This window comes from Nonomuraea sp. SYSU D8015, from assembly GCF_008065375.1.
Taxonomy (GTDB): domain Bacteria; phylum Actinomycetota; class Actinomycetes; order Streptosporangiales; family Streptosporangiaceae; genus Nonomuraea.
Map to the genome: position 1 here is coordinate 112,070 of NZ_VJYI01000002.1, position 454,586 is coordinate 566,655.

Consider the following 454,586-nt stretch of genomic DNA (forward strand, 5'->3'; position numbering starts at 1 on the left):
CTGGTGATGATCGGCGTGCGCGCCGACGGCCGCAAGGAACTCGTCGCGCTGACCGATGGCTACCGCGAGTCCACCGAGTCGTGGGCCGATGCGCGACCCTCCCTGCCAAAATAGACAGAGGTAGCAAACAGGCATGAAACTCTGTGCTGAGGGTGGGGAAGGAGACATCCCTTCGTGGGAGCAAGCAAGCCGGATCCGGAGGCCCCTGACCCTCAGGTGCGCGAACGCGGGCGTCCGCGTTCCTACTCCGCCGCCTACAAGGCCCGGATCCTGGAGGAGTACGACCGCCTCGACAAAGCGGGTAAGGGCGCGTTGCTGCGCCGGGAGGGCCTGTACTCGTCACTGATCTCCAGCTGGCGCACCGCGCGGGATCACGGCGCGGAGCAGGCGCTGGCCCGCCCGGCCGGACGGCCGAAGGCCGACCCGCGCGACAAGCAGATCGAGAAGCTGCAGGCAGAGGTCGAACGGCTGCGCGCCGAACTCGGCCAGACCCACCAGGTCATCGAGGTGCAGGGAAAGCTCTTCGCGCTGCTGGATCAGCTCGCCACCAGCAGCGAGACGCCACCGGGCCGGGGCGAGCAGTGACTGAGACCTTCCAGGCCGCCCAGGCCGATGCGATCGAGGAACTGGTCCCGCTCCTGGGGCGGCGCAACGCATGCACGGCGGCCGGAGTGTCGCAAGCGACCTGGTATCGCCACCACCGCCAGAGCCCGGCGTCGCTCCGGCCCGCCCGGCCGCGCAAGCCGCACCCCGCCGCGTTGTCGCAGGCCGAGCGTGACCAGGTCCGCGCGGTGCTGAACGAGCGCTTCGCCGACGCCTCCCCGGCCACGGCCTACTACAGCCTCCTCGACGAAGGCGTGTACCTGGCGTCGGAGTCGACCATGTATCGCATCCTGCGTGAACATGGCGAGGTGGGCCAGGACCGGCGCCGGCAGGCCACCCATCCACCCCGGGTCGTGCCCGAGCTGGTCGCCGACGCCCCCAACCGGGTCTGGGCCTGGGACATCACCAAACTCCGCGGCCCGGACAAGGGCGTCTGGTACTGCCTCTACACGATCATCGACCTGTTCAGCCGCTACGTCGTCGGCTGGATGGTCGCCTCCCGCGAGTCGGCTGACCTGGCCAGACGTCTCATCAGCCAGACCGCGCGCAAGCACGGCATCGACGAAGGCACCCTCACCCTGCACGCCGATCGCGGCAGCTCGATGACCTCCAAGACCCTCGCCGAACTCCTCATCGACCTGGGCGTGGCCAAGTCCCACTCCCGGCCCCGGACCTCCAACGACAACCCCCACGTCGAAGCGAGCTTCAAGACGCTGAAGTACTGTCCCGCCTTTCCAGGCCGGTTCGGGTCGATCGAGCACGCCCGCGTCTTCTGCCAGGAGTTCTACACCTGGTACAACCGGGATCACTTCCATTCCGGGATCGGCTACCACCATCCCATCGACGTGCACTACGGCCGCGCCGCCGCCATCCGCGACCGGCGCGCCGCCGTCCTAGCCGCCGCCCACGCCACGCACCCCGAACGGTTCGCCAGCGGCGGCCTGCCCACCCCGCCGGACCTGCCCGGCCCCGCCTGGATCAACAAGCCCAAGACCAACGAACCGAAGGACGCCACAGAGAAGACGATACAGAATTAGCACAGCTCAACTGCCTTGATCAAATTGACAGGTTCCGCGATGCCAAGCGGCGCGGGATGCGGGCTCCGGTGCTGGCCATCGGGGACGGCGCGCTCGGCTTCTGGGCCGCGTTGGGTGAGGTGTTCCCGCTGACCAGAGCCCAGAGATGCTGGTTTCACAAGATTGCTAATGTGCTCGGGGCGCTTCCGAAGTCGGCCCACCCTGGCGCGAAGAAGGCGCTGGCGGAGATCTGGAACGCCGAGGACAAAGAACACGCCCTGACCGCGGTCAAGGACTTCCAGGCTGCCTACGGCGCCAAGTATCCCAAGGCTGTCGCCAAGGTGGTCGATGACCTCGACGAACTGCTCGCCCTACTACGACTATCCCGCGGAGCATTGGGTGCATCTGCGCACGACCAACCCGATCGAGAGCACCTTCGCCACCGTCCGGCACCGCACCAAGGTCACCAAGGGGCCGGGCTCCCGCGCGGCCGGGCTGGCGATGGCCTTCAAGCTGATCGAGTCGGCGCAGAAGCGCTGGCGTGCGGTCAACGCGCCCCATCTCGTCGCCCTGGTCCGCGCTGGGGCCACCTTCGTCAAGGGCAAGCTCGTCGAGCGGCCCGAGGGATCATCGGCTGTCGAGGGCCAGTCGATAGCCGCCTAAAAGATCTTGATCCACAGGTCTTGACGATAGCTCATTCCTCCGCCTGTGGGTCCCTATAATCCGGACGATCCGTTCTGGCAAAGAGTCTGGTCGGTGCTGGAACGGGCGCGGATTGCCTCTGGTGCGGGGTCAGTTCACTCGAGAGGAGTACGAGCGGGCCTGTGCTGAGCTGGAGTTGATCCCGTTGAATGACGAGGAGTGCTTCAGCCGGGAGATCAAGGATCGCCGTGCCGGCCCGCCTGATCACACCTTCATGGAGACAGTCTCCCTGCGGCTTGCCCATGATCGGGGGTGGGGGATCATGGCTCAACTTCGGCAGGAACGCAAGGACCTGCGCTGGGAGTTCGAGCGGCGGTTCCCGCGTGGGATGTCGCGGCAGGACTATGAGGAGGTGTGCGCGAATCTCGGGCTACAGCCTGCGCCGGATGAATCCATTCGGGCCATGGCCGCCAACTACCTCGTGCGGGAGGAGATCGAGGACCTGCCCGACATCAATCTGTTCGTGGCGAACTTCCGGGACATGGGGATGTTCAGCGAGAGACGGCGCGGAACTGCTGGAGCGTAATCCCGATTGGAATTGACATCCCGCTTGCAAACGGTCTGACCTTCAGGCGCAATAGCCTCGACCTGCACAGAGGACGGTCCGCGAGTGACCGTGATTGACCGCTGCTGACCGCTTGTCCCGGGTAGAGATACGGCGATGTTCGTCCTTCACAGTCCGGTCTCGTGGTGGACGTGTCTCTTGTCCTGCGGCTCTGCTCTTCATCCGGCGAGCGGAAGGAGAGGTCCGGCAACCTCAATTGCCACCGGGACGTTACCCGGCAAGCGCTCGACCCGAGGATGGCCGATTCGACTCTCGGCCGGACGAGATTCCCGATGTCGACGACCCGGACATGCCCGTCAAGGTCAACGCGAGTTGGTTCCGGATGGCGTCGGAGTTCGGCCTCTTCAACGAAGATCGCGAATTTCTGCTGCTAGTCAACTACGCAGACGAAGAGGACGAGTGGGAGGACCACTACGAATGGGTCCAGGTGCGTCTTCTTGACGAATGGGACCTTGCTGCAAGCGGGGTGGAGCAACTGCGCAGCTGGATCGCCGGGACGTTCACGCCGCGTTTCGTTCCGGAGTTCCGCATGGTGTCCCTTGACGGCCAGACGGTCATCGAAACCACTGTGTGGGGACGTGGCACCGTCAGCACCATCGCCATCCGGCCCTCTGCTACCGCTCCTGCCCGCGGTACTGAGGAGACTGCCCGACGTTAGCAAGATCTTGGTAGCTGCTCGGTTCGCCACCATCCGATCCGCCTACGGCTTTACAGGGTGTTTCGGTTTATGGCTCCCGCGCGTCCGTGACCTGCGACATTGGGCCCTCCGCATCAGACATTCGAGGCAGCCATCCCGCGCATGCCCCGGATCTTGTTAATCATGCTCCAGCCCAGGAAGCCGTCGCCCAACCGTCGATCCCGACGACCTGCGTCGGGCAGACCCACGCTTTGTGTAGCGTTCCAGCATGAATACAGCCATCACGGTTGCAATCATCGCCGCCCTGGGCGCCTTCGTCACAGCGTGTGTCCAGTATGTAAGCAAAGTTCGAGAGGAGAAGCGCTTGGCTCAGCTCGCGCAGGTTGAGATGGACACTCGCATTGCAGCTTCGTTCGCGGCTTTGATGTCACGGGCTCACGGTCGAGGGGAGACCGTACTTAGCGAGTCCACAGCCCAAGGAATTTTGCAGGACGGCGGAGCCTTCGCACAGCAGGTTCAAGAGACATTAGCCAAGGTGGCTCGTGGAGAAGAAGGACCCGAAGCGGTTAGACGCGTAGATCTGGCTTTAGACGCGACTCTGCGCACGTATGGGGTTGGCACGGCAGATATGGACGCGGCAATTCAGGTCATCGCGGCCTTGGGGCTGCGACACCCGATCCTGACACGAGCTGCAGTGGTCGGGGTGAGGGGGCGCAACGAGTTTCGACCCGTCGATGGCGCTGCGGAGATCATCGATGCACTACAACAACGTGAGGCATACGACGCGCGCCTTCTTCGCTGGGCAAAGAGAACGCGTCCGGCGTACTGGCTCAAGCGCTCCGCCCAGAGGGTCTCCCCTTCGCTTGACTCGACGACACCACATAAGTGAATCGCCCCATGAACCAGCGCTTCGTTTGTCGCCGAGAGACTACACATTCGCGGCTGTGGATTGGTGGGATCCTCATAGATGCGGTGAGCCGGGCTGAGGTGCGTAGCCCTGGCTCGGCGATCGCCTCGGGTACGTATGGCGGTCAACCGCAGGAGGTTGATCGTCGTGGTGCGTTTGTACGCAACTACACGCCTGTTTGATGCCGACAGTTTTACAGCGCGTGACCGTTCCTGTCCGTGCAATGCCCCTGACCTGCGGTGCTATGTTGTTCGGACGCCACAGCCAGCAAGATCATTGCACGCATATTGCACGAGCCCTCGGCCCCTCCGCGTTATCTGCGTGCAGCTTTCGCCGAGCTTTCATCCACAATGGACCAGTGCGAGGACCGTGGGTGCATGCTGGCCGACTCTGGACGAACGGCGATCCGTTCCTCGCTGTCGACGCTTCACTGCGCGGCGCGTGGCGTGGGTTCAGCGACAGCCAATACGACGACATTGTGGATCTTGGCCCGGAGGACACCAGCATCCCGGTCGGAGCCGGCTGGGCAGCCCTCGTCGGCGCGGACGGAGTCGTCCGCGATGACAGCTGGATGGAGGTCTTTCAAGGAGAAGACGGCGGCATCGCCGTCGTGCAGGCATCCGGTCCCGACTACCCACGTGTGCTGACCGAGGCCCTCCGCTACCCGGACACCGATGATGAAGACGGTGCCCCGTTCATCGTGCACAGTGGCGAGATCGCCTTGTTCAGCGCCGCGTGCGACGGCACCGGACCACACTCGCAACCCTTGGTGCCTGCCCGACCAGGACCGGTGCCGTCGGTGCACGGACGACCATCGCACGACAGCGATCCAGGCCTTTTGATAACGACGATGTACACATCGTTGGCGTTCAAGGTGCGCTGGTACACCCAGCTAGACGAAGAGAGCTGTTTCGCCCGGTGGCTGCTGACCCCTGCATGAACCTTGTGATCAGCACGTGCCCAAGTGGCCACCATCGTCGCCGAGGCAGCCGTCGGCTACAGAAGGGACAACAGATGATCACTTTCGACGGGACCTTCTATCGCATCACGGATCCGGAGTTCGAGATGACGATCCCGGCATGGGAGGGATACGAGCCGGACACCGCCGATGAGGCGGACGCGACGATCACTTTCCGCGACGGCTCACGCCGATATGCGACCTTCATGACCCTGGATGTCGTCCAGCGCAACATGGACAAGAATGCGCGCACCGGTGAGTGTCTCGGTGGCAGGTACTTCTGGTGCTCGGACTTGATCATCGTTCAAGAAGCGGGGTTCGAGGGTATGGCGGCCGCGATTCGCGATCTGATCTCGTCTGGGGACATCGAGGGAGCATGCGGCCTGCTCGGCCCTCGCACCGATGGCGAGAAGAATTGAACGCCCCGGCCCCGAGGGGAGCGGCCCGGGTGAGGGAATCGAACCCCGCCGTCAACTTGGGAACTGCATCGATCGCGATCCCTGTAGCAGGGGATTGCTGGTCGCAGGGGGAGTCGGTGAGGTCGTGAGTGACCGTGGTTGACCGCTCGTCACCTTGGTTAATGGCCCGCCAATGGCCCGACGACCAACTTTCGACCTGGCATGACCTGAGCACAGAGTCCTAGCCTGTGCGCCGTGAGAGTCGAACACAGCGCAACATTGCGGATCATGAGCGATGTGCACAGTCCCATCGAGATCTCTGAGGCATTAGGGGTGCGGCCTTCAGCAGTCACCCATACTGGCGATTGGGAACTCGAAGCATCTGCTCACGGCAACGAGGCCTCACTCGAGGAACTCATCAGGGCAGTAACTGATCCTCTTCTTGGGCTTGCGGACAAGCTCGGCTCACTGGCCAGTCAGGGGGCAACGATCGAACTGCACCTTACGCGTGACCTGCTCGGGCCGGTGGCGTCTTCGGAGCGGTGTAAATAGCTCGACGAGGTAGGTGCCGTGAGTGGATCTTAGGCGGCCTCGGTAGCGAGTTCCAAGGCCGGGTCGTCGGTCGGGCGGAGCTGAGTCGGCGGGTGGAGCAGCGCCCGGCGGAGGTCGTGCAGGATGCGCAGGCCCTTGCTGGTCAGGGTGAAGCCGCGCCAGCCGCGGGCGGCGCGATCCAGCACCGCCCAGACCAGCGACACGCAGGAGGTTTCGCCGGGGAAGCGGCCGATGACCTTGACGCGGCGGCGGGTCTCGCCGAAGGTGCGCTCGATGAAGTTGGAATGCCGGATGCGCTTGTGGTGCTCGAGCGGGAAGCGCAGGTAGGTGGTCAGGCTTTGGCGGTCGGTGAGCAGGCACTTGACCGCCGCCGGGTAGCGGCCTGACCAGGTATCGGCGAAGGCGTCGATGCGCCACTGGACGAGGTCAACCAACCCCTGGCCGACCGTGATGTCATCGCCCAGCTCGCTGAGGTCGAAGATCTGCCAGTAGGCGGCCTTCACCTCGGCCTGGTCGCCGGCGCTGACCTTCGCGAGCACGTTTCTGGCGCGGTGAACGAGACACCTCTGGCGCAGTGAGGTGGGGAAGACCTGCTCGGCGGCGCTGATCAGGCCGGGCGCGCCGTCGGAGATGATGAGCAGCGGCGGGCGCAGACCGCGGGCGACGAGGTCGGACAGGAAGTCGTGCCAGGCGTCGGTGGACTCGGCCGCGGCGGCGGCCAGGCCGACGAAGACGGGCTTGCCGGCGGTGGTGATGCCCCAGACGGCCAGGATCGGCTCGGCCCGGCTGCCATCGTGCATCTTGAAGTGCGAGGCGTCCAGGAACAGGTAGTCCAGCTCGACGTGCGTCAGGTCGCGGCGGCACCAGGCGTCGTACTCGGCCACGATGGCCTGGCAGATGGTCGAGACCGTGGACTTGCTCAGGGCGGCCTCGGGGCCGAGCGCGTCGGCCAGTGCGCCCTCGACGTCACGGACGGACAGGCCACGCACGAACGAGGCGATCACGAGCGTTTCCAGGGCGTGGGTGCGGGTGACCCCGGTGCCGAACAGGCGGGAGGCGAACTTCTCGGTGGTGCCGCGCAGCTTGGGCCGGGCGATGGTGATCGGGCCGCTGGTGGTCTTGACGGTGGTCGGGCAGTGGCCGTTGCGGTAGCCCGGCCGCACCGGGGCCTCCTCGTCGCCGCCGGTTGCGGTGACGGTTGCGGTGACGGTGGCAGTGCGCTGGTAGCGGGCCCGGCCGAGGAACGCGTCCACCTCGGCTTCAACGGCGGTCTGGATGATCAGACGGGCACCGAGCCGGGCGACGTCCTCGATGACCTCGACCAGGTCACGGCCGTCGGCGAACAGGGCGTCGATCTCGGCACGGATGGCCTGGGTAGGCGATACTCGACGGGTCACGAGCGTGGGGCCTTTCTTCGTGCAGAACTTGGCGGTTCAACACGGAACCTACGCTCGTGATCTATTTACACCGCATCTCGGACGCGACCGCTCGGGCCAGGAGTTGGTGCTCTGTGCTTCATGTTGGACGCCCCCGTGATCAAACTCCTGGGGGAGGTCGGCGCCGAAGTGTGGATCGACGAATACGACGAGGTCGAGTGGGAGCACAACGCGCATACGCCGTCCGCCTGATCATCCCGTCTGCTGTCGACCCGCCCGAAGGGGAAGCGGGCCAGGGCCACGGGGTCAAGGTGGAGCGCCCCGCTGGACGAACGACCTTGACCCCGTGGCCCTGGTCTGCTCGGCTTGTCCCGGGTCGATGGTGGACGGGATGATCAGGCTTCCACCTCAGCCACTTACGAGCCCGGCGTAACGTGTGGCGATCATCCCGGAGCTGGAGCGCCCCCGCCGGAGACGCCCGTGTTGTGTCTGCGGATCTCTGTCGCTAGTCCTCTGACATCCACGGGCTGGGTTGTGTCCACGTGGTAGGTGTGGTTGAGATTGAGCGGCTCGGCTTCGAGCATCCGCTGTTCCCAGTGCTGATCGCTGACGAGGATCCCCTGATGGATCGGGTGTCTGCTTGCTTCGCGTTCTTCGTAGCGCCGACGTGCGATGGCAAGGGGGACTGTGCACCTTACTTCGTGTGCTGCCTGTACTCCTGCACGGTGGAGTCCGCCTACCACCACTGGTCGCAGGCTGGCCGGCCAGAAGCTCTCCAGTACCGCGCCCTGACGGCTGTCGGCAAGTAGGGCCCAGAGGGTCTCACCTGCGGCGGAGCCGAGTTGCTGGCTCCACTGGCGGCCGGTGAGTCCTACGGGTGGAGTCACGCCGATCTGGTCTGCCAGCGTTTCCTTGATGCGGTCCTTGCTGAACAGGGGGAGACCAAGTTCGTGGGCGAGTGGCTTGGCCAGGGTGGTTTTGCCTGCTCCGGGCAGGCCGTTCACGAGGACCACGAGCATTGGCTGATATTAGATCATGGCGTGCTGCTTGCGCGGCCCGAGCACGGGCGCGCGCGAGAACGGCCCCCAGGCCGCACGCGCAGCGTGCGGCCGAGCGCAGGGCCGCGCGGCGGCGCGGAGCGCCGCCCTTGATACCTAACAGAGCTATTCGGCAGTGCGCTAGCTATGTCTCGTTGCCCAAGGAAATCTCTTCGAAGAACGCGATAAGGAGAGAATCACTTCTCAGACATCATCCTCCTACACAAGGGCGATTCAATAAGATCGACGAACTTAGAATGACCATCTATGGATGGCTCCCAGACGATCTCGCCATCGATTAAACGGATGACAATCGATCCAGCACAGCACGAACCGCTCGGCTTCCCCTTAGCCGGACGATTGAGTAGATGGCCGGGGATCAGTCGCTCCTCCAGTGCATGACACGCCTTACTGAGCTGGGTACACACCAACTGGACTTCAACACCAGACGATGCAATTCCAGCGACAATATCGACCCTAGGGTTCCGAAAGACGTTACGTCCATGGCTAAATATCACTAGCCGAGGCCTAACAGCCATACAGAGTCTACGCGCAAATTCCGCTTCATCAGATGCGCCCGATCTCCCACCATGATGCGGAAACACCAAAACGGGCGCAGAGATATCTCGGCCACTATCAAGTATAGCCGTTAGTCCTTTGTCATCGAGATCTCCAGGCAACAATACAGCACGCTCACCATCGAGACTTACTCGCAGAACAGCCGACATACCATTTGACGAGATAGAGCCTTGAGGCCTTTTTGCATTAGATTGCCCACTAATAGCGTAGGCAATACCAGGGTGCACGATCTCCACGCCTACGCGACCCGCCGATAAGGAAGGGTTAGCACCAACATTGAGGTTGGTAAAGACGCCCAGCCGACCCTCGGAGTGGTAATCCTGTGCAGCATACATCAGGTCGAGGAAGAGCTCGCTAATCTTCGTTGGATCTGGATTGACCCATAGATTTCCAACGCGGATGTCGGGGTGCGCCAAGAGCGCTGCTGCACCACGGATATGGTCAGCGTCCGCATGAGACAGGACGAGATTTCCTATATCCGTACATTGCATCTGTTGAAGGTCCGCTAAGGCCGTCAACTCCTGAGCAACGTCGACTATCATGTGCGCCTGCCCATCGTAAACGATAGAGCAGTTGCCATGCCCTACATCCAAGATTGCTATCTCGAGAGGGGGCATCGGTACACTCATCGGAATCTCAATTCGATTTTCACTATCAGTCACTTGGTTCGACAGCTTCAAGCCACTTCATCACGGGAGGCACCGCAAGCGCAAAGTCCGTGAAATACAAATCCTCATGACTTTTGGCATAGATATTGACATTGGCCATGAAGCGCTTGCCTACAAGATCTTGCAGGGGTAGATCCACGCAGTCAGTGATTAGGTTGGCAGCCAACTCAACTGTTTCAACTGGCCTCCAAGCCGCAATAACTACTTCAGCAATCGCCTCGACACCCACTTTTCGAAGGCCGCACACCCTTACCACGGTACGATAAGGAACCCTATCTGAGGCCGGGCCTTCTATTTGCTCTTTCTGAGCGGCAACTAGCGCCTCGGACAATTCGTCCGGTTCAAAACGTTTGCTGAGCAGCCGCGGAATCTGTGCACGATAGCGACGTATCGACGAAGATTCGTCCAAATCTATATAACTTGAGATCAGGACAGCTGGAATCCGACGAGCGTTTGACTTCGCAACAACCTGGGCACCGTCGAAAGGAACTCTTACGATACGCGAGAGTCTGTGGTCACATACAAGCCCTTTTGCTTCTGCGGCCACTATGTCCAGCAGTGCATCTACACTGGGCTGAATTGGAGAAATAATAACCGGCTCAAAATCACAGTCGAAAACTATTTCAGAAGTGCGCTCCGCATCGTCCAAAGAGTCGTCAACTATGGCTACCTTGTCACCTGGTCGAAGTGGTGCTTCGAGCGTCGCTGTCATGGCTCCTCCCCATTCGATCAGCCTTTGATCTCTAGGACTGGCTGAGTGAGCGCACTCGTGGAATCGTCAGATGAAACTCTGCCCCTCCCAGCTCACCGGTCGCTACTGCGACAACTTTTCCTCGCAAGTCAGCGACTACATCGCGAACGATTGTTAGCCCTAGCCCCGTACCACCCTCTCTGGTACTAAATCCTGGCAGCCAGACCTCCTCTGTTGTTAGCCCACGTATACCAGTCCCGTTATCAATGAAGGAAAGATGAACAGTCTCCGGGCTGAGATCACACCTGATGATGAGAACTTTCGCCAAATCATCCATTGGACTGGCCGGTCCTCCTGGCTGCGCAAGAGGAGGAGATGCGGTCGTTGTGAATTCAGCCACTGCGTTAGCCAAGATGTTCGCCACAACTGCTTCCACTGACGCAACGGTAGCATTTATCTTTGCTGCGTCGGTTGGCATTTCGAGTCGTACTTCGACCTGCGCATCATCCAAATACGGCTTGAACGTCTGTAGAAGCTCGCTGATCACTGGCTGAATCTCCACAACGCCAGGTCGACGTTTGCGATTCTTCAATAGCTTAAGTGGAAGTTCAGCGAAGGTCCTAAGTGAGCCAACGGCCTTTTCGATCAGGGAAACAGGCTTGCCAAGGATCCTCTCATAATCATCAGCAAGAGTATGCTGGCCTCGTCGTTTGATAGTCTTAATCATCTGCTCGATTGAGTCGACGGGGCGGAGAGTTTCGTGTGCGAACACCGCAGTAGTCGTTCCTACTGTTGCGAGGGTCCTATAAAGAGCTAGGTCGTTCTCTATCACTGCAATGCGCTCTTGGAACGCCTCACGCTCCTGTTGTACCGCCTTGCGGACGATTTGCCGTGTTTCTCTGGGCGCACTTTGGAGGGCGCGGTCAACTGCGTCTTGCGCCTCTTTAATTTTGGTCTTTACGGTCTTCTTCTTGGCTGCGTTGTCCCTATCGCGCCATTGAATTCGTGTAGTAGCCGCCCACTCTAGAACTGCTCGAATGAACTCACGAAGCTCACGAAACGATAGATTCTCTACATAGCCACTTCGATCGGTTTTGGGGACTAGGCGGTTCTCTCCATCTCCGAGGATTACTCTTCCGACAGAGGTGTTTGTTGCAGGCCGTAGTTCTGGATTTGATGTCCGGAGTGCGTTCATAGCGACCCAGTCATTTCCTGGATCTCCGTAGGGATGAACACGAAGTCCTCTATGATAGAGGTGGAGTCCTCCGAATTGTTTGAGCCAGTTACTCACAGTCTTCTGCAGGCCCGGGATTCGATGCCCATCTGGACCATAAGAGACTGTGTTCAAATTGAACATCCACAGTTCGAGTTGAGCAGCGGGTGGTGACATAAACTGTGGTGTAGCCCCCGCCCTATAGTCAGGGCTATGGCGTATCACCTTGTCTGTTTCTGCCTCCGCCAGCACCTTGCCGTGGCGGTCTACGAGTGACGCCACTATAGCGCCATCCACGTTGAGGCGGGCCCTGAGAACGAAGTCGCAGATCTCAAAGAACCCGTGGCCTACAAGTTTTTCCATCGCAGAGAATTCAGGCGATCTAAGTTCGGCCTTGAATCCCGTATTTGAATTTGGGAATGGGCCTGTTAGCATCACCAGCGAGCGTGCGAGTCTCTCTACGTCGTTGTTTGTGAATTCTGTAGCTACGTTAGAAATCTCAATTGTGGTCCCCGGCGGCTCTGTCGTCCCCGCTCTGATAATGGTCAGATCTATGTCCTCGACCGCTACGGCCGACTCGAACAGATCCCAGTTGATGACCAGTTGGTACTCTACGCCAGGTTCAGAACGTGGCCGAGTTCGTAGTTCGACCTGCCGGCCCAACCGTAGTGCAGCTAGTCGCCCTAGGCCCTTTTCGCCGACTTTTCGCCGCCCCCCTGGGGTGTACTCGCTATCCACCTTGCCTGAGCGTCCTAGCAGGAGGAACCCATCATGTATCTCGCGTGGCGTCATTCCGTCGCCAACGTCGCTTACTTTAATCGTTCCACCCGGAGTCTCAACGTTTATCAGCTCAATGACACACTTCGTTGCATCAGCATCATATGAGTTGCGTACGAGCTCGATGATGCCAAGGTCTGGATGCGGCACGAGTTCCTCGCCCAGACGTCGTAGAATCTCCGGCGCGAAACGCATTCTCGCCAGGCTAGATTTCTCAGGCATGATATTCCACTTCGATCTGGCGTTCCCTAAGGTTCACGGCATATCTTCTAGTCGATTCATAGGGACGTAGATGCTCGGATCATCGCATAGAGCGAGCGGCAGGTCTAGTAGCGCTGTCTTGGTTAGGTGACGAGTGCGGATACGTTCATCAAGCCAGGAGGTTACATCGGACGCCTCAAGCAGGCGCTTGAGGCGCGCGCACGAGAGCTGCCTAAGATCCTTCGGCTTGACGATGACGAGATGATTCTCTACAGCCACTTCACCCAGCGATGCATCGATGATCGAAACTGACAGGCGCTTTCCCGGCGTACGGGTAGGTGCTGATGTGCGGCGGAGGACTAGAAAGGGAGCCTTGTGGAGTCTCCCATTGAAATGACGCTTCGGGGCCTCCGTCACCGTCGCGCCGACGGGCACGTCCTGGACAGTCAAATATGGGACTAGAGGACCTTCGACTGCATGCCTATGCGGCACAACGTCGCCGATAGAAATGTCGGCTACATCGCCTAGTCGACGACGCGTATCTGTCGACTGCTGTCTTTCGTACCAGGTATGCTTCTCGGCGTGACGTGTGATGTGGTTAGTCTTCCTCTGAAAATGTGCTATGAAGACGTCAACGTCCGTCCATGGGTCAAAGAGTCCGACTGGCTCTAGTCTTATTATCTTCGCTACCTGTTCCACCTCCGCCCTCCAGCGCGCATAGCGGCTCCCCGACCGTAGAACATCAGGGAGAACAGTGGCTATTCGTGTGCCCGAATCAGATCTCCGGAGAACCTCAAGCGTGAATGGAGCTGCCTGTGACGCTAGCCCTTCGCCCCAGCTCTGCGGCTCAGGCAAAGACACGCGCGCAAAGGGTGGATTCAAAAGTATCAAGCGTATGCCCGAATAGTTTGCATTTTTTTCTAGCCCGTCTCCTTGGCGGATATTTTTTAGCTCCGGAATATTTTGCATGCTATCGATTCCCGCTCTGGCTTTGAGTGCCAGCTTAAGTCGATTGCGGGCAACCTCGGCTAGAATGCCGATCTTATCTATACCGAACACACTTCTATCGACATAATCAATAATTTGGCTGCTGGTCCACGTTTTTGGCAGAAGGGAGATCGCGCCGATCAGTAGGTCTCCTGCGCCGCATGCGGGGTCCATAACTGATATTCCGCGCTTAAGTAGAGCCGAATAGGGAGATAGAAGCTTAGTTCGAAGTTGAGTACCGGTGAAGAAAGTACTGTTCGCTCTCCGGGCTTGAACAGATACCCCCCGACGCAAACGCTGGTACGCCATGCCGTCCAGATGCGCCGCCACGGCTGTTGAGTCCAGACGCGTCTCGGTCTCTTGCAGGATCGTCAGCAACTCGTCGTTGTAGCTGCTGTAGGGTGCGAATGCATCGGTCGGTATCACAGAATGAAGATACAGGGAAGGGCTACTGTTTCGGGAGTGGCGTAGCGATTTACTGCGTCCGTGGATGGTTATGGTGACGAGTGCGGCCATACGCTCGGCCCTCCCGGGGCTCGGCCCCTAGCGAAGCGCCGCGCATGGTGTCCTCGGTGGCGGGGCTGACCGATGCGATGCTGACCTACCTGCATGTGTGTCGACGTAGGCGGCCTCATGAAGCTAGTCGAGCAGGTCTGGGCGACGATTCGCAAGAGCTCGCCGCGCAGTCAAGAACCGTTCGTGGAATTCCACGGCGAGCGCTTCTCGGCGGTAATGGTGCTGTAGTACGCGGTTGAGGTCGCCAGCGCGGTTGACCAGATCGGTGAGGGATCTACGTTCGATGTCGAAAGCAGCCATACCGTGGTCTACGGCTGCGTCGAGGTCGCCGCGCCGGGCGTGAACGATGCCGAGATCTATGTGTGCGTCGGCAACGCGCATGGGCGCGTTGGACGTACCGTCCGCGCGGGTGTGCATCTGGATGGTTTCGCGGGCGTGTTCTTCGGCGCGGTCGTCGTCGGCGAGCCAGGTGTAGCAGGTGGCGGCGTAGAACACCCACTTGGAGTGGTCAAACACAAAGTGGTGGTCTGGGTGTTCTGGGATTGGAAGGCTGCCGAGCACGTCGGCACCGCGGGTTAGAGCGCGGTCGGCCTCGCGGCGGTCGCCGATGCGGGCCAGGCCGCGCGCCTCTTGCAGGGTGAGTTGGACCATGGCGCTGCTAGTGCCGGCTACGGACTGGCCCATGCGGGCGGCCGTCACGACGTCCTCGTATCGGCCCTCGACGAGGGCGAACCAGGCTGACATCTCGTGCGCCCATCCCATTAGTTCCCCGTGCCCTACTTGGCGGCCCATTTCGAAGGCGGTCCGTCGGGCGGTCTCGGCCTCCTCCCTCTCCCCTAGGTCGTAGTGGACGCATCCCAACAGCGCGGTGAGCCAGCCAGTGATGACGAGCAGCTCGCGGTGCTGGTCGAGGGTGAGGCGCCCGGCGAGTAGGTGGTTGATCTGGGCGAGACGTTTTTGTGTGCGGTCGCGCAGTGTGCCAGCGGGGACCACTGGATAGGCGCGGCACAAGAGGTCGACGGCCTCGGCGAGTGCTTCCAGCGTTCCCGTTCCGACGTCGGACGCCTGGAGCTGCTGGGCGAGCTCCATCGTCCCATACAATTCAGCCTCGGCTTTCAGGGCATGCATCGGGATCACTTGCGCCTCGATAAGGCGACTGGCTGTCTGCCTGTTCGGTGAGAACCCCAGCGCTTCGGGTTCCATGCCGGTCAACTGCGTGAGTGCCAACCGGTACGGCGTGCGTGGCCAACGGACTTCGCCGGCCTCCCAGCGTCGGACCCGTTCCTCGTCACACGTGAGGCGTTCGGCGATGCCTACCGGTGTGGCGTTGATGCGGTCGGCCATGTCGGCGCGTGTGAGCCTGTTCTCGTTGCGCCAGGCACGAAGTCGCACGTTCGGGATGTAGTCGGGCATCTGCGGTTCTTCCTCCCGGCTGGGGGCTCGAAAGGGGAAACAAGGGGGCCGTTCAGGGGTCCTGCTCAGATGCGGTTGCCGGTGGACTTGTCATCAATCAACCACGGTACGTCACGCGGCCTCCCGCCACAGGGAACGCCGGATGAACGAGGAGATGGCGACGGTGATCCGGCCTGATGAGAAGTGCGATGGTGCGCCCTGCCCCGCATGCCGGGGACGCGGGATCAAGCTGCGTGACTCACGCCGTGCGCTCCTCATCGACGACAGCGACGGAGAGCCGTCCACAAGTGGGGAGCGGGAGTGTCTCGACTGCCTCGGAAGCGGCCGGGCCGAAGGGAGCGAAAGGTGAATTCGATCATGCTGGCGGCGATGGCCAGCTTCGCGCAGGACCAAGACGAGGGCAACATGCTCGTCCGACTGCGTGACCAGCTCACGAACCTCGGTGTCCACGCCGAACTGCGGGACAACAACAGCGCGCTCATGGTGCATCCCGCTAGGCCTGGCCTGCCGGTGTGGGTATTCGTCGGGTACGGCGGGGCCTACTACTCGTGGCAGAACGCCGAAAGGCGTCACCCGACGAACGATCCGGAGGGTGCGGCAAGCGTCCTGGCTGAGTACATCGCCAGGTGATGACGGGCACGGCGAGGTGGGTCGCTCCCGGTCGGAGGGGAACGGGCGCTCATCCCACCCGCCTCGTCGTGCCTCCTCTCTCGGCAGGCAGCTTCAGCGAAATCCCACGTCGCCATCCCCCGGGGCCGTGCGCTGGTCTACCTGCCGAGTTCGTTCGTATGGCCGTCGCTTCTTCAATCCGCGTGGACACACAGTGGCGATCCGGTTACGCTCAAACTTAGTAAAACAACTTGTCGGGTGCTGGACGGTCATGATGTCACTAGAGTCCGTGCCACCGAAGTATGCACAGCTTGTGCACACTCTTCAGCGGCGTATCGAGTCAGGGGACTACCCGCCGGGCGCCCTGCTGCCGAGCGAGAACCAGCTCATCCAAGAGTTTGGCGTCTCCCGTCCCACTGTTGTCGCCGCTCTGCGGGTGTTGCGTGAGCAGGGTTGGATCGAGTCTCAGCAAGGCAAGGGACGTTTCGTCCGTGGTCGGCCCGCGCTGGCATCGCGCGAAGGGAATCGACCTGGACAGGCTTATTTGACCAGGCCGGAGGCCGACTTCGCGGGTGAGGTCATCGAAGTGGGGGCGCGAGCCGTACCGAACCGAGTGGGCGCGCTGCTGGGCTTGGAGCCCAAAAGCCGGGCTTTCGTGCGTCGGCGCTTGATCGCGCGTGAGGGTGAGCCGACCGACCTGGTGTCGCTGTGGGTGCCGCTGGAGGTCTCCGAAGGGACCGATCTGACCAGTGGCGAGGCGCTGAAGCAAGGGTTGCGCGAGCATCTCCAGGCTCGCAAGGGCGTGCGTTTCGATCACATCCTGGAGCAGATCACCGCCCGCATGCCCACCTCCGACGAGGCAAAGCAACTGGCCATGCCCAAGAATGCTCCCCTCTTGGCCGTGTTCGGCGCGGTTCGCGAGGCGTCTGGGCGGCCGTTGGCCGTGGTGGAAGTTCTGCTTCCTGCGGATCGTCACGAGCTGGAAGACGCCTACCCGATCTCGTAGGGAACTACGACGATCTGATCATCATCTTCGTAGATCACCTTGCCAGGGTCGGCCACTTCGAGGCGCACGCACTCCACCCTATGAGCGGCGAGGATCGCCAGATAGCCCGGCACCCTCTCCATGAGATGACGAGCTGACGGCTTGAACCAAGCCGCGGCTCCAGGGTTGAGCTGCCGATCGTAGACCGTGGGGTCCACGTCTGCGGGATTGGTGAAGTTCGCTTCGTACCAGGCGTTGTTCTCGCGCCTGAACCGTTCCTCTTCCTCCGACAGTCGCCCTTGCATGGCCAGGCTGTTGACGAGGCCGAACACGCCAGGGTACGTCCCTCTTCCGTTTGGCGTGGGGCTCTGGAACCTCACGTACATCGGCACTCCTCTCACGATCATCTCGCTTGCCGCGTTCTACCAGCTTCCTTAGTTGGCGACCAACCTACTTAGGCACTTGACCTAGCAAGCTACGCAGAGTTACCGTCTAACTACTTGACAGGTCGAGTGCCTGACAGCCAAGAAGAGGAGGAGTTATGGCTCTGCAAGGCCCCATCCCCGTCACCTTCGCCATGGTCTTCCCGCACGGCTGCTACATCGTCGGCGAGGTCGAGCCCGTCAAGGACTTCGACGCCTCGTCCAACGGCCGGTTCGTGCAGTCCCGCGACAAGCAGACCGGAGAGCTGGTCTGGCAGGTCGCGGTCATGGACGGTGACCCGACCCTCAAGCCCGCGCAGAAGACGGTCGCTGTCAAGATCCTCGCGCCGGTACAGCCGGTGCCACCGTCGCCCATGCCGGGCCTGCCCTTCACCCCCGTCGAGTTCGACGGGATCTCCATCACCCCGTACGTCAACGGCAACGGCCGACTCGCGTACTCGATCAAGGTCCGCGAGATGCACGCTCCACGCCCGACCACCCAGACCGCCCCCACGAGCAAGGCCGGAAAGGACGCCGCCTGATGACCCGACGCCGTACCCCTCGCAACAGCGTGATCCGACTGACCACCGGACACGCCGCCCGCACCATGAACCACCCGTTCACCCGCCGCGAGCCCGTCCTGGCGCTCGACTTCGGCGCCACCTCCGTCCTGGTCACCACCAGCGGACCCGTGACGGAAAAGGACCTGGAGTTCGCGCGCCAGCTCGCCCGCGAGGCCCACCGCTTCGCCCGCTCCATGGAGCGCAGCTTCTACGGCCTGCCCGACGGTCACGGGATGGCGGCATGAGAGAGCACCGTCCCTACACCTACGTCACCTTGTCCATGCACCCCGAGTCCGCGCCGCACGTCGGGGTCTCCTTCCACACGTCGCGCCTCAGGGTTCGCGCCGGAATGCTGCTCAGCAATCCGCGACCGTACCTGGAGTTCGGCTCCCACGAGGCCGACGTGCACATCTCCACCACGGGAGCCGGGCCGGTCACCGACGCCGACCTGGCCACCGCCCGAGAGATCTTCAACGCCGCCGCTCGCTACCTGGCCGACTGCGAGTGCCTGCACGCAGAACAGTCGGCCAAGGACGCCAGCGACACGGCGGCCTGACACGAAGCGGGGCCGCTGGAAGCGGCAACTTCCGGCGGCCCCTCGGTTCTCCCCTGACTGCACATCACGAGAGGGTTCCAGCTTATGTTCAAGCGGCTGCCTGGCGATGAGGCGCGCAGCCTCGTCTCCACCACGCCCGACACGGCCGTCGTCTTCCGCCCGGCCGTGCTCAAGACTCCTGCCGTCGTCACTCTGCTCATCTACGGCTGGCGCTTCCTCGCCGGCCTCGTCCGTACGATCTGGCGGCATCCTGTCGCCGTCGCCGTACCGGCCGCCCTCGGCGTCAGCTGGGCTTGGTACGGCTGGCCCCTCGCGGCCTGCATCCTCGGCATCGTCGTCCTGGCCCTGGTCTCCTGGGCCTTCACTGATCGTGACTCCTTCGCCCGTCTCGTCGGCTGGCGGCTGCTGGCCTGGTGGCGGCTCGTGTTGGTCTACCGACGCCACTGGCAAGCCGTCATGGATGTCTCCGGCCTCGCCAAGCGTGTGCATGGGCACGACTACCTACCCGGCCTCGTTCGTGTCCAGTGCGACGGCTGGGCCGATCGCGTCACCGTCCGCATGCTCAAGGGTCAAGCGGTCAAGGATTGGGCCGACCGTATCGACAATCTCGCCCAGGGCTTCGGCGCTGCATCCTGTCGCCTCGCTCTTGTCAAGGGCGGTCGCCTGCTGCTGACCTTCCCGCGAAGCGACCCGCTCGCCGAGCCCATACCAGCACTTCCTATCCCAGAAGAGCCGACCGTGGGACCGGTCGAGATCGGTAAGCAGGAGGACGGGCAACCACTGCGGCTCAAGGTGCACGGCACGCACGTCCTGATCGCGGGTGCGACTGGGGCCGGGAAAGGCTCGTTCCTCTGGGACACGATCCGCGGCTTGCTCCCGGCCATGCGAGCGGGCCTCGTGGAGGTTTGGGCGCTCGATCCCAAGCTGATGGAGCTGTCCTTCGGACGGGAGCTGTTCCAAGGCCGGTACGCTGCCGACCCTGCCGACTGCGCCGATCTGCTTGATGAGGCCGTCAGCGTCATGCAGAAGCGTGCGGCGCGCTTCGCCGGTCTCCAGCGCTCGCATGTCCCGACGATCGAGGATCCGTTCGTCCTGGTGCTCGTCGACGAGGTCGCGTTCCTGACCGCCTACCAACCCGACAAGCAGCTCCGCCAGCGCATCTCCGCAGCGCTGGCCACGCTCGCCACGCAGGGCCGCTCAGTCGGTGTCGGCGTCATGGCGGCACTCCAGGACCCACGCAAAGAGGTCATGAACATCCGCAACCTGTTCCCCGACAAGATCGCGCTCAGGCTGGACGAGTCGGAGCAGGTGGACATGGTCCTCGGCGACGGTGCACGGGATCGAGGCGCCCTCGCCGATCACATCTCACCCGTCCCGGAGCAGGGCGCAGGCGTCGCCTACATGCGTCTGGAAAGCTCACCCGAGCCCATCCGCGTCCGGGCCGCTTACGTCTCCGATGCCGACATCCGCGCCATGGTCGCGCAGTTCGGGGAGGCCGCGTGACGACACTCGCCCACTTCCTCGACGGCCTTCGCTGCGCTACCTGCCACAACCTGAACGTTCTTTGGCTCGACCCGGTCCGCGCCCAGGTCGAGTGCTGCGAGTGCGGCCAAACCGCGCTCACCGTCACTGACACCGACGAAGGGAGGACCGCATGACCCATGCCCACGATCGCGCTCTCCCCCGGGCCATCCGCCAAGCCATGCCCATGGCCCGCGACGTACTGGAAGAGGTCGCCAAGCTCCACGGCGTCTGCATTCGGCCCGTCCCGCTCAAGCGGCTCGACACCCACACCGGCAAGTGGGAGATCATCGACGTACCGTGCGGGGCAACCCTCGACAGCAAGTGCCCGCCGTGCGCCAAGCGGAACAAGCAACTGCGCAAGGCCCAGTGCCGCGAGGGCTGGCACCTCGACGCCGAACCCGCCATCACACCCAACGAGGCCAACGAGGAACAGCGCTGGCTCGTCGAGTTCCGCGCCGACTACCAAGCCCAGCGCGACGCCGCTGAAAAGGCTGGCGACGACACAGCCGAGCTGGATGCGATCATCACCGGCCTGGATGAGGAGATCAACGCCGCAGGCATGCGCGGCAACGTTCTCGGTCGTAACACCGCCAAGCGCTCCCGCTCCACCAGGCGGCGGCAGGACGCGCCGGACCTGCCCAAGCGCAAGATGACCAACACCACCCTTGGACGCACCTTCCAAGGCGCAGAGGGCAAGATCTACCGGCCGTCCCTGTTCGTCACGCTCACCTTGCCCTCGTACGGCAAGGTTCGCGACGGCGTACCGGTCGATCCGGACAGCTACGACTACCGGCGCGCCGCTCGGGACGCGCTGCACTTCTCCAAGCTGGTTGATCGCTTCGTGCAGAACCTGCGCCGCGTCGCGGGCTATGACGTGCAGTACTTCGCGTCTGTGGAGCCTCAGAAGCGGCTCGCCCCGCACCTGCACATGGCCATCCGCGGCACTCTGCCCCGCGCCGAGATCAAGCAGATAGCCGCCGCTACCTATCACCAGGTCTGGTGGCCGCAGGCCGACGAAGTCGTCTTCGACGGCGATCACATGCCTGTCTGGCAGGACGGCACCGGCTACCTGGACCCGGCCACCGGCGAAGTCCTGCCCACCTGGGACCAAGCCCTCGACGCTCTCGACGAGGACGCCGAACCCCTCCACGTCATCCGCTTCGGCGACCAAGTCGATGTCCAAGGCGTGCTCGCCGGAACCCCGGACGCCGACCAGTGCATCCGCTACCTGTCCAAGTACCTCACCAAGTCCATCGGCGATGCCCTCAGCGGCGGCCAGGCCAAGCAAGAGCACGCCGCCCGCATGCTGGACGCTCTCCGCTACGAGCCATGCTCACCCACTTGCCCGAACTGGCTGCGCTACGGCGTCCAGCCCAAGGGCGCCAAACCCGGCATGGTCCCCGGCCGCTGCCGTGGCAAAGCCCACAAGCCCGACCACCTCGGCTACGCCGGACGCCGCATCCTCGTCTCTCGCAAGTGGAGCAACAAGACCCTCGCCGAGCACAAGCAGGACCGCCGTACCTGGGTCCTGGAAGCCCTCGGCCAGGCCGACGAGCCCACCGACCCACACCGCTACGTCTGGCGACCCGTACCGGCCGGAGACGCCAACGTGCCACCTCTCGCCGTCCGGCTCCTCCGCTCCGTCCACGAACGCCAACGCTGGCGAGCCCACCTCCGCGAACTGGAGGCCAGAGCAACCGGACAAGATCTTTCGGCAACCGAGGATATGGGGAGGGCCGCATGACGAAGCACGACGAGCTGCTGACCGTCCGCCAGGTCCTCGACGAACTCGGCGGCGTATCCCGTCGCACCTTCTACCGCTGGCGCGAGATCGGCAAGGCACCCGAGGGCATCCGCCTGCCCAACGGCGAACTGCGCATCTACCGCAGCGATCTCAACGCCTGGCTCGAATCCCTACGGAGCGCCGCATGACGACCTCATACGACGTGAAGTTCTTCGAGATCAGCCGCAACAAGTCCAGCAAGACGCCTTCGTACGTCGTTCGCTGGTCGGTCGCCCGCAAGCGCTCCTCCAAGACCTACCGAACCAAGGCCCTGGCCGAGAGCTTCCTGTCCGACCTACGGCAGGCGGCCAAGCGCGGTGAAGCGTTCGACATCGAGTCCGGGCTGCCCACGTCCATGATCAAGGCCAAGGACGCCCAGAGCGTTCTGGAGTTCGCCCAGGCGTTCATAGAGATGAAGTGGCCACACGCGGCGGCCAAGAGCCGAGACAGCATGTCCGACGCTCTCGCAACGGTCCTGCCCGCACTGACCAAGGACCGCGCAGGCCGCCCGGACGCTCGCGCCCTTCGCACGGTCCTTCGTAAGTGCCTCCTCCTGCCCGAGGACAAGCGACCGGACGTACCGCAACAGCACGCCGCTGCAGTGGCCTGGCTGAAAGCCGCCTCCCTGGACCTGGCGAGCCTGGAGGAGGCCAAGACGGTACGGCTCGCCCTCCACGCCCTGACGCTTTGCCTCGACGGCAAGGCGGCGGCCTCAACCACGATCGCCCGCAAACGTGCCGTCTTCCACGCCCTCCTGGAGTACGCGGTGGAGCTGGAGGAACTTTCGGCAAATCCGCTGCACAAGATCAAGTGGAAGCCGCCCAAGACCACCGAAACTGTAGACCCCCGAGTCGTGGTGAATCCTCGCCAGGCACAAGAACTGCTGACCGCAGTGACCTACGTAGGACGTCGAGGCCGTGGCCGGCGGCTGATGGCTCTCTTCGCCTGCATGTACTACGCCGCCCTGCGCCCGGCCGAAGCGGTCGGCCTTCGACTCCAGGACTGCCACCTACCTGTGTCGGGCTGGGGCCGGCTGACGATCGACGTATCCCGGCCAGAGGTCAACACCCAGTGGACGGACAGCGGCGACGCTCACGAAGAACGTGGCCTCAAGCACAGGGGCAGGCAAGACGTCCGTCCGGTGCCCATCCCGCCAGAGCTGGTCAAGATCCTCCGCGAGCACATCGCCGAGTACGGCACCGCCAAGGACGGACGTATCTTCCACAGCGAACGCGGCGGCGTCGTGGCCTCAACGGCCTACACCGAGGTCTGGCAGGATGCCCGGCTCCTGGCCTTCACGCCCGCCCAGGTTGCCTCTCCGCTCGCCAAGCGCCCATACGACCTCCGGCACGCGGCCGTCTCCCTGTGGCTGAACGCGGGCGTCTCAGCCCCAGACGTGGCCGAACGAGCCGGACACAGCGTCGATGTCCTGCTCCGCGTCTACGCCAAGTGCATCGACGGCCAGCAGGAGATCGCCAACAAGCGAATCGGCGACGCGCTCGCCGCATGACCACGTGCCCGACCGCACCCAGAGCCCCGGCCCACCACCGGGGCTATTCCTCTTGGCCGCGCATTGGCCGAATCCGGCGTCCGATCTGCGAAAACGTCGCCAAGATCATTGCACGTATATTGGTGGACCAGCGACAACAGCCCGCTCGCGGCGGCATCCGGCTGCACACCCCCGAAATGCAGAAGAGGCCCCGTAGGGCCTCTGAGCTGCGCTTACTGCTGGTGGCAGGTGCAAGGTTCGAACTTGCGTAGGCTGAGCCGACGGTTTTACAGACCGCTCCCTTTGGCCACTCGGGCAACCTGCCTTGTCTTCCGCTCTCGCGGCGACACACAGAAGAATAGCGGACTCTGGAGGTGCGCGTGACACCGGTTTGTCCCGTGCCGGATTCGGCGGCGGGCTTCGCGTAACCCGGTGGCGGCCCCTGGCGGGCGGCTGGTTCGTTGCTGCGCGCGGGGCGGGGCAAAGTGTGATCATCGGTGTACACGGGCGGTGTCCTGCGCGGTGCGCCGATGCTGGCTAGGCTCGTTCGCTGGGTCCGCGTGTTCGCTGGGTCCGCGTTCGCGTACGCCGGGAAACTGGGATCCGCGTAATGCTTCGCAGCTGAGAGGGTGGGTGTTTTGGCTGATTCGTCTTTTGACATCGTCAGCAAGATCGACCGTCAGGAGGTCGACAACGCGCTGAACCAGACGGTCAAGGAGATCGGGCACCGGTTCGACTTCAAGGGCACCGGGGCGAGCATCAGCTGGTCCGGGCAGAACAACATCGAGATCAAGGCGAACAGTGAGGAGCGGGCCACAGCCGCGCTCGACGTGTTCAAGGAGAAGGTCATCAAGCGAGGGCTCTCGCTGAAGATCCTCGATGCGGGCGAGCCCAAGTTGTCGGGCAAGGAATACCGCATGCTGGTCAGCCTCAAGGAGGGGATCGATCAGGAGCATGCCAAGAAGATCTCCAAGATGATCCGCGATGAAGGGCCCAAGGGGGTCAAGGCGCAGATCCAGGGTGAGGAGCTTCGGGTCAGTTCGAAGAAGAAGGATGACCTACAGGAGGTCATCTCGCTGCTCAAGGGCAAGGATCTGGATATCGCGCTGCAGTTCGTCAACTACCGTTGATTTGCGGTCTGCTGGCTGGCCTGTGGTGCGCTTCTCCCGAGCGGCACGCGGTCGTGGGGGTCGCGGGAGTCGTGAGAGTCGTGGGAGTCGCGGAGGGGCGGGCTGGCAACGGGCGGCAGTTCTGCGGTCCGGCAGTCGGCTGGGTGGCGGATGCCAGGCGGTGGGTGCCGACTGGTGGTGGGTGGCGGGTTCGGGTGCATGGCCGGGCGCGGGTTGGGGCGCGGGCGGCCGGCCATGTGCCTTCTTGTCATGTGCTGGCCGCAATCTCCTCGCGCTGTCACCGTAAGCTCGGTTGTTGTGACGATGATCCCCCTGCGCCGTTTTACGGCGCGTGCGCTCCCCATCGACAGCCAGGACCGGGTTCTCCTGCTGCGCGGCTTTGATCCTGAATCGCTCGAGCGGACGCCGTTCTGGTTCACCGTCGGCGGGGCCATGGAGGACGGCGAGACGCCGGCTGAGGCGGCGGCGCGGGAGTTGTATGAGGAGGCCGGGATTCGGGTGGGGGCCGAGGAGTTCAGCGAGCCGTACGCGACCGGCACCATCGAGTTCACGTGGGGCGGGTACGCCTTCACGCAGGACGAGGTCTTTCTCGCGGTGCGGGTGGGCGACGCGGTCGTGTCGTTCGAGCACATGGAGCAGATCGAGAAGGATACGACGACCGCCTACCGGTGGTGGAGCGTGGAGGAGCTGGAGGGTACTGAGGAGATCATCTATCCCCGGGATCTCGCGACCATTCTCCGGAAGGTCACTGAGGGCGGCGGAGGACTCGCGTAGCGCCGGCGATCAGGGCCGTCGCGAGGATCCAGCCTGAGACGATCAGCGCGTACGCCAGCCACTGCGTCCACCCGCCGGGGTCGAAGAGCTCTCGTTGGCCGAATGCGGGGATGGGGAGGAGCAGGTCAAAGGTGTAGCCGAAGGAGTTGAAGTCGGGGCTTTCGGTGGGTTTGAGGGCTCTGGGTGGGTTGACGGCGAAGACGACGGTTCCGATCGCCAGGAGCAGGGTGAACCACACGCCTGCCAGCCATGGGCGATAGCCGTAGCCAACCACGGCGTCGAGGAGCCGGCCCCACATCCGGCCGGCGAGGCCCTGGGTCCGGCGCCTGGCGCGGAGCTTGGCCAGTTGGGTGCGGCGGGCGAGCACGTCGTTGCCGTCACTGAGGTACCAGGCGGCCAACTGCTCGTACGGCTGCGGGCGGAAGCCCTCCGGGTCCCGGGTGACCCAGTCGATCCTTTGCGTGACGCCGCGACCGCGCAGGCGGTCGTAGGTCAGGCCGTTGAGGCGGAGCTTCTCGGGCCACGTGTCGGGGTCGTCCTGCAGCGTGCCGATCTTGGAGTGCGCGAGGGTGACGACGCCGTCGATCTGCTCGGCGGGTTTGAGGAGGAGCTCGCGGGCCTCCATGTGGGTCAGGTGGAGGGCGTAGCGGGTGTCGGGGCTGCGTACGGTGCCGCGTAACTCGAACGTCCCGTTGATCCGTGCGCCGCGGAGGCGTATGCAGCCGTCCGCGCGGAATCCGTCGCCGCAGCGCAAGATGTCCTCGACGACCACATTGTCGGCGGTGAGCGCCTCCTTGCCCGGATTGCGGAGGGTCGCGTCGTCCAGGAGGAGGCCACCGTTCAGCCGCGCGCCGACCAGGGCGACGCCGCCTGTGAGCTCGGCCATGTTCAGGTGCATGCCGGAGTCGACGACGACGGTGTTCGCGTACAGAGCCCATTCGCCGTCGTCGCCCACGATCTTGGTGCCGCTGAGCCACAGACCGCTCTCGAACTGGGCTCGGCCGACGCGTACGGTGCCGGTGATGTTGGAGCCGGACAGGCTGAGGTGGCCGGCCACCCGCATCCCGCCGCCGCTGAAGCCCGGAAAGGTGCAGTCGGTCAGGCGGATGGTGCGGGTGGTGGAACCGGTGAGGTGGATGGGTTCGTCCAGATGGCAGCCGGTCAACACAAGTTCGTGCTCGATGGCGCCGCCGAGGATCGCGAGCTGGCCGGTGATCCGGGCGCCGCGCACGCGGACCGCGGGGGCCGAGCCGGCGCCCGCGTCGCGCGCGCCGAGCAGCAGGGAGACGATCACCTTGGCCCGGATCGTACGCTCGGGGCCCCAGGTGTCGCCGTCCTTGGGGGCGTTCTCTCCAGCCGGGACGCCGATGACGCGCGTGAACGGGCCCAAATCGACGAAATCACCTGTGGGGAACGCGTTCCAGAGCTTGCGCTCGGCCTCCGTCAAGCGGGGGGATCGGCCCATGCGATCGCTCAACGCCGATAGCCGGCCATGCGCTCGAGGCGGGCGACGCGCTCGGACGTGGGCGGGTGGGTCGAGAACAGGCGACCGAAGCCGGAGCCGCTGAACGGGTTGGCGATCATCATGTGGGAGGCCGACGTGAGGCGGCTGTTCTCGGGCAGCGGGAGCTTGCGCGCACCCATCTCGATCTTGCGGAGGGCCGAGGCCAGCGCGAGCGGGTCGCCGGTGAGTCTGGCGCCGGCCTCGTCGGCCTGGAACTCTCGTGTACGGGAGATCGCCATCTGCACCATCCCGGCCGCCACCGGCCCGAGCAGCATCATGAGCAGCGCCCCCACGAAGCCCGGCCCCTCGTCGTCGTCCGACCCGCCAAAGAACACGGCCACATAGCTTAGCCAGGTGATCATCGTGGCCAGCGCGCCGGCCACGGACGAGATGAGGATGTCACGGTTGTACACGTGTGACAGCTCGTGCCCGATCACGCCGCGGAGCTCGGCCTCGTCGAGCAGCTGGGTCAGTCCGTACGTGACGCACACCGCCGCCTTGCGCGGGCTCCGGCCCGTCGCGAACGCGTTCGGCTGCACCGTCGGCGAGATGTACAGCCTCGGCATGGGCTGGCGGGCCTCGGTGGAGAGCTCTCGCACGATCCGGTAGAGCGTGGGGTGTTCGACCTCGCTGACGGGCCTCGCCCGCATGGCCGACAGCGCGATCCGATCGGAGAAGAAGTAGGCGGCGCCATTGCTCACCAAGGCCAGCACGAGTGCGATCTGCACACCGGTGCCGCCGCCCAACCACGCGCCCACCGCGACAATCAGCGCTGACAGGCCGCCGAGCAGGACGGCGGTGCGCAGACCGTTGTGGTGCAAGGTTCCCCCCTTCGTGGTCTGGGTTCACCACGTCCAACGATGACGACCCGGCTCTTCGTTCCCCGCCGTGCTCAGCTGAGGGCGGAGCGCGACCTCCGGCAGGATCAGGGGTTTCAGCCGAAGGCCGACAGCGCGGTCGCGTCGAGGACGAGTTGGGGCGCGATCGAGAACAGGATCGCCACCCCCACGGCCAGGCCCATGGCGGGCCAGATCGCCGGGGTGGGCCGGAGTGCCTTTTCCGTGGCCGGGGTGAACAGGCGTGCCGCCCAGACGGCGTAGTAGTAGAGGCCGATCACGGTGTTGACCGCCATGACCAGCGCCAGCCAGGCGGTGCCGCCCTCCACGATCTCGCGGAAGACGAAGACCTTCGCGAAGAGCCCGGCCAGGCCCGGTGGCAGACCGGCCAGGCAGACCAGGCAGAACGCGAGCGCGACGCCTGCCGCCGGGCTGCGGAAGACCAGGCCGCGGTAGTCGTCGAGCTCGTTGCGGGCGGCGGTCCTGGAGACGAGCAGGACGACCGCGAACGCGCCGAGGTTCATGGCCGCGTAGATGACGAGGTACGCGGTGGACGCGCCGACCGCGCCCGGGGTGCCGACCGCGAGCGGGGCCAGGATGTAGCCGGACTGCGCCACCGAGGACCAGGCCAGCAGGCGTACGGCGGAGCGCTGGCGCATGGCGAGCAGGTTGCCCGCGGTCATGGTCAGCGCGGAGACGATCGCGACGATCGGCGCCCAGGTGCCGGCCTGCCCGGACAACGCCACGACGAGCACCAGGATCAATCCGGCGAACCCGGTCGCCTTGGAGATGACCGAGAGGAGCGCCGCCACCGGCAGCGGGGCGCCCTGGTAAACGTCCGCTGCCCAGGCGTGGAACGGAACCGCGGCGATCTTGAAGGCGAAGCCGGCCACGACCAGGACGACGCCGACCGTGACGACCGCGGGCAGGCTCTGATCGGCCGTCGGCACGGCGCCCTCCACCACGCCCGGGGCCGGGATCCGACCGCTGAAGACGGCGGCCAGGCGGGACAGGAAGACCGTGCCGGCGACGCCGTACAGGAGGGAGACGCCGAACAACATGACCGCCGTGGACACCACCGACACGACGAACAACTTCACGGCCGCCTCCGACGAGCGGCCGTCGTAGCGCTTCAACGCGGTGAGGGCGAACACCGGGAGCGAGACCAGTTCGAGCGCCACCACGAGCATGATCAGGTCGCGGGAGGCGGGCAGGGTCACCGCACCCACGAGGGTGCAGAGCAGCAGGAAATACCACTCGCCCACGGGGATGCCGCCGCCGGCCAGCTCCGTCATCGACATCAGGACGACGACCACGGCGGCCACCAGCACCAGGCCGGCGAAGACGAGCGTGAACCCGTCCACGACGAAGGAGCAGAGCGCCGCCTGGGGCTGCAGGTTCGGAGGGACGCAGAACGTCCGCATCGGCGGGCCGCCGGTACTGGCCGACTGGGCGACGACGAAACCCAGGGCGGTCAGCACGCCCGCCAGCGTGATCAGCCCCAGCGCGGTCTTCCCGCGCGGGAGGTTGGGGAGGAACGCGTCGAGCAGGAGCACCAGGCCGGCCACGACGGCGAGCACCAGAGGAGGTGCGATGACGAAATAGTCGATCTGCTGGATCATGAGACGGCTCCCAGCAGGGCTTGCACAGCCGGTGTGGTGAGGGAGAGCAGGAGCCCCGGCCAGAGGCCGAAGAGCAGGATCAGGGCCACGAGGGGTGTCCATGCCAGCAGTTCGTGGCACTTGATGTCGTCTGTGTCCCGGGTGTCCCGGGTGTCCGGGGCGGCCGTCAGGGTCGCCGTCGCCGTGCCTTCCTGGGGCGAGTCGAGCGGTACGACCGGGCGTTCGTCCGGGGTCTCGTGGACGAGACGATCGTCGACGGCTTCGACCGGCGTGACGCGGAGAGGGCGTCCGTGGGTGACGCGAGAGAGCATGACCAGGAAGTACGCGGCCGTCAGGACCGCGCCCAGGCCGCCGATCACCATGTAGGTGAGGAAGAGGCCGCGGGGAAGGCCGTTCGCCGGCTGGAAGGCCCCGAGCAGCGCCAGCATCTCGCCCCAGAACCCGGCCAGGCCGGGCAGCCCTAGCGAGGCGATCGACGCGAACGTCAGCACCGAGCCCAGCCTCGGCAACGTGGCCAGCATGCCGCCGCCCAGCGACGGCATGTCGGCGGTGTGGTAGCGCTCCTTGACCGCTCCGGCCAGGAAGAACAGCAGGCCGGTGATCAGGCCGTGGGCGATGTTCGCGAAGAGCGCGCCATTGATGCCGGTGGGGGTCAGCGTGGCGAAGCCCAGCAGGACGAAGCCCATGTGGCCGACCGAGGAGTAGGCGATCATGCGTTTGAGGTCGCGTTGGGCGAGACACGCCAGCGCGCCGTACACGATGCCGACCACGGCGAACGCGCCCAGCCACGGCGCCACCGCGGCCGCTCCCTCGGGGAGGATGGGGATGGCGATCCTGGCGAAGCCGTACGTGCCCATCTTCAGCAGCACCCCGGCCAGCAGCACCGAACCGACGGTGGGGGCCTCGGTGTGGGCGTCGGGCAGCCAGGTGTGCAGCGGCCACATCGGGGTCTTGACCGCCAGACCGACCCCGATCGCCACGAACGCCAGGATCTGGATGGACCTCGCCATTCCGCTGCCGTGGGCCGCGCTCAAGGCCTCGACGTCGAGCGTGCCGGTCTGCGCCCAGACGAGGAGCAGGCCGAGCAGCATCACCACCGAGCCGAGCAGCGTGTAGAGGATGAACTTGATCGACGCCGCCCGCCGGCCCTCGCCGCCCCAGATGCCGATCAGGAAGTACATCGGGACGAGCACGATCTCGAAGAACACGAAGAAGAGCAGCAGGTCGAGGGCGAGGAACGTGCCGATCATGCCGACTTCGAGCACGAGCAGCGTGAAGACGAGCGCCCTCGGCCTGGCCGTCATGAGCTGCCCGGACGCGCGGCCGCCGGCCCAGGACAGATAGCCGAAGCACAGGAACGTCAGCAGGGCCGTCAGCGCGATCAGCGGCAGCGAGATGCCGTCGACGCCGAGGTGGAACCGGAGCCCGAGGCCGGGGATCCAGGGGAAGTCGACCTCGAACTGCATCTGCGCGGGCCGGGCGTAGTCGAACGTCGCCAGCAGGAGCGCGGCCAGGGCCAGGGTGATGCCCGACAGGATCAGGCCGTACGCGCGCAGGGCCGGGCGGAGGGCTTGCGGTGAGATGACGAGGGCCAGCGCGCCGAACAATGGCACGGCGAGCATCGCGACGGGAAGCCAGCCCATCATGCGGTCCTCACCGCCCCGGAGTTCACTGATGCTTGGTGGCGGCTGGGGGTGGGCCCGCTGATGCGGACGTCACCGCCCCCAGCGGCCGCCAGAGCTCGCCGCCCAGCCCTGTGCCCGCTCATGCGGACGTCACCACCTCCAGCGGCCGCCAGGGCCCGCCGCCCAGCCCGGAGCCCGCTCATGCGAACATCACCGCCCCCACCGCGATCAGGAGGACACCGGCCAGGAGGCCGCTCACGTAGAGCTGGACATTGCCGTTCTGGGCCAGGCGGAGGATTCCGGACAGTCCGCGGGCCGATCGGCCGGAGCCGCGTACCGCCCCGTCCACGACCACGTCGTCCGTCCTGACCACGAGCCCGGCCAAGGCCAGGATCGGGCGGACGAACAGCGCGGCGTACAGGGTGTCCACGTAGAATGCCCGCTCGCACGGCGCCCGCAGCGGACCCAGCAGGCGAGCAGGGTCGGCGATCGGGTCCATGCGCCAGAACGCGTACACCGCCCCCGCGCCGAGCAGTGCGAGCACGACGCTGATGGCCGCCACGCCCACGTCGAGGTGCGGCTCGGCGGCGAAGCCCAGCAGCAGGGCTGGGACGGCGAGGAGGATGAGGGGCACGAGCATGGTCCGCGGCGCCTCTCTGACGTCCACGACGTGGGCTGTGCCGGGCTCCGGCTCGGGAAGCGCCACCGCCCTCTGCTCGCCGAAGAACGTGCGGAGCCAGGCCCGGGTGGCGTACGCGCCCGTGACGGCCACTGTGGCGAGCGCGCAGCCGTACAGCAGGAGCGCCGCCGCGTCGGTCAGCCCGCCGGTCACCAGGGCGTCGTCCATGGTCGCCAGGATCGCGTCCTTGCTGAAGAACCCGCTGGCGGGAGGGATGCCCATCAGGGCGGCGAAGCCGATCGTCATCGTCACGAACGTGATCGGCAGCTCGCGGCGCAGGCCGCCCATCTGGGTCATCAGGTTGGACCCGACGTGGTGGATCACCGCCCCGGCGCACAGGAACAGCAGCGCCTTGAACGCGCCGTGCGTCATCAGGTGGAAGATGGCCGACGTGTCGGAACCCGCGGCCAGGCCGCCGGCCATGTAGGCGAGCTGGCTGACCGTCGAGTACGCGAGCACGCGCTTCAGGTCGTCCTGGGCCAGGGCGGCCAGGGCGGCGCCCAGCATGCCGAGCGCGGCCAGCACCGCCAGCACGTCCAGCGTGGGAGGGGCCTCCTGGAACACGCCGAACAGCCGGGCGACGATGAAGATGCCGGCGGCGACCATGGTGGCCGCGTGGATCAGCGCGCTGATCGGCGTCGGGCCCGCCATGGCGTCGGGCAGCCAGGTGTGCAGCGGGACCTGGGCGCTCTTGCCCGCCACGCCTGCCAGCAGCAGCATCGTGGCGGTCACCAGGGTGGCCTGGGACATCTCCGGCACCTTCGCCAGGACGTCGGCGATCCGGAAGCTGCCCGCAGCCAGGCCGAGCACGAAGATGCCGAAGAGGAACCCGACGTCGCCCAGCCGGGTCACGAGGAACGCCTTGACGGCGGCGCGCGAATTGCCCCGGTCTTCCCACCAATGGCCGATCAGTAGGTACGAGCAGAGACCCATGATCTCCCAGCCGACGTAGAGGACCAGGAGGTCGCCCGCGTACACCACGAGGAGCATGGCGCTCGTGAAGAGGCTGACGAAGGCGCTGTAGGAGGGGTAGCGCGGGTCGTCTCTGAGGTAGCCGACCGAGTAGAGCTGTACGGCCAGGGCTACGAGGGTCACCAGGACGCCGAGGATGGCCGACAGGGCGTCGGCCTGGAGGGTGAGCGAGATCGGGATGCCGCCGGTCGTCACCGTGCCGTAGGTCTGGCCTACGGGCTGCGGTGGTGTGGTGGCCTCGTAGAGGAAGGCGAAACCCGGACCCCAGGCCAGCCAGGTGGCCAGCACCGCTGAGACGGCGGTGGGGACGACTGCCGTCCAGGCCGCTCGGGTGTTCGCTCGCTCGCCGGCCTTCGCTTCGGCAGATCGCCGGTGTGGCCAGCGGGAGAGGAGGAGGCCCGCGAAGGCGGCGAGGAAGGGCAGGAGGACGGCCAGCAGCGGGAACGTCGTCATCGCCGGCCACCTCCACGATTGACGGGCTGCTCTCCGCTGCGGCCGCCGTCTGTTTTCGCCTGGGGCGTCTGAGTGTCTCGGTGCTGATCGGCGTCGGTTGCGTCTTGCTGGCCAGGGCCGGCTGCGTCGTGCTCGCGGCCCTGGCGGGAGTCGGCTGCGTCGTGCTCGCGGCCCTGGCGGGAGTCGGCTGGGTCGTGCTGGCGGTCCTCGCCGGGGGTGGGTGAATCGGGGGACGACTGGCCGGACCCGGATGTCGCCCCTGCCTGGCGACCTGCGCCTTTCTCGCGATCTGGGCTCGGCTCGTCCGGTGCGCCGGACTCGGGCACTGCGCTCGGCTCGTCCGGTGCGCCGGGCTGGGGCGCTGCGCTCGGCTCAAGCGCCGCGCTAGGTGCAGAGGCTGCACTGGGCTCGGGCGCTCTGCCAGGCGCGGGTGCGCGGACAGGCGCGGACGTTGGAGACGGTGCGGACGTTCGGGCGGGCTCCAGTGTGCTGGTTAGGGCAGTGTGGGTGGTGGCTGAGGTTTGTGGGGCTATGGAGGCCGTGACGGTGGACGGCGGCGGTTCGTCGGCCGGTTCGGCGAGGTCGCGGAGGTGGTCGATGTCGACCGTGCGGCGGTTGCGATAGAGGGCGAGGACGATCGCGAGGCCCAGGCCCACCTCTGCGGCCGCGATGACGATGACGAAGAGTGTGAGGACCTGACCGCTGTGCAGGCGGTCGGCGAGCCACACGTCGAACGCCACCAGGTTGAGGTTGACGGCGTTGAGCATCAGCTCCACCGACATCAGCACGAGGATCGTGTTGCGTCGGGCGAGCACGCCGTAGACGCCGATGGAGAAGAGGAGCGCGGAGACGACCGCCGGATAGACGATATGCACTAATGACCCCCGGTTTGATCGGGTGCCGAGGTACCGCCGGTCTGATGGGGTGCTGGTTTGTCCACGGTCTGCTCGGATGCCGGTGACTCCTGGGATTGCTCGGCTGGCAAGGAGTCGCGCGCCTGGTGGGATGCCAGAGAGTCACGCGCCTGCTCGGATGGCAGAGAGTCGCGTGTGTGATCCGGTGCCGAGGGGGCTCTCGTCTGATCAGGTGGCGGGGAGTCCGCCGGTTGATCGGCGGGTGAGCCGCCAGGGATGTCCGTACGGGACAGGACGATGGCACCGATCAGTGCGGCGAGCAGCAGCACGGACAGCGCCTCGAACGGCAGCACCCACGTCGCGAACACGCTCGCGCCCAGCTCTTTGGCGGCGCCGGGGCCGGGTTTGAGCGGTGTGTACGCCGCGCGGAACCCGTCGATCACCACCGTGACCAGGATGGCCGCCGTCGCCAGCGCCACCAGGGCCGAGACCAGGCGGTTGCCACTGTCGAGATCCGCGGAGCGGCCGATCGGGGCGCGTGTGAGCATGATGCCGAACAACAGCAGCACGACAACCGCGCCCACGTAGATCAGCACCTGGACCCACGCCACGAACTCGGCCGTGAGGACCAGGTAGCAGCCGGCCAGGGCGCCGAAGCAGACCACCAGCCAGAGGGCGGCGTGGACGAGTTGTTTGGTCGTGACGACAAGCAGCGCCGATCCAACCGCTACCGCGCCCAGCAGCAAGAAGACGATCTCTTGCCCGGTGGGTGACAGGTAGGAGGGCACCGCCTCGGTCACGAATCCTCCTCGGACTCCCTTGTCTCGTCAGGGCCGAGCCGCCCGGGCGGGCGGATGGACCGTGGATCGGCCATCCTGCGCCTGCGAGGGCTCGGAGCAGAAGTTTGCTCCTCCTGGTCGGGCCGCGGCTGCGGTTGGCCCGAGCCTGTGGACAACTCTTCTGAAGGTGGCTCGGCTGTGGATGAAGCCGGTCCGCTTGGCTGCTTCCCTGTGGAGGGGGCTTCCGTGCTCTCTCCCCGCTCCCCAGTGCCGGGTCTCTCCGCCGTCGACTCCGAGGGCTGGTCCGCCGGCGACTTGGCGGTCGACTCCGCCGTCGGCTGCGGGGTCGGCTCTACCGCCGCCTCGGATGTCGGCTCTGCCCCCCGCTCGCGAGGTACCGGAGGCCGTGGAGTCGGCCCTACCGGTGGCTCGGTGCTCGGCTTGCCGCCCTCAGGGCCGGCCGGGCTCGCGGGGCCGACCGGGCTCGCGGGGCCTTTCCGCCCCGGTGTGGTGGGACCGGCGCCCGGCCGTGCAGTGCCGGTCACGGATTCGGGGCCTGAAGGGCTGGCCGTGCGGGTGGCATTCGGCTGTTGGATCTGAGTCGTCGTCGGCTCCGCGCTCGTGTCCTCCGAGGCGGCTTCAGGGGTATCGCCGGTGGTCCCAGTAGCGGCGGATGTCGCTGGTCCAGGCTTGCCGGGTTCGGGCTTGCCGGGTTCGTATGCGGCGGTGTGCGTTGGGACCGCCGCTGAAGCCTGCGTGTCGGCCGTATCGGCGGATGCCGAGCCTTCCCGGTGAGATGTACCGTCGGCGACTCCGTCAGAGGGACGCTCAGTGGATCCGCGGGGCAGACGGTCAGCCGCTTCCCCGGCAGGACGGTTGGCGGTTCCGCCAACAGGACGATCGGCCACTTCGCGAGCAGGGCGATCAGGAGTTCCGCCGGCAGGATGGTCCGCCGCTTCCGGGGCAGGGCGATCGGCGGCTCCGCGAGGAGGGCGATCGGCAGTTCCGCGCGCAGGGCGGTCAACTGCTTCGCGATCAGGGCGATCGGCGGCTCCGCCACCAGGGCGGTCGGTCGCTTCCCGGGTAGGGCGTCCAGTTGCTTCGCGCGTGGGGCGATCGGGGGCTGCGCGGGCGGGGCGGTCGGGGGCGGGGCGGCGGGGGGCGGCGGTGAGTTCCTTTGGGGGCTCGGCGCCGGGGTCGTGGGCCGGGGGCGGCGGAACCGTTTGCGTCCAGGTGGCCAGCCTGTCCTTCTCGTGCAGGAGGTTGCGGATGTCGCCCTCGGCGTACTCGAACTCCGGGGACCAGAAGAGCGCGTCGAAGGGGCACACCTCGATGCAGATCCCGCAGTACATGCACAGCGCGAAGTCGATGGCGAAGCGGTCGAGCACGTTGCGCTGGCGAGGGCGGCCGCCCTCCGGGGCCGGGATCGTCTCCTTGTGGGAGTCGATGTAGATGCACCAGTCAGGGCACTCCCGGGCACAGAGCATGCAGGAGGTGCAGTTTTCCTCGACCAGGGCGATGACGCCGCGGCTGCGCGGCGGGAGGGCGGGCTTGACCTCGGGATATTGCTGCGTAACGGATTTACGCAGCATGTGGCGAAGGGTTATGGTCAACCCCTTTGCCAGGCCTACTCCCGGAATCCTCCCCATGGTCAACATCATTGCGCACTTGGCGGCTCACGTGAATGAGCCAGAGCATTGTCCCCAGGTTTTCCACAGCTATCCACAGGCTAGCAGGAGGTTATCCACAAGCTGAGCACATGCCCGGTATGAACCTCGGCGGGGCGATAGTCTCTCGGCCATGCAGCAGAGCCATCCAGTCCGTCCCAGTGGCGGGGCGTGGGCGGCCGCCGTCGTGTGGGCCTCCCTGCCTCTGTTCACGTGCGGAATGGCGACCCCGTTCACGATCGGGTTCGCGGCGTTCTGGCTGCGCAGCGCCTTCCAGGTCGTCGCCGCCTCGGTCTATCTCGTCTGCACGGGGTCCTTCCTCATCGGGGCGATCGCGTACGACGACATCGACCTGGCCCCGGCGCCGATGCAGGTGCTGGTGTACGGCGGGTTGATGGTCAGCTGGATGGGCGGCGTCATCCACTCGGGGATCCTGGTGCCGATCATGGTACGGGCGCGTCTCAGGCCTCTGCCCCACCGGCAGCATGTGACTCATCATCCTCAGCACCATCATCATCAGCAGCAGCACCCGCAACAGCCCCTGAATCTGCACCAGCGGACCACGGAGCCCAGCTACCAGCGGCGGCCCGGGGAGCCGGAGTGGATCGGGCACTATCGGGTGACCAAGTCGCTCGGGCGCGGCGGGCAGGGGGCCGTTTACCTGGCCACGGCGCCCAACGGGGTGCGGGTGGCCGTGAAGGTGCTGCACGATCTGGTCGACGACACGGCGCGGGCGAGGTTCGCGCGTGAGGTGGAAGCGGCGCGGCGGGTGGCGACGTTTTCCACAGCCCGGGTGCTCGACGTGAACATCACCGGGCAATACCCGTACATCGTCAGCGAGTACGTGGAGGGGCCCTCGCTGGAGCAGCTCGTCAGGCAGCACGGGCCGCGGGACGAGGACAGCCTGACGCGGCTGGCGTTATCCACAGCCGGGGCGCTGGCCGCCATCCACAAGGCGGGGATCGTTCATCGTGATTTCAAGCCGAGCAATGTGCTTATCGGACACGACGGGCCGCGGGTGATCGACTTCGGGATCGCGCGGGCGCTCGATCAGGTCACCATGACTGCCGGGAAGATGGTGGGGACGCCGCCATACATGTCGCCCGAGCAGTTGAGCGGGGAGGCTGTGGGGCCGGCTTCCGATGTGTTCAGCTGGGCTGTGACCATGGTGTTCGCGGCCACGGGACGGCCGGCGTTCGGAGAGGACTCCGTGCCTGCGGTTTTCAACCGGGTGCTGACCGTTCATCCGGACCTGTCGCCCTTGCCCCCCGCGTTACGCGGGGTTGTTGGCGCCTGTCTCAACAAGCGGCCCGAGGAACGGCCGTCGGCTTCTGACGTGATGCTGGCGATCATCAACTGATCCCATACGAGCCTTGGCTCGTCGTTGGCTCACAGGCCCCGCCCACGCGCCGCGCCCAAGGGGCGAGTGCCTGGTGGCGCGCATCGCCGTGGGCGCGCGCCGCGCAATGGGTGGTGACGCCATGTCATGGCAGCTATGGATGGTCGTTGCCGCGCGCCGCCTGCTCGATGCCGGCCAGCACTAGGCAACGCCATGTCACGGCTTGGGAGACATGCGTGGCTGGTCCCAGCGCGAGAAGCGGGTGCTGCTGAGGTTGTTGAACAGCGGACGGGGCTGAGGTGGTGCCGGGTGGCAGAGCCGACAGTCGCTGCACGACCAGGAACAGGTCGTGGCGTTTGGCGAAGCGGTCCATGTCGTTCGGAGGCCAGGGGCCGGGAAGGTGGTGGAGGGGGTGCTCCATCCTGTCGAGGATGAAGAGGCCGGTCAGGTTCTCGTGGCGGTAGAGGAGCAGGGTGAATACCTCGCCGATGTCCACGCCCAGGCGGAGGTCGGCGATGATTTCGTTGCGCTGGATCACCTGAAGCTTCTTGGAAGATTTACCGACGAGGTACGGGCCATCGGGCGGGCCCACGATGGATCCCTGGCTGACGCGCCAGCGGTGGATCCTCGAAGTCAACGGACGGACGACGAGCAACGCCGGGCTGAAGAGCAACGCCAGCCATTTCACGTCCACTAAGTCGAGAATGACCCGGCCGATCGAGGCGACGCCGCGCCACGCCGCCCACATCCCCATGGACGCCAAGTACGCCATCACCCCAATGCCGAGGACTCCGGCGCAAATGGCCGCCGGTTTACGCCATGTGGCAAGGGAGGGATGCGGCAGCCCGCGTACGCGTTGCCAGCCCGGGGCGCGGCCGGCGAGTACCGTCTGCACCTGCTGCGAACGCCTGGTGCGGGCGTCGACCAGCGGGATTCCGGCTCCCCGTGCGAAGTCCTTCAGGTGAGGCGGATGCCAGTCGCCGGGCAGGTCGAGCAGGACCAGGCCATCGGCGTCCAGCGCGGCAAGCCCCTGAACGGCAGGGGAACCCCGCTTCCGGCCGGAGGCTTGCGGATCATATCCGTAGTGGTAGAGGACGGCCGGTGTCACGCGTACTGAATGGCCGGAGACGGGGTCGGTGACCGCCAGAGTCCCTTTGTCACCGGTCAGAACGGTTTTCGGGCATCGGGCCCTCTTGGTCGCCCCCGCCACTGGAACAAGCTCGCGCACGCCTCTCCCCCCACTGGCCCCCCTGTTCCCGAACGACGGATAAGGCGAACGTAAAGTTTCCGGCCCTACGGCCCGACGGGTCAGATAAGGACCTTGACGACGCCGGTGAGGGCCAGTTGCACGAGGGCGAGAGGCACGAGGCCGGCCCAGGCGAGCTTCTGGAGCTGGTCTTCGCGCAGCCGAGGGTAGGACACCCGGAGCCAGATCACGACGAATGCCAGCACGAAGACCTTGATGAGGGTCCACAGCCAGCCGGGCAGGAACGGGCCGTGCCAGCCGCCCAGGAACAGCACGGTGGTCAGGAAGGACAGGACCACGATCCCGGCGTACTCGGAGAGCATGAACAGGGCGAAACGCATGCCGGTGTACTCGGTCATCGGGCCCATGATGATCTCGGACTCGGCGATCGGCATGTCGAACGGAGGCCGCCGCAGCTCAGCCAGCCCTGCCAGGAAGAACACCACGCCGCCGATGGCCTGCCACGGCAGCCACCACCACTGCCACGCCTCGACGATCCCCGGGAGCGACAGCGTCCCGGCGGCCATCGCCACCGAGGAGGCCGCCAGCACCAGCGGCAGCTCGTACGACATGAGCTGGGCGGCCGACCGCATGCCGCCGAGCACCGAGTACTTGTTGGCCGAGGCCCACCCGGCCATGATCGAGCCGAGCACGCCCACGCCCATGACGGCGAGCACGAAGAACAGGCCGAGGTCGAGGTCGACGGCCACGCGGCCGCGGTCGATGGGGATGGCGATGAGCACGACCAGGTACGGGACGAGCGCCACCCCGGGAGCGATCATGAAGATGCGGCGGTCGGCCGCGGCCGGGATGACGTCCTCCTTCTGGGCGAACTTCACCCCGTCGGCGATGAGTTGGGCCCAGCCGTGGAAGCCGCCCGCGTACATGGGGCCGAGCCGCGACTGCATGTGCGCCATGACCTTGTGCTCGGTCTGCCCGATGATCAGGGGCAGCGCCAGGAACACGATGAGGATGACGGCGAAGCTCAGCACCACGTCGAGCATCTGGCAGCTCCCAGTCGTCTCAGCGCCGCTTCACGACGCGGTCGGTCACCGCCGCTGCACGGTGCGGTCGGGCGGTAGTGGCGGCAGTGGTGGTGGAACTTCGGCTGACCGGCCCTCCATGGGTGACCGGCCCTCCACGGAGTGGGCCATCCTGCCGCTCCCGAGGTCAGCCATCGGGTGTCCCCCAGTCGGCGGGGACTCCGGGTGGAAGGGTCTTGCGGCGGCTCGGGGCGCCGTGGCCGGACTCGCCGGGCTCCTTGGCGCCGGGCCAGGGCTTGGCCACGCGGGCGGCCAGCACGAACTCCTTGCGCAGCGGGTGGCCTTCGAAGCCGTCGGGTAGCAGCAGGGGCACGAGGTGGGGATGGCCGTCGAAGATCACGCCGAACATCTCGTACGTCTCGCGCTCGTGCCAGTTGGCCCCCCGGTAGACGCCGACGGCGGTGGGCAGGTGCGGGTCGGCGCGTGGCACGCTGGTGCGCAGCAGCAGGCGCTCGCTTGCGACCGGGTTGTAGACGTGGGCCACGACCTGGAAGGCGTCGGGCGGCTCGTCGACGCCGGTCAGCCAGTCGAAGAACTCGTAGCCGAGGTCGTCGCGGACGAACGTCAGCAGCTCGATCCAGTCGGCGGGGGCGACGTCGATCGTGGTGTCGCCGTACGACTCGGAGACCGAGGCGCGGTCGCCGAAGCGCTCGACGAGCCGGGCCGGGTTCATGCTTCGTCCCTTGAGTGCGAGCGGGACCACACGTAGCGGTCGCTGAGCTTCTCCTGGGCGATCTTCTCCTGGAGCTTGGTGATGCCGTAGAGGAGGGCCTCGGGTCTGGGCGGGCAGCCGGGGACGTAGACGTCCACGGGGATGATCTGGTCGACGCCGTTGGTCACGCAGTAGGAGTCCCAGTAGGGGCCGCCGGTGTTGGAGCAGGCGCCGAAGGAGATCACGTATTTCGGGTCGGGCATCTGCTCGTACAGGCGCTTCACCGCCGGGGCCATCTTGTCGGTGACCGTGCCGGAGACGATCATGAGGTCGGCCTGGCGTGGGCCGTTCGCGAACGGGATCACCCCGAACCTGATGAAGTCGTGCCTGCTCATCGACGTCGCGATGAACTCGATCGCGCAGCAGGCCAGCCCGAAGTTGAACACCCACAGCGAATAGCGGCGGCCCCAGTTGAGCACGAAGCGCATCGGCTTCGGCGCCAACCGCGAGATCGGGCCGACCGTGGGCATCGGGAGATCCGTCGCTGCCATGCTTCCATTCTTGCGCGGATCGCAGGTGAGGCAAAGAATGCCGTGATTGGGCTTCTGTGAACGAGTGTGACAAAGGGGCGTTCAGCGGTATCGGGCACTCCCTTCCGCGTCCGTGCCGATCCCCGCGAGCGGGCCAGCGGAGGCCCCCGGGCAAGCGGGACAGCGGCGCGTGAGGGCCAGTGGGGCAAGCGGGCAAGCGGGCCTACGGGGCGGCGGGGCCAGCGGGGCTAGCGGGGCGGCGGGGCTAGCGGCGCGACACCGCGACGCGGTCGATTGCCGCGAGCGCGAGAAGCGGTCCGAGCGGAAGGATGCGGTCTGGTGAGGACAAGCCGCACGAGCGCGGAATGAGGCTTGAGAACGGGAACGGCCCGAGCACGAAAGACGCCCCGAGCGCGGGAGACGGTCCGGGCGCGGGAGACGGTCCGGGCGCGGGAGACGGTCCGGGCACGCCGAAGCGGCCCGCGTGGGGAAAGCGGCGCTGGTCCGGGTAAGGCAGTGCAGCCAGGCCAGCCCCAGTCGGTGTGGCTTGGACCAGGGGTGCGTCCGGCGAAGAAGGGCAGGGCGGGGATGAAGAAGGGCAGGGCGGGGATGCGGTCCGGTGGGACGTGGCAGGACGAATGATGCGGTCCGGTGGACGCTGTAGGACGAATACGGTCCAGTGGGACATGGCCGGTTGGCCGGTCGCGAGGCAGAGGGCCGTACGGAGGGCTAGGTCCAGGTGAGGACGCGCTTGCGCCAGGCGTACACGATGCCCAGGGCGATGAACCCCAAGAACACGAACATCTCCACCAGCGTGCTCATCCCATAGCCGGGAGCGTCGAAAACGGTGGCCCAGGGGAACAGGAAGACGGCGTCCACCGCGAACACGACATACAGGTACGTGAACACGTAGTACCGGACCTGCGACTGCGCCCACCCCTCGCCCACCGGGTCGACCCCGCACTCGTACGTCGTCAGCTTCTCCGGAGTGGGACGGCTGGGGCGGAGGAGGCGGTTGGCCATGAGGGCCCCGGCCACGATGGCGACGCCGATGGCGAGCAGTGCGGCGACCAGCACGTACGACCCGAAATAGCCGTCCATGACGCGATCGTAACCCAGCCGCCCCCGCGAACCCATGCCGTCGAGTCCCAAACCAGGGGTCGGTCAAAAGCTCACACACCATCCCCCCAAATCGGAGTAAACAGAAAGATCAACCACATAACCTGACAGACATGCCCAAACCGCGATTCTTTTCCGGAATCGCTCTGCTGGCCCTCTTGGCCGGAGGATGCGGCCTGGCCGGCGCCTCCCCTGAGCGGGACGTGGTGGTTCCGGCAGAGCCGACGTTGATCGACTTTGTCGACCCGGCGACCGTCACCGGCCTGTCCACCAGGACGCTCACCGAAGGGAATTCCTCCACTAGCGTCCGATACGCCTACATCAAGTACCCGGAGCTCGCCGACGCGCCCGCGCTCAACCGGGCGCTGGCCGAACAGGCGCGACGGCAGCTGCGGGACTTCCGCGAGCGCACCCGGAGGCGCGGCGTCCGCCCGCGTCCCGAGCTGAACGTGGACTGGCAGCTCGCCGCCGCCTCCTCCCAAGCGATCGCGGTACGGCTGCGCACCGGTGAGTTCCTCGGGGCGGGCTGGGGCAATTCCACACGGACGCTCTGGTTCGATCCGCGCGAGGGCAAGGCGGTCGGGTCCACGGAGTTGCTGAACGGGCCGGAGGCACTTCCACGGCTGGCGGCGCTGGTGAGGGAGCAGCTCGAGGGGCGCGGCGCGCAGGTCGAGCAGGACGTGGTGACGGGCGGCGGCGACGAGTTCGACTCGATGGCGTTCAACCACAGCGGAGACCTGGTGGTCGAGTTCGACGACTGCCAGATCGGGCCGTGCCCGCTGGGGCGGATCGCCGTGGCGGTGCCGGCGGGACAGGTGGCGCCGCTGCTGTCCGCATTCGGACGGCGCGCCCAGGAGGGCGTCCAGGGCGATGACGTGAGCGGCCCGTTCCCCCACGTGCCCGCGCACAGCCCCGCCGCGGCCAGCAACAAGGCGGGGACCGTGGACTGCGCCAAGGTCAAGTGCGTCGCGCTGACGTTCGAGGACGGGCCTGGGCCGCACACCGGCAGGCTGCTCGACGTCCTGCGGAAGGAGCGGGCGCGGGCGACGTTCTTCACGGTCGGCAGCAGCGCCGCTGCCCAGCCGGAGCTGCTGCGCAGAATGAGCTCGGAAGGTCATCTGGTCGGAAACCACAGCTGGGCGCACCGGGACCTGTCGAAGCAGCCGACCAGCAGAATCGCCGACGAGCTCGGGCGCACCGAGGCCGCGGTGGCGGCGGCGATTGGGCAGTCGCCGACGCTGGTGCGGCCGCCGTACGGGGCCGTGAGCCGGGATCTGTACGACGTCGCGCGCACGATGGGCTTCGCGTTGGTCACCTGGGACGTGGATTCCAGGGACTTAGAGGGTGGGAAAGGGGCGGACATCGCTGCCCGGACCGTGCGCGAGACGCATCCAGGTGCGATCATTCTGATGCACGACATTCATCGGGAAACCGTTGACGCTGTTCCGGACATCCTCAAAAGGTTGCGCGGGAAGGGATACAGCTTCGTCACCGTTCCAGAGTTGTACGGTCCTGCACACATGCAGGCCGGACACCTTTACAGGTCAGGAGCGAGCCGTCCCGTAAGCAGCCCCTGACGTAGCGCACGTGTTGGGGGGACGTATAGTTGGCGCTCGTGACCCGAACCGTCCTGTTCGCCCGCCTGCATGTAGACCTCTGCAGGCTCGCGTCCGGGCTGTGTCGTCGTTGTTCTCCGACCTCACCCTGAGAATTCCGACCGCGTATACCCGCTTACGGCGGGGTGCAAACGCGTGACCTTCCGAGGATCTAGCATGGATACAGAGAACGCGCCCAACGCAACCGCGCCTAGGCGCGTCGAGGAGGACTGAGCTGTGACGAAGCAGGTCCAGCAACTCGACCGCGTGATCATCAGGTTCGCTGGGGACTCCGGCGACGGCATGCAGCTCACCGGCGACCGTTTCACGGCGGGCACGGCGGAGTTCGGCAACGACCTTTCGACGTTGCCCAACTTCCCGGCTGAGATCCGCGCGCCCGCAGGCACCCTGCCCGGCGTCTCGAGCTTCCAGCTCCACTTCGCCGACCACGACATCCTCACGCCCGGCGACGCGCCGAACGTGCTCGTGGCGATGAACCCGGCGGCGCTCAAGGCCAACCTGGGCGACCTGCCGCGTGGCTCGGACATCATCGCCAACACCGATGAGTTCACCAAGCGCAACCTGCAGAAGGTCGGCTACGACGCCAACCCGCTGGAGGACGACTCGCTGCGCGAGTGGCGGGTCCACGCGGTGCCGCTGACCTCGCTCACCGTCAAGGCCCTCGAAGGCTTCGACCTGTCCAAGAAGGACGCCGAGCGGTCGAAGAACATGTTCGCCCTCGGCTTGCTCAGCTGGCTCTACCACCGGCCGACCGATCACACGATCAAGTTCCTCGAGCAGAAGTTCGCCAAGAAGCCCGAGATCGCCAAGGCGAACATCGCGGCCTTCCAGGCGGGGTGGAACTACGGCGAGACCACCGAGTCGTTCTCGGTGTCGTACGAGGTCAAGCCGGCGCGGCTGGCGCCCGGCGTCTATCGCAATATTTCCGGTAACCAGGCCCTCGCCTACGGCCTGATCGCCGCCGGCGTGCAGTCCAAGTTGCCGCTGTTCCTGGGGTCCTATCCGATCACCCCGGCCAGCGACATCCTGCACGAGCTCAGCAAGCACAAGCAGTTCGGCGTGCGCACCTTCCAGGCGGAGGACGAGATCGCGGGCGTCGGCGCGGCGCTCGGGGCCGCGTTCGGCGGCGCGCTCGGCGTCACCACCACCTCGGGTCCCGGCGTGGCGCTGAAGTCCGAGACGATCGGCCTGGCGGTCACCACCGAGCTGCCGCTGATCATCGTGGACGTGCAGCGGGCCGGGCCGAGCACCGGCATGCCGACCAAGACCGAGCAGACCGACCTGCTGATGGCGATGTACGGCCGCAACGGCGAGTCCCCTGTGCCGATCGTGGCGCCGATGTCGCCGAGCGACTGCTTCGACGCGGCCATCGAGGCGGCCAGGATCGCGGTGAAGTACCGCACTCCGGTCATGCTGCTCTCGGACGGCTACCTGGCCAACGGCTCGGAGCCGTGGCGCCTGCCCGAAATTTCCGACTTGCCGGACATTTCCCAAGAATTTACGACCGCCCCGAACGGCGAGGACGGCCAGTTCCTGCCCTTCAAGCGGGACACCGAGACCCTGGCCCGTCCGTGGGCCATCCCCGGCACGCCGGGCCTGGAGCACCGGATCGGCGGCATCGAGAAGGCCGACGGCACCGGCAACATCTCCTACGACCCGGACAACCACGACCTGATGGTCCGCACCCGGGCCGCCAAGATCGCCGGCATCGACGTGCCCGACCTCGAGGTCGACGACCCCGACGGCGACGCCAAGGTGCTCGTGATCGGCTGGGGCTCGACGTACGGGCCGATCGCCGCGGCCGTGCGGCGGATCAGGAGGGTCGGCGGCAAGGTCGCCCAGGCCCACTTCCGCCACCTCAACCCGCTGCCGGCCAACACCGGCGAGGTGCTCAAGCGCTACGACAAGGTGCTGCTGCCCGAGATCAACCTCGGCCAGCTCGCGCTGCTGCTGCGCGCCCGCTACCTCGTCGACGTGATCAGCTACAACCGTGTGCGCGGGCTCCCGTTCAAGGCCGAGGAGCTGGCCGGAGTCATCCAGGACGTGATCGACAGTGACTGAGCTCGTTAACGGGAAGGGCCTGTCGCTCGTTCCCAAGACCGACGTCAAGCAGACCCTGAAGGACTTCAAGTCCGACCAGGAGGTCCGCTGGTGCCCCGGCTGCGGTGACTACGCGATCCTGGCCGCGGTGCAGAGCTTCCTGCCCGAGCTGGGGCTCAAGCGCGAGAACATCGTGTTCGTGTCGGGCATCGGCTGCTCGTCGCGGTTCCCGTACTACCTCAACACGTACGGGTTCCATTCGATCCACGGCCGCGCGCCCGCCATCGCGACCGGGCTGGCGGCCTCCCGCCCCGACCTGAGCGTCTGGGTGATCACCGGTGACGGCGACGCGCTGTCGATCGGTGGCAACCACCTGATCCACGCCCTGCGCCGCAACGTCAACCTCAACATCCTGCTGTTCAACAACAGGATCTACGGTCTGACCAAGGGGCAATACTCGCCCACGTCGGAGGTCGGCAAGATCACCAAGTCGACGCCGATGGGGTCGCTGGACAAGCCGTTCAACCCGATCTCGCTGGCCATCGGCGCCGAGGCGTCGTTCGTGGCCCGCACCATCGACTCCGACCGCAAGCACCTGCAGTCGGTGCTGCGTGAGGCGACCGCGCACCGCGGCACGTCGCTGGTGGAGATCTACCAGAACTGCAACATCTTCAACGACAACGCCTTCGAGCCGCTCAAGGACCCGGGGGTGCGCGACGACATCACGTTGCGGCTGGAGCACGGCCAGCCCATCGTGAGCGCCTCCAAGGCCGTCGTACGGGCCGCCAACGGCGGCATCAAGGTGGTGGCCCGCGACAGCGTGAGCGAGGGCGAGATCCTCGTGCACGACGCGCACAGCCCCGACCCGTCGATCGCCTTCGCGCTGAGCAGGCTGGACGAGCCGGCGTTCGAGCACGTGCCGATCGGCGTCTTCCGCAGCGTGGACCGGCCGACGTACGACGGGCGCATGGCCGAGCAGCTGGAGGAGGCCGCGGCGCAGAAGGGCCCCGGCGACCTGAGCGAGCTGCTCATGGGCGGGGACACCTGGCGCATCAACTGACCGCCGATTCCAGCACGCCGAAGCACCGGACGCCGCCCCCTCGCGGGGCGGCGTCCGCCGTGTAACGGCCCCTAGTCATAGCGGGATACCCCAGTGACGGGGGACGGGGGTGCTGATGCGCACGCGAAGCTCGATCATCACCATGGACGTACCCGGCCTGCGTGCCGAGTTCTTCGTGCCGGCCGGGCGGTTCGGCGAGCGGGGCCGCCTCGACGAGGGCGACGTGCGCGAGCTGGCGAGAGCGGGCATGCGCGTGGGCTCCTACGACAGGCAGGAGGGCGTGACCTGCGCCTACACCACAGCCCCGCCCCGAGGCGAGGCGCATGGTGAGGGTGTCCCTCGTCAGCGCGCACGAACTCGACGCGGCGGAGCTCTCCGCCTGGCACACGTTCCAGGGGCAGGACCTGCTGCTGCGTAATCCGCGCCGCAGCGGGACCGTCCGCGGGGCGGCCGTGGTTCAGAACGTGGCGAACGGCGGCCGGGCCGTGCCGGCACCATCAGAAGAGGAGCACTCATGACGTGGAAGGGCAGGCGGGCCCTGGTGACGGGGGCCTCGGGCTTCATCGGCGGGCACCTCGCCGCACGCCTGGCCGCGCTGGAGGCCGACGTCCACGCGGTGAGCCGCAGGGCTCAGGCCGCCGGGGCCGTGAGCCGCAGGGCTCACGCCGCCGGCGGGGGTGACGGCGGCACGGTCCACTGGCATCAGGCCGACCTACGCGATCAGCAGGCCACGGCCGAGCTGCTCGCCGAGGTCTCCCCCGACGTCGTCTTCCACCTGGCCAGCGAGGTCAACGGTGCCAGGGACCCGGAGATGGTCCCGGTCACGCTCGCCGGCAACCTCCAGACCACGGTCAACCTGCTGACGGCCGCCGTGCGCCACGAATGCCGCATGGTGCTGGCCGGCTCGATCGAGGAGCCCCGGCCGGGCAACGGGCACGCCGCCGCGCCGTCGCCGTACGCGATGGCCAAGAGCGCCGCGTCGGGCTACGCCGATCTGTACCGCCAGCTGTGGGGGCTGCCGTGCACGATCCTGCGGCCTTCCATGGTGTACGGGCCCGCCCAGCCCGACACGACCAAGCTGGTGCCGTACGTGACGCTGGCGCTCCTGCGCGGCGAGGAGCCGCGCCTGACCAGCGGCGCCAAGGTGGCCGACTGGGTGTACGTCGACGACGTGGTGGCGGCCTTCGTCTCCGCCGCCGTCGACGACCGGGCCATCGGGCAGTCCTTCGACGTGGGCACCGGGGTCAAGACCTCGGTACGCGAGCTCGTCGAGCTGCTCTACGGCATCGCGGGCGCCGCCGCGCGGCCCTCCTTCGGCGCCGTGGCCGACCGGCCGCTGGACATTCCGCAGGTGGCCGACGTCGGCCCGGCTTTCGACCTGATCGGCTGGCGTCCCACCGTGGAGCTGACGGACGGCTTGCGGCGCACGGTCGCCTGGTACGCCAGGAAGGCGGCGTAACGTGCGCATCGCCGCGGTGATCGTCACCTACAACAGTGCCGAGGTGCTGAAAGACTGCCTCGACTCGCTTCCCGAGGCGGCCACAGGGGTGGAGCTCGTCGCGGTCGTGGTGGCGGACAACGCCTCGCACGACGCCGGCCCGGCCATCGCCAGGGAGGCCGCCAGGGCGGCCGACGGCCTGCCCCTGACCGTGGTCGACCTGGGAAGGAACGCCGGTTACGCCGCGGGCGTCAACGCCGGTCTCGACACGCTCGGCCTCGACACGCTCGACGCCGTCTACGTGCTCAACCCGGACTGCCGGCTGCGTCCGGGCTCGATCGCGCCGCTGGCCGAGGCGCTGCGCCCGGCCGGGCGCGGCATCGCGGTGCCCAAGATGGTCCACCCCGACGGCTCGCTCCAGCCGTCGCTGCGGCGGACGCCCACGCTGGGCAGGGCGGTCGCGGAGGCGCTGCTGGGCGGCACGGTGGCGGGGCGGCTGTGGCGGCTCGGGGAGACGGTCACCGACCCGCGTGCGTACGAACGCCCGGCCCCGTACGCCTGGGCCACGGGGGCGGCGATGCTGATCTCGGTGCCCGCGCTGCGCGCGGTCGGCCGGTGGGACGAGTCGTTCTTCCTCTACAGCGAGGAGACCGAGTATTGCCTGCGCGCCGCCGACCTGGGGTGGGCGACCTGGTACGAGCCCCGCTCGGTGATCGAGCACATCGGCGGCGCCGGCTACACGGACCCCGCCCTCGCCGCGCTGCTGGCCGTCAACAAGGTCAAGCTGTTCAGGCGGCGCAGGGGCAGGCTCGCCGGCGCCGCCTACCACGTGGTCCAGCTGCTCGGGCAGGCACTGCGCGCGTTGTCGGGACGCGCCATCGCCCGGTCCTGCTTCGCCGCGCTGCTGCGCCCCGGCCGGGTGAACGTGCCATGAGGCTCACAGGGGGATCTTGTAGATGTGGTAGGAGTATTCGGCCTCGAAGGAGTCGGTGAAACGTCCTGACCCGTCGATGGGGACCGTCCGCCCCTCGAAGAGCACCTCCGCCTTGTCGGCCTCGACCCCGGCGGGCAGGGTCAGCTGGTGGCTGCCCGGCTTGGCGTCGCGGTCGAGCATGGTGAAGACGTAGAGGGCGTCGTCGTGGACCTTCAGCATGGTGTCGAGCCCGTCGCCGAACCTGTGCGTGTAGGACTGGCTGTTGAGCACGGGGGCGAGCTGGGTGATCCGCTTGTTCAGCTCGACGACCATCGGCCTCGTCCTGTCGCCGCAGCGCTCTCTCAGCACGTGTTGCGACTGGCACGGGCCGCCGAAGTTGTGGTTGAAGTAGATGATCCCGCGGGCTTCGTGGATGAGTGAGCTCATCACGGCGCCGGCCAGCTCCTGTGGTTCGATCGCGCGCTTGTCGTCGACGCCGGGCCAGCCCACCTCCACGATCGCGTAGACCGGCTGCAGCCGTCCGTCGAGGGAGTCGAGCCTGCGCAGCTTCTCCACGACCATGCCGTAGTTGGCCGATCGCCGGCACTGCTCCAGGGGCACGTTGATGTAGTTCTTGGCGTCCTGGCAGATGCCCTCACTGGTGTACCAGTAGACGTCGGCCGAGATGATGTCGGTGTAGTCGTTGACGAACCTGCGTGCCTCCCGGTCGTTCTGCCAAATGATGACGCCTTTGCCGTAGTTGGCGTAGTGGGGGCGGCCGTCCTTGGGCAGCCGGCCCTTCTGCTCCTTCATCACGGTGTAGCCGCAACTCTGGCCCTCGGGGACGCAGAGAGGCCCCTCGCCGGGGTGGTTGCCCGTCCATTTCGCATCGCCGGGACCCGCCCACATGTCGGCCTCGTCGTCGATCACCCAGCCGACGGTCTCGTCGCCGTGGCCGTCCAGCGGCTTGTCGGTCAGCGCCCACATGCCGCTGTCCCGGACGCGCTCCGCCCTGCTGGTGCTGGTCAGGCCCAGGTAAGTGTTCAGGCCCAGTGCCTTGTCACCGGCGGCGTCGCCGGGCTCGACGACCGACTCCAGCCAGACGCCGATGGGGAAGAACGAGGGATCGGTCCAGCGCGCGGCCGTCGCGTCGAAGCGGCCGTAGTAGGCGGGGCCTCCCTCCCACGGCACCTTGGGCAGCGCCTCCAGCGACGTGCCCTGGGACGGCGTGGCGGGCTGTGCCGTCGTGCCGGCCTGCGGCGGCGTCTCGCCTGCAGAGGGATCCTGCCGCCCCGTCTCGCGGGGATAGAAGTAGATCAACGCCAGGACGAGAACGAGGATCACCACGCCGAACACGGATAAAGGGGGCAGCTTCCTCCCCATCGGCTCTCCTCAACCTCTGTCTGACGGCGCTTCGGCCATGGCCATGAGCTCGGCGGCGCGAGAGGACCACGACGCGCCGAGCACGGACTCGCGCAGCGCCTGAGGCTCCCGCGGCCCGCCGTCGTCCAACGTCGAGCGGATGGTCGCGATGAATGCGGCGGGATCGGTGGCGACCCTTACGCGATCAGTATAGTTCGCGAGCTCCGCGAAATCCGTGCTCACCACGGGGAGGCCGAGCGCCAGATATTCCTTGAGCTTGATCGGGTTCGCGTGCCGGATCCACGAGTTGTCCAGCCACGGCATGATCGCCACGTCGAATCCGGACCCGTACGCCGGTATGTCGTCGTAGGGGCGGAAGCCCAGCCAGTGGACGTTCGGATATTTGGTGAGCCGCTCCATCGGCACAGTGGCGTCCCCGATGAGCACGAGCGAGACGTCGGGCATGTCCCCGGCGATCCGCTCCAGCAGGTCGAAGTCCACCAGGTAGTCGTCGAGGGCGCCGAAGAAGCCCACGCGCGGCCCGGGAATGTCCGCCAGGTCGGCGGGCAGCCGGTCCCGCTTGGTGAAGTGCTCCAGGTCGACGCCGTGGTCGAGGAAATGCGCGCGGTCCCCGGTCCGGTCGCGCTCCTCGGCCATCAGGGCTCGGCTGACGTAGAGGACATGGTCGGCGCCGCGCAGCAGCGCGTCCTCCAGCTTCTCGATCGTCTCGGTGTCCGACTCGGGGAACGCCGAGTGCCTGTCCGACCGGTTGAACACCAGCGCCCGCCTGCGCATCGGCCGCACCACGTCCCAGGCCGTGGGGATCGTCGTGACGATCACGGGTGCGGTCAGCCCGAGCGCCCGGCACACGGCCCGTACCTGGGCGCGCACCAGCACGGCGTTGACCCGCCGTAACAGGGGCGAGCCGTAGAAGGGCAGCGGCAGCGGCGACATCACGTAGAAGCCGGGCGACGGCCTGCGGACGAACTTGGCCACGCTGCGCAGCTTGCGGGCGATGCGCCTGAGCACCTGCGTCGATTTGCCGGGCGTCGGCATGCGCATGCCGATGCTGTTGACCACCAGCACCTTTCTGTGCTCGGCCACCGAGCGCATGAGCTGGAAGTCGGAGTGCGCCCGGTTGTGGTACCACCAGTCCTGCGCGGAGAAGCAGACGTAGCCGGGCGGCTCCGGCCTGCGCGGCCACCGCGGCATGGTGAGCAGGGCGCGCAGCGCATGCCGGTGCCGGTGGCCGGAGGCGCGCCCTTTGGCCAGCGCGCGCAGACCTTCGTTGAGCATCACCGCCGCGCGCATGGCCAGGCCCCTGAGCCTTCCGTGACGCTCGCGGTGCAGCCGGACCCGGTTGGTCGCCGACAACGCCCACAACATGGCCGACGACGTCTGTTCACCGCCGAGGTGCACGGCCCGCGCCCGCGGCTGGTAGCGGACGGCGAAGCCGCGTTCCCCGGCCCGCAGCATGTACTCGGTCTCCTCCGAATACAGGAAGTACCGCTCCTCCAGCGGGCCCAGCGCCTCCAGGCAGGCGCGGGCGACCAGCCACGCGGCGCCCGTGGCCCAGTCGGCCGTCCCCTCGCGGGCGTAGGCGGACCGGTCCACCACCAGCTCTCCGAGAGGGGCGAACCGGCCGGCCCGCTCGCCGCCGAGCACGGCCTCCCCGATCGCCCTGAGCACGGTGGGGCGCCTGCGCAGGGACCAGGACAGGGCGCCGTCCTCGTCGGTCAGCTCCGGCACGGCGATCCCGGTCCCCGGCACGGCCAGCGTCTCCCGCAGCCGGGCCACGGCGTCGATGTCCAGCCGGATGTCCGGGTTGAGCACCAGTACGTCGCAGCCCGGCGCCGCGGCGATGCCCGCGTTCACCCCGGCCGCGAACCCGCTGTTACGTTCCAACCGGATGATCTCCGTGCCCGGGTCCACGCGCTCCACCATCTCGACCGTGTCGTCGGCCGAGGCGTTGTCGACCACGATGACCCGCGCGGGGCCCTGGTCCCGCAGGGCCAGGCGGACGGACTTCAGGCAGTCCGCGACCACCTCTCTGCTGTGGTACGTGACGATCACTACCGCAAGCATCGTTCACCTCTCCCGCAGGCGGATGCGCAGGCCCTGGGCGAGCAGGCGCAGAGCGAAGGGCGCGTCGTGGACCAGGTAGCGGCGGGCCAGGCGGCGCGGTTCGAGCGCGAGCCTGTGCAGCCACTCGCCGCCGCTGCGCTGCAGGAGCGCCGGGGCGCGGCTGAACTGCCCGGCGGCCATCGGGATGCCCGCTCCGCACCCCAGGTGCCAGGCGCCCGGCAGCTCCGCGCGCAGCAGTGCGATCATCCGTTCCTGCTTGGGGAAGCCGAGGCCCACGAGCACGAGGTCGGGCGCCGCGGCGCTCACGCGTTCGACGACCTTCCGCAGCCGCCCGGGATCGGCGTCGAATCCGTACGGAGGCGAGTACGCGCCCGCCACCCGCAACCCCGGGTACCGCTCCGCCAGCACGCGCCCCGCGGCCTCCGGCACGCCCTCGTCGCCGCCGACCAGGTACACCGAGCGGCCCTCCGCCGCGGCCCGCTCCGACAGCGTGAAGACGAGGGAGGCGCCGGTCACGCGCTCCTTGATGGCGGCGCCCGCCAGCCGGCCCGCCCACACCACGGGCATGCCGTCGGCCACCACCACCTCGGCCTGGGCGACCAGTGCGGCGAGCTGGGGGTCACGGGTGGCCGCGCGGACGATGTCGACGTTGGCTGTCACGATCCAACCGCCCCGCCGGGACCGCCATCCGGCCGCCACCGTGTCGGCCAGCCCCGCCTCCGTGATCACCATGACGTCGATCGCGCCGACCCGCACCCGGGCCGGCATGGCCGAGGGCACGAAATGACCTGCGGAAATACGATCGCCCCCCCGCGTCCGCTGCCGGCCTCGATGCCGCGGCACCATCCCATAATCGGGGGATATTGGCGGGTTGTTACGGCCGCCGAGGTTAACAGTGAAGGACACCGAGAAAACGCCGTTTTTGAGGGCTCGTCATGAAATATATGGGGGCATGAGAGTAGAGCCTGGCGCCCTCGACGGAGTGCTGCTGTTCATCCCGTCCCCTCACCGCGACGACCGCGGGCTGTTCACCCGGACCTTCGACGCCGACGTCGCCAGGCAGGCGGGCCTGACGCCCGAGGACTTCATCCAGGACAGCCAGTCCAGGTCACGCCGCGGCGTCATCCGCGGGCTGCACGGCCGCGCGGGACGGGGCGAGGCCAAGCTCGTCAGATGCGCCCGCGGCGCCCTGTACGACGTCCTCGTGGACGCCAGGCCGGACTCGCCCACGTTCGGCAAGACGATGGCGGTGACGCTGGACGACGAGAGCTTCGTCACGCTCTACGTCCCGCCGGGGCTGCTCCACGGCTTCCAGGCGCTCACCGACCCCGCCGACACCTGCTACCGCATCGATCGGGCGCACGATCCCGCCGAGGATCTGGCGGTCCGCTACGACGACCCCGATCTGGGAGTGGCGTGGCCGCTGCCCGCCGCCGGGATCAGCGAGCGCGACCTGGCGGCTGGCTCGTGGGCCGAGCTGCGCCGTCGGCTGGGCGCGGGGTGATCCGATCGGCCTGGGCGGCCCGCAACAGGGCGCCTGCCGCGCCGACCAGGACGAACGCCAGCCCGGTCGCGGTCGCGAACGAGATCAGGTCGAAGGTGAACGACCCGACGAGCGGCACGACCAGGCAGGCGGCGAGAGTGAGGCCGAGATCGCGGACGCCCGGGTCGGCGCTGAGGTATCTGGACTTGAGCGCCGAGTAGAAGGCCACCACGAACAGCGCGGCGAAGGTCACCACGCCGACCAGCCCGGTCTCCACCATGGACAGGATGTACTGGTTGTCGAAGATCTGATGCTTGGGCGCGTACCAGGTGCCGGGCCCGCGGCCGAGCCAGAAGTGCTGGGCGATCTCTCGGGTGGCGACCGCGTAGTCGTGCGTCCTGTACTGGATGCTGGGGTCGTGCCCCAGGTTGACGAACAGCCCGAAAATGGCGTTGATCAGGCCGGGCGCGACCACCCTGATGACCACCAGGAACACCGCGGCCACGATCAGCGCCTGCACGCGGCGCCGTCCCGGCCACCCCGCGAACAACACCAGGCCGACCATCGCCAGGCTCAGCATGGCCGAGCGCGAGACCGAGAACATCAGCCCGAGCCCCACCAGCAGCGTGCACACCCACCAGCGCAGCGCGGGCTCGCCCCGCATGCGGGCCTTCGTGGCCAGGTGCACGCCCAGCGGAAGGATCATGGCGCAGGTGACGCCGAACTCGATGGGGTGCCCTGTGGTGGCGGCCACCCTGCGCAACTCCCCGCGCTCCAGGACGAAGACGGCATCGTCGCTGGTGTAACGGAGGATCGGCAGCTCCAGGTACCGCGTCAGGTCGAGGGCGAACAGGAACTGGAACGCTCCGATCACCCCGATCACCGCTCCGCAGACCACGATCGTCTTGAGCAGGAAGTCCAGGCGGCGGAACCCGCGGACCCCGTCGCAGACCGTGAGCCCGATGCCGACCGAGGCGATCATCAGCACGAAGGCGTGGTCGGCCATGTCCAGCTCGTCGGCTTCGAGGTAACCGGCGGTGGCGAAGCCGTAGGTGGCCACCATGGCGGTGAAATAGGCGAACAACGCCGTGCGTACGGGCGTGCGTCCTTTGGCCGCCCCCAGCGTGAGGGTGAGCTGCGCCAGCAGCCAGAGCAACGCCGCGCCCAGGCTCACCACATTGGCCGGGGTGAGCGAGAGCGGCAGCAGCCTGAGCACCAGTTGCGCCGGAACGATCAGCAGCGCCACGGTGAAGACGGCCGCGATCGTCGCGCCGTCCACGCGACCCGGCAAGGGCGGAGCGCCGGGCAGGACGCCGGGCGAGATGCTCCGTGAGGCGCCGGACGCGACGCCGGGCGGGTTGGCGGCCACCGGTTACGACCCCTGCTCCACCGTGGCCAGCTCCTCGGGCATCGGCTCGGCGTCCCGCGGCCGCCCGCGCTCTGCCCTGCGCGCCCGGTAGGCCCGCAGCGGGCCCGCGAGGTTGTCGGCGACGAAGGCGGCGCACAGCGCGCCGATCGTCCCCAGGCCGAGCGCGGCCGCCGCCGCGCGCGACTTCCCGCCGCGCTGCGGCATCGGCTTGCTCGGCGGCACGGCCTCTCTGATCGTGATGTACGTCTCGGCAGGCGCCTGCACCTGACGCTGGCGCAGGTCCAGCTCCTGCTCGATCCGGTCGATGACCTTCAGCGCGATGGCGGTGGCCGCCTCGGGCCGCGTGCTCTCACCCTCGACGAACACCAGCGGGCCCGTGGCCAGGGACTCCAGGTTGTTGGTGCCGTTGGTGACCGCGTAGGCCGGGTCGCCGTCGACCTCGACGCCCATCTCGGCCACCATGTCGGGCGTGCTCATGGCGTTGATCAGCATCGAGGCCGCCACGCTCAGCCCGTGGTCGAAGTTCAGCAGCGGATTCACCCTGCTGATGGGCGCCTTCGGGTCGCCCGGCTTGACCCCGCCGCTGGTGGGTGTGGTCAGGACGAGCACCGCCGACGTGGTGTACGTGGTCGGGATCGTGGAGTAGGCGACGAACGCCCCGCCCACGGCCAGCAGGAAGGCCGGCACCACGACGTACCACCGCCGGATCAGGACGAGAACGGTCCCCCAGAAATCCACGCGCCCTCCACCTTTTGCCCACCTCATACATGTCGCGCGGACGGGGGTGGAGCGTTACACAAATGCCTGTAACACCACCCAGACCATGACGATAAGGAGGCAGAAGGCGCATCTCGCCGCGCGGGGGAACTGGAGATCATCTTCATGAGTTCTTTGGCCGTCGTCACGCCCACGTACGGACCCGACGCCGAACTCTTCGCCCACCTGCACCGCTCCGTGCTGGAGTTCACCTCCGACGACACCGTGCACCACGTGGTCGTGCCGCCGTCGGACCGCGCGTTGTTCGCCGGCTACGCGGGGCCGCGGTGCCGGCTCTGGACCTACCCGGAGATCCTGCCGCGGCGCGTCTTCCGGCTGCCGGGCGTGGCGATGTGGGTCAACGCGCTGCGCCCGTGGCCGCCGCTGCGTGGCTGGATCATGCAGCAGGCCGCGAAGATGGCCGTCACGGCGCGGCTGGACGCGAAGGTGGTCCTGGTGGCCGACTCCGACGTGGTCCTGGTCCGCCCGGTCTCCCCTGACCTGTTCGTCCGAGACGGCCGGGTGTGCCTGTACCGGCTCGACGACGGCGTGCACGAGGGCATGCCCGACCACGTCACCTGGCACACGGTCGCCCGCGAGCTGCTCGGCCTGCCCGCGTCGGCCACGCTGCCGCTGCCGGACTACGTCAGCTCGCTGGCGTGCTGGGATCCGGCCGTCGTCAGGGGCATGCGGCAGCGGATCGCCGAGGTCACCGGCCGTCCCTGGCTCGATGCCTTCACCTCTTACCTGCAGGTCTCGGAGTTCATCTGCTACGGCGTGTACGTGGACGAGCTGCTGGAGACCCCGGCCCCGATCAACAACACGCTCTGCCATTTCATGTGGGACACCACCCCGCTGGACCAGGCCGGCGCCCTCGCCTTCGCCGACCGTCTGCCGCCCGAGGCCGTGGGCATGATGATCTCCGCCAAGTCCCGCACCCCGATGGCGGCCAGGACGGCCGCCATCCGCCGCTGCGCTCAGGTGGTGGAGTCCGGCTGATCGTCCTCCGGTTTGATCGCCGGGAAGGTCTGGGTGTCCGCGTCCCCCAGCTCAGCCGTGTCGGGCGCGAACTCCGTGAGAGCGCCCACCTGCGGCTTTGAGCCGTTGCCCACGACCGCCTCGGCCGGCTCTTCGGCGGGCTTGCGCACCGGTCCGTGCCCGAACTTGACGAGACTTCCCTCCATGGGGTCCGCGAAGGCGTCGGGCGCGACCTCCATGACCAGCGCCGGCTCGGCCGCGCGTTCCGGTGTCGCCTCCGCCTCGGGCTCGGGCGCGTTCTCCGGCTCGGCGGAGCCACCGCGAGACTGCCGTAGCCGCTGGTAACCGTAGGCCAGCCCGAACCCGGCGACCAGTGCGGACAGCCCACCGCCCGCCGCGGCCATCAGCTTGCCCTGGATCTCGGGCTTGGGCACGGAGGCAGGCATCACGTCGAGGATGCCGATGTGCGTGCTGATGGGCGCTCCCAGAGCCGTCTGCCAGTTGGCCAGCTCCACCCGCACCCGGCGCTGCGCCTTGGCCATGACGTCCCGGACCACGTCGGCGGAGGTGCTCTCCACCTCCAGATAGATGAAGGGCCCGTTGGTGCTGATGCTCAGCAGGTCGGGATTGGTACGGCCGTCGTTGATCGTCAGCGTCGTGGGCCCGTCCTCGGTCACGCCGAGTTCGGCGGCCACGTCTTCGGTGTTCGTGGACAGGATGAGAATGCCCGCCGTGGTCCGCAGCGCGTCGCTGAACTGCAGCAGCGGGTTGGTGAGCCCGGGTTTGCGCTGCGGCTCGGTCTCCAGCGTTCCGCCGGTGGCCGGCACGGTGAGAACCATGGACGCCGTGGACACGTAGCTGCTCGGCATCAGGAAATATCCCGCCAGAGCGAGCCCGATCGTGGCCAATGCGATGGGCGGTCCGACGAGCTTTTTCCTGGCCAGACCGAAAATAGTCTTCCAGAAACGCACTATATTCCGCCCCCGTCAGCGTTGTACCGGTACAAACAGGAAATCGCGCTGATCATTGGACTTGTTACACCAGGCGGGCCATGGACAAAAGCTTGCGGCTCCGGTGCGCCACCGTACGACGCTGGCGACGCGCGTACATGCGCAGCACGGCGCTCCGCGCCCGGCGGCGCTGGGCCGGCGTCAGCTCCGCGTCCGCCACCCACCGCAGCAGCTCGCGCAGCTGCAGCGTGTTGGCCATGCGGGCCTGCCAGGACGGCACATCGAGCCTGCGGGCCACGCCGGCGATCCGCTCGATCCGCGTGTTGCGGTGCGCCAGCACCTCGGGCACGTGCGCCCATGGCCCGGCCAGCGCCAGCTTGGCCGCATAGATCTCGTCCTCGCGCAGCATGTTCCGTCGCGGGATCTCGGTCGCGGGGCCGCGCCGCAGCAGGCCGTAGAGCGGGTCCATCAGCAGCGGGCTCTCGTTGAGCAGCCGCAGCATCTCGCCGAAGCGCTCGACCGGATCGTCCGAGCCCAGACCCGTGCCCTCGTACGCGCTGGTCCTGGTCACCCCGTCCGGCCCGGTGTAGGCGACCTGGGTGGTGACCAGGATGATCCGTTCGTCGGCCGCGAAGGCCGCCATGGCCCGCGAGAGGCAGGCCGGGTCCAGACGGTCGTCATCGCCGATCCAGCGCACGAACGCGCCGCGGGAGATCCGCGCGGCGTGCATGAAGTTGTTGAGCAGGCCGACGTTGTGCGGGTGCCGGTGGTAGACGATCCTGCGGTCGCCGGCCGCCAGGTCTCTGCACAGCTCCTCGGTGCCGTCCGTGGAGGCGTTGTCCGAGATGATCAGTTCCAGGTGCCCGTAGTCCTGCGCGAGCACCGATCGGACCACGGGCTCCAGCCGGTCGGCGCCGTTGCGTACCGGCAGGGCGATCGACACCAGTTCAGACTCGGCCATGAGCCCTCCCACCCATCAGTCGTCTCAGTGCCACCGGCGGCGTGGCGAACAGCGCGAACACGAGCAGACCCGAACCGCCGACGGCGAGGAGCTCGAGCAGCGGATCGCCCTCGAACGCTCCGGTGAACAGCACCATGAACAGTCCGGCCGCCACCGTCGCCAGCGCGGGACGCACGAGTCCGGGGATCACCGGCTTGATCCGCACGCCCTGCCGGTGCAGCAGCAGGATGCTCAGGGGCAGCGCGACGAAGACGGCCACGGCCGCGTGGCCGATGGCCGCGCCCCGGATGCCGCCGAAGTGCGCCCCGGCCATGAGCGCGGGCAACAGCGTGACCGCCCAGCCGAGGTTGAGCCAGACCGTGCTCTTGGTCGCGCCGATGGAGATGAGAATGTCCGTGACCAGGAAGGACGTGACCATGCGCACGACCATGAGGACGGCCAGGAAGCGCAGCACTCCCGCCGCCGCGTCCCAGCGGGGCTCGTAGAGGAAGGCGACGAGCGGGTGCGCGAGCGTGGCCATGACCAGCGCCGCCGGCATCACGAAGGTCACGAGCAGCGGAACGGATCGCCGCACGCCTTCCGACAGCGAGTCGCCGTCCTCGGCCAGGCGCGAGAAGCTGGGCAGGGAGACGTAGCGCAGCGCCGTGCCGATCAGCCCGGGCACCCAGCTCGAGACGTTGAAAGCGAGCAGGTAGTAGCCGAGCTGCTCCTTGCCGAGTATCGCGCCCACGACGATGAAACTGGAGTTCATCAGCACGGCCTCCAGGCCGAAGCCGGCGGCGGACGGCAGGCCGAAGCGCAGCAGCCGCCCGGCGACGGCCCGGTCGTAGCCGAACTCGAAGGGCATCTTGGCCAGGGCGAGCACGATGGCGCCCGTGGCGACCGCCGCGGCCACCTGTCCCCACGCGAAGCTGTAGGCGCCCGCGCCGCCCGCGGCCAGCGAGATGGCCAGGGTGGCGTTGACGGCGAAGCCCGCGAGGTTGGCGATGGCCAGCTTGTCCTGCGCGAATTCGCGCATCAGCGCGGCGCTGCGTACCGCGGTCACGGCCTCGACGAGGATGACCGCCGTGAGCAGCCGCACCACCCCGGTCGCCTCCTCGCTGCCGGCCAGGGCGGAGAAATAGGGTGCTCCCACCCAGAACACCGCGTAGAGGCCGGTGGCGAAGCCGAACGCGAGCACCGTGGCGGTGGGCGAGATCTCCTCGAGCCTGCCTCGCCACTGGATGACGGCGGCCATGACGCCCGCGTCCTTGACGACCATGACGAACTGCGTCGCCGCCAGGGCGACCGCGTATATGCCGAAGTCCTCGGGCGCGAGGAGGCGCGCGAGGACCAGACTCATCACGAAGGAGGCCGCCTTGGTCACGGTGTTCCCGAGGAGGCTCCATCGCAGTCCACGGCCGGCCTTGCGGCCGATGGATTCGACGTTGTCGTTCATTCCCGCCTTTTCATACGACCCGTTCCAGCCAGATCTCCCGCCAGAACGGCACGAACTCGCGTGGGCAGTTGAGGCTGTGCACCCCCTCGCAGACGACCTCCTCAAGCACGATGCACGGGTTCTTCATGTGGAGCATCCGCCCGGTCTTCTCGTCGATGCACCTCTCGACCCTGGCCTGCACCCGCGCCGTCTTCCCGCAGTAGCGCGCCATCTCCTCCTCGAAGCCCATGCCGCGGTTGAGCAGGTCGGCGTTGAGCGTGCCGAGGATCTCCTCCTTGGGCCTGACCCTCACCAGCTCGCCCGGGCGCAGGTCGAGGTTCTGCGCGGGCGTCGTTCCCGCCACGCGGCCCTTGAGGAAGCCCCACGGCAGCCCGTCCTTGAGCCACAGCCACCGGGGCAGCACGCGCTTGGACAGGTGCTGCAGCCGGTTGAACAGCCCGATGGCGATGCCCTGCAGGGTCTTGAGCGGTCCCGCGTTGCCTGAGCGCACGTCCGTGACGTATTGCGTGACGTCCTTGAAGGGCAGGCAGGCCGGCGCCGCCCGCAGCAGCTCGGTGGCCTGGCAGGAGAAACGTTCCTCGCCGCCCTCCCCCGGTGGCTTGCGCGTGTTGGCCTCGAGGAGCGGCAGCAGCCGCTCGCCCTGGCGGGCCGGTGCGGGCGCCGCGTCCGGGCGCTTGATCCAGGCTTCCTTCCAGTACATGGAGCAGGCCGTCTGGCAGCCGCCGTGGGCGGACCCGTCACAGCGGGCGCCCGTCAGGTGGACGGCGCGCTCCATCTTGCGCAGCCCGGTGCGCGTCTGGGTGTCGCACAGTTTGTGCGCCACTTTGTGCACGGTGATCCGCCGGCCGCAGTAGGCCAGCATTTCGGGCATGAACGGGAGCCCGTCGAGCTCGCCCCGCTCGTCCAGCGTGGCGCGGATCTCGGCTTCCGTACGTACTTCCACCAGGTCTCCGACCCTGAAGTGCATCACGCCAGCTCCTTCACCAGTCCGGCATCCTGCAGTGCCCTGGCCGCCTCCTCCACGGCCGTGAACGGGAGTTCCGCGCGCTGGGCGATGTCGAGCAGGCTGTGCTCCCCGTCGGACAGGTTCAACACCCATAACATCGCCATCTGCGCCTGTTTCGTGTCGCTCCGCCCGCCGAGTGAGCCGTACAGGCCGCGCCGGCCGAGTTGCGGCTCCCCGTAGGGGCTGAGGTTGAGCAAGGTGCGATCGCCCTCCAGCACCCTGGTGGCCTGCCAGAGGGTCTCCAGCGTGTCGGCCAGGGCGGCAGAGGTGACGAAATCCGGGTTGTCCCCTGAGGTGTGATATTCCGGATATCCGGCGTACGGCGTCCTGGTCAGGCTGCCGACCGGCAGGTTGAAGCCTGGCGAGCAGAACTGCCGCTCGTCGTAGCCGTACGGAGAGAAGTCCACGATCGTGTGCGGCCGGTCGCGCAGCACGAGGGCCATCGCCCGGTCGATGGGGGTGTCGCCGCGCCTGCTGCGCTTGTACGTCAGCGCGCCCCGATCGCCCGCGCAGGCCAGCGTGAGTCCGTGCTTGATCCGGCCAGTGCGCTCCCGGTTGCGCGCCAGCCACGTGATGGCCCCGATCGTGCCCGGCGCGAACAGGAACCGGTAGGTGTGGCGCGGCCTGTCCAGCCGCCCGGCCAGCGCGGTCGCCACGGCGATCCCCGCCAGGTTGTCGTTGGCCAGCGACGGATGGCAGACGTGGCAGGAGATGAGCACCTCGTCGTCGGTGCGCCCCGGCACCACGTGCTCGGCGTAGGTCAGGTGCCCGTCGGCCAGCGTCGAGTCGATCACCACCTCGTACGGCCCCTCGACCATCCCGTCGAGCGTGTTCTGGCTCAGGCAGAACCCCCACGTCTCGGCGTAGTACGAGGTCCGGTACGGCACCAGGTCCGGCTGCTCGGGCAGCGTGTGCAGATGCGGCCGCAGCTCCTCCAGCGTCATGGTGGCCGACACCGGCACGCTGTAGCCCACGACGTGCAGGTTCGAGCGCCGGAAGTCCACCACCCGCTCCCCGGACGGGTCCTTGACGTAGGCGTCGCGGATGTTCCACTCCTTGGGCACCGTCCAGTCGAGCACCGGGGTCCCGGTCGGCACCTCGTGGACCTCCAGCTCCAGGTGGTCGCCGACGACGTCCAGCGTGGCGCGCACGCCGTCGCCCGTGATGGAGCGGCACAGCGGGTAGAGCCGCTCCACCAGGGCGTGCATCTCCTCGCCGGTCACGTCCGCAGGTCCTCGGCGACCGTGCCGGCCTCACGGCGGCCGGCCAGCCAGGCCAGCCTGGTGAACCGCTGCCGGAAGTCGTCCGCCGTCAGCCTGTGGCTCCGGTAGGCGTCGGCCAGCTCGACGACGCCCGCCTTGACCGTCCACCGGGCGTGGAAGCCGGGCAGCGCCTCGCGGATCCGCGTGAACGAGACCCGGTACGAGCGCGGGTCCGCGCCGGTCTCGCCGGTGATCACCAGCCGCGAGCCGGGCACCGCCTCCACGACGTGCTCGGCGATCTCGGCCACCGTCAGGTTGTTCTGCTCGCCGCCCACGTTGAACGCCTTGGCGTGCACGGCCTCGCGCGGCGCCGTGAGCGTGGCCAGGAAGGCGCCGGCGATGTCGGCCGCGTGCACAAGAGGCCGCCACGGGGTGCCGTCCGACAGCACGCGGACCTCCCCCGTCAGGTGGGCGTGCCCGACGAGGTTGTTGAGGACGATGTCGGCCCGCAGCCGCGGCGAGAAGCCGAACGCGGTCGCGTTGCGCAGGAACACCGGAGTGAAGTCGGCGTCGGCCAGCTCCAGCAGATCGTCCTCGACCCGGACCTTCGACTCGGCGTAGGGGGTCACGGGGCGCAGCGGGGCGTCCTCGTCGAGCAGGTCGTCGCCGCCGGCGGCGCCGTACACCGAGCACGTGGAGGCGTACAGGAAGCGGCGCACGCCCGCCTCGCGCGCCAGCCTGGCCAGCCGCACCGAGGCGTGGTGGTTGATGTCGTAGGTCAGCTCGGGCGCCAGCGCGCCCAGGGGGTCGTTGGAGAGCGCCGCCAGGTGGATCACCGCGTCGACGCCCTCCAGGTGCTCGGGCCCGACGTCACGCAGGTCGACGCGGTGGCCGGGCGGGTCGTCCGGCGCCGGGCCGAGCACGCAGGCGGCGAACAGCCCGGAGTCCAGGCCGACCACCTCGTGGCCCGCCTCGGCCAGCACGGGGGCCATGACGGTGCCGAGATAGCCCTGGTGCCCGGTGAGCAAGACGCGCATGTCGATCAGCCTCCAGCGAGGTCGAGGGAGAGTTTGTGCAGGTAGAAGGCCTCGGCGTAGCGCGCGTGACATTCGATGCCGCGGATCCTGGCCAGACCGAGGAACGCTTCTCTGTCGAACCAGGGCCGGTGCCGCTGCGACGGGTAGTGCTCCCAGAGCAGGGCGACCTTGCGCTCGGCGAGCGCGAGGTCGAGCGGCTGGTACGCGTTGGGCCGGCCGAGATCGCCGTCCCACTTGAGGATCTCGTAACCGAGCGTGAGGTGGTCGCGGAAGGCGGTGGGCACCAGCCGCGCCAGGCCTCTGTGGTCCTGGTGGGCGTCGCCGGCCTGGGGAGCGAGGATGAGGTCCGGCTCGGTCCGCAGGCGCAGCTCCTCCACCGCGGCCTTGGCCTCGTCCCAGTGGGCGGGCAGCCGCCCGTCGGGCACCTTGGCCACCGTGACCCGCAGGTCGGCGTCGGGACAGAACGCGGCCAGCGCCGCCCGCTCCTCGTCCTCGCGCTGGGTGCCGCCGCCCGACAGCACCAGGGCGTCCACCCGGATGCCGGGATGCGACGTGCAGATGGCCAGGAGGGTGCCGCCGGCCCCGATGGCGATGTCGTCGCAGTGAGCGGCCAGGGCGACCACTCTGCGCAGGCCGCCGGGCACGAGCCGGATCATGCCGTGCGCTCCCACAGGGCCCACGGCCGGTCGCCGCGCGAGTAGGCGCGGTCCAGCTCCAGGCGCTGGTTGACGGTGTCGGTCGGCCGCCAGTAGCCCCGGTACGGGTAGGCGAGCAGCCGCCCGCGCTTGGCCAGCTCCCGGCAGCCGTCCACCAGCAGGTCACCGTCTTTCGGGATGTGATCGAAGATTTCCTGGCGTAAGACGAAATATCCGCCGTTGACCCAGAGCGGCATCTCGGTGACCGCGGTGATCTGGTCGACCAGCCCGTCCTCGGTGATCTCGACGCAGTGGAAGGTGCCGGGCGGGGGCACGGCCATGAGGGCGCCGCCCGCGTCCGACGCGGCGAGCTTGTCGATGATCTCCGGCAGCGGCGCGTCCGTGAGCACGTCCGCGTAGTTGGCCAGGAACATCTCCTCGCCGTCGAGGTGGTCGCGGACCCGGCGCAGCCGCTCGCCGATCGACGACTCGACCCCGGTGTGGATGAACGAGATCGTCCAGTCGGAGATGTCGTTGCCCAGCAGCTCGACGTCGCCGCCGCGCAGGACGAAATCGTTGGAGGCGGTCTCCTCGTACTTCAGGAAGAAGCTCTTGATCTGCTCCGCGCCGTAGCCGAGGCAGAGCACGAAGTCCTTGTGGCCGAAGTGCGCGTAGTAGCGCATGACGTGCCAGAGCAGCGGCCGCGGCCCGACGAGCTGCATGGGCTTGGGCGCGTCGCCCGGCGCGCCGGTGCGCATGCGCGTGCCGTACCCGCCGCAGAAGAGGACGACCTTCACACGATCTCCAGGGAGGGGATGGGAAAGACCAGGCGGCCGCCCCACTGACGGACATACGACAGTTGTTCGACCAGCTCGTCACGCAGGTTCCAGGGCAGGACGAGCACATAGTCCGGCCGGTCGGCGGCGATCCGGTCGGGCGCGAAGATCGGGATGCGGGCGCCGGGGGTGAACTTGCCGTGTTTGTACGGATTGCGGTCCACCGTGTACGCGAGCAGGTCGGGCCGGATGCCACAGTGGTTGAGCAGCGTGTTGCCCTTGCCCGGGGCGCCGTACCCGACGACCGTCTTGCCGTCCTCGGCGGCGTCGATGAGGAAGCGCAGCAGGTCGCGCCGGACCTTGGCCACCCGGGCCGCGAAGCCGGCGTACCCCGACAGCTCGTGCAGCCCGGCCGCCTTCTCCAGCGCCAGCACGTCGGACACCTGCTGCGACGGCGCGCCCGCGGTCTCGGCCGGCTTGGCCCACACCCGGATCGAGCCGCCGTGCGTGGGCAGCAGCTCGACGTCCACCACGCTCAGCCCGCCGCTGGCCAGCGCCCGCTGCGCCGAGGCGAGCGTGTAGTACTGGAAGTGCTCGTGGTAGATCGTGTCGTACTGGTTGCCCTCGATCAGCGTGAGCAGGTGCTGCACCTCGATGGAGACCAGGCCGTCGTCGGCCACCAGCGTGCGCAGCCCCTCGGTGAAGCCCACGACGTCCGGGATGTGCGCGTAGACGTTGTTGGCCACGACGTAGTCGGCGGTCCCGTGCTCGCGCACGACGGCCCGCGCGCTCTCCGGGGTGAGGAACGCCGTCACCGTCGGCACCCCGTTCTCCCTGGCCACCGTCCCCACGTTCACCGACGGCTCGATGCCCAGGCAGCGCACGCCGCGCTCGACCACGTGCCGCAGCAGGTAGCCGTCGTTGCTGGCGACCTCGACGACGAACGAGTCGGGCCGGAGACCGAGCCCGGCCACGAAGGACCGGGCGTGCTCGACCCAGGAGGTCGAGTAGGAGGAGAAATAGGCGTAGTCGGTGAAGGTCTCCTCGGGGGAGATCAGCGGCGGGATCTGCGCCAGCCAGCACGAGGTGCACACGCGCAGGTGCAGCGGGTAGGCGGGCTCGGGCTCGTCGAGCTGCTCGGCCGTCAGGATCCGCTCACAGGGCGGCGTCGCCCCCAGGTCCACGACCCCGGTCAGGTCCGTGGACCCGCACAACCGGCAGACTGTCATTCGCACGCTCCAAAGATTGGTATTTCGCTGGGCCCGGTGATCTCGTTACTGTGCGGTTCATGAAGCCCCTCGGCATCGACGGCGCCTGGCGCCACACCCCGAACGTCCACACCGACTCCCGTGGCTCGTTCCTGGAGGCGTTCCGGGCGGCCGACCTGCCGCGGCGGTTCGACCTCGCCCAGGTCAACTGCTCCGTCTCCCGCGCCGGGGTGCTGCGGGGGATGCATTTCGCGGACGTCCCGCCAGGTCAGGCCAAATATCTGATGTGCGTGTCCGGCAGTGTCCTGGACGTCGTCGTGGACATCCGGGTGGGCTCGCCCACCTTCGGGCAATGGGAGTCGGTGGTCCTGGACGACGAGACGGGCAGCGCCGTCCTGATCGCCGAAGGGCTCGGGCACGGGTTCATGGCGCTGAGCGAGCAGGCCACGGTCGTGTATCTGTGCTCGGAGCCGTACAACCCGGGCCGGGAGCACGGGGTCAACCCGCTCGACCCGGCGCTCGGCATCGCGTGGCCGTCCGGCCTGGAGCCCGTGCTGTCCGACAAGGACGCCGAGGCGCCGTCCCTGGAGGAGGCCCGCGTCGCCGGCCTCCTGCCTGACTATCAGCGCTGCCTGGAGTTCTACGCCACATTGCATTGACGGCCTCCAGCCAGGACGGGCCAGGCCGCGTGCAGCGCGGTACGCCAGTGGCGGATCGGCTCCCATCGGGTGTGGGCCAGCACGCTGTTGGCCGGCCGCCGGGCCGGGCGGGGGAAGGCCGAGGTCGGCACCGGGCGCACCCGCTCGGGGTCCTCGCCGAGCAACGTGAAGATCTCCCTGGCGAACCCGCACCAGGTGGTCTCCCCCGAGCTGGTCCCGTGGTAGACGCCCGGCGGCAGGTCCGACTGCGCCAGCCGGACGAGGTAGTCGGCCAGGTCGGCGGCCCACGTCGGCTGCCCGCGCTGGTCGTCCACCACGTCCAGCACGGGCCGCTCCCGGGATAACCTGATCATGGTCCGCGCGAAGTTCGCGCCGTGCGCCCCATACAGCCAGGCGGTGCGCACCACGTAGTGCCCGTGCTCCAGCGCCGCCCGCTCGCCCGCGAGCTTGGTCCGGCCGTACGCGTTCACCGGCCCGGTCGGCGCGTCCTCCGGGTACGGCCCGTCGCCGGTGCCGTCGAAGACGTAGTCGGTGGACACGTGCACCAGCCGCGCGCCGACCAGGTCGCACGCCTCGGCCAGCCAGCTCACGGCGTGCCCGTTGACCGTCAGCGCCTCGGCCTCGTGCGTCTCGGCGTCGTCCACCGCGGTCCAGCCGGCGCAGTTGATCACGGCTCTGGGGCGGTAGGCGGACACGAAGTCGCGTACCGCTCGTTTGTCGCACAGGTCCAGCTCGGCCCGGCCGAGCGCGAGCACAGGCTCGCCGGTCAGGGCCGCGCGATCGAGGACGTCGGCTGCGAGCATGCCGCCGGCCCCCGTGATCAACCACCTCATCCCGCCTCCAGGCGTGGTCAGTCGCGTCTCATTGCCGAGCACCCCGCGGCGCGCAGGCTCACGCGCTCCACCAGTCCCGATGCTCGGCGTACCAGCGGACCGTGGCCTTGAGCCCCTGCTCGAACGGGATCTCCGGGCGGTAGCCGAGCGCCCGCAGCTTGGAGTCGTCCAGCGAGTACCTGCGGTCGTGGCCCTTGCGGTCCTGGACGTGCTCGACCAGGTCCCAGTCGCGTCCGCAGACCTCCAGCAGGCGCGCGGTGAGCTCCTTGTTGGTCAGCTCCGCCGTGCCCGCGATGTGGTAGACCTCCCCCGGCCGGCCCTTCTCCGCGACCAGCCGGATGCCCGCGCAGTGGTCCTCGACGTGGATCCAGTCCCGCACGTTGCCGCCGTCGCCGTACAGCGGCACCTTCTCGCCCCGCAGCAGGCGGGTGACGAACAGCGGGATGATCTTCTCGGGATACTGGCGCGGGCCGTAGTTGTTGCCGCACCGGGTGATGGAGACGTCCAGCCCGTACGTGGTCGCGTAGGCCTGGGCGATCAGGTCGCCGCCCGCCTTCGCCGCCGCGTACGGCGAACGCGGCCGCACCGGCGCGGACTCGTCCCACGAGCCGACGTCGATCGAGCCGTACACCTCGTCGGTGGACACCTGGACCACCTTCGGGACCCCCGCGTCCAGGCACGCCTGCAGCAGCGTCTGGGTGCCCAGCGTGTTCGTGCGCATGAACTCGGCGGCGCCCTCGATGGACCGGTCGACGTGGGACTCGGCGGCGAAGTTCACCACGAGGTCGTGCCCGGGGACGACCTCCCTGAGCAGGCCGGCGTCGCAGACGTCGCCGTGCACGAACTCGTGGCGCACCCCGTCGAGGTTGGCGCGGTTGCCGGCGTACGTGAGCTTGTCCAGGACGGTCACGTACACGTCGTGAAGGCTCCGGGCGAAGTGCGAGCCGATGAACCCCGCACCCCCCGTCACCAGGACTCTTGTCATGAAGAAATCTGTACCTTGCTGTGATCGCCCAGCACGAGACGGTGGGCTCTGGGCGTGTTGGGGGCCGGGGTGACCTCGACGTCGTGGCCGATCAGCGACGACTCGATGCGGCCGACCCCGGCGATGGAGGCCCTGGGCAGCACGATCGAGTACTCGATCTCGCTGTCGGTGACGGCGCAGCCGGCGCCGACGGAGGTGAAGGGGCCGACGTAGCTGTCGCTGATCCGCGCGCCGTCCCCGATGATCGCCGGACCGACGATGCGGGAGCGCTTGACCACCGCGCCCCGCTCGACCACGACCCGGCCCACCAGCTCGCTGTCCGCGTCCACGTGTCCCCTGACCTGCGGCTCCACCGACTCCAGGACGAGCCGGTTGACCTCCAGCATGTCGGTGACGTTGCCGGTGTCCTTCCAGTAGCCGGAGATCACCGAGGACTCGACCCGCAGGCCGGCCTCGATCAGCCACTGGATGGCGTCGGTGATCTCCAGCTCGCCCCGCCACGACGGCTTGAGCTCGGCCACGGCCGCGTGGATGGCCGGGCTGAACAGGTAGACCCCGACCAGCGCCAGGTCGCTCTTGGGCCGGGCCGGCTTCTCCTCCAGCCCGACCACCCGCCCGGCCGCGTCGAGCTCCGCCACCCCGAACTGGCGCGGGTCGCCGACCTTGGTGAGCATGATCTGGGCGGCGGGCCGCTCGCGGGCGAACCTGTCCACCAGGCCGTTGATGCCGCCCACGACGAAGTTGTCGCCCAGATACATGACGAAGTCGTCGTCCCCGAGGTAGTCGCGGGCGATCAGCACGCCGTGCGCCAGCCCGAGCGGCGCCTCCTGACGCAGGTACGTCACCTGCAGCCCGAACGCCGAGCCGTCCCCCACCGCCGCCTCGATCTCCGCGTACGTGTCCCCGACCACGAGGCCCAGCTCCGTGATCCCGGTCGCCGCGATCGCCTCCAGCCCGTAGAACAGCACCGGTTTGTTGGCCACGGGCACCAGCTGTTTCGCCGAGGTGTGGGTGATCGGCCGAAGCCGTGTGCCCGACCCCCCGGCGAGCACGAGTGCTTTCACCGCTAGTAAGCCCCTTCTCCACGGGTGACGACGGCCCAGGTCTTCCAGAGGATCTGCAGGTCCAGGATGAGCGACCAGTTCTCGACGTAACGCAGGTCGAGCCGTACGGACTCCTCCCACGTCAGGTCGGAACGGCCGCTGACCTGCCAGAGCCCGGTCATCCCCGGTTTGACGACGAGGCGGCGGCGGACGTCCGTGCCGTACTCGGCGACCTCTTCCGGCAGCGGCGGACGCGGGCCGACGAGCGACATCTCGCCGCGGAGGACGTTCAGCAGCTGGGGCAGCTCGTCGAGCGAATATTTACGGAGGAAAGCGCCTACCTTGGTGATCCTTGGATCGTTCCTAATCTTGAAGAGCACTCCGTCGAACTCGTTGGCTTCGAGAAGCGCGCCCTTGAGCTGTTCCGCATCGACCACCATCGTACGGAATTTCACGACACGGAACTCTTTGCCGCCCTTGCCGACTCTTGTCTGGAAAAAGAGCGCGGGGCCCTTGCTGGTCATGCGGATCACCAGCGCGATCGCCAGCAGCGGCAGGGCCAGGAGCAGCAGCGCGGTCGCCGCGACCACCCGGTCGAAGACGGTCTTCACGACCTGCTTGGTGCCGTCGAACTCGGGATGCTCCACATGAAGGAGCGGCATCCCGGCGACCGGCCTGATGCTGATGCGCGGCCCGGCCACGTCGAGGAGCGCCGGGGCCACGAAGAGATCCGTACGGGCCGTCTCCAGGCTCCAGGCCAGCCGGCGCAGCGCGGCGCCGTCCAGCTCCGGGCAGGCCAGCACGGCCACGGCGTCGGCCCGCTCCTTCTCGGCCACGTTCGCCACGTCGCCGAAGGAGCCGAGCACGGGGATGCCGTCCAGGTCCACGTCCATCGAGTGCTCGGGAAGGCAGGCTCCCACCACCTGCATTCCGTGATACGGCTGGCGCCTGAACTGCACCACGAGGTCGAGGATCGACTCCCGGTGCCCGACCGCGATCACCTGGCGCATGTAGTCCCCGGCCGCTCTCCTTCGGTGGAGACGTTTACGCATCCGGTAGCGGTAGTAGAGCGTGGCGAGCAAGGCCAGCGGCAGCATCGCCATCACGAAACTCCGCGCGATCGCCGTCTGCGTGGCATAGGCCATGATGGCGACCGCGGCCATCAGGCCGACGCCGCCGTTGAACACCGCCTTGAACTCATCGGTGCCCTCGCCGTTGGCGCGCTGGCGGTACGCGCCGCCCATCATGAGCGCGACGGGCCAGGCGACGACCAGGCCGAATCCCAGGAGGAACTCGACCCATGGGATGTACACGCCGGCCAGCAGCCGCACGCCCAGCACGCAGACACATGCGAGCAGCGCGCACATCGTGTCCCCGTACAAAAGGAGCCGTAAATACGCCCGCGTCCAAATGCTGGACGCACGGCGTGGCACGGCCTCGAGGAGCACGACAGCGGACTCCCCAGTCCCCACCCTCATAGCACCACCCTGTGACAACTCCGTGCACCGCGATAACTTGACGTTCCTTGAATCACATGGGTTGACAAGTCCCACGCACTTAAGGGCGGCGGCCCCCACTAAAGAGTAAAGATCGATTCCGGCGGGGGGAATAACGTCAAACGTCCACAATCGGACGCTTCATGGGCTGCCTCAGGGCTTGACGGAACGGTCCATCGGATGCTGCCGTCCCGTACCGGGAAATGCAGGGGTTACGGCGGCTTTTCTACACATTGCCGCAATATGAAGGATCTTAGTCGTACTCCAGATCCGGCAGCGCGGACGGCGGATCGGGGCTGCGCCAGACCACCACTACGCCGTCGTGCGCGGACTCGGCGGCCAGGGCCAGCCGGTCGAGGTCGAAGTCCGGCAGGTAGCGCAGGCGGGCCAGAAACGTGGCGTCGGTGGCGGAGCGGGGCACGACGCAACCCTCGCCGTCGCGGTCGAGCAGGATGAACAGGACGTCTTCCCCGGATTCGGTGACGACACGGACCTCCACCACGTCCTCCCACGCGAGGGCCTCGACGCTACCGTCCGCGTAGTGACGAGTGACGCCTTCTTCCGTGACATACACGTAGGAGTCCGGCATCGGATTGCCGTGCATGGGCGCGATTCTTGCGAGTTCCATGGCGGTCCCGCAAGGGTTCGCGCTCAGTCGGACTCGTCGACACCCCAGGAATGGCTGAGATGCGCCGCCACCGCCGCCCTCGCGGCGTCCGCGGGACCGTGCGCGATCTCGTCGAGCAGCTCGCGGTGCTCGCGCACCAGCACGTCCCGGTCCTTGTAGACCTCCTTCAGCCGGACCAGGCCGAGTCTGGTCTCCGCGGCGAGCACGCCGTAGAGGCGTTCGAGCCGCGGGCTGCCGACGGCCTCGATCAGCGCCTGGTGCAGCGCCATGTGCTCGGCCACGCTGTCGGCCCACGGCGCCGCGGCGGGCAGGGCGGCCATCCGGTGCAGCGCGGCCTCCGCCCTTGGCACCCGCTGCCCGGCCACCGCCTGCGCCATGAGGTCCTCGAGGGGCCGGCGGACGTACATGAGGTCGTTGAGGTCCGAGATCGTCACTTCCGGGACATAGGCGCTGCGATTGCGCTCGCGCCTGAGAAGCCCCTCGTGGACCAGGCTCGCCAGGGCCTCGCGGACGGTCGGCCTGGCGACCCCGTACGCCGCGGCGATCTCCTGCTCGGGCAGTGGGGTGCCCGGCGCGATCTCTCCGGAGAGCACCCTGCTGCGCAGGGCGTCGGCGAGCGCCCCGACGGTGGAGACGGGTCTGAGCGGCAACGTCACGCCTGCGACTCTAACGCCCTTTCCGTGGCCGTCTTTTCCGGCGCTGCGGCTTCTTCCCGCGCGGCTGCCCTTTCCGGCACGGCCACCGCCACCAGGCTGAGCGCGAGCAGCACGAGCCCGGCGATCGAGACCGGCGTCAGCCGCTCCCCGAGGACCACGAGGCCGAGCAGCGCGGCGACGGCCGGCTCGGTCAGCGCCAGGGTGGCGGCCGTGGCCACCGGGGTGGTCCGCAGGCCCCGGCCGTACAGGAAGTAGGACAGAGTCGTCGTGCCGAGCCCGAGGTAGAGCACGGCGATCAGTCCTCGCGGCTCCGCCAGCCAGCCGACGCCGTGGAGGAGAAGAACAGGCAGCATGATCACGGCTGCCCCGGCGAACATGACTCCCATGACGGCCTCGGAGCGCGCCCCTTCGCCGATCGCCCGGGCAGCCACGACCACGTAGAACGCGTACAGCAGCCCGCCGAGGAGCGCGAACAGGACCCCGGACACCACCTGACCGCCTGCCTGGGCCCCGCCGCCCACGATCAGCGCCGCGCACCCGCAGATGGCCGCCGTCGTGGCCACGGCCCACCGCCCGCTCGGCCGCCGCCCGTCCAGCAGCCAGGACAGCACTCCCGTGAAGACCGGCCCGCTGCCGATGGCCACCACGGTGCCGATGGCGACGCCGGTGCGCGCGACCGCGGCGAAGAAGCACAGCTGGTACGCGGCCACCGCCACGGCGCCCAGCAGCAGGCCCGGCCTGATCGCCCGCCTGAGTCCCGCCCCGGCGAACACCGCAAGGGCCGCGCCTCCGATGACGAGCCGGGCGGCGGCGAGGGCGACGGAGTCGGCGGAGACGAGCAGCCCCGCGGTGCCGGCCGTGCCCCAGAGCACGGATGCGGCGATGACGGCAAGAGGTCCGTTCTTCACACCGACCATTGTCTGACAACTAGACAACATGCGTCCAGTGTATTTGATGACACCGCGCACTTCGGCGAGGGTCTTCTGGAGAAAGGAGGGCCGTGCCGGCGGCTCCACACCGGCCGGCCTGCGACGGAGCGAGACGCGTCTAGACGATCTCTTCCAGCAACTGGTCGATCGTCCGCGCGGCGGGGGCGGCCACGTCGCCGGCGTAGTCGTCGAGCACGGCGAGCGCGTCGTGGATGTCCGGAAGGCTCTTGCGGGGCAGCGCGAGGATCGTCTCGTCCTCGACGGTGATCGATCCCTCCACCTGGAAGGCCGTGGAGCCGGCGGCGATGGAGACCTCGAAACGAACCTCGCGGCCGTCGGGCAGGGTGAAGGTGGCGCCGACGCGGGCTCCCGCGGGCGGGAGGAAATAGGAGAAACGCTCGCTTCGCACGAAGGGATGGCGTAAGTCAGCGAGAAGCTCCGACGACCGGTTCAAGGCCGCCAGCAGCCCGGCCGCGGCCAGACTCTCGCTGTCCACCCAAGAAAGGGTAGATCAGCGGGCCACCCCCTGGCCATGGATCGGCGTCAGTCAGTGGTCAGTCGGTGGCGAGCCGGGCGTGCCGCTCCACGTCGTAACGGACGCCGTCGTGGCGCAGCTTGCCCCGCTCGATGCCCTCCGGCCGGAACCCCGCCTTGGTGGCGACCCTGCACGAGGCCGGATTGTTCGTACGATGCCCCAGCTCGAGCCGGTAGAGCCCGCGCTCGTCGAACGCCCACCGGACCAGCTTCTCGGTGGCCGCCACCGCGATCCCGCGCCCCCTGGCCTCCGGCACGACCCAGTAGGACACCCAACCGGTGTCATGCGTGTCGATCTTCGTCACCGCCACGTTCCCGACCACCCGCTCGCCACCCGCACCGTCGATCACCACGGCGAAGGCGTGGCCGGCCCCCTCCCATGAGGCGATCCACCCGCGGGCGTCCTTCAGCGTGATGATCGGCCAGGCCGCCTGCCGCCGCAGATCGGGGGCTTGGAAGGCGTCGAGCACGGCCGGCGCGTCGCTGTCGCGCCACTCTCGCAGCCGGACGTTCACAGAGATCACATTGCCCGAGATTACCCTGGATGCACCTGCTGTCTGAGTTGCCCGATCTCGTGGGTGGCCTCGAAGTCGTCGACCAGTTGCTGGGGCGCGGTCAGGCACCACGCCTCGGCCACGAGCTCGAACAACTCGTCGGCCTCGATGCGGTCGAGATGCACCACCACCCACCCGAACCGCCCGGCGGTGAACTGCACCTCGAACACCTCGGGCCGCTCGGCGACCAGCGCGATCTGCTCCTCGATCGTGGCCTTGAGCCCGACGGTCTCGGTGGCCTCCCAGAGATAGCCGAACCCCTTGCCGCGCACCTTGAGGCCGATCCACTCGCCGCCGTGGCTCATCTTGACCTCGGGCAGCTCGTCCAGCATCGCCAGGAACTCATCGACGCTCACACCCATGCCGCCTGTGTACCAGACCCGGCCGACACTTCCCACTTCGCCCGTCGGCCCCCATGGCGTTCCGGCTAACGTGAGGCCCGGGCGAGAGAACGCCCGCTGCCGACTGTTGAGGAATCTGGTGGCCGACACACGTACCAAACTGCTCGACGCCGCGCTGGAAACGCTCAGGAAACACGGCATCGCGGGCGCCTCCGCCCGCACCATCGCCGCCGCGGCAGGCGTCAACCAGGCCCTCGTGTTCTACCACTTCGGCAGCGTCGACCAGCTCCTCGCCGCCGCCTGCGAGCATGGCTCGCAGCAGCGCATCGCCCTCTACCGTGACCGCTTCGCCGCCGTGACCTCGCTCCGCGAGCTTCTCGACCTGGGCCGCGCGCTGCACGCCGAGGAACGCGCCCACGGCAGCGTCGCGGCGCTCGCCCAGCTCCTCGCCGGCAGCCAGACCGACGCCAAACTGGCCCCCGCCACCGCCGCGGGCCTCCACCTGTGGATCGCGGAGGTGGAGCAGGCCCTCCGCCGGGTCCTGGCGAAGTCGCCCCTGGCCGAGTTCGTGGACGTGTCGGGCCTGGCCAAGGCGGTGGCGGCGGCGTTCGTCGGGCTGGAGCTGTACGAAGGCGTGGACGCCGAGGGCGCGGAGCACGCGCTCAAGGCGCTGGAGGAGCTGGCCGTGCTGGTGACGGCCCTGGACGACATGGGACCGTTGGTCCGGCGCGCGGCCCGTGCGAGGCTGCGCAGGACCGGTCACTCGTAATAGCGGACTTCCAGCACGTTGCCGTCGGGGTCGGGGAAATAAATCGTCTCCGGTGCGATGCCCCGGGCGCCGAACGAGTTGGTCCCCGAGCCGGTGATCTCCACACCGTGCTGTTTCAGCCGGACCTGGAGCGCGTCGAAATCCTCGCTGCTCACGGCCAGGCACAAATGGTTAACCGGATGCCCGGAGCTGCCCTTCACGCCCGTGCCCTCGTCCACGCCCCTGATGGCGTCATAGGCCATCAGGTCGATGATGGTCCCCTCGGAGATGCGGACGCTCGGAAAAGCCGCCTTCCCCTCGCGAAACTCCTCGGCCCGGACTCCCGGCAGGCCGATCACCTCCGTGTAGAAATGCAGGGATCTGAGCTGGTCGGCGACCCAGCAGACGAGATGGTCAAGGTGTGCCTTCATGGAAACCTCCACTCATCTCCAATATCTGTCCCACAAATCCCGCTGTCCACCTGTGTCATCAGCCGCCCACCAATAGCCGCCTGTCCGAAACAGCCGGTTAACGCGGAGTTCGCAGCGATGGAATCCGCCGCGAAGCGGCATTCCCCGGCACAATGATGGGGTGACGCAAACCACTGAGGCGGCCCGCATGCCGTCCACCGTGAGGGCGGTCAGATTCATCCTGACGCTCCAGGTCGCCTTCAGCCTGGTGGGGCTGGCCATCCTTACCGCGTCGCCTTCGCCACTTTCGAGGCCCCGACGTTCCTGCTCCTCGCCTACGGCACGGCGACGACAGGCCTGGCCGGCTGGCTGCTGTCCCGCTGGCCCGCCCGCAGAAGGCGGCTCCTCTGGGCGGTCGTCGCCTACGAGGCGTACTTGTTCGCCAGCCAGCTCGCCATGCTCACCATCGAGTCGGACCTGACCTGGCTCAGAATCCTCCACCCGAACGTGCTCTTCCCCGTGGCCATCGTCGTCCTGATGCTTCTGCCCGCGGCCCGGCGCTGGTTCGAGAACTGAGCAGAGCGGATAAATTGCGCAATTCCCCTCATGTTTGGATTTCGTACGGCATGATCGGAAGATGAACGCATCGCTGCGGGCCGCGCTCGTAGGGGCAGTGGTCGGGTTGACCCAGTTCATCATCGTCTGCTGGCGGGGAGACGACATCGGCGCCCTCGACGCGCTGGGGCTCATCAGCGTCCCCTACGCCTTGGGATTCTTCCTGGCCAGATGGGGCAGGTTGCCGCGCTGGTGGGGCGTGGCCACGGCGGGGCCGGCCATCACGGCGGCGTTCCTCATCGCCAACATCACTTTCCTGAAGCTGCCCACGAACCTGAGCCTGGACGACTGGCAGGCGGGCCTCGCCTTCATGGCCGTGGGCGCGACCAGCTACCTGGCCGCCGGCGGCCTCTTCATGCCGATGCACCTCGGACTTCGCGCCCTGACGGTGGGCGGCGTCGCCGTCGCGTACCTGGCCGTGGGATCGGCACACGACACGATCATGGAATCGGCGCGAGCCTACCGGCTGGCCCACGCCGAGACCCCGCTCATCGCACCCACGTTGCCGGATCACTCGCTCACGTACGTGGAGTATTCAGAACCCTGGCTGGAGCTCCACTATCAGCGGGACGGTCGCGGCTCCGTCTACATCGCCGTCGGGCCGGAGACCACGGCCACGCCCAAGACCGCCTGCAAGAAGTCCCTTCCCTGGCGGGACTTCGACACGGAGGCCACATGCCGGCAGGTCGCACCGGGCGTATGGCTCCACGACGGCCGGCTCGACAAGGCGGTCTATGGCATGAGCGGCAACGCCTTGGTGCGGGTCGAGGGCACCGCGGTGACCGTTGAGGACCTGGTCGGTGTGCTGCGGACGTTCCGGCCGGTCTCGGCGGAAGAGCTGGCCAAGGTCCCAGGGAACTGAATGTTGTTCTGTTACTCCTGAAACGGGCGGTTCTGAAACCGTTGTCTGTTCCTGGAGGGATCTGTGGTGCTACGGTGGCCTTCCCGTCGCGCTCCGTCGCGAAGCGACAGCGGACAGCCGCGTGTCGCCCCGGGAAGAGCACGTCAGAGGCGGCCGCCAGGCTTCGCCGCCACCGTCCCGAGGACCACCGATGTCAGCAGATGCACCGCAGCGCAGGCTCTCACCGAAGGAACTGACGGTCCTGGCCTTTCTCGGCACGACGATCGTCATGATCGGCGTGTGGCTGTGGGCGGTGTCGGTCTCGCCATCCGGGGCGAGGGTGCCGATGGCGCTGGCCGGTGGCGGCTCGGCCCTGCTGCTGTCCTGCGCCGTCGCCACGATCGTGCACCTCGTCGCCGCCGCTCGCGTGCTGCGTGAGAGGGCCGCGCAGTCCGACGCCCGGCTGGCCCGCCTGGAACGTGAGGTGCTGTGGACGGCCGAGAAGTCGGTCCCCGCGATGGCCCGCCGGCTCCGCTCCGGCGCGCCGGCGGCGAACGCGCAGAACCTACGGCCCGGCCCGCCCCAGACGGCCGTGAGCGCGCTGGCCGGCGTCCCGCAGCCCACGGACGGCGCTTTGCGGCACCTGCTCGCGGCGGCCGGGCAGGAGCTCGCCGCGCTCGAACGCGACCGCGCCGCCGCCCAGGCGGCCCACGCCGCGGCCGAGGCAGCTCATGCGGCGACCGTGGCCGAGATCTCCCGCGTGGCCACCGAGATCCTGCCCGAGCTGGTCAAACGCATCGAGACGGAGCGGGTGCCGGCCGAAACGGCGCTGGACGGGATCCGCCTTCCCGAGCTGGGCCGGCTCCACGACCTGCTGACCGACACGGCCCGCCACCTCGGCGACGGCGAACGCAAGGCCGCCGCGGTCATGGCCGCCTGCGCCGGAGCCGCCGCCCGCGTCCAGGCCCAGGCCACCAGCCTGCTCGCCCGCCTGCGCGAGCTGGAGGAGCAGTACGGCGACCACGAGGAGATCTTCGCCGACCTGCTGGACCTCGACCACCGCGTCTCCCAGATGAGCCGCCTGGCCGACAACATCGCCCTGCTGAGCGGCGGCCGTTCCGGACGGCGGTGGACCCGTCCGATCGTCATGGAGAGCATCCTGCGTGGCGCGATGGGCCGCATCAACGCCTTCCGCCGCATCCGTCCGCACTCCACCAGCACCTCCGCGGTCGTCGGCTACGCGGCCGAGGGCGTCATGCACGCGCTCGCCGAGCTGATGGACAACGCCACCACGTTCTCCGCGCACGGCACGGAGGTCCACGTGTACGTGGACGAGGAGGACGCCGGCATCGTGATCACCATCGAGGACAGCGGCCTCGGCATGCGCCCGCGCGAACGCCACCACGCCACCAGGCTCGTGACCGAGCCCCTCGACCTGCGTACCCTGTCCGGCACCCGGTTGGGTCTGGCGGTGGTGGGCCGCCTGGTCGACAAGTACGGCCTCACGGTCAGCTTCCGGCCGTCCGCCCGCGGCGGCACCGGCGTCGTGGTGCTGATCCCCCGCCAGCTGATCACCCAGCCGAGGCCCGCCGCCGATCTCCCTCCACCCGCCCTCCCTGCGGCGCCGGAGAACGAGACCGCGCCGGAAGAGAGCGGCGATCTGCTGCCCCGACGGCGGCGCGGACAGACCCTGGCGGAGGCTATGAAGACGCAGCAGCGTCCGCCGGCGGCCAGGCCCGCGCGGAGCGGCCAGGACGCGGCCGCCAGGCTCGCCGCGTTCCGCCAGGCCGGCGGCCGCGGGCGCACCTCCGCCCCCGCACCGGGCGACTCCTGATCACGTAGAGAGATTGGCGTTTCGATGAGCACCACCGATATCACGCAGACCCTTGACTGGCTGCTGGAGAACCTCAGGGAGAAGACCCCGGGAATCCGGCACGTGCTGGTGCTGACCAGGGATGGCTTGAAGATGTGCTTCACCGGCGGCCTGGAGCGCGACGCGGCCGACCAGCTCGCGGCGCTCGCCGCCGGGATCCAGAGCCTGTCGTTGAGCGCCTCCGCCGAGTTCGGCGACGGCGCGGGGGCCGGGCAGGCGATGGTGGAGTTCGCCGGTGGGATGCTGCTCATCGTGCCTGCCGGGGAGGGCGCCCACCTGGCCGTCGTCGCCGACGAGGACGGCGACGTGGGGCTGATCGCACACAACATGAACGAGCTGGTGGAGCAGATCGGGACGTACCTCACCGCGGCGCCGCGGCAGGCGGCGGGAATCGGCGACCGTCCATGAGCCGGCGATCCGTCGACCGAGAGGATCCCGACCGGCTCTACACGGTCACCGGCGGCCGCACGCGTGCCGATGAGACCGCCTTCGACTCGGTCTCCCTCATCGTCGGCGAATGCGAGCCCACCCCGGGCATGCAGTCCGAGCACGCCAAGATCCTCCAGCTGGCCCGGCGGCCGATGGCGGTGGTCGAGATCTCGGCGGAGCTGCGGTTGCCGGTCAGCGTGGTGAAGATCCTGCTACGCGACCTGCTGGACACCAACCGCATCACCGTACGCCACCCGTCGGCCATCACCCGCGCCGGCCGTCCCGACCCCGAAACTCTGAAGCAGGTGCTCCTTGCACTCCACGACCTCTGACCGGCTCTCGAGCCGGACTCCGCTACGCGAGACCGCCGTGGACGCACTGAAGATCGTGGTCGTCGGCGGCTTCGGCGTGGGCAAGACGACCCTGGTCGGCTCGGTGAGCGAGATCCGCCCGCTGAGCACCGAGGAGGTCATGACCCAGGCCAGTGTGGGCGTCGACGACGCCAGCCGGGTGCGCGGCAAGAGCACCACCACGGTGGCCTTCGACTTCGGCCGCATCACGCTGGACGCCAGCCGGGTGCTGTACCTGTTCGGGGCCCCGGGCCAGCAGCGGTTCTGGTTCGTGTGGGACCAGCTGTTCGCCGGCAGCCTCGGGGCCGTCGTGCTCGTGGACACCCGTCGCATGGAGGACTCCTGGTACTCCATCGACCGGCTGGAACATCACCGGATGCCCTTCGTCGTCGCGGTCAACCGCTTCACCGACGGACCCTCGCTGGAGGCCGTGCGGGAAGCGCTGGCGCTGGCGCCCGACGTCCCGCTGATCGACTGCGACGCGCGGAAGCGCAGCTCGGGCAAGCATGTGCTGATCACGCTCGTGGAGCACCTCACCCGTCTGCACGAGGGGAGCACGCAGTGACGCTGATGGAGGGTTACCCGCAGCACGCCGACGCCGTGCGCCTGCCCGAGGCCCCCATCCACGACGACCCGGCCGCGTTCCACAACGAGCTGCGCCGCACGTACGGGCCGGTCGTCCCGGTCCTGCTCGACGCCGACGTCCCCGCCTGGCTGGTGATCGGCTATCGCGAGCTCCACTACGTCACCAGCCAGCCTCAGCTGTTCGGCCGCGACCCCAGGCGCTGGAACATGCTCGACCGGCTCCCCGGCGACTGGCCGGCCAGGCTGTTCGTCACCTGGCAGCCGAACCTGATGTACTCGGAGGGCGAGGAACGCCAGCGCCGCGGCGGCGCCGTCAGCGACGCCCTCGACGCCATCGAGCGCACCGAGCTGACCCGGATCTGCGAGCTCGTCGCCGACCTCGTGACCGACCGGTTCTGCGGCGACGGCGAAGCCGACCTCGTGGCCCAGTACGCCCAGCGCATCCCGGCCGAGATCGTCACCCGCCTCTTCGGCCTGCCGGAGGTGGACCTGCCGGACCTCGTCCAGGACATCCACCACCTGCTGGACGGCGGCAAGGAGGCGGCCTCCGCCTACCCCCGGGTCCATGCCCGGATGGAACGCCTCGTGGCACTCAAGCGCGCCCGCCCCGGCCACGACGTCACCTCGCGCCTGCTCGCGCACGCCGCCCGGCTCACCGACGAGGAGACCGTCTACGACCTGATGGTGCTGGTGGGCGCCTCCCACGCCGGGAGCGCCAACTGGATCGGCAACACGCTGCGCCTGATGCTCGTGGACGACCACTTCTCGATGACCCTGCAGGGCGGCCGCAGCAGCGTGAGCGAGGCGCTCAACGAGGTGCTGTGGAAGGACACGCCGACCATGAACATGCCCTCGCGCTTCGCGGTACGCGACTGCGAGGTGGCCGGCCGCCGCATCCGCCGCGGCGACCTCGTCGTGCTCGGATTCGCCGCCGCCAACACCGACCCCCAGGTCCAGCCCGCCGCCCATCCTGCCGGGTCGGGCGCCAACCGCGCGCACATGTCCTTCAGCCACGGCGAGTACGGCTGCCCCTTCCCCGCCCCCGAGCTCGGGGAGATCATCGCCAAGACGGCCGTGGAAGTCCTCCTGGACCGGCTGCCGGACGTCCATCTGGCCGTGCCGCCCGAGTCGCTCCGCTGGCGCCCTTCCCTGTGGGCGCGCACCCTGGAGTCCCTCCCCGTCCTCTTCACCCCGACGGCCCCGGTGGGGAAGATCAGCTGGCACTGAGCCCCGACGCCGGACCCGGCTCAGCGCCCACCGGGCGGGCCAGAGCCCAGTCCGGCATCGCGGGCCCGGGCCACCGCCGCGGCGCGGTCATTGACGCCGAGCTTGCCGTACACGGCGCTGACGTAGTTGCGGACCGTCTTGTCGGAGACGTAGAGCCTGGAGGCGATGGCGGCGTTGGACAGCCCGCGCGCCATCAGGTCGAGGATCTCCACCTCGCGCTCAGTGAGCTCGGGCAACACCGGGTTGGCGACGGCTCGCCGGGGCTCGACCCCGACGAGCCCGGCGAGTGCCCGGGCGGCGTTCGGGCCGAAGTACGCGCCGCCGTCCCGGCAGATCTCCAGCGCCCGCAGGATCTCGGCCCGGCCCGCGCCCTTGAGGAGGTAGCCGCGGGCGCCCGCCCGTACGGCCGCGGCCAGCGAGTCGTCGGACTCCAGCATGGTCAGGACCACGATCGCGACCTCCGGCAGCTCCTCCAGCAAGCGTCTGGTCGCCTCGACGCCGTTCATGACCGGCATGTGCAGATCCATCAGGACGATGTCGGGAGCGAGCCGCACGGCCAGCTCGACGGCCTCGGCCCCGTCACCCGCCTCGCCCACGACCGTGACACCGGGCCGGCCGGAGAGCGCCGCGACCAGCCCTTCCCGATACATGGGATGGTCATCGACGATCAGCACACGCATGTCTCACACCTCGGCTCTCGGCAGGCGCACGCGGATCTCCGTGCCGCCGCCGGCTGCAGTAAGAATCTCGCATTTCCCGTCGAGCTGGGCAGCGGCCTCGGCCATGGACTCCAGGCCCACGCCCTGCCGCCACCACCCGGTGCCGGAGCCGGCCATGCCCACGCCGTCGTCCCGTACCGAGAAGTGCAGTGCGTCCGGCGCCAGGTCCAGTTCGATGTCGCAACCGCTGGCCCGCGCGTGCCGGGCGGCGTTGGCCAGCGCCTCGCCCACGATGCGCAGAACCGCCGCCTCGATGGCGGCGGGAAGCGGGGGCAGGCCGTGCTCGGGGAGGCGCAACCGGACCGTCAGCCCGGGCCGGTCGAACCCGGCAGCCTGTGCGCGCAGCGCCTCGGCCAATCCGAGATCGTCCAGGGCGGACGGGCCGAGGCCGTCCACGATGCGACGGACGTCGCCCACGGCGCCGGCCAGCCACGTGCCGCACCGCTCGGCGAGCGCACTCGCCGCGGCCGGATCGCTCGCCACCAGATCTCGAAGGGTCTCCAGTTGCAGGTGCACGGCCGACAGGCTCGGCCCGAGGTGATCGTGCAGATCCCGGCGCAGCCGGCGGCGCTCCTCGGCGCGCGCGGCGACCAGCGCCCGCCTCGACCGGTCCAGGTCCGCGGCGAGCCGGGCGGCGTGCGCGGCCGCACCCGCCTGCCCGGCCAGAACGTGCAAAAGCCGCGCCTCGGCGGGGCGGAACCCGCCGGCGCGCGGCCGGGTCAGCAGCAGTTCCCCGACCGCTTCCCCGGCATGCATCAAGGGCACCCGCACCGGGTCCGCGCCAAGCTCCTCTCCGTGGCGGGACTCCGGCCCGTCCAGCACCACCACCCACACGGCGGGGACTCGCAGGATCCTGGCCACCTCACCGGCCAGCCGTTCGAGGGCCTCGGCCGGGGCCGCCGCGGTCTCCAGGGTGGCGCCCAGCCGGCCCAGCGCGTCGTACGGGTCCGCGGCGTCGCCGTACAGCAACCGCTGTACCCCTCTCTGCAGGAACCTGTGCATGGGTGCCACGCCGATCGCCACCACCGCCGCGGCGACGAGAGGAGCCCCCACGCTGCGCCCGAGGAGATCTCCGAGCAGCGCGACGACCACCGCGTAACAGAGGGCGATCTCGGCTGACATGAGCGCCCAGACCAGCCCACGGCGCAGGACGGTCTCCATGTCCCACATCCGATATCGCTGGATCGCGAGCACCACGGAGATCGGCAATGGCAGGGCCGAGGCCGCCAGCAGCACCCCCGCACCACGCGCCTCGACCGCCTGGGCGACCACCAGCAGGAGCACGGTCCCTGCCATCCCGGCGGCCACCCAGGCCAGCTGACCACGCTCGTCGCCCACGGCACGGCGGAGGCGGACGCCCAGGGACGCGAGCCCGCCCAGGGACGCGATCGCGACCATGGCCAGGCAGACCGGGAGCACCGCCGCGGCGCCCGCCACGCCCACCGGATTGGCCAACCCGCTGCCGGCCAGCGCCTGATCGTCGCTGTCCTGCCACGGCAGCAGGGCCCACGCCGCCGATCCCACCACCACGGAGGCGCACCCGACGTACATCAACGGGCGGAACACCCCGGTCGGCCGCTCGCCCGAGGGCAGCCAGTAAGGGACGACGGCCGCCACGATCACGTACGCGGGCAGCCAGCTCCACACCGACAGCCAAAGCATGATCAGGTGGCCGGGCCAGCCCCGTCCGGCCGCGATGGCGGCGTACTCGCCGGTGAAGACACTGGTCGCGGCGCTCGCGCTCACCGCGACGAAGAGCCGGCCCAGCGTCGTCCGGTCGCGCCGGATGAGGAACGCGCCGGGCGGGCCGTACACCATGGCCGTGATCGAGATCCACAGCCAGTAGTCGTCGGCGAACCCCAGCGGCGACTGCAGCCGCAGGACGAACCCTGCCAGAGTCGCCACGGCGGCGGCTCCCGCCACCAAGTCCCCTATCATCACCTGACGCGAACGCATAGGGAGAATTGTCCGCTATGCGATGTCCCAACCACACGGGACATTTCGTCCCTATTCGGGGAGGAGGCAGCCGCCTCAAGCGGCCCGGGACAGGACTCCGCCAATGTTCTCGGCATGCGGCACATGGGCCGCGATCTACCGAGGAGTACCAACCATGAGCACGTCCCCCACCATCCGCAGGCCCTTCCTGCTCACCACGGCGATCGTCGCAGGCCCGCTCGCCGGAGCGCTCTACTTCGTGACCGATCAGGCCGGCCTCCCCAGGACAGAGGCGGCGGACTACCTCGCCCAGGTGGCCGCCGACCGGAGCGCCTATGCGATCAGCACCCTGCTCTACATGGTCTTCGTCGGCTGCTTCATCCCCACGGGGCTGGCCGTGATGCGGGTGCTACGCGACCGTGCGCCTCTGGCGGCGACGATCTCCGGCGTGCTGCTCGCGCTGGCCGGCGCGCTCGGCCTGATCGTGTCGGGCATGCGGCCGATCGTCCTGGCCTTGGCCCCCGAGGGCCCGGTCGTCGCCGAGGCCGCCGCGGCCTACCAGCGGTATCAGGCCTCCCCGTGGTTCGACTTCGTCATGCTGCCCATGCTGGCCTCGGTCCTGATCGGGCTGGTCGTGCTGGCCGCCACGATCCTGCGGACCGGCGCCCTCCCGCGGTGGACGGCCGCCCTCCTGGTGGGTGGATTCGTCCTGTCCAGCGGTGAGTTCCCTCCGGCCGTCACGATCCTGGGTGGAGTGATGCAGCTGGCCGGCTTCGTACCGCTGGCCGGCCGGCTCGTCACCGAGCGCCGGGCGGAGCCCGCTCTCACCTGATGTCCACGCGCGGCCGCACTTCCATGGAACGCAGAAACGACATTGTCCTGACCTGCGCCGACATACCGGAGCGCGCTCTGCACCCCTAGATATTGAAAGCGCGAAACACACTAATTCACACGCATTTTATGTGGCATTTCATTACGATGCCGCCATGAAATCATTACTCGCCGTTCTCACGATCGGCACGCTAAGTGTTTTACCCGCTACGGCCGCAGCCGCCGACGCCGAATCCACTAGGTCGCTGAACGTAGTGGCGATGGGCGACTCCTACGGGTCCGGCACCGGCGCCGGCGACTACGAGCCGGGCACCGAAGGCGGCTGCTTCCGCAGCGCCAACTCCTACTCCTCCGTCATCGTCAACGAACTCCGCCAGCGGGGCAAGCAGGTGAATTTCACGAACGTCACCTGCAGCGGCTCGGCGATCAGAACACTGCGGGAATCGTTCAAAGGCGAGCCCCCTCAGTTCGACGCGCTCAAGCACAACACCAACGTGGTCATGCTGAGCATCGGCACCGGCGATATCGATTTCGCCGGATTCGGCGGACTGTGCATCCAGGCGGACTGCTCCGGCGCGCCCGCCGCGGCGATCAGAGACCTGCTGCCGGGCATGGGCGAGAAGCTGAAGGCTCTCCTGATCGACATCAAGGCCCGCAGCCCGCGGGCCAAGATCGTGCTCACCGGGTACGGGCAGCAGGTCACACCAGGCGAGAACGCCCAGGGCGTCCCGCTGGACCCGATCTGCGACAGCCAGGTGTTCAGCGCACAGGAGCGACTGGAAGGCAACCAGGTCGCGAGAGAACTCGACGCGACGCTGAAGAATGCCACGTGGGCCGCCAAGACACAGGGGGTCAACGTCCGGTTCGTCAGCCCCTATGTGAATTCGGTCAATCTCCGGCCCGAGTTCGAGGGCCATTCGTTGTGCCAGGCCGAGCCGCCCTTCTACCGGGGATTCGACGCACTGGCTCCTGGCCAGGAGGGCATCGACGCGGTCCTGCACCTCAACCAGCAGGGACAGGCGGCCATGGCCGACCTGGTCCAACGTAAGATCCCCTTCTTGGCCGGCCCGGCGACGCTCTGAAAGCCGGTCGATCGAAAAATGTGTCTTGGCCCCGGAAATGCGGGAGCTCCGGGGCCTTCACATACGTGGGGTCGTCCTCTTCACGAGATCTCCGCCTGGCGCCTCTGAGACCTCCCCGGCTTCCGACAGGTGGGCGAGGACGGTCGCGGCGATCGTCCCCAGTGCCTGGATCTGCTCGGGGGAGAGCAGATCGATGAAATGGCGGCGGACGGACTCGACATGAGCCGGAGCGGCCTCCTGGATGGCGCGCAGGCCGCCTTCAGTCAGCACGATCATCGCCCCTCGGGCGTCGCCCTCGAACTCCTCCCGCCTGACCAGCCCTCGCTGCTCCATCCGGGAGATGTGCCGTGACAGGCGGCTCTTCGACCACAGCATGCGATCGGCCAGTTTGGTGAGCCGCCATCGATGGTCCTCGGTGGACGTCAGCGCCGAAAGAACGTCGTAGTCGGGGGCCGACAGCCCCGAGTCACGCATGAGATCCCGGCTGACCTGCGCATCCAGGAGCAGCCGCATCCTCCGGTAGCCGATCCAGGCCCTGAACTCGGCGTCGTCCAACCAGCGTGGCTCCATGTCCGCCGAGTTTAGTTGACGTGTAACCAACCTCAGTCTTAAGTTTACAGGTAAACCACAGACTTAGGGAGTGGTCGTGTTCGGATTGGGCATCTCGACCTCGGCGGCGCCTGGGGCCGACCCGGCAGGGGACGCGCGGGCGGCCGAGGAACTCGGGTTCGACTTCGTCTCGGCCTCGGACCATCCCTGCGGGAGCGCGCCATCGTACGAGGTGTGGACGATGCTGACCTGGGTCGCGGCCGCCACCTCGAGGATCAAGGTGGCCACGCGGGTGCTGGGAGTGCCGTACCGATCGCCCGCGATGGTGGCCAAAATGGCCGAGAGCCTGCACCGGCTCTCCGGCGGCCGGCTGATCCTGGGGCTCGGCGGCGGTTACTCGGATGAGGAGTTCCGGGCGTTCGGGCTCGGGGTGCCCACGGCGCGGGAGAAGGTCGACGGCATGGTGGAGGCGATCCACATCATCCGGGGCCTCTGGTCAGAACCTCGCTTCACGTTCGAGGGCACCCGCTACCACACCCACGATGCCGCCATGGAGCCGAAGCCGGCCGGCCCCATCCCGATCTGGCTCGGCACGTACGGCAAGCGGGCCCTGGAGGCGACCGGCCGGCTGGCCGACGGCTGGATCCCGTCCCTCGGCTTCGCCCCACCGGAGCAGGCGGCCGTCATGCGGGAGCGCGTCCTGTCCCACGGACGTGCCGTGGAGTGCGTCTACAACGTGTCCTTCCGCATCGGCGGCCGCGCGGGCGAGGAGGCGGTGGTGGCGGGCTCGGCGCAGGAGGTGACCGACCGGCTCGCCGGATTCATCGGCCTGGGGTTCACGTCGATGAACTTCACGCCCGTCGGCCCGAACCCCCGCGAGCAGGCCGAACGCCTGGCCACGGATGTCCTTCCGCTGCTACGCCTCGCCGGCCCCGGATCTTGAGAGAGTGGCGCGGGCCGTCAACCCCTCACCTGTACCAGCTGTCGCCGGACGAAGCCGCCCGGCGCTCCAGATAATCTTCCAGCGACCTGGCGACCCGCTTGCGTTCGCCGGTTTCGTGATCCCACACGTACACATCGTCCGACCGTTTGGCCGGGACCCGGACGCGGCTCGCCATCGGCGACCTCGCCGATCCCGACGCGCTCCAGCGGGCCTGCACAGGCGCCGACGCCGTTTTCGGCCTGTCGGTGCCGTTCGGCGAGGGCGGCAAGGATGAGGAGGTCGCGCAGGGACGACTGCTCGTCGACACCGCCGCCCGCCTCGACGTCCACCTGGTGTACTCCTCTGTGCGCGGCGGCGACCGGACGGTGGCCGCCGACATCGACCACGCCGACAGCAAGCAGCTCATCGAGGCGTATCTGCGCGAGCAGCCGGTGCGCGCGACGGTGCTCGGGCCGGTGTACTTCATGGAGAACGTGCTCAACCTCGGCTTCAGCCGGCTCGGCGACGGCATGCTCGCCAATCCGCTGACTCCCGGCAAGCCGCTCGACCAGGCGAGCGTGCTGGACATCGCCGGCATGGCCGTCCATGCCATCGAGAACCCCGACGAGCTCGTCGGCGAGCGGATCGACATCGCGTCCGATCGCGTCACCGGGCAGGAGGCGGCCCGGATTCTGAGCGAGGTGCTCGGCCGGGATATCCCCTACCAGCAGCTGCCGCTGGACATGGTGCGGCAGTGGGCCGGCGAGGAGGTGGCCACGATGTTCGAGAGTTTCGAGAACAACACCGATTTCCTCGACATCGAGACCCTGCACGCCACATACCCCGCCGTGCGCTGGCACAGCTACGCCGAGTGGGCCAAGACGGTGGACTGGGACAGAGTCCTCGCAGGCGATCTCAGGCAGTAGTTGGTTGCGCCTCCCGAGCCGCGACCGGAACTCAGCCCATAAGTCCGACCCCGACGATCACGAACTTGATGCGGTCTCCGATCGTCCAATCCCACATGATCATGCTCCTGGCGGTGTCCCTCGTCCTCACCCCCGTCCAAATCCCCAAGGATTTCCTGCTGAACGAGAAGGTCGCCCGTGCGCCCCTGTCGGAAATACAGAAAGACGAGGAGTCGTGGGAGATCAGCGACAAGCTGAACGAGCCCTTGGCGCTGAACCCGTGCGGGCGCAAGCGGGCCACGACGGCGGACCGGTCGGCCGCACGCACTATCGTCCACAACACAAGCGCGCCCTCCTACTACGGCGAGCAACTCGTGATCTACCGGAACGCCAAGGCGGCCAGAAGCGCCATGCGAAAGCTGCTCGCCGACGCCAAGCGGTGCGGGGCCCAACCGGACGGCAAGCCGTACAGCTGGGCCGACGACGGGAAGACCCGGTGGGTGGTGAATCGCACGCGGCTCGGGAACGAGGCTGCGCTGATGCGCCTCATGATGTACGACAAACTGAACAAGGAGTGGTCGCCCCAGTTGGCGGGCATCGTGACGCGCAAGGGTCGTGCGCTGATGATCTACTCCGGTGATTTGGAATCCCTCGGCCACCCGCAGAAGCGAGCCCTCAAGACCCTCCACCGCACCGCCGCCAAAATGGCGGCGAAGGTATGCGCGCTGCCCTCAGTCTGCTGATCGGCCTTCTCACGCTGCGACGACGGTTCCGGGCGCTGGTTTCTGACGACGCACGTACCGCCGGCCCAGCACGCCGTACCAGATCATGATCGGCAGTTGGAGGGCGTACCCGACCTGTTCCAGCGCAACTGTGGGGCCGTCGGCACCGGTCGCCCACGGAAGCGCGACCGCGGCCAGGCCGGAGAGCGCGGCGATCAGGCCGGTGACGCGGAGCCCGGCGGGCATCGGGATGCCGGCCGCTCCGGCGGCCGTGGCGGCGACCCACAGCAGCCCGGCAAGGTTGACCGCCCACTTGGCGGTGAGCATGACCGCCAAGGCCACCGTGTCGGCCGCCGAGGCGGTGGAGCGGGCGGCCAACTGGGTCAGTGCCAGGTTTCCCGCGTCATGCAGCAGACCCGCCAGCCCGGCGGCGGCCAGCAGGCCGCCGGCCAGCGTCACCATGTGAGGTCTGGGCGTCTCGGCCGGGCGGGCGGCCATCGTCAGCCCGGCAGCGGTCAGCGCCAGCCAGCCCAGCACGTCGAAGGCCAGCTCGGTCAGATGCAGGCCGGGCTTCGCGCCCACCGCGGCGAGCGTGGCGGCGGGATCGGACGGATTCAGGGTCAACCCTGATGGCACCGCGATGGCCGCACCGGCGATCATGGCTACCAGTGAGGTCAGCAGCAGCACGCCGGTGAGCCGGCTGTGTGGGTTCGGATCGGTCATGGCGGTGACGGTAGAACCCTGACACAAGGGCAAAGTCAACACGCCGGGGAAGGGGACGCCATGTGGCGGATCGGGCAACTGGCGCGCATGGTCGGCGTGTCCGAACGCACGCTGCGCCACTACGACAAGATCAAGCTGCTCGTCCCCGCCGCGGTCGACCCCGCCACCGGCTACCGCTGGTACGGCGTGGCCGAACTCTCCCGGCTCGAACGCATCCGCGGACTGCAGCGCCTCGGACTGCCGCTGCGTCAGATCGCCGATCTGCTGGACGCCCCCGAGACGCAGCTACGGCAGGCCCTGACCGAGGTCGTGACGGGCATCCGGCGCGACATCGCCACGCTGACCGCGACCGCCGCCCACGCTCAGGACCACCTCGTCACACCGATGTCGATCCTGCCCCAGCAGGCCACCGTGGGCCCGCGCCGGCTGCGCGTCCGCCGGCTGCGTGTGGACCATCCGTCCGAACTGGCCGCCATCTGCCCGGCGCCGCCGGCCACTCTGCTGACCTGGCTCCACGGGCCGCCGACGGGCCGGTTCGCCGCCGCGGTGACCACCGATCGCGCCGACGACCGGCTCACCGTGCGCAATCGCGCCGACGACCGGCTCACCCTGCCCACCCGCACCGTCGTACGGGCCGTCGTGACACCCGCGGCAGGTGTCGTCCGCGCCGGGCAGGACCTGTTCGCCTGGCTGCACCGCCACCACCTGGCCGTCATCGGTCCCACCATGGAAGAGCACCTCCTCGACGCCGAGGGCGCCCACGCCGTCGTCCTCGAGGTGCCGGTCCATCCACGACAGCACACCCCCGCCGCGTGACCGTCGATCGCCGTCGGCGCCGGGCTCCACTCAGGACGGGGTCCAGCGCATGGCGAGGAGCAGGGTGTCGTCGCTGTGCAGCACCTTGCGGTGCATCACGCGCACGATCGTGTCGGTCAGCTCCCGCACCGGCGACGCCCGATGCCGTCCCGTCAGCTCCGCCAGTTCCTCGAGCCCTGCGTTGAGGTCGCGCCGCGCCTCCACCAGGCCATCGGTGTAGAACAGCACCAGCGCGCCGGGCGGCAGCCGCCGCTCGGCGACCGCGTCGCTGCCCGGCTCCGGGTAGCCGAGGCCACGCCCCCACGCCTCCATGTAGGCGGGCGGCTCTCCGGGCGCGACGATCAGCGGCGGCGGATGTCCGCCCGTGGCCACCCGGAGCGTTCCCGTTCGCGGGTCGAAGCGGGCCACCAACAAGGTTCCGACCAGATCGGGATAGACAGGCTGCAAGATCGAGGCGGCTCGCCCGATCAGGCTCTCCAGCGGAGACCCGGCGAGGGACAACACCCGGACGGCGTGGATGATGTTGAGCGCGGCGCGGGTGCTGGCCACGCCGTGACCGGCGGCGTCCACCACCACGATGTGCAGGACACCGTCCGGCAGAACGATCACGTCGTAGAGGTCGCCGCCCGTGGGTGCGTCGTCCTCGGCCGAGGAGTAGTACATCGCGAGCTCTACCTGCTCCACATCCGGGATCGGCGGGCGCAGCGCGTCCTCCAGCTCCCGGAAGATCGCCCGGTGGGCTCGCCGAAGCCGCTCGTCCCGCTCCTCCAGCTCCACGACCAGGGCCAGCACACCCTGGTTGGTGTTGGCCAGCTCGTCCTTGAGCTTGGCGAGCTCGTCCTCCAGCCGCCGGATACGATCCCGCGCGGCGGCTTCGGTGAGTGGCTCCATCACTTCTCCCTGAACGCCACGACCGTGGCGTCGTCGCGGTAGCGCCGATGGTCGCGCGCGAGCAGCCCCACCAACAGCGGAGGCGCCTGGGTGAACAGCCGGTCGCCCGCCGCGCGCAGCCAGGTCGGCGCGATCCCGTCGCTGTGCACGACCACCGTCGCCCCTGGCCGCAGCGGAACGGTTTGGACCCGTAACGGGGGAATGCGTAGTCCGAGTGTCCCCGGTTGCGGGGCCAGGGGGACGGGCGGGCCGTCGCCCTCCAGCACCGCCGCGCTCACGTTGCCCACCCCGCAGAACTCGACCTCGGTGGCGGCGTGGGGCAGCCGGACCAGCGCCGCGGCGGCTCCTCTGGTGTGCCGGAGCACGTCGTGGATCGCCTCCATGGCCTGCGGCAGGGGACGCGCGGGATCGCGTAGGAAAGAGTCGGTGGCCGACCGGCTGGCGCGGGCCGCGTCCGGACCCCGGCCGAGGCCGTCGGCCACGAACGCCAAGGTGGCGTCGGAGGTCTCGGTCAGTACGTAAGCGTCGCCGCTGCTGTCCTGCCCGACAGCGGGGAGCCGGAGCGTGCCGACCCGAGCGGGGGAGGCGGCGGCGCAGAACCGGGCGAAGATCGCGGTGCCACGCCGCGGGTCGGAGAAGATCCCGGACGTGGTGGCCAGGCGCCGCACCGCGCCCAGCCCGCTCCCCATCGTGCCCGTGCTGCTGTAGCCGTCGGCCAGGCAGCGGCCGATGTCGTACATGCCCGGCCCGTGGTCGACCGCGAGCAACTCCAGGCCGCCCGAGGGCGCCGGCTGGACCAGCAGCGCCCCGCCGTGCGTGTGCTTGGCGATGTTGCTGGACAGCTCGGAGGCCACCACGGCCGCCCGTTCGGTCAGCAGCGGTCCCAGGCCCAGCGTACGGGCCGCCTGGCGGGTCACCGAGACGGCGTGGGGGACGGCGCTCTCGTGGTCGATGCGCACCTCTGTGGTGATCATCGTTCGCCGGCCCAGCGAGTGATCACCACCGTCGTTCCCTTGCCCGGCTCCGTCTCGAGGTGGAACTCGTGCACCAGTCGCTTCGCGCCGCCCAGCCCGTGACCCAGGCCGGGGCCCGTGGAGTATCCGTCGATCAGCGCCGCCGCGGGGTCCTCCATCCCAGGCCCCTCGTCGGAGATCGTGAGCCGGAGGCCGGCCCGCGGGGGCGGGACCAGGTGCTCGATCACCAGGCTGCCGCCACCGCCGTGGACGTAGCAATTGCGTACCAGCTCGCTCGCCGCCGTGATCAGCTTGGTCTGGGCGACGAGCCCGAACCCGGCCTCCAGAGCCGCCGCCCGCACCGCGTGCCGCGCGGCGAGCAGGTCGTCCTCGGCGCGAATGGGCACTGCGCACACATGCCCGGTCGTCACGAGTTCCCTATCCGACACGCGATCCTCCCGGCGGGGACAGCTTCTTCATGGCGTGCTCGACCGAGAGCGCGGTCTCCACGCCGGGGAGGGCCAGTCCGAGCTCGACCAGGGTGATGGCCACCGGGTAGCGCATCCCGGCCACGACCACGCGCGCCCCCAGCAGCCGCGCCATCGTGGCGATCTCCACCAGGATCCGCGCCGCGAAGGAGTCGATGACCTCCAGTTTCGTGATGTCGAGGATCACCGCCTCCGCCCCGACGGCGCTCACCTGATGGCTGAGCTCGTCGGCGAAGAGCACGGCGGTCTTGTCGTCCAGCTCTTTGAGCAGCCCCGCCAGCAGGACTTTGCCGAGCCGCAGGATCGGTATCTCTGATGAGCTCATGGAACGTTCAGCAGGGTGCTCTCGCCTCGGGTGTCCTCCCCCGGCGAGACGTCGTCGACCATGCGCATGGCCGCGGTCAGGGCGTCCGCCAGGGACGAGCGTGTGATGATCTCCGACAGGTCGATGCCCAGCCGCGCGATCATCTGGGCGATCTGCGGACGGATGCCGCTCAGGATGCAGTCGGCGCCCATGAGCCGCGTGGCCGCCACGGTCTGCATGAGGTGCTGGGCGACCGCGGTGTCCACAGTGGGGACGCCGGTGATGTCGATGATCGCGACGGCGGCCTCGTTCTCCTGAATGGCCTGCAGAAGACTCTCCATGACGATCTGCGCCCGCGCGCTGTCGAGCGTGCCGATCAGCGGCACGGCGAGCACCTTGCGCCAGAGCCGCACGACCGGGGTGGAGATTTCCAGCAGCTGCCGGTTCTGCCGCTGGATGATCTCTTCGCGGCTGTCGACGTACGTCTGGAAGGTCAGCAGCCCGGCTGCGTCCAGCAGCCGATGGATGAGTTGTGTGGCCTCCAGCCGCAGCTCGATGTCGGAGATCTCCTCGGCCAGCACCTCCAGGCAGGCGTCCTTGAGCGCGAAGATCGCACCCGCGATGGCGGTGGCCGAGACGCCGAGCCTGGCCCAGCGGTGCGAAAGGTCGGTGACCGCGTTCTTGATCGGCGGGAAGCCTGTGACCACGTGATCGAGCGGCACGGCGGCCGCCAACCCCTCGCGCAGACAGGCGATGAGGGTCTCCGCCTCCTCGCGCAACTCCTCCGCGTCGACCGCGCCCGGGGATGCTAGCCTGCTCTCCTGCGCCACGACCCATGCGGCCGCGATCCGGTCGCGATGCTCGCCTATGACCCGCGCGATCTCCCCTCTCGCGCGCTCCATGTCACCCAACATGGACCCTCTCCATACCGACGGTTAGTTGTCGTAGGACAAATATATAGGATCTTGACGCCTCTTGACGGCCTCGTTATTTGCTATTGTGCAAATTGTTTGCGTGCGCGTCCTGCGCTGGGAGAAGAGGTCATCCGTTGGGCAGCATCCCCGAAGGCTTCCACGCCGTGCAGCAGGCCATGCACGCGGCGCCGCCCTATGCCGTCGTCGAGGCGCTGCGCGACGCGGTGACCCTGCACTTCGCCGTCGAGCAGGTGGAGGTGCTGCTGGCGGACTACGCCGTGATCACCCTGCGTCCCGTTCTCGAGGAGCTCGTGCCGGGCGTGCCCGGCGTGGCCATCGACGGCACTCCCGCGGGCCGCGCCTTCGCCGCCCAGGAGACGCAGGCGGACGGCGACGTGCTGCACCTGCCGGTCAGCGCGTGTGGCGAGCGCGTCGGCGTGCTCAGCCTCCGTTTCGCCGAGCCGCCCGGCGCGGCGGCCGTGGAGGAGCTGCGGGAGATCGCCACCGCGCTGGGCCACGCGCTGCGTGGCGCCGACCGCATCACCGACCGCTATCAGCGCGTCCGCCGCATGGCCCGGCTCACACTCGCCGCCGAGATGCAGTGGGGGCTCCTGCCCGGCTGCGGCCATCAGGGCGACGGTTACCGGCTCGCCGGGCAGCTCGAGCCCGCCTACGCCGTCTACGGTGACAACTTCGACTGGACGTGCGGACCGCGCTGGCTCACGCTGTCCGTCACCGACGGCATGGGCGCGGGCATGGAGGCCGCGCTCCTCACCACGCTCGCCATCACCGCCCTGCGCAACGCCCGCCGCTCCGGCGCGGACCTGGAAGAGCAGGCAGGGCTGGCCGACGAGGCCATCTACGCCGAACACGGCGGCCGGTTGCACGTCTCGACGCTGCTCCTGAGGTTCGACGCCGCCACCGGCGAGGCGTCCCTGGTGGACGCCGGATCCCCCAGGGTGCTGCTCATGCGCCGCGGTCAGGTCCGCCGGATCGAGCTGGATCAGCAGCTTCCGCTCGGCATGTTCGGCAACACCTCCTACACCGAGCAGCGCGTCGCCCTGGAGCCGGGCGACCGCCTCATCATCGCCAGCGACGGCGTCTACTCCTCCCGGTCCCGAGGTGGAGCGGAGTTCGGTGGATCGCCGCTGGAGAGCCTGGTGAAGTCGACCCGCATGCAACCTGCCGACGAGGCGGTACGCACGATGATCCGCGGCCTGCTGGACTTCCGGCGCGGCATGGAAGTGCTGGATGATGCAGTGGTGGTATGTCTGGACTGGACCCCAGATCCGACCATCGGACCGCGGTCGTCCGGAGCCGACTCCAGGCGAGATCACTCATGACCGGCATCACCTTACTGAGTGGATAGCGTGTGAAAGACAAGCCTGTTCCACCCGTTGAAGAGCCCGAGTCCTTCGTCGGCCACCTGCCGGCGGCGGAGTGGGCCGTCATCGAAAGGGAAGCGGCGGCCCTGGTGGCCGTATGGGGGCGGTCACGGCAGGCGTTCGCGACGAAGGTCTCCTCCATTCAGCTCCAAGCCCTGCTCGCCATCGAACAACACGAGACGATCAACCTGGGCCGCCTGGCCGCGGCCCTCGGTGCGGTGCCCTCCTCCGCCAGCCGCCTCTGCGACCGCCTGGAGGCGGCGGGGCTGGTCCGGCGCTCGCACTGCGAAGAGGACAAGCGCGAACTGACGCTCTCTCTGACGCCGTCGGGCCGTTCCCTGGTCGAGGAGCTACAGCAGCGCCGCCGCGACGACCTGGTCCGCGTCCTGAGCGAGATGCCCCAGTCGGGACGCATCGCGCTGCTGCGCGGCCTGCAGGCCTTCGCCCGCGCGGCCGACAGCATCATGGAGCGCCAGGCACCGGAAGTCGACGACGACTGGATGAGAATCGCCTCTCGACTCCTCGCATGACCTCCTCAGGACATTTGACGTCCGTCAGGAGTGAGACTTCCGGTCAGAGTTTCCGTCTCCCTTCCCCACCGCCGACGGTGAACCGCCACTCCCCTTCGCTGGTCGCCGTGCCGCCGCTACCGCAGACGCTCGATGGTCCCCGGCGGCCTCAGACGGGGACCACCTTCACGGTCTTCCCACACAGCTTGCTCATGTCGTCCTCATCCGAGGTAAGAACGATGACGGGCCTCACCGAGTGCAGCGCAGTAGCCGCAACCACTGCGTCGATGGCGTACTTGTGACCATGCAGGCGAGCATCGCGAAGAAGCTCGATTGCCCTTGACGAGATCTCCTCGGACACAGGCTCGACCTTCAGCCGGGACAGGTACCACCGGAGGCGACCGTTCTTGAGCCGAACATCTTGCGCCTCAATGGGCGTCATCGCGCTGACCACAACCCGAAAGTCGTTGTCTTGCGCCTCCCGCACGAACGCGGTGACCCGCCGGTCGGCCTCGCACCACTTGACGAGTCCTTCACAGTCGAGAACCACGGTGCCCGCGCTCAGCCTGCTTCGTACGCGCGCCATCCATCCTCCTGGAGTTCCGGCGCGGACTTGACGTGGCGGAACAGCTCTGCCGCCTCATCACGCAAGGGCTGCGGAATCGGCCCTGAAGCGGCCTCATTCGCCTGAAGGGCCTCTTCCAGAAGATCCCGCTCGATCTGGCGCTCAACAGCGGCATCAACATAGGCCGAGAAGCCTCGAGCCCCGACTCGTTCTCGGACGGCTCGGATGTTGCCCGCCCTAAGAGACACGCTCACCTTCGCCGCAGGCCCGTGTCCGGGGGCGAACTCTCCTTCAGGCATACTCATGGGAAGAGTTTACTACCCGAAGTAGCAAAACGCCGTACCCATCCAATCTACATCTCGCCAGAGGCCAGGCCTTCCGGGCGGGCGACACTGGTCTGCTATTCGGTGTCCTTGGGGTGTCGAGGCAATGCATAGCTCACCCAGACAGTACGGGTGGCGTCGTCGATGACATAGCGCACACGCCCACCGCTGGTGACCTCGCATTCCCACTGCTCCAAGTCCTTGCCGTTGTGACGATGAGTCGCGAGGTCGCCGCGTAGGCGATGTTGCCGGTCGTGGCTGGAGCCCGAAGGGGATCAACCCGCAACGTCTCGAAGCATCGGCGTGTATTGGCCAGGGCATGGCGGCACAGCTCTTCCCACCCCGTGACCGCGTCGCTGGTACCGAACCGGACATCCCACTCGTCATCCGGCGGTGGAACCGTGACTCGATCCCCGCGCTTCGGGCTCATTGATCCTGGCAGTGGCCCGCCAGCCCGCGATGACCTCCTCTGTGGTGGAATCAACATCCAATTCGGCCGCATCCGAGAGCGCCTCAACCAGTTCCAGAGTGAAGGCACGCAGTTCGTCCGGAGACAGGTGGCGAACCCAAGGGAACACCTCCGGCATGGCTATGACCAGCGCATGCGCCGTAGGATCATGCTTGATCTAGGCAAGGAACAGTCGGGATGCGGTGGCCAGCGTTCGTTCGCGCTCCTCCTCACGGTCCGCCGCAGTCAAGTAAAAGTCTGGAGCATCCCGATGTGTGACACGCACGCGTCCCAGGCGTGCCGCACGCTCGGCGACCGCTCAAGGATTTCTCGACAAGTCGGAAAAGTCACGGCGTCGGCATGGCTGGCACTCATTCCATGAGTGAATGTCAGAACACATTCTGACGTGAGCGGCTCTATCCATAGCGGTCGAGCGCGACCCCTCCGTTCTGCTCAGCACCTTCCACCGAGCCACCATGACGGCAAACGGCGTTGATGGCGGCGAAGCGCAGGGCGTCATAGTCAGAGAATGTCGCACTCGACTGATTCCATCTCCTCGACAACGGACGTGCGTGTCCTGGGACGAAGACGAGAGGGAGTTGGTTGTGACGAAGCTGATCAAGCACTTGGTGGACGACATCAAGACCGATGCCGGGCGGTGCCTCGTCACAGACCTGGCTGCCCTCAACGGAGAGGACGAGGCTCCATGGGATGCCGACTGGTTGGCGACAGGAAACATCCCAGGGGTCGCCGTCGGCCGTAACGGCGCGGAACTGGAGACGGTGCGGGACAGCCCGGTGTACGTCCGATACGAATTATGGACCGGCGAGCCTCCTCTGCCGGAACCATCCTGGGACGACTCCTGGACCGGAGAGATCTACCTACGGTCCGGCCGAATCAAGTTACAGGACTACTACGAGGAAGGCTACGAACAGCAAGTTTTCGATCTAGGCCAAGAGGATTCCATGTGGACGACCCGAGTCCAGCACAAGAGATACAAGAACGACCAAGAGCCCGACTTCCCTCAGGACATATACCAGGTCGACCTCTACCGGCTCCAATTCTGGCCACCTGACAGCAGGAGCCGCTAAAGCAAGCAAGAGCCTCCAAGCAGGCACGGCGGACCGCTTGGAGGCTTGCCGATCATGCCTGACCCTCGGAAGAGATTGTCAGGCCTCACCGGAGGTCAGACCGACCGGGCAGGACACTCCGGTGCCACCGATGCCGCAGTATCCGTTGGGCACCTTGTACAAGTACTGCTGGTGGTAATCCTCGGCGAAGTAGAACGGCCCGGCCTCGGCGATCTCCGTGGTGATCTCGCCGTAGCCCGCCGCCTTCAGCACCTTCTGGTACGCCTCCCGCGACGCCTCAGCCGCCTTCTGCTGCTCCGACGAGTGGTAGTAGACCGCCGACCGATACTGCGTCCCCACGTCGTTCCCCTGGCGCATGCCCTGGGTGGGGTCGTGGGCCTCCCAGAAGACCTTCAGGAGCTCCTCGTACGAGACCTTCGCCGGGTCGAACACGACCCGCACGACCTCCGTGTGCCCCGTGAGGCCGGTGCAGACCTCCTCGTACGTCGGGTTCGGGGTGTAGCCGCCCTGGTATCCGACCGCGGTGGTCACCACCCCGGGGGTCTGCCAGAACTTGCGCTCGGCGCCCCAGAAGCAGCCCAGGCCGAAGTCGGCCACCTCCAGGCCCGGCGCGTACGGCGGGGCCAGGGGGGCGTCCAGGACCGCGTGGCGGTCCGGCACCGGCATGGTCTGCGTGCGGCCCAGGAGGGCGTCCTCCGGTCGGACCATCGATGTCTTGTTGCCGCCGAATAGCCAGCCCATCGCGCTACCTCCATCGGTCTCTCCCAGCCTACATAGGCCGCAACACTTAAGGAGATCTACATATTTCCATATAGTGGATGGAATTTGTGATTAAAGATGGTAATGGGCGAAGATAGCGTACATGCCTGACCTTCGGCGCGGTGTCTTGTACGGGATCGCCGCCTACACCATGTGGGGGCTCTTCCCCCTCTACTGGCCCCTGCTCAAGCCCTCCGGAGCCGTCGAGATCCTGGCGCACCGCATGGTGTGGTCGCTGGTCGCCGTGGCGGCCGTGCTCCTCGTACGCAGGCACTGGTCCTGGATCCGCGAGCTCGCCAGGCAGCCGGCCAAGCTGGGGTTGCTGACCGTGGCCGCCGTCGTCGTCACCCTCAACTGGGGGACCTACATCTACGCGGTCAACACCGGACATGTCGTGGAGAGCGCGCTCGGGTACTTCATCAACCCGCTCGTCAGCGTGCTGTTCGGCGTGGTGCTGCTGCGGGAGCGGCTGCGGCCGCTGCAGTGGACGGCCGTCGGGTTCGGGACGCTCGCGGTGCTCGTGCTGACGCTCGACTACGGGCGGCTGCCGTGGATCGCGCTCACGCTGGCGGTGAGCTTCGGGGTGTACGGGCTGGTCAAGAAGAAGGCCAACGTGGCGGCCACGGAGGGGCTGGCGGTCGAGACGCTGGTGCTGCTGCTCCCCGCGCTCGGGTATATCGGTTTCCTGCAGGCGAGCGGGGAGGCCACCTTCCCGCACCAAGGGGTCTGGCACGCGGTGCTGATCGTCGGCGCCGGGATCATCACGGCGGCGCCGCTGATCTGCTTCGGGGCGGCCGCCATCCGGGTGCCGCTCAGCACGATCGGGCTGCTGCAGTACATCGCGCCGATCCTGCAGTTCGCGTGCGGCGTGCTGATCGCCAAGGAGACCATGCCGTCCAGCCGGTGGATCGGGTTCTCGATCGTGTGGCTGGCCTTGGCGATCTTCACGTACGACAGCATCCGGACGGCGCGCCACGCCGCCCGGGCCAGGAAATCAGCCGGAACGCTGGACCACGTAGTCACATAGCGCCAAAAAGGCGGCGCGGGCCGGAATGTCAGGCAAGCCGGAAATGTCGGCACGGGCCCGGTCCGCCCACGCCTCCAGCTCCGCCCGCGCCCGGTCCATCGCCGGATGGGCGCGGAGCAGGGTCAGCGCCTCCTCGACGTCCTCCTCGGCCACCGGGCCCGACAGCAGCGACGTCAGCCGGGGCGAGTCGTCGGCCGCCAGCGCGTACAGGACGGGCAGGGTCTTGATGCCCTCACGCAGGTCGGTACCCGGCGTCTTGCCCGACTGGACGCCGGTGGAAGCCACGTCCAGCAGGTCGTCCCCCAGCTGGAAGGCCACGCCGATGGCCTCGCAGGCGCGGCTGAGCCGCTCCTCGACGTCCGCCGGAGCGCCGGACAGCAACGCGCCGAAGCGGCCGGAGGCGGCGATGAGCGACCCCGTCTTGTCGGCCAGCACATTGAGGTAGTGAGCGATCGGGTCCTCGCCGGCCCGCGGGCCGATCGTCTCGCGGATCTGGCCCTGGACGAGGCGGGAGAACGTCTGCGCCTGGATGCGGATCAGCTCAGGGCCGAGGTCGGCCAAGATGTCGGAGGCCTGGGCGAACAGGTAGTCGCCGGTGAGGATCGCCACGGTGTTGTCCCACCGGGCGTTCGCGGACGGGGAGCCCCGGCGCACCGGGGCCTCGTCCATGACGTCGTCGTGGTAGAGCGAGCCCAGGTGGGTCAGCTCGATGACCACCGCGCCGGGCACGACGCCCGGCGCCGACGGGTCGCCGAACTGGGCGGCCAGCAGCACCATCAGCGTGCGGAACCGCTTGCCGCCCGCCTCGATGAGGTGCTTGGACGCCTCCGTGACGAAGGCGTCCTCGCTCTCCACCGACGAGCGCAGGAGCTTCTCGACCGCGGCCAGTCCGTTGGCCACGTCCTGCGCCAACCGCTCGTCCTCAATAGGAAGGTCAACCACGGGAGGCGCAGACATAGAGATTCCCCTTATCTAATGAACAGGCTGCGAGCAGCGTCGTCGGCAACACCGAGCACGGACTCCGGGTAGAGCCCGACTCCTACGGTAACCAGGAGGGAAACGGCGATGACCGCCACGGTCCCCATACTGGGCACCGCGATCGCCGGGCCGTCGGCCGCAGGCTCGCTGAAGAACATCAGCACGATCACGCGGACGTAGAAGAACGCCGCGATCGCGGAGGCCACCACGCCCACGACGACCAGGCCGGTCATCCAGCCGCCCATCGAGTCGCCGACCTGGGTGCCGCTGTCGAGCGCCGCCGCGAACACCGCGTATTTCCCGAAGAAGCCGCTCGTGAGCGGGATGCCGGCGAAGGCCAGCAGGAAGAAGGCGAACACCCCGGCCAGCACCGGAGCGCGCTTGCCGAGCCCGGCCCAGCGCGACAGGTGCCCGGCCTCGCCGCCGGGGTCGCGCACCAGTGTGACCACCGCGAACGCGCCGACCGTCGTGATGCCGTAGACCGCCAGGTAGAACAGGATCGCCTTCAGCGAGCCGGCGTTCTGCTGGGCGGAGCCGAACGTGGCCATCACGCCGACGAGCAGGAAGCCCGCGTGCGCGATGGACGAGTAGGCGAGCATCCGCTTGATCTCGGTCTGCGTGATCGCCAGGATCGAGCCGACGATCATGGTGAGCGCCGCCACGACCCAGATGACCGGGCGCCAGTTCCAGTCGAGGTTGCCCAGACCCACCCAGAACACCCGCAGCACGGCGCCGACGGCCGCGACCAGCGTGCCCGAGGCCATCAGTGCGGTGATCGGGGTGGGGGCGCCCTGGTAGACGTCAGGCTTCCAGGCGTGGAACGGCGCCGCGCCGATCTTGAACAGCAGGCCCACGCCGAGCAGCGCGAACCCGATCATCAGCAGCGGGTCGAGCCCGGTGCCCGACGACAAGGCGCGGTTGATGCCGGGGAGCGTGACGGTGCCCGCGTACCCATAGACCATCGCGGTGCCGTACAGGAAGAACGCCGACGAGAACGCGCCGAGCAGGAAGTACTTCATCGACGCCTCCTGCGACAGCAGGCGGCGCCGGCGGGCCAGGCCGCACAGCAGGTAGAGCGGCAGCGACATGACCTCGAGGGCCACGAACATCATCAGCAGGTCGTGCGAGGCCGGGAACAGCAGCATGCCGCCGACCGCGAACAGCACCAGCGGGTAGACCTCGGTGTGGCCCACCCCGCCGCTCACGGACTCGGCCTCCTCCTCGTCGGCGCTGCCCGGCACGGCCGCGGCCGAGGCGACGAAGTGGCCCTCGTCGTTGATCAGCAGCACGCACACGAACGACAGGACGAGGATGACGCCCCAGATGAACAGCGACGGCCCGTCCACCGCGACCGCGCCCATGGCGGCGGGCGCGGTGGGCACCTGGCCGCGCAGCACCTGCAGGAGCACCAGCGCGAACGCGCCGGCCAGGCTCAGCAGGGTGAGCGGTACGTGGATCGCCTTACGCAGGTAGCGCGGCGCGAACGCCTCGACGAGCACGCCGATGACAGCGGCGCCGAACACCACCAGTAGCGGCGCCAGCGTGCCGTACTCGATCGTCGGCGCTGGAATGGCGGGGTTCACTGACCTGTCCCCTTCTCAGCGATGGTGGAGACCGGCACCTTCACGTTGGTCACCGTCTCTTTGACGGACGGGGTGATCACGTCGAGCAGCGGCTTGGGGAAGAAGCCGAACCCGATGATCAGGGCGACGAGCGGCGCCAGCACGAGGACCTCGCGGGCGTTCAGATCCTTGAACGCCTTGACCGGCTCGGCGGTCGGCCCGTTCATGGCCCGCTGCACCATCCACAGGATGTAGACGGCCGCGAGGATCACGGCCAGCGCGGAGATGACCGCGGCCACCGTCAGGGCGCCCGAGCCGTGCGCCGGGCTCTGGTACGTGCCGATCATCACCATGAACTCGCTGACGAACGACGACAGACCCGGCAGCGAGAGCCCCGCCAGACCGGCGACCAGGAAGAAGCCCGCCAGTACCGGCGCGACCTTCTGGACGCCTCCGTAGTCCCCGATGAACGGCGAGCCGCGCCTGGCGATGAGGAAGCCCGCGGCCAGGAACAGCGCGCCGGTCGCGAAGCCGTGGTTGACCATGTAGAGGGCCGCGCCGGACTGCGCGATCTCCGACATGGCGAACACGCCGAGCACGATGAAGCCGAAGTGCGAGATCGACGTGTACGCGATGAGCCGCTTCATGTCGGTCTGCCCGATGGCCACGATAGCGCCGTAGAGGATGCTGATGACCGCCAGCACGACGATCGGCATCGTGAACGCCTTCGCCGCGTCCGGGAACAGCTCCAGGCAGAAGCGCAGCATGCCGAAGGTGCCGACCTTGTCCAGCACGCCCACCAGCAGCACGGCGGCCCCGGCCGGAGCCTGCGCGGCCGCGTCGGGCAGCCAGGTGTGCACCGGCCACAGCGGCGCCTTGATCGCGAAGGCGATGAAGAACCCGGCGAACAGCCACTTCTGCGTCGTCGGGTCCTGGATGGCCCCGATCAGCTCGGGGAACATGAACGTGCGCGTGTCCACCTTGGCCACGAAGTACAGCCCGATGACCGCGACCAGCATGAGCAGGCCGCCGAACAGCGAGTACAGCAGGAACTTGACGGCCGCGTAGGACCGCTGGGCGCCGCCGTACGACCCGATCATGAAGTACATCGGGATCAGCATGGCTTCGAAGAACACGTAGAAGAGGAAGATGTCGGTCGCCGCGAAGACGCCGATCATCATCGCCTCTAGCACGAGCAGCAGCGAGAAGTAGGTCTTCACCGACCGCTTGGGCGTGATCAGCGTGCCGTCCGCGGTCTTGACGCCGTCGGCGTCGTGCCAGGAGGCCAGCACCACGATCGGCACCAGCACCACCGACAGGGCGATCAGCACGAGCGCCACGCCGTCGACGCCGACCGCGAACTTCACGCCGAAGCTGGGGATCCAGTCGTACTCGGCCCGGAACTGGAACCGGTCGCCGCCCGGCCTGAACCCGGCGGCCATGACGCCCGTGAGCACCAGCACCAGCAGCGAGACCAGCAGCGTGACCTGCTTGGCCAGCTTGTCACTCCCCTTGGGGAGCAGCGCCACCACGACGGCGCCTACCACGGGCACCGCCATGAGTATCGGAAGCCAGGGTGACATCAGATGGTCCCAACGAGGAGCAGGGCGCCGGTCAGCAGGGCGGCACCGATGAAGATGGACAGCGCGTACGTTCTGGCGAAGCCCGTCTGGAGCCGCCTGAGGCGCCCGGAGCTGCCGCCGATGCCCGCGGCCAGGCCGTTGACCAGCCCGTCGACGCCGCGGTTGTCGAAGAACACCGCGATGCGGGTCAGCCACTGGCCGGGGCGCATGAAGAGCGACTCGTTGAGCGCGTCACCGTACAGGTCGCGCCGGGCGAACGTGGTGAGGAACGACCCGCGCGGCTGCACGGCCGGCACCTCGGCCCGCCCGTACTTCATCCAGGCGTAGGCCGCGCCGATGGCGACGAGCGCCAGGGTGACGGCGCCCGGGACGCTGGCGAAGTGGAAGACCGGCGGAGTGGGATCGCCGCCCACCGCAGGACGCAGGAAGGTGTACAGCGTCCCGCCCATGACCAGGTAACCGCCCAGGAAGAGCGCGCCGACCGAGAGGATCATCAGCGGCAGGGTCATGACCAGCGGCGACTCGTGCGGGTGTGCGCCCTCGACCCAGCGCTTCTTGCCGAAGAAGGTCATGAAGACCATCCGCGACATGTAGAAGCCGGTGATGCCCGCGCCCAGCACGGCCAGCCAGCCGAGGACCTGGTTGTGCTCCATCGCGGCCTCGATGATGCCTTCCTTGGTGAAGTAGCCGGAAAGCAGCGGGAACCCGATGATCGCCAGGTAGCCGATGAAGAACGTGGCGAAGGTGACCTTCATGTACTTGGCCAGGCCGCCGTACTTCCGCATGTCGACTTCGTCGTTCATGCCGTGCATCACGGAGCCGGCGCCGAGGAACAGATCGGCCTTGAAGAAGCCGTGCGTGATCAGGTGACCGATCGCGAAGGCGTAGCCCGCCGGGCCGAGGCCCGCGCCGAGCATCATGTAGCCGATCTGCGACATCGTCGAACCGGCCAGGCCCTTCTTGATGTCGTCCTTCGCACAACCGATGATCGCACCGGCGAGCAGCGTGGCCGCCCCCACGATGGCCACGGCGAGCGCGGCCCCCGAGCCCTCGGGGAAGAAGTACGCCCCCGACCGGACCACCAGGTAGACGCCGGCGGTGACCATGGTCGCGGCGTGGATCAGGGCCGACACGGGCGTCGGGCCCTCCATGGCGTCGAGGAGCCAGGACTGCAGTGGCAGCTGCGCCGACTTACCGCAGGCGCCGAGGAGCAGCAGCAGGCCGATGGCCAGCGTGGTGCCGTTCTCCTCCACGATCGGCTTCAGCTCCGCGAAGGAGAGCGTGTTGTACGTCGTGAAGATGACGAACATGCCGACCAGCAGTCCGAAGTCGCCGACGCGGTTGACCACGAACGCCTTCTTGGCCGCGACCGCCGCCGACGGCTTGAACTGCCAGAACCCGATCAGCAGGTACGACGCCAGACCGACGCCCTCCCAGCCGATGAACAGGCCCACGTAGTTGTCGGCCAGCACCAGCAGGAGCATCGCGGCGACGAACAGGTTGAGGTAGGCGAAGAACCTGCGCCGGTGCTCGTCGTGCGACATGTAGCCGATCGAGTAGATGTGGATCAGCGACCCGACACCCGTGATCAGCAGGGCGAAGCTGATCGACAGCGGGTCGATCAGCAGCCCCATGTCGATGTTCATGTTCGGGATGAACGAGTAGAGCTCGACGGCCCGCCGGCGTTCGCCCTCCCCGAACCCTATGAGCTCGAAGAACGCCAGCACCGCCACGACGAACGAGGCGAGGGACATGGCCACGCCCAGCAGATGGCCCCAGCGGTTCGTGAACCGGTTGAACACCAGCAGGATGAACGCCCCCAGCAGCGGGAAGGCGATCATCAACCAGGCGCTGCCGATCACGCCGCCGGTGTGCTGGGTGATCTGAGCGATTTCAGATTCCACCAGTCACCTCTTAGTACTTCAGCAGGTTGGCGTCGTCGACCGACGCGGACCTGCGGGTTCGGAAGATCGTCACGATGATGGCCAGGCCCACCACGACCTCGGCCGCGGCCACCACCATCACGAAGAACGCGATGATCTGGCCCTCCAGGTTGCCGACCTGCCTGGAGAAGGTGACGAACGCGAGGTTGCAGGCGTTGAGCATGAGCTCGACGCACATGAACACCACGATCGCGTTGCGCCGGATCAGCACGCCGAGTGCGCCGATGGCGAACAGCAGGCCGGACAGGACGAGGTACTGCGTCGTCACTTGGTCACCTCATTGCTCTCGGCGCTCTTCTCGGCCTCGGTGGGCGCCTCGTCGTGCTCGACCGTGTGCTTGATCGCCTCGGCGAGCTTGGGGTCCTCCGGCAGGTGGCCGTGCTCGACGTCGTAACGCGCGATGTAGCGGTTGACCGAGGACTCCGCGGCCGTGCCGTCCGGCAGCAGGGCCGGCATGTCGATCGCGTTGTTCCTGGCGTACGTGCCGGGGCCCGGCAGCGGCGACGGGCGGTCGCCGAGGAACCTGGCGCGGGACAGGTCCTTCTGCGTGGGCTTGTCGGTGACCCGCTCGCGGTGCGCGAGCACCATGGCCCCCAGCGCCGCGGTGATCAGCAGCGCCGAGGTGATCTCGAACGCGAACACGTACTTGGTGAACAGCTGCAGCGCGATCGAGCGGATGTAACCGCCCTGCGCCGTGGCCTGCGTCAGCCCGACCTCGGGCGCGAAGACCGCGTTGCCCACGGCCAGGATGATCAGCGTGGCGAAGCCGACGCCGGCGAGCACGGCCCAGACGCGCTGCCCCCTGATCGTCTCGACGAAGGAGTCGGACGAGTCCACGCCCACGAGCATGAGCACGAACAGGAACAGCATCATGATGGCGCCGGTGTAGACGATGATCTGCACCGCGGCCAGGAAGGGCGCGTCCTGCACCGCGTACAGGACCGCGAGGCAGAGCATCACCGTGCCGAGCATCAGCGCGGAGTACACGGCCTTCCGGTTGAAGACCATGCCGAGCGCGGCGCCGACGGACACGACGGCGAGCACCCAGAACGTGATGGTCTCACCCATTGGTCCGCCCCAGCCGGTAGTAGTCCTCTTCGGTCTCACCGAGCCGCATGGGGTGCGGCGGCTGCTCCATGCCCTGGGTCAGCGGCGCGAGCAGCATCTCCTTGGTGTAGATGAGGCTCTCGCGGCTGGCGTCGGCGAGCTCGTACTCGTTGGTCATGGTGAGCGCGCGGGTCGGGCAGGCCTCGATGCACAGGCCGCAGAGGATGCACCGCAGATAGTTGATCTGGTAGGTGCGCCCGTAACGCTCGCCCGGCGAGTAGCGCTCCTCCTCGGTGTTGTCCGCGCCCTCCACGTAGATCGCGTCGGCGGGACACGCCCAGGCGCACAGCTCGCACCCCACGCACTTCTCGAGCCCGTCAGGCCAGCGGTTGAGCTGGTGACGCCCGTGGAAGCGAGGAGCCGTCGGCTTCTTCTCCTCCGGGTAGTTCGTCGTGACGGGCTTCTTGAACATCGTGTGGAAGGTGACCCCGAAGCCCTTGACGGGGTTCAGCCAATCAGTTAGTCCCACTGGGAATCTCCTTGTGCTGCACCCCGTGGTAGTGCGGCAGATCGAGCGGCGGCACCGGGAAGCCACCGGCCGTCGGCTCGTTGGACAGTTGCTCGAACTCGGCCTCGATCTCGGCCTTCTCGGCTTCCTTGCGCCGCTGGTTGACCGTGTCGAACCGCATCCAGATGGCCAGCGCGCCGACCGCGATGATCGCGAGCACGCCGACGCCGATCATCCTCTCGTTCTCGTTGAGCATCACGTTCCGCACACCGGCCACGAGCAGGATCCAGGCCAGGTTGACCGGGATCAGCACCTTCCAGCCCAGCGACATGAGCTGGTCGTAGCGCACCCGCGGCAGCGAGGCACGCACCCAGATGATGAAGCTGAAGGCCAGCACGAACTTGATGAAGAACCACAGCACCGGCACCCAGCCCGTGTGCGCCCACTCCCAGTCCATCGGCAGCGGCGCCCGCCACCCGCCGAGGAACAGCGTCACCGCGATGCCCGCGGCGGTGAACGTGTGCAGGTATTCGCCCATCATGATCAGGGCGAACTTCAGCGACGAGGAGTATTCGGTCTGGAAGCCGCCGACCAGCTCGCCCTCACCCTCGGGCAGGTCGAACGGGATGCGGGCGGCCTCGCCGAACATGCAGATCACGTAGATCAGGAACGACGGGGCCAGCAGCACCACGTACCAGAACTGCCCCTGCGCCGCGACGATCTCGGACGTGGACAACGTCCCGGCGAAGATGAACACCGCCACGAACGACAGGCCCATGGCGATCTCGTACGAGACCACCTGGGCCGCCGACCGCAGACCGCCCAGCAGCGCGTACGGCGAGCGCGACGACCACCCGGCCAGCACCACGCCGTAGACCGACACCGCGCCCATGGCGAGCATGAACAGCACCGCCACCGGCAGGTCGACCAGCTGCAACGGCGTCTGGTGACCGAACAGGTCGACCATCGGGCCGAAGGGCACGATCGAGAAGGCCAGGAACGCCGGGACCACCATGATGACCGGCGCCAGCAGGTAGAGCACCCTGTCGACGGTCCGCGGGAAGATGTCCTCCTTCAGACCCATCTTCAGGCCGTCGGCCACGGACTGCAGCAGACCGAACTTGCCCGCCCGGTTGGGGCCGTAGCGGTTCTGCATCCGCGAGATCAGCTTGCGCTCGTACCAGACGCCGAACAGGATGCCCAGCATCAGGAAGAGGAAGAGCATCACGGCCTTGATGATGGTGATCCACACCGGGTCCTGGCCGAAGTTCGCCAGGGTGGGGGGATCGGCCGCGAGAACGTGAGTCATGAGGCGCTCCCGATCGTGACGATGTCGCCGGCCACCGCGCGCAGGTCGCGGGTGACCGAGCAGCCGCCGGAGTTCGCCGGCACCCAGACCACCCGGTCCGGCAGGTCGGCGACGCGCACCGGCAGGGTGACGTTATCGCCCACGACGAGCTTGTCGCCGTCGGAGACCCCGAGCTCGGCGGCCGTGCTCTCGGAGATCAGTGCTTCGGCGGGGCGGGCGGTGCCGGCGAGGTACGGCTCGCCGTCCTGCAGCCGGCCGTCGTCGAGCAGCTGGTGCCAGGTCGCCAGCAGCGCCTGGCCCGCCTCCGGCACCTCCTGGGTGCGCGTGAGGGCGTTCGGCGCGCTGACCCGGCTGCCGCGCCAGGCGCCGAGCGTGGACAGCTCGCGCCGGACGGCCTTGGCGTCCGGCAGGCCCAGGTGCACGTCCATGCGGTCGGCCAGGTTGCCGATCACGGCCAGGTCGGACAGCAGGCCCGGCACCTTGAGCGGCGCCTCGAACGAGCGGCCGCGGCCCTCCCAGTTGACGAACGTGCCGGACTTCTCCTGGACCGCGGCCACGGGAAGGACCACGTCGGCGCGGTCGGTGACGGCGCTGGCGCGGATCTCCAGGCTGACGATGAACGGCGTGTTCTCGAGCGCGTCGAGCGCCGCCGCCGGGTCGGGCAGGTCGTAGGGGTCGACGCCGGCCACGACCAGCGCGTCGATGTCCCCGGAGCGGGCGGCGGCGAGGATGTCCGTGGTGTCGCGGCCCGGCGTGGCGGGCAGCGAGGTGACGTTCCACACCCGGGCGACCTCGGCCCTGGCGGTCTCGTCGTCCACCGGGCGGCCGATCGGCAGCAGGTTGGGCAGCGCGCCGGCCTCGATCGCGCCGCGCTCACCGGCCCTGCGCGGGATCCAGGCGAGCCTGGCGCCCTCGGTGGCGGCGGCGAGGCGCACCACGGCGGACAGGGCGCCCGGCACGGTGGCCAGCCGCTCGCCCGCGAGGATGATCGTGCCCTCGGGCAGCGTGCCGACCAGGTCGCCGATCGCGTCGGCCTCGGCGCCCGGCGCGGTGCGGATGAGCGTGCCGCCCATCTTCTCCAGGCCGAGGGTGGCGAACGGGGCGATCGAGGAGACCTTCAGGCCCTTCTTCATCCACGCCTTGCGCAGGCGCAGGAAGACGCTCGGCGACTCCTCCTCGGGCTCGAACCCGACGAGCAGCACGTGTGGTGCGCTCTCGAGGTCGGTGTAGCTGACGTCGATGCCCTTGCCGGCCACCGCGTGGGCCAGGAACTGCGCCTCCTCGGCGGAGTGCGGCCGGGCGCGCAAGTCGATGTCGTTGGTCGCGAGCGCGAGCCTGGCGAACTTGGCGTAGGCGTAGGCGTCCTCGACCGTGACCCGGCCACCGACCAGCACGCCCGCCTTGCCACGGGCCTTGGCCAGGCCCTCGGCGGCGACGGCGAGCGCCTCCGGCCACGAGGCGGGCACGAGCACGCCCTCCTCGTTGCGGACCAGCGGCGTCTTGAGCCGGTCGGGCTGCGTGGCGTAGGTGAACGCCCAGCGGCCCTTGTCGCAGTTCCACTCTTCGTTGACCTGCGGGTCGTTGCCCGCCAGGCGGCGGGTGACGCGGCCGCGCCGGTGGTCGGTGCGCAGGGCGCAGCCGCCGGCGCAGTGCTCGCAGGAGCTGGGCGTGGACACCAGGTCGAACGGGCGGGCGCGGAAGCGGTAGGCGGCGCCGGTGAGCGCGCCGACCGGGCAGATCTGCACCGTGTTGCCGGAGAAGTAGGAGTTGAACGGCTTGCCGTCGGCCGTGCGGACCTGCTCCTTGGCCCCGCGCTCGAAGAACTCGATGAGCGGGTCGCCGGCGATCTGGTCGGAGAAGCGGATGCAGCGGGCGCACTGCACGCAGCGCTCGCGGTCGAGCAGCACCTGCGTGGACAGCGGCAGCGGCTTGGGGAAGGTCCGCTTCTGCTCCTGGAACCTGGACTCGCCGCGGCCGTTGGACATGGCCTGGTTCTGCAGCGGGCACTCACCGCCCTTGTCGCAGACCGGGCAGTCCAGCGGGTGGTTCAGCAGCAGGAACTCCATGGCCGCCCGCTGCGCCTTCTCCGCCACCGGCGAGGTCAGCTGGGTCTGCACGACCATGCCCTCGGCGACCTCGATCGCGCACGACGGCTGCGGCTTGGGGAAGCCGCGGCCGTTGCCCGCGTCGGGGATGTCGACCAGGCACTGGCGGCAGTTGGCCGCCGGGTCCAGCAGCGGGTGGTCGCAGAACCTGGGGATCTGGATGCCCAGCAGCTCGGCGGCCCGGATGATCAGAGTGCCCTTGGGGACACTGACCTGGAACCCGTCGATGGTCAGGGTCACCAGGTTCGTTTGCGTTTCTACGACGGTCACTGCTCACCCCAGAGAGTGGACTTCTTCGGGTCGAACGGGCAGCCGCCGATCTCGAAGTGCTTGAGGTACTCCTCGCGGAAGTACTTCACCGAGGAGTGAATCGGGCTGGTCGCGCCGTCGCCGAGGGCGCAGAACGAGCGGCCGAGGATGTTGTCCGCGATGTCGGTGATCGTGGTCAGGTCGTCCTCGGTGCCCTGGCCCTTCTCCAGGCGCTTGAGCACCTGCTTGAGCCAGTACGTGCCCTCGCGGCACGGCGTGCACTTGCCGCACGACTCGTGCGCGTAGAACTCGGTCCAGCGCAGCACCGTGCGGACCACACAGGTGGTCTCGTCGAAGATCTGCAGCGCGCGGGTGCCGAGCATGGAGCCCTTGGCGCCGACGGCCTCGAAGTCGAGCGGCACGTCGAGGTGCTCGTCGGTGAAGATCGGCGTGGAGGAGCCGCCCGGGGTCCAGAACTTGATCTGGTGTCCCGCGCGGATGCCGCCGGCCATGTCGAGCAGCTCGCGCAGCGTGATGCCGAGCGGGGCCTCGTACTGGCCTGGGCGGGTCACGTGGCCGCTGAGCGAGAAGATGCCGAAGCCCTTGGACTTCTCGGTGCCCATGCCGGCGAACCAGTCGGCGCCGTTGGCGATGATCGAGGGAACACTGGCGATCGACTCGACGTTGTTCACGACAGTCGGCGAGGCGTAGAGGCCCGCCACGGCCGGGAACGGGGGCTTGAGCCGGGGTTGACCTCTGAAGCCTTCCAGCGAGTCGAGCAGCGCCGTCTCCTCGCCGCAGATGTACGCGCCCGCGCCGCTGTGCACGACGAGCTCCAGGTCGTAGCCCGACCCGAAGATGTCGCTGCCGAGGTAGCCCTTCTCGTACGCCTCCCGCACGGCCGCGTGCAGCCGCCGGATCACGTGCAGCACCTCACCGCGCACGTAGATGAAGGCGTGGTTGGCCCGGATCGCGTAGGACGTGATGATGACGCCCTCGACCAGCGCGTGCGGGTTGGCCATCATGAGCGGGATGTCCTTGCAGGTGCCCGGCTCCGACTCGTCGGCGTTGACGACGAGGTAGTGCGGCTTGCCGTCGCCCTGCGGGATGAAGCCCCACTTCATGCCGGTCGGGAAGCCGGCGCCGCCGCGGCCGCGCAGGCCGGAGTCCTTGACGGCCTGGATGACGGCGTCCGGCTCCATGCCCAGCGCCTTCTTCGCCGCTTCGTACTCGCCGTAGACGTCGAGGGTGAAGGAGTTGGGCTGGTCCCAGTTGGCGGTCAGGACCGGTGTCAACGTCGTGCTCATGCCTCGGGGGCCTTCCATCCGTTGGCCTTGGCGACCTTCAGGCCCTCGAGCGAGGGTCCGGCGGCCGACGGGCCGTCTCCCGCGAGGTCGTCGGGCAGGCCCGCGAGCACGCGAGAGGCCTCCTTGAAGGTGCACAGCTTCTTCGGGCCGCGCGTGGGCCGCACGTCCTTGCCGTCACGCAGGTCGTCGACGAGCTGCTTGGCGGACTCGGGCGTCTGGTTGTCGAAGAACTCCCAGTTGACCATCATCACGGGGGCGAAGTCGCAGGCCGCGTTGCACTCCAGGCGCTCCAGCGAGACCTTGCCGTCGGGGGTGGTCTCGTCGTGACCGACGCCGACGTGCTCCGACAGCTCCTCCCAGATCTGGTCGCCGCCCATGACCGCGCACAGCGCGTTGATGCACACGCCGACGTGATAGTCGCCGGCGGGCTTGCGCTTGTACATCGTGTAGAAGGTCGACACGCCGACGACCTCGGCCTTGCTGAGGCCGAGCATCTCCGCGCAGAACTCGTGCCCGTCGTCGGAGACGTAGCCGTCCTCGGACTGCACGAGGTGGAGCAGGGGCAGCAGGGCCGACCGCGTCTTCGGGTAGCGGCCGATGATCTCCTTGGCGTCCCGCTCCAGACGCTCACGGACTTCCGGTGAATACGTCACCGGTCCACACCTCCCATGACGGGGTCGATAGAAGCCACCGCGGCGATCACGTCGGCGACCTGGCCGCCCTCCGCCATCGCGGGGAAGCTCTGCAGGTTGCAGAAGGACGGCTCGCGGAAGTGCACGCGGTAGGGGCGGGTGCCGCCGTCGCTGACCACGTGCGCGCCGAGCTCGCCCCTGGGCGACTCGATGCTGGCGTACGCCTGCCCGGCCGGCACCCGGAAGCCCTCGGTCACCAGCTTGAAGTGGTGGATGAGGGCCTCCATCGAGGTGCCCATGATGTGGGCGATGTGGTCGGGCGAGTTGCCGAACCCGTCGGGGCCGAGCGCGAGCTGCGCGGGCCAGCCGATCTTCTTGTCCTCGATCATCACCGGGTCGCCCTTGAGCGGACCGGCGATGCGGTCCAGGGCCTGCTCGATGATCTTGAGGGACTCCTCCATCTCCCTCATGCGCACGAGGTAGCGCCCGTACACGTCGCAGGTGCGCTCGGTGGCGACGTCGAACTCGTACGTCTCGTAGCCGCAGTAGGGCTGCGACTTGCGCAGGTCCCACGGCAGGCCGGCGGCCCGCAGGATGGGGCCGGTGATGCCGAGCGCCATGCAGCCGGTCAGGTCGAGGTAGGCCACGTCCCTGGTGCGGCGCACGTAGACCGGGTTCTCGTCGAGGAGCTTGCGGATGTCCTTGATCCGCTTGGTCATCTCCTTCAGGAACTCGCCGACCTTGTCGACCGTGCCCGCGGGCAGGTCGACGCTGACACCGCCGGGACGGATGTAGGCGTGGTTCATGCGCAGGCCGGTGATGTACTCGAACAGGTCCATCACGAGCTCGCGGTCGCGGTAGCCGAAGAGGAACGGCGTGGTCGCGCCCAGCTCCATGCCGAACGTGCCCATGGCCACCAGGTGCGAGGCGATGCGGTTGAGCTCCATCATCATCACGCGGATGGCCTGCGCCCGCTCGGGGACGCGGTCGGTGATGCCGAGCAGCTTCTCCACGCCCAGGCAGTAAGCGGTCTCGTTGAAGATCGGCGAGAGGTAGTCCATGCGGGTCACGAACGTGGTCCCCTGGGTCCACGTCCGGTATTCCATGTTCTTCTCGATGCCGGTGTGCAGGTAGCCGATGACGCCGCGGGCCTCGGTCACCGTCTCGCCGTCGAGGGTCAGGACCAGCCGGAGCACGCCGTGGGTGGACGGGTGCTGCGGGCCCATGTTGACGACCAGGCGCTCCTCTTCGGTGTCGCGCGCGCCGGCGACGACCTGGTCCCAGTCGGCCCCGTTGACCGAGTAGACCTTGCCCTCGGTCGCCTCGTCGTACGACGTGCTCACGAGTAGTACCTCCTCTGGTCGGGAGCGGGGATGGTGGCGCCGCGGTATTCGACCGGGATGCCGCCCAGCGGGTAGTCCTTGCGCTGCGGGTGGCCGTCCCAGTCGTCCGGCATCATGATCCGGGTGAGCGCGGGGTGACCGTCGAAGACGATGCCGAAGAAGTCGTACGTCTCCCGCTCGTGCCAGTCGTGACCAGGGTAAACGCTGACGGTGGATGGGATGTGCGGGTCGGCGTCCGGCGCGCTCACCTCCAGGCGCACGCGCCTGTTGTGGGTGATCGAGCACAGGTGGTAGACGGCGTGCAGCTCCTCGCCCGCGAGGTGCGGGTAGTGGACGCCGGACACGCCGAGCGACAGCTCGAAGCGCAGGGCCGGGTCGTCGCGCAGCTTCTGGCAGACCTCGACGAGGCGCTCGCGCTTGACGTGCAGGGTCAGCTCGCCGCGGTCGACGACCACGCGCTCGATGGCGTCGTCGAGGCCGAGGCTGTCGACGATCTCGTCGAAATAGCTCCCGTACGGGCGCGGCGTCGACACCTGCGGCGCCCGGCGCACGACGAGGCCGCCGTAGCCGGAGGTGTCGCCGGTGTCCTGGGCGCCGAACATGCCGCGCCTGACGACGGGCGACTCGGGCACGGCCGGGACGGGGACCTCGGGGGTCTCCCCGCTGTCCGGGCTGCCGGGGAGGTTGTCGGGCGAGGTCACTTCACGGCCCCCTGGTCGATCAGCGGCAGCGTGCGCAGCGCCTGCTGCTCCAGCTCGTCGATCTGCTTGGCACGGTGCGCACCGAACTTCATGTTCTGGATCTTGTCGTGCAGCTTGACGATGGAGTCGATGAGCATCTCAGGCCGCGGCGGGCAGCCGGGCAGGTAGATGTCGACCGGCACGATGTGGTCGACGCCCTGGACGATGGCGTAGTTGTTGAACATGCCGCCGCTGGAGGCGCACACGCCCATGGAGATGACCCACTTGGGCTCGGCCATCTGGTCGTAGATCTGGCGCAGCACGGGGGCCATCTTCTGGGAGACGCGCCCGGCGACGATCATCAGGTCGGCCTGGCGGGGAGACGCCGAAGCGCGCTCCATGCCGAAGCGCGCCAGGTCGTAGTGGGGGCCGCCGGTGGCCATCAGCTCGATGGCGCAACAGGCGAGCCCGAACGTGGCCGGCCATACGGAGTTTTTACGCGCCCATCCGGCGGCCGCTTCGACCGTGCTGAGGATGAACCCGCTGGGGAGTTTTTCTTCAAGTCCCATTTTTCAGTCCCAGTCCAGACCCTTGCGGCGCCACACGTACGCGTAGGCGACGAGCACGGTGACGATGAACAGCAGCATCTCGACGAGCGCGAACAGCCCGAGGCCCGAAGAGAGCACGCGGCCGAGGTCGTCCGTCTGCGGAGCGAACGAGACCGCCCACGGATAGAGGAAGATGATCTCGATGTCGAAGACGATGAAGAGCATCGCCGTGACCATGTATTTGAGCGGGAACCGTCCACCACCGACGGGCTGGGGCGTCGGCTCGATGCCGCATTCGTAGGCGTCAAGCTTGGCGCGGTTCCAGCGCTTGGGGCCGGTGAAGGGAGCGATGGCGACCGAGAAGATCGCGAAGCCCCCCGCGAGAACGGCGAGCACCAGGATGGGCACGTACAGGTCCATCGCTACGCCTCCTCTGGAGTCGCCGCGCGCGCGGGCGCGCAGCCTGATCTGATATTTCTGGGGTTCATGCTGGTGGGGCGACCTTCGAGAGTGCGTTGATGATCATGTCTGACGCATCGCCTCGCCGGTCGGTGAGATTACCAAGGAGTTTGAGAGCGAAGCGCATCAGCCTCGGGTGAGGGAGCCCGTGCCTGGTGCCGAAGCTCATCACACCCGGCTTCCCAATTGCCTCGACGAACAACCTGCCGAGCGTGAAATATCCGCCGTAGGCGTCCTTCAGTGTCTTGGGGTAGGTCCGCAGGATCCGCTCGCGCTGCGCGGGCGTGGTGCCCTTGAGCGCCTTCGCGATGACCTCCGCGGCGATCTCGCCGGTCTCCATGGCGTACGCGATGCCCTCGCCGTTGAAAGGGTTGATCGCCCCGCCCGAGTCGCCGACGAGCACCAGGCCGCGTGTGTAGTGCGGCTGCCTGTTGAAGGCCATCGGGAGCGCGGCGCCGCGGATGGGCGCCGTCATGTTGTCCTCGGTGAACTCCCAGTCGGCCGGCATGGCCCTGCACCAGCGGCGCAGCAGGTCGCGGTAGTCGATGTTCTTGAACTGGTCGCTGGTGTTGAGCAGCCCGAGCCCCACGTTGGCGGTGCCGTCGCCGACGCCGAAGATCCAGCCGTAGCCGGGCAGCAGCGTGTCGCCGTCCCACAGCTCCAGCCAGATCTCCAGGTAGTCGTCGTCGTGGCGCGGGCTCTCGAAATAGGTGCGGACGGCCACGCCCATCGGCCGGTCCTCGCGCTTGTGCAGGCCCATGCCCACGGCCAGCCGGGTGCTGTTGCCGTCGGCGGCCACCACCAGGCGGCTGCGGAAGGTGCGACCGTCCTTGGTCGTCACGCCGACGATGTGACCGCTGCGGTCGTCGAGGACGGGACCGGTGACGGTGACGCCCTCCATCATCCGCACGCCGTTCTTGACCGCGTTGGCCGCGACGATCTCGTCGAAGTCCATGCGGGTGCGGACCAGCCCGTAGTCGGGGAAGCGCTCGAGCTGGGGCCAGTCGAGCTCGAATCGGTGGCCGCCGCCGACGACGCGCAGGCCTTTGTTCCTGATCCAGCCGGGGGCGTCGACGTCGACACCCATGTTGAGCAACTGCTTGACCGCACGCGGCGTCAGCCCGTCGCCGCAGACCTTCTCGCGGGGGAACCTGGTCTTCTCCAGGAGCAGCACGTCGAGACCGGCCTGAGCGAGGTAAAAGGCGGTTGCGGAACCGGCGGGACCGGCGCCGACGACGATGACGTCGGCGTCAACTGCGTTCATCGTCGCGCCCGCTTCGCCACTCGTTGGCTCCTGCGTCGCTCTCTCGCGGCGAGCTCCTGCGCTTGGGTGTGGCTGTTGGCACGGTCACTGGACTGTCCTGTCCTACACACGCGAAGGCCTCGGGGTGTGGCGCCTTCGTTCCTTTGTGAACCCCTTCACAAACTTGTCGGCCCGCAGTCTACTGCTTTTCCGTCACATAGTGGCAGTCGGGGGTGCGCTTTGGACACGACGAAGCCCTCCGTCGGAGGACGAAGGACTGTCACGCGCGCACCCGGCGCCGATCAGACGTCGAACTCGGAGTTGCGCACTCCGCCGATGAAGGCGCGCCATTCCGCCTTCGTGAAGGTGAGGACGGGTCCGGTGGGATTCTTGGAGTCGCGGACGAGCACCTCACCGCCGGCGCTCACGGCGAACTCCACACACTCGCCGGCTCCACCGCTGAGCGAGCTTTTGCGCCATTCGCCGGGCGCCACAGCGGGAGCGTTACTCATGGGAAGTCGATCCTCCTGAACCACCGGTGTCACATCAGTCCCATCATCAATGAGACCGGTCTCGCGCGCGCGCCGACACGCCACAATTGGATTACGATCTCCGATTCACAGAGCCGCGAGCGAGGCGATGAAGTCCCGCGAGCGCTCTTCGCTCATGGCCGCCTCCGCGAGCAGGCCGAACACCAGAGAATACTGATAGGCCGTCTCTTCGTCCTCCGACAGCGTGAAAGACGGATAGTTCTCGTAGTAGACGATCTCGTCGGAGACCCGCCCCAGCACGGGCATCGAGGGGAAGCTCAGGAGGATGAAGTTGGTGACGTCGGTCGGATGCGACTGCTCCAGCCGGAGCACCTGGATGGTGATGTTGGGCAGGTCGCTCAGCTTCACCAGGTGCTGCAGCTGATCGCGCATCATCTTGTCGTCGAGGTCGCCGAAGCGCCGGCGCAGCACGGCCTCGTCCAGCACCGCGGAGTAACGCAGCGGCGGCTCCTTCGTGAGCACCCTCTGACGCAGCATCCTGGCCCGAGTCCGGCGCTCGATCTTGCTGGGGGGCACCAGCTCGATCGTGCGCATGCCGATCTGCATCGCGTAATCGCGCGTCTGCAGGAGTCCGGGGAGGGAAAAGGTGTTCCAGACCCGGACGTCACTCGCGCCGTCCTCCAGGCCGAAGAGCTCCAGGACGGGTTCGGGCACCAGGTCGGCGTAGGCGTCCCACCAGCCCTTGGCGTTTCCGTTGGCGGCCAGCGCGAGCAGGAGCTCGCCCCGTTCGCCGTCCACTTCGTAGTGCGCCAGGAGCTTCGCCACGTCCTTGGGGGAAGGTGCGACCTGCCCCGTCTCCAGCCGTGACACCTTTGACGTCGACCAGCGTAACGACTGCGCGACCTGTACGCCGTTGAGCCCCGCATCCTCGCGTAGCCGCCGCAGCTCAGCAGCGAGCTTCCGGCGGCGGAGTGTCGGATTGATTTCTCCGATCACTCGAGCTCCCTCCGAGAATTCAGTAGATATGCCCACAAATGTGGCGAGGCAATCGTCACGAGGAAGACCGGCTTGTGTCCCGTAAAGAGTCCCTGCCGTCATCCCAGCGGGAATTGCACGGGGCCTCCCACAGGCACACCCTCAGAGTAGCCCGACAAATCGGCCACGGGCAGGAAGAGGGGAGATGAAACAAGGATTTTCCCGCGCGAGCGGGCGGATGGTCGTGACCCATCCGCCCGGGACCGCGCAAGATCCCGTTCCAGGGACGGCAACCGGAGCCGCGGACATGACCGACGCTACACCCGGAGGCGGACAGCGCAAGGGCGTATGGGCCCGCCTGACGACTGCCGCCGACCGGTGGATCTGGCAGCGGCCCAACCAGTTGGCGCGTGAGCAGGGCTGGGAGATCGACAGGTCGAGGTGGGGCGGGCGGACGTACCGCGACCCGCGCTTCGACCAGCGGAAGAAGGAGCTCCTCGAGAACGAGCCCGAGAGGGGCCCATCGCAGAAGGACGTGGCCGGCCAGACGCCGTCCACGTTGTCCGGCTCGGAAGCCTACTACCGGAGGTCGGCGAAGATCCCCCGGGCGCACGACCTCGTCGCCGTCGCCGGCCTGCTCTGGCGGTGGCGGGCGGAGCTCGCCCTGGCCGGCGCCACGCCGCTGGTCGTCGTTCCGCTCCTGCTGTGGACAGGGCCGTGGGCGCCGCTGCTGGCCGTGGCGGCCGCCGCGGTCTGCCTCGGCCTGCCGATCGTACGGCGGGCCGCGACGCGGCTGGTGGTCCGGCACCGCTTCCAGAGCCTGTGCCTGCGCACCTCGATGCGCACCCCTGAGGGACGCATGCCGCTCGTCGTCCACACCCAGTCCATCCCCGGTGGTGTGGCGATGCTCGTGTGGTGCAGGTCGGGCATGAGTCCCGAGCTGATCGAAGCCCACATTCCCGAGATCAAGGTCGCGTGCTTCGCCAAGGAGGTGACGATCTACCGGTCAGAGCGCTGGGCCCACCTGCTCACCGTTGAGCTCAAGCGGGCTTGAACCCCCTGTGCATGGCGACGATCCCCATCGTGAGATTGCGCCAGGCCACCCGTTCCCAGCCGGCGTCCTGGATGGTCCGGGCCAGCGTCGGCTGGTCGGGCCAGTCTCTGATCGACTCGGCCAGGTATTCGTAGGAGTCGTCGTTGGACCCGAAGACCCTGGCCACCTTGGGCAGCAGCCGCATCAGATATTCGCGGTAGACCAGGTCGAACCCGCCGAACGTCACGTGCGAGAACTCCAGGATCACCAGCCGCCCGCCAGGCCTGGTCACCCGCAGCATCTCCCGCAGCGCCCGCGCGGTGTCGTGGACGTTGCGCAGCGCCACCGAGATCGTCACCGCGTCGAAGGCGTCGTCGGCGAACGGCAGTCGCAGCGCGTCGCCCGCGATGAACGGCACCCCCTCCCCACTCAGCGCATTGCCGCCGTGGCGGCGCACGCCGGTGCGGAGCATGCCGAGCGAGAAGTCGCAGGCGATGGCGCGGGCGCCGAGCCTGGTGAAGGCGTCGGTGGACGTGCCCGTGCCGGCTCCCAGGTCGAGGACGACCTCTCCGGGCCCGGCGTCCACGGCGGCGGCCACCGCCTTGCGCCAGAGCCTGACCTGCCCAAGGGAGATCACGTCGTTGACCAGGTCGTAGCGCCGGGCGGTGCGATCGAACATCGCGGCGACCTCGTCCGGCTGCTTGTCCAACTGAGCGCGCGTCATGCCTGAAAGCTTATGGCCATCGGGGACATTTGACGGAAAGTAGCAACAGGACTACTGACCGTCTGCTACTTGTTGGTGAATGCTTGCCCGTGTCGCCCTTGCGGCGATCATCGCATCGGCCCTCGTCGCGGAGGGGCGCCCCGCCGCAGCGGCTCCCGTCGCGCACACCCGCGTGGTGTCGGCCGACCCGATCGACAGCACCCCCCACGTGCTCGACGGCATCGTCAACGCCATCGCCGTCGTCGGCCGCACCGTCGTGGTCGGCGGCGATTTCAGCGAGGTGTCCGACGCCGCGCGCACCACCGTCCTGCCGCGGGACAACCTGTTCGCCTTCGACCTGCCGACCGGCCGGATCCTGCCCGACTTCGCCCCCGTCGTGTCCGGCCCCGTCCACGCGCTGGCCTCCGGCGAGCGCGGCACCGTCTACGTCGGCGGCGACTTCCACGGCGTCAACGGCACGCGCTCCGCGGCGCTGGCCAGGCTCCGTCTCTCCGACGGCTCCGTGGTGCCCGGCTTCGCGCCGCGCGTCGTCGGCGGCTCGGTCAACGCGCTGGCCAGCCAGGGCGGAAAGCTCTATGTCGGCGGCGACTTCGTGGCCCCGCGCGAGGCGCTGGCCAGGCTCGACGCGACGACCGGCGCGGCCGATCCCGGCTTCGACATCACGCCGGGAGCCTCGCTGACCTCCGACGTCAAGGTCTATTCGCTGGCGGTCTCGGGCCGGCGGCTCGCCGTGGACGGCTCGTTCACCACGCTCGACGGCCACTCCAGGCCGCAGCTCGGGCTGATCGACATCGGCGGCCCCGTGGCCAGGGTCGCGCCGTGGCGGACCGCGGCGTACGCGCGCAAATGCGGCTCCGCGTTCCCGTCGTACGTGCGCGGCCTGGATTTCGCGCCCGACGGCAGCCATTTCGTCGTCGTCACCACGGGAGGCCCGTACCGCGGGATGTGCGACACGGCCGCCAGGTTCGAGACGTACGCCAAGGGCTCCGACATCCGGCCCACCTGGGTCAACGCGACCGGAGGCGACTCGCTCTACGCGGTGGCGGTGACGCGGGCGGCGGTGTACGTCGGCGGCCATCAGCGCTGGCTGGACAACCCGCGGGGCCGCGACTCGGCCGGCCCGGGAGCGGTGTCACGACCGGGCATCGGCGCCATTCATCCGCGTACCGGAAAGGCGCTCAGTTGGAATCCGACGCGGGAACGCGGCATCGGGGTCAAGGCGTTTTCAGCGCATGAGAGTGGACTACTTGTCGGTAGTGACACAACGAGACTCGGACGGGAGTACCATGCCCGGATTGGCATGTTCCCTCTGCCCTAGTCGTCTTGCGGCTTCGGCCGGTCGAGCTTGTCGCTGATGCGTGCGCTCACGGCGTCACGCTGCTTGGACAGCAGCACATAGCTGGCTATGCCGCTGACCAGGAAGGCTCCGCCGATCAGGATCAGCGGATGCGACAGGCCAACCACCGGAAGGACCAGCCACAACACACCGAAGGCCACGATAAACAGGCCGATCCGCGACGCGGTGTAAACGAGAACAGGATGCACGGGTTCGAGGTTACTCGGGCCCGGGCGGCGGTCGCTCTTCGCATCGGGCGCGAGCGCTGCTACTGTTCCCAGTTAGGGAGTTTCGTAAAGAAACACCCACGAGAGCCCCAAAGAGGCTCTATCATATAACAATCGGGCAGTCAGCTGATAACAACCCGTGATCTTTGCAGAAAACCACGGATAAATCAGGCTTCGCTCGACACACTGGTTACCTGTCCGCCCGCTGGCAGGAAGCGGGATGCGAGGGGGAGAGATTGGTGGAGAGTAGCAGCGAGCGTCTGCTGACCCCAGGAGAGGTTGCCGCCCTCTTCCGGGTAGACCCAAAGACGGTTACGCGCTGGGCTGCGGCAGGCCGCATCAGCAGTATCCGCACCCCCGGAGGGCACCGGCGGTTCCGCGAGTCGGAAGTGCACGCCCTTCTCCGAGGCGAGGACGTTCTAACGGCCGACAGGCCGGCAGGTGAGTCCCCGCGCGTCTGACGTTCCGCGCAGACGGTGATCCTGCGACCCGGCAGGGTCACCGCTGGCGGAACCCACTGTTCGCGTGCTTCCCGGCCACACTTCCGTAGGGCAAGCACGGGGCGGCGCCAACCGCCGACCGTGGCTGGCGCCTGTCCGATCGCCCGATCAGGGTCTTCCTCCTGCTCCACCCTGCTCGATCAGGCGTCTTCCTCCTGTTCCGCCTTGAATGCCAGGAACTCGCGTTCCAGGTCGTCGTTCTCCTCTTCCCAGCGCCGGCGACGCAGCCGCGCCTCCTCCTCCGTGAGCGACTCGTCCAGCCACTGCTCGTAGCCGGGGTCGCCGGGCTGCAGCTCCACGTACGCGTCGCCGAATAGGCGCCCGTCTTCGCTGGTCAGGCTCTGCGGTACGCGCAAGGTCCCGTCCGCGAGCCGGATGACGTACATGACCGAATCACCTAGATTCCGTAGCGCCGGTTGAAGAACAGCATGACGTTGAGCGCCATTCGTGTGTCACCCCCGAGCATGTCGACGAGGGCAGGTCGCTGGCGGGAGGCGATGGCGGCGAAGGCGTCGGCGAAGAACTCCTTCCTGCCGAGCCCGCCGCCCTGGCGGTGGAAGCCCGAGGCCAAGATGGGCCTGGCCTTCTCGTAGAGGTGAACGAACTCTGGCGAGTCGGACACCCATTCTCCGTACGCCGAGTCGATGTCGTCGATGGCGTGGCCGACCTCGTGCATCATCACGTCAGGGGTGGGTGAGGGCCGGTCGCCCACGACGATCTTGCGGTCGCCATACGCGCCGGCGCAGATGTCCCACGTGGCGCGCCCGGAGGGCAGGGGGGCGCCGCGCAAGTAGCCCATGTCGTCGAGGTCGGGGACGCCGCCGGGGCCGACGTAGATGCCCTCCAGGCCGTTCGCGAGCTTCTCCTTGAGCCGGTCGGGCAGCCTGGCGAGGCTCTCCACGGCGCGTACGACGTCGGCCGGCGGCGGGCCCTGCCGGGCGTCCCACTGGCGGTGCAGGATCGACTCCAGCTTGCCGCAGTGGCGCAGGCCGTCGCCGAGTGACGGCACGTCGGGGCGGTTCGGCTGGGCGCGGGGAGGCCGGTCGTCGAGCTCGAAGTCGTACCAGGTGTAGCGGGGGCGCTCCATCACGGCGGCAGGCAGCTGCTCGTGGCGTTCGCGGACCGCGAATCCGTCCCAGGTCTCCTTCGGACGGCCATCGTGGCGTTCGGGCCGCTCCTGCCGTTCAGCGCCCGGCCAGAGGCGTCGTTTGGCGCCGTTGAGCCCTTTGCCCTCGGCGCGAGCGCTCCGGGCCTCCTGGCGCCTCTCACGGGCGTTCGACCAGAACGACCGCTCCGCGCCCTGCGGCGCCTCCGCGCGGCGCGCGAAAAGGTACGACCCGCGCCGCCACCAGCGGCCGCGTCGATGCCTCCCCTTGTCGCTGGACCCCCTGGAGTTGGAAAAGGCCATCGCACCTCTCAAGGCCCCGTGGCGCCCCTTCGGCTCCGCCGCATCGGCTTCCACCGTACGACGCGGATCTTCCCCTAGTCACCCGAAATGGGGCAACCGGAAGCACGATCACGTCGCAGATGGCTTACAGTTCGGGCATGGCAGGTGTTCTGATCGGCCTGGCGCTGCTGGCCTTCTGGCTTTTTTCGATGTTCGACGTGATCACGACACCCGAAGACGAGGTTAGGAACGTACCAAAAGCTCTCTGGATCCTGGTCGTCGTGCTGATCCCGCTCGTCGGCGGCCTGATCTGGATGGTGCGCGGCCGTCCGCGGGCGCCGCGGCAGGCATGGCCGGTCCCCCCCGGCCCCGGTGTGCCGAAGGGTCCCGACGACGACCCCGAGTTCCTGCGCGACCTCGATCGCCGCATGCGGGGCGGTGACGACCTGGGCTAGTTGCCGACGTCGGCGTAACTGTGCAGCCCCGAGATGAAGATGTTGACGCCGATCAAGTTGAACAGCAGGCAGGCGAAGGCCACCAGCTGCACGATGGTGGCGGCCCTGCCCCGCCAGCCGGCCGTCACCCTGGCGTGGAGATAGGCGGCGTAGGCCACCCACGTGATGAACGACCAGACCTCCTTGGGGTCCCACCCCCAGTAACGGCCCCAGGCCCGGTCGGCCCACAGCGCACCCGCGATCACCGCGAACGTCCACAGCGGGAACGCGAACACGATCGCCCGGTGCGCCACCCGCTCGAGGTCCTCGCGGGTGGGCAACCGGGAGAGCCCGTCACCGCGGATGAGATAGAGGATCCCGGCGACGCCCGCCATCGTCAGCAGGCCGCTGGAGATGATCGCCGCGGTGACGTGGATGGCGATCCAGTACGAGTTCAGCGCGGGCACGACGGGGCCCGCGGCGGTGTAGAAGAACTTGACGGCGAGCCCGAGCCCGAGCGCGGCCGTGACCATGACGAACGCGCCGAGGAAGCGGACGTTGTGGCGGAGCTGGGTGCCGAGGAACGCGGAGACGGCGGCGAAGCAGATGGCCACCACGAACTCGTACATGTTGCCCCACGGCCACCGCTCCACGGCCAGGCCGCGGGTGACGATGGCGGCCAGGTTGGCGGCCCAGCCGAGCCAGGCGAGCGCGAGCGCCACCGTCCCGGCCCTGATCGCCCCACGCGGCTGCCCGGCCGCCTCAGAGGCCCCGGGCTGCTCCGCGCTGGAGGCGTCGGCGCCCTCGCCTCCCGATCCGGCCGCGCCCACCGCCACCGGCTGCTTGACGGCCTGCCGCTGGGCGTCGGCCCCCAGGGCCGCCGCCTTGCCGGGCCGGAAGCGCCCGAAAGCCAGCTCCATCGCGAAACCGACCATGGAGACGACGTAGAGCAGGACCGCTGCGACGACGAAAAGATCGCTCAGCCCGGCGAGTTGCTCAGCGGACATCCTTCTCTCCTGCCGATAGAACCTTGACGATGTCGGCGAACTCCTCGGCGAAGCCCGCCGCGGAGCCCTCGGTGCGGGTCAGGCCGCCCACCTCGACCGTGCCGCCCTCCTTGACCCGGACGAAGACCCTGCGGCGCCGGATCATGAGCGAGAGCGCGATGGCGACGACCGCGACGGCGGCGAAGACCAGGGCGGGCACACGCCCCGGGTCGTAGGCGATCTGGAGCGTCATCCACTCCTTGACCCCGACGAACTCCAGCTTGCCCGCCCCTTCCGGCAGGTCGATCGACTGCCCCGCCGCCAGCGGCTTGGGCACGTTGGAGCCCATGACGAGCGGCTTGAGCTTCTTCATGACCTCGGGCGGCGCGAGCTCGTAGACCGACTGCGGCCGGCCCGAGCGCAGGCCCAGATCGCCGGAGAAGGCCCCGACGAGCTGCACCTCGGGGTTGAGCTCGTCGGGGAAGGCCGAGGCGTACGTGCCGTCGGTGAGCGGCACGCTGGTGGGCAGGAACCGCAGCAGGAACCCCAGCTGCGACGGCTGCGCGTCCGGCGCCTTGACCACGCATCCCGAGGTCATCGTGGGCTTGTCCTCGATCAGGCAGGGCACCGCGCCCTCGAAGGCCACCTGCCCCTTGCCGTCGGTGACCTTGAAGACCGGGGCGTAGCCGTTGCCGATCAGGTAGACCTGCGTGCCGTTGACCTCGAGCGGCGTGTTGACCTTCAGCTCGAAGTCCCGCGTGGGCGCGCCGGGCGAGTCGTTGACCTTGAGGTGGGCCGAGTAGTCGAGCGCCTGCCCCCGCTTGTCGCCCTCGACCTGGTAGGAGACCTTGAAGTCGGTCAACTGGAGCGAGAACGGCTCCAGCGACTCCGCCGACACCTGACTGCCCGGGATGTAGCGGTCGTAGGCGGCCACCGTGTTGGCGAACCCGTCGCCCTCCACGACCAGGACGTTGCCGCGGTAGCCGTACAGCGAGCCGGCGCCGATCGCGAGCAGGATGCCGAGCAGCGCGATGTGGAAGAACAGGTTTCCGGTCTCGCGCAGGTAGCCCTTCTCGGCCGAGACCCAGCCGTCCCCGGTCACGACGCGGAAGCGCAGCTTGCGCAGCCGCCGCGCGGCTTCCTCGACGCCCAGGTCGCCCTCGAACGCGGCCGCGTGCGGCAGCCGCGACAGGTGCTTCGGCGCGGCGGGCGGCTTGCGGCGCAGCTCGCGCAGGTAGGTCGCGGTGCGCGGGACGATGCAGCCGATCAGCGAGGTGAACAGCAGCAGGTAGACGGCCGCGAACCAGGTCGAGGTGAACACCTCGAACAGCTGGAACCGGTCGTACCACTCGGCCAGCGTCGGGTTCTGCTCGTAGAGGCGGGCCACCTTGTCGGGCTCGACGCCGCGCTGCGGCACCAGCGAGCCCGGCACCGAGCCGAGCGCGAGCAGGAACAGCAGGATCAGCGCCGTCTTCATCGAGGTGAGCGTGCGCCACCCCCACCGCAGCCAGGCCGTCAGCCCGAACCCGGCCTGATTGGGCGACTGCTCCTTCTCCAGCTCCTGGACGCTCATCAGATCACCGGCTCGAACGCGCCGATCATGCCCTGCATGGCCGCGATCATCTGCCCCCACAGCCCGGTCACCAGCAGGACCCCGACGGCCACCATCATGCCGCCGCCGATCCTGGTGATCAGGCGCGAGTGCCTGCGGATGGCCCGGAACGTGCGCAGGGCCTTGGTGTACGCCAGCGCCGCGCCCACGAACGGCAGCCCGAGGCCCAGCGCGTACGCCAGGGCCAGGACGGCGCCACGGGCGGCGCTGCCCTCGTTGAGCCCGAGCGTCAGCACGACGGCCAGCGTGGGCCCGATGCACGGCGTCCACCCCAGCCCGAACACCACCCCGAGCAGCGGCGCCCCGGCGAGGCCCGCGGCCGGCAGCCGGTGGATGCGCACGTCGCGCATCAGCCCCGGCACGACACCCAGGAACGCCAGCCCGAGCAGGATGGTCAGCACCCCGAGGATCCGCGTGATGATCTCGGCGTTGCCCAGCATCACCGACCCGAGCCCGCCGAACAGCGCCCCGCTGAGCACGAACACCAGCCCGAACCCGGCCACGAACAGCGCCGTCCCGAGCACCAGCCGCCCCCGCTTGGGGTCGGAGCTCATGCCGGTCACGTACGACAGGTAGCCGGGCACCAGCGGCAGCACGCACGGCGAGAGGAACGACACGACCCCGGCCAGCACCGCGATCGGCACCGCCAGCAGCAACGACCCGGAGGCCACGACGTCACTCATCGCGCACCTTGGTCACCGCGTTCATCAGGTCGGTGTATTTGACCGCGCCGAGCGCCCTGGCGGCGATCCTGCCCTGCTTGTCGATGATCAGCGTGGACGGGATGGCCGCGGGCGGCACCGTGCCCTGGAAGGCCAGCGCCACCTTGCCCGGCTGGTCGAAGATGGACGGGTAGCCGGTCTTCTCGGTGCGCTCGAAGGCCAGCGCGTCGGCCTGTCGGTCCTTGAAGTCGACGCCGAGGAACTCCACGCCGCTGCCCTTGGTCTTGGCCGCGACCTCCTTGAGCACCGGCGCCTCCGCCCGGCACGGGCCGCACCACGACGCCCAGAAGTTGAGCACCACGACCTTGCCCTTGTGCGCGGCGAGCGAGGCGGTGCCGCCCTCGAGGGTCGGCCCCTCGATCGCCGGCGCGGGCTTGCGCTCGCCGGCCGCGAACACCTGCATCTTCCCGTCACCCGCGACGAACCGGGTGTCACCTGCCTGCGGCTGACCGGTCTGGTTGCCGGCGCAGCCCGCGACCAGGACGGTCAGGAGAACGAGGGAGATGGACTTGGCGCGCACGGAGGAAGATCTCCTTGTACTACAACCGGTAGAGCTTGCAACTCTACCGGTGACGCCGCGCGCCCCGGACATCGGGACCGGCATACCGCCGGAAAACGACCACCTCACGACCTGCCCTGGCACGCGCCGCCTGCCTCGTCCCCCGGCTCCCGACCACGCGGGTCCGCGGTCACCGTGCTGTCAGGCGCCGGGGATGGAGGGCCCGGCGTCCAGCGACCCGGCCGGCTCGCTGTAGCCGACGCTGACGAGCCGGTTGCCGTCGAACGTGAGCGTGGTGAGACTGGCCAGCGCGCACTGCCTGCGCCTGGGGTCGTGCCAGAGCCTGCGGCCCTCGGCGGCCGACCTGATCGCCCAGATCGGGAGCTGGTGGCTGACGAGCACCGCCTCGTGCCCGCGCGCCGCAGCCCTGGCGTCCTCGATCACCGACTTCATGCGCTGGAGGATGACCGGGTACGGCTCTCCCCAGGACGGGCGGAGCGGGTTCCAGAAATAGCGGTAGTTGCGCCAGTCGCGGAACACCCCCATCCCTTGCCCCACCCGGCGGCCCTCCAGGAGGTTTCCCGCCTCGATCAGGCGGACGTCCTGCTGGATCTCCAGGCCGAGCTTCTCGGCGAGCGGCGCCGCGGTCTCCAGCGCGCGCTCCAGCGGCGAGCTGTAGAGGGCGACGATGTCACGGCCGCCGACCGCCTTCGCGACCGTCTCGGCCATGAGCTGACCTGTCTCGGACAGGTGGTAGCCGGGCAGCCTGCCGTACAGGATGCCATCGGGGTTGTGCACCTCACCGTGGCGCAGCAGATGGACGACGGTGGTTTCAGCCATGGTGCGGACAGCCTATCCGCTCGGGCGCGCCGCGCGCCCAGGGGCCGTGTTCGCCTGGAGTTCATCGGGAGATAACGTCGCGGGGTGAGCCCCGTTGTGTCCATCGCCCTCAGCTGACCGCCGGCGCGCCCTCAGCGGCGGCTGTCGGTCAGGCGTCAATTGAGCGCCCAGGCGTTCTCTTGCTGCCTGCTCGCGTCCGCGAGGGCCTCGACCAGGGCCCTGATCGCGGGGCGGCGGGCCGCGTCCGAGCGCCACACCGCGTAGATCCGGCGCGACTGCCGCGGCCTGAGCGGCACGAGCCGGACGCCGCCGGGCACGCAGTCCCGCCCGAGCCGCGGCACGATCGCGCAGCCCAGGCCGGCGGCCACCAGCGCCAGTTGCGTCGGGTATTCGTCGGCCATGCAGGCGATCACCGGCTCCAGCGAGGCGTTGCGCAGCGTGAACACCAGCCAGTCGTGGCAGACGGTGCCGGGCGAGCCGCTGATCCACATCTCGCCGTGCAACTGGGCCAGCTCCAGCTCCCTGGCGTCGGCCAGCGGGTGGTCGGCCGGCAGCGCCACGTCGGCGACGTCGTCGAGCAGCGTGGACTTGGACAGCCCGTCGGGCATGGCCATGGGCCTGTTGAGCCAGTCCTGGATCACGCCCAGGTCCAGCTCGCCCCTGGCCACGTCGCGCACGACCCGCTCGGGCTCGCGCTCGATGAGCTGGATCCACAGGTCGGGATGGCGGCTGCGGAGCGAGCTCAGCGCCTTGGGCATGATCCCGCGGGCGGCGGTGGGAAAGGCGGCGATGTTGAGGCGGCCGACGACCTGGCCGCGCAGCGCCTCGAAGTCGGCCTCGGCGGTCTCGACCAGGGCGAGGATCCGCTCGGCGTGCTCGGCCAGCAGGCCGGCGGCGTCCGTCAGCCGCACGCCGCGGCCGTTGCGTTCCACGAGCCTGGCGCCGGTCTCGCGCTCCAGCTTGGCGATCTGCTGCGACACGGCCGACGGCGTGACCATGAGCGCGTCGGCCGCGGCTCCGACCGACCCGTAGACGTGGACGGCGTGAAGGGCCTTGAGCCGGTTCAAGTCCAACATGTAAGCCACTCTAAAGGGTTTAGCGTAGAAAGTCTCGCTTGTCGTTGAATGTGTAGCAGAGGAAAATAGATGCATGAGAATCCTCAAGACGAAGAAGCAGCAGCCGAGCTCCCCCTCGTACCTGAAGGCGCTGGCCGAGCAGGCTCGCGAGCAGCGCATCCGCTACCAGAAGCCCACCCGCTGAGTGCGCCCCCGCCACCTCGCCCTCGCCGTCGGCCTCGCGGCCGTCTGGGGCTTCAACTTCGTGGTCATGCAGGTAGGGCTGCGGCACTTCCCGCCGCTGCTCTACGCGGGGATCAGGTTCGCCATGGCCGCGTTCCCCGCCCTGCTGATCGTGGGGCGGCCAGGAGTCCCGTGGCGCTGGGTCGCCGGGGTGGCGGCCACCATCGGAGTGGGGCAGTTCGGCCTGCTGCTCGTGGGAATGCGGGCGGGCATGCCGGCCGGGCTCACCTCACTCGTCCTGCAGATGCAGGCGTTGTTCACCGTGCTGTTCGCGGTGACGCTGCTCCGGGAGCGGCTCACCGCACGCCGCGTCCTCGGGCTGACCGTCGCGTTCGGCGGGCTGGCCCTGGTCGCGTACGACTTCGGCGTGTCCGGCCCGATCGGCGCCTTCGCCCTCTGCGTCGCCGCGGCGGCCGCCTGGGGCCTCGGCAACGTGGTCCAGCGCCGCGCCGCCCCTCCGGACTCGCTCCGGTTCATGGTCTGGGTCAGCGCCCTGTCCGCGCCCCCGCTCCTGCTGCTGTCGCTGTGGCTGGAGGGGGTGCCCACGCTGAGCGCGCCTGCCGAGGGCTGGCTGTCGCTCGTGTACGTGGCGTTCGTGTCCACGCTCGGCGGATTCGGCGTCTGGGGGTGGCTGCTGCGCCGCTACGACGCCTCGGTCGTGGCGCCGTACACGCTGCTCGTGCCCGTCTTCGGCATGTCGTCGGCCGCCCTGGTCACGGGCGAGCCGCTCACCTGGCTCAAGCTGGTGGCGGCGGCCCTCATCGTGTGCGGCGTGTTGTACGCCGGCACGCGGCCCCGCGCTACAGAACGGCGGCGGCAGCCTTCGCCGCAGCCGGAAGCGCTTCGGCCACGCGGTTGATCGCCTCGTCGTCGTGCGCGGCCGACAGGAACCACGCCTCGTACGCCGACGGCGGCAGATAGACGCCCTGGTCCAGCATCGCGTGGAAGAACGCGGTGAAGGCGGCGGTGTTCTGTGTCTTGGCCTCGGCGAAATTCGTCACCTCGGCCTCGGTGAAGAAGATCGAGAACAGGCTCCCCGCACGCTGCAGCCGATGCGGCACCCCGGCCGCGGCCAGCGCCTCGGAGGCCGCATCCCCCACGGCGAGCGCCGCGGCGTCCACGCGCGCGTAGGCCGCGTCGTCGAGCGCCCGCAGCGTGGCCAGCCCGGCCGCGCACGCCAGCGGATTGCCCGACAGCGTGCCCGCCTGGTAGACAGGCCCCTCGGGGGCGAGATTGGCCATGACGTCGGCCCGCCCGCCGAACGCCGCCGCCGGCAGCCCGCCGCCCATGACCTTCCCGAACGTCATCAGGTCGGCCTCCACCGGGTCCAGGCCGTACCAACCGGCGGCCGAGACCCGGAACCCCGTCAGCACCTCGTCGACGATGAGCAACGCGCCGTTGGCCGTGCAGAGCTCGCGCAGGCGCGCGTTGAAGCCGTCGCGCGGCGGGACGACGCCCATGTTGGCCGGGCACGCCTCGGTGATCACGCACGCGACGTCCGCGGCGGCGAAGGCCTCCTCGACGGCCTCGATCGAGTTGTACGGCAACACGATCGTGTCCGCCGCCGACGCCCCGGTCACGCCCGGCGTGTCGGGCAGCCCGAACGTCGCCACCCCGGACCCCGCCGAGGCCAGCAACGCGTCGACGTGCCCGTGGTAGCAGCCGGCGAACTTGATCACCTTCGACCGCCCGGTGAAGCCCCGCGCCAGCCGCACCGCGCTCATGGTCGCCTCGGTGCCGGAGCTGACCAGCCGCACCTTCTCGACCGGCGCCACCCTGGCCACGATCTCCTCGGCCAGCTCGACCTCGCCCTGGGTGGCGGTGCCGTACGAGAAGCCGTCGGCCACCGCCCCGGAGACGGCCTCGACGACCGCGGGGTGCCGGTGCCCGAGGATCATCGGCCCCCAGGAGCAGACGAGGTCGACGTACCGGTTGCCGTCCACGTCGGTGATGTAGGGCCCCTGGCCTGAGGCCATGAAGCGCGGCGTGCCGCCGACCGCCCCGAACGCGCGCACCGGGGAGTTGACCCCTCCGGGCACGATCTGGCGGGCGCGGGCGAACAGGTCCTCGGAGTTCTGCGTACGGCTCACCCGCCCCACATTATCCCCGCCCCCACCCGCCCCCGGCGTGGGGACGTCCGGCGAAGACCGGACCCGCCCCGCGCCAGGACGCCGGCTCACCGACCGAGCGCCCACGATCCCCTCAAGCAGGGGGGCCGGTAAAGCACAGCCGGCAGCGTGCGGGCCGGGGCCGGACGGAGGCTGAGGCACCGTCGCAGGAAGCCCGGGCCGGGAGCGCCGAGGCAGTGGCAGCACGGTCGGCGCGCACTGGGGCGGCCGAACGCGGCACCACTGCGCCGTGTCGCGAAGCGCGGCACGGTCTCGAGCCCCTGAGCGCCGCGACGGCGGGACGTGGGACGGCGGAGACCGGCGCACATCGACGGCGGCCAACCAGGCTCCAAGCCGCCGGTACGCCCCAGGCCCGTCAGTCGGCGAGCCACTCCAGGATGCGCAGTGGGTCGGGAAGGGGACGCCCGTCCGGGAGCCGGAGCCAGGAGACGGGCTGGCCGCTGGGCAGCGTCGAGGGCGGCGCGAGGACGTAGCTGTCACGACAGTGCCAGCGCAACCCCGGCGTGTCCTCGATGGTCGCCGGATCACAGTCCAGGTGACACGACCACCACTCGTCCTCGTCCTCCGGGTTGCCCCGCGTGGCCACGTAAAACAAGACCCGGTCGCCTTTCGCGGCGACCGGGCCCGGGTGTGCTCCGGCGGCGTCGATCCGGGTGAGGGCCGACAGGCCGGTGGCGAGGGGTACGTCGAAGACGTCGAACACGCGTCCGGTGGGCAGAATCACACTGGCCTCGGGCTCGGCATGCCACCAGCGGGTGAGCTGAGCGGGATCCGTCGTGGCCTGCAGATGCCAGGCGGGGGACAGCGGATGGGCACCGGGGTCGGGACATCCGAGGCGGTCACAGGAGCACGCACGCGGACCGTTCCGCAGCGGATAGGCGCCGGGCACGACAGGCCATCCCATAGCGGCGTATTCGAGCACAGAGGCGATTCGCGTCGGCCGCGGCCGTTTTTTGGTACGCCGAGCCAGTGGTACCCCCACCATTGGTGTCTCCCGTCAAGTCCCTCGCACGCGCCTGAGGAGGTCCCGGCTCCGGGCGGGCGATCGCACACGCGGGACACACCAGCACTTGTTATCGCACTCTAACGCACACGTCCCACGAGTTGACGGAAAACCCCTTGGTTTGACCTCGATGGATCCGCAGCGACGCGCGGACATCCATCGAGGTACGCGAGCGGAAGCTCGCCGATCAGATGCGTCGCGCCACTTCCGTCGCCCAGTACGTCAAGATCAGGTCGGCCCCGGCCCGCTTGATCGCGACCAGCGATTCCATGATCGTCCGCTCGCGGTCCACCCAGCCGTTGGCCGCGGCGGCCTCGATCATCGCGTATTCGCCGCTTACCTGGTAGGCGGCCACCGGCACGTCCACCTCGGCCCGGAACTGGGCGATGATGTCGAGGTAGGCCAGCGCGGGCTTGACCATGACGGCGTCGGCGCCCTCGGCGAGGTCGAGCCGGAGCTCGCGCAGCGCCTCCTCCAGCGGCCCGGCCGGGTCCTGCTGGTGGGTGCTGCGGTCGCCGAACTGCGGCGCGCACTCGGCGGCGTCGCGGAACGGCCCGAAGAAGGCGGATGCGTACTTGGCGGTATAGGCAAGAATCGGGATATTTCCGTAACCGGCCCCGTCGAGCGCCGCCCGGATCGCCCCGACCTGGCCGTCCATCATCCCGCTCGGCGCCACCATCTGGGAGCCCGCGGCAGCCTGCGCCACCGCGATCGAGGCGTACCGCTCCAGCGTCGCGTCGTTGTCCACGTCACCGGACGGGGTGAGGATCCCGCAGTGCCCGTGGTCGGTGAACTCGTCGAGGCACGTGTCGGCCATCACCACGATGGAGTCGCCGACCTCGGCGTTCACATCCCGCAGCGCGATCTGCAGGACGCCGTCGGGGTCGTCGGCGGCCGAGCCGCGGGCGTCCTTCACGGCCGGGATGCCGAACAGGATCAGCCCGCCCACGCCCGCCTCGGCGGCCTCGTGCGCGGCCTTGCGCAGCGAGTCGCGGGTGTGCTGCACCACGCCCGGCATGGAGGCGACGGGCTGCGGCTCGGCGATGCCCTCCTTGACGAACAGGGGCAGGATCAGGTCGGCGGCGTGCAGCCGGGTGCCGGCCACCATGCGCCGCAGCGCGGGGGTGCGGCGCAGCCGCCGAGGCCTGGCCACGGGGAATCGCGCGCTCATCAAGGTCTCCTTCTCCTCGCGCCACGGCGGTTCTGTGAGGGCCGGCGCGGGGTGTCGCCCGCGGCCAGGGCCGCCTGGCGCTGCTTGGCACCGAACTCGGCCAGCGCGGCGGCCAAGGCGGATGCGGATGGTTTGTCAGCCATGACGTCGACCCGGAGCCCGAACTCCTCGGCGGTCTTGGCCGTCTGCGGCCCGATGACCGCGATCACGGTGACGTTGTGCGGCTTGCCCGCGATGCCCACCAGGTTGCGCACGGTGGACGAGGACGTGAAGAGCACGGCGTCGAAGCCGCCGCCCTTGATCGCCTCGCGGATGGGCGCGGGCGGCGGCGCGGCCCGCACGGTGCGGTACGCGGTGACGTCGTCGCACTCCCAGCCCAGCTCGGTGAGCCCGGCCACCAGCGTGTCGGTCGAGATGTCGGCCCGCGGCAGCAGCACCCGGTTGATCGGGTCGAGCATCGAGTCGTACGGCGGCCACTCGGCCACCAGCCCCTCGGACGACTGCTCGCCCGACGGCAGCAGGTCGGGCTTGACCCCGAACTCGACCAGGGCCCGCGCGGTCGCGTCGCCCACGGCCGCCACCTTGAGGCCGGCGAAGGCGCGGGCGTCGAGGCCGTATTCCTCGAACTTCTCGCGTACGGCCTTGACCGCGTTCGCGCTGGTGAAGGCCACCCACTCGTAGCGGCCCGTGACCAGGCCCTTGATCGCCCGGTCCATCTGCTGCGGCGTGCGGGGCGGCTCCACCGAGATCGTCGGCACCTCCTCCGGCACCGCGCCGTACGCGACGAGCTGCTCGGACAGGCTGCGCGACTGCTCCTTGGTGCGCGGCACCAGCACCCGCCACCCGAACAGCGGCTTGGTCTCGAACCACGACAGTTTGTCCCGCAGCCCCACGGCCTCGCCGACCACGATCAGCGCGGGCTCGGTGAAGCCGGCGTGCTTGAGGTCGGCCTGGAGCCGGCCGAGCGAGGACACGACGGTGTACTGCTCGGTGGTGGTGCCGCCGCTGCTGACCGCGACGGGAGTGGTGTCGGGCTTGCCGCCGGCGATGAGGGCCTTGCCGATGGCCACGGCGTCGCCGAGGCCGTTGTAGATCACCAGCGTGCCGCGGCAGGCGGCGTGGTGGTCCCAGTCCTGCTCATGAGCGGCGTCGACGATCCGGAACTCGGGCACGGCCGTCGCCGGCGGGATGCCCGCGTAGGTCAGCACGGCGGTCGCGGGCGGCACGCCGGGCACGATCTCGAAGTCCACCTCCGCCGCGGCGCAGGCCGCGACCTCCTCGGTGATCGAGGAGAAGAGCATGGGATCGCCCGCGCACAGGCGCACCACGACCTGCCCGCCTTTGGCGCGCTTGACGACCCCGGCCTTGACGTCGTCGCCCTCGACGACCTGGACGCCTTCGCGGCAGTGACGCAGCAGCGGGCGGTGCGCTTCCTCGCCGAGCACGACGGCGTCGGCCTTGCCGAGCAGCTCGGCGGCGCGGAGCGTCAGCAGGTTGGGGTCACCGGGACCCGCCCCCACGAACGCGACGAAACCGGAGGTTGGACTATCGGAGCTCAATGGGAATGCTCCCCCATCAATCTGTCGGCGCCTTCGGCGATCATCTCGGCCGCCAGGCGGCGGCCCAGGTTAACAGCCTCCGAAGGAGAGCCGGCGGTGGACTTGCGGACCGCCTCGCGGCCGTCGATGGCGACGACCACGGCGGTCAAGTTCAGAGTGTGCCCGTCATCGACCGCGAACGCACCCACTGGTGCCGAGCAGCCGGCCTCGAGGGCGTTGAGCACGGCGCGCTCCGCGGTCACCGCGGAGCGGGTGCACGGGTCGTCGAGCACGCTCAGGAACTCGATCAGATCGGGCCGGTCAGAGCGGCACTCGACGGCCAGCGCGCCCTGGCCGGGAGCGGGCAGCAACTCCTCGATCTCGAAGATCTGGGCGATGTCCGCGCTGCGGCCGATCCTGGTCAGGCCGGCCGAGGCCAGCACGACCGCGTCGAGCTCGCCTGATGTTACCTTGCCGATGCGGGTGTCGGCGTTGCCGCGGATCGGGACGTACTCCAGGTCGGGGCGCAGCGCGCTCAGCATGGCGATCCGGCGCGGGGAGCCGGTGCCGACCCGGGCGCCGGACGGGAGGTCGGCGAACTTGTGCGGGCTCACCAGCGCGTCCCGGTGGTCGTGGCGGGCCGGGATCGCGGCCAGCGTGAAGCGCGGGTCCTGCGTGGTCGGCAGGTCCTTCAGCGAGTGGACGGCGAAGTCGATCTCGTCCTCGAGCAGCTTGTCGCGCAGCGCGGTGACGAACACGCCCGTGCCGCCGAGCTGGGCGAGGTGGGCCTTGGTGACGTCGCCGAAGGTCGTGACGCCCACGAGCTCGATCGCACGCCCGGTGCGCTCGGTGTAGGCGTCGGCCACCATCTGCGACTGCGTGGTGGCCAGCAGGCTCCGGCGGGTCCCCAGCCTCACAGCTCCACCTCTCTCACGGCCTCGGGCACCTTCGGATCCAGGTTGAACAGCTCACGCAGCGCCTCCGCATAATGATCGCCTCCGGGGGAGGTGGCGAGCTGCTTGACACGCACGGTCGGCTCGTGGAGCAGCTTGTCGACGATCCGCTGAATGGTCATGGTGACCTCGTCCTTGGCCCGCTCGTCGAGGTCGGGCACCCGCATGAGGAGGCGGCCGAGCTCGGACTCGACCACGCTCGCGGCCTTGCTGCGCAGCGCGACCACGGTCGGCGTGACCTTGGCGGCCCGCTCGGCGTCGAGGTAGGCCCGCAGCTCCTCCACGACGAGGGCGCGTACGGACGGGACCGCGTCGCCCTCCCGCGAGCCGATGCCGGACTCCTGGATCGTCTCGAGGTCGACCAGCGTGACGCCGGGCACCTGGCGCACGGCCGGGTCGATGTCGTGCGGCAGCGCGAGGTCGAGCAGGAAGACCGGGCGGCTCAGCATGGCCGGCGTGATGACGTGGCGGCCCGCGCCCGTGCAGGTGATCACGATGTCGGCATCGGCCAGCTCGCGCTGCACGGCGGAGAACTCGACCGCCCGGCCGCCGACGTTCGCGGCCAGCCGGGCGCCGCGCTCGTACGTGCGGTTGGCCACGACGATGTCGGTGACGCCCGCGCGCGCCAGCGTGACGGCGGCCAGCGAGCTCATGGAGCCGGCGCCGACCACCAGGGCCCGCTTGCCTGCCAGCTCGCCCGCCAGCGCGAGGCCCGCCGTGACCAGCGAGGCGCCGGCCTGGTCGATGCCGGTGTCGGTGTGGGCCCGCTTGCCGACCCGCAGCGCCTGCTGGACCAGGTCGTTGAGGGTGGCTCCGACGGTGCCGTGGCGCTGCGCCAGTTTGAGCGCCCGGCGGACCTGCCCGAGGATCTGGCCCTCGCCGACGACCATGGAGTCGAGCCCGCACACCACGGAGAACAGGTGCTCGACCGCCTGCTCCTCGTAGTGCACGTAGAGGTGCGGCGTCAGCTCCTCGACCGGGACGCCGGAGTGCCGGCTCAGGAGGTGGCCGATCGCCGTGACGGCGGCGTGGAAACGGTCGACTGTGACGTAGACCTCGACCCGGTTGCAGGTCGAGACCACCATGGCCTCCGCGACGCAGGGGTCCTGCTGCACGTCGTGCAGGAGTTTGACGAGGGCGTCACCCGTCACGGAGACGCGCTCGAGCAGAGCCACCGGAGAGGTCCGGTGGCTGAGTCCGATAGCCAGAACACTCATTGACTGTCCACCGCCATGAGTGGCCCCCCAGCCTTGCGTTGCTCGTGGAACGCGAGAATCTGCAGTTCGATTGATAGGTCGACTTTACGGACATCGACGCCGTCCGGCACGGAAAGCACAACTGGGGCGAAGTTCAGGATGCTGGTGACGCCTACGGATATCACGCGTTCGCAGACCTCCTGCGCCGCCTCCGCCGGTGTCGCCAGCACCACGATGGAGACTCCACGCCGTTTGATGACGGCTTCCAGTTCATCGATGTGCTCAACATTCAACCCCGCGATGGTGTCACCCACGACTTCGGGGTCGGCGTCGACGAGCGCCGCCACCCGGAAGCCTCTGGAGACGAAACCGCCGTAGTTGGCCAGCGCGCGGCCGAGGTTGCCGACCCCGACGATAGCTACCGCCCAGTCCTGCGTCAGCCCGAGCTCGCGGGAGATCTGGTAGACGAGGTATTCCACGTCATAGCCTACGCCGCGCGTGCCGTACGAACCGAGATGTGACAAATCCTTGCGGAGTTTGGCGGAGTTGACGCCGGCGGCCACGGCCAGGTCCTCGGAGCTGACGGTGGCGATGCCCCGCTCGGCCATCCCGTGCAGCGCCCGGAGGTACAACGGCAGCCTGGCGACCGTCGCCTCGGGAATACCGCGGTCACGGGGCTGGGACGGGCTCTTCACGTGCCGGAGCTCCAGGGGACGGGCGGCTTGGGGACCGCGTGAACGGGAATCGAACCGTCTTTCAGGTTAATCCCTTTGTGAACCGGTGCACAAAGTCACCCGGGTAGCGTGGTGCCATGCATCGCATCACGCTGATCGGCAAGCCCGGCTGTCACTTGTGTGACGACGCGCGTGAGGTCGTCGCCAGGGTGGCCGACGAGCTCGGCGTGCCGTGGGAGGAGGTCAGCATCGAGAGCTCCGAGGAGCTCAGGGAGAAGTACTGGGAGATGATCCCGGTGACGTTGATCGACGGCGTGCAGCACGACTTCTGGCGGGTCGACGAGGGCCGCCTGCGGGAGGCGCTCAGAACATAGCGGACGGCAGCGGCACCACCTTCGCGGCGTTGACGTTGAGCTCGATGACGTTGGTGGCCAGCACCATGGACTGCCGCTCGTTGACGAACCTCTCGACGTGCGGCTGGCGCTGGTGGTCGCGGTAGGCCACCTCGTCGCGGTAGAGCTCGTAGACGATGCGCTGCAGAGGGGCCGACTTGACCGCGTGGCAGGCGTAGACCAGGGTGTCGGGCTCGCCGCGGCGCACGGCCTCGACCGTCGCCTCGGCCAGCCGGTCGAACGCCTCGCCCGCGCCGTCCATGATCGTGAAGACGGTGAGGAGGCCGTAGATGTTCGGCGAGGGCTTGCCGGAGCCGGACTGCGGCTGGGCTTGGGGCTGGGGCTGGCTGGGCGAGAACAGCTCAGCGCCGGAGAAGAGCATCCCCGTGGCCGGCCCGGACGGCGGCGGGCCGGGCGGCATCGCGTAGTCGGCGCGCTGGGAGGGCATCCCCTGCTGCCGCGGCGGCACGCCCTGCTGCTGGGGCGGGACGCCCTGCTGCTGGGGCATGCCCTGCTGGGGCGGGACGCCGTTCATGATGTAGCCGGTCGACGGGCCCGCGTCGGGGGCCGGCGGCGCCATGCGGGCGGCGTAGTCGACCTCCCTCTCCCCGGCCCGGTATTCGGCCACCAGGTCGCCCAGACCGGCCGGCCTGCGCGGCGGGGTGGGCGGCAGGTCCGCGGCGGGCGCGGGCTCGGGCATGGCCCTGCGCCCGCGTGGGGCACGCTCGTCGGGCGGCATCGGCCGCTCCTCCCTGTGCTGCGCGCGTTGGGGCACCTGCTCCTGGGGACCGGAGAGGTCTTCCTCGTCGTCCTCGTACGGCGCCAGCGGCCGCAGCACGGTGTACCAGATCGCCGCCCCCGCCACCGCCAGCAGCGCCGTGGTGAACAGCGGCGGCACCGCGAACCTCATCGCGCCCACCAGCGCGATCCCCGACGGGACGATGACCAGTGACGCGTGCAGGTTGTCGGTGTCGTATTCGTCGCCGCTGCGCCACTTGAGCCCCGCGACCACCAGCATGGCCAGCATGACCAGCACCGATACGGCGTGCACGCCGATCAGCAGGTAGGTGGGGAAGATGCCCCAGAACGTCGAGGCCGCGGGCAGCACCTTGCCCATGTCGCTCGACTTGAGCGGATCGAAGATCATGATCACGCCGGCGACGATCGTCAGCGCGATGCCCATGAGCCAGGCCAGGAACCGCGGCGGCACCCGCTCGGCCAGCAGTTGGATCATGCCGACGGCCAGCCAGAGCGGCGCCAGCATCGACCCCGTCACTTGGTAGAGCCGGAACGTGACCGATCCGAACCCCGTGAGGTAGCCGATGCCGATCACACCGAGTGACAGGCACAACGCCACGGCCGCGACGGTCCAGGCGATCAGCCAGCCCTCGGGCTCGTCGCGCAACCGGCGGATCAGGGCGCCGGCCGCGAAGGCGGCGAGGAGCGCACCGGCGAAACCAAAGACAGCAACGAGGATCTCCATGGTGACTCCAATGCTGCCGGACGATGCCTCCCAGCCGGTAGCCGAAGAGGGAACAGGTCGAACCTCACCGTATCCGCCGATTACGCCTAGTCATGCCAGCACGCTGTGGATTGTGGAATTTCCGGTTGATTTCTAGAGTGTTCGAGCACGCCGCACCCCTTACCCCTAGGGATACCGGATGCCTGACTCGTCGCCGTTCGCCGGGCTGCTTGCTCCAGCGGTCGCTGGACCTGCCCGGACGGGCGAGCTCGCCGTGCGCGAAGAAGTACGTGAGGAAGCACGCGAAGACGTGCTCGACGACGTACGCACGCTCGTGCTGCACGCCAAGAACGGAAGCACGGAGTCCTTTGGCACGCTCTACGACCGATATGTGGATCTGGTCTACCGCTACATCTACTTCAGGGTCGGCTCCCACCAGCTCGCCGAGGACCTGACCAGCGAGACTTTTCTTCGGGCGCTGCGCAGGATCGCCGACTTCACCTGGCAGGGCCGGGATTTCGGCGCTTGGCTCGTGACCATCGCCAGGAACCTGGTGACCGATCACTTCAAGTCGGGGCGGTACCGGCTGGAGATCCCCACGGGGGAGATCATCGACGTTCCGCTCGACGGCTCGCACATCCCCGAGAACGCCGTGGTCACGGCCATCATCAACGACCGGGTGCTGCGTGCCGTCCGAGATCTCAATCCTGAGCAGCAGGAGTGCGTGGTCCTGCGCTTCCTGCACGGCCTCTCGCTCGCGGAAACCGCGCTGATCATGGGGAAGAAGAGTGGAGCGATCAAAGCGCTGCAGTTCCGCGCCGTACGCGCGCTCGCCAGGGCGCTCAAGCAGGACCTGGCGTAACCTCTCCCATCCACTCCTCGTTAGGCAGGTGTCAAGGCCAGACGGGAGCTGTCATGGGTAGCGCGCGCAGGCGGCGGGAACGCGTGCTCGAGCACCTCACCGAGCTGCGACGCCTGCCCATCGGCGGCGCGCCGGAGCCGGCCTTCCGCGCCCGGCTGCGTGCCGAGCTGCTCTCGGGCGCCCTCGCCGAGGCCGCCGAGGAGCCCGCCTCCCCGGCCGCGCCCCGGCACGCCCGCCGCCGCCCGGCGCGGAGGCGGCCGCTGCTGTCCCATCTGGCCACGTTCGGGCTGGCGGGGGCCATGATGGTGGCGGCGTTCGCCACGTACCAGTCGGTGCCCGGAGACTCGCTCTACCCGCTCAAACGGGCCGCGGAGAGCACGCTCGTGCGCCTCAGCGCCGACGACGCCGCCCGCGGCGAGCGCGAGCTCAACTCCGCCAAGACGCGCGCCAAGGAGGTCGCCTCCCTGCTCGGCTCGTCCGACGACGGGCCGCTGGTCAGCAAGACGCTGACGGAGATGGAGGCGTCGACCCGGTCCGGCATCCGCAGGCTGGAACGGGCCGAGCCGCGCTCTCCTAAGATCAAGAAGTTCGCGCGGGACCAGAAGAAGGTCGTCCAGCCGATAGTCCCGCGGCTCGACCAGGAGCAGCAGGCCAAGGCGGAGAGCTATCTGAGCTACATCGCCGGTCTGGCCGCCCCTCAGTGACTCCCACCTTGACGTGAGGGCGGCACGACGCAGTGGATGATCGGTGAGAGCCGCGCGGGAGGGGCGAGCTTGCGGGATGCCGGCCTGGCAGGTAAGTAAGCTGAACCCCATGTGGCGGCTATTTCGACGACACGAGGTGGAGCCCGAGGCCGCCGGCGAGGCCGCGGCGGAGGCGGCGGTCACCGTTGCCCCGGTCGAGCCGGACCTTCAGGCGGCGGCCTTCTTCGACGTCGACAACACCATGATGCGCGGCGCCTCGATCTACCACTTCGCCCGAGGGCTGGCCACTCGCGGCATGTTCACCACGTCCGACCTGTTCAAGTTCGCCGTGGGGCAGGCGGTGTTCCGGCTGCGCGGCAACGAGAACCCCGAGCACATCGCGGTGGCCCGGGAGACCGCGCTGGCCTTCGTGGCCGGGGCCAAGGTCGACGACGTCGTACGCCTCGGCGAGGAGATCTACGACGAGGTCATGGCCGACCGCATCTGGGGCGGCACGCGTGCCCTCGCCCAGGCCCACCTGGACGCCGGCCAGCGGGTCTGGCTGGTCACCGCCACGCCGGTGGAGCTGGCCAGGGTCATCGCGCAGCGGCTCGGCCTCACGGGCGCGCTGGGGACGGTCGCGGAGACCAGCAACGGCGTCTACACGGGCCGCCTGGTCGGCGACCTGCTCCACGGCCCGGCCAAGGCCGAGGCGGTCCGCGCGCTGGCCCGCCGCGAGGGCCTCGACCTGACCCGCTGCACGGCCTACAGCGACTCGGCCAACGACCTGCCCATGCTGTCCCTGGTCGGACAGGCGGTCGCCATCAACCCGGACAGCGAGCTGCGCGAGCACGCCAAGAAGCACGACTGGCCCATCAAGGACTTCAGGACGGGCCGCAAGGCCACGCTGATGGCCCTGCCCATCGCCGCCGGCGCGGGCGCGGTGGCGGGCGGCGTGGCGGCGGGCATCGCGCTCCGCCGCCACTACCGGGGGCGCTAGCCCTTCAGCAAGTCGAACAGCCTGCTCGCCTCCGGCTGCTTCCACTGGAGGCGGTGCTGGTCCTCCACGTACGGCTCCGACGGCACCGTCACCAGGTTCACCTTGGTCTTCGACAGCTGGGTGGCCAGCTCGTACATCGGCTCCAGGCCCAGATCCGTCTTGACCGACTTGCGAACCTCACCCAGGAATGTCTTGAGCCGTCCCGGGTCGGAGAGCGACGTCCTGGCCTTCTTCAGCATGGCGAGAACGAGCTGCTGCTGGCGCTTGATCCGCCCGATGTCCGAGCCGTCGCCGTAGTAGCGCAGCCGGACCCAGCCCAGCGCCTCCTCCCCGTCCAGGGTGTTCTTGCCGGCCGGCAGCTTCAACTTCGCCTTCGGATCGTCCACCGCTTTCGGCACGGTGACCTCCACGCCCCCGAGGGCGTCCACCATGCCCTTGAATCCGGTGAAGTCCAGCTCGACCGTGTGGTGGAGGGTCAGCCCGGTCAGCTTCTCCAGGGTCTTCCGCAGACAGGACGCGCCACCGGAGTTGTACACCGAATTGATCATGTCCTTGCGCGCGGGCTGACCCGAACAGCTCGGGATCGTCACCATCGAGTCGCGCGGCACGTTGACGGCCGTGGCCTTGCCCCGGTCTGCCGGCACATGGACGATCATGATGGTGTCGGATCGCGAGCCGCCGCCACCGGGCATCTTGGCCGTCTGCGGGCCATACTCGGCGTTCTGCCCCTGGCGGCTGTCCGAGCCGATCACCAGCACGTTCCTGGTGCCGCTCACGTCCACGGTCTGCGGCCCGGCGGGGGGCGCGGCGGTCTGGCGGTCGGCGATCAGGACGGTGGGCACGGCGACCGCGGCGGCCGTGGCGACGGCCACGAGCCCGGCGGTCCACCAACCGGCCCATCGGTGTCGCGGGCGGGCCCGCAGCAGGCGATCGCGCTGGCGGACGAGCGTGGCGGGCGGCTCGTGCTCCAACTCCCGGCCGAGGTCGCGGAGCAGCCTCAGGTCGTCCATCGTCACTCCTCCTCCATGGGGTTGGTGTCGCCGAGCGCGGCCCGTACCTTCCGCCTGCCCCTGTTGAGGCGGGAGCGCACGGTTCCGACGGGGATGCCGAGCGCCTGTGCGACCTCCTCGTACGTGAGATCGCCCCAGGCGATCAGTAACAGCACGTCGCGGTCCTTGGCCGGCAGGGCGGCGAGGGCGCCGGCCAGCTCGCCGCGTACGGCCTGGGCCGTGACACCGGCGGCCACCCGGTCGTCGGGCGACTCGATGGCGGACTCGACAGGGGCCCGCAGGAGCGCCCGGTAGCGGGCGGCCTCCTTGCGGTGGTGCCGGGAGATGAGTTTGGTGAGGATGCCGAAGAGCCACGGCCTGGCGTCCGGGTACGCCAGGTCGTAGCTCTCCCTCCGGGAGAACGCGATCAGGAACGTCTCGCCGACGAGGTCCTCGGCGGGCTCGGGGCCGAGCCGTTTGGAGACGTACCGGTAGAGCATGGCGGAGTAGCGGTCGAAGAGCTCGGCGAACGCCTCAGGATCGGTCCACGAGGCGCTCACGAGCTCCGAGTCCGCTCCCCTGGTGGCGGGTTGCAGGATCATCTCCGCCCTTCTGTGGGGAATCGGTCACCGATGTCTTGCCACAACCCGCCCCATGGGTTCACGGCGAAACGGTGGTCACAGCTCCTTCAGGAAGCCCCCGTCGACGGCGAACTCGGCGCCGGTCGTGCTGCCCGAGCGCGGCGAGACGAGCAGCGCGACCACGTCGGCGATCTCCTGCGGCCGGACCAGCCGCCCGGTGGCGAGCTTCATCATGCCGGGTGCGACCTGCGCGATGACCTCCTCCTTGGAGGCCCCGGCCATGCCCGCGATGACGTCGGCGGCCCCGCCGTCCTTGGTCCACCAGTCGGTGAGCACCGGGCCGGGCGAGATCGTGTTGACCCGGATGCCCTGCGCCCCGAACTCCTCCGACACCGCCTTGCTCACGTGGTTGAGCGCCGCCTTGGCCGCGCCGTAGTCGACGTTCATGGCTCCCGGCTGCCGGGCCGAGCCCGAGGAGATGTTGACGATCGCGCCGCCGCCCCGCTCGGCCATGACCGGTACGGCGGCGCGGATCATGCGTACGGCCGAGAACAGGTTGAACTCGAACATCGCCTGCCAGTCCGCCTCCCCGGGCGTCATGAACCCGACCCGCGGCAGCGTCACCCCGGGCGGCGGCCCGCCGGCGTTGTTGACCAGGATGTCCACCCCGCCGAACTCCTCCACGGCGCGGGCGACGACCTGGGCGGGCGCCTGCGGGTCCATGAGGTCGACCGCGACGTGCGTCACCTTGGCGTCGACCGGGGTGCGCGAGGCGGCCACGACGTGCGCCCCCTCCTCGGCCAGGGTGCGGGCGACGGCCAGGCCGATGCCCTTGGACGCGCCGGTGACGACGGCGACGCGCCCGGAAAGCTGAAGATCCATGGGATATGTCCCTTCGGTGTCAACGATGAGTCGCTCGGAGAACACCGGGGACGCCCGGCCGGTTGCGCTACAGGAACGGCGGGAACGCGTGGCCCCTGCGCAGCCGCAGCTCGTGGAGCATCTGCTGGATCACCTCGCGCACGTGGTCGGTGATGTTGAACACCAGCATCGGATCGTCGGCCGCCGTCGGCTCGTATTCGTCGGTGCGGATCGGCTCACCGAACTGGATCATCCACTTGGACGGCAGCGGCACCAGCCCGAGCGGCCCGAGCAGCGGGAAGAACGGCGTGACCGGCAGATAGGGCAGCCCGAACATCCTGGCCAGGAACTTCAGATCGCCGATCTTCGGGTAGATCTCCTCGGCGCCCACGATCGCGGTGGGCAGGATCGGCACCCCGGCGCGGATGGCCGAGGCCACGAAGCCGCCGCGGCCGAACCGCTGCAGCTTGTAGCGCTCGGAGAACGGCTTGCCGACGCCCTTGAAGCCCTCGGGGAACACCCCGACCAGCTCGCCCTTGCGCAGCAGCCGGTCGGCGTCCTCCCGGCAGGCCAGCGTGTGGCCGGTCTTGCGGGACAGATGGCTGAGCAGCGGCAGCTGATAGACCAGGTCGGCGCCGAGCAGCCGCAGCGGCCGGTGCGCCTCGTCGTGTATGGCCACCTGCAGCATCAGCGCGTCGACCGGCAGCGTGCCGGAGTGGTTGGCGACGACCAGTGCGCCGCCCTCCTCGGGGACGTTCTTCAGCTCGACCGTCTCCACCCTGAACCAGCGGGTGTAGAGGGGCCTGACCAGCTCGAGGAACACCTTGTCGGTCAGCTCGGCGTCGTAGCCGAACTCGTCGACCTCGTAGTCGCCGGTGACGCGCCTGCGCAGGAAGGCCAGGAAACTGGCGAGGGAATCAGGCTCCGGCTCCGTGAACGACGGCGCGGCGCTGATCGGGATCACTCGCGCGTCGTCCTCTTCGCTGGGAACGCTCAACTGGGCACACCTCCGAACGGATGCAGGCCACGAGAGCGCAGGAAGTCGTCGAAGGCCGCCCCGGTCGTGAACTTGGGCTTCCAGCCGAGCTCGGCCTCCAGCCTGCCGGTGTCGACCGCGCGGCCGTGGCTCATCAGCCTGAGCTGCTCGGGCGAGTATTCGACCAGCCCGATCCTGCGCGCGGCGTTGCCGAGCATCTTGAACGCGGGCGAGAGCAGCGGCAGCGACGGCCGCCCCGCCCTCCTGGCGCACTGCGAGAGCAGCAGCACGCCTGCCCCGGCCACGTTGAACGTGCCGGGGTGGTCCTCGGTCGCCATCCGGCGCAGCACCTCGACCGCGTCGTCCTCGTGGACGAACTGCAGCCGCGGGTCGAAGCCGAGCACGGTCGGCAGCACCGGCTGGGTGAAGTAACGCGTCAGCGGCGAGTCGACGCCTGGACCCATGAAGTTGGCGAAGCGCAGCAGCGACACCGTCACGTCGGGACGGCGGCGCGCGAAGCCGCGCACGTAGCCCTCAATCTCGACGGCGTCCTTGGCATAGCCGTGGCTGGGGCCGTCGTGCGGCTCCAGGTCCTCGGTGAACACCGCCGGATCTCGCGGCGACGAGCCGTAGACGGCGGTGGTGGAGCGGACCACCACACGCCGGACGGTCGCCGACCGCTGGCAGGCGCCGAGCAGCTGCATGGTGCCGATCACGTTGTGCTCTTTCATGGCGGCCCTGCCACCGCTCCCCGAGGGAGCGCTGACGAGGCTCATGTGCACAACGGTGTCGATATCCGCGGCCGCGATCACCTGGGCGATGTCGGGGCTACGCAGATCGACCCGGACGAACTCGATCCGGCCGAGGGAGATGCCGCCGTCCCGCGTCAGCGAGAGGGGCGGCACGGTGTCGACTCCGATGACACGGCTGATGTCCGGGTCCGCAGCCAGAACGCTCGCCACCCGGGCGCCGATGTGGCGCGAGACCCCGGTGACGAGCACGGTGTGGGTCATCAGCGCCTCGCAGCTGCGTTGGTTACTTCTTGTTACGCCGCTGGATGCGCGTCTTCTTGAGCAGCTTGCGGTGCTTCTTCTTGGCCATCCGCTTGCGGCGCTTCTTGATAACAGAGCCCACGGGACCCCCTGGTGCTGGTAGCAAGTCTGATCGGAGTGCGAGCGCACACCGGCTCACAGACTACCGGCGATCCACGGTAGATCGCCCCTCAGGGGGGCGAGAGCCCGGTCGCGTCGCGGCGGCCGGGCCTCTCCCGCGACAGCATTCACGGCGTGACCATCACGTCGCTACGTCAACCTGCCTCGATGTAGGCCTCCCGTAGATAGTCGTGTACGGCCTGCTCGGGCACTCTGAACGACCGGCCTACCCTGATGGCCGGGAGCTCGCCGGAGTGTACGAGCCTGTACACCGTCATCTTGGACACCCTCATGACCGTCGCCACTTCTGCGACGGTCAGGAACTTCACCTCGCTGAGAGGTCTTTCGCCTGCACCCATCGGACGCCTCTTCCGCACGTGTTTCCGGGTTATCCCCACTGGTGCCATTGCTCACGCACGTGTACTGCCGTCAGCGTAAGTCGGGACTCCGAGTGCGCAAACCCCCTATTTTCTCTCTGGACGGAGCCACCTGTCAGCCGAACCAGCAAAGTCGCTGGCCAGCAGCCGGGCCGAGCACCTCACTCGGACGTTGGAACTGTCCAAGTTGCCACACATAAGAGTCGCCGGAGCCGCATCAAAAGTTGGCAAAGGGACGGCGAGCCCCTTGGAATGCAGGCGCGAAAAGACGGTATGGGGATGACCGAATCGGTCTCATAGGGCTCGTGAGACTTGAGTGACGAGCCGAGCCGTCAACGGAGCGTAATAACGTGGTAGCACATTGTCGTCGAGCGGGACGACAACGTCGATCTTGCCTTCCGCCTCGCCGACGAACAGCCCTGGGTCGTTGCTGTCGGCGAACGCCACCGTCGGCACGCCGGCCTCACCGGCCGCCCCCGCCCAACCGTGGTCGGCGATCACCAGGTCCGGCGGCTCCCCGCCGAGTTCCTCCAGCATGTGCCGCATCGGCGCCGCGTCGTGGGTGTGCACGAATCCGCCCTTGTCGTCGAGCATCGCGACGTCCTGGAGGTAGCGGATGCGGCGCGGGCGGCCGAACCCCGAGCCCGCGTACGTCCACCCCTCGGCCGGCGTCAGCAGCCGGGCGCCGCGCTCGGCGCACAGGGCGGCCAGCGGCAGGTGGATGGCGAGCAGCCCGGTGGGGTGTCCGGTGGCGAACAGGATCCGCGGTTCCGGCCGCGACAGCATCGCCGCGATGCGCTCGGCCATGGCGTCGACCGCGTCGATCGTCAGGTCGGGGTCGATGGTGTCCTGGCCCCAGCGGTGGCCGGGGTCGGCGACCACGCCCGCGGACTTCGCCATGAGCGCCAGGATGTCGCGGTAGGACCACGGCTGGTCGAACGTCAGGCCCAGCCGGTAGTACGGGTCGCCGTTGGCCAGAGAGCTGTAGTGGTCGAGGTTGTTCTCGCGGGAGGTCGCGACGTCGCCGGCAATGCGGCTGCGGACAAGGTGCTCGCGGAGTTGGTCGCGGCTCAGCACAGCATTCCTTCGCTAGGGCATCGGGTCGAGGCCGTGCAGGGGGAACACCGCGTGCCGGGTCGCCATGACCGCACGGTCAATGGGGTCCGCTGGGTCATAACCGCCAGACAGGTCCTGAAATTCCGGGTTACGGCCGTCTGTCATCGTGAGCGGCGGCGTCTCGCCCGTGCGCTCCCTGACGAACCCGCGCCACTCCTGAGGGGTCGGCGTCGTGGGATCGATGGGGTGACCGGCCAGTTCGGCGATGAGGTGCGTCCACACCCGCGGCACGACCTGGACCAGCTCGTACCCGCCGCCGCCGGTCGCGATCCACCGCCCGCCGGCCGCCTCATGGGCCAGGCGGTGCAGGGCGGCGTACGCGGCGCGCTGGCCGTCGACGCTGAGCATCAGGTTGGCGAGCGGATCGAGCGCGTGGCTGTCGCAGCCGTGCTGGGTCACCAGGAAGTCGGGCCGGAACTCGTGCAGCAGCGGCGGCACGACCGCGTGGAAGGCCCGCAGCCAGCCGGCGTCGCCGCAGCCCGCGGGCAGCGCCACGTTGACGGCCGTGCCGTCGGCGCCGGTCTCCTCGGGGAAGCCGGTGCCGGGGAACAGCGTGCGCGGGCTCTCGTGCAGGCTGATCGTCAGGACCCGCGGGTCGTCGTAGAACATGGCCTGCACGCCGTCGCCGTGGTGGACGTCGACGTCCACGTACGCGACCTTGCCGACGCCCTGGCCGAGCAGCCACGCGATGGCCAGCGCGGGGTCGTTGTAGACGCAGAAGCCGCTGGCCACGGCGGGCATCGCGTGGTGCAGCCCGCCGGCGATGTTGATCGCGTGCTCGGCCGTGCCCTCCCACACCGATCGGACGGCGGCCAGCGAGGCGCCCGCGATCAGCGCGGAGGCCTCGTGCACCCCCGCGAACGCCGGGTTGTCCGGCGTGCCGAGCCCGCAGCCGAGGTCGGGACGGCCGGAGGCGGACACGCGCTTGACGGCCTCGATGTAGTCGCGCTTGTGGACCATGGACAGCTCGTCGTCGGTCGCGGCCTCGCATCCGGCCAGCTCGACCTTGTCGAGGACGCCGAGCTCGCGGGCGAGCGCCATGGTCAGCTCGACCCGCACGGGAGCGAGTGGATGGCTTGGCCCGAAGTTGTAGGAGGTGAGAGCGTCGTCCCAGATCACCCGCGCCGACCGGCTCATCCCAAACCCTCCAGGTGCTCCCTCGCCTTGCGCCGACGTTACCGCAGCGCAGACACCTCGTTGTAGTCCGGGTGCATTTGGCGGAGCTCGCTCGGCGGTGCTGAGACGGATGTCCTCGCTGCGCCCCGGATCCATCTCAGCGCGGAAACCTGACTTAGGGTTTTAGCCGTGCGCATGGCACGAACCTTCATGAAGATCGTGCGTTTCTTCCGACGCCCCCGGGTCTTCGACACGGCGCTGGTGGTCGTGATCTGCCTCCCGGTCGTCCTCGGCATGATCTCCGTGATCCTCCAGGGCCACACGCGGACGGCGCTGGGCGCGGCGCACTACCTGGTGGGCGCCCTTTTCCTGCTCATGCGGCGCGGCCGGCCGATCCTGGTCGCCGGGCTGGTGGCCGGGCTGGACGTCGTGGGCATCGCCACGCAGATCGTGACGTCCACCAACGTGCCCTCGGCCATCGCGTTCTACAGCGTCGGCCGCTACACGGCCGGCCGGGCCACCAAGGTCACGTCGGCGGCGGGATTCGTCCTCTACGCGGCGGCGATGGAGGGGTTCTGGCGCCTCTATGCGGGTCCGCAGGGGGGCTGGGTGGCGGCCCTGTTCGCCGTCGCCGTGCCCGTGGGCGTCGGGCAGCTCGTGCGGCTCAGGACCGAGCTCAACGAGCGCAGCAGGCGCGAGGCCACCGAGGCGGCCGTGCGCGCCGAGCGGCGGCGCATCGCCAGGGAGCTGCACGACGTGGTCGCCCACCACATCACCGTGATCAACGCCCTGGTCGGCGGCGCGCGGGCCACGCTCCCTCCTGAGCAGGAGGTCACCAGGGGCGCGTTGGAGAGCGCCGAGCAGACCGCCCGTCAGGCGATGTCGGAGATGCGCCGCCTGCTCGACGTGCTCAGGGCCGAGGGCAACGAGGGCCCGGACGCCGCGACGGGCGTGGGCGCCGAGCGGCTGCCCACGTTGATCAAGGAGGCCAGGTCGGCGGGGCTGCCGGCCAGCCTGACCGTGACCGGCGAGCCCGTGGAGCTGCCGGCCGCCGTGGACCACGCCGTCTACCGCATCGTGCAGGAGGCGCTGACCAACACGCGCAAGCACGCGGTCAGCGCCAGGGCCAGCGTGCGGCTGGCGTACGAGCCGGCCGCGGTGGAGGTCGAGGTGATCGACGACGGCCTGGCCAAGGGGGCCGGTGCGCCGGGGTTCGGTCTCGGCGGCATGGCCGAGCGCGTGGCGTTATGCGGCGGCCAGCTGTCCACAGGCCCGCGCCCGGAGGGTGGTTTCCGCGTACACGCCCGCATCCCCCTGGAGAGAGCATGATCAGAGTGCTGTTGGTGGACGACCACGAGCTGGTGCGCAAGGGCTTCAAGCTGATGCTGGACGCCCAGCCCGACCTGAGCGTGGTCGGCGAGGCCGCCGAGGGCGCCGAGGCGGTCGAGCTGAGCAGGCGGCTCCGGCCCGACGTGGTACTCATGGACCTGCACATGCCCGGCCTGGACGGCGTGCGCGCGACCGAGCTGATCACGGCCGAGCTGCCGGAGGTGCGGGTGCTCGCGCTGAGCACGTTCGACCTGGACGAGAACGTCGTAGCGGCGCTCAGGGCGGGCGCCGACGGCTTCCTGCCCAAGGACGTCTCCCCCGAGGAGCTCATCGAGGGCGTACGCGTGGTGCACCGCGGCGAGTCCGCCGTCGCGCCGCGCCTGCTGACCAATTTGATCGGCACCTTCGTACGTGCCTCCCGCCCGAGGGCGGTGCCCGCGCAGCTCGCCGGGCTGACCGACAGGGAGCGGGAGATCCTCGTCCTGATCGCCCGCGGCCGGTCGAACCCTGAGATCGCCGCCGACCTGTCCGTCTCCCCCTCGACCGTCAAGAACCACGTGACGAGCCTGTTCGCCAAGATCGGCGTGAGGGACCGGGCGCAGGCCGTGATCGTCGCCTACGAGGCGGCGCTGATCCACCCTGGAGAGTAGGAGCAGAGTCCTAGACATCCTCGCCGAGAACGGTTCCGGGGCAGGAAGAAACCGCCCGCTCACGACGGCACGCTTGGATCATGACCGCGATCCGAGCAACGAACCTGAGCAAGCGCTACGGCGGCACCGTCGCGGTGGCGGACCTGTCGTTCGACGTCGAGCCCGGTCAGGTGACCGGCTTCCTGGGCCCCAACGGGGCCGGAAAGTCCACGACCATGCGCATGATCCTCGGGCTCGACCGGCCGTCCGGCGGCTCAGTGCTCGTGGACGGGCGGCCGTACCACGAGCTGCGGCATCCGCTGCGCAAGGTGGGCGCGCTGCTGGACGCCAAGGCCGTGCACGGCGGGCGCAGCGCGCGCAACCACCTGCTGGCCATCGCGCAGAGCAACGGCCTCCCGGCGAGCCGGGTCAACGAGGTGCTGGACGCGGTGGGCCTGCGGGAGGTGGCCAAGCGGCGGATCGGCGGGTTCTCGCTGGGCATGTCCCAGCGGCTGGGCATCGCCGCGGCGCTGCTCGGCGACCCCGAGATCCTGCTCTTCGACGAGCCCGTCAACGGGCTCGACCCCGACGGCATCCTGTGGATCCGCACGTTCATGCGCAAACTCGCCGCCGAGGGGCGGACGGTGTTCGTCTCCAGCCACCTGATGAGCGAGATGGCACAAACCGCCGACCACCTGATCGTCATCGGCAAGGGGAAGCTCATCGCCGACACGAGCGTGGAGGAGTTCATCGGACGCAGCTCGCAGGGGTACGTGCGGGTCCGCTCGCCCAGGCTGGCCGAGGTCGCCGAGCTGATCAAGGTGGGCGAGTTGCACCCCGACCACCTCCGGGTCACCGCGATGAGCACCCTCGAGATCGGCACCCTCACCGCGCGGGCCGGCATCCCGCTGGAGGAGCTGACGTTCGTGCAGCCCTCGCTCGAAGCGGCCTACATGGAGCTCACCAAGGACAGCCTGGAGTTCACGTCATGATCGACATTTTCAGGTCCGAATGGACCAAGATCCGCTCTGTCCGCTCGACGGTGTGGACGCTGGCCGTCACGGCCGTGCTGATGGTGGGCCTCGGCGCGCTCGTCAGCGCCGCCGCCAAGGGCTCCACCGATGAGGCGATACCCGCCGGCCAGGCGGCCGTGCTCAGCCTGTCCGGCGTCATGTTCGCGCAACTGGGCATGGCAACACTGGGCGTCCTGGTGATCTCCAGCGAATACCGCACGGGCGGCATCCGCACGTCGCTGATGGCCGTGCCCCAGCGCATGCGCTTGCTGACCGGCAAATTGGTGGTCTTCGTCGGGACGGCGCTGGTGGTCTCCGTGCTCGCGTCGGCGGCGGCGCTCGTCGTGGGCCTGGCGATCACGCGACCGGCGTCGATCGAGGTCGGCCAGGTCATGGAGCCGCTGGCGGGGGCCGGCCTCTATCTGACCGCCTGCGGGGTGTTCGGGCTGGGCCTCGGCACAATGATCCGGCACACGCCGGGCGCGCTCGTTTCGGCCATCGCGCTGATGCTGGTGCTCCCTCAGGTGATGAACCAGATACCGGGGAAATGGGCTCAGACCGCGGCCGAATACTTCACCACCAACGCGGGCATGCTGGTCGTGCTCCCGGGCCGCGACGGCTCGCTCGGCCCATGGAGCGGATTCGGCGTCTACCTGGCGTGGATCGCCGTCGCCGTGATCGCCGGCGCCGTGCTGATGCAGCGCCGCGACGCCTGACCCCCCGCCTACTCGGCGCGGAGGGCGATCACGGGGTCCAGCCTGCCTGCCCTCCGCGCCGGCGCCACGCCGAAGAACACCCCGACCGCCGCCGACACCCCGAAGGCCAGCGCGATCGACCACCACGTTATCGAGGCCGGCACCTCGGTGAAGGCGACGATGGCGAGCGAGCCGCCGACCCCGAGCACGATCCCGACGAGGCCGCCGATGGTGGTCAGCAGCACCGCCTCGATGAGGAACTGGGCCAGGATGTCGCGCTGCCTGGCCCCCAGCGCCTTGCGCAGCCCGATCTCGCGGGTGCGCTCGCGGACGCTGACCAACATGATGTTCGACACGCCCACACCGCCGACCAGCAGCGAGATGCCGGCGATGGCGGCCAGCACGCCGGTGAGCATGCCGAGCACGTCGCCGATGGTGCCGAGCAGCGCGGTCTGCGTGACCGCCGAGAACTGCTCGCCCGGATAGCGGTCCCGCAGCGCGGCCGTCACCTTGTCCGACAGCGGGTCGATCTCGTCGGGCCCGGACGCGCCGACCGCCATCCCGTTGATCCGCTCGATCCCGAGCAGCCGCTGCGCCGTCGTCACCGGGATGTGGACCTCCTGGTCTCGGGAGAGCCCGAACGTCTGCCCGACCTCGGCGTACACCCCCACCACCCGGAACCTGGCCCCCGAGACGGTCACCTGACGTCCGATCGGGTCGAGGTCGCCGAACATTCGGTCGGCCACCTCCGAGCCCAGCACCGCCACCCTGCGCCGGGTGTCCACGTCGGTCTCGCTCAGGGGCCGGCCCTTGTCGAGCGGCCGCTCGAAGATGTTGACGAGGTTCTGGTCGGTGCCGACCACCGTGACGAACGCCTCCGTCCGGCCCACGCGCACGGTCTCGCCCGACTGCAGCGAGACCGTCACCTTCGACGGGTCGCCCACCACGCGCCGCACGTACGCGACGTCGGAGAGACCGAGCTTGCTCTGCGTCGGGGCCGCGCCGAGGCTGATGCGGCCTGGCACGACCAGGATGATGTTGGTGCCGAGGCCGGAGATCTGCTTCTCGATCTCGTCCTTCGCGCCGGTGCCGATGGCCACCAGGATCACCACGGCCAGCACGCCGATGATGACGCCGAGCATGGTCAGCGCGCTGCGCAGCCGGTTGACCCGCAGCGCCTCCAGCGCCATCACGAACGCTTCCCCGCTTCTCACGCGGTGTCCTTCTCGATCAGCCCATCCCGTACGTGGATCTGGCGCCGGGCGTGGGCCGCGATCTCGGCCTCGTGCGTGACCAGCACCACGGCCACGCCGCTCTCGCTGTTGAGCCGGTCGAGTATGGCCATCACCTCGGCGCCGTTGGCGGTGTCGAGGTTGCCGGTCGGCTCGTCGGCCAGCAGCACCTTGGGCTCGCCCACCAGCGCCCTGGCGATGGCCACGCGCTGCTGCTCGCCGCCGGACATCTGCGACGGCCGGTGCCCCACCCTGTGCTGGAGGCCCACGGCCTCCAACGCCGCCCGGGCCCTGGCCCGCCGCTCGGCCCTGCCGACCCCCCGGTAGACCAGCGGCAGCGCCACGTTGTCCAGCGCGCTGGTGCGACCCAGCAGGTGGAAGGACTGGAAGACGAAGCCGATGGTCTTGTTCCGCAGCTCGGCCAGCTCGCCGTCGGACAGTCCGGCCATCTCCACCCCGTTGATCCGCAACACGCCGGACGTGGGCCGGTCGAGGCAGCCGAGCAGGTGCATGAGCGTGGACTTGCCGGAGCCGGAGGGGCCCACGATGGCGGCGAACTCACCCTGCTCGATCGTCAGCGACACGCCGCGCAGCGCCTCCACGACCACGCCGTCGAGCTGGTAGCGCCGGGTGAGGTCCACCGCCTCGATGGCCGGCGTCATGACAGGCGCTGCCCTTGGCGTACGGAGTCCGCGCCCTTCACCACGATCCGGTCGCCCACGGACAGCCCGCTCAGCACCTCGACCACCGCGTCGCCCTGCGCGCCCAGCTTGACCACGCGCCGCTCGGCGACGCCGTTCCTGACCACCCAGACCACGCTCTCCCGCCCGCTGGAGACGACGGCCGAGGCGGGCGCGGCGACGGCGGACGGCGACTCGCGCACGGTCAGCCGCGTGACGGCGCTCATGCCCGGCTTGGGCGTGGGCGCCTTGGAACCGTCGTCGAAGGTCCCCGCGCCGAGCGTGAGCCGCACGGGGTAGCTGACGCCGCCCGTGGTGCCCTCCTTGGGGGTGACGCCGATGCCGGTGACCGCGGCCGCGTACGTGGCGCCCGGCACGGCGTCCAGCTCGACGGCGGCCTTCACGCCCTTCTTGACCAGCAGCACGTCGGTCTCGTCCACGTCGGCGTCCAGAAGCAGCTGAGAGACGTCGGTGACGGTGACGACGGAGTCGCCCGCCGAGACCGGCACCCCCGTCGCCACCGGCGTGCCCGTCGCGGATCCGCCGGAGGGCACGGAGGGAAGCTGCTGCCCCCCGCCGGGGAGCTGGCTGAGCAGGCCCTCGACGCCGCCGCCGCCCCCGGCGCCCGAGACGCGGCCCAGCGTGACGACGCCGCCGAACGGCGCCTTGATCGTGAGCGACTTGACCGTGCTCTCGGCCGCCTTGACCGCGGCCTTGGCCTGGGACCTGGAGGCGGCCTGCAGCGAGGCCATGGAGCCGGCCAGGCCGGTGGTCACACCGGACAGGACGCCGTTGATCGAGCGGTTGAGCTGGGCGGTGATCGCGGCCAGAGCCTTGGTCTGCGCCTTGTGCTGGGCCTGGGCCAGGTCGATGGCGTTCAGCAACTGCCTGCGGGCGCGGGCGTCCTCGACCTTCTTCGCCTCCCTGCGGGCCCTGGCGAAGTGCGCGGCCACCTTCCGGTCGAACGCGCTGGTGTCGAACGACGGCAGGCTCACGTTCGGAGCGGCCGCACCGGCGGGCGCGGCCATCCTGGAGGCCTGGCGGGCCTGTTCGAGCTGGCTCTGGGCCTGGGGCGAGCGGATCTTGGCCAGGATGTCGCCCTTGCGCACGCGCTGGCCCTCGCGGACGTACAGCTTGGCGACCGTGCCCTGGGCGGGCGAGCGGAGCGTCGCCGAGGCACGCGCGCCCACCGTGGCGGGGGCCTCGACGACCTCGGTGACCGGGGCACGTCTGACGTCGCCGACCTGGACGGCGGGCGGCTCCTCGGAGGTGCAGCCGGTCAGCGTCAAGAGGACGAGCAGCGGCGCGACGCCGCGACGTAACGTCACCCGAGACATCGTAGGAGCCGGTAGCCTCGGGCCGCCGACCGGCTGTCAGCGAGCCCTCAGTGAATCGCTAACCCGAGGCGAGCTGGCGGCCGCGGTCGCGGGCGGCCTCGATGGCGGCCAGGAACGCCGCCCGCACCTTGTGGCGCTCCAGCTCGGCGATCGCGGCGATGGTGGTGCCGCCCGGCGAGGTGACGGCCTCGCGGAGGATCACCGGGTGCTCGCCCGAGTCGCGCAGCATGACGGCGGCGCCGACGATGGACTGGGTGACCATGTCGAGCGCGGCGGCCCTCGGCATGCCGAGCAGGATGCCCGCGTCGACCATGGCCTCGACCAGGTAGAAGAAGTAGGCGGGACCGCTGCCCGACAGGGCCGTGGCGGCGTCCTGCTGGGACTCGGGGATGCGCAGCACCTTGCCGACGGGCTTGAGCAGGTTTTCCGTGAGCTTGAGGTGCTCCTCGCCCGCGTGCGCGCCCGCCGAGATCACGCTCATCGCCTCGTCGAACCTGATCGGCGTGTTGGACATCACCCTGACCACGGGGACGTCCACCCCGAGCCGCTGCTCCACGAACGACGTCGTGATGCCGGCCGCCGCGCTGATCACCAGCCGGTCGGCCGGGACGTAGGAGGCGATCTCCGCCAGGAGCGTCGCCATGTCCTGCGGCTTGACGGCCAGAATGAGCGTGTCGGCCGCCTTGGCCGCCTCGGAGTTGGAGACGGTGCGCACGCCGTACGTCTCGCGCAGCGCCTGCGCCCGCTCGGGGCGGCGGGTGGTCGCCATGATGTCGTCCGGCTTGAAACCGGCGCGCAGCAGCCCGGACAGGAGGGCCTCGCCCATCTTGCCCGTGCCCAGAATCGCAATCACCCTGGCAGCCTACTAACTCCCCACCCCCTCATCGGGCCACCCCACCGGGGGTGCGGGGTGCCGTCCTTTCGGGGAGAGAGGACGAGACACCGCCGTGAGGCGACCAAGGGTGCGGTATGCCGCCCTTCGGGGAGAGGGGACGAGGGACCGCCGTCAGATGACCGGGATACGGAGTGCCGCCCTTCGGGGAGAGAAGGGCAGGGACCCGCCGTGGGAGGGCCGGGGGTGCGGGGTGCTGTCCTTCGGGTGGGGAGGTGGGCAAGGCCCTGGGCACCGGACCCACCGCACTGCCCTGGGGCGGCGTGGCGGGCGTCGCCCCGCCGTGCCGGCGGACCGCCGCCCTCCGGAGGAGGGGACGAGGGCCGTCGTCGGCTGGACGGTGACGCAGGGGGTGTCGGGGCTAGTGGCGGGAGAGGAGGGAGCGGAGGAAGAAGGTCAGGTTGCGGGGGCGCTCGGCGAGGCGGCGCATGAGGTAGGCATACCAGTCGTCCCCGTACGGGACGTACACGCGCATCTGGGCGCCCAGGCCGGCCAGGCGGGCCTGCTCGTCAGGGCGGACGCCGTACAGCATCTGGTATTCGAACCCGGTCGCGTCGCGCCCGCTGAGCACGGCGAGCGTGGAGGCGATCCGCACCAGCCTGGGGTCGTGCGTGGCGACCATGGGATAGGCGGTGCCGGCCATCAGGACCTTCAGGCAGCGGACGAAAGAGCGGTCGATGTCGCGCGGCCTGGTGTAGGCGCCGGGAGCCGTGTACGCCCCCTTGCACAGGCGCACCCGTGCGCCCGCGAGCTTCTCGCAGCGCTCCAGCGCGTCCGGCAGGTACGCCTGCACCACCACCCCCACATCGGGATGCTCCCTGCGCAACGCGGTGTGCACCGAGTGCAGCCCCCGGATCGTGTCGTGCTCCTCGGCGTCGAGCGTCACCGTGACGTTCCGGACCGCGGCGGCCCGGCAGATGGCGGCGGCGTGCTCGAGCGCGAGGTGCTCCGACAGCCGCAGCCCGAGCGCGGTCAGCTTGACCGACACGTCGGCGCCCGCGGGCAGCAGGTCGAGCAGCGACAGGTATTCCCTGACGGAGGCCTCCGCGTGCGCCGGATCCGCGACCTCCTCTCCCAGGTGGTCGACAGTGACGAGCAGACCTCTGCGGGTCAGCTCACCGATCACCGCGCCGATGTCGTCGGCGACGTAGCGCCGGACCACGTCCCTGGTCAACGGCGAGGTGGAGATGACACGCTCGGCGCGTTCGCTCTTGGAGACGGCAAGGAGGGCCTGACGGAGCACGTGAACCACACTAACTCCGGCATGACGCTGAACCAGGGACCTACCGGATCCGTCGTAGGAGTATGCGCACAATGACGACAGCGACTCTTCTGGCCGGATCCCTGGTGCTCGCGACGAGTTGTGCCACCGCGCAGCCCGCTGAGCAGGCCGCGTCCTCGACCCCCGACGCGCCGGTCGCCGTGAGCCCGGTCACCACCGCCCCCACGAAGGAGCCCCAGCCGGTCAAGCCGACGGGCAATGCCGTGGACGTCCGCAAGGTCGGCTGGACCAAGGCCAAGCCGATCGCCAAGGGCAAGAAGGTCCAGCTCACCTGGTGGTCCGGTGTCGCGCCGTGCACGGTGCTGCACAAGGTCAAGGTCAAGGAGACCGCGAAGAAGGTCACGATCACGCTGTACGAGGGCACGGCGCCCAAGGCCAGGAACGTGTCCTGCATCATGATCGCGGTCGAGAAGACCACCACGGTCAAGCTGAAGAAGGCGCTCGGCAAGCGCAAGATCGTGGACGGTTCCAAAGTGTGACATGTCCACTTACGGACAACCCCAGTGACAACTGATCGATTTGTTGCGATACATCGATCAGGACACGCAGGCGACGGGGCGCCGGCGATGATGTCACGCTCCAATGGGGGGATCCGTGAGACGGCTCTCGCACTGCCTGTTTTCGGCTGCCTTACTTCTGACGTCCTTGATCGCCCTGTCGCCCCAGGCGGCGGCCCTGCCTCAACGATTCCAGAAACAGACCGTCCTCAGCGGCCTGATAAGCCCCACCAACATCGAGTTCGCCTCTGACGGGCGCGTCTTCGTGGCCGAGAAGGGCGGCTACATCAAGGTCTTCGACTCGCTCGCGGACACCACCCCCACCGTGTACGCCGACCTGCGCACCAAGGTGCACGACTTCTGGGACCGCGGCCTGCTGGGCATGGCCCTGCACCCGGACTTCCCCGCCGACCCGCGCGTGTACGTGCTCTACTCGTACGACGCCGAGCCCGGCGGCGCCGCGCCCCGCTGGGGCCAGGCGAACGAGGACTACGACGAGTGCGCCTCCCCGCCGGGGCCGACCGCGGACGGCTGCCGCATCACCGGCCGCCTGTCCGTCATCTCGCCCACCGGCGCGGAGACCCCGCTGATCACCGACTGGTGCCAGCAGTACCCCAGCCACTCCATCGGCGACCTGGAGTTCGGCCGCGACGGGATGTTGTACGCCTCGGCCGGTGACGGCGCCAGCTTCGAGTTCCCCGACTACGGCCAGGACAACCTGACCAGTTCGGACGTCGTGCCCGACAACCCGTGCGGCGACCCGCCCAACGCGGTGGGCACCGCACTGTCGCCGCCCTCCGCCGAGGGCGGTGCGCTGCGCTCCCAGGACCTGCGGACGAACGGCGACCCGGCCGGGCTCGACGGCACCATCATCCGGATAAATCCGGACACAGGGGCCGCCGCCCCCGGCAACCCGAACGCGGCCAGCTCCGACCCCAACGTGGCCAGGGCCGTCGCGCTCGGCCTGCGCAACCCGTTCCGCATCACCAGCCGTCCCGGCACCGACGAGATCTGGTCGGGCGAGGTCGGATGGGGAGCGTACGAGGAGATCAACAGGATCGCCAACCCGACCGGCGGCGTGGCCAACTTCGGCTGGCCCTGCTACGAGGGCCCGTTCAGGGAGGACGGCTACGAGGCGCTCAACCTGACGATCTGCCAGAACCTCTACGGCGCCGGCGCGTCGGCGCACGCCCAGCCGTACTTCGCGTGGCACCACGGCCAGCGGCTCAACTCCGGCGACACCTGCACGCCCGGCGGCCAGTCGTCCTCCAGCGGCATCGCGTTCTATGACAGCGGGCCCTACCCCGACGCGTACGACGGCGCGCTGTTCTTCTCCGACTACAGCCGCAAGTGCGTCTGGGTGATGACCGAGGGCTCGAACGGCCTGCCCGACCCGGCCTCGGTCTCGACGTTCGACACCGGCATCGGCACGGTCGAGCTGGAGACCGGGCCGAACGGCGACCTGTTCGCGGTCGACTTCGACAACGGCAGGATCGTCCGCTACATCTACAACAACAACCCGCCCACGGCGGTGATCGACGCCACTCCGACCTCCGGCGCCGCCCCGCTGACGGTCAATTTCTCCGGCACCGGATCGAGCGACGCCGACGGCGACCCGATCACCTACCAGTGGGATCTCGACGGCGACGGCGAGCTCGACGACTCCACCGCCGCCACGCCGTCCCGCACGTATTCGGCGATCGGGTCCTACGTGGTCAGGCTCCGGGTCAAGGACGACAAGGGCGGCCAGGGCGACGCCACCGTCACGATCAACGTGGGCAACTCCGCCCCAACGGCCGCGATCAGCAGCCCGACGTCGGCCACCACCTGGGCGGTCGGGGAGACGATCGGCTTCTCGGGCACCGGCACGGACCCCGATGAGGGCTCGATCCCTGGATCCCGCATGTCGTGGAAGCTGATCATGCACCATTGCCCCGGGGCCTGCCATGAGCATGAGATCACCACGTACACCGGCGCGTCCGGGTCCTTCCAGGCGCCCGACCACGAATATCCGTCGCATCTGGAGCTGCGGCTGACCGTCACCGACCAGCACGGGCTGACGGACACCAAGAGCGTGCTGCTGCAGCCGAAGACCGTGAACCTCACCTTCACCACCAATCCGCCGGGCCTCCAGATCGGCTTCAACCAGGAGCAGACGGTCACCCCCTTCACGCGGACGGTGATCGTGGGCTCCGGCAACTCCATCACGGCACCGTCGCCGCAGGGCGACCAGGGGTTCGACGCCTGGTCGGACGGCGGCGCGGCCACGCACAACATCACCGCGCCGGCGACCGCGACCACGTACACGGCGACGTACAAGACCGTCCAGACGCCCGCCGGCCTGGTGGCGGCGTACGGCATGAACGAGGGCGCCGGGTCGGCGGTCGGAGACGCCTCCCCGGCCGGGAACGCCGGCACGACCACGACCACCACGTGGTCGGCGAGCGGCAAGTACGGCAAGGCCCTGTCCTTCAACGGGACCTCCAGCTGGGTGACCGTCAACGACTCGCCCAGCCTGCGCCTGACGACCGGGATGACCCTGGAAGCCTGGGTCAGACCCACAACCGTCAGCAGCTGGCGCACCGTCCTCATGAAGCAGCACAGCGGCGGCCTGGCCTACGCCCTGTCCGCCGGCAGCGACACCAACCGCCCCCACAGCGTCATCCACACCACCGGAGAAGTCGACATCGGCGGCACCGCCTCACTCCCCCTCAACACCTGGAGCCACCTGGCAACCACCTACGACGGCACCACACTGCGCCTCTACGTCAACGGCACCCAAGCCGGCCAACGCACCGCAGGCGGCCCCATCCGCACCGACAACGGCGTCCTGCGCATCGGCGGCAACAGCATCTGGGGCGAATACTTCAACGGCCTCATCGACGAAGTCCGCCTCTACAACCGCGCCCTCACCGCCGCCCAGATCCAGACGGACATGAACACCCCGATCGGCGAGGAGCCGCCGCCCGACACCCAGGCGCCGACCGCGCCCGGCTCGCCCGCGGCCGTGGGCGGCGCCGGCAGCGCGCAGCTCACCTGGACCGCCTCGACGGACAACGTGGGCGTGGAGGGCTACACCGTGCACCGGTCGACCACGCCGAACTTCACGCCCTCGGGCGCGAACCAGGTCGGCTCCTCGCAGACCACCGCGTTCACGGACGCGGGCCTCGCCGCGGGCACCTACTACTACCGGATCCGCGCGTTCGACGCCGCGAGCAACCAGAGCCCGTCCTCGGCCGAGGTGTCCGCCGCCGTCACCGCGCCGCCGGCCAACCCGGGCCTGGTGGCGGCGTACGGCATGAACGAGGGCACTGGATCGACCGTCGCGGACGCCTCCGCCACGGGCAACACGGGCACGCTGACGAACACGACCTGGTCGGCGTCCGGAAAGTTCGGCGGCGCGCTCGCCTTCAACGGCTCGTCGAGCTGGGTGACCGTCAACGACTCGCCCAGCCTGCGCCTGACGACCGGGATGACCCTGGAAGCCTGGGTCAGACCCACAACCGTCAGCAGCTGGCGCACCGTCCTCATGAAGCAGCACAGCGGCGGCCTGGCCTACGCCCTGTCCGCCGGCAGCGACACCAACCGCCCCCACAGCGTCATCCACACCACCGGAGAAGTCGACATCGGCGGCACCGCCTCACTCCCCCTCAACACCTGGAGCCACCTGGCAACCACCTACGACGGCACCACACTGCGCCTCTACGTCAACGGCACCCAAGCCGGCCAACGCACCGCAGGCGGCCCCATCCGCACCGACAACGGCGTCCTGCGCATCGGCGGCAACAGCATCTGGGGCGAATACTTCAACGGCCTCATCGACGAAGTCCGCCTCTACAACCGCGCCCTCACCGCCGCCGAGATCCAGACGGACATGAACGCGCCCGTCAGCTGAGCCATTCACCCACGCAGACCCCCGGTGCGCGCCCACCGCGCCGGGGGTCTGCCTTCGTCATGCAGAATCTGGAATACGGTGACGCTCACAAGGGTTGAGTCGAGTAGGCTCAAGTCGTTTGACAAAGACAGCAGGTATCCATAGCTTGAGTCTGACCGACTCAACTTTGACTACAAGGACGTACTCATGGCACGTGCGGTAGGTATCGACCTTGGGACGACCAACTCCGTCGTCTCGATCCTCGAGGGCGGTGAGCCCACCGTCATCGCCAACGCGCAGGGCTCGCGGACCACGCCGTCCGTGGTCGCCTTCGCGAAGAACGGCGAGGTCCTGGTCGGTGAGGTCGCCAAGCGGCAGGCCGTCACCAATGTCGACCGGACCATCCGCTCGGTCAAGCGGGAGATGGGCACCAACTGGTCCCAGGAGATCGACGGCAAGAAGTTCTCGCCGCAGCAGATCAGCGCCTTCGTGCTGCAGAAGCTGAAGCAGGACGCGGAGGCCTACCTCGGCGAGAAGATCACCGACGCGGTGATCACCGTCCCCGCCTACTTCAACGACGCCCAGCGTCAGGCCACCAAGGAGGCCGGCCAGATCGCGGGCCTCAACGTGCTCCGCATCATCAACGAGCCGACGGCGGCGGCCCTCGCCTACGGTCTCGACAAGGAGAAGGACCAGACCATCCTGGTCTTCGACCTCGGTGGCGGCACCTTCGACGTGTCACTGCTCGACGTCGGTCAGGAGGACGGCCACGGCTTCGTCGAGGTCAAGGCCACCTCGGGTGACAACCACCTGGGCGGCGACGACTGGGACCAGCGCGTCGTCGACGAGCTCGTCAAGCGTTTCCAGAACGCCCACGGCGTCGACCTGTCCAAGGACAAGATGGCGCTCCAGCGTCTTCGTGAGGCCGCGGAGAAGGCCAAGATCGAGCTGTCCAGCCAGTCCGAGACCAACATCAACCTGCCCTACATCACGGCCTCCTCCGAGGGCCCGCTGCACCTCGACGAGAAGCTCACGCGCTCGGAGTTCCAGCGACTGACGGCCGACCTGCTCGAGCGGACCAAGGGCCCGTTCCACCAGGTCATCAAGGACGCCGGCATCAAGGTCTCCGACATCGCCCACGTGGTGCTCGTCGGCGGCTCGACCCGCATGCCCGCCGTCACCGAGCTGGTCAAGGAGCTGACCGGCGGCAAGGAGCCCAACAAGGGCGTCAACCCGGACGAGGTCGTCGCCATCGGCGCCGCCCTGCAGGCCGGTGTGCTCAAGGGTGAGGTCAAGGACGTCCTGCTGCTCGACGTGACCCCGCTGTCGCTGGGCATCGAGACCAAGGGCGGCATCTTCACCAAGATCATCGAGCGCAACACGACGATCCCCACCAAGCGCTCCGAGGTCTTCACCACGGCCGAGGACAACCAGCCGTCGGTGCAGATCCAGGTCTTCCAGGGCGAGCGCGAGATCGCCTCGTACAACAAGAAGCTGGCGACCTTCGAGCTGACCGGCATCGCGCCGGCTCCGCGCGGCATCCCGCAGATCGAGGTCACCTTCGACATCGACGCCAACGGCATCGTCAACGTCTCCGCCAAGGACCTGGGCACGGGCAAGGAGCAGTCGATGACGATCACCGGCGGCTCGGCGCTGCCGAAGGACGACATCGAGCGCATGATGCGCGAGGCGGAGTCGTACGCCGAGGAGGACAAGAAGCGCCGCGAGGAGGCCGAGGTCCGCAACAACGCCGACGGGCTCGCCTACCAGACGGAGAAGTTCCTCCGCGAGAACGACGACAAGGTTCCCGCCGACATCAAGACCGAGGTCAACGACGCCCTGTCCGAGCTGAAGAAGGCTCTGGAGGGCACCGACACCGACGTCATCCGCACCTCGGCGGAGAAGCTCGCCACCGTCAGCCAGAAGATGGGCTCGGCCATCTACGCCGCGAGCCAGGGCCAGCAGGCCGGCGGCGAGGGCGCCCCGCAGGACGCCGGCGCCGGCGCCGGTGACGGCCAGAAGGCCGACGAGGACGTGGTCGAGGCCGAGATCGTCGACGACGAGCCGAAGAAGGACAAGTGATGCCGCCGCGTGAAAACGGGCACGAGGAGCCGGTGATCCGCGACAATCGCAAGATCGACCCGGAGACGGGGCAGGTCAGGGAGGCCACCGCGGCCGGGGAGGCGGCCGAGCAGCCGCCCGCCGGGGCGCAGGCGGGGCCCTCCGCCGACGGCGAGCTGGCCGCCCAGCTCGCCGAGCGGACCGCCGACCTGCAGCGCCTCCAGGCCGAATACGTGAACTACCGCAAGCGGGTCGAGCGCGACCGCGCTGTGGTCAGGGAGCAGGCGGTCGCGGGCGCGCTGATGGAGCTCCTGCCCGTGCTCGACGACATCGGCAGGGCCCGCGACCACGGCGAGCTCACCGGCGGATTCGCGAAGGTGGCCGAGTCGCTGGAGGCGGCCGTCACCAAGCTGGGCCTCAGCTCCTTCGGACAGAAGGGCGAGCCGTTCGACCCCACCGTCCACGAGGCGCTGATGCACAGCTACTCGGCCGACGTGACCGAGCCGACCGCGATCGAGGTGTTGCAGCCTGGATACCGCATGGGTGACAGGGTGCTCCGCCCGGCGCGGGTGGCCGTGGCAGAGCCCGCCGAACCGGAGGACGTCCCCGCGGCGTCCAATGGCGAAGCACAATCCGAAGAAGACAACTGACGAGGACGAAGGGCCGTAGATGAGCACCAAGGACTACCTGGAGAAGGACTACTACGCCGTCCTTGGTGTGCCCAAGACCGCCACCGCCGAAGAGATCAAAAAGGCCTACCGCAAGCTGGCCAGGCAATACCACCCCGACAGCAACCAGGGCGACCCGACCAAAGAGGCCAAGTTCAAGGAGGTCTCGGAGGCGTACGACGTCCTGTCCGACAGCAAGCGCCGCAAGGAGTACGACGAGGCGCGCACGCTGTTCGGCTCCGGGGTGGGCGCGGGCCAGCGGGCCGGCGGTGGCGGATTCCCGTTCGACTTCGGTGACCTGTTCGGCGGGACCGGCCAGCAGAGCGGCGGCGCGGGCGAGCGGCTCGGCGACCTGTTCGGCGGGCTGTTCAACCGCGGCGGCTCGACCCGCACCACCACGTCCAGGCCGCGTCGTGGCCAGGACATCGAGTCCGAGGTCACGCTGACGTTCACCGAAGCGGTCGAGGGCACCACGGTGTCGCTCAGGCTGACCAGCTCGGCCGCGTGCGCCGCGTGCACCGGCACCGGCGCCAGGGCGGGCACGACCCCCAGGGTCTGCCCCACCTGCGAAGGCACCGGCGCGGCCAGCCGCAACCTGGGCAGCTTCGCCTTCTCCGAGCCCTGCCGCGACTGCAAGGGCCGCGGGCTGATCGTGGACGACCCCTGCCCCGTGTGCGAGGGCAGCGGCCGGGCCAAGAGCACCCGCACCATCCAGGCCCGCATCCCCGCCGGCGTGGCCGACGGGCAGCGGGTCAAGCTCAAGGCGAAGGGCGCGCCGGGCGAGAACGGCGGCCCGGCCGGCGACCTCTACATCCAGACCCACGTCAAGCCGCATGCCGTGTTCGGCAGGTCGGGCGACAACCTGACCATCACCGTCCCGGTGACGTTCACGGAGGCCGCGTTGGGTGCCGAGATCAAGGTGCCGATCCTCAAGGGGATGCCCGTCACGCTGCGCATTCCCCCGGGCACTCCCAACGGGCGGACGTTCCGGGTGCGCGGCAGGGGCGTGGCCCGCAAGGACGGCACGAAGGGCGATCTGCTCGCCACCGTCGAGGTGGTCGTGCCGAAGACGCTCGACGACAAGTCGCGCGAGCTCCTGACCGAGTTCAACACCGCGACCGCGGGGGAGGACCCGCGCGCTGATCTCATTCAGCGAGCCAGAAGCGAGTAGCCGATGGACGCCAATTACTTCGATCTGTCAGACGACACACCCGTCTACGTGATCTCGGTGGCCGCGCAGCTGTCCGGGCTCCACCCGCAGACGCTGCGTCAGTACGACCGGCTGGGGCTGGTCAGTCCTGGGCGCACGGCGGGGCGCGGCCGCCTCTACTCCACAAGAGACATCATCCAGCTCCGCGAGGTGCAGCGGCTCTCCCAGGAGGAGGGCATCAACCTCGCGGGCATCAAGCGGATTCTCGAGCTCGAGAACGAAAATCTGCGGCTGCGTGAGGAGGTCCACCGCCTGCGCGCCGAGATGCGGATGGTGCGAGCGTTGATCCGCTACGAGCTGCCACCGGGGGCCTAGAAGCACATGGACTACAAGCTCACCCAGAAGAGCCAGGAAGCGCTCTCGGGTGCCATGCGGCGTGCCGCCGCGGAGGGCAACCCGGAGATCGCCCCGGCTCACCTCCTCACCACGCTGCTCTCGCAGACGGGCGGCACCGCCGTGCCCCTGCTCGAGGCCGTGGGCGCCGACTGGCGCACGCTGCGGGCGCGGGCCGAGGAGCTGCTCGCGGCGCTGCCGAAGGCGCAGGGCGCGACGGTGGGGGCGCCGTCGAGCTCGCGCCAGCTCCTCACGGTGATGAACACCGCCGCCCAGCACGCCAACCGCCTGGAAGACCTCTACGTCTCCACCGAGCACCTGCTGGTGGGCCTGGCCGCCGACGGCGGCCAGGCGGCCGAGCTGCTCAGGTCGCAGGGCGCGACGCCGCAGGCGCTGCTCGACGCGTTCGAGAAAGTACGCGGCCACGCCCGCGTCACCAGCGAGACCCCTGAAGACACCTACCAGGCGCTGGAGAAGTACGGCGTCGACCTCACCGAGCGCGCCCGGTCGGGCAAGCTCGACCCGGTGATCGGCCGCGACTCCGAGATCCGCCGCGTGGTCCAGGTGCTCAGCCGCCGCACCAAGAACAACCCGGTGCTGATCGGCGAGCCCGGCGTCGGCAAGACCGCCGTCGTCGAGGGCCTGGCGCAGCGCATCGTGGCCGGTGACGTGCCCGAGTCGCTGCGCAACAAGCGGCTGATCGCGCTCGACCTGGGCGCGATGGTGGCCGGTGCGAAATACCGCGGCGAGTTCGAGGAGCGGCTCAAGGCCGTGCTCTCCGAGATCAAGGAGAGCAACGGGCAGATCGTGACGTTCATCGACGAGCTGCACACCGTCGTCGGCGCGGGGGCCGCCGAGGGCGCCATGGACGCCGGCAACATGCTCAAGCCCATGCTGGCCCGCGGCGAGCTGCGCATGATCGGCGCGACCACGCTCGACGAATACCGCGAGCGGATCGAGAAGGACGCCGCGCTTGAGCGCCGCTTCCAGCAGGTCTACGTGGGCGAGCCCACGGTCGAGGACACCATCGCGATCCTGCGCGGGCTGAAGGGCCGCTACGAGGCGCACCACCAGGTGCAGATCGCCGACAGCGCGCTGGTGGCCGCCGCGGCGCTGTCCGATCGCTACATCACCAGCCGTTTCCTCCCCGACAAGGCCATCGACCTGGTCGACGAGGCCGCCTCGCGGCTGCGCATGGAGATCGACTCCCGTCCCGTGGAGATCGACCAGCTCCAGCGCAACGTCGACCGCATGAAGATGGAGGAGCTGGCCCTCTCCAAGGAGACCGACGAGGCCTCGGTGCAGCGCCTCGAGCGGCTGCGCCGCGAGCTGGCCGACCGCCAGGAGGAGCTCAACGCCCTCGTCGGGCGCTGGGAGCACGAGAAGGCGGGGCTCAACAAGGTCGGTGAGCTGAAGAAGCAGCTCGACGAGGCCCGCAGCGCCGCCGAGCGGGCGCAGCGCGACGGCGACTTCGAGACCGCGTCCAAGATGATGTACGCCGAGGTGCCGCGGCTGGAGCAGGCGCTGAAGGCCGCCTCCGAGGCCGCGCCGCCGGACAACGCCATGGTGAAGGAGGAGGTCGGCGCCGACGACATCGCCGAGGTGATCTCGTCGTGGACCGGCATACCCGCCGGGCGCCTGCTGGAGGCTGAGACGGCCAAACTGCTGCGGATGGAGGAGGAGCTGGGTAAGCGGCTCATCGGCCAGCAGCGGGCCGTACAGGCCGTCTCAGACGCCGTACGCCGGAGCCGGGCCGGCATCGCCGACCCCGACCGGCCGACGGGCTCGTTCATGTTCCTCGGCCCGACGGGCGTGGGCAAGACCGAGCTGGCCAAGGCGCTGGCGGAGTTCCTGTTCGACGACGAGCGGGCCATGACCCGCATCGACATGAGCGAATACTCCGAGAAGCACAGCGTGGCCAGGCTCGTCGGCGCGCCTCCGGGTTACATCGGCTACGAGGAGGGCGGCCAGCTCACCGAGGCCGTCAGGCGGCGCCCGTACACCGTCGTGCTGCTGGACGAGGTCGAGAAGGCCCACCCCGAGGTCTTCGACATCCTCCTCCAGGTGCTCGACGACGGGCGGCTGACCGACGGCCAGGGCCGCACGGTCGACTTCCGCAACACGATCCTGATCCTCACCTCCAACATCGGCTCGCAGTTCCTCGTCGACCCGAAGCTGGAGAACGGCGCCAAGCGCGAGGCCGTCATGGGCGCGGTGCGGAGCTCCTTCAAGCCGGAGTTCCTCAACCGCCTCGACGACGTGATCCTCTTCGACGCGCTCGGCTCGGAGGAGCTGTCGCAGATCGTCGACCTGCAGGTCGAGCGCCTGGCCCGCCGTCTGTCCGACCGCAGGCTGACGCTGGAGGTCACGCCGGCGGCGCGCGAGTGGCTGGCCCTGACCGGCTACGACCCGCTGTACGGCGCCCGCCCGCTGCGCCGCCTCGTCCAGTCGGCCATCGGCGACAAGCTCGCCAAGGCCGTGCTGTCGGGGGAAGTCGTGGACGGCGACAAGGTCACGGTGGAGCTGGGCGACGACGAGCTGCTCATCCAGCGCGCCGCCTGACCCGCTCCTGTACGCGAAGCCCGGAGATCCAGCGGCGATCTCCGGGCTTCGGCGTGTCATGACACGGTCATCCGGGCGTTCAATTGGTAAGGTTCGGCCCTCTCTTCGGACAAGCCCCATGTCGGCCGTCGCGCCCGCGACTACGTTCTGCGTTCGTCACATCACCGACATCAAGGGGGCGTGCGGTGTCATCCCACAAGATCCGGAGCATCATCGCGGCGGCCGCCCTGGCCGCGGGCATCTCCTGGCTCGCCGCGGCACCCACGGACGCCGGGACCTGCGGCAAGAAGAGGCACGCCTCGGCCGAATGCGGCGAGAGCGTCGAAATGCAGGTGGACGACACCCTCCCCGGCAGCGCGAAGCTCACGCCGGAAGCTGCCTCCCTCGCCCTGGCCGCCGGTCGGCTGGCCAGGGAGCTCGGCCTGGCCGGCCTGGCGAGCGCGCGGCCCTCGCCTGACCTGCTCGACCTCGGCGGCATCGTGGCGACCTGGGGCATGCCTTCGGTGAGCTCCGCCTCGCCGGAGCTGTTCCCCACGGCCCGCGGGCCGGTCGGGATGGAGGACCTGGCGACCGAGGCCCACGTCCCCGACCTGCCGTCGCTCCCCATCCCGGGGACGCCGCTGGAGGAGCGGATCCCGCGGGACATGACGCTCGGCCGCGGCCCGTTCCCCAACGGGGTCACGGCCGCCGACGACGACGAATACGGTCCGGACGACCGCAAGAGCCCGGCGGACGGTCTCGAGAAGCCGGTGCGGGAGGTCGGGTCGAAGGTCATCACCGAGCTCCTGCCGAAGGCGGTGGACGGCGTCGGCGGGGCTTCCGTACTGAGTGTGCCGGGCATGCCGGGTGTTCCGGGACAGGGTGCGGGGCTCGAGGGCCTCACGAGTCTGGTCAAGGGCTTCGGTCTGCGGTGAGCGCGCGGCGTTCCAGCCATCCCGTCCGGGCGCGATCCGTGCCTGCCGCGCCCGGCGTCCCCTAACCGAGGGGGTCGCGGCCGGCCGCGAGCCGCGACCCCCTCGCCCCAGCCCGAACCCCCGTTTCCGGCTCTCCATGAGGATGCGTGTGTCCGGCACCACGGGACCCTGAGCACCGCCAAGGGCCCACGTCGCCGCTGAAGCGCCACGGCGTGCCGCCCCGCGCGCGTCCGGACGCACAACGACATGGATGCGTGTGTCGACGGATGGGATGCACACGCATCAAATCTGGAACGTGCCCGTCAGTGGACGAGCGCGTCCAGTTCGTCCTCGGGGAGCCCGAGATCGACCCTGATGCGGTAGCGCGTCCGCAGCGCCGCCACATGCTCGGGATCGCTCTCGTCGGACCCCAGCGCCGCCTGGGTGGCCCAGTCGAGGCCGCCCTGCAGATCTCCGTACGCGACCAGCGTCTCGGCGATCGTGTGCGCGGTCGCCGTGGAGACCCCTCCCTCACGGCGTATCGTCTCGATGACCTCCCTTGCCTCATCGGGCCTGTCGAGCTCGAAGAGCGTGTCGGCGATGCCGGCACGCGGGTCGAAACCCGCCTCGCCACCGTCCTCGACCGCGCGCTGGAAACACTCCATCGCGCGCGCGGGCTGGCCTGCCGCTCGCCACTCCTCGGCGGCGAGGACCAGGATGGACGCCCTGGAGACGTCGCCGGACGTGTAGTCGAGGGCGACGTCGTACAGCCGACTGGCCAGGGAACTGTGGTCGTCGGCCAGCAGGGCCTGCTCAAGCAGACGATCAAGGTGCTCACGGGTCACATGCGCCACACCGCGAGACTACCGAGCCGACCGGCGCTTTGCCCGGTCAATGCGCATCGCCGGTCGACCCCATATTCGGTAACGTCTGGTCCAATCCTGATTACAGTACGCGTGTTTGTGCACGCCACAGGGCATATAGCAGTCGCTCTGCGTCCCGCGAGCGGAAGGGGCTGTGATGGGCATGTCCAAACAGACGACCTTCGCGCTGGCTTGTGCGGTCGTATTGTCCGCTCTCGTCCCGGGTGTGGCAGGCTACATGTCGGCCCGGTGGGAGGCCATCGAGGCGGCAGAACGCAATCTGCGGGCGCTGGAGGCGAGGCTGGATCTCCGCGAGGCGCGTGACGCGCGCCCGGTGTCGTTCCCGGCGCCATGCGTCCGCACGCCGCCCACGCCGCGGCTCCAGCAGCTGCCCACCACCGCGCTCGGCGACCGGCGGCACTGGCCCGGTGACGTGCCGGCCTGGACTCCCGGACCGCTGGACGAGGCGGGGAACGCCCCCGAGAGCGAGCAGTGAGGCGCCCTCGTCAACGAGCGCCCAGGCGGGCCTCGAGGCCGTCGAGCACGGTCTGGAGGCCGAACTCGAAGCGCTGGCCGGGCCCGTCGTCGCCGGGTGCGTCCATGCGGGCCCGCAGCCGCGGGAACCGTGACGCGATCTCGGCGATCTGCTCGATGGCCGCCCGTTCCCGTTCCTCCGGATCGCCGCCGGCGCGACGGAGCCGCCGCCTCCAGGCGGCGTCGGACGCCTCGCCGATGGCCTGACCGAGGGCGAAGACGAAGACCGCGTTCATCGCCCACTCCACCTGCCTGCCGGTGAAGCCCGCCGCCTCGTAGACCCCGATGAGGTGGTTGTCGTGGCGGGCCTTGCCTGGGCCGTAGATGAGGTGGGTGCTCATGGCCGTCACCAGCCACGGATGCCTGATGACCATCGCGTGGAGGTTGCGCGCCATGGCGGCGGCCGCCTCCCGCCAGCCCACCTGCTCGACGTCGGGCAGCTCGATCTCGCCCCACACCTCGTCGGCGGCAAGGACGACGAGGTCGTCCTTGTTCTTGACGTGCCAGTAGACCGCCGTGGCGGCGGAGCCCAGCCAGGCACCGAGGCGGCGCATGTTGAGCCCCTCGACCCCCTCGGCGTCCAGGACCTCGACGGCGGCACGGACGATCTGCTCCCTGGACAACGTCTCACGCGGCATGCGCCAAGCATAGACCGCACTTGCACTAAGTTCGAAAGCTACTTGCACTTAGTACAAGTCTCGGCGTACGGTCGCCTTGCACAAAGTTCAAGTCATTGCCCGGCAAAGGAGTGCGCCATGAAAACCGACGTCCACACCCGGCGCCCGCGCAGCGTCGTGCTCGCCGCGGTGCTGCAGTTACTGACCGCCGTCCCGTTCGTGCTCGGGACCTACGTCGTCCTCGCCCACGGCGCCCGGGCGCAGGCGGCCGCCGAGGCGGAGGTCGCCCGGCAGGGGCTCCCGCCCTCCCTCTTGGACCAGCACGGCGTCAGCTTCGGCAACAGCACGTCAGAGCTGCCCTTCGCCGTCGCGATCGTGCTGATCCTGGCCAGCCTCGCCCTGCTCAACCTGAACGGAAAGCGCCTCGGCCGCACCCTGTCCTGGATCTTCCAGCCGATCCTCTTCGTCGCCGGCGCCGTCATCGTCCCCGGCCAGGTGTTCGTCGCCCCTCTGCTCGAGTCCGCGTTCAAGAGCTCGGGAGACCCGGCACTCGCGCGCATCGACGTGGTGTCCCTGGTGGACTCGACCACCCAGGTCATGCCGGGCTGGCTGCACCACGCGGCCGTCGCCAAGCTCGCGCTGACGACGCTCGGCTCCGTGCTCGTCGTCGCGCTGCTCGCCCTGCCGTCGGCGCGGGCGCACTTCCGGGGCCGGTGAGCGCGCCCTACGCGGGCGGCGACCAGGACCTCAGCTGGCGGGACAGGAAACCGCGGATCAGCTGCTTGGCGGCGTCGACGATCTCGGGGTCACCGTCGGGGTCGCGGCGGAAGGCCAGCTTCAGCACGGCGTCGCCAGCCTCGACGGCCACCAGCACCGCCAGGTCGAGCGCCGGGCTGTCGGCCAGCCCGAACTCCTTCAGGAACAATCCCCGCAGCCGCCCCGCGATCACCGTGTTGTTGTCGGAGTCGGAGTCGAGCAGGTTGAGGTCGACGGCGTCGCCGAAGTGGAGGCTCTTGAAGCCGGCGACGGTGCGGTGCATGTCGACGTACTCGTCGATGATCGCGTCGACCGCCTCCCACCAGCCGCGGTAGTCCTCCTCGAGGAACCTGCGGTCCACCCTGCGGACGAACTCCTCGACGTTGCGCCGGGTGAGCTCCTGGGTGATGGCTCGCTTGTCGGGAAAGAACTGGTAGACCGACCCGATGGCCACGCCGGCCCGCTCGGCTATGCGGGTGGTGGACAGGGCCTCGTATCCGGCCTCGTCGAGCAGCTCGGCGCAGGCGTCGAGCATGCGCTCAACCCGCCGGGCGCTGCGGCGCTGTGCGGGCCGCCGCCTGAGAGCTTGGGGCTGGGCGCAATCGTCATCCATTTGCGGCGAAGACACGTATGCATCTTCTCCCGTTCGGGCGATCGTTACTTGCAAATTTATGGATTTCTCGTTGCCCGGCTCAGCCGCGCCAGCCCTCGCATCGCCCTGGGCGAAATCCTGGATAGTGCATAGCCTATTTTGCCTTCGAGGTTGACCGGTACCACCGCCTGATTCCGGTGCACGGCCCGCAGAATGTGGGCGGCCACCCGCTCGGGGGGATAACGGCGCAGGGCCAGCCCACGCACGGCCTCCTCCCGGAGGTCCCGTCCCACGTACGTGGCGTGGCCGGCCAGCGGAGTGGACACGAAGCCCGGACAGACGGCGCTGACGCCGATCCCGTGCCCGGCCAACTCCGCCCTCAGGCAGTCGCTGAGCATCTTCACGGCCGCCTTCGACACCGAGTACGCGGGCAGCACCCGGGACGGGGCGAACGCCGCCAGGGAGGCGACGTTGACGATGTGCCCGCCCTGGCCCCGCTCGACCATGGCGGCGCCGAAGAGCCGGCACCCGTGAATGACGCCCCAGAGATTGACGTCGAGCGTCCTGCGCCAGTCGTCCACCGTATGATCAAGAATGGGCCCGGCAACGACGATCCCGGCATTGTTGACCACAATGTCCGGCACCCCATATTCAGAGATGATTTTTCGCGAAAAATCCTCCATTTGATCGATATCGGCGACATCTACCTGCACGGCCCACGCCGTACCGCGAAGGTCCTTCGCAATGCCTTCCGCCGCCCGCGCCGCCGCGCTGTCGTCGATGTCCGCGCAGACCACCTCGGCCCCGTGGGCGGCGAAGGCCCGCGCCGTGGCCAGCCCGATCCCCGACCCCGCCCCGGTGACCACCGCCAGCCGGCCCCCGAACGCCCCGCGCCGCACCCCCGCCCTCCGCAGCTCCCTCGTGGGCGCCGCGCCGTCGACGTGCGCGGCGAACTCGGCGATCATCCCGGCCACGAGGTCGGGATGGCTGCGTTGCGCGTAGTGCCCGGCCGCGACCCTGCGATGCCAGAACCTCGGCACCCACTGCCCGATCGAGGCCAGCAGCGCACGCGTCACGAAAATGTCCCGGGTGAGCTCGACGAGCTGCACGGGCACGTCGACGACCCGCGGATCGAGGCCGTCCCCGCGCCCGGCGCCCATGTTGCGCCGATAGAGCCACAGCCCGTTGCGCGCGTCCTCCACCAGGGTCTCGGCCGGATGCCCGTCCCTCGGCCCGACGCCGTCGCCGTACCCGCCGGCGACGAGACGGGGCAGGAGCGATCCCCAGACCAGCTCCGGCACCACGGGAATGCGGAATCCGGCGATGTACCACGATCGGGTCAGTTGCGCGGCCACGTCGCGCCGCCTGCCGTGCCGCAAGAAGTGGGCCGCGTGCCGCAGCCCAGGACCGCCGACGCTGGTGTACGAGGCCACCCGTTCCGCGACCTCGGGCCGGCTCACCGCCTCCCATCCCTGCAGCGCCCCCCAGTCGTGCCCGACGAGGTGGACCTTCGGCTTGCCCACGGCGTCGATCACGGCACGCAGATCGTCCATCAGCCGGTCGAAGCCGTAGTCGCGCCCGTCCGAGGGCTCTGTTGACGCGCCGGCCCCGCGCACGTCGTACCGCACCACGTGGAAACGGTCGCGCAACCGCTCCACCACCTCGTCCCAGACGCGGTGGGTGTCCGGATAGCCGTGCAGCAGCAGGACCGTCGGAGCGGCCGGGTCGCCGTCCTCGAAGACCGCCAGCCGCACGTCACCGGACTCGACCCGCCGCATCGCGACCTCCTACGGGACGGTTGAGGGCCGGGCGGAGAGCCCGGTGCAGGAGCGCAGCGCCTTCCAGTCGGCCACGGCCTGGGTCTTGGCCGCCCCGGTCATCGGGACGGGGACGCCGCCCTGGATGGTGGCCGGGGTCCAGCGCTCCTTCAAGATCTTCCGTCCCTCGATGGTCAAGGTCAAGACGCCGGTCCTGCCGGTGGTCGCCGGGTTGGAGTTGTAGAAGACGAAGTTGCCCATCCCGTAGTTGACGTAGGCGTTCTTGAGATATCCGGATCCGAGCAGGATGTGCGCGTGCCCGCCGACGATCACGTCGGCGCCCGCCTTGACCAGCTTGGGGGCGAGCGAGAGCTGCGCCTCGTTGGGGCACTTCTGCATCTCGGTGCCCCAGTGCAGGTGAACGATCACGGTGTCGGAGTTCTTGCGCGCCTGCCGTACCGCTCTCAGCAGGCTCGCCTCCTCCTTGGCCGAGGCCAGCCCGCCCTTGTCGGCCGTGGCCGTCCACGACGCGATGAACTCGGCGTCCAACACCTGCGTGGCCCCGATGATCGCCACCCGGTTCCCGTTCACGGTCTTCCTGAACGGCTTGTACGCCTCCGCCGCGTTCTTCCCGATCCCCACCACGGGATACTTGCTGCGCTTGATCGCCGCCAGCGAGTCGGCCAGCCCGCTCTCCATGTAGTCCATGCCGTGGTTGTTGGCCATGGACACCACGTCCACCCCGGCGGCCTTCAACGCGGTGAACGCGGTGGCGGGCGCCCTGAACGTGAACTGCTTGCCCGGCGCCGGCGTCCCGCCGGTGGTGATGGCCGTCTCCAGGTTCACCATCGCCAGGTCGGACTTGCGCAGCACGCTCGCGATCGGCCCGAGCGCCGTGCGCGGATTCGACAGCCGGGGCCGCAGGATCCCCTCGAAGTGCACGTCACCACCGAACGAGATCGTGTACGGCCGCCGCTCCGGCGTGGGCTCCTCCGTCGGCACGACGGCCGCCTGCTGGTCGATCTGCTTGCGCTGCTGCTCCGTCTCGGGCGCCGAGGAGCACGCGGCAAGCGACGCGACGACCGCGAACAACGGGAGGGCACGGGGGAGTCTCATCTGCCGCCACTTCCGCTCGGATCCTGACTTTTAGGGATCGAGCATGCCATGTCGGACAGATCAGCGGGCAACCCCCATCAATTTGCTCATCGCAGTCCTGGTCTCGTCGTCCATCGGCGTGTAGACGATCACCCGGATCTCGGGCACGGTCGTGAGGCTGGTCGTGCTGAAGCGCAGCTCCCCCACCTCCACGTGCTCGAACACCTTCACCCTCGGCCCGGGGTCGGCCACGTCCTGCCTGGCCCACAGCCGGGCGAACTCGGCGCTCTCCGCGCTGAGCCGGCGGACGAAGTCCTGCCAGCAGGGATCGTCGGCGTGACGGCTGTAGGCACCCCTGAAGACGGCGACCGCCCGCGCCAGCTCCTGATCGCGATTGATCAACCGCGTCGTGGGGTCGGCAGTGAGGCAGGTCACCCAGAGCGAGTTGCGCTCCCCCTCGGGCGCGTTGACGAGCTCGGGGAACAGGGCGGCGTAGGCGGCATTCCAGGCCAGGGCGTCGCAGCGGCCGTTGGAGACGACGGCCGGCATGTCGCCGAGCCTGTCGAGTATGCCCTGGAGCTCGGGCGTCACCTGCCCGGAGTCCGCGGGGGCGGGCATCTCCACGTGCCCCGCCAGCCGGTAGAGGTGCTGCCGCTCGGCGCTGTCGAGCCGCAGCGTGCGCGCGATGGCGTCGAGCACCTGGGTGCTGGCGTTGATCGGCCGCCCCTGCTCCAGCCACGTGTACCAGGTCACGCCGACCCCGGCCAGCTGCGCGACCTCCTCGCGCCGCAACCCCGGAGTGCGCCTGCGCGGCCCGGGCGCCAGATCGACCATCTCGGGGGTGATCCGCTCGCGACGTGTACGCAGGAACGCCGACAAATCCGCACGTCTCGCCTCTGCCACCGTCATGTCCCCACTATGCGGGCATCAGGCAACTCTTATCCAGTTACCACCAGTACCAGTATAAAGGGGCTCTCGTTACTGGTACTGAACTGGCGGCAAACTGATCAGCATGACGCAAACTGCCGCTTTGACTCCTTCCGTGGACACAAAACCACAGAGAGGAACCCAAGCCAGCGGCCTGCTCCTTGCGATCATCCTCGTGGGGCAGTTCCTGGCCATCCTGAACGTCAACATCGTCAACGTGGCCACACCGACGATCGAGGCCGACCTGCACTCCTCAGGCGCCGGCCTGCAGATGATCGTCGCCGGATACACCATTGTCTACGCCGTGCTGTTGATCACTGGGGCCAGGGTCGGCGACCTGTTCGGCTACCGCAACGCGTTCCTGTGGGGGCTGGCGGCGTTCACCGCCACCACGCTCGCCGCGGGCCTGGCGCCCTCCACCGGCTGGCTGGTGGCTTTCCGCCTGCTCCAGGGCGCCGGCGCGGCGATGATGATGCCGCAGGTCCTGACGTTGATCCAGCGCAACTACCAGGGTGCGGCGAGGGGCCGGGCGATCGGGCTGTGGTCGCTGACGGTCAGCGGCGGCATCGTGGTCGGCCAGGCGCTCGGCGGCATCCTGCTGGGCTTCGGCGCGGGCTGGCGGATCGTGTTCCTGGTGCTGGTCCCCATCGGCGCGGTGCTGCTGGCGACCGGGTTCAAAGTGCTGCCGGCCGACGAGGGGGGCGGCCGGACGGGGCTCGACCCGTGGGGCCTGGTGACCCTGTCGGTGGCGGTGCTGCTGTTCGTGGTGCCGCTGGTGCTCGGCCGCGATCTCGGCTGGCCGCTGTGGGGCTGGATCTCGATGGGAATGAGCGTGGTGACGTTCGGGGGGTTCGTCCGCATCGAGCGGTGGGTGACCGCGCGTGGCGGCCGTCCCCTGGTGGACGCGCAGGTGCTGCGTGCGCCGGGCATGCGGCCGGGGCTGGCGATCCTGCTCTTCGGCCCGGCCACCTGGGGCGCGTACCTGTTCACCTCCGCCCTGCACCTGCAGAGCGAGCTGCACCTGTCGCCGCTGGCCTCCGGCATGATGCTGGTGCCGTGCGCGCTGGCCTTCGGCCTGGTCGGGCTCTTCTGGCCGCGACTGCCGGTCCAGTTGCAGCGTCCGCTGGTGCCGTTCGGCTACGTGGTGGCCGCGCCCGCGTACCTCGGTCTCGGGTTCTTCGCCGACGGCGGGGTGGCGTACGCGATCATGAGCATGCTCATCGGCGCCGGGCTCGGCGTGCAGGTCGCCGTGACCAACATGGCGACCGAGCAGGTGGACGGCGCGTACGCGGCGGACGCCAGCGGCGCGCTGCTCACCGTGATGCAGCTCGGCCAGGTGATCGGGGTCGCCACGGTGGGAACGTTGTTCATCACGCTCAGCCAGGGCCACTCCACGGTGTCCGCGCCCCTCGGCGCGGCGTTCGCCATGGCGGGCCTGGCCGTGCTCGCCGGCCTGAGCTCGATCTTCCTCGTCCGCCGGCGCGTGCCCTCATCCGCCTGAAACCCCACGGTCGGCACGAAAAAACGGCGCGTCCTGAAAAAGGACGCGCCGCGCGCGTGTTCCAGCGGAATTCTTCCGGAGCTCGCCGCTTTTCGCCGTCAGCCTTGAAACGGCTCCGGTAAGGCCTCTTATCACACCGGAAAATCGCGGCGGCGTGGGCAGCGGTCGACGCCGCGTGGCCGGTTGATCATCCGAGGGGATGCTGTGCCATGATAGGTGCGGTGTTCAAGCCGAGGCCCGTGCGGGCCTTGCGGGGAGCGGCCCTGCGATGTTGCCGTCATCAACGTCGCCGGGCCGTTTCTTTATCAGGCGCTCGTGGCCAGTGTCGCCAGGTCGAATTCACCCTCGCGTACGCCGGAGGTGAACGCGGCCCACTCCGCCGGAGTGAACACCAGAACGGGACCGTCCTGCTCCTTGCTGTCACGCAGCGCGACGTTTCCGTCGGAGAGGGGGGCGACCTCGACACAGGCATCTGCGCCATTGCAGAAGGTGCTCTTCCGCCAAGCCGCCTTCGAAGGGTGGTTGTGCATTTTCTCCCCAAATAGCTAAAGGGGCTCCGTTGCCCCTTGTTGAGGTGGTCGTCTCTAACGCCGCCAGAGCATGGCCTTGCGCTGAATGAGGACTCGGGACTCGTCCTCGTCCAATGCCTCCGCCTTGATGTGGTCGAAGGCGGTTTCGTATCCAGCCACTCGTGCGAGGTCTTCGACGAAGCTGGCAGTATACAGCTGCTCTAGGTACACAACATCGTCAAATGCCGCAAACTGCAGGTGAATAAAGGTACCGGTGTTCACCGGATGAAGGGAGTCCATGGTCAGGACGTGCACACCGACATGCGGCAGCATGGATATCTCCAGGAGATGCTCCATCTGTTCACGCATCACCGAAGGCTCGCCGAAGCGGCGCATCAGCGCCGACTCGTCGAGCACGACCGTGAGCCGGCAGGGATCCGGCCGGTGCAGAACACGCTGCTGCCGATCGAGGCGGGCCTCGACGCGGCTGCGGACACCGCTGTGCGTGATGCGCGCGATGCCCCGGGAGGCCAGGATGACCTCCCGCGCGTAGTCCTCGGTTTGCAGGAGGCCGGGCACGATCTGGGGTTCCCACGATCGCTGAGAGATCGCCTCCGCCTCCAGCCCCAGGAATCTTGTGTACTCCTCGGGCAGAGAGTCTTCGTAATCCTCCCACCACCCCCGCTGCTCCGCATCCCGCAACAGGCCGATGAGTTCGTCAAGTTTGTCTCCATCGACGCGATAGAGCTTCACCAGCGCCTTGATGTCGTCTGTGCTGGGCATGGTCCTGGCGGCCTCGATGCGGCTGACCTTGCTCGGGGACCAGCCGAGCTCTTTGGCCGCCCTCGCCCCGGTGAGCTTTCGCCGCTCGCGCAGCAAGCGCAGCTCCTGGCCGAGCCGGAGCCTGCGCACCGTGGGGCTGCCCTGCTGCGATGGCACCGTCCACTCTCCTTGTCGGGAAGGAAGGTGTAGCCGGAAGGAATGGTTTGGGGCCCGACTTTCGGGGCCGTTCGCCCAATCTTACACTGCAAGTTGCACGAGTCGTGCCGATTGGCCTTGCCAGAAGGCTTTCACGGGTAGAGCGTAGGAGCAAGACGAGTTCCGCGAAGCTCCCCCAGGTAGAGGAGCTCTTCCAGCTAGCTCCCCCATCTAGGCGGATCCGACACTTCTCGTGCAAGTTGCATGGCAAGTCCAGAGGCAAGATGCGAAGAAATTCAAATCTTCCTTGCTCAAGGTATTGCAGCAGGGCGCACCTGGGGGGACGATCGGGTAGACGGAGGTTTCTCGAGTGTGAGGAGGCCGGGCATGACGACATCGCCGCACGCACCGGGCTTCCCGCTCATGATCGCGTGCCCGCACGCGGGCCGTCACGCCGGCAACGTCGCCGTCCCGGAATCGAATCTCAACCCCAGGGAGGGCGCCTGCCGGAAGGATCGCGAAATCGCCTGACGAGTGCAGCGCTACGGAATCGAGCGCATGTGGGCTCAGCCGAGCACAAAAAGTGCCGGCCGACGCCGATGACCAGTTCCCCGCATATGGGCTGCCACCCAGCGACGGAACCGGTCATCAGCCGTCGGACCGGCAAAGAAGCCACCTCTAGAAATGCCGCGAAAGGGGTCTTCTATGTACTCACAAGGTACCAAGGGACTCAGCCGAATCAAGTCCCGGATCCGGGAACTCATCGCATGGGCCGATCGCGAAATCTGCATGGAGCCCGACGAATTCGCATACCGCATCGGGTGGACCGTGACCAAGACGGGATTCGGCGCCCGTCGCTACCGGGATCCACGCTTCGACCAGCTCCGCCTGCCCCGCCGGGTGCACGAGGAGGTGACGTGAGGTGCCGAGGAACCCGCGCAACCAGATCTACCCGGCCAACGAGGACCTGCCCGCCGCCCGGGGCGGCGGGCCGCTCGTCCGGCTCTGGCGCATCCGCACCGAGTTGCTGATGCTCGCCGCGCTTGCGCTGTTCACGCTGACCGTGCTGGGCGCGACGCGGGAGGGCCAGTGGGTGCCCTTCGTGCTGCTGACGAGCGCGATCTCGGTGCCGGCCGTCACCAGGACGGGGCGAAACTGGATCACCGCCCACTTCTGGTGCGTGGTGTCCAGGCACCGCCTGCAGCGGGTCTGCCTGGAGACGACGATGCACACCAGGGCAGGGCGGATCCCCCTGGTTCTGTGGATCACGCCGACGACGACCGGCGAGAAGGCGCTGATCCTGACGCGGGCCGGGATCTGCGCCGAGGAGTTCGAGGCGTACAGCGAGGAGATCGCGGCCGCCTGCTGGGCCAGGAGCGTGAACGTCTACCGGCACCGCACGCGGGCGCACCTGCTGATCGTGGAGATCGTCCGGCGTGACGAGGTCCCGGGCGCCGCCTCACCGGGGCTGGACCGGCTCTATGGCCGGCACGCCTGGGTCTCGCTCCGGCCCGACCTCGAGGAGCCGCCTGATCTGCGCACCCCGGTCATGGTGCCGCAGGTCGGCTAAGACCCTGGGAAGGGAATGGGGCCTGATCCCAGGGGCAAGCCCCGGAGACCGCGGGGGCTCCGGGGCTTCCGCATGCGCCGGGTACGGGCCAAGATGAGTTCAGCTGGCGAACTCAGGAGGCGTGATGACGTCGACCGTCCACCGGACTTGTCCGCTCTGCGAGGCCGTCTGCGGCCTGACGCTCACCCTCGACGAGGGCGGGCACGTGACCAGCGTCCGCGGCGACAAGGACGATCCGTTCAGCAAGGGGTTCATCTGCCCGAAGGGAGCCAGCCTCGGCCGGCTGGACGAGGACCCCGACCGGCTGCGCAAGCCGCTCGTCCGGGAGGGCGACCTGTGGCGCGAGGTCGGCTGGGACGAGGCGTTCGCCGCCGTGAAGGCGGGCCTCGACCGGGTGACCGACCGCCAGTCGATCGCCGTCTACCTCGGCAACCCCAACGCGCACAGCATGGCGGGGGCTCTCTACGGCGCCCCGCTCATCAAGGCCCTCGGCACCCGCAACGTGTTCTCCGCCAGCACCGCCGACCAGATGCCCAAACACGTGGCCAGCGGCCTGATGTTCGGGCACCCGCTGGCCATCCCGGTCCCCGATCTCGACCGCACCGACTACCTGCTCATGCTGGGCGCCAACCCGCTGGAGTCCAACGGCTCGCTGTGCACCGCGCCCGACTTCCCCGGCCGGCTGAAGGCCCTGCGCAGGCGCGGCGGGCGGCTCGTCGTGGTCGACCCGCGCCGCACGCGGACCGCCGCGCTGGCCGACGAGCACGTGTTCGTCCGCCCGGGGACCGACGCGTACCTGCTGTTCGGCATGGTCCACACGCTGTTCGCCGAGGATCTCATCACGCCTGCCCAGGAGGTCAACGGGCTGGCGGAGGTGCGGGAGGCGGCCAAGCACTTCCCGCCGGAGTCCGTCGCCCGCCGCACCGGGGTGCCCGCCGACGTGATCGTGCGGCTGGCGAGGGAGCTCGCGGCGGCGCGTACGGCCGCCGTGTACGCCAGGATCGGCACGTGCACGGCCGAGTTCGGCACGCTGGCCCAGTGGCTGGTGGACGTGCTCAACGTGCTCACCGGCAACCTCGACCGGCCGGGCGGCGCCATGTTCCCCAAGCCCGCGACGGAGTTCGGGGCGCGCCGCCGGCCCTACCAGGTGGGGCGGTGGAGGAGCCGGGTCCGGGGCCTGCCCGAGGCGAACGGCGAGCTGCCGGTGGCCACGCTCGCCGACGAGATCGAGACGCCGGGCGAGGGGCAGGTCACGTTCCTGATCACGATCGCGGGCAACCCCGTCCTGTCAGCGCCCCACGGGGACAGGCTCGATGCGGCCTTCCAGCGGCTCGACTTCATGGTGAGCGTGGACCCGTACCTGAACGAGACCACCAAGCACGCCAACGTGATCCTGCCACCGCCGCGGGTGCTGCAGTCGGGGCACTATGACTTCGCGCTGCTCGGATTCGCCGTACGCAACTACACGCGGTATTCACCGCCGCTGCTGCCGCTGGACGGGCAGCCGTCCGAGGCCCAGATCCTCGCCAGGCTGGCCATGATCGCCTCGGGGCTCGAAGGTGACCTGGACGCGTTCGTCATCGACGAGATGCTGCGCAAGGCCACGCAGACGCCGGGCTCCGGCGTCGAGGGCCGCGACGTCGCCGAGCTGCGCGACGCGCTGGAGGGCGAGACCGGCGGCGAGCGCAGGCTCGACCTCATGCTCCGGCTCGGCCCGTACGGCGAGTGGACCGGCAAGGGCGACCTGTCGCTGCGCAAGCTGCTCGACAACCCGCACGGCCTGGACCTCGGCCCGCTGGAGCCCCGCCTGGACGAGGTGCTCAAGACCGCCTCCGGGCTGATCGAGCTGGCGCCGCCGCAGCTCATCGAGGACGTGGAGCGGCTGCGGAGCAAGCTGGACGAGGAGCCGCCGGAGATCGTCCTGATCGGACGGCGCCACCTGCGCTCCAACAACAGCTGGCTGCACAACGTGGGCACGCTGGTCGGCGGCAGCAACACCTGCACGCTGCAGATCAACCCGGCAGACGTCGCCAGGCTGGGGCTGGACGGGGAGGCCGTGGTGCGCTCGGCGAAAGGCCAGGTCACGGTGCCGCTGGAGCCCACCGACACCATCATGCCCGGCGTGGTCAGCCTGCCGCACGGCTGGGGTCACGCGGGCAGCGCGCAGAGCGTGGCCGCCGAGCACGCCGGGGTCAGCGTGAACGCGCTCACCGACGAGTCAGCCATCGACGTTCCATCTGGTAACGCAGTGTTCAACGGAGTTCCGGTCAGTATTTCACCAACCGGGGTGATCAACGCACATTAGGGTGTCGCGCGTGACTATCGCGCCAGAAGAGGACCGCCTGACCGCCCAGATCTCCTTCGCCATCGAAATCGACAAGTTGAAGCGGATCATCCGCCGCAACCATCTCATCGACGGTTCGCGGCGGGAGAACTCCGCGGAGCACTCCTGGTACGTGGGCATGCTGGCGATGGTCCTCGGCGAGCATGCCCCGCCGGGGACCGACCTCCAACGGGTGGTGGCCATGTTGCTGGTGCACGATCTGGTGGAGATCGACGCCGGTGACGCGTTCGTCTACGACCCGGTGGAGGTGGCCGCGCAGCCCGAGGCCGAGCGGGCGGCCGCCGAGCGCATCTTCGGCCTGTTGCCGGAGGAGCAGGCTGCGTGGGTGCGGGAGCTCTGGGACGAGTTCGAGGCCCGGAGTACACCGGAGGCCAAGTTCGCCAAGGCGCTCGACCGCTTCGCCCCGATCCTGGCCAACCACCACACCGAAGGCGGCACGTGGCCGCTGTTCAAGGTCAAGGCCTCGCAGGTGAGGGAGAAGGTGCGGATGATCGAGGAGGGCTCCCCCTCGCTCGGCGCGTACGCCCTGGAACTGGTTGAACTCTCCGTGGCCAGAGGGCACCTGTCCGAGTGATCCCCTCGCGGCCGGGGTAGGGGACTGTCGTGAAAGAGTCAGTACGAGCGAGACGTCGGCAATTGCGGGGTTTCGCCGGGCCGGTTGCCCTAGCCGATCGGCTCGAGAAGTCGAAGGCCATGGACAAGCCCGTCAGAGTGCTGGCCAAAGCCGTACGCCGGCGCATTCCTCCCGGCCGACTACGCGACCTGCTGCACGGCGTGCCCCTGGGCGAGCCGCTGCACCCGCCGCTGGCCTCGGTCAGCCTGGGCTGCTGGATGTCGACGGCCGTGCTGGACCTGGCGGGCGCCGACGCGCGGGCCGCGCGGCTGCTGCTGGCCACGGGCGTCGCCAACGCGCTGCCCACCGTGGCCGCCGGGCTGACGGACTGGTCCTCTCTCCACCGCGAGCAGCAGCGGGTGGGTTTCGTCCACATGCTGTCGAACCTGACCGCGTTCAGCCTGTTCTCCGCGTCGCTGGCGGCCCGCCTGCGCGGCCAGGAGCGCACCGGGAAGATATTGTCCTTCACCGGGCTGGGCATCGGCATGCTCGGCGCCTATCTGGGCGGCCACATGGCGTACCGGCAGGCGGCGGGGGCCAACCACGCCCCGCAGGTCACCCACCTGGTGCCGCTGGGCTGGCACGACCTGTGCCCCATCAGGGATCTGCCGGACGGCCGGCCGGTGGCGCGGCGGCTCGGCTACATCCAGCTCTTCGTGCTGCGCCAGGGCGACGGCGTGACCGTGCTCGCCGACCACTGCCCGCACCTGGCCGGGCCGCTGCACCAGGGCCGGCTGGTCATGAGCGACGGCGAGGCGTGCGTGGTCTGCCCGTGGCACGGGAGCACGTTCCGGCTCGCGGACGGCTCCGTGCGGCACGGGCCCGCGACCGCTCCCGCGCCCACGTTCGAGACGCGGATCCGGCGGGACGGCACGATCCAGGTCCGGCCCGGCTTGACCTGAAGTTTGGTTGAGGTCCTACCGTCCTTTCCATGGGAAAGATTCTGGTGACCGGCGCGACCGGGAATGTGGGCAGGCATGTGGTTTCCCAGCTCGCGGACGCCGGACTGGCGGTACGTGCGCTCGTCAGGGACCCCGGGCGGGCGCGGCTGCCGGTGGAGATGGCGCAAGGCGACCTCACCGTGCCGGAGACGCTGCACCCGGCGCTGGAGGACGTCGAGAGCGTGTTCCTGCTCTGGCCGGGTTTCACGGCGGACGGCGCGGCCGAGGTCGTGGAGGCGATCGCCAAGCACGCGCGGCGCGTCGTGTACCTGTCGGCCAACGTCCCCGACGAGCCGGTGACGCACTACCACGAGATCGAGCGGCTGATCCGGCATTCGGGGACGGCCTGGACGTTCCTGCGGCCCGGCGGTTTCGCGGTCAACACCTTGGGGTGGGCCGGGCAGATCCGGCAGGGGGTCGTGCGCTGGCCGTACGGGCAGGCGTCCAGGTCGCTGATCCACGAGAAGGACATCGCGGCGGTGGCCGTGCACGTGCTGACCTCGGGCGGACACAGCGGGGCCACGTACGTCCTCACCGGCCCTGAGCAGCTGACCCAGGCCGAGCAGGTGCGCGTGATCGGCGAGGTGACGGGGCGCGAGGTGCGGTGGGAGGACCAGGCGCCGGACGAGGCCCGCGAGCAGCTCATGGCAGCCTGGGGCGACCCGGCGTTCGTGGAGGACGCGCTGCGGGCGTGGGAGGGGTTGGTGACCGTTCCCGAGCCCGTCACCGGCACCGTGGAGAGGCTGCTCGGCAGGCCCGCGCTGACGTTCCGCCAGTGGGCGGAGGACCACGTGTCGGACTTCAGGTGACCTCGTCGGCCGGGTGCTCGACAAGTGCCAGGATGCGGCTGGACATGAACCGGGCCGTGCGTACGGGGGTGCCGCTGCGGGTGACCTCGCTCACCTCGACGAGCCCCCGGCGCGTGGCCACCTCGACCCGCCGGCCGGCGCGGGTGGCCCTGATCTCATAAGTACGCGGGGTGCCGCCCGCGTCGATGACGATTTCCACCCGGTCACCCTTCATGTCCGGGTTATACCCATTACCGCTATCCGTACACCAGTACGATAATTGCGGTGACCCCCACGGCCACGATGATCCCCCGCAGCACGGAAGACGGGATCCGCCGCCCCAGCGTGGCGCCGAGGTAGCCGCCCGCCACCGCGCCCAGGGCCACCGCGAGCACGGCCTGCCAGTCCACGTCCGCGACGATCACGAACAGCACGGCCGCCACGGCGTTGACGACCAGCGCGAGGACGTTCTTCGCGGCGTTCACCCGCTGGAGGTGGTCGTCGAGGAAGCTGCCGAGCAGGCCGATCAGCAGCACGCCCTGGGCCGCGCCGAAGTAGCCGCCGTAGACGCCCGCGGCCAGCACGCCCAGCCACAGCGCCGCGCCCCCGTGCGGATGCGTGTGCTGGCGCCGCTCGGCCAGCCGGCGGTTGAGCGTCGGCTGCGCCAGGACCAGCACGCAGGCCAGGGCGATCAGTGCGACCACGACGTACTCGAAGACGTCGGGGTCCAGGAACAGCAGCAGGATCCCGCCGATCAACGCCCCGGCCGCCGAGGCCGCGCCCAGGCGCAGCAGGCGGGCACGCTGGCCCAGGAGTTCGGCGCGGTAGCCGTACGCACCGGTGAACGAGCCGGGGACGAGGCCGACGGTGTTGGAGACGTTCGCCGTGATGGGGTCGACGCCGACGGCCACCAGAGCCGGGAACGTGATCAGCGACCCGGACCCGACGACCGCGTTGATGGCGCCCGCCAGCACCCCGGCCGCGCACACCACGACCAGTTCCCACCCCGTCACGAACCCTCCCCGACTCAGGCATGGGCGCAGCCTGCGCCGGCCGCGCCGCGCGCGGCCCACCGTAGGCGCGTACCCGCTGCCTGCGGCGGCCCGCTGCACGCGGCCCACCGTAACGGGAGATCGTCAGCGGGTTGTCAGGGGGTGTCCGGACCCTTGGGGGGCGAGAAGAGGCCGCCCAGTCCCTCCAGGACCTTGCCCATCTCCGACGGCACGATCCAGATCTTGTTCGACTCCCCCCTCGCGATCTCCGGAAGGGTCTGCAGGTACTGGTACGCGAGCAACTGCTGGTCCGGCTTCCCCTCGTGGATGGCCTTGAACACCATCCCGATCGCGTCCGCCTGCCCCTTGGCCCGCATGGCCTGGGCCTCCGCCTCCGCCTGCGCCCGCAGCACGGCCGCCTCGGCCTCGCCGCGCGCCCGCAGCACCGACGCCTGCTTCTCGCCCTCCGCCGCCAGGATCGCCGCCTGCCGCTGCCCTTCGGCGGCCAGCACGGCAGCGCGCTTGTCGCGGTCGGCGCGCATCTGCTTCTCCATCGAGTCCTGGATGGAGGCGGGCGGGTCGATGGCCTTCAGCTCGACCCGGTTGACCCGGATGCCCCACTTGCCGGTCGCCTCGTCGAGCTCGCCGCGCAACGCGGTGTTGATCTCCTCGCGTGAGGTCAGCGTGCGCTCCAGGTCCATGCCGCCGACCACGTTGCGCAGGGTCGTGACCGTGAGCTGCTCGACGGCGACGAGGAAGTTGGCGATCTCGTACGTGGCCGCCTTCGGATTCGTGACCTGGAAGTAGATCACGGTGTCGATGGAGACCACCAGGTTGTCGGAGGTGATCACCGGCTGCGGCGGGAACGACACCACCTGCTCGCGCAGGTCGATCATGTCCTTGATGCGGTCGATGAAGGGCACCACCAGGTTCAGCCCCGGTGTCAGCGTCCGGTGGTAGCGCCCGAGCCGCTCCACGATGGCCGCCGTGGCCTGCGGGATGATGCGGATGGTACGGACCATCCCGAAGCCCACCGCCGCGACCACGACGAGGGCGACGATGAGCTGCTCGACGGACATGGCGACGCTCCGAAGTCGAAGGAACCGACTCCGTAGATCCTATTTCGTTTCGGCTTTGTGGGGCCTTTATGCGTATAAAACGTGATCAGTATGCGCGGGCGTACCAGCGGCCCTCCGCGCTGCGCTCCAGCGACAGCGGCACCCCGAACGTCTGGGACAGGTTGTCGGGCGTCATGACGTGCTCCAGCGGCCCCTGGGCCACCACGGAGCCGTGCCGCATCAGCAGCCCGTGCGTGAACCCGGCCGGCACCTCCTCCACGTGGTGCGTCACCAGCACCAGCGTCGGTGAGCGGTAGTCGCCGGCCAGCAGGGACAGACGGCGCACCAGGTCTTCGCGACCGCCGAGGTCGAGCCCGGCCGCGGGCTCGTCGAGCAGGAGCAGTTCGGGGTCGGGCATGAGGGCGCGGGCGATCTGCACCCGCTTGCGCTCGCCCTCGGACAGGGTGCCGAACCGCCGCCTGATCAGGTGGGCCGCCCCCATCATGTCGATCAGCTCGACGGCCCTGGTCACGTCGTTGGAGTCGTATTCCTCGGTCCAGCGGCCCATGATCCCGTAGGAGGCCGTCAGCACGAGGTCGATGACCTTCTCCTCGGGCGGGATGCGCTCGGCCAGCGCGGCGCTCGCCAGCCCGATGCGCGGCCGCAGATCGAAGACGTCCGCCTGGCCCAACCGCTCGCCGAGCACCTCGATCAGACCCTCACTCGGATAGAGCAACGTGGCCGCGACCTGCAGCAACGTGGTCTTGCCCGCACCGTTGGGACCGATGACGACCCACCGCTCGTCCTCGCTGACCGTCCAGTCGATGCCGCGCAGCAGGGCCGCTCCGTCGCGCCTGACGGCGACGTCCTGGAGCCGCAGCACCTGACCACCCATCCCCGAACCTCCTTTTGGAGTCACCCTCGGGACAAACCTATTGCAGGGCGAGCGCTTATCGTGGATCGGTGCGCCCTGAATCGCCTGTCTGTCCCGCCCTGGTCGCCTGGGGCAACGCGTGGCTCGCCGGCCATGTCGGCCTCGACGAGGCGGCTGACCACGTGGAAGTCGTCGGCGGGCCCGCCGTCGCAGGTGAGGTTCCGCTCCGTAAATACCTCGCAAACCTGCGTGTCGGCGGGCTGCGCGAACTGCGTCTCGCCCTGCCGGCGCCCGGCGACCCCCTCGGGCTGTCGGGCCCCGCGTCGTTCAACTCGGCCGCGATCGACGCCGGTCAGGCCGTGATCGCGGTGCTCGACGACGGCAACCTCGGGCTGGTGCCGGTGCCGGACCACCGCGGGTCGTCCTATGCCGGGGTACGCCTGGAGGTGCACGAGTCCGGGCCGGTACGCCACGACCTGCCGTCGCTCGCCGAGGCCGAACGAGACCTTTCCGACGCCATACGCTCGGCCACCGAGGCGTTGACCTCGGTCGAGGGCCCCGCACAGGACCGTCCCGAGCTGGGAGGCCGGGGCGGTGAGCTGGCGCCGGGCTATCCCCCGCGCGCGCACCGCGTCTCCACGCTGGCCACGCGGCTGGCCGCGGTGCTGCACCTGGCCGACGACCGGGGTCTCACGTCCGGGCAGATCGCCGCCCGCGGCGCCGCTCTGCGCGAGCTCGACCGCGCGGTGCGGCGCGCGCTCGTGGCCGCCCACCACGCGATCTTCGAGCCGCTCAGGAACCACTAGCCGCGTCCTCGGCCTTCCACATCCTGACCAGCTTGTCCTCGCCCGCCGAGACGACGGCGACGCGGTCGCCGACGGAGACGATGCCGACGGCGTACACGCCGCTCTTGTGTGCCTTCACCGGCTTGCCGAGCGCCTTGCGGGTGTCGGGATCCCACAGCCTGATCGTGCCGTCGGTGCTGCCGGACAGCAGTACCGTGCGATCACCCATGGTGCCGAAAGACAGCGCGTAGATGTTCTTCTTGTGGCCGGACATGGTGCCGAGGGTCTTGCCGTTCTTCGGATCCCAGATCCGGATTTTTCCGTCCTTGCCGCCCGAGGCCACGACCGTCTTCCCGCCGACCTTGCCGACCGTGACCGCGTACACGCCCTTCGAGTGGCCCTTGTACGCCTTCCCGTACGCCTTGCGCTTGGACATGTCCCACATGCGCAGGGACTCGTCCCCACTGGCCGAGATCGCGATCGCGCGGTCGCCGATGTGCGTGGCGCTGAGCCAGTTGACCGGCTTGCGGTGGGCCCTGATGCTCTTGCCCATGGCCTTGCGTTTGTCGAGGTCCCAGAAGCGCAGATAGCCGTCGGCGTCGCCGGTGACCGCCACCCACTTGCCCTTGACCTTGGTCACGGCGGCTGCGAAGACGGACTGGCCGTGCCAGCCGAGGATCTTGCCCTTGCGGGTCTTGAGGTTCCACAGGCGGACGCTGCCGTCGTAGCCACCGGAGACGGCCACGGGGGTCTTGCCCATCATCGCGCCGGCGACGGCGTACACCTCCTGGCTGTGGCCCTTCATGGTGGCCAGGGACTTGTGCTCGGCCAGGTCCCACAGGCGTACGCGGCCGTCCTGGCCGCCGGTGACCAGCCAGGTCGTCTCGTCGCCGACGGACACGGCGGAGAACGTCTGGACTCCCTTGGTGTGGCCCTTGAGTGACTTGCCGTCCTGCTTGCCCACCACCGGGACCGTCGTCTGCTGCTCGGTCTGGGCGGGGGCGGGCGTCGTGGTGACCACCGTGGGCGTGGGTGTGGACGTGATCGTCGGCGTGGGGGGCGGGGTGGGGGTGAACGACGTGGTCGCCTGGGTGAGGGTCTTCCCGCCCGGGTCCGAGGTGCTTCCGAACATCTTCGGGCTGAAGTACAGCACGCCGCCGGCCAGGACCAGCGCCACGGCGAGCGCGCCCGCCACCATGGCCGCCCGTCGCCGCCTGGCCTTGGCCGTGTCGGACCGCTCCCCGGCCTCGACGTTCTCGAAGAAGGCGTCGTTGTCGCCCCGGGGCGGCTCGCCCTTCTTCGACCGCCGGGGACCGTCCTGCCCTTGGCCCGGCGCGTGTGGATTCGGCGCCGCGTTCATGGGATAGGGCGGCCGGTATTGCCCGCCCGGCGGGGGTTGCGGCGGCACGAACGACCCGGCCGACCGACCAGAGGCCGGCTCCTGCTGCTGCGCCCCCGGCACCTGCTGCGCCGCCGGCGTGAACGGCGCCGCCGCCTGCGGGGACAACGGTGTGTACGGTGCTGGCGGCTGCTGCGACGACGCCCGGGGTCCGCCGGCCGGGTACCCGGCGTTGGCGGGAGGCGCCGGCGGGCCCGCATAGGCGTCACCCGACGGATTGGCCCAGCCGGACGCCGCATGTCCCGCCGGCGCAGGCCCTTCGGGGCTGACCCACCCGGCCCCGCCGACCGGCTGCTGCACCCCCGGAGGCGCCCACCCGACTCCCGACGCCACTCCGCCGCCCCCGGCAGCCTGCCCCCCGGAGCCGTGCGGCCCGACGCCATGCGGCCCCGACGCGTGCGGCCGGGACGCATGTGGCCCGGAATCGCGCGGGCCAGCGCCATACGGGCCAGCGGCGTGCTGTCCCGACACCTGCGGTCCGGACACCTGCGGCCCAGCGGCCTGGGGACCGGAGCCCTGCGGTCCGGCCGCATGCGCTCCAGTGCCCGACGATCTCTCGGCAGGCGAGCCCGAGGGCACGGCGGCCGCCGGTGACCCTCCGGGGCTGGCCCAGCCGGAGGCCGGAGGGCCGGAAGCGGCCGAAAGGCCGGGCGTGGGTGAGGGGGGTTGCTCGGCGGCCAGTTGGGAGCCGGTGGTGAGGGCGACCTCGTCGTCGAGCCGAGGCGCCGCCCCCTGGTTCTCCAGCAGCGCGAACAGCACGTCGGCCGCCGTGGGCCGCTCCTCGGCGCGCTTGTTCAGGCACGACTGCACGATCGGCCGCAGATCGTCGGGCAGCGCCGACAGGTCCGGCTCCTCGTTCATCACCCGGTAGATGACCGCCGGCAGGCTGTCCTGCCCGAACGCGGGCCGCCCGGTGGCGGCGAACACCATGGTCAGGGCCCAGCTGAACATGTCGCTGGCGGGCCCGACCCGTTCGGCGGAGATCTGCTCAGGCGACATGTACGCCGGCGTCCCCACCACCCCGCTGCTGATCGTCATCGCCGAGTCCAGCGCCCTGGCGATGCCGAAGTCGATCACCCGCGGCCCGTCGCTGCCGATCAGCACGTTGCTCGGTTTGAAGTCCCGATGCACGATGCCCGCCCGGTGGATGGCGGCCAGCGCGGTGACCGTGCCGACGGCCAGGCGGTAGAGCGCCCCGCCCGTACGCGGCCCCTCCCGCTGCACCACGACCTGGAGCGACACGCCGTCGACCAGCTCGCTGACGATGTAGGCCTGCTCGCCGTCCATGTTCGCGCCGAGCACCTGCGCGGTGCAGAACTGAGCGACCCGGCGCGCCGCCGCCACCTCGCGCATGAACCGCTCGCCGTCCAGGCCCGGTTTGTCGAGGCGGGTGTTCAGCAGCTTGATCGCCACGAGCCGCCCGTCGGGCGCCTCCCCCTTGAAGACGATCCCCTGCGCCCCTTTGCCCAGGCGGCCGAGCAACCGATAGTTGCCCAGCGACTGCGGATCACCCGGCTGTAAGGGGTGCGTTTCCGGCACCTGGTCCTCCCCCTTGTGCTAGACCCCCGATCACAAGCGTGATAGGCCAGCGCAAACCCCCGCAAGCCATCCCAGGTCACGAAAGATCATCACTCATTGCGAAAAAGTTGCCCTTCGCAATAATCGTGGAGATGATCGGGGATTTCCAGCACCGTAGGGGGAGCCGTACATGCGTAGAAGCTTCAGCGTGTTCTTAGCCGGCGGACTGGCCGTCGGCGCCCTGGCCGCGCCGGGCCAGGCCACCGCCGCCACAACCGCCACAACCGTGGCGCCCGCCGCCACCGCACGGCTGGCGCCGTACTCGAGTTTCGAGGTCTCAGTCAAGCACACCAAGCGCACCAAGCGCGGTGGCAAGATCACATACTACGTCAAGGCCAAGAACCTGGGCCCGCACTACGCCGACTACTACTGGATAGGCGGCGAGGTGCCGAAGGGCGTCGTGCCGACCCTGCGCTGGGGCGGCCCCAAGGGCACGAAGTGCACCTGGGAGGACCGCTGGTTCTGGTGCTGGAGCCCGCTGCGTCTGGAGAAGGGCGAGACCGACTGGCTCAACTTCCAGGTGACGCTGAAGAAGGGCACCACGGGCGCCGCCACGGCCCGCCTCGGCGTGATGTCCTTCGACGTCGACCAAGGCATGGAGAACTTGAGCGAGGAGGAGTTCGAGCGTCTCGGCGTCAAGGGCTACCACTGGCTCAAGAAGGTGAAGACGACGATCGTCTCCCCGCCGCGGCCGGGCCGGCCGACGCGTGGCTACACTCCGCCGCCCCCGGTCAAGGAGTTCAACCCGCCGTCCAGCCGCGTCGAGACGAACAAGAAGAAGGACACCTGACCATCAGCCCAGGCCGTGGCGCACCGCGTAGAGCGCGGCCTGGGTGCGGTCCTGTACGCCCAGCTTCATCAGCACGTTGGAGACGTGGGTCTTGACCGTCTTCTCGGCGACGGCCAGGCTCCTCGCGATCTCCCTGTTGGACCGGCCGGCCGCGATGAGCGCCAGGACCTCGCGCTCGCGGTCGGTCAGCGGGACCGGCGCCGGCACCTCGGCCTCGTCGGCGGCCCGGGACAGCATCGCCTCGGCCGCCTCGGGGGCGAGCAGCACCTGGCCGCCGTGCACCGCGCGTACCGCCTGGACGAGCGCATTCGGATCGACGTCCTTGTAGAGGAACCCGGCCGCGCCCGCGCGCATCGCCGGGCCGACGTCACCGCGGTCGCTCACCGACGTCAGCACCACCACTCTGGTCTTCGAGCCGGCCAGGCGCTCCAGCGCGCCGTGTCCGTCGAGCACCGGCATCTTCAGGTCGAGCAGCAGCACGTCGGGGCCCAGTTGCTCGACCAGCTCGACGGCCTGCGCCCCGTCGCCCGCCTCGCCGACGACCGTGATGTCATCCTGCAGGTCGAGGAATGTCCGCAGCCCCTGCCGCACCACCGGATGATCGTCGGCGATCAGCACCCGGATCACACGCCCACCTCCACGCGTACCGTCGTCCCCCGGCCGGGGGACGACTCGACGGTCATCACCCCGCCGACCGACTCGGCCCTGTCACGCATCGACACCAGCCCGAGCCCGCGCGACTCCGCCTGCTCGAAACCGCTGCCGTCGTCGCGCACGATCAACACCAGCTTGCCGTCCTCGTACGACAGGCGCACGAGGACGTGCGTGGCCCCGGAGTGCCTGAGCGCGTTGTGCAGCGCCTCCTGGGCCACCCGCAGCACCGCCACCTCGACCGCCGAGTCCAGCGGCGGCAGCTCGGCGCACTCGAACGCGACCACGGACGGGTGGAGCCGGTCGAGCAGGCGCACGTGCTTGCGCAGCGTCTCGGACAGCCCGTGCCGGTCGAGCTCGGCCGGGCGCAGCTCCACGATCACCGCGCGCAGCTCGGAGAGCGCCTCGCCGGCCAGGCGCTGGACGCGTTCGAGCTCCACGGCGGCCTTGTCGGGGGCCTGTTCCAGCATCGCCCCCGCGGCCTGGGCGCTGAGTCGCAGCGAGAACAGCTTCTGCGTGACGGCGTCGTGCAGCTCTCTGGCCACCCGGTTGCGCTCTTCCAGCATGGCCAGCTCGCGGCCGCGCTCGTAGAGCCTGGCGTTGGTCAGCGCGATCGCGGCGTGCGCGGCGAACAGCGTGAGGAGGTCCTGGTCTTCCTGGGTGAAGCCGCCGGGCGTGCGCTTGTTGGCCAGGAAGATGATGCCGAGCACCTCCTCGCCGTCGCGGATGGGGACGCCGAGGAAGTCTTTCATGACCGGGTGCGCCTTCGGCCAGTATTCGAACCTCGGGTCCTTGCGGATGTCGGGGAGCCTCGCGGGAGCCCCCTCGCGCAGCATCACGCCGAGCATGCCATGCTGTCTCGGCAGCGGCCCGATGGCGTCCCACTGCTTGTCGGTGATGCCCTCGGCGACGAACTCGGCGAACGAGCCGTCGTCGTCGGGCACGCCGAGCGCGGCGTAGCGGGCGTCGAGCAGGCGCTGCGCCGAGCGTACGATGACCTGCAGCACCTCCCGGACGGACAGGTGCCGGGTGACGGCGAGCACCGCTGAGCTCACCGCCTGCAAGATCTCGTCTCGGTCGGCCCTCACGGCATCCACCCTATGGTCCTAGGACGAAGTGCCCAGCCCGGACGGACCTTCAGCCCGATGTCCGCCGTTCGCCGCGTTCCTAGCGTCGAAGCCATGACGAACACCGCACTCATCACCGGCGCCTCCCGCGGACTCGGTCTCGCGCTGGCGCGGTCGCTGGCAGGTTCGGGCTGGAACCTCGTGCTCACCGCCCGCGGGGCGGACGACCTGAAGCGGGTCGCGGCCGAGCTGGGCGCCACCGCGATCCCGGGAGACGTGGCCGACCCAGCGCACGTCGAGCGTCTGGCCCGGGCGGTGCCTGAGCTGGACCTGCTGGTCAACAACGCGAGCGACCTGGGCGTGACGCCGTTGCCGCCGCTGGCGGGATACCCGCTGGAGGCGTTCAGGGCACTGCTGGAGACGAACGTGACCGCTCCCCTCGCCCTCATCCAGGCCACGCTGCCGGCCCTGCGTTCCGCGAACGGCGCGATCGTGAACGTGACCTCCGACGCCGCCGCCGGCGCGTACGAGGGCTGGGGCGGCTACGGCGCCAGCAAGGCCGCACTGGAGCAGTTGTCGAACGTGCTGGCCGCCGAGGAGCCCGGCGTACGGGTCTGGTGGGTCGATCCGGGCGAGATGAACACGCGCATGCTCGCCGACGCCGTGGGCGCCGAGGAGGCGGCGTCCGCCACCGACCCGGCGAAGGTGGCCGCGACGCTGCACGAGCTGATCGGCTCCCGCCCGGCCAGCGGAAAAGTGAGCCTGCAATGACCGTGGCACTCGACTTCGTCCTGCCGCCCGGCCTGTCGGCCCATGAGCCGCCCGAGGCCCGGGGGATGTCCAGGGACGCGGTACGGCTGATGGTCTCGCGCGGCGACTCGGCCCCCGAGCACCACCGGTTCCTGGACCTGCCGAAGCTGCTCGACCCGGGGGACCTCATCGTGGTCAACAACTCGGCGACGCTGCCCGCGGCGATCAGGCTGGACCGGCTGGCCGTGCACTTCTCCACCGCGAGGGAGGACGGCACGTGGCTGATCGAGCTGCGCCGGCGCACCGCGAAGGCGTCCGAACCGTACGGCGGGGGCGAGGCCGGCGAGTGGCTGCCGCTCCCCGGGGGGGCCACGCTGCGGCTGATCGAGCGGGAGACGCCGCGGCTGTGGCGGGCACAGCTGGATCGCGACGTGGAGCCCTACCTGCGCGCGTACGGGGTCCCGATCCGCTACTCGTACGTGGGGAAGGACTGGCCGATCGAGGCCTACCAGACCGTGTTCGCGACCGTACCGGGCAGCGCGGAGATGCCGAGCGCGGCGCGGCCGTTCACCGCGGACCTGGTGACGGCGCTCGTGGCGCGCGGCGTCGGGATCGCGCCGATCACCCTGCACACGGGGGTGGCCTCGCCGGAGAAGGACGAGCCGCCGTACGCGGAGCGGTACGAGGTGCCCGCCTTCACCGCGCGGCTGGTCAACCTGGCGCTCCGGAGCGGCAACCGGGTGGTGGCGGCGGGCACGACCGTCGTACGGGCCCTGGAGACGGCCGTCGGCGCGGACGGGCTGGTGGCCGGGGCGGCGGGCTGGACCCGGCACGTCGTCACACCCGAGAGCGGCGTGCGGGCCGTCACCGGGTTGATCACCGGTCTGCACGAGCCGCGCTCCAGCCACCTGCTGATGCTGACCGCGATCGCGGGCGAACCGGCGCTGGCGAAGGCGTACGAGGAGGCGCTACGGGAGGGATACTTGTGGCACGAGTTCGGCGACACACACCTGATTCTAAAGAAATAGTCTTTACATAGATTTTGCCACCGTGATAGGAACAGCCGACGTTTACGGGGGCTTGATCGAAACGCGTCCCCGTGCCCTTTTCTCACCGGAGACGTTGAATGCGCAACTCCCTTCCCAAGGTCGCCACGCTGGCAGCGCTGGCCGGCGCCCTGCTCATCCCGGCTGTTCCCGCTTCCGCCGCCGCTGCCCCGGTCGCCGCCAAGGCCGCGGCCGCGGATCCGTACTCGGCTTTCGACGTCAAGGTGAAGGCGTCCAAGACGGCCAAGGCCGGCGGAAAGATCAAATACACCATCGTCGCCACCAACAAGGGCCCGCACTACGCCGACGCGTGGTTCGTCGGCGGCGAGTTCCCCAAGGGCGTCGACATGAAGAGCATCAGGTACGACACCAACCACTCGAAGATGAGGTGTGAGCTCGTCTCGGCCCGCGCGTTCTGGTGCCCGCCGACCGAGGTCATCGAGGTGGGCGACTCGGTCACCCTCGCCTTCTATGCGAAACTGAAGAAGTCCGCCAAGGGCACGCAGAAGGCGACGATCGGCATCGTCTCCTACAACTTCGACCAGGGCATGGAGAACTTGAACAAGGAGGAGCTGGATCGCCTCGGCGTCCCCCGCTTCGGCTTCGAGAAGTCCGTCAAGACCAAGGTCGTTCGCTGAGCCCGTGCCCGGTCCGAATGCCGCACCTGCTGCGCGACCATCGGACCGGGCGCAGTACCGTGGCTGGATGTGGACCAGCGCACCCTCCTGATCACCCTCACCGGCCCTGACCGGCCCGGTGTCACGTCGCGTCTTTTCTCCGTCCTGTCCGGCTTCCCCGTGACGGTCTCGGACATCGAGCAGGTCGTCATCCGAGGCCGGCTCACGCTCGGCGTGCTCGTCGCGTACGCGGGCGGGCCGTCGACCGGCACCGGCACGACACTCGGAGCCATGTGGACCGCCGTCGAGCGGGTGGCGGAGGACCTCGGCATGGAGGTCGAGCTCTCCACCGGCTCCCAGGCCAAGGAGCAGCGCCGCCGCGGCCGTCTGTCGGTCAGCGTGCTCGGCGCCACGCTCCAGCCGGCCGCGATCGCCGGCATCGCCGGGCGCATCGCCGCCGCCGGCGCGAACATCGACCGCATCGAACGCCTCGCCCAGTGGCCGGTCACCTGCATCGAGATGTCGGTCTCCGGCGCCGACCCCGACGCGCTACGGGTCGAGCTGGCCGCCGAGGCCGCCGCCCAAGAGGTGGACGTGGCCGTTCAGCGCACCGGCCTGTCGCGGCGGGCCAAGCGGCTGATCGTCATGGACGTCGACTCCACCCTCATCCAGGGCGAGGTCATCGAGCTGCTGGCGGCCCACGCCGGGTGCCTGGACGAGGTCGCCCGGGTCACCGAGCACGCCATGCGCGGCGAGCTGGACTTCGCCGAGTCGCTGCGCAAGCGGGTGGCGCTGCTCGAAGGGCTGCCGGCCGAGGTGTTCGAGCACGTGCGCAAGGAGGTCGTGCTCACGCCGGGCGCCCGTACGCTGGTGCGCACGCTCAAGCGGCTCGACTACCGCTTCGCCATCGTCAGCGGCGGCTTCACCCAGATCACCGACGGCCTGGTCGAGGAGCTGGGCATCGACTACTCCGCCGCGAACGTCCTGGAGGTCGTCGACGGGCGGCTCACCGGCCGGGTCGTCGGCGAGATCGTCGACCGGCCGGGCAAGGCGAGGGCGCTGGAGCGCTTCGCGCGCGAGGCCGGCCTGCCGATCTCCCAAACCGTGGCCATCGGCGACGGGGCCAACGACCTCGACATGATCGCGGCCGCCGGGCTCGGCATCGCGTTCAACGCCAAGCCGGTCGTCCGGCAGGCCGCGGACACAGCCGTCAACACCCCGTACCTCGACTCCATCCTCTACCTGCTGGGGATCTCACGGGACGAGGTGGAGGCTGCCGACGCCGAGGACGGCGCGCTCGCGGCGCGCTGAGGCCCCGCCTAGCTCTCCTTCGGATCCCAGCGCGTGATCAGACGACACTCCCCCGGATACAGGTCCGCCCACGCCGACTCGACCTCGATCACCGCGAACGCCCCCGGCCGGAAGGCGTAGTCGCCTCCGGCCAGGCCCAGGGCCAGCTCGTGGACGCCCGGGTTGTGCCCGCACAGCACCACGGTGCCCAGCTCGGGATCAGACCGGCGGACGAGCTCCAGCAGCTCTTCCGGGTAGGCCTCGTAAATGTCGCGCTCGTAGCTGATTTCTGCCTCGGGGAAGGCGATCTCGGCGGTGCGCCTGGTCCTGACCGCCGGCGAGCAGAGCACCACGTCCGGCCGGAGGCCGGCCGCCCTGATCTCGTCACCCGCCCGCTTGGCGTCCTGCTCCCCGCGGTCCGTCAACGGCCGCTCCCGGTCGGCCAGGCCGGGGACCTGGGCGGCTTTCGCATGCCGCAACACGATCAATGTGCGCACCGGATCATCCTGTCCTCGAGGCCCAGGTGGCCAGTGCGACGAGCACGGCCAGGATGACGAGCATGGCCAGCAGAATGAGGCCCAGGGTCTTACCGCCGCTGGGCTGCTTGTCATCTTCCACGTGCCCAGTTTCCCATCGCGGGTTCCCGGTGCCACGCCCACCTACCGAACCGGCCTCCGGCGGCTGTTCGAATGCGGTGTGCGCCCGCCCCGGCACGGGCGCACACCCGCACTGCGCCCCCCGCCAAGCGAGCTCGGCCCGACCGAGCCCGCCAAGCGAGCTGCGTGCCGGCACCACATCGCCGCCAACGAGGAAACGCCCACAGTCCACTGCGCGGCGCTAAATGCACAAAAACGCCCGCTCCCACACACGGGAGCGGGCGTTTCGCTTTCTGAAGCGGGGTTACGACGCGACGGTCTCCTGCTCGCGATCGTTGTCGTTGTCGGCCGCCGGCTCGATGGCCACCGACCGCCGCTTGGACACGATGATCGCGCCGACCACCACGGCCACCGCCACCACCGTGACGACGATCCGCACCGCCGGGTTGCCCGCGTACAGGACCACCGCCGGAGCGACCAGCAGCGCCACCAGGTTCATCACCTTGATGAGCGGGTTGATCGCCGGCCCGGCCGTGTCCTTGAACGGGTCGCCGACCGTGTCGCCGATGACCGTCGCGGCGTGCGCCTCGGAGCCCTTGCCGCCATGGTGCCCGTCCTCGACCAGCTTCTTGGCGTTGTCCCATGCGCCACCGGAGTTCGCGAGGAACACGGCCATCAGCGTGCCGCAGGCGATCGCCCCCGCCAGGAACGCGCCCAGCGGCGCGTACCCGAGGGCGAAACCGACCGCGATAGGCGTCATGATCGCCAGCAGGCCGGGCGTGGCCAGCTCGCGGAGCGAGTCGCGGGTGCAGATGTCCACGACGCGGCCGTACTCCGGCTTCACCGTGCCGTCCATGATTCCCGGGTTCTTACGGAACTGGTCGCGTACCTCGAAGACGACCCGCATCGCCGCACGCCCGACCGCCGTGATCGCCAGGCCCGAGAACAGGAACACGACCGAGGCTCCGACGATCAGGCCGACCAGGACGTTCGGGTTGTCGATGCCGAGGCTGAAGTTCTGGAACTGGCCGAGCGCGCCCTTGATCGCCGCGTCCGCCTTGGCCAGCTCGCTCTCGACGGCGGTCCTGAAGGCGCCGAACAACGCGGTCGCCGCGAGCACGGCCGTGGCGATCGCGATGCCCTTGGTGATCGCCTTGGTGGTGTTGCCGACGGCGTCCAGGCTGGTGAGCACGCGGGCGCCGTCGCCCTCGACGTCGCCCGACATCTCGGCGATGCCCTGGGCGTTGTCGGAGACCGGGCCGAAGGTGTCCATGGACACGATGACGCCGACCGTGGTCAGCAGGCCGGTGCCGGCCAGGGCCACCGCGAACAGCGCGAGCGTCACGTTGCCGAAGCCGAGCAGGAACGCGCCGTAGACCGCGCCGCCGATGATCAGGGCCGAGTAGACGGCCGACTCCAGGCCGACGCTGATGCCGGCCAGGATGACGGTCGCGGGGCCGGTGCGCGAGCTCTCGCCGATCTCGCGTACGGGACGCCGGTTGGTCTCGGTGAAGTAGCCGGTCAGCAGCTGGATGGCGCTGGCCAGCACCAGGCCGATGAGGACCGCGCCGACGGCGATGATCCGCGGGTCGGCGTCGGACTGGACGGTGGCGTCGGTCAGGGCGGCGAAGCTGTCCGGCAGATACAGGACCGCGGCCACCGTCACCAGCACCGCAGAGATCGCGGCCGAGATGAAGAAGCTGCGGTTGATCGCGGCCATGCCGTTGCGGTCGTTGTCGCGCATCCGGGTGACGAAGATGCCGATGATCGCCGTGATCACACCGATCATCGGGACGATGAGGGGGAACACCAGCCCCTCTTCGCCGAAGGCCGCCCGGCCCAGGATGAGGCTGGCGACCAGCATGACCGCGTACGACTCGAACAGGTCGGCCGCCATGCCCGCGCAGTCGCCGACGTTGTCGCCGACGTTGTCCGCGATGGTGGCGGCGTTGCGCGGGTCGTCCTCGGGGATGCCCTGCTCGACCTTGCCGACCAGGTCGGCGCCGACGTCGGCGGCCTTGGTGAAGATGCCGCCGCCGACTCGCATGAACATCGCCAGCAGCGCGGCCCCGAACCCGAACCCTTCGAGCACGCCGGGCGCGTCGCCCTGGTAGATGAACACGACCACGGCCGCGCCGAGCAGGCCGAGGCCCACGGTGAACATGCCGGCCACGCCACCGGTACGGAACGCGATGCGCATGGCGCGCTTCTCGCCCTCGTCGTTGGCCGCGGCGGCGACGCGGACGTTCCCGCGCACGGCCAGCCACATGCCTATGAATCCGGTCAGCGCGGAGAACACCGCCCCGACCACGAAGAAGATCGAACGCCCGATGCGGACGTCCGTCTCCCCGGGTAGCAGGAGCAACAGGAAGGGAATAATGACGACGAAGATCGCCAACGTGCGGAACTGGCGCGCCAGATAGGCGGCGGCGCCTTCTTGTACGGCACGGGCGATATTTTGCATGCGCTCGGTGCCCTGGCCGGCGGCCAGCACTTCGCGTACGAGGCCGCCCGCGACGGCCAGCGCGATCAGTGCGACCGCGGCGACCACGATCACGATGGTGAGATTGTTTCCGCTCAGGACCAGATTGGACGCTGGCTCCGCTGCCAGCATGTGCCTGCTCATCGTTCTCCTCGGCAAGACCGGTCGTCCTGCCCGGGCGGTGCCTCCCGGCTACCTCGGCGGGTGTTGCGGCACCATCCGGGTTGTGGGTGCCGCTTCCGGTTGAATCCGCGTTCCGCCGGATCACCTTGGCCGGTGCCGGGAGTCTACGCAGGCAGGGAACGGATATGAAGGCTCCGAAGGTCACTAATTATGCGTGTGTCCAGTAAGTCCCTGACAGTGCCCCGATTTGGGTTCTGACAAGTGGAATTTCTCCTGGTTTACGGTCATGACAAGCCACCAATATGGTGGGACCGAAACGTGGGATTGGATCAAGGCCGAGGCTGTCGCCGCCCAGGCCTCGGCTGGGCCTCTTACGCCCCATCAGCCACTGCCGCACGACCCGTTCCGCATCAAGCCGGCACACTGTCCGGCGACGTCGACCCCACGCCGGCCTCCGCCTCCGTCTTCGGTGCCGACCGACAGCTCGTCCTCACCAGAGCTGTGGCGGGGTCACCGTCGCGCGGCCTATGTAATGACCGTCCCGCCGGCGGGCGTGTTCGTAGACGTCGCGTTCCTGCCCGTAGCCGCCTGCTGTTGCCGGTCGTGACGGGCGATGGCGCAAGCTTTGCTCTCCGACATCGGCGATGACAACCCATACTGACCGGCGGTGCCCGAAAGATCCGTTCTTGGCCTAGTAGCGGCCGAGGGTGCCGCGGCGTCGGGCGAGGTGTTCGAGCCGGTTGAACAGGAGCACCCCGGCGGCCGTGATGAGCAGCGGCTGGGCCAGCAGCCAGCCGAGACCCCAGCCGGTGGGGAGCGCGGTCAGGGAATGGCCACCGAGCAGGATGTCCCGCATCGCCTCGATGCCGGGCGCGATGGGTACGATCAGCCGGCTGAGGAAAGCGATCGGATCAGGCATGACGGCCAGGGGGACCAGGGTGCCGCCGGCGATGGCGTAGACGGCCACGGACAACTGGGTGATGATCTCGATGCGCTTGAACACCAGGGTCAGCCCGCACAGGATCAGGGCCAGTCCGCAGGTGCCCAGCACGATGGAGGCCAGCGGCACGATCACCTGAGCGTCGAAGGGCAGCCGCGCGCCCTGGACGGTGACGGCGGCGGCGCCGGTGACCAAGACGGCCAGCGCGGTGGGCAGGGCCGCGATCACGGCGGCGACCTGCCGGCCGAGGATGCTCGCGGCCGAGGGCAGCGGAGTCAGGTACGTCTGCTCCAGGACACCGGACTGGATGTCGCCCAGATAACTCCAGAACACCCGGTTGACCTGCTCATGGATGAAGGTCAGCGCCACCATGCCGAGCAGCACCGGCAGCAGCAGGTCCGCACGCAGCTGCCCACGTCCCATGAACAGCACGATGAGCAGGTAGAAGAGCGGAAACGTGATCATCTGGATGACGGTTTCGCGCCGGCCTGCGAGCAGATTGAGCAGTCCCTTGCGGACTTCTGCGGCGAAGCCGCGGGCGAAGGTCATGACGACTCCAGGGCTCGGCGGTGGTTGCGGACGAACAGAAGACCGGCCGCGGCGGTGAGCGCGAGGGTGTGGGCCAGCAGCCACGGCAGAGCGCCGTCGGTCCAGAGCCGGCTCAGAGTCCGGCCCTCGAACAGCGTCTGGGTGAGCGCCTCGATGCCCAGCGTGGTGGGCAGAACTCTGGCCGCCGCCGCCAGCCAGTCCGGATACAGGGCGAGCGGCAAGAAAGAGCCGTTGAGCAGCAGCACGAGCGAGGTGAAAAGCGACTGCAGGGCGCCGATCACCGGGGAGACCAGCGCGAGGGCGGCCAGCAGGAAGGTGAAGGCCAGCGCGTTGACCCATAGGAGCCCGGCGGGCAGGAGCGCCGCCCAGCGCCAGGGGATCGTGATCCCGGCCACCATCATCGGGACGAGAGCGGCGACCGCGGCCACGGCCAGTCCGAAGATCGAGGCGGTGAGCAGCCGGCCGAGCATCGGCAGCCACGGCGGCGCCGGTGTCATCTGGGCCTGGGTGAAGGTGCCGGCGCGTTTCTCCTCGATGAGGTCGGCCACCATCACCAGGCCGGCGTACTGCAGGAACCAGTAGCCGCCGATGGCGACCAGGGTGTGCGGCAGCAGGTCCTGGCGCAGTGCGCCCTGGCCCAGGACGAACTGCAGGCCGAGGTACATCATGGTGCTGATCAGCAGCGTGATCAGATGTCCGGCCGGGTGCGCGAGCTGGACGCGCAGCCCCTTGCCGATCTCCGCGCGCAGGACATTAAGCAGCATGGGACGGCTCGCTCACCAGGGCGAGGAACACGTCCTCCAGATCGGGCTGCACCTGGGTCAGGGACTCGATGACGGCCCCGTGGGCGCGCAGCCGCTCGACCACGTCGTACACCTCGCGGGGCTCGTTCACCCGCACGCCGATGGTGGTGACGCCCTCGCGGGTGACGGCGTCGAAGCCGGGTGGCGCGGCGCCCTCGAGGCGGATCTCGTACCGGTCGCGTTCGCGGAAGCGCGCCAGCAGCTCACGCGTGGGAAGGTCGGCCACCAGCCGTCCCTGGCGCATGACGGCCACCCGGTCGCACAATTCCTGAGCCACATCCAGCTGGTGGGTGGTGAGCAGGATGGTGGTGCCGAGCTCGCGAGCCTGCTCGGCGATCCAGTTCTTGACAATACGGGTCGCCTCGACGTCCAGGCCGAGCGTCGGCTCGTCGAGCAGCACGATCGGCGGGTCGGCGATGAGGGCGGCGGCGATCGCGACCTTCTGCTGCATGCCACGCGAGAAGCCGCCTACCTTGTCGTGGCGCCGCTCCCAGAGGCCCAGATCGGTCAGCAGGTCCTGGGCGCGCTCGGCCACCCGGGGCTTGCGCATGCCTTTGAGCCGGCCGAAGTACATCAGGTTCTGCCAGGCCGACAGGCTCCAGTAGACGTTGCGCGAGCCTTCCAGCACGGCGCCGAACTGCGCCATCGCGGCCGAACGCTGCCGGGCCACGTCGAAGCCGCCCAGCCGGACCTGTCCCGAGGTGGGGGTCAGCAGTCCGGCCAGCATCTTGATGGTGGTGGTCTTGCCTGCGCCGTTGGGGCCCAGGAAGGCGAAGACGGATCCGGCGGGGATACGCAGGGACACCTCGTCGACCGCCGGGGCGTGCGCCGCGCCGTACACCTTGGTCAACGCGTCGATCTCGATCATGTCATCTCCTCGATTCGGGAACCCCCGGCCCCGCGCTCGGGGCGGGACCGGGGTTCGGGGGCCATGTTCCGGGCCGTTCTTCCGGGGCCGGAGTCGCGAGCCGAAGTCGCGGTCGGGGCCGGGGCGGGTCCGGGGCCGGAGTCGCGAGCCAGAGTCGCGGTCGGGGCCGGGGGCGGGTTAGGGGGCGGGTCCGGGGGCCGAGGCAGGCGGTCAGAGCTCGTCCAGAACCTCGATGTCCTCAGCGGTGGCCTCGCGCGTCAGCGCGAAGGCCGCGGAGGCCTCGGCGTTGCCGGGTACGGCCTGGCGCGCCGTCTGCAGGCCGGCGGCCGAGTCCCAGCGCCATACGCCCACCCATGTGGTGTCGTCCACGCGGCCGAGCCGCGCCTCGATGAGTCCCGGGGCCGCGGCCCGGGTGGCCGCGACCAGCGCCGCGTGCCGGGCGCGCAGCTCGTCGGCGTCGGCGGGGTCGATCTGGAAACGGGTGACAGTGATGACCGACATGACTGGAGTCCTTCTCTAGAGTTGACTTCTAGCGACGTTTTCTAGAGATAGACTCTAGCCATGAGCGATGTCAAGCGGCCCAGCAAGCGGACCGACAAGGCGCGCCAGACGCGGCGGCGGATCCTGGAGGCGGCGCGCGAACTTTTCGTGCGCGACGGCTACGGCGCGACGAACCTGCAGGACGTCGCCGCCAAAGCCGAGGTCGCAGTGCAGACGATCTACTTCGTCTTCGGCAACAAGCGCGCCCTGCTGAAAGAACTCGTCGACGTGACGATCGCAGGCGACGACGAGCCGGTGGCCACGATGGACCGGCCGTGGTACCGCGACGCGCTGGCCGCTGGCACCGCCCAGGACATGCTGCGCGCCTACGTCGCGGGCTCGACCTCGGTCCTGGAGCGGGCCGCGCCGATCGGCAAGGTCTTGGAGGGGGCGGTCGCGAGCGACCCCGAGGTCGCCGCCTTGTGGCCGCAGGACGTCGATCCGCGGTACGCCGTACACGAAACGGCGGCCAAGGCGCTGGCCGGCAAGCCGGGCGCACGGGCGGGGACGTCCGTGGAGGAGGCCGCCGATCTGCTGTACGGGCTGCTCAGCCCGGAGTTGTACCTGGTGTTCGTCCGCCAACGGGGCTGGTCGCGCGAGCGCTGGGAGAACTGGGTCGGCGAGACCCTACGCGGTCAGCTCTGCCAGGCCTGACCGCACCAAACCTGCGCGGCCGGGCTGGCCTGCCGACCGGGCTGGCCTGCCGACCGGGCTGGCTCCGGCGGCGGTCTTGGCGGGGGCGGTGCATGCGGCACCGCAGCTCGTCCTGCTCGCCGACCGCCTCGCCGACCACGCCTCGCCCGCTACCGCGCCGAGGTCTTCGCCTGGCTCGTACGGCGTGCCCAGCGCGCAGGAGAAGCCACGCATCTCACGCCCGAAAGCATGACAAGGCATGTCATGGCATGGCCAGGGCGGCATGACCACGCGCCACTCGAGACCCGTGGTCATGCCGCCTCGAAAGGCAGGGTACGAAGCCCGCGGTCCACACCTCACTGAGGCAATGGTGCCCGTGCGCCGTAACGGCGGTCGGCCCCGTGCGGGTCAGAGGGCGTCTCCCTGGAGGCGCCCCGCCACGGTCGGCGGGTGGCGCCTCGTTGGCTTGCCGTACAAGAAGGGTCTTGAAAGATTCCGGGCGCCTGGAAGGCGCCCGCGAGTCAGACACGGGATGCCTACGACGTCGGCACTCCCTTGCCGGCGGGCCAGCTCATCCGGATGTCGGTCCCCTTGGGGGTGGGAAGGACCTCGACGTCGTCGGCCAGCCCCGAGATGACCGCGAGGCCGAAGTCCGTCATGAACGAGTCGGAGAGCATGCCGAGATCGAGAGGTTTTTCCTGCTGAATCTCTTCGCTCGGGGCATGGTCGCTGACCGTGACCTCGAAGCGCCCGGCGTCGTCACGCAGCTCGATGCGGATGGGCTCACCCGGGCAGTGGGCGCGGTGCGCCTCCACTGCCCGGGAACATGCCTCACCCACGGCGAGCCTGACCTCGTCCAGCAGGGACTCCTCCACGCCGGTGCGGCGAGCTATCGCCGTGGCCACCAGCCGCGCCGTCCGCACGTGTGCGGGGAGTGCGCTGAACGTCAGCTCGACGGTAGCCATGCTACTTGTCTTTGCCGTGAGCTTCCTTGGCCTCGTCGACCGAAGCGTAGATCCCGAAGACCTTGGTCAGGCCGGTGATCCGGAAGATCTTGAGAATGCGCTCCTGCGTGCAGACCAGCTCAAGGGAGCCGTCGTGCGCCCGAACCCGCTTGAGCCCCCCGACCAGGACCCCCAGGCCCGTGGAGTCGAGGAAGTCGACCTTCTCCATGTTGACGAGAAGGTGGAAGTTGCCCTTGTTCACCAGGTCGATGAGGAGCTCACGCAATCTCGGCGCAGTGTAGACATCGATCTCACCCTCGACCTCGACGATGGTGAGTCGGTCCTCGTTGTGGTGATCCAACTTCAGATCCACAGATCCTCCAGCGCCTCGCCTGCGAAAGTACTCTTGCCGGACTGGCAATCTGGAACGTGGCCCCAGACTGTCCGACCCTGCCGCGCGGCATTCAACCACGCGTCTGGCTTGTGTCTATACGAAATCACGATTCCCGACGACTTTGCCCATGGATGCAAGACTGGAAACAGTGACTTCCACGCCATCCTCCCCACAACAGGCAGGTCCACTCCTCCGCCACCTGCTTGGTATTCCCGCACGTCATGAGCGTGTCACCCATGTGGAGCATGTTCCAGCACGTCAGGCGGGTCAAGTCCGATGGCCCAAATGGGCCCCAGAAGTGCTTGTTACGCGCTTGGCGAACCGCGGGGTGACAGGACTCTGGCCTCACCAATACGAGGCCGCCGACCTGGCGTTTCGTGGCCGAAACGTGATCATCTCCACAGGCACGGCGTCCGGGAAGTCGCTGGCGTACCTCACACCCGCGGTCGCCTCGTGCCTCGACGGCGGCACGGTCCTGTACCTGACGCCGACCAAGGCCCTGGCCGCCGACCAGCTTCGCGGGCTACGGGAGCTGCGCATCACGCAGTTGCGCGCCGCCTGCTTCGACGGCGACACGCCGTTCGAGGAGCGCACCTGGGTTCGCCAGCACGCCAATTACGTGCTGACAAATCCTGACATGCTCCATAGGAGCATTTTGCCGAGACACTCCCAGTGGTCCTCGTTCTTCCGCCGCCTGCGCATGGTGGTCGTGGACGAGTGCCATGGCTACCGCGGCGTCTTCGGCTCCCACGTCGCCCAGATCCTGCGCCGGCTGCGCCGCGTCTGCGCCCGGTACGGCTCGTGCCCCACGTTCCTGCTCGCCTCGGCCACGGCGAGCGACCCGGGTGTGTTCGCCATGAGGCTGACGGGGCTTGAGATGGACGAGGTGACCGTGGACGCCTCTCCCAAGGGGTCGACCACCATCGCGCTCTGGGAGCCGCCCCTGACCGACCTACGGGGCGAGGGAGGGGCACCTGTGCGGCGCACGGCGACGGCCGAGGCGGCCGATCTGCTCGCGGACCTCGTCCTGGCGAACGTCCGCACGCTCGCCTTCGTCCGTTCCCGGCGAGGCGCGGAGACGGTCGCGCTGTCGGCTCGCGCCAAACTCGCCGACGTCGCCTTCTCAACCCCCTTCACCGGTACGCCACGCGCCCCCCAGAAGCCGAACGCCGAGCCCCCCACCATCCCGGCCACGACGCCCCTCGATCCTGCCTCGGCAGACGCCTCCGCCCCGCATGGCGGGCCGGGCACCGCGGCGGAGGGCGCCATGGGTCCACGACGGCATCTACGCACTCCCACCACCGCGGGCACCCCTACCGCCGAGCCTCTTGGGGAGCCGACGGCGACAACCCGGGCAGCGCACGGCGACGATGCGACGAGCCATCGCACCGCGGCAGCGCCGCCCACCGACACCACGGCGGGCCGCCCAGCAGGAGCGAGCACGACCTCCCCAGCCGGCCGCCCCACCCAAGCGGGGACAACCTCCCCAGCGGACCGCCCAACCCGAGGGGGCACCACCTCCACGGCGGACCGCCCAACCCAAGCAAGCACCACGTCCGCGGAGAGCGGCCCCACGCCTGGCAGTGCCGCGCCCACACCGGTAAGCCCGACCCTCAGCAGCGCTACGCCCACACTGGCAAGCCCGACCCTCAGCAGCGCCACGCCCACGGAGGGCATGCCGGCCACCGGGAAATCCGCCTCCACCGCAGAGGGCTCTGCCACCTGGCCGCTGCCCGAGCCCTCCAACCTCACTGACTTCACGGACCTGGCCGAACTCCCCAACAAGATCGCCGCGTACCGGGCCGGCTACCTCGCCGAAGATCGCCGCCTCCTGGAGAAGGCTCTCCGCGAAGGCGCCGTCATGGGCCTGGCCACCACGAACGCCCTCGAGCTCGGCGTCGACGTCTCCGGCCTGGATGCCGTGCTGATCGCGGGCTGGCCGGGCACCCGGGCCTCGCTGTGGCAGCAGGCAGGCCGCGCGGGCCGCGACGGCCAGGAGGCGCTCGCCGTACTGATCGCCAGAGACGACCCCCTGGACACCTACCTGGTCCACCACCCGCAGGCGCTGTTCGGCCAGCCCGTGGAGGCGATCGTCCTGGACCCCGACAACCCGTACGTCCTGGGCCCTCACCTCTGCGCCGCGGCCGCCGAGATCCCCCTGACCGAGGACGATCTGCCCATCTTCGGCACCACCACCGCAGACGTGCTGGACGCTCTGGTCGGTCAGGGTTTGCTGCGGAGGCGCGAGGCAGGGTGGTTCTGGACCAAGCGTGAGCGCGCCACCGACCTCGCCGACATCAGAGGTGGCGGCGGCGCCCCGATCCAGGTCGTGGAGTCGTCCACGGGCCGCCTGCTGGGCAGCGTGGACGAGCCGTCAGCCCACACCACCGTCCACACGGGCGCCGTCTACATCCACCAGGGCGAGACGTTCTTGGTGGAGCTCCTCGACCTGGAGGCCGGAGTTGCCCTGGTCTCCAGCGCCAACCCCGACTACTCGACGTTCGCCCGGGACATAACCGACATCTCCATCCTCTCCACCCAGCGCTCCCACCCGCTGGGCCCCGGCACGCTGCACTTCGGCGAGGTGGAGGTGACCAGGCAGGTGGTCTCGTACCTCAAGAGACGCCTCCAGTCAGGCGAGATGCTCGGGGACGAACCCCTCGACCTGCCACCCCGGACCCTCCGCACCCGCGCGGTCTGGTGGACGCTGCCCGCGTCAGCCGTGGCCCCTCTGGCGGAGGCGGGCATCGACCTCGGCGGAGCCGCTCATGCCGCCGAACACGCCTCGATCGGCCTGCTCCCCCTGTTCGCCACCTGCGATCGCTGGGACATCGGCGGCGTCTCCACCGAACTGCACGCCGACACCGGCCTGCTGACGGTGTTCGTGTACGACGGCCACGAGGGCGGCGCGGGTTTCGCCGAACGCGGCTACGCCCGCGCGACGGAATGGCTGACGGCCACACGCGAGGCCATCGCCTCCTGCGAATGCGAGCGCGGCTGCCCTTCGTGCATTCAATCCCCCAAATGCGGCAACGGCAACGACCCGTTGGACAAACGCGGCGCCATCCGCCTCCTCAACACGCTCTTGGCCGCCGAATGACCAATCCCGCACGCACACAGCCGAATACTCGTCGTCCGCCAGCATCCCACCGTTGATCAGGCGAAGCGCACGCTGTCATGAACCACCCATGACCCAATTCAGGCATATTTGCTGACAGAGTCAACAAACCCTGACATATTCAGCCCCGACACTTTTACTAACTATGCGTGCCTTTATTCCGACGAACTGCGTAGGCCCGCTTATCCTCATCGTCTCCGCGACCATCCGCGTCATCGTCATCCGCGGCCCAGAAATCGGCGGCTCCCGGCTGCGGCCGTTCCCAGAATCCACTGTCCTCCATGGACCTGGGCGACGGCGGTAAGTAGTCGTCCCAGCGATCCTCGATCCGTATGACGGCCCTGGGAACCAAGGTGGACGGCTCCGCCACATCCGTCACCGCGGAACTGGGCAGAGCAATCCGAACCGGCTCGTGACGAACCACATGCCCTTCCTTGACACTTCCCGCCTCCCCCGCCTCCCCGGCGGCGGCGCGCGCCTCGCCGCCGCCCAAGGGCAGCACGGGTCCAGGCAGGTCCTTGCGCGCGTGGTCGACCAGGACCGTCCGCGGAAGCCCCTGGACGCGCGAACCATCCGCAGGGGACGTCCCCTGTGCCCGCCCGCTGTCGGCGCCGATCGGCTCCTGAACGCCCGGCCGGCCGCCGGAGGATGCCCCGTGAACTCTCAGCCGGTCCCCGGAGGAGGCCCCGTAAGCTCCCGGCCGGTCACCGGAGGATGCCTTGTGAACTCCCGGCCGGTCGCCGGAGGATGCTGTGTGAACGCCCGAAGCGCCGACCGTGGGGGACTCCTGAGCGCCCACGCGGCCTGCCGAAGGCACCCCCCGGACTACCGGATCATCCGCCCGAGCCGCCACGCGCTGGACAACCGGATCGTCCGTCCGCCCCCGCTCCTGACTCTCCGCACCGTCGACCGAGGACAACCCTCGATTGCCCGGGTGCTCCGCCACAACCGATTCCTCACCGCCCCCTGAACGGTCGGGCGAGGGCCGCTCCCGACCTTCGCCTGACCAGTGGTCGCGCGAGGATCGCTCTTGACCACCACTCCGGCCGCCGGCTGAGGACATCGCATGATCAGCCGAACGATCGACCGAGGACGACTCCGCAACGCGAGACTGATCCGGAATGCGGGTCTTGGCCACGGCGAGGATCACAGCGGGCCTGCGCCGAGGTGGTGTGGCAGGGGGCAGGACACCGTCGTCGTCCCCTCGCGCCGCACCGGCCACCGGCACGGCCCCTTCCGGCCCTCCAGCCGCGAGAGGGACGGCAGCCACGGCCGCACCCGTGCCGGCAGGGGCTTGGGGATGCCTTCCTCCCTCGGTGGCGAGCGCCCTCCGGCGAGCCCAGGCACCGGCGTGAGCGCCTAGCAGCAGCAGGAGCAGACCGCCTGCGATGTAGAGGCCGTACTGCCCGATGTTCGCGATCGGCGACTCGTCCGACTGGGCCTTCACGCCGCCGGCCTGGACGGGCGTGGTATCTGCACCGTTCTTGGCGCCTTCCGGGGTGAGGCCGTCCGTCTCGCCGCGATCGTCCGCGGTGGGGATCGGAAGATTGCCGTCGGAGTCGGTATCGGGGATGGCGGGCAGTTTGGAGACCCCCGGCCTGCGTGTGGTCGGCTTGCTTGTGGGCTGGGTCTGCTTCTTGGCAGGCAGAGTGGGCAGCGGATCGACCCTCTTGCTTTCCTTCGGCGTCCCCCGCGTCTTGGGCGCTTCCTTCTTCGGCTGGGCAGTGGGAGGAGTGGGGACCGCGACATAGGCGGCGCCCGACTCGCCCGATCCGATCGACCCGCCGTCGCCGTCACCCCGGAACGCCTTGACCGTGAACCCCACCTTCTGCCCCGCCGCCTTGGGCGGCACGGTGAGCGTCGCCTTGCACGAAGAGGCGTCACATGCGCTGTCCACGGGCAACCGCCCGACGATGCCGGACTGAGTGTTGGACACCTCGTACGACTGCAGGTCGGGCTCGGCCCCCTTGCTCCAGGTCATGAGGACTTTGGTGGCGCCCTGGAGGCTCGCGTTCACGTTGCCCGGCGTTTCAGCGGGCCGCCGCAGCTTGAACGTGGTGCTCGCGTACCTGGTCCCGGTGATCTCGCCCTTGAGGGTCACGGTGAAGGTGCCATTGGGGGCGTTTCCGGCGTCGAACGTGCCGGAGATCGTCTGATTCGCTCCACCTTCGGCCACCTTTTGCATGGGCGTCGACGGCCCTTCGACGTACAGGCCCATGCGCAACTGCATCAGCCCCGTACGCGCGGAGACCGTTACGGACGGACTCGAGACGACCTGGCCGTCGGCGGGCGCGGTGATCTGTCCGGAGGAGTCGACCTGCGCCACAGCGGCCGCCGGGGCGGAGCCGCCGAGCACGATGGATCCCACCGCGACAATCCCCGCGGTCACCACTCTGCCAACTACCGTCACGACGCTTCCCTCCATCGAGAGCCTCGCGCCGCCCGGCCGCCCAGATGGGGGCGTCCCGAGCGACGACCGGAAGTGCAGTCCGCCCGGCGATACGGTCACCGACCGCCCCCGGACCAGCACCCTAGCGACTTTGTTCCGGCTCTCCCAGACTCCGTGTCACAGACGGCATGGACCGAGGGTAAGCGGAACGTTACGTGAGATATCCAACTCTTGGACACCATGTCCAAGAAGTCGTGACTCGATTGCGACCTGGCCTCAGAAGCCCCACGCGCTACACCACCCCACTCCACGGTCCTGACACCTCCATGGCGCACAGGGCAGCGTTTTAGTCATCTCCGTCCCAACGGATGCAGGGCCGTCATAAGCGTTGTCCCGCAAAGGAGAGGAGGCGACCAGTCGAGTCACGCCTACCTCACAACGTCCGTCGCGTCAGGCGAGCCCCAGGCCATCGGTCGGGTCAGGCCGACCCCGCGCCACCGGTCGGGCACGGCCAGCCCCGTGCGCCGGTCGTGTGAGGCCCATCCTGCGTCATCGGTCGCACGCCGTCGGTCGGGCCGTTGATCGACCTGTCATTCCCGGTGCTCGCCCCTCCGCCGCGTCAGGAGACCGTGTCAGGGAGAGCTCCTCCAAGGAGAGATGGCTAGGAATCCAGCTCCACGGGGGGCGCCTCTGCAGGGCCGGCTCGTGATCTGCCCATCACGGTTCGCGTGCCGACCACAGGCAGCGAAATCGGTAACGCCGTCCAGACGTCCGCCACGTCGTCGTTGATCTCGCATCGGGTCAGTCGGACGCCGTTCTGCGTGGCCAGTGCCGCGGCTCTGGCGCAGGCGCCCTCCGGGTCGAAGAGGGCCATCCTGGCGGCCGCCAAGGCGCTCAGGTCCGCGGCGGTGTTGACGCGATGGCGGGCCACGCGTGCAGCGCCCACCGTGGCGAAGGCCGTGGCGATGGCCATGAGCAGCCCCATGAGGGCGACGCCCCACAGCGTGGCAGAACCTCGTTCACGGGGGTTGATTGCTACCTCCCAGGGGGTTGATTGCTACCTCTCATTGGCTGGTGGCGTGGTGCTGGGCATGGATGCCTTGCTGAAGGTCGTTGGGAGCCATGGAGCCGATCGATGCGGCTGGGCCAAGGCTTAAAACAGGCAGCGCGGCGTCATTGGCTTGCTCTTCTGTGGTGACGCGGGCTGGGTGTCAGGGCTCCAGGGCATTGAAGGCTCCATGGCCTCCTAGGTCGTGGAGGTCGTCATGGTTCGGTATCGGCGATGGCTTCGGCAGAAACGCGAACCGCCGGTAGTGACGATCCCCATGCCGGGCGTACTTGCACTGTGATCTGCACTCTTGTCGTCTCTACGTCGCGGGTCACGTCTACTTGAGCGTCTGCGCGTGTGGCCGAGCGGGCGACGTGGCGAACTTGATCAATTGGCTCGCCCCTGGCGGCGGCCCGGGCTGCTGCGCGAGCCGCGTCCACGCACTCCAATTGGACGCCTACGGCCTCAATCGCCCATAGTGCGGCGGCCAGGACCACCATGAGCGCGGGCAGCATCGCGGCGGTCTCAGCTGTCACCGAACCCCGCGATGCCGACCGCTTGCCGTCCGTGGAGGTCCGCGCCCGGAGGCGGGTCATCCGCTGTTCGTGTTGAGGGCTCGGTCGATCAGAGATGTGAGCATTTCCTGAACCTCTGGGCTGCTGACCACTTTGAAGAGAAGCGCGGCGAACGCACAGGCTGCGATGGTTCCTACGGCGTACTCGGCTGTGGACATGCCTCGCTCCCGGTTGGCGGCTGCGTAGTGGAGCCACCTGTTGGACCGTCTCCGCGGGCTTCGCGATGTGGCTCGGTCGTGAAGAGCGGTCGTCGGTGTCTCGTTCGAGAGATTGTCGGTGTGGATGGCTGGTGCTGGGTGCTTGGACGCTGCGTCAACGTCCCTTGTGGGCTCATGTGCAGCGTTAGCGGCTTCAGTGGCGCTGTGCGTTGTGGGTTCACCCGAGGCGACGTCGATCGGGTTGTGAGCGCTGATGCGAGCTACGGCGCTGGATGAGGTGTGATGCGGGTTGCTGGGATTCACCTTGCGAGCTGTGCTGTCCGGCGTCATGGCGGTGATCGCTTCTGGAATGGCGTTGATGGTGTCTGGCGTGGTGATGGGGCCATGCATCGTGCCTCCAGGTGTCGGCGGAGCCGGGATCTCGTCCGGCGGGGCTCTTAGGTTCGCTCAGATCGACCGGGACTCGACGTGCCGAGCGGCGTTCTGTGGATGAAGACGCCGTGGTGCACAGCCTGTGGACAACGACGCCGCAGATGAGCGTGCTCGGCGTTGGCAGGCGGGTGGTCAGCGCTCGGTGTTCGATGCTCGGTGCGGCAGCGAAGGCCATGGCGACGACGAAGCCGGAGCCCTGGTGCGCAAGGCAATTACCGAACTCGTGGTGGGACGGAAACGGTTGTACGGGGCACGGCTTTGCGGAGGAGGGGGTGGGGGTGAGGAGCTAGAGAAGCTATGGGAGGACGATTGTGGAAGCGAGGCCGGCTATAACCGGGACGATGCCGAGCAGGACGAACGCCGGTAGGAAGCACAGGCCCAAGGGGGCCACTGCTTTCACGCCGACGCGCCTGGCCGAGGCGACGGTGGCGGCTCTGGAGGCCTCCCGGGCGTCGTCGGCCAGGCGGGTCAGGACGTCTGCTACGGGTGCGCCGCTCTGGGCTGCTCGGGTCATGGCTCGGGAGAGTTGGCCGAGGGCGGGGTCCTTGGCCAGGAGACCCCAAGTCGGCTCGGGGTCGGCGCCCAGGCGTAGTTGGGTGCTGACCCAGGCCAGCCGCTGGCCGAGTGGGCCGCCGATCGCGTTTGCGGCGATCTCGGTGGCGGCGCTTACCGGACGTCCGGCGAGGAGGCACGCGGTCATCAGGTCGGCGGCGAATGGGAGGTCCTTGGCGATTTGTTCGCGCTCGTGCTGGGTCTGCGTGGGCTCCTTTCTGTGGAGGTAGACGCCGGTGGCGGGGGCGATCAAGAGGCCGGCCAGGATTCCGACGATGCCGCCGATCAGCGCTGCGGTCGCCAGTCCTGCGCAAATGGAGGTGATGATCGCCTTGCGGGCGATCGGGCGTGCCTCCTCGCCGCTGGGAGATAGCCAGGTGGGCTGGAGCTGATCGACATCCGAGCCTGATGAGGATGCATTTCGGCGGTCGTGGAGGTTCTGGAAGGGCAACGGGGCTGGTGGAGGAGGATGAGGCCGGCTGCCGGGATCCTTGTGTGGAGGACGGAGCCGGGCCAGGCGTTCCTGCGGCGTCCTGGGTGAGAGCCACAGCCACGCCGCCATGCCAGCGCAAATGGCTGATACCAGTAGGAGCATTTTGAGTGATCCGATCGGGTCGGTGGGTCGGGTGGCGAGTGACTCCGTCTGGCGTGCGCTCGGATCCCACGGACGGCGCGAGGCTCGGTGCGCTGCACAGCGCGAGGCTCGATGCGCGGCCGCGCTGAGACTCAGGGCACGCGGCCGGGCTGAGACTCGGGGCACGTGGAGGCTCGGGGCACGTGGCGGCGTGGAGGCTCGGGGCAGTGAGCGGTGGCCTTGAGTTGCGTGGCCGGATGCCTTGGTAAGGAGCCTGGGCCAGAGTGAGGATCAGCTCTGGGCTTGGGTGGCCATTCTGTGGGTCCACCACAGGCCGCAGGCGTCGAGGGTTACCCCCGTGACCAGGCATGCGAGGCCCGGGACACTGCCGAACAGGAAACCCAGCGGGTGCATGTTCAGGGCTGCGGCCATCAGGAGGCCGAGGGCAGGGAGGACGGCGAGCATTCTGGCCGTGGTCCGTGGGCCTGCGAGCTGCGCTGCTACGTCCTGGCGGTGCGCCTGGGACGTGCGTAATGTGCTTCCCACGCGTTCGACGAGGGCTGCCAGGCCGGCGCCCACGGTGACGCTCACGTTCCAGCATGCCGCAAGGTGGCGTAGGCCTTCGCCTCCCTGGGGCGGGGCCGAGGCGGCAAGGGCGGCGGAGACGTCGCCGCCGTCCCTCGCCGCTGCCAGGACCGGACGCAGGGTCTCGGGCTCGGGGAAGTCCACTGCGGCTATGGCCCTGGACAGGGCCTCTCCTGGGGTGCGGCCTGCGGACAGCTCTGCCGACAGAGCCTGACAGAGCTCGATCGACGCCAGTCGCCAGGCTTCGGCCCGGCGGGCAGGAGATGGGCGGATAAGGAGCTTACGCAGGGAGCGCCATTGGGGCCTCTGATGGCTTGAGGTCAGTTTCGACAGGCGGGATGTGGCGGTGGTGGGACCTGTCCACAGCCATACGGCGCAGGCTGTGGACAGCGCGGCCGCCCAGGCGGCGATCATTGTCGAACGTGCCTCCAGTGTCGCCATTGCGGTCGTTGTCGTCGTGTCGGTGACTGGGAGAGTAGGGAATCGGCTTGAGGGGGGTTGCTGATCATTCGTCCCCCTTGTGGAGTTCAGTGGGTGCGGGTGTTCTGCTGTACGGCGTGGACGAAGGTGGCGTAGCCCGGACCGGATTGCGGGTTGCCCCTTGGGTCGAAGGTCAGCGCGGGGATCGATTCGACGAAACCCGTGGAGCTCATGGTCAGTAGGCAGATTTCGGCTATGCGTCTTCGGCCGTTCGGGCGGTCACGGGTCAGGTGGATGACGGCGTCCAAGGCCGCGGACAACTGGCTGTGCACGGCCTCTCTGCTGAGTCCGGCCGCGCACCCCAGAGCCTCCAGGCGGGGCGGAACATCGGCCGCGGTGTTCGCGTGTAGCGTGCCGCAGCCGCCCTCATGGCCGGTGTTGAGTGCGGCCAGCAGATCCACGACTTCGGCGCCGCGCACCTCTCCGACCACCAGGCGGTCCGGGCGCATGCGCAGTGCCTGGCGCACCAGGTCGCGCAGGCCCACGCCGCCCGCGCCCTCGAGGTTCGCCGGGCGCGTCTCCAGGCGTACGACGTGCGGGTGCAGCGGGCGGAGCTCGGCAGAGTCCTCAACCAGGAGGAGGCGTTCGCCTGGATCGGCCAGCGAGAGCAGGGCGGACAGGAGCGTGGTCTTGCCGGTGCCGGTGCCGCCGGTCACCAGGAAGGCCAGTCTCGCGGCGACCATGGCGGTCAGCAGCGGGACTGCGGACGGCGTGATCGTGCCTGCCGACACGAGATCGTCGAGTGTGAACGTGCGGCGCGGCGGCAGGCGCAGCGACACGCAGGTGCCACCGGGAGCGACGGGTGGGAGCACCGCGTGCAGGCGTACGCCCCCCGCGAGCCTGGCGTCCACATAGGGCGAGGCGTCGTCCAGACGCCGGCCCGCCGCGGCCGCCAGGCGCTGGGCCAGCCTGCGGACGGCCGCGTCGTCGGCGAAGGTCACCGACGTGCGGCGCAAGCCGCTGCCGTCGTCTATCCACACCTCGCGTGGGCCGTTGACCAGGACGTCCGTCACGTCGGGCCGGGCCAGGAGCGGCTCAAGCGGGCCGGCGCCTATCAGGTCGGCGCACAGGGCACGGGCGACGGCGAGGATCTCCGCGTCGCCGTACACGGCCTTCTCGGCTCTGAGGGCGACGGCGACCTGAGCGGCACTGGGCTCGGCGCCCGTGCGAGCGAGGCGCACGCGGACGGCCTCCACCAGCTCTGGGGACACGGTGGCCGCCGACTCCGCGGAAGAGGAAGAAGAGGCCAGAGGGTCGTCCATGGAAAGCGTAGGGGGCTTCGGGGAAGGGGTCGAAGGCTCCAGGCGACGCGACAAAGAGGTACTTGTCGGCTTCACGGTGGTTGCTCCTGCGTTCGGGTCATCTGCTGTGCGCGGCGGCAATCGGCACGCCCGCATTCGGGTGGGGTAGCAGGCGCGCGGGCATGGCGGGGCCCGTCATGCGGCTAGGACGTCTCGTAGGAGGGAGGCGCACAGGCCGCCGAGCACGGTGCGCGGGCCAAGCTTGGGGAGCTCGCCGCGGTTGAGAGTGGCGGTGAGTCTTGGCTGGTCAGGGAGGGTGCCGACGCAGGGTATGCCGAGCGCGGCGGCCGCCATGTCGTCGTCCACGACGCCTGGGCGGAGGATCGTGCGCAGGTCTGAGGTGTGTTTGCGGGCCTCCCCCACGACCTGGACCGTGGACAGGATTCCGCGTACGTCGGCCGCCGCGACCACCAGGGTGGCCTTCGCCCTCGTGAGGGCCTCGACGGCGGCCGGGTCGAGGTGGCGCGGGAGGTCCACGACCACCAGGTCGAAGCCCCGCTGAGCGGCTTCGAGGACCGATCGCATGGCCTGGGCGGGGATCGCCGCCACCTCGCCCCGGTGGAAGGACAGGACCGCCAGGTCGCCGAACGACGGCAACGCCGCCTGCAGGGCGCTGCAGCCGATCCGGCCCTCCCTCGCCACCAGGTCTCCCCAGCGGGCGCCCGGCGCCTCCTCGTGGCCCAGCAGCGCGTCGATGCCGCCGCCCAGCGGATCGGCGTCTACGAGCAGGGTGCGGAGGTGGCCGCTGCCGGAGGCGTGCAGGGCCAGGCAGGCCGACAGCACGCTCGCGCCTACCCCGCCGCAGCCGCCGATCACGCAGATGACCGCCCCCGAGCGGGGCTCCGGCTCCATGGCGTCCGCGAACCGCTCCACGAGGTGGCGTTCGTCGCCGGGGAGGCTCACGACGGACTGGGCGCCGACCGCCACGCATTTTCGCCAGGTGTCCGGGTCGTCCGGCTCTCTGGTGACGAGGAGCACCTGGTCTCGGGCGGGGGGTGAGGTCGCGGCCACGGCCTCCGCCTGGTCGGCGCCGACTGCTATGAGCGGGGCGAGGTTCCAGTAGGGGCGGGCGTGGGCGGGAACATGGGCCACGTCCAGTTGTGCGCCGGCTGCGGCGGCTATGCGGACCAGGTCGTCGAGCAGGGCGTGGTCCTCGGTGATGACCAGGGGACGGTGCATCTCGGCCTCCCGTTTCGGTGGGAGGTCCAGGGTGCTGTGGATCGCCGGTGCCGCGAGGGGGCGAACGGGGTTCTGGGGATAGGCGGTGTCGAAGGTGGCGGTGCCTGTGGACAGCGGCCGGCCCAGCCGCCGCGGGCAGTAGGCCCGGTAGCGGAGGCAGCAGTCAGTGCTACGAGGCCACAGGTGCGGGGACTACACGAAGGCGGCTCACAGAGCGCGGGCGACGAGGGCATGCGGAGGCACGGGAGCGCGGACCAACGGAGCGCTGGCAGCCCTGGAGAGCGCAGGCCGCAAGGCATGAGGCGCGGGGGCCGGGGCGCGGGGGGCGCTGGCGGGCGAAAAGGCGAGCGAGCCCAGGAGTGCGCGCCGAGGAGCGCGCAGGTGCAGGGGTCGCGCAGACGCAGGGGTGCGTGCCCAGCAGCGCGCAGCGCGCGGGGCGGCGCGGAGTCGCGGGAGCGTGAGGGCGGGGACGGTGCCGCAGCGCGCTCGGGCGTGAGGCCTCAGGAGCGCGGACCAAGGGAGCCGGGGGTGGGTGAGGCTGAAGGCACCGGGGTGTGGGTGGGAAAAGGGGCGACCCCCGCCGGGGGGGAGAGCGGGGGTCGCCTGATCGGTCCGGCTCCGGGGGGGTAGAGCCGGTCCCGTTTCAGAAGAAAGCTTTCATCACTTCACCTGAGCCTGGCAAGGGACTTGCAAACCTATCCTGCACAAGGCCCCTCCAGTTTCCGGCGATACCACCGTATGCTGCCCGATCGGATCGAGTTTCGTCGAGCAGCAATCTCGCATTTTCGCCAAGTTTTTTCGCCGACTGATAACGATCACATAAAGATGATCACAGAGAGTGATCGTCACGGCCGGGTAACGCCGATCGGCGCCCGCTACACCCCCTATGCCCCGATGATCGCGCCCATCCGCAAGTAAAGGTCTTGGCCCAAGGGGTTCCCATCAGGGCGGATCCGTCGTAGAAAGGTGTCACGGACCACTTGTCCGGGTGCATCAGCCGGGCACCCACGCGCGACCAGCCGCGGGAGGCGCGTCGTGACGGGCTTGACCCGCTCCGACGGATAGAGGTGCACGCTTGGTAACCCGGCGTGATGCGCCGGCAGACGGCGTCTCGTTCTGAGGCGCCGTCAGCTATGTCAGCCGCCCCGCCGCGCCGGTCGTCCGCGGCGGCAGCGCTTCGCTCAGCCCCTTTGCATGGCCTCGCAGATCGCGGTCGTCTCCCGCACGCCGAGGGTTACCGCGGAGGCACACTGTTGTACCCACTGCGCGACGCCCTCGGGCGTCCCGTTCAGGTACGCCCGCAGCCCCTCCCCGTACGGCAGCTCCAGATGCCCCACCTCGACGGCCACCAGCGACTTCGGGTCCAGCCCGTACTCGACCAGGGTCAGCCGCTCGGCCGAGCGCGCCACCACCCCGTCGGCCGTCCCGAACGGCCGCAGCACGGCCAGCTCCGCGTGCACCACGGCGGCGAGCACGATCGCGGGGGCCTTCGTCGGACGTTCGAGCAGGTCCATCAGGCCGTCCACACGGACGGCGGTCTCCTTGGCGTCCGGCGCGGGCCCCAGGCCGAGCGGGTCCGGGGCCTCGTCCTCGGTACGGGGGCGGCCCAGCGCGGGCTGGGGCGCGAGACCGGCAGCCGCGACCGTGTGCAGGCGGGCCAGCACCTGCCTCGGCGCCCGGCGCCAGGTGGCGCCCAGCCGGCCCATCTCCGCCGACGCGCGCAGCGCTCCCTGGACGAGCGGGTCATGGACCTCGTCCCGACGCAGGGCGTCCAGTGGCACGTCGACGCCCTCGACGGCAGCCGACGCGCGGGCGCCGCGCAGGGACGACTCCGTGGACACCGCGGGGCTGGCCCGGCGCAGCACGCGGTGGCGGTAGAGCCGGTCGACGGCCTGGCGGGCCTCCTCCACCGCGTCCGGCACACCGGGGAACCGCGCGATGACGGCCAATGGGTCACTCACGGACCCGACCTTACCCGCGAGTACGACCCGCTCCTTCAAACAGCCCCCAACGCCCGAACAAGCCCCCCGAACAAGCCCTTCCGCCAAACAGACGCCGCCATTGAAGAGATCCCGGCACCTCACTGCCTGTGAATGTCGGCCATCCGGACCACCGTCAAAGAGGCCGCGCCCGGGGGACCCATAATCCCGTTCCGACGCAGCCGCATATTTTCCCGATTTCAAGATGACAACATTTCAGCCGCATTTGTAATGCAGTCTGATAAGAGCTCCCCCATCTCCGCCCACACGGTACAGACCTGTCTAGACCTCTTGTGTGTAGTGGCCGTGAGCTGGTGAAGTGGGACACGACCTATCCAACCTGGCCATAGAAGGAGCACGAGGTGGCCCCGGAGACCCCTGGCACCGAACCCCAGGCGCTGTCCAACCTGCTGCAGGAGAACCGCCGGTTCGCACCTCCGGCTGACCTGGCGGCGGCCGCGAACGTGACCGCAGCCGCATATGACGAGGCCGCCGCAGACCGTCTCGCCTTCTGGGAACGCGCGGCCGAGCGGCTGACCTGGGCCAAACGGTGGGACAAGACCCTCGAATGGAACGCCCCCTTCGCCAAGTGGTTCATCGGCGGCGAGCTCAACGTCGCCTACAACTGCGTCGACCGCCACGTCGAGGAGGGCCGCGGCGACAAGGTCGCCTACTACTGGGAGGGTGAGCCGGACGGCGACACCCGGACCCTCACCTACAACGACCTGAAGACCGAGGTCAGCAAGGCCGCCAACGCCCTTCAGGAGCTGGGCGTCGGCAAGGGCGACCGCGTCGCCATCTACATGCCCATGATCCCCGAGCTGCCGATCGCGATGCTGGCCTGCGCCCGCATCGGCGCGATCCACTCGGTGGTGTTCGGCGGGTTCTCGGCGAGCGCGCTGAAGAGCCGCATCGACGACGCCGACGCCAAGTTGGTGATCACGGCTGACGGCGGCTACCGCAGGGGCAAGCCGAGCGCGCTCAAGCCGACCGTGGACGAGGCCGTCGCCGAGTGCCCGCAGGTGGAGCACGTCCTCGTCGTACGGCGTACCGGCCAGGACGTCCCCACGAACGGCAAGGACGTGTGGTGGCACGACCTGGTCGACCGCCAGAGCGACCAGCACACCGCCGAGCCCCACGACGCAGAGGATCCGCTGTACATCCTCTACACCAGCGGCACCACCGGTAAGCCCAAGGGCATCCTGCACACGACCGGCGGCTACCTCACCCAGACGGCCTGGACGCACCACGCGGTCTTCGACCTCAAGCCGGAGACCGACATCTACTGGTGCACGGCCGACATCGGCTGGGTGACCGGCCACTCCTACATCGTGTACGGCCCCCTCGCCAACGGCGCCACCAGCGTCATCTACGAGGGCACCCCGGACACCCCGCACCGCGGCCGGTTCTGGGAGATCGTGCAGAAGTACAAGATCACGATCCTCTACACCGCCCCAACGGCGATCCGGACGTTCATGAAGTGGGGCGACGACATCCCCGCCAAGCATGACATGTCCAGCCTGCGCATCCTGGGCTCCGTCGGCGAGCCGATCAACCCCGAGGCGTACGTCTGGTACCGCGAGCACATCGGCGGCAACCGCTGCCCGGTCGTCGACACCTGGTGGCAGACGGAGACCGGCGCCATCATGATCAGCCCGCTTCCCGGCGTGACCGCGGGCAAGCCCGGCGCCGCGATGCGCCCGCTCCCCGGCATCACCGCGGACGTCGTCGACGACCAGGGCAACAGCGTCCCCGACGGGGGCGGCGGGTTCCTCGTGGTCAAGGAGCCGTGGCCGTCGATGCTCCGCACGATCTGGGGCGACGACCAGCGCTACATCGACACGTACTGGAGCCGCTTCGAGGAAATGTACTTCCCCGGCGACGGCGCCAAGAAGGACGATGACGGCGACCTGTGGCTGCTCGGCCGCGTGGACGACGTCATGCTGGTCTCCGGCCACAACATCTCCACCACCGAGGTGGAGAGCGCGCTGGTCAGCCACCCGAAGGTGGCCGAGGCGGCCGTGGTGGGCGCGACCGACCCGGTGACCGGGCAGGCCATCGTGTCGTTCGTGATCCTGCGCGGCAGCGCCGAGGAGAGCGACGACATCGCCACCGACCTGCGCAACCACGTGGCCAAGACGCTCGGCCCGATCGCCAAGCCGCGGCAGATCCTGGTCGTGCCCGAGCTGCCCAAGACCCGCTCGGGCAAGATCATGCGTCGTCTGCTGCGTGACGTGGCCGAGAACCGCAGCATCGGCGACGTCACCACCCTGGCCGACAGCACGGTGATGAACCTGATCTCCGAGAAGCTCCCCTCGGCCAAGTCCGAGGACTGACACCACCCGATAACGGCGCATGTCCCGATAAGTCGGGGCATGCGCCTTCCCATTGGGCGCGACCTTCGCCGGGCCAGTTCCCGACGTGGCCGCGCCGAAGCCCCGGGGAGACAGGGGGCGGGGCGTCGATCGCGTTCCGGCAGGGGGCGCGGCCGGACGCACGAGGCCTGGGCGTTATCTTCTCCGATCGGGTAGATCTGGGAGTCTAAGGAGCTCCACTGCCGGGACATGGCGGCGATACGCAGCACGTTCGGCTACGCGGGCGTCGCAATGCGCAAGATGATGATTGACACGGCCACCGGGCCTCGATAGGAGACGTTCATGCCGCAGACTCCCGAGGAAGAATCCCTGGGCTCCCTCGTCGCCCAGGCGAGCGCCCATATCTCGTCCCTGGTCCGCTCGGAGATCGAGCTGGCCAAGGCCGAGTTCAGGTTCGACGCCAAGCGGGTCGGCACGGCAGGGGGGCTGTTCGCCGCGGCTGCGTTCATGGCGCATCTGTGCTTGATCCTCGCCTCCTTCACCATCGCGTACGTGCTGGCCCAGTGGCTGCCGAATTGGGCGGCGTTCCTCATCGTGACCATGTTCTATCTGGTGGTCGCGGCTCTGCTCGTGTTCATCGGGATCAGGCGGCTCAAGGGGCTGGCGGGGATGAAGCGCACCGCCAGGTCGATCAAGGGACTCAAGGAGATCGCCACCCCCGAGGAGCCGGCGCTCCCCGCGACACTCCCAGATCGCGAGCCGGTGACCCGCGATGGCAGCTGACGAGTCCGTCGTACAGATCCAGGGGCCCTGGACGCACCGCGCGGTGCACGCGGGCGGCACCCGCTTCCACGTCGTCGAGGCCGGCGAAGGGCCGCTGGTCCTGCTGTTGCACGGGTTCCCGCAGTTCTGGTGGACCTGGCGGCACCAGCTCGTCTCGCTGCCGAAGGCCGGATACCGGGCGGTCGCGGCCGATCTTCGCGGCTACGGCGGCAGCGACAAGCCGCCGCGCGGCTACGACCTGCCCACGCTGGCCGCCGACGCGGCCGGGCTGATCCGGGCGCTGGGCGAGACCGGGGCGATCGTGGTCGGGCACGACTGGGGAGGCCTGCTGGCCTGGACGATGGCCGTGCTCGACCCCAAATGTGTGCGGCGGCTGGTCGCCGTGTCCGCGCCCCATCCGCTGCGGATGCGCAACGCGCTGCTGACCGACCCGTTCGGCCAGCTCAAGGCCAGCGGCGGGGCACTGGGATACCAGGTGCCGCTGCTGCCCGAGTTCCGTCTCACTCGGCGTGACGCGGCGCTGGTGGGCCGGTTCCTCGAGGACTGGTCGCGACCGGGCTGGCCGGAGGCCGAGGACGCGCGGGTCTACCGGGAGGCGTTCACGATCCCGGCCGTGGCGCACTGCGCGCTGGAGTACCACCGCTGGTTCGGCCGCTCCCAGTTGCGACCCGACGGCCGCCGGTACGCCCGCGCCATGCGCACCGAGATCGAGGCCCCCACGCTGCAGCTGCACGGCGCCCTCGACCCGCGCGCCCTGCCGCGTACGGCGCAGGGCTCGAGCCGCTACGTGGCGGCCCCGTACCGGTGGCGGCTGCTCGAAGGAGCCGGCCACTTCCCCCACGAGGAGATTCCCGACGTGTTCGACACCGAGCTGCTCGGCTGGCTGGCAGACCCGGAGCCCGACCGATGAGAGACCGCGACCCCGAAGGCCGGCCGCGCCAGGCCAGGCCGCGCGACACGTTCGGCAGGCCGCTCCCCTACGGCTCGCCGGGCGTGCCCAGAGTGCCCGACGACTACGCGCCCACCACCGAGCAGGCCCTCGCCGACGGCCGCCGGTTCCTGAGCGAGGGGCTGCCGTTCAACGCGCACGAGGTGTTCGAGGGGCGCTGGAAATGCGCCCCCGAGGAGGAGCGCGACCTGTGGCAGGGCCTCGCGCAGATCTGTGTCGGGCTGACGCATCTGCAGCGCGGCAACGGGCGCGGCGCGGTGACGCTCTTCAGCCGGGGCGCGGCGAAGGCGCAGGCGTACGGCGGCGCGTACGACGCCGTCGGCAAGGCCGCCTCCGACCTGAGCCAGGACAGCGACCCGGAGCAGGCGATCGCCCTGATCCTGGACAAACTCCCCGAATAGGGCAGATAGGGGGCCGCTGTGGTCCGGTGACGTGCCCGATCAGCGCAGCGCCGGGCCAGTGACGTGCCCGATCAGTACAGCGCCGGTCGGATGACGTGCCGGTCAGCGCAGCGCGGCGAGTACGCGATCAGCGTGACGTCCAGCCGGAGGTGAGTCAGTCGCACTCCTGCGTGCTGGCCGGCACGGTGTCGTTGCGGCCGGCGGAGGCGTCGGGAGCGACCTCCTCGGCCGTCAGCACGTAGCCGGTCTCCTTCTCGTTGACCGCCGCCGCGAAGATCACGCCGTAGACCCGGCCGTCGACCGTGAGCAGCGGGCCGCCGGAGTTGCCGGGCAGGACCGTGCCGCGGATCGCGTACACCTGGCGGGTGACGGTGTTCTCCCGGTAGATGTCGGGGCCCTCGGCGTCGAGCCGGCCGCCGATCCTGGCCGGCTCGGCGGTGAACCCCTTGCCCTTGGGGAATCCTGCGATGATCGCGTTGTCGCCCCGGCCGCCCTCGCCGTCGAAGGCGAGCTGCGGCAGGCTGAGCCCGGGCACGTAGAGCACGGCGATGTCGCGGCGCGGGTTGTAGCGCACGACCGTGGCCGAGTGTCTGACGTTGTTGTGGTCGATGACCTGCAGGTCCCTGGTCACGCCCGCGACCACGTGCGCGTTGGTCATGATCCGGCCGGGGGCGTAGACGAATCCCGTGCCCTCGATGTGCTTGTTGCAGCTCTCGGCGTTGCCCTGCACCTTGACGATCGCCCGCCGGGCCCGGCCGAGCCGGTCGCCCTGCAGCACGCTCTGGTCCGGCGGCGGCACGTCGATGATCGTGCCCGCGCCGATGGCGTCGAAGACCGGCGGGAACTCCGAGCGGTCGATGAACTTCTTGAACGGCTGCTGCCAGTTGCGGGCGGCCTGCGGGATCGCCTCGTCGACCGTGGTGAGCAGCGCGGAGTTCTTCACCTGGTCGACGAGCGCGGTGAAGCTGGTGGAGATGATCAGCGACCCGATCAGCCAGGCGAAGATCAGCACGGACAGCGCGCTGGCGAACGTGCCGCCGACGGCGTCGGCCAGCTTGGCGGGCTCCCAGGTGACGTGGCTGCGTACGACGGCGCCTATGGTCGAGGAGGCGAACTGGCCGATGGTGGCCGACAGGAAGACGATCACGATGGCCAGCAGCGCCTGCGGCGTGTCGCCGTCCACGACGGCCTTGGCGATCGGTGGCGCGATGAAGATGCCGAGCACGGCGCCGCCGGCGAACCCCACCAGGCTCATCGCCCCGATGATGAAGCCCTGGCGGTAACCCGAGATGCCGAAGGCCACCATGAGGCCGATCAAGATGAGGTCAAGCAGATCACCGCGCACGCTTCAAAGGTAGCCAGCGATACGGTCAAGCGTGCACGTCTTCGGCCAGGACGGCGTCACCCTGCTTACTACCTTGGGCGGTATGCCGCCGGCCGAGGGAACAGTGCGCGATCTCATCGAGGCAGCCCTGCACGACAGCGACCCTGACGGCCCGCTGCGCTGGCACGTGATCTCCGTGCTGCGCCAGCGCGGCGACCTGGAGTCCTTCATCGAGGCCCGCCGGCTGTGCGCGGCGGACAGCGTGGCCGAGCGGTTGCTCGGGGTGGACATCATGGGGATGCTGCGGCCGTTCGTGGACCGTACGCTGCCGGTGTTGCGTTATCTGGCCGCCAGCGAGCACGACGCCATGGTGCTCTACTCGGTGCTGATCGCCTTCGGGCATCTGGGCGACCCGCGGTCGTTGCCGTCGGTGATCGAGCTGGCCGGGCACGACGACGCCAGAGTGCGGTACGGCGCCGCGTACGCGCTGCACCACGTGCTCGGCGACCCGCCGGACCCGGCGGGCCTGGACACGCTGCGCATGTTGGCCGGCGACAGCGACGCCGACGTGGCCGGCTGGGCCTCGCTGGGCGTGGCCTTGCGGTCAGCGCACTAGCTCGAGCGCTGCCGCGGTCAGCGCGCCAGCCTGAGCACCTCCGGAGGCAGCTCCTCCACGCGCGAGCGGTCCCACGGCAGCTCCAGGCCGGCCTCGCGCAGCACCGAGTCCAGCACCATCGCCGTGAAGCCCCACACCAGCATCCCCCGCACCCGGAACGCCGGTCCCGCGATGCCGCTGAGATGCCGCAGCATGGTCCGGTTGCCGGGATCGACCAGTTCGGCGATCGGCACCCGCTCCACCGAATCGACCTCGTCGGGCGAGGCCGCGTGCACCGCCGACGGCTCGCGCCACCAGGCGATCACCGGCGTGACGCGGTTGTCGCTGTAGGTGAGGTAGAGCTCCGGCATCGTGCAGAGCACGTGCACCCCGCGCGGGTCGAGCCCGGTCTCCTCCTCGGCCTCGCGCAGCGCCGCCGCCACCGGCCCGCCGTCCTCGGGGTCCACGCCGCCGCCCGGGAAGGCGGGCTGGCCCGCGTGCCTGCGGCCGCGCGTGCTGCGCTGGATCAGCAGCACGTCAGGGCCGTGCGGGCCCTCGCCGAACAGCATCAGCACCGCGGCGTGCCGGCCTTGTCCGGCGGGTGGTCGCAGGTATCGGGGGACGCTGGTCCGCTGCGCCTGCGCCGCCAGTGTGTCGAGCCAGTCGGGCACTTGGGTCACGCATCCTCCAACACGCCGGGGGTTCCGTCACTTCCCGGAGGTCGTCGCCCCCGCGTCTCACCGCACGCTCCCTGCACCGCCTCACTTCGGCTGAGCCCCTTGGGAGACGGGGCATGAGGTGGGGTCCGCTGGAGGCGCGGTCTGAGGGGGAGCTGAGCTCTGAGGGCTGGGTCCGGGGATTTGTGGGACGTGGCGCGACGTCCGGCAGACAGCGTTCAGGAGAACGGGCCGTTCCTGACGAGCTTCTGGGCCTCGGCGGACGAGGTCGGGCCGGTGCCGTACGAGGGGCAGAGCGCGGCCAGCGGGCAGACGCCGCAGGCCGGGCGCCGCGCGTGGCAGATGCGACGGCCGTGCCAGATCACCCGGTGCGAGAAGATCGTCCACTCCCGCCTGGGCAGCAGCGCGCCCACCACGTGCTCGATCTTGACCGGATCGGTCTCCTCGGTCCAGCCGAAGCGGCGCACCAGTCGCTGGAAGTGGGTGTCAACGGTCAAGCCGGGCACGCCGAACGCGTTGCCCAGCACCACGTTGGCGGTCTTGCGGCCCACGCCCGGCAGCTTGACGAGGTCGTTCAGCTTGCCCGGCACCTCGCCGCCGTGGCGCTCGCAGATGGCCTGGGCCATGCCGATGATGCTGTTGGTCTTCGCGCGGAAGAACCCCGTCGAACGGATGATCTCCTCCATCTCCGACCGGTCGGCGGCGGCGTAGTCCTCGACCGTCGGATATTTCGCGAAGAGGATGGGGGTCACCATGTTGACCCGCTTGTCCGTGCACTGCGCGGAGAGGATGGTCGCGACCAGCAGTTCGAGCGGGTTGGTGAAGTCGAGCTCGCAGTGGGCGTCCGGATAGGTCTCCGCGAGGATGCGGTTCATCTTGCGCGCCCGCCGCACCAGTGCCAGCTGGGTCTCCGGCTTGCGCCCCGCCGCGTTCGTCGCCATGCCGCAAGAGTAGAACGCCTTCCGCGTGCCCGATCCATGCCATCTCCAAAACCCGTTGAACCCGGGACGTCGCGGAGCGCGTACAACGGGCGACCACGGGAGGAAAACATGCGACTGTCACATGCGCGACGGGCGAGGGACGACCAGGCCAGGGGAGCGGCGCTCGCCGACTTCGTCCGGCGCAACGGCCCGCTGAGCGGCACGGCGCTGCACCGCCTGGCCTGGGCCTGCGCGGCGGCCATGGCCCGGCTGCACGCGCGCGGCACGGCGGGCCTGCGGCTCGGCCCGCAGACGGTGGCGCTCGGCACCCGGGGCCAGGTGCTCATCGGCTGGGAGGGCGCGGCGACGGTCCGGGACGACCGGGCGATGTCAGAGGACATGCGGGATTGGGCCGATCTGGTGGTGTTCGCGGCGACCGGGTCGCGGCGCGGCGATCCCGACGTGCTGCCGCCCGTGCTGCGCACCGCCGTCGAGCGGTGCCGCCACCCGGATCCGGAGGTCCGTCCCGCGGCCGCACACGTGCTGCGGGCCCTGCTCGGGCACTCCATGGCGACCGCCGTCGCCTCGGTCGACGACCTGCTGGCCTGCCACGAACGATGACGAGCCCACAAAGGAGGCCATAAAAGGGGGTAGGCCTGCCCAAACCACTCTGCCGTTCCCATAACCTGTGTGTGCCGCCTTGAGTGGGGTGAGTCACAATGGCAGCAGAGGAGGCAGAGTGAACACCGACGATGTGCTGGGCAAGGCCCCCCTGTTCGCCGCGCTGGACCGCGAGAGCGCAGCCGCGCTGCGTACGAGCATCACCGAGGTCCAGCTCTCCAAGGGGCAGACGCTCTTCCACGAGAACGAGACCGGCGACCGGCTCTATGTCGTGCTCGAAGGCAAGATCAAGCTCTCCCGCACCTCACCGGACGGCAGGGAAAACCTGCTGAGCGTGCTGGGGCCGAGTGAGATGTTCGGCGAGCTGTCGCTGTTCGACCCGCGGCCGCGTACGGCCACGGCCACGGCGCTGACCGAGGTGCGGCTGGCCGGGCTCGGACACGACGACCTGCGCCCCTGGCTGACCGGCCGTCCCGAGGTGGCTCTGCACCTGTTGCGCGCGCTCGCGCAGCGCTTGCGCCGCACCAACGACGTGCTGGCCGACCTGGTCTTCACCGACGTGCCCGGACGCGTGGCCAAGCAGCTGCTCGACCTCGCCGAGCGGTTCGGCACCAAGACCGACGACGGCGTGCGGGTGCACCACGACCTGACCCAGGAGGAGCTGGCCCAGCTCGTCGGCGCCTCCCGCGAGACGGTCAACAAGGCCCTGGCCGACTTCGCCGGGCGCGGCTGGCTGCGCATCGAGGCCAAGGCCGTGACCATCCTCGACATGGACCGGCTCTACAACCGCTCCAGGTAGTCCAGCTGGGCCCGTACGGATATCTCGGCGGCGGCCCAGAGGGATTTGTCCACGTCCGCGTACACGATGCGGACGATCTCGCGCGGCGTGCGCGCCCCCTGCGCCTGCGCCGCCCTGATCTGGTCGAGCCGCTCGCGCCGGTGCGCGATGTAGCCGTCGAGCGCCCCGATCGGGTCGGGCAGCACCGGGCCGTGCCCGGGCAGCAGCGCCCGCGCCTCCAGGCCCTCGGCGGCCGCCCTGAGCCGGTCGAGGCTGCGCAGGTAGTCGGCCAGGCCGCCGTCGCCGGCGATGATCGTGGTCCCCCTGCCGAGCACCGTGTCGCCGGTCAGCATGGCCCTGTCAGCGGGCAGCCAGAAGCACAGCGAGTCGAACGAGTGGCCCGGCGTGCCGTACACGTGGATCTCCAGGCCCGCCACGGTCACCACGTCGCCGTCGGCGAGGCCCTCGTCGCCGAGCCTGTGGCGCGGATCCAGGGCGCGCACGGGGGCGTTCACCATCCCGGCGAAGCTCTTCGCCCCGCCGCTGTGATCGAAGTGGCCGTGGGTCAGCAGGATCTGGGTGACACGGCGATCGGCGAGGTGGTCGCGCACGCGGCGCAGGTGGCGGTCGTCGTCCGGGCCGGGGTCGACGACGACCACCTCCTCCCCCGCGCCGATCACCCACGTGTTGGTGCCGTCGAGCGTCATGATCGAAGGGTTGGGCGCGAGCAGGTTCTCGGCGTGCTCGGTACGGGAGCCGTCGGGCGTGCCGATCGGGATGTGCAGGCCGCTCATCTCATCACCAGCCGCATCTCGCCCTCGATCTCCACGGCCCTCGGGACGATGGTCACGATTTCCCTGTGAGCCGCGAGGACGTCCGACACGCCGGCGTGCGCCGACAGCTCGGTCAGCGTGTGGTAGGTGGGCGGCATCAGGAAGATCTCCCCCTGGTGCGCCAGCTCGACGGCGTCGGCGGGCCGTTTCCACACGACCTGGTCCGCCTCCCCGCCGACGTCCCGCGTGCGCTGGCCCTCGGGGAGAACGGCCACGAAGAAGCGCGTGTCGAAGCGCCGCGGCTCGATCTCCGGCGTGATCCAGTGCGCCCAGGGCTTGAGGAGGTCGGAGCGGAGCACCAGGCCGCGCCGGGCGAGGAAGTCGGCGAAGGCGAGGCTCCGGTCGATCAGCGCCAGCCGGTCGGCCTCCCAGTCGTCCCCCGTCGTGTCCGCCACCACGGAGTGGGGCCCCGGGCCGGCCAGCAGCACGCCGGTCTCCTCGAACGTCTCGCGTACGGCCGCGCACACCAGGCCGCGCGCGAGCTCCTCGCTCGCGGCGAACGCCGCCCCCCACTCCGCGGGGGACGGCCCGGCCCAGGCCACGGCCTGGTCGGTGTCGCGGGCGTCCACCGACCCGCCGGGGAAGACGTACGCACCCGCCGCGAAGGCCATGGTGGACTTGCGCCGCAGCAGGTAGACCTCGGGGCCCTGAGCTCCGTCCCGCAGGATCACCACCGTGGCGGCGTCCCGCGGAGGCACCGGCTCGACCCGTCCGGCGAGAACCTCCCTGGCCCGCGCGGCGAGCTCGGCTGGAAGCGGAAATCCGGTCACATGACCTCCTCCTAGAAGTGACATATCACCGCTCAGGCGACTTCCGCGATCAGCTCCACCTCCACGGGCACGTCGAGCGGGAGCGAGGCCACGCCGACCGCGCTGCGCGCGTGCTTGCCCGCCTCGCCGAACACCTCGACGAGCAGCTCACTGGCGCCGTTGCCGACCTTCGGCTGGTCGCTGAAGGCCGGATCGCTGGCCACGAACACGACGACCTTGACGATCCGCACGACCCGCTCCAAGTCGCCGATCTCCGACTTGAGCGCGGCCAGGGCGTTGAGCGCGCAGATGCGGGCCAGCCTGGCGCCCTCCTCGGTGGTCACCTCGGCGCCCAGCTTGCCGGTGCCGGCCACCTGACCCTCGACGATGGGCACCTGGCCGGAGGTGTAGACGAGGTTGCCCGTGCGCACGGCCGGCACGTACGCCGCCACCGGCTTCGGCGCCTGGGGCAGCGTCAGGCCGAGCTCCGCCAGCCGCTGCTCCGCCGTCACTGCTTCTCCCGCTTGAAGTAGGCGACCAGCTGCTCGGGCGTGGCGCCCTGCACGATCTGGACCAGCTCCCAGCCGTCGGAGCCGAAGTTGTCAAGGATCATCTTGGTGTTGTGGATGAGCAAGGGGGCGGTGAGGTACTCCCATTTCTTCATGGGGGCAACATTAGTGTGAGCAATCTCAAAGGGTGGGCACCGGCTTGCGTCAAGTGACCGTTCGGTAGCCTCGAATCGTGGACTCTCCGGACACGGATTGGGACGGCGTGCGGCTCCACGTCGTCACCGGGAAGGGCGGCACAGGCAAGACGACCGTCGCCGCCGCCCTCGCGCTCGCCCTGGCCTCGGGCGGCCGCAAGGTGCTGCTCGTCGAGGTGGAGGGCAGGCAGGGCATCGCGCAGATCTTCGATCTGCCGCCACTGCCGTACGAGGAGCGCAGGATCGCCGTGGCGCCGTCTGGCGGGGACGTGTACGCGCTGGCGATCGACCCCGAAGAGGCCATGCTCGAGTACATGGAGATGTTCTACGGGATGCGCCGGGCGGGCCGCGCGCTGACCAAGATGGGCATCGTCGACTTCGCCACCACCGTGGCCCCTGGCTTCCGCGACGTGCTGGTCACCGGCAAGACCACCGAGGCGGTGCGCAGGCGGGGCAAGAACGGCCGCCGGGTCTACGACGCGGTCGTGCTCGACGCGCCGCCCACCGGCCGCATCACGCGCTTCCTCAACGTCACCCAAGAGGTCGCCGGGCTGGCCAAGATGGGACCGATCAAGAACCACTCGGAGCTGGTCAGCGGTGTCGTGAAATCTCCTGAGACGGCGGTGCACTTCGTGACGTTACTGGAGGAGATGCCGGTCCAGGAGACGCTCGACGGCATCGCCGAGTTGCGTTCCGCGGGGCTTCCTGCCGGCGGGATCTTCGTCAACATGGTGCGCGAATCCCAGCTGCCCCAGGTCGCTCTTGACACAGCTGTCAAGGGCCGGTTCGACGTCGGGGAGCTCGTGCTGGGGCTCAAGGCCGTCGGGCTCGCCGACGGCGCGGAGGCCACGGCGCTGGCCGAGGCGCTCGCCGAAGAGATCGCCGAGCACGCTCACCGCGCCGCGTTGGAGCGTGCCGAGCGCGAGTCGCTGGCCGAGGCCGGCCTGCCCAGCTACGAGCTGCCGCTGCTGGCCGACGGCGTGGACCTGGCCGGACTGTACGAGCTGGCAGAGAGCATCCGCACCCAGGGAGCAGCGTGAAGAAGCCCGCCAGGCTGGACGTCGACGCGATACTTGACGACCCGCACACCCGGATCATCGTCTGCTGCGGCGCGGGCGGCGTGGGCAAGACCACGACCGCCGCGGCGCTCGGGCTGCGCGCGGCCGAACGCGGCAGGTGCGCGGTCGTGCTGACCGTGGACCCCGCGCGGCGGCTGGCCCAGTCGATGGGGCTCAGCGAGCTCGACAACACTCCACGGCTGGTCCAATCGTCGGACAACGGCGGGCAGCTGTTCGCCATGATGCTCGACATGAAGCGCACGTTCGACGAGATCATCGAGGCGCACGCCGACCCCGAGCGGGCCCGGCAGATCCTGTCGAACCCCTTCTACCAGTCGCTGTCCTCCAGCTTCTCCGGCACGCAGGAGTACATGGCCATGGAGAAGCTGGGCCAGCTGCGCCGCTCGGACGAGTGGGACCTGATCGTCGTGGACACGCCGCCGTCACGATCGGCGCTCGACTTCCTCGACGCCCCCGAGCGGCTCGGGCGCTTCCTGGACGGCCGGTTCATCCGGCTGCTGACCGCCCCGGCCAAGGCCGGGGGGCGCAGCGCCTTCCGGCTGCTCAACGCCGGGTTCGGCTTGATGGCCGGGGCCATGACCAAGCTGCTCGGCGCGCAGGTGATCAAGGACCTGCAGACGTTCGTGTCCGCGCTCGACGCCGTGTTCGGCGGGTTCCGGCAGCGGGCCGAGATGACGTACCGGCTGCTGCAGGCCCCTGGCACGGCCTTCCTGGTGGTGGCCGCCCCCGAACGGGACGCGATGCGCGAGGCCTCCTACTTCGTCGAGCGGCTCGCTGAAGAGCGCATGCCGCTCGCCGGCCTGGTGGTCAATCGCGTGCACATGTCCCCTGCCGCCGCGCTCTCGGCGGCTCGCAGCGCCGCCGCGGCCGAGGACCTTGAGTCCAAGGGCGAACACGAGCTGACCGCCGCCGTGCTGCGGCTGCACGCCGGGCGGATGCAGCTCACCGCTCGCGAGAGTCGCGAGCGGGAACATTTCGTCTCGGCCCACCCCACGGTGCCCGTGGCGCAGGTCCGCGCCATGTCCGAGGACGTTCACGATCTGGCCGGCTTGCGGCAGATCGGGGAGCTGCTGGCGAGCTCATAGAGGTACGGCCGGCGGACGGCGCCGGCCGTACTCGGCTCGCCGGGCCTGGATCAGCCCGCGATCAGCTCATTCGTCCGCTCGTACTCTTCCTTCGCCGACTCGAGCAGTTCTCGCCACGAGTCCACGTCTGGCCGCCGTCGAAGCAGCGCGCGACGTTCCCGTTCGGTCATACCGCCCCACACCCCGAACTCGATGCGGTTGTCCAGCGCATCGGCGAGGCACTCGGTACGGACCGGGCAACCCCGGCAGATGAGCTTCGCCCTGTTCTGCGCGGCGCCCTGCACGAACAGGGCATCCGGATCCGCACCTTTACAGGCGGCACGGGAGGTCCAATCCGTGATCCACATTTTCGACCCCACTCCCCTTAGGTGGTCAGTCGTCATTTGGGGCCGACGGGCGCGGGCGCCGAGCCTCCGTATTCAGTTGCCGCAGAGGAGAACGTACGCAACTACCCGTTCGGGCCGACAGACCCCAGAGGACCAAATTCTCGCGGCGGTCTTGACCGGGAATGACTAGTCACCCCCACCAGTCAAGGCGAAATGGGGTCGGGCTACCGATTAGGTCAGTCTTTCGACGTACTCTTGGTAGCGTGCAAGCGCAGCGCAAAGATCGCTCCAACCCCATCCTGGCCCTCCTGCGTCTGATCATCGCAGGGACGGCCGCCGGGGTGCTGGCGGCTGCCGTGGCGCTGCCCGCGGTCGGGGGAGCGGGCATGGGCGCGAAGAGCGCGGTGGAAGCCCTCGATCTCAAGCCCGAAGAGCTCGACGAACCCCCTCTTCCCGAGCGCACGATCCTGCAGGACGCCAACGGCAAGGAGATCGGGCGCTTCTACTACGAGAACCGCCAGTCCGTCCGGCTCGACCAGGTCGCCCCGATCATGCGCACGGCACTGATCGCGATCGAGGACTTCCGTTTCTACCAGCACGGGCCGATCGATGTAGAGGGAACGACCAGAGCCCTCGTGAAAAACTTCACTACCGGCGGTGTGACGCAGGGCGGTTCGTCGATCACCCAGCAGTACGTCAAGCAGGTGCTCGTCAACAAGGCCCAGACGCCCGAGGAGCAGGCGGCGGCCATCGCCCCGACGGTCTCGCGCAAGCTGGCCGAGCTGCGCTACGCGATGGCGATCGAGCGCAAATACACCAAGGACCAGATTCTCGAGAAATATCTCAACATCGCCTACTTCGGTGCCGGCGCCCACGGCATCCAGGCCGCGGCCAAGCGCTTCTTCGACAAGCCCGCCTCCAAGCTCAACCTCGTCGAGGCCGCCACGCTCGCCGGCGCCGTGCAAAACCCCGCCAGGACCGACCCCAACGTCGGCCCCGAGTCCCGGGAACGGCTCCTGCAGCGGCGCAACATCGTGCTCGACCGGATGCTCGAGCTCAAGATGATCACGCCACAGGAGGCCGTGGAGGCGAAGGCGAAGAAGCTGGGCTACAAGGACATCGAGTTCCCTGGCGGCTGCGAGGCCAGCAGATATCCGTACTTCTGCCTCTACGTGCAGTACGAGATCCTCAGCAACGACGAGTTCGGCGCGAACCCGGACGAGCGCCGGAAGCTGCTCCAGCGCGGCGGCCTGACGATCAAGACCACGATCGACCCCAAGATGCAGGCGGCCGCCGAGAAGGCGATCAAGAAGTACGTCTCCACCAAGGACAAGCCCGTGGCCGCGCAGGCCATGGTCGTTCCCGGCACCGGCGAGATCAAGGCCATGGCGGCCTCGCGGAAGTTCGGCGGGAGCAAGAAGAAGAACGAGATGAGCTACAACATCGTGGCCGACGCGGCACACGGTGGCGGCACAGGCTTCCAGCAGGGCTCGACCGCGAAGGTCTACACGCTGGCCGCGGCGCTCGAGGACGGCATGAAGTACGGCGACGGCTTCCCGTCCCCCGCTGGCTACAAGGCCGACGGATACAGCGCGTTCAAGAACTGCAAGGGCCAGAACGTCGGCGACCCGTCACATACGGTGCGCAACTCCAGCGAGAGCAGCGCCGGCTTCAAGACCCTCGAGAGCGGCACCTGGGGCTCGGTGAACACGTTCTTCATCAAGCTGCAGGAGAAGGTCGGGCTCTGCGACGTGGTCAAGATGGCCAAGAAGCTCGGGGTCAAGCGGTCCGACGGGCAGAAGCTGTCGGAGGTGGAGACGTTCACGCTGGGGGTCAACGAGGTCGACCCGGTCACGATCGCCAGCTCGTACGCGGTGTTCGGGGCACGCGGCAAATACTGCAAGCCGCTGGCCATCACCGAGATCACGAACCGGGACGGCAAGGCGAAGCAGTACAAACCCAAGTGCTCGCAGGTCCTGGAGGAGGAGATCGCCGACGCGGTCAACGGCATCCTGTCCGGTGTGTTCACCAAGGGCACGATGACCGAGGTCGGCGGCATCGGGCGGGACGCGGCCGGCAAGACCGGGACCACCGACAACTACATGTCGGCCTGGTTCGCCGGCTACACGCCGAACCTGGCCTCGGCGGTCAGCCTGGGCGACCCGCGCGGCGCCTCCGGCCACAGGCTCACCAGCATCACGATCGGCGGGCGGTACTACTCGCAGGTGTTCGGCGCGTCCATCTCCGGGCGGATCTGGAAAGACTCCATGATCAGCGCCTTGAAGGGGATCGAGCCGGTCGAGTTCACGCCGGTTGATCGGTCGCGGTTCGGCGGGTGCACGGAGAACTGCGCGCCCAAGCCCAAGAAGAAGAAGGACGAGGACGGCCCCCGGGACCCGTTCGACATCTTCGACCCGCCCGGCAACGGCGACGGGCCACCGGACCGCGGGCCCGGGGACGGGCCGGGCGGCGGCGACGGACGGGGTAACGACTTCGGCGACGGACGCGCGGACGTCGGGCCCCTCTTCCCAGGCGGCTGAAGCCCCGCCTCCTCCGCCTCTTGAGCGGAGGAGGCGTCCCCCCCACGGTCTCGGGTGCCCGAGAGGGCAGCCTCAGGCCGCGTGCACCAGCCCAGGCCGCCTGCGCCATGGGGCCATGGGGCCCACTGGGGGTGGGCGCTGGGCACCGCCCCACAACCCATGTGCAGGTCCCGAGGAAACGTGCCGCAGAGGCCTCAGGGGCACGTGCGCCGCCTCTCGGAGAGAGACCTCCCACCCCGGCGAGACCACCTGCCACGTCGCCGGGGACGGCCTGCCATCTCGCAGCCGCACATGCGTCAGCGCGCGCCACGCTCATTTGGAGGAGGCGCACTCATGGGGACCGATCCGGTGCCCACGACCGTGAGGGCCGGTCTCATGCCCACGACCGTGGGGTCGGGTCCGTGCCCACGGCCGTGGGTCGGCTCCCGGCTGGAGTCTGGGGCGGCCATCAGCATGTGCCCCGGTCGGGCATCCCGGTCTGGCCGGCCGCCGCGGGCGCGGCGGACAGCGGCTGGGGCGCTAGAGCCCGAGGCCAGGAGCCAGAAGTAGGAGCCCGAGGCTAAGAGCCCGAGGCTCCGGCGGCGAGGCGGGCGCGTACCGTGGCGGCCACCCGACCCCCCTCGGCCCTCCCCGCGACCTTCGGGTTGACGACCTTCATGACCTGCCCCATGGCCTGCGGCCCGGACGCCCCGACCTCGGCGATGGCGGCGTCCACGAGCGCGACCAGCTCCTCGTCGGACAGCTGTGCCGGCAGATACTCCTCCAGCACCCGCTGCTCATCCAGCTCCGCCTGGGCCTGCTCGGCACGCCCGGCGTTGCTGAACGCCTCGGCCGCCTCCCGCCGCTTCTTGGCCTCCTTGGTCAAAACTTTGATGATCTCGTCGTCGGTCAGCTCCCTGGCCTCCTTGCCGGAGACCTCCTCGACGTTCACCGCGGCGAGTGCCATGCGAATCGTCCGGAGACGTACCTCGTCCCGGCTCTTCAGCGAGGCCGTCAGGTCGGCCTTCAGCTTGTCTTTCAATGCGCTCATGCGGTCCATCTTGCCGTCTGTGCGAACACCTCGCGCCGGATGTCGGGCATCATGAGTGGGTGAGGAAAGCCGTCGCAGTGCCCCTGTCCATGCTCGGTCTCGGCCTTGCCGGGCTGGGCTACGCCACCGTGGTGGAGCGCAACTGGTTCCGGCTGCGCCGCTTCGACGTACCCGTGCTGGAGCGCGGCCAGCGTCCGGTGCGCATCCTCCACCTGTCGGACCTGCACCTGACGCCGCGCCGCACGATGTTGATCAACTGGGTCCGCTCGCTGGGAGCGCTGAAGCCGGACCTGGTCGTCAACACCGGCGACTCGATCGCGCACCCGGAGGCCGTCCCCTCACTCCTGCACGCCCTGGAGCCCCTGCTGTCCCGCCCAGGCCTGTTCGTGTACGGCTCCAACGACCTGTACGCCCCGAAGCCGAAAAACCCGGCCCGCTACCTGTGGCGCACCTCGAAGAACGAGCGCCGCCAGCACGTCCCCTCGCTGCCGTGGGAGGAGCTGGGCGCGGGCATGGCCGCCGAGGGCTGGCTCGACATGAACAACACCACGGCCCGCATCAAGGTGGGCGACTTGGACGTGGCGGTGGCGGGCATTCACGACTCCCACATCTCCCGCGACCGCTACGACCTCGTGGCCGGCCCCGCCCCGTCGGACGCAGACCTCCGCCTGGGCGTCATGCACTCTCCTGAGCCCCGCAACATGAGCCTGTTCGCCGCCGACGGCTACCAGCTCCTGCTGGCCGGCCACACCCACGGCGGCCAGCTCTGCATCCCGTTCTACGGCGCCCTGGTGACGAACTGCGGCATCGACCGCGCCAGAGCGAAGGGCCTGAGCCGCCACGAAACCGCCTGGCTGCACGTCTCGGCCGGCCTCGGCACCTCCCCCTACGCCCCGGCCCGCTTCGCCTGCTTCCCCGAGGCCTCGCTCCTCACCCTGGTGCCCCGCCGCTAAAGGCGGTCACAAGCACCTTGGGAGTCCGCTAGACTTTTCCAAGCACGCGCAAGACGGCGTGCGCCGGGGTGTAGCGCAGCTTGGCAGCGCGCTTCGTTCGGGACGAAGAGGTCGTGGGTTCAAATCCCGCCACCCCGACAGAGTTAGACCAGGTAGAGGGCTTGATCCGCTGAGCGGGTCGGGCCCTTTTCCGTTTCTGGAAGTCGATATGACCAGGTTGTGATCCTGCCACGCCTCACCTGCCTTGAGCTTCTGTGCGGCCTGACGTACGTGATGCTGCCGGAGTGCCTGAGCGGCCAGCGTGGGCAGTTCCAGCGTGCGGCGTGATTTCCGGGTCTTGGTGTCACCTCCTACTCGGTCGGCGCACCACACGTAGATGGCGAACTTCTCGTGGTTGAGCCCCACCTTGGTCACGGGTTGCCACTCTTTCGGCTGCCGGATGTCGGGATGGCTCGGCGGAGAGGACCTCCGCCTGCTCGGCGGCCAAGCGGGTGCCAGTGCGAGCGGCTGTCCAGCCTCTTTCGTCGCCGTCGGGCAGGACACCGACGCCTCGGTCGTGCGAGCCACGACGACAGAGGGCCAGGAGGTCGCCTCGATCTCACCCTGCAGCACTGCGACGTCGACCGCAGGACTGGCCGGGGCCGAGAAGGCGCTCATCCCGTCACCGTCCCAGCGGCCGCGGTAGCGAAGAAGCGTGCGCGTGCACCCACCAGGCGAGCGGAAGTGCGATCAGCACCACCGCCTGGATCGCGAGCAACGCCGGAACGATGCCCCAACGGTCTGCCACCAGGCCGGCTCCCAGGGCGACGAGCGCGTAGAGCACGCTGCCGAGCAGCGACGCAAGCGAACCCATCGTCGCGCGTTCCCGGTCGGTGAACTCACGCTGCAGCAACGTCTGCTGGGCGATTGTCGACATGCCGTAGGCCGGTGACCCAAGCAGCACGGGCGAAAATACCGTCGGCTTGACCAGCGCCACGAAGTTCGCCACGTTGTCGAACAGCTCACAGAACAGCAGAGTGCGGGCCGCGCCCACCCGGCCGATCACCCAACCACTGACGCGGAAGCCGACGAAGGCCACGCCATGGCCGAAGGTGCGCCACAGGCCCAGCGCCCAGAGCGGCCACAGCCCTGCCACGAAAACAGGCGACAACTGGGCCGCGCTTTCGCTGCTGTAACGAAGCGCCGACACCAGAGTCATCCGGCGGAGCACCGGATTACGGCGGATGCCGCGCAGGGCCGATCCCAGATGCGCCAGCACGTTCGATTCCAGCGGGGCGTGCACCCGCGGTTCCCGGACCCGCAAGGCGATGAGCACGCACAGCACCTGCGGCACGATCGACAGCGCGACCACCACACGCAGCGACCACGCGCCGGCGACCACGCCACCTATGGCTGCCGCCAGTGCGAGCGCGATCTGGAACATCGAGTTCACCCGGCCCGAGTGCCGGGGGAACTCCTCCTCCCGGCCGGCTTCGAGCAACGTGTCGTAGAGCAGAGACTCGTTGTTGCCGCTCCACAGTGAGGTCGCCAATCCCTCCAGCACAACAGCTGCCAGGAGGAGGCCGTAACCCGAAGCGCCGGCGTACCCGAGATGGGCGGCCACCATGACGACGGCACCGGCGATCATCGTGCCGCGTCGGCCGAGGCGGTCGGAGAGCACCCCGGTAGGGACTTCGAACACTGCCGAAGACAGCATCTTCACCGCCAGGAGGCTGGCGGCAGCGGTGTACGAGCCGGTGACTTGCGCGAAGTAGATGACCATAATCGGCCCGTACATTCGGAAGTCGCCGAAGAAGTTGAACCAGCTCAGCAGGCGGACATTCCGGTTGACAGTCTGATCAGCGGAGTCCGGAGCAGGCGGAGCTGACCTCGACCGTTGAGATTTCCTGCCGAACGGGGCAGCGATCAGGCGTTCGACCAGGACACGTACACGGAGCAGCGAAGAATGACGAGCGGACACAGCAGAACTCCCGGAAAGGCGAACGGAGGCGCCAAACAGCGCCAAGGGCCGGTGACACGTGTCACCTCGCCCCGGCGACCGGGATGTGTGCTGACTTTGCTGCTACACGCGCGGCGTTACAAGCCTGCGACTGCGGTCACCAAGGGGCGAACGGAAGCTCCGGTCATCGTTGTAGACATCAGTGCTCCTCAATTCCCCAGGGGACGGGATTCCGCAACAGCTTCAACTGTAGCGACCGAAGGACCTACGTGGCCGCTGAATCACGGACACAACGGCGGGTAACCGCGCCTCATGGCGGCTCGAGCCAATCCAGGATGGGTGCGGAGAACGGGGGCGTCCTCGGGGAAACGCCCGTCGTTGTCGTCGGGAAGGTATTCGTTGATCATGAATTCCTCCCCCCTCGGGGGAGCCACGGGAGCCAATTTTGGGAGCCAGCGCCTTACGGCTCCCTCAGACTCCCCACACCCTCCCCGGAGGGGTTCTCTAAGGTGAGAGGCACCCCGATCGACTCAGATCGACATTCCCAGACTCCCCGGTGTTGTTCGGGGCGAAGAGGTCGTGGATTCAAATCCCGCCACCCCGTCGTGTGAGCACCTTTGATGTGCCTTGAGCTTCTGTGCGGCCTGACGTACGTGATGCTGCCGAAGCGCCTGAGCGGCCAGCGTAGGGAACTCCAACGTGTGGCGTGACTTGCGGGGTCTTGGTGTCACCTCCTACTCGGTCGGGGCGCCACACGTAGAGGGCGAACTTCTCGTGGTTGAGCCCGCCTTGGTCACGGGTTGTCACTCTTGGAGGATTGGCATCCAGGCAAGCAAATAATCCCAGCACAGCGCGCGAGGGCTTCTCGGTACGGATGCCCGTCATGAGGCTGATGACCACGTAGGCGCGGAGTTCGGACGACTCTGCGGCCGGGAGCACCGCCTCTGCCTGTTGCCGGGTCAATGCCTTGCTGGGCCGCCCCTCCGCGCCCTTGGGTGTGGTGACCAACTCGGCCACGTTCCTGACCACCATGTCCCGCACCTGAGCCTGCCGGATGGCACGCGTCAGGACGCTGTGAACGTCTGGCAATGTGCGGATGGCCAGTTCGCTTGCGAGCCGGTCAAGCCACTCATCCACGTGATCGGCGCGTAGCTGCTCACAGATCCGGGGCGGACCATGTCAACATCGGCCGTTGTTACGATCCTCCGCATGCGCAGCGCAGACGCCGCAGTCGACGGAGAGGACGTGCGTCGGGTCGTCGCTTTGGCTATCGACGCCCTGAGGCATGCAGATCCCCAGGCGTGGGAGGCCAAGGCGGGCACGCTCGAGTGGACGTGTTGGGAAACGCTCGAGCATTTGGCCGATGACCTGTTCACCTACGCCGCGAGATTCGGCCTCACGGAGCCGCCAATGTCCGCGGTGTCGCCGTTCCGGACGAGTAGCGACCGAAGCGGCGGACCGGCAAATGTCATCTTTGTTGACCGGGCCGCGGGCACAGAGGGCCTCATGATCGTCCTGGAGGCGTGTGGAGGCCTGCTCGCGTCCGTCCTCCGCACTGCTTCCTCGGCCACCGTTGCTTACCACGTCTTCGGGCGCTCGGATCCGGAGGGCTTTGCCGCGATGGCCGTTGTCGAGACCCTCGTACACACCCATGACATCGCTCAAGGGCTGAATCTGGAGTGGTCGCCGCCAAGGGAGGTGTGCGAACGGGTCGTGAAGAAGCTCTTTCCCCATGTCTCCATTGATGGTGATGCGTGGGAGGTGCTGCTGTGGGCGACTGGACGCACTGCTCTCCGCGATCGCCCACGACTCACCGAGTGGCGCTGGTACGGCACGCAGGGCGCGTGACCGCCTGCGGCACAACTCTGACCACTCGTGGCCGTCTAGCAGTGGTCGATGCGCTGCGAAAGGTCGTGAAGCACGGGAGACAAGAGCCTGGCGATCGAATCATCTGAAGCTGAACAGCTCGAAATGGATGGCCGAGGACGGCAAGCCGGCGGCTCGGAAGCCACGCTCGAATGACTCCAGCATGGGCAGTGGGCCGCACATGTAGACGTCGGTGAGGAAGCCTCGGCCGCAGGCCTCCAGGACCTGGGCTGTGGTCAGAGTGCCCGAGGTCGAGGATACGTTGAGGTGGACCCGCAACCCTGGATGAGTGTCGGCGTGGGCACGGATTTCCTCCCAGTACAGCACTTCATCAGCGTGCCTGACCGTGTAGAACAGGGTGATTTGCCGGTCGTTGCCGTCCGGCATGTCACGTAACCAGCTGAGGAACGGAGTGATGCCGATCCCGCCGGCGATCCAGAGTTGGCGCCTGCCGCCGGTGCGGTAGTCCAGCATGCCGTATCCGCCCTCCACCGTGGCCCGGCAGCCGGCTCGCAGGGTCGAGGACAGCCGAGAGGTGTAGTCGCCACTGGCTTTGATGGTCAGGCGTATGTCCTGCTCGGCAGGGGCGCTGGAGATCGTGAACGGATGTGGCTCCCGCAGGCCGTGCTGGTGGAAGGTCACGAACACGAACTGCCCTGAGACGAATCCCAGCCGCCGCTCCTTGCGTGGCCGCAGAGTGATCTCGACGGTGGCCGGCGTCAGCCGGCGCACCGTTCGGACCTCGTAGGCGAATCTGGGCCTGGTGAATCGGGCGAGCAGGGTCGTGTGGAGGAACGCGGCGATGCCCACCACGTACGCGCCGATCAGGATGGCGAACGGCACCGTCGCTGTGCGCGTCACCTGGTCGACCAGCAGCGTGTGGGCAAGGCTGATGGCGAAGAACACGCCGATGAGGCGGTGGGAGCGGCGCCAGATACCGTAGCTCAGAGGACCGATGGTGAGGATCGCCAACAGGGTGATCCCGGCATAGGCGATCAGGCCGGAGGGTGTTCCCCCGGGTGAGCCCAAGGTCCATGGGATCGTCACGACGTGGGCGGTGAGCAGGACGAACCCGGCTCGGCCCGTCCGCCGGTGCGCGGCGTACATTCGGTCCAGGCCGCCGAAGTACGGCTCCAGGAATCTGGCCCGGGTAGCCAAGACCAGCGCGGCCGCGAAGAGGATGACCGCCGTGGTCGCGAACAACTCTGCCATGACCTGCTGGAAGTGCCGTACCGTATCCGGCGGCCAAAGCGCCAGCGAACACGCGGCATTGACGATCGATACTCCGGCGATCACCCGTGGACCGATCATGTTCGGGAGCGCTTCCAGACCGGGGCCCAGCCCACGACCACCGCTCCCAGGCCGACCACGAGGTGCACGAGGGCGTCGTCGAACGCCAGCGCCTCCACCCCGTCCAGCCAGCCCGCCTCACCGGCGACGCCGACGGCCAGCCAGAACGCTCCCAGCCACCTGGTGGCCAGTCCGGCGTGGCGCCCGTGGCAGAACACCGCCGTCGCAAGCCACAGCGCTCCGGTGACCAGGTGCAGGATCCCGTGGACCGGCTCTGGTGTCTCCCACCCTGGCACGCCGGGGAGCACTATGAAGCGCAGCGCCCCGACGACCACGAACCCGGTCCCGACTACCAACGCCCATATGCGAGTCATGGGTGACAGGCTGGCGACTGACGTCTGTCATCCGCGTCCGCCCCGTGCGGCGTCCCGTGCCTACTGCGGGCGCGGTACGCCGGCGCTGATGCTGACCAGCCCGCTCTGGTACGCGAAGACCACCATCTGGGCTCGGTCACGCGCGGACAACTTCATCATGGACCTGTTGACGTGAGTCTTCACGGTCGCCGGCGACAGATGCAACTGCTCGGCGATGTCGGCGTTGGTCAGGCCCGAGGCGACCAAGGCCACGATCTCAAGCTCGCGCTCGGTCAAGGGTGACGGCCCGGCCGAAGGCCGGGCATGGCCGGGCTGCTGGAGGAAGTGGGCGATCAGCCGCTTGGTCGCCTGCGGTGAGAGCAGCGCCTCCCCGCGGGCGACCGTCCGGATGGCGTCGAGCAGCTCGTGCGGTTGCACTCCCTTGCCGATGAAGCCGCTGGCGCCGGCGCGCAACGCCTCGAACACGTACTCGTCGATCTCGAAGGTGGTCAGCACCAGCACGCGAACCCCGGTGAGCGTGGCGTCAGACGTGATCGTCCGTGTCGCGGCCAAGCCGTCCACCCCCGGCATGCGGATGTCCATCACCACCACGTCAGGGAGGTGCGCGCGGGCCAGCTCCACGGCCTGCGCGCCGTCGGCGGCTTCGCCGACCACTCCCAGGTCATCGGCGGAGTCGATCAGATACCGCGCGCCCTGCCGGATCAGTGGCTGGTCATCGGCCAGCACGACCCGCACTGTCATCCGGCTGCTCCGGTCCCTTCGGCGACCAACTCGGCGTCGGCGCGGATCGGCAGACTCCCTCGCAACACGAACTCGTCATGCCGGTCGGGTCCGGCCGTGAGCGAGCCTCCAAGAGCGTGGACACGCTCGGTCACACCTGTCAACCCGTGTCCGGACGATGGCTCTCGCGCCGCGGCGATGCGGTTGCGAACTTCGATGCCGAGGGTGCCGCCTTCCGTCCACACCCGCAGGCAGGCGTGGCCATCCCCATGTTTGTGTGCGTTCGTCAGCGCTTCGTGGATCACCCAGTAAGCCGACAGGTCCACGGTCGTGGGGAGGTCATGCGGCATGTCCGTGTGGTCCACCCGCAGCCCGACCGCCGCGAACCGATCAAGCATGCGTGGCAGGTCGGCGAGGCCCGCCACCGGCTCCACCGGCGGCGGCTCGCCGTCACGTAGCACGCTCAGCAACGTTCCCAGCTGGTCGAGTGCGGTACGGCTGGCGGCTTGCACGTGACCGATCGCCTTCGCGGCGGCTTCCGGCTCCCGGTGCAAGGAGTGTCCGGCCACGCCCGCCTGCATGCTGATCACGGCGATGTGATGAGCGACCAGATCGTGAACCTCCCGGGCGATGCGCAATCGCTCCTGTACGGCCCCGTGGCGGGCGCGGTCCTGCCATGCCGCCAGCAGCTGCCGTCGGCTCCGCGCCGCATCTCCAGCCGCCGCTCCCACCAGGACGGCAGCGATCAAGGGCACCGGTGTGTCCTGCCCCGTCCATGCCTCCGGCGCCACAATCATCGAGCCGCCCGCGATCGCTGCTGCCGCGCCGACCCCCGACACCAGAGCCACCAGCCGGCTGCTCGATCCTGCGGCCGCATACCCGGCCAGCGCCATTGCCGCACCGGCCGACTCCTTGAGATCAGCGGGCACGGCCACCACCACGACCGTCATCGGCAGTATGGCCGCGAGGGCGCGTCGCCACGAGCCCGTCAGGAACGCCCTGCCAGGTCGCGCATGTCGCCAGCGCAAGCCACCGGCGATCAGCAACGCTGCTCCGAGCAGCGCGTCGGCCGCGGACGTGTCGAGGTCGGCAGGCATGGCCATCAAGGCACCGACGGTCGCGACGGCCAGTGAGGCCCTGGGCCATACCGCCCGTGCGACTAGCGCAACAGCCGACAGGAGGACGGCGCCCAGAAGTGGCCACGTCACACGCCAGGCGTGTCCGGTGACCAGGCCTCCCGCCGCCATCGCACACAGCATCAGACCGAGCCAGACGTCGGTCACCCATTCCGGCCGCTCCACCGGGTCAGCCTATGCACCGCAGGTCCTGTACGCATCGTCCTGAGGTAGGGCATGACGTACCACGATCGCGGTACCAAGGCCTCGCGATCCTGGACGCACGTGCGCCCGGGTCCATGCCGTGCTGCTCGGAGGGCCCCGGGGGCTTCCCCTCGAAGCCGGTCCGGCAGTCGCCGAGACTCAGCGTCGCAGATAGGAGGGGCGGCGACCGGGGCCGTCGGCTGTTCCCGGCCTGCGGCGAAGCTGCCGACCACGCGGCGAACGCGGCAAAGTCCAAGGCCGGCGAGGCGGTCCATGACGTTGCTGTGCACGCTGGCCAACGCGTGCGGATGGGCCCCTCTTTGAGCCTGGCTCTCTGTACGCAACCGGGCGGCGACCGGCCGGCTACCTGTTGCGTGCTGCGGGACGCCTGGCCGCCACCGACCCGGTCTGGTCACCGAAGGTCACCTGGCCGCCGGGGACATCCTGCTCCCCATCGTCGGAACACCAGTGACGACGTGTGGATCAGGAGGCCCTTGCTCGGCTTCATGCTCGCCGCCGAGCTGTGGGACTACGGCGCACTCCACGGCATAGCCGCCCGCGTCGCCGCGGCCGCCGGCGCGGCTCCGCTGGTCTACCCGCGCATCCACCTGACCGCGCTGCGGGGCTGGCGAGAGGAGGCAGCGGAGCTGTTCGCCGGCGTGGGCCCGCACATGACGCTCAGCGTGCAGTGGGCGACCGCCGTGCTCAACAACACCTGGCCGACTGCTCGGCAGTGATGAAGGCCGCCGAACGCGGCGACCTCGAACTGGCCGGGCTGGCACTGCCCGACCTGATCGAAGCGGCAGTGCGGTGCGGGCGACCGGCGAGCACGCGCGCAGCCGGTCGGCGCAGACCCCCGACCCCCTGATCGTGCAGGAGGTGCACATCGCCCGGCTGGTCGCGGCGGGGGGCCACCTCCAAGGAGGCCACGGCCAATCTGTTCCTGTGCCCGCGAACCGTGGACGCGCACCTGCGCAACATCTTTCCGCAAGCTCGGGCTCGCCTCTCGCAGTCAGCTACGTGGCCGCTCGGAGATCCGTTTAGCCGCATGGTCGTGGTGAGTCGGGTAAGCAGTCTCGGGTGAGGGCTGTTCCTCGACCAGTGCCTCGCACCGAGGCAGTTGGCACACAGGTCGATGGATCACACCTTCTCGGCCACTACTCGCACGTGATCGACGGTGAGCAAGCGAATGTCGTCGACATCGGAAGTCAGGATCGTCACCCGACCCGGATGCTGGAGAGCGGTCGCACACAGTATGGCGTCGATGGCGTACTTGTGACCATGCAACCCCGCGCCCCGCAGCAAAGCCGCGGCGGACTGAGCGACAGCCTGGGTGACCGGCTCCACACGTAGGCGGGACAACGTCCACTTCAGCGCGACATCGTTGATCTTCGGGTGAATCACCTCGACCAGCACTGCAGCCGAGGTAGCGACCGGAAGATCCGCGTCACGAGCCGCAGCCAGCCACTCGTGCACCTCCCGATCCCGGTGCACCGCCTTCGCCAGGCCCTCACTGTCCAGGACCAGGACACCGCTCACGCGGCGGCCCCCGCCCCCGGCTCATCCCCGATTAGCCGGGCCCGCTTGGCCGCCACGGCCGCCGGGTCGGCAGGGCCATGAATCTCTTCGAAGTCGGCGATCAACTCGTCCAGATTGTCCCGCTCGATCTGACGCTGAGCCGCTCTCTCCAGGTATGCGGATATGCCCCGCTTGCCGACCCGCTCGCGGATCGCCTGAAGCGTGCCGGCGGTGAGGGTGACAGAGATCCCGCTGGCGGGGCCGTCGCCGGGAAGAAACTCAAGGTCGTCAGCCATGAGGCCATTATGGCATTGGAAATGCTATATGTGGAACGCGCCCGTCGGGCCAGCAATGCCCGTCGCGAAGGACCGAGGGCGACTTTCACATTCAGCAGTTGTCTGCGCTGTAGGCGGCCGCCTGGAAGCGGAAAAGCTGGGCGTACGGGCCGTTTCGGGCCATCAGTTCCTCGTGGGAGCCCTGCTCGGCGATGGTGCCGTCGGCCACGACGATGATGTGGTCGGCCATGCGCACGGTGGAGAAACGGTGGGAGACCAGGACGGTGATCCCTTCACCGGCGGTGCGGGTGGTCGTGGTGAAGCGTTCGTAGAGGTCGTGTTCGCTGGCCGGGTCCAAGGCGGCGGTGGGCTCGTCGAGGATCAGTACCTCCGGCTTCTCCCGCATGAGAGCGCGGGCCAGAGCCAGGCGCTGCCATTGCCCCTGGGACAGGTCGACGCCGTCGAAGAGGAATCCCAGTTGGGTGTCCACGCCGTTGGGCAGCCGCTCCACGAAATCGGCTCCCGCCGCGTGGATCGCCTCGTCGACCTGATCCATCCGGGGCAGGCTGCCGATGCCGACCGCATGCCGCACCGGAAGCTGGAACTTGACGAAGTCCTGGAACGCGGCGGTGGTGCGCTGCCGCCAGGCGGTCAGGTCCGTCGCGGCCAGGTTCTGGCCGTCCACCTTGATCGTGCCTGATGCCGGCTGGTACATGCCGGTGAGGAGCTTGACCAGTGTGGTCTTGCCCGCGCCGTTCACCCCGACCAGGGCGACGACGCTGCCCCGGCGCAGGTGGAAGCTGACGTCGCGGAGGACCGGGGCTTTCGAGCCGGGGTAGGCGAAGGTCACGCTCTCGAAGGTGATGCCGCCGCTTACGGGATGCTTGTCGCCGGTCGGGCCATGTGCGGCGGCGTACTCGTGGAGCCACGTGTAGTGCTCGGTGACCTGGCCGGTCTGGATGACCCGGCCGATCTGCTCGACCACCTCCTGGATCTGCCCGCGCAACCGCGCGCCCAGGACCAGAACCAGGACCGCGTCACCGAGGGTCGCCAAGCCGCGGGCGGCCAGATCCGCGGTGAGGGCCAGGACCAGGAGATAGCCGGCGCTGAAACAGATCCAGCCGAAGGCGTTCCAGCTGCTCGCCCGCACCCGCGCCCGGGAGATCAGCGTCGCGTACCGGTCCCAGGCCTTGGCGGCCTCCTCGTCGATGGCCGCGGACGCACCGCTGACGCGCAGTTCCTTCGCGGTGCCCGCGTCGGTGCACATCCGGTGCAGCATCTCCTCCAGGCGGCCGTGCCGGGCCGCCTCCTTCTCCGCGTCACGCAACCGGCGCAGCGTCCGGGAGTTGATCCACAGCGGCAGCAGAGCCAGCGGGGCCAGCAGGGCCAGCCGGGGATCGACCGCGACGAGCAGCCCGACCGACAGCGCGATGCTGATGACCCCGGCCGCGGTCGCCGACAGACCCAACGCCAGCTGAGCCAGGGTCCGGGAGCCGCGGCGAAGAAGGAAGATGCGGTCCAGATGTTCGGGATGTTCGAGGTGCGCGACGCCGGGCAGGCCCGCGACCAGACCGAGGATCTCGTCGTTGACCAGGATGTCGACCCGGAGGACCAGTTCGAGGATGAGGCTGTGCAGGACCGTCCGGCCCGCGGTGGAGGCGGTGTAGGCCACCGCGCCGAGAGCGCCCGCCGCCAGCAGACCGCCGACGGTGCCCAGGCCCGCCGCGTCGACCAGCCAGCGCTGACTCAGCGCGAGGAGGGCGACGGCCACCGATTGGAACGCCACGAGGACGGCGACCAGGAGGGTGATCCACGGGCTTGCCTGCCACGTGAGCCGGAGAGTGCGTCTGAGAACCTTCATCAGTTCTCCACGAATCGGGACGCCTGGAGCTCGAACATGCGTGCGTAGTGGCCATCAGCCGCCATCAAGGCATCGTGGTCGCCCTCTTCGAGTATCGAACCGCCTCGCATGACGACGATCCGGTCCGCCTGCCGCACCGTCGAGAGCCGGTGCGAAATCAGCACGATGGTGGCGCCCTCCACCCCGGAGACGACATCCCGGTTGAAGTCGGCCTCCGCGCGGACGTCCAGGTGCGCGGTGGGCTCGTCCAGGATGATCAGGTTGCGGCCGTGGCCCACGGCGAAGAAGATGCGGGCCAGAGCGAGGCGCTGCCACTGGCCGCCGGACAGGTCCACGCCGTCGTGCACCTCGCGGCTGACCACGGTGTCGACCCCGTGCGGCAGGCCGCCGGCGTTCCATCCGGCCCGTTGCAGGGCCTTTTCGATCCCCTCGCGGTCGTCGCGGTGTTCGGGGGCGCCCATGGCGACGTTGTCGGCCACGGTCAGTGGGTATCGGTTGAAGTCCTGGAACATCACGGCCATCCGGCTCGGGTCGGACATGACGCGGCCCTCGTCCGGCTCGTACAGGCCGGCCATCAGCTTGATCATCGTGGTCTTGCCCGCGCCGTTGTCGCCGACGATGGCCAGGACCTCACCGGGCTCGATCCGCAGATCCAAACCGTCAAGGATCTTGCCGGTGGTCGGGTAGGAGAAGGAGACGTTCTCGAGCCGGACTCCCGCACCGGGTTCCGGGGGTCTCGGTTGCGGGGGTGTGCGGGTGGCGAGGGAGTCCATCGCCCGTACGGCGCCGAGTCCGGTCTCGACCTCGTACTCCTCCATCCCGATCGCGGTGACGCCGAGCACGGCGAAGGAGGCCACCAGGCAGGTGACCAGGTCGCCCTGCGTCATGTGGCCCTGCTGGACGGCGAGGCCGAGAAGGAGGAAGGCGAGCAGGACCGCGCCGAACGACAGCACGAACGCCATCCGCTGATGGACGAGGATCTCACGGCGGGTCTGCCAGATCACCGACGCCAGGTGCCGGGCCTGAGCGGTACGCCGCCCCACCGCCCAGCCCGCGAGGCCGAAGACGCGGATCTCCTTGCCCGCCTCGCCGCCCGCGCTCACCTCCGACCAGTAGTCGGTCTGCCGCCAGGGTCGCGCCTGGATGTACACCACCTCATGGAGGCGGAGAAGCTGGCGCCGGACGATGGAGCGGACGGTCAGCGCCGCGGCGAGCAGGGCGACCGCGGTGACGGGCGAGTAGAGGGCCAGCACCCCGGCCGCGAGGACGGCCCCGGTCGTCCTGGACATGAGCACCACCTGGGCCACCGCGGCGGAACCGGCGGAGAGGTGCTGCCATCCGCCCAGGTTCGAGGCGCGGGACAGATCATCCGCGTAGGCGGGATCCTCCAGATGCGCGATCCCTTTGGGAGCCGCCGCCGTGGCGCGGAGCCGGCGGCGTATCTCACCGTCCACTCGCGTGGCGGCCACCTGTCGGAAAGCCTCCTTGGCCGCGACCGCGATCCCTTCCAGGATGAGGAGTCCGGCCAGTGCCCACAGGGCCGCACTCGCCTCGCCCGCGGCCATCTGCGTGATCAGTCGGCCGCTGACCACCGCGAGAAGCGTCGGCAGGGCGGCCAGGCACACGCTGATCACGCCGAGTATCGCGGCGTGCGAAGCCGGCAGTAGCCGGAGCAGCCGTAATCGGTCCTGTACGACCTGGACCAGCGTCCCCACATGAGCTCCTTCCGGGCACATGAACGGTAAGCGTTTTCCCGAGGACAGGCAAAGTCTTTTCGACGTGCGGGTGAGCAAGCGACCGTCGGCGGCGCAGCCGATGCCGGGCCACATGGAGGCACTGCGGGAAATCACACGGCCATGACGACCTGCCGGACGCGGGTCAACAAGCCCACTTGACGACGCTCTTGCGCTCGATGATGCATTGGGGGCCGTTGGCGATGTTCGAGCCCCCGTGGATGTTGTTGCTTTTCACGGAGCCGTTCACATTCGAGAAGTTGCCGCTGTTCACCTGGCGGCCCTTGCTCCGGTAATTACCGCTCTTCCATGAATTCCCGCTGTCTTTGGGTATCCCATGAGCAAAGGCGGGGACGCCGGGGAGCAGAGCAGGTTCGGCCGATGGCGTCGACATCGCGGAGGCCATCAGCACGACAACTGCGGCCTTGCGCATCGATGCCCTCACGTCGGGTCACCCAGCAGGGACTGTGAGCCGTTGGCGGTGTTGCCGCCGTCGCCGATGTTGTTGCTCCCGCTCGAGCCGTTGCCGTTCGAGAAGTTGCCGCTGTTCACGGGATTCCCCTCGCTCTGGTAGTTCCCGCTGTTGGTGGAGTTTCCGGAGTTCTCCGGGCCGTTGACGCAGTTCGTCGGGGAATTGGGCGCCGGTGAGTTGTAGCTGACCAGGCGATTGCCGCACACAACGCCGGGGAGTGCACTGATCACGCTGCCGAGGTCAGCACCTACCAACCTGGCGAGCAGGGATTCGGCTTGAGGCGGCGCGGCCGCCGACGCGGTGTTCGCAGTCAGCAGCGCGCTACATCCGACCACGACCATCGCGGCGATCCGCACGAATGTCCTCAACATATCCCCGCCATTCTCGCGAGCATGACTCACCGACGATAGCATTCAGTTACAGGTAATCACGGACTGTCATTGTGGTGCGCCGCCTTGGCCGGACCTGAGTGAATACCGAACCCACGCATTGCGGCGGGCTTGACAGGCGTGCCTATGATCCCCCATGCCTCCCCTCACGCTTCCCCGCCAGCATGCCCGCACGGCCCGTTTCAAGCTCGGCATCCCCAGAGACTTCACCATCTCTCCGGACGGCACTCGGGTGATCTACCTGCGGTCCTCGGCCGGGGACGACCCGGTGAATCGGCTGTGGACGCTGACGGTGGCCACCGGGGAGGAGCGTCTGCTGGTGGACCCCGGCACCCCGTCCGGTGCGGCATTGCCGGAGGCAGAGCGCGCACGCAGGGAGCGCACCCGCGAACGGGCGAGCGGCATCGTGGCCTACGCCACCGATGCCGCCGTCACCAAAGCCGTCTACGCGCTCGCCGGCGAGCTGCACACCGTCGACCTGCTGACCGGCGCGATCACCCCGCTCGGTGCGACCGGCTCCGACCCGCGTCTCGACCCGGCCGGGCAACACGTCGCCTACGTGTCCGAGGGCGCTCTGCACGTCGACGGCAGGCCACTGCTGACGCCCGACAACCCCGACGTGACCTGGGGACTGCCCGAGCATGTGGCGGCCGAGTCGATGGCCAGGCACAGGGGCTACTGGTGGGCGCCCGACGGCACGCGCCTGTTGGTGGCCCGCGTCGACAACGCCAGGGTGAGCAAGTGGCATCTGTCCGAGCCCGCCGACCCCGGCAGGCCGCCCAGAACCATGGCCTATCCGGCGGCCGGCACCGACAACGCCGACGTGACGCTCTGGCTGACCACGCTGACCGGGGAACGTACCGAAGTGGTGTGGGACAGGACGGCGTTCGAGTACGTCGCGGCGGTGTCGTGGACCGGACAGGGCCTGCTGGTGCTCGTGCAGAGCCGCGACCAGCGCACCACCCGAGTTCTGGAGGCCGACCCCGAGACGGGCGCCACCGCACTCCTGCGCGAGGACACCGACGACGCCTGGCTGGAGCTCGTGCCCGGCACGCCCGCCCGCACAGCCGGAGGGGAGCTGGTCTGGACGGCAGACCGCGACGACACCCGCCGCCTGATGGTGGGAGACGACCTGGTCACACCTCCGGGCCTGCAGGTGCTGCGGATCCTGGCGGTGGACGGCGACACCGTGCTCGCGGAGTGCTGCGACGAGCCGACCGAACGCCACCTGTACAGCTACTCCAGGTCCGAAGGGCTGGTCAGGGTCACCTCCGAGCCCGGAGTGCACACCGGGACGCGCGGCGGCGGCGTCACGCTGCTCGTCACCCGCACGTTGGAGGAGCACGGGGTGCGGGTCACGGTCACCGATGGACGGGTGACCACACGGATCGCCTCGAACGGCGCGATCCCGGTCCTGCGTCCGAAGGTGGAGCTGGTGTCACTGGGCAAGCGGGAGCTGCGCGGCGCGATCATGTTCCCGGCCGGCCACGTTCCGGGCTCGCGGCGGCTGCCGGTGCTGCTCGACCCCTATGCCGGACCGGCGGGCGCCCGGGTCCTGCGAGGGCTGGACGACTTCGCGGTCTCGCAGTGGTTCGCCGACCAGGGCTTCGCCGTGCTGGTCGTGGACGGGCGCGGCACGCCGGGCCGGGGACCGGCCTGGGAGCGGGCGATCCACCTCGACAAGCTGAGCGCGGCGCTGGAGGACCAGGCCGACGCCCTGCACGCGGCCGCCGAGCGCTTTCCAGACCTGGACCTCGGCCGGGTGGCGATCCGCGGCTGGTCGTACGGCGGTTATCTGGCGGCCGCGGCCGTGTTGCGCCGCCCCAACGTCTTCCACGTCGCCATCGCGGGCGCGCCGGTCACCGACGCCCGTCTGTACGACACCCACTGGCAGGAACGCTACCTGGGCCACCCCGACCAGCACCCCGAGGCCTATGACCGCAGCTCCCTCATCGCCGATGCCCCGAACCTGCGCCGCCCGCTCATGCTCGTGCACGGCCTGGCCGACGACAACGTCTTCGCCGCCCACACGCTGAGATTGTCCGCCGCGCTGCTGGCCGCAGGCCGCCCGCACACCGTCCTGCCGCTGTCCGGGGTCTCGCACATGGCCGCCCAAGAGGAGGTCGCCGAGAATCTGCTCCTGCTGGAGTCGGACTTCCTGCGCCGTAACCTTCCCCGGCACTGAGGCTGTTCGAACAGGGCGATGATGAGCGGCAAGGCCACGATCAGGTGACCCCTTGCCTCAGCGGGTCGGCGCGGACGCGCTGTCGGTGGGGTGTTCGACGACTGCCGTGGGTTCGCCGTTCGGCACGGAGTCGGTTCCGGCCGGTCGGTCGTAGATTCCGACAGCCCACCGGCCCGGCCGTTCACCGACCTCGGCCGACAGCCGTTCGAGCACTTCGGGGTCGAACAGCGCCCGGGACTGAGCCGCCTCGTCGCAGCCCCTCGACTTGATGGCCGACGGGCAACCGGTGACGGCTTTCGCCACCTTCTTGACCGGGGCGTCCGCCGGGAAGACCCAGACCTGCATCGACTGTGGGCGCTTCAGCCAGTCGGAGGGCGCCGAACGCTCGTCGTGGTGCCCACCCGCCGAATCCCCGCACCGTCCGACTCCACCACCCCGTTCGCCGCCCTTGAGCTTGCCTGCCGTGACCACCCATGCCCGGGGATCGTCGCAGACCACCTTGTACCCGGTGGAGAAGCTGGACGGTGAGAACGTCACCGTCCGGGCGACGCCCATCGTCTCGAACCGTTGGGAATGGATGAGGGGGAGGTCGAATTCCACGGCTCCCAACCTCACGTTGAACATGTCGGGGAGCTTGGGGCCGGGCTCGATCTGGGCCGAGTTCACGGGAGGCTGGGCGGCTGTCGCCACGTTCGCCCGGGGTGATCTGGGCAGCAGGCCGTTCACCAGTCCGACGGCGGTCACGGCCAGGACGACCGCCGTCCCGGCCGTCAGCGCCCGCCGCGTACGGCGTAGACGCCGGCCTCGCCTGACGATCGCGTCGAGACGAACGGACGGTTCGCCGCCGCCCTGTCGGTGGGCCTGATCGGTCAGGAGTCGTCGCAGGTCAGTCTCGGTATGCCTCATCGCTGGACTTCCTCCAGGCTCATCGTCCGAATGTCTGGATCAACCCGAAGACGGCTCAGGGCCCGGCTGAGCTGGGTCTTCACTGTTCCCAGCGAGCAACCGACGATGTCGGCGACCTGGGAGAGCGTTCGTTCCTCGAAGTAGTGCAGAACGATCACCGCACGCTGGCGTGGGGAAAGTGTGCCGATCGCATTCCACAGCGCGGCTTGATCGTCTATCTCCGAGGCCGCGTCGCGTGGATCGGGCGTCTCGGGGAGCGTCTCAGCGGGGACCTCCCCGCGCCAACGCCTGCGCCACCACGACGTGTGGGTGTTCACGATGATCCGATAGACGTATGGATCGGGGTTGCCCTCGATCCGCCGCCAGGCGAGCCAGGCCTTGGCCAGCGCGGTCTGCACCAAATCCTCGGCCGTGCCCCAGTCCCGGGCGAGGAGATACGCCATCCGGCACAGCCGTAGATGGCGGTGTGCCACGTACTCGGCGAACCCGTCGTCCATCCATCATCTCCGTCTCGTCGTCTCCGGTGATGACTACTGGTTGGGAGGCGCATTCGGATGACAGGTGTCCGGTACGAGATCGCCGATGGCCCGTGGCGGCCCTCGTGTCGTCCGCCGGCCCCTCGTGCGCGATACGTCCATGGGGGCACGGACAAACGAGGGTTCCATGGAGATTCGATCGCTGCAGTATGCCGTGACGCTGGCGGAGGAGCTTCACTTTGGGCGCGCGGCGCGGAGGCACCACATCGCCACGCCACCCTTCGGCCGGCACATCAGGCGTCTGGAACGGGAGCTGGGCAGCCCGCTGTTCAAGCGTACGAGCAGGCGGGTGACGCTGACGACGGAGGGGGAGCGCTTCGTCGGCCGGGCCAGGGCCATTCTCGCCGACATCGAGCAACTGGCCGCGAGCCTTCGCGCGGACGGCGGGGTGCCCTATGCCCATGAGCCGCACCGCCACTCCGGCCCGCCGCGGGCGTGCTCGTGTTGGGGAGGCCGGTAGCGTCCGGTGTCATTTCCAACCAATCGCACAGGTCGGGGGGGGCTGATCCCGAACCTCGGTAAAGTCGGATCATGCCTTCCGGTGACAGCCGAATGATCCCCCGGCTGGAGCAGCGTCTGCGAACGGCACGCGACCGGACGTCCGTCGGACGAACCGCGGAGTTGGCGCTGTTCCGGTCGGCCCTCGGCGGCGACCCCGGCGCCTTCGCCATGCTCTACCTGCATGGGGCGGGCGGCATCGGCAAGTCGGCGTTGCTGCGGCGCCTCGGGGACGAGGCCCGTGCCGCGGGTCGTGCCGTGGTGGAGATCGACGGACGGATGACGGGGCTCTCGCCGGACGTGTTCGAGGCGCAGGCCGCGGAGATGCGTGCTCCGACGCCGCCGCCGGGACGCTCGACGACGTGCTGGAGGTCGTCGAGGGCGCGGACGCCGGCGACGCGGGCATCGTGCTGGACACCTGGCATCTCGCCAAGCTCGGCATCACCCCGGCCGACCTGCGCCGCGTCCCGACGTCGAGGTCATCTCGGGCGACCTGCAGGCACTGCCCCTGCCGGAGATCTGCCGCCGGGCGTACACCGCCTCCGTGGCGCATCTCCGCAGCCGAGTGTAGCCCGACCCACGTCTGACAGTTTTCTGTGAATTGTCACCGTCATATGTATGGCTACCTCACCGGCATCACCATCAGCGTCTCCGACACCGACGGCGACCTGCGCTATGACACGAGCGTGTCCGCGTACTTCGATGGGCAACTGCGCACGGTCTTCGATTCGGCCAGCGCGCGCTGGACCGGCTCCATCCCGTAACGAGACGACGATCCCGCGATGACCATGGCCGTGAGGACGGACGCTTCACAGCCATGGCATCCAGAAAGCGGTCAGGCGCTGTGGGTGGGGCCCGTGAGCTCGGCGAGCGCGTCGTCGACGGACGGGAGCAGTTCGAGGGCGCCGTCCTCCTGGCCGATCAGCCCTCCGCCACCGGTCACGATCATGCGTCCGCCGGAGGCCTTGGCGTGCCGGTTGGCCGACCGCAGGATGTCGTGGCCGTGCGGGTCGGCCGCCACCAGCCCCTCGGTGTCCACGACGAGCAGCGGCGGCATCCTGGCCACGAGCATCTTGACCAGGTACTGCTGGAGAACCAGGCACGCGGCTCCCTCCAGCCGCCCCGTCAGGGACAGCAGAACCACGTGCCCATGCTGGTCGAGCCGGATGTCGAAGTCGGGGTCCGCCGTGTTGATGCCTGGTTCCGTGGGATTCATGACGACCGTCCATGGCGGGAAGGGAGACGTACACGCCATCCGCATGACCTCTCCGGGGCAGCACGTTCCGACGAATGCCGACCAGACTTCCCGGCTCACCTGCCTCGACGATAGCAGTCTCTTGCCCTATGCAACGACGGCGTCACCAGAAGAGGTCTCGCGGCGGGTGAGGAGGTGGACCTGCGGGAAACCTCGCTGAGGGTCCTCGCCGGGGGCGATCACCAGGCGGGCCACCTCGGTGAGCCCGGCCTTGAGCAGCAGCTCGGCCACGCCGTCCGGCGAATACCGGTAGGCCAGGGACACCTTGTGGTCGTACGCCTCCGACAGCGGGTCCGGTCCGTCGTACGCCTGGAAGGACAGGAGCAAGTGTCCGCCGGGCACGAGCACGCGGTGGAACTCGGCGAAGATCTCCGGTAGCCGCTCCGGCGGGGTGTGGATGATCGAGTAGCTGGACAGTACGCCGGCGAGCGAGGCGTCCCCCACCTCGAGGGCGTCCATCAGGCCCACCTCGAAGCGCATCCCGGGATGGGCCTCGCGGGCCAGCGCGATCATCTCCGGCGACAGGTCGACGCCGAAGGCGGTGACGCCGAGGGAGTGGAGATGCGCGGTGATGTGGCCGGGGCCGCATCCCACGTCGGCGACCAGACCGCCGTCCCCGGCCCGCACCAGCTCGGCGAAGACCGAGAGCATCGCGTGGTTGAGCGGGCTGGCGCAGAACCAATCGCCGACGAACTCGGCGTAATGGGAGGCGACGGAGTCGTAGGCGGCACGGGTCGCGGTGAGGAAGTCCGGCTCAGTCATGGAGGGCCATGCTAGGGCATCCGAGCTCTGGTCTTGATCGTCCAGTCTCGGCCGTCATCGTTGAAAGTTTCACCGGTGCGGCGTCCGTCGTCGCAGCTAGTCCGGTCGCCCTGGTGGCGGTGGTTGAGGTCCGGTCGTTCCGATGCCTACGGTGCTGACAACAGCACACGGCGATCCGGTCCCGGTCCAAGGAGTCCGTCATGCGCGCCCGTGTCATCCCGGCCCTGATCTTGGCTCTGCTCGCGCTGTTCGTCACCGCTCCCGAGGCACGCGCCCAGGTGACGGGCGGTTTCGACTTCTCCAGGGCGGAGGTGTCCGTCACGGGGCTGCAGGTCCCGTGGGGGTTGGCGTTCCTGCCGGACGGCAGCGCGCTGGTCTCGGAGCGGAACACGGGACGGATCCTCCAGGTCCGGCCCGGCCAGACGCCCACGCAGGTCGCCACCATCAGCGGGGTGAGCGCCTCGGGCGAGAGCGGACTGCTGGGCATCGCGGTGTCGCCCACGTACGCGCAGGACGGCTGGGTGTACGCCTACTTCACCAGCACCAGCGGTGACAACCGGCTGGTCAGGCTCCGGCTGAGCGCCCCGCAGACCCAGACGGTGATCTTCTCCGGCGTGCCGAGCGCCGCGATCCACGACGGCGGCCGCATCGCGTTCGGACCTGACGGCATGCTGTACGTGGCCACCGGCGACGCCAACAACACCGCCAACGCGCAAAACCTCAATAGCCTGGCCGGGAAGATCCTGCGCATGACGCCCACCGGCGGGGTGCCGTCGGACAACCCGTTCTCGGGCTCCCGCGTCTGGAGCTACGGCCACCGCAACGTGCAGGGCCTGGCCTGGGACGCGCAAGGCAGGATGTACGCCACCGAGTTCGGCCAGAACACCTGGGACGAGGTCAACCAGATCGTCGCGGGCGGCAACTACGGCTGGCCCACGTGCGAGGGCACCTGCGGCAACACCTCCTTCCGCAACCCGATCGTCACCTGGACGACCGCCCAGGCGTCGCCGAGCGGCCTGGCGTACGCCAACAACACGCTCTTCGCCGCGGCGCTCCGCGGTCAGCGGCTCTGGGCGGTGCCGCTGAACGCCAACGGGTCGGCGGGCACGCCGGTGGCCGAGCTCCAGTCCGCGTACGGGCGGCTGCGTGCGGTCGCGGTCGGGCCGGACGGCTGGCTCTGGGTGGCGACGAGCAACCGGGACGGCCGGGGCACGCCCGTGGCCCAGGACGACCGCATCATCCGCATCCCGCCGGCCGCGACCGGCGGCGACACCGCTGCGCCGACCGCCCCCACCAACCTGGCCGCCTCGGGCACGACCGCCACCGGCACCACGCTGTCGTGGACGGCCTCGACCGACAACGTCGGCGTGACGGGCTACGACGTCCTGCGCGCGCCGGGCGCGACCGGCGGCGCGTTCACGCAGGCCGGCTCCTCGGCGACCACCTCGTACACCGACACCGGACTGACCGCGAACACCACCTACCGCTACCAGGTACGCGCCCGCGACGCGGCCGGCAACCTCTCGCCGGTGTCCAACACGGTCACGGTCACCACCAGCTCGGGCGGCACCACCGGCGGCTGCACGGCGACGGCGACCACCCAGACGCAGTGGAGCACCGGCTACGTGATCCAGCCCGTCACCGTCACCAACAACGGCACTTCCCCGATCAACGGCTGGACGGTCACGTTCACGCTGCCCAGCGGCCATGCCGTCACCGGATCCTGGAACGCCGCGCTGACCGTCGCCGGCCAGACCGCCACGGCCAGGAACGCCGGCCACAACGGCACGCTCGCTCCCGGCCAGAGCACCACGTTCGGCTTCCAGGCCGGCCGCCCCAACGGCAACACCCAGCTGCCGTCCGGCTACCTGTGCACGAGCCCGTGAGCGCGTGCCGGTGGAGCGCCGGATCACTTCACCGGAGTCCGGTGCGCCGACGGTGACTGATGCCCGTCCGCGGCCGGTTCAGGTCTGGCCACCGGGCGCCGCCACAGCGGGATCGTGGCCACCACGACGAGCACCGTGCCCGCCGAGGTCAGCAGGCCGCCCTCGCCCAGCAGCCGCAGCCACACCATCGGGAACGGTCTCGACGGTGAACAGGGCGACCGCGACCGCGGCGGGGACGACGGGCTCGACCGCGCCGGGCACGAACACCATCAGCGGGTAGTGGAAGGCTCCCCAGGCCAACGTCCAGCGGCGAGCCGGGCGCGAACTCGGCCAGCCCCGTCAGCCAGGCCGTCCCATATCCCGTCCCCACGCAGAGCGCGGGAATGAGCCAGGCCAAGGCCTTGATCCGCAGAGGGGCCCGGCGGAAGCCCCAGTCGATGCGGCGCGTGGCGATCAGGGCGGCGAGCGCCGGAAGGAACGCCTGGCCGAAAAGGGCGATCTGGGCGAGGACAGGGGATTCGTCCGGATGGAGCGCGCCCGCCATGATCACATGAGGCGGAGGTCCCGGTCCCGCCGGGACCGGGACGCGATCCCAGAGCGATCGGGACCCGGCCCATTGGCGCGGCGGTCCTTCTACGTGCTCAACGTGGGCGCGGTTTCACGCCGCGCCGAAGATCGTCTTCTGGCGGCGGCGGTGCCCCCGGCTCAGCAGCGTGAGCAGGAGCGCGAGCGCCGGTCCCGCCAGCCGGCGCAGCCCGCTCATCTCGTCCGGGCGCGCGTACTGCCCGAGCAGCCGCTCCTCCTCCTCGATGTGCTCGTCCAGCAGGTCGGCGAGGGCGCCGAGGGCCACGGCCATGCGCTTGGCGGCCACGGGGACCTTGCCGAGCCGGGTCGCGTACCAGGTGATCTCCTCCAGCAGCGGGTCCAGCCGGGCGTGGTCGTCGGACAGGTCGCTCAGGTCCACCTCGGCGTCGGCCGAGCGGACGACGACCGGCCACAGCACGGTGCCCTCGGCCCGGTGGTGATGGTGGATGCCGTCGCAGAGCTTGGTGGCGAACGTGGCGATCGCCTCCAGCCGCGCCGCGTCCACGCGCTCCTCGCCGGCGGCGATCTCGTTCATCAACCTGGCCAGCCGCCGCGTGTCGCCGCGCATGGCGCGGTGGGTCATGCGGAATCCGAGCAGGTTGGGTGCCATCTGGTGCGCTCCTCTTTCTTCAGGGGACACCAGCGTCCTCTCCCGCCCTTTCACGCGGCTTGGCGCCGACTCGGTGTCGACCCACCGACGGACACAAGAGCTACTACTGAGCCAGCGCCTTCTGGTAGCAGCGGGTCAGGGGCGCGTCCACGTATTTGCCGTACGGTTCGGTGAGCGTGTACGCGCACCGCTCGTACAACGCGATGGCCTCGGGCTGCCGCACGCCGGTCGCCAGCCGCAACCGCCGGTAGCCCATCCCGCGGGCCAGCTCCTCCAGTGCCGACAGCAACGCCTTGGCGATCCCCCGGCCGCGGTGATCGGGCGTCACGTACATCCGCTTGAGCTCCCCGGTGACGGCGTCCACGGGCTGGACGGCGCCGCACCCGACGGCCCGGCCGTCCAGCGACGCCACCAGAAACCTGGCCCCGGCCCGCACCTGCGAGCGCCCTTCCGGCCCGTAGCGGGCCACCAGCTCGGCGAACGCCGCGTCCAGCAGCGCCGTCAGCTCCCCGTCGTCGGCGGTCCGCTCCTCGATCAACATGGCGACATAGTACGAATCGTCGTTTTCGACTCTTTCGGTGGCCGACACCTTCTGACCCGGGCCCCACGACCGCGTGCGCCGTCCGCCGGCACCGGCCCCGTTTCCGCCTGACCACCGCTTCCTCCCCGCCCACCGCACTTCGGCGGAGGCCCGTGAGGAGGAAGGGAAAAGGGAGGTGTGTCTTGTAGCGGTCGAGCCTACGACGAAGCGGGACGTGTGGGCGGGGATGTGCCGGCTGCCGCCGGGTGCGCTAAAGGCCGAGGGCCTGGGCCGGGTCGGCGATGATGCGCTGGATGATCAGTCCGGCCGCGCCCAGCACCGCCGCGTCCGCGCCGATCCCCGAGACCACGAGCGGGGGCGGCGCGCCGCGCATCTGCCCGAGCCGGCCCCCGAGCCCCTCCGTCACCGGCTTCCGGAGCCAGGGGAAGAGCGGCGCGAAGACCCCGCCGAGCACGATCCTGCCAGGGTCCAGCAGGTGGACCGCAGAGGTGAGCGCCACGCCGAGCGCGTGCCCGGCCCGCTCGCACGCCTCCAGGGCCCGCCGGTCGCCCGAACCCAGCGCGGCCACCAGCTCGGCCACCGAGTCCAGCGGGCCGAGCAGGGCGTCCTGGCCGGCGTACACCTCCAGGCAGCCCCGCCCGCCGCACCGGCAGGCGGGCCCGTCGGGCACGACGACCACGTGGCCGAGCTCGCCGGCCAGCCCGTACGTGCCCCGGAACACGGTCCCGTCGACGACGAGCCCGGCGCCGATGCCGATCTCCCCGGACACGTACAGGAAGTCCGTGTCCCGCGAGCCGAACCACAGCTCGCCCAGCGCCGCCAGGTTGGCCTCGTTGTCGATCGCGAACGGCAGGTCGATCAGATCCGCCACGCGCACGTCGCGCCAGCCGAGATGCGGCGCGTTGCGCAGCACCCCACCCTCCACGGTCCCCGGCACGGCGAGGGCGGCGCCGATGATCCGCAGCCCGGACTCCTCGGCCTCGGCCGTGGTCTCCTTCACCAGGTCGCGCAGGCGCTCCAGGATGTCGGCCGGGTTGGAGTTGCGGTTGTCGGCCGGCCGGGTGCGGCGCAGCCGTACGGTGCGGGCGAGGTCGACGACGCAGGCGGCCAGGTAGTCGATGTTGATCTCCAGCCCCAGCGTGGCCACCCGGTGGCCGCTCAGGCTCACCGCCACGCCGGGACGCCCCCGCTCGCCGCCCCGCACGGCGCCGCTCTCGGTCACCACCCCCGCCTCCAGCAGGTCCGCGACCAGGCTGGACACGGTGGTCTTGGTCAGCCCGGTCATCTCGGCGAGCGCGGCGCGGGTGTGAGGTCCTGTTCGGTGGATGGCATCGAGGACTACGGCCAGGTTACGGGCACGCATGGAATCATGCCGGACCCCTCTTGACGGCACCCTGCCCACCTCCTCAGGATTATGTACAGATTATGGACTAATCTCGAGGAGCGCTGGCAAATGACCGCATTCACCCCGACCCCAGACGACCGCTTCACCTTCGGCCTGTGGACCGTGGGATGGCAGGCCCGCGACCCGTTCGGCGACGCCTCCCGGCCGCCGCTCGACCCGGTCGAGACCGTCCACCGCCTGTCCGAGCTCGGCGCGCACGGCGTCACGTTCCACGACGACGACCTGCTCGCCGTCGAGCCCGACAGGGAGAAGGCCATCGCCGCGTTCAGGAAGGCCCTGGACGAGACCGGCATGAAGGTCCCGATGGCCACCACGAACCTGTTCACCCACCCGGTCTTCAAGGACGGCGCGTTCACCAGCAACGACCGCGACGTCCGCAGGTACGCCCTGCGCAAGGTCATGCGCAACCTCGACCTGGCCGCCTCGCTGGGCGCGAGGACGTACGTGTGCTGGGGCGGCCGCGAGGGCGCGGAGTCCGACGCCGCCAAGGACGTCAAGGCCGCGCTCGACCGCTACAAGGAGGGCCTGGACCTGCTCTGCCAGTACGTCCTCGACAAGGGCTACGACATCCGCTTCGCCATCGAGCCCAAGCCGAACGAGCCCCGCGGCGACATCCTCCTGCCCACGATCGGCCACGCGCTGGGCCTGATCAACGAGCTGGAGCACCCCGAGATGGTGGGACTCAACCCGGAGGTCGGCCACGAGCAGATGGCCGGGCTCAACTTCGTGCACGGCATCGCCCAGGCCCTCTGGCACGGCAAGCTCTTCCACATCGACCTCAACGGCCAGCACGGCCCGAAGTACGACCAGGACCTGATCTTCGGCCACGGCGACCTCAAGAGCGCCTTCTTCCTGGTCGACCTGCTGGAGCACCACGGCTACGACGGCCCGCGCCACTTCGACTACAAGCCGCTGCGCACCGAGGACCCGCAGGACGTGTGGGACTCGGCCGCCGCCAACATGCGCACCTACCTCATCCTCAAGGACAAGGCCGCGAAGTTCCGCCAGGACCCCGAGGTCCAGGAGGCCCTGCGCAACTCCCGCGTGGACGAGCTGGCCCGGCCCACCCTCGCCGAGGGCGAGACCTGGCAGGACCTCGCCAAGGACGACTTCGACGTCGAGGCGGCGGCCGCGCGCGGCTTCCACTTCACCCGGCTCAACCAGCTCGCGCTCGAGCACCTCATGGGGGTACGTGGATGAGCAAACCCATCAGCGTCCAGCTCTACACCGTCAGGGAGCCGCTGGCCGCCGACCGCGACGGCGTGCTGCGGCGCATCGCGGAGATCGGCTACCGGGCCGTGGAGCCCTACGATCCCACCGCAGACCCCAAGGGCTTCCGCCAGGTGATCGACGACCTGGGGCTGGGCGTGTCGGGCACGCACGCGTACGCGCTGCTCAGCCGGGAGCCCGCGGAGGTCTTCGACGCGATCGCCACGATCGGCGCCGACCTGGCGATCATCCCGGGTGGCATCGCGCACGAGGAGTTCACCACCCGCGACGGCCTCCAGCGCACCGCCGACCTGCTGAACGGACTGGCGGACAAGGCCGCCGGGCACGGCATGCGGATCGGCTACCACAACCACTGGTGGGAGATCGAGCCGCGGATCGAGGGCCGGCACGCCATCGAGGCGCTGGCCGACCTGCTCGCCCCCGAGGTGTTCCTGGAGATCGACACCTACTGGGCGGCGGTGGGCGGCGCCGACGTGCCCGCCCTGCTCGGCCGCCTCGCGGACCGTACGCTGGCGCTGCACGTCAAGGACGGCCCGGTGGTCAAGGGCGAGCCGCACACCGCGGTGGGCCAGGGCGTCATGCCCGTGCCCGGCATCCTGGCCGCCGCCCCGGACGCCTGGCGTGTCGTCGAGCTGGACGAGTGCGCGACCGACGTCTTCACCGCCCTCGCGGACAGCCACGCCTACCTCACCTCATTGGAGAGCTCTTGAGCAACGGCCCCGTCGGCGTCGCCCTGGTCGGCGCCGGGAACATCAGTGGCCAGTACCTCCGGACCCTCACCGCCTTCCCCGACGTCCGCGTGCTGGGCGTCGCGGACCTCGACACCGAGCGCGCCGCCGCCGTGGCGCGCGAACACGACGTGCCCGTCTCGGGCCCGCTCTCCGCAGTGCTCGGCCTCCCCGAGGTCGAGCTCGTCGTCAACCTCACCATCCCGTCCGCCCACGCGGCCGTCGCGCTGGAGTCGCTGCGCGCCGGCAAACACGTGTACGGCGAGAAGCCGCTCGCCATGGACGCCGACGAGGGCGCGAAGATCGTGGCCGAGGCCGCCAACCTCGGCCTGCGGGTCGGCGGCGCCCCCGACACGTTCCTCGGCGCCGGGCTCCAGTCGGCCGTGCACGCCCTGCGCTCGGGCCTGATCGGCGAGCCGGTCGCCGTCACGGCGGCCACGCAGAGCCTCGGCCCGGAGTCCTGGCATCCCAACCCCGAGTTCTTCTACCAGCCCGGCGGCGGTCCCCTCTTCGACCTCGGCCCCTACTACCTGACCGCCCTGGTGTCCCTCCTCGGCCCCGTCGCGCGGGTGGCGGCGAGCACCCGCAGGGGGCGCGAGCAGCGCGTCGTGGGCTCGGGACCCAAGGCCGGGAAGATCTTCCCGGTGGACGTGCCGACGCACGTCAACGCCCTGCTCGACTTCCCGGGCACGGCCACGGCGTCCGCCACGTTCAGCTTCGACTCGGCCGTCAACCGCAGGATGATCGAGATCATCGGCACCGAGGGCGCCCTGTCGCTCCCCGACCCCAACACCTTCGAGGGGCCGCTGCTGGCCCGCGGCCTGCACGACACGGACTGGCGGGAGCTGCCGCTGTCGGGCACGACGGCGGGGCGCGGCATCGGCGTCCTCGACATGGCCCGGTCGATCCGCGCGGGCACACCGCACCGGGCCTCGGGCGAGCTGGCCTACCACGTGCTCGAGCTCATGGTCGCCATCGCGGACTCGGGCGAGCACGCGGAGTTCCGCCCGATCGCCTCCACCGTGACCGCGCCGGAGCCGCTGCCGGCGGACTGGGACCCCTACGCCGCCACCCTGTCCTGATCGCCGCCGGGGGCTGCGGGCAGCGCCACCGCCGCCCCCGGGGCACAGCAGGCATGATTACGGACAGTTATGTCAGCCTTGCGCAATGACACTATCACGGGAGAGCTTCCCGCACGTCAACGAGGTGACGGGCCGGCCGAACCGTCCGAATGCGTTGGCTTGAGCCGACAGGAACCGCGACAATGGCCCGATGGCTGCACGTGGTGAGAACGATTGGGTGTCCAAGTTCGCGGACGAGGTGATCTCCGAGGCGGAAAGACGCGCGCCCGGCGAAACCATCGTGTGCGCCTCCGGCCTGAGCCCGTCCGGGCCGATCCACCTGGGCAACCTCCGTGAGGTCATGACCCCCCACCTGGTCGCCGACGAGATCCGGCGGCGCGGCGTCGCCTGCGTCCACCTGCTGTCCTGGGACGACTACGACCGTTTCCGCAGGGTTCCCGCGGGCGTCGACCCGTCGTGGGCCGAGCACATCGGCAAGCCGCTCACCTCGGTGCCCGCCCCTCCTGGCAGCACGCACGCCAACTGGGCCGAGCACTTCAAGGCCCCCATGATCGAGGCCATGGCCGAGCTGGGCGTGCGCTGCCGGACCATCAGCCAGACCGAGCAATACACCTCGGGCGCCTACCGCGAGCAGATCCTGCTGGCCGTACGCGAGCGGGCGCGGATCGACGCCGTGCTGTCGCGGCACCGGTCCAAGCAGGTCGAGGACTATTTCCCGTACAAGCCGTACTGCGACCTGTGCGGGCGCGACCTCACGACGGTCACGGCGTACGACGACGAGACCACCGAGCTGGCCTACACCTGCGAGTGCGGCTTCGGCGAGACCGTGCGCCTGGCCGAGCACGACCGCGGCAAGCTGGTGTGGAAGGTCGACTGGCCGATGCGCTGGGCGTACGAGGGTGTGATCTTCGAGCCGTCCGGCGTCGACCATCACTCGCCCGGCTCGGCGTGGACGGTCGGCGGCAGGATCGTGACCGAGGTGTTCGGCGGGCGGCAGCCGATCGGCCCGATGTACGCGTTCGTCGGCATCACCGGCATGGCCAAGATGAGCAGCTCCAAGGGCGACGTGCCCACCCCGGCCGACGCGCTGGAGATCATGGAGGCGCCGGTGCTGCGCTGGCTGTACGCCCGCCGCAGGCCCGCCCAGTCCTTCAAGATCGCCTTCGACCAGGAGATCCACCGCCTCTACGACGAGTGGGACGCCCTGGGCCGCAAGATCGAGGCGGGGCAGGCGCAACCCGCCGAGCTGGCCGCCCACGACCGCGCGGTCCGCACGGCCGAGGGCCCGCTGCCGGCCACCCCGCGTCCCGTCCCCTACCGGACGCTGGCCTCCATCGCCGACATCACGACCGGCCACGCCGAGCAGACCCTGCGCATCCTGCGCGACCTCGACGGCATCGGCGACCTCGACGAAGCCCGCCCCCGCCTGGACCGGGCACAGCGCTGGGTCGACACGCATCTGCCCGCCGACCAGCGCACGCGCGTGCGCGAGTCGCCCGACCAGGAGCTGCTCGACTCGCTCGGCCCGGGCGAGCGCGAAGCGCTGCGGATGCTGGCCGACGGCCTGGACGACGACTGGTCGCTCGACGGGCTGACCACGCTCGTGTACGGCGTGCCGAAGCGCCAGGCCGGGCTGACCCCCGAGGCCGAGCCCACTCCGGAGCTGAAGGCGGCCCAGCGGGCCTTCTTCGCCCTCCTCTACCGGCTCCTCGTCGGCCGCGACACGGGCCCGAGGCTGCCCACGCTCCTGCTGGCCGTGGGCGCCGACCGGGTGCGGAAGCTGATCGGCACGTGAAAGGCGCCGTCCTGATCACCGGCATCTCGGCCTCGGGCAAGTCCACGGTGGCCCAGGCGCTGGCCGAGCGGCTGCCCCGCGCCGCCCACGTACGCGGTGACGCGTTCCGCCGCATGGTGGTCTCCGGCCGCGCCGACATGGCGCCGGAGAAGGCCGAGGAGGCCGTACGCCAACTCCACCTGCGTTACCGGATCGCGGCCACCGCGGCGGACCTCTACGCCGACGCGGGCTTCACCGCGATCGTGCAGGACGTCGTGCTCGGTGCGGACCTGGAGCTCTTCACGACGTGGCTGCGCACCCGCCCGCTCCACGTGGTCGTGCTGGCCCCCGACGCGGCCACGGTGGAGCGCCGGGAGCGCGAACGCGCCAAGACGGGTTACGCGGACTGGACGGTCGCGCGGCTGGACGAGGTCCTGCGCCTTGAGACCCCGCGCATCGGCCTGTGGCTCGACACGTCCCGGCAGACCCCTGAGGAGACCGTGGACGAGGTCATCGCCAGGGCGGATGAGGCAAGAGTGACTTGACGTAGACCAATGCAAGGCAGTCTCAAGCGCGCTGCATGTGTGGAGGAGGACCTTGACTACATGAACAAGCAGCCATCCGCCGCCAGCGTCAGTGTCATCGTGCCCGCGATGAACGAGGCCGAGAACCTTCCCCATGTCTTCGCCACGCTGCCCGACTGGATCGACGAGGTGATCCTGGTCGACGGCAACTCGACCGACGACACCATCGCCGTCGCGCGGAGACTGCGCCCCGACCTCCGGGTCGTCGTGCAGACCAGGCGCGGCAAGGGCAACGCGCTCATCGAGGGCTTCCAGGCCGCCAGGGGCGACATCATCGTGATGATCGACGCCGACGGCTCCACCGACGGCCGCGAGATCCGGGCCTTCGTCGACACGCTGCTCGCCGGCGCCGACTTCGCCAAGGGCTCCAGGTACGCGCCCGGCGGCGGCTCCGACGACCTCAGCCCGTGGCGCTCGCTCGGCAACAAGGTCCTCACCGGGCTCACGAACCTGCTCTACGGCACCCGCTACACCGACCTCTGCTACGGCTACAACGCCTTCTGGGCGCGCCACCTGGAGGCCCTGGACCTCGATTGCGACGGTTTCGAGATCGAGACGCTGATGAACGTCCGCGCCGCCCAGGCCGGGCTCGTCATCAGCGAGGTCCCCAGCCACGAGCGCTCCCGCATCCACGGCACCAGCAACCTCAACGCCGTGCGCGACGGCTGGCGCGTGCTCAAGACGATCCTGCGCGAGCGTGCGCGCGGCACCGCCGTGACGACGCAGACCCAGGTGGCGCTCGCGAAATGAGGAATGACATCCTCTGACAATGCGCTACATAGTGATCGGAGCTGGGGCAGTTGGCGGAACCATCGGTGCCCGCCTGCACCAAGGCGGGCACGACGTCCTCCTCGTCGCGAGAGGTGCGCACTACGACGCGCTGAAGAGTGACGGCCTGCGCCTGATCACCCCCGAGACCACCGAAACCCTCGACATCCCCGCCGCCGACGGCCCCGTGCCCGCACGCGACGACGACGTGCTCATCCTGGCCACCAAGTCCCAGGACACGATCGCCGCGCTGGCCGGCTGGCCGGAGGACCTGCCCGTGGTGTGCGCCCAGAACGGCGTCGCCAACGAGCGCATGGTCCTGCGGCGGTTCTCGCGCGTCTACGGCGTGTGCGTGTGGCTGCCCGCCCAGCACCTGGAGCCCGGCGTGGTGGCCGCGCACGGGCATCCGTACTCGGGCATGCTGCAGGTCGGCCGCTACCCACAGGGTGTGGACGACCTCGCCGAGGAGATCGTCACCGACCTCGGCAAGCGCGGCCTCGTCGCCCGCGCGGTCCCCGACGTGATGCGCTGGAAGCACGGCAAGCTGATCGGCAACCTGGCCAACGCCGTGGAGGCCCTCGTGGGCCGTGCCGACGGCATGGCGACGGTCGTGGAGCGGGCCAGGGCCGAGGCCATGACCGTGCTCGACCGGGCCGGCATCGCCTACAACACCCCCGAGGAAGAGTTCCAGGTACGCGGCCACCAGGTGGACGTGCGTCCCGTCGAGGGCGTCTCCCGCGGCGGCGGCTCCTCGTGGCAGAGCCTGGCCAGGGCCAGCGGCTCCATCGAGGCCGACTACCTCAACGGCGAGATCGTCCTGCTCGGCCGCCTGCACGGCGTGCCCACCCCGGTCAACGAGGTGCTGCGGCGCGAGGCCAACAGGCACGCCCGCGAGCAGCTCCCGCCCGCCTCGATGCCGCTGGAGACCCTCGTGGCGCTCATCGACGAGCGTTGTGCGGCCGAATCCCGCTGACCTTCAGATCATCCTCATCGCGCATAGCCCAACGCTGTGTGGGCAGTTGAAGCGCCTCTGACGACAAGGGGTGAGTTGGATGATTCTCTTGGGTCTGCTTCTGGTCCTGCTCGCCGTCGGCGCCGTCGCCCTGGTCCTCACCGAGGAGACCAGCAGGTACATCCTGTTCGGATACACCTTCGAGCTCAACCACCTGGAGATGTTCCTCGCCGGGGCGGCCACCGCCGCCGTCCTGGTGCTGGGTCTCTGGCTGCTGAGCTCGGGCTCGCGTCGGACGGCCAGGCAGCGCCGCAGGCTGCGTAGTGCCAGGGCGGAGGCCTCCAGCCGGGTCGCCCAGCTGGAGGACGAGAAGCGCGATCTGGAACGGCGGCTGGAACGCGAGCACACCACGTCCGACCGGCTCGTGGCCCGCGGCCCCGACGGTTCGTGATCACACCGGCTGGCGCGAGGGCATGAGCTTGCCCTCGCGCCAGAGCGCGAACCCCGTGATCAGCGCCCCCAGCCCCTCCCAGAGCCCGACGCCGAAGAACTTCGCCGGCGCCGCCCCCGTCACCACCAGCGTGGTGAAGACCGCGAACGTGACCAGCCGGAACGGCACGGTCCAGCGGAAGAACGGCGTGTAGTCCGCCGACGCCGCGAACATGTAGTAGACGCCCATGTTCACCGCCGCCATGGACGAGGCGGCCATATAGACCAGCGTGTAATCTCCGGCGGGCCGCACCTCGAGCACCTCGAAACCGAGCATGGCCAGCAGCGTGCCGGGCGAGATCAGCCCGAGCAGGCCGAGTGCGAACGCGAGGAATCCGAAGACCGCGATGGTCCATCCGGAGAAAGAACGCGGAAGACGCACAGAAATCCTTCCAAAGGGGGGTGTAATCTGCGAGGCGATCTCATCATGCACCCGGAGGTCGCATGCCCCCCAAGCGTGGCCGTCCCATCGCCGTGAAACTCCTGATCCTGCTGCTCGTCCCGCTGGTGTCCCTTGTCGGGCTCTGGGCGTTCGCCGCGGGCCTGACCGGCGGCGACGGCATGCGCCTGCTCGCGATCAACGATTTGGCCTCGAATCTGGCCACTCCGTCGGAACGGGTCAACATCGAGTTGCAGCGGGAGCGGCTGACCTCGGTCGAGTTCCTGGCGAGCGGCCGGGGTGCTGACGTGCTCGCCAGGCATCGCGAGGAGACCGACCGGGCCGTGTCGACCTTCCGCACCCTCGTCAAGTCCGTACGCGACATGTCGCCCGAGATGACCGCGCAGCTCAATGCGCTCAACAGCAAGCTGGACCAGCTCGCGCAGGTCCGGCGCGACGTGGACGGCCGGGCCGTCGAGCCGCTCGACGTGATCGAGGTCTACAGCCAGATCGTGGACGCCTCCTTCCGCCTGTACGACGCGATGGTCCTGGTGCCGGACATGGCGCTCTACCAGCAGGCCAAGGCGGTGACGATGCTGGGCGAGGCCAAGGACGTGCTGTCCAGGGAGCGGGCGTTGATCGCCGTGGTGCTGGCCGCGGGCAGGGTGGAGCCCGAGGAGCGGGAGGCCTTCACGGGGATGGTCGCCACCAGGCGGCTGCTGTTCCGGCAGGCGCTCTCGCACCTGGACGGCGGGCTGCGCGGGCCGTACGAGAAGCTGTCCACCTCGCCCGTCTACAAGGAGTTCCTGGAGGTCGAGGACGCCATCAGGGGGGAGGCGGCCGCGAACGGCCTGCCCGCGACGGCGGCGACCTGGTCCATCGACGGCGAGAACCTGTGGCGGGCGGTCGAGCGCAACCAGGCCGCGGCCGTCACCGGCATCACGCAGCGGATCATCCCCACGGCCGTCGGCATGCTGATCAAGATCGGCGTGGCGGGCGGCGTGGGCCTCGTCGCGGTCATCGCCTCCATCCTGCTCTCGCTCCGCTTCCGCAAGCGCCTGGTGCGCGAGCTGGCCGGGCTCCGCGACGCCGCCACCGAGCTGGCCGAGGTGCGGCTGCCCGGGCTGGTCAGGCGGCTGCGCACGGACACGTCCGGGCCCACGCCGGCTGAGGTCGCGCCGCTCCAGGTCAGGACGCACAGCGCCGAGGTGGACGACATCGTCGAGGCGTTCAACCAGGTGCAGTCCACGGCCGTCGAGGCCGCCGTGGACCAGGCCAGGCTGCGGCACGGCGTCAGCCAGGTCTTCGTCAACCTCGCCCGGCGCAACCAGTCGCTGCTCCACCGGCAGCTGCTCCAGCTCGACAGCATGGAGCGGGCCGAAGAGCAGCCCGAGATGCTGGCCGACCTGTTCAAGCTCGACCACCTCACCACCCGCATGCGGCGGCACGCCGAGAGCCTGATCATCCTGTCCGACCACGCGCCGGGGCGCGGCTGGCGCAATCCGGTGCCGATACTCGACGTGCTGCGTGCCGCCGTGGCCGAGGTGGAGGAGTACGAGCGGGTGGAGGTGCTCCAGACGCCGCCGGTCGCGCTGCTGGGCTCGGCGGTCACGGACGTGGCCCACCTGATGGCCGAGCTGATCGAGAACGCCACCCTCTTCTCCCCGCCCGCGACCAGGGTGGACGTGCGGAGCACCACGACGCCGCACGGCCTGATGGTCGAGGTCGAGGACCGAGGGCTCGGGCTGCCGCGGGTCGAGCTGGACGAGCTCAACGACCGGCTGGCGACGACGCCGGAGTTCGACCTGGCGCAGAGCGACCGGCTCGGCCTGTTCGTGGTCGGCAGGCTGGCGGCCAGGCACGGTATCAAGGTCACCCTGACGCCCTCGCCGTACGGCGGCCTGACCGCGATGGTGGCCCTGCCGTCGTCGCTACTGACCGACCAGCCGGTCCTGGCCGGGCGCTAGATAGGTCGTCGCACCGGACTCCCGTGCGGCCACCGCGGCCAGCAGCCGCTGGTGGGCGTGGCTCGCCAGCAGCCGCCCGGCCTCCTCGACCGTGAAGAACCCGTAGTCGTCCAGCTCCTCGGCCTGCAGCGTGATCGACACGTCCGAGGCCACCTCGCCGCAGTCGAACATGAAGTTGACCAGCGGATACGGCAGGCCGGGCGCGTGGTCGACCCAGGCCACGGTCAGCAACCTGCCGACCTCCAGCTCCAGCCCGACCTCCTCGGTCACTTCCCTGGCGCACGCCTGGGCGGGATGCTCGCCGGCGTCGATGATGCCGCCGGGGAAGTTCCAGTGGTCGCGGTAGTTGGGGTCGACCAGCAGGACCCGTCCCTTCTCGTCAGTGATGTACGCCGCCGCACCTGCGATCACCCGGTTGACCGTGGCCCAGAAATCGTTCACACAGGCACTATGGCAGAACCCGGGAAAGCGCCCGGGCGCCTCGCCGCGTCACAGACGCAGGAAAGGCTCGCTGAAGTGGGCGGTGGCGAGAATCGCGTGCTCGGTCCTCAGCGTGCCGAGCACCTCGGCGCGGGTGCGCGCGGCCGCCTCCTGGTCGTCGTCGTAGAGGTAGCGCACGGCCGGGTCGTCCAGTTGGACGGGATGGAGCACGAGGTCACCGGTCATGGCCATGTCGCCCACGCGGACGATCTGGTGGCCCGGCGTGTGCCCGGCAGCGAGGTGCACGTGGATGCCGGGCGCGACCTCGGCCTGGCCCTCGACGACCTGCAGCTGCCCCTTGATCGGGGTGATGAGCCGGTGGAGCGACGGCCCCTGGGCTGCGTCCAGCTCGGCCTGCTGGAGCACGTAACGCGCGTTCTCGAAGGCGGGCCTGCCGTCGTCGGTCACCACACCGCTGGCGTGGTCGCTGTGCAGGTGGGTGAGGACGACGGTGTCGATCTCGGCGGGTGTGACGCCCGCCGCGCTCAGCTCGGCGGCCAGCGTGCCGGGAACCGGCGCCCAGCTGGACGCCGGGGAGTCGGCGCCGCCGATGCCGGTGTCGACCAGCGTGAGACGGCCCGCCGCGGAACGCAGCAGATAGCAGTGGAAATGCAGGACCCACGGCTCGTCCGGGAGCCCCGCGCCGGGGAACATCTCGGCGAGCGGGCGGCGGATCGACGCGCCCATCGGGCCCACGGCGTCGCAGAGCGGCGTCACCTCGACGCCGGACACGGTTATCGGTTGATGCGGCACGCGCCTCAGACTAGGCGGCGACGGGCGGGCGCGGAACGTACTCGTTCTCGAGGTCGGCGGCGTAGACGGCGCGGCAGCAGTTCGCGCACCGGTACATGATCGGGCCTTCGTCCAGCTCGTGGTGGCACCGCGGGCAGTTGGCGGTCTTCATGGTGCTCTCCCCCAAGGAAGTCTTCTCTGTTGGTCCTATGGAACCCTCACCGAGTTGCAGGGGTCCTGCATGTCACTTGATGACACGATGCCGCTGCCGCAGTGTGGGATCTGTGCCCTCTGATACACCGGCTGCGGTAATTTTCCTCGCAGCGCGGTGTCGAGAAGAACATTGTCACGCGCCGTGTCGCGGACTTGTGAGCGAAGACACGAGAACCGCCCGGGAATAGTCCTAGAGGGCTAGGCGTTTGATGGGTCGGAACGTGTGGTATGTTCCCACCAGCGTTGAGCTCCAGCTCCGCTGATCTTCATCTCAGCCTCGCCCCGCGTGTTCGAGGGGCCCGGCTTCCTTTCATCACTCGCCGGTCTTCGCCGTCCGGCGCATTCTCCCCCAAGGGGTTCACCATGTCTGTTCACACCATTCCTCAGCAGCGCGCGGACGTGCCCGTCCGGCAGGTGACCGGCCTCCTGGACATACGCGACAAGTCCGCGTTCATCCGGGCCGAGCACCTACCAGGGCCGGGCGACGTGCGCGTGCCTCCCGACAAGATCCAACAGTTCGACCTGCGGCCCGGCGACCACGTCGTCGCCACCTTCGCGGGCAACAAGCTCGCCGGCGTTCAGTCCGTCAACGGCTCCACGCACTGGCGTGACCGGCCCCGGTTCGCCGAGCTGACGCCCGTGCACCCGACCGAGCGGCTCGCCATCGAGACCGAGTCGCTCAGCACGCGCGTCGTCGACCTGTTCGCGCCCATCGGCAAGGGCCAGCGCGGCCTCATCGTCGCACCGCCCAAGGCCGGCAAGACCATGGTCCTGCAGGCGCTGGCCGCCGGGATCGCCCGCAACCACCCCGAGGTGCACCTCATGGTCGTGCTGGTGGGCGAGCGGCCCGAGGAGGTCACCGAGATGCGCGCCACCATCGACGGCGAGGTCTTCTCCTCCACCTTCGACCACCCCGACCGCGACCACGCCGCCGTCGCCGAGCTGGCCATCGAGCGGGCCAAGCGGCTCGTCGAGGCCGGGCGGGACGTGGTCGTGCTGCTGGACTCGCTGACGCGGCTGGGGCGGGCGTACAACAACCTGGCGCCCGGCGGCGACCGCGTGCTCACCGGCGGCATCGCCGTCAGCGCGCTCTACCCGCCCAAGCGCTTCTTCGGGTCCGCGCGCAACGTCGAGGGCGGTGGCTCCCTCACCATCCTCGCCACCGCGCTGGTGGACACCGGGTCGCGGATGGACAACAGCCTGTACGAGGAGTTCAAGGGCACGGGGAACATGGAGCTGCACCTCGTGCGCGAACTCGCCGAGCGGCGGCTGTTCCCCGCCGTGGACCTGGACACCTCGGGGACGCGGCGCGAGGAGATCCTGCTGCACGCGGAGGAGCAGCAGGTCATCTGGCGGCTGCGGCGGATGCTGACCGGGCTGGAGCGCCGGCAGGGCCTCGAGCTCCTCGTCGACAAACTCCGCTCCACCCCCTCCAACGCCGCCTTCCTCCTCGAGGCCAACGCCTGACCCCTTCCGCTCTCGTCGCGCCCGCTCTGAGCCCCCGCGCCTTCACCCCATCGCCCGCCCGCAGCATGGACCAGGCCACATCGCCCCACCGGTCCCGGCGCGCGCCATGCGCCTCGCGCCCCCGCCGCGTGGACCTCCGCGGGCCGGAGACGCCGTGTGCGGCCGCCATGGGCGCTCACCACCGCAGGCGCCGTGCCACAGCTGCGTCGCCGGACAGTGTCAGCCGTCACGCGGCACGTTGCCGGAACAGCGGGCATGCACGTGCCGGCGTCCGGACGGAGGAGACCAGAATGGGGCGCATGCTGGGTGACATCGTCGAATACCTCATATGTCCTGTCTGCCGCGCCGATCTGCGGCTGGGCGAAGGCGTGCTGCGGTGCGCCGGTGGGCACGCGTTCGATGTCGCCAGACAGGGGTACGTCAGCCTTCTCGTCGGATCGAGGCCGCCGGGGACGGCCGACAGCGCGGCAATGGTCGCCGCCAGGGCCGAGTTTCTCGACGCCGGCCACTACGCCCCGCTCGCCGACGCCGTGGCCGAGACCGTCCGAGAACACATCAGAGGCCAAAACGCTCCACTAGAACGTGAGTCTCCTACCGAAACGAATGACGGCGAGGAGTTGAGGGCGTACCGTGGGGCGGGAATGGAGGCCGGTTACGGCGTGGGACCAGCAGGCGGTCCTGTGTCTGACCGGAACGACGTCGAGGGTCGCCACGCGGTGGGCAGGACCGCGCCGGTGATCGTCGACGCAGGCGCGGGAACCGGGCATTATCTGGCGACCGTGCTCAATGCCGTGAGCGATGGCATCGGGATGGCGTTCGATGTGTCGAAGCACGCTGTACGCCGGGCGGCGCGGGTGCATCCGAGGGCGGGGGCATTCGTGGCCGACGTCTGGCGGCCGCTCCCCATCAGGGATGGGGTGGCCGACGTGGTGATCGACGTCTTCGCGCCCAGGAACGGGCCCGAGTTCAGGAGGATCCTGCGGCCGGGCGGCGCCGTGGTGGTCGTCACGCCTACGCGGACGCACCTCAGCCCGCTGGTCGAGGAGCTGGGGCTGCTCTCCGTCGACGAGGAGAAGGACCGCAGGGTCGCGCGGAGCATGGAGGGCTTCGCGGAGACCGGGCGGCGCTCGATCGAGTTCGACATGGAGCTGAGCCCCGGCGAGATCGCGCAGGTGGTCGGCATGGGCCCGAGCGCGTGGCACACCGACGCAGCCGATCTCGATGAGCGAATCGCACGATACGTCTCCCGAAATGTCGCCACAAAGCGGGCGGAAAGTAAGGAGAAAGTCGTGACGCACGCGGCCTTTCAACTGTCCGTCTTCGAGCGACCGCACGAGTCAAGACCTGTTCCTTGACGGACATGTGCGACTGGTGTTACTGATGGGGCATTTAGTCCGAAATTCCCCCACATTCCCGAAGCATTTCTCCCACACAGGCGCAATACTGGACGGCATCCCGAGCCCGGAGGCGCGGGACATCAATGGGAGGGGGCGCGCCGGATGAAGGCGGAGGAACGCTGGCAGGCCAGGTTCCGGGCCTCGCGCATGACGCTGCCCTCCTGGGCGCGTCAGGCTCCGAACCGCTCCATCTACCGCTCCAACGCCACCGGGAAGTGGGAGGTCTACGCCTGGGACCGCGTGACGGGCGCCACCCGGCAGGTCACCGACAGGCCCAAGGGCACCGCGTACGCCGCCGTCGACCCGACCGGGCAGTGGATCTACTGGTTCGCCGACACCGAGGGCGACGAGTTCGGCATGTGGTGGCGCCAGCCGTTCACCGGCGGCCCCGACGAGCCGGTCGCCCCCGGTTTGCCGCCGGGCCAGCCCGGCGGCATCGCGCTGTCCACGACGGGCCTCGCGGCCATCACTCTGGCCGGCGACGGCTTGTTCCGAACCCACCTGGTACGCGACGGCGAGCCGTACCGGCTGCTGTACGAGCACACCGAGGCCTCCTGGGTGGCCGACATGTCGCTCGACGGCTCACTCATCGCGATCAACCATGGCGAGTACGGCGACTTCCGCCACCCCGCGCTCCGCGTCGTCCGCCCCAACGGCGACACGCTGGGCGAGCTGTACGACGGCCCCGGCAAGGGCGTGATAGGGCTCAGGTTCGCCCCGGTCGTGGGCGACCGCCGCCTGCTCGCCCTGCACGAACGCCGCCAGCGCCACGAGCCCCTGGTCTGGGACCCGGTGACCGGCGAGCAGCGCGAGATCTGGCTGAAGGACTCCGGCGACCTGGACGCCGAGTGGTACGACGACGGCCGCGGCCTGCTCATCCTGCGCGACGACCGGGCCCGCAGCCACCTGCACCGCTACGACCTCGCCGGCGGCGGGCTGACCCTCATCGAGACGCCGCACGGCGTGATCGACGAGGCGGCTCCCCGGCCCGGCGGCCACGTCGAGTACTCCTGGTCCAGTGCCTCCCATCCGCCGGTCATCCGCTCCAGCGCCGGTCAGGTCGTGGTCCCCCCGGGCGGCCCGGCGGCCCCGCCGAGCGTGCCGGTCGAGGACCTCGACGTGGAGGGCGAGGGCGGCCGCATCCATGCGCTGATCTCCAAGCCGGAGACCGGCACCGCGCCCTTCCCCGCCGTCTTCCTGCTGCACGGCGGGCCGACGGCGCACGACCGGGACGCCTTCTCACCCGAGGTCGCGGCCTGGGTGGACGCGGGCTTCGCGGTGGTGCGGGTCAACTACCGCGGCTCGACCGGCTACGGCTCGGCCTGGCGCGACGCGCTGCACGGCGACGTGGGGCACATCGAGCTGGCCGACGTGGCCGCCGTACGCAACTGCGTGGTCGAGCGCGGCATCGCCGACCCGGACCGGCTGGTGCTGGCGGGCTCGGCGTGGGGCGGCTACCTCACGCTGCTCGGTCTCGGCACCCAGCCCGACCTGTGGGCGTGCGGCATCGCGGCGGTCCCGATCGCCTGCCACCAGACCTCGTACGAGGACGAGGCCGAGAGCCTGCGCGCCTACCACCGGGCGCTGTTCGGAGGCTCGCCCGACGAGCATCCCGAGCGGTACGCGGCAAGTTCGCCGATTACCTACGTCGACCAGGTGAAAAGCCCGCTGCTGATCCTCGCCGGTGAGAACGACACGCGGTGTCCGCTGCGGCAGATCGAGAAATACGTGGCCAAGCTGGCCGAGCACGGGCGCGAGCACGAGGTTTATACGTACGACGCCATTCGCGGGTCACTGGTGGTCTCTGAGCGGATCGCGCAGATCGCGCTGCAGCTTGAATTCGCCAGGAAACACGTGGCCACACATTGACCTCTGACATCCTGTAAAGAGTTGGCTGACCTGCGGTCTTGATTGACGGCGTCCTCCGCTGTCACCATCACGCGCACCGCCGTTCACTGGGAGGCGTCCATCGAGCACCACACCGTCCACGTGCCCGCGAACCGGAGCACAACGGAGCGCTCGCCATCCTGCTGGGCGCCGCCCGCCCCTCCGGGCAGCACCAAGCCCGGGTCAGCGGGCGCGGAGGACCACGATGGCGAGGTCGTCGGCGCTCGGCTCCGAGGCGAACTCGGCCGCGCCCCTGCGGATGCGTTCCGCCACCGCCCTGGCCGACAGGCCGGCGCACTCGGCCAGCAGCTTGGCCAGCCCGCCGTCGTCGTCGAGCAGGCGCCCGCCGGAGCGCCGCTCGGTCACCCCGTCGGTGACCGCCAGCAGCACGTCGCCGTGGTCCAGATGAAGGGTGTCGGCCTCGAACACGACCTCGTGGAAGACACCGAGCAGCGACTGCGGCGTGGTCACGGCCTCGACCGTGCCGTCCGGCTTGAGCCGCAGCGCCTCGGGATGCCCGGCCGACACCATGCGGATCTCCAGCCCGGTCTCCACGGGCGTGATGTCGCCGTGCAGCAGCGTGAGGAAGCGCGCGCGCTCCCCTTCCTCCAGGATCGCCTGGTTGAGCCGCCCGAGCACGGCCGCGACGCCGTACCCCTCCCTGGCCAGCAACCGCAGCGTGTGCCGGGCGAGGCCGGTCACGGCCGCGGCCTCCGGGCCGGTGCCGCAGACGTCGCCGATGGCGAACCGCCAGGAGTCGTCGCCCGCCTTGAACAGGTCGTAGAAGTCGCCGCCGACCTCGTTGACCTCGCCCGCGGGCTCGTAGATGACGCCGTAGTCGAGGCCGGGGACCTCCGGCTCGTTGGGCGGCAGCAGGCTGCGCTGCAGCGCCCGGTTGGCGGCGGCCTGCTGGGCGTAGAGCCTGGCGTTGTCCATGGCCAGCGCGGCGCGCCTGCCGATGTCCTCGGCGAACTGGATGACCTCGTCGGGGAAGCGGTCGGGCCGGCCCAGGCACATCATGCCGAGGCCGCGGCCGCGCGCCGTCAGCGGCACGGCGAGCACCTGCGAGTCGGCCAGGTGAATGGTGGAGGTGACCCTGGTGTCGGCGGCCGAGACGTCCATGTCCGCCAGCTGCTCGCGCAGCCCGTCGATCCTCGCCTCGTCGGCGTGCCACAGATAGACCAGCCGCAGCGGCCCCGCGGCGCCGTCGGAGGTGTAGACGGCGCACCAGCTCGCCAGTCTCGGCACCACGACCTGGGCGATGATCGCGGGCACCATGTCGGGGTCGAGAGTGCCCGCGAGCAGGTCGCTCGCGTCGGCAAGGAACCCCAGCCAATGCGGCCCGCGGGAGCTCTCCTCCAGCCATTCGGCTGCCACTCTCTCCACGGAGCCAGGTAGCGTGAGCCTAGCCCAGTGGACACGGGAATCGCCCGCAAAGGTGACTCCCCACTCTTCGACGTTCGCGGAAGGAGCTTTTGGATCACTCGGGGAGGCGCTTCGCTGCCGGAATTCGACCTGGACAGCGTCCCCAAAATGCTTCCAAATCACCTCAAATGGCTCGTCAGCGACTTGCTCGGCCAAGTCTCCCGCAACCTGCTCGGCGGTGTGGAGCACGCCACCGGTGGCCCACGCGGTCATCACTTCGCGCGTGAACCTCATCGCAGCCGTCACAGCGGTCTCGCCGGGCGCGAACGTCGCAGCAAGCAGCGCATGGGGAGAAGCAGTCATCCCAACGTGCCTACCACACTTCTCACTGACTTGGGGTAAATCCAAGGACAGGACTACGAGCTACTCATCGTGACAGACTTGAATCACTCGCCGAGGCCCGCAGCGAGTGAAGGAGGCCCCATGACCACGGCCAAGGCCGCGCCAAGCCCAGAGGAGAGGACGTACACCGAATCGGATCTCGTTCCCATCCTGGAGACCCTCTTCGCTTGGCGTGACGGCGACTTCCGGCGTCGGGTGCCTCATGCGCCCCCTGGCATCATGAGCGAGGTCCGGCTGCTGCTCAACGAGGTGGCCGACCGCCGCGAACATCTCGCCAACGAGCTCGTACGCGTCCGCAGGGAAGTGGTCAAGGAAGGCCGGTTCAGCGAGCGTCTGACACCGGGCCCGGGCGTCGGCGCCTGGGCGGAGAGCGTCGAGTCGGTCAACCAGCTGATCGACGCCCTGGTGAGCCCGGTGAGCGGCGCGGCCGACGTCATCGACGCGGTCGCCAAGGGCGACCTGTCGCGGCGCATCGACCTCGACCGGTCGGCCCGCGGCGAGGTGCGCCGCCTGGGCAAGGCCATCAACGGCATGGTCGACCAGCTCGCCCTGTTCAACTCCGAGGTGACCAGGGTGGCCCGCGAGGCCGGCACGGAGGGCCGCCTGGGCGGCAGCGCCAATCTGCGCGGCATGTCGGGGAGCTGGCGTGACCTGACCGAGGCCGTCAACACGATGTCCTCGCGCGTGGCCGCGCAGGTGCGCGACATCGCGGTGGTGACCACGGCGGTGGCCAAGGGCGACCTGAGCCGCAAGGTGACGGTCGACGCCGTGGGCGAGATGTTCGAGCTGAAGAACACCGTCAACACGATGGTCGACCAGCTGTCCGGCTTCGCCGAAGAGGTCACCCGAGTGGCCCGCGAGGTGGGCACCGAGGGTCAGCTCGGCGGCCAGGCGCAGGTCACCGGCGTGTCCGGGGTCTGGAAGGACCTGACGGACAACGTCAACTTCATGGCCAACAACCTCACCTCCCAGGTGCGCAGCATCGCGACCGTGGCGACGGCGGTGGCCCAGGGCAACCTGTCGAAGAAGATCACCGTTGACGCGCAGGGCGAGATCCTCCAGCTGAAGGACACCCTCAACACGATGGTGGACCAGCTGTCGTCCTTCGCCGACGAGGTCACCCGAGTCGCCCGCGAAGTGGGCACCGAGGGCAAGCTCGGCGGCCGCGCCGAGGTGAAGGGCGTGTCGGGCGTCTGGAAGGACCTCACCGACAACGTCAACTCGATGGCCAACAACCTGACCTACCAGGTGCGCAACATCGCCCAGGTGACCACGGCCGTGGCCAACGGCGACCTCACCCGCAAGATCGACGTGGACGCCCAGGGCGAGATCCTGGAGCTCAAGTCGACCATGAACACGATGGTCGAGCAGCTGTCGTCGTTCGCCTCCGAGGTGACCCGAGTCGCCCGCGAGGTGGGCACCGAGGGCCAGCTAGGCGGCCAGGCGCAGGTCCGCGGCGTGTCCGGGGTCTGGAAGGACCTGACGGACAACGTCAACTCGATGGCCAACAACCTGACCTCGCAGGTGCGCCAGATCGCGGCCGTGTCGTCCGCGGTGGCCCAGGGCAACCTGTCGAAGAAGATCACCGTCGATGCCCAGGGCGAGATGCTGCAGCTGAAGGACACCCTCAACACGATGGTGGACCAGCTGTCGTCCTTCGCCGACGAGGTCACCCGGGTCGCCCGCGAGGTGGGCACCGAGGGCAAACTGGGCGGCCAGGCCCGGGTGCAGGGCGTGTCGGGCGTCTGGAAGGACCTCACCGACAACGTCAACTCGATGGCCAACAACCTGACCTACCAGGTGCGTAACATCGCCGAGGTCACCACCGCGGTCGCCAACGGCGACCTCACCCGCAAGATCGACGTGGACGCCCAGGGCGAGATCCTCGCGCTCAAGACCACCATCAACCGGATGGTCGACCAGCTCTCGTCGTTCGCCGCCGAGGTCACCCGAGTCGCCCGCGAGGTGGGCTCGGAAGGCCAGCTGGGCGGCCAGGCGCGGGTCGAGGGCGTCGAGGGCACGTGGAAGCGCCTCACCGAGAGCGTCAACGAGCTGGCCGGCAACCTCACCACGCAGGTGCGCGCCATCGCGACCGTGACCAGCGCCGTGGCGCGCGGCGACCTGACCCGCTCGATCGCCGTCGAGGCGCAGGGCGAGCTGGCGGAGCTGAAGGACAACATCAACTCGATGGTGGCCAACCTCCGCGAGACCACCCAGGCCAACCAGGAGCAGGACTGGCTCAAGTCCAACCTGGCCCGCATCTCCCGGCTCATGCAGGGCCACCGCGACCTCTACGAGGTGGCCAAGCTCACGATGAGCGAGCTGACGCCGCTGGTGTCGGCGCGCTACGGCGCCTTCTACGGCATCGATCCCGAGGGCGACCACGAGCTGGTGCTGATCGGCGGCTACGGCGTGCGCCCCGACCGGGCGCCGCGGCAGCGGTTCGCGATCGGCGAGGGCATCGTCGGCCAGGCCGCGGCCGAGGGCCGGCCCATCGTGCTCGACGACGTGCCGCCGCAGTTCATCACCATCGACAGCGGGCTCAGCCAGTCCACGCCCGCGCAGATCGTGGTGCTGCCGATCCTGTTCGAGAACCGCGTGCTCGGCGCGCTCGAGCTGGCCTCGTTCACCCCGTTCGGCGAGGTGCACCTCGACTTCCTGCGGCAGCTCGTCGAGACCATCGGTGTCACGATGAACACGATCATCGCCAACTCCCGCACCGAAGACCTGCTGACCGAGTCGCAGCGGCTCACCCGCGAGCTGCAGGAGCGCTCGGACGAGCTGCAGCGCCAGCAGGAGGAGCTGCGCAGGTCCAATGCCGAGCTGGAGGACAAGGCGGCGCTGCTGGCCAAGCAGAACCGCGCGATCGAGATCCAGAACTTCCAGATCGAGCAGGCCCGCCGCACCCTGGAGGAGCGGGCCGAGCAGCTGGCCGTCTCCTCGCGGTACAAGTCCGAGTTCCTCGCCAACATGTCGCACGAGCTGCGCACGCCGCTCAACAGCCTGCTGGTGCTGGCCAAGCTGCTGACCGAGAACGCCGAGGGCAACCTGACCTCGCAGCAGGTCGAGTTCGCCCGGACGATCCACAGCGCGGGCTCGGCGCTGCTCCAGCTGATCAACGACATGCTCGACCTGTCGAAGGTCGAGGCGGGCCGGATGGACATCCACCCGATCCAGGTGTCGCTGCCGAAGATGATCGACCTGCTGGAGGCGGCGTTCGCGCCGCTCGCGCAGGACAAGGGCCTCGCCTTCAGCGCGGAGGTGGAGCCCGGCGTGCCGCAGGAGCTGCGCGCCGACGAGCAGCGCCTGCAGCAGGTGCTGCGCAACCTGCTCTCGAACGCGGTGAAGTTCACGCCGCGGGGCGAGGTGAAGCTGCGGGTCTCGATGGCGCCGCCCGGCGTCGATTTCGACGACGACACGCTGCACGACGCCCGCGATCTGCTGGCCTTCCAGGTGATCGACACCGGCATCGGCATCGCGCCCGACAAGCGGGACGTCATCTTCGAGGCGTTCCGGCAGGCCGACGGCACCACCAGCAGGAAATACGGCGGCACCGGCCTGGGCCTGGCGATCTGCCGGGACATCGCCAGGCTGCTCGGCGGCGAGATCCACGTGGACAGCGAGCTGGGCAAGGGCAGCACGTTCACGCTCTACCTGCCGGCCTCGTACACCGGGCCGCTGGCCGCCACCGACGGCGGCGTGGCGCGCCGGCAGCTGATGACCTCGCCGACCGACGAGCCCGCCACCACGGTGCCGGAGCCGCCGCTGCCGCTCGACCTGCCGATGCCCGAGCTGGTCGAGCCGCCGATCGAGACGCCCACCCAGTGGCAGGGCGACGACCCGCTCAACGGCACGAAGATCCTCATCGTGGACGACGACATCCGCAACGTGTTCGCGCTGACCAGCGTGCTGGAGCGGCACGGCTCCACCGTCGTCTACGCTGAGAACGGCAGGGAAGGGATCGAGCAGCTCGAGCGGAACGAGGACGTCGCTCTCGTACTGATGGACATCATGATGCCCGAGATGGACGGATGGGCCACGACCTCGGCCATTCGGCGCATGCCGCAGTTCGCCGACCTGCCGATCATCGCGCTGACCGCCAAGGTCATGCGAGGCGATCGCGAGAAGAGCATCGCCTCGGGCGCGTCCGACTACGTCCCCAAGCCGGTCGACGTGGACCGGCTGCTCGAACGCCTGCGGGGCTGGCTCAGCCGCGGCCGGGGGGCCACGACCGACTCATCAGCCGAAGGGGCGTGATCGATGCCGGATCGTGCGAAGATCCTGCTGGTCGATGACCGTGAGGAAAACCTCATCGCATTGGAGGCCATACTCAGCTCGCTCGACCTGGTGCCGGTCCGTGCCCGGTCGGGTGAGGAGGCGCTCAAGGCGCTGCTCAACACCGAGTTCGCGCTCATCCTGCTCGACGTGCGGATGCCGGGCATGGACGGGTTCGAGACGGCCGCGCACATCAAGCGGCGCGAGCGGACCAGGAACATCCCGATCATCTTCCTGACCGTGGTGGACAGCGCGCCGGACTACGCTTTCCGCGGGTACGCGGCCGGTGCGGTGGACTATCTGACGAAACCGTTCGATCCGTGGGTTCTGCGGGCGAAGGTGTCGGTGTTCACCGAGCTGTACAACATGAACAAGCGTCTGGCCGAGCAGGCGTCCATGCTGCGCGAGCGACTCAACGGCGAACTGCCGCCCGGGGCCGGTGATCAGGCTGCGGTGTTGCCGGAGCTGTCGCGGCGGTTGACGGCGGTGGAGGATGAGCTGGCCCGGATGCGTGAGCTGGTCCGCAAGTCCCAGGACCCGGCGCTGGCCGCCCCGCTGTCGGACCTCACGGACCGAGTGACCCACCTACGCGCCGGCTTCGACGCCCTGTCCTGACCTCCGCACCCTCCGACCCTGCCGCCTCGGGACGCCCGCCCTCCGGACGTCCCGAGGCGGACGCCTTTCCGGCTACCCGTCCGGTCTGGGGGCGTCCCGGCCTGGGGGCGTCCCGGCCTGGGGGCGTCCCGGCCTGGGGGCGTCCCGGCCTGGGGGCGTCCCGGCCTGGGAGCGCCCGGGTTCCGGCCGCCCAGCCCCCGGCCGTCGCCGCCCGTCCCATCCCACAGATGCCCGTATGCCCAGGCGCCGCCGAGTATGGGCCGATGCGGAAGAGGGCGGCCCACGGCGGCGACGCGGAAGCATCCGCGCGAGCCCAGCCCGCGCGGCCAGGGCAGCCGCGGACGCGCGGCGGTGGCCGCGCGGCCACGGGCAGCGGCGGACGCGTGGGTCAGGGCGGCGGCGGGCGTATGGCCCAGGCGCCGCCCCGGACACGGGTCAGACCAGCGAGCGGACCACCACGGTCTGGTCGCGGCCCGGGCCCACGCCGATGGCGGAGATCGGGGCGCCGCTCATCTCTTCCAGCGCCCGCACGTACGCCTGCGCGTTCGGCGGCAGGTCGTCGAAGGACTTGGCGCTGGTGATGTCCTCCTGCCAGCCGGGGAACTCCTCGTAGATCGGCGTGGCGTGGTGGAAGTCGGTCTGCGTCATCGGGATCTCGTCGTGCCGCACGCCGTCCACGTCGTACGCCACGCACACCGGGATCCGCTCCAGCCCGGACAGCACGTCCAGCTTGGTGAGGAAGTAGTCGGTGATGCCGTTGATCCGGGTCGCGTAGCGGGCGATGACCGCGTCGAACCAGCCGCAGCGGCGGTTGCGGCCGGTGGTGACGCCGTACTCGCCGCCGGTCTGACGCAGCCATTCGCCCATCTCGTCGGTCAGCTCCGTCGGGAAGGGACCGGAGCCGACGCGGGTGGTGTACGCCTTCAGGATGCCGATGATCTTCGTCAGCCGGTTCGGCGGGATGCCGGCCCCGGCGCAGGCGCCGCCCGACGTGGGCGACGAGGACGTGACGAACGGGTAGGTGCCGTGGTCGATGTCGAGCAGCGTCCCCTGCCCGCCCTCCAGCAGCACGAACTTGCCTTCGTCCAGCGCCTTGGACAGCACCAGCGAGGTGTCGGCGATGTGCGGCTTGAGCCGTTCGGCGTAGGCGAGGTATTCCTCGAGCACCGCCTCGGGCTCGATGCCGCGCCGGTTGTAGACCTTGGTCAGCACCTGGTTCTTCTCGGTCAGCGCGACCTCGATCTTCTTCGCCAGGATGCCGGGGTCGAGCAGGTCCTGCACGCGCACGCCCATGCGGGCGATCTTGTCGCCGTACGCGGGGCCGATGCCGCGCCCGGTGGTGCCGATCCTGGCCTTGCCGAGGTAGCGCTCGGTGACCTTGTCGAGCGCCTTGTGGTGGGGCATGATCAGGTGCGCGTTGGACGAGATGAGCAGCCGGTCGGCGGAGATGCCCCGCGCGGCCAGGCCGTCGATCTCGCCGAGCAGCACGCCCGGGTCGATCACCACGCCGTTGCCGATCACCGGTACGACGTCCGGCGAGAGAATTCCGGTCGGTAGCAGGTGGAGGGCGTACTTCTGGTCGCCGATGACGACCGTGTGCCCCGCGTTGTTGCCACCCTGATAGCGGACGACGTAGTCGACGTCGCCACCGAGCAGGTCGGTGGCCTTGCCCTTGCCCTCATCGCCCCACTGGGCACCAACGAGAACGGCAGCCGGCATGGTTTTGTCTCCCGAGCACAAATCGAAACCCCTGGCGCAAGCGCGACAGGGGCTCTTGCGTAGAGAGACTACCCGAACGTGCCCAAACACCCCAAGGGCTAACCCTTGGTGAGCGCGTCGTAACCAGATTCTGAACTGTCCTTGAGGAATTGCAGGCAGCGCTCGGCCTCGTCCTTCTCGCCGATCGCCTGCGCGGCGCGGGACAGCGCGTACAGGCAGCGCAGGAAGCCGCGGTTGGGCTCGTGCTCCCACGGGATGGGCCCGTGGCCCTTCCAGCCGCTGCGGCGGAGCTGGTCGAGCCCGCGGTGGTAGCCCGTGCGCGCGAACGCGTAGGAGGTGACGGCGTGCCCCTGGGCGAAGTACTCCTCCGCCAACGCGGCCCACGCCGCCGGATAGGCGGGGAAACGGGCGGCCACGTCAGAGGCCTTGGCGCCGGCTTCCAGCGCCTCCCTGGCCTCGGGCTGGTCCGGCAGATGAGTCGGGGGCGGCCCGGCGAGAAGGTTATCCATAGGACAAGTCATACCCGCCGGGCCACGTAAGTGGCTAGGAGATCTTCGTCCCAGCACTCTTGAGGTGCTCGCAGGCCTCGGCCACGCGGGCCGCCATCCCGGCCTCGGCGGCCTTGCCGTACGAGCGCGGGTCGTAGGTCTTCTTGCTGCCCACGTCGCCGTCGACCTTGAGCACGCCGTCGTAGTTCTTGAACATGTGGTCGGCGATCGGGCGGGTGAAGGCGTACTGCGTGTCGGTGTCGACGTTCATCTTGACGACGCCGTACGAGATCGCCTCGTGGATCTCCTCGAGCAGGGAGCCCGAGCCGCCGTGGAAGACCAGGTCGAACGGCTTGTCCTTGCCGTATTTGGCGCCGACCGCGTCCTGGATCTCCTTCAGCACGCTCGGCCGCAGCTTGACGTGCCCCGGCTTGTAGACGCCGTGGACGTTGCCGAACGTGGCGGCCAGCATGTAGCGGCCCTTGTCGCCGACGCCCACGGCCTCGGCGGTGGCCAGCGCGTCCTCGGCGGTCGTGTAGAGCTTCTCGTTGATCTCGCCGACGACGCCGTCCTCCTCGCCGCCGACGACCCCGATCTCCATCTCCATGATGATCCGGGCCCGCGCGCACTTCTCCAGGAGCTCCTTGGCGATCTCCAGGTTCTCCTCGAGCGGCACGGCCGAGCCGTCCCACATGTGCGACTGGAAGAGGGGGTCGAGCCCCTTGGAGACCCGCTCCAGCGAGATGTCGATCAGCGGCCGCATGAAGCCGTCGAGCTTGTCCTTCGGGCAGTGGTCGGTGTGCAGCGCGACCGTGACCGGGTATTTCTCGGCCACGATTCGCGCGTACTCCGCCAGCGCCGTCGCGCCCGTGACCATGTCCTTCACGGTCGCTCCGGACAGGAACTCGGCGCCACCGGTGGAGACCTGGACGATGCCGTCGCTCTCGGCCTCGGCGAAGCCGCGCAGGGCGGCGAGCAACGTCTGAGACGAGGTCACGTTGATCGCCGGATAGGCGAATCCACCGGCCTTGGCTCGGTCGAGCATCTCAGCGTAGACCTCTGGAGTCGCAATAGGCATGATTCATCTCCCTGAGAAGTTACGGCTTCGCGCCAGCGCCCCCAGTATTCCGGCTCACTACCCGCTGTGGTAGAGACCATGTGATGGATCCGCAGCGCGTGCCGTCGGACGCGGCCTGAAAGCACGCGTCCCGGATGGTCACGTCCGGGACCTCCCGTCCGGGTAGGCTCTCCGCGTGGACTGGCTTTTGAATCTCCTCGACCCGACGTGGTGGCTCACGATTCTTGGCGCTTTCGCCACGGTCGGCGTCCTGGCCATCATCTTCGCCGAAACGGGTCTGCTGCTCGGGTTCTTCCTGCCCGGTGACTCACTGCTGGTGGCCGCGGGGATTTTCAGCTCTGCGTCGGTGGCCGCGGGAATGGGCATCGAGCCGCTCTCCCTCCCCGTCCTGTTGATCGGCACCCCGCTGTGCGCGATCGCGGGCGCCCAGCTGGGTCATTTCCTCGGTGCGCGATTCGGCAGGAAACTCTTCGACAAACCGGATTCGCGGCTGTTCAAGAAGGAGCACGTGATCCGGGCGGAGGAGTTCTTCGAGAAGTTCGGCCCGGCGAAGGCGGTGATTCTGGCCAGGTTCGTGCCGATCGTCCGCACGTTCATGAATCCCGTCGCCGGCGTGCTGGAGATGTCGCCCAAGCGGTTCTTCCTGTGGAACGTCGTCGGCGGCGTCGTCTGGACCGAGGGCCTGATCCTGGTCGGCCACTTCCTCGGCGGGCAGGTCGATCCCAAGCAGATCGACAAGTACATCCTGCCGGGCGTCTTCCTCATCGTGCTGATCTCGCTGATCCCGATCTTCGTCGAGGCCGTCAAGCACCGCCGCGCGGCCAAGAGCCTGCCCGAGCCCAACGGCAAACATCACCGCGCGGCCGATCGCCACTGACGCGACTATCGGGAAGGGGAGCATGCCAAAAGGTACGCTGCCCACTGTGGGACGCCACAGGTCAGATCCGATGGGCCTCGCCCGCCTGGCGCTCGCCGTCCTGGCGGCAGGGGCCGTGGTGACACTCCTGGTCATCGGTGGTCGCGCGCTGATCGGCACGCTGAGCACACCCTCAGAGGCCGAACGCGAGCGCGAGCGCGCCTCCGCACTGGCCACCGCCGGCACCGCCGCGTCGGAGGACGCCGGCGCGCAGGTGCCTACCGTGCGCATCGAATGCCTGGCAGAGACCTGCCCCACCGTCACGGTGCGGGTGCCGGGCGGCGACGTGCTCCAGCACCGCGAGATGAGCAAGGGCGAGGAGGTCAACTACTTCGAGCCGGAGCTCGACGTGGTGCTCAGCGACGCGGGCACGGTCCGCGTCACCGAGAACGGCAAGCTCCGCGACCAGGGAGAGCAGGGCGCGAAGCAGTCGTTCACCGTGCGCGCGCCCGACTAGAGCCCCAGCTCCTCCGGGGTGAAGGCGGTGCGGTAGTCGAGCCCCTCGCCGACGACCCGCTCCTTCGCGCCCCGGTCGACGATCGTGGCCACGGCCACCACCTCGGCCCCTGCCTCCCGCAGCGCCTCCACGGCGGTCAGCACCGAGGAGCCGGTCGTGGAGGTGTCTTCCACGGCGAGCACCCGCCGCCCCTTCACCTCCGGCCCCTCGATCCTGCGCTGCAGGCCGTGCTGCTTCGTCGCCTTGCGCACCACGAAGGCGTCCAGCACGCGCCCGCGCGCGGCGGCCGCGTGCAGCATCGCGGCCGCTATGGGATCGGCCCCCAGCGTGAGCCCGCCCACCGCGTCGTAGTCGAGGTCGTCGGTCAGGTCGAGCATCACCTTGCCGACGAGGGGCGCGGCCACGCCGTCGAGCGTGATCCGCCGCAGGTCGAGATAGTAGTCCGCCTCCATGCCCGAGGAGAGCGTGACCTTGCCGTGGACGACGGCCTTCTTCTTGATCTCGGCCAGCAGGTTGTCGCGATCTGTCATGGATCCAAGCTTAGGGTCCTGATCAGGGCAAGGGCCTGCCCGTATGCCCTGGGCAGCGTCCGCACCCGTACCCGGGGGCGGCGGCCGTACAGGATCTCGGCGGTGCGCAGCCGCTCCACCTTGTCCGCCAGCAGGTCGTCCTCGCGCGTGACGGCCCCCACGCGCGTGGGGGCGAGCAGCGCGAGCGTCTCGTCCCCGGGGAAGGCCCGGCGCAGCGCCGTGGCGAGGTTGAGCGCCGCGGTCAGCCGCTCGGCCAGCTCTTCCGCCCTCCCGCACGGCTCCGCGACGACCAGGCACATGCCCGCGGACGAGCCCCGGTAGAGCTGCGCCAGCCGGGTACGCAGGTACGCCACCGTGGCCAGCCCCGTCAGGGGATCCTCACAAGCCGGCTCCATTCCCACCGACGCGAAGTCGGCCCAGCCCGCCGCGAAGGCGCGCAACGCGGCGAACGGCGGCTCCCCCCGCCAGGACACGGCGAAGAGCGCCGCCAAGTCGTCCAGGCCCTGGGCGATCTCCACTCCCGCGGCCGCCCGAGCCGCGCCCAGGGCCCGGCAGGCATGCGCGAGGTCGCCGCTTCCGCACACGGCCTCGATCGCGCTCTCCACCTCGGGCGTCCACCAGTCGCCGGCCCCCGGCCAGCCCTCCGCCATGCTCCTGCTGCGCCAGCGCGCCAGCACGTCGTCCTCCATGCCGGTAAAGACGGCGTCCCGGTTTAGTCATGACGGGGAATGCGGAATGATTGCGCGGGGCAACCCTTCGTAATCGTGAGGTCACTATGGGTGTCGAAACGCCGCAAAGCGACGCAGATCTCCTGCAAGCAGCCAGGGAGGGAAACGCCGCTGCCTACGGGCAGCTCTACGAGCGCCACGTCGCCGCGGCCCGCGCGCTGGCCCGGCAGCTCGTCCGCGGCACGGAGGTCGAGGACGTGGTCGCCGAGGCGTTCACGAAGATCCTCGACCTGGTGGGCAGGGGCGGTGGTCCCGAGTCCAGCTTCCGCACCTACCTCCTGACCGTGGTGCGACGCACGGTCTACGACCGCTCCAGGATCGAGGGCCGCCAGCTGACGACGGGCGAGATCGAGGACTACGACCCGGGGGTGCCGTTCGTCGACCCCGCGCTGGTCGGGCTGGAGAAGTCGCTGATCGCGCGGGCATACCTGTCGCTGCCCGAGCGGTGGCGGGCGGTGCTCTGGCACACCGAGGTCGAGCGTAGCAAGCCGGCCGAGGTGGCGCCCCTGCTGGGACTGTCGGCCAACGGCGTGGCGGCGCTGGCGTACCGGGCCAGGGAAGGGCTGCGGCAGGCATACCTGCAGATGCACCTGGGCGCCCAGCCGGAGCACGAGTGCCGTCCCGTGCTCCGCAAGATGGGCGCGTACGTCAGGGGCGGGCTGACCAGGCGCGACTCCAAGACGATCGACGAGCACGTGAGCGGCTGCGAGGAGTGCCACGGGATCCTGCTGGAGCTGACCGACGTCAATCGAGGGCTGCGAGTCATGGTCGGGCCGCTGATCGCCGGGCCGCTCTTCAGCGGCTACGCGGCCACGCTCGGCAAGCCGGCGGTCGTCGGGGGCGACGTGGTCCTGCGGGCCTTCGGGTGGCTCCTGCGGCCGCCCAAGCGCCGGCAGGCCGTGACGGCGGGCGGCCTGGCCGTGGCCGTCACCGCGGCCGCCGCGCTCATGCTGGTGCCGGAGGAGACCGCGGCCAGGCGGCCCCCGCCGATCGCCCAGCCGCCCGCGACCGTCCGGCCGGCGCAACCGAAGCCCAGGGAGGAGCCCGCGCGGGTGCCGCCGGTCAAGACCAGCAGCAAGCCGGGCGAAGCCCAGCCGGGCAAGGCCCGGCTGAGCGCCACGATCGCCCCCCTCGGCTCGCTCGTGCGCGCCCAGCCCGGCATCGTCGCCATCCGGTTGCGCAACTACGGCGAGGCGCGCAGCGAGGAGGTGGTCGCGTTCGTCGACCTGCCACGTGGCGTGACGATCATCCCGACGGCGCGGCGCCACCAGGCCGCCGCCCTCCTCGCCCCCGCGGGCACGGTGGACGGCTGGGTCTGCCGGCCGTCCGAGGGCGGCGCCCGTTGCGCCAGGGAGCCGCTCGAGGCCGGGCAGGGCACCGCGGTGTTCCTGCGGGTGCTGGTGGCCGCGGAGGCGCCGGAAGGCGCGGGGCCCGCCGTACGCGTCGTGTCCGGCTCGGTGCGGGTCAGCGCACGGGCCGAGGAGGGCGTACGCGCGACGGGCGCGCCGGCCCGCTTCGCCACCGACGGCAAGGTGACCGTCAGGGCCATCGGCAACTCGCTGCTGAGCTGCCCCGAGGAGCGGGCGGGCTGCACCCAGGCGCTGCGGAGGCAGGGCGACCAGCGCGACAACGACCTGTGGCCGATGACCGCACTCGACCGCGACGACGTGTCCGGCACCGCCGCCTCCAGCGCGGCCCACCTGTCGGTGCCCAAGGGGAGCCGGGTCGTGTGGGCCGGGCTCTATTGGTCGGCGAGCGGCGACCGGGCCGGGCCCATCAAGCTGCGGCCGCCGGGGCGGCCGGCGTACGTGCCGATCCGGCCGTCCCACGTGGCCGTCCGCGAGCTGCCCGCGGGGCCCGTCTACCAGGCCTTCGCCGACGTCAGCGCGCTGGTCGCCGGCGCGCGCAGGAACGGCATGTGGTGGGCGGCCGATGCGCCGCTGCGTGAGGGGGTGGCCCGGCACGCCGGATGGAGCCTGGTGCTGATCGTCACCGATCCCGCGGAGCCGTACAGCCAGGCCGTGGTGCTCGACGCCGCCACCGTGATCGGCGGTGCGTCCCGGCGGGTGCGCATCCCGATCGGCGGCCTGACCCCCGCTGCCGTGCCCGCCAGGGTCGAGCTGGTGACCTGGGAGGGGGACGCCGACCTCGCGGGCGACAAGGTCTCGCTCGGCTCGGGCGCGCTCACCCCCGCGGGCGGCGACCGCGATCGGGCGAACGTCTTCGACGGCTCCTCGGGCAGTGGGGCCGAGATGACGTTCGGCGCGGACGTCGACACGGTCGGCGCCGAGCTCGGAGTGGATCCCGGGCTGACGATCGCCACGGACAAGGACGTCGTCCTGTTCGGTGTGGCCGCGTTGAGCGTGCGTGCGCGATCGTGACCGTGAACGGGACAAACTGGTACGGTCTGCCTGAATGGCCTGGCGTCTCGGCGGGCGGCATTCCAATCGTCGGGATTAACCCTCGCACGATCACCTGCTTTCATTACCCTGAGAGAGGGCCGCCGAGTCCGGTCTCTGACGGTGCAGAGCCAGCAAGGTCGGACCACCATGAAAGGGGCGGTGTCAGTGGATCGCTGTGCGCTGTTCGTGGACGCTGGCTATCTGCTGGCTGACGGAGCGATGGCCGTGCACGGCACACGCCATCGCGAAGCGGTCGCCTGGGACTACCCCGGGCTGCTCCAGCTGATGACCAGCCTGTCGCGCGAGCGCACCGGCCTGCCGCTGCTGCGGTGCTACTGGTACGAGGCGACGGTCGAAGGCCGCCGCACGCCGGAGCACGACGCGCTGGCCGACATACCGGGTCTCAAGCTCAGGCTGTCCCGCATCCGGCCGGGTCGGCGCGAGGGCGTCGACGCCCAGGTCCACCGCGACCTGATGACACTGGCCCGCAACAACGCCATCTGCGACGCGGTGGTCGTGAGCGGGGACGAGGACCTGGCGCAGGTCGTGTGCGACGCGCAGGACCTCGGCATCCGAGTGAGCGTCATCCACATCGCCACCGACGGCGGCTGGGCCGTGTCGCGGTCGCTGCGGCAGGAATGCGACGATCTGGTCGAGCTGGGGGCGGTCCACCTGCGGCCGTACGTCTCGCTGGTGACCGGCGTGACCGAGTCGTCCAACGGGCACCACTCCCAGCCGCTCAGCAACGGGCACGCCGGGCACTCGCTGCCACCCTCGCAGCCGTCGTCCCTGCCCCCTTCGTCCCTGCCCTCGTCGCTGCCTCCCACCACGCAGTCCACCGGCAGCCACGCCGCCGGCTCGGTCTCCTCCTCACACTCGAACGGCCAGCCGTCGTCGAACGGGCCGGTGTCGTCGGGGCGCGGCCGTTCGTCGTCGTCCCAGCCTCCCGCGCTGCCCACGTACACGAGCTACCAGGCGGAGCAGCCGCCGCCCGCGGCCCCGGTGACCGGGCCCATCCAGGCCCAGCCCCAGGCGGAGCCCCAGCCCCAGGCGCGGCATCAGGCCCAGCCGCAGTCGCCGAGCACCGGGCAGTTCGCCTCGCCCTCCAGCGGCGGCACCTATCAGCCCGCGCAGCTCGGGCCGTACACCGGGCCGCAGCCCGCGCCCGTCACGCCGCCGCCCGCCGCCACCGCGGGGGCCACCACGCTGTCCGACGCCGTCAAGGCCGCCCACCGGGAAGGGCACGACTTCGGCGAGTCGGTCGCGAGGGACGCGCCGGCGCTGTGGCTGGAGGCGGTGCTGGCCCGCAAGCCGCGCATGCCGTCCGATCTGGAGGCCCGGCTGCTGCAGGGCTCGTCCCTACCGATCGACTTCCTGCTGCACGACGAGGTCCGCCACGCCTTGCGGCGCGGCTTCTGGGACGCACTCGAACGCGCCCGCCACTGACCCACCCGCCTCCTCCTCACACCCTTCACCCCCCACCCCGGCCCTCGGCCCGCTTTACAACTCGCGCATCCCGGCTCTCTTCCCGGCCTTCGCCCCGGCTGCTTCCGGCCCACCGCATCTCGGCCCGCTTCCCGGCCACACCCCTGCCACCGTTTCCGGCCAGCCACCATGCCCCTCATTCCGGCTCTGCGCCATCCGTAGCAGGCGAGGCGCTGCTGTCGCGACGGCAGCGGCGGGCAGGCATGCGAGAACAGCGACCACGGCACGGCGGCCTACCTGGGTGATGCCTCAGGGGGCCGGGGCTCTTAAGGTAAGGCCATGCCTCGTTTCCGCCAGATCCTGGACACCATGGCCCCCTACAAGCCGGGCAAGGCCGTCGCGGCCCCCGATGGGAGGTCGTACAAGCTCTCGTCCAACGAATCCCCGTACGACCCGCTGCCCTCGGTGGTGGAGGCGATCGCGGAGGGGGCTCGCCAGGTCAACCGCTATCCGGACCCCGGGTCGATCAAGCTGACCGAGGCGATCGCGGAGCGCTACGGCGTGCCGTTCGACCACGTCGCGCTCGGTCCCGGCTCGGTCACGGTGCAGCAGCAGCTACTGGAGGCGGTGGGCGATCCCGGGGCCGAGGTCATATACGCGTGGCGGTCGTTCGAGGCGTACCCGCTGCTCTCGGACCTCGCCGGGGTGACGTCCGTACGGGTGCCGCTGGCCGGCGAGGACCACGACCTGGACGCCATGGCCGAGGCGGTCACCGACCGGACCCGTCTCATCTTCGTGTGCAACCCGAACAACCCGACCAGCACCGCGATCCGGCGCCGCGAGCTGGAGGCGTTCCTCGACCGGGTGCCCGAGGACGTGCTGGTGGTGCTCGACGAGGCCTACCGCGAGTACGTGCGCGACGAGGACGTCCCCGACGGTCTCACGCTCTACCGCGACCGGCCCAACGTGTGCGTCGTGCGCACGTTCTCGAAGGCGTACGGGCTGGCCGGCCTGCGGGTCGGCTACATGATCGCGCACGAGCCCGTGGCCGCGGCCGTGCGCAAGACGATCGTCCCGTTCGCGATCAACCATCTCGCCCAGGTGGCCGCCCTCGCCTCGCTGAAGGCCGAGGACGAGCTGCTGGAGCGGGTCGAACGGGTGGTCAAGGAGCGCACCCGCGTCCGCGAGGCGCTGATCGCGCAGGGGTGGACGGTGCCGCACAGCGAGGCCAACTTCGTCTGGCTGCGGCTCGGCGAGCGCACGCTCGACTTCGCCGCCGCCTGCGCCGCGGAGGGAGTGGCCGTGCGGCCGTTCGCCGGGGAGGGCGCCCGCGTTTCCATCGGCGACCCGGAAGCGAACGACGCGTTCCTCGCCGCCGCCGACGCGTTCCCCCGCTAGACCTTGACCTCCTCGGGCGCGGGTGTCCTGGCCTTGGCGCGTCGCTCGGTGGACACCACCAGGGCGACGCCCACCAGGATCACCGCGCCGCCGATCAGGATCTGAGCCGTCACGTGCTCGTTCACCACGAGCATGCCGAGGATGACGGCCACGACCGGGTTGACGTACGCGTACGTGGAGACGAGCGAAATCGGGGCGTTGCCCAGCAGCCAGGTGTAGGCGGTGAAGCCCACCAGCGAGCCCACCAGGATCAGATAAACCAGCGCCACCCACGACCGGCCCGAGACCGCCGCGAGGTCGAGTCGCTCGCCGAGCGACAGCCCGGCCACGACCAGGCCGGCACCGCCGACCACCATCTCCACCGTGCTGGCCGCCCACACGTTGGCCGGCATCGGGATGCGCGCCGACAGGAACGAGCCGATCGACCACGACAGCGAGGCCAGCAGGATCACCACGATCCCGGTGGTGCTCGCCGCCTCCCCGCCGCCGTTGAGCGACAGCGCGGCGACCCCGCCGAACCCGACCAGCACCCCCGCCAGCGTCAGCAACGCGGGCCGGTCTCTGGCCACGATCCTGAACACCACGAGCCACAGCGGCACCGAGGCGACGAGCAGCGCGGCCAGGCCGGTGGAGATGTGCTGCTCGGCCACCGCGACCATGCCGTTCCCGCCGGTCAGCAGCAGTAATCCGACCAGCGCGGCGCCGCCGAACTGGCGCGGCGACATCCTGAACGCCGCCGTGCCCTTCTTGATCAGCAGGAAGCCGCCGAGCAGCAGCGCGGCCGTGACGAACCGCAGCGCGCCGCTGAGCATCGGGGGCATGGTCTCGATGGCGATCCTGATGCCGAGGTACGTCGAGCCCCACACCACGTAGACGATCGCCAACGCGCCCCAGACGAGAAGAGAAGCGCGGCTGTTGTCAGGGGTGTTTGCACTCATGGCTCATGACCCTACCGGGCGAGTGCGACAAAACGCCCGCGAGTATCGGACTTCGGACTGGCAACGGGAGAGCGAGGACCAGGGGCCCATCGGAGCCGCCGCACACCACCATATCCCGGCGCCCACCGATCGGCCGTCTACGCCCGCCTACAGCCCCGTACAGCACCCTTCCCGGCGGCCCGCGGCCCACAACAACATGGCCGATCAACCGAAACCGCCCGGGGCCAATACCAGGAACGCCCCAGCAACCACACGAGCGCCCGGAAACCATGTAAAGCTCTCCCGACTCGCCGCAGAGTCGGGGGTCAGAAAAGTTTGGTGCCCCCGTCCGAATCCTGTCGATCGGGGGCGTCCGAGAACATACCCGCATCTACGCGGGTCAACCAATAACTTCACAAGGGTCAATGCACAAGTTCGCAATCCTGACATCGCTTGTCAATGTGCAGGTCGTACGCACGTCATGGCCGACCACGTAACCGGCCCGGAGGGCGCCGTAACGGCGGCCCGCCGGTGAAGGGTCAGAGGCCGTCTCCCTGGAGGGCCCTCAACCGAAGTGCGGCGGGTGGCGTGCCGTCGGCACCGCCGTACAAGATCATGGTTTTGATGGGTTGACGGGCCCGCCGCCTACGGAGGGGAAGGGGACGGCGGACCCGCGTAATCAACGAGAACCCGCTACCTGGGGCCGAGTTTTTCCACGATGAGGCGGTACAGCTGCCGCGGACGACCAGGTTGCGGTGTGCGGTTGGGCGGAAGCGGCCACGCGAGTCCCTCGTCAACCAACGTGCGCAACAACCGCCGAGCCGTGCGGGGCGTCACCCCCAGCATCTTGCCCGCGCCCTCCGCGTCGACCACGGTGTCGCCGCCCTCGAGCTTGGCCGCCAGCCTGGCCAGCACCTCCACTCCCTTCGGCTTCAGTGCGGTCGAGCCCGCCGGCGGCATTCGCGGGGCCGGGATGAGCGCCCGCCCCTCGCGGTCCACCGCGAAGCCCTGTGCCTGCTTGCCGGCCTGGGTGCGGGCCAGCGCGGCCCGCGCGTGCGACTCCGCGTCGTGCGTCGTGCGCCCCATCCCCACGCCGACCTCGACCGCCAGCCCCAGCTCGTCCCTGATCCTGGCCGCGAACGGCAGCACCCTGAACCCGTCCGTCGCGGCCGCGATCGACCCTCTGGTCGCGGTGACCAGGTAGCTGTGGTCGTCGATCGGCCAGACGGTGGCGTTGATCCGGTTCGACTCCTGGACCAGCAACCGGTGCAGGGACAGCCGCAGCTCGTCGCGCCAGTAGCGGGGCGCGGCGCGGCGCACGGGCTCGCGCAGCGTCGGCACCTCCACCAGCACCACGGTCAGCTGCGACTCCTCCAGCCGGTGGTGCGCGCCGAGCAGCGCGGCCGTGTGCAGCGCCGTGCGCACCGCCGCGGAGGTCGGCCGGATCCTGATGACCGGCACGCCCGCCGCGTGGAGGCGCTCGGCCACCGCGGGCAGGCACGTCAGGGCTCCCGTGGTCGCGCCCTGCCGGGCCAGGCGTTCGTGGTAGGCCGCGATCGTGCCGGTGGCGCCCGGCTCGTCGCGGCTGTGCACGTCGGTGGCGGGGATGCCGAGGTCGGTGTACGCCTCCTCGACATCGGCCCTGCTGACCACGTCGATGCTGACCCTCTGGGGGTCCATGCGGGTGTCGAGCGCGGCCTTGGCCAACGCCGCCACCAGTGCTGCTCCGCCGAGTTGGACGTACGTCGCGGGCATCGTCAGCACGCCCGAACGCCTCGCCAGGTCATAAGGGACCGGGCTGGCGAACAGGCACGCGTCGACACCGGGACCGAGCCGCGTCACCTTGTCGGGAGCCTCCTGCTCGTCGCGGTAAGCGGCCGCGACCAGGCGACACGGCAGCGGTGCGGCGGCGTGACCCATCAGCATGACGCGCTCCACGAGATCGTGGGGCCCGACCACGCCGATGGTGAGGTCCGGTGTCATAGCGCCCGGGCGTGACACTCGGGGAGTTTCTTCGGCCCTCTCGACCAATGTTCGTCCCATCCTGCCATCCGTTGCAGTGCTCTCTTTTGGAACGATCGCTCGCGGGGGCCGAAATGTCACGCCCGACTTTTCCGGAAAGCTGTTCAGGTTGACCGCCCGACAAGATGTCTCAGCAGCTCAACGTGGTTTTTCTCGCGGTTTTTAGCTTTCGGAAATCTCTCGTGTAATGTCCGCGCCCAGAGCCCGCATTCGCGCCGCGAGATGTGCGTGACCGCGGTCGATGAGGTATCCCGAGTCGATCACGGTCTCACCCTCGGCGGCGAGCCCGGCGAGCACCAGCGCGATGCCCGAGCGGAGGTCGTGCGCCGTCACCTGGGTCCCGGTCAGCGGCGTGCGGCCGCGTACGATGGCCCGGCTGCCCGCAACCTCGACGTTCGCGCCCATCTTGTTGAGCTCTCCGGCCAGGGCGAACCTGCCGTCGAAGATGCGCTCGTGGATGTAGCTGGTGCCGTCGGCCAGCGCTGCGACCGTCATCATCGGCGACTGCAGGTCCGTGGCGAAGCCGGGATAGGTGTCGGTGATGATGTTGATCGGCCGCAGCGGCCCGCCGCAGCGCACGTGCAGCACCGCCCCCTGCCTGGCGAACTCGACCCCCATCTGTTCCAGCTTGTAGCGTACGACGCCGAGGTCGAGACCGGTGCCGACGAGGCTCAGCTCGCCGCCGGTGATCGCCGCCGCCATCGCGAACACGCCGGCGTCCAGCCGGTCGGGCATCACCGTGTGCTCGACGGCGTGCAGCTCATCCACGCCCTCCACGGTGATGAACCCGGTGCCGCCGCCGCTGATGCGCGCGCCCATTTTGGTGAGCATGTCGATGACGTCGAGCACCTCGGGCTCCAACGCGGCGTTCTCGATCACGGTGGTGCCCTTGGCCAGGGCCGCGGCCATGATGAGGTTTTCCGTGCCGGTGTGGGACGGGGTGTCGAGGTAGAGCGTCGCGCCGGTCAGCCCGGACGCCTTGACGTGGATGACGGTCTCGCCCTCGTCCACGACCGCGCCCAGCCTCTTGTAGCCGAGGTAGTGGAAGTCGAGGTTGCGGCTGCCGAGATTGCAGCCGCCGACCCCCTCCACGATCGCCTCGCCGAGCCGGTGCAGCAGCGCCGGGGTGAACAGCACCGAGCCGCGGAATCGCCTGGCGATCTCGGCGGGCAGGACCGGGCTGTCGACCTTGGAGGCGTCGATGACCAGCGTGCGCTCCGACTCGTGCAGCTCGACGTACGCCCCGACGGCCTCGGCCAGCTCGACGGCGCGGCGGACGTCCTCGATGATCGGCACGTTGCGCAGGACGGTGCGGCCCTTCGCGGCGAGCAGAGCCGCACCGATCATGGGGAGCACGGCGTTCTTCGCGCCCTGGATGAACGCGGTTCCACGCAGTGCGTTGCCACCGCGCACGCGGTAACGGACCATTCGTGCGGCTCCTTGAAATCAACGGTGAGGCTTGATCGGGCCAACAGTAGTCGCTAACACCACATGACCCAGCCGAATCATCCGCTAAAGGCAGACCCCGTGAGCCGCTCATACGCTTCTAGGTATCGCTGCCGGGTGCGCTCGATCACGTGGTCGGGCAGCGGAGGTGGGGGGTTTCCGGAGGCTTTGTCCCATCCCGATTCGGGCGACAGCAGCCAATCTCGTACAAATTGCTTGTCGAAAGAAGGCTGGGCCCGGCCCGGCTGCCACTGGTCGGCCGGCCAGAACCGCGACGAGTCCGGCGTGAGCACCTCGTCGCCCAGCGTCAGCACGCCGTCGGAGTCCCAGCCCAGCTCGATCTTGGTGTCGGCCAGGATGATGCCGCGCTCGCGGGCGATCTCCGCGCCGCGCGTGTAGACGGCCAGCGTGATCCGCCGCAGCTCCGCGGCGGTCTCCGCGCCGACCTCGGCCACGACCTGCTCGTACGAGATCGGCTCGTCGTGCTGCCCCACCGGCGCCTTCGTGGAAGGCGTGAAGATCGGCTCCGGCAGCCGGGACCCGTCCTCCAGGCCCTCCGGCAGGGGCACGCCGGAGACCGCGCCGCCGGCGCGGTATTCGTTCAGCCCGCCGCCCGCCAGGTAGCCCCGGGCCACGCACTCGACCGCCACCATCCGCAGCGGCCGGCACAGCACGCTGCGCGCGTCGTCGCCCGGCGCCACCACATGGTTGGGCACGATGTCCTTGAGCTGGTCGAACCACCACAGCGACAGCTGGGTGAGTATGGTCCCCTTGTCCGGGATGGGGGTCTCCAGCACGTAGTCGAAGGCCGAGATCCGATCGGAGGCGACCATCAGCAGCAGGCCGTCGTCGGTCTCGTAGAGATCGCGGACCTTGCCGGAGTGCACGTGCTTCATCGGGCGATGTCCGTCCTGTGGTGGGAGCCGCGCAGCTCGATCCGCCCGACCAGGTCGTAGGCGTTCCTGCGCGCGCTCTCTTGGTCGGGGCCGTGGCCCACGACGCTGAGCACCCGGCCGCCGTTGGAGACGATGTCGTCGCCGGCCCTCTTCGTGCCGGCGTGGATGACGTACGCGTGCTCGGTCTGCTGCAGCCCCTTGATCACGTCGCCCTTGGCCGGCGTGTCGGGGTAGTTTTCCGCCGCGATGACCACGGTCACCGCCGAGCCCGGCTTGAACACCGGGTCGAGCCCCAGCTCGCCGGTGGCGCAGGCCATCAGCAGCCCGCCCAGCGGCGTCTCCAGCCGGTCGAGGATCACCTGCGTCTCCGGGTCGCCGAAGCGCGCGTTGAACTCGACCACCTTCGGCCCCTTGGTGGTCAGGGCCAGCCCCACGTAGAGCACCCCCTGGTAGGGCAGCCCCCGCCGGGACAGCTCGGCGATCGTCGGGTGCACGACCTCCCGCATGACCTGGTCGGTGAGCCCCTCCGGCGCCCATGGGAGCGGCGTGTAGGCGCCCATGCCGCCCGTGTTGGGCCCCGCGTCGCCGTCGTAGGCCCGCTTGAAGTCCTGTGCGAGCTGCAGCGGCACGGCCGTGCTCCCGTCGCACAGCGCGAACAGCGACACCTCCGGGCCGTCGAGGTATTCCTCGATCACCACGCGCTCGCAGGCCCGCGCGTGGGCGAGCGCCTGCTCGCGGTCGTCGGTGACCACGACGCCCTTGCCCGCGGCCAGGCCGTCGTCCTTGACCACGTAAGGAGGGCCGAACTCGTCGAGCGCCGCTGCGGCCTCCGCCTCGTTGGCGCACACCCTGGCCCGCGCGGTCGGCACGTCGGCCGCCTTCATGATCTCCTTGGCGAATGCCTTGGAGCCCTCGATCATGGCGGCCTCGCTGGAGGGCCCGAAGCAGGCGATGCCCGCCTCGCGCACGGCGTCGGACACCCCCGCCACGAGCGGCGCCTCCGGCCCCACCACCACGAGATCGACCCGCAGCCGTGTGGCCAGCTCGGCCACCTGCCCGGGGTCGAGGGGGTCGACGGGATGGACGGTCGCGACCTCCTCGATGCCCGGGTTGCCCGGGGCACAATGGAGCTCGGCGACCTGGGGGTCGAGCTTGAGCGAACGGCACAGGGCGTGCTCACGCCCTCCGGAGCCAATGACTAGAACGCGCACACGGTCCATTGTCGCAGGCCCGTGACCAGGGGCAGGCTCCTGGTCTCCAGGACAGCAAATGCCGGAATAGGCGACAATCTTTGTCGAGTTCTACCTGAGCGGCCGGTCTCTGGGCAGGTATCGTCGGTTAGGTTCACCGTCCTGTGGTAGCTTGGGGCGGCTTTGCGGCGTCTCTTGTGATTGGAGGTGGTCCGGGATGAATCCTGGTGATCCCAGCAGTACGTGCCTCCGCACGTACACCCTGTGTACTCCCGACCACTCCAATCCGGCAGCCTGATCCTGCCTCCACGCATGTGTGTTGATTGAGGTGACCTTCTTTCTCGCGTGGAGCGTGCCAGGTCGGGCGGAAGGGGACTGCCATGCGCTCGTCCACGCTTTTCCGTCGCATCAACCGTCACCACGTGCAGCCGCGCGCAGCGCACCAGATCGTCAAGCCGGCGCGCGAGGTCTGCGTGCCACCCGTTGACTCCATCGTCGAATTCGGCGCCTACGTCCAGGGCAAGAAGGTCCCGGCCATGGGCATCGTCGAGGCGCTCGATCTCGTACGCACCCACAACGACACCCCCGACGGCGGCAAGGCGTTCGTCTGGGTGGGCCTGCACGAGCCCGAGGCCCCCGAGGTGGAGTGGCTCTCCGAGGTGTTCGGCCTGCACCCCCTGGCCGTCGAGGACGCCGTCAAGGCGCACCAGCGGCCCAAGGTCGAGCGGTACGGCGACTCGCTGTTCATGGTGCTCAAGACCGTCGCCTACCTCGACCACGACGAGCTGACCGACAACAGCGAGATCATCGCCACCGGCGAGATCATGGTGTTCCTCGGCGTCGACTTCGTGGTGACGGTGCGGCACGGCGAGCACTGTCCGCTCACCGCGGTACGCGAGCGCCTGGAGGACAAGCCCAAGCTGCTCAACCGGGGTCCCTCCGGCGTGCTGCACGCCATCGCCGACCACGTCGTCGACCAGTACCTCCAGGTCGCCGACCTCATGCAGCTGGAGCTGGAAGAGGTCGAGGCCACCGTGTTCGCCGACGTCAGCTCCCGCGACATCAACCGGATCTACCAGCTCAAGCGCGAGATGCTGGAGATGAAGCGGGCGGTGACCCCGCTGCAGGCGCCGCTGTCCGCGCTGCCCCAGCGCCGCGCCATCCCGTCGGAGATGCGTGAATACTTCCGCGACGTCGGCGACCACCTGTCCAGGGTGTGCGAGCAGGTGGAGTCGTCCAACGAGCTGTGCAGCTCGATCCTGCAGGCCGCCCTGGCCCGCTCGAACGCGCTCGCCAACGAGGACATGCGCAAGATCTCCTCGTGGGTCGCCATCCTGGCCGTGCCCACGATGATCGCCGGCATCTACGGCATGAACTTCGACTTCATGCCGGAGACCAAGCAGGTCTGGGGCTACCCCGCGGTGCTGGCCCTCATGGTCACGGTATGTGTGCTCCTGCACCGCGGCTTCCGCAGGAACGGCTGGCTCTAGGAGTCACGCCACGCTCACCGGCTTGAGCGGGCCGACCGGCTCGGGCAACTCCAGGCCCCGCTCCCGCCACAGCTGCCGCATGCGATCGGGGTAGTCGGTCACGACGCCGGACACCCCGAGGTCGAGCATCCTGGCCGCCAGCGCCGTCTCGTTGACCGTCCAGACCGCCACGTCGAGCCCCGCCGCGGCCGCCTGCGCCATCAGCGCCTCGTCCACCATGACGTGCTCGGGAGAGAGCGTGGTGGCGCCTGCCGCGCGGGCGGCGGCGGGGACGTCGTCGCCCAGGCCGCCCTCGTGCCAGTGGAGCGTGTCGAGCTCGATGAGCGCGAATCTGCGCGTGCCCGGTGCGATCGTGGCGGCGTGCCGGATGATCCGCCAGTCGAAGCTCAGGATCGCCACGTTGCCGAGGCGGCCGTGCCGGTCGAGCTCGTCGACGACGAGCTCGGTGAACATCTCCGGGTCCGGTGTCAGCTCGGGCCTGGTGGGATCGGACTTGAGCTCGACGTGCAGCCGCACGTCCTCCGCGTCGTAGGCGTTGACCAGCCCCAGCACCGCGCCCAGCGTGGGCATCCGCGTCTCCGGGAAGGCCGCCTGGGTCAGCGCGAAGGGGTCGTCGAGGTGGCGCGGCCACCGCACGCCCACGTCGAGCATGCGCAGCTGGGCCAGCGTGAGGGCGTTGATGGGCTTGCCGACGTACGGGTAGAGCGGATCGCCGGAGCGCAGCGGCCGCGTGTCGGCGCTGGTCACCGCGGAGACCGTGAGATCGTGCGTCAGCACGAGCCGCCGGTCGGCGGTGAGCGCCACGTCGAACTCGAGCGCGTGAACGCCGAGCTCCATCGTGCGGCTCATACCCGGCAGGGTGTTCTCCGGCCACAGGCCCCGAGCACCCCGGTGACCATGAATCTCAACGCGCACAACCGGGACCCTACCTGCCGTGGGGCGCTCCTAGGCGGTGCCACGCCGTGTCCTTTTTATCCTGCTACGCCCGGTCGTGCCGTAACCGGCGGACAATAGGCTGTTCTCTATGACGGAGGTTCTCAAAACGGCTCATTTCTCGACAGTTCGGGCATGGGTCGATGGGTGGGTCATCTCCCGCAACGCCCCCAAACCGGTACGCGAGCCCTGGGGCCTGCGTGTGGACGTCGGCCTCCCCGGCCACGTGTCCCGCCACATCGTCGCCGCCCCGACCCCGGGGATCCTCCGGCACCTGACCACCACGCTCACCACGCCCGGCACCTGGCTCAAGCTCTGCGCCCCCGCCGACGCCGTGGTGCCCCTGCTCCCGACCCCGTGGGCGCTGAAGGACCGCGAGTTCATGATGACGGCGCCTTTGCCCCGCACCGCCCCCCCGGAGGCCCCGCCCGGCTACACGCTGGCCGTCACCACCAGAGCGGGCGTCACGGCGGCCCGGCTGCTGACGGCGGCGGGCGAGGTCGCCGCCCGCGGCCAGTTCGCGGTGGCGGGCCGGGCGGCCGTGGTGGACCAGGTGGAAACGGCGGCCCAGCACCGCCGCCGCGGCCTCGGCACGGTGATCATGCGCACGCTCTCGTCGGCGGCCGCCTCGATGGGGGCCCGGACCGGCATCCTGGTGGCCACGGCGGAAGGCCAAGCCCTGTACGAGACCCTGGGCTGGACCCTCCACACCCCCATGACGGCCGTCGTCCTCGCGCCCTGACGCACGGTGAGATGATCCTGGGGGTCGAAGAGGGGAGCCGCTCCATGGGGCATGTGCTGGTGACCGGGGCCACGGGCGGGATCGGAACGGCGCTGGTCGGCGCCTTGGTGAAGGCAGGGCACCAGGTGACCGCCGTCGGGCGCGGCGTCGGGCGGCTGGGCGTGCCGGGGATCGAGGCCGACCTCGCCGAGCCCGGGACGATCGCCGCCGCCGTGGGCGAACTGGGCGACGTGCAGGCGCTGGTGCATTGCGCGGGTGTCTCCCCCATCGCGGCCGTCGCCGACACGGATCCGGAGACCTGGGAGCGGGTTCTGGCCGTGAACGTGGCGTCGGCTGCGGAGCTGGTGCGGCTGGCGCTGCCCGGGTTACGACGCTCCCGAGGTCATGTGATCTTCGTCAACGCCTCGCCCGGGATGACAGGGGTTCCCCGGTGGTCGGCGTTCGTCGGGAGCAAGGCGGCGCTGCGCGAGCTCGCGGACTCGCTGCGCGAGGAGGAGGCCGCCCACGGCGTGCGCGTCACCACGGTCTATCCGGCCGCGACCGCCACCGAGCTGCTGCGCGAGGTCAGGAGCGCCTTCGGCCGTCCGTACGATCCCGAGCGCTGCATCCGCCCGGAAACGCTCGCCGAGATGGTCGTCTGGGTGCTCGCGGCCCCGGCGGACTCGTACGCGGCCGAACTGGCCGTGGTGCCCGCGCCGCGATGAACGGGATCACTCCTTGAGCGAGCGGAGCATCGGGGGGTGGAGGAGCTCGGCGGGCCCGCGGCGGTAGAGCTTGGCGGGGCGGCCGCCGTCTCTGGTGGTCGTGGAGCCCGTCTCCACCAGGAAGCCCTCCGCCTTGGTGACCTTCCGGTGGAAGTTTCTGGGGTCCAGGGAGCGGCCCCAGACGATCTCGTAGACGCGGCGCAGGTCGGCGACGGTGAACTCTGGCGGGCAGAAGGCCGCGCCCAGCGAGGTGTATTCAAGCTTCGCGCGGGCCCGCTCGACGCCGTCGAGCATGATGCGGCGGTGGTCGAAGGCCATGACCGTGAGGGAGTCGACCGGCTGCCAGCTCATGTGGGCCTTCTCCGAGGCCGGCAGGTCGGGGGCGAGGCCCAGGTAGGCGACGCTCAGGACGCGCTGGCGGGGGTCGCGGTCGGGGTAGCCGTACGTCTGGAGCTGCTCGAGGTGGACCGGCGCGCCCGGGAGCCCGGCCCGTTCGGAGAGGATGCGGTGGGCGGCGGCGGGAAGGTCCTCGTCCAGTTGGATGAAGCCGCCGGGCAGCGACCAGCGCCGCAGGAACGGCGGATTGTCGCGGCGCCACACCAGGGCGCTCAGCGCGTGACATCGTACGGTGAGCACGACCAGGTCGACGCTGACCGGGACGCTCGGGACCATGGACGGCACGTTACACGCACCTACGTGCGGGTAGCGAACGGCCGCCTAGGCCGCGAGGCGGACGTGTAAGGGCTCGGTGGTCGCCTTGCCCGACGGGCCCTTGACCGTGATCCTGATCCACTCCCCGGCGGGCACCTGGGTCCAGTCGAACGGCACCCAGGCCGTGACCATGCCCTCGGGGAGTTCCTCGATCGGGCTCTCCTCCAGCCAGCCGACGGCGGAGACGACCATGTCCTTCGTACCGCCGGACCACTGGACGGTGATCGTGGCGCCGCTGAAGTTGTAGCCGCGGACCTCCACCCCGTCCTGGACGTCGCGGGATCGCCTGATGGCGTCCACCGCTATCGGGCGTTGCCAGTCAGACGTGATCTCCTCTTCCAATGACGGGCGACCGCAGGTCATGAAGTCGCTCCACATATAGCTGACGACCTTCTGCACATAGCGCCCCGCCATGGTGACCGCCTGGTCCAGGCGCTTCTTGTCGGTCTTGCCGCGGGTGCCCTGCGGGGTGCACGGCTGGTCGCCCGACGGCTCGAACGCCTCCACGTTCGCCCACAGCTGGACCTGGTAGCCCTGCTGGATCATCTCCTCGCGGGCGAGGGACATCTCACGGTAGTAGTCGCGCGTGGACCCGTGGTACGCGGTCCCGTACGTGGACTCCCCGACCACCGGACGCAGCCGCTCGTCCACCTCGGTGTCGCGCTCGTCGGACCAGAACAGCCCCACCTTGCCGGTGCCCCGGCTGTCCTGCGGCGCGATGATGCCGACCCCGGTCTTCGCCAGGGCCTTGAACCCCTCGGCCACCTGCTTGGGCGTCTGGCCGAAGGGCACCCGGCGGCGCGCGTCCATGTACGGGCTGATCAGGATGGGTTTGCCGGACAGTTGCTGCTCGACGATCGTGTGCTGCTCGGCGTACACCTCCAGCGTCGGGTTGGAGGCCAGCGTGTCGGACATCTGGACCTCGAACGGCTGGTAGACGCCGCCCAGCGACGCCCGGTCGGCGAAGCGCTCGCCGTAGTCCTGGAGGATGCGCCGGGTCAGCGTGGTGAGGGTGCCGATGTGGTGCTTGTAGGCCCTGGTCGGGGTCTTGGGGTCGCGCGGGGCCAGCGGCAGCGACGGGAAGATCTGCATGCCGAACTGGTCGCCCAGGTCGAGCAGCTCCTTCAGGCTGTCCTCGACCGCGCCGGCGATGAGGATCAGGTCGTAGGACCGGCCCTTGCTGGAGAAGTCGCAGGTGGCGTCGTCGGAGCCGTCCGGCTGAGTGATGAGCCGGAAGTAGGTGCGCTTGCCCGCCTTGATGGCGTGCTCCATCTGGGGGCAGCGGAACAGGCCCGGGCCGAACGACTCGTCCGTCCGGTAGACGTACGTGCGGCCGATCCTGTTGCCCGGGTTGGCCTGCTCCAGATCGCGCTGGGCGGCATCGTGGCAGGTGAGACCGTCCTCCTGGCAGGCCTTGTAGAGGGAGTCGAGCTCGCCGTCCCTGGTCATGATGTCGCCGTCGCCGGAGACGGTGCGGAACTGCAGGCCGTACCCGATCCTGATGATCGTGTCGCCGCCGACGTCGTGGATCTCCTTCAGCTGCTTCCGCCACGTGCAGGGATTCGACTTGGGCATGATCCAGTAGCCGGTGACGGCGTACGGGGCCTTCTCCTTCGTCGCGAACGTCCCGCAGTCGTCGGTGAACTCGCTGCTCTTCGGCGTCTGCTGGGTCGGCGTCGGGCGAGCCGCGGCGGTCTTGGCGGGAGTCACGGGACGCTCGTCGGAGGACGGCTGGATGACGATGACCACGGCGGCGACGACGGCCAGGACGGCCGCGCCCACGACGAGGAAGAGCCAGCGCACGTTGAGAGACCCGCCGCCCGTTATCGCTTGACCCCTGCCCAGGACTCCAGCTGAGCGACGAACCGCTTGGCCGAGTTGGGCCAGTGGTGGTTCGCACGGGCCGCCGCATAGCCGCGCGCACCCTGCGCGCGCCGCTCACGAACGTCGTCCCTGAGCGTCAGCACGGCCTGGGCGACGGCCTTGGGGTCCTGCCAGGGCACCACGACGCCGCTGTCGTAGCGCTCGACGAGCTCCACGGCGCGCGGCGACGGAGTGGTGATGACGGGGATGCCGTGCGCCATGTACTCGACGATCTTCGTGGGCATCGAGTGCCGGTAGTTGGGCTCGTCGTGCAGCAGCGACAGACCGGCCAGCGCCCCGTCGAGCCGCTTGAGCGCCTCGTCGTTGGGCATGAAGTCGCGCCACTCCAGTAAGCCCTCGGTGACGGCCTGGTTGAGCATGGGGCGGCTCTGCGGGTCGGCGTACCCGATCAGCTCCACGGCCACTCTGTACGGCTGCAGCAGCTTGGCCACCTCGACCGCCTCGATGACGCCTCGGGCCCTGGACAGCCAGCCGAGGTAGACCACCCGGTCGTCGCCGGGGGGCGTCACGGAGTCGGGCACCCAGGTCTCGTTGGGCACGATGGGGTGGGCGTGCTTGAACCGCCCGGCGTACGCCGTCTCGGCCAGGATCAGGTGGAGGTGGCGCTCGGCCGTGCCCTCCATCAACCGGGCCAGGAAGCGCACGGGCGGCCGCAGCGGCGAGGGCAGCCAGGGCTTGAGCGAGAGCGTGGCCGGCGTGTCCTCGTGCACGTCCCACACCACCGGCGGCCTGTTGCGCACACCCCACACGGCGAACAGCAGCTCGGGGTCGTGCACCAGGACGAGGTCGACCTTGTCGCGCATGCGCTTGAACAGCCGCCGCGCGGCCCACACAGCCGGGAAGCGGTTGCGCTGGGATGCCCTGGGCAGGTCGATACCGGTGACCCAGGGACGCGGGACGACGCCGAACGCCGTGAAGGAGGCGGCATACGTGACCTCATGACCGGCATCCACGAGAGCACGGATCTGCCGGTGCAGGATCCGGGCATCCTCGGGGTTATGCACCACCGTCATGACGAGCACGTGCACTGCGCGCAGCCCTCCGTCGCTACAGCCGCTCGACGCGTTCACCCTCGGCGAGCACGCCGCGGGTGTCGAGCACGAGCCTGGCCTTCGCCTCGACCATGTCGAGGTCGAACGCGGCATGCTGCTGCAACAGCAGCGTCACGTCAGCGTTGACCACGGCATCGGCCAAGTCCTCCTCACGCGGCACCGGGGTGCCGTCTACCGACCACTCCTTGACGTACGGGTCGGCGAACGAGAGCTCGGCGCCCAGCTCCAGCAGCGCACGCGCCACCGGCAGGGCCGGAGTTTCCCGCTCGTCGGCGATGTCCGGTTTGTAGGTGACGCCGAGCATAACCACTCTGGCGCCGTTCACGGGCTTCTTATGCCTGTTCAGCAGTCTCTGGACGCGGGCCACCACGTAGGACGGCATCCGCTCGTTGATCTCCTGGGCCAGCTCCACGAACCGGAACGGGTAGCCGAGCTTGCGCACGGTGTACGAGAGGTACGAGGGGTCGACCGGGATGCAGTGCCCGCCGACGCCCGGCCCGGGCAGGAACTTCTGGAAGCCGAACGGCTTGGTGGCCGCGGCCTCGATCGCCTCCCACAGGTCGATGCCGAGCTCGTCACAGAAGATCGCCATCTCGTTGACGAGGGCGATGTTGACGTGCCGGTAGGTGTTCTCCAGCAGTTTGGCCATCTCGGCCTCGCGGGTGCCGCTGACCGGCACCACCTGCTCGATGAACAGGCTGTAGAAGGCGGTCGCGCGGTCCCGGCAGGTCGCGGTGTAGCCGCCGACGACCTTGGGGGTGTTGCGCAGGCCGAACTTGGGGTTGCCCGGGTCGATGCGCTCGGGCGAGAAGGCCAGGTGGAAGTCCTCGCCGGCGACCAGGCCCGAGGTCTCCAGCAGCGGCCTGGCCACCTCGTCGGTGGTGCCGGGCCAGGTGGTGGACTCGAGCACGACGAGCGTGCCCTTGCTCAGGTTGCGGGCGACGGCCTTGGTCGCACCCTCCACGGCGGACAGGTCCGGGCGGTGATCCTCGTCCAGCGGGGTGGGCACGCAGATGACGATCGTGTTGCTCCGGGCCAGCACGGTCTCGTCCAGCGTGGCGGTGAACCCGTTGGCCAGCATGTGCTCGAGGTCGGCGTCGGTCAGGTCGTCGATGTAGGACCGGGCGGCGTTGAGCGCGTCGACCTTCGTGGGATCGACGTCCACGCCGACGACTCGCAGACCGGCGGCCACCGCCTCCTTGGCGAGCGGCATGCCGACGTAGCCCAGGCCGATGACAGCCAAGTCTATTTCTGTCACAGCTGTGCCTTTGGGAGCCGGAAACAACACTTCATGGTCGCAAAGGTTATCTCAAGTCCACCTAGCTCACGCCTAATGCGACAGAAACCGTCACAAGACGCAGCCCTCCTGAAGGTCATCATTCGGCCAAAGATCGGTAAAGGGCTCGATAAGTCTCGGCAACGCGGCTCCACGTTCGCTTGGCAGCCACTTCCGCCCGCCCTGCCTCACCCATCTCGGCCCGCTTGGCGGGGTCGTCCCTGAGCCCGGCGAGCGCCTTCGCGAGCGCCTCGGGATCGCCGGGCGGCACCAGCAGCCCGGCGCCGTCGGAGCCGACGAGCTCAGACAGAGCAGGCAGATCGCTGAGCACCACGGGCTTGCCGAGCGCCATGGCCTCGACGGGTTTCAATGGCGTAACGAGTCGGCATACGCGCAGGTCCTCGCGGGGACAGGCGAAGATGTTGATGGCGTCCTGGGCCTGCAGCGCCTCCTCGGGGCCCACCCGGCCGGGCAGGATGGCGTCGGTCAGGCCGAGCTCGCCGACGAGCTCGAGGAGGTTGTCGCGCTCGGCGCCGTCGCCCACGATGAGCACCCGCACCGGCGTGCCGCCGTCGCGCAGCAGAGCGGCGGCCCGCAGCAGGGTGGCGAACCCCTCGTAGGCCACGATGCTGGACACCGAGCCGACCACGACCTCATGGGGCTCGATGCCGTACGCGGTCCTGAACGAGGCGCCGTCGTAGTGCGCGGTCAGCAGGGAGTCGTCCACCGCGTTGGGCGCCAGGTGGATCTTCTCCCTGGGCACGCCGCGCTCGACGATCTCGGCGGCCATGGTCTCGGCCAGCGTGACCACGGCGTCGGCCTCGCGCATGAGGAAAGCCTCACGCTCGCGCTGGAGCACGTGCCGTTCGCTGCCGACCCTGATCGGGTCGCGGGAGGCCCAGGTCTCCTCCAGGAAGCCGCGGACCTCGTACACGAACGGGGTGCCCGTGCGGTCGCGCACGGCGTGCGCGACGGAGCCGTTGCGGTGGTCGGTGGCGGCGTGCAGGATCTGCGGCCGCAGCTGGGTGACGAGCGTGGTGACCGCGTCGGCGCCCCTGACCATGCGGCCGCGCATCTCGAACGGCACCTCGCCGTGCCCGTCGGGCAGCAGCCGGTAGTAGGGGATGCCGTCGATCTCCTCGTACGGCGACGCGTCCGCGTGCCCCTGCATCATCGGCCAGCCCCAGCTCGTGACCACGTGCGGGTCGAGCCCGGCGGCCTTCTGCGAGGTGACGATGCGGTGGGTGCGGACGGTGTATCCGGCCTGCGTGAACGGCAGCGCGTTGGTGACCAGGTGCATGACCCGGCCCTGGACCCGCTCGAGGATGGCCACCTTGGGGCCGGGCGGGATCGGGTCGGGACTGATGGCGGCCAGCTCGCCGCGGTAGTAGGCGGCCCTGCGCTTGACGAACGGATATTTGGTGTGGGCCTCGAGCACGGCGGCGGCCTGGCTGACCCGGCCGGCGTTCCAGTGCTCCTTGGCCTCGTTCCAGGGTCCCTTGAGCACGCGCATGCCGAACTTGCGCACCAGGCGCCGGGCCCGGCGCGCGGCGGGCCACGCCATGCTGCCCACGATGGGGCGCAGCCGGGGCGGGAGCGCGTCGGCGGCGGCCTGGGCCACGCGGACGGGGTCGGATCTGACCTTCGTCACGACGACGCGGGAGACGATGATCGGGTGCTGGACGAAGCCCTTGAGAAGTCCACCGACGCCGGCACGGGCGGACTTCGCGGAAACCTTTGAGGAGTCTTGACGACTGGCGTCGGATGCCACGGTGGGACCGTACCATAGGCAGCGTTTTTTCCCTTCCGCTATGAAAGGCGAGGTCAATGAGGGAGAACCCCCTGGTCCTGCACGTTTTGGGTGCTCGTCCCAATTTCGTGAAAGCGGCCCCGGTGGTCCGGGCACTCGGTGAACTCGGCGTGCGGCAGGGCATCATCCACACTGGTCAGCACTACGACGCGCTGATGTCCGACGTGTTCTTCTCCGATCTTGGTTTGCCCGATCCGGTGGCGAACCTGGGGGTCGGCTCGGGCAGCCACGCCAAGCAGACCGCGGCCCTGCTCATCGGCCTGGAGGAGGTCGTCCAGGAGCAGGAGCCGGACCTGGTCGTGGTGTACGGCGACGTGAACTCGACGCTGGCCGCGATCCTCGTCTGCGCCAAGCTCGGCGTGCCGACCGCGCACGTGGAGGCGGGGCTGCGCTCGTTCGACCGGGGCATGCCGGAGGAGGTCAACAGGGTCGTCACCGACGCGCTGGCCGACCTGCTCTTCGCCACCTCCCCCGAGGCCCTCGCCTATCTGGCGTCGGAGGGCGTGCCCGCGTCGAAGGTGCACCTCGTGGGCAACCCCATGATCGACAGCTTGTTCTCGGCGCTGCCGTCGCTGGACCCGGCGCCCGTCGTGGCGCGGCTGGGCATACCCGATCGATATGCCGTGGCGACCCTGCACCGCCCCGCGAACGTGGACACCGCCGAGGCCGCCAAGGAGCTGGTCGACGCCGTGCTCGAGGTGTCGCGGCAGGTTCCGATCGTGGTGCCGGTGCACCCGCGCGGCAAGGCGCGTCTGGCCGAGGCGGGGCTGGTGGACGGAGAGACGATCAAGGTCATCGAGCCGCTGGGGTATGTGGACTTTCTCTCACTCGTCCGCGGCGCCTCGCTGGTGGTCACGGACTCCGGCGGCGTGCAGGAGGAGACGACCATGCTGGGCGTCCCCTGCCTGACGCTGCGGCCCAACACCGAGCGGCCGATCACGATCACACACGGCACGAACCGGCTGGTCACGCCCGCCCTCCTGCCGGCCGCCGCGGAGAAGGCACTGGCCGACGGGGCCGCCACGCCGGCCGGGGAACTTCCGGTGCTGTGGGACGGCAAGGCGGGGCCGCGGATCGCCACGGTGATCGAGGCGTGGCTTCGCGGTGACAACCTGGCGCCTGCTTCGCAGGCCAAACGCCCCGAATAGCCTTCGCTTCCGACGTAACATGACGTCCGATGAGAAACCTGCTGAATGGACTGCCGCTACGGCCTTGACCAGGCACGACAGTGGGGCGGCAGGCCAATGAGCAGGTTTCTTGTCGGCTCCCCATCGAGCGATAGGCGCATGACCATGGCAGAAAACCCCGAGCCCCCCGCGTACCAGCGACTTGGCCCCGTCAACTGGCTGCCCGAGGAGCGCAAGGTCGTCGAGCGGTACGAGGCGGAGCTCAGGGAGCTGCGGCGGCGACTGGAGATCGCCGAGGCCAAGGCCGCGTACGCGCAGTGGAAGCTGGAGGCCACCCAGGCGAAGCGGACGTTCAAGCTGGGCGAGGCCCTGGGCGCGAAGAGCCCGGGGAAGATCGTCGAGGCCGTCCGGTCGAAGGACAAGGCGCCCAAGCCGCCGATGCCGGTCAACGAGGCGATCGAGCTGGCGAACAACCGGCCGCCGCTGGTCGAGGTGCCGCCGGCGAAGTGGCCGAACGGGCCGGTGAACAGGCCGGACCTGAAGGTCGCGGTGATCCTGGACGACTTCTCCAGGATGGCCTTCCGCTACGAGTGGGACCAGATCGAGTTCGGGCTCAAGGACTGGCCGGAGATCTTCGCTGAGAAGCGGCCCGACCTGCTGTTCTGCGAGTCGGCCTGGCACGGCAACCAGGGCCGCTGGCGCTACCAGATGACCGGCACCAATGCCCCCAAGGAACCTCTCAGGGACCTCGTCGCCTGGTGCAAGGAGGAGGGCATCCCGACGGTCTTCTGGAACAAGGAGGACCCACCGAACTTCGACTTCTTCATCGACACGGCCAAGCTGTTCGACTACGTGTTCACGTGCGACGGCGACATGCTGCCGAAATATCGGGAAATTTTGGGACACGACCGGGTGGACGTGCTGCAGTTCGCCGCCCAGCCGCGCGTGCACAACCCGATCCAGCAGCGCCAGGGCCGGCTGCACGACGTGGTCTTCGCCGGGATGTACTTCCGCGACAAGCACCCCGAGCGCCGCGAGCAGATGGAGGTCGTCCTCGACCCGATCCGCGAGCTGGGGCTGCACATCTTCGCGCGCAACGGCGAGGTGGACGAGAAGTACGCCTGGCCGGAGAAGTACCGCCCCCACATCGTGGGCGAGCTCCCCTACGACCAGATGCTGGCCGCGTACCGGATGTACAAGGTCTTCCTCAACGTCAACTCGGTGCTCGACTCGCCGACCATGTGCGCGCGGCGGGTCTTCGAGCTCTCGGCCTGCTCGACGCCCGTGGTGTCCGGGTGGTCGCGGGCGATCGAGGAGACGTTCGGCGACCTCATCCCGATCGCGCGCGAGCCGGTGGAGTCGTACAACCAGGTCCTGCACCTGATCAACAGCCCCGAGCTGCGCGCCAGGATCGGGCACCTGGCGATGCGCGAGGTCTTCGACAAGCACCTGTTCTCGCACCGCGTGGACCAGATCCTCCAGGACCTCGGGCACCAGGTGACGCCCAGGGCCCGCTCGATCTCGGTCGTGCTGCCGACCAACCGCGCCTCCCAGATCGAGCACGCCATCTCGTCGGTGGCCCGGCAGATCCACCGCCCGCTCCAGCTGATCATGGTGCTGCACGGCCTCGACATCGACCCGGTCGTGGTCGCGGACAAGGCCCGCATGGCCGGCATCACGGACGTCGTGGTCCTGCCCGCCGACGCCTCGCTGTCGCTGGGCGCCTGCATGAACCTGGGCATCGCCGCCGCCGAAGGCGATCTGATCGCCAAGATGGACGACGACAACCTGTACGGAGACCATTACCTGTCGGACCTGGTCCGGGCGTTCGACTACTCCGACGCGGAGCTGGTCGGCAAGGGCGCGCACTACGCGTACTTCGAGGGCATCAACACCACGATGCTCCGGCTGCCCGGCCTGGAGCACCGCTACTCCTTCCTGGTCCAGGGCGGCACGTTCCTCGGCAAGGCGGACATGTTCCGCTCGTACGGGTTCGCGGACATCACCCGCGGCGAGGACACCGAGCTGGTACGGCGGCTTAAGGCGGACTCCGTCAAGATCTACTCGGCGGACCGTTTCAACTTCGTCTACTGGCGCAGCGCCGACGCCGCGATGCACACGTGGCAGGCCGACCACATCAAGCTGACCCGCAACGCGCAGTTCTCCTTCGTCGGGCGGCCGGACGCGCACGTCCTGATCTGACTGCCACTGCCGCGGCCACGGGGGCGGCGCGCGGCGGGCGGGGAAGCCGGTGGACACTGGGGGACAGCACACATGCATACGAGCCTGGTCATCGAGCGGCTGGATCAGGTGCCGGTGACGTCGACGCCGGGCCTGTCCATGCTCGCGCTGATCACCGACGCTCCGCGTTACGCCGCAGGTCGCTCGACGTCGTGCTCCACGACCTCCCGGCGTGGTCTGGATCGGCTACCCGCTGCACGGGCCGGCCGACGGCGCCCCCGCGGGCGGCCGTGACGACCGCCTCGGATTCCTCGTCGGCGACGTGCGGTCGGCCATCCTGCCGAGCCTGGAGCGGCCGCTCACGATGGGCGCGCTGGCCAGGCGTCAAGTGCGCGCTTTCAGCGGGCCGAACGCGGTGACGTACCACTGCGACCGGCTGGAGTCGGCGGAGCTGATCACGCGGCATCGGGACGGCTGGCAGATCTACGTCCGCCGCACGAAGCGCGGTTCGGCCCTCATGAGCCTGTTCACCTGGTGACGCGGGCCAGGTTCTGGTCGGCCAGCGTGGCGAGCTCGTACAGGCCGTTCGGCTTCACCTGCCGGCCGACCACGAGCATGCTCATGATCAGGGTGCCGCGTCTGATCATGACGGAGCCGATCTGGGCGGCGTTCTTCTTCACGCCCGTGGCGGTGGTGAGGTAGGCGCGCGACTGGTCGCCCTTGGCCGGCATGGGCAGGGCGCGGGTCTTGTAGGACACCTTGGAGCCGCCGATGTCGGCCGAATAGGTGGTGCACTGCTGAGGCAGCGGGTCCGGGAAGGTCGCCGACGGGAGCGACACGACGGCCTGGGTGATCGAGCCGCGGTCCGCGGCGAAGGCGATCACTGCGGCGGGCGCCTTGGCGACGTCCGGCTTGGCGGCGTCGAGCTGGGCGGCCCCGGCGCACTCGGGGCGCTCCAGCCTGGCCTGGCGGACCGCGGCGAGGCCCTGCTGGGTGGACTTGAGCGAGCCGAAGGCGCCCACCTCGGGGCCGTACGAGATCTGCATGCCCTCGGGCACGGGAAGCAGTGCGGCGCGGAGCCTGGCCGCCTCGGCGGACGACGACTGTGACGCGGCCGCCGAGGCGGCGGGCGCCGGGGCCGCGGCCTCGCCGGACGAGCATCCGGCAAGGGCCGTCATGCTCAGACATATGCCGGAAATGGCCTTAAGCATGCGCTCTCCAATTCACTCTGGCGGCATTCACGCGGGGCGAGCCCTCGCGTCCCCCTCCCCAACCCCAAAACGCCAGAGGAATATCGCGAGGGCTCGCCTGCATGAAAACGCTAGAGGAATCGCAGGTCGCGCATCCGGGTAACGTCGCTATTCGCGGGATTCAGCGGTTTTAAGAATCTTTTCCGGTTCGCTGCCGTTCGGGCTCGCGCCATTGAGCAAGGCCCGGGCCAGACCCAGTCCGGTGCCGCCCAGTGTGAGCGCTTTGGCGAGCATTTCCTCGATGCCCTGAGCGCCGTTCAGCACCACCATGTGGTCTACGCCGCCGAACGCCTTCGCGCCCGCCTCGACGATTTCCGGCCAGCGTTCGGCGAGCTGCTGGGCGATGACCGCCTCCTGGTTCTCCTTGAGCGCCTGGGCGCGGGCCTTGATCGCCTGGGCCTCCGCCAGGCCCTTGGCCTGGGCGGCCTCGGCCTCGGCCAGGCCCAGCGCCTTGGTCGCCTCGGCGTTGGCCAGCCCGCGTGCCTGCGTGGCCTGGGCCTCCGCCTCACCGGTGACCTTCGTGGCCGCGCCGGCGGCCTCACCGCGCAGCCGCACGGCCTCCGCCTCGGCCGCGGCGGCCTGCTTGACCTGGGAGGCCTGCGCGACCGCGCGCAGCTCCGTCTCCCTGGCCTCGGCCTCGGCCTGGGCGATGCGGGCGTCGCGCTCGGCCTGGGAGAGCGTGACGGTCTCGTACGCCTTCGCGTCGGCGGGCTTGCGTACCTGCGACTGAAGCCGCTGCTCGGCGAGCTGGGCCTCCAGCTCGGCGGCCCTGGTCTCCTGGACCACCACCTCCTGGCGGGCGGTGGCCTCTGAGAGCGGCCCCGCCTGTCTGGAGGTGGCCATGGCCTGGTCGATCTCGGCCTGGTAGGCGGCCTCCTTGATGCGGGCGTCGCGCCGGGCGGCGGCCATGTTGGCGGCGGCGATCTGCTCGGCCTCGGTGGCCTCCTGGTCGCGCTGGGCCTGCGCGATGCGGGCGGTGGAGGCGACCCTGGCGGCGTGCGGCTTTCCGAGGTTGATGATGTAGCCGGTCTCGTCCTCGATCTCCTGGATCTGCAGCGAGTCCACGATCATGCCGAGCTTGCTCATCTCGTCGGCGGCCGAGGCCCTGGTCTCGCTGGTCAGGCGCTCCCGGTTGAGGATGAGGTCCTCGATCGTGAGGTTGCCGATGATCGAGCGCAGGTGACCGGTGAACAGCTCGTGGATCGCGCTGGTCATGAAGTCCTGCTGGTCGAGGAAGCGGCGGGCGGCGTTCGCGATCGAGACGAGGTCGTCGCCGACCTTGTAGATCACCACGCCGCGGATGTTCACGGGGATGCCCTGCTGGGTGACGCAGGAGACCTGGAGGTTGGCGGCCCTGGTGTCGAGCCGCAGGCGCCTGGCGGTTTGGAACCCGGGTAACACGGCGGTGCCCTTGCCTGTGACGATCTTGAAGCCCAGACTGTCGGCGCCCTCCGCGCGCCCGCGGGCGCCCAGGCCGGAGATGATCAGGGCCTCGTTGGGCTCCGCGACCCGCCACACGGCCTTGAACAGCAGGATGATGACGACGACCGCGACGACGACGGCGCCGGCGGCGATGTAGAGCTCGGGGGACATCGGTGCCTCCCTAGACGAGAGCTTTGGCCACGTACACGGTCCGCGGGGGGAAATACTCCACGACCACGACGATGGATCCCACCGGAATCTCCTCGTCAGGCACGCTGGGGTGCGCGTAGAAGGCCTCGATGCCGCCCCTGATCGGGATCATGACCTCGCCGACGAGCCCTGGGCCGATCTTCCCCGTGACCCTGCCCTGCCTGCCGACCACCGTTCTCCCCCCGTCGCGATATTCCGGACGCTACTCCAAACCGGCATTCACGGTAATAGGCCGCGCAAAAAGTTCCTCGAGACGCTGCGCGTCCCGGCGCGGCAATTGGCCGCGCTGTCGATGATCGCGCCATGAGCTTGAGCCCACGCGACCTCGGGATGAACCGGTCTATTTCCCGTCGCGACTTCTTCGACGGCATAGCCGTGAGCGCCTTTGCGTCCGTGGGCATGACTGAGACGGCGCGGAAAGCCGCCACTCCCCCCGGGCCGACCGGATTCCTGGGCGGCTCACCCGCGGCGCTCGCCGTGCCGCACGCGCTCCGGGACGGCCGCTTCTGGCAGTACGCGGATCCGCCCGAGCCCACCGGGGAGATCTACGATCTGGTGGTGGTCGGCGGCGGGCTCAGCGGAGTGAGCGCGGCCGACGAGTGGCTGCGGCGCGACCCCGGCGCACACGTGCTCGTCCTCGACAACCACGACGAGATCGGCGGGCAGGCCCGGCGCGCCGTGTTCCATCGGCAGAGCGGCCGGGCGCACGCCGACACCGGCCTGGCCGACGCCGTGATGTGCGACGCGGAGACCTTCGGGGCCGACACCCTGGTCAGGCTCACCGGCGACTGGGTGGCCAGGCTGCCCATCGCCGAGCAGGCCAGAGCCGACCTGCGCCTGCTGCGCGACGACCCGCCCGACTGGCTGCCCGGGCTGCCTGCCGAGGGCAAGCAGGAGCGGCTGGCCGGGCTGACGTACTCCGCCTTCCTGCTGGAGGTGTGTGGAGCGCACCCGGACGTCGAGCGGTTCCTCCGGACCGTGCCGGGCCCGGAGTGGGGCTACGACACCCGGGCGCTCGGCGCGATCGACGCCTGGGGCACCGGCTATCCGGGGTTCGCGGGCCTGGGGCTCGACGCGGACAAACCCTCCCGGTTCAACTCGCCGACCGTGAAGAAGCAGTGGGGGATCGCCGATCCCGACGTCTACCACTTCCCCGAGGGCAATCAAGGGCTCGTCCGGACGATGGTGCGCAGGCTGGCGCCCGGCGCCCTCGACCAGCCGGGAGCGCGGGCGCGGTTCCGGCTGTCCAGCCCGGTCGTGTCGGTGCGCGACGGGGACGCCGCAGCGACCGTGGCGTACTTCGACGGCCACCAGGTCATGAGCGTCGAGGCCCGGTCGGTGATCCTGGCCTGCTGGAGCGCGGTCATCCCCTACCTCGTGCCCGACCTGCCGCACGACCAGCGGCAGGCGCTGCGGGCGGCGGTCCGGGTGCCGCTGCTGCACGCCACCGTGCGGGTGCGGGGCTGGGACGCATGGGGGCGGACCGCGGTGCGCGAGCTCCGGCGGGTGCGGTGGACCGGCGCGTACTGGTGCCTGACCGAGCTCGACGTCCCCAGCCGCCCCGGCCGGCCGGCCGCGGTGCACCTCCTGGCCACGCCGTGCCGGTCGGAGCTGGGGCCCGTGGAAGGGGCCGCAGAGGGCCGGCGCGAGCTCATCGAGACGCCCTACGACCGGCTGGAGCACACCATCCGCGACCAGCTGACCCGGCTGCTCGGTCCCACCGGCTTCGACCCGGCCGGCGACATCGAGGCGATCACGATCAACCGCTGGGGGCACGGGAACGCGCCCGAATACTGCCGGCCGTGGCACCCGTTCTACCCCGACGGGCCGTTCCCGGCGGACGTGGCGCGCCGGCGGTTCGGCAGGATCGCCATCGCGGGATCCGACGCGGTGCCGGCGGCCCGCGCCGACGCCGCCGTCACCGCCGCCTTCCGCGCCGTGGAGGAGCTCACGCGATGAGACCGTGGACCCGCGTCTTCCTGATCGGGCTCGTCCTGTGGCTGGCCACGGTGGTCACGACGGGCTGGACGCGCAACTCCAACCTCGTCCCGACGGTCGTGTTGTTCGGCAGCTTCCTGGTGCCGGTGACGTTCGTCGTGTGGGCGTACGGGCGCGAGCGCTCGCCCCGCGTCACGGTCGAGCTGATGTTCAGGGCCTTCGTGGTGGGCGGCGTGCTGGGCGTGCTCGGCGCCTCGCTGCTGGAGAGCTGGCTGGTCCGGCCCTCGCTCGTGATGTACGTGCTGGTCGGCCTCATCGAGGAGGGCGTGAAGCTGGCCGCCCTGATGTTCGTCACCAGGCGCATGACCACGCGCTCGGCCATGGACGGCGTCATGCTCGGCGCGACGGTCGGCTTCGGCTTCGCCGCCTTCGAGAGCGCCGGCTACGCCTTCAACGCGCTCTTCACCGGCGACGGCCTGTCGCTGACCCAGCTCGTCGAGACCGAGGTGCTGCGCGGCATCCTGACGCCCGTCGGGCACGGCCTGTGGACGGCGATCGCCGGCGGGGTGCTGTTCGCGGCGGGCGGCCGGATCAAGCCTCCCGTGGTGCTGACCTACCTCGGCGTCTCCCTGCTGCACGCGCTGTGGGACTCGATGAGCGCCATCGCGATCGCGATCACGCTGGTGCTGACCGGCCGGCCGTGGCAGTTCCAGCTGCTGCGGATCGGCCGGGTGCCCCGCGTGACCGAGTGGCAGGTGCACCTCTACACCCTGGTGAACTGGGCGGGGCTGCTCGTGATCTCGCTGGTCGCCCTGGCCTGGCTGGGGGTGGTCGTCGCCGCAGGACGCCGCGCAAGAGAGATCGTGTCCCAATAATCACGGTAATGAACGTCTTGCTCCCACTGCGCCGGACGCATAAACGGTGCTAGTCTCCTGTGCGATCTTCCGGAGGTGTATTTACACAACAGGTGTGGAAATGCCCCCGACTCGAGGTTGGGACATGGGTTCGCAAAACCGGTCAATTCGGTTCAAGATCTTCTTATTGCTGCTGCTACCCCTCCTGTCTCTGAGCGCGCTCTGGGGTTTCGTCCTCAACCTCACCATGGGCGACGCCCAGTCACTGCTCCGTGCCGGAACGTTGTACCGGACCATCGGCGTCAAGTCCACCGATCTGGGCCTTCAACTCCAGGCCGAGCGCGTACGCTCAGCGGAGGCGCTCACGACGCGTGAGCTCACCGAGGCGCTCGGCGGCCAGCGCTCCCGCACCGACCGGTCCGTCACCGAGTTCCGTCAGGCCGTCAGCGAGGCCGGGGGCGCACTCGGCGACGACCTGCGCCTTCCGCTCGACACCCTGATGGGCGCACTCGACCGGCTGGGCTCGATCAGGGCCGACATCGACAACGGCCTCAGCTCCCGCCTCACTGGGCTGAACGAGTACAACCGCATCCTCGACTCGATCTTCCTGCTCTACGACCACCTGGTCACCGTCTCCGACCTGGCCATCCTCCAGCAGGCCTCCTCGCTGCAGGCCATGGGCATGGCCAGGGAGTACATCGCCAGGGAGAACGCCCTCGTCATCGGGGCGCTGGCCGACCGGCGACTCACCGGCCCCGAGACCGCCGCCTTCACCGAGTACGCCGCCTCCAGGAAGTTCCTCCACGCGCGCGGGCTCGCCGGGCTCGACGTGACGCTTCGCCGGCCGTACGAGCAGGTCTTCGCCTCCGAGCCGTTCCAGAGCTTCGCCGCCATGGAGGCTCGGATCGTCAGGACCGGCGCCCCGCCTCCGGACGCCGACGCCTGGACCGACACGATCGACAAGCTCACCGCCCAGTTCGACCAGCACGGCCTGGCCGCGTCCCAGGAGCTGGCCGCGCGCACGTCCGAGGCCGCGACCGCCACGGTCGTCAAGATCGCGTTCGCGGGCGGCATCGGCTTGATCGCGGTGCTCGCGTCGATCATCATCTCTGTACGGTTCGGTCGCCGGCTGGCCGGAGAACTCGGCGCGCTGCGCGGCGCCGCGGTGGAGCTGTCGGAGAAGCGGCTGCCCGACCTCGTCGAGCGGCTGCGCAAGGGCGAGGACGTCGACGTGGCGAAGGAGGCCAAGGCGATCAAGGTGAGTGGTTCCGCTGAGATCACCGACGTGGCCAGGGCCTTCGGTTCCGTGCAGCGCACCGCCGTGACCGCCGCGGTCGGCCAGGCCGCGCTGCGGCGCGGGGTCGGCCAGGTCTTCCTCAACCTCGCCCGGCGCAAGCAGGGTCTGCTGCACCGCCAGCTCGCGCTGCTCGACGGCATGCAGCGGCGCACCCACGACCCCGACCGGCTGGAGGAGCTCTTCCGGCTCGATCACCTGACCACGCGCATGCGCCGGCACGCCGAGAGCCTCATGGTCCTGTCCGGCTCCGCGCCGGGGCGGGCGTGGCGCAAGCCCGTGCCCGTGATCGACATCGTGCGGGCCGCGGTGGCCGAGGTGGAGGACTATACCCGGGTCGACGTCGCGGCGATGCCGGTCAGCGCCTTCGACGGGGGCGCCGCCGCCGACCTCACCCACCTGATCGCCGAGCTGATCGAGAACGCCACCATCTACTCGCCGCCGGACACCGTGGTCAAGGTGCGCGGTGACCAGGTGAGCAACGGCTACGCCATCGAGATCGACGACAAAGGGCTGGGCCTGCCGCCCGCCGAGTACGCCGCGTTCAACAAGGTCCTGGCCGACCCGCCGGAGTTCGACCTCGCCGACAGCGACCGGCTCGGCCTGTTCGTGGTGGCCAGGCTGGCCGCGCGGCACGGGATCAAGGTGATGCTGCGGCGCTCGCCCCTCGGCGGCACGACCGCCATCGTGCTGGTGCCGCGCGCGCTGGTGACCGAGCAGACGGCGCTGACGGCCGGCGACGGCGGGGAAGAGATGGCCGCGCTGCCGAGCCGTACGCGGAAGAAGGCGCTCGCGGTGGTCACCTCGGGCACCCATGCCGGGCTGCCCAGGCGGGTGCGCCAGGCCAGCCTGTCGTCGCGGCTCAAGGAGTCCAAGCCGGAGCCGTCCCAGCCTCACGAACCGGAGAAGCAGACCGGGCGCTCTCCCGACGAGGTACGCGACTTGTTCTCCGCCTTCCAGCGGGGAACCCAACGCGCCCGAGAAGAATCGAGTAAGGGGGATGCATGAGTGCGCCGACCACCAACACCGGTGAGCTCAACTGGCTGCTGGACGATCTGACCTCCAGGGTCGCGGCCGTACGCCAGGCGGTGATCTTGTCGACCGACGGCCTGGCGGTCGGCTACAGCAAGGGCTTGAGCCGCGAGGACGCCGAGCACTTGTCGGCCGTGGCGGCCGGTTTCCAGAGCCTGGCACGCGGCACCGGCCGCCATTTCGGCGGCGGCGACGTGCGGCAGACCATTGTGGAGATGGAGACGGCGTTCCTGTTCGTCACCGCGGCGGGCCAGGGCACCTGCCTGGCCGTGATCGCCGATGCGAACGTGGACGTCGGCCACATCGCCTACGAGATGGCGATGCTCGTCAAGCGGGTGGGCCAGCACATCACCACCAATCCACGCGCTGGGGCGTCATGAGCGATAGCCCGCAGTGGTTCGATGAGGAGGCCGGGCCCCTCGTCCGGCCCTACGCCCTCATCCGCGGCCGCACGCGTTCCTCGGGGGACGCGTTCGACCTCGTCGCGACCGTGCGTGCCATCGGCGAGCCGACGGGCGAGCTCGGTCCCGAGCAGCAACTCATCCTGCGGGCTGCGCGCAGTCCGATCTCGGTGGCCGACCTGGCCGTCGAACTCGACCTGCCAGTCGGCGTCGTCCGGGTGCTGCTCGGCGACATGCGTGACCACGGCCTCATCTCGGTGACGTCGTCCTCCGCCGGAGGGGCGCGGACGAATGAGCGCATTCTCAAGGAAGTGATCAATGGACTCCGTGCTCTCTGAGGACCCCGTCGCACTGAAGATCCTCATCGCGGGCGGCTTCGGCGTCGGCAAGACCACCCTGGTCGGGTCGATCAGCGAGATCAAACCACTCCGCACGGAGGAGGTGCTCTCCGACCGCGGGATCGGCGTCGACGACCTCGACGGCGTCGAGGCCAAGACCACCACGACCGTGGCGATGGACTTCGGCCGCATCACGATCCGCGAAGGGCTCGTCGTCTACCTGTTCGGCACGCCCGGGCAGGAGCGGTTCTGGTTCATGTGGGACGAGCTGTCCTATGGCGCGCTGGGCGCGGTCGTGATCGCCGACACCCGGCGGCTGACCGACTGCTTCCCATCCGTGGACTACTTCGAGCAGCGCGGGACGCCGTTCGTGGTGGCCGTCAACTGCTTCGACGGGGCCGAGCAGCACAGCGTGGACGACGTGCGCATCGCGCTCGACCTGGACGACGACGTCCCGGTGATGCTCTGCGACGTACGGCGGCGCACGTCGGCCAAGGAAGTGATGATCACCCTGGTCGAGCATTCCCTCAGGACATTGACGTCGGCAAATTAGGATCCAGGCCCGGATCCGGAGCGGGGTCCAGGGCGCCCTCAGCGCGAGCGTGAGCGCCCTTCCGGCGACCCTGGACCAAAATGGAGCCTTCGGGGCTTCAGAGCGCCCTGAGGCCGTTGATGACCTCTCGCAGCAGGCTCTCCGTCGACGAGGACGCCCTGTCGCGCCCCTCACGCACTGAGATCAGGCCGTACTCCAGCAGGTCGCTCAGAAGCACCCGCGCCACGCCGACGGGCAGGCCCACCTCCGAGGCGAGCTCGACGACGGGCTTGGGCCGGCCGGCCAGGCAGCTGATCACCCGGCGGTGCTGGGCGCTGAGCTCGGCGTTGGCCGGGGCGGGCAACCCCGTCGGGACGACGGTCGCCAGCAGGTCGAGCGTGGAGGACGCGGGTCTGGTGCGTCCACGCGCGACCGCGTACGGCCGTACGACGGGCCCCGCCTCCTCGTCGACCCACTCGTGCTCGCGGCTCACGGCTGAGATCCCCCATCCTGGTCGCTGTCCTGCCGCCCGCGCTGCCAGCCGGACTGGAGCGAGGAGAGCAACGCCCTGGCCTCCTCGGGCGAGCGCTGCTCACCGGCCGGCGGTCCCGCGTGCGGCGCCTGCTGGAGCCGCTGCGGCAGGCCGTTCTGCCGCTGGCGGCGAGGCAGGCCGGTCGGCCGGTCGCCGGACGCCTGCTCGTCGGAGTCCGGCTGATCGGCGGGCCGCTCACGCTGCGGCAGGCTGGTCGTGGTCCGGTCCCGCTGCGGCAGGCTCGTGGTCCGCTCGCGCTGCGGGAGTCCGGTGGTCCGCTCACGCTGCGGCAGGCCGGTGAGCCCGTCGCGTTGCGGCAGGCTCGTGAGGCCCTCGGGCTGGGGCAGGTCGGTCGACCCCAGCTCCGTCTGCTGCGTGAGTGCGGGGCCCGTGCCGCGCTTGCTGGTGCGCACCCTGCGCGGCAGCTCGCCATCCCCCGTGGTCTCCGGTCGGACGACCGACACGGAGACGGACTCGAACTCCAGCGGCTGCACCGGGGTCGCCATCGGCTCGACCAGCTCTCCCGGCACCAGCACGATGGCCGTGGTCCCCCCGTACGGGGACGGCTTGAGCGTCACCTTGATGCCGTGCCGGGCGGCGAGCATGCCCACCACCGCGAACCCGAGCCGCTCGGTCTGGGCGGCGTCGAAGTCGGGCGGGCTGGCCAGGCGCTCGTTGATGGCCCTGCGGGTGGCCTCGTCCATGCCCAGGCCGCGGTCCTCGATCTCGACGGCGAAGCCCCTGCCCACGATCTCGCCGCGTACGGAGACCTCGTTGCTGGGCGAGGAGAACGAGGCGGCGTTCTCGATCAGCTCGGCGAACAGGTGCATCAGGTCCGCCACGGCCCCGCCGGAGACGCCCACCTCGGTCATCGGGTAGACCCGCACCCGGGTGTACTCCTCCACCTGGGCCGCCGCGCCGCTCAGCACGTCCTCCATCGGGATGACGCCGCGCCACCTGCGGCCCGCGGAGCCGCCCGAGAGCAGCACCAGGCCCTCGGCATGGCGGCGCATGCGGGTGGTCAGGTGGTCTAGCTTGAACAGACGCTCCAGCGCCTCGGGCTCCTCCGTCTGGCGCTGCATCTCGTCCAGCAGCTTGAGCTGGCGCTGGAGCAGCGACTGGCTGCGCCTGGCCAGGTTGCGCAGCGCCTCGGACAGGCCCTGGCGCAGCCTGGCCTGCTCGACGGCCGCGTCCACGGCGGTGCTCTGCACGCTGTCGAACGCCGCCGCCAGGTCGCTGACCTCGCTGGTGGCCTTGTCGCCCACCCTGATGGGCGGCGCCTCGGTCTCGATGTCCACGCTCTCGCCCTTGCGCAGCTTCGCCACGACGTCGGGGAGCCTGACCTCGGCCAGGTCGAGCGCGGTACGGCGCAGCGCCGCGAGCTCGCGGGTGATCCTGCGGCCGACCCGGATCGACATCACGACCGAGAAGATCACCGCGATCAGTCCGAGCACGCCGGCGACGGCGGCCCGCACCACGATCGCGATGCCCGCGGGCTCCATCCTGGCCAGCAGCTTGTCGCCGGTGCGCCAGATGGCCTCTTGGTATTCCTTCTGCACCTGGTCGGCGACGCCCCGCCAGAGCTCGATGTCCAGCTGCTGACCGTCGATGTAGCTCTCCACCAGGTTCTCCATGGTGACGTACCTGGGGGAGTAGTACATCTTCTCGAACGGGGCCCGCAGCTCGGTGTCGAGGTTGGCCAGGGCCTTCGGGAACAGGCGCGACCTCGACCCGTCGAGGGCGGCCAGCATGTGGGCGGTCGGCATGCTCGGCTGGCCGTTCGCGGCGACGACCAGGGCGTGCTCGCGGCTCATCAGCTCACGCACCTCGTCGGCGGCGATCAGGCCCTGCGCCTGGAGCGCGAGCTGGAGGTCCGTGCTGACCGTCAGCCGGGAGTAGAGCAGGTGAACCTCGTCGGAGATCTTGGCGTACTCCGTGACGAGGGCGGTGGGGGTGAGCCTGCGCTCGTCCACCTTCCGCCTGATGTCCGGGAGCCGGTCGATCGCCGCGTACACGGTCTGGAGCTGGTTCTTCATGTCCGCCGTGAGCACGGCCTGCACGTCCTCGGACAGCCCCTGCTCCTGGAGCTTCTTCCTGTTCGAGTCGACCTTGGCGCGGGCCTCGGCCAGCGCGCCCGGGTTCGTGACGGTGCCCGCGATCCGCTCGGCGGAGGCCAGCCGCTCGGTCTGCAGGTTGCCGACGAGGCCGTCGGCGTTGTTGATGACGCCTGTCCAGATGGTCTCGACCTTGAGCAGGTTGAGCGCCTCTCCCGACGTGGTGCTCGCGGCGAAGCCCCAGAGCGCGATCAGGGAGATCAAGGGGATGACGAGCAGCGTCGAGATCTTGAATCGGATGGATCTGCCCGATGCCATGACACCTGCTCCCGGATAGAAGATCGCGGGAGAGAATAGCACCGAAACACCTGGTTTTAAGATCGACTAGCGATAATCAAGTGATATGTCGGGAAATTTAGGCCCGTACGCGGACGCCTCGTAGCGCCCCGCCACCGACCCGTGACACCACGCCAACACGCTGACGCCACACGAGCCAGGCCAGCCAGCCCGCCAGCACACCCAGCAACGCCACCTCGGCGCCCAGCAGCAACCGCTCCACGAGACCGATCATCACCCGGTCGCCCGGCATGGCCACGTACGTGATTGCCAGCAGCCCGAACCCCCCGGCCAGCGCCACCCACTCCACGGCCCGCGCCACGGGCTTCCAGTCGGCGCTGGCGGCCAGCCTGGGCACCAGCAGGGCTCCGGCGGCCGGGAGGCTCACGAAGGCCGCCACGGACACGTACCGGTGGATCTGGGCCGCCAGATCGAGGTCCGTGCCGATGGGCGTGGTCGGGACGATCGAGGCCACCACGAGCGCTCCCGACCACACCATCAGCAACCGCTCCGGCATCCCGCGGACCGGCGCCCCCGCCGCCCGCAGCCCCGCCAGCAACGCCAGCGACCCGATCCCGAGCACCGCCATCGCGACCTCCGTGACGCCCCCGCGGTCGGCCACGGCGTATTCGCTGATGGTGACGTTCATGGGGTCCAGATACGGGTCGGGGTCGAACTGTCCGACCACCACCGCGACCACCGAGAACAGGATCGAGCCACAGGCGATCAGGGGATAGAGCCTCTTAGCTGCGGTCATGGGGCAACTCTCCCGCCGCGCCCCCGTCCCCCACATCCGGCTCGATCCCCTAGCCGCCCCTGACCCCGACCCTGAGTTCCCCGGAGTCCCGGTTTCCACCGCTTCGCGATCTTCCGTACGCTCGGTCGGCGTGCCACGGCGCGTGGCGGACACGAGGGGACGGGTCATGGTGAAGAGAATCGCCCGATTAGAGATCGGGTTGATACTGGCGGGGCTGATCGCGATCGCGGTTCTCCGCCCGCACGGCTTGTGGGGTGACGGCGGAGGGCGCCACGAGAATCTCACCGAGTTATTGACGACCGGCGAGGCGCCCGACGGCAAGTATTCATTGATCGGCCCGATTTTCTCGGCCCCGCTGTGGCTGGCCGGTCAGTTGCTGAACGCGCGGGAGGCGTGGGTCGCGCACTACAACGGCGTCGTTTTCGCTTTGGGCCTTCTGGCGTTCTACTGGATGTTGCGCGACCGGATGCCCCGCGAGGTCCTGCGTACGTTTCTGCTGTTGCTGGTCTTCGCTTCGATGTTCGCCAAGCACGTCACCCTTTACTACGGGGAGGTGTTCACCGCGGTCCTGGTGGCGGTCGGCACCCTCGCCGTGGTCACCGAGCGCCGCGGCGGGTGGGCGGCGATCGTCATTGGAGTGGCCAACACGCCGGCCTCCCTGGTCGGCATGGGGTTTCTGGCCCTCAGGCGAGTGTGGGACACCCGCCGGGCCTGGTGTCTGCTCGCGATCTTCGCGGCGGCCGCCCTCGTGCTGGCCGAGGCGTGGATCCGGCGCGGCAACCCGTTCCTCACGGGGTACGAGTCAGGAAACCAGGGCCACCGCTCGGTCATGCCGTATTCAGGGCTGCCCGGCTTCAGCTATCCGCTGTTCTTCGGGCTGCTGTCGCTCCTGCTTTCCTTCGGGAAGGGGCTCGTGTTCTTCGCGCCCGGTTTCTTCCTGCCGGTTCGAGAGAGGCTGAAGGAGTTACGGGCCGACGCCGATCTGGGCGCGCTCCACGGCATGTGGATGGCTTTCACCGTCGGCCTGCTCCTGCTCTACGCCAATTACTGGGCCTGGACCGGTGCGCATTTCTGGGGACCGCGATATCTGCTCTTCGCGTCCCTTCCCGCCTGCCTGGTGCTGGCGGTGCGCATACACCGTCCCTACGACACCCTCCTCCCCAATGTGCTGACCCTGGCGGCCGTCGCCCTCTCGGTCTGGGTCGGGGTGAACGGGGTCGTCTTCGGCGACAGCGCCGCCACGCCGACCGGCTGCCTGGTGGGCGGGACGATGTACGAGCCGCCGCTGTGCTACTACACCCCGGAGTTCAGCGCGCTGTGGTACCCGTTCGTCGAACCGCCGGTCCTGGACACGGCCCAGGTCGTCTCCCTGGTCTTCGGACTGACCGCCGGCGCGTACGTGCTGGCGCGCCCGGCACTCGTCGTGTTCCGCCAGCTGTACGACCGGCTGGTCCCTTCGCCGCGAAGAATTCACTGATTCAACATTGCCACTTCGGTATCGTGCGTCCCAATTGCCCCATAATCGTCCGCGCCCACACATGAGCGTCGAGCAGCCGCGGAGAGCGAGCATGAACCACCAGAACATCATGGACCGGCGCGGATTCCTCGCCCGGGCCGCGACCGCGTCCGCCGGGCTCATCGCCGGTCCGGCGGTTCTCTCCTGGCTGCCGGCGTCACCGGCGTCCGCCGCCGCGAGCGCGGTGCTGCCCTTCGCCGACCACTACAAGACCAACGCCACGGCGAACCTCACCCCCGAGACCAACGCGGCCGTCGCGATCCTCTCGGACATGGCGAGGGTCTGGAAGACCGGTACGGCCTGGGACGACGGCACGCCGCTCATGCCCGACGTCCTGCGCGCCAACGTGGGCTACTGCGTCAGGGTCACCACGACCCGGACGGACGCGCAGGCCAAGACCGCCTTCATCTTCGACAGGCAGCACCAGAGCTACTCGATCATCGATGGCCTGGGGCCGCTGGCCGCCCTGTACAAGACCGGCGCCAAGGCGGTCACCAGCATCACCTCGGCGCCGGACGGCACCCCGCCCACCACGATCAGCGATGCCGTGCCGCCGGGCGCGCCCGCCGGTTCGGCGATCGGCGCCGGCTCCCCCGACTCCGAGCTGGGCAAAGTGGTGCAGCTCGTCAACACTCTTCGCGGCGCGCACTCGTCGAGCAACCCGAGCAAGTTCGCCTTCCAGTACCCGCGTCCGTGGCGGCTCACGAACGACAGCAGGGTCGTGGACACGGGGAAGAAGGACGACCTGGGCTACCCGGTCTACGACTCCGACGTGGTCGTCGCCCCGCAGCTCCTGCGCCAGCGCGCGACCAATCCGGCCGAGGACGGCGGGTACGTCAGCGGGCACGCCAACGCCGTTTTCCTGGCCGCCCTGGCCTTGGCCTACGCCGTCCCCGAGCGCTTCCAGGAGCTCCTCACCCGCGCCTTCGAGGTGGGCCATTCCCGCATCGTCGCCGGCATGCACTCCCCCGTGGACGTCGTCGGCGGCCGCATCCTCGCCACCGCGCTGGCCGCGGCCATCCTGAACGACCCGGCGAACGCCGAGCTCAAGGCCGCCGCCCGCAGCCAGGCGGCCGCGTACTTGCAGGCGAAGACCGGCATCACGGCCGACACGCTGCACGCCCACGCGCACTCGGCCGGCCCGGCCGCCGACCCGTACGCCGACCGCGAGGCCAACAGGCGCTACGTCACCCCCCGCCTCACCTACATCCTCCCGAGGCGCGGCAGGTACGTCGCGATGGAGGTGCCCAAGGGCGCCGAAGCGCTGCTGGAGACCCGATTTCCGTACCTCGGCGCGGCCGGCCGCCGGGAGGTGCTCCGCACCACCGCGCTGCCGTCGGGGTACGTCATCCTCGACGGCCCCGAGCCGTGGGGACGCCTGAACCTCTTCGCCGCCGCGGACGGCTACGGCGCGTTCGACGGCGACGTGACCGTGACCATGAACGCCTCCGACGGCGGCTTCAGCGCGGCCGACACCTGGCGCAACGACATCGGCGGCCGTGGCGGCCTCACCAAGACGGGCACCGGCGCGCTGACCCTCACGGGCGACAACCGCTACACGGGCGGAACCTCCGTCGAGGCGGGCACGCTGGTGGCCGGCTCGCCGGACGCCCTCGGCCGCGGTCCCGTCACCGTGCGCGGCGGCCGGCTGGCCGTGACGGCGGCCGGCGTCCGGGTGCGGGACGGCTACCGCCAGTCGTCCGGCGGCGTGCTGGAGGTGACGCTCTCCGCCGACTGGGCGATTCCGCTCACGGTGGCCGGAGAGGTCGTGCTCGACCAGGGCAGCGTGCTGCAGATCAAGCTGGACGGCGCTCCCCGTCCGGGCAAGGTCGTCCAGGTGATCCGCGGCGGCCGGCTGCAGGGCAGGTTCGGCACCGTCACGGTCGACGCCGCCGGAATCGAGGCCGTGCCGCTCTACACGGCCCACGGTCTCTCCGTCCGCCTCGTGGCCCGGTAGGCGCGTGGTCCGCCCTCGGCACGCGTCGGCAGGGCGCGCCTTGCGCGGGTGGGCCGGTGGGAAGCCGATAAATGCCTTGCCTCCGCTTGGTCACGCCATAAGGTGAATGTCGGGGCGTTAGGGGGAAAGGATGTCACGCAGTCCACGGCGTACCACGTTGGCCACCGTGGCCGCTTCGGCCGGCGTGTCCGTGGCCACCGTGTCCAAGGTGCTCAACGGTCGTCAGGACGTGGCGCCGACCACTCGGTCGCTGGTGCAGTCCCTGCTGCAGGATCACGGTTACGTTCCGCGCCCGTCGCGCCGCGGCAAGGCGGAGACGGCCGCCACGGTCGAGATGTGGGTGGACGAGCTGTGCTCCTACTCCGTGGAGATCATCAAGGGCACGATCGAGGCCGGAGCCCAGTCGGGCGTGGCCGTCATCGTCGGCAACACGCCCGAGACGGCCGGCGGCGCCATCTCCTGGGCCCGTGACCTGGTCTCCGCCGGACGCCGCGCGGTGATCACTCTTGGCACCGGCCCGACCCCGGCCCAGCTCGCCGCGCTCTCACGGGCTCGCTTACCCGTGGTCGTCATCGACCCGCTCAACCTGCCGGACAGCCCCGTGATGAGTGTGGGCTGCACCAACTTCGCCGGCGGTCTGTCCGCCACGCAGCATCTGCTGGAACTCGGCCACCGCCGCATCGCCTACATCGGAGGCCCCGAGACCACGGCCGTCAACCAGGCACGCATGCACGGCTATCGCGCCGCCATGGAGAGCGCGGGCGTGCCCGTGCGCCCCGAATACGTCCTGACTCCGGGCTTCTGCTACCCCCACGGGGTGGAAGGAGGAGCCGTCCTGCTCGATCTGGACCCGGCGCCGACGGCCATCTTCGCCGCCGGAGAGGAGAGCGCCCTCGGCGCCGTCCAGGCCGCCAGGGCCCGGGGCCTGCGCGTTCCCCAAGACCTCAGCGTCGTCGGCTTCGACGACACCGACCTCTCCACCATGACCTCACCGCAGCTGACCACCGTACGGCAGCCACTGCGCGAGATGGGCATCGTCGCTCTGCGCACCGCGCTGCGCCTGGCGGCCGGCGAGACGATCGAGGCCCGCCACATCGAGCTCGCCACCGAACTCGTCGTCCGCGACTCGGCCGTGCCCGCCTGACGGCAAGGCTCGTTCGACGCGTCACTCCTGCGGGATCAGGCGAGCCAGCTGCGAGGCGTTGACCTGCGCGTAGTCGCGGTAGCAGTTGTTCATGAGAACGTGGGTCGCCTCGGTGTCCTCGGCGAGGCGCCGTAGTTTGGGCGCCCACTCCCGCAGCTCATCCTCCTGGTAGAGATACCCGAACCGTTCGTGGATGTCCTTGCTGGTCCATTTCTTCGAATGGCCGTGGAACCGCACCACGGCCAGGTCCGCGGTGGCGGCGAGCACGGGCGGGATGGAGTCGGGGTAGCCCTGCGGCATGTCCACGCTCACGTACGGCAGCCCGTACGAGGTGAGGAAATCCAGCGTCTCGGCCTGGTTGTCCTCGCTCATCCAGGTGTGGTTGCGGAACTCGACGCAGATCCGCAGCGGATCGCAGCGCGCCTTGCACTCCAGGATGTACTCCTTGTTGCGCTTGCCGATGGGGAACCAGCGCGGGAACTGGAACAGGATCGCGCCCAGCCGGCCCGACTCGTGCAGCGGCGCCAACGCCGTCAGGAACCGGTCCCACACCTCCTCGACCGCCTTCGGGTCCAGGTCGCGCAGGTAGAGGTTCTTCTTCGGCTCCCCGAGGCGCTCCCGCAGGTCCTTGTACAGCGCCGTCGGCTTGGTCGGATGCTGGGTCAGCAGTGAGAACGCCTTGATGTGGAAGGTAAATTGGGCGGGAGTGCGGTCCCGCCACAGCGAAACCGTGCTTTCGGCGGGCGGCGAATAGTAGGACGAATCCACCTCTACCAAGGGGAACTGGCTCGCATAGTAGCGCAGCCTGTCTTCCGCGGACGTGACGTCGTCGGGATACCACCCCGAGGCGAGCAGCGTCCTGTCGGTCCACGAAGCGGTGCCCACCAGGATCCGGCCCATGCCTCACCCGTACCCGAACGCTCCCTGCCGAGACCTGCCCTCCAGGTCCGCGACGTCCTCGCCGACGCTCTCCCAGAGCCTGAACACCCGGTCCGAGATCTCGCATCATCTCGTCCGGCGTGGCCATGAGGGCCAGGCGTCCTTCTGCGAGCACGATCCTCTTGAGCGCCGAGCCCGGCGGGAGCGTGGCTCGTCACGCCGCTGAGCTCGAGGACGGTCGCCGTCGTATTCGGCGCGTGCGTTCCTCCCGGGCCAGGCGCACGGGTATGTCCGTGCGCCTGGCGCCGGGCACTGTCAGTCCAGGATGTGGCCGGTGGCTCGGGCGTAGCGGTGGCGGATCTCGGGGACCGCCTCCCCCTCATACGTCGCCGTGTCCTCCGACCGCCAGTCCGGCGTGGTCAGGAGCGTGGCGGCCTGGTGGGCGGCGCCGTTGGCGACGTATTCGGCGGGCGGCGGCACCGTGATCGGGACACCGAAGATCGTCGGGGCGATGCGGCGGACGGCCTCCGAGCGGGCGGCGCCGCCGATCAGCAGCACCCGCTCCGGCCGCAGGGCCAGCGCGTCCAGGGCGTCGGCCAGGCCGCACAGCATGCCCTCGATGGCCGCCCGCGCCAGGTGGGCGGGGGTGGAGGTGGCCAGCGTCAGGCCATGGATGGAGCCGGTCGCGGTCGGGCGGTTGGGGGTGCGCTCTCCCTCCAGGTACGGCACCAGCGTCAGCCCGCCCGCCCCCGGAGGCGCCTGGAGCGCGAGGTCGCTCAACTCGTCGAGGCCGACCCCGGCGATGCGGGCGGCGGCGTCCATGACCCTGGCGGCGTTGAGCGTGCACACCAGCGGCAGGAAGCGCCCCGTCGCGTCGGCGAAGCCGGCCACCGCGCCCGAGGGGTCGGCGCTGGGCGACTCGGCGACCGCGAAGACCGTCCCCGACGTGCCCAGGGACACCACGACGTCGCCGGAGCGGGCGCCCACGCCGAGTGCGGCGGCCATGTTGTCGCCGGTGCCCGGAGCGATCAGCACCCGTCCGGAGCCGGGCGCGCCCTCCCCGCCCGTGACCGTGGCGACGACCTCGTCTGCCGGCCCCAGCACCCGAGGCAACAGCGGCACCGATCCGAAGGCGGCCTTCAGCAGGTCGGTGCGGTAGGACCCGGTCGAGGGCGACCAGTAGCCCGTGCCGGAGGCGTCGCCGCGGTCCGTGGTGAGGTGGTCGAGGGGCGGCGTCGGGGCATCCTGCCACGCGGCTGGGGAGAAGGGCGCTCCCGAGGCCAGCGCGCCGGCCAGCCGCCATGTGAGCCAGTCGTGCGGCAGGCACACCGCCGCTGTGCGCCGGGCGTTGTCCGGCTCGTGCTCGGCGAGCCACCGCAGCTTGGTCACGGTGAACGACGCCACCGGCACCAACCCCACGGCGTCGGCCCACGCCTGCGGCCCGCCCAGCTCCTTGATCAGGTCGGTGGCGGCCTGGGCGGAGCGGGTGTCGTTCCACAGGAGGGCGTCGCGTACGACATTTCCGGATTCGTCCAGGCAGACCATGCCGTGCTGCTGCCCCGCGACGCTGATGGCCGCGACGCCGTCAAGCCCACCGGCCTCCTCGAGGGCCTGCAGCAACGCCGTCCACCAGTGAGACGGGTGCACCTCGGTGCCGTCCGGGTGGCGGGCCCGGCCCTCGCGCACCAGCGCGCCCGTCTCCGCGTCACGAATGACGACCTTGCAACTCTGCGTCGAAGAATCGACCCCAGCGACCAGCGTCACCCACGAACTCCTAACAAGTGCTCCAGCGCCAGCTGGTTGAGATGCGTGAAATGGTATCCGCGCCGCGCCGCAGCGTCGGGATCGAACTCGTCTCGGGCCAGGTCGGCCAGCGTCTCGCCGCGGTTGAGCGTGGGCAGGCCGAGCTCCTCGACACGAGAGGCGCGCAGGGCCTCCCGCACCTCCGGATCAGCCCGGAAATTACGCGCTTTCTCGCGAAGGATCAGATATGTCCGCATATTGGCGGCGGCTGACACCCACACGTCCGCGGGGTCCTCCGTACGCAGCGGCTTGTAGTCGAAGTGGCGCGGCCCGTCGTAGCCGCCGTGCTCCAGCAGGTCGACCAGGAAGAAGGCGCTCATCACGTCGCCGTGCCCGAAGATCAGGTCCTGGTCGAAGCGGGGCCCGTGCTGCCCGTTGAGGTCGATGTGGAACAGCTTGCCGTGCCACAGCGCCTGCGCGATGCCGTGCACGAAGTTGAGCCCGGCCATCTGCTCATGGCCGACCTCGGGGTTGAGCCCGACCATGTCGGGGTGTTCAAGCTCGCTGATGAACGCCAGCGCGTGCCCGATCGTCGGCAGCAGGATGTCGCCGCGCGGCTCGTTGGGCTTGGGCTCGATGGCGAAGCGGATGTCGTAGTCGCGCTCGCGGACGTAGCCGCACAGCAGGTCGATGGCCTCCTTGTAGCGCCCGAGCGCGGCCCGCACGTCCTTGGCCGCGTCGGACTCGGCGCCCTCGCGGCCGCCCCAGCACACGTAGGTGGTGGCGCCCAGGGAGGCGGCCAGGTCGAGGTTGCGCATCACCTTGCGCAGGGCGTATCGCCGCACGTCGCGGTCGTTGCTGGTGAACGCGCCGTCGCGGAAGACGGGGTGGGTGAACAGGTTGGTGGTGGCCATGGGCACTTTCAGCCCGGTCTCGGCAAGCGCTTTCCGAAACGCCGCGATCGCCCTGTCACGATCGGACTCGACGGCGAGCAGGTCGTCGTCGTGGAAGGTGACGCCATAGGCCCCCAGCTCGGCCAGCCGGTGCACGCTCTCGACGGGGTCAAGGGGAGCACGGGTCGCGTCTCCGAACGGGTCGCGCGCCTGCCAGCCGACCGTCCACAGACCGAACGTGAATCGATCATCAGGGGTTGGCTCGTACATATCCCCGATGCTCCCCTTGGGATCAGTTGTTCACAAGCCCGAGGGGTCGCGCCCCACGCTGATCTCTTCCGCGATCTTGCGTATTTCCGCCACCTCGAGGCCGGGAGCCTTGGGCAGGTCGCGCAACAACGCGTCCATGACCACGGGCACGGGCTGGCCGGCGAACCGGCTCGCAATGCCATGGACCGCCCTGAACAGCGCCTCTTCGGTGTCGTGCATCGGCATCTCCTCGTTCGGGTACGCGGAGAACGCTACGGCCTCCGCACGACAGTTTCTCGCTCTCCCTCCCGCGTGTTCGGGTCGGCCGCGTGGATGACGGCCGAACAGATCTCGTCCAGCTCGCGTACCTGCTGGGGTTCGAGCACGTCGAACAGCGTCCGCCGGACCTCCTCGACGTGCCCGGGAGCGGCGGCGGCGAGCGCGGCGTACCCCTCGTCGGTGAGGACGGCGAAGTTGCCACGGCGGTCGTCGGGGCAGCGCTCGCGGCGCACCCATCCGCGCTCCTCCAGGCGCGCCACGGCGTGCGAGAGCCGGCTCTGGGAGCTCTGCGCCCTGGTGGCGAGCTCGCTCATCCTCATCGTCCGCCCAGGCGCCTCGGAGAGACGCACGAGGATCACGTAGTAGGTGTGCGGCATGCCCGCGTCCCGCTGGAGCTGGCGGTCGAGGGCCTCGTTGATCAGCTGGGTCGCCGTCATGAACTTCCGCCAGGTCCGCTGCTCGTCCTCATCCAGCCATCGGGTCATGGGTCCCAATTTAGTTGAACTCTCATATACTTAGGGCCGGATTCTGCTGAAAGGGGATCACCATGCCGGTCCAGCGGCTCAACCACGCGGTCCTGTACGTCCGCGACGTGGAGCGCAGCGTCGCCTTCTACCGCGAGGCCCTCGGCTTCGAGGTGGTGATGGGCATGCGCGGCGCCGCCTTCCTCCAGGCGCCAGGCTCGACGAACGACCACGACCTGGGCCTGTTCCAGATCGGCGAGAACGCCGCTCCGTCGCCGGCCGGCCGCACCTCCGTGGGGCTCTACCACCTCGCCTGGGAGGTCGACACCCTCGCCGAGCTGGAGCGGATCGCCGCCAAGCTGACCGAACTGGGCGCGCTGGTCGGCGCGTCCGACCACAGCACCACCAAGGCGCTCTACGCCAGGGACCCCGACGGGCTGGAGTTCGAGGTGTCGTGGCTGGTGCCGGCCTCGCTGCTGACCGACGAGACCCTGGCCGGGCGCGCCGGCATCCGCCCGCTGGACCTCAGGGCCGACAAGGAGCGCTACGGCGCGGAAACGCGCGGCGGCGTGGGCGTGTCGATCCCGGCCTGAAGTACCGTAGATATGTCCGGCTTCTGCCACGGAGAGCGGTCATGCCTAGCGATCCTGATCACGTGCTCGACGCCATCGACGGTGTCGTCGACGAGTGGGAGACGCTGAGCGCCGACGCCATGCGCTGGGCGCCTCCCGAGAACAAGAGTCCCGACTTCATGACGGAGATGACCGAGATCTTCAGTCCTCTGGTCAACGCGTTCTCCCAGGCGCTGCGGCCGGTCAGCGACGCGTTCGAGCGTGTCCTGCACGCCTTCGACGAAGACGACGACCGACGCGACTGACGCGGCCGACGCGGCCGCCCGTGACCGCCGCGCCTGCCGCCACCGCGCCTGTTATCGCCGCGCCCGTCACCGCCGCGCCTGCCGCCGGCCGGCCGTGGCCGTCTCGGCCGGCCGTCGCACGGCGCCTTCGGCGTGCTGCAGGCCGAACACCGAGCCCCCGTAGGCCTCGCATGTTCCGCCAGAAGGAGTGCTCGGTCTAGGCGCTCCTGCTTTCCTCGACCTGCTTCGGCGGGTGCCCGCATCGCCGCCCGCACGGCGTCATCCCGGGAATCGATCGTTGGACCAGCGCTCGCGGCACTGTGCGCGGAGCCGTACGAGGTGATCCTCGACAGCGACCGCGTGGGGATGCGGCTGCGCGGCGCGCACCTGGCCAGGGCCCGCGACGGGGAGCTGCCCAGCGAGGGCGTGGTGCCGGGGGCGTTGCAGGTGCCGCCGTCCGGCCAGCCCACGCTCTTCCTGGCCGACCATCCGGTGACCGGCGGCTACCCGGTGATCGCGGTGGTGTGCGACATCGACCGCGCCGCTCAGCCCGGAGCAGGCCCGGCATCTCTTCAGGAACGGCCTGCGCACCCCCACCTCCGGGTGGTCGGCCGGATGGACGCAGGCGAACCTGATCGCGCTGCCCAAGGAGCGCGCCTACGACTTCCTGCTGTTCGCGCAGCGCAACCCGAAACCCTGCCCGGTGCTGGACGTGACCGAGCCCGGCGCCGTCTCCGCCTCGATCTTCGGCGGCGACCTGCGCACCGACCTGCCGGCCTACCGGGTCTACGAGTACGGCGAACCGGTGGCCGAGGTCACCGACGTCGTCTTCTCCTGGCGGGACGACCTGGTCTGCTTCCTCATCGGCTGCAGCTTCACCTTCGAAGCCGCGCTGCTGGACGCGGGCGTTCCCGTGCGGCACATCGCGGCGGGGACGAACGTGCCGATGTACCGCACCGACCGCGCCTGCCGGCCCGCCGGGGAGCTGTCCGGGCCGATGGTGGTCTCCATGCCCCCGATCCCGGCCGACCTGGTGGCGACCGCCGTCCGGGTCACCTCGCGCTACCCGGCCGTGCACGGCGCGCCGGTGCACGTGGGCGACCCGCGCTCCCTCGGCATCGCCGACCTCGACCGGCCCGACTTCGGAGACCCGGTCGAGGTACGGCCTGGCGAGATCCCGGTCTTCTGGGCGTGCGGAGTCACCTCGCAGGCGGCGGTGATCCAGTCGCGCCCGCCCTTCGCCATCGCGCACGCCCCAGGGTCCATGGCCATCACCGACGTCCGGGACAGCTCCTACCTGATCCCCTGACCCGCTACTGATCGGTGGTGCGGCGCCGCCGGATGCGGCGGGGGTACGCCTTGGCCGTCTCGGCCAGCCGCATGGAGTGCTCGGCCTGCTTGCGCCAGTGCCCGTAGGCGTCGCCGCGCTGCGCCAGCCGGTCGAGCTCGCGCATGGTCGTGAGCGGGATGAACGCCGGCTCGGCGTCCCGCCACGGCGTGCCCGGCAGCGGCATGAACGTGTGCGTGTGGATGCGCGCCCCGAGGTCGGCCAGGTCGGCGGCGAGTTTCAGCGAGGCGGCCTGGTCGTCCTCGTCCTCGCCGGGCATCCCGAAGATGAAGTCGACGTTGGGCCGGAATCCGTGCTCGACCGCGATCCTGACCGCGTCGCGCACCGGCGAGGTGTCGTGCCCGCGCCCCGAGGCGGCCAGCACCCTGTCAGAGCCCGACTGGGCGCCGATGATCAGGTTGTCGTTGGCGACGTACCGCTTGAGCAGCCGCATCGCCTCCGGCGTCACGTGCTCGGGCCGCACCTCCGACGGGAAGCTCCCGAAGAACACCCGCCCGTGCGGCGGCAGCTCCTCCTTGACCCCGGCCAGCAGCTCCTCCACCGCCCCGAGATCCGGATCGGGGCCGGGGGAGCCGTACGAGAGCGAGGTGGGCGTGATGAACCGGATGTCCTTCAGGCCGCGCTCGACCATGCCGCGCACGTGCTCGCGCACGCTGGCGACCGACCGGTGCCTGAACTGGCCGCCGAACATGAACGGCGTCTGACAGAAGCGGCAGGTGTAGCGGCAGCCGCGGGTGATCTCGATCGGCCCGTTCCTGCCGACGAAGGACGGGAACGCGTCCAGCGGCAGCTGCGGCGCCGGCCTGGTGCGCAGCGCGACCCCGTCGGCGTCCCTGATCGCCAGCCCGGGGACGGTGGTGAGCGGCGCGTCCTCCTGGAGGGCGCGGACGAGCGAGATGATCGTCGACTCCCCCTCGCCGATGCCCGCCAGGTCCCAGCCCGCGTCGATGACCTGCTGCGGCTCGGCGGTGGCGTGCACGCCGCCCGCGATGTGCAGCCCCCGGCCGCCGCTCAGCTCCTTGACGGTGGCCAGCTCGGCCGCCATGGCGTCGGCGTCCGGCGAGTAGAACGACCACAGCACCAGCACCCGGTCGGCTTCGCTGTCGCGGATGTGCTCCGCGGTCTCCTCGGGGGTCGTGCCCAGCCGCAGCTCGTGCTCCACCTTCGCGGTCTCCAGGGCGGCGAGCAGCGCGTGCACGCCGTACGTCACCGCCTTGCGGTATCGGACCACCACACTCACATGAGCCACCATTGGACTCTATGACAGGACTGGGACGCTCCTGCGTCGCGTCCACGAGCCGGTGACGCGACCGCCCTGGCCGGGCCCTGATCCAGAGGCGCGATCACGCTAGACTCGTGCCATGCACTGGCGACATTGATGACTGACCAGAGGCCGGCGCTGGGCGCGCGGACCTCCGAGGCGACGAGCACTCGGAAGTCCTCGTTCGTCCTCAGCTGGAAGGCCTCATGCTCGTCCCGAAACTTTACGCCTACTCGTTCGTAGGCGATTTCATCCTGCTCTACCCGGTGTACACGTTGTTGTTCCTCGACACCGGGTTGTCCGTCGCCGAGATCTCCTCCCTGCTCGTCATCTGGTCGGTGACCGGCATGGTGCTGGAGGTCCCGTCCGGCGCCTGGGCCGACGCCGTGTCCAGGCGGCTGCTCCTGTGTCTCGGCCCGCTCCTGGCCGGCGCCGGCTTCGCCCTGTGGATCCTCTTCCCGTCCTACTGGGCGTTCGCCGCGGGCTTCGTGTTGTGGGGCGCCCAGGGCGCCCTCGTCTCCGGCGCCTACGAGGCCCTCGCCTACGAGGAGTTGGAGCGGCTCGGCCAGGAGGGCCGATACGCCGCCGTCATGGGCCGGGCCGAGTCCTTCGGCCTGGTGGCGGTGGCGGCGTCGATGGCGCTCGCCGCGCCCGTGTTCGCGGCCGGGGGACACCTCGCCGTGGGGGCGGCCAGCGTGCTGGCCTGTGTCCTGGGCGCCGCCGTCGCCCTGACGCTCCCCGAGCACCGCTCCCCCGGCGCTGACACGGAGGGAAGCTATCTGGCGGTGCTGCGGGCCGGTCTCGCGGAGGTCCGCGCGGATCGCGGCGTGCTCCACGCAGTGCTGCTGCTCTCCTTCGTCACGGCGATCTGGGGAGCATTGGAGGAGTACGTGTCCGTCCTGGGCGTCGAGGTGGGCGTGGCCAGGGCCGCCATTCCCGTACTGGTCCTCGTCGTCTGGATCGGCGCCACGGCCGGCGGCCTGCTGGCCGGCAGGGCGCAGGGCATGTCACCCCGGGCCTACGCCTTCACCGTCGGGGGAGCGGCCCTCGCCATGGCCGCGGGGGCGATCAGCGGACATCCGGCCGGGTTCGCGCTGATCGCGGTGGCGTTCGGGGCGTTCCAGCTGGCCGGCGTGGTGGCCGACGCGCGGCTCCAGGAGCGGATCACCGGTCCGTCCCGTGCCACCGTGACGTCGGTCGCCGGTCTGGGCACGAACGTGGTCACGCTGGCGGTCTACACCGCCTACGGCGCCGCCTCGTCGGGCCTGTCGCACGGCGTGACGTTCGCCGTCCTGGTGGCGCCGTACGTGCTGGTCGCCGTCCTGGCGGCCCGCCCGCCGGCGCCGTCGCCCGTTCAGTAGCGGGACGGGATCCGCTTGGGCAGGGGCGGCGGTGCGGGAGCCTCCTCCTCCGGCTGCGGAGGAGGCGGCTCAGCCGGCGCCGCCGCCTTGCACCGCCACCGGGACGGGAACGCCGAGGCGGCCAGCAACAGGCAACCGGCCGGGAGCGACCAGGTGCCGAGCAAGGTCTTGTATGCCTCGGGATATTCTCTCGGCAGGAAATCCCACCACAGCATGTGGTCGCCACCCATGCTCAGGCGCACCAGCAGAGACGCCCCCAAGGCGGTGAAGGCCAGGCCGGGCAGCAACGAGGCGAGCGGCGACAGCCTCGACCCGGCCAGCACACCGATGAGGACGAAGGCGCCGATGAACATCGACATCGGTATCCAGTCGATGGTGAGCTGCGCCAAGAGGCGATAACGCTCGGCGGCGCCGTATGACAGTCCTACCGCGATCAGGGGTGTGGCCAGCAGTCCTGCGCCGGCGCCGAGCCAATGACGAACACCATTACGCACAGAGAACACCTCCGCAACGTGACCTTACCCACCCACCCTCCGCACCACCGTTTATTGCGGGAAATGTCCGATTCGGGGCCATGGCCAAAACCCGGCCATAACACCGAAATAGAGACCCTTTGATATCTGACGCTGCCCGTACCAGCCGTTAACTTGACAGCACCCCCACCCGAGGAGTGCACATGTTGAGTAAGCGCTGTGCGCTGGTGGGCGGCGTCATCTTAGCCGTCTGCCTCGCAACCCCCCTCAGCCCAGCCGCAGCTGACCCTGCACCTCAATCCGCCTCCCCACCAGCAGCTCCCCCGTCCATGATCGACGCGCTGGAACGCGACCTCGGCCTCTCCGAGGCGCAGGTCGTCGCCAGGCTCGCCAACGAGGAACGCGCCGCGGCCGCGGAAACCGCACTGACCGCGCAGCTCGGCGCATCGTTCGGCGGCGCCTGGCTGAGCGACGACGCATCCAAGCTCATGGTCGCCACCACCGACGCCAACGCCGCCCCGGCCATCGAGGCGAAGGGCGCACAGCCGGTCCTCGTCAAGCGCACGCTGGCCGACCTCAACGCGGTCGTGCAGCAGCTCGACCGGGCCCCGCGGCGGGCCACGGCAGGCGCGACGCTCTGGTACGTCGACGTGAAGACCAACACCGTCTCCGTCCAGGCGCCCACGGTCCAGGCCGCCGACGCCCTCGTGGCGGCCGCCGGCGTCGACCGGAGCCTGGTCACCGTGTCGGCGACGGCCGAGCAGCCGATGACGTACATCGACATCGTCGGCGGCATGCCGTTCTACATCGGCTCCAGCCGCTGCAGCGTCGGCTTCTCCGTCACCAGGGGCAGCACCCCCGGCTTCGTCACCGCCGGGCACTGCGGCCGGGCCGGCGCCAGGACCACCAACCCCACGGGCACCTTCCAGGGCTCGTCCTTCCCCGGCAACGACTACGCCTGGGTCGCCGCTCCCGGCAACAACCCGACGCCCTACGTACGCGGCTCCGGCGGCTCGCTGGTGACCGTCCGCGGCTCCACCCAGGCCTCGGTCGGCGCCTCCATCTGCCGCTCCGGCTCCACCACCGGCTGGCGCTGCGGCATCATCCAGCAGCACGGCGCCACGGTCCGCTACCCGCAGGGCACGGTCACCGGCCTGACCAGGACCAGCGCGTGCGCCCAGCCGGGCGACTCCGGCGGCTCGTTCATCTCGGGCAGCCAGGCCCAGGGCGTCACCTCCGGCGGCTCCGGCAACTGCAGCATCGGCGGCACCACGTACCACCAGCCGGTCAATGAGATCTTGAGCGTTTACGGTCTCACGCTGCGAACAGGCTGAGCCTCAATGCTCCGGACCTGCTGACCGAAAACCCGCGCAGCGTGCCCACCAGACCCGGGCACGCTGCGCGTCCGCTTCATCGATGACTTTTCGCCGCTCGCCCGGTCTGTCTGTCGTACCCATCCCTTACAGACAGAGGAGTGAGCCGATGAGACGCCCCAGCCTGGGCAGCCTCCTGCTCGCCAGCACCGACCCCGAGCGCCTGCGCGCCTGGTACGCCACAGCGCTCGACCCCGAGGACGTCTCCGACGTCAACGGCTACCGGATCCTCAAGTTCGGCGAGTTCTTCCTGCTCATCGACACGCGGGACGACGTCGCCGACAAGAATCCCGAGCCCGGCAGGGTGATACTGAACTTCGACGTGGACGACGCCCAGGCCGTGGCGGCCCGCATGGAGAAGGTCGGCGTGACGTGGCTGGCCGAGCTCGAGGACCGCGACGGCAGCCTCTTCGCCACCGCGATCGACCCGGACGGCAACTACGTCCAGATCATCCAGCTCAGCGAAGAGCACCGGAAGGGGATGCAGTGATGTTCGGCTCGACAAAGGCCTTCAGCGGCTTCTCGGTGAACGACATCGCCGCGGCGAGGAAGTTCTACGGCGAAACCCTGGGGCTGCGGGTCACGGAGGAACACGGCCTGCTGACCCTGCACATAGCGGGCGGCACGGAGATCCTCGTCTATCCGAAGGAGGACCACACCCCGGCCACGTTCACGATTCTCAACTTCCCGGTGGACGACATCGACAAGGCCGTGGACGAGCTGGTGGCCCGCGGAGTGCGTTTCGAGCGCTACCCGCACATCAAGGCAGACGAGAAGGGCATCTTCCGCGAGGCCGGCCCGCCTATCGCCTGGTTCACCGACCCGGCGGGAAACGTCCTGTCGGTCCTGCAGGTATAAGCCGGACGGGTACGGCTGCGGGAAAGCGGCGTGTGCAGGCGCGCTCCAGCGGGAGCGCGCCGGCCCGCTCCGGCCGCTCCCGGCCGCTTCTCGCCGCTCTGCGGCTACGGGAGCGAGATGAAGAGCATCTCGCCCACTTTCCGATACCCCACGCGCGCGTAGACCTGCGCGGCCCCATCATCCGCCGGAGTGAGGAACGGCGTCGTGATCCCGGCTTTGGCGCCCTCACGCGTCAACAGCGCCGTGACCGCTCCCCCGATCCCCCGCCGCCGGTGCGAATCACGTACCGCGATGCCCGCGACCTCGGCGACCCCGCGATGCGGGCTCCCCACCTGCCCACCGCCCACGACGTCCCCCGTCGTCGTGTCGACGGCGGCGGCCACGAGCCCACCCCCGTCCAAGACCCTTCGAAGCCGCGCGACGTCGTGGTCGCTCGCCTCCCCCGCCCCGAAGGCCTCGTTCATCACCCGCGCCACCGGCCAGAGCTCGGAATCCTCGCTGACCAGCGCGACCCGGAGGGCGGGATCGTCCACAGGAGCGTCCGCGACCTCGCCCGGCGGGCAGACCAACAGCGGAAAACGGCCTTCCTGCTTGAACCCGGCCGCGAGCAGCGCGCTCTCCACCTTCGGCGCGGCCGCCGGCACGTACTCCAGCCGCGGCGTCCTGCTCCGCTCCCGGAACACCGCGACCAGCTCGGCCACCTCCTCCGCCGTGGGCGCGCTGTCATCGTCAGGGATGGCGTAGTTGAAGGGGAGCGCGTCGTCCTTCTCATCGAACCGGACCGTGAACCCCCCGACCCGGGTCGCCCCAGACCCCGCCACCGACCTGAGATAGGCGTGTACGTCGGCTGCCAGCAAGTGAGATCCTTCCCCCTCGATCGTCGATCCGCCCAACCTAGGCTTCGGCGGATTTCCGGACAACCGAATTAGCGGCGAGCACATGTTCGGCGAACCGCAGGATGGCGAGCCGTCGTTCCCCGAGTGCCGTCGCCTCCCAGATCCGCCGCTCGAGCAGCACACCGCGCTCCTCCAGACCGAGATGCCGGATCCATTGGCGAAGGCGTGTGGGGAACGGCAGGTAGTGTCCCTCGGCGGCGAACCAGGCCACGTAGGCGTGCTTGACCAGTTGCACGGCGAGCTCATGGAAAAGCCACCCGTCGTCCCTGTCGGCGCAGTCGCGGAGGGCGTCGGCGTACTCGGGCAGCTGCTGCCCCAGCGCGTCCATCACCTTGGTGATCAGCTGGGCGGACGGGCCGCGCATCGACTTCCGGATGCCCTGCGCGACCCGGTCGCGATCCACCAGCAGTCTCCCGTGGACGAATCCGGCCACCGCGTGCAACGGCTGGGGCCACGCCCGCTCCTGCCACCCGTCACCGGCCTCGACCAGCGCGCACCACGCATCGAATCGCGTACGCGTGTAGTGGGCGACATCGACGTCCCACCCCGAGACATGGAGCTTGTCCAGCCCGAACGCGGCGTCGTGAAACTGCGTGGTGTCGGTGCAGGGATCGCTCAGCTCCTCAGCCGGCCGCCGCGCGGGCAGCGGCAGCTCGTCCTCACCCCAAATGATCACGATGTCCAGATCCGAGTGCGCGGTGAACCCGCTGAACACCGACCCCTGCCCATAGGCGAAGTCGATCCGCGCCCCGCACCCGCCGTAGGCCTCCACCACACGCCGCGCCACCTGCTCAGCCGCATCGTCCGTCGGTCCGCCCACAGTGGACATCCAAGCACGGGAGGACGAGATCACTGTGGCAGCCGCCCATCACGCCGCGGCGTCGAGGCGGACGGGCTCAGCCGAGTACCGTTTGCCCCATGTTCGCCACCTTCGACACCGTGGCTTCCCTTTATCAGAAGGCGCGCCCGACTACCCGGCCGATCTGTATTCCGAACTGCTCGCGATGACGGGGGTCGAACCGCCTGCGCACCTCCTCGAAGCCGGATGCGGCCCCGGAAAAGCCACACACTCTGGCAGAGCTGGGATTTCAGATCACTGCCGTCGAGTTCGGTGAATGATCACTTCATCGTTCGAGGCAGTGATCAGATCCTGCCTGACGAGGCGGGTGATGACGCGAGCAACTTCGCTTGGCATATGGCCGGGCGCCATCCAGACGAGGTCGGTCATGATGGCCTTGCGCGCGGCGCGGCCGGCCTCCCCGTCGTCCACCAGAGCGTTGATCATGACAGAGGCGTCGACTACGAGCACCGGCAATCTCCGGTGGTCTCAGCCAGTTGATCTTCCCGCTCACTCCGCGCCTGGCGGACGAGTTCCGCAGTCTGCCCAGGAGTGCTGTGCATGCCATCGTCCCGCCCCTCGAACTGGGCAATGAGGTCGATGTTGCGAGAACGGCGCGCGTCCGCCATCAAGAGCCCCAGCATGTACGCCTGCGCGGACTGCCCATTGGCACGAGCTCGCGCTGCGATGGCGTCGGCGACGTCATCTGGAACATCGCGGATCTGCATATTCCTAGGCATGCCTTCGTTTTACATGCAGACACCCAACCCGTTCGGACCGCACCGCTGTGAGCTGGGCGGGCCCTGACCTTGAAGGCTCGTGATTGATACGCTGATCGTCATGGGAGCTGGAGAGGCATCTCTGCGGCTAGTGGACGTGACGTTGGCGTTAGAGACGACTCTCACCGCCCTGAGGGCTGTAGGGGCCGACCCGATGTACCGCGTGGGTGGCACAGGTGCCGCTCTACTGCAAGGTGTTCATCTTCCTGTCGGAGATGTTGACCTCTTGGTGGCTCGGCGGAAGGACGTGGACGCGTTCGCTGCCGCCCTTTCGTCCTTTCCCTGTCTGTATGCGGCATCTTGGCTTCCCGAGAGTTCGCAGTATTTCGCTAGGTACGAGGTGAACGGGGTCCATTTAGAGATCAGCACGGTCGAGCAGGAGACCGACTCCGATGGGATGGAGTGCGTTGGCCGTGGCCCGTGGCAGCACTACGTCCTGATCAGGTGTGGCACGCACCGCGTTCCTGTCGTGCGCCTGGAACTGCGGTTGGCCACAGAACTCTTGCGTGATCGGCCCGATCGATACGAACCTCTCCTCGACCACATGGCGGCGCACGGCTTCGATGCAGATCTTCTGCATAGGGCTATGACTGCTCGCGGTCTTTCGATGGAACGCCGGCGCTTGGTTAACGACCGCCTGGCCCATTCCTCTCCCCGCTCCGGGTAGCTGCCGGGGACCGGAGTTCGATCGCCCCCAGCCACGTCCCGCCCGAACTCCTCGCCCGGTTCAAGGCCCACCGTGAGACGCAGGATGCCGAGCGGGAGCGGGCGGTCCTCGGCCACACCCGCGTGACGACCACCGAGCGCTACACCCACGTTTCCACACCGCTGATGCGCGATGCGGGCTAACGGCTCGCTTCAGCTCTCTGGGGATGGCCGTTGCAACCAGGACTGCAACCATGACGCCTTTGAAGATCGAGAAGGCCCTCTCCCCGTACTCGAGAAGAGGGCCTCTCACCTGCGGAGGATCGGGGATTTGAACCCCGGATGGGCGGTAAACCCAAACCGCATTAGCAGTGCGGCGCCATAGACCTGACTAGGCGAATCCTCCTGGAAGCCGTTGTGGCTCAGCACAGCGTACCGGCCTTCTGGCGAGGCGGCAAAGCGATTGCGTTCCCGCGTCCTCCCCGGGATGGTTCCGATGCGGTTCCCGGGGTCTCGCTGGATGGTTTTTCCGCCTTCGTCAAGAGTTATCAACAGCCTGTGGGTAACTGTCTGTGGATGAAGCCCGCCCAGAGCGTGGGCGGGCTTCACAGGCTGTGGATAACCTCGGAGGCAGTCTCAGGCGGCCGGGTTGGCCTCGCCCTCGATCTCGATCTTGATCTTCTTGCCCACCAGCACGCCGCCGGTCTCCAGGGCCTGGTTCCAGGTCAGGCCGAACTCCTCGCGGTCGATCTCGGCGCTGATCGAGAAGCCCCACACCGCGGCGCCCCACGGGTTCGTGCCCGCGCCGCCGTACTCGACGGTGAGCTCGACCTCCTTGGTGACGTCACGGATGGTGAGGTCGCCTACGACGGTGAACTCGTCGCCGGAGTGGCCCACCACACGGGTGCTCTTGAAGGTGATCTCCGGGAACTTCTCGGCGGAGAGGAAGTCGTCGCTGCGGAGGTGGCCGTCGCGGTCGGCGACGCCGGTGCTGATGCTGTCCGTCTGGATCGTCAGCTCGGCGCTGGACTCCAGGGGGTTCTCGGCGATCGTGACCGAGCCCTTGAAGGTGCCGAAGCTGCCGCGGACCTTGCTGACCATCATGTGCTTGACCACGAAACCGATGGTGGTGTGGGCGACGTCCAGGTTGTAGGTGCCGGCGGCGGGGAGGGTCAGGGACTCCCAGGTGCGGGTGGTCATGGGGTTCTCCTTCAGAAAGCTTGCGGTGCGGATGTCTGCGGCAACAAATGTCTACACGAGGAATATTCCGCTCGTCAACTATCGTCCGCTAAGGTATGACTGTGATGAACTTTGACGACCCCCGGCTGACGGCGATGGGACTGCTGTCCGAGGTGCATGCCGGCCTCATGGCCAGGTTCCAGCCGGTGCTTGCCGCGGCGGGGTTGTCGGAAGTCGACTTCGAGACCGTCATCCGGCTGGCCCGCACCCCCGGACAGCAGCTGCGGATGAGCGATCTCGCGGCGCAGACGGGGTTGTCCACCAGCGGGGTGACACGCGTCGTCGACCGGCTCGAACGCCAAGGACTGGTGAAGAGGCGGGCGTGTGCCAGCGATCGGCGAGCGTCCTATGCCGCGCTCACCGAGGCCGGGCGGGAGCGGCTGGAGTCGATGCTGCCGGACCATCTCCAGGACATCGAGGCGACCTTCACGGGCCTGCTGGACGCCGAGGAGCTGAAGGCGTTCCTGGGCATGCTGCGCAAGATCCGGGACGTGGTGCGGCCCTGTGCCACCGTCGGCGCCGAAGGGCACCACATTCCAGCCTCCGGGGAGGGCGAGTGCACCCGCGCGGGCGAGCCCGACATGGCCGCCACCCCCGGAGGCGAGCGCGACACAGCCCCCGCCGCCTCCACCTGACCGCCTGGAGCCCTAGCTCCGCAGGCCCAGGGCGACGCGTAGCTTGGCCATCCCGCGCGACACCGTGCTCTTCACCGTGCCGACACTGATCCCCAGCGTCTTGGCGATCTCCGGCTCCGTCATGTCCTCGTAGTAGCGGAGCACGATCGCCGCCCGCATCCGTTCGGGCAGCTCCTCCAGGGCCTGCTGGAGCTGCTCGTGAACCTCCCCGCAGACGACCGGCTCGGACGACGCCGTCACCTCGGGCAGCTCGTCCGAGGGATACTCCTCCAGCTTGCGCCGCCGCCACTGCGAGATGTTGATGTTCACCATGGCCCGCCGTACGTACCCGTCCAGCGCTCCCCGGTCCTCGATGCGCTCCCACGCCAGGTACGTCTTGGTCAGCGCGTTCTGCAGCAGGTCCTCCGCGTCCAGAGGGTGCCCGGTGAGCTGGTGGGCGGCGCGCAGCAGCGCGGGACCGCGGGTCCTGACGTACTCGCGGAACTCTTCTTCCCAGCCGGCGGTCTGCATCGTGGCCAGAATCGCAGCTAGATGCCCTATAAGGCCTGAACCGGAATTCAGGTTTCGGCCCGCCGACGATAAAGGTAGGCCAAGGTCGGTGGCGGTTTCTCCGCCGACGGGTGTCAAGTACCTCCCCCGGGGATGCGTATTTTGCTCTTGTCCACGCGCTCCGGCGTGAGGCGCCCCCGAGTCGTGTGAACCTAGTATCCGAGCGAGGGAGGGGCGGGATGGGTCATCCGAGCGTTGAGCGCCGCCGGGTGCTCGCCGCGGCCGCGCTCGGCCGCGAGTCCGGCGTGCCAGGCCCTGATCCGGGCAGCGGAGACCCCATGACCGCCGTCGCCGGCGAGATCCTAGACGTCAGCCCCCATCTCATCGTCATCGAGACCCCGGAGGGCACGGAGGAACGACTGGTCATCGCGCCCTGGGCCACCGCCTGGCACGGCGCCGACGCCGCTCCCGCCGATCTCCCGGTGGGTTCCATGGTCATCATGCGGGCCCTGCGCGACGGGCGCGTGGTCGAGCGGATCTGGGCGGACACCACGCGCATCACGGGGACGATCCTGTCGATCAGCGGGCGCAAGGACCTGACGGTCGAGCTCGACTGCGGGCCCCACCGCGGGCACCGGACGATCGTCATCCCGTATCGGGCATCGGGGCGGCTGCAGGTGCGGCATCCCAAGTTCGAGCCCGGCTATCTCTTCGACGCGATCGGCATCAGGCGCGACGGCACCGGTCTGGCGTTGCTGCCGGCGACCTCGCAGCCACCGTATCCGGCCCGCGCCGTGCCGCCCCCGCCGCCCGCGTACGCCGGCCTCCAATCGCGCATCTCGGGCACCGTGACCTGGTCGGACATGTTCGACGAGGAAGAGCGCGGCGCGGCCTACCCCATGCTGGAGCGTCCCGACACCGGTTGTCCCGACGCCGGCGTCTCCTGCGCGGGACTGCCGTACCTCGCCCTCGGCTCCCTCCTCCAGATCAGGAACATCTGCTCGCGCCGCTCCGCCAACGTGCCGGTGGTGGCCTGCGGGTGTGTGGCCGGGCGGTTCTGCGACCGCTGCGTCGAGTGCGACACCTCGCCGCGCGGGCGGATCGCCGAGCTTTCGCCGTTCTCCTATGTGGAGCTCGGCGGCGACCTCGTGAAAGGCTGCTTCAACGCTCAGATCGGATTGGGATGACGCACGTGCTGGAATCGCAGCTGCCGATCCTGATCGTGCTGCTGGTCCTGGGCACGGTCGCCAAGGTCGCCACGGTGCGGTCCGGAGGTGAGCCGGGAGCGCTGTCCCGGCTGGGTCCGGCAGTGCTGGTCCCCGACCGCATGAAGGCGCCCGTGATGGTGGCGTGCGCGGCCGGCGAGCTGGTGATGGCCGCCGGGCTGCTGCTCACGACGCATCCGATCTTCCGGTGGGGCACGGTCGCGTTCTTCGCGCTGTCCACGTACGTGCTGCTGGAGCTGCGCAGGCGGCGGCCCGACGCGGGGTGCGGGTGCTTCGGCGAGGTGAGCTCGGCGCCGGTCGGGCTGCGCTCGATCGGCCGGACGGTGGCGCTGACCGTCATGTCGGTGATGTCGGTGTGGGCGCCGGTGACGGGCTGGGAGGCGGCGATCCGGCCGTCGTGGCTGATGGCCGCGGGGGTGGCCGTGCTGCTCGCGCTGTCGCCGGAGATCGAGGAGATGATCGACAGGGTACGGTTCCGCGCGCCGTGCGAGCAGCGCCGCGGCCCCGCCGAGTCGGTCGTGCTGTCCAGGCTGCGGGCGAGCGGCACCTGGCGGGCCCACGAGGGCGAGCTGGCCTCGGCCGAGCCGTACGACAGCTGGCGCGAGCTGTGCTGGCGCTTCTTCGCCTTCCGCGACCAGGACCAGAACGACGTGGTGTTCGCGGTCTATCTGAGCGGGCGGCGCCCGGCGGTGCGGATGGCCGTGGTCAGCGCGGAGGACAGCGGGTCTCTGCCGGAATATACGCCAGTATCGGCCTGACGCTAGAGAGTCGTAGATTTCCCTCGACAGGCATGGCGATATAGCTCTATTGGGCTGTCTAGCTTCCCCACTAGACAGCCCAATAGAGGTCTAGGGGCGTCGCTCAAACCGGTTGAGCGCGCAGGAACTTCCCGAAATGCGGCACCGTGAACGCGATCTGACCGCGCTCGGCGCTGTAGATGAGCCCTTTCTTGATGAGGCTGTCGCGGGCGGGCGAGAGGCTGGACGGCTTGCGCCCGAGGGCGTCGGCCACGTCGGCGGTGGCGACCGGCTCGTCGCCGATCTGCGCCATGGCGTGCATGTAGTCGCGCTCGGCCGGGGTCGCCCGCTCGTAGCGGCTGCCGAAGAAGCCGACCGCGAGCTCCTCCTCGGCCTCCGGAGCCGAGACCTTGACGTCCTCCAGCGTGATCGGGCTGCGGGGCGCGAGGTCCCAGGCGACCTTGCCGTAGGCCTGCACGAAGTAGGGATAGCCGTCGGCGGCCTCGTAGAGCGCGTCGAGGGCCTCCGGGGTGAACTCCACCTCCTCCTCGCGCGCCGGCAGGATCAACGCCAGGTCGGCCGCCTCGCGGTCGAGCTTGTCGATGCGCGCGTAGCGGAAGAGCCGCTCGGAATAGCTCTTGCTGGCCGACAGCACGCTCGGCAGGTGCGGCAGCCCGGCGCCCACGACGATGAGCGGCCCACCCGACTGCGACAGCTCGTGGCAGGCGGCGCAGAGCGCCGAGACGTCGGCGGCCGGCACGTCCTGCATCTCGTCGATGAACAGCGCGATGCCGACGGCCAGGTCGGTGGCCACGCCGGCGGCGTCGACGAAGAGCTCGGTGAGGTCGATCTCGAGATCTCCCGAGTCGGCGCGCCCGCGGCTGGCGGGCACCTCGATGCCGGGCGACCAGTGCGACGTGCCCTTGGCCGCCGCCGGATCACGCATCGCGAACGCCTTGAGCACGCCGAGGAACTCCTCGATGCGCTCGGGCGCGCGGTGGCGCGGGGCCAGCTCGCGGATGGCCATGTGCAGGGCGGCCGCCACGGGCCGCCTGATCGACTGGTCGGGCCGGGCCTCGATCTTGCCCGTGCCCCACAGCCGCTGCATGGCCATGGACTTGAACGTGTTGAGCAGGACGGTCTTGCCGACGCCCCGCAGGCCGGTGACGACCATGCTCCGCTCGGGGCGGCCACGGGCCACGCGCTCGAGCACGACCTCGAACTGCTGCAGCTCTCGGTCGCGCCCGGCGAGCTCCGGGGGACGCTGTCCGGCGCCGGGGGCGTAGGGGTTTCGCACGGGGTCCACGCTCTCGGACTTTATTGCCGGATATAGCGGCCGTCTTAGATTTGGGAAGAAAGCGCTACGGCGTGTCCGAACAGGGGCCGGTGCGAGCACCGTCATCGGACACACCCCCTCTCACCAGGCCGAACCCTTGTTCGATTGCGGTACCTAAGACTGTAGCGCGGACTCGAACACTCATGCGATGGTTTCGAGTAAAAGATCTTTGCAACAGTGCGGACCCTCCCGTGCGTCTGGGTGTTGTGGAGGATTTCGAGGATTTCGTCCGCGCCCGGGGCAAGGCCCTGCTCAGGTACGGCTACGTGCTCACCGGCAACGCCGACGACGCGGCCGACCTGGTGCAGGAGGCGCTGCTCAAGTTGAACGGCGCCTGGCGCAGGGTCCGCAACAAGGACAATCCCGAGTCCTACGTACGCACGATCATGGCCCGCCAGCACGTCAGCTGGTGGCGCAGGCGACGCAGGGAGCACGTGACGGACGACGTGCCCGAGGGTTCCTACACCGACGATCACACCTTCGGCGAGCTGTGGAAGGAGCTGGCCACGCTGCCGCGCAAGCAGCGGGTCGTCCTGGTGCTGCGTTACTACGAGGACCTGTCGGACCAGGAGATCTCCGACATCCTCGGCATCTCCCGCGGAACCGTGCGAAGCCAAGCCTTCCACGCGCTCAACGCACTGCGCGTCAAGCCATCGGTACTCGAAAGGGGACGGACATGAGGACCGAGGAGGAGCTGACGGGCGCCCTGCGCGCGGCGGCCGAGCACGCTCCCGACGAGAGCGACCTGCTCGCCGGCGTCGAAACGCTCAAGCACCAACGGGCCAGGCGGCGCGTGCGCACGCTGGCGGCCGCGGCCGCCGTGGTGGTCGTGGCGGTAGGGGGCGCCGGACTCCGCGGCGCCTTGTCCATCGGGGGCGAAGGCGACGTGGCCACGACCACCACCCCGGTTCCGTTTCCGGAGGTCACCAGGACGGTCACCCTCGATTCACGGCCCGAGAAGGCGGTGCCGGCGGCGAAGCTCTGGCCCACGGCGGTCCTCACCGTGCCCACCATGAACGCCGAAGGCATGAAGTACGAGCCGATCACCGGCATCGGCGTCACACAGGTCCTGCTCCTCGCATCCTCTCTGGAGGGAACCAGGATCGAGGTGTACGACGCCGCCACCAAGCGGGCCCGCGTGGTGACCACGGTCCCCATGAAGCCCACCGCCGTCCCGCCGACCGTGACCGCCGACGGCAAGAACGTCGCCTGGATGTCCTCCGGCACCAAGCGCGGAGTGTCGGTGCGGGAGATCTGGACGGCCCCGCTGTCGGGCGGCAAGGCGAGACCGGTCGCCACCATCAGCGGCCCCCCGGCCGACATCGACGCGCTCGCGATCAACGGGGACCGGATCGTCTGGTCGGAACGCCGCGGCGACGTGTGGAGCATCCCCCTCTCCGGCGGCGCGGCAGCGCGAATCCCCACCGGTCGCGGACTGCGCCTGCTGAGATGGCCATGGGCCAGCGACGCGCCCGCGGGGCCCGACAGCAGCGTCCGTGGCCAGAGCAAGGTCGTCGATCTGACGACCGGATCCACGATCAAGGTCGTCACGCGGCCCGGGACGCAGGGACTGCGCTGCGGGCCGTTCTGGTGCTTCGGACACGACGAGACGGGCGCTTTGGTGCAGCGGATCGACGGCAGCAACCTGCGATACCTCGACGACCGCGGCTTCTGGGGACGGCCGGCGATGGCGCCGATCCTCAACCGGTTCGTGCTGAGAGGCAGCGGGATCTACGACATCGCGACCGACCGGGCGGCCGCCATCGAGGGCAGGTGGACGGCCGTGGCCGCCGGGCATCCCACGATCGTCTACTGGGAGGGCGGGCGGGGTACCTTCCGCGTGCTCAACTTGGCAGCCGTACCACCTGCGCAATAGCGTTCGCACCATGCGGACCTTCGCGAATGTTCAGGAGCTCAAGGCGGCCGTCGGCGAGACGTTCGGCCCCACCGAGTGGCGCACCGTCACCCAGGAACAGGTCGACACCTTCGCCGACGCCACCGACGACCACCAGTGGATCCACGTGGACGTGGACCGGGCCAAGGAGGGGCCGTTCGGGGGCACGATCGCGCACGGCTACCTCACCCTGTCGCTGCTTCCGGCGTTCATGTTCGAGATGGTCAAGGTCGAGGGCATCGCGATGGGGGTCAACTACGGCCTCAACAAGGTCCGCTTCCCGAGGCCCGTGCCCGTCGGCGCGCGGATCAGGGCCGTGGGCGAGCTCACCGACGTCAAGGGCACCCCGGCCGGTTACCTTTCCAACCTGAAGATGACGATCGAGATCGAGGGCGAGAAGCGGCCTGCCTGCGTGGCCGAAACCCTCAGTTTGTACGTCCCCGCCGAATAAGCCCCGTTTCACGTGCAACACTGACGCGCCCTCAGCGATCCCTGGGTTCGTGGAAGACTTCGACGAGTTCGTCCGAGCCCGGGGGGACGCGCTCCTCCGGTACGGCTATGTGCTGTCCGGCAATTCCGAGGACGCGGCCGATCTCGTACAGGAGGCGCTGGCCCGCCTCGGCGACGCCTGGACCCGCGTGCGCAACAAGCACGACCCCGAGGGGTACGTGCGCACGACCATGGTCCGGCTGCACATCAGGTCGTGGCGCAGGCGGCACCGGGAGGATTTGGTCGCCGCCGTGCCGGAGCGCGGCGAGCACGACCGGTACGGCGACGCCGACCTCTGGGCCGAGCTCCAGGAGCTGCCCCGCAAGCAGCGGGCCGTGCTCGTGCTGCGTTACTACGAGGACCTGCCGGACCAGGAGATCGCCGACATCCTCGGCGTCTCCCGCGGAACCGTGCGCAGCCAGGCCGCCCGTGCTCTGGACAAGCTCCGGATCAAGCGAGTGCTGCAGGAGGCACGATGAGAGGCGAACAGGACCTGATCCGGACCCTGCGGACGGCCGCCGAACAGGTGGAGCGGATCGACCTCGCCGAGGCGGTCGCCGCGCGGCGGCGCTCCCGGCGCACCAGGCAGCGGTCGCGGACGCTGCTCGCGGCGGCCGCGGTGGTGGCGATCGTCGCCGGCACGACGTTCGCCCTGTCCGGCGGCCAAGAGCGGCGGCCCCAACCCGCCGTGACCCCTTCCGCCCCGGCATCGATCACGCCAGCGGGGAAGTTGTGGCCGCAGGCGATCGCCAAGGTGCCGGCCACGAACTCCACGGGCTGGAAGATGTACCCGGTGACCGCGCTGAGCCCCACCGAAGTGTTGCTGATCGCGAACTCCGCGTTCGAGAAGGCCGGACGTCTGGAGGTGTACGACATGGCACGCAAGAAGACCCGCGTGCTCGGCGACATCCCCAGCCCCAGGAAGAAGTACTACCTGCAGCACATCGCGGTGAGCTCCCGCTACATCGCCTGGTACGGCGAGACACCGCAAGACCCCGACAAATGGGCGGATTTCTGGATCATGCCTCGCGCGGGCGGCACGCCCAAGCGGCTGGCCGAGGTCGCGGCCGACGTCGACCGGATCGGTCTCACCGACGACGCCCTGGTGTGGTCGCTGAAGGCGGGAGGCGGCGTCTACCGCATGCCGCTGACCGGCGGCTCCCCGTCGCCGCTGCCCGGCACCAAGGGGCTCCGCCTGATGTCCTGGCCCTGGGCGGGCGGCTTCGCGAGCGAGCGTCCGGACGCGAACCAGACCCGGGTCGTCAACCTGGAGACCGGCCGCTCCGCTGACGTGTCGTTGCCCGACCAAGTGGAGATGATGCAGTGTCACGCGGAGTGGTGCACCGGCATCGTCGACAGCCGCATGGTCGTGCAACGTGTGGACGGCTCCGCGAGGAAGACCCTCCCGTTCGAGCTCCGGCCGCACGGGGCGCGCTGGCTGCTGGGCGACCGGTATGCGCTCTTCCAGGTGTACGAACCGGATCGGGAGAAGAAGGGGGTCCCGCTCGGCGCCGTGTACGACCTGGCCACCGGCGTGACGGCCGGGCTCGGCGAGCGATCGGGAGCCCCGCTGGGAGGAAATGTGGGGATGGGCGGAAGTTCGTCCTCCCCGTCCTTGACGCCGTTCTGGGACGCCGACCTGCAGTACTACGAGAAGTGCGGCAGTGGAGGATGCGAGATCAAGGGGCGCGGAGGCGGCAAGGAGTACACCGTCGTGAACCTCGCCGCCGTCACACGATGATCGCCACGATCGCCGCCACGGCGAGCAGCCCGAGGTAAGCCAGCACGAGCCGGGTGTCCCTGAGCAGGCATTTGCTCCGGGTCAGCCCGGCTCGGCGCGCCTTCCAGTAGCCGGCGAAGCCCAGCACCGCGAACCCCAGAACCGCCCACGGCCCCAGCAGCCAGGCCAGGAGCGCGACCGTGGCGTACACGCACAGCCGGAGCGGGTCGTAGGGCTGGGCGTCTTTCACCGGGCCGCCTGGTCGGGTGTCCTTCATCGGGCCACCGCCGAGAGCCGTTGCCGGGAGAGTTGCGGCCAGGCCTGCACGGCGCAGAAGGGCGCGCACTGGTCCTGCTCGGCCCGCGTGCCCACGTGCACGCAGCACTGGGTGAGCCGCTCCTCGATCATGGTCGAGATGTCCATGAACGGCTTGACCGTGATCCGCACCACCCGCTCCCCCAGCATCCTGCGGAGTTTCCTGCGCCGGCCCGGCAGCGCCGAGGAGGCGAGGGTGAGGAGGGTGGAGACGCCGAGGTCGCAGTTCTCGCAGATGTTGCGCCACAGGTCGCCGATCTGCGGATGCGAGAGGGAGGACTGCTCCGAGAGCAGGCCGAGCAGCGATTCCTGTACGGCGAGGCGTAGCTCGCGCGGGATCTCGGAGTCGGCGATGCGGTTGGAGACCAGGCCCAGGTTCTCCTTCAGGCGGTCGTGGCCGATCAGCGCGGTGAGGGAGCGCCACTGCCGGGCGTCGTCACGGATCAGGTAGCCGACCGAGCAGCAGTGCGGATGGGAGCAGGGCAGGGCGGTGAGGTCGCGCCAGGTCACCAGGCCGCCGGTCTGCGGGCCGAGGCGCTTGAGCACGCCGGTGTGGGTGAGCCTGTTCATGGGGTCGATGGCGCCGGACCGGCCCGAGCCGAACTGGGGCTGCAGGGAGACGCCGCCGACGTACGGGGTGTCGAGCGCGAGGCGTACGACGTCGCCCATCTCGCCGTCGTTGACGTCCAGGGCCGCGGTCATGACCAGGGTGGTGAAGATCTCCCGCTCCGACAGCCGCTGCACGGCCTGGGCCTTGAGGTGACGCAGGTCGCCGCCCCGGTGGTGTTTCGAGGCGTGGGCCGAGGAGCCGTCGTACTGGAGGTAGACCTCCACCCGCTCCCTGTGCTCGGTGAGGAGGTCGAGGAGGGAGTCGTCCCTGGCCACGAGGACGCCGTTGGTGTTGATCAGGATGCGGGTGATCGGGCGGCTCGTCAGCTCTTCCAGGAGGGTTTTGAGCTCGGGGTGGAGGGTGGGCTCGCCGCCGCTCAGCATGAGGACGTCGAGTTTGCCGTTCTCCCGTTTCAGGCGCTGGTCGACGTTGGCGAGGACGTCGGGGACGGGGACGAGGCCGGGGAGGTCCGGGGAGCTGTCCGCGAAGCAGGTGGGGCAGCGCAGGTTGCAGGTCTCGGCGATGTCCTCGAGGAGGATGCAGGTGTGCTGGGTCTGCATCTCGGGGAGGCCGGTGAGGTAGGCGAGGGGGATAGGGAGGAAGTTGCCGGGCGTATCGGGGATGTGCTGCTTCGTGGGAGCGGTCCACTCCTCCAGATATTTGAGGATTTCTGGGTCTTCGTCGTACAAAGTCCGGATGAAGCCGTGTTCGCGGCAGCCGCGCTCCAGCCACACCTTGCCGTCGCGTTCGGCCAGATAGCCGCTCAGCCGCTCGACCTGGTCGAGGTCGCGGCCGTGGCATTCCGGGCAGAACGCGTTGACGTACCTGAGGATGCGGTCGCCCCGCAGACCCATCCCTGCGCTCATGTGAAGACCTTCCGCTGGAAGAGGGGATCGTAGTAGCCGCGCCGCCAGCCGTACGCGAGCCTGAGCGCGAGCAGCGGCAGCCCGGCCGTCAGGAACCACTGGGGGCCGGTCAAGCCGAGCCAGAGCGTCTCGTTGGCTCTGGTGAACTCGACGAGGAAGCGGAAGGCGGCGTACGCGGCGAGGTAGAGCGTGAACAGTTCGCCGGGCTGCGTGAGCCGCTTGCGCGCCCACATGAGCGCGGCGAACGCGGCGAGCTGGAAGATGATCTCGTAGATGAACGACGGGTGCATGGCCTGGCCGGCCAGGCAGCCGGGGCACTCGGGCGTCGACGCCGGGGCGTGCACGCCCCAGGGCAGATCGGTGGGGCGGCCCGGGGCCTCGGTGAGATGGCAGCCGATCCGGCCGACGGCCATGCCGAGCGCCACGGCCGGGGCGAACAGGTCGCCGGTGCGCTCCTTGTAGCCGATGATCTTCTTGGCCACCAGCACGCCGACGTACGCGCCGGTCAGGCCGCCGAGGATGCTGCGGGAGCCGTACAGCCAGAGGTCCTTGAGGTCGAGGGTCTCCAGCCAGCCGGCCAGCCGCATCCCGATGGCGCCGCCGACCAGGGCGCCGGTGACGGCGATCAGCGACTGCTCGTTGAGCGCTCCCCGGCGCCGGGCCTCGCGTACGAAGACGACGGAGGCCACGAAGACGCCCAGGCCGACGAAGATCTCGTGGAGGGGGAGCATGTCAGGCGTACAGTTCCGGGTTCAGGCCGGTGCAGATGCCGGCGGACAGGATCGACCACAGCGCCCAGCCGATCATGAGCCCGAGTCCCAGACCCTTGGTCCAGGGGCGTCGCATGAACAGCAGGCCGCCGCCGACACCTAGGCCGATGAGGGCGAGCACTGTCGTACCCGCCGCCACGTAGATGTTGCCGGCGCTTTCGGCGCCCATGGAGGCGAAGAGGATGAAGAAGAAGATGACGGTGTTGAGGACGCTGTAGACGATGAGGCCGACGAACATGAGCCCGATGAGCAGTCCTGCGGACCCGGCGCCGGACGGGGGTGGTGGCGGCGGTGGCATGTAACCGTGTCCGTACCCCTGTCCAGACCCATACCCGTACCCGTATCCATGCCCGTGCCCGTAGGGATGCGGACCGTCCGGCGGGGGCGGGCCATCGGGAGGGGGCGGGCCATCGGGAGGGGGCGGGCCATCGGGAGGGGGCGGTGGCGGCATGTTCACGAGTACAACCCCGGATTGAGCCCCGTGCACCAGCCGGCGCTGATGATCGACGTGAGCGACCAACCGATCATCAGCCCCAGCCCGAGCCCGATCGACCAGGATTTCCGCAGCAGCACCAACACCAGCCCCACGCCGATGCCCACCAGCGCCAGCAGCCCGGCCGCCACCCCCAGCGCCACCGTCGACTCGAGGTTCAGCGCGACGACACCGACGATCACGTTGACGACGGCGTAGGTGAAGACCCCGGCGAACGCCAGCCCCACTATCACCCCCGTGTTGCGCGGCGGCTCGGATGGCGGAGGCGGCGACGAGGGCGGCGGCATGCTCACGCCGCACACATTACGGCGCTAAGTGCCCTCTGAGTAGTAAATCGCCGCCTGCACGCGGCTCTTCAGTCCCAGCTTGTTGAGTACGCGGCTGACATGCGTCTTCGTGGTGGCCTCCGCCATGTCCAGCTCCTTGGCGATCTCGGCGTTCGACAGGCCTCGCCCGATGCAGGCCAGCACTTCCCGCTCCCGAGGCGTCAGGCTCTCCGGATCGGCCGCCGGCTCCCTGCGCGACGAGGCGGTCGCCTGCTGGGCGAAGGCCGCGATCAGCTTCCGCGTGACACTCGGCGAGATCAGGCCGTCTCCGCGCGCCACCAGGCGTACCGCCTCCACCAGCGAGTCGGCCTCGGTGTTCTTCAGCAGGAAACCCGCCGCGCCGGCCCGGAGGGCGCCGAAGACGTACTCGTCGACGTCGAACGTCGTCAGGATCAGCACGTCGCAGACCCCCGCCAACTCCCTGGTGGCCGAGATGCCGTCGAGGCGCGGCATGCGTACGTCCATCAACACCACGTCGGGCCGCAGCTCCCGCGCCATGGCCACGGCCTGCTCCCCGTCACCCGCCTCCCCGACGACCTCGATGTCCGCCACACCGTCGAGGATCAACGCGATCCCGGCCCTGACCGCCGCATGATCGTCAGCCACCAACACCCTGATGGTCACCGCCCCGCCTCCAAACCTCTCATCACTCAGAAGCAGCCGTACCGGCGGCCGCGGACGTGAACGCCGAACCGCTCTGCTCATCGGAGGTAGGGAGCATGGCCATCACCCGCCACCGATCTTCCCAGTGCCTTCCCGGCGACGTATCAGACTCGGCTGAGGGGGCGGCCACGACGCCGGCCTCGAAGGAACCGCCGACCAGAGAGGCCCGCTCCCGCATGCCGATCAGCCCCGCTCCGGCCCCGGGCAACCGCGCCCCATTCCCGCCCAGAGCGTTGTCCACGGTGATCACCACCCGCCCGGCCTCGTACGCGACCACCACCTCCACCGGCGAGTCCCCATGCTTGAGCGCGTTGGTCAGCGCCTCCTGCAGAATCCGATACCCCGCGAGGTCGACGGAGGCCGGCACCTCGCGCCGCTCTCCCTCAATCCGCGACTCGACGCCGAGCCCGGCCCGCCTGACCCTCGCCACCAGCGTCTCCGCATCGGCCAGCCGCGGCCGGGTGGCCTCCACCTCGGCGTCGTCCCCTTCCTGACGCAACAGCCCGATCATGGATCGCATCTCCGCCATCCCCTTCACGCTGTTCTCCCGCACGGACTCCATGACCTTCCGTACGGTCCCCGGATCGAGATCCTTACGAGAGAGCGCGGCCGTGGACTGGATGGCGATGGCGCTGAAGTGATTGGCGATCATGTCATGCAGCTCGCGAGCCATCCGCGTCCGCTCGGCGGCGATGGCCGCCTGCCGATCCAGCTCCGCCAGATGCGCCACCTGCTCGGCCCGCGCCCGCTCGACCGCCGCCCGATCCCGCTGCTCCCGCAGCACCAGCGCCGTCGTAACCGGCGTGACCAGCACCAGCCCCGCCTGCACCCCCATGACCGCCAGCATCCGCCAATCCTCCGCGATGAACCCGGCTATGGCCCCACCCGCGACCGCCAGCACACTGGTCACCCCAAGCAGCACCCGCGCGAACCCGGCCGGCCCATAGAGCGCCGCGGCGTACAGATTGTCGGTGAACACGAGCACGGTGCCGAGCGACGGCCCCACGAACCCGTCGACGGTGACCGCGACCACCCCGAGCCCCAGCGAGACCAGCGGCGCCCGCTGCCGCACCACCACCCCCGCACAGGCGATCGCCAACGGCACGACCAGCACCCACGCAGGCACTTCCCGCTCGAGATGGGCGCGCCCCGCGATCAACACCACACCCACCGCAAAGGCCACCCCGGCCCCCAACGCCGCCCGCTTCATCCCTCCATCCCACCACCCCGAACCCCCCGCCGCCCTCCTGCGAGCGACCCGCCTGTGGATACACCCTTCGATGTATCCCCACCCCTGGTTTCGGGGGCCGGACGGGCCCACGATTGCGTTAACTGGTTCGAGTCACTCTCAGAACCCGCTATGCTTGCTTACGCAGCGAGCGGCCGTAGCTCAATGGATAGAGCATCTGACTACGGATCAGAAGGTTAGGGGTTCGAGTCCTCTCGGCCGCGCTCCAGCTCAAAGGCCCTCTGGGATGATCCCGGAGGGCCTTTTTCGTGGCCGTACAGCAGCGTTGTACAGCAACGAGGCCAGTCGAGCTTGTCATTCCGGAGCCCTGAGGCCCCGCCGGAGGCTGCATTGAGGGGTTGCATCCTGTACCGAGGTACAGGGTTACCGTCGAGCTACAGGCGACGAGTTCGACGAGCCGTTCGTGACGGCGCTGCGTGGACTGGAGCGCGTGGGGCCGAGGCATCTGCGGCTCACGTTGGAAGGCGGTTCGCAGGTGGAGGAGACCGTGAGGGACCTGACCGCCCAGGAGACGTGTTGCTGCTCCTTCTTCGCCTTCTCCCTGGCCCCCGGGCACGCGCGGCTGGTCGTGGATGTGGAGGTCCCCGCCGTTTCATGTCAGGGTGCTGGACGGGCTGCAAGATCGCGCGATTCAGGCGGCTCCGTTGCCGTTCTCCGATCTGGCGGCGGCAGGCGCGAACGCCGACGTCTAACTGATCGGCAGCCTATGGTCACCCGCGGCGAAGAATTCCCGTCAGGCAGGCCAGCCCACCGGCCGCCCGCACATACTCGCCGATCTCCAACTCCTGGACCTCAACACCGGCGGCTTCGAGCCGCCGCCTGATGGCGGGGGCGCGGCTGGGCATGATCAGTCGCCGGGGCCCGAGCACAAGCATATTCATACCCCTGGCGACCAGCAGCTCGTCGTCCGCCGGCACCTCGATCAGTTCATGACCGTGCTCACGCAGCAGCGCGCGCAGTTCGGGACCACAGGCGGCCGCGTGCACCGCCGCCAACCGCTCGTCGACGAACATGACCGTACCGAGCAGGTGCTGGACACCTGGCCGAAGCGGCGTCGTCAGCACGCGTACCCCCTGCGGGGCCAGCACCTCGCGTACGGCCTGTGCCCCGCCGGCGTTCGTGCGGAATCCGGTGCCGACCAGCACCGTCGTCTCGTCGATCCACAGCGCGTCCGCGCCTTCGAACGTGGCCGTGCCGGCGACCGTTCTCAGGATCGGGTAGCCGGCCTGAGCGAGAGCCGCGGCGGCGTGGCGCTCCTCGCCGGCGCGCTGCTGCGAGGCGGTGCGGGCGATCAACGCGCCTTCCGGAGTCATGAAGAACAGGTCGCGCATGAAGACCACGTTGGGCGAGGCCGCCGGACGCGTGAGATGCACCTCGACGCCGTTGCGCCGGCACGTCTCCGCGATCGTCTCGGTCTGCGCCCGCATCGCCGCCAGGTCGACGGGGCCGACCATGAGCTGCTCTTCGTAGCGGGTGATCTCGGCGAAGCTGTCGGGCGGCCAGGCGAGCAGGACGGCGCGCAGCGGAGCCGTTTCCGATCGGTATCCGCAGGTCGTCCACAATTGCCCGGCGGCGACCTCCTCGGCGTGGGAGCCTGCGCGCTGCGACCACCCTGGGCCGCCGAAAGTGCTCGGAAGCTCAGAGCCAGTCGTCTTCGGACTCATACCCCATCCTCGTCGCGGTGGCACGAGTGGCGTCGTCGAGAGCGCTTTTGATCGTGTCCCACCGTGTCCGCCAGCGGCCCGGCGCCGGTGGCGCCGTGGCGACGACGGAGTCGATGCCCTCCCACGCGGCGGTCAGCAGAGGGCCGTCGAAGGGAACGCCGAGCCACTCGGTCAGCCGCGCCAGGCAGGCGACCCTGCTCTCCGCGCTCGTGACAAGGTCTTCGAACCGCATCCGCAGTGAGTCGAGCCCTCCTTCCTCCAAGTCGTCGAGTATCGCCTGGTGCGCGGAGCGCCACTGGAATGCGCAGACCTCGGCGAGCGGCGCCTTCCGCAGTTCCTGCCATCCGGGCGGCAGGTCGAACTTCCACCACCACCGGTCGTGGTAGCCCTCGATGTCCAGCGGATCGACCATCCTGTGGGCGTGGAAGCCGTGGTAGTGCCAGCCATCGAGCAGCCCGTTGATGGAGGCCGCCGGATTCCGGGTGAGGTGGATCACCCGCAATCGCGCCCGGGGGAAGAGCGCCCGCAGAAACGGCAACCTGTATGCGTTGCTCGGCGTCTTGATCACCAGGGGTTTCGTCTCGATCTCCACCTCGGTCGCCCTCTGCCAGACCTGGGTGAGCACGAACGGCGGCTCCTCCACCAGGACGTCGCCGGGTGCCCCGTGCCGGCCGAGCTCCGGGACCTCATCGTGGAGGAGGGATCGAGGCATGTCGTAGTACCAGGGGTTGGCGTCGAAGGCTCGCGACAGCGCGAGCTGGAAGCGGGCCGGGTCACGCAGCTCCCCCGGCGCCCATCCGCCTTCCTCGCGCAGTCTGGCGAGCACGCGGCGGCCCTCCGCGAGCCAGTCGGCCAGGTGGAAGTCGATTGCGGGCCACTGGATGGCGAACCGCCACGCGCTGTCCAGCAAATAGTGGTCGTCGTCGGCGACCAGGGAGGCGCTCCGCCCGGCATCGAGCGCGAGCTCCACGTCGAGAATGCGGCGCGAGCGCGCGTCCAGCCTGTCCAGGTGCCAGGCGTCGAGGCGGTCGGAGTCCGCGCTGTCCGGGTACGTGAGGTCGACCAGCCGGAGGAACGGGTTGATCTCGGCGCGGAGATGGAGCAGATCCGGGGACCTGCGGAGAAGCTCGGCCAGCATACTGGACCCTCCGCGCGAACTGGAGGCCAGAATGACGACCTCCCGAACCCGGCCGGTGAAGTCCTCGACGGCCGGACCCCGCAGGTGCCGCAGCGTCTCCAGGCGCTCCGAGAGGATTTGCGACCCTTGGAGCAGGGGGGAGCCTGCCATCAGTACGCAGGCTTTCTGACGGAGTACACGCACCACCGCCACAGGTCCCGCACGGACCCGTTCGGCAGCACCTCGAACGGATGCACCGCACGCACTTCCCGGGGGGCGTCGTAGTAAAGGCGGTAGATCTCCTGGCGCCGCGCCGGGGTGGTCTCGTGCGTGTCGATCCAGCGGTCGATCGACTCCCAGAGGAAGTACTCCTCCATCTTCAGGTCGGTGAACCCGCCGCCGAGGAGCAGCCCGCGGAAGTCTTCCTCACGGAACATCTGGTAGAGCAGCGGCTGCTTCTTCTTGAAGATGCGGAACATCCAGAAGGCGTCCTCGTCCGCGTACGGCACGATCTGACCCACGATGAACTGCCCGCCCGGGCGCAGCACCCGGAAGATCTCCGAGATCGGCTTCTCCGGCATCGGCAGCAGGTGCAGCACCTCGCGGTTGACGACGAGGTCGAAGCTCGCGTCCTCGAAGGGGAGGTCATAGACCGTGCCCTGGTGGACGACGTCCAAGCGTTCCGACGCCAGCCGGACCATCTCGGGGGTGATATCCAGGCCCACGCTCTCGCCGACCTTGCCCTTGAACGCGTTCCCGACCACGCCGCTGCCGCAGCAGACGTCGAGCATCCTGGCGTTCTCCGGCACGGCGCACAGCTCCGCGTGCCGGGTGAGCAGCCCTTCGTCCGTGAGCCAGGAGCAGGAGTCGTGCCAGTTGCGCGAGCGGATGCCGAACTGGCGCTGGTAGACCTTGTAGTCGATCTTCAGTTCGCGTTGCTGGTAGCGCGCCGTACGGCTGGCGAGCCGCGCGGCCAGGCGGGCGCGCGTGGCGTCGAGAGCGCGCCCGACCACCCGCCGGCCGAGGTCCTCGTCGGCCTCCAGGAGATCGAGGAGCGACTGTTCGACGGCCGTGCGGACGAAACGCTCCGCCTCGGGACTCTGCAGGCGCTTCTTCGTCTGGCCGTCGTATCGCGCGTTCTCCATCTTGAGCGCGATGACGGCGGTCAGGCCCTCCAGGACGTCGACCGCCGTGATCTTCTCCCCGCCGCCGGTCTTCTCGACCAGGCCGTGGGCGACCGCGTACCGGTTGATGGCGGCGGCGAGGGCCGCTCGGAGCCCGTCGACGTGCGAGCCCTGCTCGGTGCGTACGCTGTTGACGAAGCTCCGGATCTCCTCCGCGTACCCCTCGGTCCAGTGGAAGGCGACGTCGAGGGAGAAGGAGTCCTGGCGCCGGCTCACGACGATCGGCTCGGGGTGCACCAGCACGGCGTCGCGGTTGCGGTGTTCGAGGAAGCCGCGTACGCCCGTCTGGTAGCTGAGGACGACGTGCCTGCCGTCTCGCTCGTCGGTGAACTCGACGGTGAGGCGCGGATGCAGGAAGGCGACCTCCTCCAGCCGATCAAGGATGATCTCGGCGGAGAAGGCGCGATCTTCGAAGATCCCGGCGTCGGGGAGGAAGGTGACCTGCGTGCCGCGCCGGTCAGAGGGCCCGAGCCGCTCCAGCTCGCCCAGCGCCACGCCTCGGGAGAACCTCAGCTCGTGCTCCGCGCCGTCGCGCCACACGTTCAGCCGGAGGAGCTCCGCCAAGGCGTTCACACAGGCCAGGCCCACGCCGTGCAGGCCGGCGGAGGTCGCGTACGAGTCGCCCTCGAACTTGCCGCCGGAGTGCAGCGTGGTCAGCACGACCTCGCAGGCGGGCCGCTTCAGCTCCGGGTGGAGGCCGACCGGGATGCCTCGTCCGTCGTCGCGGACGGAGCAGGAGCCGTCGGCTCCTAGGACCACTGAGATCTCCTGGCAGTAACCGACCTCCGCCTCGTCCACGGCGTTGTCGATGAGCTCGAACACCAGGTGGTGAAGTCCCTCCACGCCGGTGGAGCCGACGTACATCGACGGGTTCCGCCGCACGGCCTCGAGTCCGGTGAAGACGACGATCGACGTCTCGTCGTACGGTTCGGCGAGAACTTCTCCCTCGGTGTTCATCCCACCTGCCCCATGCGTTCCTCCATGGCCGCCAGTGCCTGATTGAGCTTCGTCACGTGCGTCTTCTTCAGCGCGCACAGCGTTTCCAGCCAGCTCGCGACGTCCGCGAAGCCCTCGCTGTGGGCGATGGCCGCCAGTCTGGGGTAGAGCTCGTCGGCCTCCTGGAGCCCGCCCGTGATCGACGAGGCGAGGTTCAGGTGGGTCTCGCCTATCGGCTGGTCCGTCGCGGGATCGGCGACGTACTGGAGGAAGTCGAGGTGCCCGTGGGCGGCGCACGCGACGCTCTCGGCGAGCTCGCCCAGGAGCTTGGACACCTCGAGATGGCCCTCGATCTCCGCGATCTGCGCGAAGTAGGCGTAGCGCTGTGCCGTCATGGACTCGGCCACGAAGGCCTCCCGCATCCCCTCAAACAGGCTCCTGCTCAGCTCGCTCACGGATGCTTCTCCTCCTTGACGAGCTCGAACGGGTTCTGCTCGAGCGCGTCGTGGACGAGGTCGTACACCCAGACGTGCTCCCTGTCCTTCTCCCAGATCACCTTCCTGTCCGGCTGGCGTACGGCGGTGAGGGCACCGAGATGGCTCCAGGCGGGGTCAGAGGCGGCCAGTTCCTCCCGGTAGTAGGTCTCGCAGTAGGCCGGCAGGTCCGGGCCGCCGTTCCGCAGGTGCTCGACGAGGGAGACGCCGTCGGTGTCGGGCGCGGGCACACCGAGGAACTCCAGGATGGTGGGCATCACGTCGGCCAGCCGCACCTGTGCGTCGATCACCCGGCCCGCGCTCTCGCCGCCGGGGGGACGGATGATCAGCGGGACGAGCTGGGTGGCGTCGAAGAGCAGTGCGCCGTGGCCCTTCTCCTCCGGGTGGCCGCGCTCGCCCGCGTGGTCGTTGTCGTACCAGCCGCCGAGGTCCTCGCCGTGATCGGAGAAGCAGACGACCAGGGTGTCCTCCAGGTCGAGGCCGTCCAGCAGGTGGCCGAGGCTCCGGTCCATGTAGGCCGCTTCGCCCTCGTACGGATTGTCCACCGGGACGCCCACGTCCTCGGGCGCCTCGTAGGGCCAGTGGGCGTCGAAGTAGTGCGCGAAGAGGAACATCGGCCGGTCCACGGTCCGCGCCCAGGCCAGGGCCCGCTCTGTCACCAGGGGGGCGCGCTTGAGCGCGGTGCCGCGGAGCTCGACGTCGACGACCTGCAGCGCGTCGCGGCCGTCGGCGAGCGGCGGAATCCAGTCGTCGTAGTGATCGAAGCCCCGGGAGTGGCCGTACCAGGCGTTCATGCCGGGGCAGGAGACGACGGCACCGGTGGCGTACCCCTGGCGCGACAACAGCATCGCCAGGGTCTGAACCTCGGGATTCAACTGTTCTTTGAACAGATGACGGATGCCGTGGCGCGGTGGCTGCAGTCCGGTCAGGACGGTCGCGTGGCTCACCGGCGTCAACGGCGAGGGGGAAACGGCCTGGGTGAATGTCGCGCCTTCCCCGCGAAGTCGTTCGATCGCAGGAAAACGCCCTGAGTAAGCGACGTCAGCTCGAAGGGTGTCGAGGGAAATGAGAACAAGATTCACTACGCCTCCATCACAGACTTGGCCGCCCGAGTCGATTCCTCCGCCGATTGCCTATCAGCACAAATTTCGCTCAACGTACATTAAGACCGCCGGCTTCTCAAGGGTCGCATCGCGAATGACTTCGAGTAATATTCCATGACGTCCCGTGACGGTGGACGGACCGGCGGGCCGGGCCTGGCAATTGACGAACGCCATACGTAGCATGAGGCGAATGACGGCGGGCACCACGGACGGTGCCGTCGTTCGCGGAACGGGGTCACCAAAGGAGAGAAAGCCGATGTATGACCACGTCGTCCTGGTATCGATTGACACGCTTCGCAGCGACGTCATCTCCGCCAATCCGTATAAACTCTGGCCAGGTAAATATCCGCAATCGACCGCGCCGAAAACCGCTGTGCTGGACGATCTCGCAGCTCAGGGCGCCTTCTTCCCGAACACGATCAGCGCCGCCCCCTACACCGCCGCGGCCCACGGGGCAATCTTCACCGGCCAGTATCCCCTTCGGAACGGGGTGCACGAATTCTACAACGGGCGGCTCCGCAGTTCCTCGGTCTTCACCTACGGGAAGCGCGCCGGACGGCGCACGTTCATGAAGGTCGATTTCCCGATAATCCTGGGCCGGGAGCTGGGATTCACCCGGGATATCGACCTCTATCTTATGGAACAGGACGACGAGTTCATCGACGCGGTCGCGGCCGCCGACTCCACGGTGGCATGCGCGCATTTCGGCGGCGTGCACCTCCCCTACGGCTTCCACAATCTCAGGTTCGGCGGGGAGGACTATCGGGCCAAGGTGGCGGAACTCGAGGCGAAGTTGCCCCCCGACGTTCCGCCGCTCACCGATCAATTGATCGAGAGCTTCCGCGACGACGAGGACACCGATCTGTTACTGCGTTACAAGCAGGCTGTCAACCACCTCTACTTCAGCGGCCGGTATGACGAATTGTTCCAAATCTATCTGGACGGGGTGGAACACTTTCTCCGGTCGCGGCTGGAGCCTTTCCTCGCCCGGCTGACCGAGCGGATGACGCGCACCGGCAAGCGCATGCTCCTGGTCGTCTTCGCCGACCACGGCCACGAGTTCGACGAGATGACCTACGGTCACTTCAACTCGATGTCCGAGGGCGTGCTCCGGGTCCCGCTCATCGTGGTGGGGGACGACGTCGAGCCCGCGCTGCACCCGCAGCGCATCCGCACCGTCGACATCGCGCCCACCGTGATGGAGCTCGCCGGCATCCCCACTCCTCATACCGGGGTCTTCGACGGGACGTCCCTGGCCGCGGTGGTCCGCGGCCAGGCCGAGGTGCCCGGCCATCTGCCCGCGGTCTCCGAGGCGTACACGTCGGACACCAAGGAGTTCGTGGAGTATCAGAAGCGGCAGTTCCGCGGGGAGAGTCAGGGGCCGCTGCGCCATGTCCTGGTTGGGCAGAGCGCCCACCTGGGCGACCGGCGGATCATCCGCCGGCTTGGCCGGTATCGCCAGAACTTCGACGGCATCGAGCCGATCGACGTCACCGTGCTGGAGCGGTTCGACGACCGGCTGGTGCCGCACCCCGACGACGGCGACCCGGCGGAACTGCTCGCCATGCTGGAGGACTACGGCCGGGCGCGGCAGCCGTCGGTCGACGTCCCGGTGCGCGCGGAGATCCGCGACCAGCTGCGCGCGCTCGGCTACACGATCTGAGGCCGACCCCCGGGGGCCCGGCCTCTCACCTGGCGGGGCCACCGGCCAAGACCTCCTTGATGCCGGCGAGGATCCGCGGATCGACGAAGCGATGGCGGGAATTCAGCTCATCCAGCGCCTTCTCGAAGGCGGGCTCCTCGCCGAACTCACAGGACAGCACCATGTTCCCGCCGTAGTCCCGGCCGTCGATCCGCAGGGCACCCGCCCTGACCACGTCCACCATGGCATCGGCGTCTCGCAGCAGGGACTCCGTGACCGTGCGGACGGGGAACTCGAAGGCCCGCCGCACGCTGCGCAGGGGCTCGGGACGCGGCCCCGGCCAGGTGCCGAGCAGCAGGCGGAGCAGGCAGGAGTAGGTGTTGCACCCGGACGCCGCGCTGGACAGCAACGTCGTCCCGCTGACTCGCGGGTTGATCTCTATCAGGTGGAAGACACCGTCCTTGTAGATCATCTCGGCTTCGACCGCGCCGTTGACGTCCAGTTCGTCGCAGAGGCGCACGAGGCGGCGGGCGTCGGCCTCGAAGAGCTCGTCCGCCTCCGGACGCGGAGCGGCGTACCGCACGTTTCCGAACAGGAACGAGGGAGCGCCCCCCGTGGGGCCCTTCCAGATGATGGGCTGGATGTGGTAGTCACCGTTCCGACCGACGATCTCGACCGAGCACAGTTCGCCGTCCAGACAGCGTTCCAGCAGCATGTTGCCGTCCGCAGGAGCGCTGAGGTGTTCGTCCAGGGCCTCGGCGTTCTCCAGATACCGGATCCCGTTGCCGAAGCTGTCCCACAGGGGCTTGGCGAGCAGGGGATAGCCGATGTCGTCCGCCTTGCGCCGGAGGAAGTCTCGGTAGCCCGGTATGGGGAGGACGCGGCCGCCGAGGATGTCGCCGTCCACCGCGACGTCGCCCGGCACGGCGAAACCACCGCGGCGCAGGAGCGCCTTGGTCTCGCTCTTGTTGGCCAGCAGGAAGGTGGTGTCCACCCCGTGCATGACGCCGCGGATGCCGTCGCGGGCCAGTTCCGCCGCGACCAGGGCGTCGCGCATGGCGTTCTCGTCCCGCAGCGAGATCGAGACGAACCCGTCGGCACCCCAGCGCCTAATGCTCGCCGCGATCTCCGCGACGCTCGCATCTGCGGGCAGCCTTTCCGACGTGCCAGGGAAGTCGCCGGGACCGCAGTCGCCGTCGGTGAAGAACAATCTCGCCTCGATCCCGGCCGCATGGAGGTCCTCGCGCAGCTCCTGGATGTGAGGGGCGGCGCGCTGGATCTCCACCGAGCGGAGAAAGGCCACCCGCCGTACGTCAGAGGTGGACACGGCGGCTCCCCTCGGCCGCGCGCCCGCGGATGTTCCACAGGCTCCTGCGGATGTAGGTGCGCTGCAACCAGCGGTCCCGCCCGTCGTAGCGGGCCGTGAACTGTGTCCGGGCGTGCAGCCCTTTGCGGTTGTTGACGAGCAGCGCCTGCCCTGGGGCGAGCCGCACGACACGGGCCACGTCAGGGTGACGGCAGGCGGCCTGGAGCCGGTCGAACGCCTCCGACGCCGCCGATGACAGGCAGCGTACGCCGTTGGCCGCGACGGCGATCTCGGGCGAGTGATCGGGCCCCGACACGATCGCGATGGGGTCGGAATAGACCTCCTTGCCTGCCGCGAACATGCGTACGTAGCCGCCGGGCGCGTTGAGCTGGAACAGCGGCGAGCGCAGGACCTCGATCACGTCCTCGTCGAGCACGCGCAGGATGTCGCGGCCGTCGGCGTACCACGTCTCGGCCTCCTCGTGGGGGTCCGAGCGCAGGCAGTTGAGGACGAGGAAGTCCGGATTGGTGATGTCGTAGCGACCGCCCGGGTCGTGCACGATGTCGTTGTGGAAGTTGAGGAACACCTTCGATCCCTGGCTCGTCTGCGTGGCGGCGCCGGCAGCGGTGGGGGTGATGTCATGGACGATCCGGCCGTCCTTCTCCGTCACGAAGCCGACCGGCTCGCCCAACAGCCCTGACAGTCCCAGCAGCACGCCTTCGGCCACGAACGTCGGTTTGCCGGCACAGGACCCGCCGTCGGTCGGTGTGGGCGGCAGTTCGGGGTCCGTCGGCAGGTTGCTGACCATCATCACGGCCGGCGTGTCGACATGGCGGCCGAAGTCAAGGATCTCCCGCAGCACCGCCAGCGGGAGCCGGGCGAAGATCTGGTGGGTTCGCGTCATGGCGTCGTCGACGTCCCGCGCCGGGTCGGGCAGGTGGAGCAACAGTTGCTGAAGGTCGTCGCGGACGTCATCGGCAAGCGTCAAGCTGACCAGACCCGTGTCCGGCCGGTGCGATTCGGTCATCGTCATGGTGGTGGCCTTTCTCCTGGACGTGAGAACCGTCGAAGCGGCGCCGGTGGTAGTCGAGCATGGTGAGCAGGTCGGCGGCGGAGACCCTGGGCTCGGCGCCGGCGCGTCCCGTCGCGATGGGCATGCGTCCCGTCGAGGCCCACTGGAGCCGGCCCGCGGAGTCGATGGTCGTCCGAGCTTGGTTGGCGTTGTCCGGGTGCAGGCAGTAGGGCACGTCGAGCAGCCCTTTGCGGAAAGCGCCGATCAGGGCCTGCCCGATGTTGGCGTGCTGGTCGAGCACGGCATCGATGAGCGTGCCGGCCTCGCGATAGACGGCTTCGGCGGCATCGTCGTCGTCATCGGGCTCCGCCCCGGCGGCCGCGGCGGTGGCCCACCTCAGCGCCTGCACGTTCTCCGCGATCGTGGGGATGCGGAAGGCCTCGGCGACGGTCTTGACGATCAGCCGCTCGCTCCCGGTGCTCGCCGCGAGCCGGGCGCTCTCCTCGATCAGGGATCGGGCGCCCAGCGCGCTCTCCGGGAAGACCCCCATGAAGGTGTAGATGGTGATGTGCCAGTCGGCCCCGGCGAGCCGCTCGCGGGCCAGCCTGCGCAGCGCCGTGATGGCTCCGAAGTCCTGCCGGTGATTGGTCTGCTGGGCGTAGCTGAGCGAGATGCTCCTCAGCCCATGTTCGAGGAAGAAGAGTCCTTCCAGGATGTTCAGCGCCACCAGCAGCCCCGGCGGGCACAACTGGCCGAGCATGCACCCGCTGAACGACTCCAGGTGCACGGGCGCCCCCGGCCCCCGGTACTCCGACAAGAGCTCGCAGGAGCGAGCCCATTCGGTGACCGCCGCCGCCAGCGGCTCCCTACTGTAGGGCAGGCAGTACGAGACCGGTCCGCCCTCCGTCGCGGTGATCCCCGCCGCGAGCATCTCCCGGAAGATCATGTACGGCCGTGGCGAACCGTGCCTGATCTGGATGGGGAAGCGGCTCTGATCGAACGCCCCTATCAGCTCCCGCGTCCTGGCCGCCCCGTGCGCCAGCAGCGGGTAGCCGTTCAGCGGGGTGCCGCGCAGCAGCTCCTCACGAGCGCGGTCGAGGTTGCCCGTCCTGGTGAAGCTGTCGAGCGTGATCGTGCCGACCGTCCCGGCCCCCGCGTTCCTGACCGCCCGCAGCCCCTCCAGCATCCGCCACGGATCGGAGAACCCCATCCGGGTCTGCGTCACCAGCCCGTCGTGCCGCGCCACCCGCCCGCCGAAGAATCCGAGCTCTGTCATTTCTCCTCCCACACATCAGTTGGCAGCGGCGGCCTGGCCGACATGCGCGAGAAATCGAGGAAACTCCTCCGCGGCGGCCGCGGAAGCGAAAACGGCGTCGAACCCGAGGCGCAACAGGTTGCGCACGTCGTCGTCCGGGACCGCGCCGTCGACATTCAGCTTGCCGCCGACAACGACCGGCAGGCTCCGCAGTTCGGTGCGGTTCCGCACCGCCTGGATGAAGCCCGGCGCCTCGATGAGCCCGTGACCGTTGACGGTGCTCAGCACGAGCAGGTGCGGCCGTTCCCTGAGGCAGCAGTCGACCACTTCCACGACCGGCACGCAGGAGCCCAGGTTGTGCACCGCGAATCCGTGATCCTCGAGCAGCAGCTGCAGAAACATGAGATTCCAGGTGTGCGCGTCGGAGGCGATGGTGCAGACCACCGCACGGGGTTTGCCGACTTTTGTGTCCATCGCGTCATCCGCCGGCCATGACGAGCTCCGGGTCTATATCCATTTCCCGGACCATGCGCTCGACCGCGGAAAAGTCGCGCACCAACAAATTGTTTCCGATGGCACGTCTGCAGTCCTCCACGATGTCCGTTGCTTTGGCTATCCCGGCGTGGCGCAGAATTCCCGGCCACGCCGCGAAATCGTGCATGCCGAACGCCCGCACCGCCCTCGGCAGCGCCCGCGCGAACGTCTCCCGCTCCGACCGGCTCATGTTGGCGTACAGCTCCCTGACGACCTCCGCCATCACCGACCCGTGCGCCGTCTCGTCACGCGCGTGCAGCCTCGGCACCAGGGAGTGCATCGGCTGGATCGTCTCGTCCCGGGAGAGCAGTTCCAGATAGGCGTTCACGCTCACCTCGGTCACCGTGGTCCAGGCCAGGCTCAGCAGGTCCCGTTGCCGGCGGTCGCCAGTCTCCTCCTGCTCGGACACCAACTCCCGGTAGGTCACCGCGTGCGGCAGCGCCGGCTCCGAGGTGATCCCGCGCACCTCGCGCGAGCGGTGCATCGCCATCATGTGCATGTAGGTGTGCCAGGTCTCGTCCACGTGGGCCTGCTGCACGGCCTGCTTGATCTCGATGCGCTCACTTCCCGGGAACACCCCGTGCACGATCATCGCGAAGGTGGGATTGGCTATCTGCTCCTCCGCGGTGATGACGCGGGCGTTGTACAGCAACCAGGCGTAGGTGAGCACGAGCTGCCGCTGGTCGGACGAGGCGGCCAAGAAGTCCGGGTGTTCGGCGAACGGCAGGAATTTCTCCGGGTAGTCCGGCACCGCGGGATCGTGCGGATCCGGGGGCTCGGCCAGCGACTCCATGTGGCTCCTGATGGTCGCCCGCCGCGGCCAGGCCGCCGATATGCGGCGCAACGCGTCCAGGTCGATCCCGCTCTCCGTCAACGCATTATCCTGATTTCTCATGGATTACCTCCTGAATGGTGTCCGCGAGAATATCCATGCCATCGTGCAGGACGCTGTCCTCGATCGTCAGCGGCGGCATTATCTTCAGCACCTGGCCCGTCGCGCTGGAGGTCTCCAGCAGCAGCCCCTTCTCGAAAGCGGCCCGCGATATCCGGGCGGCCACGGAGGGTTCGGAAAAGAACAGGCCTCGGAGCATTCCGCGGCCGCGCTCCGTGGCGCCCGCCGCGGTGAGCGAGCGCACGCGTTCATCCAGCAGCAGACATTTCTTGCCGAGATCGGCGGTGAATTGCGGTGACGACCACAGGTCGAGGGCGACCGCCGCGGTGACGAAAGCGAGATTGTGCCCTCGGAAGGTGCCTGCGTGCTCGCCGGGCCGGAGCACGTCCAGCTCGGGCCGGATCAAGGTGAGTGCCATCGGCAGCCCGAAGCCGCTGATCGACTTGGCCAGGCAGACGATGTCGGGGGTGAGTCCCGCCTCCTCGAAGCTGAAGAAGGACCCCGTACGCCCGCAACCGGCCTGGATGTCATCGACGATCAGGACGATCCCCCGCCGGCGGGCCGCGCTCTCCAGCCGCCGCAACCAGGCCGGGCCGGCGGCGGCCAGCCCGCCCTCGCCCTGGACGGTCTCGAGGATGATCGCCGCGGGGGCGTCGACGCCGCTGCCCGCGTCGTCAAGCAGTCGTTCGAGGTAGTCGAGCGTGTCGACGCCCTGACCCAGGTAGCCGTCGTAGGGCACGCGGGTGACGTCGCCCAGGGTGACGCCGGACGCGCTGCGCCTGGCCAGGTTCCCCGACACGGCCAGCGCGCCGAGAGACAGGCCGTGGAAGCCGTTGGTGAAGGCGATGACGTTGGTGCGTCCGGTCGCGCGGCGGGCGACCTTCAGCGCGGCCTCCACCGCGTTGGCGCCGGTGGGCCCGGTGAACTGGACCCGGTAGGCCAGTCCGCGCGGCCGCAGGACAATGCGGTCCAGCCGGTCCAGGAACTTCGCCTTGGCCTCGGTGTGCAGGTCCAACGCGTGGACGGGGCCGTCGGCGGTCAGGTAGTCGATGAGCGCCGCCTTCATGGCGGGATGGTTGTGGCCGTAGTTGAGCGCTCCGGCTCCGGAGAGGAAGTCGATGTACGATCGCCCATCCCGGTCCCATAACGTATGTCCGCGCGCCCTGACGAACACCGCGGGGAACTTCCTGCAGTAGGTCCTGACATTGGATTCGAGTTCGTCGAAGACAGTGCTCATAGCTCTCCCGGTGGCATCAGCCGTCGTACGTGACACAGTCCGCCGCGGCGCTCTGGAGGTCCTGGATCACCTTGGACAGAGCGGCGGGGTCGTCGGCCTCGGCCCAGATCGTGAAGATCTTCTCCAGCCCGCCACGCCGCCAGTCCAGGACCTGACCGCGTCGGACGCCGCCGTCCACCGCCCAGACCCCGGCGAGCGCACGGAAGTCGGCCGGCGTGCGCGCCTCCCGTACGGTGACCTGCCTGGGCGGAGGCAGGACGCGGAAGGCGATCACGGACCTGTCGAAGGCCACGTCCCGGGGAGCGATGTCCCGGTCCAGGGCGATTTCCAGCGCCAGCCGGAACGGGTCGAGGTCGCTCGCCCGGCGCAGCAGGCGGCCCGTGGTGCCACCCATCCGGCCGTTGACCTCGATGACCTGAGGGCCATCCGGAGTGAACTTGATCTCGACGTGCGTGATGCCGGTGGTGATGCCGACCGCGTGGATGGCGGCTTCCGCCAGCTCCAGCACCTGGGACCGGAACGCGGCGGGCAGGGTGTCCGGTGCGAGGAAGCCGCTTTCCCGCAGCGGCGGGGTCAGCGGAAGCCGTTCGATGATCGCGAAGTGCCAGCAGCGGCCGTGGCTCACCGCGCTCTCGACCGAGCAGTAGTCGCCCAGCCAGGGCGTGGCCGGGTGGCGGCCGGGGACCAGCATCTCCTCCACGACCCAGCCTCCGGACCTGGGCGAGGGCGAGATGGCCGCCAGATCCGCCCAGGAGGTGCAGAGGTAGACGTCGACGCTGGCCGTACCGCAGGCGGGCTTGATGACGGCGGGGAAGCCGATCTCCCGCACGGCCTGCGCGAACCCCTCCGGCGTGTCGACCGCCACCTGCCGGAGCGAGGTGACTCCCTTGCTGTTCAGCAGCGCCCGCTGCTCGACCTTGTCGGTGAGCGCACCGGTGGTCTCGGGCGTGTGGAAGGGCAGCCCGAGTCGGGCGGCCAGCTCCGTCGACGCCGTCAGCATGAACTCGCTGAAGGTGACGACACCGTGCACCCGGCCGTCGACCCGGTCGGCGACGACGTCCCCGGACAGCTCGGCGAGATCCAGGACGTCCGCCACCTCCTCCATGAACGGAAGGACGAGACGGGTGTGCTCGTCCCGGCTGTCGGCGACGAACACGACCTCGCACAACCCGTCGGCGGCGTCGACGATCTCCGCCGGGCTCGCGGAGCCGAGCCCGTAGGCGACCAGCGCGGTAGGCAGTGCTGATGTCATGATTGCTCCGTTGCCTCGATCCGGAGGGGCAGCCTGGTGATGCCCTGAATGAAGTTCGAGCGCAGGCGGGAGATCTCTCCGGCGAGGGAGTAGCTCAGCCCGCTGGTCATCAGCAGGTTGAGCAGGACGGAGAGCTCGGTCTGGGCGACCGTTGCGCCGATGCAGCGGTGGATGCCGTGCCCGTAGGACAGATGCTGGTTGGGCGAGCGGGTGATGTCGAAGCTGCCGGGATCGGCGAACTGCTTCTCATCGCGGTTCGCTGAGACGTTCCACAGCGTCACCGAATCGCCCTTGCTGATCAGCTTGCCGCCGACCAGCACGTCCCGTGACGCCACCCGCTGCACGTAGGTGTTGGTGGAGCTCCACCGCACCATCTCGGCGACCGCGCCGCCGACCAGGCCGGGGTCGGCGCGCAGCATGGCCTGCTGGCCGGGGTTCTCGATGAGTGCGAGCAGTCCCGCGCAGGCCGTGTACGAGGAGGTCTCGTTGCCGCCGACGGCCACGTTGAGGCAGTTGTAGAGGATGTCCTCCTCTGGCCACGGCCGCCCGTTGAGCTCCGCACCGAGCAGGATGCTCAAGAGGTCGTCTCCCGGATTCCTGCGGCGTTCCCGGATGAGGTCGGAGAACAGGTCGAACATCTCCGCCTGGATCTCCGCCAGCCTCAGCCGTTCGTCGTCGGAGACGTCGACGAAGGTCGGGTCCCGGAAGCCGATCATCTTCCGCGTCAGCCCGACCAGCTCGTGTGCCTGCGCGTAGGAGGCGCCGACCATGACCATCAGCCCGGCCGCGGGGAGCTCGGTGGCGATCTCGGTGGCGAAGTCGCACCCTCCCTCGGCCCGCGCCCGGGCGAGCGCGGCCTCCACGAGTTCGGCCACCTTCGCCCCGATCCGGCGGACGATGTCCGGCGCGAATGCCCGATGGATCTGCTGGCGTAACAGCCGGTGCCGCGGCGGGTCCGTGGACACCAGCATGCGGCCGGCCGCGGTGTCCGCCTCGTTGCGGTACGATCCGCCGAGCATCGCCCCGCCCTGCGAGCTGAAGGTGGCGTGGTCGTTGTACGCGGCGGCCACGTGCTCGTACGTGGTCAGGGCCCAGAAACCGGAAGCGTCCTCGTTCGGGTGCCAGTGGACGGGATCGTTCGCCCTGAGCCAGGCGAACATCTCATGGTGACGCCCCGCCACGAACTGGTCGGGATCCATGAGGTCGATCACTGACCCGTTCACCGGCCCTCCTGCTCGGCGCTCGCCAGGGACGCGTCGATGAGTTCCGCGAGGTCTTTCAGCACGCTGACGTCGAGGACCTCCTTGAAGCTGACGGACAGGCCGAGGTCGCGCTGGATCGTCCTGCGTACCCGGAAGGCGAGCAGGGAGTTACCGCCGATCTCGAAGAAGTCGTCGGTCGCCCCGATCCGCTCGACGGCGAGCAGGCTCTCCCAGACGTCCGCCAGATACCGCTGTGTCCCCTCGCGCGGCGGGACGTGCTCGGACCAGCGGCGCCGGTGTTCCAGAAGGAGCCGCTCCAGCTCGTCCCTGTCACGCTTGCCGTGATCGTTGGCGGGAATCTCCGGCAGCATGACGATCATGCTGGGGATCATGTAGTCGGGCAGTTCCTTGGCCGCGAACGCGCGCAGATCCTTCGGGGGCAGGGTGTCGTCCGTCACGACGAAGGCGGCCAGCCACACGTCACCGCCCTCGCCGGCGGGCAGGACGGCCACGTCCCTGACCGTGGGATGCCGGCTCAGGGCTCGCTCCACCTCTCCCGGCTCGACCCGGTAACCGCGGATCTTCACCTGGTCGTCGGCACGGCCGACGAATTCGAACAAGCCATCCGCGCGCTGCCGGGCCAGGTCGCCGGTGGCGTACATCCGGCCCTCGGCCCCGGCGAAGGGATCGGGGAGAAACCGTTCGATGGTGAGGTCCGGCCGGCCCAGGTAGCCGCGGCCGACGCCGGCGCCCCCGATGTGCAGCTCGCCCACTTCGCCCGGCGGCACGGGGCGCTTGTCCCCGTCGAGCACATAGGCGGTCACCCCTTCCAGAGGCCGCCCGATGGGCACCGTCTCCTCCTCAGGCCCCACGTGCTCCACCTGATAGGCCGTGCAGGCGGTGGTCGTCTCCGACGGGCCGTAGAGGTTGAAGAAACTCCCGGAGAACTCTCCGGCCAGCAGGTCGCGACAGGTGGAGGGCAGGAGGACATCTCCTCCCGTGTGCAGGATCCGTAACGGGGAGAATGCGTTCCGATCGACCCGGACAATATGATTCAGCGCCATGGTCGGCGCGAGCATGACGCTTATTCGCCGCCTGCGCAGCTCGCGCTGCAGGTCCGAATTGAGCATTTCGGATATCGACGGGACGATGACCAGCTCGGCCCCGTGGGCGAAACTGCACCAGGTCTCGAAATGGAAGGCGTCGAAGGAGATGTTGGAGACCTGGGCGGTGCGGTCCCCGGGAAGCAGCGGGGGCAGCCCGCTATTCGTGGCGAAGGCGACCAGGTTGCGGTGCTCCAGCACGATCGCCTTGGGGACCCCGGAGGAGCCCGAGGTGAACAGCACGCAGGCCGCGGCGTCCGGCGGGATCCGGACGGCGGGCGCGGGAACGGCTTCGGAGGCGGCACCGCTCTCCCACTCGACCACGGCCTCTCCGAAATGCGACAACCTGCGCCGTCCGCCCGGCTCGGCGAGGACTAGCCTGGCGCCGCTCTGCCCGATCATGAGGTCGCGCCGGGCATCCGGGTACCGCAGGTCGATGGCGACGTAGGCGGCGCCCGCCTTGAGCACCCCCAAGATGGCGACGAGGGTGTCGACCGAACGTCGCAGGCAGAGGGCCACCCGGTCCTCGGCCACCACGCCGCGTTCGGCCAGCAGCCCGGCAAGAACGCTGGAGCGGCGGTCCAGCTCCGCATAGCTCAATACCTGGTCGTCGTCGCTGACCGCAGGCTTGCCAGAATATGCCTCTCGCGTTTTCATAAACACTTCTACGAGGTTATTCATTACTGCTCCCCGTCTTGACATATATGTGCCGAGAACTCAGACTGAGGCCTGAAACTTCCCGAAAGGAATTCACATGCCAGCATCTCCGAGAATCGTTATACACGAGGATGTCGGAGCGTTCGAAAAAGCAGCTGAAGAATGGTCCGCGACAGCGCCTTTTCCCTTGCTGGCCGGCCCGGAGATCGAACGGGCCGCCCGCTGGCTGACGGGCACGAGCGAGCTCGGCGCGCTGCCCGCCGTCTCCCCGGAGCCACGCCCCGGCGTGGTCGTCTCCTGCGGAGAGCCGGCCGTGGGCGCGCTCGCGGGGCTCCTGGCCAGGGCCACGGAGCGGGCGCACGCCCATGTGTCCCCGTCCGGCGTGGCGGACCGGCTCGCCGCCGCGGGCGAGGACTTCGTCGCGCTCGTCGGCCTGCCGGAGGACATCGAGGCGATCGGCGACTGGATGGGGACGCGGGCGCCCCTGCTCGGCGTCGTCACCGCACGCGGTCTGTCTGCCCTGTCCGCGCTCGTCTACCGCTCCCTTGTGCTCCCCGACTTCCCCGCCGCGCCCGACCGGCGCCTGGTTCACCCGTCCATGCCGGGCTCTCAGCACGCCGACGTGATCGGTTACAGCGACAAGGAGTTCCTCACCGACCACCGGTCCCGCCTGCTCGTCCTGCGCAGCCATGGCAGGGAGTGCTGCGTCCACCTCCCCGACGGGGTGATCTGCGGCCGTTCCGACGTGCCCGGCACTCGTCCGGAGCCGGCGCCGTCCGGCCGCCGTATCCCCGCGTGCATGCTCGGCGCCGGCTGTTACCGGCACGACCTCGAACCCGAGGACCGGATCCCCGCCCGCACCCTCGCCGGCGACGTGATCTACGTGCACGCGTGCGAGCCGGTCGTGCCGGGAGTGAGCGCGATGCCGCACTCCGTCAACGTGGCGCTGGGCTTTCTCGATGGAACGACGGTGGCTGTCGTCGGCGCCGTGGGCAGGCAGCGGTCCGACCCGAACGCCGAGAAAGTGCTCGCCGCCGCGCTGGACGACGGGCTGCGCCTGGGCGAGGCGGTGCGGCGGCTCAACGAGCATGGCAAGCGCGTCGGCGGCGAGATGAGCGTCGCCGGACTGCTGGGCGACCCCGCCATCATCGTGCCCGCCCGCGCACCGGAACACCGTGCGGTCCGGCCCGCGCCGAGGAAGGCCGGCAGCGCGAACGAGGACGCCGTCCCCCTCGATCCCGCGCACCTGCGCGAAGTGCGCCACCTGACCAGCGAGGTGCTGCCCGCGCTCCAGATCATGCCCTGGGTGGACGTGCCCGTGGATCTGGCGGAGCTCGCCCGGATCGACGCGGCGGCCCTGCTGCTCGCCGGCGCCTGTCTGCAGCCCGGCAATGCCGCCGCCGAGCGCGTTCCCGGCTTGGTTCGCGACCTGGCCGACGACCTGGCCGCGCTGCAGCAGCGCGCGCTGGAAGGGCTGGCGCAGAACGCGTACGACACCTGGTGGCAGTTCGGCGGACCGGCGCGGACGACCGTCTACCGGCAGGTCGACGCGTCCGCCGAGCCCTGCCCCCACTGCGGGCGCGGGACGAGCCGCCGGGTCACCTACCGTCACGGCACGCGAGAGGCGCTGGAACTGCGGGTCGGCCTGTGCCGCCGGTGCGGGCCGTGGGAGTGGCAGGTCGGTCCCGAGAAGAGCGCGGTCCGCCATCAGGCCCCCATCGACGTGATCGCCTGGCTCGGCGAGCCAGGAAGGGTCACGATGCGGTTGTCCAATCCCCTGGAGCGCACCGTGCGCGGGGCCACGGCGTTCTGCTTCGCCAACGGCGGCTACGAGGGCCTGCAGAAGCCGGCCGCCTGGCCGATCGTCCTGAAGCCAGGAGAGGAGCGCGAGGTGAGCGCCGCGGTGCACATCCAGCGCAACGCGGTCATGCCGGACCTGCACGAGGCGATGTTCATGACGCTGCTGGACGGCGTGCTCACCGCGCTGCCGATCTTCTTCGACGTACGCCCCACCCTCGGCGATGCCGCACGCTGAGGACTGTTCGCCGACGTGGCCCACGCCGTCCCGGGCTTCCGGGACGGCCCGCGGGCGGCGCTCGCGGGCGGCGGCCATCCCCGTCATGCCGGATAGATGGAGGGGTCGTCCAGCGGCAGCTTCAGCCAGGAGATCATCTGCCGGAGCTGGTGGTAGGCGGCCAGCCGCTGCTCGTCCGAGTCGGCCTTCTCCGCCGCCTCGATCGGCTCCCAGAGGCGTGGCACCATCACGGGCCCCAGCTCCAGCAGTCCCCCGCTGCCACCGGTAGCCCATCGGGCCAGGACATATCGGGCGATCGCCCCGATGGGGATGTCCAGGTTGGCCGACATGCCCCGTAGCGTCACCAGAGGGTCAAGGCGGCCGTAGAGCTCCACGTCGGACTTGAAGTTCGCGTGCGGGTCGTCGGCCGGCCACTCGGCCCTCCAGCGTCGCAGCCGTACGACCTGCTCACCCGTCTCGTCCGTCCAGACGTCCTGGGATCTGTCGTCCATGCATGCCTTCCTTATGACCTGGTCGCCATGGGAGCCAGGTCCCGCACGCGAGCCTTGATACGGAGCCACCGGATCACGGCCTCCCGTGACCACCGGCGCATGTGGTTGTCGTCGTGTCGCAGGGAGCGCAGTTCGACGAGGGCGCGCAGGGCGAGGTCGTATCCGCGGATCCCGATGTACGAGGGCCGGGGCGTCCGGCGGCTCTCCCGCACGTCGTAGCCGAGCTGACCCATGAGGGATCCCGCGACCGCCTCTACCTGAAGCCGTTCCTCCTCCCAGAGCGACGAGCGATGGCTGCCGATCTTGGCTGCCGTGATCGGGCGGCCGACGTTGCGCCACGACTCCGACATGCGCGCGATCCGCTGTGCCGACGGGGACTGGTGGTGGCGCAACATCGCGGGCTCCACCTCCACCTCGAGGAACGCGCACAGTCTCTCGACCTCCCCCGCCGGATCGGTGACGAGGTCCTCGTAGCGCAGCCGGTGCACGGTTCCCGGACCCAGCCGCCGGTGGGCCAGGAGCGCGCGCTCCTGCTGTGCGCGCCACAGGCGGGCGGTGAGGTACGGATGGCAGTGCCCGAAGACGGACCGCTTGGCCGAGGCGGCGACGTCGCGCGGATCCCGGACGAGCCACACGAACTTCGCGTCCGGGTATGTCCGGCGCACCTCGTCGACATGGTCGACCATGAAGGTGCTCTTGCACCCCCACCGCTCCTTGTTCTCCGCCCGCCGGTACTGTTCGTAGATCGCCGAGACGAGGCCGAAAAGGTCCGTGCCGGCCTCGGCCACCACCAGTTCCCGGTCGATGCGGTGTGGCCAGGGATGGATGTGGGTCCGGAGCAGTCGCAACGCGTCCCGGGCGAGGGCGCGCCGGTTGGCCTCGACGGACAGGTCTCCGTACGAGGCCGCGATCGGGGACAGGTACCGCATGAAGTGCGGCGGATGAGGCACCGTGATCTGCGAGTGCGCGTCGAGGATGAGCCTGAGCATGTTGGAGCCGGACCGTTCCGTCCCGATGATGAGAACGGGACTCCTGGACCGCCGCGGCGCCTCCGCGAGGAGGGCGCCGCGGCTCGTGCTGGGGAAGCTCATCCCGTCAGACCCCGAGGCTCTCTGTAGCCATGCGCTTGGCGCCGCACGTCATCAGGCTGCTGCCGGCCTCGGCCACCTCTGGGCTCGCGACCCGCTCCAGCGTGAAGCGCTCCGAGCCAGGCACCAGCGGCGCCGCCGCGGAGCTCCACTGAGAGCGCCAATTGGGCCCCGCGTACGAGGTCGAGCGCTCTGTGCCGTCGTCCGGCTGGGGATGGAAGTAGTGGAAGTACTCGGGCCAGTGCTTGAAGTCCATCACCGGACCCGGCTGGTAGGCGTCGTAGATCCGCTTGTAGGCGCTCCTGCAGGCGCTCTCGGGCAGGCCGCTGACGTTGAGGAACTCGTCCTCGTGGAGAGCCTGCTCGATGGAGAGCCAGTTGAGGTGGTCCAGTTCGGTGCGGATCAGGCCCTGCTGGATGGACTGCTTGTAGACGGTGGTCCCGGGCATCGCCGACAGGTACTTCACCCGGGTGACGTGGTTGTAGGTCTCCGCGAACTCGACCATGTGGCTGAGCGATTCCTCGGTCTCGTTCGGCAGGCCCACGATGAGCAGCGCCCCGAACCGCACACCAGCGTCGAACGTCGTCCGCATGGCGCGCACGGTGATGTTCTCGCTGTTGCCCTTGCGCGCCTCGCGCAGCACCTCTGACCCGAGCGACTCGACGCCGTAGAGGATGATGTCCGCGCCCGAGTCGCGCATGGCGTTGATGCGCGGCTCGTCCATGTCGGCGCAGCGGGTCAGGCACGTCCACCTGAGGTCGTGGCCCTTGATGACATCACACATCTCGAGCGTCTGCTTGCGGTAGGAGCTGAACGTCAGATCCACGAAGAAGGAGAACTCGATGTTGTACTGGGTCTTCAGCCAGTCCAGGTCGCGGTCCATCTTCTCCGGCGACTTGGCGCGGACCTGTGGCGTGGTGCGGTAGCAGAAGGAGCAGTCCATCTTGCAGCCGCGGCTGTACGACGAGATGATCTGCGGCTGGAGCCCCATCGGGCTCTTCGCCTGCGGCCACAGGTCGAGCCGCATGCGGGGGAGCGAGTCCAGGTCCATCATCTGCCCACGCGGCGGGGTCGACTTCGCCCGGCCTTCGGGCGTCCGGTACCAGATCCCGCGGATGTTCGGCAGGTCCTTCTCCCACCGTCCCGCCGCGTAGCTCTCCATGAGCTCCAGGATGGTGATCTCACCCTCGCTGATCACCGCGATGTCGCACTTCGTCTGCTCCATGAAGATGCGGGGCACGGACGTGACCAGCGAGCCGCCGCAGATGATCGGCAGATCCGGCCTGGCCTCCTTGACCAGCTCCATGAGTTCGGTGCAGAACGGGAAGTTGTCCTCGAAGGTGCAGATGCCCAGAACGTCGGTCCCGCTCATCACCTGCTCGTACGCGGCGCGGAGCGGGTCGGGCGTATAACGTACGTCCACGATCCGAACCGGATAACCGGCGTTGTGGAGAACCGTGGAGATGTACGATGCGCCCTCGTAAGGAGAGGTCAGGAAGAATTCCCATCCTCGTGGCATTGTGAAGGGCGACGGCCCGACGACGAGCGTGAACCTGGGGAGAGAATCGTCAGTGGGGACCGGAGTAGTATCCTGCTCTCTCATCTGGGCCATGTACCGATGATCGACGCTCTCGTTCGCGTCCGTGTACAGAACCGGGGACAAAGACAATTGCCGTGCCATGTGAACCCTTCCTGTTCGCCGCCACCCGGGCAAATGCACAGAACACAAAGAACACGGATGTTGGCTAGCAGCCTACCCACGAACAGCCGAATAAGAGAGCCTTGACTTTGCCCGGAAATTATTTACAGTACACACCCACCACTTACTCTGTGTTATGAAAAGCTTCCTACCGTGATAACGAATAGCATGTTGTCGGTTAACATGCCATCCGATTCACGTACCGCATGCAGTTTGCGGAACGGCTCGGACGCCGAGCGATAGACGTCGCGGATCGCCTCACGACGATCTTCATCGATGGCGCCGTTGTCAGACCAGACGTCAACGTCCTCGACGGATATGTAACGCTCGGTGACCACCGAATCGCACCCGACACCGGTCAGCAGAGCCTCGAGATCTTCAGGGAGGAAAAAGTGGCGGCGGACCGGATTTCGCAGCCGCAAGATCTCAAAATACTCATCACGATCCTCCGGCCCGTACGCGCACAGGTTGACGAGCACGATGCGCCCTCCGGGCTTCGTGACGCGCGCCATTTCGGCCGCCGCGTCGGGAAGCGTCATGAACTGCAGGCCCTGCCGGCACACCACGATGTCGAAGGCGTCGTCGGGAAAGGGCATGCTCTCGGCAGGGGTGATCACGAGTTCGTCCAGATGCGGCTCAGCCTGAGCGGCCATGTCGGCTGTGATGTCGGCCCCGATGACCCGCGCGACCCGGCCCTTGAACAGGCGTGAGACGAGGCCGGTGCCGCAGGCCACGTCGAGCACCCGATCGTCCGGGCCGGGGTTGGCGTGGGCGAGGATCCGCGAGCCCAGGACGTCGTCGGTGCACCACGAGCTCGACGCGTCGTAGGTGGCGGCACGGGCGGAGAAATGGCGGATGACGTCATTCTGGCTGATCGGCACGGTGGCCACCCTTCATCGGTCGGCGTTTCGGGAGGTTCGAAGAGCTCTTTCTCCGGGGGACGGCACGATGAACAAAGCCGGGTACTGGCACCACAGGTGCCAGAACGAGATGCCCATGAACCGGGAGACGGCCAGGTGAAAGGCGACCGCCGCCACCCCGAGCGCCTTGCGGTGCCGCCAGCCGAGGACGAGGGCCGGCAGGAAGGACAGCTCGAATGCGAGCGTCCCCCAGCTCATGGTCTTGATCAGGGACTTGTGCGGGTAAACGCGATGGCCCGCCGGGGTGCCCAGGAGCGCGATCGATCCCTCCAGCGTGCGCCCCGAGGTGAACCATTCGGAGCCGCCGTACCGGAGCTTGGACAGGGCGGACTGCGCGTAGAGCACACCGGACCCGAGCTGCATGAACGCCAGCGCCATGGACTGCCGCCTAACGCCGTCCGCCGTGGCCGGCCTGGGCTTCAGCGCGAATTCCGACGAGGTGTCGACCGCGCCCAGGACCAGCAGGTTCACGTTGAGATGCGAGTTGTAGTTCCAGCTGCCGGGGAAGAACTCGGCGACGTGCCCGTTGAGCCAGAAGAACTGCGCGGCGGCCAGCAAGCCGGCCCGGCGCCTGCCGGTCACGCCCCAGACGGCGACGGAGGCGAGCGTGCCGGCCCGCAGCAGCTCGTACCCCCGAGCCGACAGGGGCGGCAGCCGGCCCGGTCTCCCGCGCAACCGCTCCATCGTGTCGCGATGTTCCTGGAAGAAACGCCCCTTCGGCAGCTTGGCGATGGTCACGGCGATCGCCCCGGCCAGCGCGAGCCGCGTGGCCCCCGCCCGCCACGCCGCGTCGCTCTGCTGGAAGAGGATGGCGCGGAGTCTCTTCATGCGGTGTCTTTCGGCAGACGGCAGGAATACAGCAGCTTCGTGTCGTGCAGCGGCCCGCCCGCCCGCGGGTCGTAATCGGCAAGGTCTATCCACGTCTCGAACACGTCCATCCCCGTGAAACCTCGTGGGCTCTCCGCCCGATACGAGGCCTTGACCTCGTCGAACGCCTGCCACGGCGCATCGTTGAGCCCTTTGAGCACGCTCGCCGTGAACTGGTCCTTGAGATCATCGTCATCGCCGAGATACACGGCGCCACAGATCGCCACGACGCGGAAGAACTCCAGCGGCAGCAGCCCGTACACCGGCAGCATCGGATAACTCCGAAACTCGTCGTACAAGGTCACCCGCGGTTGTGCGAAGCGTTCCGGCAGGCACCTGTTGAACATGTTGTACGAACACAACGGCCAGCGATTTCGGTCCGTCCAAGTATGAGCGGCCTGAACGGCAAAAAATGTTACGCCGGCGCCGATCAGCAGCTTCTCCCACAAGGAAGACGCAGAGCTCGCGACGCCCCCGATAGGCTTGAGACGCATGCCCATTACGGTCGATCACTCCCTAGATCAAGCGTGCTCAGCATCTGTGGGACACTCACAGGTGTCAAGACATCGAGTGGAAAATCAGCTAGCATGCGTCCCATGCTGGCGATCGAGGCGCTGGACCTTTCACGCGTTTTTCACGTTCGATCCGGCTGGCTGCGCACCCGGCGAACCGAGACCATCGCCGCGCGTGGGATCAGCTTCGAAGTGCGTTCAGGTGAGCTATTCGGGCTGCTCGGCCCCAATGGCGCGGGTAAGACCACGACCATTAAGATGCTCAACACCCTGCTGCTTCCGACGAGTGGGACCGCGCGCGTTCTCGGGCATGATGTGGTACGCGATCCGATGGCGGTGCGGCGTCGTATCGGCTATGTCTTCGGCGGCGACCGCGGTCTTTACGACCGATTGACGGCACTGGACAACTTACGCTACTTTTCCGAACTCTACGGGGTGGATCCACGCGAACAACGTTCGCGGATCGCAGAACTCCTGGAACTCGTCGGATTGGCGGGCAGAGAGAAAGAACGAGTCGAGGGCTATTCCCGCGGAATGCGACAGCGCCTGCATATCGCCCGCGGCCTGCTGAACCGCCCCAGCGTGCTCTTCCTCGACGAGCCGTCCATCGGGGTGGACCCGGTCGCCGCACGTGACCTGCGCCGCACGATCGCGGAGCTGGCCGACGCGGGCACGACGGTCCTGCTGACCACTCACTACATGGCCGAGGCCGACGAACTGTGCGACCGCATCGCCGTCATCGCCGGCGGGCGGATCCGGGCCAGCGGCACGCCCGCGGAGCTGAAGACCCGGGTAAGGTCGCGTGACGTCCTGGAACTCGAGGTCTACGGCGTGGACGACACGCACGTGACGCGCCTTCGGGACCTCCCCAGCGTCAGGGACATCGCCGTCGAGGAACGCGGCCAGGCGCAGCTGGTGATCCTCCAGGTCGATCAGGGCGCGGACCCGCGCCGGGACGCCTTGGACGTGCTCGACGGCCTGCGCGTGGGCCGGATCGTCAACCGGGAACCGACCTTGGAGGACGCGTACGTGGCAATCGTCGAAGAGGCCGCGCGAAGCGCCGCCGGCTCCGTGCGGGCTCCGGCGTGAGCAGCGGACTTCCGCCAGTTGGCACACCGGTGAGCGAGCCGCGGCCGTACGTGGAGCGGGTCGGCCCCTACCGCTTCCTTCGCCTCATGGCGATCGGAGTGCGTACCCACGTGCTCTACATGTCCCGGTCACCGCTGCAACTGGGCGAGGCCGTGGTGACCCCGGTCGTCTTCGCCACTCTGGCCTTCTACCTCTTCCGGGCCGGCGGCCAGGGCGACCAGCTCCTCCAGGCGTCCGTCGGAGCCGGGCTCATGGGCACGTGGAGCTCGGTCCTGTCCGGATCGGGAGCCGCCGTGCAGAACCAGCGATGGCTCGGCACGATGGAGACGCTGGTGGCCGCGCCGACGCCGCTGGTGCTCACGCTGCTCCCGATCACCGTGTCGACCGCCCTCGTGGGCTCCTATTCCATGGCGGCGACCCTGCTCTGGGGCGTCGTGCTGTTCGGCGTTCCCCTCACCTTCGCCGATCCGTTGATCTTCGTCGTGGCGCTGCTGGTGTGCCTGCTGGCCCTCGGCGTCGTGGGCCTGCTGCTCGCCTCCACCTTCGTCTTCCTGCGCAATGCCAACGCGCTGGCGAACTCGCTCACATACCCGATCGCGATGCTCTCCGGAATGCTCGTGCCGATCAGCGTGCTGCCCGAGTGGACTCGGCCGATCTCGTGGGTGCTGCCCACGGAGTGGGGCACCAGGGCGGTCACGACCGCAGCCGGCGGAGGTGAGGTGATCTTGCCGATGGTAATGGCGGCCGTGCTCGGCGCCGTGTACGTGATCCTCGCGCTGCTCGCCCTCGCCCATGTGCAGGACCGCGCTCGCCGCGCCGCGACCCTGAGCCTCGTGTGATGGGGCGGCTCGCCTCGTCGGCGCGCCTGGTGGTCGTCGGCGGCATGCTCGCGTACCGGGCCCTGTTCAACTGGACCACGCCCGCGATGTTCGTCGGCACCCTGCTGGCCGCCCCGCTGCTGCGGCTCGCCTTTTTCGTCTACCTGGGCCGCCGGCTGGGCATCGCCGACGACCGCTTCTTCGTCCTCGGCAACACCGTGCTCGCCGCCAGCTTCGTCTGCGTGTACGGCGGCACGATGGCCGTGGCCAACGAACGACGTTACGGGACCCTCGGGGCGATCCTGCTGAGCCCGCGCGGCCGCCTGACGCTCTGGCTGGGCCGCGCACTCCCCTACGTGATCAACGCCATCCTGGTCGTGGCCTTCACGCTCGGCGTGTCCGTGCTGGTCTTCGACGTCGAGCTGGCACCTGGGGAGCTGCTGGCCCTGGTGCCGGTCTTCCTCGCCGGCATCGTCTCCTGCGCCGCCTTCGGCCTCACGCTCGGCGCGATCGGCCTGCGCGCCCGCGACGTCTTCCTCACCGCGAACGTGGCGGCCTCGCTCCTGCTGCTGCTCACCGGAGCCAACATCCCGGCCTCCGCGCTTCCCGGTTGGATGGCGGTGGGCCGGGCACTCCCGCTCACCCACTCCGTGGCCGCCACACAGGCCATCACCGAGGGGAGCGGGCCGGCCGAGCTCCTGCCCTACCTGGGATGGGAGCTGGCGGTCGGCCTGGGCTACGCCACGCTCGCGTGCCTGCTCCTGCGTTACTTCGAGTACGGCAGCAGGCGCCGGGGCACCCTCGACACCGTCTAGCGGATCGTGTACCGGGCCCTGGCGTCCTCGATCACCTGACGGAGCTCCGGCTCACCCGCCGCGCCCAGGACGAGCATGAGCGGCCACGGCGTGGCGATCTCCTCTCCCACGGCGCAGTTGATGTGGTAGGTGATGACGTGCGGGTCGGCGTCGAGCTCGTCCCGGCTCGGCACGTGGGTGACGGCGCCCGCGCCACCCGGGATGTTGATCCCGGCGACATGGGTCCATCCGTGCCGCGGCGCGGCCTCGGCCGGGCGCGGCTCACCGAGCAGTTCCAGGGCCCACAGCCGCCGCAGGTCGACTCCGTCGCGGGCGAGCACCATGTCCAGCAGCGGGCCGCCGCCGAAGCGGCTGGCGATCTCGGAGGCGACGAGTTCGCCTTCGCGCGTGCGGAAGAACTCCAGATGGCTGGCTCCCGACGTCAGCCCCATCGCCGAGTTCACCGCCCGGTGGAGCTTCTCGGCCTCGGCGATCAACTCGACATGCTCGGCCCGGTCGAGCAGGATCGAGCCCTCCTCTCCGGGGGAGGCCGACAGGCGCGGCCGGACGTAGCGCCCGACGGTGAAATGCCAGGGTTCTCCCCCGCTCCACACGGCGTCCGCGTGGAACTCCTCGCCCTCGACATACTCTTCGGCCATAAGCTGGCGTGACCGCACAACCGGCGGGATATTCAGCGACCGCAACGCCGGCACGAAGTCCTCGGCACGGTCGATCCGCACGGTCGCCATCGCGCCCATGCCGCTGACCGGCTTCACCACGACGGGGAAGCCCAGCGATCGTGCGATCTCGTCCGGTTCGGGAGGCGAGGCGGGATCCGGGATGGAGACGAACCGTGCGCAGGGCACGCCTCCCTCGCGGAAACGCGCCTTCATCGCACGCTTGTCCCGCACCGCCACCGCGCTCTCCAGCGACTCTCCGGCCACCCCCAAGAGCTGCCCGAGCAACCCGGCCCCGTACTGGCTGAACTCGGCGAAACTCGCGATCCGGCGTACCTCGACGCCACGCAGCCGCAGATCGGTCGCCACGGCCGCCAGTTCCTCCAGCGAGTTGAAGTCGCTGATGCGGTACACCGAGGCGGCCTGCTCGAGCAGCGCGTCGTCCGGATGGCCGAAGTCGAGGTCCCACTGATCGAGAATGACGTGGACGGGCTCCTCACCGCACAGGAGGACGCCCAGTGCCACAGGTTCCCACTTGCAGAAGACCATGGCCATGGGCCACTCCAATCAGGACAGTTTCTGAAGCGTGTCAGCCAGGTCGTCGAGCCTGCACGAGATCCGGTCGCCCGAAGACATATCCTTGATCGAGACCGCGTCGCCGGGATCGCGGGTGACGACGAACCGCGCCCGCCGGACGTCGGCATACTTCATCTGCACGCTGTGCTTGGCCTGTGCGGGATAGAGATCGACGTCGAACTCGCCCATACCGCGGATCAGGGCGGCCAGGCGTGCGTCCTCGGTCGGCGCCGCTCCCGACGTCACCACGATCAGCGGGCGCTCGCGCGAGACCTCGGGGAACCGGTCCGTCCCCTCGATCGCTGCGATGATCCGTGAGATTCCGATGGTTCCGCCGACGCCCGAGAGGCTGTTGCGCTGGTAGAGGCCGGTCAGGTTGTCGTAGCGACCGCCCCCGCCGACGCTGCCGACCTCCGGGGCGTCGAGCAGCTGGATCTCGTAGACCATTCCGGTGTAGTAGTCGAGGCCGCGCACGATGCTCGGATCGAAGCGGATCGAGCCCCGGCCTCCGGCGAGTTCGAGGGTCTGGCGGACCTCGGCCAGCCCCGTGGCCGCCTCACCCTGAGGCGGGATGAGCTGGGAGACGGCGGCGATCGTGTCCTCGTTCGTCTCGCCTCGGCAGGCGATCAGGGCCAGGACCCGTTCGACGGCCGCGTCCGGCACCCCGACCTCGCGCAGCTCGGCGGTGACCCCTTCCTCGCCGATCTTCTCGATCTTGTCGAGGGCGCGGAGCACGGGGATGATCCGGTCGTCGAGGTGGAGGTCGGCGAGAAGACCGTTGAGCACGTGACGGTTGTTGATCCGGACGACGAACGGGCCCACGTCGATCCGCGAGAGCACGCTCTCGGCGATCGACACGATCTCGGCATCGGCGGAGACGCCTGAGTCCCCGATGATGTCGGCGTCGCACTGCAGGAACTCGCGGAACCGTCCGCGCTGAGGTCGATCGCCCCGCCAGACGTAACCGATGTTGTACGCGCGGAACGGGAAGGTCAGCGACGACTGGTGCTCGGCGACGAACCTGGCCAGCGGCACCGTGAGGTCGTAGCGAAGCCCGACGCGCCGCCCGCCGCGGTCCTCGAACTCGAACATCTGCTTGTCGGATTCCTCGCCGCCTTTGCCCTTGAGGATTTCGAGGTACTCGATGGCGGGCGTCTGGATGGGATCGAATCCGTAGGAGGTGAACGTGTCCTCGATGACACGGAGCATCGTGCGGCGGTAGAGCCCCACGGAAGGCAGTAGGTCGGCGAAACCCCGCAGCGTACGGGGCTGGATGATGTCTCTGTTCATGGCGAATCCTGCTCACGCGGACGGTTATGGGCACAGGGCGGCCCGGGAAACGGGCGCGACGGCTCCTTGCCGAGGGCCCTACAGCGCGCGGCCGTCGCGGACGAGGGCGACGAGACCGGCTAGGTCCACGGCCTGTGAGGAACCGTTGCGCATATGTCGCAGCGTGAGATGACCGCCGGCGTCGGCCTGGACGACCAGCGGGACGTTGAGGGACTCCGCGATCCGGAGGCCTTCCTTGGGAGAAGCCGCGTCGAAGATCACTTGTGTCGGCTGACCGGCCTCGCGGAGTGCGCGGGCAGCCCGGAGGACCGCCTGACTGTCTCCGCTGACATCGGTCATGACGAGGATGGTAGCAGGGCCCCCGGGGAGGTTCCACGCGGTTGCCTGGTCGGCGAGCAACGCGCACAGCCTGGTCAGGCCGATGGAGACGCCGACTCCCGGGTGCACCGAACCCATGACGTGCCCGAGCAGGTCGTCGTACCGTCCCCCGGAACCGATCGCCCCCCAGTCCTCGTGCCCGGCCGCGAACGTCTCGTAGACCGTGCCCGTGTAGTAGTCGTGTCCCCTTGTGATCGAGAAGTCCAGGCAGATCCGCCGGTCCGGCACGCCGAGGTCGGACAGGGCCGCCATGACCTCATCGAGTTCGTCGAGTCCCCGGTGGTCGGCCCTGCGCAGGGTCAGCAGCTCCCGCGCCTCCTCCACCGTCCGGCAGGCGAGCAGCCTCCCGACGTCCTCCGCCACGGCGGCCGGCATGTCGGCGGCGACCAGTTGCGCGACGGTCTCCTCGCGGGGCTGGCGGCCCCCCTCGTCGATGATGTGCACGACCGACCTGGTCCGGTCGTTGTGCAGGCCGTGACCGGCGAGCAGCGCCGCCAGGACGAGGCGGTTGGAAATGCGGATGGTGAACTCGCCGACCCCCATCCTGTCGAATGCCGCCACCAGCGCCGCCGCGATCTCCGCGTCGTACAACGGGCTCAACTCGCCCCGCCCGATGATGTCGATGTCGCACTGGTAGAACTCACGCCAGTGCGAGGCGGTCGGGCGTTCGGCGCGCCACACCTTGTTTATCTGATAGCACCGCAGCGGATAGACGAGGTCGGATCCGTGTTCCGACAAGTATCGCGCGAGTGGCACCGTGAGGTCGTAACGGAGGCCAAAGCGCCGACCCGTGGACGTCTCGTCCGGTTCGAGTACATCGAAGATCGGCTTCGCCATACCGCCGTCGGAGTACTGCGCTCCACCTGCCAGAAGAACCTCGAAGGGCTGGACAGCGGCGGTGTCAAGAGGCGTGAAGCCGAATTCTTCGAAACCTTCGGCAATTGCTCTGATGAGGTGACGTTCGAAGGCGATCTGGCTCGGCAACCACTCCGGGAAACCGGGCAGACCGTTTTCTCCAGGCCCCACATGCCCCTCCGCTTCGGACGAAATCACGGACGTGACCTGCACTTTCTTCTCGTAAACGGGAAGAATGCTGGTGTTTCGCCTACATAAGCCGAGTCCGACGGTAGCAGATCGTCCGCAGGAATTCCCAGTCGCACATGTGGCGCAGGTACGACGGCCGAGGAGTCCCGCCTTCACCGGCGGTGACGTCACTGACCTCAACACCATTCCGGCCAGGCCGATGATGGGCATTAATCGGCACCGAATATCGGTTTCCGAAAGCCCGAAACGGGCCGGAATCAGGCCTCGCCAAAGATTACCCCCGGCGAAGCACCGATGTGCCGCACTGACGATACGGGAGACGTGCGGGCCGGGTAGCTGACAGCCTGCCTGGTGCCGCTCACCTGTCGCGGTGCCGGTCGCGTCCACGGGAGTGGTGTACAGCAGCCGCGTACAGCAACACCGTCTCACACCATCACACGCCGCCGGACCGTATGTACTACCTGAGCAGGGACAAACGTGGTCGGCGAGGCATCCGCCCTTCCCTACGGATCAGAAGGTCAGGGGTTCGAGTCCTCTCGGCCGCGCACATGCGAAGGGCCCACTACCAGGGAGAATCTGGAAGCGGGCCTTAGTGTTCGTCAGGACAACCTCGGGATCTTGCTAACACCCTTGCTAACACAGGGACATCCAGCAGACTGCGCGATCATGTGGGCATGGTCTTTGCAGCCCCCTCGGAACGCCTCCCCACAGGGCCGGGCCTGATCAAGGTGTGGTTCCAGTTCACGCCCCCGGGAAGGCTGGCTTCCCTACGACACCGAAGGGCTTTGGGCCACGCGCTTGAGACGGGCACCGCTCGTGTAGCGAACGTCCCATTTCTGCAGGACGGGGTCGCCGAGGGCGACGTGGTGCGCTTCACCACCGACGACGGTCTTCCCTGGGCCTGTGAGCGGGTGGAAGCGTCGGGCACTTGCACGGTGCGGGTCCTGCCGGTGCCTGATGGACCGCTGGGGCGAAGCGCTCAATTAACGAGAGCACTCTGCCGGGGATCCGCACGTCTGCCGGAATTCGCGCCGTCTCCGCAGCCTGCTTTTCTACAACGCGAGCACTAGTTCGACGGCGATTATGACGTCGAGAACACCGCACCACTCAGCGTGGGAGCGGGCCACGACCTTGTCGAGCTTGAGATGAACGAAGTCCCAGATGCCGTGGAGCAGCCAGCCTGCGGCAACCAGATAGCGGCCGATGTCGGGATCCAAGACCAGCCCGGCCAGGGCGATCGCGGCGAATACGAACATTCCCAGCGCCTGAATCCGGAACTGTTCCGACCCGCGCAGTTGTCCGTCAATAGCTGCCCAGATCAGGACGATCAGCGCCATGCCGGACAGGACGGCGGCCGGTGAAACCACGTCAAGGATGCGCAGAGCGATGATGACCGCGAATCCGACCACGATTGTCGGCCATGAGGCCTGGCGTCGCCCTAACTTGGCGATCACCAGGTAGCCCAACTGCAGGAGCACGAGGGCGTCCGCGAGGGTCGCGATGCCTTCGGCCGACTCGCTTCCGCCGAAGGTCAGGGCGGACATGCCCAGAGCCAGGGCGGTGGGCCAGCGCCGGACGAGCCAGCGGGCGATGTCACGCATGCGAGGCACCTCCGTACTCGTTGTGATCTGTCGCATGCCGATCTCCTGGGTCATGGGCGGCACCCCGCCAGCCGGGTGAAACCGCTGTGGAAGCGACCAGGCGCAGGTCGGTCCCGCTGCCGAGTGTGGGCTCAACAGGGCGGACGCAACCAGTGCGTGAGGCACGAGGTAGACGTGGGATTCGCACCGCAGCCGATGTGCACTCTGCATGTGCCGGTCGTCGGGACCACATCCGGCCGGCTCGGGTTCGCCGATTCCCGACGCCCGGACGTGGCCGTCATGCGAACTGACGGCGGCCGTGAGAACTCTGTGGGTGCCAGCGGGGACGTCCGCAGGCCGCCTACGGGGAGAATCCAACCCGGTGATCGTTTCCGGTCACAGCACTACCTAGCTTCCGGGACTTGTGACCCCTCAGTGGATCGGCGTGATCGGGACCGCCATCGGTGCCGGGATCGGCAGTTTGGTCGCGATTGTCAGCCCGCCGGGCGGGGCGAGCTTCCTCGCGTACCCGCTCAGATCGGTCATCGGCGCACCCGATAGCGCAGGTGGAGTACCCGGTTGCCCCGGATCACCACGTCAGGATCCTCCAACAGGTGCTGTGCGTCGACCGACCCGAAGTAGCGCTTGCCGGACCCGAACACGACGGGTACGACGTCCATGCGCACCTCGTCGATCAGGCCCGCGGCAAGCACCTGGCCACCGACGTCGCCAGCGGCGACCTCGACCATGCGGTCACCCGCAAGCTCCTGCGCCTTGGCCACGGCTGCCTCGACGCCGTCGACGAAGTGAAACGGCGCCTCGGGGTCCCAGCCCTCGGGCATCGGCCGGTGCGACACGACGACCACGTGGTCGATGCCACCCGGAGGCTTCCCGTCCCAGCCGTCCGTCAGGTCGAAGACGTGGCGGCCGACGATCGTGACTCCGATCTGGTCCCAGTACGGCCGGGTGTAGTCGTAGGACGTCTGCGACACCTTCAGCTCGCCGCTCTCGTCCAACGGGACGTCACCGCTGGACAACCAGTCGAACAGCGGTCCGGGCTGGTCATTCTCGTCCGCGACGAAGCCGTCCACCGACACCGAGCTGTACATGACCACCTTGCCCACGGGGCTCTCCTCTGCTTTGGGGTGCCCCAAATTAGCGTGTCGTGAGCCGTCGCTCTTGTAAGAAATCAATCGGCCGGCAGCGGCCAGCCGTCCAGCGCGTGGCCGGGATGTTCGCGCAGGAACCGCCGCCGGACTTCGACGTACCGGGTCGGCGTGAGCCCGGTGAACGCCCGGAACTCGTGGCCGAAGTGGGCCTGGTCGAAGTAGCCTGCGCCACCGGCGAGGTCGCCCCAGTCGACCGGTCCGGCGGGGTCGATCGCGAACACGGTGGCGGCGAAGCGGTAGGTGCGGGCCAGCCGCTTCGGCGTGACGCCGATGAGCTCCTTGAACCGCTGCGCCAGATGGGTGCTGCTGACACCGGCTGCCACGCTCAGGTCGCCGATCGCCACCGCCCCGCTGGTCGCCGCGATGACGCTGCTCGTATGGCGGACCAGCCCCAGGCCGGCGGTCTCGCACAGCCGTCGCATCAGCTCCTCCTCGAGCAGCGTCAGCATCTCGTGCGGTCCGTCCGCCGTGGCCAGCCGGTCCCGCAGCTCAGCAATGGCGGGCCGGCCCCAAACCTGCTCCACCGTCACCGGCCGGTCGCACAGCTCGGCCGCGGGCATCGGCAGGAACGGCGCCAGCCCCCACGGCTTGAAGTGCACGCCGACTGACCGGGTCCCCGGTGGGTAGCCGAACTCGAAGGCGCGGGTGGGTGTGGTGACCACGCAGCCGTCGGCGTACTCGGCCGTCTCGATGTCGGTGCCGGCGCGGATGCGGAAGGGCGCCCCGAGGTTGAGGATGAGCAACGCCGCCGGCATCGGCGGCAGCGTCAGCCGGGCGTACGGCGGCGTGCCCTCCAGGTAGTAGAGGTCGTCGATCAGCCCGGCCAGCGGCGGTCGTGGCGCTCTGGACACGTACTGCACGTGTCACAGCATCGCCGATGCACGGGCGGGCCACCAGGTCGTCGCGCAGACAGCCCGGGGGCCGACCAGCGTAGAGAGGCGATCGCGAAAGCGCGACCGAAAGGGCCGCCGCTTCGCGAGGGGACGACGGCCCAGGCGGACGATCGGGCGGTCAGGTTGGCTTGTCGAGTGCCGTGAGCCGCTGCGCCGCAGTTGCCGCAGGCAGCTACAGCAGGTCGCGGACGACCAAAGTGCCGGCGAGGTGGTCGTGCAAGGTGCGAGCGACCGGGTCGGCCACCGACCACAGAATGTCCACCAGGAGCACGACCAGCCCGCACTGTGACACGCAGACCAGGACGCGGAAGACGAGAGCGCGGACCGCGGCCCTGCGCCAATCCGGCCAGCGGCCGATGTGGGCGCAGACGACGCGGATGCGCATGAGCCGCTTGCCGAACGCCCGTCCCGTCAGGAGGAAGGCAACGAAGATCAAGTAATCGAAGGTGAACGCCACTGCCCGGCGTCCGGCGAACCCGCTCGGTCAGGTGTACCTCACGGTCCGGGGTCGGCAGCACCAGCAACGCGAAGATCAGGAGGGCTGACTGCGCAGGCCGTAGGCGCTCGCCACGGTCGCGAACCATTCGCCGCTGAGTACGGGCATCACTGAGCTGAGCAGCCGTCCTCAGCCATGTACGAAGGGGCGCCGGTCCGGCGATCGCGAGAAGCGCCCTCCGGGATGACCCGGAGGCCTTTTCGTGGCCGTACAGCAGAGTTGTACGGCAAGCCAGACTTGCAGCGGGCACAGCGCTGCCGCTGGATGATTTCTGGCTGCCACGATCCGCTAGCCAGGCGTTGTGCCGGTCGTCGGCCGCACTGAGACGCCGTACTGTCGCGATGCCCTATGACGCCGCGGCAGACTCGGGCGTACTGGGCGTACTGGGCGTAGGGGGCGGTTTGCCTGGTACGGGGTCGGCTGGAGGTGTTGAACGGAGTGTCTCCTGGACGGCGGTGATCTTGCGGATGACGCCGATCGCCAGCACGGCCGCGATCAGCATCAGCCCTATGCCAACCACCTCCAAGCGCAGGGCGAAGGCGATTCCCTCCAGGTCGATGGGGAAGAGGTAGAGCCGGCCCCAGGTCACCTTCGCCATCACCCAGGCGGTCAGCCAGGCCGCCCACCACGCGTTGATCAGCCCTTTGGCAGAGCCTGGTGGTGTGGAGGCGCGCCAGATGTCGTCCACGATCTGTTTGGGAATCCAGAACCAGCTGATCGGCATCACCCATCCTGCGATCAGCCAGGACCTGCCGTGCCGGTGACCGGTCAGCGAGAGACTCACGGCGTTGGTCCTGACGCGGAACAGCCAGGCGAGGAACCCGGCCGCGGCCACGAGGAAGATGAAGATTCGCGCGGCCCCGGATCCTAGAACGAGCAGTTCCCCCGTCCGCATCGCCGCCTCGGGGACGGAGTTGAAATCACTGGCCATACGATCCACGAGCCACGCGTACCAGAGGTTGATCCCCGCTGAGGCAACCCCCACGAGGGAATCGCCCGCCACACCGGCGATCGCGAAGATCGCGAGGCCACCGACCGGGCGTAACTGCCGGGGCTGATGACCATAAGGAGAGAGATGCATCGCTCAGAGGCCTTCAGGAGAATAGGGGAGGTGTACACCAGTATGTATCCCCAAGATCCCGAAGAGGATCAGTCATCCCATCCGGGATCCTCTCGTGACCAACCCGCAGCTCTCCGCTTTCTGATTGTCTGAGCGAAAGTTTCTGTGACCAGCTCGCCATCATCGGTGAGATTCCCGCCACCCCATAGGGTGCCCTCGACTTCGCTTACGATCTGCTACTGACACGGAGGATGAGTTACGTTTCGCTTGAGGGCCGAGGCCTTCGGGAGGCGTTCCTGCGGTTCGCGGAGCACCACCACGAGGTGCCCATGGAGCTCGATGCGGTGTGGCACGTCCATGCCCTCCGTACGCTGACGCAGGCGGTGGTCACCGCGCTGAACGCTGATCTTGCCGTGGAGAACCTGGCCGACGACCTTGCGGCAGCCCGGTAACCATCCGTTGCCGGCTGAGAAGCTGGAGGTCAGCGCGACCCTTTTTCAGCGCGAACTGGGTGGCATGCCTTGGTCTTCGTCAGGACGATCTCGGGATCGTGCCAACAGCGTGGCACCCGGGTCGCTCGCCTGGCGAAGACGTCCACCGCCGACGCTTCCGCCGCACGCATTACGTGGGCGTACAGGCGGAGCCTGATCGATGGGGCGGCATGACCGAAGCGGGGCACGACGACGTGGACGGGCACTCCCGCCGCACCCCCGGCCCACTCGGAGATCCAGTCAACCTTGGCCCGCGGGATCGGGCTCAGACCGTGGTCCAGCCGTACGAACCGGGACTGGCACGTCTGGTCTTCGCCTGGCGGGCACCCGTACGAGCAGGGCCAGCCAGCCGGGCAGCCACCAGTTCCATCGGCCCATCACCGCGACGAACGCCGACAGCGGCAGTGCGAGCCGGTCGTCCTGGCAGATCTCGCCGCCGAGTCCGTCGCCGCCTCCGCAGCCGTGGACCTCGGCCGTCCTTTGAGCTCCAAGCGAGCGAACCCGTCCTCATCTGCGGCGACCGCACGCGCCTGCGCCAGGCCCTGGACAACCTCCTGGCCAATGTACGTGCGCATACCCCTGCGGGCACGCGCGGCGACGGTGACCGTACGGAGAGAGGGCGATGACGCGGTCGTCGAGGTGCGCGACGAAACTCCCGGGCTGAGCCCTGTGCAGGCAGGCACGTGTCTTCGAACGCTTTTACCGCGCCGATCCCACCCGCCGCTCCGGCACCGGCCTCCGGCTCGCCATCGTCACGGCTGTCGCCGCCCACGATGGGCACGAGCCCTGCCGTCCGACTCGGGCGCCGCGTTCGAGCTCCGGCTGCCACGCGGGTGACCACCGCGGTCGTCAGCAGTAGTCACGGCCTTGCTGGTGGTGTTCGAGTGAGCGGCGATCGGCTCCACCCGCGTCGGGGTCGTTCTCGAAACGGCCGCGGGAAAGTTGACGGGATCGTTGCCGTCAGCTCGACGAGCCGGCCGTCCTCACCGTCAGCTTCAGTCCGCCGTCAGCGACCTCCGCTTCCAAGGCGTAGGAGCCGCGACACAGCTGAACCTGGGCTACAGCAACATGCCAGGACCAGCGCCACTCTCGGGGCGTGCGGTGTGCGAGGTGTTGGCCCAGCCATGGAGCGACACGAGTGCTCCTCTGCACGGCCTGGGGGTCGTCGTCCGCCGCCGGTGAAAAACCGGGTGACATCTCGCATCGCTTCCGGAATGTTGTGCGGGGCCGATGAGTTTTGTCGGTGGCGTCAGTCAGTCTTTGCAGAGCCACCACTGCTTGTGAGACCCCCAAGGCTGGGGCACCAGCCACGACTCATGTCTGACAACCCTAATTGAGGTGCCGTGTCCATCCCACAGCTTGACTCGCCTGCCAAATCCGAGACCGCCGTTTCACGTCGCACCCCGGCCGTGATCCGGCTGCTGGTGCTCGCCACGTTCGTGGTCATCCTCAACGAGACGATCATGATCAATGCGATCCCGCGGCTGATGAGCGCTCTGCACATCACCGAGCAGACCGCACAGTGGCTGTCTACGGCCTTCATGCTGACCATGGCCGCTGTCATCCCCATCACCGGATGGTTCCTGCAGCGGGTGTCCACCCGCAGTGCGTACGCCACCGCGATGGGTTTGTTCCTGCTCGGCACGGCGTTGGCCGCCGTCGCGCCGTCGTTCGAGGTGCTGCTGGGCGCCCGCATCATCCAGGCGTCCGGGACGGCCGTGATGATGCCGCTGTTGATGACCACGCTGATGCAGGTGGTGCCGGAGGAAGACCGCGGCCGGGTGATGGGCAATGTCACCCTGGCCATCTCGGTCGCGCCGGCCATGGGCCCGACGGTCTCGGGGGTGATCCTCCAATTCGGGTCCTGGCGGCTGCTGTTCGCCGTGGTGCTCCCCATCGCCGCCCTGATCACATGGGGCGGCCTGAAGCAGCTCAAGAACGTCGGAGAGCCCCAGTTCAGCACCATCGACTGGTTGAGCGTGGTCACTGCCGCCGCGGGCTTCGGCGGCCTGGTCTACGGGCTCAGCCAGTTCGAGGGCGGTGACGCCCGCGTTGCCGCGGCCATCGTGGCGGCCGGCCTGCTCGCCATCGCCGTCTTCGTCGTCCGCCAGTTGTCGTTGCAGAAGCGCGGTGTGCCGCTGATGGACCTGCGTACCCTCCGCCACCGCACCTTCACGGTCGCGCTGATCCTCATGTCGGTGGCCTTCATGGCGATGCTCGGCTCGATGATCTTGCTGCCGCTTTACCTGCAGAACGTCCGTGAGCTCAGCGCCCTGCAGACCGGACTCCTCGTGATGCCGGGCGGTCTCGCGATGGGGCTGCTCGGTCCGACCGTCGGCCGCCTGTTCGACCGGTTCGGCGGCCGGGTTCTGGTCATCCCCGGCGCGATTGGGATCATGCTCGCGCTCGCCGGCTTCACCCAGGTCACGATGACCATGCCGTTCTGGCAGCTCCTCGGTCTGCACGCGCTGCTGATGGTGGGTCTGGCCGCGACCTTCACCCCCGTATTCACTCTCGGACTCGGAGCGGTTCCCCCGCAGCTCTACTCCCACGGCAGCTCGATCCTCAGCACGCTGCAGCAGGTCGCCGCGGCCTTCGGAACCGCGCTCGTGATCACTGTGATGAGCGCGCGAGCCGATGCCCTGAGATCCGCAGGGGCCTCGGAGGCGCTCGCCAATCTCGACGGCATGCGGCTGGCCTTCATCATCGGCGCGGTGCTGTCCGTCGTCGTGGTCATCACCGCCTTGCTTCTGCCGGCTCGAGCGGACAGCGCCGGCGAGATCGAGGAGCACGGCCGATGAAACCGGCGTAACGGCGTACCAAAGGCCCGTCACCCGACGAGAAACACGGGGACGGGCCTTTGTTCGTTCTCCACCCATGTCAGGCAGCCGCAATGATGACGTCGAAGGCCTGCTCCGATGGGAGACGCAGTCGGGGATCAGTGGCGCCGAGGCAGCTGCGTGCAGTGCCATCCGGGTCCGGACCGCCGCCCGGAAGAGGACCGGCGAATGACCTGTCGACCTCGGCCACGTGGTCAGAAAATCACCGCCTGGCTGAGGTCAGCAGATCTTGTAGTCGGCCCGGCTCGAGTTGTACGAGCAGGAGTCGATCAGCTTGCCGGACGCGTTCCGCAGGTAGGCGGTGTCCTTGGTCTGGTTCCAGATGTAGGCGAAAGTTGTCCCGCCAGTCCTGTTCCAGTAGCGGGTGGTAGTGGTGTCCTTACCCTTACCGGTCCGCACGGTGACCGTCTTCCCGGCTGCGAGGGTGAACTTGCCGAATGTGTAGACGTGGTCGGGCCGGGTCGTCTTGTCATGCAGGGTCCAGCCCTTAAGACTGACGGCCTTCTTGGTGGTGTTCTTGATCTGCACGTATTCGCCGTTCAAGCTGCTGTTCGAGCCGGAGTCCGGCGAGCCTGGCGAGTCGTAGTAGATCTTGATGATCTGGACGGCCGGGGCGGCCGCGTAGGCGGGCTGGGAGACGGCGACCACGCCGGCGGTTAACACGGCGGACGTCAGCAGGGATCGGATACGCACAGGGACGCTCCCGGGATAGGCGATATGGCCTGAATCGATCATATTGATGGCGTTAGGTGTAGATGGACCGTTCCCGTATCGGTTTGGTATCCGTCGCATCAGATGGCGAAGGAGGCCGGGCAACGGTTGGGCTCGTAGGCGTCCAGCGCCACGTTCGGCTTGTCGTCAGAGTTGCGGTTCGGCTTCTTTTGTCTTCTTGAACGGATGGCTCGGCACAGGGCATAGGCGACTCCCGGGTATACGTGGGATACGTATCAAAAACGATACGAGCAGTGCGAGAAACGCCGCCGATCAATCGCTATAAACCGGATCGCATATCCAGCTCCTAAAAGGCGGAGATCATGACCACGGAGGAGTATGCCATCGAGTCGCAAGCGTCTTGCCGTAGAACGGGTGGCGCTGCCGAAGAGGCCGAAGTGGGCCGAACGCCCCTCGTACTTCGGTGAGCGTGCGGTGTTGATAAACCCAGCCGCTGAGTTTCCGGCGCAAGGACGCGTATTCTCCGGTCGCCAGCGTTCTGTCGGTCCCCAGCCGACCGCGTTCGCGGGCGAACCCGCCGAGACAAGGCGGAGGTAGTCGCCCCGAACTACCCCCCGATCAGACCGAGAATCTCGTCCGTGGTGCGGACGTCGCCGAAGGAGCGATAGATCGTATACAGGGTCGCGTTGTGGTCCTCGTCGCGCCGGGCCGCGTTCGCGTCGGCGACCATGACGACCCGGTATCCGAGCGTGCTCGCGTCCCGCGCAGACGACTCACAACACACGTTGGTCACCGTCCCGGTGATCAGCACTGTGTCGATGTCACGGGCCTTCAGCAGATCCGGCAGTGGGGAGTATCCAGGGAAGAAGGCGCTGGACGCCCTCTTCTCCACCAGAAGATCCGCGTCGTCCACCTCGAACTCGTGCCACAGCCGCGATCGTAACGGCCCCTCCCCGCCGCTGCGCCGGTAGGTCTCGGCGATCTCAGGGCCGAAGAACTCCTTCGCGGCCTTGGACGGCTCGCCCCCTTCCGGCAGTACCCATGCGACCGTGCCGCCCGCCGCACGCAGCGCAGAGGCGAGTCGCGCGATATTGGGCACGATGCCGCGGGTGTACGCGTTCTCCAGCGCGAAGAACGGCACCATGTCGATCACCACTAGTGCCGTCCGGGTGGGCGCGAGCTTCGTGTAGGCGTGCCGTCGACCGCGGCGAGCCTCTTGCCTCGCGTACTCCCGCTCCTCGATCCGCCACGCATGCGTCCTGCGCTCCATGCCGCGAACCTATCGACCGGCCGGGCGGGTCGGCGCAACACCGCCCCTTCGAGAAATTTCTCGGGGCCGTGTCGATTCCGGCGGTGTGCGGTCGACGCGTTGGTGAAAGGACAGGTGAGCGGTCCGGTTCACATCGTAAAACCGGGCTCGCACCAACAGACAGCACGACATGAGCAGGGCCAAGCCCTCGGAATACCCTGGAGATGAAATGAGCACCGTGGTGATGCACAACGTCGTGTCGGTGGACGGCTTCATCGCCGACGTGAAGGACCAGGTCGGCCCTCTGTTCGACTGGTACTCCAACGGCGACACCGCGCTCGACGCAGGTGGCAGGATCAAGGTCTCTCGGGTCTCGGCCGAGTACGTCAAACCGATGTGGGCGCGGATCGGGTCGATGGTGATCGGGCGTCACCTGTTCGACATGACCAACGGCTGGGAGGGGACGCCCCCGGTGGGCGAGCACGTGGTCGTGGTGTCGCACCGGCCCAAGCCCGACGGATGGCACCCGGAGGCGTCGTACCACTTCGTCGACGACGTGGCACAGGCGATCGCGAAGGCCAAGGAGCTCGCAGGGGGGCGCACCGTCTCCGTGGCGGCGGGCGACGTCGGCGGTCAGGCATTCGCCCTCGGCCTGGTGGACGAGGTGGCGATGGACGTCGTGCCCGTGGTCTTCGGCTCGGGCAAGCGGTATTTCGGGTCGGTCGACGCACAGCATCTGCTCGAGGACCCGCACGTGGTGATCCAGGGCGACCGGGTGCTGCACCTTCTCTATCGGGTACGCCGCTAGGTGACTCCGATTGGGACGATCGGGTCCAGTCCTGGCGTCTCTCACGTGTCATCAGAAGGGCGGATGCAGGGATCGTCGCCCTGTGGAGGGGCGGATGGCCGGCGGTGCAGGACGGCGACGGCATCCTTGACGTCCGATCAACGCCGCGGGAACACTCAGTCGGTCGGCTGCCTGATCCGCTGACGGACGCGTTCCATACGGGCCACGGTGCGCCTCGGTCGCCGGCTCCCAGCTTCATCCGCCGCTGCAAGGTGTACTGGACGATTTCTCCCAATGGCGCGTCCGGGAGTTTCTTCCAGGACTTCGGCCGCTCCACCAATAACCGTCGCTCGACTTCCTCTTCGGCGCCTTCGTCAACGGCACCGATGGCCGCGTCGAGGATCTGGTTCGCCCGATGAGTAGCGCGTTTATTGCGCCGAATGTTCTTACGGGAACTCCTCGTTCTCTCCGTAGTCGTTGCGACGGTTCTTGGTGTAGCTCAGACGCTTCTTCTCCTGCGGGCTCTTACGCCTCATGCACCCTCCCGTGCCTGGCCCTACTTTCGCCTGCGCATTATGAGCCACAGGACGAAGAACACCGTACCGGCGACAGCTCCGACCATGACGAGCAGCATCACAAGCAACATGAGAATTTCCGGCAGGCCCAGGTTCACGATTCTCCTTTGCCGAGAGGTTACATGAGGGAAACGTACGAGGATCACGTGAAGTTTCCGCAAGGGCTCCTAGGGTGGCACCGTTTCGGACATCTCATCTATGTCGGAGATGTGAGGCAGGTACGCGCCCTGGTCCCGCCGTGACGATCCCCGACCCGTTGCGCATATCTGCCCTGATCAAGCGGAGGCGCTGGCATACTCCCCCGCGTGCCATCCTGTGTCCCCCGTGAGGATGCCCGTTATTTCGGCGGCGCCATTCCGACCATGGTTCTCCACTCGGCGGAGGCCGTCGTGCAGCTTCCCAGCTTCCGGCTCCTTCCGGGCGGCAGGCCGTCGACCTGTTCCGGCTGGGAGCTCATTCCCGGCGTGACCTTTTCCATGGTGGAGGGGCCGGGGCGGTTCCGGCTCATGGTGGAGGGGATCACTCATCGGGACGAGGTCGATGAGCGTTTCGCGTGGTTGAGCGCCGTGGATCGTGCGGGTGGGGCGGTCGTGGTGGTGATCCATTCCCTCGACACCCCATACGCGTACGAATGGGGGGCGCTGGCTGAGAGCGGGCGGGCGCGCGGCGGGTATATGCCGGTGATCCGGCGTTCTCGATGAACCATCGCCTGGGCGATAAGAGGCCGGGATTTACCCCTTCCAAGGCTAACTATATGCATTAATCTTGCCACTGTGAGTAATGGCATCGTCGTCCGTGTGTCGCGCCGCATCGGGCGGCGGGGCGCGTCACTCGCGTTCGTCGGGCTGCTCAGCCTGGCCATCGCCGCCTCCCTGGCGTTCGCGCCGGCCGACCAGCGCGCCACTCCCGGCTACGTCGCGCTGGCCTCGGTCGCCCCACTGGCCGTCTGGGCCTGCGCCTGGTGTGTCATCGGCGGCCTGTGCCTGGTGCAGACGTTCATGCGCTCCGACCGGGTCGCCTTCGCCGCCGCCACGGCCCTGCTCGTGCTGTACGGCCTGGTCTATCTCTTCTCGACCTTCACCGGAGTCAACCCGCGCGGCTGGGTCGGCGGGGCGGTCTGGCTGGCGTTCGGCGGCTGGATCGCGCTGATCGCCACCTGGCCGGAGGCCGTGAGCGTGCACAGCCTGCCCGGCGCCGGGGCCGCGGCCATCGTCGTCGCGGACGCCTCCGGGATCATCATGTCGTGGAACCCGCAGGCCGCGGCGTTGTTCGGCTGGAGCACGGACGAGGCCGTCGGGCGGCCGCTGACGCTGCTGATGCCGGACCGTTTCCGCGACCAGCACACCGCGGGGCTGGCGCGGGTGCGGGCCAGTGACCGCTCGGAGCTGGCCGGGCGGATCATCCCGTTGGTGGGCCTGCGGCGCGACGGCAGCGAGTTCCCCATCGCGCTGACGGTCAACGCCTGGCACAGCGACGACGGCATCACGTACACCGGCGTGATCCGGCCCATGAGAGGAGGCGGCAGTGCCCGGGGTGAGTGACATCCTCATCCAGTTCGCCGTGGGCGTGGTTCCTCTCGGCGTGGCGTACCTCGCCTTCAGGTCCGCCACCGACGCCAACAAGAAGACCCAGCAGACGGCGCTCCTGCAGGCCGAGCGTCAGGCCGAGATAGAACGTTCCAAGGTCGACGCCGAGGCGTTCGTCCGGGCGAAGACGATCTACGAGGACGCGTTGAGCCAGATGGAGAAGCAGATGGAGCGGCTCCAGAGCCATTCCGCCCAGCTCAGCACCGATCTGGCCAACGAGCAGAGCACCTCGACCGCGATGCGCGACCACGTCCGGACGCTCCAGGCGCAGATCCGGGCGCTGGAGCGGACGGTGATCGCCTTACGGGCCCAGCTCGTCGCCGCGGGGCTGTCCCCGGTGCCGGTCTCGGAGACCACCGGCCCGCACACGCTCGGCCGGCGGACGGACGATGCGCGGTAGACACGCGTTGCGCTCATCTGTCACTATTTCGTACATGATCGTGAGAAAGGACGACGCCACCCTCGTGCGGTGAGCGCTCTCGTGCGGCGGGAAGCCGCAGAACTCCGCGAACAATGGCTGGGCCGGGCGTTGTCGACGCTGCCCGCCGACCGTCCGGCCGCCGAGGCCGCCATCTCCGAGCTGTATCACCTGATCGGGCTCACTCCGCCGCGCTTCCACTGGGTCACCTCACCGGTCGCGGCCCTGGTGACCGTTCCGCCGGGGGTGCGGGCCCGGGAGAGCGTCGATCGCCTGCCCGACTGGCCGCTGCCCGCCCGGTTCTCCGCCCTGGTCGCGGAGTTGTGGCGGCAGCTGAACGGCCGGATCCCCCCGCGGCAGCGGTCTGTCGACCAGCTGATCCGCCAGGAGATCCGTTATCCGCTCTCCATGTCCGTGGCCAACGTGCTGCACCCGCCGCTGCGGGCGGGGCACGACGGGCCGTTCCGCCAGGTCAGTGGCTGGTACTCCACCCAGTGCCCGTCCTGGGTCGCCGAGTACGAGGCCCTGCACCTGCTCGCCGGTGTCGCGTTCTCCACCGAGCAGCGGCGCCTGATCGGACTGTGGGCGACGCTGGCCGGATCGTGCGGCTGGTGGTGGCCGCGGCCGGACGTGTGCGTGGTCTCCGAGCGGCCCGCCCTCGTGCACACCGAGCAGTCCGATGACGACGGGCGGGTGCGGCTGCACTGCGCGGACGGCCCGGCGATCGGGTACGCGGACGGATGGGACCTGTACGCCTGGCATGGCACCACCGTCCCCGCCTGGGTGATCAGGGATCCGAGCGTGACACGGATCGCCGAGGAGGCCAACGTCGAGGTCAGGCGGTGCGCGATCGAGCGCATCGGCTGGGGCGCGTACATCGAGCAGGCCGGCTTGAGGTTGGTGTCCGCCGCCCCCGATCCCGGCAATCCCGGCTTCGAGCTGCGGCTCTACGACATGCGCAGGGAGACGAAGGTGCTCCTCGCCGTCAACGGCTCGCTCGAACGCGACGGGACTCGCCGCCGGTACGGCCTGACCGTGCCCGGCTGGCTCGACGACCCCATCGCCGCCGCCGGCTGGACCTACGGGCTGTCCGGCGAGCAGTACTCCAGACTTCTCCGCCGAACCTGAGGTGATTCACATGACCATGACCCTGCTCGACCAGTCGCTCAGCATTCCCGTCCTCGACGGCCTCCAGGCCCAGGGCGACCTGATCGTCATCCCGTACGCCGTCGTCGCCTCGTCCGTCAAAAGGTGGTCGGACTGGGTTCCCGTACCGCCCCAGGGCGTCGAGCTGCTGCGCGGCGGCGCCGGGGGCAATGCGCACACGCTGGTCGCCGAGCCCGGCACGTGCCTGTGGACCAATCGCGTGACCGACTTCGACATGCTGGCGATCGGCATGTTCCGCGCGTCGGCCGTCGTCTACCTGCTGCATCCCGAGCACGGCGCCTCCGGCTGCGCGCCCGGCACGTACGTGGTCCGGCGGCAGCGCGAGCACGAAGGCCGCCGGTCCCGCCTCGTGTGCGACTAGAGCCCGTACTAGAGACCGTGCGCCCGGGCCAGCAGCTCCGCCGAGCGCATCCACGCCTTCCTGTCCGGCGCGGAGAACACGACGATGAGCTCGTCGGCCCGGGCGTGCTCGGCGAACCGGTCGACGTACTCCTTGACCTCGTCCGGATCCCCGACCGCGGAGTACTTCGCCATCTGCAGGATCTGCTGCCCGGCCGGCGACTCGAGGATCAGGTCGGCCTCCTCCGGCGTGAACGTGCGCCCCCGCCCGAGGAACCTGCTCACCCTGAGCCGCTTGGCCGCCAGGAACTGCTCCTGCGCCTCCTCCGCCGTGTCCGCCGCGATCACGTTGAGCGCGGCCATCACGTACGGCTCCGCCAGCTGCGCGGACGGCCTGAACTCGCGCCGGTAGAGCGCGACGGCCTCCTCCAGCGCGGCGGGGGCGAAGTGCGAGGCGAACGCGTACGGCAACCCCAGCGTGGCGGCCAGCTGGGCGCCGAACAGCGAGGACCCGAGGATGTACAGCGGCACGTCGGTCCCCTTGCCGGGGGTCGCGTTCACGCCCGGGATCCGCGTCTCGCCCGTCAGGTAGCCCTGCAGCTCCAGCACGTCCTGCGGGAACGCGTCCGCGTCGGCCGGGGTGCGGCGCAGGGCACGCATGGTCTGCTGGTCGCTGCCGGGCGCCCGGCCGAGCCCGAGGTCGATGCGCCCGGGATGAAGGGTCTCCAGGGTGCCGAACTGCTCGGCGATCGTCAGCGGGGAGTGGTTCGGCAGCATGACGCCGCCCGCTCCGAGGCGGATCGTCCGAGTGTGAGCGGCCACGTGCGCGATGAGCACGCTGGTCGCCGAGGACGCGATGCTGTCCATGTTGTGGTGCTCGGCGTACCAGATCCGCTTGTATCCGAGCTCCTCCGCACGCTGCGCCAGAGCCACGCTGTGGGTGAAGCTGTCGCTCGCCGTCTCGCCCTCGCCGATGTGCGCCAGATCAAGGATGGACAGCGGCAGAGCCATGGGTACGCGCCTTTCGCAGAGCGGGCATTTGTGACCTGGCTCTTGGCAACAGCCGTGAAGGCGCGGATATTTCGCCGGGCCCCCGCGGGGGAGGGCCCGGCGACGGCGGCTCAGGAGGCGGTGCAGGTCACCGGGGACGGGGTGCCGTTCTGGCCAGTCCAGCTACCGGTGAAGCCGAACGTGGTGCTCGCGCCGGCGGCCAGGTTGCCGTTCCAGCCGAGGTTGGTGACGGTGACGGAGCCGCTGCCCGAGAGGCTGCCGTTCCAGAGCTGGGAGATCGTCTGGCCGTTCGGGAACGTCCAGCCGACCTTCCAGCCGGAGATCGCCGACGAGCCGGCCTTCACCGTGACCTCACCCTGGAAGCCGCCCTGCCACTGGCTGGTCACCTTGTACGTCGCGGTGCAGCCCGCCGGGCCGATGGTGGGCGTCACGGTGGGGGTGACGGTGGGCGACGGGGCGGCGATGGCCAGGTCGTACGCCCGCTGCGGCACGAACTGCCCGGCGGCCGCGATGCACCCGTCCGCCTCCCCCGGCGGCTTGACCCAGAGGAAGGCGTCGATGGCCGGGTCGCCGGTGTTCGTGGTGCTCCAGGTGCCGGTGGCGCGGCCGGGCGGGTCGCACCACTCGCTGCCGGACGGGCCGTTGCCGTTGCGGCTGGTGTCGATGACGGCCTTCAGCCTGGACACGCCGGTCGCGGCGATCACGTTCTTCGCGTACGACACCAGCCCGGGCGTCGAGCGGTAGTTGGAGGTGTTGACCGCGATGCCGTCGGCGCTGTTGGCCACGTCCGCGCCGGTCAGCCGGGAGGCGGCCTCGGAGGCGGACAACCAGCCGTCGTGACCGATGTCGAAGTACACCTTGGCCTGCGACCTGAGTTTCTTGCCCGCGTATGCCATGGAGGCCTTGACCTCGGCCTGCTCGGCGGCGTTCATGCAGTTGGACATGATCGCCAGGGCGTCCGGCTCCAGGACGACCGTGGCGGGGCGGCCGGCCAGGCCGAGCGCGATCTGGTCGATCCAGGCGCGGTAGGAAGCGTGGTTCGGGGCGCCGCCGGCGCTCGCGCCGCCGCAGTCGCGGTTGGGCATGGCGTACACGACCATGATCGGGATCTTGCCGGCCGCCGCGGCGGCGCCGACGTACGCGTCGACCTGGCCGCGCACGGTCGAGGGGTTGTACGTGGCGAACCACCGGCCCTGCGGCACGGCGGCGATCCTGTCCCTGATCACGGGAGTGCGGGAGTCGTTGGGGTTGGCGGCCACCCACATGGCGGCGTTGGTCTGGGGATCCACGTAGAAAGCGGAGTCGGCGGCCTGGGCGGTGGACGTGGAGAGGACGACCGCCCCCGCCGCGGCCATGGCGGCCGCGGAGAGGAGCACCGCCAACATGGGCCTTCTGCGAGACATGCAATCACTCCGTAGGTCGTGTGGGAGCGCTCCCACCGGCACCCCGGATGGTAGGGAGACGTCACCGCGCGCTCAAAGACCTCCGATCGCTGCGACGCCCGTATCCCCAGGCCAGAGCGGCTCTGACCGGTGAAACTTTCACTCAGCCAGGCACGCCTCGAAGACCGCGGTCAGCCGGTCGACGTCGGCCGGCGTCGGCTCCTCGGGGCCGAGGCGGCGGCGCAGGGCGCCGATGCCCAGGAAGACCGCCGTCGCCATGCGGGCCCTGGCGTGCGCGTCCCGGCCGCCGAGCTGCGCCTCCAGCGGCTGGAGCACGGCTCCGACCAGGCGCTCGCGGGCGATCTCCGCGACTTCGGGGTGTTGGGCCGAGCGCTCCAGCGCGCGGAGTATGGGGCTGTCAGGGGGATGCCGCATGCGTTCGGCGGCGTACTCGGCCAGCCGCCTCGGCAATCCCTCGCTGTCACCCCCGAACACCGCGCTGATGGTCGGCTCGCCCTCCAGCACCGCGCCGAACAGCCCGGCCTTCGAGCCGAAGTAGCGGCCAACCAGCGCGATGTTGGCGTCCGCCGCGGCGGCGATCATGCGGACGGTCACCTGCTCGTAGCCGTGCTCGCCGAACAACGTGCGCGCGGCCCGCAGGATCCGCTCACGGGTGGCCTCCCTGCCGCGCAGCCGGGTCACCTGGGCGCTCATGCCTGGAACTCTACTCAAGGGCCCCTAACTTGTCGCACGGCTAGTAAACATGCGTATACTCAAGTCGGATGAATCTGTACGAAGGGGATGTTGTGACGTGGTAGCCCAGGCCCGGACCGCCTCCCCCACGACGGGGACCTACACCCATCGCGAGATCCTCGAGGTCATGTCCGGGCTGATGCTCGCGATGCTCACGTCGATGATCTCGACCTCGGTGGTGAGCACGGCTCTGCCGACGATCGTGGGCGAGCTCGGCGGTCAGGACCAGTACTCGTGGGTCGCATCCGCCACCATGCTGACGATGACGGTGTCGACGCCGTTGTGGGGCAAGCTGTCCGACCTCTTCGGGCGCAAGCTGCTCTTCCAGACGGCGCTGGGGTTGTTCGTCGCGGCCTCGCTGGTGGCCGGCCTGTCGCAGAACATGGGGCAGCTCATCGCGGCGCGGGCCGTACAGGGCCTGGGCGTGGGCGGTTTGTCGGCGCTGTCGCAGGTGATCCTGGGGGACATCGTCTCGCCCCGCGAGCGCGGCCGGTACTCCGGCTACATGGGCGCCGTCTTCGGGATCTCCACGGTGGCCGGGCCGCTGCTCGGCGGGTTCATCGTGGACGCCGACTGGCTGGGCTGGCGCTGGTGCTTCTACGTCGTGGTGCCGTTCGCGCTGGTGGCGTTCTTCGTGATCCAGAAGGTGCTGCGGCTGCCGAAGGTCAAGCGGAGCACCTCCATCGACATCTGGGGCGCGACGACCATCACGGCCAGCGCGAGCGCGCTCATGCTGCTGCTGACGCTCGGCGGCACCGAGTTCGCGTGGAACTCGGGCTGGACGTACTTCCTGGCCGCGGTCAGCCTGCTCATGCTGGCCCTCGCGGTGCTGGCCGAGCGGACCGCGGGCAACCCGATCCTGCCGCCGCGGCTGTTCCGCGACCGTACGTTCGTGCTGACCAGCCTCGCGTCGGCATTCGTGGGCATGGCGTTGTATGGCGCGATGATCTACCTGCCGCAGTACCTGCAGATCGTCAAGGGGCTCAGCCCGACGCACTCGGGCCTGATGACGCTGCCCATGGTGGTGGCGTTGTTCGTGGCCGGCGTGGTCTCCGGCAAGATCGTCACCAGGACCGGCCGCTGGAAGGTCTTCCCGGTCGCGGGCCTGCTGATCGTGGCCGTCGGGCTCTTCCTGCTGTCACGGCTGCACGTGGACTCCGGCGAGTGGCTGATCGGCTTCGACGTGGCCGTCCTCGGCCTCGGCCTGGGCCTGTCCATGCAGATCCTCATCCTGGCCGCCCAGAACGGCTCCGAGCTGCGCGACATGGCCTCCACCACGTCAGGCGTGTCGTTCTTCCGCTCGCTGGGCGGCGCCGTCGGCGTGGCGGCGTTCGGCGCGATCCTCACCAACCGGCTCAAGGACGAGATGGCCGGCATGCTCCAGGCCGCCGGGATCACGCTGCCCGGCGGCTCGGACGTCCAGCTCGGCAGCCCGGAGGCCATCCAGCGGCTTCCCGGGCCGATCAAGCACATCGTGCTGGAGTCGTTCACGCGCGGTCTGGAGACCGTGTTCATGGTGGGCGTGCCCGTCGCGCTGCTCGGCTTCGTGGCCGTGATCTTCCTCAAGGAGCTGCCGCTGCGGGGCGCCACCGTCACCACGCCGCCGCCCAGGCCGCTCGGCAAGGACGACCTGGTCCTGGCCGGACTGCTGCTGGAGCTCGTGGCCCAGCGCGTCGAGCGGGCGAACGGCGAGAAGTCCGCGCTCCTCACCGCGGTCGCCGACATGGCGCCACCGGACGGCCGCTCCGAACGCGAACGCGCCGGGTCGGTCGCGCGGACCGTGCTGCGGCCCGCCTCACGTGCCTTGATCGCGCAGGCCGCGCCCCCGCAGAAAGACCTCGTGACAGGAGGAGTCTCGCGATGATTCGCAAATTCGTGGGCGCCGTCGCGGCGTCCCTGGCGGCACTGGCCGGGCTCTGGCTGATGATCGCACCCTTCGCGCTCGGCACCCAGCCTGAGAACGCGGACTGGACCGACCCCACCAGGATCGAGTTCTTCACCGGCCTCGGCGTGGCCGTCGTGGGCCTCGCGGGCGTGATCTGCTTCGCCCTGGCCATCCATGAGGAGCTCGTGGCGCGGGGCCTGGTCGTCGTGCGGCCGCGCCGGGTCGAGGCGGAGCCCGAGCCGGCGCCGGTCGCGCCTCCGGCGTCCTCCGCCGACCTGGCTGCTCTGCTTGCCCCGCTGGTCGAGGCGCTTCGCAAGGACCTGAGCAACAACGGTGAGCACCGTCTGGAGAAGATCCGATGAAGGCGAAGCTGGGCGTGTCCGCCCTGGTCCTGCTGTTCCTCGGCGGCCTGTGGCTGGTCGCCGCTCCGTTCGTGGTCGGCTACCAGCCGCGGGGGGCCGCGTATGTCGACGCGACCGTCAACGACCTGTGGGTCGGCGGGTCGATCGCCGCCCTGTCGTTCGTGTCCCTGGTGATCTACGCGGCCGACGCCCTGCGCGAGCTGGCCCGCCGCGGCGAGCACAGCCACGACTGACAGTGTCCGGTGGTGCTGCCGACCCCCCGGTGGGGCCACATTGGCGAAACGTGCCCGTCGTACGGTGCTGACAGTGCCCTGACCAGGCGAGATGTCGCATATGGTGGCCAGATGAAACGTGCTGCAACCATGGCGTTCGTGGTGCTCGCGTCCGTTTCGTGTGGCGCGGCGGAGCCGGTGCCGCCCGCTCGCGTTCCCGTGACATCCACTACCGCATACGAGAAGCCTGCTTCACCGGCGGCCACGCCGAGCCCGACGGCGCCGCCCGCCTTCAAGGCCAAGGTCTCGAACGTCTCCCGCGACCGCCTGCCCTACTCGTGGCGGCCCGGCTGCCCGGTCCACTACCGGGACCTGCGGCTGATCACGCTCTCCTACTGGGGATTCGACGGCAAGCCGCACACCGGCGAGCTGGTCGTGCGCGAGACGGTGACCGACGACATCGTGACGGTGTTCAGGAAGCTGTACGGGTGGCGCTGGCCGATCAAGCAGATGAAGCTGGTGGACGCGTACAAAGCCGACGACTTCGACTCGATCGAGGCGGACAACACCTCCGCCTTCAACTGCCGCCGGGCGACCGGGTCCAGCAACTGGTCCAACCATGCGTACGGGGAAGCAATAGATATCAATCCCCGCGAGAACCCATATGTCACTGCAAGTGGTAGCACCGCACACGAAAATGCCGAAAAGTTCACAGAGCGCCCAATGAAGGGTAAAGGTGTGATTAATCCTGGGGACAAGGTGGTTAAGGCCTTCTCCCAGGTGGGCTGGGAGTGGGGCGGCTACTGGTCCGGCGCCAAGGACTACCAGCATTTCTCCAAGGGCGGAGGCTGAGACAATCTCCCCATGGCGGCTAAGGACGGTGACGGCTGGACCGAGTGCGCCCAAGGCCACAGGCATTGGGGGCGGCATGGGGCGTCCGGCCTCCTTCTCGTCCATCACGACGAGTGCGGCGTGCCCTACGTGCTCATGCAGAAACGCAGCTGGTGGAGCCACCACGGAGGCACGTGGGGGCTGCTCGGCGGGGCAAGGGACAGCCACGAGGACGCCGTCACGAGTGCGCTGCGCGAGGCCATGGAGGAGGCGACGCTCGGCGCCGAGGGGCTGCGGGTGCAGGGCGTCTACGTCGACGACCACGGCGGCTGGACGTTCGACACGGTGATCGCCGAGGCGGCCGAGCTGCTGGCCGCCGCGCCGGCCAGCCGCGAGAGCGCCGATCTGCGCTGGCTTGCCCTGCCCGAGATCACCGAGCGGCGGCTGCATCCGGGGTTCGCGGCGACGTGGGGCGAGGTCAAGAGCGTGCTCAAACCGGAGATCATCGTGCTCGACGTGGCCAACATCGTCGGCGCGCGGGCCGAGCACGGCTGGTGGCACGACCGGGCGGCGGCGGCGACCCGGCTGCTGGACGACGTGGCGGGGCTCAGGCTGGAGCATCCGATCCTGGCGCAGTGGTTCCCCAGGGTGATCGCGGTCGTGGAGGGCGCGGCCAAGGGCGTGCCGGCCGTCCCCGGGATCGACGTGGTCGCGGCCGCCGGCAGCGGCGACGACACGATCGTGGAGGTGGTGAGGACGGCCAGACCGTGGGAGCGGGTGGTGGTCGTCACCGCCGACCGGGCGCTGCGCGAACGGGTCGCCCAGCTGGGAGCCGAGACCGTGGGCCCGAAGTGGTTGTTGTCACAGCTCCACTAGGGCCACGCCGTCGAAGGCCGCTTTGAGCCCCGTCACCTCGAGCACGCGCTGCAGCACGCCGTGCACGCCGACCAGGCGCAACGAACCCGCGTGCGCGGCCACCCGGCGCTGGTGCTCCACCAGCGTCCACAGGCCGCTCGAATCGCAGAACTCCAGCCGCGCCGCGTCCACGACGATCTCGACCCTGCCTTCGGCGAAGAGCTTCGCCAAGGCCTCCTTGAGCAGCGGTGCGGTGATCTTGTCGAGGTCACCCACGAGGCGCAGGAGCGCACCCGACTCAACGCACTCCACCTCGACGTCGAGATCCGCCACCTCCTGAACGTACACCCCTGTCACCACAGCCGCTATCGTGGTTTCCGCACGGGAGGGTTCGCATAGTGGACGAGTGCAGCCGCCTTGAAAGCGGCCAGGTCAGCGATGGCCTCGTGGGTTCGAATCCCACACCCTCCGCTCAGTCCCGGACGGCGAAGCCGTCGCCCACGCAGGCGGCGAGCTGCAGGTAGGCGTCCCTGGTCGACTCCTGCAGGCGGTCCAGGTCGATCTCCGCGCCCTCCTCCAGGTGCGGGTCGTACGGCACCCGGATCACGGCGCGACACCTGGCGGCGAAGTGGGCCTCCAGCTTCTTGATGTCGACCGCCGACTTCGAGCGCGGCCGGACGCTGCACAGCACCACGGTCGCGTTCTTCACCAGATCGGCGTAGTGGTGGGCCTCCAGCCAGTCGAGCGTGGCCGAGGCGGCCCTGGCGCCGTCGACCGACGGCGAGCTGACCAGGACGATCTGGTCGGCGAGCCCGAGCACCCCGCCCATGGCGGAGTGGAGCAGGCCGGTGCCGCAGTCGGTGATGCAGATGGAGTAGAAGTTCTCCAGCACCTGGGAGACGGCCTGGTAGTCGGCGCCGCTGAACGCCTCGGAGACCGACGGGTCGCGGTCGGAGGCCAGCACCTCCAGCCGGGAGGGCGCCTGCGAGGTGAACGCCCTGATGTCGACGTACCGCTTGACCTGGTCGCGCTCGTTGAGCAGGTCGCGCACGGTGGCCGAGGTCTCCAGGACGAGCTTGTCGGACAGTGTGCCCCGGTCGGGGTTGGCGTCGACGGCGATGACGCGGTCGCCGCGCATCTGCGCCAGCGTGGCGCCGAGGCCGACCGTGGTGGTGGTCTTGCCGACGCCGCCCTTCAGGCTCAGCACGGCCACACGGTGGTGTCCGGTGGTCACCGGGGTGCGAGCCCTGGCGATGAGCTCACGGCGGCGGCGCACCTCCGGCGGCTCGCCCGGCTTGATCCAGCCGCCCGACGCCTTGTAGACCAGGCGGCGCCAGCCCTTGGACGGGGCGTTACGCCGTCCGCGAAGCAGGGACTCCGGGTCGAGGCTGTCGGCGGTGGGCCGGCCGGTGACCGGCGGCCGCGGCGGGGCCGCGAACACCGGAACCGGGGCCGGACGGCGGCGCGGCCGGGGCGGCGGCGACGTGGGGATGTCGCGCTCCGCGGGCCGCCATTCCTGGTGTTCGGTCCACTGGGGACGCTCCGGCTTCTGCGGCGGCTCCGGACGTCGTTCGGCGGGCTCGGCCCGCTGCCGGGACTGGGCCGGCTCCTCCTTGGGGAGCGGCTCGGCCCATTTCGGGCGCTCGTTCCTGGGGAGGGTGTCGGCCCAGGCCTCTGTCTCCTCCTCCGCGGGCGCGGGGTCCTCCGCGCGGGCCGGCTCCTGGGCGGCCGGCGGCTCCTCGGCCGGGCGCGACCAGTCGGACGACGGCTCCTCGGCCGGGCGCGACCAGTCGGACGACGGCTCCTTGACCGGCCGGGTCCAGTCGGACGACGGCCACGAGGAGTCCTCTTCCTGAGTCTGCTCGGAGGTGTCCGCCTCGGCGGGAGGCGTGAACGACAACGCGTAGCTGTCGGTGTCGTCCGGGCGCGGCAGCGGCTTGAGCGGGGCGTGGAACGGGTCGTCAGCGCCGGTGCTCGGGGGCGGGCTCTTGGGCTCCTCCCTGGTGGCCGCCGTGTCGAGCCACTCCGCGGCCTCGCTCTCCGCCTCGGGAAAGTCCTCTGCCGCCTCCGGGCCGTACACGGAGTCGACGGCCGCGCGGAACAGCGGCGGCGTCGGCGTCTCGTGCTGCGTAGGGACGAGCCGCCACGGGTCCTTGGGGTACGGCGAGGAGACCGGCTCGTCGGCGGATGCGGTCGAGGCGCTGACGGAAACCGGTGTCTCTTCCGTGTCCTTGATCGCGTCCAGCCAGGCCAGCTGTTCCTCGAGAGATTCCTCTCGATCGTGTCTTGCCACCGTGTTCCCCCTCGGGTGGGTCTAAAGGGGCAGCAAATACCTTGCAGAGTAACGCCACGGGTTGCCGAGGAGCCCGGCAACCCACAACTTCTTTGCCCGGCTACCGTGGTTCGCATGCGAGCCATTGAGATCACCGAGCCCGGAGGGCCAGAGGTGCTGGAGTGGCGCGAGGTGCCGGAGCCGCGTGTCGAGCGCGGTGACGTGCTCATCGACGTGGCCGCCTCTGCGGTCAATCGCGCCGACGTCCTGCAACGCAACGGATTCTACGACCCTCCGCCCGGTTCGCCGCCGTACCCGGGGCTGGAGGTCTCCGGTGTGGTGGCCGAGGTCGGCGCGGACGTCGAGCACTTCCAGGTCGGGGACCAGGTGTGCGCCCTGCTGGCCGGCGGCGGTTACGCCGAGCGCGTAGCGGTGCCGTGGCAGCAGGTGATGCCGGTGCCGGACGGCGTGTCGCTGCCCGTCGCGGCGGCGCTGCCGGAGGCGGTCTGCACGGTCTGGTCCAACGTGTTCATGGTCGGACGGCTGCGCAAGGGCGAGACGCTGCTGGTCCACGGCGGGGCCAGCGGGGTGGGAACGTTCGCCGTCCAGCTCGCCAAGGCCCTCGGCTCGCACGTGGTCGCCACCGTCGGCACGGCGGCGAAGGCCGAGCGCGTCCGTCAGCTCGGCGCCGACGAGGTGGTCAACTACCGCGAGGAGGACTTCGCCGAGAAGGTGAAGGCCGACGTCATCCTCGACATCATGGGCGCCAAATACCTCGCGGGAAACGTCCGGGCGCTCCGCTCCGGCGGCCGGCTGGTGGTCATCGGGCTGCAGGGCGGCCGCAAGGCCGAGCTCGACCTCGGCGCGCTGCTCGCCAAGCGCGCCTCCGTCCACGGCACCACGCTGCGCGCGCGGCCGGTGGAGGAGAAGGGCGCCATCGTCCGCAGCGTCGTCGACAACGTGTGGCCGCTGGTCGCGGCCGGTGCGGTGCGTCCGGTGGTACACGCCGAAGTCCCCATGCCGGAAGCGGGCGAAGCACACCGTATGTTGGATTCGGGGGAGCACGTCGGCAAGATCCTGCTAGTACGGTGAGACATATGAATGCTGAGGAGAACAACACCCCCCACATCGTGGTGGTGGGCCCCGACTTCCAAGGAGGTCAGGGCGATAACGGCGACGAGGACCGCTCAGTCACCAACCTGGTCGAGCAGCCCGCCAAGGTGATGCGCATCGGCAGCATGATCAGGCAGCTCTTGGAGGAGGTGCGCGCGGCCCCTCTCGACGAGGCCAGCCGCAAGCGGTTGAAGGAGATCCACGCCTCGTCCATCAAGGAGCTCGAGGACGGCTTGGCGCCCGAGCTGGTCGACGAGCTGGAGCGGTTGTCCCTGCCCTTCACCGACGACAACGGAGCGCCGCCGAGCGAGGCCGAGCTGCGCATCGCGCACGCCCAGCTGGTCGGCTGGCTTGAGGGGTTGTTCCACGGCATCCAGACCACGCTGTTCGCGCAGCAGATGGCCGCGCGTGCCCAGCTTGAGCAGATGCGCCGGGCGCTGCCCGGAGTGCCGCACGGCGACGAGCAGCAGCGGCCGCCGGGCGGCTCGGGGCCATACCTCTAGAAGAGCGTCTCCAGCACCTGCGCGACGCCGTCGTCGTTGTTGGCGGCGGTCACGTGGTCGACCGCCGCGAGCACGGCCGGGTGCGCGTTGGCGACCGCGTACGACGTGCCTGCCCAGCTCAACATGGGCAGGTCGTTCGGCATGTCACCGAACGCGATCGCCTGCGAGGGCTTGATCCCGTGCTCCGCGGCGAGCGCCGCCAGGGCAGTCGCCTTGGTCACGCCCTGCGCGCTCATCTCGATGAGGCCTCTGCTGCTGGAGTGCGTGGCGGTCACCAGGTGCCCGACCAGCTCGTGCACGACGGCCTGCAGCTCGTCCGCCCCCATGCTCGGGTGCAGGGCCAGCAGCTTGGCGCACGGGCGCCCCGTCACCGACTCGACACACACCGCTCCCGCGATGCCCTTACGGTCGAGGCCGCCGAGGAGGAAATCGGACTCATGCGCAAAACCTGCTTCATACTCGACCGAAAATACGAGACCGGACACGTTCGCTCTTAGCTGAGCGACGACTTCCTCCAGTACGTCGACCGCGATGAGGTGAGATTCCACTATCCGCTCGGTATGGAGGTCGTAGATCAGGGCCCCATTCGCACAGATTGCGAGCCCGTGGTGACGTACCGCACTCGCCACCCCTCCCATCCATCGGGGCGGCCGCCCGGTCACGAACACCAGCACGGCGCCCGCTGCCTCGGCCTTCGCGAAGGCCGCGACCGTACGGGGAGACACGGTTCCGTCCGTGCGCAACGCGGTGCCGTCGAGGTCGGTGGCCACTAGACGGGGCGCGGGATGGCTCTGCATAACAGGTTCCAGTTTGCCCGGTGATGCCGCGTGACAGAAATCTTCCATGGGACGGGAACACCAACGGTCCAGAATGGTGTTAGATGGGTTGGCGTTGTATTAGCTGATCCCGTAGTGAAAACCAGCATGACTTTGTCTGAGCCACCCCGGGTTGCTGCTGTACGACACACCGGGACCCACGAGGTGTGGGTCCCATAGATTCACATCCTGAGGGAGAGCTTTTATGGCTCAGGGAACCGTCAAGTGGTTCAACGCCGAAAAGGGCTTCGGCTTCATCGCCCCGGACGGCGGTGCGCCGGACGTGTTCGTTCACTTCTCCGAGATCGTCGGCAGTGGCTACCGCAGCCTTGAAGACGGCCAGCGGGTCGAGTTCGAGATCACGCAGGGCCAGAAGGGGCCGCAGGCCTCGCAGGTCCGCTCCATCTGACCTGTAGTTAGCAGTAGTTGGCAACTGAGACCGGGGTCCGCTCCCAGCGGGCCTCGGTCTTCTGCTTGTGTCAGGTTGGTCACGGGACGGGCGCCTCCCGAACCGCCGGATGGTCCATGCCGTCGATCCCTACATGAGGAACGCGTGGTTATGTCATCCCGTGACCGTTGCCGGGGTGATCGTGCTCCTGGTCAACGACCACCTGCTCAAGCAGGTCTGGCCCGGGTTCGTGACGGGCAAGCTCAGCGACGTGGCCGGCCTCGTCGTGGCGCCCGCGCTGCTGGCCCTGCTCCTGTGGCGGCGCGCCGATCTCGCCGCCACCATCCTGACGGGAGTGCTCTTCGCGCTCGTGAAAACGACGGAGACGGGCGCTGAGGTCGCCTCCCATGTCTGGACCCTCGTGGCGGGCCCTTCGCGCGTCCTGGCCGATCCCACGGACCTGCTGGCCCTGCCCGCGCTCGGCCTGGCCTGGTGGGTACGCCACCGCACCCTCACATCCGCCTCCTCGGCCCGGTGGCGGATCATCGTGGCGATGCCGCTGGCCGTCCTCGCGGTAACCGCGACCGCCGCGGCCCCTCCACCGCCCTCCGCCGCCTCCGTCGAGGTGAAGGACGGCCGGATCACCGTGTACGACGACGTCACCGGCACCTGGTGGGTCTCCGACGACAGGGCCGCCACCTGGTCCGAGAGAACCGGCGCCGCCTCTGCGGACATGATCGACGACACCCCGCCGGCGGGTCGGACCGACGCGTGCGTCCCCTACCAGGCCACGCGCTGCTACCGGCTGGTGCCCGGGGAGATGGCCGTCCAGCAGTCCGACGACGGCGGCAAGACCTGGAGTCTGTCGTGGTCGGCGTCCGCGGACGACCGCGAGCGCCTCGTCAGGCGGTACGGCGACGATGCCTCACTGAGCTCGCAGAGCCTGGCCGTGCTGGGCTGGCGCGGTGGCCACGTCGTGGTCGTCGCGAACGGCCCTGACGGCATCCTGGTCCGCGACGAGGCGGGCACGTGGCGCCGCGTCGGCTGGCCGGGCCAGGGCGAGACCAGGGAGGTCGACCTCGGCCCGGAGATCATCATGGCGTTCTTCCTGGCCGGATGCATGCTGTTCGGCGCCGCCGGGGCCGGGCTGCGCGAATACAGCCGCACGTATCTGGGAGTCGCGACGGCCACCTGCCTGAGCTTCGCGGGCGCGGCCTACTCGAACGCTCCCATCGGCTCCGGCGAATACATGCCCTTCTTCGACACCATGGGGTTCCTGCTCAGACTCAACGGCGTCATCGTGGTCCCCACGGGGTTCGTGGTGTGCCTCGTGCTGCTCTGCGTAGGACGGGCCCGGCCCGTGCCGGTGGCCGTCGGGGTGCTGGGCGCGCCGCTGGCCGGTCTGGCCGTCTACCTGCCCTTCCGCGGCTGGGCGGAGGGCACGCCCGGGCCCTACTGGGTGGCCGTCGCGCTGGCGGCGCTGCTGACCGGCCTGGTGCTGCTGGCGGGCATCGCCCTCATCAGAGGGGACGCCCGCCGGGCGGACGGCGCTACCAGGCCGGACTGAGCACTGCGCTACTTGGCCGGAGTGAGCACGTCGAGCCCCACGTACGGGCGCAACGCCTGGGGAACCACCACAGAGCCGTCGGCCTGCTGGTGGTTTTCCAGGATCGCCACGATCCAGCGGGTCGTGGCGAGCGTACCGTTGAGCGTGGCCAGATGGCGCGGCTTGCCGTCCTTGTCGCGGTAGCGGGCGCCGAGCCTGCGGGCCTGGAACTCGGTGCAGTTGGAGGTCGAGGTCAGCTCGCGGTAGCGGCCCTGGGTGGGGATCCACGCCTCGCAGTCGAACTTGCGGGCGGCCGACATGCCGAGGTCGCCCGCCGCCGTGTCGATGATGCGGTAGGGCACCTCGATCTTGGCCAGCATCTCCTTCTCCCAGGCGAGCAGGCGCTGGTGCTCCTCGTGGGCGTCCTCGGGCCGCACGTACGAGAACATCTCGACCTTGTCGAACTGGTGGACCCGGATGATGCCCCTCGTGTCCTTGCCGTACGAGCCCGCCTCACGGCGGAAGCACGACGACCAGCCCGCGTAGCGCAACGGCAGCGCGTCGGCGTCGATGATCTCCTGGGCGTGGTAGCCGGCCAGCGACACCTCCGAGGTGCCGACCAGGTAGAGGTCGTCGTCGGGGAGGCGGTAGATCTCCTTGTCGTGGGCGACGTGGAAACCGGTGCCCTGCATGGTCTCCGGCTTCACCAGCACCGGCGTGATCATCGGCGTGAACCCGGCCTCGATCGCCTGCTGCATCGCCATGTTGAGCAGGCCCAGCTGCAGGCGGGCGCCGACGCCCTTGAGGAAGAAGAACCGCGCGCCGGACACCTTGGCGCCCCGCTCCATGTCGATGGCGTCGAGCGCCTCGCCCAGCTCCACGTGGTCCTTGGGCTCGAAGTCGAACTCGCGCGGCTCGCCGTGGGTCTCCAGGACCACGTAGTCGTCCTCGCCGCCGGGGGGCGCACCCTCCTCGACGATGTTGGGGACCGATTGGAGCAGCTCGTCGAGCTCCGCCCCGAGCTTCTCCGCCTCCGCCTCGGCCGCCTTGACCTGGCTCGCGAGGTCCTTGGCCCGCTGGAGCAGCGCGGTCTTCTCCTCGCCCTGCGCCTTGGAGACCGACTTGCCCATGCTCTTCTGCTCGGCGCGCATGGACTCGAACGAGGTCAGCGCGGATCGGCGGCGCTCGTCGAGGTCGAGCAGCGTGTCGACGACGGCGTCGTCCTCACCGCGGGCACGCTGCGACGCCCGGAGCCGGTCGGGATCCTCACGAAGGGTACGCAGGTCAATCACAAGGGAAAGGCTACCGGCGCTCAGCAGCGCCCCGCCCCCGATTTCCACCGCCCACGGACACCCCTGCCCTCGCCCGCGACCCGCCCCCTCGAACCGCCGCCCCCCGAACCGACTCCCGGACCCGCCTGCTTCACGCACTCAACCTGTGCGCCCGTCACGTCCGCCAGGTTGCCCACCACACGCGTTGCGCCGAACACCACCGCACCCCAGCCCACCGACCCGGCGCCGGGAAGTCCCGGGCCAGGGCGAGCGGATCCGCGCCTGGCCGCCCCAACCCCTCGTCCGCGCCTGGCCGCCCCAGCCGCGTCCGCGCCTGGCTGCCCTAGTCTGAGGAGGCGGCGCTCGCAGGCCGCCGCCCTCTCCCTGAGATCGACTCGGGGCGAAGAGTTGACCGAAGCTCGTGGGGGGCGATCAGACCTGACCGGCGCGGATGCGTGCGAGCCACTCCCCCGCCTCGGCGAACTCGGCGTCGGCCGTCCCCCGCTTGATCTGCGGTGCGATCCCGTCCGCCCGCGGGTAGCTGCCGAGGAAGCGCACCTCGCCGCAGATCCGGTGGAGGCCGGAGATGGCCTCGCCGACCCGGGCGTCGGCCACGTGCCCCTCGAAGTCGAAGTGGAAGAAGTAGCGCCCGATCCCGTCACCGGTCGGCCGCGACTCGATGCGCGTCAGGTTGACCCCGCGCACGGAGAACTCGGTCAGCATCTCCAGCAACGCGCCCGGGTGGTCGTCGGCCAGGAACACGACCAGCGTGGTGCGGTCGGAGCCGGTCGGCTCGGGGAGCGGCCCGGGACGGCTCACCCTGACGAACCTGGTCACGGTGTCGGACCTGTCGCCGATGTCTGTGGCCAGCTCCACCAGCCCGTAGTGCTCGCCGGCGATGCGGGCGGCGATGGCGGCGTCGTACGGAGACCCCGGCAGCGACACCTCCTGGGCCGCGGCCGCCGTCGAGGGCGCGGCCACCACGACCGCGTCCGGCAGCTCGCGCGAGATGAAGGCGCGGCACTGGGTGATGGCCGCCGGATGCGTGTAGACCCGCTTGATGTGCGGGATCTCGGTGTCGGGCCGGGCCAGCAGCGAGAACTGCACGGGCAGCAGCAGCTCGGCCGTGATCAGCAACGGCTCGCCCCAGGCGAACTCGTCGAGGGTCGTGGTGATCGCGCCCTCGATGGAGTTTTCCAGCGGGACCACGGCCCCGTCGGCCTCCCCCGTGCGGGCGGCGTTGAGCGCGGCGCTCACCGTGGCGCAGGGCAACCGCTCGGCGGTGGGGTCGAGGAGCCGAAGGGCTTCTTCGGTGAAGGTCCCTTCCGGTCCGAGATAGGCGAGTCTGGGCATGCATCAAGGGTATCCGCAGGTCGCAGCGTGCGCGCGGCCTTTCCTGACCTGCGGCGATCCCGGCGCCCGGCCCAACGCCCGGTACGGGCGCGGGGACCAGCACGGCCTGCGAACAGAGCGAGCCCGGCTCCCGGCACAACTCCGGTTAGAGCGTTCCAGACGCCCGGCACGGGACCAGTGGCCCTAGACCCAGCCGGGCGGCGCGCACCGCCTCTTCCTCCTCCGGCGACAGCGGCTGCTGCCCCTTCCCGCCCACGATGGGCCGCACGTAGGTACGGGTCTCGCTCTGACCGTTGATCGAGGTCAGGACGATGCCGTCGCCCAGCCCGTTGATCATCGCGATCGAGAACGACAACCGCCCCGACATCTCCGAGAGGGCGTCGTAGCGGCAGACGGCCACATCCCTGATGGCCTTGAGATCGCCCATGCCCTCGGCGGTCTGTCTGGCCAGCCTCCGCTGGCAGTCCTCCACCGCGGCCCTGGCTTGACGGAGCGCCAGATAACCGATCATTACGCCACTGACCCCGGCGACGACGCCCACGATGACCCATGTGGTAACGAGCACGGCACAGAGGGTAATGGCTGAGTCAGGGGATCTCTCGCCGTTTCGGCAACCAGGACACCAACATCCATACGAGAGCCAAGGCCCCGAGCCCGAACCCGTTCTGAACGATCTTCCCGAGCACCAGGCTGACGCCCGGTATGTCCGCGGCCTTCAGCGACACCCCCCACCACGGAACGGGCACCACGTAGTACAGCCACACTCCCGCCGCCACCCGCAGCCTGACCGGGTCGCGCCCGTCGCCCACGATCGCGCCGAGCACCACGACCACCCAGGCCAGGTGGTGGATCCAGGCGACCGGCGAGAGCAGCACGGCCATCAGGCCGACGAGGGCGACGGCGGTGAGCGGGTCGTCCGCCTTGTACGCGTCGCGGGCGCCGCGGAAGCCGTACCAGCCGACCGCCGCCACGATGGCCAGCCAGAGCACGGACGTCAGCCCCTCAGGCCAGTAGAGGCGGAGGAGCATGCCGCGGATCGACTGGTTGGTGGTGGCCTCGTTCGCACCGAGCCGGGTCGGGTCCAGCAGGGCGGAGAACCAGAAGTCCGCCGCGTCCCCCGGGATCACCGCGAACGGCAGCAACGTGAGCACCGCCGCCACGAACGACGCCATGAAGAACGTCCGCCACTGCCTGGTGACCAACAGGTAGATCAGGAAGACGCCGGGTGTCAGCTTCACCGCCGTGGCCAGCCCGATCAGGAACCCCCGGGGCCACCACGGCCGCCTGGCCACGCAGTCGGCCAGGCACAGCGCGACGAGCATGATGTCCACCTGGCCGAACCGCACCTGGTCCCTGATCGGCATCAGGTACGTGCAGGCCACCATGAGCAGCCCGAACACCCACGGAACGTACTTCCGCAGCGCCGGTCTGAACGACAACGCGACCGTCACGGCCAGCGCCACGAAGATCCCGGCCGTCCACACCCACTGCGCGGTGTCCCAGGACATCTTCGCCAGGACCACGGCCAGCATCGCGGCGACGGGCGGATATGTGAACGGCAGCAGCTGCGGCGCGGGCGTGAAGTAGTCGTACACCGGCCGGCCCTCGAGGAGCATCTGCCCCCCGGTGCGGTAAACGTCCAGGTCGACCAGCCGCTGATCGTCCGGATTGGTGAGCCAGGTGTGCACGAGCGGCGCCACGGCCGCCGCGACGACCAGCGCCACGATCCCCCACGCCCACCACTGCCGCCGGATCACCTGCACCTCGCCACTTGTCACGGTCTGGCACGTTACCGTGGGCTGTTGTCGATCGAGGGCAGACACTGGGGGTTCCGTTCATGCCAAACGACGCCATGCCTGGCCCGCACGACGGCCGGCACGGGGCGCGTCGCGTACGGCCTGCACGCCCGTACCTGCCCATTGTCCGCTGCGCCGCACTGCTCATCGGCCTGGTGACCCTCGCTCCGCCGACCACAGCGCATGCGGCGGCTCAGGTCTCCTACGCGCAAGGACCGACTTTCCAGGAGCGGGTAGCGGGAGAACGCGCCTTTCGGTGGCACGTCCCCCACGGGCAGATGTCCAGGCGTGGGGAGCTGTGGGATCAGACGCCCTTCGGATCGTTCGGGCACGATCAGACGGCCCTCTCACCGGTTGGGCGGGGCCAGACCGCTCTTGGACCGGCCGGGCACGGCCAGATGTCCCTCGGAACCGGCGGGCACGCTCAGGCGGTTGCGGGACAGAACGAACGCGGGGGGCAGGACGCGGACGGGCTGCGGCCTACGGAGCCCTCCGGCCGGCAGCGAGCGGCGGCTCAAATTCAAGGGCGGGTGGCGCTCGTCGGGGTGCCTGGGCTGGAATGGAGCGATCTCGACCGGACCCGCACGCCCAACCTGTGGAGGCTCGTCGAGCAGGGCGGTTCCGCCTCCCTCTCGACCCGGGCCGTGCCGCCGCCCGAGCGGGGCATCACCTGTCCCATCGCGGGCTGGCTGACCGTATCCGCAGGCCAGCGCGCCGGTACGGAGGGCAAGGGCTGCCCGTCCCCCGCGGCTCCCCAACCCGCCGGCGCCGGAGCGGACGCGGGCGCGACGGTCCCGAACTGGGCGGCGCTGACCGCGTACCAGTCCGATACCGGTTACGACGCACGTCTTGGCACCTTGGGGCAGTTGGTGGTGGACGGGGGTGGGAAGGTCGCCGCCGTCGGGCCGGGGGCTGCGGTTGGCGGGGCCGACAGGTCCGGAAATGTCGCCAAATATGCCTCAACGCTCGATGCTCTGGGCGACGCGGCCCCGTACAACCTGATCGTGGTCGAGGTCGCCGACCTCGCGAACGCCTGGGCCGGCCGGCCCCTCGACGAGTACGGCGTCCCGGCACCGCTGCCCGCCGCAGCCCGCCAGACCGCCGTTGCGCAGGCGGATCGGCAGATCGGCGCCCTGGTCGGCAAGCTGCCGCCCCATACGACCATCCTGGTGGCCGGCACCTCCGACGTGACCCCGAACGCCCATCTCCACGTCGCGATCGCCGCCGGCCCGTCCCCGAGCGGCCGCCCGTACCCGCACGGCTACCTCACCACCACCTCCACCCGCCAGGAAGCCCTGGTGACGATCACAGACCTGACCGCCACCGCGATCCAGCTGCTGGGCCTCACCGCCCCGCGCGAGGTGGTCGGCCGTCCCTGGCAACCCGGCGGCCCCGCCCCCGCCACGCCGCAGGGCACCGTGACGGAGCTGGCGGACGGGGATCTGGCCAGCCAGGTCCTCCGCGAGGTACGCGGCCCGTTCTTCACCGTCCTGGTGACGGTCCAGCTCCTCTTCTACGCCTGGGCCGCCCTCGCCCTCCGCCGCCGCCGGACCACCACCACACGTCCCCCTAACCACCACACGGCCGTAGAGGCCGCCGACGACCGCACCACGGACGCTCTCGGCCACCGCGCCGCAGAGGGTCCCGATCGCCGTTCCGTGGACGCCCGCAGCCCTGCCATGGACGGTGTGAGCGGCCGCGCGGCGGACGGTGTGAGCGGCCGGGCAGCGGACGGTATGAGCGGCAACGCCGCTGGCAGCACGAGCGGGCCGGCCACGTACGAACCCGGCGCCGCCGTGTCCTCAACGGGCACCCACCTGGACGCGAGCACCTCCAAGCTCCTGCGCGCCGTCCAAGTGGTCGCCGTGGTCAGCGGGGCCATCGCCGTCTCCACGTTCCTGGCGCAGCTGGTGCCCTGGTGGACGTTGCCGGTGCCGATGTTGTCCGTGATCGTGACGATCCTCGCCATCGCCGGCCTGATCACCGCCGTCGCCTTCGCAGGCCCCTGGCGTGCTCACGTGCTCGGCCCGCTCACCACCGTCGCGGCGATCACGTCGCTCGCTCTCCTCGTCGACGTCATGACCGGCTCCACGCTCCAGGTCAACGCCGTGACCGGCTACGAGCCCGTGACCGGCGGGCGGTTCTACGGCTTCAGCAACATCGCCTTCGCCGTCTACGCGACGGGCACCGTCCTGGGCCTGGCCGGGGTGGCGCAATGGCTGCTCGGCAAGGGCGTGTCCAGGGGCGTGGTGGTCGCGGCGTGCACGGTGTACGGGGGGTTCGCGGTCTTCGCGGACGGATGGCCGTCGTGGGGTGCGGACTTCGGCGGGGTGCCGGCGTTCGTGATCGGGCTGTCCGTCTTCCTCATCCTGCTCTCCGGCAAGCGGGTGTCGGTGCTGAGGCTCCTGGTCGTCGGCCTGGTGGGGGCCGGGGTCATCGGCGCTCTGTCGGTCTTCGACTGGCTGCGTCCGGAGGATCAGCGGACCCATCTGGGCACGTTCGTGCAGCAGGTCATCGACGGCCAGGCGTGGACCGTCGTCGGCCGCAAGTTCAGCGCCATGATCGGCGTGACCGTGGGGAACTGGTCACTGACGCTCCTCTCGCTGGTGGCGCTGGCCTTCCTGTTCCTGGTGCTGGCCCGCCCCTCGCGCTGGGGCGCCTCCGCGCTCGGTCAGGCGTACGCGCTGGCCCCGGCACTCAGGGCAGGCCTGTTCGGCGCGCTGACGTGCGCGTTCGTCGGCTTCCTGATGAACGACTCGGGCATCGCCATCCCCGCTATGGCGCTGACTGTGGCGGTGCCGCTGACGCTGGCAGCCTGTGTGCGGGCCCTGCAGCTCGCCAGGCCCACACCGCCAGAGCCACCGTCAGAGCGAGCAGCACCCACGCGATCTGAGGCCGGACCACGGTCATGAGCCACTTCAGGTCATCGGGCTGGTCCTCGACCCGGGCGGGGAGGTAGGCGAGCGACAGGGCCAGCAGGTGGGCGACCACGAACGCGTCCACCCCGGAGGCCGCCACGAGCGCCAGCATCCCGAACGCCAGCCCGTCGTACCAGGGCAGGATGTACGGCGTGGCGAACACGTACGCCACCACCAGCGCCGCCGCCACGGTCGGCGCGTCCAGCCCGTTCGCGTCCGGGCCGGCCAAGGGTGCGCGGGACGCCCAGCGCAGCAGGCACCATGCGACGAGCGCCAGCACCAGCAGCGAGCCGATCTGGATCTCACCGCGGTAGGCGCTGCCGGTGCCCACGATCGACTGGAGCCACCCCTGGACCAGCTTCCAGAAGGAGGCATGCGAGATCGACTTGCTGGTGCGCGTCACCGGCGCGATGGCCTCCGGGCCGACGATCGCGTATCCCGCCACCACCAGCGCGAGCGCGCAGGCCGCCATGAGCGCCAGGCGAGCGGGGCGGCGGCGCAGCTCCCAGGCGGGGCCGAGGGCCACGAGACCGGCGTTGACCTTGATCGCCACCCCGAGCCCGAGCAGCGCGCCCGACCCCACGGGGCGGCTCCTGGCAAGGAGCGCGGCGACCATGCAGGCCACGGCCAGGGTGTCCACGTGCATGCCGGCGACCAGGTGGTAGAGGAGGAGCGGGTTGGCCGTCCAGAGCAGGGCGGCGCGCAGGCGTCTGGCCGGGTCGGCCCTGGTGAAACGGTCGATGAGGAGGCCGGTCGCGATGAACGCCGCGGCGTTGAACAGCGCCAGAACGAAGATCGTGAGCCGGAGAGAGTCGCCGCCGAGCCAGCTCGCGGCCGCTTGGAGCGCCGTCGCGACCGGGCCGTACACGCTCGCCTCCTCGCGCCACGGCTCTTCGACCGCGTCGGCGACGGGGTCGCCGGGCAGGTCGACGGCGCCATGGGAGTACGGGCTGAGGCCGAGCGTCACCATGCGGCCGTAGGCGGCGTAGTTGAGGTGGTCGCCGGAGCCGGAGGGAGGCAGGAAGGCGAGGATCCCGGCGGCCAGGCAGCCGATCAGCACCAGCAGGCGCGCGCTCGGCAGGCCCCGGCTCACCCCGGTCGGCGCAGCCCCCAGGAGGCCTGCGTCATGGGCGACGCCGGCTGAAGCGCGGCTCCCGACCTGGATCGGGACTCTGGTGCCGGTGGTGGTGGCCGAGGAGGTGCTGCGGATCGCGAGGAGGGCGATCAGGAGGCCGAGGCCGCCGAGGACGAGTGCCGTCGCGGCGAGGGCGATCGTCAGGTGGGGGTTGGGGTGGACGTCGAGAGAATACGGCGGGTGCCAGGCCGGGCCGGTCAGCGCGGGGACCATGGGTGACGGGCCCAGGAGGCCGATGGTGATCGTCAGCAGGATCGAGGCGACGATCGCCGCCGCGGCCGCTCTCGCGAGCCGGCCTCGTGCCATGTCGCGCCGCGTCTCCGAAGTCACCCGCAAATTCCAGCACACCGGCCGGACGCCTTCGGCCGGATGGTCCCTTCCTGTGGAAAACGGGCCCCAGCCGAGCGTTCCGCCCAGAGACGCGATGCCAGCAGCTCAGGACGAAGACGCCGCCTCACGGCTCAGGGCGGGAGTGTGTCCGGGAGTCCGCCTACCGGCGCACAAAGCACCGCGGCAACTCAAGGCCTCAGCCAGAAGGTGGCAGGGCAATCCAGGCACAGCGGCCGACCCGGCGAGTGGATGCGGTGGCCCACCGGAAGTCCGGCGTGCCATCGAGTCCGGTGAGCGTGGGCACAGCGGCCGACTCCAGGAGCGGGCGCAGTGACCCACCGGAAGTCCGGCGTGCCATCGAGTCCGGTGAGCGTGGGCACAGCGGCCGACCCAGGAGCGGGCGCAGTGGCCACCCGGCGGCCGGCGGTGCGGCAAGTCCCGGAGGTGCCCGTGCGGCGGTCCGGCTCGATGGTCCGGTGCTGCGGGCGTGCCGGAGATGGTCAGCGTTTGCGGTGAAGTTTGTCGAGGTTTTGGGTGACCAGAGGGTCGCGGATGGCCAGGGCACGCGCCACGTCCCGGAATTGGATCGCGCGGTGGAGCTGCGCCCGCCAATCCGTCCCCGTGGCCCGATGGGCCATGTCGACCTCGACCTCCCTCACCCGGAACCCCTTGCGCACCAGGTCGATCGTCATCGCCGTCTCCACGCCGAACCCGTGCGCCAGCGGCCGGGCCGCCTCGAAGGCAGCCCTGGTCAGGCAGCGCTGACCGTTGAGCGGCTGGGCGAACTCCAGGCCGGTCGCCCGGCGGATGCCCTCCCTGGACAGGCGTACGACCAAGCCGTGGCCGCCGAGCTTCACCCGGGTCGTGAACACGGCGATGGTCACGTCGGCCTCGCCCGAGCGTACGGGCTCGACGAGCGGCGCCGCCGCGCCGGCCGTATCGCCCAGGTCGGCGTCGAGGAAGAGCAGGTGACGTGGGGCGGCGTCCTCGTCCAGGAGGCGTACGGCCTCCGCGCCGCTCTCCATCGCCGCGGCCTTGCCCCGGTTGCGGCTGTGCCGCACCACCCGGGCGCCGGCGGCGCGCGCCACCCGGCCCGTCTGGTCACGCGAGCCGTCGTCCACGACCACGACGAGGTCGACGCCGGGCAGGGCCGCGGCGGCCTTGACGGTGGCCGCGATGCGGTCGGCCTCGTTGGCGGCCGGGATGACGACCGCCGTGTCACCGGTCACGGACCGACACCCCTGTCACGCACCGACCCCGTCATGATCCCTCGGCGATGAGGAACTCCTGCGGCACCTCGTCATGGACGACGAACACCGAGTCGAGCCCGGTGACCTGCAGGATCTTGCGTACGGCGGGACGCGGGGAGGCCACTTCGAGCGACCCGCCCTGCTCTTTCATCCGTTTGAGCGCCGACAGCAGCACGTTCATCCCCGTGGAGTCGCAGAAATCCACGGCGGACATGTCGATGACCACCCGGCTGGGCCCGTCCTGCAGCAGCCGAGTGAACTCGGCCTGCAGGTGGGGCGCCGTATAGAGGTCGATTTCCCCGGTGACCGCAACGAGTGCGCACCCGGCATGTGATCGAGTCGAGACCTTGAGCTCCACATGGGCAGGCTAGCGGCGCGGAGCCTTCCGGTCACGTTGTCACGCCGATAGGGCAACCACAGGTTTTTGTCCTCCGTTTGGGCTCCATGGAAACGGAGAGTACGCGAAGCTTGACAGCGTGACACCGACACAGTCGCCACCGCATCGAGAAGGAGGGACCAGGGCACGGTTCGCGGGCCCCGCATCGATGAAAGCCGACAATCCTGAAGATCCTCAACGCCAAGGGCTCCGAGAACGCCTGGAGTCCATCCTCATCCGCACGGAGAAGGCCACCTCATGGCATGACGAGGCAGGCCGGCTCCGTGGTCTGGTGAACCACGAGGGCTATGTCCCCATCCGCACCCGGCTGGCGACCGAAGACCTCGAATTCCTCGCCGGCGCCCGCGCCGAGCTGCTCAGCTTCGCCGAGCTCGGGCTCCGGCTGCTCGATCTCCACCAGCCGAGGGACGCGGGCGGCATCACCAGCGACGCCGCGCATCCGATCCTGCGGTGCCGGAGCTGCATGTGGCGCTGGCCATGCCCGACATTTCGCGCAATGTGGGAGTCGTTCGGCGCCCATCAGAACGCGAACCAGCCCAGCGGCGCGAAAGACGCGAAGAGCGCGGCGGTCAACCCCTGACCAGGGGGAGCCGGATCTCGAACCGGCACCCCGGCCCGTCGTTGACCACCTCGATCATCCCGTCGTGCGCTTCCACGATGCCCTGCGCGATGGCGAGCCCCAGCCCCGCGCCACCGTCAGCGGTGGGAGTACGCGCCGCCTCCCCCCGGAAAGCCACGTCGAACACCCGAGGCAGATCCTCCTCGGGAATCCCCCCGCAACAGTCCGTCACGGACAGGCACGCCATGCCCGCGTCCACCCCGGCCCGCAGCACCACGGTCCGGTCCGACGGCGTGTGCCGGATGGCGTTGACCACGAGGTTCCCGAGAGCCCGCCCCAGCGCCCCGGCGTCGGCCTCCACCGGCACGGGGTCCGCCGCCTCTGCCGTGAGCACCACGCCCTTGGCCCGGGCGAGCGGCTCGGCGCCCGCCAGCGTGTCGGCGACCAGGTCGGCGAGCCCGATCCTGGCCCGCGAGAGCCGCAGGGCCCCGGCGTGGATGCGCGACAGCTCGAACAGGTCGTCCACCATCGCGGACAGCCGCTCCACCTCCAGCTTGATCTGCCGGTGGTAGCGCGCCGTCGTCCGGGGGTCGGCCACCACCCCGTCCTCCAGCGCCTCGGCCATGGCACGCATCCCGGCCAGCGGTGTCCGGAGGTCGTGGCTCACCCAGGCGACGAGCTCGCGCCGCGCGCCCTCCAGGGCCTGCTCCCGCGCGTACGCCTCCTCCAGCGTGTTCGCGATCTCCTGCAACTCGGCGGGCAGCCCCTTGGGAGCCACGAAAGGCATGTTCCGCACGGCCGCCACGAGCCGCCTGCTCTCCTTCACCACCCGTTTGGCCAGCACGAACGCCACTCCCAGCCCCACCAGCCCGCCGACGGCCACCACGCTCAGCACGAAGTCCCTGACGACGCCCTCGAGGAGCATCTTCATGATGATCCCCACGATGCCGGCGAGGGTGGCGGCGATGGCGACCACCACGACCACGGCCATCATCACGCCGATGGATCGGGTGCGCAGCCACCACATCACCCCGATGCCCGCCAGCGCGACCAGCAGCCCGAGCCCGGCGGCGACGGCCACGACCATTGGCAGTTCGGAGGCGACCGGCGGCATCGCGAGCGCCATCAGGCGCCGCCGTCCAGAGGCTCGTACCGGTATCCGACCCCCCACACCGTGACGATCCTGCGCGGCGCCGTCGGATCCGGCTCGATCTTCTCCCGCAGCCGCCGCACGTGCACCGTCACCGTGGAGGAGTCGCCGAACGACCACCCCCACACCTGGTTCAGCAGCGCCGACCGGCTGAACGCCTGGCGCGGGTTCCGCATCAGGTACGCCAGCAGGTCGAACTCCCGCGCCGTCAGCATCACCTCGTCCCCGCGCAGCCGCACCTCATGAGCCCCCACGTCCACCATCAGCTCCCCGTCGCGCAGCACGCCGGTGCCGCCGGTGACGGAGGCGCCCCTGGCCCGCCGCAGTACGGACTGCACGCGCAGCGCCAGCTCGCGCGGGCTGAACGGCTTGGTCACGTAGTCGTCGGCACCCGTCTCCAGGCCGACCACCCGGTCGATCTCCTCGCCGAGCGCGGTCAGCATGATCACCGGCACCGGCCAGCGCTCCCTGAGCTTCCTGCACACCTGCAGCCCGTCGACCTTGGGCAACATCAGGTCGAGCACCATGAGGTCCGGCGGTCGCGCCAGCGCCCGGCGCAGCGCCTCGGCGCCGTCGCCGACGCATTCGACCTCGTGCCCGTCGCGCTCCAGATAGCGGGCGACGACCTCGGAGACTGTCGGGTCGTCATCGACCACCAGGATGCGCGTGTTCACCATTTCACGGTACGGCCGGACGTGGCCGAAGTGAGATGGACGTCATCGGTTCGTAAGCCTCGCGGATCATGCCGGGAGGACGTACGGTGGCTGCATGGGTAGAGTCGTGATGCTCGTCATAGGGACCTTGCTGGGTCTCTTCGTGGTTTTCAACTTCCTGCTGCCGCTGCTGGCAGGGTTGCTCAAGATCGCTCTGATCATCGGTGTGGTCGCTCTGCTCGTCTTCATCGCGGTCACCGTCGTGGGCAAGTCCTCTCGATCACATTGACGCTTTTCCTGCTCGATCCGTGGCTGGCCGGGATCACCATGGTGGCGATCCTGCTGCTGGCCACGTGGGCGGCCACGCTGCTGCCCGTCCTCAGCGGGGAGCCGGTCGGCTTTCCGCTGATTTACGCGCGCCGTACGGCGTTCCAGCGCCAGCGCGATCCTGACGCGGCCGGACGTCCGCGTCCACGAGCCCCTTAGGCACGCCCCGCTTCCCGAAGTTCCCGAAGCGGGGCTCGCCCGACGTGTGAGCCCTGATCCTCCTCCTTGATCGCTGGAAGGGCTCATGATCGATTCTCTTGTCACGTTCGTCATCGGCATGTCCGGGGGCAGTGCCGCCCTCGCGATCGTGTTGTTCACGGTGGCGGTGCGGCTTTTGCTGCTGCCGCTCAACGTCCGCCAGGCCCGTACGGTGAAGATCCGCGAGAGGCTCGCGCCCAAGCTCCGCGAGTTGCGCAAGCGCCATGCGCGCAATCCGGAGCGGCTGGCCAGGGAGACGAGCGCGTTGTTCGCCAAGGAGGGCAGCTCACCCTTCGCCGGGATCCTCCCGATGCTGGCGCAACTGCCGTTCATGTGGCTGATGTACCGGATGGCCACGCATCCGACCGCACTGGCCGGTCATGACCTGTTCGGGGCGCCTTTGGGGCAACAAGTCGCTGGAATCGTTGCCAATTACGGTCTTATAAGCGGACCAGTTTTGGTCTTCGTTCTGGTCATCCTCCTGGTCACAGCGGTGGCATGGCTGTCCGCAAAGCAAATCAAGGTGACCGAAGAGCAGCCGGAGCTCATGAGGAAGATCGTGAAGCTGCTGCCGTACGGCTCCGTGCTGGCCACGCTCGTGCTGCCGCTGGCGGCGGGCCTCTACCTGCTGGTGTCGACGGCGTGGGCGACCGGCGAGCGCGCCGTGCTGGCTAGCCGGCCTCTTTGAGGGTCGCGACCTGCCCGTTCATCGACGCTTTGGGGGCGGGCAGGATGGCCCACACCGTGGTCGTGTCCCCGTCGTGGCGTACTCCCCAGCTCTCCGCCACGTATTCCACGATGCCGAGCCCCCGGCCCCCGAGGGAGGACAGGGTCGGGCGGCCCGCTCGCGGCTCCGTGGCCGCGCCCCCGTCGCTCACCGCCACTTCGATGTGATCGTCACTTCGCAGCCAGGCCACCCGCACCATGCCGGACGGAAGCGGATGCGCGTGCCGCAGCGCGTTGCTCAGCAGCTCGCTCACCACCAGCACGGCATCGTCGATCGCTGCGGAAAAGACACCGCTTTCCTGCAGGTCAGTGCTCAGACGCTGGCGGGCGACGGCGACGCTGGACGGCGCGTACGGCAGCAGCACCACGCTTGACACACCCACCTCCCCGTTCCCTGTGCCCCCCGCGGGAACACTCCCCGGTACGACCGAAATGCCCCGCTACTCGGTCCCAGAAACCGCATCTCGATCACAGCTTGTACACATTGGACGATAGATCAGCGCAACCGTGACCACCTCGTTACCGCATCGGTGTGTCGGATCCGATAGTGGAAGCACGCCTCAGGACCAGCCGCATCCTGGTGCCTCCTTCCGGCCTCGGATGAGCGCTCACGTCTCCCCCCTGTGCTCTTGCGAGGCTGCGGACGATGTAGAGACCCAGCCCTACTCCACCAAACCTCCTCCGGTCGCCGCTGTCCACCTGGACGAACCTCTCAAAGATTCGCTCCCGGTCAGGAGGGGCGATTCCGACGCCCTCGTCGTCCACCACCACGACGACGTTGCCGTCCTCCGGCCAGGCCTCGACGCTGATGAGCCCGCCCTTCGGCGAGTACTTGAAGGCGTTCTCCAGCAGCTGCCCCAGGACGATGTCCGTGGCGAGCGCGTCGCCCATCACAGGCGGCAGACCGTCCTCGATAACGACCTCCACCCGGTGCTTGTCGGACAGCACGGGCAGCCCGAGCGTGGCCGCGTGGATGCGCTCGGCCAGATCGAACGCCTCGATCCGCACCTTGAGCTCGTCCGCCCCCGCCCGGGCGCCGAGCAGCAGGTGATCCATGAGCTGCCCCAGCGACCTGGCGCGCTCGGCGATGGTGTGGACGGCGGAGCGGCGCTCGGGGTCGCTCATCTTGTCCCAGCGTGAGTCCAGCGTGCTGGCGAACCCCCGCACGATCGTGATCGGCGTGCGCAGCTCGTGGCTGGTCGTGGCCAGGAACAGATCCTTGGCCTCCTCCAGCTCCTTGGCCGTGGTCACGTCGCGGAAGTCCACCACCACCTCGCCGGTCTCCTCGATCTGCGCGCTCACCACGTCCAGCCAGCGCCCGCTCTCCATCTGGAAGGTGAGCTTCTCCCCCGGCTTGGGCAGCGGGAACGGCGGCGGCCCGCCGACCACGGCCGCGGCGGGGAAGGCGGTGATCTCGGCGGCGGCGGGGTTCCACCGCACGACCCGGCCTGCCTCGTCGAGCACGGCGATCCCGTCGGCGCTGGCGTCGAACACGGCCTGCTCGTGCGCCCGCTGCCGCACCGCCTCCTGGTAGGCCACCGCGTTGCCGACGGCGATGCCGGCGTGCCCGGCCAGCAGCTCCAGCAGCTCCAGCTCCAGGTGCCCGGGCGAGCGCCGGGCGAACAACGCGTACAGGGCGCCGTACGGCCGCCCGCCGACGGCGGCCAGTCCCAGCGCGATCGTGTGCAGGCCGTCCAGCCGCGCCCACACGAGGTCGTCCAGCCCGCTGGATGCGAGCAGCACGGTCTTGCCGGTGCGTAACAGCCGGTCCACGAGGCTCGTCCGCAGGTCGGTGGTGGTGTCCCGGATGCCGTCCGGCAGCTGGTACGTGCTCACCAGCCGCAGCCGGTCACCCTCGATCAGCACGAACCCGCCGGCGTCCGCCCCCGTCAGCTCGGTGAGGCTGGCGGAGATCCGGTCGAGCACGGCCGACAGCTCCAAATCGGAGTTGATGTCGCCGACCACGTCGGTCAGCCTGCGCACGAGCCTGGCCCGGCGCGCCATGCGGTTCTTCGCGACCTCGTCGGTCCTGGCCAGGTGGTGGACGCAGACGTAGCCGGCCACGGCGCTGCCCAGCCGCAGCGCGCTGATGTCGACCCGCACGTCGAGGACGCTGCCGTCCCTGTGCAGACGCTTGGTGCGCAGCGACACCTGGCCGCCGGTGCGTACGCGCTCGAGCACGGCGTTGTGCTCGGCGGCCAGTTCCGCCGGCACGATCGGCGCCCGGCGCCCGAGCATCTCCTCGGCCGTCCACCCGAACAGCCGCTCGGCGGCGTCGTTCCAGACCAGCACGGTCAGGTCCCTGTCGACCGCCACGACGGCGTTGGGCGAGCTGGCGAGCACTGCGCGTGCGAGCTCGTCGTCACTACCGGCCCATTCGTCCCCCACTCCTCCATAGTGCCCGTGGCGCGGCGCGTCCGCCGGGCGATCCGTCCGATACGCTGCGGTCACGGCGATTTCTCGAGGGGTTGGGGCACATGACGAGCGGCGATCTGGATGCCCTGCTACGCGTGACCTCCAACACCTACCGGGGGGAGACGCCGCCGGACATCGCGTTCGGCACCTACGACGGCGCGGTGGGGCGGCTGGTGCTGGCCGTGACCGGCAAGGGCATCGCCGCCTGCTCCTTCGAGCCGGAGAACGACGTCTTCGAGCTCGTCTCGCGGCATGTGGGCACGTTCATCGGCCCCGATGCGCGCCGGCTCGACCCGGTGCGCAGGGAGCTGGACGCCTACTTCTCCGGCCGCCTGCGGACGTTCGCCACGCCCGTCAACCTGACGCTGGCCACGCCCTTCGCCCGTACGGTGCTGCAGAAGACGATGGCGGTCCCGTACGGCACGACCACGACGCTGGAGGAGATCGGCGCGAGCATCGGCCGGCCCCGCGCGCTGCGGGCGATCGGCAACGCGCTGGCCTCCAACCCCGTCTGCGTGATCGTGCCGTGCCACCGGGTGGTGCGCGAGGACGGCGCGCTCGGCGACTACGCGGGCGGCGCGGCCGCCAAGCAGCACCTGCTCAACGTCGAGCGGCGCGCCGCAGCAGCAGGCCGATGAGCAGCGTCACCAGGCCGGCCACCAAGGCCCCGCCGAGTGCGCCGTTCATCCACGGCTCCCGGGTGAAGCCGATGGCCTCGCGCGCCTGGATCCAGAACTGGCCCCACGCGTTCTCGGGGGATGTCGAGGCGGTCAGCCAGTAGGCGACGAAGCCGAGCGCCCACGGCACCAGCATCGGCCAGCGCGCGGGCGCGTCCTCGGCGGTGTTCCAGCGGTCGGAGCGGGCGAAGACGAAGTAGTCCACGGCGAGCACCGTGAACATCGGCACGAACACCGCGCCGATCACGCCCAGGAACGTCCCGTACGAGTTGACGTCCACGACCAGCGCGATCGCGATGGTGAACACGCCGATGGCGGTGGAGAAGACCCGCCGGTCCACGCGCGGCATCAGGTTCTGCAGCGACATGGTGGTCGAGTAGACGTTGGCGAAGGACTGGTCGGTCTCGCGCAGCACCAGGATCGCGAAGAACAGCGCGCCGAGCGGCGCCGCCACGAACGGGGCGAACACCGCCGTGGGGTCGGCCTCCACCGCGGCCGCCCCGGCGATGGCCACCGCGTACACGCCCAGGCCCAGGCAGGCGACCTGGGCCAGCGTGTAGCCGCCCACCACGCCGGCGAAGGCGGCCCTGCTGGACCTGGAGTGCCGGGCGAAGTCGGCGGCCATCGGCACCCACGACACCGACAGCGCGATCACGTAGTCCACGGCGGCGGGGAAGGCGGTCCAGGACCCGCCGGTGTGCGCGGGGGCCTCCGACACCAGGAACCAGGTGAACCAGATCATGGACACGATCACCGCGATGGTGACGTACCGCCTGATCAGGCGGACCGCGCCGAGCGGCCAGATCGTCAGCGCCGTGGTGAGCACGCCGGCCGCGATCACCCACACCGGGTACGGCACGCCGCCGAAGATCGCGGAGGCGGCCTTGGCGATCACCCAGAGCTCGAAGGCGCCCCAGCCGATCATCTGGACGATGTTCAGCACCGTGGGCACGTACGACGCCCTGGCGCCGAACAGCCCGCGGAGCAGCACCATCGAGGGCTGTCCCGTCTGGGTGCCGGGAATGGCGGACAGGCCCACCATGGACGTGCCGATCAGGCTCCCGACCACGGTGGCGGTGAGCGCGGCGACGAGGCTGAGCGGCGCGTTGCCGAGGGGGTTGAGCAGCCAGATGGCCCCGGAGAAGCCCAGGAGGCTGACGCCCAGATTGGCCCAGAGGGCCCCTTGATCGAGGACGCCCAGCGTCTTCGGCGGCGTTCCTTCGAGGGTCAGCGGAACTTCGTCGACGACATGCGTCATCGCACACTCCCTACGCCGGCATTACCCGGACAGGTTCAGGCGGTCGGCAGCGGATGGATAGCTGCCCTCTCAGCCCGGCACCCCGAGCTCCCGCGACGATCTGTAGTTTGCGCCCTCATGATGCCTCAATGACCGTCAAATGGCCATAGTGGGCGAATTACAGTCAGGCGACGAACGGCTGCTGTCCCGTCTCGCTGACCATCGGGCGGCGCGCGGCCTCCCACGACTGCATGCCGCCGCCGACGTTGACCGCGTCGCGCCCGAGGTGGTTGAGCCAGGCCGCGACCTGCAGCGACCGCCCGCCCACCCGGCAGACGACGTAGACCGTGCGGTCACCGGGCACCTCCTCGACCCGCTCCTGGATCTGGGTCATGGGGATGTGCACGGCGTCGGGCGCGTGGCCGGCGACCCACTCGTCCGCCTCGCGGACGTCGAGCAGGTAGGCATCGTCGGGAACGGCACTGGCCTCGATCTCAGGAACGGTCATGCCTCCATTGTCTCGCGCCTCTCGTCGTAGGCAGCACGCGCCGCGGCGATCTCCTCCTGGTGCTCCTCGGTCCAGGTGACCAGGGCCTTGATGGTCTGGTGGAGGGTACGGCCGAGCGGCGTCAGCGCGTAGTCGACCCTGGGCGGCACGACGGGGTGGACCGTACGGGACACCAGGCCGTCACGCTCCAGGTGGCGCAGGGTCACGCTGAGCATGCGCTGGCTGACGCCGTCGATCTCGCGACGCAGCTGGCTGAAGCGCAGGCTCTGGCAGTCGAGCAACGCGATGACCAGCAGCGACCACTTGTCCGCGATGCGGTCGAGTATCTGCCGGACCTCGCAGTCCTCCCGCGTGTCCCACTGACGCACGTCGTAGTCGTCGTCTTCCACGGTTCTCTCGCAGTAACTGAGTGCCCGCAAAGTGCCGTCTTCCATGACATTTCATGCTGGCCCAGGATGGTGACGGTTACAAGAGATAACCGACATCCCAATTCGTAACCGGGGGTTTCCCATGCCTGCCCGTTCCTGGGGCGTACTCGCCGTGCTCTGCGGCGCCATCTTTCTCGAGGGCATCGACGTGGCCATGCTCAACGTCGCTTTGCCGTCCATCAGGGCCGATCTCGGACTGTCCACGGGCATGCTGAGCGGGGTCGTGAGCGCGTACGTGCTCGGCTACGGCGGTTTCATGCTGCTCGGCGGCCGGGCGGCCGACCTGCTGGGCCGCCGCCGCATGTTCCTGCTCTGGCTCGCGGTGTTCCTCGTCTTCTCCGGGCTCGGCGGCTTCGCGGAAGAAGGCTGGGTCCTGCTCCTGGCGCGCTTCGTCACGGGCGTCGCGGCCGCCTTCATGACGCCGGCCGGCCTCTCGTTGATCACCACGACGTTCCCCGAGGGCAGGCTGCGCAACCGGGCCCTGCTGATCTACGCGGGGACGGCCGCGGGCGGCTTCGCGCTCGGGCTGGTGATCGGGGGTCTGCTGACGGCGTTCGGCTGGCGCTGGGTGTTCTTCGCGCCGGTGCTGATGTCGGCGGCGATCCTGCTCGCCGCGCTCCCTCTGCTCAAGGAGCCGGACGCGCAGCGGCCTCCGGCCCGGGGCTTCGACCTGGCGGGCGCCGCGAGCATCACGGGCGCGATGATGCTGCTGGTCTACGGCGTCGTACGCCTGGAGCACCCGGCCGACGGACTGCCGCTGACCCTCGCGGCCTTCGCCGGCGGGCTGGCGCTGCTGGGGGCGTTCGTCGCCATCGAGCGCCGCACCGCGAACCCCCTGGTCCGGCTGGGCATCTTCCGTTCCGGCTCGCTGGTGCGGGCCAACGTGATGGCCGCGCTGCTCACGGCCTCGTTCTTCGGCTTCCAGTTCCTGGTCACGCTCTACCTGCAGGAGCTGCGTGGCTGGTCCACCATCCAGACGGGCCTGGCGCTGCTGGCGGCCGCCGCCGACGTGGTCCTGGCCCCGACGCTCACCCCGTGGCTGGTCAACCGTTACGGCAACGCCAAGGTCGTCCTGGGCGGCCTGCTGTCGGGCCTGCTGGCGTACGCGTTGTTCCTGAACGTCGGCCTCGACTGGGCGTACGCGGCCATGCTGCCGTCGATGCTGCTGATCGGCCTGATGTTCGCCTTCGTGTACGGCCCGCTCACGATCGTGGCCACGGACGGCATCGCCGAGGAGGAGCAGGGCCTGGCCGGCGGGCTCATCAACTCCTCGTTCCAGTTCGGCGCTGCCCTCGGGCTGTCGGTCGTCACGGCGGTCAACGTGGCCGCCCTGGGCGCCGCCACGGGGCCGGAGGCGGGCCTGAGCGCGCTGCGTACGGCGCTGGTGGTGCCGGTCACGGCCACGCTCTTGGCCGCCATCGTCGCCACCGTCGGCCTCCGCGCCCGCTCCCGGGCCGAGGAGCGCGTGCCGGCCGGGGTGTGACCTACTTCAGGAGCCGGGACAGGCGGCGGTCGGCCAGCGGCT

Annotated in this window: 450 protein-coding genes, 5 tRNA genes, 6 pseudogenes and 1 riboswitch (2 of these 462 running past the window's edge); of the genes and pseudogenes, 190 read left to right on the forward strand and 271 right to left on the reverse strand. The window is 69.2% G+C overall.

Translation table 11 applies throughout. From position 1 onward, the window contains the following. The 9 genes and pseudogenes from ID574_RS09630 to ID574_RS09675 all read left to right on the forward strand — a co-directional run. Positions 1–90, forward strand: a pseudogene (locus ID574_RS09630) (transposase); its annotated part reaches 591 nt to the left of the window's first position; the annotation flags it as partial. 84 nt (positions 91–174) lie between these two features. Next, positions 175–1,640, forward strand: a protein-coding gene (locus ID574_RS09640) for an IS3 family transposase (RefSeq protein WP_442939261.1) whose coding sequence is annotated in 2 segments (ribosomal slippage) — positions 175–514 and positions 514–1,640 — 1,467 coding nt in all. Because the reading frame shifts where the segments join, the coding sequence is not laid out codon by codon here. Between the two features lie 26 nt (positions 1,641–1,666). Beyond that, positions 1,667–2,282: pseudogene (locus ID574_RS09645) on the forward strand (transposase); the annotation flags it as partial. Positions 2,283–2,466: 184 nt separating this feature from the next. Continuing rightward, entirely contained in the window at positions 2,467–2,847 is a 381-nt protein-coding gene (locus tag ID574_RS09650) for a hypothetical protein (protein WP_188188482.1), read from the forward strand. 328 nt (positions 2,848–3,175) lie between these two features. Next, complete coding sequence (locus ID574_RS09655) at positions 3,176–3,544, forward strand: hypothetical protein (RefSeq protein WP_188188483.1); 369 nt, start codon at positions 3,176–3,178, stop codon at positions 3,542–3,544. Positions 3,545–3,791: 247 nt separating this feature from the next. After that, a complete protein-coding gene (locus ID574_RS09660; RefSeq protein WP_188188484.1) occupies positions 3,792–4,412 on the forward strand; it encodes a hypothetical protein in 621 nt (206 codons plus the stop codon). Between the two features lie 391 nt (positions 4,413–4,803). Beyond that, positions 4,804–5,370, forward strand: coding sequence for a hypothetical protein (locus ID574_RS09665; protein WP_223166544.1), 567 nt, complete (start codon positions 4,804–4,806; stop codon positions 5,368–5,370). Positions 5,371–5,444: 74 nt separating this feature from the next. Further along, positions 5,445–5,807 (forward strand): hypothetical protein, encoded by a 363-nt coding sequence (locus ID574_RS09670; RefSeq protein ID WP_188188486.1) that lies wholly within the window; start codon positions 5,445–5,447, stop codon positions 5,805–5,807. Between the two features lie 234 nt (positions 5,808–6,041). Further along, entirely contained in the window at positions 6,042–6,338 is a 297-nt protein-coding gene (locus ID574_RS09675) for a hypothetical protein (protein ID WP_188188487.1), read from the forward strand. A 29-nt stretch (positions 6,339–6,367) separates the two neighbouring features. Here ID574_RS09675 and ID574_RS09680 read toward each other — a convergent pair whose 3' ends face one another. The 7 genes from ID574_RS09680 to ID574_RS09710 form a co-directional block, all read right to left on the reverse strand. Continuing rightward, on the reverse strand, positions 6,368–7,735 hold the full coding sequence (locus ID574_RS09680; protein WP_188188488.1) for an IS256 family transposase: 1,368 nt from the start codon (positions 7,733–7,735) through the stop codon (positions 6,368–6,370). A gap of 422 nt (positions 7,736–8,157) precedes the next feature. Next, entirely contained in the window at positions 8,158–8,733 is a 576-nt protein-coding gene (locus ID574_RS09685; RefSeq protein ID WP_188188489.1) for a P-loop nucleotide/nucleoside kinase family protein, read from the reverse strand. A gap of 215 nt (positions 8,734–8,948) precedes the next feature. Beyond that, on the reverse strand, positions 8,949–10,010 hold the full coding sequence (locus ID574_RS09690) for a ComEC/Rec2 family competence protein (RefSeq protein ID WP_188188490.1): 1,062 nt from the start codon (positions 10,008–10,010) through the stop codon (positions 8,949–8,951). Continuing rightward, positions 9,985–10,710: a DNA-binding transcriptional response regulator gene (locus ID574_RS09695; protein ID WP_188188491.1), complete on the reverse strand. Its 726-nt coding sequence runs from the start codon at positions 10,708–10,710 to the stop codon at positions 9,985–9,987. Before ID574_RS09695 ends, ID574_RS09690 begins: the two co-directional genes overlap by 26 nt. A gap of 31 nt (positions 10,711–10,741) precedes the next feature. Beyond that, positions 10,742–12,874 carry a sensor histidine kinase gene (locus ID574_RS09700; protein ID WP_188188492.1) on the reverse strand — a complete coding sequence of 711 codons (2,133 nt, stop codon included), beginning with the start codon at positions 12,872–12,874 and terminating at the stop codon, positions 10,742–10,744. A 60-nt stretch (positions 12,875–12,934) separates the two neighbouring features. Then, positions 12,935–14,293 (reverse strand): N-6 DNA methylase, encoded by a 1,359-nt coding sequence (locus ID574_RS09705; protein ID WP_188188493.1) that lies wholly within the window; start codon positions 14,291–14,293, stop codon positions 12,935–12,937. A gap of 213 nt (positions 14,294–14,506) precedes the next feature. Continuing rightward, on the reverse strand, positions 14,507–15,796 hold the full coding sequence (locus tag ID574_RS09710; RefSeq protein WP_188188494.1) for an NsdA family TPR-like regulatory protein: 1,290 nt from the start codon (positions 15,794–15,796) through the stop codon (positions 14,507–14,509). A gap of 345 nt (positions 15,797–16,141) precedes the next feature. Here ID574_RS09710 and ID574_RS09715 point away from each other — a divergent pair, with 345 nt between their 5' ends. Together ID574_RS09715 and ID574_RS09720 are read left to right on the forward strand one after the other, a co-directional pair. Continuing rightward, positions 16,142–16,426 (forward strand): hypothetical protein, encoded by a 285-nt coding sequence (locus ID574_RS09715; RefSeq protein WP_188188495.1) that lies wholly within the window; start codon positions 16,142–16,144, stop codon positions 16,424–16,426. 292 nt (positions 16,427–16,718) lie between these two features. Continuing rightward, positions 16,719–17,411, forward strand: coding sequence for a GntR family transcriptional regulator (locus ID574_RS09720; protein ID WP_262495969.1), 693 nt, complete (start codon positions 16,719–16,721; stop codon positions 17,409–17,411). Here the strand turns inward: ID574_RS09720 and ID574_RS09725 are convergent. Continuing rightward, complete coding sequence (locus tag ID574_RS09725) at positions 17,396–17,722, reverse strand: hypothetical protein (RefSeq protein WP_223166545.1); 327 nt, start codon at positions 17,720–17,722, stop codon at positions 17,396–17,398. The two genes, ID574_RS09720 and ID574_RS09725, sit on opposite strands and share 16 nt — an antisense overlap. Before the next feature lie 209 nt (positions 17,723–17,931). Here ID574_RS09725 and ID574_RS09730 point away from each other — a divergent pair, with 209 nt between their 5' ends. The 8 genes from ID574_RS09730 (at position 17,932) to ID574_RS09765 (ending at position 23,748) form a co-directional block, all read left to right on the forward strand. After that, positions 17,932–18,354 (forward strand): plasmid replication, integration and excision activator, encoded by a 423-nt coding sequence (locus ID574_RS09730; protein WP_188188497.1) that lies wholly within the window; start codon positions 17,932–17,934, stop codon positions 18,352–18,354. Then, complete coding sequence (locus tag ID574_RS09735; RefSeq protein WP_188188498.1) at positions 18,354–18,620, forward strand: hypothetical protein; 267 nt, start codon at positions 18,354–18,356, stop codon at positions 18,618–18,620. The genes ID574_RS09730 and ID574_RS09735 overlap by 1 nt, the downstream gene beginning before the upstream one ends. Continuing rightward, the gene (locus tag ID574_RS09740; protein ID WP_188188499.1) at positions 18,617–18,931 is read left to right on the forward strand and encodes a hypothetical protein; all 315 of its coding nucleotides are present in this window, start codon (positions 18,617–18,619) and stop codon (positions 18,929–18,931) included. Before ID574_RS09735 ends, ID574_RS09740 begins: the two co-directional genes overlap by 4 nt. Positions 18,932–19,015: 84 nt before the next feature. Further along, positions 19,016–20,434, forward strand: a complete 1,419-nt coding sequence (locus ID574_RS09745; RefSeq protein ID WP_188188500.1) for an FtsK/SpoIIIE domain-containing protein — start codon at positions 19,016–19,018, stop codon at positions 20,432–20,434. Beyond that, positions 20,431–20,589 carry a hypothetical protein gene (locus tag ID574_RS09750; RefSeq protein ID WP_188188501.1) on the forward strand — a complete coding sequence of 53 codons (159 nt, stop codon included), beginning with the start codon at positions 20,431–20,433 and terminating at the stop codon, positions 20,587–20,589. The genes ID574_RS09745 and ID574_RS09750 overlap by 4 nt, the downstream gene beginning before the upstream one ends. Then, positions 20,586–22,199 carry a replication initiator gene (locus ID574_RS09755; RefSeq protein ID WP_188188502.1) on the forward strand — a complete coding sequence of 538 codons (1,614 nt, stop codon included), beginning with the start codon at positions 20,586–20,588 and terminating at the stop codon, positions 22,197–22,199. Before ID574_RS09750 ends, ID574_RS09755 begins: the two co-directional genes overlap by 4 nt. Then, a complete protein-coding gene (locus ID574_RS09760; RefSeq protein ID WP_168009989.1) occupies positions 22,196–22,387 on the forward strand; it encodes a helix-turn-helix transcriptional regulator in 192 nt (63 codons plus the stop codon). The genes ID574_RS09755 and ID574_RS09760 overlap by 4 nt, the downstream gene beginning before the upstream one ends. Further along, positions 22,384–23,748 carry a tyrosine-type recombinase/integrase gene (locus ID574_RS09765; protein ID WP_188188503.1) on the forward strand — a complete coding sequence of 455 codons (1,365 nt, stop codon included), beginning with the start codon at positions 22,384–22,386 and terminating at the stop codon, positions 23,746–23,748. The genes ID574_RS09760 and ID574_RS09765 overlap by 4 nt, the downstream gene beginning before the upstream one ends. A 219-nt stretch (positions 23,749–23,967) precedes the next feature. Here ID574_RS09765 and ID574_RS09770 read toward each other — a convergent pair. Next, a tRNA-Tyr gene (locus ID574_RS09770) sits at positions 23,968–24,052 on the reverse strand. Between the two features lie 313 nt (positions 24,053–24,365). On the opposite strand from ID574_RS09770, the gene ID574_RS09775 reads away from it, so the two are divergent. Together ID574_RS09775 and ID574_RS09780 are read left to right on the forward strand one after the other, a co-directional pair. Further along, complete coding sequence (locus ID574_RS09775; protein WP_188189481.1) at positions 24,366–24,857, forward strand: YajQ family cyclic di-GMP-binding protein; 492 nt, start codon at positions 24,366–24,368, stop codon at positions 24,855–24,857. Positions 24,858–25,160: 303 nt separating this feature from the next. Continuing rightward, positions 25,161–25,631 carry an NUDIX hydrolase gene (locus ID574_RS09780; RefSeq protein WP_188188504.1) on the forward strand — a complete coding sequence of 157 codons (471 nt, stop codon included), beginning with the start codon at positions 25,161–25,163 and terminating at the stop codon, positions 25,629–25,631. On the opposite strand, the gene ID574_RS09785 is transcribed toward ID574_RS09780, so the two are convergent. The 8 genes and pseudogenes from ID574_RS09785 to ID574_RS59595 all read right to left on the reverse strand — a co-directional run bounded on the left by ID574_RS09785 (position 25,603) and on the right by ID574_RS59595 (position 36,616). Continuing rightward, on the reverse strand, positions 25,603–27,096 hold the full coding sequence (locus ID574_RS09785; protein WP_188188505.1) for a hypothetical protein: 1,494 nt from the start codon (positions 27,094–27,096) through the stop codon (positions 25,603–25,605). The genes ID574_RS09780 and ID574_RS09785 overlap by 29 nt on opposite strands. An 8-nt stretch (positions 27,097–27,104) precedes the next feature. Then, positions 27,105–27,956 (reverse strand): zinc metalloprotease HtpX, encoded by an 852-nt coding sequence (htpX, locus tag ID574_RS09790; RefSeq protein WP_188188506.1) that lies wholly within the window; start codon positions 27,954–27,956, stop codon positions 27,105–27,107. A 113-nt stretch (positions 27,957–28,069) separates the two neighbouring features. Further along, positions 28,070–29,593 (reverse strand): NADH-quinone oxidoreductase subunit N, encoded by a 1,524-nt coding sequence (locus tag ID574_RS09795; RefSeq protein ID WP_188188507.1) that lies wholly within the window; start codon positions 29,591–29,593, stop codon positions 28,070–28,072. Next, a complete protein-coding gene (locus ID574_RS09800) occupies positions 29,590–31,239 on the reverse strand; it encodes a complex I subunit 4 family protein (protein WP_442939263.1) in 1,650 nt (549 codons plus the stop codon). Before ID574_RS09800 ends, ID574_RS09795 begins: the two co-directional genes overlap by 4 nt. Before the next feature lie 178 nt (positions 31,240–31,417). Further along, entirely contained in the window at positions 31,418–33,322 is a 1,905-nt protein-coding gene (locus tag ID574_RS09805; RefSeq protein WP_188188508.1) for an NADH-quinone oxidoreductase subunit 5 family protein, read from the reverse strand. Between the two features lie 572 nt (positions 33,323–33,894). Continuing rightward, a pseudogene (gene nuoK, locus ID574_RS09810) lies at positions 33,895–34,197 on the reverse strand (NADH-quinone oxidoreductase subunit NuoK); the annotation flags it as partial. Beyond that, positions 34,197–34,976: an NADH-quinone oxidoreductase subunit J family protein gene (locus ID574_RS09815; RefSeq protein ID WP_223166547.1), complete on the reverse strand. Its 780-nt coding sequence runs from the start codon at positions 34,974–34,976 to the stop codon at positions 34,197–34,199. The pseudogene nuoK (ID574_RS09810) and the gene ID574_RS09815, both read right to left, overlap by 1 nt. Next, positions 34,973–36,616 carry a NuoI/complex I 23 kDa subunit family protein gene (locus ID574_RS59595; protein ID WP_336245501.1) on the reverse strand — a complete coding sequence of 548 codons (1,644 nt, stop codon included), beginning with the start codon at positions 36,614–36,616 and terminating at the stop codon, positions 34,973–34,975. The genes ID574_RS09815 and ID574_RS59595 overlap by 4 nt, the downstream gene beginning before the upstream one ends. A gap of 139 nt (positions 36,617–36,755) precedes the next feature. Between ID574_RS59595 and ID574_RS09825 the strand changes: the two genes are divergently transcribed. Next, on the forward strand, positions 36,756–37,982 hold the full coding sequence (locus tag ID574_RS09825; RefSeq protein ID WP_188188509.1) for a serine/threonine-protein kinase: 1,227 nt from the start codon (positions 36,756–36,758) through the stop codon (positions 37,980–37,982). Positions 37,983–38,115: 133 nt separating this feature from the next. On the opposite strand, the gene ID574_RS09830 is transcribed toward ID574_RS09825, so the two are convergent. The 5 genes from ID574_RS09830 to ID574_RS09850 all read right to left on the reverse strand — a co-directional run bounded on the left by ID574_RS09830 (position 38,116) and on the right by ID574_RS09850 (position 42,533). Next, positions 38,116–39,189 carry a hypothetical protein gene (locus tag ID574_RS09830; protein ID WP_188188510.1) on the reverse strand — a complete coding sequence of 358 codons (1,074 nt, stop codon included), beginning with the start codon at positions 39,187–39,189 and terminating at the stop codon, positions 38,116–38,118. Between the two features lie 80 nt (positions 39,190–39,269). Continuing rightward, on the reverse strand, positions 39,270–40,211 hold the full coding sequence (nuoH, locus tag ID574_RS09835; RefSeq protein WP_188188511.1) for an NADH-quinone oxidoreductase subunit NuoH: 942 nt from the start codon (positions 40,209–40,211) through the stop codon (positions 39,270–39,272). 166 nt (positions 40,212–40,377) lie between these two features. Next, positions 40,378–40,923, reverse strand: a complete 546-nt coding sequence (locus tag ID574_RS09840) for an NADH-quinone oxidoreductase subunit C (protein WP_188188512.1) — start codon at positions 40,921–40,923, stop codon at positions 40,378–40,380. Beyond that, a complete protein-coding gene (locus ID574_RS09845) occupies positions 40,920–41,453 on the reverse strand; it encodes an NADH-quinone oxidoreductase subunit NuoB (RefSeq protein ID WP_188188513.1) in 534 nt (177 codons plus the stop codon). The genes ID574_RS09840 and ID574_RS09845 overlap by 4 nt, the downstream gene beginning before the upstream one ends. A 708-nt stretch (positions 41,454–42,161) precedes the next feature. Then, positions 42,162–42,533, reverse strand: coding sequence for an NADH-quinone oxidoreductase subunit A (locus tag ID574_RS09850; RefSeq protein ID WP_188188514.1), 372 nt, complete (start codon positions 42,531–42,533; stop codon positions 42,162–42,164). Positions 42,534–42,664: 131 nt separating this feature from the next. On the opposite strand from ID574_RS09850, the gene ID574_RS09855 reads away from it, so the two are divergent. The 7 genes from ID574_RS09855 (at position 42,665) to ID574_RS09880 (ending at position 49,639) form a co-directional block, all read left to right on the forward strand. Further along, positions 42,665–44,128, forward strand: a complete 1,464-nt coding sequence (locus ID574_RS09855) for a polysaccharide deacetylase family protein (RefSeq protein ID WP_188188515.1) — start codon at positions 42,665–42,667, stop codon at positions 44,126–44,128. 38 nt (positions 44,129–44,166) lie between these two features. After that, positions 44,167–44,259, forward strand: coding sequence for a putative leader peptide (locus ID574_RS62725; RefSeq protein ID WP_367804195.1), 93 nt, complete (start codon positions 44,167–44,169; stop codon positions 44,257–44,259). A gap of 124 nt (positions 44,260–44,383) precedes the next feature. Beyond that, a complete protein-coding gene (locus tag ID574_RS09860; protein ID WP_188188516.1) occupies positions 44,384–46,228 on the forward strand; it encodes a 2-oxoacid:acceptor oxidoreductase subunit alpha in 1,845 nt (614 codons plus the stop codon). After that, the gene (locus tag ID574_RS09865) at positions 46,221–47,267 is read left to right on the forward strand and encodes a 2-oxoacid:ferredoxin oxidoreductase subunit beta (protein WP_188188517.1); all 1,047 of its coding nucleotides are present in this window, start codon (positions 46,221–46,223) and stop codon (positions 47,265–47,267) included. Before ID574_RS09860 ends, ID574_RS09865 begins: the two co-directional genes overlap by 8 nt. 323 nt (positions 47,268–47,590) lie before the next feature. Further along, positions 47,591–47,785 carry a hypothetical protein gene (locus ID574_RS09870; RefSeq protein ID WP_188188518.1) on the forward strand — a complete coding sequence of 65 codons (195 nt, stop codon included), beginning with the start codon at positions 47,591–47,593 and terminating at the stop codon, positions 47,783–47,785. Beyond that, on the forward strand, positions 47,782–48,726 hold the full coding sequence (locus ID574_RS09875) for an NAD-dependent epimerase/dehydratase family protein (RefSeq protein WP_188188519.1): 945 nt from the start codon (positions 47,782–47,784) through the stop codon (positions 48,724–48,726). Before ID574_RS09870 ends, ID574_RS09875 begins: the two co-directional genes overlap by 4 nt. A 1-nt stretch (position 48,727) precedes the next feature. Further along, a complete protein-coding gene (locus ID574_RS09880) occupies positions 48,728–49,639 on the forward strand; it encodes a glycosyltransferase family 2 protein (protein ID WP_188188520.1) in 912 nt (303 codons plus the stop codon). A gap of 3 nt (positions 49,640–49,642) precedes the next feature. Here the strand turns inward: ID574_RS09880 and ID574_RS09885 are convergent, their stop codons facing one another. Genes ID574_RS09885 through ID574_RS09895 form a run of 3 tightly spaced genes read right to left on the reverse strand, consistent with a single transcriptional unit; the run spans position 49,643 to position 53,845 of the window. Continuing rightward, a complete protein-coding gene (locus ID574_RS09885) occupies positions 49,643–51,001 on the reverse strand; it encodes a hypothetical protein (RefSeq protein WP_188188521.1) in 1,359 nt (452 codons plus the stop codon). Between the two features lie 9 nt (positions 51,002–51,010). Continuing rightward, positions 51,011–53,065 carry a glycosyltransferase gene (locus ID574_RS09890; protein ID WP_188188522.1) on the reverse strand — a complete coding sequence of 685 codons (2,055 nt, stop codon included), beginning with the start codon at positions 53,063–53,065 and terminating at the stop codon, positions 51,011–51,013. A gap of 3 nt (positions 53,066–53,068) precedes the next feature. Then, positions 53,069–53,845 (reverse strand): WecB/TagA/CpsF family glycosyltransferase, encoded by a 777-nt coding sequence (locus ID574_RS09895; protein ID WP_223166549.1) that lies wholly within the window; start codon positions 53,843–53,845, stop codon positions 53,069–53,071. A 172-nt stretch (positions 53,846–54,017) separates the two neighbouring features. Here ID574_RS09895 and ID574_RS09900 point away from each other — a divergent pair, with 172 nt between their 5' ends. Beyond that, on the forward strand, positions 54,018–54,569 hold the full coding sequence (locus tag ID574_RS09900) for a dTDP-4-dehydrorhamnose 3,5-epimerase family protein (RefSeq protein WP_188188523.1): 552 nt from the start codon (positions 54,018–54,020) through the stop codon (positions 54,567–54,569). Here ID574_RS09900 and ID574_RS09905 read toward each other — a convergent pair. Beyond that, positions 54,505–55,917, reverse strand: a complete 1,413-nt coding sequence (locus ID574_RS09905) for an O-antigen ligase family protein (protein ID WP_223166550.1) — start codon at positions 55,915–55,917, stop codon at positions 54,505–54,507. The two genes, ID574_RS09900 and ID574_RS09905, sit on opposite strands and share 65 nt — an antisense overlap. A 3-nt stretch (positions 55,918–55,920) precedes the next feature. Continuing rightward, positions 55,921–56,655 (reverse strand): hypothetical protein, encoded by a 735-nt coding sequence (locus ID574_RS09910; protein ID WP_188188524.1) that lies wholly within the window; start codon positions 56,653–56,655, stop codon positions 55,921–55,923. Between the two features lie 144 nt (positions 56,656–56,799). Between ID574_RS09910 and ID574_RS09915 the strand changes: the two genes are divergently transcribed. Further along, positions 56,800–57,672 (forward strand): DUF6492 family protein, encoded by an 873-nt coding sequence (locus ID574_RS09915; RefSeq protein WP_188188525.1) that lies wholly within the window; start codon positions 56,800–56,802, stop codon positions 57,670–57,672. Here the strand turns inward: ID574_RS09915 and ID574_RS09920 are convergent. The 9 genes from ID574_RS09920 to ID574_RS09960 form a co-directional block, all read right to left on the reverse strand. Then, the gene (locus ID574_RS09920; RefSeq protein ID WP_188188526.1) at positions 57,651–58,622 is read right to left on the reverse strand and encodes a hypothetical protein; all 972 of its coding nucleotides are present in this window, start codon (positions 58,620–58,622) and stop codon (positions 57,651–57,653) included. The genes ID574_RS09915 and ID574_RS09920 overlap by 22 nt on opposite strands. A gap of 64 nt (positions 58,623–58,686) precedes the next feature. Beyond that, positions 58,687–59,562, reverse strand: a complete 876-nt coding sequence (locus ID574_RS09925) for a glycosyltransferase (protein ID WP_188188527.1) — start codon at positions 59,560–59,562, stop codon at positions 58,687–58,689. Next, complete coding sequence (locus tag ID574_RS09930; protein WP_188188528.1) at positions 59,549–61,000, reverse strand: oligosaccharide flippase family protein; 1,452 nt, start codon at positions 60,998–61,000, stop codon at positions 59,549–59,551. Before ID574_RS09930 ends, ID574_RS09925 begins: the two co-directional genes overlap by 14 nt. Before the next feature lie 10 nt (positions 61,001–61,010). Then, positions 61,011–61,967, reverse strand: coding sequence for a hypothetical protein (locus ID574_RS09935; protein WP_188189486.1), 957 nt, complete (start codon positions 61,965–61,967; stop codon positions 61,011–61,013). Next, positions 61,967–63,229 carry a DUF4910 domain-containing protein gene (locus ID574_RS09940; RefSeq protein WP_223166551.1) on the reverse strand — a complete coding sequence of 421 codons (1,263 nt, stop codon included), beginning with the start codon at positions 63,227–63,229 and terminating at the stop codon, positions 61,967–61,969. Before ID574_RS09940 ends, ID574_RS09935 begins: the two co-directional genes overlap by 1 nt. Next, complete coding sequence (locus ID574_RS09945; RefSeq protein ID WP_188188529.1) at positions 63,226–64,245, reverse strand: NAD-dependent epimerase/dehydratase family protein; 1,020 nt, start codon at positions 64,243–64,245, stop codon at positions 63,226–63,228. The genes ID574_RS09940 and ID574_RS09945 overlap by 4 nt, the downstream gene beginning before the upstream one ends. A 5-nt stretch (positions 64,246–64,250) precedes the next feature. Continuing rightward, positions 64,251–64,901, reverse strand: coding sequence for a PIG-L deacetylase family protein (locus tag ID574_RS09950; RefSeq protein WP_188188530.1), 651 nt, complete (start codon positions 64,899–64,901; stop codon positions 64,251–64,253). Next, positions 64,898–65,677 (reverse strand): glycosyltransferase family protein, encoded by a 780-nt coding sequence (locus ID574_RS09955; protein WP_188188531.1) that lies wholly within the window; start codon positions 65,675–65,677, stop codon positions 64,898–64,900. Before ID574_RS09955 ends, ID574_RS09950 begins: the two co-directional genes overlap by 4 nt. After that, a complete protein-coding gene (locus ID574_RS09960) occupies positions 65,674–66,885 on the reverse strand; it encodes a class I SAM-dependent methyltransferase (protein ID WP_188189487.1) in 1,212 nt (403 codons plus the stop codon). The genes ID574_RS09955 and ID574_RS09960 overlap by 4 nt, the downstream gene beginning before the upstream one ends. Positions 66,886–66,944: 59 nt before the next feature. On the opposite strand from ID574_RS09960, the gene ID574_RS09965 reads away from it, so the two are divergent. Beyond that, positions 66,945–67,523, forward strand: coding sequence for a dTDP-4-dehydrorhamnose 3,5-epimerase family protein (locus ID574_RS09965; RefSeq protein WP_188188532.1), 579 nt, complete (start codon positions 66,945–66,947; stop codon positions 67,521–67,523). Here ID574_RS09965 and rfbD read toward each other — a convergent pair. The 10 genes from rfbD to ID574_RS10015 all read right to left on the reverse strand — a co-directional run bounded on the left by rfbD (position 67,505) and on the right by ID574_RS10015 (position 75,543). Then, positions 67,505–68,356 carry a dTDP-4-dehydrorhamnose reductase gene (gene rfbD, locus ID574_RS09970; RefSeq protein ID WP_188188533.1) on the reverse strand — a complete coding sequence of 284 codons (852 nt, stop codon included), beginning with the start codon at positions 68,354–68,356 and terminating at the stop codon, positions 67,505–67,507. The two genes, ID574_RS09965 and rfbD, sit on opposite strands and share 19 nt — an antisense overlap. 58 nt (positions 68,357–68,414) lie before the next feature. Further along, positions 68,415–69,341 carry a dTDP-glucose 4,6-dehydratase gene (gene rfbB, locus ID574_RS09975; RefSeq protein ID WP_188188534.1) on the reverse strand — a complete coding sequence of 309 codons (927 nt, stop codon included), beginning with the start codon at positions 69,339–69,341 and terminating at the stop codon, positions 68,415–68,417. Further along, on the reverse strand, positions 69,338–70,405 hold the full coding sequence (locus ID574_RS09980) for a glucose-1-phosphate thymidylyltransferase (RefSeq protein WP_188188535.1): 1,068 nt from the start codon (positions 70,403–70,405) through the stop codon (positions 69,338–69,340). Before ID574_RS09980 ends, rfbB begins: the two co-directional genes overlap by 4 nt. Positions 70,406–70,407: 2 nt before the next feature. Next, complete coding sequence (locus ID574_RS09985; RefSeq protein WP_188188536.1) at positions 70,408–71,862, reverse strand: sugar transferase; 1,455 nt, start codon at positions 71,860–71,862, stop codon at positions 70,408–70,410. 271 nt (positions 71,863–72,133) lie between these two features. Then, positions 72,134–72,484 (reverse strand): hypothetical protein, encoded by a 351-nt coding sequence (locus ID574_RS09990; protein ID WP_188188537.1) that lies wholly within the window; start codon positions 72,482–72,484, stop codon positions 72,134–72,136. Between the two features lie 47 nt (positions 72,485–72,531). Further along, on the reverse strand, positions 72,532–73,164 hold the full coding sequence (locus ID574_RS09995) for a GntR family transcriptional regulator (RefSeq protein ID WP_188188538.1): 633 nt from the start codon (positions 73,162–73,164) through the stop codon (positions 72,532–72,534). After that, complete coding sequence (locus tag ID574_RS10000) at positions 73,161–74,081, reverse strand: DMT family transporter (protein ID WP_188188539.1); 921 nt, start codon at positions 74,079–74,081, stop codon at positions 73,161–73,163. The genes ID574_RS09995 and ID574_RS10000 overlap by 4 nt, the downstream gene beginning before the upstream one ends. Positions 74,082–74,211: 130 nt before the next feature. Next, the gene (locus ID574_RS10005; protein ID WP_188188540.1) at positions 74,212–74,589 is read right to left on the reverse strand and encodes a hypothetical protein; all 378 of its coding nucleotides are present in this window, start codon (positions 74,587–74,589) and stop codon (positions 74,212–74,214) included. A gap of 58 nt (positions 74,590–74,647) precedes the next feature. Continuing rightward, positions 74,648–75,151, reverse strand: coding sequence for a GNAT family N-acetyltransferase (locus tag ID574_RS10010; RefSeq protein ID WP_223166552.1), 504 nt, complete (start codon positions 75,149–75,151; stop codon positions 74,648–74,650). Between the two features lie 11 nt (positions 75,152–75,162). Next, the gene (locus ID574_RS10015; RefSeq protein WP_188188541.1) at positions 75,163–75,543 is read right to left on the reverse strand and encodes an MmcQ/YjbR family DNA-binding protein; all 381 of its coding nucleotides are present in this window, start codon (positions 75,541–75,543) and stop codon (positions 75,163–75,165) included. Positions 75,544–75,661: 118 nt separating this feature from the next. Between ID574_RS10015 and ID574_RS10020 the strand changes: the two genes are divergently transcribed. Next, on the forward strand, positions 75,662–76,291 hold the full coding sequence (locus tag ID574_RS10020) for a TetR/AcrR family transcriptional regulator (RefSeq protein WP_223166553.1): 630 nt from the start codon (positions 75,662–75,664) through the stop codon (positions 76,289–76,291). Here the strand turns inward: ID574_RS10020 and ID574_RS10025 are convergent. Continuing rightward, a complete protein-coding gene (locus tag ID574_RS10025; RefSeq protein WP_188188543.1) occupies positions 76,282–76,701 on the reverse strand; it encodes a VOC family protein in 420 nt (139 codons plus the stop codon). The two genes, ID574_RS10020 and ID574_RS10025, sit on opposite strands and share 10 nt — an antisense overlap. 414 nt (positions 76,702–77,115) lie before the next feature. Between ID574_RS10025 and ID574_RS10030 the strand changes: the two genes are divergently transcribed. The 7 genes from ID574_RS10030 to ID574_RS10060 all read left to right on the forward strand — a co-directional run bounded on the left by ID574_RS10030 (position 77,116) and on the right by ID574_RS10060 (position 82,600). Then, on the forward strand, positions 77,116–77,256 hold the full coding sequence (locus tag ID574_RS10030; RefSeq protein WP_188188544.1) for a hypothetical protein: 141 nt from the start codon (positions 77,116–77,118) through the stop codon (positions 77,254–77,256). Positions 77,257–77,317: 61 nt separating this feature from the next. Next, positions 77,318–78,157: a hypothetical protein gene (locus tag ID574_RS10035; RefSeq protein WP_188188545.1), complete on the forward strand. Its 840-nt coding sequence runs from the start codon at positions 77,318–77,320 to the stop codon at positions 78,155–78,157. A gap of 190 nt (positions 78,158–78,347) precedes the next feature. Next, positions 78,348–79,970 carry an ATP-binding protein gene (locus tag ID574_RS10040; protein WP_223166554.1) on the forward strand — a complete coding sequence of 541 codons (1,623 nt, stop codon included), beginning with the start codon at positions 78,348–78,350 and terminating at the stop codon, positions 79,968–79,970. Positions 79,971–79,994: 24 nt separating this feature from the next. Beyond that, positions 79,995–80,417 (forward strand): roadblock/LC7 domain-containing protein, encoded by a 423-nt coding sequence (locus tag ID574_RS10045; protein ID WP_188188546.1) that lies wholly within the window; start codon positions 79,995–79,997, stop codon positions 80,415–80,417. Further along, positions 80,414–80,770, forward strand: a complete 357-nt coding sequence (locus ID574_RS10050; protein WP_188188547.1) for a DUF742 domain-containing protein — start codon at positions 80,414–80,416, stop codon at positions 80,768–80,770. Before ID574_RS10045 ends, ID574_RS10050 begins: the two co-directional genes overlap by 4 nt. Continuing rightward, positions 80,751–81,353 (forward strand): GTP-binding protein, encoded by a 603-nt coding sequence (locus ID574_RS10055; RefSeq protein WP_188188548.1) that lies wholly within the window; start codon positions 80,751–80,753, stop codon positions 81,351–81,353. The genes ID574_RS10050 and ID574_RS10055 overlap by 20 nt, the downstream gene beginning before the upstream one ends. 5 nt (positions 81,354–81,358) lie before the next feature. Then, a complete protein-coding gene (locus tag ID574_RS10060; protein ID WP_188189490.1) occupies positions 81,359–82,600 on the forward strand; it encodes a cytochrome P450 in 1,242 nt (413 codons plus the stop codon). A 20-nt stretch (positions 82,601–82,620) separates the two neighbouring features. Here ID574_RS10060 and ID574_RS10065 read toward each other — a convergent pair whose 3' ends face one another. Then, positions 82,621–83,280 (reverse strand): response regulator transcription factor, encoded by a 660-nt coding sequence (locus tag ID574_RS10065; protein WP_188188549.1) that lies wholly within the window; start codon positions 83,278–83,280, stop codon positions 82,621–82,623. 3 nt (positions 83,281–83,283) lie between these two features. Then, on the reverse strand, positions 83,284–85,224 hold the full coding sequence (locus tag ID574_RS10070) for a histidine kinase (protein WP_188188550.1): 1,941 nt from the start codon (positions 85,222–85,224) through the stop codon (positions 83,284–83,286). A gap of 205 nt (positions 85,225–85,429) precedes the next feature. Between ID574_RS10070 and ID574_RS10075 the strand changes: the two genes are divergently transcribed. Next, entirely contained in the window at positions 85,430–86,086 is a 657-nt protein-coding gene (locus ID574_RS10075; protein ID WP_188188551.1) for a DUF4386 family protein, read from the forward strand. A gap of 154 nt (positions 86,087–86,240) precedes the next feature. Next, on the forward strand, positions 86,241–87,167 hold the full coding sequence (locus tag ID574_RS10080) for an SGNH/GDSL hydrolase family protein (protein ID WP_188188552.1): 927 nt from the start codon (positions 86,241–86,243) through the stop codon (positions 87,165–87,167). 57 nt (positions 87,168–87,224) lie between these two features. Here the strand turns inward: ID574_RS10080 and ID574_RS10085 are convergent, their stop codons facing one another. Continuing rightward, positions 87,225–87,737, reverse strand: a complete 513-nt coding sequence (locus ID574_RS10085; RefSeq protein ID WP_188188553.1) for a MarR family winged helix-turn-helix transcriptional regulator — start codon at positions 87,735–87,737, stop codon at positions 87,225–87,227. A 76-nt stretch (positions 87,738–87,813) separates the two neighbouring features. Here ID574_RS10085 and ID574_RS10090 point away from each other — a divergent pair, with 76 nt between their 5' ends. The 3 genes from ID574_RS10090 (at position 87,814) to ID574_RS10100 (ending at position 90,286) form a co-directional block, all read left to right on the forward strand. Next, on the forward strand, positions 87,814–88,659 hold the full coding sequence (locus ID574_RS10090) for an LLM class flavin-dependent oxidoreductase (RefSeq protein ID WP_188188554.1): 846 nt from the start codon (positions 87,814–87,816) through the stop codon (positions 88,657–88,659). A 146-nt stretch (positions 88,660–88,805) separates the two neighbouring features. Beyond that, positions 88,806–89,564, forward strand: a complete 759-nt coding sequence (locus ID574_RS10095; RefSeq protein ID WP_188188555.1) for an NmrA family NAD(P)-binding protein — start codon at positions 88,806–88,808, stop codon at positions 89,562–89,564. A gap of 113 nt (positions 89,565–89,677) precedes the next feature. Continuing rightward, positions 89,678–90,286: a hypothetical protein gene (locus tag ID574_RS10100; protein WP_188188556.1), complete on the forward strand. Its 609-nt coding sequence runs from the start codon at positions 89,678–89,680 to the stop codon at positions 90,284–90,286. A 9-nt stretch (positions 90,287–90,295) separates the two neighbouring features. On the opposite strand, the gene ID574_RS10105 is transcribed toward ID574_RS10100, so the two are convergent. Continuing rightward, a complete protein-coding gene (locus ID574_RS10105; RefSeq protein ID WP_188188557.1) occupies positions 90,296–90,988 on the reverse strand; it encodes a hypothetical protein in 693 nt (230 codons plus the stop codon). 60 nt (positions 90,989–91,048) lie between these two features. Here ID574_RS10105 and ID574_RS10110 point away from each other — a divergent pair, with 60 nt between their 5' ends. After that, positions 91,049–91,804 carry a MerR family transcriptional regulator gene (locus tag ID574_RS10110; RefSeq protein WP_188188558.1) on the forward strand — a complete coding sequence of 252 codons (756 nt, stop codon included), beginning with the start codon at positions 91,049–91,051 and terminating at the stop codon, positions 91,802–91,804. 30 nt (positions 91,805–91,834) lie between these two features. Here the strand turns inward: ID574_RS10110 and ID574_RS10115 are convergent, their stop codons facing one another. From ID574_RS10115 to ID574_RS10135, 5 genes are read right to left on the reverse strand one after another with little or no spacing between them, the layout of a single operon-like run. Further along, positions 91,835–92,695, reverse strand: a complete 861-nt coding sequence (locus tag ID574_RS10115) for a PP2C family protein-serine/threonine phosphatase (RefSeq protein ID WP_188188559.1) — start codon at positions 92,693–92,695, stop codon at positions 91,835–91,837. Then, positions 92,695–93,669 (reverse strand): SpoIIE family protein phosphatase, encoded by a 975-nt coding sequence (locus ID574_RS10120; RefSeq protein WP_188188560.1) that lies wholly within the window; start codon positions 93,667–93,669, stop codon positions 92,695–92,697. Before ID574_RS10120 ends, ID574_RS10115 begins: the two co-directional genes overlap by 1 nt. Next, positions 93,666–94,055, reverse strand: coding sequence for an ATP-binding protein (locus ID574_RS10125; protein ID WP_223166555.1), 390 nt, complete (start codon positions 94,053–94,055; stop codon positions 93,666–93,668). Before ID574_RS10125 ends, ID574_RS10120 begins: the two co-directional genes overlap by 4 nt. A gap of 31 nt (positions 94,056–94,086) precedes the next feature. Continuing rightward, on the reverse strand, positions 94,087–94,461 hold the full coding sequence (locus tag ID574_RS10130) for an STAS domain-containing protein (RefSeq protein WP_188188562.1): 375 nt from the start codon (positions 94,459–94,461) through the stop codon (positions 94,087–94,089). After that, complete coding sequence (locus tag ID574_RS10135; protein ID WP_188188563.1) at positions 94,458–95,354, reverse strand: STAS domain-containing protein; 897 nt, start codon at positions 95,352–95,354, stop codon at positions 94,458–94,460. Before ID574_RS10135 ends, ID574_RS10130 begins: the two co-directional genes overlap by 4 nt. A gap of 134 nt (positions 95,355–95,488) precedes the next feature. Here ID574_RS10135 and ID574_RS10140 point away from each other — a divergent pair, with 134 nt between their 5' ends. Then, positions 95,489–96,697 carry a PP2C family protein-serine/threonine phosphatase gene (locus tag ID574_RS10140; protein ID WP_223166556.1) on the forward strand — a complete coding sequence of 403 codons (1,209 nt, stop codon included), beginning with the start codon at positions 95,489–95,491 and terminating at the stop codon, positions 96,695–96,697. A gap of 29 nt (positions 96,698–96,726) precedes the next feature. Next, positions 96,727–97,269 (forward strand): MarR family winged helix-turn-helix transcriptional regulator, encoded by a 543-nt coding sequence (locus ID574_RS10145; protein WP_188188564.1) that lies wholly within the window; start codon positions 96,727–96,729, stop codon positions 97,267–97,269. 148 nt (positions 97,270–97,417) lie between these two features. Here the strand turns inward: ID574_RS10145 and ID574_RS10150 are convergent, their stop codons facing one another. From ID574_RS10150 to ID574_RS59600, 3 genes are all read right to left on the reverse strand, one after another. Next, positions 97,418–97,834, reverse strand: coding sequence for a type II toxin-antitoxin system VapC family toxin (locus ID574_RS10150; protein WP_188188565.1), 417 nt, complete (start codon positions 97,832–97,834; stop codon positions 97,418–97,420). After that, positions 97,810–98,118 (reverse strand): hypothetical protein, encoded by a 309-nt coding sequence (locus tag ID574_RS10155; protein ID WP_188188566.1) that lies wholly within the window; start codon positions 98,116–98,118, stop codon positions 97,810–97,812. Before ID574_RS10155 ends, ID574_RS10150 begins: the two co-directional genes overlap by 25 nt. Before the next feature lie 401 nt (positions 98,119–98,519). Continuing rightward, positions 98,520–98,723: a hypothetical protein gene (locus ID574_RS59600; protein WP_223166557.1), complete on the reverse strand. Its 204-nt coding sequence runs from the start codon at positions 98,721–98,723 to the stop codon at positions 98,520–98,522. Positions 98,724–99,189: 466 nt separating this feature from the next. On the opposite strand from ID574_RS59600, the gene ID574_RS10165 reads away from it, so the two are divergent. Next, on the forward strand, positions 99,190–99,675 hold the full coding sequence (locus tag ID574_RS10165; protein ID WP_188188567.1) for a hypothetical protein: 486 nt from the start codon (positions 99,190–99,192) through the stop codon (positions 99,673–99,675). Positions 99,676–99,753: 78 nt separating this feature from the next. Here ID574_RS10165 and msrA read toward each other — a convergent pair whose 3' ends face one another. Continuing rightward, positions 99,754–100,416: a peptide-methionine (S)-S-oxide reductase MsrA gene (gene msrA / locus ID574_RS10170; RefSeq protein ID WP_188188568.1), complete on the reverse strand. Its 663-nt coding sequence runs from the start codon at positions 100,414–100,416 to the stop codon at positions 99,754–99,756. Between the two features lie 121 nt (positions 100,417–100,537). Between msrA and rarD the strand changes: the two genes are divergently transcribed. Then, a complete protein-coding gene (gene rarD / locus ID574_RS10175; RefSeq protein ID WP_188188569.1) occupies positions 100,538–101,461 on the forward strand; it encodes an EamA family transporter RarD in 924 nt (307 codons plus the stop codon). Here rarD and ID574_RS10180 read toward each other — a convergent pair. The 18 genes from ID574_RS10180 to ID574_RS10265 form a co-directional block, all read right to left on the reverse strand. Beyond that, positions 101,429–102,418 (reverse strand): polyprenyl synthetase family protein, encoded by a 990-nt coding sequence (locus ID574_RS10180; RefSeq protein WP_188188570.1) that lies wholly within the window; start codon positions 102,416–102,418, stop codon positions 101,429–101,431. The two genes, rarD and ID574_RS10180, sit on opposite strands and share 33 nt — an antisense overlap. A gap of 11 nt (positions 102,419–102,429) precedes the next feature. Next, the gene (gene nuoN, locus ID574_RS10185) at positions 102,430–104,022 is read right to left on the reverse strand and encodes an NADH-quinone oxidoreductase subunit NuoN (RefSeq protein WP_188188571.1); all 1,593 of its coding nucleotides are present in this window, start codon (positions 104,020–104,022) and stop codon (positions 102,430–102,432) included. Then, positions 104,019–105,584 (reverse strand): NADH-quinone oxidoreductase subunit M, encoded by a 1,566-nt coding sequence (locus ID574_RS10190; RefSeq protein ID WP_188188572.1) that lies wholly within the window; start codon positions 105,582–105,584, stop codon positions 104,019–104,021. Before ID574_RS10190 ends, nuoN begins: the two co-directional genes overlap by 4 nt. Continuing rightward, positions 105,584–107,425 (reverse strand): NADH-quinone oxidoreductase subunit L, encoded by a 1,842-nt coding sequence (nuoL, locus tag ID574_RS10195; protein ID WP_188189492.1) that lies wholly within the window; start codon positions 107,423–107,425, stop codon positions 105,584–105,586. Before nuoL ends, ID574_RS10190 begins: the two co-directional genes overlap by 1 nt. Positions 107,426–107,498: 73 nt before the next feature. Then, the gene (gene nuoK / locus ID574_RS10200) at positions 107,499–107,795 is read right to left on the reverse strand and encodes an NADH-quinone oxidoreductase subunit NuoK (protein ID WP_188188573.1); all 297 of its coding nucleotides are present in this window, start codon (positions 107,793–107,795) and stop codon (positions 107,499–107,501) included. Next, positions 107,792–108,595, reverse strand: coding sequence for an NADH-quinone oxidoreductase subunit J (locus ID574_RS10205; protein WP_188188574.1), 804 nt, complete (start codon positions 108,593–108,595; stop codon positions 107,792–107,794). Before ID574_RS10205 ends, nuoK (ID574_RS10200) begins: the two co-directional genes overlap by 4 nt. Continuing rightward, complete coding sequence (nuoI, locus tag ID574_RS10210; protein ID WP_188188575.1) at positions 108,588–109,103, reverse strand: NADH-quinone oxidoreductase subunit NuoI; 516 nt, start codon at positions 109,101–109,103, stop codon at positions 108,588–108,590. Before nuoI ends, ID574_RS10205 begins: the two co-directional genes overlap by 8 nt. Then, positions 109,090–110,391: an NADH-quinone oxidoreductase subunit NuoH gene (nuoH, locus tag ID574_RS10215; RefSeq protein WP_188188576.1), complete on the reverse strand. Its 1,302-nt coding sequence runs from the start codon at positions 110,389–110,391 to the stop codon at positions 109,090–109,092. Before nuoH (ID574_RS10215) ends, nuoI begins: the two co-directional genes overlap by 14 nt. Further along, positions 110,388–112,766: an NADH-quinone oxidoreductase subunit G gene (locus ID574_RS10220; protein ID WP_188188577.1), complete on the reverse strand. Its 2,379-nt coding sequence runs from the start codon at positions 112,764–112,766 to the stop codon at positions 110,388–110,390. The genes nuoH (ID574_RS10215) and ID574_RS10220 overlap by 4 nt, the downstream gene beginning before the upstream one ends. After that, a complete protein-coding gene (nuoF, locus tag ID574_RS10225) occupies positions 112,763–114,052 on the reverse strand; it encodes an NADH-quinone oxidoreductase subunit NuoF (RefSeq protein WP_188188578.1) in 1,290 nt (429 codons plus the stop codon). Before nuoF ends, ID574_RS10220 begins: the two co-directional genes overlap by 4 nt. Continuing rightward, positions 114,049–114,705 (reverse strand): NADH-quinone oxidoreductase subunit NuoE, encoded by a 657-nt coding sequence (nuoE, locus tag ID574_RS10230; RefSeq protein WP_188188579.1) that lies wholly within the window; start codon positions 114,703–114,705, stop codon positions 114,049–114,051. The genes nuoF and nuoE overlap by 4 nt, the downstream gene beginning before the upstream one ends. Further along, a complete protein-coding gene (locus tag ID574_RS10235; protein ID WP_188188580.1) occupies positions 114,702–116,027 on the reverse strand; it encodes an NADH-quinone oxidoreductase subunit D in 1,326 nt (441 codons plus the stop codon). The genes nuoE and ID574_RS10235 overlap by 4 nt, the downstream gene beginning before the upstream one ends. Further along, positions 116,024–116,728, reverse strand: a complete 705-nt coding sequence (locus tag ID574_RS10240; RefSeq protein WP_188188581.1) for an NADH-quinone oxidoreductase subunit C — start codon at positions 116,726–116,728, stop codon at positions 116,024–116,026. Before ID574_RS10240 ends, ID574_RS10235 begins: the two co-directional genes overlap by 4 nt. Continuing rightward, positions 116,725–117,276: a NuoB/complex I 20 kDa subunit family protein gene (locus ID574_RS10245; protein ID WP_188188582.1), complete on the reverse strand. Its 552-nt coding sequence runs from the start codon at positions 117,274–117,276 to the stop codon at positions 116,725–116,727. Before ID574_RS10245 ends, ID574_RS10240 begins: the two co-directional genes overlap by 4 nt. Positions 117,277–117,279: 3 nt before the next feature. Further along, the gene (locus tag ID574_RS10250; protein WP_111175515.1) at positions 117,280–117,675 is read right to left on the reverse strand and encodes an NADH-quinone oxidoreductase subunit A; all 396 of its coding nucleotides are present in this window, start codon (positions 117,673–117,675) and stop codon (positions 117,280–117,282) included. Positions 117,676–117,739: 64 nt separating this feature from the next. Further along, entirely contained in the window at positions 117,740–118,978 is a 1,239-nt protein-coding gene (locus ID574_RS10255) for a geranylgeranyl reductase family protein (protein WP_188188583.1), read from the reverse strand. A gap of 281 nt (positions 118,979–119,259) precedes the next feature. Continuing rightward, positions 119,260–119,469, reverse strand: coding sequence for a DUF397 domain-containing protein (locus tag ID574_RS10260; protein WP_188188584.1), 210 nt, complete (start codon positions 119,467–119,469; stop codon positions 119,260–119,262). Between the two features lie 105 nt (positions 119,470–119,574). Then, positions 119,575–120,444, reverse strand: coding sequence for a helix-turn-helix domain-containing protein (locus tag ID574_RS10265; RefSeq protein ID WP_188188585.1), 870 nt, complete (start codon positions 120,442–120,444; stop codon positions 119,575–119,577). 286 nt (positions 120,445–120,730) lie between these two features. Between ID574_RS10265 and ID574_RS10270 the strand changes: the two genes are divergently transcribed. Continuing rightward, complete coding sequence (locus tag ID574_RS10270) at positions 120,731–121,477, forward strand: hypothetical protein (protein WP_188188586.1); 747 nt, start codon at positions 120,731–120,733, stop codon at positions 121,475–121,477. Here ID574_RS10270 and ID574_RS10275 read toward each other — a convergent pair. Continuing rightward, positions 121,464–122,180, reverse strand: coding sequence for a demethylmenaquinone methyltransferase (locus ID574_RS10275; protein WP_188188587.1), 717 nt, complete (start codon positions 122,178–122,180; stop codon positions 121,464–121,466). The genes ID574_RS10270 and ID574_RS10275 overlap by 14 nt on opposite strands. A gap of 79 nt (positions 122,181–122,259) precedes the next feature. Here ID574_RS10275 and ID574_RS10280 point away from each other — a divergent pair, with 79 nt between their 5' ends. After that, the gene (locus ID574_RS10280; protein WP_188188588.1) at positions 122,260–123,498 is read left to right on the forward strand and encodes a delta-60 repeat domain-containing protein; all 1,239 of its coding nucleotides are present in this window, start codon (positions 122,260–122,262) and stop codon (positions 123,496–123,498) included. Here ID574_RS10280 and ID574_RS10285 read toward each other — a convergent pair. Next, entirely contained in the window at positions 123,495–123,725 is a 231-nt protein-coding gene (locus ID574_RS10285) for a DUF4229 domain-containing protein (RefSeq protein WP_188188589.1), read from the reverse strand. The two genes, ID574_RS10280 and ID574_RS10285, sit on opposite strands and share 4 nt — an antisense overlap. Positions 123,726–123,982: 257 nt before the next feature. Here ID574_RS10285 and ID574_RS10290 point away from each other — a divergent pair, with 257 nt between their 5' ends. Next, on the forward strand, positions 123,983–124,204 hold the full coding sequence (locus ID574_RS10290) for a BldC family transcriptional regulator (RefSeq protein WP_026214226.1): 222 nt from the start codon (positions 123,983–123,985) through the stop codon (positions 124,202–124,204). A 179-nt stretch (positions 124,205–124,383) separates the two neighbouring features. Here the strand turns inward: ID574_RS10290 and ID574_RS10295 are convergent, their stop codons facing one another. Together ID574_RS10295 and ID574_RS10300 are read right to left on the reverse strand one after the other, a co-directional pair. Further along, a complete protein-coding gene (locus ID574_RS10295) occupies positions 124,384–124,629 on the reverse strand; it encodes a hypothetical protein (RefSeq protein ID WP_188188590.1) in 246 nt (81 codons plus the stop codon). Between the two features lie 11 nt (positions 124,630–124,640). Continuing rightward, on the reverse strand, positions 124,641–125,651 hold the full coding sequence (locus ID574_RS10300; RefSeq protein WP_188188591.1) for a hypothetical protein: 1,011 nt from the start codon (positions 125,649–125,651) through the stop codon (positions 124,641–124,643). A 137-nt stretch (positions 125,652–125,788) separates the two neighbouring features. Between ID574_RS10300 and ID574_RS10305 the strand changes: the two genes are divergently transcribed. Continuing rightward, positions 125,789–126,085: a PLD nuclease N-terminal domain-containing protein gene (locus ID574_RS10305; protein ID WP_188188592.1), complete on the forward strand. Its 297-nt coding sequence runs from the start codon at positions 125,789–125,791 to the stop codon at positions 126,083–126,085. Here the strand turns inward: ID574_RS10305 and ccsB are convergent. From ccsB to ID574_RS10335, 6 genes are all read right to left on the reverse strand, one after another. After that, positions 126,082–127,071, reverse strand: a complete 990-nt coding sequence (ccsB, locus tag ID574_RS10310) for a c-type cytochrome biogenesis protein CcsB (RefSeq protein ID WP_188188593.1) — start codon at positions 127,069–127,071, stop codon at positions 126,082–126,084. The genes ID574_RS10305 and ccsB overlap by 4 nt on opposite strands. Further along, positions 127,061–128,623 carry a cytochrome c biogenesis protein ResB gene (resB, locus tag ID574_RS10315; RefSeq protein WP_188188594.1) on the reverse strand — a complete coding sequence of 521 codons (1,563 nt, stop codon included), beginning with the start codon at positions 128,621–128,623 and terminating at the stop codon, positions 127,061–127,063. Before resB ends, ccsB begins: the two co-directional genes overlap by 11 nt. After that, positions 128,623–129,345, reverse strand: coding sequence for a cytochrome c biogenesis CcdA family protein (locus ID574_RS10320; RefSeq protein ID WP_188188595.1), 723 nt, complete (start codon positions 129,343–129,345; stop codon positions 128,623–128,625). The genes resB and ID574_RS10320 overlap by 1 nt, the downstream gene beginning before the upstream one ends. Continuing rightward, complete coding sequence (locus tag ID574_RS10325) at positions 129,338–129,904, reverse strand: TlpA family protein disulfide reductase (RefSeq protein ID WP_188188596.1); 567 nt, start codon at positions 129,902–129,904, stop codon at positions 129,338–129,340. Before ID574_RS10325 ends, ID574_RS10320 begins: the two co-directional genes overlap by 8 nt. A gap of 180 nt (positions 129,905–130,084) precedes the next feature. Then, the gene (locus ID574_RS10330; protein ID WP_188188597.1) at positions 130,085–130,723 is read right to left on the reverse strand and encodes a histidine phosphatase family protein; all 639 of its coding nucleotides are present in this window, start codon (positions 130,721–130,723) and stop codon (positions 130,085–130,087) included. Positions 130,724–130,878: 155 nt separating this feature from the next. Continuing rightward, complete coding sequence (locus ID574_RS10335; protein WP_188188598.1) at positions 130,879–131,799, reverse strand: LysR family transcriptional regulator; 921 nt, start codon at positions 131,797–131,799, stop codon at positions 130,879–130,881. A 184-nt stretch (positions 131,800–131,983) separates the two neighbouring features. Here ID574_RS10335 and ID574_RS10340 point away from each other — a divergent pair, with 184 nt between their 5' ends. Beyond that, positions 131,984–132,880 (forward strand): EamA family transporter, encoded by an 897-nt coding sequence (locus tag ID574_RS10340; protein ID WP_188188599.1) that lies wholly within the window; start codon positions 131,984–131,986, stop codon positions 132,878–132,880. On the opposite strand, the gene hemL is transcribed toward ID574_RS10340, so the two are convergent. The 7 genes from hemL to ID574_RS10375 all read right to left on the reverse strand — a co-directional run bounded on the left by hemL (position 132,822) and on the right by ID574_RS10375 (position 140,706). After that, positions 132,822–134,111: a glutamate-1-semialdehyde 2,1-aminomutase gene (hemL, locus tag ID574_RS10345; protein WP_188188600.1), complete on the reverse strand. Its 1,290-nt coding sequence runs from the start codon at positions 134,109–134,111 to the stop codon at positions 132,822–132,824. The two genes, ID574_RS10340 and hemL, sit on opposite strands and share 59 nt — an antisense overlap. Before the next feature lie 394 nt (positions 134,112–134,505). Then, the gene (locus tag ID574_RS10350) at positions 134,506–135,135 is read right to left on the reverse strand and encodes a bifunctional DNA primase/polymerase (RefSeq protein ID WP_188188601.1); all 630 of its coding nucleotides are present in this window, start codon (positions 135,133–135,135) and stop codon (positions 134,506–134,508) included. Positions 135,136–135,340: 205 nt separating this feature from the next. Beyond that, positions 135,341–136,324: a porphobilinogen synthase gene (gene hemB, locus ID574_RS10355; protein WP_188188602.1), complete on the reverse strand. Its 984-nt coding sequence runs from the start codon at positions 136,322–136,324 to the stop codon at positions 135,341–135,343. Next, a complete protein-coding gene (locus ID574_RS10360; RefSeq protein WP_223166558.1) occupies positions 136,324–137,883 on the reverse strand; it encodes a bifunctional uroporphyrinogen-III C-methyltransferase/uroporphyrinogen-III synthase in 1,560 nt (519 codons plus the stop codon). Before ID574_RS10360 ends, hemB begins: the two co-directional genes overlap by 1 nt. Further along, positions 137,880–138,731 (reverse strand): hydroxymethylbilane synthase, encoded by an 852-nt coding sequence (hemC, locus tag ID574_RS10365; RefSeq protein ID WP_262495989.1) that lies wholly within the window; start codon positions 138,729–138,731, stop codon positions 137,880–137,882. Before hemC ends, ID574_RS10360 begins: the two co-directional genes overlap by 4 nt. Positions 138,732–138,775: 44 nt before the next feature. Continuing rightward, complete coding sequence (locus ID574_RS10370) at positions 138,776–140,032, reverse strand: glutamyl-tRNA reductase (RefSeq protein WP_188188604.1); 1,257 nt, start codon at positions 140,030–140,032, stop codon at positions 138,776–138,778. Next, entirely contained in the window at positions 140,029–140,706 is a 678-nt protein-coding gene (locus ID574_RS10375; protein ID WP_188188605.1) for a redox-sensing transcriptional repressor Rex, read from the reverse strand. The genes ID574_RS10370 and ID574_RS10375 overlap by 4 nt, the downstream gene beginning before the upstream one ends. Positions 140,707–140,822: 116 nt before the next feature. On the opposite strand from ID574_RS10375, the gene ID574_RS10380 reads away from it, so the two are divergent. Further along, the gene (locus ID574_RS10380; RefSeq protein WP_188188606.1) at positions 140,823–141,059 is read left to right on the forward strand and encodes a glutaredoxin family protein; all 237 of its coding nucleotides are present in this window, start codon (positions 140,823–140,825) and stop codon (positions 141,057–141,059) included. On the opposite strand, the gene ID574_RS10385 is transcribed toward ID574_RS10380, so the two are convergent. After that, positions 141,049–142,560, reverse strand: coding sequence for a putative quinol monooxygenase (locus ID574_RS10385; protein ID WP_188188607.1), 1,512 nt, complete (start codon positions 142,558–142,560; stop codon positions 141,049–141,051). The two genes, ID574_RS10380 and ID574_RS10385, sit on opposite strands and share 11 nt — an antisense overlap. A gap of 178 nt (positions 142,561–142,738) precedes the next feature. Here ID574_RS10385 and ID574_RS10390 point away from each other — a divergent pair, with 178 nt between their 5' ends. The 3 genes from ID574_RS10390 to ID574_RS10400 all read left to right on the forward strand — a co-directional run bounded on the left by ID574_RS10390 (position 142,739) and on the right by ID574_RS10400 (position 145,084). Further along, positions 142,739–143,401, forward strand: a complete 663-nt coding sequence (locus tag ID574_RS10390; RefSeq protein ID WP_188188608.1) for a sigma-70 family RNA polymerase sigma factor — start codon at positions 142,739–142,741, stop codon at positions 143,399–143,401. Between the two features lie 53 nt (positions 143,402–143,454). Next, the gene (locus tag ID574_RS10395) at positions 143,455–144,105 is read left to right on the forward strand and encodes a DUF5667 domain-containing protein (RefSeq protein ID WP_188188609.1); all 651 of its coding nucleotides are present in this window, start codon (positions 143,455–143,457) and stop codon (positions 144,103–144,105) included. Between the two features lie 109 nt (positions 144,106–144,214). Beyond that, the gene (locus tag ID574_RS10400) at positions 144,215–145,084 is read left to right on the forward strand and encodes an HAD family hydrolase (protein WP_188188610.1); all 870 of its coding nucleotides are present in this window, start codon (positions 144,215–144,217) and stop codon (positions 145,082–145,084) included. On the opposite strand, the gene ID574_RS10405 is transcribed toward ID574_RS10400, so the two are convergent. The 9 genes from ID574_RS10405 to ID574_RS10445 all read right to left on the reverse strand — a co-directional run bounded on the left by ID574_RS10405 (position 145,081) and on the right by ID574_RS10445 (position 152,272). Next, positions 145,081–146,094, reverse strand: a complete 1,014-nt coding sequence (locus ID574_RS10405; protein ID WP_188188611.1) for an LCP family protein — start codon at positions 146,092–146,094, stop codon at positions 145,081–145,083. The genes ID574_RS10400 and ID574_RS10405 overlap by 4 nt on opposite strands. Before the next feature lie 2 nt (positions 146,095–146,096). Beyond that, positions 146,097–146,675 carry an RNA polymerase sigma factor gene (locus tag ID574_RS10410; RefSeq protein ID WP_188188612.1) on the reverse strand — a complete coding sequence of 193 codons (579 nt, stop codon included), beginning with the start codon at positions 146,673–146,675 and terminating at the stop codon, positions 146,097–146,099. A gap of 75 nt (positions 146,676–146,750) precedes the next feature. Continuing rightward, the gene (locus ID574_RS10415; RefSeq protein ID WP_188188613.1) at positions 146,751–147,536 is read right to left on the reverse strand and encodes an SDR family NAD(P)-dependent oxidoreductase; all 786 of its coding nucleotides are present in this window, start codon (positions 147,534–147,536) and stop codon (positions 146,751–146,753) included. 67 nt (positions 147,537–147,603) lie between these two features. Next, complete coding sequence (locus tag ID574_RS10420; protein WP_442939270.1) at positions 147,604–148,512, reverse strand: lysophospholipid acyltransferase family protein; 909 nt, start codon at positions 148,510–148,512, stop codon at positions 147,604–147,606. After that, positions 148,509–149,504 (reverse strand): NAD-dependent epimerase/dehydratase family protein, encoded by a 996-nt coding sequence (locus ID574_RS10425; RefSeq protein ID WP_188188614.1) that lies wholly within the window; start codon positions 149,502–149,504, stop codon positions 148,509–148,511. Before ID574_RS10425 ends, ID574_RS10420 begins: the two co-directional genes overlap by 4 nt. Positions 149,505–149,526: 22 nt before the next feature. Continuing rightward, positions 149,527–149,625: a 30S ribosomal protein bS22 gene (locus tag ID574_RS10430; RefSeq protein WP_018654693.1), complete on the reverse strand. Its 99-nt coding sequence runs from the start codon at positions 149,623–149,625 to the stop codon at positions 149,527–149,529. 172 nt (positions 149,626–149,797) lie between these two features. Continuing rightward, positions 149,798–150,001 (reverse strand): helix-turn-helix domain-containing protein, encoded by a 204-nt coding sequence (locus tag ID574_RS10435; protein WP_026214222.1) that lies wholly within the window; start codon positions 149,999–150,001, stop codon positions 149,798–149,800. Positions 150,002–150,313: 312 nt separating this feature from the next. Next, positions 150,314–151,096, reverse strand: coding sequence for a phosphatase (locus ID574_RS10440; RefSeq protein WP_188188615.1), 783 nt, complete (start codon positions 151,094–151,096; stop codon positions 150,314–150,316). A 12-nt stretch (positions 151,097–151,108) separates the two neighbouring features. Then, on the reverse strand, positions 151,109–152,272 hold the full coding sequence (locus tag ID574_RS10445) for an acetoin utilization protein AcuC (RefSeq protein ID WP_188188616.1): 1,164 nt from the start codon (positions 152,270–152,272) through the stop codon (positions 151,109–151,111). A gap of 174 nt (positions 152,273–152,446) precedes the next feature. Between ID574_RS10445 and ID574_RS10450 the strand changes: the two genes are divergently transcribed. The 4 genes from ID574_RS10450 to ID574_RS10465 all read left to right on the forward strand — a co-directional run bounded on the left by ID574_RS10450 (position 152,447) and on the right by ID574_RS10465 (position 155,938). After that, positions 152,447–153,580, forward strand: coding sequence for a sensor histidine kinase (locus tag ID574_RS10450; protein WP_223166705.1), 1,134 nt, complete (start codon positions 152,447–152,449; stop codon positions 153,578–153,580). Next, positions 153,577–154,230, forward strand: a complete 654-nt coding sequence (locus tag ID574_RS10455) for a response regulator (protein ID WP_188188618.1) — start codon at positions 153,577–153,579, stop codon at positions 154,228–154,230. The genes ID574_RS10450 and ID574_RS10455 overlap by 4 nt, the downstream gene beginning before the upstream one ends. 80 nt (positions 154,231–154,310) lie before the next feature. Further along, positions 154,311–155,201, forward strand: a complete 891-nt coding sequence (locus tag ID574_RS10460) for an ABC transporter ATP-binding protein (protein WP_188188619.1) — start codon at positions 154,311–154,313, stop codon at positions 155,199–155,201. Further along, complete coding sequence (locus ID574_RS10465; protein ID WP_188188620.1) at positions 155,198–155,938, forward strand: ABC transporter permease; 741 nt, start codon at positions 155,198–155,200, stop codon at positions 155,936–155,938. Before ID574_RS10460 ends, ID574_RS10465 begins: the two co-directional genes overlap by 4 nt. A gap of 8 nt (positions 155,939–155,946) precedes the next feature. On the opposite strand, the gene ID574_RS10470 is transcribed toward ID574_RS10465, so the two are convergent. The 5 genes from ID574_RS10470 to ID574_RS10490 form a co-directional block, all read right to left on the reverse strand. Beyond that, positions 155,947–157,131 (reverse strand): ABC transporter permease, encoded by a 1,185-nt coding sequence (locus ID574_RS10470; RefSeq protein WP_188188621.1) that lies wholly within the window; start codon positions 157,129–157,131, stop codon positions 155,947–155,949. Next, a complete protein-coding gene (locus tag ID574_RS10475) occupies positions 157,128–157,811 on the reverse strand; it encodes an ABC transporter ATP-binding protein (RefSeq protein ID WP_188188622.1) in 684 nt (227 codons plus the stop codon). The genes ID574_RS10470 and ID574_RS10475 overlap by 4 nt, the downstream gene beginning before the upstream one ends. Then, positions 157,808–159,157, reverse strand: a complete 1,350-nt coding sequence (locus tag ID574_RS10480; RefSeq protein WP_188188623.1) for an efflux RND transporter periplasmic adaptor subunit — start codon at positions 159,155–159,157, stop codon at positions 157,808–157,810. Before ID574_RS10480 ends, ID574_RS10475 begins: the two co-directional genes overlap by 4 nt. Positions 159,158–159,224: 67 nt before the next feature. Further along, entirely contained in the window at positions 159,225–160,019 is a 795-nt protein-coding gene (gene proC / locus ID574_RS10485) for a pyrroline-5-carboxylate reductase (RefSeq protein ID WP_188188624.1), read from the reverse strand. A 400-nt stretch (positions 160,020–160,419) separates the two neighbouring features. After that, on the reverse strand, positions 160,420–161,301 hold the full coding sequence (locus tag ID574_RS10490; RefSeq protein WP_188188625.1) for a proline dehydrogenase family protein: 882 nt from the start codon (positions 161,299–161,301) through the stop codon (positions 160,420–160,422). Positions 161,302–161,372: 71 nt separating this feature from the next. Here ID574_RS10490 and ID574_RS10495 point away from each other — a divergent pair, with 71 nt between their 5' ends. The 8 genes and pseudogenes from ID574_RS10495 to ID574_RS10530 all read left to right on the forward strand — a co-directional run bounded on the left by ID574_RS10495 (position 161,373) and on the right by ID574_RS10530 (position 173,459). After that, positions 161,373–161,819, forward strand: a complete 447-nt coding sequence (locus ID574_RS10495; protein ID WP_223166559.1) for a hypothetical protein — start codon at positions 161,373–161,375, stop codon at positions 161,817–161,819. Between the two features lie 166 nt (positions 161,820–161,985). Beyond that, the gene (locus tag ID574_RS10500) at positions 161,986–165,732 is read left to right on the forward strand and encodes a LamG-like jellyroll fold domain-containing protein (protein WP_188188626.1); all 3,747 of its coding nucleotides are present in this window, start codon (positions 161,986–161,988) and stop codon (positions 165,730–165,732) included. A 186-nt stretch (positions 165,733–165,918) separates the two neighbouring features. Further along, positions 165,919–167,793, forward strand: a complete 1,875-nt coding sequence (gene dnaK, locus ID574_RS10505; protein ID WP_188188627.1) for a molecular chaperone DnaK — start codon at positions 165,919–165,921, stop codon at positions 167,791–167,793. Continuing rightward, complete coding sequence (gene grpE, locus ID574_RS10510) at positions 167,793–168,422, forward strand: nucleotide exchange factor GrpE (protein ID WP_188188628.1); 630 nt, start codon at positions 167,793–167,795, stop codon at positions 168,420–168,422. The genes dnaK and grpE overlap by 1 nt, the downstream gene beginning before the upstream one ends. 19 nt (positions 168,423–168,441) lie before the next feature. Next, positions 168,442–169,611, forward strand: coding sequence for a molecular chaperone DnaJ (gene dnaJ, locus ID574_RS10515; RefSeq protein ID WP_188188629.1), 1,170 nt, complete (start codon positions 168,442–168,444; stop codon positions 169,609–169,611). Positions 169,612–169,614: 3 nt separating this feature from the next. Beyond that, positions 169,615–169,938 (forward strand): annotated as a pseudogene (locus tag ID574_RS10520) (heat shock protein transcriptional repressor HspR); the annotation flags it as partial. A gap of 33 nt (positions 169,939–169,971) precedes the next feature. Beyond that, positions 169,972–172,545: an ATP-dependent chaperone ClpB gene (gene clpB / locus ID574_RS10525; RefSeq protein WP_188188630.1), complete on the forward strand. Its 2,574-nt coding sequence runs from the start codon at positions 169,972–169,974 to the stop codon at positions 172,543–172,545. Between the two features lie 185 nt (positions 172,546–172,730). Then, complete coding sequence (locus ID574_RS10530; RefSeq protein WP_188188631.1) at positions 172,731–173,459, forward strand: hypothetical protein; 729 nt, start codon at positions 172,731–172,733, stop codon at positions 173,457–173,459. 302 nt (positions 173,460–173,761) lie between these two features. Here ID574_RS10530 and ID574_RS10535 read toward each other — a convergent pair whose 3' ends face one another. Continuing rightward, a complete protein-coding gene (locus ID574_RS10535; protein ID WP_223166560.1) occupies positions 173,762–174,292 on the reverse strand; it encodes a tetratricopeptide repeat protein in 531 nt (176 codons plus the stop codon). A 172-nt stretch (positions 174,293–174,464) separates the two neighbouring features. On the opposite strand from ID574_RS10535, the gene ID574_RS10540 reads away from it, so the two are divergent. Continuing rightward, positions 174,465–174,797, forward strand: a complete 333-nt coding sequence (locus ID574_RS10540; protein WP_188188632.1) for a hypothetical protein — start codon at positions 174,465–174,467, stop codon at positions 174,795–174,797. 10 nt (positions 174,798–174,807) lie between these two features. On the opposite strand, the gene ID574_RS10545 is transcribed toward ID574_RS10540, so the two are convergent. After that, entirely contained in the window at positions 174,808–175,473 is a 666-nt protein-coding gene (locus ID574_RS10545) for a TetR/AcrR family transcriptional regulator C-terminal domain-containing protein (RefSeq protein ID WP_188188633.1), read from the reverse strand. Between the two features lie 117 nt (positions 175,474–175,590). Between ID574_RS10545 and ID574_RS10550 the strand changes: the two genes are divergently transcribed. Beyond that, positions 175,591–176,169 (forward strand): hypothetical protein, encoded by a 579-nt coding sequence (locus tag ID574_RS10550; RefSeq protein WP_188188634.1) that lies wholly within the window; start codon positions 175,591–175,593, stop codon positions 176,167–176,169. A 7-nt stretch (positions 176,170–176,176) separates the two neighbouring features. Here ID574_RS10550 and ID574_RS10555 read toward each other — a convergent pair whose 3' ends face one another. The 4 genes from ID574_RS10555 to ID574_RS10570 form a co-directional block, all read right to left on the reverse strand. Continuing rightward, positions 176,177–176,743: a TetR/AcrR family transcriptional regulator gene (locus ID574_RS10555; protein WP_336245502.1), complete on the reverse strand. Its 567-nt coding sequence runs from the start codon at positions 176,741–176,743 to the stop codon at positions 176,177–176,179. A gap of 134 nt (positions 176,744–176,877) precedes the next feature. Beyond that, positions 176,878–178,578: an SDR family oxidoreductase gene (locus ID574_RS10560; RefSeq protein ID WP_188188636.1), complete on the reverse strand. Its 1,701-nt coding sequence runs from the start codon at positions 178,576–178,578 to the stop codon at positions 176,878–176,880. A 9-nt stretch (positions 178,579–178,587) separates the two neighbouring features. Continuing rightward, positions 178,588–179,673 carry a CapA family protein gene (locus tag ID574_RS10565; protein ID WP_188188637.1) on the reverse strand — a complete coding sequence of 362 codons (1,086 nt, stop codon included), beginning with the start codon at positions 179,671–179,673 and terminating at the stop codon, positions 178,588–178,590. Positions 179,674–179,733: 60 nt separating this feature from the next. Next, positions 179,734–180,561 carry a helix-turn-helix transcriptional regulator gene (locus ID574_RS10570; RefSeq protein ID WP_188188638.1) on the reverse strand — a complete coding sequence of 276 codons (828 nt, stop codon included), beginning with the start codon at positions 180,559–180,561 and terminating at the stop codon, positions 179,734–179,736. Between the two features lie 133 nt (positions 180,562–180,694). Here ID574_RS10570 and ID574_RS10575 point away from each other — a divergent pair, with 133 nt between their 5' ends. Beyond that, positions 180,695–182,080: an MFS transporter gene (locus tag ID574_RS10575; RefSeq protein WP_223166561.1), complete on the forward strand. Its 1,386-nt coding sequence runs from the start codon at positions 180,695–180,697 to the stop codon at positions 182,078–182,080. A gap of 305 nt (positions 182,081–182,385) precedes the next feature. Here ID574_RS10575 and ID574_RS10580 read toward each other — a convergent pair whose 3' ends face one another. Then, positions 182,386–182,610: a DUF397 domain-containing protein gene (locus tag ID574_RS10580; protein WP_188188640.1), complete on the reverse strand. Its 225-nt coding sequence runs from the start codon at positions 182,608–182,610 to the stop codon at positions 182,386–182,388. Between the two features lie 54 nt (positions 182,611–182,664). Further along, positions 182,665–183,528 carry a helix-turn-helix domain-containing protein gene (locus ID574_RS10585; protein WP_188188641.1) on the reverse strand — a complete coding sequence of 288 codons (864 nt, stop codon included), beginning with the start codon at positions 183,526–183,528 and terminating at the stop codon, positions 182,665–182,667. A gap of 366 nt (positions 183,529–183,894) precedes the next feature. Between ID574_RS10585 and ID574_RS10590 the strand changes: the two genes are divergently transcribed. From ID574_RS10590 to ID574_RS10615, 7 genes are all read left to right on the forward strand, one after another. Next, on the forward strand, positions 183,895–184,038 hold the full coding sequence (locus ID574_RS10590) for a hypothetical protein (RefSeq protein ID WP_188188642.1): 144 nt from the start codon (positions 183,895–183,897) through the stop codon (positions 184,036–184,038). Positions 184,039–184,296: 258 nt separating this feature from the next. Continuing rightward, positions 184,297–184,428: a hypothetical protein gene (locus tag ID574_RS61515; protein ID WP_262495972.1), complete on the forward strand. Its 132-nt coding sequence runs from the start codon at positions 184,297–184,299 to the stop codon at positions 184,426–184,428. Between the two features lies 1 nt (position 184,429). Further along, positions 184,430–185,077: a hypothetical protein gene (locus tag ID574_RS10595; protein ID WP_188188643.1), complete on the forward strand. Its 648-nt coding sequence runs from the start codon at positions 184,430–184,432 to the stop codon at positions 185,075–185,077. Positions 185,078–185,201: 124 nt separating this feature from the next. Then, the gene (locus ID574_RS10600) at positions 185,202–187,382 is read left to right on the forward strand and encodes a molybdopterin-dependent oxidoreductase (protein WP_188188644.1); all 2,181 of its coding nucleotides are present in this window, start codon (positions 185,202–185,204) and stop codon (positions 187,380–187,382) included. A 1-nt stretch (position 187,383) separates the two neighbouring features. Continuing rightward, positions 187,384–187,995: an HD domain-containing protein gene (locus ID574_RS10605; RefSeq protein ID WP_188188645.1), complete on the forward strand. Its 612-nt coding sequence runs from the start codon at positions 187,384–187,386 to the stop codon at positions 187,993–187,995. Positions 187,996–188,114: 119 nt separating this feature from the next. Beyond that, positions 188,115–188,936 (forward strand): Rieske (2Fe-2S) protein, encoded by an 822-nt coding sequence (locus tag ID574_RS10610; RefSeq protein ID WP_223166562.1) that lies wholly within the window; start codon positions 188,115–188,117, stop codon positions 188,934–188,936. A gap of 29 nt (positions 188,937–188,965) precedes the next feature. After that, the gene (locus ID574_RS10615; protein WP_188188647.1) at positions 188,966–189,784 is read left to right on the forward strand and encodes an NAD(P)H-binding protein; all 819 of its coding nucleotides are present in this window, start codon (positions 188,966–188,968) and stop codon (positions 189,782–189,784) included. Here the strand turns inward: ID574_RS10615 and ID574_RS10620 are convergent. The 4 genes from ID574_RS10620 to ID574_RS10635 all read right to left on the reverse strand — a co-directional run bounded on the left by ID574_RS10620 (position 189,777) and on the right by ID574_RS10635 (position 192,708). Next, on the reverse strand, positions 189,777–189,998 hold the full coding sequence (locus ID574_RS10620) for a hypothetical protein (protein ID WP_188188648.1): 222 nt from the start codon (positions 189,996–189,998) through the stop codon (positions 189,777–189,779). The genes ID574_RS10615 and ID574_RS10620 overlap by 8 nt on opposite strands. Positions 189,999–190,020: 22 nt before the next feature. Next, positions 190,021–190,776: a sulfite exporter TauE/SafE family protein gene (locus tag ID574_RS10625; protein ID WP_188188649.1), complete on the reverse strand. Its 756-nt coding sequence runs from the start codon at positions 190,774–190,776 to the stop codon at positions 190,021–190,023. 134 nt (positions 190,777–190,910) lie between these two features. After that, positions 190,911–191,834 (reverse strand): SPFH domain-containing protein, encoded by a 924-nt coding sequence (locus tag ID574_RS10630; protein ID WP_188188650.1) that lies wholly within the window; start codon positions 191,832–191,834, stop codon positions 190,911–190,913. 85 nt (positions 191,835–191,919) lie between these two features. After that, positions 191,920–192,708 (reverse strand): ABC transporter ATP-binding protein, encoded by a 789-nt coding sequence (locus tag ID574_RS10635; RefSeq protein ID WP_188188651.1) that lies wholly within the window; start codon positions 192,706–192,708, stop codon positions 191,920–191,922. Positions 192,709–192,776: 68 nt separating this feature from the next. Between ID574_RS10635 and ID574_RS10640 the strand changes: the two genes are divergently transcribed. Continuing rightward, positions 192,777–193,493 carry a hypothetical protein gene (locus ID574_RS10640; protein WP_223166563.1) on the forward strand — a complete coding sequence of 239 codons (717 nt, stop codon included), beginning with the start codon at positions 192,777–192,779 and terminating at the stop codon, positions 193,491–193,493. On the opposite strand, the gene ID574_RS10645 is transcribed toward ID574_RS10640, so the two are convergent. After that, the gene (locus tag ID574_RS10645; protein WP_188188652.1) at positions 193,480–196,410 is read right to left on the reverse strand and encodes a serine/threonine-protein kinase; all 2,931 of its coding nucleotides are present in this window, start codon (positions 196,408–196,410) and stop codon (positions 193,480–193,482) included. The genes ID574_RS10640 and ID574_RS10645 overlap by 14 nt on opposite strands. A 169-nt stretch (positions 196,411–196,579) precedes the next feature. On the opposite strand from ID574_RS10645, the gene ID574_RS10650 reads away from it, so the two are divergent. After that, on the forward strand, positions 196,580–197,239 hold the full coding sequence (locus tag ID574_RS10650) for a hypothetical protein (protein WP_188188653.1): 660 nt from the start codon (positions 196,580–196,582) through the stop codon (positions 197,237–197,239). A gap of 3 nt (positions 197,240–197,242) precedes the next feature. On the opposite strand, the gene ID574_RS10655 is transcribed toward ID574_RS10650, so the two are convergent. Further along, the gene (locus ID574_RS10655) at positions 197,243–197,866 is read right to left on the reverse strand and encodes a response regulator (protein ID WP_188188654.1); all 624 of its coding nucleotides are present in this window, start codon (positions 197,864–197,866) and stop codon (positions 197,243–197,245) included. Further along, a complete protein-coding gene (locus ID574_RS10660; protein WP_223166564.1) occupies positions 197,863–198,978 on the reverse strand; it encodes a GAF domain-containing sensor histidine kinase in 1,116 nt (371 codons plus the stop codon). The genes ID574_RS10655 and ID574_RS10660 overlap by 4 nt, the downstream gene beginning before the upstream one ends. A gap of 93 nt (positions 198,979–199,071) precedes the next feature. Here ID574_RS10660 and ID574_RS10665 point away from each other — a divergent pair, with 93 nt between their 5' ends. The 4 genes from ID574_RS10665 (at position 199,072) to serB (ending at position 202,681) form a co-directional block, all read left to right on the forward strand. Then, on the forward strand, positions 199,072–199,728 hold the full coding sequence (locus tag ID574_RS10665) for an SDR family NAD(P)-dependent oxidoreductase (RefSeq protein ID WP_188188656.1): 657 nt from the start codon (positions 199,072–199,074) through the stop codon (positions 199,726–199,728). Then, on the forward strand, positions 199,725–200,735 hold the full coding sequence (locus ID574_RS10670) for an S-adenosylmethionine:tRNA ribosyltransferase-isomerase (RefSeq protein WP_188188657.1): 1,011 nt from the start codon (positions 199,725–199,727) through the stop codon (positions 200,733–200,735). The genes ID574_RS10665 and ID574_RS10670 overlap by 4 nt, the downstream gene beginning before the upstream one ends. 98 nt (positions 200,736–200,833) lie before the next feature. Further along, positions 200,834–201,391 (forward strand): DUF11 domain-containing protein, encoded by a 558-nt coding sequence (locus ID574_RS10675; protein WP_188188658.1) that lies wholly within the window; start codon positions 200,834–200,836, stop codon positions 201,389–201,391. A gap of 69 nt (positions 201,392–201,460) precedes the next feature. Next, on the forward strand, positions 201,461–202,681 hold the full coding sequence (serB, locus tag ID574_RS10680; RefSeq protein ID WP_188188659.1) for a phosphoserine phosphatase SerB: 1,221 nt from the start codon (positions 201,461–201,463) through the stop codon (positions 202,679–202,681). Between the two features lie 8 nt (positions 202,682–202,689). Here serB and ID574_RS10685 read toward each other — a convergent pair whose 3' ends face one another. From ID574_RS10685 to ID574_RS10710, 6 genes are all read right to left on the reverse strand, one after another. Continuing rightward, positions 202,690–203,157: a SixA phosphatase family protein gene (locus ID574_RS10685; protein ID WP_223166565.1), complete on the reverse strand. Its 468-nt coding sequence runs from the start codon at positions 203,155–203,157 to the stop codon at positions 202,690–202,692. Positions 203,158–203,560: 403 nt separating this feature from the next. Then, positions 203,561–205,882, reverse strand: a complete 2,322-nt coding sequence (locus ID574_RS10690; RefSeq protein ID WP_188188660.1) for a sodium-translocating pyrophosphatase — start codon at positions 205,880–205,882, stop codon at positions 203,561–203,563. Between the two features lie 670 nt (positions 205,883–206,552). Next, entirely contained in the window at positions 206,553–207,350 is a 798-nt protein-coding gene (locus ID574_RS10695) for an ABC transporter permease (RefSeq protein WP_188188661.1), read from the reverse strand. Next, complete coding sequence (locus ID574_RS10700; RefSeq protein ID WP_188188662.1) at positions 207,347–208,114, reverse strand: ABC transporter permease; 768 nt, start codon at positions 208,112–208,114, stop codon at positions 207,347–207,349. Before ID574_RS10700 ends, ID574_RS10695 begins: the two co-directional genes overlap by 4 nt. Continuing rightward, positions 208,104–209,021 (reverse strand): ABC transporter ATP-binding protein, encoded by a 918-nt coding sequence (locus ID574_RS10705; protein ID WP_188188663.1) that lies wholly within the window; start codon positions 209,019–209,021, stop codon positions 208,104–208,106. The genes ID574_RS10700 and ID574_RS10705 overlap by 11 nt, the downstream gene beginning before the upstream one ends. Positions 209,022–209,231: 210 nt before the next feature. Beyond that, a complete protein-coding gene (locus tag ID574_RS10710; protein WP_188188664.1) occupies positions 209,232–209,522 on the reverse strand; it encodes an antibiotic biosynthesis monooxygenase in 291 nt (96 codons plus the stop codon). Positions 209,523–209,582: 60 nt separating this feature from the next. Between ID574_RS10710 and ID574_RS10715 the strand changes: the two genes are divergently transcribed. Further along, the gene (locus tag ID574_RS10715) at positions 209,583–210,215 is read left to right on the forward strand and encodes a TetR/AcrR family transcriptional regulator (protein WP_188188665.1); all 633 of its coding nucleotides are present in this window, start codon (positions 209,583–209,585) and stop codon (positions 210,213–210,215) included. 515 nt (positions 210,216–210,730) lie between these two features. Here ID574_RS10715 and ID574_RS10720 read toward each other — a convergent pair. Continuing rightward, positions 210,731–211,159, reverse strand: a complete 429-nt coding sequence (locus ID574_RS10720) for an ATP-binding protein (RefSeq protein WP_188188666.1) — start codon at positions 211,157–211,159, stop codon at positions 210,731–210,733. 1 nt (position 211,160) lies between these two features. Further along, on the reverse strand, positions 211,161–211,511 hold the full coding sequence (locus ID574_RS10725) for an STAS domain-containing protein (RefSeq protein WP_020542579.1): 351 nt from the start codon (positions 211,509–211,511) through the stop codon (positions 211,161–211,163). A gap of 409 nt (positions 211,512–211,920) precedes the next feature. On the opposite strand from ID574_RS10725, the gene ID574_RS10730 reads away from it, so the two are divergent. Further along, positions 211,921–214,632, forward strand: a complete 2,712-nt coding sequence (locus ID574_RS10730) for a DEAD/DEAH box helicase (RefSeq protein WP_442939273.1) — start codon at positions 211,921–211,923, stop codon at positions 214,630–214,632. A gap of 157 nt (positions 214,633–214,789) precedes the next feature. On the opposite strand, the gene ID574_RS10735 is transcribed toward ID574_RS10730, so the two are convergent. The 9 genes from ID574_RS10735 to ID574_RS10770 all read right to left on the reverse strand — a co-directional run bounded on the left by ID574_RS10735 (position 214,790) and on the right by ID574_RS10770 (position 225,884). After that, a complete protein-coding gene (locus ID574_RS10735) occupies positions 214,790–217,042 on the reverse strand; it encodes a hypothetical protein (RefSeq protein WP_188188668.1) in 2,253 nt (750 codons plus the stop codon). A gap of 658 nt (positions 217,043–217,700) precedes the next feature. Beyond that, on the reverse strand, positions 217,701–218,072 hold the full coding sequence (locus tag ID574_RS10740; RefSeq protein ID WP_223166706.1) for an Rv3654c family TadE-like protein: 372 nt from the start codon (positions 218,070–218,072) through the stop codon (positions 217,701–217,703). A 230-nt stretch (positions 218,073–218,302) separates the two neighbouring features. Then, positions 218,303–218,683, reverse strand: coding sequence for a TadE family type IV pilus minor pilin (locus tag ID574_RS62250; protein WP_270094298.1), 381 nt, complete (start codon positions 218,681–218,683; stop codon positions 218,303–218,305). Then, positions 218,680–219,210 (reverse strand): DUF4244 domain-containing protein, encoded by a 531-nt coding sequence (locus ID574_RS61520; RefSeq protein WP_336245504.1) that lies wholly within the window; start codon positions 219,208–219,210, stop codon positions 218,680–218,682. Before ID574_RS61520 ends, ID574_RS62250 begins: the two co-directional genes overlap by 4 nt. Before the next feature lie 337 nt (positions 219,211–219,547). Next, positions 219,548–220,255 carry a type II secretion system F family protein gene (locus ID574_RS10750; protein WP_223166567.1) on the reverse strand — a complete coding sequence of 236 codons (708 nt, stop codon included), beginning with the start codon at positions 220,253–220,255 and terminating at the stop codon, positions 219,548–219,550. Positions 220,256–220,669: 414 nt separating this feature from the next. After that, positions 220,670–221,404 (reverse strand): type II secretion system F family protein, encoded by a 735-nt coding sequence (locus tag ID574_RS10755; protein ID WP_336245505.1) that lies wholly within the window; start codon positions 221,402–221,404, stop codon positions 220,670–220,672. A gap of 86 nt (positions 221,405–221,490) precedes the next feature. After that, positions 221,491–222,705 (reverse strand): TadA family conjugal transfer-associated ATPase, encoded by a 1,215-nt coding sequence (locus ID574_RS10760; RefSeq protein WP_223166568.1) that lies wholly within the window; start codon positions 222,703–222,705, stop codon positions 221,491–221,493. Positions 222,706–222,879: 174 nt separating this feature from the next. Then, positions 222,880–223,923, reverse strand: a complete 1,044-nt coding sequence (gene ssd, locus ID574_RS10765) for a septum site-determining protein Ssd (RefSeq protein ID WP_188188672.1) — start codon at positions 223,921–223,923, stop codon at positions 222,880–222,882. Between the two features lie 1,181 nt (positions 223,924–225,104). Then, entirely contained in the window at positions 225,105–225,884 is a 780-nt protein-coding gene (locus tag ID574_RS10770) for a Fic family protein (RefSeq protein ID WP_188188673.1), read from the reverse strand. Positions 225,885–226,264: 380 nt separating this feature from the next. Between ID574_RS10770 and acs the strand changes: the two genes are divergently transcribed. The 4 genes from acs (at position 226,265) to ID574_RS10790 (ending at position 230,350) form a co-directional block, all read left to right on the forward strand. After that, the gene (gene acs, locus ID574_RS10775) at positions 226,265–228,238 is read left to right on the forward strand and encodes an acetate--CoA ligase (protein ID WP_188188674.1); all 1,974 of its coding nucleotides are present in this window, start codon (positions 226,265–226,267) and stop codon (positions 228,236–228,238) included. A 321-nt stretch (positions 228,239–228,559) separates the two neighbouring features. Further along, entirely contained in the window at positions 228,560–229,000 is a 441-nt protein-coding gene (locus ID574_RS10780) for a phage holin family protein (RefSeq protein ID WP_188188675.1), read from the forward strand. Next, positions 228,990–229,910, forward strand: a complete 921-nt coding sequence (locus ID574_RS10785) for an alpha/beta fold hydrolase (protein WP_188188676.1) — start codon at positions 228,990–228,992, stop codon at positions 229,908–229,910. The genes ID574_RS10780 and ID574_RS10785 overlap by 11 nt, the downstream gene beginning before the upstream one ends. Then, a complete protein-coding gene (locus ID574_RS10790; protein WP_188188677.1) occupies positions 229,907–230,350 on the forward strand; it encodes a DUF309 domain-containing protein in 444 nt (147 codons plus the stop codon). Before ID574_RS10785 ends, ID574_RS10790 begins: the two co-directional genes overlap by 4 nt. Positions 230,351–230,504: 154 nt before the next feature. Here the strand turns inward: ID574_RS10790 and ID574_RS10795 are convergent, their stop codons facing one another. Then, a complete protein-coding gene (locus ID574_RS10795; RefSeq protein ID WP_188188678.1) occupies positions 230,505–231,695 on the reverse strand; it encodes a MarP family serine protease in 1,191 nt (396 codons plus the stop codon). Positions 231,696–231,777: 82 nt separating this feature from the next. Here ID574_RS10795 and ID574_RS10800 point away from each other — a divergent pair, with 82 nt between their 5' ends. Then, positions 231,778–232,290, forward strand: a complete 513-nt coding sequence (locus tag ID574_RS10800) for a HEAT repeat domain-containing protein (RefSeq protein ID WP_188188679.1) — start codon at positions 231,778–231,780, stop codon at positions 232,288–232,290. Between the two features lie 17 nt (positions 232,291–232,307). Here the strand turns inward: ID574_RS10800 and ID574_RS10805 are convergent, their stop codons facing one another. Both ID574_RS10805 and nth read right to left on the reverse strand, forming a co-directional pair. Next, positions 232,308–232,949, reverse strand: a complete 642-nt coding sequence (locus ID574_RS10805; protein WP_188188680.1) for an NUDIX hydrolase — start codon at positions 232,947–232,949, stop codon at positions 232,308–232,310. A 215-nt stretch (positions 232,950–233,164) separates the two neighbouring features. Next, positions 233,165–233,887 (reverse strand): endonuclease III, encoded by a 723-nt coding sequence (nth, locus tag ID574_RS10810; RefSeq protein WP_188188681.1) that lies wholly within the window; start codon positions 233,885–233,887, stop codon positions 233,165–233,167. Positions 233,888–233,995: 108 nt separating this feature from the next. Here nth and ID574_RS10815 point away from each other — a divergent pair, with 108 nt between their 5' ends. Both ID574_RS10815 and ID574_RS10820 read left to right on the forward strand, forming a co-directional pair. Then, positions 233,996–234,487 carry a hypothetical protein gene (locus ID574_RS10815; RefSeq protein WP_188188682.1) on the forward strand — a complete coding sequence of 164 codons (492 nt, stop codon included), beginning with the start codon at positions 233,996–233,998 and terminating at the stop codon, positions 234,485–234,487. A gap of 118 nt (positions 234,488–234,605) precedes the next feature. Beyond that, positions 234,606–235,286: a Crp/Fnr family transcriptional regulator gene (locus ID574_RS10820; protein WP_188188683.1), complete on the forward strand. Its 681-nt coding sequence runs from the start codon at positions 234,606–234,608 to the stop codon at positions 235,284–235,286. Here ID574_RS10820 and ID574_RS10825 read toward each other — a convergent pair. The 4 genes from ID574_RS10825 to ID574_RS10840 are packed head-to-tail and all read right to left on the reverse strand — an operon-like array spanning position 235,268 to position 237,511. Beyond that, positions 235,268–236,059: an MBL fold metallo-hydrolase gene (locus ID574_RS10825; protein ID WP_188188684.1), complete on the reverse strand. Its 792-nt coding sequence runs from the start codon at positions 236,057–236,059 to the stop codon at positions 235,268–235,270. The two genes, ID574_RS10820 and ID574_RS10825, sit on opposite strands and share 19 nt — an antisense overlap. Then, positions 236,056–236,868: an NUDIX hydrolase gene (locus tag ID574_RS10830; protein WP_188188685.1), complete on the reverse strand. Its 813-nt coding sequence runs from the start codon at positions 236,866–236,868 to the stop codon at positions 236,056–236,058. The genes ID574_RS10825 and ID574_RS10830 overlap by 4 nt, the downstream gene beginning before the upstream one ends. Positions 236,869–236,900: 32 nt before the next feature. Then, on the reverse strand, positions 236,901–237,359 hold the full coding sequence (locus tag ID574_RS10835) for a RidA family protein (RefSeq protein WP_188188686.1): 459 nt from the start codon (positions 237,357–237,359) through the stop codon (positions 236,901–236,903). Continuing rightward, on the reverse strand, positions 237,356–237,511 hold the full coding sequence (locus ID574_RS10840) for a Sp36 family protein (protein ID WP_185069889.1): 156 nt from the start codon (positions 237,509–237,511) through the stop codon (positions 237,356–237,358). The genes ID574_RS10835 and ID574_RS10840 overlap by 4 nt, the downstream gene beginning before the upstream one ends. Positions 237,512–237,588: 77 nt before the next feature. Here ID574_RS10840 and ID574_RS10845 point away from each other — a divergent pair, with 77 nt between their 5' ends. Together ID574_RS10845 and ID574_RS10850 are read left to right on the forward strand one after the other, a co-directional pair. Beyond that, positions 237,589–238,590: an ATPase BagA gene (locus ID574_RS10845; protein WP_188188687.1), complete on the forward strand. Its 1,002-nt coding sequence runs from the start codon at positions 237,589–237,591 to the stop codon at positions 238,588–238,590. Next, a complete protein-coding gene (locus ID574_RS10850; RefSeq protein WP_188188688.1) occupies positions 238,587–239,714 on the forward strand; it encodes an ATPase BagB in 1,128 nt (375 codons plus the stop codon). The genes ID574_RS10845 and ID574_RS10850 overlap by 4 nt, the downstream gene beginning before the upstream one ends. Positions 239,715–239,764: 50 nt before the next feature. Here the strand turns inward: ID574_RS10850 and ID574_RS10855 are convergent, their stop codons facing one another. After that, the gene (locus ID574_RS10855; RefSeq protein ID WP_020542548.1) at positions 239,765–240,061 is read right to left on the reverse strand and encodes a WhiB family transcriptional regulator; all 297 of its coding nucleotides are present in this window, start codon (positions 240,059–240,061) and stop codon (positions 239,765–239,767) included. Between the two features lie 242 nt (positions 240,062–240,303). On the opposite strand from ID574_RS10855, the gene ID574_RS10860 reads away from it, so the two are divergent. Continuing rightward, positions 240,304–242,580, forward strand: a complete 2,277-nt coding sequence (locus ID574_RS10860) for a transglycosylase domain-containing protein (protein ID WP_223166569.1) — start codon at positions 240,304–240,306, stop codon at positions 242,578–242,580. A 559-nt stretch (positions 242,581–243,139) separates the two neighbouring features. Here the strand turns inward: ID574_RS10860 and ID574_RS10865 are convergent. Beyond that, positions 243,140–243,610, reverse strand: a complete 471-nt coding sequence (locus tag ID574_RS10865; protein WP_188188690.1) for a GatB/YqeY domain-containing protein — start codon at positions 243,608–243,610, stop codon at positions 243,140–243,142. A gap of 89 nt (positions 243,611–243,699) precedes the next feature. Between ID574_RS10865 and ID574_RS10870 the strand changes: the two genes are divergently transcribed. Next, positions 243,700–244,563: a metallophosphoesterase gene (locus tag ID574_RS10870; protein WP_188189501.1), complete on the forward strand. Its 864-nt coding sequence runs from the start codon at positions 243,700–243,702 to the stop codon at positions 244,561–244,563. A 64-nt stretch (positions 244,564–244,627) separates the two neighbouring features. After that, positions 244,628–244,701 (forward strand) — tRNA-Pro (locus ID574_RS10875). 523 nt (positions 244,702–245,224) lie between these two features. On the opposite strand, the gene ID574_RS10880 is transcribed toward ID574_RS10875, so the two are convergent. Further along, a complete protein-coding gene (locus tag ID574_RS10880; RefSeq protein ID WP_223166570.1) occupies positions 245,225–246,523 on the reverse strand; it encodes an MFS transporter in 1,299 nt (432 codons plus the stop codon). A gap of 1,188 nt (positions 246,524–247,711) precedes the next feature. Between ID574_RS10880 and ID574_RS10885 the strand changes: the two genes are divergently transcribed. After that, positions 247,712–248,350, forward strand: coding sequence for a hypothetical protein (locus tag ID574_RS10885; RefSeq protein ID WP_188188692.1), 639 nt, complete (start codon positions 247,712–247,714; stop codon positions 248,348–248,350). Between the two features lie 99 nt (positions 248,351–248,449). On the opposite strand, the gene ID574_RS10890 is transcribed toward ID574_RS10885, so the two are convergent. From ID574_RS10890 to ID574_RS10905, 4 genes are all read right to left on the reverse strand, one after another. Then, positions 248,450–249,580 carry a ferredoxin reductase family protein gene (locus tag ID574_RS10890; RefSeq protein ID WP_188188693.1) on the reverse strand — a complete coding sequence of 377 codons (1,131 nt, stop codon included), beginning with the start codon at positions 249,578–249,580 and terminating at the stop codon, positions 248,450–248,452. A 95-nt stretch (positions 249,581–249,675) separates the two neighbouring features. Further along, positions 249,676–250,032, reverse strand: coding sequence for a hypothetical protein (locus ID574_RS10895; RefSeq protein ID WP_188188694.1), 357 nt, complete (start codon positions 250,030–250,032; stop codon positions 249,676–249,678). A 60-nt stretch (positions 250,033–250,092) separates the two neighbouring features. Then, positions 250,093–250,773, reverse strand: coding sequence for a response regulator (locus ID574_RS10900; protein ID WP_188188695.1), 681 nt, complete (start codon positions 250,771–250,773; stop codon positions 250,093–250,095). Continuing rightward, positions 250,770–252,053 carry a sensor histidine kinase gene (locus ID574_RS10905; protein WP_188188696.1) on the reverse strand — a complete coding sequence of 428 codons (1,284 nt, stop codon included), beginning with the start codon at positions 252,051–252,053 and terminating at the stop codon, positions 250,770–250,772. Before ID574_RS10905 ends, ID574_RS10900 begins: the two co-directional genes overlap by 4 nt. A 494-nt stretch (positions 252,054–252,547) precedes the next feature. Here ID574_RS10905 and ID574_RS10910 point away from each other — a divergent pair, with 494 nt between their 5' ends. After that, entirely contained in the window at positions 252,548–252,808 is a 261-nt protein-coding gene (locus ID574_RS10910) for a hypothetical protein (protein ID WP_223166571.1), read from the forward strand. A 403-nt stretch (positions 252,809–253,211) separates the two neighbouring features. Here ID574_RS10910 and ID574_RS10915 read toward each other — a convergent pair whose 3' ends face one another. The 6 genes from ID574_RS10915 to ID574_RS10940 all read right to left on the reverse strand — a co-directional run bounded on the left by ID574_RS10915 (position 253,212) and on the right by ID574_RS10940 (position 258,286). After that, positions 253,212–253,610 (reverse strand): type II toxin-antitoxin system VapC family toxin, encoded by a 399-nt coding sequence (locus ID574_RS10915; RefSeq protein WP_188188698.1) that lies wholly within the window; start codon positions 253,608–253,610, stop codon positions 253,212–253,214. After that, entirely contained in the window at positions 253,607–253,885 is a 279-nt protein-coding gene (locus ID574_RS10920) for a hypothetical protein (protein ID WP_188188699.1), read from the reverse strand. Before ID574_RS10920 ends, ID574_RS10915 begins: the two co-directional genes overlap by 4 nt. A gap of 91 nt (positions 253,886–253,976) precedes the next feature. Beyond that, positions 253,977–255,725 carry an ABC transporter ATP-binding protein gene (locus ID574_RS10925; RefSeq protein ID WP_188188700.1) on the reverse strand — a complete coding sequence of 583 codons (1,749 nt, stop codon included), beginning with the start codon at positions 255,723–255,725 and terminating at the stop codon, positions 253,977–253,979. Then, positions 255,725–257,440, reverse strand: a complete 1,716-nt coding sequence (locus ID574_RS10930) for an ATP-binding cassette domain-containing protein (protein WP_188188701.1) — start codon at positions 257,438–257,440, stop codon at positions 255,725–255,727. Before ID574_RS10930 ends, ID574_RS10925 begins: the two co-directional genes overlap by 1 nt. Before the next feature lie 163 nt (positions 257,441–257,603). After that, entirely contained in the window at positions 257,604–257,891 is a 288-nt protein-coding gene (locus ID574_RS10935; protein WP_188188702.1) for a hypothetical protein, read from the reverse strand. A gap of 8 nt (positions 257,892–257,899) precedes the next feature. Beyond that, on the reverse strand, positions 257,900–258,286 hold the full coding sequence (locus tag ID574_RS10940) for a hypothetical protein (RefSeq protein ID WP_188188703.1): 387 nt from the start codon (positions 258,284–258,286) through the stop codon (positions 257,900–257,902). A gap of 169 nt (positions 258,287–258,455) precedes the next feature. Between ID574_RS10940 and ID574_RS10945 the strand changes: the two genes are divergently transcribed. Then, complete coding sequence (locus ID574_RS10945) at positions 258,456–260,504, forward strand: prolyl oligopeptidase family serine peptidase (protein ID WP_188188704.1); 2,049 nt, start codon at positions 258,456–258,458, stop codon at positions 260,502–260,504. 57 nt (positions 260,505–260,561) lie between these two features. Here the strand turns inward: ID574_RS10945 and ID574_RS10950 are convergent, their stop codons facing one another. After that, positions 260,562–261,410, reverse strand: coding sequence for a hypothetical protein (locus ID574_RS10950; protein ID WP_188188705.1), 849 nt, complete (start codon positions 261,408–261,410; stop codon positions 260,562–260,564). Beyond that, complete coding sequence (locus ID574_RS10955) at positions 261,407–261,907, reverse strand: SigE family RNA polymerase sigma factor (RefSeq protein WP_188188706.1); 501 nt, start codon at positions 261,905–261,907, stop codon at positions 261,407–261,409. Before ID574_RS10955 ends, ID574_RS10950 begins: the two co-directional genes overlap by 4 nt. Before the next feature lie 166 nt (positions 261,908–262,073). Between ID574_RS10955 and ID574_RS10960 the strand changes: the two genes are divergently transcribed. From ID574_RS10960 to ID574_RS10975, 3 genes are all read left to right on the forward strand, one after another. Then, entirely contained in the window at positions 262,074–262,406 is a 333-nt protein-coding gene (locus ID574_RS10960) for a LysR family transcriptional regulator (RefSeq protein WP_188188707.1), read from the forward strand. A gap of 400 nt (positions 262,407–262,806) precedes the next feature. Next, positions 262,807–263,031 (forward strand): hypothetical protein, encoded by a 225-nt coding sequence (locus ID574_RS10970; protein ID WP_188189599.1) that lies wholly within the window; start codon positions 262,807–262,809, stop codon positions 263,029–263,031. A gap of 27 nt (positions 263,032–263,058) precedes the next feature. After that, entirely contained in the window at positions 263,059–263,208 is a 150-nt protein-coding gene (locus ID574_RS10975; protein WP_188188708.1) for a hypothetical protein, read from the forward strand. Positions 263,209–263,279: 71 nt separating this feature from the next. Here ID574_RS10975 and ID574_RS10980 read toward each other — a convergent pair whose 3' ends face one another. Both ID574_RS10980 and ID574_RS10985 read right to left on the reverse strand, forming a co-directional pair. After that, positions 263,280–263,660, reverse strand: coding sequence for an STAS domain-containing protein (locus ID574_RS10980; RefSeq protein ID WP_188188709.1), 381 nt, complete (start codon positions 263,658–263,660; stop codon positions 263,280–263,282). 126 nt (positions 263,661–263,786) lie between these two features. Next, positions 263,787–264,461, reverse strand: a complete 675-nt coding sequence (locus ID574_RS10985; protein WP_188188710.1) for a class I SAM-dependent DNA methyltransferase — start codon at positions 264,459–264,461, stop codon at positions 263,787–263,789. Positions 264,462–264,661: 200 nt separating this feature from the next. Here ID574_RS10985 and ID574_RS10990 point away from each other — a divergent pair, with 200 nt between their 5' ends. After that, entirely contained in the window at positions 264,662–266,347 is a 1,686-nt protein-coding gene (locus ID574_RS10990) for a PQQ-dependent sugar dehydrogenase (protein ID WP_188188711.1), read from the forward strand. A gap of 23 nt (positions 266,348–266,370) precedes the next feature. Here the strand turns inward: ID574_RS10990 and ID574_RS10995 are convergent, their stop codons facing one another. The 4 genes from ID574_RS10995 to ID574_RS11010 form a co-directional block, all read right to left on the reverse strand. Beyond that, complete coding sequence (locus ID574_RS10995) at positions 266,371–266,535, reverse strand: hypothetical protein (protein ID WP_188188712.1); 165 nt, start codon at positions 266,533–266,535, stop codon at positions 266,371–266,373. A gap of 470 nt (positions 266,536–267,005) precedes the next feature. After that, positions 267,006–267,542, reverse strand: coding sequence for a hemerythrin domain-containing protein (locus tag ID574_RS11000; RefSeq protein WP_188188713.1), 537 nt, complete (start codon positions 267,540–267,542; stop codon positions 267,006–267,008). Positions 267,543–267,645: 103 nt separating this feature from the next. Continuing rightward, positions 267,646–268,083, reverse strand: a complete 438-nt coding sequence (locus ID574_RS11005) for a GNAT family N-acetyltransferase (RefSeq protein WP_188188714.1) — start codon at positions 268,081–268,083, stop codon at positions 267,646–267,648. A 250-nt stretch (positions 268,084–268,333) separates the two neighbouring features. After that, positions 268,334–269,446: an ROK family transcriptional regulator gene (locus ID574_RS11010; RefSeq protein ID WP_188188715.1), complete on the reverse strand. Its 1,113-nt coding sequence runs from the start codon at positions 269,444–269,446 to the stop codon at positions 268,334–268,336. Between the two features lie 90 nt (positions 269,447–269,536). Between ID574_RS11010 and xylA (ID574_RS11015) the strand changes: the two genes are divergently transcribed. The 8 genes from xylA (ID574_RS11015) (at position 269,537) to ID574_RS11050 (ending at position 277,057) form a co-directional block, all read left to right on the forward strand. Continuing rightward, entirely contained in the window at positions 269,537–270,688 is a 1,152-nt protein-coding gene (gene xylA / locus ID574_RS11015; protein WP_188188716.1) for a xylose isomerase, read from the forward strand. Next, a complete protein-coding gene (locus ID574_RS11020) occupies positions 270,685–271,428 on the forward strand; it encodes a sugar phosphate isomerase/epimerase family protein (protein WP_188188717.1) in 744 nt (247 codons plus the stop codon). The genes xylA (ID574_RS11015) and ID574_RS11020 overlap by 4 nt, the downstream gene beginning before the upstream one ends. Continuing rightward, positions 271,425–272,528, forward strand: coding sequence for a Gfo/Idh/MocA family protein (locus tag ID574_RS11025; RefSeq protein WP_188188718.1), 1,104 nt, complete (start codon positions 271,425–271,427; stop codon positions 272,526–272,528). Before ID574_RS11020 ends, ID574_RS11025 begins: the two co-directional genes overlap by 4 nt. Before the next feature lie 190 nt (positions 272,529–272,718). Further along, a complete protein-coding gene (gene lysS / locus ID574_RS11030) occupies positions 272,719–274,323 on the forward strand; it encodes a lysine--tRNA ligase (RefSeq protein WP_188188719.1) in 1,605 nt (534 codons plus the stop codon). Continuing rightward, positions 274,320–274,847 (forward strand): AAA family ATPase, encoded by a 528-nt coding sequence (locus tag ID574_RS11035; protein ID WP_188188720.1) that lies wholly within the window; start codon positions 274,320–274,322, stop codon positions 274,845–274,847. The genes lysS and ID574_RS11035 overlap by 4 nt, the downstream gene beginning before the upstream one ends. A 60-nt stretch (positions 274,848–274,907) precedes the next feature. After that, complete coding sequence (locus ID574_RS11040; RefSeq protein ID WP_188188721.1) at positions 274,908–275,636, forward strand: glycosyltransferase family 2 protein; 729 nt, start codon at positions 274,908–274,910, stop codon at positions 275,634–275,636. A 19-nt stretch (positions 275,637–275,655) separates the two neighbouring features. Continuing rightward, a complete protein-coding gene (locus ID574_RS11045; protein WP_188188722.1) occupies positions 275,656–276,627 on the forward strand; it encodes a ketopantoate reductase family protein in 972 nt (323 codons plus the stop codon). 79 nt (positions 276,628–276,706) lie between these two features. Further along, positions 276,707–277,057: a hypothetical protein gene (locus ID574_RS11050; protein WP_188188723.1), complete on the forward strand. Its 351-nt coding sequence runs from the start codon at positions 276,707–276,709 to the stop codon at positions 277,055–277,057. Here ID574_RS11050 and ID574_RS11055 read toward each other — a convergent pair whose 3' ends face one another. Next, positions 277,058–277,477, reverse strand: coding sequence for a hypothetical protein (locus ID574_RS11055; RefSeq protein WP_223166572.1), 420 nt, complete (start codon positions 277,475–277,477; stop codon positions 277,058–277,060). A 62-nt stretch (positions 277,478–277,539) separates the two neighbouring features. Here ID574_RS11055 and ID574_RS11060 point away from each other — a divergent pair, with 62 nt between their 5' ends. Then, entirely contained in the window at positions 277,540–279,441 is a 1,902-nt protein-coding gene (locus tag ID574_RS11060; protein WP_188188724.1) for a sensor histidine kinase, read from the forward strand. Here ID574_RS11060 and ID574_RS11065 read toward each other — a convergent pair. Genes ID574_RS11065 through ID574_RS11075 form a run of 3 tightly spaced genes read right to left on the reverse strand, consistent with a single transcriptional unit; the run spans position 279,406 to position 280,825 of the window. Beyond that, positions 279,406–279,882 carry an NUDIX domain-containing protein gene (locus tag ID574_RS11065; RefSeq protein WP_188188725.1) on the reverse strand — a complete coding sequence of 159 codons (477 nt, stop codon included), beginning with the start codon at positions 279,880–279,882 and terminating at the stop codon, positions 279,406–279,408. The genes ID574_RS11060 and ID574_RS11065 overlap by 36 nt on opposite strands. 48 nt (positions 279,883–279,930) lie before the next feature. Further along, the gene (locus tag ID574_RS11070; protein ID WP_223166573.1) at positions 279,931–280,674 is read right to left on the reverse strand and encodes an MBL fold metallo-hydrolase; all 744 of its coding nucleotides are present in this window, start codon (positions 280,672–280,674) and stop codon (positions 279,931–279,933) included. Positions 280,675–280,684: 10 nt separating this feature from the next. Beyond that, on the reverse strand, positions 280,685–280,825 hold the full coding sequence (locus ID574_RS11075; protein WP_188188726.1) for a hypothetical protein: 141 nt from the start codon (positions 280,823–280,825) through the stop codon (positions 280,685–280,687). Positions 280,826–281,229: 404 nt separating this feature from the next. Between ID574_RS11075 and rho the strand changes: the two genes are divergently transcribed. The 3 genes from rho (at position 281,230) to ID574_RS11090 (ending at position 285,599) form a co-directional block, all read left to right on the forward strand. Beyond that, the gene (rho, locus tag ID574_RS11080; protein WP_188188727.1) at positions 281,230–282,333 is read left to right on the forward strand and encodes a transcription termination factor Rho; all 1,104 of its coding nucleotides are present in this window, start codon (positions 281,230–281,232) and stop codon (positions 282,331–282,333) included. Between the two features lie 299 nt (positions 282,334–282,632). Next, on the forward strand, positions 282,633–283,688 hold the full coding sequence (locus ID574_RS59605; RefSeq protein ID WP_336245507.1) for a putative RNA methyltransferase: 1,056 nt from the start codon (positions 282,633–282,635) through the stop codon (positions 283,686–283,688). Between the two features lie 144 nt (positions 283,689–283,832). Beyond that, on the forward strand, positions 283,833–285,599 hold the full coding sequence (locus ID574_RS11090; RefSeq protein WP_188188728.1) for a S9 family peptidase: 1,767 nt from the start codon (positions 283,833–283,835) through the stop codon (positions 285,597–285,599). Between the two features lie 201 nt (positions 285,600–285,800). Here the strand turns inward: ID574_RS11090 and ID574_RS11095 are convergent, their stop codons facing one another. Beyond that, on the reverse strand, positions 285,801–287,003 hold the full coding sequence (locus ID574_RS11095) for a PP2C family protein-serine/threonine phosphatase (protein WP_223166575.1): 1,203 nt from the start codon (positions 287,001–287,003) through the stop codon (positions 285,801–285,803). A gap of 462 nt (positions 287,004–287,465) precedes the next feature. Between ID574_RS11095 and ID574_RS11100 the strand changes: the two genes are divergently transcribed. Together ID574_RS11100 and ID574_RS11105 are read left to right on the forward strand one after the other, a co-directional pair. Beyond that, positions 287,466–291,641 carry a HAMP domain-containing protein gene (locus ID574_RS11100; RefSeq protein WP_188188729.1) on the forward strand — a complete coding sequence of 1,392 codons (4,176 nt, stop codon included), beginning with the start codon at positions 287,466–287,468 and terminating at the stop codon, positions 291,639–291,641. Positions 291,642–291,644: 3 nt separating this feature from the next. Beyond that, positions 291,645–292,274 (forward strand): response regulator, encoded by a 630-nt coding sequence (locus ID574_RS11105; RefSeq protein ID WP_188188730.1) that lies wholly within the window; start codon positions 291,645–291,647, stop codon positions 292,272–292,274. Positions 292,275–292,709: 435 nt separating this feature from the next. On the opposite strand, the gene ID574_RS11110 is transcribed toward ID574_RS11105, so the two are convergent. The 3 genes from ID574_RS11110 to fbaA form a co-directional block, all read right to left on the reverse strand. After that, positions 292,710–293,993 (reverse strand): adenylosuccinate synthase, encoded by a 1,284-nt coding sequence (locus ID574_RS11110; RefSeq protein WP_188188731.1) that lies wholly within the window; start codon positions 293,991–293,993, stop codon positions 292,710–292,712. A gap of 98 nt (positions 293,994–294,091) precedes the next feature. After that, positions 294,092–294,502, reverse strand: a complete 411-nt coding sequence (locus tag ID574_RS11115) for a DUF3151 domain-containing protein (RefSeq protein WP_223166576.1) — start codon at positions 294,500–294,502, stop codon at positions 294,092–294,094. A gap of 34 nt (positions 294,503–294,536) precedes the next feature. Then, positions 294,537–295,559, reverse strand: a complete 1,023-nt coding sequence (gene fbaA / locus ID574_RS11120; protein ID WP_188188733.1) for a class II fructose-bisphosphate aldolase — start codon at positions 295,557–295,559, stop codon at positions 294,537–294,539. 175 nt (positions 295,560–295,734) lie between these two features. Here fbaA and ID574_RS11125 point away from each other — a divergent pair, with 175 nt between their 5' ends. Further along, a complete protein-coding gene (locus tag ID574_RS11125; RefSeq protein WP_223166577.1) occupies positions 295,735–296,436 on the forward strand; it encodes a DedA family protein in 702 nt (233 codons plus the stop codon). 46 nt (positions 296,437–296,482) lie between these two features. Then, on the forward strand, positions 296,483–296,932 hold the full coding sequence (locus tag ID574_RS11130) for a hypothetical protein (protein ID WP_188188734.1): 450 nt from the start codon (positions 296,483–296,485) through the stop codon (positions 296,930–296,932). Here the strand turns inward: ID574_RS11130 and pyrE are convergent. After that, positions 296,929–297,462: an orotate phosphoribosyltransferase gene (gene pyrE, locus ID574_RS11135; protein WP_188188735.1), complete on the reverse strand. Its 534-nt coding sequence runs from the start codon at positions 297,460–297,462 to the stop codon at positions 296,929–296,931. The genes ID574_RS11130 and pyrE overlap by 4 nt on opposite strands. After that, on the reverse strand, positions 297,459–298,151 hold the full coding sequence (locus tag ID574_RS11140; protein WP_188188736.1) for a hypothetical protein: 693 nt from the start codon (positions 298,149–298,151) through the stop codon (positions 297,459–297,461). The genes pyrE and ID574_RS11140 overlap by 4 nt, the downstream gene beginning before the upstream one ends. 86 nt (positions 298,152–298,237) lie before the next feature. Between ID574_RS11140 and ID574_RS11145 the strand changes: the two genes are divergently transcribed. From ID574_RS11145 to hisC, 3 genes are all read left to right on the forward strand, one after another. Further along, the gene (locus ID574_RS11145; RefSeq protein ID WP_188188737.1) at positions 298,238–300,571 is read left to right on the forward strand and encodes a sigma-70 family RNA polymerase sigma factor; all 2,334 of its coding nucleotides are present in this window, start codon (positions 298,238–298,240) and stop codon (positions 300,569–300,571) included. Positions 300,572–300,757: 186 nt separating this feature from the next. Continuing rightward, on the forward strand, positions 300,758–302,038 hold the full coding sequence (locus ID574_RS11150; protein WP_188189506.1) for an NYN domain-containing protein: 1,281 nt from the start codon (positions 300,758–300,760) through the stop codon (positions 302,036–302,038). 318 nt (positions 302,039–302,356) lie between these two features. After that, positions 302,357–303,415, forward strand: a complete 1,059-nt coding sequence (hisC, locus tag ID574_RS11155; protein WP_188188738.1) for a histidinol-phosphate transaminase — start codon at positions 302,357–302,359, stop codon at positions 303,413–303,415. On the opposite strand, the gene ID574_RS11160 is transcribed toward hisC, so the two are convergent. The 5 genes from ID574_RS11160 to purD all read right to left on the reverse strand — a co-directional run bounded on the left by ID574_RS11160 (position 303,412) and on the right by purD (position 309,907). Further along, on the reverse strand, positions 303,412–304,353 hold the full coding sequence (locus ID574_RS11160; RefSeq protein WP_188188739.1) for an EamA family transporter: 942 nt from the start codon (positions 304,351–304,353) through the stop codon (positions 303,412–303,414). The genes hisC and ID574_RS11160 overlap by 4 nt on opposite strands. A 672-nt stretch (positions 304,354–305,025) precedes the next feature. Further along, positions 305,026–306,315, reverse strand: coding sequence for a GTP cyclohydrolase IIa (locus ID574_RS11165; protein WP_188188740.1), 1,290 nt, complete (start codon positions 306,313–306,315; stop codon positions 305,026–305,028). Positions 306,316–306,516: 201 nt separating this feature from the next. Next, the gene (gene murA, locus ID574_RS11170; protein WP_188188741.1) at positions 306,517–307,782 is read right to left on the reverse strand and encodes a UDP-N-acetylglucosamine 1-carboxyvinyltransferase; all 1,266 of its coding nucleotides are present in this window, start codon (positions 307,780–307,782) and stop codon (positions 306,517–306,519) included. A gap of 77 nt (positions 307,783–307,859) precedes the next feature. Then, complete coding sequence (locus ID574_RS11175) at positions 307,860–308,696, reverse strand: phosphoribosylaminoimidazolesuccinocarboxamide synthase (protein WP_188188742.1); 837 nt, start codon at positions 308,694–308,696, stop codon at positions 307,860–307,862. After that, the gene (purD, locus tag ID574_RS11180) at positions 308,693–309,907 is read right to left on the reverse strand and encodes a phosphoribosylamine--glycine ligase (RefSeq protein ID WP_188188743.1); all 1,215 of its coding nucleotides are present in this window, start codon (positions 309,905–309,907) and stop codon (positions 308,693–308,695) included. The genes ID574_RS11175 and purD overlap by 4 nt, the downstream gene beginning before the upstream one ends. A gap of 401 nt (positions 309,908–310,308) precedes the next feature. On the opposite strand from purD, the gene corA reads away from it, so the two are divergent. Next, positions 310,309–311,376 (forward strand): magnesium/cobalt transporter CorA, encoded by a 1,068-nt coding sequence (corA, locus tag ID574_RS11185; RefSeq protein WP_223166578.1) that lies wholly within the window; start codon positions 310,309–310,311, stop codon positions 311,374–311,376. Positions 311,377–311,379: 3 nt separating this feature from the next. On the opposite strand, the gene ID574_RS11190 is transcribed toward corA, so the two are convergent. Then, positions 311,380–312,291 (reverse strand): glycerophosphodiester phosphodiesterase family protein, encoded by a 912-nt coding sequence (locus ID574_RS11190; protein ID WP_188188745.1) that lies wholly within the window; start codon positions 312,289–312,291, stop codon positions 311,380–311,382. 109 nt (positions 312,292–312,400) lie between these two features. Between ID574_RS11190 and ID574_RS11195 the strand changes: the two genes are divergently transcribed. Together ID574_RS11195 and ID574_RS11200 are read left to right on the forward strand one after the other, a co-directional pair. Next, positions 312,401–313,051, forward strand: a complete 651-nt coding sequence (locus ID574_RS11195; protein WP_223166579.1) for a GNAT family N-acetyltransferase — start codon at positions 312,401–312,403, stop codon at positions 313,049–313,051. Between the two features lie 44 nt (positions 313,052–313,095). Next, positions 313,096–313,755 carry an SDR family NAD(P)-dependent oxidoreductase gene (locus ID574_RS11200; protein ID WP_188188746.1) on the forward strand — a complete coding sequence of 220 codons (660 nt, stop codon included), beginning with the start codon at positions 313,096–313,098 and terminating at the stop codon, positions 313,753–313,755. Between the two features lie 6 nt (positions 313,756–313,761). Here ID574_RS11200 and ID574_RS11205 read toward each other — a convergent pair whose 3' ends face one another. From ID574_RS11205 to ID574_RS11225, 5 genes are all read right to left on the reverse strand, one after another. Next, complete coding sequence (locus tag ID574_RS11205; RefSeq protein ID WP_188188747.1) at positions 313,762–314,427, reverse strand: NUDIX hydrolase; 666 nt, start codon at positions 314,425–314,427, stop codon at positions 313,762–313,764. A 45-nt stretch (positions 314,428–314,472) separates the two neighbouring features. Beyond that, positions 314,473–316,269 (reverse strand): DUF4434 domain-containing protein, encoded by a 1,797-nt coding sequence (locus ID574_RS11210; RefSeq protein WP_188188748.1) that lies wholly within the window; start codon positions 316,267–316,269, stop codon positions 314,473–314,475. Positions 316,270–316,289: 20 nt separating this feature from the next. Then, entirely contained in the window at positions 316,290–317,378 is a 1,089-nt protein-coding gene (locus ID574_RS11215) for a glycosyltransferase (protein WP_188188749.1), read from the reverse strand. A gap of 19 nt (positions 317,379–317,397) precedes the next feature. Continuing rightward, entirely contained in the window at positions 317,398–318,645 is a 1,248-nt protein-coding gene (locus ID574_RS11220) for a nucleotide sugar dehydrogenase (protein WP_223166580.1), read from the reverse strand. A gap of 133 nt (positions 318,646–318,778) precedes the next feature. Then, positions 318,779–320,449 (reverse strand): glycosyltransferase, encoded by a 1,671-nt coding sequence (locus ID574_RS11225; protein ID WP_188188751.1) that lies wholly within the window; start codon positions 320,447–320,449, stop codon positions 318,779–318,781. Positions 320,450–320,505: 56 nt separating this feature from the next. On the opposite strand from ID574_RS11225, the gene wecB reads away from it, so the two are divergent. From wecB to ID574_RS11240, 3 genes are all read left to right on the forward strand, one after another. Further along, positions 320,506–321,636: a non-hydrolyzing UDP-N-acetylglucosamine 2-epimerase gene (gene wecB, locus ID574_RS11230; RefSeq protein WP_188188752.1), complete on the forward strand. Its 1,131-nt coding sequence runs from the start codon at positions 320,506–320,508 to the stop codon at positions 321,634–321,636. 138 nt (positions 321,637–321,774) lie between these two features. Further along, positions 321,775–323,817 (forward strand): glycosyltransferase family protein, encoded by a 2,043-nt coding sequence (locus tag ID574_RS11235; protein WP_223166581.1) that lies wholly within the window; start codon positions 321,775–321,777, stop codon positions 323,815–323,817. Between the two features lie 211 nt (positions 323,818–324,028). Further along, the gene (locus tag ID574_RS11240) at positions 324,029–324,334 is read left to right on the forward strand and encodes a helix-turn-helix domain-containing protein (protein WP_188188753.1); all 306 of its coding nucleotides are present in this window, start codon (positions 324,029–324,031) and stop codon (positions 324,332–324,334) included. On the opposite strand, the gene ID574_RS11245 is transcribed toward ID574_RS11240, so the two are convergent. The 3 genes from ID574_RS11245 to ID574_RS11255 form a co-directional block, all read right to left on the reverse strand. Beyond that, positions 324,324–325,007, reverse strand: a complete 684-nt coding sequence (locus ID574_RS11245) for a hypothetical protein (protein WP_188188754.1) — start codon at positions 325,005–325,007, stop codon at positions 324,324–324,326. The genes ID574_RS11240 and ID574_RS11245 overlap by 11 nt on opposite strands. 147 nt (positions 325,008–325,154) lie before the next feature. After that, complete coding sequence (locus ID574_RS11250; RefSeq protein WP_188188755.1) at positions 325,155–326,639, reverse strand: SPFH domain-containing protein; 1,485 nt, start codon at positions 326,637–326,639, stop codon at positions 325,155–325,157. Between the two features lie 10 nt (positions 326,640–326,649). After that, entirely contained in the window at positions 326,650–326,850 is a 201-nt protein-coding gene (locus ID574_RS11255) for a hypothetical protein (protein WP_188188756.1), read from the reverse strand. Between the two features lie 227 nt (positions 326,851–327,077). On the opposite strand from ID574_RS11255, the gene ID574_RS11260 reads away from it, so the two are divergent. The 6 genes from ID574_RS11260 (at position 327,078) to ID574_RS11285 (ending at position 333,088) form a co-directional block, all read left to right on the forward strand. Then, positions 327,078–328,637: an FAD-dependent oxidoreductase gene (locus tag ID574_RS11260; protein ID WP_223166582.1), complete on the forward strand. Its 1,560-nt coding sequence runs from the start codon at positions 327,078–327,080 to the stop codon at positions 328,635–328,637. Beyond that, positions 328,634–329,491 (forward strand): PrsW family intramembrane metalloprotease, encoded by an 858-nt coding sequence (locus ID574_RS11265; RefSeq protein ID WP_188188757.1) that lies wholly within the window; start codon positions 328,634–328,636, stop codon positions 329,489–329,491. Before ID574_RS11260 ends, ID574_RS11265 begins: the two co-directional genes overlap by 4 nt. Positions 329,492–329,657: 166 nt before the next feature. Then, positions 329,658–331,772, forward strand: coding sequence for a sensor histidine kinase (locus tag ID574_RS11270; protein WP_188188758.1), 2,115 nt, complete (start codon positions 329,658–329,660; stop codon positions 331,770–331,772). After that, on the forward strand, positions 331,769–332,176 hold the full coding sequence (locus tag ID574_RS11275; RefSeq protein WP_188188759.1) for a roadblock/LC7 domain-containing protein: 408 nt from the start codon (positions 331,769–331,771) through the stop codon (positions 332,174–332,176). Before ID574_RS11270 ends, ID574_RS11275 begins: the two co-directional genes overlap by 4 nt. Then, on the forward strand, positions 332,173–332,535 hold the full coding sequence (locus tag ID574_RS11280; protein WP_188188760.1) for a DUF742 domain-containing protein: 363 nt from the start codon (positions 332,173–332,175) through the stop codon (positions 332,533–332,535). The genes ID574_RS11275 and ID574_RS11280 overlap by 4 nt, the downstream gene beginning before the upstream one ends. After that, entirely contained in the window at positions 332,516–333,088 is a 573-nt protein-coding gene (locus ID574_RS11285; protein WP_080043843.1) for a GTP-binding protein, read from the forward strand. The genes ID574_RS11280 and ID574_RS11285 overlap by 20 nt, the downstream gene beginning before the upstream one ends. A 97-nt stretch (positions 333,089–333,185) precedes the next feature. On the opposite strand, the gene ID574_RS11290 is transcribed toward ID574_RS11285, so the two are convergent. The 3 genes from ID574_RS11290 to ID574_RS11300 form a co-directional block, all read right to left on the reverse strand. Beyond that, on the reverse strand, positions 333,186–333,560 hold the full coding sequence (locus tag ID574_RS11290; protein WP_188188761.1) for a DUF742 domain-containing protein: 375 nt from the start codon (positions 333,558–333,560) through the stop codon (positions 333,186–333,188). Further along, positions 333,557–335,971, reverse strand: a complete 2,415-nt coding sequence (locus ID574_RS11295) for a sensor histidine kinase (protein ID WP_188188762.1) — start codon at positions 335,969–335,971, stop codon at positions 333,557–333,559. The genes ID574_RS11290 and ID574_RS11295 overlap by 4 nt, the downstream gene beginning before the upstream one ends. Before the next feature lie 97 nt (positions 335,972–336,068). Continuing rightward, entirely contained in the window at positions 336,069–336,746 is a 678-nt protein-coding gene (locus ID574_RS11300; RefSeq protein ID WP_188188763.1) for a DUF998 domain-containing protein, read from the reverse strand. Between the two features lie 166 nt (positions 336,747–336,912). On the opposite strand from ID574_RS11300, the gene ID574_RS11305 reads away from it, so the two are divergent. The 3 genes from ID574_RS11305 (at position 336,913) to ID574_RS11315 (ending at position 341,363) form a co-directional block, all read left to right on the forward strand. After that, the gene (locus tag ID574_RS11305) at positions 336,913–338,223 is read left to right on the forward strand and encodes a hypothetical protein (RefSeq protein ID WP_188188764.1); all 1,311 of its coding nucleotides are present in this window, start codon (positions 336,913–336,915) and stop codon (positions 338,221–338,223) included. A 91-nt stretch (positions 338,224–338,314) separates the two neighbouring features. Continuing rightward, positions 338,315–340,219, forward strand: a complete 1,905-nt coding sequence (locus ID574_RS11310) for a phosphatase PAP2 family protein (RefSeq protein ID WP_223166583.1) — start codon at positions 338,315–338,317, stop codon at positions 340,217–340,219. 166 nt (positions 340,220–340,385) lie between these two features. Then, complete coding sequence (locus ID574_RS11315; protein ID WP_262495973.1) at positions 340,386–341,363, forward strand: LacI family DNA-binding transcriptional regulator; 978 nt, start codon at positions 340,386–340,388, stop codon at positions 341,361–341,363. Positions 341,364–341,384: 21 nt separating this feature from the next. On the opposite strand, the gene ID574_RS11320 is transcribed toward ID574_RS11315, so the two are convergent. The 5 genes from ID574_RS11320 to ID574_RS11340 all read right to left on the reverse strand — a co-directional run bounded on the left by ID574_RS11320 (position 341,385) and on the right by ID574_RS11340 (position 345,891). Further along, complete coding sequence (locus ID574_RS11320) at positions 341,385–342,263, reverse strand: DUF72 domain-containing protein (RefSeq protein ID WP_188188766.1); 879 nt, start codon at positions 342,261–342,263, stop codon at positions 341,385–341,387. 294 nt (positions 342,264–342,557) lie between these two features. Then, positions 342,558–344,006 carry a xylulokinase gene (locus ID574_RS11325; RefSeq protein ID WP_188188767.1) on the reverse strand — a complete coding sequence of 483 codons (1,449 nt, stop codon included), beginning with the start codon at positions 344,004–344,006 and terminating at the stop codon, positions 342,558–342,560. Then, positions 344,003–345,148, reverse strand: a complete 1,146-nt coding sequence (gene xylA / locus ID574_RS11330) for a xylose isomerase (protein WP_223166584.1) — start codon at positions 345,146–345,148, stop codon at positions 344,003–344,005. Before xylA (ID574_RS11330) ends, ID574_RS11325 begins: the two co-directional genes overlap by 4 nt. 30 nt (positions 345,149–345,178) lie before the next feature. Beyond that, the gene (locus ID574_RS11335; protein ID WP_188188768.1) at positions 345,179–345,367 is read right to left on the reverse strand and encodes a hypothetical protein; all 189 of its coding nucleotides are present in this window, start codon (positions 345,365–345,367) and stop codon (positions 345,179–345,181) included. 32 nt (positions 345,368–345,399) lie between these two features. Then, the gene (locus ID574_RS11340; protein WP_188188769.1) at positions 345,400–345,891 is read right to left on the reverse strand and encodes a MarR family winged helix-turn-helix transcriptional regulator; all 492 of its coding nucleotides are present in this window, start codon (positions 345,889–345,891) and stop codon (positions 345,400–345,402) included. A 62-nt stretch (positions 345,892–345,953) separates the two neighbouring features. Between ID574_RS11340 and ID574_RS11345 the strand changes: the two genes are divergently transcribed. From ID574_RS11345 to ID574_RS11360, 4 genes and pseudogenes are all read left to right on the forward strand, one after another. After that, positions 345,954–346,463 carry a VOC family protein gene (locus tag ID574_RS11345; protein WP_188188770.1) on the forward strand — a complete coding sequence of 170 codons (510 nt, stop codon included), beginning with the start codon at positions 345,954–345,956 and terminating at the stop codon, positions 346,461–346,463. A gap of 41 nt (positions 346,464–346,504) precedes the next feature. Further along, positions 346,505–346,747 (forward strand): hypothetical protein, encoded by a 243-nt coding sequence (locus tag ID574_RS11350; RefSeq protein WP_188188771.1) that lies wholly within the window; start codon positions 346,505–346,507, stop codon positions 346,745–346,747. Between the two features lie 132 nt (positions 346,748–346,879). Next, positions 346,880–347,287 (forward strand): annotated as a pseudogene (locus ID574_RS59610) (allophanate hydrolase subunit 2 family protein); the annotation flags it as partial. Positions 347,288–347,309: 22 nt separating this feature from the next. Then, entirely contained in the window at positions 347,310–348,035 is a 726-nt protein-coding gene (locus ID574_RS11360) for a putative hydro-lyase (RefSeq protein WP_223166708.1), read from the forward strand. A gap of 4 nt (positions 348,036–348,039) precedes the next feature. On the opposite strand, the gene ID574_RS11365 is transcribed toward ID574_RS11360, so the two are convergent. Next, a complete protein-coding gene (locus ID574_RS11365) occupies positions 348,040–349,314 on the reverse strand; it encodes a TIGR04013 family B12-binding domain/radical SAM domain-containing protein (RefSeq protein ID WP_223166585.1) in 1,275 nt (424 codons plus the stop codon). Between the two features lie 227 nt (positions 349,315–349,541). Between ID574_RS11365 and ID574_RS11370 the strand changes: the two genes are divergently transcribed. Beyond that, positions 349,542–350,696 (forward strand): MFS transporter, encoded by a 1,155-nt coding sequence (locus ID574_RS11370; RefSeq protein ID WP_188188773.1) that lies wholly within the window; start codon positions 349,542–349,544, stop codon positions 350,694–350,696. Here ID574_RS11370 and ID574_RS11375 read toward each other — a convergent pair. After that, on the reverse strand, positions 350,690–351,190 hold the full coding sequence (locus tag ID574_RS11375; RefSeq protein WP_188188774.1) for a hypothetical protein: 501 nt from the start codon (positions 351,188–351,190) through the stop codon (positions 350,690–350,692). The genes ID574_RS11370 and ID574_RS11375 overlap by 7 nt on opposite strands. Positions 351,191–351,498: 308 nt before the next feature. Here ID574_RS11375 and ID574_RS11380 point away from each other — a divergent pair, with 308 nt between their 5' ends. The 3 genes from ID574_RS11380 (at position 351,499) to ID574_RS11390 (ending at position 353,400) form a co-directional block, all read left to right on the forward strand. Further along, positions 351,499–352,503 (forward strand): S1 family peptidase, encoded by a 1,005-nt coding sequence (locus ID574_RS11380; RefSeq protein ID WP_223166586.1) that lies wholly within the window; start codon positions 351,499–351,501, stop codon positions 352,501–352,503. A 148-nt stretch (positions 352,504–352,651) separates the two neighbouring features. Next, a complete protein-coding gene (locus tag ID574_RS11385) occupies positions 352,652–353,032 on the forward strand; it encodes a VOC family protein (protein ID WP_188188776.1) in 381 nt (126 codons plus the stop codon). After that, the gene (locus ID574_RS11390) at positions 353,032–353,400 is read left to right on the forward strand and encodes a VOC family protein (RefSeq protein WP_188188777.1); all 369 of its coding nucleotides are present in this window, start codon (positions 353,032–353,034) and stop codon (positions 353,398–353,400) included. The genes ID574_RS11385 and ID574_RS11390 overlap by 1 nt, the downstream gene beginning before the upstream one ends. Positions 353,401–353,504: 104 nt before the next feature. On the opposite strand, the gene ID574_RS11395 is transcribed toward ID574_RS11390, so the two are convergent. The 7 genes from ID574_RS11395 to ID574_RS11425 all read right to left on the reverse strand — a co-directional run bounded on the left by ID574_RS11395 (position 353,505) and on the right by ID574_RS11425 (position 357,758). Continuing rightward, positions 353,505–354,257, reverse strand: coding sequence for a GNAT family N-acetyltransferase (locus tag ID574_RS11395; protein WP_188188778.1), 753 nt, complete (start codon positions 354,255–354,257; stop codon positions 353,505–353,507). A gap of 37 nt (positions 354,258–354,294) precedes the next feature. After that, complete coding sequence (locus tag ID574_RS11400) at positions 354,295–355,125, reverse strand: hypothetical protein (RefSeq protein ID WP_188188779.1); 831 nt, start codon at positions 355,123–355,125, stop codon at positions 354,295–354,297. 264 nt (positions 355,126–355,389) lie between these two features. Continuing rightward, complete coding sequence (locus tag ID574_RS11405; RefSeq protein ID WP_188188780.1) at positions 355,390–355,581, reverse strand: hypothetical protein; 192 nt, start codon at positions 355,579–355,581, stop codon at positions 355,390–355,392. Between the two features lie 14 nt (positions 355,582–355,595). Then, positions 355,596–355,862, reverse strand: coding sequence for a FitA-like ribbon-helix-helix domain-containing protein (locus ID574_RS11410; protein WP_223166587.1), 267 nt, complete (start codon positions 355,860–355,862; stop codon positions 355,596–355,598). A 406-nt stretch (positions 355,863–356,268) separates the two neighbouring features. Further along, positions 356,269–356,493 carry a hypothetical protein gene (locus ID574_RS11415; RefSeq protein WP_188188781.1) on the reverse strand — a complete coding sequence of 75 codons (225 nt, stop codon included), beginning with the start codon at positions 356,491–356,493 and terminating at the stop codon, positions 356,269–356,271. A 381-nt stretch (positions 356,494–356,874) separates the two neighbouring features. Then, a tRNA-Ser gene (locus ID574_RS11420) sits at positions 356,875–356,964 on the reverse strand. A 230-nt stretch (positions 356,965–357,194) separates the two neighbouring features. Then, on the reverse strand, positions 357,195–357,758 hold the full coding sequence (locus ID574_RS11425; protein ID WP_188188782.1) for a YceI family protein: 564 nt from the start codon (positions 357,756–357,758) through the stop codon (positions 357,195–357,197). Positions 357,759–357,862: 104 nt separating this feature from the next. Here ID574_RS11425 and ID574_RS11430 point away from each other — a divergent pair, with 104 nt between their 5' ends. Beyond that, positions 357,863–358,432: a MarR family winged helix-turn-helix transcriptional regulator gene (locus tag ID574_RS11430; RefSeq protein WP_223166588.1), complete on the forward strand. Its 570-nt coding sequence runs from the start codon at positions 357,863–357,865 to the stop codon at positions 358,430–358,432. A gap of 12 nt (positions 358,433–358,444) precedes the next feature. On the opposite strand, the gene ID574_RS11435 is transcribed toward ID574_RS11430, so the two are convergent. Further along, positions 358,445–358,942, reverse strand: a complete 498-nt coding sequence (locus ID574_RS11435) for a SigE family RNA polymerase sigma factor (protein ID WP_188188784.1) — start codon at positions 358,940–358,942, stop codon at positions 358,445–358,447. Between the two features lie 218 nt (positions 358,943–359,160). Here ID574_RS11435 and ID574_RS11440 point away from each other — a divergent pair, with 218 nt between their 5' ends. Continuing rightward, on the forward strand, positions 359,161–360,108 hold the full coding sequence (locus ID574_RS11440) for a hypothetical protein (RefSeq protein ID WP_188188785.1): 948 nt from the start codon (positions 359,161–359,163) through the stop codon (positions 360,106–360,108). Next, a complete protein-coding gene (locus ID574_RS11445; RefSeq protein WP_188188786.1) occupies positions 360,105–360,905 on the forward strand; it encodes a MauE/DoxX family redox-associated membrane protein in 801 nt (266 codons plus the stop codon). The genes ID574_RS11440 and ID574_RS11445 overlap by 4 nt, the downstream gene beginning before the upstream one ends. A gap of 103 nt (positions 360,906–361,008) precedes the next feature. Here the strand turns inward: ID574_RS11445 and ID574_RS11450 are convergent, their stop codons facing one another. Next, positions 361,009–362,190: an ATP-binding protein gene (locus ID574_RS11450; RefSeq protein WP_188188787.1), complete on the reverse strand. Its 1,182-nt coding sequence runs from the start codon at positions 362,188–362,190 to the stop codon at positions 361,009–361,011. A gap of 221 nt (positions 362,191–362,411) precedes the next feature. On the opposite strand from ID574_RS11450, the gene ID574_RS11455 reads away from it, so the two are divergent. The 5 genes from ID574_RS11455 to ID574_RS11475 are packed head-to-tail and all read left to right on the forward strand — an operon-like array spanning position 362,412 to position 366,344. Further along, positions 362,412–362,900: a SigE family RNA polymerase sigma factor gene (locus tag ID574_RS11455; protein ID WP_336245509.1), complete on the forward strand. Its 489-nt coding sequence runs from the start codon at positions 362,412–362,414 to the stop codon at positions 362,898–362,900. After that, on the forward strand, positions 362,897–364,096 hold the full coding sequence (locus ID574_RS11460; protein WP_188188789.1) for a TolB family protein: 1,200 nt from the start codon (positions 362,897–362,899) through the stop codon (positions 364,094–364,096). The genes ID574_RS11455 and ID574_RS11460 overlap by 4 nt, the downstream gene beginning before the upstream one ends. A 10-nt stretch (positions 364,097–364,106) precedes the next feature. Further along, positions 364,107–364,565: a MaoC family dehydratase gene (locus tag ID574_RS11465; RefSeq protein WP_188188790.1), complete on the forward strand. Its 459-nt coding sequence runs from the start codon at positions 364,107–364,109 to the stop codon at positions 364,563–364,565. Between the two features lie 49 nt (positions 364,566–364,614). Beyond that, a complete protein-coding gene (locus tag ID574_RS11470; RefSeq protein WP_188188791.1) occupies positions 364,615–365,082 on the forward strand; it encodes a SigE family RNA polymerase sigma factor in 468 nt (155 codons plus the stop codon). Further along, positions 365,079–366,344, forward strand: a complete 1,266-nt coding sequence (locus ID574_RS11475; RefSeq protein WP_188188792.1) for a hypothetical protein — start codon at positions 365,079–365,081, stop codon at positions 366,342–366,344. The genes ID574_RS11470 and ID574_RS11475 overlap by 4 nt, the downstream gene beginning before the upstream one ends. Here ID574_RS11475 and ID574_RS11480 read toward each other — a convergent pair. The 7 genes from ID574_RS11480 to ID574_RS61525 all read right to left on the reverse strand — a co-directional run bounded on the left by ID574_RS11480 (position 366,334) and on the right by ID574_RS61525 (position 371,576). Further along, positions 366,334–366,600 (reverse strand): hypothetical protein, encoded by a 267-nt coding sequence (locus ID574_RS11480; RefSeq protein WP_188188793.1) that lies wholly within the window; start codon positions 366,598–366,600, stop codon positions 366,334–366,336. The genes ID574_RS11475 and ID574_RS11480 overlap by 11 nt on opposite strands. Then, positions 366,597–368,114, reverse strand: coding sequence for a radical SAM protein (locus ID574_RS11485; RefSeq protein ID WP_188188794.1), 1,518 nt, complete (start codon positions 368,112–368,114; stop codon positions 366,597–366,599). Before ID574_RS11485 ends, ID574_RS11480 begins: the two co-directional genes overlap by 4 nt. Continuing rightward, the gene (locus ID574_RS11490) at positions 368,111–368,845 is read right to left on the reverse strand and encodes a prolipoprotein diacylglyceryl transferase (RefSeq protein WP_188188795.1); all 735 of its coding nucleotides are present in this window, start codon (positions 368,843–368,845) and stop codon (positions 368,111–368,113) included. The genes ID574_RS11485 and ID574_RS11490 overlap by 4 nt, the downstream gene beginning before the upstream one ends. 1 nt (position 368,846) lies before the next feature. Further along, positions 368,847–369,182 (reverse strand): hypothetical protein, encoded by a 336-nt coding sequence (locus ID574_RS11495; RefSeq protein ID WP_188188796.1) that lies wholly within the window; start codon positions 369,180–369,182, stop codon positions 368,847–368,849. Between the two features lie 155 nt (positions 369,183–369,337). Then, positions 369,338–369,670 carry a hypothetical protein gene (locus ID574_RS11500; protein WP_188188797.1) on the reverse strand — a complete coding sequence of 111 codons (333 nt, stop codon included), beginning with the start codon at positions 369,668–369,670 and terminating at the stop codon, positions 369,338–369,340. Between the two features lie 18 nt (positions 369,671–369,688). Further along, positions 369,689–370,309, reverse strand: coding sequence for a response regulator (locus ID574_RS11505; protein WP_262495974.1), 621 nt, complete (start codon positions 370,307–370,309; stop codon positions 369,689–369,691). A gap of 40 nt (positions 370,310–370,349) precedes the next feature. Then, entirely contained in the window at positions 370,350–371,576 is a 1,227-nt protein-coding gene (locus ID574_RS61525) for a sensor histidine kinase (RefSeq protein ID WP_262495975.1), read from the reverse strand. 169 nt (positions 371,577–371,745) lie between these two features. Here ID574_RS61525 and ID574_RS11515 point away from each other — a divergent pair. After that, positions 371,746–371,818 (forward strand) — tRNA-Arg (locus tag ID574_RS11515). A gap of 507 nt (positions 371,819–372,325) precedes the next feature. On the opposite strand, the gene ID574_RS11520 is transcribed toward ID574_RS11515, so the two are convergent. Genes ID574_RS11520 through ID574_RS11540 form a run of 5 tightly spaced genes read right to left on the reverse strand, consistent with a single transcriptional unit; the run spans position 372,326 to position 378,092 of the window. Next, positions 372,326–373,279 (reverse strand): dimethylarginine dimethylaminohydrolase family protein, encoded by a 954-nt coding sequence (locus ID574_RS11520; protein ID WP_188188799.1) that lies wholly within the window; start codon positions 373,277–373,279, stop codon positions 372,326–372,328. Further along, a complete protein-coding gene (locus ID574_RS11525; RefSeq protein WP_188188800.1) occupies positions 373,254–374,567 on the reverse strand; it encodes a sulfotransferase in 1,314 nt (437 codons plus the stop codon). Before ID574_RS11525 ends, ID574_RS11520 begins: the two co-directional genes overlap by 26 nt. Then, a complete protein-coding gene (locus ID574_RS11530; protein ID WP_188188801.1) occupies positions 374,567–376,537 on the reverse strand; it encodes a methyltransferase domain-containing protein in 1,971 nt (656 codons plus the stop codon). The genes ID574_RS11525 and ID574_RS11530 overlap by 1 nt, the downstream gene beginning before the upstream one ends. Beyond that, positions 376,534–376,971, reverse strand: coding sequence for a rubrerythrin family protein (locus tag ID574_RS11535; protein ID WP_223166589.1), 438 nt, complete (start codon positions 376,969–376,971; stop codon positions 376,534–376,536). Before ID574_RS11535 ends, ID574_RS11530 begins: the two co-directional genes overlap by 4 nt. Then, complete coding sequence (locus ID574_RS11540) at positions 376,968–378,092, reverse strand: sulfatase (RefSeq protein WP_188188802.1); 1,125 nt, start codon at positions 378,090–378,092, stop codon at positions 376,968–376,970. The genes ID574_RS11535 and ID574_RS11540 overlap by 4 nt, the downstream gene beginning before the upstream one ends. A gap of 211 nt (positions 378,093–378,303) precedes the next feature. Between ID574_RS11540 and ID574_RS11545 the strand changes: the two genes are divergently transcribed. Continuing rightward, positions 378,304–379,776, forward strand: coding sequence for a sulfatase-like hydrolase/transferase (locus ID574_RS11545; RefSeq protein WP_188188803.1), 1,473 nt, complete (start codon positions 378,304–378,306; stop codon positions 379,774–379,776). A 25-nt stretch (positions 379,777–379,801) separates the two neighbouring features. Here ID574_RS11545 and ID574_RS11550 read toward each other — a convergent pair whose 3' ends face one another. The 9 genes from ID574_RS11550 to ID574_RS11590 are packed head-to-tail and all read right to left on the reverse strand — an operon-like array spanning position 379,802 to position 390,205. Then, a complete protein-coding gene (locus ID574_RS11550; RefSeq protein ID WP_188188804.1) occupies positions 379,802–381,082 on the reverse strand; it encodes an ATP-grasp domain-containing protein in 1,281 nt (426 codons plus the stop codon). Continuing rightward, positions 381,069–382,088, reverse strand: a complete 1,020-nt coding sequence (locus ID574_RS11555) for a TauD/TfdA family dioxygenase (RefSeq protein WP_188188805.1) — start codon at positions 382,086–382,088, stop codon at positions 381,069–381,071. The genes ID574_RS11550 and ID574_RS11555 overlap by 14 nt, the downstream gene beginning before the upstream one ends. Beyond that, positions 382,033–383,349 (reverse strand): methylaspartate mutase, encoded by a 1,317-nt coding sequence (locus tag ID574_RS11560; protein WP_188188806.1) that lies wholly within the window; start codon positions 383,347–383,349, stop codon positions 382,033–382,035. Before ID574_RS11560 ends, ID574_RS11555 begins: the two co-directional genes overlap by 56 nt. A gap of 15 nt (positions 383,350–383,364) precedes the next feature. Then, on the reverse strand, positions 383,365–383,772 hold the full coding sequence (locus tag ID574_RS11565; protein ID WP_262495976.1) for a cobalamin B12-binding domain-containing protein: 408 nt from the start codon (positions 383,770–383,772) through the stop codon (positions 383,365–383,367). A gap of 34 nt (positions 383,773–383,806) precedes the next feature. Continuing rightward, complete coding sequence (locus ID574_RS11570) at positions 383,807–384,757, reverse strand: diiron oxygenase (RefSeq protein WP_188188808.1); 951 nt, start codon at positions 384,755–384,757, stop codon at positions 383,807–383,809. Beyond that, positions 384,741–385,991 (reverse strand): diaminobutyrate--2-oxoglutarate transaminase, encoded by a 1,251-nt coding sequence (gene ectB / locus ID574_RS11575; RefSeq protein ID WP_188188809.1) that lies wholly within the window; start codon positions 385,989–385,991, stop codon positions 384,741–384,743. Before ectB ends, ID574_RS11570 begins: the two co-directional genes overlap by 17 nt. A 16-nt stretch (positions 385,992–386,007) precedes the next feature. Then, entirely contained in the window at positions 386,008–387,243 is a 1,236-nt protein-coding gene (locus tag ID574_RS11580) for an ATP-grasp domain-containing protein (protein ID WP_188188810.1), read from the reverse strand. Beyond that, a complete protein-coding gene (locus ID574_RS11585) occupies positions 387,240–388,466 on the reverse strand; it encodes a cytochrome P450 (protein ID WP_223166590.1) in 1,227 nt (408 codons plus the stop codon). The genes ID574_RS11580 and ID574_RS11585 overlap by 4 nt, the downstream gene beginning before the upstream one ends. Beyond that, positions 388,463–390,205, reverse strand: coding sequence for a non-ribosomal peptide synthetase (locus ID574_RS11590; protein WP_223166591.1), 1,743 nt, complete (start codon positions 390,203–390,205; stop codon positions 388,463–388,465). The genes ID574_RS11585 and ID574_RS11590 overlap by 4 nt, the downstream gene beginning before the upstream one ends. 187 nt (positions 390,206–390,392) lie before the next feature. Here ID574_RS11590 and ID574_RS11595 point away from each other — a divergent pair, with 187 nt between their 5' ends. Beyond that, positions 390,393–392,240 carry a hypothetical protein gene (locus tag ID574_RS11595; RefSeq protein WP_188188812.1) on the forward strand — a complete coding sequence of 616 codons (1,848 nt, stop codon included), beginning with the start codon at positions 390,393–390,395 and terminating at the stop codon, positions 392,238–392,240. An 83-nt stretch (positions 392,241–392,323) separates the two neighbouring features. Here ID574_RS11595 and ID574_RS11600 read toward each other — a convergent pair whose 3' ends face one another. The 6 genes from ID574_RS11600 to ID574_RS11625 all read right to left on the reverse strand — a co-directional run bounded on the left by ID574_RS11600 (position 392,324) and on the right by ID574_RS11625 (position 397,799). Further along, positions 392,324–392,731, reverse strand: a complete 408-nt coding sequence (locus tag ID574_RS11600) for a DUF6027 family protein (RefSeq protein WP_188188813.1) — start codon at positions 392,729–392,731, stop codon at positions 392,324–392,326. Positions 392,732–392,742: 11 nt separating this feature from the next. Next, complete coding sequence (locus tag ID574_RS11605) at positions 392,743–393,822, reverse strand: sulfotransferase family protein (RefSeq protein ID WP_188188814.1); 1,080 nt, start codon at positions 393,820–393,822, stop codon at positions 392,743–392,745. 4 nt (positions 393,823–393,826) lie between these two features. Continuing rightward, positions 393,827–395,500 (reverse strand): B12-binding domain-containing radical SAM protein, encoded by a 1,674-nt coding sequence (locus ID574_RS11610; protein ID WP_188188815.1) that lies wholly within the window; start codon positions 395,498–395,500, stop codon positions 393,827–393,829. A gap of 152 nt (positions 395,501–395,652) precedes the next feature. After that, positions 395,653–396,399 (reverse strand): class I SAM-dependent methyltransferase, encoded by a 747-nt coding sequence (locus tag ID574_RS11615; protein ID WP_223166593.1) that lies wholly within the window; start codon positions 396,397–396,399, stop codon positions 395,653–395,655. 12 nt (positions 396,400–396,411) lie between these two features. Next, positions 396,412–397,266, reverse strand: coding sequence for a hypothetical protein (locus ID574_RS11620; RefSeq protein WP_188188816.1), 855 nt, complete (start codon positions 397,264–397,266; stop codon positions 396,412–396,414). Next, positions 397,263–397,799: a hypothetical protein gene (locus ID574_RS11625; protein ID WP_188188817.1), complete on the reverse strand. Its 537-nt coding sequence runs from the start codon at positions 397,797–397,799 to the stop codon at positions 397,263–397,265. The genes ID574_RS11620 and ID574_RS11625 overlap by 4 nt, the downstream gene beginning before the upstream one ends. Before the next feature lie 102 nt (positions 397,800–397,901). Here ID574_RS11625 and ID574_RS11630 point away from each other — a divergent pair, with 102 nt between their 5' ends. Genes ID574_RS11630 through ID574_RS11640 form a run of 3 tightly spaced genes read left to right on the forward strand, consistent with a single transcriptional unit; the run spans position 397,902 to position 400,539 of the window. Next, entirely contained in the window at positions 397,902–398,906 is a 1,005-nt protein-coding gene (locus tag ID574_RS11630) for an ABC transporter ATP-binding protein (RefSeq protein ID WP_188188818.1), read from the forward strand. A 29-nt stretch (positions 398,907–398,935) separates the two neighbouring features. Next, on the forward strand, positions 398,936–399,745 hold the full coding sequence (locus ID574_RS11635) for an ABC transporter permease (protein WP_223166594.1): 810 nt from the start codon (positions 398,936–398,938) through the stop codon (positions 399,743–399,745). Next, positions 399,745–400,539, forward strand: coding sequence for an ABC transporter permease (locus ID574_RS11640; protein ID WP_188188819.1), 795 nt, complete (start codon positions 399,745–399,747; stop codon positions 400,537–400,539). The genes ID574_RS11635 and ID574_RS11640 overlap by 1 nt, the downstream gene beginning before the upstream one ends. Here ID574_RS11640 and ID574_RS11645 read toward each other — a convergent pair. The 3 genes from ID574_RS11645 to ID574_RS11655 form a co-directional block, all read right to left on the reverse strand. Beyond that, positions 400,536–401,750, reverse strand: a complete 1,215-nt coding sequence (locus tag ID574_RS11645) for an ATP-grasp domain-containing protein (RefSeq protein ID WP_188188820.1) — start codon at positions 401,748–401,750, stop codon at positions 400,536–400,538. The genes ID574_RS11640 and ID574_RS11645 overlap by 4 nt on opposite strands. 12 nt (positions 401,751–401,762) lie before the next feature. Next, a complete protein-coding gene (gene hisS, locus ID574_RS11650; protein ID WP_188188821.1) occupies positions 401,763–403,061 on the reverse strand; it encodes a histidine--tRNA ligase in 1,299 nt (432 codons plus the stop codon). Between the two features lie 78 nt (positions 403,062–403,139). Further along, the gene (locus ID574_RS11655) at positions 403,140–404,693 is read right to left on the reverse strand and encodes a histidine--tRNA ligase (RefSeq protein ID WP_223166595.1); all 1,554 of its coding nucleotides are present in this window, start codon (positions 404,691–404,693) and stop codon (positions 403,140–403,142) included. A 464-nt stretch (positions 404,694–405,157) separates the two neighbouring features. Between ID574_RS11655 and ID574_RS11660 the strand changes: the two genes are divergently transcribed. Further along, positions 405,158–405,553 carry a DUF4265 domain-containing protein gene (locus tag ID574_RS11660; RefSeq protein ID WP_223166596.1) on the forward strand — a complete coding sequence of 132 codons (396 nt, stop codon included), beginning with the start codon at positions 405,158–405,160 and terminating at the stop codon, positions 405,551–405,553. Here ID574_RS11660 and ID574_RS11665 read toward each other — a convergent pair. The 5 genes from ID574_RS11665 to ID574_RS11685 all read right to left on the reverse strand — a co-directional run bounded on the left by ID574_RS11665 (position 405,536) and on the right by ID574_RS11685 (position 409,552). Continuing rightward, complete coding sequence (locus ID574_RS11665; protein WP_223166597.1) at positions 405,536–406,084, reverse strand: hypothetical protein; 549 nt, start codon at positions 406,082–406,084, stop codon at positions 405,536–405,538. The two genes, ID574_RS11660 and ID574_RS11665, sit on opposite strands and share 18 nt — an antisense overlap. 521 nt (positions 406,085–406,605) lie before the next feature. Then, positions 406,606–407,187 carry a dihydrofolate reductase family protein gene (locus ID574_RS11670; protein WP_188188823.1) on the reverse strand — a complete coding sequence of 194 codons (582 nt, stop codon included), beginning with the start codon at positions 407,185–407,187 and terminating at the stop codon, positions 406,606–406,608. A 65-nt stretch (positions 407,188–407,252) separates the two neighbouring features. After that, positions 407,253–408,092, reverse strand: a complete 840-nt coding sequence (locus tag ID574_RS11675) for a helix-turn-helix domain-containing protein (protein ID WP_188188824.1) — start codon at positions 408,090–408,092, stop codon at positions 407,253–407,255. Positions 408,093–408,297: 205 nt separating this feature from the next. Further along, on the reverse strand, positions 408,298–408,561 hold the full coding sequence (locus ID574_RS11680) for an RDD family protein (RefSeq protein ID WP_188188825.1): 264 nt from the start codon (positions 408,559–408,561) through the stop codon (positions 408,298–408,300). A gap of 406 nt (positions 408,562–408,967) precedes the next feature. Beyond that, on the reverse strand, positions 408,968–409,552 hold the full coding sequence (locus tag ID574_RS11685) for a DUF4328 domain-containing protein (RefSeq protein ID WP_188188826.1): 585 nt from the start codon (positions 409,550–409,552) through the stop codon (positions 408,968–408,970). A gap of 380 nt (positions 409,553–409,932) precedes the next feature. On the opposite strand from ID574_RS11685, the gene ID574_RS11690 reads away from it, so the two are divergent. Further along, positions 409,933–410,133 (forward strand): hypothetical protein, encoded by a 201-nt coding sequence (locus tag ID574_RS11690; RefSeq protein ID WP_188188827.1) that lies wholly within the window; start codon positions 409,933–409,935, stop codon positions 410,131–410,133. Between the two features lie 1,448 nt (positions 410,134–411,581). Beyond that, positions 411,582–412,973, forward strand: a complete 1,392-nt coding sequence (locus ID574_RS11695) for an MDR family MFS transporter (protein WP_188188828.1) — start codon at positions 411,582–411,584, stop codon at positions 412,971–412,973. A gap of 258 nt (positions 412,974–413,231) precedes the next feature. Here the strand turns inward: ID574_RS11695 and ID574_RS11700 are convergent, their stop codons facing one another. Next, entirely contained in the window at positions 413,232–413,705 is a 474-nt protein-coding gene (locus tag ID574_RS11700) for a lamin tail domain-containing protein (protein WP_223166598.1), read from the reverse strand. Between the two features lie 586 nt (positions 413,706–414,291). Beyond that, positions 414,292–414,954 carry a cysteine hydrolase family protein gene (locus ID574_RS11705; RefSeq protein WP_188188830.1) on the reverse strand — a complete coding sequence of 221 codons (663 nt, stop codon included), beginning with the start codon at positions 414,952–414,954 and terminating at the stop codon, positions 414,292–414,294. A gap of 208 nt (positions 414,955–415,162) precedes the next feature. Here ID574_RS11705 and ID574_RS11710 point away from each other — a divergent pair, with 208 nt between their 5' ends. The 6 genes from ID574_RS11710 (at position 415,163) to ID574_RS11735 (ending at position 419,827) form a co-directional block, all read left to right on the forward strand. Beyond that, entirely contained in the window at positions 415,163–415,741 is a 579-nt protein-coding gene (locus ID574_RS11710) for a dihydrofolate reductase family protein (RefSeq protein ID WP_188188831.1), read from the forward strand. 859 nt (positions 415,742–416,600) lie between these two features. After that, positions 416,601–416,996, forward strand: coding sequence for a hypothetical protein (locus ID574_RS11715; RefSeq protein WP_188188832.1), 396 nt, complete (start codon positions 416,601–416,603; stop codon positions 416,994–416,996). 72 nt (positions 416,997–417,068) lie between these two features. Then, positions 417,069–417,836 carry a PAS domain S-box protein gene (locus ID574_RS11720; RefSeq protein WP_188188833.1) on the forward strand — a complete coding sequence of 256 codons (768 nt, stop codon included), beginning with the start codon at positions 417,069–417,071 and terminating at the stop codon, positions 417,834–417,836. After that, a complete protein-coding gene (locus ID574_RS11725; RefSeq protein ID WP_188188834.1) occupies positions 417,820–418,281 on the forward strand; it encodes a hypothetical protein in 462 nt (153 codons plus the stop codon). The genes ID574_RS11720 and ID574_RS11725 overlap by 17 nt, the downstream gene beginning before the upstream one ends. A 69-nt stretch (positions 418,282–418,350) precedes the next feature. Next, positions 418,351–419,427, forward strand: a complete 1,077-nt coding sequence (locus ID574_RS11730) for a DUF6745 domain-containing protein (protein ID WP_188188835.1) — start codon at positions 418,351–418,353, stop codon at positions 419,425–419,427. Between the two features lie 10 nt (positions 419,428–419,437). Then, positions 419,438–419,827, forward strand: coding sequence for a hypothetical protein (locus tag ID574_RS11735; RefSeq protein ID WP_188188836.1), 390 nt, complete (start codon positions 419,438–419,440; stop codon positions 419,825–419,827). An 8-nt stretch (positions 419,828–419,835) separates the two neighbouring features. On the opposite strand, the gene ID574_RS11740 is transcribed toward ID574_RS11735, so the two are convergent. The 3 genes from ID574_RS11740 to ID574_RS11750 all read right to left on the reverse strand — a co-directional run bounded on the left by ID574_RS11740 (position 419,836) and on the right by ID574_RS11750 (position 422,912). Further along, positions 419,836–420,816: an LLM class flavin-dependent oxidoreductase gene (locus tag ID574_RS11740; protein WP_188188837.1), complete on the reverse strand. Its 981-nt coding sequence runs from the start codon at positions 420,814–420,816 to the stop codon at positions 419,836–419,838. A gap of 110 nt (positions 420,817–420,926) precedes the next feature. Beyond that, a complete protein-coding gene (locus ID574_RS11745) occupies positions 420,927–422,201 on the reverse strand; it encodes a glycoside hydrolase family 6 protein (protein WP_188188838.1) in 1,275 nt (424 codons plus the stop codon). Between the two features lie 156 nt (positions 422,202–422,357). Then, positions 422,358–422,912, reverse strand: a complete 555-nt coding sequence (locus ID574_RS11750; protein ID WP_188188839.1) for a TetR/AcrR family transcriptional regulator — start codon at positions 422,910–422,912, stop codon at positions 422,358–422,360. A 97-nt stretch (positions 422,913–423,009) separates the two neighbouring features. On the opposite strand from ID574_RS11750, the gene ID574_RS11755 reads away from it, so the two are divergent. The 5 genes from ID574_RS11755 (at position 423,010) to ID574_RS11775 (ending at position 427,117) form a co-directional block, all read left to right on the forward strand. After that, positions 423,010–424,815, forward strand: coding sequence for an MDR family MFS transporter (locus tag ID574_RS11755; RefSeq protein WP_223166599.1), 1,806 nt, complete (start codon positions 423,010–423,012; stop codon positions 424,813–424,815). Then, a complete protein-coding gene (locus ID574_RS11760) occupies positions 424,812–425,198 on the forward strand; it encodes a hypothetical protein (RefSeq protein ID WP_188188841.1) in 387 nt (128 codons plus the stop codon). Before ID574_RS11755 ends, ID574_RS11760 begins: the two co-directional genes overlap by 4 nt. Next, positions 425,195–425,431: an SPW repeat protein gene (locus ID574_RS11765; protein ID WP_188188842.1), complete on the forward strand. Its 237-nt coding sequence runs from the start codon at positions 425,195–425,197 to the stop codon at positions 425,429–425,431. The genes ID574_RS11760 and ID574_RS11765 overlap by 4 nt, the downstream gene beginning before the upstream one ends. A gap of 111 nt (positions 425,432–425,542) precedes the next feature. Continuing rightward, entirely contained in the window at positions 425,543–426,262 is a 720-nt protein-coding gene (locus tag ID574_RS11770) for a M15 family metallopeptidase (RefSeq protein ID WP_223166600.1), read from the forward strand. Between the two features lie 12 nt (positions 426,263–426,274). After that, positions 426,275–427,117, forward strand: coding sequence for an NUDIX hydrolase (locus ID574_RS11775; RefSeq protein ID WP_188188843.1), 843 nt, complete (start codon positions 426,275–426,277; stop codon positions 427,115–427,117). Here ID574_RS11775 and ID574_RS11780 read toward each other — a convergent pair. Further along, positions 427,103–427,429, reverse strand: coding sequence for an STAS domain-containing protein (locus ID574_RS11780; RefSeq protein WP_188188844.1), 327 nt, complete (start codon positions 427,427–427,429; stop codon positions 427,103–427,105). The two genes, ID574_RS11775 and ID574_RS11780, sit on opposite strands and share 15 nt — an antisense overlap. Before the next feature lie 51 nt (positions 427,430–427,480). Between ID574_RS11780 and ID574_RS11785 the strand changes: the two genes are divergently transcribed. Then, positions 427,481–427,567 (forward strand) — tRNA-Ser (locus tag ID574_RS11785). Between the two features lies 1 nt (position 427,568). Here ID574_RS11785 and ID574_RS11790 read toward each other — a convergent pair. Then, a complete protein-coding gene (locus ID574_RS11790) occupies positions 427,569–429,389 on the reverse strand; it encodes a MinD/ParA family ATP-binding protein (RefSeq protein WP_223166601.1) in 1,821 nt (606 codons plus the stop codon). A 114-nt stretch (positions 429,390–429,503) separates the two neighbouring features. Between ID574_RS11790 and ID574_RS11795 the strand changes: the two genes are divergently transcribed. Both ID574_RS11795 and ID574_RS11800 read left to right on the forward strand, forming a co-directional pair. Continuing rightward, a complete protein-coding gene (locus ID574_RS11795; protein WP_188188845.1) occupies positions 429,504–430,460 on the forward strand; it encodes an NAD(P)H-quinone oxidoreductase in 957 nt (318 codons plus the stop codon). A gap of 5 nt (positions 430,461–430,465) precedes the next feature. Continuing rightward, positions 430,466–430,984, forward strand: a complete 519-nt coding sequence (locus tag ID574_RS11800) for a bacterial proteasome activator family protein (protein ID WP_188188846.1) — start codon at positions 430,466–430,468, stop codon at positions 430,982–430,984. Here ID574_RS11800 and ID574_RS11805 read toward each other — a convergent pair. After that, entirely contained in the window at positions 430,981–431,754 is a 774-nt protein-coding gene (locus ID574_RS11805; RefSeq protein WP_336245511.1) for a Cof-type HAD-IIB family hydrolase, read from the reverse strand. The two genes, ID574_RS11800 and ID574_RS11805, sit on opposite strands and share 4 nt — an antisense overlap. 250 nt (positions 431,755–432,004) lie before the next feature. Here ID574_RS11805 and ID574_RS11810 point away from each other — a divergent pair, with 250 nt between their 5' ends. Together ID574_RS11810 and ID574_RS11815 are read left to right on the forward strand one after the other, a co-directional pair. After that, positions 432,005–432,208, forward strand: a complete 204-nt coding sequence (locus ID574_RS11810) for a cold-shock protein (RefSeq protein ID WP_020542378.1) — start codon at positions 432,005–432,007, stop codon at positions 432,206–432,208. A 160-nt stretch (positions 432,209–432,368) separates the two neighbouring features. Further along, a complete protein-coding gene (locus tag ID574_RS11815) occupies positions 432,369–433,754 on the forward strand; it encodes a hypothetical protein (RefSeq protein ID WP_188188848.1) in 1,386 nt (461 codons plus the stop codon). An 8-nt stretch (positions 433,755–433,762) separates the two neighbouring features. On the opposite strand, the gene serS is transcribed toward ID574_RS11815, so the two are convergent. The 4 genes from serS to ID574_RS11835 form a co-directional block, all read right to left on the reverse strand. Next, the gene (serS, locus tag ID574_RS11820) at positions 433,763–435,025 is read right to left on the reverse strand and encodes a serine--tRNA ligase (RefSeq protein ID WP_188188849.1); all 1,263 of its coding nucleotides are present in this window, start codon (positions 435,023–435,025) and stop codon (positions 433,763–433,765) included. Positions 435,026–435,436: 411 nt separating this feature from the next. Further along, positions 435,437–436,357 (reverse strand): prephenate dehydratase, encoded by a 921-nt coding sequence (gene pheA, locus ID574_RS11825; protein WP_188188850.1) that lies wholly within the window; start codon positions 436,355–436,357, stop codon positions 435,437–435,439. Between the two features lie 145 nt (positions 436,358–436,502). Continuing rightward, positions 436,503–436,922, reverse strand: a complete 420-nt coding sequence (locus ID574_RS11830) for a DUF4446 family protein (protein ID WP_223166602.1) — start codon at positions 436,920–436,922, stop codon at positions 436,503–436,505. Positions 436,923–436,944: 22 nt separating this feature from the next. After that, positions 436,945–438,135, reverse strand: a complete 1,191-nt coding sequence (locus ID574_RS11835; protein ID WP_223166604.1) for a glycosyltransferase 87 family protein — start codon at positions 438,133–438,135, stop codon at positions 436,945–436,947. A 548-nt stretch (positions 438,136–438,683) separates the two neighbouring features. On the opposite strand from ID574_RS11835, the gene ID574_RS62730 reads away from it, so the two are divergent. After that, positions 438,684–441,065, forward strand: coding sequence for a hypothetical protein (locus ID574_RS62730; RefSeq protein ID WP_442939280.1), 2,382 nt, complete (start codon positions 438,684–438,686; stop codon positions 441,063–441,065). A 238-nt stretch (positions 441,066–441,303) separates the two neighbouring features. On the opposite strand, the pseudogene mptB reads toward ID574_RS62730, so the two are convergent. The 3 genes and pseudogenes from mptB to ID574_RS11850 form a co-directional block, all read right to left on the reverse strand. Beyond that, positions 441,304–442,512, reverse strand: a pseudogene (gene mptB / locus ID574_RS11840) (polyprenol phosphomannose-dependent alpha 1,6 mannosyltransferase MptB); the annotation flags it as partial. 524 nt (positions 442,513–443,036) lie between these two features. Continuing rightward, a complete protein-coding gene (locus tag ID574_RS11845) occupies positions 443,037–443,765 on the reverse strand; it encodes a glycosyltransferase family 2 protein (protein WP_188188851.1) in 729 nt (242 codons plus the stop codon). 31 nt (positions 443,766–443,796) lie between these two features. Beyond that, positions 443,797–444,144 carry an STAS domain-containing protein gene (locus ID574_RS11850; protein ID WP_188188852.1) on the reverse strand — a complete coding sequence of 116 codons (348 nt, stop codon included), beginning with the start codon at positions 444,142–444,144 and terminating at the stop codon, positions 443,797–443,799. Positions 444,145–444,454: 310 nt separating this feature from the next. Between ID574_RS11850 and ID574_RS11855 the strand changes: the two genes are divergently transcribed. Continuing rightward, positions 444,455–444,763, forward strand: coding sequence for a hypothetical protein (locus ID574_RS11855; RefSeq protein WP_223166606.1), 309 nt, complete (start codon positions 444,455–444,457; stop codon positions 444,761–444,763). Here the strand turns inward: ID574_RS11855 and ID574_RS11860 are convergent. Next, positions 444,753–445,868 (reverse strand): sensor histidine kinase, encoded by a 1,116-nt coding sequence (locus ID574_RS11860; protein ID WP_223166607.1) that lies wholly within the window; start codon positions 445,866–445,868, stop codon positions 444,753–444,755. The genes ID574_RS11855 and ID574_RS11860 overlap by 11 nt on opposite strands. Continuing rightward, complete coding sequence (locus ID574_RS11865) at positions 445,868–446,566, reverse strand: response regulator transcription factor (RefSeq protein ID WP_188188853.1); 699 nt, start codon at positions 446,564–446,566, stop codon at positions 445,868–445,870. Before ID574_RS11865 ends, ID574_RS11860 begins: the two co-directional genes overlap by 1 nt. Positions 446,567–446,660: 94 nt before the next feature. Here ID574_RS11865 and ID574_RS11870 point away from each other — a divergent pair, with 94 nt between their 5' ends. From ID574_RS11870 to ID574_RS11880, 3 genes are all read left to right on the forward strand, one after another. After that, entirely contained in the window at positions 446,661–446,834 is a 174-nt protein-coding gene (locus ID574_RS11870) for a hypothetical protein (RefSeq protein WP_188189600.1), read from the forward strand. Beyond that, the gene (locus ID574_RS11875; protein WP_188189601.1) at positions 446,831–447,031 is read left to right on the forward strand and encodes a DUF6412 domain-containing protein; all 201 of its coding nucleotides are present in this window, start codon (positions 446,831–446,833) and stop codon (positions 447,029–447,031) included. The genes ID574_RS11870 and ID574_RS11875 overlap by 4 nt, the downstream gene beginning before the upstream one ends. A gap of 85 nt (positions 447,032–447,116) precedes the next feature. Then, positions 447,117–447,758, forward strand: a complete 642-nt coding sequence (locus ID574_RS11880) for a YidC/Oxa1 family membrane protein insertase (protein ID WP_188188854.1) — start codon at positions 447,117–447,119, stop codon at positions 447,756–447,758. Here the strand turns inward: ID574_RS11880 and ID574_RS11885 are convergent. Further along, positions 447,742–448,173 carry an ATP-binding protein gene (locus tag ID574_RS11885; protein ID WP_223166608.1) on the reverse strand — a complete coding sequence of 144 codons (432 nt, stop codon included), beginning with the start codon at positions 448,171–448,173 and terminating at the stop codon, positions 447,742–447,744. The genes ID574_RS11880 and ID574_RS11885 overlap by 17 nt on opposite strands. Positions 448,174–448,315: 142 nt before the next feature. Next, positions 448,316–450,184, reverse strand: a complete 1,869-nt coding sequence (locus ID574_RS11890; RefSeq protein WP_188188856.1) for an ATP-binding protein — start codon at positions 450,182–450,184, stop codon at positions 448,316–448,318. 89 nt (positions 450,185–450,273) lie between these two features. On the opposite strand from ID574_RS11890, the gene ID574_RS11895 reads away from it, so the two are divergent. After that, positions 450,274–450,849 (forward strand): methylated-DNA--[protein]-cysteine S-methyltransferase, encoded by a 576-nt coding sequence (locus ID574_RS11895; protein WP_188188857.1) that lies wholly within the window; start codon positions 450,274–450,276, stop codon positions 450,847–450,849. Here the strand turns inward: ID574_RS11895 and ID574_RS11900 are convergent. From ID574_RS11900 to ID574_RS11910, 3 genes are all read right to left on the reverse strand, one after another. Further along, positions 450,812–452,146 (reverse strand): purine-cytosine permease family protein, encoded by a 1,335-nt coding sequence (locus ID574_RS11900; RefSeq protein ID WP_188188858.1) that lies wholly within the window; start codon positions 452,144–452,146, stop codon positions 450,812–450,814. The genes ID574_RS11895 and ID574_RS11900 overlap by 38 nt on opposite strands. Beyond that, positions 452,137–452,250: riboswitch (TPP riboswitch) on the reverse strand. Its footprint overlaps the gene before it by 10 nt. Before the next feature lie 59 nt (positions 452,251–452,309). Continuing rightward, entirely contained in the window at positions 452,310–452,633 is a 324-nt protein-coding gene (locus ID574_RS11905) for a rhodanese-like domain-containing protein (protein ID WP_188188859.1), read from the reverse strand. After that, entirely contained in the window at positions 452,630–453,067 is a 438-nt protein-coding gene (locus ID574_RS11910) for a winged helix-turn-helix transcriptional regulator (protein ID WP_188188860.1), read from the reverse strand. Before ID574_RS11910 ends, ID574_RS11905 begins: the two co-directional genes overlap by 4 nt. Positions 453,068–453,143: 76 nt before the next feature. On the opposite strand from ID574_RS11910, the gene ID574_RS11915 reads away from it, so the two are divergent. Then, positions 453,144–454,544, forward strand: a complete 1,401-nt coding sequence (locus tag ID574_RS11915; protein WP_188188861.1) for an MFS transporter — start codon at positions 453,144–453,146, stop codon at positions 454,542–454,544. 1 nt (position 454,545) lies between these two features. Here ID574_RS11915 and ID574_RS11920 read toward each other — a convergent pair whose 3' ends face one another. Continuing rightward, on the reverse strand, positions 454,546–454,586 hold the end of the coding sequence (locus ID574_RS11920) for an Fpg/Nei family DNA glycosylase (protein ID WP_188188862.1). 838 nt of this gene lie beyond the right edge of the window; only the last 41 of its 879 coding nucleotides appear in the window; the start codon falls outside the window, past its right edge; it ends in the stop codon at positions 454,546–454,548.

Coding starts and splice junctions, on each gene's coding strand:
- ID574_RS10675 (WP_188188658.1), top strand. CDS start 200,834: ATGCGCAACTCCCTTCCCAAGGTCGCCACGCTGGCAGCGCTGGCCGGC.
- ID574_RS10040 (WP_223166554.1), top strand. CDS start 78,348: ATGTCAGCAGATGCACCGCAGCGCAGGCTCTCACCGAAGGAACTGACG.
- ID574_RS09760 (WP_168009989.1), top strand. CDS start 22,196: ATGACGAAGCACGACGAGCTGCTGACCGTCCGCCAGGTCCTCGACGAA.
- ID574_RS11250 (WP_188188755.1), bottom strand. CDS start 326,639: ATGTCCCCCGAGCTCTACATCGCCGCCGGCGCCGTCGTCGTCGCGGTC.
- ID574_RS10085 (WP_188188553.1), bottom strand. CDS start 87,737: ATGGAGCCACGCTGGTTGGACGACGCCGAGTTCAGGGCCTGGATCGGC.
- ID574_RS11665 (WP_223166597.1), bottom strand. CDS start 406,084: ATGCGTGACATCGCCCGCTGGCTCGTCCGGCGCTGGCCCACCGCCCTG.
- ID574_RS10000 (WP_188188539.1), bottom strand. CDS start 74,081: ATGGTCGGTGTGAAGAACGGACCTCTTGCCGTCATCGCCGCATCCGTG.
- ID574_RS10205 (WP_188188574.1), bottom strand. CDS start 108,595: ATGGGTGAGACCATCACGTTCTGGGTGCTCGCCGTCGTGTCCGTCGGC.
- ID574_RS11285 (WP_080043843.1), top strand. CDS start 332,516: ATGGACTCCGTGCTCTCTGAGGACCCCGTCGCACTGAAGATCCTCATC.
- ID574_RS59605 (WP_336245507.1), top strand. CDS start 282,633: ATGCTGGGTGACATCGTCGAATACCTCATATGTCCTGTCTGCCGCGCC.
- ID574_RS11110 (WP_188188731.1), bottom strand. CDS start 293,993: ATGCCGGCTGCCGTTCTCGTTGGTGCCCAGTGGGGCGATGAGGGCAAG.
- ID574_RS11880 (WP_188188854.1), top strand. CDS start 447,117: ATGATCGATTCTCTTGTCACGTTCGTCATCGGCATGTCCGGGGGCAGT.
- ID574_RS10800 (WP_188188679.1), top strand. CDS start 231,778: ATGCCGCCGGCCGAGGGAACAGTGCGCGATCTCATCGAGGCAGCCCTG.
- ID574_RS10250 (WP_111175515.1), bottom strand. CDS start 117,675: ATGGACCTGTACGTGCCCATCCTGGTGCTCGCCGTTCTCGCGGGGGGC.
- ID574_RS11435 (WP_188188784.1), bottom strand. CDS start 358,942: ATGCAGACCGCCGGCTGGGAAGAAGAGTTCCGCGAGTACGTCAGGACC.
- ID574_RS10410 (WP_188188612.1), bottom strand. CDS start 146,675: ATGATCCTGCAACCCGCCACCAGGGGAGCGGACTCGGAGCTCGTGAGC.
- ID574_RS09840 (WP_188188512.1), bottom strand. CDS start 40,923: ATGAACCCGGCCCGGCTCGTCGAGCGCTTCGGCGACCGCGCCTCGGTC.
- ID574_RS10050 (WP_188188547.1), top strand. CDS start 80,414: ATGAGCCGGCGATCCGTCGACCGAGAGGATCCCGACCGGCTCTACACG.
- ID574_RS10300 (WP_188188591.1), bottom strand. CDS start 125,651: ATGGCCTTTTCCAACTCCAGGGGGTCCAGCGACAAGGGGAGGCATCGA.
- ID574_RS11590 (WP_223166591.1), bottom strand. CDS start 390,205: ATGAAAACGCGAGAGGCATATTCTGGCAAGCCTGCGGTCAGCGACGAC.
- ID574_RS11530 (WP_188188801.1), bottom strand. CDS start 376,537: ATGAACACCGAGGGAGAAGTTCTCGCCGAACCGTACGACGAGACGTCG.
- ID574_RS09730 (WP_188188497.1), top strand. CDS start 17,932: ATGGCTCTGCAAGGCCCCATCCCCGTCACCTTCGCCATGGTCTTCCCG.
- ID574_RS09900 (WP_188188523.1), top strand. CDS start 54,018: ATGAGAGTAGAGCCTGGCGCCCTCGACGGAGTGCTGCTGTTCATCCCG.
- ID574_RS10980 (WP_188188709.1), bottom strand. CDS start 263,660: ATGAATCCCACGGAACCAGGCATCAACACGGCGGACCCCGACTTCGAC.
- ID574_RS11310 (WP_223166583.1), top strand. CDS start 338,315: ATGAACCACCAGAACATCATGGACCGGCGCGGATTCCTCGCCCGGGCC.
- ID574_RS10760 (WP_223166568.1), bottom strand. CDS start 222,705: ATGGACGACCCTCTGGCCTCTTCTTCCTCTTCCGCGGAGTCGGCGGCC.
- ID574_RS10270 (WP_188188586.1), top strand. CDS start 120,731: ATGACCGACGCTACACCCGGAGGCGGACAGCGCAAGGGCGTATGGGCC.
- ID574_RS10975 (WP_188188708.1), top strand. CDS start 263,059: ATGTATGGCTACCTCACCGGCATCACCATCAGCGTCTCCGACACCGAC.
- ID574_RS11445 (WP_188188786.1), top strand. CDS start 360,105: ATGACGCACGTGCTGGAATCGCAGCTGCCGATCCTGATCGTGCTGCTG.
- ID574_RS09885 (WP_188188521.1), bottom strand. CDS start 51,001: ATGGGGAGGAAGCTGCCCCCTTTATCCGTGTTCGGCGTGGTGATCCTC.
- ID574_RS11545 (WP_188188803.1), top strand. CDS start 378,304: ATGACGGCGGGCACCACGGACGGTGCCGTCGTTCGCGGAACGGGGTCA.
- ID574_RS09755 (WP_188188502.1), top strand. CDS start 20,586: ATGACCCATGCCCACGATCGCGCTCTCCCCCGGGCCATCCGCCAAGCC.
- ID574_RS11415 (WP_188188781.1), bottom strand. CDS start 356,493: ATGCAGAAGATCTGCATCGAAGCCGTGCGCCGCCATGTGGTCGAGGAG.
- ID574_RS11295 (WP_188188762.1), bottom strand. CDS start 335,971: ATGGCATCGGGCAGATCCATCCGATTCAAGATCTCGACGCTGCTCGTC.
- ID574_RS59595 (WP_336245501.1), bottom strand. CDS start 36,616: ATGATGTTGACCATGGGGAGGATTCCGGGAGTAGGCCTGGCAAAGGGG.
- ID574_RS10615 (WP_188188647.1), top strand. CDS start 188,966: ATGGGAAAGATTCTGGTGACCGGCGCGACCGGGAATGTGGGCAGGCAT.
- ID574_RS10895 (WP_188188694.1), bottom strand. CDS start 250,032: ATGACTCGCATATGGGCGTTGGTAGTCGGGACCGGGTTCGTGGTCGTC.
- ID574_RS10720 (WP_188188666.1), bottom strand. CDS start 211,159: ATGGCTACCGTCGAGCTGACGTTCAGCGCACTCCCCGCACACGTGCGG.
- ID574_RS09735 (WP_188188498.1), top strand. CDS start 18,354: ATGACCCGACGCCGTACCCCTCGCAACAGCGTGATCCGACTGACCACC.
- fbaA (WP_188188733.1), bottom strand. CDS start 295,559: ATGCCTATTGCGACTCCAGAGGTCTACGCTGAGATGCTCGACCGAGCC.
- ID574_RS09960 (WP_188189487.1), bottom strand. CDS start 66,885: ATGACAGTCTGCCGGTTGTGCGGGTCCACGGACCTGACCGGGGTCGTG.
- ID574_RS11010 (WP_188188715.1), bottom strand. CDS start 269,446: ATGCGTGCCCGTAACCTGGCCGTAGTCCTCGATGCCATCCACCGAACA.
- ID574_RS11760 (WP_188188841.1), top strand. CDS start 424,812: ATGATTCGCAAATTCGTGGGCGCCGTCGCGGCGTCCCTGGCGGCACTG.
- ID574_RS09695 (WP_188188491.1), bottom strand. CDS start 10,710: ATGACAGCGACGCTCGAAGCACCACTTCGACCAGGTGACAAGGTAGCC.
- ID574_RS11610 (WP_188188815.1), bottom strand. CDS start 395,500: ATGGCACGGCAATTGTCTTTGTCCCCGGTTCTGTACACGGACGCGAAC.
- ID574_RS11280 (WP_188188760.1), top strand. CDS start 332,173: ATGAGCGATAGCCCGCAGTGGTTCGATGAGGAGGCCGGGCCCCTCGTC.
- ID574_RS11765 (WP_188188842.1), top strand. CDS start 425,195: ATGAAGGCGAAGCTGGGCGTGTCCGCCCTGGTCCTGCTGTTCCTCGGC.
- ID574_RS10755 (WP_336245505.1), bottom strand. CDS start 221,404: ATGGCGACACTGGAGGCACGTTCGACAATGATCGCCGCCTGGGCGGCC.
- ID574_RS10550 (WP_188188634.1), top strand. CDS start 175,591: ATGAAAACCGACGTCCACACCCGGCGCCCGCGCAGCGTCGTGCTCGCC.
- ID574_RS10870 (WP_188189501.1), top strand. CDS start 243,700: ATGCTCGGTCTCGGCCTTGCCGGGCTGGGCTACGCCACCGTGGTGGAG.
- ID574_RS10025 (WP_188188543.1), bottom strand. CDS start 76,701: ATGAAGGCACACCTTGACCATCTCGTCTGCTGGGTCGCCGACCAGCTC.
- ID574_RS10540 (WP_188188632.1), top strand. CDS start 174,465: ATGTCCAAACAGACGACCTTCGCGCTGGCTTGTGCGGTCGTATTGTCC.
- ID574_RS09930 (WP_188188528.1), bottom strand. CDS start 61,000: ATGAACGACAACGTCGAATCCATCGGCCGCAAGGCCGGCCGTGGACTG.
- ID574_RS10545 (WP_188188633.1), bottom strand. CDS start 175,473: ATGCCGCGTGAGACGTTGTCCAGGGAGCAGATCGTCCGTGCCGCCGTC.
- ID574_RS09685 (WP_188188489.1), bottom strand. CDS start 8,733: ATGCTCGTGGTCCTCGTGAACGGCCTGCCCGGAGCAGGCAAAACCACC.
- xylA (WP_188188716.1), top strand. CDS start 269,537: ATGACCGCATTCACCCCGACCCCAGACGACCGCTTCACCTTCGGCCTG.
- ID574_RS09990 (WP_188188537.1), bottom strand. CDS start 72,484: ATGCACGGCAATCCGATGCCGGACTCCTACGTGTATGTCACGGAAGAA.
- nuoF (WP_188188578.1), bottom strand. CDS start 114,052: ATGAGCACGACGTTGACACCGGTCCTGACCGCCAACTGGGACCAGCCC.
- ID574_RS11145 (WP_188188737.1), top strand. CDS start 298,238: ATGGGTGTCGAAACGCCGCAAAGCGACGCAGATCTCCTGCAAGCAGCC.
- ID574_RS09870 (WP_188188518.1), top strand. CDS start 47,591: ATGGTGAGGGTGTCCCTCGTCAGCGCGCACGAACTCGACGCGGCGGAG.
- ID574_RS59600 (WP_223166557.1), bottom strand. CDS start 98,723: ATGCCGGAGGTGTTCCCTTGGGTTCGCCACCTGTCTCCGGACGAACTG.
- ID574_RS10425 (WP_188188614.1), bottom strand. CDS start 149,504: ATGACCCACACCGTGCTCGTCACCGGGGTCTCGCGCCACATCGGCGCC.
- ID574_RS10780 (WP_188188675.1), top strand. CDS start 228,560: ATGCCGCAGACTCCCGAGGAAGAATCCCTGGGCTCCCTCGTCGCCCAG.
- ID574_RS10610 (WP_223166562.1), top strand. CDS start 188,115: ATGGACAAGCCCGTCAGAGTGCTGGCCAAAGCCGTACGCCGGCGCATT.
- ID574_RS11620 (WP_188188816.1), bottom strand. CDS start 397,266: ATGAAGAGACTCCGCGCCATCCTCTTCCAGCAGAGCGACGCGGCGTGG.
- ID574_RS09700 (WP_188188492.1), bottom strand. CDS start 12,874: ATGCGTTTCGCGCCGGAGATTCTACGACGTCTGGGCGAGGAACTCGTG.
- ID574_RS11770 (WP_223166600.1), top strand. CDS start 425,543: ATGAAACGTGCTGCAACCATGGCGTTCGTGGTGCTCGCGTCCGTTTCG.
- ID574_RS11690 (WP_188188827.1), top strand. CDS start 409,933: ATGAGTTACGTTTCGCTTGAGGGCCGAGGCCTTCGGGAGGCGTTCCTG.
- ID574_RS11655 (WP_223166595.1), bottom strand. CDS start 404,693: ATGCCCATCATCGGCCTGGCCGGAATGGTGTTGAGGTCAGTGACGTCA.
- ID574_RS11810 (WP_020542378.1), top strand. CDS start 432,005: ATGGCTCAGGGAACCGTCAAGTGGTTCAACGCCGAAAAGGGCTTCGGC.
- ID574_RS09925 (WP_188188527.1), bottom strand. CDS start 59,562: ATGGCCGAGTCTGAACTGGTGTCGATCGCCCTGCCGGTACGCAACGGC.
- ID574_RS11245 (WP_188188754.1), bottom strand. CDS start 325,007: ATGCTTAAGGCCATTTCCGGCATATGTCTGAGCATGACGGCCCTTGCC.
- ID574_RS10275 (WP_188188587.1), bottom strand. CDS start 122,180: ATGACGCGCGCTCAGTTGGACAAGCAGCCGGACGAGGTCGCCGCGATG.
- ID574_RS11300 (WP_188188763.1), bottom strand. CDS start 336,746: ATGACCGCAGCTAAGAGGCTCTATCCCCTGATCGCCTGTGGCTCGATC.
- ID574_RS11520 (WP_188188799.1), bottom strand. CDS start 373,279: ATGAGTCCGAAGACGACTGGCTCTGAGCTTCCGAGCACTTTCGGCGGC.
- ID574_RS10935 (WP_188188702.1), bottom strand. CDS start 257,891: ATGCGCAAGGCCGCAGTTGTCGTGCTGATGGCCTCCGCGATGTCGACG.
- ID574_RS09945 (WP_188188529.1), bottom strand. CDS start 64,245: ATGCGCGTCTTGCTCACCGGGCACCAGGGCTATCTCGGCACCGTCATG.
- ID574_RS09765 (WP_188188503.1), top strand. CDS start 22,384: ATGACGACCTCATACGACGTGAAGTTCTTCGAGATCAGCCGCAACAAG.
- ID574_RS11640 (WP_188188819.1), top strand. CDS start 399,745: ATGGGGCGGCTCGCCTCGTCGGCGCGCCTGGTGGTCGTCGGCGGCATG.
- ID574_RS10630 (WP_188188650.1), bottom strand. CDS start 191,834: ATGTCCGTCGAGCAGCTCATCGTCGCCCTCGTCGTGGTCGCGGCGGTG.
- ID574_RS10865 (WP_188188690.1), bottom strand. CDS start 243,610: ATGAGCGCATTGAAAGACAAGCTGAAGGCCGACCTGACGGCCTCGCTG.
- ID574_RS10890 (WP_188188693.1), bottom strand. CDS start 249,580: ATGGCAGAGTTGTTCGCGACCACGGCGGTCATCCTCTTCGCGGCCGCG.
- nuoL (WP_188189492.1), bottom strand. CDS start 107,425: ATGATCGCCTTCCCGCTGCTGGGGGCGTTCATCCTGCTGGTGTTCAAC.
- ID574_RS10990 (WP_188188711.1), top strand. CDS start 264,662: ATGCGCGCCCGTGTCATCCCGGCCCTGATCTTGGCTCTGCTCGCGCTG.
- ID574_RS11900 (WP_188188858.1), bottom strand. CDS start 452,146: ATGACGCATGTCGTCGACGAAGTTCCGCTGACCCTCGAAGGAACGCCG.
- ID574_RS10405 (WP_188188611.1), bottom strand. CDS start 146,094: ATGGACGACCTGAGGCTGCTCCGCGACCTCGGCCGGGAGTTGGAGCAC.
- ID574_RS10060 (WP_188189490.1), top strand. CDS start 81,359: ATGGAGGGTTACCCGCAGCACGCCGACGCCGTGCGCCTGCCCGAGGCC.
- ccsB (WP_188188593.1), bottom strand. CDS start 127,071: ATGTCCGCTGAGCAACTCGCCGGGCTGAGCGATCTTTTCGTCGTCGCA.
- ID574_RS10330 (WP_188188597.1), bottom strand. CDS start 130,723: ATGGCTGAAACCACCGTCGTCCATCTGCTGCGCCACGGTGAGGTGCAC.
- ID574_RS11105 (WP_188188730.1), top strand. CDS start 291,645: ATGCCGGATCGTGCGAAGATCCTGCTGGTCGATGACCGTGAGGAAAAC.
- ID574_RS10110 (WP_188188558.1), top strand. CDS start 91,049: ATGTGGCGGATCGGGCAACTGGCGCGCATGGTCGGCGTGTCCGAACGC.
- ID574_RS11705 (WP_188188830.1), bottom strand. CDS start 414,954: ATGGAGCGCAGGACGCATGCGTGGCGGATCGAGGAGCGGGAGTACGCG.
- hisS (WP_188188821.1), bottom strand. CDS start 403,061: ATGAACAGAGACATCATCCAGCCCCGTACGCTGCGGGGTTTCGCCGAC.
- ID574_RS10995 (WP_188188712.1), bottom strand. CDS start 266,535: ATGGTGTGGCTGCGGCTGCTGGGCGAGGGCGGCCTGCTGACCTCGGCG.
- ID574_RS10280 (WP_188188588.1), top strand. CDS start 122,260: ATGCTTGCCCGTGTCGCCCTTGCGGCGATCATCGCATCGGCCCTCGTC.
- ID574_RS09745 (WP_188188500.1), top strand. CDS start 19,016: ATGTTCAAGCGGCTGCCTGGCGATGAGGCGCGCAGCCTCGTCTCCACC.
- ID574_RS10045 (WP_188188546.1), top strand. CDS start 79,995: ATGAGCACCACCGATATCACGCAGACCCTTGACTGGCTGCTGGAGAAC.
- ID574_RS10255 (WP_188188583.1), bottom strand. CDS start 118,978: ATGAACGCAGTTGACGCCGACGTCATCGTCGTCGGCGCCGGTCCCGCC.
- ID574_RS10840 (WP_185069889.1), bottom strand. CDS start 237,511: ATGAAGAAATGGGAGTACCTCACCGCCCCCTTGCTCATCCACAACACC.
- ID574_RS10665 (WP_188188656.1), top strand. CDS start 199,072: ATGACGAACACCGCACTCATCACCGGCGCCTCCCGCGGACTCGGTCTC.
- ID574_RS11165 (WP_188188740.1), bottom strand. CDS start 306,315: ATGACACCGGACCTCACCATCGGCGTGGTCGGGCCCCACGATCTCGTG.
- rho (WP_188188727.1), top strand. CDS start 281,230: ATGTCTGTTCACACCATTCCTCAGCAGCGCGCGGACGTGCCCGTCCGG.
- ID574_RS10790 (WP_188188677.1), top strand. CDS start 229,907: ATGAGAGACCGCGACCCCGAAGGCCGGCCGCGCCAGGCCAGGCCGCGC.
- ID574_RS09670 (WP_188188486.1), top strand. CDS start 5,445: ATGATCACTTTCGACGGGACCTTCTATCGCATCACGGATCCGGAGTTC.
- ID574_RS10190 (WP_188188572.1), bottom strand. CDS start 105,584: ATGTCACCCTGGCTTCCGATACTCATGGCGGTGCCCGTGGTAGGCGCC.
- ID574_RS10825 (WP_188188684.1), bottom strand. CDS start 236,059: ATGAGCGGCCTGCACATCCCGATCGGCACGCCCGACGGCTCCCGTACC.
- ID574_RS10705 (WP_188188663.1), bottom strand. CDS start 209,021: ATGATCGAGATCGACGCGTTGACCAAGGTGTACGGCGCGGCGCACGCC.
- ID574_RS10925 (WP_188188700.1), bottom strand. CDS start 255,725: ATGAAGGTTCTCAGACGCACTCTCCGGCTCACGTGGCAGGCAAGCCCG.
- ID574_RS11475 (WP_188188792.1), top strand. CDS start 365,079: ATGAGAGGCGAACAGGACCTGATCCGGACCCTGCGGACGGCCGCCGAA.
- ID574_RS10415 (WP_188188613.1), bottom strand. CDS start 147,536: ATGGATCTTCAGCTTTCCGGGCGCGTCGCCGTCGTCACCGGCGCGTCC.
- ID574_RS11430 (WP_223166588.1), top strand. CDS start 357,863: ATGAACTTTGACGACCCCCGGCTGACGGCGATGGGACTGCTGTCCGAG.
- nuoH (WP_188188511.1), bottom strand. CDS start 40,211: ATGCTCGACGTGGTGCTGAGCTTCGCCGTCATCCTCATCGTGTTCCTG.
- ID574_RS10105 (WP_188188557.1), bottom strand. CDS start 90,988: ATGACCGATCCGAACCCACACAGCCGGCTCACCGGCGTGCTGCTGCTG.
- ID574_RS09795 (WP_188188507.1), bottom strand. CDS start 29,593: ATGATCCAGCAGATCGACTATTTCGTCATCGCACCTCCTCTGGTGCTC.
- ID574_RS11060 (WP_188188724.1), top strand. CDS start 277,540: ATGCCCCCCAAGCGTGGCCGTCCCATCGCCGTGAAACTCCTGATCCTG.
- ID574_RS10150 (WP_188188565.1), bottom strand. CDS start 97,834: ATGGCGCGCGTACGAAGCAGGCTGAGCGCGGGCACCGTGGTTCTCGAC.
- ID574_RS09800 (WP_442939263.1), bottom strand. CDS start 31,239: ATGATGGGCTGGCTTCCCGTCGCGATGCTCGCCGTGCCATTGTTCGGC.
- ID574_RS10130 (WP_188188562.1), bottom strand. CDS start 94,461: ATGAGCTCATCAGAGATACCGATCCTGCGGCTCGGCAAAGTCCTGCTG.
- ID574_RS10950 (WP_188188705.1), bottom strand. CDS start 261,410: ATGAGGCATACCGAGACTGACCTGCGACGACTCCTGACCGATCAGGCC.
- ID574_RS11570 (WP_188188808.1), bottom strand. CDS start 384,757: ATGAGAAATCAGGATAATGCGTTGACGGAGAGCGGGATCGACCTGGAC.
- ID574_RS10155 (WP_188188566.1), bottom strand. CDS start 98,118: ATGAGTATGCCTGAAGGAGAGTTCGCCCCCGGACACGGGCCTGCGGCG.
- ID574_RS11465 (WP_188188790.1), top strand. CDS start 364,107: ATGCGGACCTTCGCGAATGTTCAGGAGCTCAAGGCGGCCGTCGGCGAG.
- ID574_RS09950 (WP_188188530.1), bottom strand. CDS start 64,901: ATGATCCGGCTCGTGCCCGGCGGCCTGCGCAGAGTGGTCGCCCTGGCC.
- ID574_RS10960 (WP_188188707.1), top strand. CDS start 262,074: ATGGAGATTCGATCGCTGCAGTATGCCGTGACGCTGGCGGAGGAGCTT.
- ID574_RS11600 (WP_188188813.1), bottom strand. CDS start 392,731: ATGGACGACAGATCCCAGGACGTCTGGACGGACGAGACGGGTGAGCAG.
- ID574_RS10035 (WP_188188545.1), top strand. CDS start 77,318: ATGAACGCATCGCTGCGGGCCGCGCTCGTAGGGGCAGTGGTCGGGTTG.
- ID574_RS11160 (WP_188188739.1), bottom strand. CDS start 304,353: ATGAGTGCAAACACCCCTGACAACAGCCGCGCTTCTCTTCTCGTCTGG.
- ID574_RS10855 (WP_020542548.1), bottom strand. CDS start 240,061: ATGTGGATCACGGATTGGACCTCCCGTGCCGCCTGTAAAGGTGCGGAT.
- xylA (WP_223166584.1), bottom strand. CDS start 345,148: ATGTACGAGCCAACCCCTGATGATCGATTCACGTTCGGTCTGTGGACG.
- ID574_RS11115 (WP_223166576.1), bottom strand. CDS start 294,502: ATGGATAACCTTCTCGCCGGGCCGCCCCCGACTCATCTGCCGGACCAG.
- ID574_RS10710 (WP_188188664.1), bottom strand. CDS start 209,522: ATGTCGGTCATCACTGTCACCCGTTTCCAGATCGACCCCGCCGACGCC.
- ID574_RS09965 (WP_188188532.1), top strand. CDS start 66,945: ATGAAGCCCCTCGGCATCGACGGCGCCTGGCGCCACACCCCGAACGTC.
- ID574_RS11685 (WP_188188826.1), bottom strand. CDS start 409,552: ATGGCCAGTGATTTCAACTCCGTCCCCGAGGCGGCGATGCGGACGGGG.
- ID574_RS10350 (WP_188188601.1), bottom strand. CDS start 135,135: ATGGTGGGGGTACCACTGGCTCGGCGTACCAAAAAACGGCCGCGGCCG.
- ID574_RS09785 (WP_188188505.1), bottom strand. CDS start 27,096: ATGGGCCGATCCCCCCGCTTGACGGAGGCCGAGCGCAAGCTCTGGAAC.
- ID574_RS11305 (WP_188188764.1), top strand. CDS start 336,913: ATGGTGAAGAGAATCGCCCGATTAGAGATCGGGTTGATACTGGCGGGG.
- ID574_RS11040 (WP_188188721.1), top strand. CDS start 274,908: ATGAACAAGCAGCCATCCGCCGCCAGCGTCAGTGTCATCGTGCCCGCG.
- msrA (WP_188188568.1), bottom strand. CDS start 100,416: ATGGGCTGGCTATTCGGCGGCAACAAGACATCGATGGTCCGACCGGAG.
- ID574_RS09845 (WP_188188513.1), bottom strand. CDS start 41,453: ATGGCAGCGACGGATCTCCCGATGCCCACGGTCGGCCCGATCTCGCGG.
- ID574_RS11740 (WP_188188837.1), bottom strand. CDS start 420,816: ATGGCTCTGCCGCTGTCCATCCTTGATCTGGCGCACATCGGCGAGGGC.
- ID574_RS11645 (WP_188188820.1), bottom strand. CDS start 401,750: ATGGCCATGGTCTTCTGCAAGTGGGAACCTGTGGCACTGGGCGTCCTC.
- hemB (WP_188188602.1), bottom strand. CDS start 136,324: ATGAGCGCGCGATTCCCCGTGGCCAGGCCTCGGCGGCTGCGCCGCACC.
- pheA (WP_188188850.1), bottom strand. CDS start 436,357: ATGCCCAGACTCGCCTATCTCGGACCGGAAGGGACCTTCACCGAAGAA.
- ID574_RS10390 (WP_188188608.1), top strand. CDS start 142,739: ATGCCTGACTCGTCGCCGTTCGCCGGGCTGCTTGCTCCAGCGGTCGCT.
- ID574_RS10700 (WP_188188662.1), bottom strand. CDS start 208,114: ATGCTGCTTAATGTCCTGCGCGCGGAGATCGGCAAGGGGCTGCGCGTC.
- ID574_RS11485 (WP_188188794.1), bottom strand. CDS start 368,114: ATGAGCGCAGGGATGGGTCTGCGGGGCGACCGCATCCTCAGGTACGTC.
- ID574_RS11265 (WP_188188757.1), top strand. CDS start 328,634: ATGAGACCGTGGACCCGCGTCTTCCTGATCGGGCTCGTCCTGTGGCTG.
- ID574_RS10690 (WP_188188660.1), bottom strand. CDS start 205,882: ATGAGCAGGCACATGCTGGCAGCGGAGCCAGCGTCCAATCTGGTCCTG.
- ID574_RS10590 (WP_188188642.1), top strand. CDS start 183,895: ATGACGACATCGCCGCACGCACCGGGCTTCCCGCTCATGATCGCGTGC.
- ID574_RS10695 (WP_188188661.1), bottom strand. CDS start 207,350: ATGACCTTCGCCCGCGGCTTCGCCGCAGAAGTCCGCAAGGGACTGCTC.
- ID574_RS10460 (WP_188188619.1), top strand. CDS start 154,311: ATGACCGCGATCCGAGCAACGAACCTGAGCAAGCGCTACGGCGGCACC.
- ID574_RS11090 (WP_188188728.1), top strand. CDS start 283,833: ATGAAGGCGGAGGAACGCTGGCAGGCCAGGTTCCGGGCCTCGCGCATG.
- ID574_RS11275 (WP_188188759.1), top strand. CDS start 331,769: ATGAGTGCGCCGACCACCAACACCGGTGAGCTCAACTGGCTGCTGGAC.
- ID574_RS11195 (WP_223166579.1), top strand. CDS start 312,401: ATGACGGAGGTTCTCAAAACGGCTCATTTCTCGACAGTTCGGGCATGG.
- ID574_RS61515 (WP_262495972.1), top strand. CDS start 184,297: ATGGAGCCCGACGAATTCGCATACCGCATCGGGTGGACCGTGACCAAG.
- ID574_RS10920 (WP_188188699.1), bottom strand. CDS start 253,885: ATGGCTGACGACCTTGAGTTTCTTCCCGGCGACGGCCCCGCCAGCGGG.
- ID574_RS10370 (WP_188188604.1), bottom strand. CDS start 140,032: ATGAGTGTTCTGGCTATCGGACTCAGCCACCGGACCTCTCCGGTGGCT.
- ID574_RS10080 (WP_188188552.1), top strand. CDS start 86,241: ATGAAATCATTACTCGCCGTTCTCACGATCGGCACGCTAAGTGTTTTA.
- clpB (WP_188188630.1), top strand. CDS start 169,972: ATGGACTACAAGCTCACCCAGAAGAGCCAGGAAGCGCTCTCGGGTGCC.
- ID574_RS10380 (WP_188188606.1), top strand. CDS start 140,823: ATGCATCGCATCACGCTGATCGGCAAGCCCGGCTGTCACTTGTGTGAC.
- ID574_RS11910 (WP_188188860.1), bottom strand. CDS start 453,067: ATGGAAGACGGCACTTTGCGGGCACTCAGTTACTGCGAGAGAACCGTG.
- rfbD (WP_188188533.1), bottom strand. CDS start 68,356: ATGAGGTGGTTGATCACGGGGGCCGGCGGCATGCTCGCAGCCGACGTC.
- ID574_RS11460 (WP_188188789.1), top strand. CDS start 362,897: ATGAGGACCGAGGAGGAGCTGACGGGCGCCCTGCGCGCGGCGGCCGAG.
- ID574_RS10015 (WP_188188541.1), bottom strand. CDS start 75,543: ATGGGTGTGAGCGTCGATGAGTTCCTGGCGATGCTGGACGAGCTGCCC.
- ID574_RS10650 (WP_188188653.1), top strand. CDS start 196,580: ATGCGTAGAAGCTTCAGCGTGTTCTTAGCCGGCGGACTGGCCGTCGGC.
- ID574_RS11870 (WP_188189600.1), top strand. CDS start 446,661: ATGGGTAGAGTCGTGATGCTCGTCATAGGGACCTTGCTGGGTCTCTTC.
- ID574_RS11370 (WP_188188773.1), top strand. CDS start 349,542: ATGCTCGTCCCGAAACTTTACGCCTACTCGTTCGTAGGCGATTTCATC.
- ID574_RS10475 (WP_188188622.1), bottom strand. CDS start 157,811: ATGACGCCGGCCATCGAGGCGGTGGACCTCACCCGGCGCTACCAGCTC.
- rarD (WP_188188569.1), top strand. CDS start 100,538: ATGCCTGACCTTCGGCGCGGTGTCTTGTACGGGATCGCCGCCTACACC.
- ID574_RS10945 (WP_188188704.1), top strand. CDS start 258,456: ATGCCTCCCCTCACGCTTCCCCGCCAGCATGCCCGCACGGCCCGTTTC.
- ID574_RS11580 (WP_188188810.1), bottom strand. CDS start 387,243: ATGACATCAGCACTGCCTACCGCGCTGGTCGCCTACGGGCTCGGCTCC.
- ID574_RS11000 (WP_188188713.1), bottom strand. CDS start 267,542: ATGGCACCCAACCTGCTCGGATTCCGCATGACCCACCGCGCCATGCGC.
- ID574_RS11425 (WP_188188782.1), bottom strand. CDS start 357,758: ATGACCACCCGCACCTGGGAGTCCCTGACCCTCCCCGCCGCCGGCACC.
- ID574_RS10465 (WP_188188620.1), top strand. CDS start 155,198: ATGATCGACATTTTCAGGTCCGAATGGACCAAGATCCGCTCTGTCCGC.
- ID574_RS11020 (WP_188188717.1), top strand. CDS start 270,685: ATGAGCAAACCCATCAGCGTCCAGCTCTACACCGTCAGGGAGCCGCTG.
- ID574_RS11100 (WP_188188729.1), top strand. CDS start 287,466: ATGACCACGGCCAAGGCCGCGCCAAGCCCAGAGGAGAGGACGTACACC.
- ID574_RS10135 (WP_188188563.1), bottom strand. CDS start 95,354: ATGTTGGGTGACATGGAGCGCGCGAGAGGGGAGATCGCGCGGGTCATA.
- ID574_RS11495 (WP_188188796.1), bottom strand. CDS start 369,182: ATGCCACCGCCGCCACCACCCCCGTCCGGCGCCGGGTCCGCAGGACTG.
- ID574_RS10115 (WP_188188559.1), bottom strand. CDS start 92,695: ATGGAGCCACTCACCGAAGCCGCCGCGCGGGATCGTATCCGGCGGCTG.
- ID574_RS10670 (WP_188188657.1), top strand. CDS start 199,725: ATGACCGTGGCACTCGACTTCGTCCTGCCGCCCGGCCTGTCGGCCCAT.
- dnaJ (WP_188188629.1), top strand. CDS start 168,442: ATGAGCACCAAGGACTACCTGGAGAAGGACTACTACGCCGTCCTTGGT.
- ID574_RS11795 (WP_188188845.1), top strand. CDS start 429,504: ATGCGAGCCATTGAGATCACCGAGCCCGGAGGGCCAGAGGTGCTGGAG.
- ID574_RS10305 (WP_188188592.1), top strand. CDS start 125,789: ATGGCAGGTGTTCTGATCGGCCTGGCGCTGCTGGCCTTCTGGCTTTTT.
- ID574_RS11750 (WP_188188839.1), bottom strand. CDS start 422,912: ATGAGCGCCCAGGTGACCCGGCTGCGCGGCAGGGAGGCCACCCGTGAG.
- ID574_RS10885 (WP_188188692.1), top strand. CDS start 247,712: ATGCGCAGCGCAGACGCCGCAGTCGACGGAGAGGACGTGCGTCGGGTC.
- dnaK (WP_188188627.1), top strand. CDS start 165,919: ATGGCACGTGCGGTAGGTATCGACCTTGGGACGACCAACTCCGTCGTC.
- ID574_RS61520 (WP_336245504.1), bottom strand. CDS start 219,210: ATGCATGGCCCCATCACCACGCCAGACACCATCAACGCCATTCCAGAA.
- ID574_RS11140 (WP_188188736.1), bottom strand. CDS start 298,151: ATGGAGGACGACGTGCTGGCGCGCTGGCGCAGCAGGAGCATGGCGGAG.
- ID574_RS10955 (WP_188188706.1), bottom strand. CDS start 261,907: ATGGACGACGGGTTCGCCGAGTACGTGGCACACCGCCATCTACGGCTG.
- ID574_RS10450 (WP_223166705.1), top strand. CDS start 152,447: ATGGCACGAACCTTCATGAAGATCGTGCGTTTCTTCCGACGCCCCCGG.
- ID574_RS10555 (WP_336245502.1), bottom strand. CDS start 176,743: ATGCTCGACGCCTGCGCCGAGCTGCTCGACGAGGCCGGATACGAGGCC.
- ID574_RS10985 (WP_188188710.1), bottom strand. CDS start 264,461: ATGACTGAGCCGGACTTCCTCACCGCGACCCGTGCCGCCTACGACTCC.
- ID574_RS10435 (WP_026214222.1), bottom strand. CDS start 150,001: ATGGGTGCAGGCGAAAGACCTCTCAGCGAGGTGAAGTTCCTGACCGTC.
- ID574_RS09935 (WP_188189486.1), bottom strand. CDS start 61,967: ATGCACTTCAGGGTCGGAGACCTGGTGGAAGTACGTACGGAAGCCGAG.
- ID574_RS10385 (WP_188188607.1), bottom strand. CDS start 142,560: ATGGAGATCCTCGTTGCTGTCTTTGGTTTCGCCGGTGCGCTCCTCGCC.
- ID574_RS11205 (WP_188188747.1), bottom strand. CDS start 314,427: ATGGTCCCGAGCGTCCCGGTCAGCGTCGACCTGGTCGTGCTCACCGTA.
- resB (WP_188188594.1), bottom strand. CDS start 128,623: ATGAGCGTCCAGGAGCTGGAGAAGGAGCAGTCGCCCAATCAGGCCGGG.
- ID574_RS11775 (WP_188188843.1), top strand. CDS start 426,275: ATGGCGGCTAAGGACGGTGACGGCTGGACCGAGTGCGCCCAAGGCCAC.
- ID574_RS11045 (WP_188188722.1), top strand. CDS start 275,656: ATGCGCTACATAGTGATCGGAGCTGGGGCAGTTGGCGGAACCATCGGT.
- ID574_RS11440 (WP_188188785.1), top strand. CDS start 359,161: ATGGGTCATCCGAGCGTTGAGCGCCGCCGGGTGCTCGCCGCGGCCGCG.
- ID574_RS11800 (WP_188188846.1), top strand. CDS start 430,466: ATGAATGCTGAGGAGAACAACACCCCCCACATCGTGGTGGTGGGCCCC.
- ID574_RS62250 (WP_270094298.1), bottom strand. CDS start 218,683: ATGACCCGCCTCCGGGCGCGGACCTCCACGGACGGCAAGCGGTCGGCA.
- ID574_RS11350 (WP_188188771.1), top strand. CDS start 346,505: ATGCCTAGCGATCCTGATCACGTGCTCGACGCCATCGACGGTGTCGTC.
- ID574_RS10245 (WP_188188582.1), bottom strand. CDS start 117,276: ATGGGACTTGAAGAAAAACTCCCCAGCGGGTTCATCCTCAGCACGGTC.
- pyrE (WP_188188735.1), bottom strand. CDS start 297,462: ATGACAGATCGCGACAACCTGCTGGCCGAGATCAAGAAGAAGGCCGTC.
- ID574_RS10600 (WP_188188644.1), top strand. CDS start 185,202: ATGACGTCGACCGTCCACCGGACTTGTCCGCTCTGCGAGGCCGTCTGC.
- ID574_RS09850 (WP_188188514.1), bottom strand. CDS start 42,533: ATGGACGGCTATTTCGGGTCGTACGTGCTGGTCGCCGCACTGCTCGCC.
- ID574_RS10620 (WP_188188648.1), bottom strand. CDS start 189,998: ATGAAGGGTGACCGGGTGGAAATCGTCATCGACGCGGGCGGCACCCCG.
- murA (WP_188188741.1), bottom strand. CDS start 307,782: ATGGTCCGTTACCGCGTGCGCGGTGGCAACGCACTGCGTGGAACCGCG.
- ID574_RS10400 (WP_188188610.1), top strand. CDS start 144,215: ATGTGGCGGCTATTTCGACGACACGAGGTGGAGCCCGAGGCCGCCGGC.
- ID574_RS11380 (WP_223166586.1), top strand. CDS start 351,499: ATGATCGACGCGCTGGAACGCGACCTCGGCCTCTCCGAGGCGCAGGTC.
- nuoH (WP_188188576.1), bottom strand. CDS start 110,391: ATGACTCACGTTCTCGCGGCCGATCCCCCCACCCTGGCGAACTTCGGC.
- ID574_RS11480 (WP_188188793.1), bottom strand. CDS start 366,600: ATGAAGGACACCCGACCAGGCGGCCCGGTGAAAGACGCCCAGCCCTAC.
- ID574_RS09985 (WP_188188536.1), bottom strand. CDS start 71,862: ATGAGGGTGGGGACTGGGGAGTCCGCTGTCGTGCTCCTCGAGGCCGTG.
- ID574_RS11905 (WP_188188859.1), bottom strand. CDS start 452,633: ATGACCGTTCCTGAGATCGAGGCCAGTGCCGTTCCCGACGATGCCTAC.
- ID574_RS11390 (WP_188188777.1), top strand. CDS start 353,032: ATGTTCGGCTCGACAAAGGCCTTCAGCGGCTTCTCGGTGAACGACATC.
- ID574_RS10180 (WP_188188570.1), bottom strand. CDS start 102,418: ATGTCTGCGCCTCCCGTGGTTGACCTTCCTATTGAGGACGAGCGGTTG.
- ID574_RS10395 (WP_188188609.1), top strand. CDS start 143,455: ATGGGTAGCGCGCGCAGGCGGCGGGAACGCGTGCTCGAGCACCTCACC.
- ID574_RS10455 (WP_188188618.1), top strand. CDS start 153,577: ATGATCAGAGTGCTGTTGGTGGACGACCACGAGCTGGTGCGCAAGGGC.
- ID574_RS11735 (WP_188188836.1), top strand. CDS start 419,438: ATGACCATGACCCTGCTCGACCAGTCGCTCAGCATTCCCGTCCTCGAC.
- ID574_RS10580 (WP_188188640.1), bottom strand. CDS start 182,610: ATGCACAACCACCCTTCGAAGGCGGCTTGGCGGAAGAGCACCTTCTGC.
- ID574_RS09915 (WP_188188525.1), top strand. CDS start 56,800: ATGAGTTCTTTGGCCGTCGTCACGCCCACGTACGGACCCGACGCCGAA.
- ID574_RS11915 (WP_188188861.1), top strand. CDS start 453,144: ATGCCTGCCCGTTCCTGGGGCGTACTCGCCGTGCTCTGCGGCGCCATC.
- ID574_RS09805 (WP_188188508.1), bottom strand. CDS start 33,322: ATGACGACGTTCCCGCTGCTGGCCGTCCTCCTGCCCTTCCTCGCCGCC.
- ID574_RS10495 (WP_223166559.1), top strand. CDS start 161,373: ATGACGACAGCGACTCTTCTGGCCGGATCCCTGGTGCTCGCGACGAGT.
- ID574_RS11605 (WP_188188814.1), bottom strand. CDS start 393,822: ATGAGCTTCCCCAGCACGAGCCGCGGCGCCCTCCTCGCGGAGGCGCCG.
- ID574_RS11560 (WP_188188806.1), bottom strand. CDS start 383,349: ATGACAGAGCTCGGATTCTTCGGCGGGCGGGTGGCGCGGCACGACGGG.
- grpE (WP_188188628.1), top strand. CDS start 167,793: ATGCCGCCGCGTGAAAACGGGCACGAGGAGCCGGTGATCCGCGACAAT.
- ID574_RS10075 (WP_188188551.1), top strand. CDS start 85,430: ATGAGCACGTCCCCCACCATCCGCAGGCCCTTCCTGCTCACCACGGCG.
- ID574_RS10335 (WP_188188598.1), bottom strand. CDS start 131,799: ATGTTGGACTTGAACCGGCTCAAGGCCCTTCACGCCGTCCACGTCTAC.
- ID574_RS09655 (WP_188188483.1), top strand. CDS start 3,176: ATGCCCGTCAAGGTCAACGCGAGTTGGTTCCGGATGGCGTCGGAGTTC.
- ID574_RS10565 (WP_188188637.1), bottom strand. CDS start 179,673: ATGAGACTCCCCCGTGCCCTCCCGTTGTTCGCGGTCGTCGCGTCGCTT.
- ID574_RS11490 (WP_188188795.1), bottom strand. CDS start 368,845: ATGCTCCCCCTCCACGAGATCTTCGTCGGCCTGGGCGTCTTCGTGGCC.
- ID574_RS11235 (WP_223166581.1), top strand. CDS start 321,775: ATGACCATGGCAGAAAACCCCGAGCCCCCCGCGTACCAGCGACTTGGC.
- ID574_RS09890 (WP_188188522.1), bottom strand. CDS start 53,065: ATGCTTGCGGTAGTGATCGTCACGTACCACAGCAGAGAGGTGGTCGCG.
- ID574_RS11895 (WP_188188857.1), top strand. CDS start 450,274: ATGACGAGCGGCGATCTGGATGCCCTGCTACGCGTGACCTCCAACACC.
- ID574_RS11710 (WP_188188831.1), top strand. CDS start 415,163: ATGAGCACCGTGGTGATGCACAACGTCGTGTCGGTGGACGGCTTCATC.
- ID574_RS10900 (WP_188188695.1), bottom strand. CDS start 250,773: ATGACAGTGCGGGTCGTGCTGGCCGATGACCAGCCACTGATCCGGCAG.
- ID574_RS11075 (WP_188188726.1), bottom strand. CDS start 280,825: ATGAAGACCGCCAACTGCCCGCGGTGCCACCACGAGCTGGACGAAGGC.
- ID574_RS11410 (WP_223166587.1), bottom strand. CDS start 355,862: ATGCAGATCCGCGATGTTCCAGATGACGTCGCCGACGCCATCGCAGCG.
- ID574_RS11200 (WP_188188746.1), top strand. CDS start 313,096: ATGGGGCATGTGCTGGTGACCGGGGCCACGGGCGGGATCGGAACGGCG.
- ID574_RS11745 (WP_188188838.1), bottom strand. CDS start 422,201: ATGTTGGCGGTGCTCCTCTCCGCGGCCGCCATGGCCGCGGCGGGGGCG.
- ID574_RS09855 (WP_188188515.1), top strand. CDS start 42,665: ATGCCCAAACCGCGATTCTTTTCCGGAATCGCTCTGCTGGCCCTCTTG.
- ID574_RS11385 (WP_188188776.1), top strand. CDS start 352,652: ATGAGACGCCCCAGCCTGGGCAGCCTCCTGCTCGCCAGCACCGACCCC.
- ID574_RS61525 (WP_262495975.1), bottom strand. CDS start 371,576: ATGAAGCGGGCGGCGTTGGGGGCCGGGGTGGCCTTTGCGGTGGGTGTG.
- ID574_RS11860 (WP_223166607.1), bottom strand. CDS start 445,868: ATGGCGCTCGCGATGCCGCCGGTCGCCTCCGAACTGCCAATGGTCGTG.
- wecB (WP_188188752.1), top strand. CDS start 320,506: ATGAGGGAGAACCCCCTGGTCCTGCACGTTTTGGGTGCTCGTCCCAAT.
- ID574_RS11660 (WP_223166596.1), top strand. CDS start 405,158: ATGGTCTTTGCAGCCCCCTCGGAACGCCTCCCCACAGGGCCGGGCCTG.
- rfbB (WP_188188534.1), bottom strand. CDS start 69,341: ATGACAAGAGTCCTGGTGACGGGGGGTGCGGGGTTCATCGGCTCGCAC.
- ID574_RS09780 (WP_188188504.1), top strand. CDS start 25,161: ATGATCCCCCTGCGCCGTTTTACGGCGCGTGCGCTCCCCATCGACAGC.
- ID574_RS11340 (WP_188188769.1), bottom strand. CDS start 345,891: ATGACCCGATGGCTGGATGAGGACGAGCAGCGGACCTGGCGGAAGTTC.
- ID574_RS10715 (WP_188188665.1), top strand. CDS start 209,583: ATGAGCGATGTCAAGCGGCCCAGCAAGCGGACCGACAAGGCGCGCCAG.
- ID574_RS11320 (WP_188188766.1), bottom strand. CDS start 342,263: ATGGGCCGGATCCTGGTGGGCACCGCTTCGTGGACCGACAGGACGCTG.
- ID574_RS10320 (WP_188188595.1), bottom strand. CDS start 129,345: ATGAGTGACGTCGTGGCCTCCGGGTCGTTGCTGCTGGCGGTGCCGATC.
- ID574_RS10445 (WP_188188616.1), bottom strand. CDS start 152,272: ATGAGCCGGTCGGCGCGGGTGATCTGGGACGACGCTCTCACCTCCTAC.
- ID574_RS09710 (WP_188188494.1), bottom strand. CDS start 15,796: ATGCCCGACTACATCCCGAACGTGCGACTTCGTGCCTGGCGCAACGAG.
- ID574_RS11405 (WP_188188780.1), bottom strand. CDS start 355,581: ATGATCAACGCTCTGGTGGACGACGGGGAGGCCGGCCGCGCCGCGCGC.
- ID574_RS10295 (WP_188188590.1), bottom strand. CDS start 124,629: ATGTACGTCATCCGGCTCGCGGACGGGACCTTGCGCGTACCGCAGAGC.
- ID574_RS10120 (WP_188188560.1), bottom strand. CDS start 93,669: ATGATCACCACAGAGGTGCGCATCGACCACGAGAGCGCCGTCCCCCAC.
- nth (WP_188188681.1), bottom strand. CDS start 233,887: ATGGCGACGAACGCGGCGGGGCGCAAGCCGGAGACCCAGCTGGCACTG.
- ID574_RS10785 (WP_188188676.1), top strand. CDS start 228,990: ATGGCAGCTGACGAGTCCGTCGTACAGATCCAGGGGCCCTGGACGCAC.
- ID574_RS11400 (WP_188188779.1), bottom strand. CDS start 355,125: ATGTCCACTGTGGGCGGACCGACGGACGATGCGGCTGAGCAGGTGGCG.
- hisC (WP_188188738.1), top strand. CDS start 302,357: ATGCCTCGTTTCCGCCAGATCCTGGACACCATGGCCCCCTACAAGCCG.
- ID574_RS11625 (WP_188188817.1), bottom strand. CDS start 397,799: ATGCGTCTCAAGCCTATCGGGGGCGTCGCGAGCTCTGCGTCTTCCTTG.
- lysS (WP_188188719.1), top strand. CDS start 272,719: ATGGCTGCACGTGGTGAGAACGATTGGGTGTCCAAGTTCGCGGACGAG.
- ID574_RS10570 (WP_188188638.1), bottom strand. CDS start 180,561: ATGACGGTGGCAGAGGCGAGACGTGCGGATTTGTCGGCGTTCCTGCGT.
- ID574_RS09825 (WP_188188509.1), top strand. CDS start 36,756: ATGCAGCAGAGCCATCCAGTCCGTCCCAGTGGCGGGGCGTGGGCGGCC.
- ID574_RS11260 (WP_223166582.1), top strand. CDS start 327,078: ATGACTGAGACGGCGCGGAAAGCCGCCACTCCCCCCGGGCCGACCGGA.
- ID574_RS10560 (WP_188188636.1), bottom strand. CDS start 178,578: ATGCGGCGGGTCGAGTCCGGTGACGTGCGGCTGGCGGTCTTCGAGGAC.
- ID574_RS11050 (WP_188188723.1), top strand. CDS start 276,707: ATGATTCTCTTGGGTCTGCTTCTGGTCCTGCTCGCCGTCGGCGCCGTC.
- ID574_RS11005 (WP_188188714.1), bottom strand. CDS start 268,083: ATGTTGATCGAGGAGCGGACCGCCGACGACGGGGAGCTGACGGCGCTG.
- hemC (WP_262495989.1), bottom strand. CDS start 138,731: ATGGTGGCCGACGCCTACACCGAGCGCACCGGGCGTGCGATCGAGCTC.
- ID574_RS11335 (WP_188188768.1), bottom strand. CDS start 345,367: ATGCACGACACCGAAGAGGCGCTGTTCAGGGCGGTCCATGGCATTGCG.
- ID574_RS09660 (WP_188188484.1), top strand. CDS start 3,792: ATGAATACAGCCATCACGGTTGCAATCATCGCCGCCCTGGGCGCCTTC.
- ectB (WP_188188809.1), bottom strand. CDS start 385,991: ATGAGCACTGTCTTCGACGAACTCGAATCCAATGTCAGGACCTACTGC.
- ssd (WP_188188672.1), bottom strand. CDS start 223,923: ATGCACCGTCCCCTGGTCATCACCGAGGACCACGCCCTGCTCGACGAC.
- ID574_RS10065 (WP_188188549.1), bottom strand. CDS start 83,280: ATGCGTGTGCTGATCGTCGATGACCATCCCATGTATCGGGAAGGGCTG.
- ID574_RS09740 (WP_188188499.1), top strand. CDS start 18,617: ATGAGAGAGCACCGTCCCTACACCTACGTCACCTTGTCCATGCACCCC.
- ID574_RS10260 (WP_188188584.1), bottom strand. CDS start 119,469: ATGAGTAACGCTCCCGCTGTGGCGCCCGGCGAATGGCGCAAAAGCTCG.
- ID574_RS11630 (WP_188188818.1), top strand. CDS start 397,902: ATGCTGGCGATCGAGGCGCTGGACCTTTCACGCGTTTTTCACGTTCGA.
- ID574_RS11175 (WP_188188742.1), bottom strand. CDS start 308,696: ATGAAGCACGTGCACTCCGGCAAGGTCCGCGATCTCTACGAGACCGAC.
- ID574_RS11525 (WP_188188800.1), bottom strand. CDS start 374,567: ATGGCAGGCTCCCCCCTGCTCCAAGGGTCGCAAATCCTCTCGGAGCGC.
- ID574_RS10815 (WP_188188682.1), top strand. CDS start 233,996: ATGCGACTGTCACATGCGCGACGGGCGAGGGACGACCAGGCCAGGGGA.
- ID574_RS09875 (WP_188188519.1), top strand. CDS start 47,782: ATGACGTGGAAGGGCAGGCGGGCCCTGGTGACGGGGGCCTCGGGCTTC.
- ID574_RS11555 (WP_188188805.1), bottom strand. CDS start 382,088: ATGACCGAATCGCACCGGCCGGACACGGGTCTGGTCAGCTTGACGCTT.
- ID574_RS10635 (WP_188188651.1), bottom strand. CDS start 192,708: ATGGGTGGTCAGGTGCTGCGGCTCCAGGACGTCGCCGTCAGGCGCGAC.
- ID574_RS11345 (WP_188188770.1), top strand. CDS start 345,954: ATGCCGGTCCAGCGGCTCAACCACGCGGTCCTGTACGTCCGCGACGTG.